Source organism: Klebsiella sp. Shm-1, assembly GCF_040804525.1.
GTDB lineage: Bacteria > Pseudomonadota > Gammaproteobacteria > Enterobacterales > Enterobacteriaceae > Klebsiella > Klebsiella pneumoniae.
This window is the reverse complement of the sequence record NZ_CP161823.1, coordinates 3,636,383-4,091,574: the sequence shown is the minus strand read 5'-3', so window position 1 is coordinate 4,091,574 and position 455,192 is coordinate 3,636,383. Positions and strand designations below refer to the sequence as shown.

At 58.8% G+C, this 455,192-nt stretch carries 418 protein-coding genes, 8 tRNA genes, 1 other RNA gene, 6 pseudogenes and 1 other annotated feature (2 of these 434 running past the window's edge); of the genes and pseudogenes, 207 read left to right on the top strand and 226 right to left on the bottom strand.

Annotated features, from left to right (window positions below; genetic code table 11):
• The 3 genes in view from AB1E37_RS20120 to AB1E37_RS20110 are tightly spaced (at most 19 nt apart) and all read right to left on the bottom strand, a layout consistent with a single transcriptional unit that may run on beyond the window.
• Window positions 1–259, bottom strand: partial view of a branched-chain amino acid ABC transporter permease gene (locus AB1E37_RS20120; RefSeq protein WP_032447355.1) — the 5' end (the start) only. The gene continues 791 nt to the left of window position 1, outside the view; the window shows 259 of its 1,050 coding nt (coding positions 1–259); the start codon lies at window positions 257–259; the stop codon falls past the left edge of the window.
• Window positions 259–1,158, bottom strand: a complete 900-nt coding sequence (locus AB1E37_RS20115; protein WP_002890128.1) for a branched-chain amino acid ABC transporter permease — start codon at window positions 1,156–1,158, stop codon at window positions 259–261. Before AB1E37_RS20115 ends, AB1E37_RS20120 begins: the two co-directional genes overlap by 1 nt.
• A 19-nt stretch (window positions 1,159–1,177) precedes the next feature.
• Complete coding sequence (locus AB1E37_RS20110; RefSeq protein WP_004147267.1) at window positions 1,178–2,284, bottom strand: ABC transporter substrate-binding protein; 1,107 nt, start codon at window positions 2,282–2,284, stop codon at window positions 1,178–1,180.
• Here AB1E37_RS20110 and AB1E37_RS20105 point away from each other — a divergent pair.
• Window positions 2,277–2,420, top strand: coding sequence for a hypothetical protein (locus AB1E37_RS20105; protein WP_004144596.1), 144 nt, complete (start codon window positions 2,277–2,279; stop codon window positions 2,418–2,420). The two genes, AB1E37_RS20110 and AB1E37_RS20105, sit on opposite strands and share 8 nt — an antisense overlap.
• Window positions 2,421–2,860: 440 nt before the next feature.
• Here the strand turns inward: AB1E37_RS20105 and eutC are convergent, their stop codons facing one another.
• Genes eutC through eat form a run of 3 tightly spaced genes read right to left on the bottom strand, consistent with a single transcriptional unit; the run spans window position 2,861 to window position 6,411 of the window.
• A complete protein-coding gene (eutC, locus tag AB1E37_RS20100) occupies window positions 2,861–3,637 on the bottom strand; it encodes an ethanolamine ammonia-lyase subunit EutC (RefSeq protein WP_032447357.1) in 777 nt (258 codons plus the stop codon).
• Window positions 3,634–5,022, bottom strand: coding sequence for an ethanolamine ammonia-lyase subunit EutB (locus AB1E37_RS20095; RefSeq protein ID WP_032447358.1), 1,389 nt, complete (start codon window positions 5,020–5,022; stop codon window positions 3,634–3,636). Before AB1E37_RS20095 ends, eutC begins: the two co-directional genes overlap by 4 nt.
• A gap of 9 nt (window positions 5,023–5,031) precedes the next feature.
• Window positions 5,032–6,411 (bottom strand): ethanolamine permease, encoded by a 1,380-nt coding sequence (eat, locus tag AB1E37_RS20090; protein ID WP_004177284.1) that lies wholly within the window; start codon window positions 6,409–6,411, stop codon window positions 5,032–5,034.
• Between the two features lie 62 nt (window positions 6,412–6,473).
• Here eat and AB1E37_RS20085 point away from each other — a divergent pair, with 62 nt between their 5' ends.
• The 7 genes from AB1E37_RS20085 (at window position 6,474) to tauD (ending at window position 12,666) form a co-directional block, all read left to right on the top strand.
• On the top strand, window positions 6,474–6,602 hold the full coding sequence (locus AB1E37_RS20085) for a hypothetical protein (protein WP_012737473.1): 129 nt from the start codon (window positions 6,474–6,476) through the stop codon (window positions 6,600–6,602).
• A gap of 82 nt (window positions 6,603–6,684) precedes the next feature.
• On the top strand, window positions 6,685–8,094 hold the full coding sequence (mmuP, locus tag AB1E37_RS20080) for an S-methylmethionine permease (protein WP_032447359.1): 1,410 nt from the start codon (window positions 6,685–6,687) through the stop codon (window positions 8,092–8,094).
• Window positions 8,081–9,013, top strand: coding sequence for a homocysteine S-methyltransferase (gene mmuM / locus AB1E37_RS20075; protein ID WP_032447360.1), 933 nt, complete (start codon window positions 8,081–8,083; stop codon window positions 9,011–9,013). Before mmuP ends, mmuM begins: the two co-directional genes overlap by 14 nt.
• Window positions 9,014–9,252: 239 nt before the next feature.
• A complete protein-coding gene (gene tauA, locus AB1E37_RS20070) occupies window positions 9,253–10,215 on the top strand; it encodes a taurine ABC transporter substrate-binding protein (RefSeq protein WP_032447362.1) in 963 nt (320 codons plus the stop codon).
• 11 nt (window positions 10,216–10,226) lie between these two features.
• Window positions 10,227–10,994, top strand: coding sequence for a taurine ABC transporter ATP-binding subunit (tauB, locus tag AB1E37_RS20065; RefSeq protein ID WP_032447364.1), 768 nt, complete (start codon window positions 10,227–10,229; stop codon window positions 10,992–10,994).
• The gene (gene tauC, locus AB1E37_RS20060) at window positions 10,991–11,818 is read left to right on the top strand and encodes a taurine ABC transporter permease TauC (protein WP_032447365.1); all 828 of its coding nucleotides are present in this window, start codon (window positions 10,991–10,993) and stop codon (window positions 11,816–11,818) included. Before tauB ends, tauC begins: the two co-directional genes overlap by 4 nt.
• Entirely contained in the window at window positions 11,815–12,666 is an 852-nt protein-coding gene (tauD, locus tag AB1E37_RS20055; protein WP_004147277.1) for a taurine dioxygenase, read from the top strand. The genes tauC and tauD overlap by 4 nt, the downstream gene beginning before the upstream one ends.
• A gap of 173 nt (window positions 12,667–12,839) precedes the next feature.
• Here the strand turns inward: tauD and AB1E37_RS20050 are convergent, their stop codons facing one another.
• From AB1E37_RS20050 to ampH, 3 genes are all read right to left on the bottom strand, one after another.
• Window positions 12,840–14,558: a lysophospholipid acyltransferase family protein gene (locus AB1E37_RS20050; protein ID WP_020802619.1), complete on the bottom strand. Its 1,719-nt coding sequence runs from the start codon at window positions 14,556–14,558 to the stop codon at window positions 12,840–12,842.
• 453 nt (window positions 14,559–15,011) lie between these two features.
• Window positions 15,012–15,986: a porphobilinogen synthase gene (hemB, locus tag AB1E37_RS20045; RefSeq protein WP_002890201.1), complete on the bottom strand. Its 975-nt coding sequence runs from the start codon at window positions 15,984–15,986 to the stop codon at window positions 15,012–15,014.
• 106 nt (window positions 15,987–16,092) lie between these two features.
• Window positions 16,093–17,253: a D-alanyl-D-alanine-carboxypeptidase/endopeptidase AmpH gene (gene ampH / locus AB1E37_RS20040; protein WP_004147279.1), complete on the bottom strand. Its 1,161-nt coding sequence runs from the start codon at window positions 17,251–17,253 to the stop codon at window positions 16,093–16,095.
• Between the two features lie 218 nt (window positions 17,254–17,471).
• On the opposite strand from ampH, the gene AB1E37_RS20035 reads away from it, so the two are divergent.
• From AB1E37_RS20035 to AB1E37_RS20025, 3 genes are all read left to right on the top strand, one after another.
• Entirely contained in the window at window positions 17,472–17,984 is a 513-nt protein-coding gene (locus AB1E37_RS20035; protein ID WP_004151349.1) for an isochorismatase family protein, read from the top strand.
• A 117-nt stretch (window positions 17,985–18,101) separates the two neighbouring features.
• The gene (gene sbmA / locus AB1E37_RS20030; protein WP_002890204.1) at window positions 18,102–19,322 is read left to right on the top strand and encodes a peptide antibiotic transporter SbmA; all 1,221 of its coding nucleotides are present in this window, start codon (window positions 18,102–18,104) and stop codon (window positions 19,320–19,322) included.
• A gap of 18 nt (window positions 19,323–19,340) precedes the next feature.
• On the top strand, window positions 19,341–20,447 hold the full coding sequence (locus tag AB1E37_RS20025) for a DUF1615 domain-containing protein (RefSeq protein WP_004183146.1): 1,107 nt from the start codon (window positions 19,341–19,343) through the stop codon (window positions 20,445–20,447).
• Here AB1E37_RS20025 and AB1E37_RS20020 read toward each other — a convergent pair.
• Window positions 20,444–20,746, bottom strand: a complete 303-nt coding sequence (locus tag AB1E37_RS20020; protein WP_002890210.1) for a YaiY family protein — start codon at window positions 20,744–20,746, stop codon at window positions 20,444–20,446. The genes AB1E37_RS20025 and AB1E37_RS20020 overlap by 4 nt on opposite strands.
• Before the next feature lie 252 nt (window positions 20,747–20,998).
• Here AB1E37_RS20020 and AB1E37_RS20015 point away from each other — a divergent pair, with 252 nt between their 5' ends.
• Complete coding sequence (locus AB1E37_RS20015) at window positions 20,999–21,202, top strand: DUF2754 family protein (protein WP_002890215.1); 204 nt, start codon at window positions 20,999–21,001, stop codon at window positions 21,200–21,202.
• Between the two features lie 32 nt (window positions 21,203–21,234).
• On the opposite strand, the gene ddlA is transcribed toward AB1E37_RS20015, so the two are convergent.
• Window positions 21,235–22,332, bottom strand: a complete 1,098-nt coding sequence (gene ddlA / locus AB1E37_RS20010; RefSeq protein WP_004151348.1) for a D-alanine--D-alanine ligase — start codon at window positions 22,330–22,332, stop codon at window positions 21,235–21,237.
• A gap of 99 nt (window positions 22,333–22,431) precedes the next feature.
• Here ddlA and AB1E37_RS20005 point away from each other — a divergent pair, with 99 nt between their 5' ends.
• The 5 genes from AB1E37_RS20005 to AB1E37_RS19985 all read left to right on the top strand — a co-directional run bounded on the left by AB1E37_RS20005 (window position 22,432) and on the right by AB1E37_RS19985 (window position 26,973).
• Window positions 22,432–23,115, top strand: coding sequence for an extensin family protein (locus AB1E37_RS20005; protein WP_009307896.1), 684 nt, complete (start codon window positions 22,432–22,434; stop codon window positions 23,113–23,115).
• 169 nt (window positions 23,116–23,284) lie between these two features.
• Window positions 23,285–24,484 carry a multidrug efflux MFS transporter gene (locus AB1E37_RS20000; protein WP_002890219.1) on the top strand — a complete coding sequence of 400 codons (1,200 nt, stop codon included), beginning with the start codon at window positions 23,285–23,287 and terminating at the stop codon, window positions 24,482–24,484.
• 299 nt (window positions 24,485–24,783) lie between these two features.
• Window positions 24,784–25,044, top strand: coding sequence for an anti-adapter protein IraP (gene iraP / locus AB1E37_RS19995; protein ID WP_002890221.1), 261 nt, complete (start codon window positions 24,784–24,786; stop codon window positions 25,042–25,044).
• Between the two features lie 89 nt (window positions 25,045–25,133).
• A complete protein-coding gene (phoA, locus tag AB1E37_RS19990; protein WP_032418436.1) occupies window positions 25,134–26,564 on the top strand; it encodes an alkaline phosphatase in 1,431 nt (476 codons plus the stop codon).
• Between the two features lie 91 nt (window positions 26,565–26,655).
• Window positions 26,656–26,973 (top strand): PsiF family protein, encoded by a 318-nt coding sequence (locus tag AB1E37_RS19985; protein ID WP_002890225.1) that lies wholly within the window; start codon window positions 26,656–26,658, stop codon window positions 26,971–26,973.
• A gap of 67 nt (window positions 26,974–27,040) precedes the next feature.
• Here the strand turns inward: AB1E37_RS19985 and proC are convergent, their stop codons facing one another.
• Window positions 27,041–27,850, bottom strand: coding sequence for a pyrroline-5-carboxylate reductase (gene proC, locus AB1E37_RS19980; protein WP_002890227.1), 810 nt, complete (start codon window positions 27,848–27,850; stop codon window positions 27,041–27,043).
• A 116-nt stretch (window positions 27,851–27,966) separates the two neighbouring features.
• Here proC and AB1E37_RS19975 point away from each other — a divergent pair, with 116 nt between their 5' ends.
• Window positions 27,967–28,425, top strand: a complete 459-nt coding sequence (locus tag AB1E37_RS19975) for a YaiI/YqxD family protein (RefSeq protein WP_002890230.1) — start codon at window positions 27,967–27,969, stop codon at window positions 28,423–28,425.
• Here AB1E37_RS19975 and AB1E37_RS19970 read toward each other — a convergent pair.
• Window positions 28,422–29,132, bottom strand: a complete 711-nt coding sequence (locus tag AB1E37_RS19970) for a DUF2076 domain-containing protein (RefSeq protein ID WP_367776851.1) — start codon at window positions 29,130–29,132, stop codon at window positions 28,422–28,424. The genes AB1E37_RS19975 and AB1E37_RS19970 overlap by 4 nt on opposite strands.
• 328 nt (window positions 29,133–29,460) lie before the next feature.
• On the opposite strand from AB1E37_RS19970, the gene aroL reads away from it, so the two are divergent.
• The 4 genes from aroL (at window position 29,461) to ppnP (ending at window position 31,550) form a co-directional block, all read left to right on the top strand.
• Window positions 29,461–29,994 (top strand): shikimate kinase AroL, encoded by a 534-nt coding sequence (aroL, locus tag AB1E37_RS19965; protein ID WP_002890276.1) that lies wholly within the window; start codon window positions 29,461–29,463, stop codon window positions 29,992–29,994.
• Between the two features lie 71 nt (window positions 29,995–30,065).
• Complete coding sequence (locus tag AB1E37_RS19960; RefSeq protein WP_002890278.1) at window positions 30,066–30,257, top strand: YaiA family protein; 192 nt, start codon at window positions 30,066–30,068, stop codon at window positions 30,255–30,257.
• A gap of 250 nt (window positions 30,258–30,507) precedes the next feature.
• Window positions 30,508–31,188 carry an AroM family protein gene (locus AB1E37_RS19955; protein WP_004144619.1) on the top strand — a complete coding sequence of 227 codons (681 nt, stop codon included), beginning with the start codon at window positions 30,508–30,510 and terminating at the stop codon, window positions 31,186–31,188.
• A 77-nt stretch (window positions 31,189–31,265) separates the two neighbouring features.
• Window positions 31,266–31,550 (top strand): pyrimidine/purine nucleoside phosphorylase, encoded by a 285-nt coding sequence (ppnP, locus tag AB1E37_RS19950; protein ID WP_002890284.1) that lies wholly within the window; start codon window positions 31,266–31,268, stop codon window positions 31,548–31,550.
• A 71-nt stretch (window positions 31,551–31,621) separates the two neighbouring features.
• On the opposite strand, the gene rdgC is transcribed toward ppnP, so the two are convergent.
• Window positions 31,622–32,533, bottom strand: a complete 912-nt coding sequence (rdgC, locus tag AB1E37_RS19945) for a recombination-associated protein RdgC (RefSeq protein WP_002890285.1) — start codon at window positions 32,531–32,533, stop codon at window positions 31,622–31,624.
• Window positions 32,534–32,624: 91 nt separating this feature from the next.
• On the opposite strand from rdgC, the gene mak reads away from it, so the two are divergent.
• The gene (gene mak, locus AB1E37_RS19940) at window positions 32,625–33,539 is read left to right on the top strand and encodes a fructokinase (RefSeq protein WP_002890286.1); all 915 of its coding nucleotides are present in this window, start codon (window positions 32,625–32,627) and stop codon (window positions 33,537–33,539) included.
• A 73-nt stretch (window positions 33,540–33,612) separates the two neighbouring features.
• Here the strand turns inward: mak and sbcC are convergent, their stop codons facing one another.
• Both sbcC and sbcD read right to left on the bottom strand, forming a co-directional pair.
• Complete coding sequence (sbcC, locus tag AB1E37_RS19935; RefSeq protein WP_032447367.1) at window positions 33,613–36,750, bottom strand: exonuclease subunit SbcC; 3,138 nt, start codon at window positions 36,748–36,750, stop codon at window positions 33,613–33,615.
• Window positions 36,747–37,952 (bottom strand): exonuclease subunit SbcD, encoded by a 1,206-nt coding sequence (gene sbcD / locus AB1E37_RS19930; RefSeq protein WP_023284724.1) that lies wholly within the window; start codon window positions 37,950–37,952, stop codon window positions 36,747–36,749. The genes sbcC and sbcD overlap by 4 nt, the downstream gene beginning before the upstream one ends.
• Before the next feature lie 182 nt (window positions 37,953–38,134).
• Between sbcD and phoB the strand changes: the two genes are divergently transcribed.
• The 5 genes from phoB to malZ all read left to right on the top strand — a co-directional run bounded on the left by phoB (window position 38,135) and on the right by malZ (window position 45,304).
• Window positions 38,135–38,824: a phosphate response regulator transcription factor PhoB gene (phoB, locus tag AB1E37_RS19925; protein ID WP_002890343.1), complete on the top strand. Its 690-nt coding sequence runs from the start codon at window positions 38,135–38,137 to the stop codon at window positions 38,822–38,824.
• Between the two features lie 21 nt (window positions 38,825–38,845).
• Window positions 38,846–40,141, top strand: coding sequence for a phosphate regulon sensor histidine kinase PhoR (gene phoR / locus AB1E37_RS19920; protein WP_002890344.1), 1,296 nt, complete (start codon window positions 38,846–38,848; stop codon window positions 40,139–40,141).
• Window positions 40,142–40,555: 414 nt separating this feature from the next.
• Complete coding sequence (gene brnQ, locus AB1E37_RS19915; protein ID WP_004144627.1) at window positions 40,556–41,875, top strand: branched-chain amino acid transporter carrier protein BrnQ; 1,320 nt, start codon at window positions 40,556–40,558, stop codon at window positions 41,873–41,875.
• An 86-nt stretch (window positions 41,876–41,961) separates the two neighbouring features.
• On the top strand, window positions 41,962–43,335 hold the full coding sequence (gene proY, locus AB1E37_RS19910) for a proline-specific permease ProY (protein WP_002890348.1): 1,374 nt from the start codon (window positions 41,962–41,964) through the stop codon (window positions 43,333–43,335).
• A 151-nt stretch (window positions 43,336–43,486) separates the two neighbouring features.
• The gene (gene malZ, locus AB1E37_RS19905) at window positions 43,487–45,304 is read left to right on the top strand and encodes a maltodextrin glucosidase (protein WP_032447368.1); all 1,818 of its coding nucleotides are present in this window, start codon (window positions 43,487–43,489) and stop codon (window positions 45,302–45,304) included.
• Here malZ and AB1E37_RS19900 read toward each other — a convergent pair.
• Entirely contained in the window at window positions 45,301–46,203 is a 903-nt protein-coding gene (locus tag AB1E37_RS19900) for a LysR substrate-binding domain-containing protein (protein WP_032447369.1), read from the bottom strand. The genes malZ and AB1E37_RS19900 overlap by 4 nt on opposite strands.
• 266 nt (window positions 46,204–46,469) lie before the next feature.
• On the opposite strand from AB1E37_RS19900, the gene AB1E37_RS19895 reads away from it, so the two are divergent.
• From AB1E37_RS19895 to AB1E37_RS19885, 3 genes are all read left to right on the top strand, one after another.
• Window positions 46,470–47,111 (top strand): hydrolase, encoded by a 642-nt coding sequence (locus tag AB1E37_RS19895; RefSeq protein ID WP_002890357.1) that lies wholly within the window; start codon window positions 46,470–46,472, stop codon window positions 47,109–47,111.
• Window positions 47,112–47,297: 186 nt separating this feature from the next.
• Window positions 47,298–47,843 (top strand): antibiotic biosynthesis monooxygenase, encoded by a 546-nt coding sequence (locus AB1E37_RS19890; RefSeq protein WP_002890365.1) that lies wholly within the window; start codon window positions 47,298–47,300, stop codon window positions 47,841–47,843.
• 24 nt (window positions 47,844–47,867) lie between these two features.
• Entirely contained in the window at window positions 47,868–49,736 is a 1,869-nt protein-coding gene (locus AB1E37_RS19885; RefSeq protein ID WP_029883987.1) for an amidohydrolase, read from the top strand.
• 58 nt (window positions 49,737–49,794) lie between these two features.
• On the opposite strand, the gene fba is transcribed toward AB1E37_RS19885, so the two are convergent.
• The 5 genes from fba to AB1E37_RS19860 form a co-directional block, all read right to left on the bottom strand.
• Entirely contained in the window at window positions 49,795–50,649 is an 855-nt protein-coding gene (fba, locus tag AB1E37_RS19880) for a class II fructose-1,6-bisphosphate aldolase (RefSeq protein WP_004218830.1), read from the bottom strand.
• 35 nt (window positions 50,650–50,684) lie between these two features.
• Entirely contained in the window at window positions 50,685–51,647 is a 963-nt protein-coding gene (locus AB1E37_RS19875) for a carbohydrate kinase family protein (RefSeq protein WP_002890372.1), read from the bottom strand.
• A gap of 65 nt (window positions 51,648–51,712) precedes the next feature.
• A complete protein-coding gene (locus AB1E37_RS19870) occupies window positions 51,713–53,104 on the bottom strand; it encodes a PTS ascorbate transporter subunit IIC (RefSeq protein ID WP_004151345.1) in 1,392 nt (463 codons plus the stop codon).
• Window positions 53,105–53,124: 20 nt separating this feature from the next.
• The gene (locus AB1E37_RS19865) at window positions 53,125–53,412 is read right to left on the bottom strand and encodes a PTS sugar transporter subunit IIB (protein ID WP_002890376.1); all 288 of its coding nucleotides are present in this window, start codon (window positions 53,410–53,412) and stop codon (window positions 53,125–53,127) included.
• A gap of 5 nt (window positions 53,413–53,417) precedes the next feature.
• Window positions 53,418–53,861, bottom strand: a complete 444-nt coding sequence (locus AB1E37_RS19860; protein WP_002890380.1) for a PTS sugar transporter subunit IIA — start codon at window positions 53,859–53,861, stop codon at window positions 53,418–53,420.
• Between the two features lie 55 nt (window positions 53,862–53,916).
• Between AB1E37_RS19860 and AB1E37_RS19855 the strand changes: the two are divergent.
• Window positions 53,917–54,084, top strand: a pseudogene (locus tag AB1E37_RS19855) (hypothetical protein).
• Window positions 54,085–54,207: 123 nt separating this feature from the next.
• On the opposite strand, the gene AB1E37_RS19850 reads toward AB1E37_RS19855, so the two are convergent.
• Together AB1E37_RS19850 and acpH are read right to left on the bottom strand one after the other, a co-directional pair.
• On the bottom strand, window positions 54,208–54,810 hold the full coding sequence (locus AB1E37_RS19850; RefSeq protein ID WP_004178733.1) for a peroxiredoxin: 603 nt from the start codon (window positions 54,808–54,810) through the stop codon (window positions 54,208–54,210).
• A gap of 127 nt (window positions 54,811–54,937) precedes the next feature.
• Window positions 54,938–55,519, bottom strand: coding sequence for an ACP phosphodiesterase (acpH, locus tag AB1E37_RS19845; protein WP_004222964.1), 582 nt, complete (start codon window positions 55,517–55,519; stop codon window positions 54,938–54,940).
• 74 nt (window positions 55,520–55,593) lie between these two features.
• Between acpH and AB1E37_RS19840 the strand changes: the two genes are divergently transcribed.
• The 8 genes from AB1E37_RS19840 (at window position 55,594) to AB1E37_RS19805 (ending at window position 62,507) form a co-directional block, all read left to right on the top strand.
• Window positions 55,594–55,710, top strand: coding sequence for a hypothetical protein (locus AB1E37_RS19840; RefSeq protein WP_004218831.1), 117 nt, complete (start codon window positions 55,594–55,596; stop codon window positions 55,708–55,710).
• A 64-nt stretch (window positions 55,711–55,774) separates the two neighbouring features.
• On the top strand, window positions 55,775–56,839 hold the full coding sequence (gene queA, locus AB1E37_RS19835) for a tRNA preQ1(34) S-adenosylmethionine ribosyltransferase-isomerase QueA (RefSeq protein ID WP_002890390.1): 1,065 nt from the start codon (window positions 55,775–55,777) through the stop codon (window positions 56,837–56,839).
• 108 nt (window positions 56,840–56,947) lie between these two features.
• Window positions 56,948–58,075: a tRNA guanosine(34) transglycosylase Tgt gene (gene tgt / locus AB1E37_RS19830; protein WP_002890395.1), complete on the top strand. Its 1,128-nt coding sequence runs from the start codon at window positions 56,948–56,950 to the stop codon at window positions 58,073–58,075.
• A 22-nt stretch (window positions 58,076–58,097) separates the two neighbouring features.
• Entirely contained in the window at window positions 58,098–58,430 is a 333-nt protein-coding gene (yajC, locus tag AB1E37_RS19825; protein ID WP_002890398.1) for a preprotein translocase subunit YajC, read from the top strand.
• A gap of 26 nt (window positions 58,431–58,456) precedes the next feature.
• Complete coding sequence (gene secD / locus AB1E37_RS19820; RefSeq protein ID WP_002890400.1) at window positions 58,457–60,304, top strand: protein translocase subunit SecD; 1,848 nt, start codon at window positions 58,457–58,459, stop codon at window positions 60,302–60,304.
• A gap of 10 nt (window positions 60,305–60,314) precedes the next feature.
• Window positions 60,315–61,286: a protein translocase subunit SecF gene (gene secF / locus AB1E37_RS19815; RefSeq protein ID WP_002890403.1), complete on the top strand. Its 972-nt coding sequence runs from the start codon at window positions 60,315–60,317 to the stop codon at window positions 61,284–61,286.
• Window positions 61,287–61,422: 136 nt separating this feature from the next.
• A complete protein-coding gene (locus tag AB1E37_RS19810) occupies window positions 61,423–61,788 on the top strand; it encodes a VOC family protein (protein WP_002890404.1) in 366 nt (121 codons plus the stop codon).
• 23 nt (window positions 61,789–61,811) lie between these two features.
• Window positions 61,812–62,507 (top strand): YafY family protein, encoded by a 696-nt coding sequence (locus AB1E37_RS19805; RefSeq protein WP_004178736.1) that lies wholly within the window; start codon window positions 61,812–61,814, stop codon window positions 62,505–62,507.
• A gap of 54 nt (window positions 62,508–62,561) precedes the next feature.
• Here AB1E37_RS19805 and AB1E37_RS19800 read toward each other — a convergent pair whose 3' ends face one another.
• Window positions 62,562–63,446: a nucleoside-specific channel-forming protein Tsx gene (locus AB1E37_RS19800; protein ID WP_002890412.1), complete on the bottom strand. Its 885-nt coding sequence runs from the start codon at window positions 63,444–63,446 to the stop codon at window positions 62,562–62,564.
• A 298-nt stretch (window positions 63,447–63,744) separates the two neighbouring features.
• Complete coding sequence (locus tag AB1E37_RS19795; RefSeq protein ID WP_002890414.1) at window positions 63,745–64,284, bottom strand: DUF3251 domain-containing protein; 540 nt, start codon at window positions 64,282–64,284, stop codon at window positions 63,745–63,747.
• 147 nt (window positions 64,285–64,431) lie between these two features.
• Here AB1E37_RS19795 and nrdR point away from each other — a divergent pair, with 147 nt between their 5' ends.
• The 6 genes from nrdR (at window position 64,432) to pgpA (ending at window position 68,524) form a co-directional block, all read left to right on the top strand.
• Entirely contained in the window at window positions 64,432–64,881 is a 450-nt protein-coding gene (gene nrdR, locus AB1E37_RS19790; RefSeq protein WP_002890417.1) for a transcriptional regulator NrdR, read from the top strand.
• A gap of 3 nt (window positions 64,882–64,884) precedes the next feature.
• Window positions 64,885–65,988 carry a bifunctional diaminohydroxyphosphoribosylaminopyrimidine deaminase/5-amino-6-(5-phosphoribosylamino)uracil reductase RibD gene (gene ribD, locus AB1E37_RS19785; RefSeq protein ID WP_004222978.1) on the top strand — a complete coding sequence of 368 codons (1,104 nt, stop codon included), beginning with the start codon at window positions 64,885–64,887 and terminating at the stop codon, window positions 65,986–65,988.
• Window positions 65,989–66,075: 87 nt separating this feature from the next.
• Window positions 66,076–66,546, top strand: coding sequence for a 6,7-dimethyl-8-ribityllumazine synthase (ribE, locus tag AB1E37_RS19780; protein ID WP_001021161.1), 471 nt, complete (start codon window positions 66,076–66,078; stop codon window positions 66,544–66,546).
• Window positions 66,547–66,565: 19 nt separating this feature from the next.
• The gene (gene nusB / locus AB1E37_RS19775) at window positions 66,566–66,985 is read left to right on the top strand and encodes a transcription antitermination factor NusB (RefSeq protein ID WP_002891356.1); all 420 of its coding nucleotides are present in this window, start codon (window positions 66,566–66,568) and stop codon (window positions 66,983–66,985) included.
• 71 nt (window positions 66,986–67,056) lie between these two features.
• Window positions 67,057–68,028 carry a thiamine-phosphate kinase gene (gene thiL, locus AB1E37_RS19770; protein WP_032447371.1) on the top strand — a complete coding sequence of 324 codons (972 nt, stop codon included), beginning with the start codon at window positions 67,057–67,059 and terminating at the stop codon, window positions 68,026–68,028.
• 28 nt (window positions 68,029–68,056) lie between these two features.
• Window positions 68,057–68,524 carry a phosphatidylglycerophosphatase A gene (gene pgpA / locus AB1E37_RS19765; RefSeq protein WP_004204830.1) on the top strand — a complete coding sequence of 156 codons (468 nt, stop codon included), beginning with the start codon at window positions 68,057–68,059 and terminating at the stop codon, window positions 68,522–68,524.
• Window positions 68,525–68,569: 45 nt separating this feature from the next.
• On the opposite strand, the gene AB1E37_RS19760 is transcribed toward pgpA, so the two are convergent.
• From AB1E37_RS19760 to xseB, 4 genes are read right to left on the bottom strand one after another with little or no spacing between them, the layout of a single operon-like run.
• Window positions 68,570–69,544 carry an aldo/keto reductase gene (locus tag AB1E37_RS19760; protein WP_004191727.1) on the bottom strand — a complete coding sequence of 325 codons (975 nt, stop codon included), beginning with the start codon at window positions 69,542–69,544 and terminating at the stop codon, window positions 68,570–68,572.
• 60 nt (window positions 69,545–69,604) lie between these two features.
• Window positions 69,605–71,467, bottom strand: coding sequence for a 1-deoxy-D-xylulose-5-phosphate synthase (dxs, locus tag AB1E37_RS19755; protein WP_004144655.1), 1,863 nt, complete (start codon window positions 71,465–71,467; stop codon window positions 69,605–69,607).
• A gap of 18 nt (window positions 71,468–71,485) precedes the next feature.
• The gene (ispA, locus tag AB1E37_RS19750; RefSeq protein WP_004144656.1) at window positions 71,486–72,385 is read right to left on the bottom strand and encodes a (2E,6E)-farnesyl diphosphate synthase; all 900 of its coding nucleotides are present in this window, start codon (window positions 72,383–72,385) and stop codon (window positions 71,486–71,488) included.
• Window positions 72,386–72,628, bottom strand: a complete 243-nt coding sequence (xseB, locus tag AB1E37_RS19745) for an exodeoxyribonuclease VII small subunit (RefSeq protein ID WP_002891398.1) — start codon at window positions 72,626–72,628, stop codon at window positions 72,386–72,388.
• A 181-nt stretch (window positions 72,629–72,809) separates the two neighbouring features.
• On the opposite strand from xseB, the gene thiI reads away from it, so the two are divergent.
• Window positions 72,810–74,258 carry a tRNA uracil 4-sulfurtransferase ThiI gene (gene thiI, locus AB1E37_RS19740; RefSeq protein ID WP_004151340.1) on the top strand — a complete coding sequence of 483 codons (1,449 nt, stop codon included), beginning with the start codon at window positions 72,810–72,812 and terminating at the stop codon, window positions 74,256–74,258.
• A 66-nt stretch (window positions 74,259–74,324) separates the two neighbouring features.
• On the opposite strand, the gene AB1E37_RS19735 is transcribed toward thiI, so the two are convergent.
• Genes AB1E37_RS19735 through panE form a run of 3 tightly spaced genes read right to left on the bottom strand, consistent with a single transcriptional unit; the run spans window position 74,325 to window position 76,319 of the window.
• Window positions 74,325–74,801, bottom strand: coding sequence for an SRPBCC family protein (locus AB1E37_RS19735; RefSeq protein WP_004222991.1), 477 nt, complete (start codon window positions 74,799–74,801; stop codon window positions 74,325–74,327).
• 50 nt (window positions 74,802–74,851) lie between these two features.
• Window positions 74,852–75,445, bottom strand: a complete 594-nt coding sequence (yajL, locus tag AB1E37_RS19730) for a protein deglycase YajL (protein ID WP_004222993.1) — start codon at window positions 75,443–75,445, stop codon at window positions 74,852–74,854.
• A complete protein-coding gene (gene panE / locus AB1E37_RS19725) occupies window positions 75,408–76,319 on the bottom strand; it encodes a 2-dehydropantoate 2-reductase (RefSeq protein ID WP_004183164.1) in 912 nt (303 codons plus the stop codon). Before panE ends, yajL begins: the two co-directional genes overlap by 38 nt.
• A gap of 191 nt (window positions 76,320–76,510) precedes the next feature.
• Here panE and AB1E37_RS19720 point away from each other — a divergent pair, with 191 nt between their 5' ends.
• Entirely contained in the window at window positions 76,511–77,002 is a 492-nt protein-coding gene (locus AB1E37_RS19720) for a YajQ family cyclic di-GMP-binding protein (protein ID WP_002891465.1), read from the top strand.
• A gap of 42 nt (window positions 77,003–77,044) precedes the next feature.
• On the opposite strand, the gene AB1E37_RS19715 is transcribed toward AB1E37_RS19720, so the two are convergent.
• The 8 genes from AB1E37_RS19715 to AB1E37_RS19680 form a co-directional block, all read right to left on the bottom strand.
• On the bottom strand, window positions 77,045–78,409 hold the full coding sequence (locus AB1E37_RS19715) for an MFS transporter (RefSeq protein ID WP_004144660.1): 1,365 nt from the start codon (window positions 78,407–78,409) through the stop codon (window positions 77,045–77,047).
• Window positions 78,410–78,568: 159 nt separating this feature from the next.
• Window positions 78,569–79,747: a Gfo/Idh/MocA family protein gene (locus AB1E37_RS19710; RefSeq protein WP_004191717.1), complete on the bottom strand. Its 1,179-nt coding sequence runs from the start codon at window positions 79,745–79,747 to the stop codon at window positions 78,569–78,571.
• 330 nt (window positions 79,748–80,077) lie between these two features.
• A complete protein-coding gene (locus AB1E37_RS19705) occupies window positions 80,078–81,442 on the bottom strand; it encodes an aromatic acid/H+ symport family MFS transporter (RefSeq protein WP_004177260.1) in 1,365 nt (454 codons plus the stop codon).
• A gap of 10 nt (window positions 81,443–81,452) precedes the next feature.
• Entirely contained in the window at window positions 81,453–82,271 is an 819-nt protein-coding gene (locus AB1E37_RS19700) for a sugar phosphate isomerase/epimerase (RefSeq protein ID WP_002891476.1), read from the bottom strand.
• 57 nt (window positions 82,272–82,328) lie between these two features.
• Window positions 82,329–84,026, bottom strand: coding sequence for an FAD-dependent oxidoreductase (locus AB1E37_RS19695; protein WP_032447373.1), 1,698 nt, complete (start codon window positions 84,024–84,026; stop codon window positions 82,329–82,331).
• A 10-nt stretch (window positions 84,027–84,036) separates the two neighbouring features.
• On the bottom strand, window positions 84,037–84,357 hold the full coding sequence (locus AB1E37_RS19690) for an NIPSNAP family protein (RefSeq protein WP_002891541.1): 321 nt from the start codon (window positions 84,355–84,357) through the stop codon (window positions 84,037–84,039).
• A 13-nt stretch (window positions 84,358–84,370) separates the two neighbouring features.
• Entirely contained in the window at window positions 84,371–86,047 is a 1,677-nt protein-coding gene (locus tag AB1E37_RS19685; protein ID WP_004223003.1) for an FAD-dependent oxidoreductase, read from the bottom strand.
• The gene (locus tag AB1E37_RS19680) at window positions 86,044–86,865 is read right to left on the bottom strand and encodes a shikimate dehydrogenase (RefSeq protein WP_004178747.1); all 822 of its coding nucleotides are present in this window, start codon (window positions 86,863–86,865) and stop codon (window positions 86,044–86,046) included. Before AB1E37_RS19680 ends, AB1E37_RS19685 begins: the two co-directional genes overlap by 4 nt.
• Window positions 86,866–87,017: 152 nt before the next feature.
• On the opposite strand from AB1E37_RS19680, the gene AB1E37_RS19675 reads away from it, so the two are divergent.
• Window positions 87,018–87,776 carry an IclR family transcriptional regulator C-terminal domain-containing protein gene (locus AB1E37_RS19675; protein ID WP_002891624.1) on the top strand — a complete coding sequence of 253 codons (759 nt, stop codon included), beginning with the start codon at window positions 87,018–87,020 and terminating at the stop codon, window positions 87,774–87,776.
• A gap of 39 nt (window positions 87,777–87,815) precedes the next feature.
• Here AB1E37_RS19675 and AB1E37_RS19670 read toward each other — a convergent pair whose 3' ends face one another.
• From AB1E37_RS19670 to AB1E37_RS19635, 8 genes are all read right to left on the bottom strand, one after another.
• Window positions 87,816–88,148, bottom strand: coding sequence for a hypothetical protein (locus tag AB1E37_RS19670; protein WP_004178748.1), 333 nt, complete (start codon window positions 88,146–88,148; stop codon window positions 87,816–87,818).
• 248 nt (window positions 88,149–88,396) lie between these two features.
• The gene (cyoE, locus tag AB1E37_RS19665) at window positions 88,397–89,284 is read right to left on the bottom strand and encodes a heme o synthase (RefSeq protein WP_002891629.1); all 888 of its coding nucleotides are present in this window, start codon (window positions 89,282–89,284) and stop codon (window positions 88,397–88,399) included.
• A gap of 11 nt (window positions 89,285–89,295) precedes the next feature.
• Window positions 89,296–89,625: a cytochrome o ubiquinol oxidase subunit IV gene (locus tag AB1E37_RS19660; RefSeq protein WP_002891634.1), complete on the bottom strand. Its 330-nt coding sequence runs from the start codon at window positions 89,623–89,625 to the stop codon at window positions 89,296–89,298.
• Entirely contained in the window at window positions 89,625–90,236 is a 612-nt protein-coding gene (locus AB1E37_RS19655) for a cytochrome o ubiquinol oxidase subunit III (RefSeq protein ID WP_002891635.1), read from the bottom strand. Before AB1E37_RS19655 ends, AB1E37_RS19660 begins: the two co-directional genes overlap by 1 nt.
• Window positions 90,226–92,217 (bottom strand): cytochrome o ubiquinol oxidase subunit I, encoded by a 1,992-nt coding sequence (gene cyoB, locus AB1E37_RS19650; RefSeq protein ID WP_002891638.1) that lies wholly within the window; start codon window positions 92,215–92,217, stop codon window positions 90,226–90,228. Before cyoB ends, AB1E37_RS19655 begins: the two co-directional genes overlap by 11 nt.
• 19 nt (window positions 92,218–92,236) lie before the next feature.
• Entirely contained in the window at window positions 92,237–93,181 is a 945-nt protein-coding gene (gene cyoA / locus AB1E37_RS19645) for a cytochrome o ubiquinol oxidase subunit II (protein WP_002891641.1), read from the bottom strand.
• A 479-nt stretch (window positions 93,182–93,660) separates the two neighbouring features.
• Complete coding sequence (gene ampG, locus AB1E37_RS19640) at window positions 93,661–95,136, bottom strand: muropeptide MFS transporter AmpG (protein WP_004178749.1); 1,476 nt, start codon at window positions 95,134–95,136, stop codon at window positions 93,661–93,663.
• Between the two features lie 43 nt (window positions 95,137–95,179).
• Entirely contained in the window at window positions 95,180–95,758 is a 579-nt protein-coding gene (locus AB1E37_RS19635; protein ID WP_002891647.1) for a lipoprotein, read from the bottom strand.
• Window positions 95,759–96,060: 302 nt separating this feature from the next.
• Here AB1E37_RS19635 and bolA point away from each other — a divergent pair, with 302 nt between their 5' ends.
• The 9 genes from bolA to AB1E37_RS19590 all read left to right on the top strand — a co-directional run bounded on the left by bolA (window position 96,061) and on the right by AB1E37_RS19590 (window position 106,619).
• Window positions 96,061–96,378, top strand: coding sequence for a transcriptional regulator BolA (gene bolA / locus AB1E37_RS19630; protein WP_002891649.1), 318 nt, complete (start codon window positions 96,061–96,063; stop codon window positions 96,376–96,378).
• Window positions 96,379–96,723: 345 nt separating this feature from the next.
• The gene (gene tig / locus AB1E37_RS19625) at window positions 96,724–98,022 is read left to right on the top strand and encodes a trigger factor (RefSeq protein WP_004147333.1); all 1,299 of its coding nucleotides are present in this window, start codon (window positions 96,724–96,726) and stop codon (window positions 98,020–98,022) included.
• A 309-nt stretch (window positions 98,023–98,331) separates the two neighbouring features.
• On the top strand, window positions 98,332–98,955 hold the full coding sequence (gene clpP / locus AB1E37_RS19620) for an ATP-dependent Clp endopeptidase proteolytic subunit ClpP (protein WP_002891804.1): 624 nt from the start codon (window positions 98,332–98,334) through the stop codon (window positions 98,953–98,955).
• 250 nt (window positions 98,956–99,205) lie between these two features.
• Entirely contained in the window at window positions 99,206–100,480 is a 1,275-nt protein-coding gene (gene clpX / locus AB1E37_RS19615) for an ATP-dependent protease ATP-binding subunit ClpX (protein ID WP_002891807.1), read from the top strand.
• Window positions 100,481–100,663: 183 nt separating this feature from the next.
• The gene (lon, locus tag AB1E37_RS19610) at window positions 100,664–103,018 is read left to right on the top strand and encodes an endopeptidase La (protein WP_004151336.1); all 2,355 of its coding nucleotides are present in this window, start codon (window positions 100,664–100,666) and stop codon (window positions 103,016–103,018) included.
• A gap of 209 nt (window positions 103,019–103,227) precedes the next feature.
• On the top strand, window positions 103,228–103,500 hold the full coding sequence (hupB, locus tag AB1E37_RS19605) for a nucleoid-associated protein HU-beta (RefSeq protein WP_002444653.1): 273 nt from the start codon (window positions 103,228–103,230) through the stop codon (window positions 103,498–103,500).
• A gap of 214 nt (window positions 103,501–103,714) precedes the next feature.
• Window positions 103,715–105,589, top strand: a complete 1,875-nt coding sequence (ppiD, locus tag AB1E37_RS19600; protein ID WP_023282235.1) for a peptidylprolyl isomerase — start codon at window positions 103,715–103,717, stop codon at window positions 105,587–105,589.
• A gap of 148 nt (window positions 105,590–105,737) precedes the next feature.
• The gene (locus AB1E37_RS19595) at window positions 105,738–106,106 is read left to right on the top strand and encodes a helix-hairpin-helix domain-containing protein (RefSeq protein WP_004144680.1); all 369 of its coding nucleotides are present in this window, start codon (window positions 105,738–105,740) and stop codon (window positions 106,104–106,106) included.
• Between the two features lie 111 nt (window positions 106,107–106,217).
• A complete protein-coding gene (locus AB1E37_RS19590) occupies window positions 106,218–106,619 on the top strand; it encodes a YbgC/FadM family acyl-CoA thioesterase (RefSeq protein ID WP_029883991.1) in 402 nt (133 codons plus the stop codon).
• 111 nt (window positions 106,620–106,730) lie between these two features.
• On the opposite strand, the gene queC is transcribed toward AB1E37_RS19590, so the two are convergent.
• Window positions 106,731–107,432: a 7-cyano-7-deazaguanine synthase QueC gene (queC, locus tag AB1E37_RS19585; RefSeq protein WP_023284737.1), complete on the bottom strand. Its 702-nt coding sequence runs from the start codon at window positions 107,430–107,432 to the stop codon at window positions 106,731–106,733.
• A gap of 66 nt (window positions 107,433–107,498) precedes the next feature.
• Window positions 107,499–109,199, bottom strand: a complete 1,701-nt coding sequence (locus AB1E37_RS19580; protein WP_032447378.1) for an SgrR family transcriptional regulator — start codon at window positions 109,197–109,199, stop codon at window positions 107,499–107,501.
• 127 nt (window positions 109,200–109,326) lie between these two features.
• Between AB1E37_RS19580 and cof the strand changes: the two genes are divergently transcribed.
• Window positions 109,327–110,145, top strand: a complete 819-nt coding sequence (cof, locus tag AB1E37_RS19575) for an HMP-PP phosphatase (protein ID WP_004151335.1) — start codon at window positions 109,327–109,329, stop codon at window positions 110,143–110,145.
• A 44-nt stretch (window positions 110,146–110,189) separates the two neighbouring features.
• Here the strand turns inward: cof and AB1E37_RS19570 are convergent, their stop codons facing one another.
• Window positions 110,190–111,242 carry a PLP-dependent cysteine synthase family protein gene (locus tag AB1E37_RS19570; RefSeq protein ID WP_004178752.1) on the bottom strand — a complete coding sequence of 351 codons (1,053 nt, stop codon included), beginning with the start codon at window positions 111,240–111,242 and terminating at the stop codon, window positions 110,190–110,192.
• A 115-nt stretch (window positions 111,243–111,357) separates the two neighbouring features.
• Here AB1E37_RS19570 and AB1E37_RS19565 point away from each other — a divergent pair, with 115 nt between their 5' ends.
• The 5 genes from AB1E37_RS19565 (at window position 111,358) to amtB (ending at window position 117,305) form a co-directional block, all read left to right on the top strand.
• On the top strand, window positions 111,358–111,816 hold the full coding sequence (locus tag AB1E37_RS19565; protein ID WP_032447379.1) for an Lrp/AsnC family transcriptional regulator: 459 nt from the start codon (window positions 111,358–111,360) through the stop codon (window positions 111,814–111,816).
• Between the two features lie 43 nt (window positions 111,817–111,859).
• Window positions 111,860–113,632, top strand: coding sequence for a SmdA family multidrug ABC transporter permease/ATP-binding protein (locus tag AB1E37_RS19560; protein ID WP_004147344.1), 1,773 nt, complete (start codon window positions 111,860–111,862; stop codon window positions 113,630–113,632).
• Window positions 113,625–115,403: a SmdB family multidrug efflux ABC transporter permease/ATP-binding protein gene (locus AB1E37_RS19555; RefSeq protein WP_004223030.1), complete on the top strand. Its 1,779-nt coding sequence runs from the start codon at window positions 113,625–113,627 to the stop codon at window positions 115,401–115,403. Before AB1E37_RS19560 ends, AB1E37_RS19555 begins: the two co-directional genes overlap by 8 nt.
• 243 nt (window positions 115,404–115,646) lie before the next feature.
• Window positions 115,647–115,985: a P-II family nitrogen regulator gene (gene glnK / locus AB1E37_RS19550; protein ID WP_002891893.1), complete on the top strand. Its 339-nt coding sequence runs from the start codon at window positions 115,647–115,649 to the stop codon at window positions 115,983–115,985.
• Window positions 115,986–116,018: 33 nt separating this feature from the next.
• Complete coding sequence (amtB, locus tag AB1E37_RS19545) at window positions 116,019–117,305, top strand: ammonium transporter AmtB (RefSeq protein ID WP_004152876.1); 1,287 nt, start codon at window positions 116,019–116,021, stop codon at window positions 117,303–117,305.
• Between the two features lie 54 nt (window positions 117,306–117,359).
• Here amtB and tesB read toward each other — a convergent pair whose 3' ends face one another.
• A complete protein-coding gene (tesB, locus tag AB1E37_RS19540) occupies window positions 117,360–118,223 on the bottom strand; it encodes an acyl-CoA thioesterase II (protein ID WP_002891899.1) in 864 nt (287 codons plus the stop codon).
• A 216-nt stretch (window positions 118,224–118,439) separates the two neighbouring features.
• Between tesB and AB1E37_RS19535 the strand changes: the two genes are divergently transcribed.
• Window positions 118,440–118,931 (top strand): YbaY family lipoprotein, encoded by a 492-nt coding sequence (locus AB1E37_RS19535; protein WP_002891903.1) that lies wholly within the window; start codon window positions 118,440–118,442, stop codon window positions 118,929–118,931.
• Window positions 118,932–118,968: 37 nt separating this feature from the next.
• On the opposite strand, the gene AB1E37_RS19530 is transcribed toward AB1E37_RS19535, so the two are convergent.
• The gene (locus AB1E37_RS19530) at window positions 118,969–119,280 is read right to left on the bottom strand and encodes an MGMT family protein (RefSeq protein ID WP_004142687.1); all 312 of its coding nucleotides are present in this window, start codon (window positions 119,278–119,280) and stop codon (window positions 118,969–118,971) included.
• Between the two features lie 67 nt (window positions 119,281–119,347).
• Window positions 119,348–119,755 (bottom strand): dTDP-glucose pyrophosphorylase, encoded by a 408-nt coding sequence (locus tag AB1E37_RS19525; protein ID WP_004178755.1) that lies wholly within the window; start codon window positions 119,753–119,755, stop codon window positions 119,348–119,350.
• A gap of 240 nt (window positions 119,756–119,995) precedes the next feature.
• On the opposite strand from AB1E37_RS19525, the gene ffs reads away from it, so the two are divergent.
• The 3 genes from ffs (at window position 119,996) to AB1E37_RS19510 (ending at window position 120,871) form a co-directional block, all read left to right on the top strand.
• An RNA gene (ffs, locus tag AB1E37_RS19520) (signal recognition particle sRNA small type) lies at window positions 119,996–120,092 on the top strand.
• Between the two features lie 309 nt (window positions 120,093–120,401).
• Complete coding sequence (locus tag AB1E37_RS19515) at window positions 120,402–120,659, top strand: hypothetical protein (protein WP_002891977.1); 258 nt, start codon at window positions 120,402–120,404, stop codon at window positions 120,657–120,659.
• Window positions 120,656–120,871: a hypothetical protein gene (locus AB1E37_RS19510; RefSeq protein WP_004142688.1), complete on the top strand. Its 216-nt coding sequence runs from the start codon at window positions 120,656–120,658 to the stop codon at window positions 120,869–120,871. Before AB1E37_RS19515 ends, AB1E37_RS19510 begins: the two co-directional genes overlap by 4 nt.
• Before the next feature lie 134 nt (window positions 120,872–121,005).
• Here AB1E37_RS19510 and AB1E37_RS19505 read toward each other — a convergent pair whose 3' ends face one another.
• Window positions 121,006–122,433, bottom strand: a complete 1,428-nt coding sequence (locus AB1E37_RS19505; protein ID WP_004142690.1) for a PLP-dependent aminotransferase family protein — start codon at window positions 122,431–122,433, stop codon at window positions 121,006–121,008.
• Between the two features lie 88 nt (window positions 122,434–122,521).
• Between AB1E37_RS19505 and AB1E37_RS19500 the strand changes: the two genes are divergently transcribed.
• Window positions 122,522–123,136 carry a YitT family protein gene (locus AB1E37_RS19500; RefSeq protein ID WP_004223037.1) on the top strand — a complete coding sequence of 205 codons (615 nt, stop codon included), beginning with the start codon at window positions 122,522–122,524 and terminating at the stop codon, window positions 123,134–123,136.
• Window positions 123,137–123,180: 44 nt separating this feature from the next.
• Here AB1E37_RS19500 and AB1E37_RS19495 read toward each other — a convergent pair whose 3' ends face one another.
• Complete coding sequence (locus tag AB1E37_RS19495; RefSeq protein WP_004223040.1) at window positions 123,181–124,050, bottom strand: nickel/cobalt efflux protein RcnA; 870 nt, start codon at window positions 124,048–124,050, stop codon at window positions 123,181–123,183.
• A 164-nt stretch (window positions 124,051–124,214) separates the two neighbouring features.
• Between AB1E37_RS19495 and AB1E37_RS19490 the strand changes: the two genes are divergently transcribed.
• Complete coding sequence (locus AB1E37_RS19490; protein ID WP_002891985.1) at window positions 124,215–124,487, top strand: metal/formaldehyde-sensitive transcriptional repressor; 273 nt, start codon at window positions 124,215–124,217, stop codon at window positions 124,485–124,487.
• A 34-nt stretch (window positions 124,488–124,521) separates the two neighbouring features.
• On the opposite strand, the gene AB1E37_RS19485 is transcribed toward AB1E37_RS19490, so the two are convergent.
• Together AB1E37_RS19485 and AB1E37_RS19480 are read right to left on the bottom strand one after the other, a co-directional pair.
• Entirely contained in the window at window positions 124,522–126,081 is a 1,560-nt protein-coding gene (locus tag AB1E37_RS19485; protein WP_009307950.1) for an EAL domain-containing protein, read from the bottom strand.
• 233 nt (window positions 126,082–126,314) lie between these two features.
• The gene (locus AB1E37_RS19480) at window positions 126,315–127,424 is read right to left on the bottom strand and encodes an ABC transporter ATP-binding protein (protein ID WP_004213738.1); all 1,110 of its coding nucleotides are present in this window, start codon (window positions 127,422–127,424) and stop codon (window positions 126,315–126,317) included.
• Between the two features lie 356 nt (window positions 127,425–127,780).
• On the opposite strand from AB1E37_RS19480, the gene AB1E37_RS19475 reads away from it, so the two are divergent.
• The 6 genes from AB1E37_RS19475 to AB1E37_RS19450 all read left to right on the top strand — a co-directional run bounded on the left by AB1E37_RS19475 (window position 127,781) and on the right by AB1E37_RS19450 (window position 134,920).
• Window positions 127,781–129,013 (top strand): maltodextrin ABC transporter substrate-binding protein, encoded by a 1,233-nt coding sequence (locus AB1E37_RS19475; RefSeq protein ID WP_002891991.1) that lies wholly within the window; start codon window positions 127,781–127,783, stop codon window positions 129,011–129,013.
• A gap of 62 nt (window positions 129,014–129,075) precedes the next feature.
• Window positions 129,076–130,383 (top strand): carbohydrate ABC transporter permease, encoded by a 1,308-nt coding sequence (locus tag AB1E37_RS19470; RefSeq protein ID WP_004177243.1) that lies wholly within the window; start codon window positions 129,076–129,078, stop codon window positions 130,381–130,383.
• A gap of 10 nt (window positions 130,384–130,393) precedes the next feature.
• Window positions 130,394–131,245, top strand: a complete 852-nt coding sequence (locus AB1E37_RS19465) for a sugar ABC transporter permease (protein WP_000079398.1) — start codon at window positions 130,394–130,396, stop codon at window positions 131,243–131,245.
• A 4-nt stretch (window positions 131,246–131,249) separates the two neighbouring features.
• Entirely contained in the window at window positions 131,250–132,452 is a 1,203-nt protein-coding gene (locus tag AB1E37_RS19460; protein WP_009307952.1) for an arabinogalactan endo-beta-1,4-galactanase, read from the top strand.
• A gap of 31 nt (window positions 132,453–132,483) precedes the next feature.
• Window positions 132,484–134,541 carry a beta-galactosidase gene (locus AB1E37_RS19455; protein ID WP_002892001.1) on the top strand — a complete coding sequence of 686 codons (2,058 nt, stop codon included), beginning with the start codon at window positions 132,484–132,486 and terminating at the stop codon, window positions 134,539–134,541.
• Window positions 134,542–134,605: 64 nt separating this feature from the next.
• On the top strand, window positions 134,606–134,920 hold the full coding sequence (locus tag AB1E37_RS19450; protein WP_002892003.1) for a glucose PTS transporter subunit EIIB: 315 nt from the start codon (window positions 134,606–134,608) through the stop codon (window positions 134,918–134,920).
• A gap of 136 nt (window positions 134,921–135,056) precedes the next feature.
• On the opposite strand, the gene AB1E37_RS19445 is transcribed toward AB1E37_RS19450, so the two are convergent.
• Window positions 135,057–136,328, bottom strand: a complete 1,272-nt coding sequence (locus AB1E37_RS19445; RefSeq protein WP_004177240.1) for a maltoporin — start codon at window positions 136,326–136,328, stop codon at window positions 135,057–135,059.
• Between the two features lie 270 nt (window positions 136,329–136,598).
• Between AB1E37_RS19445 and AB1E37_RS19440 the strand changes: the two genes are divergently transcribed.
• The 3 genes from AB1E37_RS19440 (at window position 136,599) to ykgO (ending at window position 138,188) form a co-directional block, all read left to right on the top strand.
• Window positions 136,599–137,669 carry a LacI family DNA-binding transcriptional regulator gene (locus AB1E37_RS19440; protein ID WP_032447380.1) on the top strand — a complete coding sequence of 357 codons (1,071 nt, stop codon included), beginning with the start codon at window positions 136,599–136,601 and terminating at the stop codon, window positions 137,667–137,669.
• A gap of 115 nt (window positions 137,670–137,784) precedes the next feature.
• Window positions 137,785–138,048: a type B 50S ribosomal protein L31 gene (locus AB1E37_RS19435; protein WP_002892011.1), complete on the top strand. Its 264-nt coding sequence runs from the start codon at window positions 137,785–137,787 to the stop codon at window positions 138,046–138,048.
• Complete coding sequence (ykgO, locus tag AB1E37_RS19430; RefSeq protein ID WP_002892018.1) at window positions 138,048–138,188, top strand: type B 50S ribosomal protein L36; 141 nt, start codon at window positions 138,048–138,050, stop codon at window positions 138,186–138,188. Before AB1E37_RS19435 ends, ykgO begins: the two co-directional genes overlap by 1 nt.
• Here the strand turns inward: ykgO and AB1E37_RS19425 are convergent.
• Window positions 138,185–138,883 carry a GNAT family N-acetyltransferase gene (locus AB1E37_RS19425; protein WP_002892021.1) on the bottom strand — a complete coding sequence of 233 codons (699 nt, stop codon included), beginning with the start codon at window positions 138,881–138,883 and terminating at the stop codon, window positions 138,185–138,187. The genes ykgO and AB1E37_RS19425 overlap by 4 nt on opposite strands.
• Window positions 138,884–138,983: 100 nt before the next feature.
• Here AB1E37_RS19425 and AB1E37_RS19420 point away from each other — a divergent pair, with 100 nt between their 5' ends.
• Window positions 138,984–140,435 carry a PLP-dependent aminotransferase family protein gene (locus AB1E37_RS19420; protein WP_032436946.1) on the top strand — a complete coding sequence of 484 codons (1,452 nt, stop codon included), beginning with the start codon at window positions 138,984–138,986 and terminating at the stop codon, window positions 140,433–140,435.
• Here AB1E37_RS19420 and AB1E37_RS19415 read toward each other — a convergent pair.
• Window positions 140,410–140,880, bottom strand: a complete 471-nt coding sequence (locus AB1E37_RS19415) for a YlaC family protein (protein WP_002892026.1) — start codon at window positions 140,878–140,880, stop codon at window positions 140,410–140,412. The genes AB1E37_RS19420 and AB1E37_RS19415 overlap by 26 nt on opposite strands.
• A 20-nt stretch (window positions 140,881–140,900) precedes the next feature.
• Between AB1E37_RS19415 and AB1E37_RS19410 the strand changes: the two genes are divergently transcribed.
• Window positions 140,901–141,041 carry a hypothetical protein gene (locus AB1E37_RS19410; protein ID WP_004147370.1) on the top strand — a complete coding sequence of 47 codons (141 nt, stop codon included), beginning with the start codon at window positions 140,901–140,903 and terminating at the stop codon, window positions 141,039–141,041.
• Here AB1E37_RS19410 and maa read toward each other — a convergent pair.
• The 5 genes from maa to acrA form a co-directional block, all read right to left on the bottom strand.
• A complete protein-coding gene (maa, locus tag AB1E37_RS19405; RefSeq protein ID WP_002892030.1) occupies window positions 141,013–141,579 on the bottom strand; it encodes a maltose O-acetyltransferase in 567 nt (188 codons plus the stop codon). The genes AB1E37_RS19410 and maa overlap by 29 nt on opposite strands.
• A gap of 158 nt (window positions 141,580–141,737) precedes the next feature.
• Window positions 141,738–141,956, bottom strand: coding sequence for an HHA domain-containing protein (locus AB1E37_RS19400; RefSeq protein WP_002892050.1), 219 nt, complete (start codon window positions 141,954–141,956; stop codon window positions 141,738–141,740).
• 26 nt (window positions 141,957–141,982) lie between these two features.
• Window positions 141,983–142,357 (bottom strand): Hha toxicity modulator TomB, encoded by a 375-nt coding sequence (gene tomB / locus AB1E37_RS19395; protein WP_002892066.1) that lies wholly within the window; start codon window positions 142,355–142,357, stop codon window positions 141,983–141,985.
• Window positions 142,358–142,842: 485 nt separating this feature from the next.
• Window positions 142,843–145,989, bottom strand: a complete 3,147-nt coding sequence (gene acrB / locus AB1E37_RS19390; protein WP_002892069.1) for a multidrug efflux RND transporter permease subunit AcrB — start codon at window positions 145,987–145,989, stop codon at window positions 142,843–142,845.
• A gap of 22 nt (window positions 145,990–146,011) precedes the next feature.
• A complete protein-coding gene (acrA, locus tag AB1E37_RS19385; RefSeq protein WP_004177236.1) occupies window positions 146,012–147,205 on the bottom strand; it encodes a multidrug efflux RND transporter periplasmic adaptor subunit AcrA in 1,194 nt (397 codons plus the stop codon).
• 142 nt (window positions 147,206–147,347) lie between these two features.
• Here acrA and acrR point away from each other — a divergent pair, with 142 nt between their 5' ends.
• Together acrR and mscK are read left to right on the top strand one after the other, a co-directional pair.
• Window positions 147,348–147,998, top strand: a complete 651-nt coding sequence (gene acrR, locus AB1E37_RS19380) for a multidrug efflux transporter transcriptional repressor AcrR (protein ID WP_002892080.1) — start codon at window positions 147,348–147,350, stop codon at window positions 147,996–147,998.
• 129 nt (window positions 147,999–148,127) lie between these two features.
• Window positions 148,128–151,475, top strand: a complete 3,348-nt coding sequence (mscK, locus tag AB1E37_RS19375) for a mechanosensitive channel MscK (RefSeq protein WP_004177234.1) — start codon at window positions 148,128–148,130, stop codon at window positions 151,473–151,475.
• Between the two features lie 35 nt (window positions 151,476–151,510).
• On the opposite strand, the gene AB1E37_RS19370 is transcribed toward mscK, so the two are convergent.
• The 3 genes from AB1E37_RS19370 to priC all read right to left on the bottom strand — a co-directional run bounded on the left by AB1E37_RS19370 (window position 151,511) and on the right by priC (window position 153,191).
• Window positions 151,511–152,410, bottom strand: coding sequence for an Rpn family recombination-promoting nuclease/putative transposase (locus AB1E37_RS19370; RefSeq protein ID WP_032447381.1), 900 nt, complete (start codon window positions 152,408–152,410; stop codon window positions 151,511–151,513).
• 67 nt (window positions 152,411–152,477) lie between these two features.
• Window positions 152,478–152,651, bottom strand: coding sequence for a pleiotropic regulatory protein RsmS (gene rsmS, locus AB1E37_RS19365; protein ID WP_002892136.1), 174 nt, complete (start codon window positions 152,649–152,651; stop codon window positions 152,478–152,480).
• 12 nt (window positions 152,652–152,663) lie between these two features.
• Entirely contained in the window at window positions 152,664–153,191 is a 528-nt protein-coding gene (gene priC, locus AB1E37_RS19360) for a primosomal replication protein N'' (RefSeq protein ID WP_002892142.1), read from the bottom strand.
• A gap of 69 nt (window positions 153,192–153,260) precedes the next feature.
• On the opposite strand from priC, the gene AB1E37_RS19355 reads away from it, so the two are divergent.
• The 9 genes from AB1E37_RS19355 to AB1E37_RS19315 all read left to right on the top strand — a co-directional run bounded on the left by AB1E37_RS19355 (window position 153,261) and on the right by AB1E37_RS19315 (window position 162,647).
• The gene (locus AB1E37_RS19355; RefSeq protein ID WP_002892144.1) at window positions 153,261–153,638 is read left to right on the top strand and encodes a DUF454 family protein; all 378 of its coding nucleotides are present in this window, start codon (window positions 153,261–153,263) and stop codon (window positions 153,636–153,638) included.
• A gap of 150 nt (window positions 153,639–153,788) precedes the next feature.
• Window positions 153,789–154,340 carry an adenine phosphoribosyltransferase gene (apt, locus tag AB1E37_RS19350; RefSeq protein WP_004177230.1) on the top strand — a complete coding sequence of 184 codons (552 nt, stop codon included), beginning with the start codon at window positions 153,789–153,791 and terminating at the stop codon, window positions 154,338–154,340.
• Between the two features lie 92 nt (window positions 154,341–154,432).
• The gene (gene dnaX, locus AB1E37_RS19345) at window positions 154,433–156,340 is read left to right on the top strand and encodes a DNA polymerase III subunit gamma/tau (protein ID WP_032436950.1); all 1,908 of its coding nucleotides are present in this window, start codon (window positions 154,433–154,435) and stop codon (window positions 156,338–156,340) included.
• Window positions 155,673–155,737: a sequence feature (DnaX frameshifting element), on the top strand. Its footprint overlaps the gene before it by 65 nt.
• Before the next feature lie 57 nt (window positions 156,341–156,397).
• Complete coding sequence (locus AB1E37_RS19340; protein WP_002892173.1) at window positions 156,398–156,730, top strand: YbaB/EbfC family nucleoid-associated protein; 333 nt, start codon at window positions 156,398–156,400, stop codon at window positions 156,728–156,730.
• Window positions 156,730–157,335, top strand: coding sequence for a recombination mediator RecR (recR, locus tag AB1E37_RS19335; RefSeq protein WP_002892177.1), 606 nt, complete (start codon window positions 156,730–156,732; stop codon window positions 157,333–157,335). The genes AB1E37_RS19340 and recR overlap by 1 nt, the downstream gene beginning before the upstream one ends.
• 111 nt (window positions 157,336–157,446) lie before the next feature.
• Window positions 157,447–159,321 carry a molecular chaperone HtpG gene (gene htpG, locus AB1E37_RS19330; protein WP_004177228.1) on the top strand — a complete coding sequence of 625 codons (1,875 nt, stop codon included), beginning with the start codon at window positions 157,447–157,449 and terminating at the stop codon, window positions 159,319–159,321.
• Between the two features lie 222 nt (window positions 159,322–159,543).
• Window positions 159,544–160,188, top strand: coding sequence for an adenylate kinase (gene adk / locus AB1E37_RS19325; protein WP_002892184.1), 645 nt, complete (start codon window positions 159,544–159,546; stop codon window positions 160,186–160,188).
• A 128-nt stretch (window positions 160,189–160,316) separates the two neighbouring features.
• On the top strand, window positions 160,317–161,279 hold the full coding sequence (gene hemH, locus AB1E37_RS19320; protein ID WP_002892189.1) for a ferrochelatase: 963 nt from the start codon (window positions 160,317–160,319) through the stop codon (window positions 161,277–161,279).
• A 63-nt stretch (window positions 161,280–161,342) separates the two neighbouring features.
• The gene (locus tag AB1E37_RS19315) at window positions 161,343–162,647 is read left to right on the top strand and encodes an inosine/guanosine kinase (protein WP_002892192.1); all 1,305 of its coding nucleotides are present in this window, start codon (window positions 161,343–161,345) and stop codon (window positions 162,645–162,647) included.
• A 35-nt stretch (window positions 162,648–162,682) separates the two neighbouring features.
• Here the strand turns inward: AB1E37_RS19315 and ybaL are convergent, their stop codons facing one another.
• Together ybaL and AB1E37_RS19305 are read right to left on the bottom strand one after the other, a co-directional pair.
• Entirely contained in the window at window positions 162,683–164,359 is a 1,677-nt protein-coding gene (gene ybaL, locus AB1E37_RS19310; protein ID WP_002892195.1) for a YbaL family putative K(+) efflux transporter, read from the bottom strand.
• A 225-nt stretch (window positions 164,360–164,584) separates the two neighbouring features.
• Window positions 164,585–165,805, bottom strand: a complete 1,221-nt coding sequence (locus tag AB1E37_RS19305) for an MFS transporter (protein WP_004147385.1) — start codon at window positions 165,803–165,805, stop codon at window positions 164,585–164,587.
• 269 nt (window positions 165,806–166,074) lie between these two features.
• Between AB1E37_RS19305 and ushA the strand changes: the two genes are divergently transcribed.
• Window positions 166,075–167,727: a bifunctional UDP-sugar hydrolase/5'-nucleotidase UshA gene (gene ushA / locus AB1E37_RS19300; protein ID WP_032436954.1), complete on the top strand. Its 1,653-nt coding sequence runs from the start codon at window positions 166,075–166,077 to the stop codon at window positions 167,725–167,727.
• Between the two features lie 105 nt (window positions 167,728–167,832).
• Here ushA and ybaK read toward each other — a convergent pair whose 3' ends face one another.
• From ybaK to copA, 3 genes are all read right to left on the bottom strand, one after another.
• A complete protein-coding gene (gene ybaK / locus AB1E37_RS19295; protein WP_002892205.1) occupies window positions 167,833–168,312 on the bottom strand; it encodes a Cys-tRNA(Pro)/Cys-tRNA(Cys) deacylase YbaK in 480 nt (159 codons plus the stop codon).
• A gap of 202 nt (window positions 168,313–168,514) precedes the next feature.
• The gene (locus AB1E37_RS19290) at window positions 168,515–169,309 is read right to left on the bottom strand and encodes a TraB/GumN family protein (protein WP_004178774.1); all 795 of its coding nucleotides are present in this window, start codon (window positions 169,307–169,309) and stop codon (window positions 168,515–168,517) included.
• Between the two features lie 131 nt (window positions 169,310–169,440).
• Window positions 169,441–171,942 carry a copper-exporting P-type ATPase CopA gene (gene copA / locus AB1E37_RS19285; RefSeq protein ID WP_004178775.1) on the bottom strand — a complete coding sequence of 834 codons (2,502 nt, stop codon included), beginning with the start codon at window positions 171,940–171,942 and terminating at the stop codon, window positions 169,441–169,443.
• A gap of 106 nt (window positions 171,943–172,048) precedes the next feature.
• Here copA and cueR point away from each other — a divergent pair, with 106 nt between their 5' ends.
• Window positions 172,049–172,459, top strand: a complete 411-nt coding sequence (cueR, locus tag AB1E37_RS19280; RefSeq protein ID WP_032436955.1) for a Cu(I)-responsive transcriptional regulator — start codon at window positions 172,049–172,051, stop codon at window positions 172,457–172,459.
• On the opposite strand, the gene AB1E37_RS19275 is transcribed toward cueR, so the two are convergent.
• Together AB1E37_RS19275 and AB1E37_RS19270 are read right to left on the bottom strand one after the other, a co-directional pair.
• A complete protein-coding gene (locus AB1E37_RS19275; protein WP_004142979.1) occupies window positions 172,456–172,914 on the bottom strand; it encodes an NfeD family protein in 459 nt (152 codons plus the stop codon). The two genes, cueR and AB1E37_RS19275, sit on opposite strands and share 4 nt — an antisense overlap.
• The gene (locus AB1E37_RS19270; RefSeq protein ID WP_002892258.1) at window positions 172,911–173,828 is read right to left on the bottom strand and encodes an SPFH domain-containing protein; all 918 of its coding nucleotides are present in this window, start codon (window positions 173,826–173,828) and stop codon (window positions 172,911–172,913) included. Before AB1E37_RS19270 ends, AB1E37_RS19275 begins: the two co-directional genes overlap by 4 nt.
• 140 nt (window positions 173,829–173,968) lie before the next feature.
• Here AB1E37_RS19270 and fetA point away from each other — a divergent pair, with 140 nt between their 5' ends.
• Window positions 173,969–174,646: an iron ABC transporter ATP-binding protein FetA gene (gene fetA / locus AB1E37_RS19265; protein ID WP_016530372.1), complete on the top strand. Its 678-nt coding sequence runs from the start codon at window positions 173,969–173,971 to the stop codon at window positions 174,644–174,646.
• Entirely contained in the window at window positions 174,633–175,415 is a 783-nt protein-coding gene (gene fetB / locus AB1E37_RS19260; RefSeq protein ID WP_004177223.1) for an iron export ABC transporter permease subunit FetB, read from the top strand. Before fetA ends, fetB begins: the two co-directional genes overlap by 14 nt.
• A 107-nt stretch (window positions 175,416–175,522) precedes the next feature.
• Here fetB and AB1E37_RS19255 read toward each other — a convergent pair whose 3' ends face one another.
• Genes AB1E37_RS19255 through tesA form a run of 3 tightly spaced genes read right to left on the bottom strand, consistent with a single transcriptional unit; the run spans window position 175,523 to window position 177,858 of the window.
• On the bottom strand, window positions 175,523–176,377 hold the full coding sequence (locus tag AB1E37_RS19255) for a co-chaperone YbbN (protein ID WP_002892263.1): 855 nt from the start codon (window positions 176,375–176,377) through the stop codon (window positions 175,523–175,525).
• 58 nt (window positions 176,378–176,435) lie between these two features.
• Window positions 176,436–177,245 carry an SDR family oxidoreductase gene (locus AB1E37_RS19250; protein ID WP_009484702.1) on the bottom strand — a complete coding sequence of 270 codons (810 nt, stop codon included), beginning with the start codon at window positions 177,243–177,245 and terminating at the stop codon, window positions 176,436–176,438.
• On the bottom strand, window positions 177,235–177,858 hold the full coding sequence (gene tesA, locus AB1E37_RS19245; RefSeq protein WP_004196998.1) for a multifunctional acyl-CoA thioesterase I/protease I/lysophospholipase L1: 624 nt from the start codon (window positions 177,856–177,858) through the stop codon (window positions 177,235–177,237). The genes AB1E37_RS19250 and tesA overlap by 11 nt, the downstream gene beginning before the upstream one ends.
• Here tesA and ybbA point away from each other — a divergent pair.
• On the top strand, window positions 177,829–178,515 hold the full coding sequence (ybbA, locus tag AB1E37_RS19240) for a putative ABC transporter ATP-binding protein YbbA (RefSeq protein ID WP_004146399.1): 687 nt from the start codon (window positions 177,829–177,831) through the stop codon (window positions 178,513–178,515). The two genes, tesA and ybbA, sit on opposite strands and share 30 nt — an antisense overlap.
• Complete coding sequence (ybbP, locus tag AB1E37_RS19235; protein ID WP_032436957.1) at window positions 178,512–180,926, top strand: putative ABC transporter permease subunit YbbP; 2,415 nt, start codon at window positions 178,512–178,514, stop codon at window positions 180,924–180,926. Before ybbA ends, ybbP begins: the two co-directional genes overlap by 4 nt.
• Here ybbP and AB1E37_RS19230 read toward each other — a convergent pair.
• Window positions 180,903–181,016 carry a hypothetical protein gene (locus tag AB1E37_RS19230; RefSeq protein WP_004219504.1) on the bottom strand — a complete coding sequence of 38 codons (114 nt, stop codon included), beginning with the start codon at window positions 181,014–181,016 and terminating at the stop codon, window positions 180,903–180,905. The genes ybbP and AB1E37_RS19230 overlap by 24 nt on opposite strands.
• A 91-nt stretch (window positions 181,017–181,107) precedes the next feature.
• Here AB1E37_RS19230 and AB1E37_RS19225 point away from each other — a divergent pair, with 91 nt between their 5' ends.
• Window positions 181,108–182,253 (top strand): porin, encoded by a 1,146-nt coding sequence (locus AB1E37_RS19225; protein WP_032436958.1) that lies wholly within the window; start codon window positions 181,108–181,110, stop codon window positions 182,251–182,253.
• Window positions 182,254–182,360: 107 nt separating this feature from the next.
• Here the strand turns inward: AB1E37_RS19225 and mnmH are convergent, their stop codons facing one another.
• The 6 genes from mnmH to ppiB all read right to left on the bottom strand — a co-directional run bounded on the left by mnmH (window position 182,361) and on the right by ppiB (window position 186,885).
• Window positions 182,361–183,437 (bottom strand): tRNA 2-selenouridine(34) synthase MnmH, encoded by a 1,077-nt coding sequence (gene mnmH, locus AB1E37_RS19220; protein ID WP_004151323.1) that lies wholly within the window; start codon window positions 183,435–183,437, stop codon window positions 182,361–182,363.
• A 111-nt stretch (window positions 183,438–183,548) separates the two neighbouring features.
• Window positions 183,549–184,616, bottom strand: a complete 1,068-nt coding sequence (gene purK, locus AB1E37_RS19215) for a 5-(carboxyamino)imidazole ribonucleotide synthase (protein WP_009307963.1) — start codon at window positions 184,614–184,616, stop codon at window positions 183,549–183,551.
• Window positions 184,613–185,122 carry a 5-(carboxyamino)imidazole ribonucleotide mutase gene (gene purE / locus AB1E37_RS19210; RefSeq protein WP_004151322.1) on the bottom strand — a complete coding sequence of 170 codons (510 nt, stop codon included), beginning with the start codon at window positions 185,120–185,122 and terminating at the stop codon, window positions 184,613–184,615. Before purE ends, purK begins: the two co-directional genes overlap by 4 nt.
• Before the next feature lie 96 nt (window positions 185,123–185,218).
• Window positions 185,219–185,557: a hypothetical protein gene (locus AB1E37_RS19205; RefSeq protein WP_004223118.1), complete on the bottom strand. Its 339-nt coding sequence runs from the start codon at window positions 185,555–185,557 to the stop codon at window positions 185,219–185,221.
• A gap of 107 nt (window positions 185,558–185,664) precedes the next feature.
• A complete protein-coding gene (lpxH, locus tag AB1E37_RS19200; protein WP_032436960.1) occupies window positions 185,665–186,387 on the bottom strand; it encodes a UDP-2,3-diacylglucosamine diphosphatase in 723 nt (240 codons plus the stop codon).
• A gap of 3 nt (window positions 186,388–186,390) precedes the next feature.
• The gene (gene ppiB, locus AB1E37_RS19195) at window positions 186,391–186,885 is read right to left on the bottom strand and encodes a peptidylprolyl isomerase B (RefSeq protein WP_004151319.1); all 495 of its coding nucleotides are present in this window, start codon (window positions 186,883–186,885) and stop codon (window positions 186,391–186,393) included.
• Between the two features lie 175 nt (window positions 186,886–187,060).
• Between ppiB and cysS the strand changes: the two genes are divergently transcribed.
• The gene (cysS, locus tag AB1E37_RS19190) at window positions 187,061–188,446 is read left to right on the top strand and encodes a cysteine--tRNA ligase (RefSeq protein WP_004191607.1); all 1,386 of its coding nucleotides are present in this window, start codon (window positions 187,061–187,063) and stop codon (window positions 188,444–188,446) included.
• Between the two features lie 45 nt (window positions 188,447–188,491).
• On the opposite strand, the gene ybcJ is transcribed toward cysS, so the two are convergent.
• Together ybcJ and folD are read right to left on the bottom strand one after the other, a co-directional pair.
• A complete protein-coding gene (gene ybcJ / locus AB1E37_RS19185) occupies window positions 188,492–188,704 on the bottom strand; it encodes a ribosome-associated protein YbcJ (RefSeq protein WP_004143016.1) in 213 nt (70 codons plus the stop codon).
• 1 nt (window position 188,705) lies between these two features.
• Window positions 188,706–189,572, bottom strand: coding sequence for a bifunctional methylenetetrahydrofolate dehydrogenase/methenyltetrahydrofolate cyclohydrolase FolD (gene folD / locus AB1E37_RS19180; protein ID WP_004143017.1), 867 nt, complete (start codon window positions 189,570–189,572; stop codon window positions 188,706–188,708).
• A gap of 339 nt (window positions 189,573–189,911) precedes the next feature.
• Between folD and AB1E37_RS19175 the strand changes: the two genes are divergently transcribed.
• Window positions 189,912–189,988, top strand: a tRNA-Arg gene (locus AB1E37_RS19175).
• Window positions 189,989–190,007: 19 nt separating this feature from the next.
• Here AB1E37_RS19175 and AB1E37_RS19170 read toward each other — a convergent pair.
• Window positions 190,008–190,173, bottom strand: a pseudogene (locus AB1E37_RS19170) (hypothetical protein); the annotation flags it as partial.
• A 277-nt stretch (window positions 190,174–190,450) separates the two neighbouring features.
• Here AB1E37_RS19170 and AB1E37_RS19165 point away from each other — a divergent pair.
• Both AB1E37_RS19165 and uraH read left to right on the top strand, forming a co-directional pair.
• Window positions 190,451–190,744, top strand: coding sequence for a hypothetical protein (locus AB1E37_RS19165; protein ID WP_002892360.1), 294 nt, complete (start codon window positions 190,451–190,453; stop codon window positions 190,742–190,744).
• Window positions 190,745–191,139: 395 nt separating this feature from the next.
• Window positions 191,140–191,541 (top strand): hydroxyisourate hydrolase, encoded by a 402-nt coding sequence (gene uraH, locus AB1E37_RS19160; RefSeq protein ID WP_002892366.1) that lies wholly within the window; start codon window positions 191,140–191,142, stop codon window positions 191,539–191,541.
• 78 nt (window positions 191,542–191,619) lie between these two features.
• Here uraH and AB1E37_RS19155 read toward each other — a convergent pair whose 3' ends face one another.
• Window positions 191,620–191,790 carry a hypothetical protein gene (locus AB1E37_RS19155; protein WP_002892370.1) on the bottom strand — a complete coding sequence of 57 codons (171 nt, stop codon included), beginning with the start codon at window positions 191,788–191,790 and terminating at the stop codon, window positions 191,620–191,622.
• A gap of 324 nt (window positions 191,791–192,114) precedes the next feature.
• On the opposite strand from AB1E37_RS19155, the gene AB1E37_RS19150 reads away from it, so the two are divergent.
• Together AB1E37_RS19150 and AB1E37_RS19145 are read left to right on the top strand one after the other, a co-directional pair.
• Window positions 192,115–192,255 carry a hypothetical protein gene (locus AB1E37_RS19150; RefSeq protein ID WP_004142684.1) on the top strand — a complete coding sequence of 47 codons (141 nt, stop codon included), beginning with the start codon at window positions 192,115–192,117 and terminating at the stop codon, window positions 192,253–192,255.
• A 45-nt stretch (window positions 192,256–192,300) separates the two neighbouring features.
• Window positions 192,301–193,605, top strand: coding sequence for a citrate synthase (locus tag AB1E37_RS19145; RefSeq protein ID WP_032436962.1), 1,305 nt, complete (start codon window positions 192,301–192,303; stop codon window positions 193,603–193,605).
• A 52-nt stretch (window positions 193,606–193,657) separates the two neighbouring features.
• Here the strand turns inward: AB1E37_RS19145 and AB1E37_RS19140 are convergent, their stop codons facing one another.
• Together AB1E37_RS19140 and AB1E37_RS19135 are read right to left on the bottom strand one after the other, a co-directional pair.
• The gene (locus tag AB1E37_RS19140) at window positions 193,658–193,963 is read right to left on the bottom strand and encodes a hypothetical protein (RefSeq protein WP_004191501.1); all 306 of its coding nucleotides are present in this window, start codon (window positions 193,961–193,963) and stop codon (window positions 193,658–193,660) included.
• A complete protein-coding gene (locus AB1E37_RS19135; RefSeq protein WP_002892378.1) occupies window positions 193,941–194,603 on the bottom strand; it encodes a LuxR C-terminal-related transcriptional regulator in 663 nt (220 codons plus the stop codon). Before AB1E37_RS19135 ends, AB1E37_RS19140 begins: the two co-directional genes overlap by 23 nt.
• A 471-nt stretch (window positions 194,604–195,074) precedes the next feature.
• Between AB1E37_RS19135 and AB1E37_RS19130 the strand changes: the two genes are divergently transcribed.
• From AB1E37_RS19130 to AB1E37_RS19115, 4 genes are read left to right on the top strand one after another with little or no spacing between them, the layout of a single operon-like run.
• Window positions 195,075–195,635, top strand: coding sequence for a fimbrial protein (locus AB1E37_RS19130; protein WP_032436963.1), 561 nt, complete (start codon window positions 195,075–195,077; stop codon window positions 195,633–195,635).
• A gap of 58 nt (window positions 195,636–195,693) precedes the next feature.
• The gene (locus AB1E37_RS19125) at window positions 195,694–196,389 is read left to right on the top strand and encodes a molecular chaperone (RefSeq protein ID WP_032436965.1); all 696 of its coding nucleotides are present in this window, start codon (window positions 195,694–195,696) and stop codon (window positions 196,387–196,389) included.
• 10 nt (window positions 196,390–196,399) lie between these two features.
• The gene (locus AB1E37_RS19120; RefSeq protein ID WP_032447383.1) at window positions 196,400–198,835 is read left to right on the top strand and encodes a fimbria/pilus outer membrane usher protein; all 2,436 of its coding nucleotides are present in this window, start codon (window positions 196,400–196,402) and stop codon (window positions 198,833–198,835) included.
• Window position 198,836: 1 nt separating this feature from the next.
• Complete coding sequence (locus AB1E37_RS19115) at window positions 198,837–199,862, top strand: fimbrial protein (RefSeq protein WP_004147417.1); 1,026 nt, start codon at window positions 198,837–198,839, stop codon at window positions 199,860–199,862.
• Between the two features lie 22 nt (window positions 199,863–199,884).
• Here AB1E37_RS19115 and AB1E37_RS19110 read toward each other — a convergent pair whose 3' ends face one another.
• The gene (locus AB1E37_RS19110; RefSeq protein ID WP_004223394.1) at window positions 199,885–200,751 is read right to left on the bottom strand and encodes a GNAT family N-acetyltransferase; all 867 of its coding nucleotides are present in this window, start codon (window positions 200,749–200,751) and stop codon (window positions 199,885–199,887) included.
• A gap of 510 nt (window positions 200,752–201,261) precedes the next feature.
• Here AB1E37_RS19110 and AB1E37_RS19105 point away from each other — a divergent pair.
• The 7 genes from AB1E37_RS19105 to lysS all read left to right on the top strand — a co-directional run bounded on the left by AB1E37_RS19105 (window position 201,262) and on the right by lysS (window position 211,751).
• Window positions 201,262–202,182 carry a Kdo(2)-lipid IV(A) acyltransferase gene (locus tag AB1E37_RS19105; protein WP_002892400.1) on the top strand — a complete coding sequence of 307 codons (921 nt, stop codon included), beginning with the start codon at window positions 201,262–201,264 and terminating at the stop codon, window positions 202,180–202,182.
• Between the two features lie 100 nt (window positions 202,183–202,282).
• The gene (locus tag AB1E37_RS19100; RefSeq protein ID WP_002892402.1) at window positions 202,283–202,555 is read left to right on the top strand and encodes a DUF1471 domain-containing protein; all 273 of its coding nucleotides are present in this window, start codon (window positions 202,283–202,285) and stop codon (window positions 202,553–202,555) included.
• 292 nt (window positions 202,556–202,847) lie between these two features.
• Window positions 202,848–204,437: a lysine decarboxylation/transport transcriptional activator CadC gene (cadC, locus tag AB1E37_RS19095; RefSeq protein ID WP_029884676.1), complete on the top strand. Its 1,590-nt coding sequence runs from the start codon at window positions 202,848–202,850 to the stop codon at window positions 204,435–204,437.
• Window positions 204,438–204,802: 365 nt separating this feature from the next.
• Window positions 204,803–206,137, top strand: coding sequence for a cadaverine/lysine antiporter (gene cadB, locus AB1E37_RS19090; RefSeq protein ID WP_002892484.1), 1,335 nt, complete (start codon window positions 204,803–204,805; stop codon window positions 206,135–206,137).
• 82 nt (window positions 206,138–206,219) lie between these two features.
• Window positions 206,220–208,367 carry a lysine decarboxylase CadA gene (gene cadA, locus AB1E37_RS19085; protein ID WP_002892486.1) on the top strand — a complete coding sequence of 716 codons (2,148 nt, stop codon included), beginning with the start codon at window positions 206,220–206,222 and terminating at the stop codon, window positions 208,365–208,367.
• A 59-nt stretch (window positions 208,368–208,426) separates the two neighbouring features.
• Entirely contained in the window at window positions 208,427–209,902 is a 1,476-nt protein-coding gene (dtpD, locus tag AB1E37_RS19080) for a dipeptide permease DtpD (RefSeq protein ID WP_004151795.1), read from the top strand.
• 331 nt (window positions 209,903–210,233) lie between these two features.
• Window positions 210,234–211,751, top strand: a complete 1,518-nt coding sequence (lysS, locus tag AB1E37_RS19075) for a lysine--tRNA ligase (protein WP_002892491.1) — start codon at window positions 210,234–210,236, stop codon at window positions 211,749–211,751.
• A 76-nt stretch (window positions 211,752–211,827) separates the two neighbouring features.
• Here lysS and AB1E37_RS19070 read toward each other — a convergent pair whose 3' ends face one another.
• On the bottom strand, window positions 211,828–212,253 hold the full coding sequence (locus AB1E37_RS19070; protein WP_014599056.1) for a hypothetical protein: 426 nt from the start codon (window positions 212,251–212,253) through the stop codon (window positions 211,828–211,830).
• A gap of 571 nt (window positions 212,254–212,824) precedes the next feature.
• Between AB1E37_RS19070 and iolE the strand changes: the two genes are divergently transcribed.
• From iolE to AB1E37_RS19055, 3 genes are read left to right on the top strand one after another with little or no spacing between them, the layout of a single operon-like run.
• Window positions 212,825–213,745 (top strand): myo-inosose-2 dehydratase, encoded by a 921-nt coding sequence (iolE, locus tag AB1E37_RS19065; protein ID WP_002892496.1) that lies wholly within the window; start codon window positions 212,825–212,827, stop codon window positions 213,743–213,745.
• Window positions 213,742–214,914: a Gfo/Idh/MocA family protein gene (locus tag AB1E37_RS19060; RefSeq protein WP_004191478.1), complete on the top strand. Its 1,173-nt coding sequence runs from the start codon at window positions 213,742–213,744 to the stop codon at window positions 214,912–214,914. The genes iolE and AB1E37_RS19060 overlap by 4 nt, the downstream gene beginning before the upstream one ends.
• Window positions 214,915–214,923: 9 nt before the next feature.
• Window positions 214,924–215,955, top strand: coding sequence for a Gfo/Idh/MocA family protein (locus AB1E37_RS19055; protein WP_032447384.1), 1,032 nt, complete (start codon window positions 214,924–214,926; stop codon window positions 215,953–215,955).
• A 1,086-nt stretch (window positions 215,956–217,041) separates the two neighbouring features.
• On the opposite strand, the gene AB1E37_RS19050 is transcribed toward AB1E37_RS19055, so the two are convergent.
• Window positions 217,042–218,049, bottom strand: coding sequence for a Gfo/Idh/MocA family oxidoreductase (locus AB1E37_RS19050; protein WP_004177011.1), 1,008 nt, complete (start codon window positions 218,047–218,049; stop codon window positions 217,042–217,044).
• 101 nt (window positions 218,050–218,150) lie between these two features.
• Between AB1E37_RS19050 and AB1E37_RS19045 the strand changes: the two genes are divergently transcribed.
• The 5 genes and pseudogenes from AB1E37_RS19045 to AB1E37_RS19025 all read left to right on the top strand — a co-directional run bounded on the left by AB1E37_RS19045 (window position 218,151) and on the right by AB1E37_RS19025 (window position 223,875).
• The gene (locus AB1E37_RS19045) at window positions 218,151–219,170 is read left to right on the top strand and encodes a LacI family DNA-binding transcriptional regulator (protein WP_004191476.1); all 1,020 of its coding nucleotides are present in this window, start codon (window positions 218,151–218,153) and stop codon (window positions 219,168–219,170) included.
• A gap of 429 nt (window positions 219,171–219,599) precedes the next feature.
• Window positions 219,600–220,523, top strand: a complete 924-nt coding sequence (locus AB1E37_RS19040; protein ID WP_002892597.1) for a sugar ABC transporter substrate-binding protein — start codon at window positions 219,600–219,602, stop codon at window positions 220,521–220,523.
• A gap of 32 nt (window positions 220,524–220,555) precedes the next feature.
• Entirely contained in the window at window positions 220,556–222,040 is a 1,485-nt protein-coding gene (locus tag AB1E37_RS19035) for a sugar ABC transporter ATP-binding protein (RefSeq protein ID WP_004142660.1), read from the top strand.
• A 19-nt stretch (window positions 222,041–222,059) separates the two neighbouring features.
• Complete coding sequence (locus AB1E37_RS19030; RefSeq protein ID WP_004152946.1) at window positions 222,060–223,082, top strand: ABC transporter permease; 1,023 nt, start codon at window positions 222,060–222,062, stop codon at window positions 223,080–223,082.
• Window positions 223,083–223,265: 183 nt separating this feature from the next.
• A pseudogene (locus AB1E37_RS19025) lies at window positions 223,266–223,875 on the top strand (hypothetical protein).
• A gap of 45 nt (window positions 223,876–223,920) precedes the next feature.
• Here AB1E37_RS19025 and AB1E37_RS19020 read toward each other — a convergent pair.
• The 5 genes from AB1E37_RS19020 to AB1E37_RS19000 all read right to left on the bottom strand — a co-directional run bounded on the left by AB1E37_RS19020 (window position 223,921) and on the right by AB1E37_RS19000 (window position 230,435).
• The gene (locus AB1E37_RS19020; protein ID WP_014907957.1) at window positions 223,921–224,931 is read right to left on the bottom strand and encodes a LacI family DNA-binding transcriptional regulator; all 1,011 of its coding nucleotides are present in this window, start codon (window positions 224,929–224,931) and stop codon (window positions 223,921–223,923) included.
• A 23-nt stretch (window positions 224,932–224,954) separates the two neighbouring features.
• A complete protein-coding gene (locus AB1E37_RS19015; protein WP_004223403.1) occupies window positions 224,955–226,355 on the bottom strand; it encodes a sucrose-6-phosphate hydrolase in 1,401 nt (466 codons plus the stop codon).
• On the bottom strand, window positions 226,355–227,725 hold the full coding sequence (locus tag AB1E37_RS19010; protein ID WP_002892640.1) for a sucrose-specific PTS transporter subunit IIBC: 1,371 nt from the start codon (window positions 227,723–227,725) through the stop codon (window positions 226,355–226,357). The genes AB1E37_RS19015 and AB1E37_RS19010 overlap by 1 nt, the downstream gene beginning before the upstream one ends.
• A 104-nt stretch (window positions 227,726–227,829) precedes the next feature.
• Window positions 227,830–229,347 carry a carbohydrate porin gene (locus AB1E37_RS19005; RefSeq protein ID WP_004147437.1) on the bottom strand — a complete coding sequence of 506 codons (1,518 nt, stop codon included), beginning with the start codon at window positions 229,345–229,347 and terminating at the stop codon, window positions 227,830–227,832.
• A 164-nt stretch (window positions 229,348–229,511) separates the two neighbouring features.
• Entirely contained in the window at window positions 229,512–230,435 is a 924-nt protein-coding gene (locus AB1E37_RS19000) for an aminoimidazole riboside kinase (protein WP_004223408.1), read from the bottom strand.
• 238 nt (window positions 230,436–230,673) lie between these two features.
• On the opposite strand from AB1E37_RS19000, the gene AB1E37_RS18995 reads away from it, so the two are divergent.
• The 3 genes from AB1E37_RS18995 (at window position 230,674) to AB1E37_RS18985 (ending at window position 232,937) form a co-directional block, all read left to right on the top strand.
• Complete coding sequence (locus AB1E37_RS18995; RefSeq protein WP_004151802.1) at window positions 230,674–231,315, top strand: helix-turn-helix domain-containing protein; 642 nt, start codon at window positions 230,674–230,676, stop codon at window positions 231,313–231,315.
• Between the two features lie 135 nt (window positions 231,316–231,450).
• Window positions 231,451–231,795 (top strand): DUF3302 domain-containing protein, encoded by a 345-nt coding sequence (locus tag AB1E37_RS18990; protein WP_002892695.1) that lies wholly within the window; start codon window positions 231,451–231,453, stop codon window positions 231,793–231,795.
• Window positions 231,795–232,937 carry an HlyD family secretion protein gene (locus AB1E37_RS18985; RefSeq protein ID WP_032447388.1) on the top strand — a complete coding sequence of 381 codons (1,143 nt, stop codon included), beginning with the start codon at window positions 231,795–231,797 and terminating at the stop codon, window positions 232,935–232,937. The genes AB1E37_RS18990 and AB1E37_RS18985 overlap by 1 nt, the downstream gene beginning before the upstream one ends.
• Window positions 232,938–232,977: 40 nt before the next feature.
• On the opposite strand, the gene AB1E37_RS18980 is transcribed toward AB1E37_RS18985, so the two are convergent.
• The 3 genes from AB1E37_RS18980 to AB1E37_RS18970 are packed head-to-tail and all read right to left on the bottom strand — an operon-like array spanning window position 232,978 to window position 235,979.
• Complete coding sequence (locus tag AB1E37_RS18980; protein WP_002892698.1) at window positions 232,978–233,775, bottom strand: ABC transporter ATP-binding protein; 798 nt, start codon at window positions 233,773–233,775, stop codon at window positions 232,978–232,980.
• Window positions 233,772–234,800 (bottom strand): iron ABC transporter permease, encoded by a 1,029-nt coding sequence (locus tag AB1E37_RS18975; RefSeq protein ID WP_072159394.1) that lies wholly within the window; start codon window positions 234,798–234,800, stop codon window positions 233,772–233,774. Before AB1E37_RS18975 ends, AB1E37_RS18980 begins: the two co-directional genes overlap by 4 nt.
• A gap of 60 nt (window positions 234,801–234,860) precedes the next feature.
• Complete coding sequence (locus AB1E37_RS18970; protein WP_029602944.1) at window positions 234,861–235,979, bottom strand: ABC transporter substrate-binding protein; 1,119 nt, start codon at window positions 235,977–235,979, stop codon at window positions 234,861–234,863.
• Window positions 235,980–236,250: 271 nt separating this feature from the next.
• Here AB1E37_RS18970 and AB1E37_RS18965 point away from each other — a divergent pair, with 271 nt between their 5' ends.
• Window positions 236,251–236,640, top strand: a complete 390-nt coding sequence (locus tag AB1E37_RS18965; RefSeq protein WP_002892699.1) for a hypothetical protein — start codon at window positions 236,251–236,253, stop codon at window positions 236,638–236,640.
• 179 nt (window positions 236,641–236,819) lie between these two features.
• Window positions 236,820–237,275, top strand: coding sequence for an RcnB family protein (locus tag AB1E37_RS18960; RefSeq protein ID WP_002892701.1), 456 nt, complete (start codon window positions 236,820–236,822; stop codon window positions 237,273–237,275).
• 64 nt (window positions 237,276–237,339) lie between these two features.
• On the opposite strand, the gene AB1E37_RS18955 is transcribed toward AB1E37_RS18960, so the two are convergent.
• The gene (locus AB1E37_RS18955) at window positions 237,340–237,465 is read right to left on the bottom strand and encodes a hypothetical protein (RefSeq protein ID WP_002892703.1); all 126 of its coding nucleotides are present in this window, start codon (window positions 237,463–237,465) and stop codon (window positions 237,340–237,342) included.
• Here AB1E37_RS18955 and AB1E37_RS18950 point away from each other — a divergent pair.
• From AB1E37_RS18950 to AB1E37_RS18935, 4 genes are all read left to right on the top strand, one after another.
• On the top strand, window positions 237,428–237,565 hold the full coding sequence (locus AB1E37_RS18950; RefSeq protein ID WP_020316933.1) for a hypothetical protein: 138 nt from the start codon (window positions 237,428–237,430) through the stop codon (window positions 237,563–237,565). The two genes, AB1E37_RS18955 and AB1E37_RS18950, sit on opposite strands and share 38 nt — an antisense overlap.
• A 215-nt stretch (window positions 237,566–237,780) precedes the next feature.
• The gene (locus AB1E37_RS18945) at window positions 237,781–238,959 is read left to right on the top strand and encodes a M20 aminoacylase family protein (RefSeq protein WP_032447389.1); all 1,179 of its coding nucleotides are present in this window, start codon (window positions 237,781–237,783) and stop codon (window positions 238,957–238,959) included.
• Window positions 238,960–238,978: 19 nt separating this feature from the next.
• Window positions 238,979–239,755, top strand: a complete 777-nt coding sequence (locus tag AB1E37_RS18940; protein ID WP_002892707.1) for an ABC transporter substrate-binding protein — start codon at window positions 238,979–238,981, stop codon at window positions 239,753–239,755.
• A gap of 128 nt (window positions 239,756–239,883) precedes the next feature.
• Window positions 239,884–240,837: an aldo/keto reductase gene (locus tag AB1E37_RS18935; protein WP_004147443.1), complete on the top strand. Its 954-nt coding sequence runs from the start codon at window positions 239,884–239,886 to the stop codon at window positions 240,835–240,837.
• Between the two features lie 669 nt (window positions 240,838–241,506).
• Here AB1E37_RS18935 and AB1E37_RS18930 read toward each other — a convergent pair.
• The 4 genes from AB1E37_RS18930 to AB1E37_RS18915 all read right to left on the bottom strand — a co-directional run bounded on the left by AB1E37_RS18930 (window position 241,507) and on the right by AB1E37_RS18915 (window position 246,153).
• Complete coding sequence (locus AB1E37_RS18930; RefSeq protein ID WP_032447390.1) at window positions 241,507–242,298, bottom strand: MoaF C-terminal domain-containing protein; 792 nt, start codon at window positions 242,296–242,298, stop codon at window positions 241,507–241,509.
• Between the two features lie 25 nt (window positions 242,299–242,323).
• Window positions 242,324–243,100 carry an SDR family NAD(P)-dependent oxidoreductase gene (locus AB1E37_RS18925; protein ID WP_032421087.1) on the bottom strand — a complete coding sequence of 259 codons (777 nt, stop codon included), beginning with the start codon at window positions 243,098–243,100 and terminating at the stop codon, window positions 242,324–242,326.
• An 87-nt stretch (window positions 243,101–243,187) separates the two neighbouring features.
• Window positions 243,188–244,921, bottom strand: coding sequence for an arylsulfatase (locus AB1E37_RS18920; RefSeq protein ID WP_004223434.1), 1,734 nt, complete (start codon window positions 244,919–244,921; stop codon window positions 243,188–243,190).
• Window positions 244,922–244,965: 44 nt separating this feature from the next.
• A complete protein-coding gene (locus AB1E37_RS18915) occupies window positions 244,966–246,153 on the bottom strand; it encodes an anaerobic sulfatase maturase (RefSeq protein WP_002892766.1) in 1,188 nt (395 codons plus the stop codon).
• A 425-nt stretch (window positions 246,154–246,578) separates the two neighbouring features.
• Between AB1E37_RS18915 and AB1E37_RS18910 the strand changes: the two genes are divergently transcribed.
• The 5 genes from AB1E37_RS18910 to AB1E37_RS18890 all read left to right on the top strand — a co-directional run bounded on the left by AB1E37_RS18910 (window position 246,579) and on the right by AB1E37_RS18890 (window position 250,423).
• Window positions 246,579–247,262 (top strand): LuxR family transcriptional regulator, encoded by a 684-nt coding sequence (locus AB1E37_RS18910; protein WP_002892774.1) that lies wholly within the window; start codon window positions 246,579–246,581, stop codon window positions 247,260–247,262.
• A gap of 116 nt (window positions 247,263–247,378) precedes the next feature.
• Window positions 247,379–248,542 carry an MFS transporter gene (locus AB1E37_RS18905; protein WP_117116845.1) on the top strand — a complete coding sequence of 388 codons (1,164 nt, stop codon included), beginning with the start codon at window positions 247,379–247,381 and terminating at the stop codon, window positions 248,540–248,542.
• 16 nt (window positions 248,543–248,558) lie between these two features.
• Window positions 248,559–249,674 (top strand): class II histone deacetylase, encoded by a 1,116-nt coding sequence (locus tag AB1E37_RS18900; protein WP_004178883.1) that lies wholly within the window; start codon window positions 248,559–248,561, stop codon window positions 249,672–249,674.
• 83 nt (window positions 249,675–249,757) lie between these two features.
• Complete coding sequence (locus AB1E37_RS18895; RefSeq protein ID WP_004178884.1) at window positions 249,758–250,060, top strand: type II toxin-antitoxin system HigB family toxin; 303 nt, start codon at window positions 249,758–249,760, stop codon at window positions 250,058–250,060.
• Complete coding sequence (locus AB1E37_RS18890; RefSeq protein WP_004178885.1) at window positions 250,061–250,423, top strand: type II toxin-antitoxin system HigA family antitoxin; 363 nt, start codon at window positions 250,061–250,063, stop codon at window positions 250,421–250,423.
• A 17-nt stretch (window positions 250,424–250,440) separates the two neighbouring features.
• Here the strand turns inward: AB1E37_RS18890 and AB1E37_RS18885 are convergent, their stop codons facing one another.
• From AB1E37_RS18885 to AB1E37_RS18870, 4 genes are all read right to left on the bottom strand, one after another.
• Window positions 250,441–250,983 carry a DUF3156 family protein gene (locus tag AB1E37_RS18885; protein ID WP_032447391.1) on the bottom strand — a complete coding sequence of 181 codons (543 nt, stop codon included), beginning with the start codon at window positions 250,981–250,983 and terminating at the stop codon, window positions 250,441–250,443.
• Window positions 250,961–252,460 carry an APC family permease gene (locus AB1E37_RS18880; RefSeq protein ID WP_032447392.1) on the bottom strand — a complete coding sequence of 500 codons (1,500 nt, stop codon included), beginning with the start codon at window positions 252,458–252,460 and terminating at the stop codon, window positions 250,961–250,963. Before AB1E37_RS18880 ends, AB1E37_RS18885 begins: the two co-directional genes overlap by 23 nt.
• Window positions 252,461–252,878: 418 nt before the next feature.
• Complete coding sequence (locus AB1E37_RS18875; protein WP_002892824.1) at window positions 252,879–253,244, bottom strand: cupin domain-containing protein; 366 nt, start codon at window positions 253,242–253,244, stop codon at window positions 252,879–252,881.
• A 13-nt stretch (window positions 253,245–253,257) separates the two neighbouring features.
• Window positions 253,258–254,559: an FAD-binding oxidoreductase gene (locus AB1E37_RS18870; protein ID WP_004176990.1), complete on the bottom strand. Its 1,302-nt coding sequence runs from the start codon at window positions 254,557–254,559 to the stop codon at window positions 253,258–253,260.
• 158 nt (window positions 254,560–254,717) lie between these two features.
• Between AB1E37_RS18870 and AB1E37_RS18865 the strand changes: the two genes are divergently transcribed.
• The 7 genes from AB1E37_RS18865 (at window position 254,718) to AB1E37_RS18835 (ending at window position 265,007) form a co-directional block, all read left to right on the top strand.
• Window positions 254,718–256,202 (top strand): aldehyde dehydrogenase family protein, encoded by a 1,485-nt coding sequence (locus tag AB1E37_RS18865; protein ID WP_004151810.1) that lies wholly within the window; start codon window positions 254,718–254,720, stop codon window positions 256,200–256,202.
• Window positions 256,203–256,597: 395 nt separating this feature from the next.
• The gene (locus AB1E37_RS18860) at window positions 256,598–257,680 is read left to right on the top strand and encodes a YncE family protein (RefSeq protein WP_004147457.1); all 1,083 of its coding nucleotides are present in this window, start codon (window positions 256,598–256,600) and stop codon (window positions 257,678–257,680) included.
• A 59-nt stretch (window positions 257,681–257,739) separates the two neighbouring features.
• Window positions 257,740–259,938, top strand: coding sequence for a TonB-dependent siderophore receptor (locus AB1E37_RS18855; protein WP_032447394.1), 2,199 nt, complete (start codon window positions 257,740–257,742; stop codon window positions 259,936–259,938).
• Window positions 259,939–260,045: 107 nt separating this feature from the next.
• Complete coding sequence (gene pheP / locus AB1E37_RS18850) at window positions 260,046–261,422, top strand: phenylalanine transporter (protein WP_004178890.1); 1,377 nt, start codon at window positions 260,046–260,048, stop codon at window positions 261,420–261,422.
• 187 nt (window positions 261,423–261,609) lie between these two features.
• Window positions 261,610–262,815: an MFS transporter gene (locus AB1E37_RS18845; RefSeq protein ID WP_004198867.1), complete on the top strand. Its 1,206-nt coding sequence runs from the start codon at window positions 261,610–261,612 to the stop codon at window positions 262,813–262,815.
• 16 nt (window positions 262,816–262,831) lie between these two features.
• Window positions 262,832–263,854: a sugar phosphate isomerase/epimerase gene (locus AB1E37_RS18840; protein ID WP_004191458.1), complete on the top strand. Its 1,023-nt coding sequence runs from the start codon at window positions 262,832–262,834 to the stop codon at window positions 263,852–263,854.
• 1 nt (window position 263,855) lies between these two features.
• Window positions 263,856–265,007: a Gfo/Idh/MocA family protein gene (locus AB1E37_RS18835; RefSeq protein WP_032447395.1), complete on the top strand. Its 1,152-nt coding sequence runs from the start codon at window positions 263,856–263,858 to the stop codon at window positions 265,005–265,007.
• Window positions 265,008–265,026: 19 nt separating this feature from the next.
• Here AB1E37_RS18835 and AB1E37_RS18830 read toward each other — a convergent pair whose 3' ends face one another.
• Window positions 265,027–265,443, bottom strand: coding sequence for an Exc2 family lipoprotein (locus AB1E37_RS18830; protein ID WP_004223473.1), 417 nt, complete (start codon window positions 265,441–265,443; stop codon window positions 265,027–265,029).
• A 248-nt stretch (window positions 265,444–265,691) separates the two neighbouring features.
• On the opposite strand from AB1E37_RS18830, the gene AB1E37_RS18825 reads away from it, so the two are divergent.
• Window positions 265,692–266,672, top strand: a complete 981-nt coding sequence (locus AB1E37_RS18825) for a LacI family DNA-binding transcriptional regulator (RefSeq protein ID WP_004176981.1) — start codon at window positions 265,692–265,694, stop codon at window positions 266,670–266,672.
• Window positions 266,673–266,675: 3 nt separating this feature from the next.
• On the opposite strand, the gene AB1E37_RS18820 is transcribed toward AB1E37_RS18825, so the two are convergent.
• On the bottom strand, window positions 266,676–267,920 hold the full coding sequence (locus tag AB1E37_RS18820) for a mechanosensitive ion channel family protein (protein WP_004191456.1): 1,245 nt from the start codon (window positions 267,918–267,920) through the stop codon (window positions 266,676–266,678).
• Window positions 267,921–267,990: 70 nt separating this feature from the next.
• Window positions 267,991–269,418 (bottom strand): MFS transporter, encoded by a 1,428-nt coding sequence (locus AB1E37_RS18815; protein ID WP_004223482.1) that lies wholly within the window; start codon window positions 269,416–269,418, stop codon window positions 267,991–267,993.
• 108 nt (window positions 269,419–269,526) lie between these two features.
• On the opposite strand from AB1E37_RS18815, the gene AB1E37_RS18810 reads away from it, so the two are divergent.
• The 3 genes from AB1E37_RS18810 to AB1E37_RS18800 all read left to right on the top strand — a co-directional run bounded on the left by AB1E37_RS18810 (window position 269,527) and on the right by AB1E37_RS18800 (window position 274,923).
• The gene (locus tag AB1E37_RS18810) at window positions 269,527–270,393 is read left to right on the top strand and encodes a helix-turn-helix transcriptional regulator (RefSeq protein WP_004151823.1); all 867 of its coding nucleotides are present in this window, start codon (window positions 269,527–269,529) and stop codon (window positions 270,391–270,393) included.
• 669 nt (window positions 270,394–271,062) lie between these two features.
• A complete protein-coding gene (locus tag AB1E37_RS18805; RefSeq protein ID WP_004223486.1) occupies window positions 271,063–272,097 on the top strand; it encodes a DUF2157 domain-containing protein in 1,035 nt (344 codons plus the stop codon).
• 96 nt (window positions 272,098–272,193) lie between these two features.
• Entirely contained in the window at window positions 272,194–274,923 is a 2,730-nt protein-coding gene (locus AB1E37_RS18800) for a sigma 54-interacting transcriptional regulator (RefSeq protein WP_002893000.1), read from the top strand.
• Window positions 274,924–274,975: 52 nt separating this feature from the next.
• Here the strand turns inward: AB1E37_RS18800 and AB1E37_RS18795 are convergent, their stop codons facing one another.
• The 9 genes from AB1E37_RS18795 to AB1E37_RS18755 all read right to left on the bottom strand — a co-directional run bounded on the left by AB1E37_RS18795 (window position 274,976) and on the right by AB1E37_RS18755 (window position 281,588).
• Window positions 274,976–275,962 (bottom strand): SIS domain-containing protein, encoded by a 987-nt coding sequence (locus tag AB1E37_RS18795; protein ID WP_004147471.1) that lies wholly within the window; start codon window positions 275,960–275,962, stop codon window positions 274,976–274,978.
• A 64-nt stretch (window positions 275,963–276,026) separates the two neighbouring features.
• Window positions 276,027–277,088 carry an SIS domain-containing protein gene (locus tag AB1E37_RS18790; RefSeq protein WP_004223491.1) on the bottom strand — a complete coding sequence of 354 codons (1,062 nt, stop codon included), beginning with the start codon at window positions 277,086–277,088 and terminating at the stop codon, window positions 276,027–276,029.
• A gap of 17 nt (window positions 277,089–277,105) precedes the next feature.
• Window positions 277,106–277,960 carry a PTS system mannose/fructose/sorbose family transporter subunit IID gene (locus tag AB1E37_RS18785; RefSeq protein ID WP_004176976.1) on the bottom strand — a complete coding sequence of 285 codons (855 nt, stop codon included), beginning with the start codon at window positions 277,958–277,960 and terminating at the stop codon, window positions 277,106–277,108.
• A 2-nt stretch (window positions 277,961–277,962) separates the two neighbouring features.
• The gene (locus AB1E37_RS18780; protein ID WP_004183295.1) at window positions 277,963–278,706 is read right to left on the bottom strand and encodes a PTS mannose/fructose/sorbose/N-acetylgalactosamine transporter subunit IIC; all 744 of its coding nucleotides are present in this window, start codon (window positions 278,704–278,706) and stop codon (window positions 277,963–277,965) included.
• A gap of 14 nt (window positions 278,707–278,720) precedes the next feature.
• Complete coding sequence (locus tag AB1E37_RS18775) at window positions 278,721–279,191, bottom strand: PTS sugar transporter subunit IIB (RefSeq protein ID WP_004176974.1); 471 nt, start codon at window positions 279,189–279,191, stop codon at window positions 278,721–278,723.
• Complete coding sequence (locus AB1E37_RS18770) at window positions 279,184–279,618, bottom strand: PTS sugar transporter subunit IIA (protein ID WP_002893017.1); 435 nt, start codon at window positions 279,616–279,618, stop codon at window positions 279,184–279,186. Before AB1E37_RS18770 ends, AB1E37_RS18775 begins: the two co-directional genes overlap by 8 nt.
• A gap of 247 nt (window positions 279,619–279,865) precedes the next feature.
• On the bottom strand, window positions 279,866–280,519 hold the full coding sequence (gene nfsB, locus AB1E37_RS18765; protein WP_004178896.1) for an oxygen-insensitive NAD(P)H nitroreductase: 654 nt from the start codon (window positions 280,517–280,519) through the stop codon (window positions 279,866–279,868).
• A gap of 119 nt (window positions 280,520–280,638) precedes the next feature.
• A complete protein-coding gene (locus tag AB1E37_RS18760; protein ID WP_004142557.1) occupies window positions 280,639–281,007 on the bottom strand; it encodes an MmcQ/YjbR family DNA-binding protein in 369 nt (122 codons plus the stop codon).
• Complete coding sequence (locus AB1E37_RS18755) at window positions 281,007–281,588, bottom strand: TetR/AcrR family transcriptional regulator (protein WP_014599061.1); 582 nt, start codon at window positions 281,586–281,588, stop codon at window positions 281,007–281,009. The genes AB1E37_RS18760 and AB1E37_RS18755 overlap by 1 nt, the downstream gene beginning before the upstream one ends.
• 179 nt (window positions 281,589–281,767) lie before the next feature.
• Between AB1E37_RS18755 and AB1E37_RS18750 the strand changes: the two genes are divergently transcribed.
• Window positions 281,768–282,883 (top strand): MBL fold metallo-hydrolase, encoded by a 1,116-nt coding sequence (locus AB1E37_RS18750; RefSeq protein WP_020316605.1) that lies wholly within the window; start codon window positions 281,768–281,770, stop codon window positions 282,881–282,883.
• Window positions 282,884–282,913: 30 nt separating this feature from the next.
• Window positions 282,914–283,255 (top strand): RamA family antibiotic efflux transcriptional regulator, encoded by a 342-nt coding sequence (locus AB1E37_RS18745; RefSeq protein WP_002893035.1) that lies wholly within the window; start codon window positions 282,914–282,916, stop codon window positions 283,253–283,255.
• 17 nt (window positions 283,256–283,272) lie between these two features.
• Here AB1E37_RS18745 and AB1E37_RS18740 read toward each other — a convergent pair whose 3' ends face one another.
• Window positions 283,273–283,521 carry a DUF1158 domain-containing protein gene (locus tag AB1E37_RS18740; protein ID WP_002893037.1) on the bottom strand — a complete coding sequence of 83 codons (249 nt, stop codon included), beginning with the start codon at window positions 283,519–283,521 and terminating at the stop codon, window positions 283,273–283,275.
• A gap of 501 nt (window positions 283,522–284,022) precedes the next feature.
• Here AB1E37_RS18740 and AB1E37_RS18735 point away from each other — a divergent pair.
• Genes AB1E37_RS18735 through AB1E37_RS18725 form a run of 3 tightly spaced genes read left to right on the top strand, consistent with a single transcriptional unit; the run spans window position 284,023 to window position 290,984 of the window.
• Window positions 284,023–286,746: a cation-transporting P-type ATPase gene (locus tag AB1E37_RS18735; RefSeq protein ID WP_004223496.1), complete on the top strand. Its 2,724-nt coding sequence runs from the start codon at window positions 284,023–284,025 to the stop codon at window positions 286,744–286,746.
• 52 nt (window positions 286,747–286,798) lie between these two features.
• Complete coding sequence (locus AB1E37_RS18730) at window positions 286,799–287,878, top strand: efflux RND transporter periplasmic adaptor subunit (RefSeq protein ID WP_004223497.1); 1,080 nt, start codon at window positions 286,799–286,801, stop codon at window positions 287,876–287,878.
• Window positions 287,879–287,891: 13 nt separating this feature from the next.
• Complete coding sequence (locus AB1E37_RS18725; RefSeq protein WP_032447396.1) at window positions 287,892–290,984, top strand: efflux RND transporter permease subunit; 3,093 nt, start codon at window positions 287,892–287,894, stop codon at window positions 290,982–290,984.
• A gap of 347 nt (window positions 290,985–291,331) precedes the next feature.
• Here the strand turns inward: AB1E37_RS18725 and AB1E37_RS18720 are convergent, their stop codons facing one another.
• Both AB1E37_RS18720 and AB1E37_RS18715 read right to left on the bottom strand, forming a co-directional pair.
• On the bottom strand, window positions 291,332–292,051 hold the full coding sequence (locus AB1E37_RS18720; protein WP_004223503.1) for a phosphodiester glycosidase family protein: 720 nt from the start codon (window positions 292,049–292,051) through the stop codon (window positions 291,332–291,334).
• A gap of 47 nt (window positions 292,052–292,098) precedes the next feature.
• Complete coding sequence (locus AB1E37_RS18715) at window positions 292,099–293,214, bottom strand: YbdK family carboxylate-amine ligase (RefSeq protein ID WP_004176954.1); 1,116 nt, start codon at window positions 293,212–293,214, stop codon at window positions 292,099–292,101.
• 326 nt (window positions 293,215–293,540) lie between these two features.
• Between AB1E37_RS18715 and AB1E37_RS18710 the strand changes: the two genes are divergently transcribed.
• The 6 genes from AB1E37_RS18710 (at window position 293,541) to AB1E37_RS18685 (ending at window position 300,483) form a co-directional block, all read left to right on the top strand.
• Complete coding sequence (locus AB1E37_RS18710) at window positions 293,541–295,208, top strand: ABC transporter substrate-binding protein (RefSeq protein ID WP_004191441.1); 1,668 nt, start codon at window positions 293,541–293,543, stop codon at window positions 295,206–295,208.
• Between the two features lie 18 nt (window positions 295,209–295,226).
• A complete protein-coding gene (locus AB1E37_RS18705; RefSeq protein WP_004178910.1) occupies window positions 295,227–296,180 on the top strand; it encodes an ABC transporter permease in 954 nt (317 codons plus the stop codon).
• Between the two features lie 2 nt (window positions 296,181–296,182).
• Window positions 296,183–297,076: an ABC transporter permease gene (locus AB1E37_RS18700; protein WP_004178912.1), complete on the top strand. Its 894-nt coding sequence runs from the start codon at window positions 296,183–296,185 to the stop codon at window positions 297,074–297,076.
• A gap of 3 nt (window positions 297,077–297,079) precedes the next feature.
• Window positions 297,080–298,117: an ABC transporter ATP-binding protein gene (locus AB1E37_RS18695; protein ID WP_004223507.1), complete on the top strand. Its 1,038-nt coding sequence runs from the start codon at window positions 297,080–297,082 to the stop codon at window positions 298,115–298,117.
• Window positions 298,107–299,117, top strand: a complete 1,011-nt coding sequence (locus AB1E37_RS18690; protein ID WP_004223509.1) for an ABC transporter ATP-binding protein — start codon at window positions 298,107–298,109, stop codon at window positions 299,115–299,117. The genes AB1E37_RS18695 and AB1E37_RS18690 overlap by 11 nt, the downstream gene beginning before the upstream one ends.
• Before the next feature lie 97 nt (window positions 299,118–299,214).
• Window positions 299,215–300,483: a Zn-dependent hydrolase gene (locus tag AB1E37_RS18685; protein WP_012737600.1), complete on the top strand. Its 1,269-nt coding sequence runs from the start codon at window positions 299,215–299,217 to the stop codon at window positions 300,481–300,483.
• Between the two features lie 103 nt (window positions 300,484–300,586).
• Here the strand turns inward: AB1E37_RS18685 and AB1E37_RS18680 are convergent, their stop codons facing one another.
• Window positions 300,587–301,495, bottom strand: a complete 909-nt coding sequence (locus tag AB1E37_RS18680; RefSeq protein WP_014599063.1) for a DMT family transporter — start codon at window positions 301,493–301,495, stop codon at window positions 300,587–300,589.
• A gap of 124 nt (window positions 301,496–301,619) precedes the next feature.
• On the opposite strand from AB1E37_RS18680, the gene AB1E37_RS18675 reads away from it, so the two are divergent.
• The gene (locus AB1E37_RS18675) at window positions 301,620–302,954 is read left to right on the top strand and encodes a PLP-dependent aminotransferase family protein (RefSeq protein ID WP_004223519.1); all 1,335 of its coding nucleotides are present in this window, start codon (window positions 301,620–301,622) and stop codon (window positions 302,952–302,954) included.
• Here the strand turns inward: AB1E37_RS18675 and AB1E37_RS18670 are convergent.
• A complete protein-coding gene (locus AB1E37_RS18670) occupies window positions 302,951–304,414 on the bottom strand; it encodes a PLP-dependent aminotransferase family protein (RefSeq protein ID WP_004223521.1) in 1,464 nt (487 codons plus the stop codon). The two genes, AB1E37_RS18675 and AB1E37_RS18670, sit on opposite strands and share 4 nt — an antisense overlap.
• Window positions 304,415–304,655: 241 nt before the next feature.
• On the opposite strand from AB1E37_RS18670, the gene AB1E37_RS18665 reads away from it, so the two are divergent.
• Genes AB1E37_RS18665 through AB1E37_RS18650 form a run of 4 tightly spaced genes read left to right on the top strand, consistent with a single transcriptional unit; the run spans window position 304,656 to window position 307,630 of the window.
• The gene (locus tag AB1E37_RS18665) at window positions 304,656–305,507 is read left to right on the top strand and encodes a transporter substrate-binding domain-containing protein (protein ID WP_022631237.1); all 852 of its coding nucleotides are present in this window, start codon (window positions 304,656–304,658) and stop codon (window positions 305,505–305,507) included.
• Between the two features lie 47 nt (window positions 305,508–305,554).
• A complete protein-coding gene (locus AB1E37_RS18660; RefSeq protein ID WP_004223524.1) occupies window positions 305,555–306,196 on the top strand; it encodes an amino acid ABC transporter permease in 642 nt (213 codons plus the stop codon).
• 14 nt (window positions 306,197–306,210) lie between these two features.
• Window positions 306,211–306,876: an amino acid ABC transporter permease gene (locus tag AB1E37_RS18655; RefSeq protein WP_023286136.1), complete on the top strand. Its 666-nt coding sequence runs from the start codon at window positions 306,211–306,213 to the stop codon at window positions 306,874–306,876.
• Window positions 306,869–307,630, top strand: a complete 762-nt coding sequence (locus AB1E37_RS18650; protein ID WP_004151676.1) for an amino acid ABC transporter ATP-binding protein — start codon at window positions 306,869–306,871, stop codon at window positions 307,628–307,630. The genes AB1E37_RS18655 and AB1E37_RS18650 overlap by 8 nt, the downstream gene beginning before the upstream one ends.
• Window positions 307,631–307,683: 53 nt before the next feature.
• Here the strand turns inward: AB1E37_RS18650 and AB1E37_RS18645 are convergent, their stop codons facing one another.
• On the bottom strand, window positions 307,684–308,448 hold the full coding sequence (locus tag AB1E37_RS18645; protein ID WP_004176941.1) for an SDR family NAD(P)-dependent oxidoreductase: 765 nt from the start codon (window positions 308,446–308,448) through the stop codon (window positions 307,684–307,686).
• Window positions 308,449–308,628: 180 nt separating this feature from the next.
• Here AB1E37_RS18645 and AB1E37_RS18640 point away from each other — a divergent pair, with 180 nt between their 5' ends.
• Both AB1E37_RS18640 and AB1E37_RS18635 read left to right on the top strand, forming a co-directional pair.
• Window positions 308,629–309,966: an aspartate aminotransferase family protein gene (locus AB1E37_RS18640; protein ID WP_016946843.1), complete on the top strand. Its 1,338-nt coding sequence runs from the start codon at window positions 308,629–308,631 to the stop codon at window positions 309,964–309,966.
• Between the two features lie 316 nt (window positions 309,967–310,282).
• A protein-coding gene (locus AB1E37_RS18635) for an IS3-like element ISKpn1 family transposase (protein WP_117407303.1) occupies window positions 310,283–311,646 on the top strand; the annotation gives its coding sequence in 2 pieces (ribosomal slippage) (window positions 310,283–310,751 and window positions 310,751–311,646; 1,365 coding nt in all).
• A gap of 509 nt (window positions 311,647–312,155) precedes the next feature.
• Here AB1E37_RS18635 and AB1E37_RS18630 read toward each other — a convergent pair.
• The 5 genes from AB1E37_RS18630 to AB1E37_RS18610 all read right to left on the bottom strand — a co-directional run bounded on the left by AB1E37_RS18630 (window position 312,156) and on the right by AB1E37_RS18610 (window position 317,219).
• Window positions 312,156–312,860: an ABC transporter ATP-binding protein gene (locus tag AB1E37_RS18630; protein ID WP_021464382.1), complete on the bottom strand. Its 705-nt coding sequence runs from the start codon at window positions 312,858–312,860 to the stop codon at window positions 312,156–312,158.
• A complete protein-coding gene (locus AB1E37_RS18625) occupies window positions 312,847–313,683 on the bottom strand; it encodes an ABC transporter ATP-binding protein (protein ID WP_004176938.1) in 837 nt (278 codons plus the stop codon). Before AB1E37_RS18625 ends, AB1E37_RS18630 begins: the two co-directional genes overlap by 14 nt.
• The gene (locus tag AB1E37_RS18620; RefSeq protein ID WP_004142505.1) at window positions 313,676–314,509 is read right to left on the bottom strand and encodes an ABC transporter permease; all 834 of its coding nucleotides are present in this window, start codon (window positions 314,507–314,509) and stop codon (window positions 313,676–313,678) included. The genes AB1E37_RS18625 and AB1E37_RS18620 overlap by 8 nt, the downstream gene beginning before the upstream one ends.
• On the bottom strand, window positions 314,509–315,531 hold the full coding sequence (locus AB1E37_RS18615; protein WP_032447402.1) for an ABC transporter permease: 1,023 nt from the start codon (window positions 315,529–315,531) through the stop codon (window positions 314,509–314,511). The genes AB1E37_RS18620 and AB1E37_RS18615 overlap by 1 nt, the downstream gene beginning before the upstream one ends.
• A 119-nt stretch (window positions 315,532–315,650) precedes the next feature.
• Window positions 315,651–317,219 (bottom strand): ABC transporter substrate-binding protein, encoded by a 1,569-nt coding sequence (locus AB1E37_RS18610; protein ID WP_004223533.1) that lies wholly within the window; start codon window positions 317,217–317,219, stop codon window positions 315,651–315,653.
• A gap of 205 nt (window positions 317,220–317,424) precedes the next feature.
• On the opposite strand from AB1E37_RS18610, the gene AB1E37_RS18605 reads away from it, so the two are divergent.
• Window positions 317,425–318,120: a GNAT family N-acetyltransferase gene (locus AB1E37_RS18605; RefSeq protein WP_002893466.1), complete on the top strand. Its 696-nt coding sequence runs from the start codon at window positions 317,425–317,427 to the stop codon at window positions 318,118–318,120.
• 120 nt (window positions 318,121–318,240) lie between these two features.
• On the opposite strand, the gene betA is transcribed toward AB1E37_RS18605, so the two are convergent.
• From betA to betI, 3 genes are read right to left on the bottom strand one after another with little or no spacing between them, the layout of a single operon-like run.
• Entirely contained in the window at window positions 318,241–319,905 is a 1,665-nt protein-coding gene (betA, locus tag AB1E37_RS18600; RefSeq protein ID WP_004142489.1) for a choline dehydrogenase, read from the bottom strand.
• Between the two features lie 13 nt (window positions 319,906–319,918).
• Window positions 319,919–321,391, bottom strand: a complete 1,473-nt coding sequence (betB, locus tag AB1E37_RS18595; RefSeq protein ID WP_004191424.1) for a betaine-aldehyde dehydrogenase — start codon at window positions 321,389–321,391, stop codon at window positions 319,919–319,921.
• 13 nt (window positions 321,392–321,404) lie between these two features.
• Window positions 321,405–321,992, bottom strand: coding sequence for a transcriptional regulator BetI (gene betI, locus AB1E37_RS18590; protein WP_004151671.1), 588 nt, complete (start codon window positions 321,990–321,992; stop codon window positions 321,405–321,407).
• Window positions 321,993–322,120: 128 nt separating this feature from the next.
• Between betI and betT the strand changes: the two genes are divergently transcribed.
• A complete protein-coding gene (betT, locus tag AB1E37_RS18585; RefSeq protein ID WP_004142478.1) occupies window positions 322,121–324,154 on the top strand; it encodes a choline BCCT transporter BetT in 2,034 nt (677 codons plus the stop codon).
• Window positions 324,155–324,199: 45 nt separating this feature from the next.
• Here betT and ivy read toward each other — a convergent pair whose 3' ends face one another.
• Window positions 324,200–324,646: an Ivy family C-type lysozyme inhibitor gene (ivy, locus tag AB1E37_RS18580; RefSeq protein WP_004178946.1), complete on the bottom strand. Its 447-nt coding sequence runs from the start codon at window positions 324,644–324,646 to the stop codon at window positions 324,200–324,202.
• Between the two features lie 224 nt (window positions 324,647–324,870).
• Here ivy and AB1E37_RS18575 point away from each other — a divergent pair.
• Together AB1E37_RS18575 and AB1E37_RS18570 are read left to right on the top strand one after the other, a co-directional pair.
• Window positions 324,871–325,291 (top strand): annotated as a pseudogene (locus AB1E37_RS18575) (hypothetical protein).
• Window positions 325,192–326,127 (top strand): mechanosensitive ion channel family protein, encoded by a 936-nt coding sequence (locus tag AB1E37_RS18570; RefSeq protein WP_306173734.1) that lies wholly within the window; start codon window positions 325,192–325,194, stop codon window positions 326,125–326,127. Before AB1E37_RS18575 ends, AB1E37_RS18570 begins: the two are co-directional and overlap by 100 nt.
• Here AB1E37_RS18570 and AB1E37_RS18565 read toward each other — a convergent pair.
• Window positions 326,124–327,017 carry a LysR substrate-binding domain-containing protein gene (locus tag AB1E37_RS18565; RefSeq protein WP_032447403.1) on the bottom strand — a complete coding sequence of 298 codons (894 nt, stop codon included), beginning with the start codon at window positions 327,015–327,017 and terminating at the stop codon, window positions 326,124–326,126. The genes AB1E37_RS18570 and AB1E37_RS18565 overlap by 4 nt on opposite strands.
• A 254-nt stretch (window positions 327,018–327,271) precedes the next feature.
• Here AB1E37_RS18565 and AB1E37_RS18560 point away from each other — a divergent pair, with 254 nt between their 5' ends.
• Window positions 327,272–327,877, top strand: coding sequence for a glutathione S-transferase (locus AB1E37_RS18560; RefSeq protein WP_032447404.1), 606 nt, complete (start codon window positions 327,272–327,274; stop codon window positions 327,875–327,877).
• Between the two features lie 52 nt (window positions 327,878–327,929).
• Here AB1E37_RS18560 and AB1E37_RS18555 read toward each other — a convergent pair whose 3' ends face one another.
• From AB1E37_RS18555 to AB1E37_RS18520, 8 genes are all read right to left on the bottom strand, one after another.
• Window positions 327,930–328,715, bottom strand: coding sequence for an SDR family oxidoreductase (locus AB1E37_RS18555; RefSeq protein ID WP_004151668.1), 786 nt, complete (start codon window positions 328,713–328,715; stop codon window positions 327,930–327,932).
• A gap of 200 nt (window positions 328,716–328,915) precedes the next feature.
• A complete protein-coding gene (locus tag AB1E37_RS18550; RefSeq protein WP_002893589.1) occupies window positions 328,916–329,713 on the bottom strand; it encodes an SDR family oxidoreductase in 798 nt (265 codons plus the stop codon).
• 60 nt (window positions 329,714–329,773) lie between these two features.
• On the bottom strand, window positions 329,774–330,841 hold the full coding sequence (locus AB1E37_RS18545; protein ID WP_002893591.1) for an ABC transporter permease: 1,068 nt from the start codon (window positions 330,839–330,841) through the stop codon (window positions 329,774–329,776).
• Window positions 330,842–330,858: 17 nt separating this feature from the next.
• On the bottom strand, window positions 330,859–332,403 hold the full coding sequence (locus tag AB1E37_RS18540; RefSeq protein ID WP_032447405.1) for a sugar ABC transporter ATP-binding protein: 1,545 nt from the start codon (window positions 332,401–332,403) through the stop codon (window positions 330,859–330,861).
• A 1-nt stretch (window position 332,404) separates the two neighbouring features.
• Window positions 332,405–333,025 (bottom strand): DUF2291 family protein, encoded by a 621-nt coding sequence (locus AB1E37_RS18535; RefSeq protein ID WP_004223554.1) that lies wholly within the window; start codon window positions 333,023–333,025, stop codon window positions 332,405–332,407.
• Window positions 333,026–333,068: 43 nt separating this feature from the next.
• Complete coding sequence (locus AB1E37_RS18530) at window positions 333,069–334,004, bottom strand: D-ribose ABC transporter substrate-binding protein (protein ID WP_002893597.1); 936 nt, start codon at window positions 334,002–334,004, stop codon at window positions 333,069–333,071.
• Between the two features lie 159 nt (window positions 334,005–334,163).
• Window positions 334,164–335,684: a glycerol kinase GlpK gene (locus AB1E37_RS18525; protein WP_004191412.1), complete on the bottom strand. Its 1,521-nt coding sequence runs from the start codon at window positions 335,682–335,684 to the stop codon at window positions 334,164–334,166.
• A gap of 349 nt (window positions 335,685–336,033) precedes the next feature.
• Window positions 336,034–336,984: a sugar-binding transcriptional regulator gene (locus AB1E37_RS18520; protein ID WP_002893602.1), complete on the bottom strand. Its 951-nt coding sequence runs from the start codon at window positions 336,982–336,984 to the stop codon at window positions 336,034–336,036.
• A 374-nt stretch (window positions 336,985–337,358) separates the two neighbouring features.
• Here AB1E37_RS18520 and AB1E37_RS18515 point away from each other — a divergent pair, with 374 nt between their 5' ends.
• Together AB1E37_RS18515 and AB1E37_RS18510 are read left to right on the top strand one after the other, a co-directional pair.
• On the top strand, window positions 337,359–338,189 hold the full coding sequence (locus tag AB1E37_RS18515) for a transketolase (RefSeq protein WP_002893603.1): 831 nt from the start codon (window positions 337,359–337,361) through the stop codon (window positions 338,187–338,189).
• Entirely contained in the window at window positions 338,182–339,117 is a 936-nt protein-coding gene (locus AB1E37_RS18510) for a transketolase family protein (RefSeq protein ID WP_004223565.1), read from the top strand. The genes AB1E37_RS18515 and AB1E37_RS18510 overlap by 8 nt, the downstream gene beginning before the upstream one ends.
• A gap of 51 nt (window positions 339,118–339,168) precedes the next feature.
• On the opposite strand, the gene entD is transcribed toward AB1E37_RS18510, so the two are convergent.
• Window positions 339,169–339,792: an enterobactin synthase subunit EntD gene (gene entD / locus AB1E37_RS18505; protein ID WP_025862089.1), complete on the bottom strand. Its 624-nt coding sequence runs from the start codon at window positions 339,790–339,792 to the stop codon at window positions 339,169–339,171.
• A 66-nt stretch (window positions 339,793–339,858) separates the two neighbouring features.
• Window positions 339,859–342,087, bottom strand: coding sequence for a siderophore enterobactin receptor FepA (gene fepA, locus AB1E37_RS18500; RefSeq protein ID WP_029884206.1), 2,229 nt, complete (start codon window positions 342,085–342,087; stop codon window positions 339,859–339,861).
• Window positions 342,088–342,346: 259 nt separating this feature from the next.
• Between fepA and fes the strand changes: the two genes are divergently transcribed.
• The 3 genes from fes to entF are packed head-to-tail and all read left to right on the top strand — an operon-like array spanning window position 342,347 to window position 347,678.
• The gene (gene fes / locus AB1E37_RS18495) at window positions 342,347–343,555 is read left to right on the top strand and encodes an enterochelin esterase (RefSeq protein WP_284302726.1); all 1,209 of its coding nucleotides are present in this window, start codon (window positions 342,347–342,349) and stop codon (window positions 343,553–343,555) included.
• A gap of 27 nt (window positions 343,556–343,582) precedes the next feature.
• Window positions 343,583–343,786 (top strand): MbtH family NRPS accessory protein, encoded by a 204-nt coding sequence (locus AB1E37_RS18490; RefSeq protein ID WP_004176919.1) that lies wholly within the window; start codon window positions 343,583–343,585, stop codon window positions 343,784–343,786.
• Window positions 343,787–343,796: 10 nt separating this feature from the next.
• Window positions 343,797–347,678 (top strand): enterobactin non-ribosomal peptide synthetase EntF, encoded by a 3,882-nt coding sequence (gene entF, locus AB1E37_RS18485; RefSeq protein WP_029884208.1) that lies wholly within the window; start codon window positions 343,797–343,799, stop codon window positions 347,676–347,678.
• A 64-nt stretch (window positions 347,679–347,742) separates the two neighbouring features.
• Here entF and fepC read toward each other — a convergent pair whose 3' ends face one another.
• The 3 genes from fepC to fepD are packed head-to-tail and all read right to left on the bottom strand — an operon-like array spanning window position 347,743 to window position 350,530.
• Window positions 347,743–348,537, bottom strand: a complete 795-nt coding sequence (gene fepC, locus AB1E37_RS18480; RefSeq protein ID WP_002893737.1) for an iron-enterobactin ABC transporter ATP-binding protein — start codon at window positions 348,535–348,537, stop codon at window positions 347,743–347,745.
• On the bottom strand, window positions 348,534–349,526 hold the full coding sequence (gene fepG / locus AB1E37_RS18475; protein WP_004147521.1) for an iron-enterobactin ABC transporter permease: 993 nt from the start codon (window positions 349,524–349,526) through the stop codon (window positions 348,534–348,536). The genes fepC and fepG overlap by 4 nt, the downstream gene beginning before the upstream one ends.
• Window positions 349,523–350,530 (bottom strand): Fe(3+)-siderophore ABC transporter permease, encoded by a 1,008-nt coding sequence (gene fepD, locus AB1E37_RS18470; RefSeq protein WP_004151662.1) that lies wholly within the window; start codon window positions 350,528–350,530, stop codon window positions 349,523–349,525. The genes fepG and fepD overlap by 4 nt, the downstream gene beginning before the upstream one ends.
• A 112-nt stretch (window positions 350,531–350,642) precedes the next feature.
• Between fepD and entS the strand changes: the two genes are divergently transcribed.
• Complete coding sequence (gene entS / locus AB1E37_RS18465) at window positions 350,643–351,884, top strand: enterobactin transporter EntS (RefSeq protein ID WP_004147525.1); 1,242 nt, start codon at window positions 350,643–350,645, stop codon at window positions 351,882–351,884.
• 255 nt (window positions 351,885–352,139) lie between these two features.
• On the opposite strand, the gene fepB is transcribed toward entS, so the two are convergent.
• On the bottom strand, window positions 352,140–353,099 hold the full coding sequence (gene fepB, locus AB1E37_RS18460; RefSeq protein WP_002893881.1) for a Fe2+-enterobactin ABC transporter substrate-binding protein: 960 nt from the start codon (window positions 353,097–353,099) through the stop codon (window positions 352,140–352,142).
• A 188-nt stretch (window positions 353,100–353,287) separates the two neighbouring features.
• On the opposite strand from fepB, the gene entC reads away from it, so the two are divergent.
• From entC to AB1E37_RS18425, 7 genes are all read left to right on the top strand, one after another.
• Window positions 353,288–354,463, top strand: coding sequence for an isochorismate synthase EntC (entC, locus tag AB1E37_RS18455; RefSeq protein ID WP_021464372.1), 1,176 nt, complete (start codon window positions 353,288–353,290; stop codon window positions 354,461–354,463).
• A 9-nt stretch (window positions 354,464–354,472) separates the two neighbouring features.
• Window positions 354,473–356,080: a (2,3-dihydroxybenzoyl)adenylate synthase EntE gene (entE, locus tag AB1E37_RS18450; protein ID WP_020324573.1), complete on the top strand. Its 1,608-nt coding sequence runs from the start codon at window positions 354,473–354,475 to the stop codon at window positions 356,078–356,080.
• A 13-nt stretch (window positions 356,081–356,093) separates the two neighbouring features.
• Window positions 356,094–356,945: an enterobactin biosynthesis bifunctional isochorismatase/aryl carrier protein EntB gene (gene entB / locus AB1E37_RS18445; RefSeq protein ID WP_004183356.1), complete on the top strand. Its 852-nt coding sequence runs from the start codon at window positions 356,094–356,096 to the stop codon at window positions 356,943–356,945.
• 8 nt (window positions 356,946–356,953) lie between these two features.
• Complete coding sequence (gene entA / locus AB1E37_RS18440; RefSeq protein ID WP_024622880.1) at window positions 356,954–357,700, top strand: 2,3-dihydro-2,3-dihydroxybenzoate dehydrogenase EntA; 747 nt, start codon at window positions 356,954–356,956, stop codon at window positions 357,698–357,700.
• Window positions 357,701–358,114, top strand: coding sequence for a proofreading thioesterase EntH (entH, locus tag AB1E37_RS18435; protein ID WP_002893892.1), 414 nt, complete (start codon window positions 357,701–357,703; stop codon window positions 358,112–358,114). It begins immediately after the preceding gene.
• A 356-nt stretch (window positions 358,115–358,470) separates the two neighbouring features.
• Entirely contained in the window at window positions 358,471–360,576 is a 2,106-nt protein-coding gene (gene cstA, locus AB1E37_RS18430) for a pyruvate/proton symporter CstA (RefSeq protein WP_012737624.1), read from the top strand.
• Window positions 360,577–360,680: 104 nt separating this feature from the next.
• The gene (locus tag AB1E37_RS18425; protein WP_002893903.1) at window positions 360,681–360,878 is read left to right on the top strand and encodes a YbdD/YjiX family protein; all 198 of its coding nucleotides are present in this window, start codon (window positions 360,681–360,683) and stop codon (window positions 360,876–360,878) included.
• Here the strand turns inward: AB1E37_RS18425 and AB1E37_RS18420 are convergent.
• From AB1E37_RS18420 to AB1E37_RS18405, 4 genes are all read right to left on the bottom strand, one after another.
• Complete coding sequence (locus tag AB1E37_RS18420; protein WP_004176911.1) at window positions 360,875–361,279, bottom strand: helix-turn-helix transcriptional regulator; 405 nt, start codon at window positions 361,277–361,279, stop codon at window positions 360,875–360,877. The genes AB1E37_RS18425 and AB1E37_RS18420 overlap by 4 nt on opposite strands.
• Window positions 361,254–361,556 carry a type II toxin-antitoxin system RelE/ParE family toxin gene (locus AB1E37_RS18415; protein WP_023284842.1) on the bottom strand — a complete coding sequence of 101 codons (303 nt, stop codon included), beginning with the start codon at window positions 361,554–361,556 and terminating at the stop codon, window positions 361,254–361,256. Before AB1E37_RS18415 ends, AB1E37_RS18420 begins: the two co-directional genes overlap by 26 nt.
• Before the next feature lie 183 nt (window positions 361,557–361,739).
• Complete coding sequence (locus AB1E37_RS18410; protein WP_021464368.1) at window positions 361,740–362,483, bottom strand: SDR family NAD(P)-dependent oxidoreductase; 744 nt, start codon at window positions 362,481–362,483, stop codon at window positions 361,740–361,742.
• 57 nt (window positions 362,484–362,540) lie between these two features.
• Window positions 362,541–363,629: an oxidoreductase gene (locus tag AB1E37_RS18405; protein WP_023279722.1), complete on the bottom strand. Its 1,089-nt coding sequence runs from the start codon at window positions 363,627–363,629 to the stop codon at window positions 362,541–362,543.
• A gap of 163 nt (window positions 363,630–363,792) precedes the next feature.
• Here AB1E37_RS18405 and AB1E37_RS18400 point away from each other — a divergent pair, with 163 nt between their 5' ends.
• From AB1E37_RS18400 to AB1E37_RS18385, 4 genes are all read left to right on the top strand, one after another.
• Entirely contained in the window at window positions 363,793–365,295 is a 1,503-nt protein-coding gene (locus AB1E37_RS18400) for a sugar ABC transporter ATP-binding protein (RefSeq protein ID WP_004183363.1), read from the top strand.
• Window positions 365,292–366,290, top strand: a complete 999-nt coding sequence (locus AB1E37_RS18395; protein WP_004176906.1) for an ABC transporter permease — start codon at window positions 365,292–365,294, stop codon at window positions 366,288–366,290. Before AB1E37_RS18400 ends, AB1E37_RS18395 begins: the two co-directional genes overlap by 4 nt.
• Window positions 366,291–366,310: 20 nt before the next feature.
• On the top strand, window positions 366,311–367,375 hold the full coding sequence (locus AB1E37_RS18390) for a sugar ABC transporter substrate-binding protein (protein WP_032447408.1): 1,065 nt from the start codon (window positions 366,311–366,313) through the stop codon (window positions 367,373–367,375).
• A gap of 101 nt (window positions 367,376–367,476) precedes the next feature.
• Window positions 367,477–368,718, top strand: a complete 1,242-nt coding sequence (locus tag AB1E37_RS18385; protein WP_004178989.1) for an LVIVD repeat-containing protein — start codon at window positions 367,477–367,479, stop codon at window positions 368,716–368,718.
• Between the two features lie 319 nt (window positions 368,719–369,037).
• Here AB1E37_RS18385 and AB1E37_RS18380 read toward each other — a convergent pair.
• Window positions 369,038–370,405: pseudogene (locus AB1E37_RS18380) on the bottom strand (IS3 family transposase).
• A 143-nt stretch (window positions 370,406–370,548) separates the two neighbouring features.
• Entirely contained in the window at window positions 370,549–371,748 is a 1,200-nt protein-coding gene (gene mtnK / locus AB1E37_RS18375) for an S-methyl-5-thioribose kinase (protein WP_032447410.1), read from the bottom strand.
• A gap of 101 nt (window positions 371,749–371,849) precedes the next feature.
• On the opposite strand from mtnK, the gene mtnA reads away from it, so the two are divergent.
• Window positions 371,850–372,878, top strand: a complete 1,029-nt coding sequence (gene mtnA, locus AB1E37_RS18370; RefSeq protein ID WP_004183373.1) for an S-methyl-5-thioribose-1-phosphate isomerase — start codon at window positions 371,850–371,852, stop codon at window positions 372,876–372,878.
• 59 nt (window positions 372,879–372,937) lie between these two features.
• Here the strand turns inward: mtnA and AB1E37_RS18365 are convergent, their stop codons facing one another.
• The 7 genes from AB1E37_RS18365 to codB all read right to left on the bottom strand — a co-directional run bounded on the left by AB1E37_RS18365 (window position 372,938) and on the right by codB (window position 381,457).
• Entirely contained in the window at window positions 372,938–374,206 is a 1,269-nt protein-coding gene (locus AB1E37_RS18365) for a histidine phosphatase family protein (protein WP_004176900.1), read from the bottom strand.
• 25 nt (window positions 374,207–374,231) lie between these two features.
• Window positions 374,232–375,590: an MFS transporter gene (locus tag AB1E37_RS18360; protein WP_025368352.1), complete on the bottom strand. Its 1,359-nt coding sequence runs from the start codon at window positions 375,588–375,590 to the stop codon at window positions 374,232–374,234.
• Window positions 375,591–375,700: 110 nt separating this feature from the next.
• Entirely contained in the window at window positions 375,701–376,510 is an 810-nt protein-coding gene (locus tag AB1E37_RS18355; protein ID WP_004151655.1) for an inositol monophosphatase, read from the bottom strand.
• A 121-nt stretch (window positions 376,511–376,631) separates the two neighbouring features.
• Window positions 376,632–377,582, bottom strand: a complete 951-nt coding sequence (locus AB1E37_RS18350; protein ID WP_072159393.1) for a LacI family DNA-binding transcriptional regulator — start codon at window positions 377,580–377,582, stop codon at window positions 376,632–376,634.
• A gap of 145 nt (window positions 377,583–377,727) precedes the next feature.
• Window positions 377,728–378,966 carry a cytosine deaminase gene (gene codA / locus AB1E37_RS18345; RefSeq protein WP_032447411.1) on the bottom strand — a complete coding sequence of 413 codons (1,239 nt, stop codon included), beginning with the start codon at window positions 378,964–378,966 and terminating at the stop codon, window positions 377,728–377,730.
• Entirely contained in the window at window positions 378,963–380,198 is a 1,236-nt protein-coding gene (locus AB1E37_RS18340; protein ID WP_002894159.1) for a PucR family transcriptional regulator ligand-binding domain-containing protein, read from the bottom strand. Before AB1E37_RS18340 ends, codA begins: the two co-directional genes overlap by 4 nt.
• A complete protein-coding gene (codB, locus tag AB1E37_RS18335; protein ID WP_009485210.1) occupies window positions 380,195–381,457 on the bottom strand; it encodes a cytosine permease in 1,263 nt (420 codons plus the stop codon). The genes AB1E37_RS18340 and codB overlap by 4 nt, the downstream gene beginning before the upstream one ends.
• Window positions 381,458–381,908: 451 nt before the next feature.
• Here codB and AB1E37_RS18330 point away from each other — a divergent pair, with 451 nt between their 5' ends.
• From AB1E37_RS18330 to AB1E37_RS18320, 3 genes are read left to right on the top strand one after another with little or no spacing between them, the layout of a single operon-like run.
• Window positions 381,909–382,517 carry a methylthioribulose 1-phosphate dehydratase gene (locus AB1E37_RS18330; protein ID WP_002894164.1) on the top strand — a complete coding sequence of 203 codons (609 nt, stop codon included), beginning with the start codon at window positions 381,909–381,911 and terminating at the stop codon, window positions 382,515–382,517.
• Window positions 382,518–382,529: 12 nt separating this feature from the next.
• Window positions 382,530–384,026, top strand: a complete 1,497-nt coding sequence (locus tag AB1E37_RS18325; protein ID WP_004176893.1) for an FGGY-family carbohydrate kinase — start codon at window positions 382,530–382,532, stop codon at window positions 384,024–384,026.
• Window positions 384,023–385,051 carry a 2-hydroxyacid dehydrogenase gene (locus AB1E37_RS18320; protein ID WP_004191366.1) on the top strand — a complete coding sequence of 343 codons (1,029 nt, stop codon included), beginning with the start codon at window positions 384,023–384,025 and terminating at the stop codon, window positions 385,049–385,051. Before AB1E37_RS18325 ends, AB1E37_RS18320 begins: the two co-directional genes overlap by 4 nt.
• A 42-nt stretch (window positions 385,052–385,093) precedes the next feature.
• On the opposite strand, the gene AB1E37_RS18315 is transcribed toward AB1E37_RS18320, so the two are convergent.
• Genes AB1E37_RS18315 through AB1E37_RS18295 form a run of 5 tightly spaced genes read right to left on the bottom strand, consistent with a single transcriptional unit; the run spans window position 385,094 to window position 390,561 of the window.
• Window positions 385,094–386,035, bottom strand: coding sequence for a carbohydrate kinase family protein (locus tag AB1E37_RS18315; protein ID WP_022615466.1), 942 nt, complete (start codon window positions 386,033–386,035; stop codon window positions 385,094–385,096).
• An 11-nt stretch (window positions 386,036–386,046) separates the two neighbouring features.
• Entirely contained in the window at window positions 386,047–387,051 is a 1,005-nt protein-coding gene (locus tag AB1E37_RS18310) for an ABC transporter permease (protein ID WP_020802201.1), read from the bottom strand.
• The gene (locus AB1E37_RS18305; protein ID WP_032411831.1) at window positions 387,048–388,037 is read right to left on the bottom strand and encodes an ABC transporter permease; all 990 of its coding nucleotides are present in this window, start codon (window positions 388,035–388,037) and stop codon (window positions 387,048–387,050) included. The genes AB1E37_RS18310 and AB1E37_RS18305 overlap by 4 nt, the downstream gene beginning before the upstream one ends.
• Window positions 388,034–389,536 (bottom strand): sugar ABC transporter ATP-binding protein, encoded by a 1,503-nt coding sequence (locus AB1E37_RS18300; RefSeq protein ID WP_021441413.1) that lies wholly within the window; start codon window positions 389,534–389,536, stop codon window positions 388,034–388,036. The genes AB1E37_RS18305 and AB1E37_RS18300 overlap by 4 nt, the downstream gene beginning before the upstream one ends.
• Before the next feature lie 44 nt (window positions 389,537–389,580).
• Window positions 389,581–390,561, bottom strand: coding sequence for a sugar ABC transporter substrate-binding protein (locus AB1E37_RS18295; protein WP_002894353.1), 981 nt, complete (start codon window positions 390,559–390,561; stop codon window positions 389,581–389,583).
• A 408-nt stretch (window positions 390,562–390,969) separates the two neighbouring features.
• Between AB1E37_RS18295 and AB1E37_RS18290 the strand changes: the two genes are divergently transcribed.
• Window positions 390,970–393,279 carry a molybdopterin-dependent oxidoreductase gene (locus tag AB1E37_RS18290; protein ID WP_032447412.1) on the top strand — a complete coding sequence of 770 codons (2,310 nt, stop codon included), beginning with the start codon at window positions 390,970–390,972 and terminating at the stop codon, window positions 393,277–393,279.
• Window positions 393,280–393,386: 107 nt separating this feature from the next.
• On the opposite strand, the gene AB1E37_RS18285 is transcribed toward AB1E37_RS18290, so the two are convergent.
• Window positions 393,387–393,929 carry a 1,2-dihydroxy-3-keto-5-methylthiopentene dioxygenase gene (locus AB1E37_RS18285; RefSeq protein WP_002894357.1) on the bottom strand — a complete coding sequence of 181 codons (543 nt, stop codon included), beginning with the start codon at window positions 393,927–393,929 and terminating at the stop codon, window positions 393,387–393,389.
• Window positions 393,926–394,615 carry an acireductone synthase gene (mtnC, locus tag AB1E37_RS18280; protein WP_023287371.1) on the bottom strand — a complete coding sequence of 230 codons (690 nt, stop codon included), beginning with the start codon at window positions 394,613–394,615 and terminating at the stop codon, window positions 393,926–393,928. The genes AB1E37_RS18285 and mtnC overlap by 4 nt, the downstream gene beginning before the upstream one ends.
• Window positions 394,616–394,756: 141 nt before the next feature.
• Between mtnC and AB1E37_RS18275 the strand changes: the two genes are divergently transcribed.
• Window positions 394,757–395,902, top strand: coding sequence for a pyridoxal phosphate-dependent aminotransferase (locus AB1E37_RS18275; protein ID WP_075201671.1), 1,146 nt, complete (start codon window positions 394,757–394,759; stop codon window positions 395,900–395,902).
• Here the strand turns inward: AB1E37_RS18275 and AB1E37_RS18270 are convergent, their stop codons facing one another.
• The 4 genes from AB1E37_RS18270 to dsbG form a co-directional block, all read right to left on the bottom strand.
• Window positions 395,903–396,529, bottom strand: coding sequence for a ParB/RepB/Spo0J family partition protein (locus AB1E37_RS18270; protein ID WP_032447414.1), 627 nt, complete (start codon window positions 396,527–396,529; stop codon window positions 395,903–395,905). It abuts the gene before it with no gap.
• Complete coding sequence (locus AB1E37_RS18265) at window positions 396,514–397,737, bottom strand: phosphoadenosine phosphosulfate reductase (RefSeq protein WP_002894369.1); 1,224 nt, start codon at window positions 397,735–397,737, stop codon at window positions 396,514–396,516. The genes AB1E37_RS18270 and AB1E37_RS18265 overlap by 16 nt, the downstream gene beginning before the upstream one ends.
• A gap of 110 nt (window positions 397,738–397,847) precedes the next feature.
• The gene (locus AB1E37_RS18260; RefSeq protein ID WP_004147565.1) at window positions 397,848–398,780 is read right to left on the bottom strand and encodes a LysR family transcriptional regulator; all 933 of its coding nucleotides are present in this window, start codon (window positions 398,778–398,780) and stop codon (window positions 397,848–397,850) included.
• 180 nt (window positions 398,781–398,960) lie between these two features.
• Window positions 398,961–399,710 carry a thiol:disulfide interchange protein DsbG gene (dsbG, locus tag AB1E37_RS18255; RefSeq protein ID WP_002894375.1) on the bottom strand — a complete coding sequence of 250 codons (750 nt, stop codon included), beginning with the start codon at window positions 399,708–399,710 and terminating at the stop codon, window positions 398,961–398,963.
• Window positions 399,711–400,121: 411 nt separating this feature from the next.
• Between dsbG and ahpC the strand changes: the two genes are divergently transcribed.
• Window positions 400,122–400,685: an alkyl hydroperoxide reductase subunit C gene (gene ahpC / locus AB1E37_RS18250; protein ID WP_002894394.1), complete on the top strand. Its 564-nt coding sequence runs from the start codon at window positions 400,122–400,124 to the stop codon at window positions 400,683–400,685.
• Window positions 400,686–400,872: 187 nt separating this feature from the next.
• On the top strand, window positions 400,873–402,438 hold the full coding sequence (gene ahpF, locus AB1E37_RS18245; protein ID WP_004142378.1) for an alkyl hydroperoxide reductase subunit F: 1,566 nt from the start codon (window positions 400,873–400,875) through the stop codon (window positions 402,436–402,438).
• A 76-nt stretch (window positions 402,439–402,514) separates the two neighbouring features.
• On the opposite strand, the gene uspG is transcribed toward ahpF, so the two are convergent.
• From uspG to dcuC, 4 genes are all read right to left on the bottom strand, one after another.
• On the bottom strand, window positions 402,515–402,943 hold the full coding sequence (uspG, locus tag AB1E37_RS18240; protein ID WP_002894401.1) for a universal stress protein UspG: 429 nt from the start codon (window positions 402,941–402,943) through the stop codon (window positions 402,515–402,517).
• Window positions 402,944–403,129: 186 nt separating this feature from the next.
• Entirely contained in the window at window positions 403,130–403,540 is a 411-nt protein-coding gene (rnk, locus tag AB1E37_RS18235; protein WP_002894404.1) for a nucleoside diphosphate kinase regulator, read from the bottom strand.
• Window positions 403,541–403,718: 178 nt separating this feature from the next.
• Window positions 403,719–404,516: a ribonuclease I gene (gene rna / locus AB1E37_RS18230; protein ID WP_004176884.1), complete on the bottom strand. Its 798-nt coding sequence runs from the start codon at window positions 404,514–404,516 to the stop codon at window positions 403,719–403,721.
• A gap of 92 nt (window positions 404,517–404,608) precedes the next feature.
• A complete protein-coding gene (dcuC, locus tag AB1E37_RS18225) occupies window positions 404,609–405,982 on the bottom strand; it encodes an anaerobic C4-dicarboxylate transporter DcuC (RefSeq protein WP_004142371.1) in 1,374 nt (457 codons plus the stop codon).
• Between the two features lie 338 nt (window positions 405,983–406,320).
• Here dcuC and pagP point away from each other — a divergent pair, with 338 nt between their 5' ends.
• Window positions 406,321–406,839 carry a lipid IV(A) palmitoyltransferase PagP gene (gene pagP / locus AB1E37_RS18220; protein WP_004183399.1) on the top strand — a complete coding sequence of 173 codons (519 nt, stop codon included), beginning with the start codon at window positions 406,321–406,323 and terminating at the stop codon, window positions 406,837–406,839.
• 194 nt (window positions 406,840–407,033) lie between these two features.
• Window positions 407,034–407,243, top strand: a complete 210-nt coding sequence (cspE, locus tag AB1E37_RS18215) for a transcription antiterminator/RNA stability regulator CspE (protein WP_002439184.1) — start codon at window positions 407,034–407,036, stop codon at window positions 407,241–407,243.
• 67 nt (window positions 407,244–407,310) lie between these two features.
• Here the strand turns inward: cspE and crcB are convergent, their stop codons facing one another.
• Entirely contained in the window at window positions 407,311–407,694 is a 384-nt protein-coding gene (crcB, locus tag AB1E37_RS18210; RefSeq protein WP_004223642.1) for a fluoride efflux transporter CrcB, read from the bottom strand.
• A gap of 89 nt (window positions 407,695–407,783) precedes the next feature.
• Here crcB and AB1E37_RS18205 point away from each other — a divergent pair, with 89 nt between their 5' ends.
• Entirely contained in the window at window positions 407,784–408,572 is a 789-nt protein-coding gene (locus tag AB1E37_RS18205) for a deaminated glutathione amidase (RefSeq protein WP_004212622.1), read from the top strand.
• 242 nt (window positions 408,573–408,814) lie between these two features.
• The gene (gene tatE, locus AB1E37_RS18200) at window positions 408,815–409,021 is read left to right on the top strand and encodes a twin-arginine translocase subunit TatE (RefSeq protein WP_002894464.1); all 207 of its coding nucleotides are present in this window, start codon (window positions 408,815–408,817) and stop codon (window positions 409,019–409,021) included.
• Window positions 409,022–409,211: 190 nt separating this feature from the next.
• Here the strand turns inward: tatE and lipA are convergent, their stop codons facing one another.
• From lipA to leuS, 15 genes are all read right to left on the bottom strand, one after another.
• Window positions 409,212–410,177: a lipoyl synthase gene (gene lipA / locus AB1E37_RS18195; RefSeq protein WP_002894467.1), complete on the bottom strand. Its 966-nt coding sequence runs from the start codon at window positions 410,175–410,177 to the stop codon at window positions 409,212–409,214.
• A 180-nt stretch (window positions 410,178–410,357) separates the two neighbouring features.
• Window positions 410,358–411,254 (bottom strand): YbeF family transcriptional regulator, encoded by an 897-nt coding sequence (locus AB1E37_RS18190; RefSeq protein WP_004223645.1) that lies wholly within the window; start codon window positions 411,252–411,254, stop codon window positions 410,358–410,360.
• Between the two features lie 193 nt (window positions 411,255–411,447).
• Window positions 411,448–412,092, bottom strand: coding sequence for a lipoyl(octanoyl) transferase LipB (lipB, locus tag AB1E37_RS18185; RefSeq protein ID WP_004223647.1), 645 nt, complete (start codon window positions 412,090–412,092; stop codon window positions 411,448–411,450).
• 104 nt (window positions 412,093–412,196) lie between these two features.
• Window positions 412,197–412,460, bottom strand: coding sequence for a DUF493 family protein YbeD (gene ybeD, locus AB1E37_RS18180; protein WP_002894474.1), 264 nt, complete (start codon window positions 412,458–412,460; stop codon window positions 412,197–412,199).
• 112 nt (window positions 412,461–412,572) lie between these two features.
• Window positions 412,573–413,772, bottom strand: coding sequence for a D-alanyl-D-alanine carboxypeptidase DacA (gene dacA / locus AB1E37_RS18175; protein ID WP_002894539.1), 1,200 nt, complete (start codon window positions 413,770–413,772; stop codon window positions 412,573–412,575).
• Window positions 413,773–413,910: 138 nt separating this feature from the next.
• Window positions 413,911–415,059 (bottom strand): endolytic peptidoglycan transglycosylase RlpA, encoded by a 1,149-nt coding sequence (gene rlpA, locus AB1E37_RS18170; RefSeq protein ID WP_004147579.1) that lies wholly within the window; start codon window positions 415,057–415,059, stop codon window positions 413,911–413,913.
• 11 nt (window positions 415,060–415,070) lie between these two features.
• Window positions 415,071–416,183: a peptidoglycan glycosyltransferase MrdB gene (mrdB, locus tag AB1E37_RS18165; protein WP_002894613.1), complete on the bottom strand. Its 1,113-nt coding sequence runs from the start codon at window positions 416,181–416,183 to the stop codon at window positions 415,071–415,073.
• Complete coding sequence (gene mrdA / locus AB1E37_RS18160) at window positions 416,183–418,084, bottom strand: peptidoglycan DD-transpeptidase MrdA (RefSeq protein ID WP_002894617.1); 1,902 nt, start codon at window positions 418,082–418,084, stop codon at window positions 416,183–416,185. Before mrdA ends, mrdB begins: the two co-directional genes overlap by 1 nt.
• A 27-nt stretch (window positions 418,085–418,111) precedes the next feature.
• Complete coding sequence (gene rlmH, locus AB1E37_RS18155) at window positions 418,112–418,579, bottom strand: 23S rRNA (pseudouridine(1915)-N(3))-methyltransferase RlmH (RefSeq protein WP_002894620.1); 468 nt, start codon at window positions 418,577–418,579, stop codon at window positions 418,112–418,114.
• Between the two features lie 3 nt (window positions 418,580–418,582).
• A complete protein-coding gene (rsfS, locus tag AB1E37_RS18150; protein WP_002894623.1) occupies window positions 418,583–418,900 on the bottom strand; it encodes a ribosome silencing factor in 318 nt (105 codons plus the stop codon).
• Between the two features lie 222 nt (window positions 418,901–419,122).
• Window positions 419,123–419,752, bottom strand: coding sequence for an adenosylcobalamin/alpha-ribazole phosphatase (locus AB1E37_RS18145; RefSeq protein WP_004151650.1), 630 nt, complete (start codon window positions 419,750–419,752; stop codon window positions 419,123–419,125).
• 72 nt (window positions 419,753–419,824) lie between these two features.
• Window positions 419,825–420,475, bottom strand: a complete 651-nt coding sequence (gene nadD / locus AB1E37_RS18140) for a nicotinate-nucleotide adenylyltransferase (RefSeq protein WP_029884141.1) — start codon at window positions 420,473–420,475, stop codon at window positions 419,825–419,827.
• Entirely contained in the window at window positions 420,468–421,499 is a 1,032-nt protein-coding gene (gene holA / locus AB1E37_RS18135) for a DNA polymerase III subunit delta (protein ID WP_002894692.1), read from the bottom strand. The genes nadD and holA overlap by 8 nt, the downstream gene beginning before the upstream one ends.
• Window positions 421,499–422,089 (bottom strand): LPS assembly lipoprotein LptE, encoded by a 591-nt coding sequence (lptE, locus tag AB1E37_RS18130; protein ID WP_002894693.1) that lies wholly within the window; start codon window positions 422,087–422,089, stop codon window positions 421,499–421,501. Before lptE ends, holA begins: the two co-directional genes overlap by 1 nt.
• A 14-nt stretch (window positions 422,090–422,103) precedes the next feature.
• Window positions 422,104–424,686 carry a leucine--tRNA ligase gene (gene leuS, locus AB1E37_RS18125; protein WP_029884143.1) on the bottom strand — a complete coding sequence of 861 codons (2,583 nt, stop codon included), beginning with the start codon at window positions 424,684–424,686 and terminating at the stop codon, window positions 422,104–422,106.
• Window positions 424,687–424,912: 226 nt separating this feature from the next.
• Between leuS and AB1E37_RS18120 the strand changes: the two genes are divergently transcribed.
• On the top strand, window positions 424,913–425,395 hold the full coding sequence (locus tag AB1E37_RS18120; RefSeq protein WP_002894699.1) for a zinc ribbon-containing protein: 483 nt from the start codon (window positions 424,913–424,915) through the stop codon (window positions 425,393–425,395).
• Between the two features lie 45 nt (window positions 425,396–425,440).
• Here AB1E37_RS18120 and AB1E37_RS18115 read toward each other — a convergent pair whose 3' ends face one another.
• The 11 genes from AB1E37_RS18115 to miaB form a co-directional block, all read right to left on the bottom strand.
• Entirely contained in the window at window positions 425,441–427,234 is a 1,794-nt protein-coding gene (locus AB1E37_RS18115; protein ID WP_002894701.1) for a filamentous hemagglutinin N-terminal domain-containing protein, read from the bottom strand.
• A 65-nt stretch (window positions 427,235–427,299) separates the two neighbouring features.
• Window positions 427,300–428,970 (bottom strand): ShlB/FhaC/HecB family hemolysin secretion/activation protein, encoded by a 1,671-nt coding sequence (locus AB1E37_RS18110; protein ID WP_032447417.1) that lies wholly within the window; start codon window positions 428,968–428,970, stop codon window positions 427,300–427,302.
• Window positions 428,971–429,343: 373 nt separating this feature from the next.
• Window positions 429,344–430,069 (bottom strand): amino acid ABC transporter ATP-binding protein, encoded by a 726-nt coding sequence (locus tag AB1E37_RS18105; protein ID WP_002894706.1) that lies wholly within the window; start codon window positions 430,067–430,069, stop codon window positions 429,344–429,346.
• Window positions 430,069–430,743: a glutamate/aspartate ABC transporter permease GltK gene (gene gltK, locus AB1E37_RS18100; RefSeq protein ID WP_004212642.1), complete on the bottom strand. Its 675-nt coding sequence runs from the start codon at window positions 430,741–430,743 to the stop codon at window positions 430,069–430,071. Before gltK ends, AB1E37_RS18105 begins: the two co-directional genes overlap by 1 nt.
• Window positions 430,743–431,483, bottom strand: a complete 741-nt coding sequence (locus AB1E37_RS18095) for an amino acid ABC transporter permease (RefSeq protein WP_004223663.1) — start codon at window positions 431,481–431,483, stop codon at window positions 430,743–430,745. The genes gltK and AB1E37_RS18095 overlap by 1 nt, the downstream gene beginning before the upstream one ends.
• A 164-nt stretch (window positions 431,484–431,647) precedes the next feature.
• Window positions 431,648–432,559, bottom strand: coding sequence for an amino acid ABC transporter substrate-binding protein (locus tag AB1E37_RS18090; protein WP_002894712.1), 912 nt, complete (start codon window positions 432,557–432,559; stop codon window positions 431,648–431,650).
• A gap of 354 nt (window positions 432,560–432,913) precedes the next feature.
• A complete protein-coding gene (gene lnt, locus AB1E37_RS18085; protein WP_004223664.1) occupies window positions 432,914–434,452 on the bottom strand; it encodes an apolipoprotein N-acyltransferase in 1,539 nt (512 codons plus the stop codon).
• 125 nt (window positions 434,453–434,577) lie between these two features.
• On the bottom strand, window positions 434,578–435,456 hold the full coding sequence (gene corC, locus AB1E37_RS18080) for a CNNM family magnesium/cobalt transport protein CorC (protein ID WP_004197606.1): 879 nt from the start codon (window positions 435,454–435,456) through the stop codon (window positions 434,578–434,580).
• A 147-nt stretch (window positions 435,457–435,603) separates the two neighbouring features.
• Complete coding sequence (gene ybeY / locus AB1E37_RS18075) at window positions 435,604–436,077, bottom strand: rRNA maturation RNase YbeY (protein ID WP_002894722.1); 474 nt, start codon at window positions 436,075–436,077, stop codon at window positions 435,604–435,606.
• Window positions 436,074–437,120: a PhoH family protein gene (locus tag AB1E37_RS18070; RefSeq protein ID WP_004176871.1), complete on the bottom strand. Its 1,047-nt coding sequence runs from the start codon at window positions 437,118–437,120 to the stop codon at window positions 436,074–436,076. The genes ybeY and AB1E37_RS18070 overlap by 4 nt, the downstream gene beginning before the upstream one ends.
• A 153-nt stretch (window positions 437,121–437,273) precedes the next feature.
• Window positions 437,274–438,698: a tRNA (N6-isopentenyl adenosine(37)-C2)-methylthiotransferase MiaB gene (miaB, locus tag AB1E37_RS18065; protein ID WP_002894730.1), complete on the bottom strand. Its 1,425-nt coding sequence runs from the start codon at window positions 438,696–438,698 to the stop codon at window positions 437,274–437,276.
• 179 nt (window positions 438,699–438,877) lie between these two features.
• Between miaB and ubiF the strand changes: the two genes are divergently transcribed.
• Entirely contained in the window at window positions 438,878–440,053 is a 1,176-nt protein-coding gene (gene ubiF, locus AB1E37_RS18060; protein ID WP_032447418.1) for a 3-demethoxyubiquinol 3-hydroxylase, read from the top strand.
• Window positions 440,054–440,172: 119 nt separating this feature from the next.
• Here the strand turns inward: ubiF and AB1E37_RS18055 are convergent.
• The 12 genes from AB1E37_RS18055 to nagB all read right to left on the bottom strand — a co-directional run bounded on the left by AB1E37_RS18055 (window position 440,173) and on the right by nagB (window position 447,264).
• Window positions 440,173–440,247, bottom strand: a tRNA-Gln gene (locus AB1E37_RS18055).
• A 75-nt stretch (window positions 440,248–440,322) separates the two neighbouring features.
• Window positions 440,323–440,397: transfer RNA gene (locus AB1E37_RS18050), tRNA-Gln, on the bottom strand.
• A 47-nt stretch (window positions 440,398–440,444) separates the two neighbouring features.
• A tRNA-Met gene (locus AB1E37_RS18045) sits at window positions 440,445–440,521 on the bottom strand.
• A 23-nt stretch (window positions 440,522–440,544) separates the two neighbouring features.
• Window positions 440,545–440,619, bottom strand: a tRNA-Gln gene (locus AB1E37_RS18040).
• A 36-nt stretch (window positions 440,620–440,655) separates the two neighbouring features.
• A tRNA-Gln gene (locus tag AB1E37_RS18035) sits at window positions 440,656–440,730 on the bottom strand.
• A gap of 23 nt (window positions 440,731–440,753) precedes the next feature.
• A tRNA-Leu gene (locus AB1E37_RS18030) sits at window positions 440,754–440,838 on the bottom strand.
• 8 nt (window positions 440,839–440,846) lie between these two features.
• A tRNA-Met gene (locus AB1E37_RS18025) sits at window positions 440,847–440,923 on the bottom strand.
• Between the two features lie 237 nt (window positions 440,924–441,160).
• Window positions 441,161–442,825: an asparagine synthase B gene (asnB, locus tag AB1E37_RS18020; RefSeq protein WP_002894734.1), complete on the bottom strand. Its 1,665-nt coding sequence runs from the start codon at window positions 442,823–442,825 to the stop codon at window positions 441,161–441,163.
• A gap of 278 nt (window positions 442,826–443,103) precedes the next feature.
• Window positions 443,104–443,856 carry an HAD-IIA family hydrolase gene (locus tag AB1E37_RS18015; protein WP_002894738.1) on the bottom strand — a complete coding sequence of 251 codons (753 nt, stop codon included), beginning with the start codon at window positions 443,854–443,856 and terminating at the stop codon, window positions 443,104–443,106.
• A gap of 116 nt (window positions 443,857–443,972) precedes the next feature.
• On the bottom strand, window positions 443,973–445,193 hold the full coding sequence (locus tag AB1E37_RS18010) for an N-acetylglucosamine repressor (RefSeq protein WP_002894742.1): 1,221 nt from the start codon (window positions 445,191–445,193) through the stop codon (window positions 443,973–443,975).
• A gap of 8 nt (window positions 445,194–445,201) precedes the next feature.
• On the bottom strand, window positions 445,202–446,350 hold the full coding sequence (nagA, locus tag AB1E37_RS18005; protein WP_004223668.1) for an N-acetylglucosamine-6-phosphate deacetylase: 1,149 nt from the start codon (window positions 446,348–446,350) through the stop codon (window positions 445,202–445,204).
• A 113-nt stretch (window positions 446,351–446,463) separates the two neighbouring features.
• On the bottom strand, window positions 446,464–447,264 hold the full coding sequence (gene nagB / locus AB1E37_RS18000) for a glucosamine-6-phosphate deaminase (RefSeq protein WP_002894749.1): 801 nt from the start codon (window positions 447,262–447,264) through the stop codon (window positions 446,464–446,466).
• Between the two features lie 314 nt (window positions 447,265–447,578).
• Here nagB and nagE point away from each other — a divergent pair, with 314 nt between their 5' ends.
• A complete protein-coding gene (gene nagE, locus AB1E37_RS17995) occupies window positions 447,579–449,534 on the top strand; it encodes a PTS N-acetyl glucosamine transporter subunit IIABC (RefSeq protein WP_004147599.1) in 1,956 nt (651 codons plus the stop codon).
• Window positions 449,535–449,712: 178 nt separating this feature from the next.
• Window positions 449,713–451,380 (top strand): glutamine--tRNA ligase, encoded by a 1,668-nt coding sequence (gene glnS, locus AB1E37_RS17990; protein ID WP_002894753.1) that lies wholly within the window; start codon window positions 449,713–449,715, stop codon window positions 451,378–451,380.
• 53 nt (window positions 451,381–451,433) lie between these two features.
• Here the strand turns inward: glnS and AB1E37_RS17985 are convergent, their stop codons facing one another.
• Window positions 451,434–451,742: a hypothetical protein gene (locus tag AB1E37_RS17985; protein ID WP_014599099.1), complete on the bottom strand. Its 309-nt coding sequence runs from the start codon at window positions 451,740–451,742 to the stop codon at window positions 451,434–451,436.
• 73 nt (window positions 451,743–451,815) lie between these two features.
• Between AB1E37_RS17985 and chiP the strand changes: the two genes are divergently transcribed.
• Together chiP and chiQ are read left to right on the top strand one after the other, a co-directional pair.
• Window positions 451,816–453,219, top strand: a complete 1,404-nt coding sequence (chiP, locus tag AB1E37_RS17980; RefSeq protein ID WP_004152230.1) for a chitoporin — start codon at window positions 451,816–451,818, stop codon at window positions 453,217–453,219.
• Between the two features lie 47 nt (window positions 453,220–453,266).
• Complete coding sequence (gene chiQ, locus AB1E37_RS17975) at window positions 453,267–453,599, top strand: ChiQ/YbfN family lipoprotein (protein WP_002894759.1); 333 nt, start codon at window positions 453,267–453,269, stop codon at window positions 453,597–453,599.
• A gap of 57 nt (window positions 453,600–453,656) precedes the next feature.
• On the opposite strand, the pseudogene AB1E37_RS17970 reads toward chiQ, so the two are convergent.
• The 3 genes and pseudogenes from AB1E37_RS17970 to fldA form a co-directional block, all read right to left on the bottom strand.
• Window positions 453,657–454,073, bottom strand: a pseudogene (locus AB1E37_RS17970) (hypothetical protein); the annotation flags it as partial.
• Between the two features lie 142 nt (window positions 454,074–454,215).
• Window positions 454,216–454,668, bottom strand: coding sequence for a ferric iron uptake transcriptional regulator (gene fur, locus AB1E37_RS17965; RefSeq protein ID WP_002894761.1), 453 nt, complete (start codon window positions 454,666–454,668; stop codon window positions 454,216–454,218).
• Between the two features lie 291 nt (window positions 454,669–454,959).
• A protein-coding gene (fldA, locus tag AB1E37_RS17960; protein ID WP_002894765.1) for a flavodoxin FldA crosses the window boundary here: on the bottom strand, window positions 454,960–455,192 show its final stretch. The gene runs 298 nt beyond the window's last position; 233 of the gene's 531 nt are visible here — the last part of the coding sequence; its start codon lies beyond the right edge, outside the window — the gene reads right to left on this strand; the stop codon is at window positions 454,960–454,962.

The following is a 455,192-nucleotide window of genomic DNA, read 5'->3' as shown; positions in this document are numbered from 1 at the left end:
TGTCGCTGGAGAGGATCAGCAGGGCGGTCACGTAGGCGCCCACCGCCACGAAGCCGTTCGGCTCCAGCGACAGCTGGCCGGTCACGCCGTTGATCAGGTTGTAGCTGACCGCGAGGATCATAAAGATAAAAATGGTGCTGATGACACGAACAATGTAGTCATTGAAAACCACGTTGATTCCGGCCAGCAGCGCGATACAGATGACAATAATGACCAGGTTGCGCAGCTGCGCCCCGGCGGTCGTCGTCGCGTTGAGCATCAGAAACGGCTCCTTTCCAGACGTTCGTCGCCCATAATGCCGACCGGGCGGAACAAGAGGACCAGAATCAAGAACAGGAAGGCGAAAGCGTCTTTATAGCCGCCCAGTTCGGGGAAGATCGCCACGGCGACCACTTCGGTAAAACCGAGGATAAAGCCGCCCAGCACCGCGCCGGTGACGCTGCCGATCCCGCCCAGCACGGCGGCGGCGAAGGCCTTCAGGCCGATAAGCACGCCCATCAGGGGATCGATCGTCGGGTAGCTGATGGAGTAGAACACGCCGCCGAGCGCCGCGAGACTACTGCCGAGGGCGAAGACCAGGGAGATGATCCGGTTGGCGTCAATGCCCATCAGGCGCACGGTGTTGACGTCAAAGGCCACCGCGCGGATCGCCATCCCATAGCGGGTGCGGTACAGCAGCCAGAGGATCGCCAGCAGCAGCAGGACGGTGATCAGCGGCACAATCCACGCCACGTTGGTAATGATGACGCTGCCGAAGGCCCGGGTCTGGTTGAAAAAGTCAGGGGCGGAGAAGAAGCGCGAGCTGCCGCCAAACAGTACGTTAAACAGGTTTTCGAGAAAGAAGCTGACGCCGATGGCGGTGATCAGCATGGAGATTTTCGAGGCCTGACGCAGCGGACGATAGGCGACCCGGTCAATCAGCATACCAAACAGGCCGCACAGCCCGAGGGTCAGGAAAACGGCTACCCCGAAGGGTAGCCCAACCGAAGAAAATAAAAACAGCGTACTAAACGCGCCGACCATCATCACGTCCGCATGGGCGAAGTTGATCAGCCGCAGCACGCCATAAACCATCGTATAACCGATGGCAATCAGGGCGTACATGCCCCCAAGACTCATTCCATTGACCACTTGCTGGAGAAAAATGGCGCCGTCCATTTTGTAGCCTCGTCACAACTTAAGGGTTAACCACGGTACGAAACGCCAGCTTGCCATCTTTCACTTCGTTGATGACCGCGCTGCGAATGGCATCGCCGTTCTGTAACGTCAGCGTGCCGGTCACGCCCTGGAAATCTTTGGTGGCGCGGATTTTTTCATTCACGCAGACCCGATCGTGGGGATCGCTGCACTGGTTCATGGCGTTGACGATGACGTTATAGGCGTCCGCCGCCATTGCGCCCCAGGTATGGGTCGGCTGCTGGTATTTGGCTTCCCAGGCTTTGATGAAGGTTTCCCCCGCCGGGGTCTGCTCTTTGGCGTTCGGCGAGTAGTAATCGGTGGTCATATAGCCGTTGACCGCGTCTTTACCGACATCGAAGAAGACCTGATCCGCGGCCAGACCGTCGCCGCCCACCACCGGTTTGTTGAGCCCCAGCTGTTTAGACTGCACGGCAATCAGCGCCCCTTCGGTGTAGTAGATCGGCATGTAAATCATGTCGACATTCTTCGCCTTGACGCTCGCCAGCTGGGCTTTAAAGTCCTTGCTGCCGCCCGGGGCCTGGACCTCGATGGGAATGGTGCCGCCGTTTTTCAGGAACTGGGTGCGGAACGCTTTCGCCAGGCCGACGGAGTAGTCGTTGCTGCTGTCAAACACGATGGCGGCGGTTTTGGCTTTCAGATCGCGGGAGGCCAGATTGGCCCCGACCACCCCCTGGAAGCTGTCCGAGAAGCAGACCCGGCTGACGTAGGGATGGTTGCGGGTGACGCGGTCGTTGGTGGCGGTGGAGGAGACCAGCGGCGTTTTGCTGTCGTCGGCGATTTTGGTCATCGCCAGGGTGTTGGAGGAGGTGACTTCCCCGATCACGGCATCCACTTTATCGCTGGAGACCAGGCGCTGCATGGCGTTGGCCGCTTCGACTTTGTCGCTTTTATCATCGATAACGATAAGCTTGATGGTATCGCCATTTTTTAACGTTGGGGTGATGGCCTGAATAATGTCCAGCCCTTTCTGCGACGGCTGGCCATAGCCGCTGAGGGCGCCGCTCAGGGGTAATACCACCCCGATTTTAATTTCCGCTGCCTGCGCGCTGCTGGCGCCGACCAGCGCGGCAACCAGTGTGGCCATTAAAGACGCTTTCCCGGAAAACGATTTCATTGGTATTTCTCCGTCGGTCGATTATTTATCTTTAACCATCAATGACTGCATAACATTGAGGAATAATGCGCCAGCGTATCCGGCGAATTATTGGCTGTTATGTTGAATAGATAACGAGATATATACCCTAAATAATTCGAGTCGCATGAAGGCGGCAAGTAAGCGAGTCGCCAGACGCTTACAGAAGTAAGTGACTGGGGGAGAGAACGCAGCCAACGCACATGCAACTTGAAGTATGACGGGTATTTTTAATGCGCTGATTTACCTTACAACGTCCGTTTCGTTTTTACTCATGCAATATTCTTATTACCTGCAGGGAAGGGCATAAGGCTGGCGACAACACGGTTTTTGGTACGGTGAAAGCATTTTGCCGGGGGGCGACTGGCGCCTTACCCGGCCTGAAAAATACGCCATATAAACCGCTGGCACGGCTTCCATAGACCCGTTCCAGCGAAGCGCCGCCGGGCAATTTCAGCACGCGGCGGAATATAAAAGTCAGGTGCACAAGATAATATTAAAAATCTATTCTGCTGCTCGCGTGACTTATTATTTTAAAGGGGGCAACGGTTTTATTTTACCATGCAGCGCCGGATTATCGCTTTCATCTTTCAGACCCACCCCGGTAAGCCGACGCAAAAAAGCCTGCTCCAGCAGCCAGGCCAGTTTAAAGGCGGCGGCGTCATGGCTTAATCCCTCCGGCCGAATATTGGAGATACAGTTGCGCTCAGACTCCAGGCGCTGACGATGAGGCTGCCAGGTGAGGTAGACGCCGAGGCTGTCCGGCGAGGAGAGACCCGGTCGTTCGCCAATCAGGATCGCCACCGCGCGGGCTTTCAGGGTTTCGCCAATATCATCTCCCAGCGCTACCCGCGACTGATGCGCCAGCACCACCGGCGCCAGGCCGATACCCAGCGTCTGCAGATAGGGCAGCAGGGCGCGGATCAACGGCACCGCCTGGCGCTCTACCGCCCAGGAAGAGAGGCCGTCGCCGATCACCAGCAGCAGGTCGGCGGGGCGGACGCCGCTGGCGGCGAGGTCGGCGCGACTCCCGTCGGCGAGCCGCCGCCCGAGATCCGGGCGCCGCAGATAGGTATGACGGTCCGGCGCGGCGCTGTGCACCGTCAGGGCCTCGAGGCCGAGCGCCGCCAGCGGCGCCACCAATTGTTGGCTGGCGAACGGCTGATGAATGGCATCCCGCGCTCTGGCATGGGCCAGACCAAAGTTGAGGACTTCGCGGGTCGGCAGACTGGCGCCGCTGCGCCCCAGGGCGATCCGCGCATCGGTAAATTCACGCAGCGGGTTCCAGGCATCGGGACGGTTCATACGGAGGCTCCTTGCGGCAGGACGGACAGCAGCGGATGGCGGGCGTCGGTGAGCCGCAGCGCGCCGTGCGGATCGATAATCTGCATCTTCGCCAGCCAGTCGGCGAACTCCGGGGCATGCTTTAAGCCCAGCAGACGACGGGCGTACAGCGCGTCATGGAACGAGGTGCTCTGGTAATTGAGCATGATATCGTCCGCTCCGGGCACGCCGATCAGGAAGGTGAGCCCGGCAGCGCACAGCAAGGTCAGCAGGGTGTCCATATCATCCTGATCCGCTTCCGCGTGGTTGGTATAGCAGACGTCGCAGCCGATCGGCAGGCCCATCAGCTTGCCGCAGAAATGATCCTCCAGCCCGGCGCGAATAATCTGCTTGCCGTCGTAGAGATACTCCGGACCGATAAAACCGACCACGGTATTGACCAGTAGCGGTTCAAAGTGGCGGGCGACGGCGTAGGCCCGCGCCTCACAGGTTTGCTGATCGACGCCGTGGTGGGCGTTGGCCGACAGGCAGCTTCCCTGGCCGGTCTCAAAATACATCACATTGCTGCCGAGGGTACCGCGCCTGAGGCTCAGGGCCGCCTCGCGGGCCTCCTGCAGCATGGCAAGATTGATGCCGAAGCCGCTGTTGGCCGCTTCGGTACCGGCCACCGACTGGAACACCAGATCCACCGGCGCGCCGCGCTCAATCAGCTGTAGCGTATTGGTCACATGGGTCAGAATGCAGGACTGGGTAGGGATGGCGAAGCGCTGAATAATATCGTCCAGCATGGTGTTCAGCTGCGCCAGCACCGGTAAGCTGTCGCTGGCCGGGTTGATGCCAATCACCGCGTCCCCGGCGCCGTACAGCAGCCCGTCGAGCATACTGGCGGCGATGCCTTTCAGGTCGTCGGTAGGATGGTTGGGCTGCAGGCGTACGCTGAGGTGGCCGGGCAGGCCGATGGTGTTGCGAAAGCGCGTCACCACCTGGCATTTGCTGGCGGCAAGGATCAGATCCTGATTGCGCATCAGCTTACTGACCGCCGCCGCCATCTCCGGGGTGATGGCGCGGGCGACCCGCTGCAGCGTGGCGGTATCGGTAGCATAATCCAGCAGCCAGTCGCGAAAATCGCCGACCGTCAGGTGACGCAGGGCGGCAAAGCCCTGCGCATCATGGGTGTCGAGGATCAGGCGAGTCACTTCGTCCTGCTCGTAAGGGATAAGCGGGTTGTCGAGAATGTCGGTCAGCGGCACCTCGGCGAGGGCCATTTTCGCCGCCATCCGCTCTTCGGCTGAGGTGGCGATAATCCCTGCGAGGGCGTCGCCGGAGCGGGCCGGCGACGCTTTCGCCATCAACGTTTTCAGACTATCAAAGCGCCATACCTGGCCCGATAGCGTGGTTTTATACATGCCGCCTCCTCAGGAGACCGTGCGCAGTTGAGGATCCACTGGCGCCCGTTCACGGGCCGCTGCGGTTTTGCGGAACCACAGGTAGCCGCCGAGCATCATCGCCGCGAAAATCAGCGCCAACAGCAGGTTATACCAGACCATCGCCACCAGGCAGAGCACCGCCATGCCGAGGGCAAAGGCCGGCGCCAGCGGGTAGAGCGGGGCGCGGAACGGACGGATCAGCTTCGGCTCGCTACGGCGCAGTTTGAACAGCGCCGCCATGGAAGTGATATACATAACAATAGCCCCAAATACCGACATGGTGACGATGCAGGCGGTCAGCGGCATGCCGCTGATGGTGATCAGCGAGTCGGAGAAGATCGCGGCGATCCCCACCACGCCCCCGGCGAGGATTGCCAGATGCGGGGTGCGCGTGCGGCGGTTGAGGGAGGCCAGCCCGGCGGGCAGATAGCCGGCGCGGGCGAGGGAGTAGATCTGCCGCGAGTAGCCCATAATGATGCCGTGGAAGGAGGCGACGAGGCCAAACAGCCCCAGCCACACCAGCATATGCAGCCAGCCGCTGCCGTTGCCCACGACCGTCTTCATCGCCTGGGGCAGCGGATCGTTAATATTGGACAGCGCGCGCCAGTCGCCGACGCCGCCGGCGAAGACCATCACGCCGATCGCCAGCACCGTCAGCGTCAGAATGCCGCCGCCCAGGGCGCGGGGAATGGTGCGCTGCGGATCTTTGGCCTCTTCGGCCGCCATGGAGGCCCCCTCAATGGCGAGGAAGAACCAGATGGCGAACGGAATGGCGGCGAACATCCCCGGCAGCGCCAGGCCGCTGAAGCTGTCCGCGCCCGCCCAGCCGTTAGTGGTGAAGTGGCTCCAGGAGAAGCCGGGGGCGACCACGCCCATGAACACCAGCAGCTCGAAGATGGCCAGCAGAGTGACGATCAGCTCGAAAGTGGCGGCAATGCCGACGCCGAGAATATTGAGCGTCATAAAGATCACGTAGGCGCCGCAGGCGACCCATTTCGGATCCAGCGCCGGAAACTGCACGTTGAGGTAGGCCCCGATGGCCATGGCGATGGCCGGCGGGGCGAAGACGAATTCAATCAGGGTAGCAAAACCAGCGATAAAGCCGCCGGTGGGCCCGAAGGCGCGGTAGGCGTAGGCGAAAGGGCCGCCAGCGTGCGGGATGGCGGTGGTCAGCTCGGTAAAGCTGAAAATAAAGGCGCAGTACATGGCGGCGACCGCCAGGGCGACGACCATAAACCCCATCGTGCCCGCCTGCGACCAGCCGTAGCTCCAGCCGAAGTACTCCCCGGATATCACCAGTCCGACGGCGATCCCCCATAAACGAAAACTGCCGAGCGTTCTTTTTAAGGTGGTGGTGTGCTCTGTCATACGTATTGCCTCGCCAGATAGAAAGGTGCTGAACGACAGGCTGCAAAGAGAGTGCCAGAACGTTGTCTGCCGCGATAAGGCGTCAGTCCGTGGCGCGCCCGCTGGCGCTGCGCAAAAATGGGGCAGGCTGCACGCTGTCGGCGCGCGCCCTGGTGCAGCGGCTTTGCTTTTTCAGCGGCGGCACGGTATAACACTTCTTCTTTTGGATGTTTAGATGTCTATACGTTTATACGCATCATGACCCGGGCAAGCGGGCTGGCGTGAGAAAATAAAATGCAAAGCACAACACAACAACAAGGTGGGCAGCTGAAGCGCACCATGAAAACGCGCCATCTGATCATGCTGTCGCTCGGCGGCGTGATTGGCACCGGCTTATTCTTCAATACCGGCTATATCATCTCCACCACCGGCGCGGCCGGGACGCTGCTGGCGTATCTGATTGGCGCCCTGGTGGTCTGGCTGGTGATGCAGTGCCTTGGCGAACTGTCGGTGGCGATGCCAGAGACCGGCGCCTTCCACGTTTACGCGGCGCGCTATCTTGGCCCGGCGACGGGCTATACCGTGGCGTGGCTCTACTGGCTAACGTGGACGGTGGCGCTGGGGTCGAGCTTCACCGCGGCGGGATTCTGCATGCAGTACTGGTTCCCGCAGGTGCCGGTCTGGATCTGGTGCGTGGTGTTCTGCGCAGTGATCTTCGGCCTTAACATCATTTCGACGCGCTTCTTCGCCGAAGGCGAGTTCTGGTTCTCGCTGGTGAAAGTGATCACCATCGTCGCGTTTATTATTCTCGGCGGCGCGGCCATTTTCGGCATCATTCCGATGCAGGATGGCTCCCCGGCGCCGGGCCTGCGCAATATCACCGCCGAAGGCTGGTTCCCGCACGGCGGCCTGCCGATCCTGATGACCATGGTGGCGGTGAACTTCGCCTTCTCCGGGACGGAGCTTATCGGCATTGCCGCCGGAGAGACGGAAAACCCGCATAAGGTTGTTCCGGTTGCCATCCGCACCACCATCGCCCGGCTGATTATTTTCTTTATCGGCACCGTGTTTGTGCTGGCGGCGCTGATCCCGATGCAGCAGGCGGGAGTGGAGAAAAGCCCCTTCGTGCTGGTGTTTGAGAAGGTGGGCATCCCTTATGCGGCGGACATGTTCAACTTCGTGATCCTGACGGCGATCCTGTCGGCGGCTAACTCCGGCCTGTACGCTTCCGGGCGGATGCTGTGGTCGCTGTCGAACGAGAAGACGCTGCCGGCCTGCTTTGCCAAAGTCAATAAACGGGGCGTGCCGGTGACCGCCCTGTCGGTGAGTATGCTGGGCGGCGTGCTGGCGCTGTTCTCCAGCGTGGTGGCGCCAGATACGGTGTTTGTCGCGCTGTCGGCGATCTCCGGTTTTGCGGTGGTGGCGGTGTGGTTGAGCATCTGCGCCTCGCACTTTATGTTCCGCCGCCGCCATCTGCAGCAGGGTAAGGCGCTGAACGATCTGCAGTATCGCGCTCCCTGGTATCCGGTAGTGCCTGTTCTGGGCTTTGTGCTGTGCCTGGTGGCCTGCGTGGGCCTCGCTTTTGACCCGAGCCAGAGAATTGCGCTGTGGTGCGGGATCCCCTTTGTGGCCCTGTGCTATGGTGCCTGGTATCTTACTCGTTCACGGAATATGACTCAGGAGCCCCAACATGTCGCAGACTAATCCGTTTACCGCCCTGCTTGCCGCCCAGCCTTTCGTGCTGCTGGACGGCGCCATGGCCACCGAGCTGGAGGCCCGCGGCTGCGATCTGGCCGACAGCCTGTGGTCGGCGAAAGTGCTGCTAGAGAACCCGCAGCTGATCCGCGATGTGCATCTCGACTACTTTCGCGCCGGGGCGCAGGTGGCGATCACCGCCAGCTATCAGGCCACTCCGGAGGGCTTTGCCGCGCGCGGGCTGGATGAGGCGCAGTCCCGGGCGCTAATCGGCAAAAGCGTCGAGCTGGCGCGCAAAGCGCGCGAGGCGTACCTCGCCGAGAACCCGCAGGCCGGTACGCTGCTGGTGGCCGGTTCGGTGGGGCCGTATGGCGCGTTTCTCGCCGACGGCTCGGAGTATCGCGGCGATTATCAGCGCAGCGCGGCAGAGTTCCAGGCCTTCCACCGCCCGCGCGTCGAAGCGCTGCTGGATGCCGGCGCCGACCTGCTGGCCTGTGAAACCCTGCCGTCATTCGCTGAGATCCAGGCCCTGGCGGCCCTGCTGCAGGAGTATCCCCGCGCCCGTGCCTGGTACTCCTTCACGCTGCGCGACGCCGAACATCTCAGCGACGGCACGCCGCTGCGCGAGGTGATGGCCGCCCTGGCGGATAACCCGCAGGTGGTGGCGGTGGGGATCAACTGTATCGCGCTGGAAAATACGCCCGCGGCGCTGGCGCATTTGCACAGCCTGACGGCCCTGCCGCTGGTGGTCTATCCTAACTCCGGCGAACATTATGATGCGGTGAGCAAGACCTGGCACCATCATGGCGAAGCCTGCGCCAGCCTGGCGGATTATCTGCCGCAGTGGCTGGCGGCCGGGGCGAAGCTGATCGGCGGCTGCTGCCGCACCACGCCGAAGGACATCGCCGCGCTTAACGCGAAGCGCTAAATTTTTGCCGGGTGGCGCTGCGCTTACCCGGCCTACATATTGCGCGAACCGGATGCTGGGTAAGGCGTAGCCGCCGCCCGGCGCCAACCATCTGCCACTAACTCACCGCACAAAACCAACTATCCTTTCCCGCTTTTGTTCTAAAAACGATTCGCTATTAGCCAGAATTTTTAATTACTTCATCTCCATCCTGATGCCGGAAATACTGCACCTATAACAACTCAGGGGAAGCAGACATTATGGCATTCACATCGCGAATTACTCTTCTGGCGGCGCTGGCTGTCGCCGCCTTCCAGGCGCAGGCGGTCAACGTTACCGTGGCGTATCAAACCTCCGCTGAGCCGGCGAAAGTCGCCCAGGCGGACAACACCTTCGCCAAAACCAGCGGGGCGACCGTCGACTGGCGGAAATTTGACAGCGGCGCCAGCGTGGTACGCGCCCTGGCCTCCGGCGATGTGCAGATCGGTAATATTGGCTCCAGCCCGCTGGCGGTGGCCGCCAGCCAGCAGGTGCCGATTGAAGTGTTCCTGCTTGCCTCAAAGCTCGGCAACTCCGAAGCGCTGGTGGTGAAGAAAAGCATTACCAAACCGGAAGATCTGATCGGCAAGCGCATCGCCGTGCCGTTTATCTCCACCACCCACTACAGCCTGCTGTCGGCGCTCAAACACTGGGGCATCAAGCCGGGCCAGGTACAGATTATTAACCTGCAGCCGCCGGCGATTATCGCCGCCTGGCAGCGCGGGGATATCGATGGCGCTTACGTCTGGGCGCCAGCGGTTAACGAACTGGAAAAGGAGGGCAAGGTGCTGACCGATTCTTCTCAGGTTGGGGAGTGGGGCGCACCGACCCTTGACGTCTGGGTGGTCCGTAAGGACTTCGCCGAGCAGCATCCGGAGATCGTCAAAGCGTTTGCTAAAAGCGCCATCGACGCCCAGCAGCCCTACATCGCCAACCCGGATGCATGGCTGAAACAGCCGGACAACATCAGCAAGCTGGCGCGCCTGAGCGGCGTGCCGGAAGCCGATGTCCCCGGGCTGGTGAAGGGCAATACCTATCTCACCGCCGCTGAGCAGGCGCAGGCGCTGAACGGGCCGGTCAATCAGGCCATCGTCGATACCGCGCGCTTCCTGAAAGAGCAGGGCAAAGTGCCTGCGGCGGGAACCGATTATCGTCAGTACGTTACTGACCGCTTTGTGAAGTAAAGGAGGCGGCGATGCTGCAAATCTCGCATCTTTCCGCCGACTACGGCGGTAAACCGGCGCTGGCGGATATCAACCTGACGCTGGAGGGTGGGGAGCTGTTGGTGGTGCTGGGGCCTTCGGGCTGCGGTAAAACTACCCTGCTGAACCTGATTGCCGGATTCGTGCCCTATCAGCACGGCAGCATCACCCTCGAAGGTCAGCGGGTGACCGGGCCGGGCGCAGAGCGCGGGGTGGTCTTCCAGAATGAAGGTCTGCTGCCGTGGCGCAATGTGCAGGATAACGTGGCGCTGGGCCTCCAGCTGGCGGGCGTGGATAAAGCGCAGCGCCGGCAAGCGGCGGCGCAGATGCTGAAGAAGGTGGGGCTCGAAGGGGCGGAAAAGCGCTTTATCTGGCAACTGTCCGGCGGTCAACGCCAGCGGGTGGGCATCGCCCGGGCGCTGGCGGCGAATCCGCAGCTGTTGCTGCTGGACGAGCCCTTCGGCGCGCTTGACGCCTTTACCCGCGAGCAGATGCAGACGCTGCTGCTGAAACTGTGGCATGAGACCGGCAAACAGGTGCTGCTGATCACCCATGATATTGAAGAGGCCATCTTCATGGCGACCGAGCTGGTGCTGCTGTCGCCGGGGCCGGGACGGGTGGTGGAGAGGCTGCGACTTGATTTCAGCCGTCGCTTTGTCGCGGGCGAATCCTGCCGCAGCATCAAATCCGACCCGCGCTTTATTGAACAGCGGGAATACATTCTGAGCCGGGTGTTTGACCAACGGGAGGCTTTCTCATGAGCGTGGTACTGAACGACAAACCGCGTCAGTCGACGCTGAAGTGGCGCTGGCCGCTCTCCCGCCAGCTCACCCTCAGCGTGGCGACCCTGGCGGTATTGCTGGCCGTCTGGTGGGCGGTCGCGGCGTTGCAGCTGATTAGTCCGCTGTTTCTGCCGCCGCCGGGCCAGGTGCTGCAGAAGCTTATCACCATCGCCGGGCCACAGGGCTTTATGGATGCGACGCTCTGGCAGCACCTGGCGGCGAGCCTGACGCGGATCGTTATCGCCCTGTTGGCGGCAGTGCTTATTGGCGTACCGGTGGGGATCGCCATGGGGCTCAACTCGACGGTGCGCGGGATCCTCGACCCGATGATCGAACTCTATCGTCCGGTACCGCCGCTGGCCTACTTACCGCTGATGGTGATCTGGTTTGGCATCGGTGAAACCTCGAAGATCCTGCTGATCTACCTGGCGATTTTCGCGCCGGTAGCCATGTCGGCGCTGGCAGGGGTAAAAAGCGCGCAGCAGGTGCGGATTCGCGCTGCCCGTTCGCTTGGCGCCAGCCGGGCGCAGGTGCTGTGGCTGGTGATCCTGCCCGGCGCGCTGCCGGAGATCCTCACCGGACTGCGCATTGGTCTCGGGGTGGGCTGGTCAACGCTGGTGGCAGCTGAGCTGATCGCCGCCACCCGCGGATTAGGATTTATGGTGCAGTCTGCCGGCGAGTTTCTCGCCACCGATGTGGTGCTGGCGGGGATCGCGGTGATTGCCATTATCGCCTTTTTACTGGAACTGGGTCTGCGCGCGCTGCAGCGGCGCCTGACGCCCTGGCATGGAGAAGTACAATGAGTGAACGTCTGAGCATTACCCCGCTGGGGCCGTATATTGGCGCGCAGGTGAGCGGGGCGGATTTAACCCGTCCGCTAAGCGACAACCAGTTTGAACAGCTGTATCACGCGGTGCTGCGTCATCAGGTGGTATTCCTGCGCGAGCAAAATATCACCCCGGCGCAACAGCGCGACCTGGCGCTGCGGTTTGGCGACCTGCATATCCATCCGGTCTACCCTCACGCCCCTGGCGTGGAGGAGATTATCGTCCTCGATACCCACAACGATAATCCGCCGGATAATGACAACTGGCATACCGATGTCACCTTTATCGACACGCCGCCCGCCGGCGCCATTCTGGCGGCGAAAGAGCTGCCGACGACCGGTGGGGACACCCTGTGGACCAGCGGCATCGCCGCCTGGGAAGCGCTGTCAGAACCTTTCCGGCAGCTGCTGAGCGGCCTGCATGCCGAACACGATTTCCGCAAATCGTTCCAGGAGTATAAGTACAACAAGACTGAAGCCGAGCATCGGCGCTGGCAGGAAGCGGTGGCGAAGCATCCGCCGCTGCTGCACCCGGTGGTGCGTACCCACCCGGTGACCGGCAAGCAGGCGCTGTTCGTTAATGAAGGCTTTACCACGCGAATTGTCGAGGTGAGTGAGAAAGAGAGCGCAGCGCTGCTGAACTTCCTGTTTGCTCATGTCACTAAACCGGAGTTTCAGGTGCGCTGGCGCTGGCAGCCGAACGATGTCGCTATCTGGGATAACCGGGTGACCCAGCATTACGCCAACGCCGACTATCTGCCGCAGCGGCGGATCATGCACCGGGCGACGATCCTCGGCGATAAGCCGTATTACCGGGCGGGGTAAGGCTTGTGGCCGGTTAAGGCATCAGCCGCGAGCCGCGGAGAAAGGCGGATGCTGCATTGCCCGCTGCTTCCCGGAGGCGTCGCCTGACGCGCCTTTTCCGGACTACCGAACCGTCGGAAACGGTGAACCATAGCCCGGCTAAGGCGCAACGCGCCGCAAGCCGGGAAAAGCGTTTATGCCGATTTTTGCGCACCCAGATGCGCGCCAATATAGCGCTGGTAGCGATTGGCCTTCAGGTAGGTGAGATCCACCAGCACCAGACCATCCACGCAGTTGTTGAAATCCGGGTCGCTGCCGAAATCGATAAACTGCACGCCGCCCGGCTCGCACACTTCCGAGTACTGCTTATACAGCGGGGGGATCGCGCAGCCGAGGTTGCCGAGCAGGGACTTCAGCCGGGCCAGGTCGTCGTTGTAATCCTCCCCGCCAAACTGCGCCAGCACGTCGGGCAGCGACGCCGGATAAGGTCGACGCGACTCCGCCAGCGGATGCGTCGCCGGGAACCACATCCGGTAGAACGCCACCAGCAGATCGCGGGCGGCGGGCGGCAATCCGCCAGAAATCGACACCGGACCAAACAGATAGCGATAGTGCGGATAGCGCGCCAGATAAGCGCCGATGCCGGACCACAGGTAGTCCAGCCCGCGACGCCCCCAGTAGCGCGGCTGGATAAAGCTGCGCCCCAGCTCAATGCCGTGCTGCAGGACATCGTCCATCCGCCCGTCGTAATGGAACAGACTGTAACTGTAGATCCCCTCCAGGCCGCGCTTTGCCAGCTGGATGGCCGTCGGCATAAAGCGGTAAGCGCCGACGATCTCGAGGTCTTCTTCATCCCACAGGATCAGATGCAGATAGTCGTCGTCATACCCGTCGATATCCCGCCGTTTGCCGCTGCCTTCCCCGACCGCGCGGAAGGCGATTTCCCGCAGACGTCCCAGCTCGCGCAGCAGCGGCGCGTCCTCCTGGCCGTTGCGCTGCCAGAGGTAAATCACTTTGCCATCGGCGGTGCGGCCCAGGCATTCGGCCTTGTGCAGTTCGCGTTTGAGCAGCGCCCGGTCTTCCGGACGGGCGATGGCGCTTTCGGTTTTAAACCGCCCCGGCAGCCCTTTGCGCAGCTGTTCAAGGTGCTGATAGCAGCGGCCGGTAAGCTCGCGAGCGCTGGACTGGGCATCGAACCAGCTCGACCAAGGGATCTGCTGGCCGATGCGCACCGGCAGGCTGCTGTTGCGCCGGCGAAACATCTGCTGCATCAGCAGGAGCAGCGGCAGGTTGTCGGAGACCAGCGTACTGGCGTAAAACAGGGCGCTGTTGCGGGCGTCAATCCACGCCGGCAGCAGCGGGGCGCGATATTTTGCCGCCAGCTTAATAAAGCCGGAGTGCCATTTTTTATCGCGGATGCCGCGACGGGTGAGGCGGGAGACTTCCCCCGCCGGGAAGAAGATCAGCACCCCACCGGCCTGCAGCTGCTGGTCCATCTGCTGCAGCGCCGCTTTAGCGGTGCGGCCATGAATATTATCTACCGGGATAAACAGCGAACTCAGGGGCTCAAGGTGGGTGAGCATGCGGTTGGTGACCACTTTGACATCGCGGCGCACGCGGGATACCGCATACAGGAGCGCCAGGCCGTCGAGGGTGCCGGTGGGGTGGTTGGCGATAATGACCAGCGGGCCATATTCGGGGATTTGTTCGAGATCGTGCGCCGGGATGGCGCAGCGGATATTGAGGTATTCCAGCACCTGTTCGACCGTATCAAGCCCCTTCAGGTGGCGGTGACGGTCGGCAAATTGTTGAAACTCTTCCTCATAAAATAGCTTTTTTAACAGTTTCTTTTGCCAGGGGGCGGGCCTCGCCTGAGGCCACAGGTCATCGAGTACGTTGTCGAGACTAAACATAGTGGCTCCTCCTCCGTCCTGCCCAGACAGTAGAAGGTGGAGATGTCGTTCAGATTACAGTTGGGTGAAGTTTCGGTCGCAGCGGGGGAGACGACGGGTAGGGAGCCGTTTTTGTGCCGGGTGGCGGCTGCGCCTGACCTGGCCTACATGCGGGATGGGACTGCGGGCCCGGCAATCTCGTAGGCCCGCGCAAGCGCCAGCGCCGCCGGGCAATGGCAACGGGTAGGGAGACGTTTTTGCGCCGGGTGGCGGCTGCGCCTGACCCGGCCTACATGCGGGATGGGACTGCGGGCCCGGCAAGCTCGTAGGCCCGCGCAAGCGTCAGCGCCGCCGGGCAATGGCAACGGGTAGGGAGACGTTTTTGCGCCGGGTGGCGGCTGCGCCTGACCCGGCCTACATGCGGGATAGGCCTGCGGGCCCCGGTAAGCGCAGCGCCACCGGGGAGGGGCGGGTTTAACGGAGGATCTTTTTCTCGGCCAGATCGAGGGCGAAATAGCTGAAGATCAGGTCGGCGCCTGCGCGTTTGATAGCGCCGAGGCTTTCCAGAACCACTTTCTCTTCATCGATAGCGCCCGCCTGGGCAGCAAATTTGATCATCGCGTACTCACCGCTGACCTGATAGGCGCCGAGCGGCAGATCGCTGCGTTCGCGAATATCGCGCAGAATATCCAGGTAGGCGCCAGCCGGTTTCACCATCAGGCAGTCGGCGCCCTGGGCTTCATCGAGCAGCGACTCGCGAATGGCCTCCCGGCGATTCATCGGGCTCATCTGATAGGTTTTCCGATCGCCCTTCAGCGCGGTACCGGCCGCTTCGCGGAACGGACCGTAGAAGGAAGAAGCGAACTTGGTCGAGTAGGACATGATCGCCGTATTGGTGAAGCCGGCGGCGTCCAGCGAGCGGCGAATCGCCTGCACCTGTCCGTCCATCGCGGCGGAAGGAGCGATGAAATCCGCCCCCGCGGCGGCGGCGACAACGGCCTGTTTGCCGAGGTTTTCCAGGGTCGCGTCGTTATCCACCCCGTGGTCGCACAGCACGCCGCAGTGGCCGTGGGAGGTATATTCGCAGAAGCAGGTATCGGACATGACGATCATCTCCGGCACCGTGGACTTACAAATCCGCGACATACGCGCCACCAGACCATTTTCATTCCAGGTATCGCTGCCGGTGGCATCGGTGTGATGAGAAATACCAAAGGTCATCACCGAGCGGATCCCGGCGTTGGCGATGCGTTCGATCTCGCGCGCCAGATATTTTTCCGGAATGCGCATCACGCCGGGCATGGCCTCTATCGCTTTGTAATCATCAATTTCTTCTTCAACAAAGATCGGCAACACCAGGTCGTTCAAACTCAGTGTTGTCTCTTCAAACAGGGCGCGCAGCGCAGCGGATTGACGCAGGCGGCGGGGGCGAGTGATTAAATCTGTCATGGTTTGCCTGATTTTGTGAAATGAAAGACGATAGTGTAACTGAAATGGCAGCGGGATGTTTCGCCAAAACGATCGTTATGGCGCATCGGCGAAACCTTCCCCGGGCTTACTGGCTGGCCGTCTGCATGTTGGGCTGTGCGCCGCTCAGCTCGCTGACCAGGTCGTTGATGCCATCGCTCATATTGTTGAAGCGGGTTAACGGCGAGCGGGTTACCACCACAAAGGCGCCAACGTTAGCCTGCGGATTCATCGCCATATAGGTGATAAACCCGCCGCCGCCGCCGGTTTTCTGAATAATCCCCGGATGGCCGTTCTTCGGCTTCATATACACCCAGCCGAGGCCCAGCGCGTCGGCGCGGCCCGGCACGTCCATACCAATCACCCGGGTCAGCTGGTTACGCTGATAAATCAGCGTCTGCATCCGGTCGGCCTGCTGGCTGCGGGTATAGAAATCGGATGACAGGAACTGCTGCATCCAGCGCATCATATCCCCCGGCGTCGAGTAGACTCCGCCGCTGCCGATCGCCGCCAGGGTGTTGTTGCATGGGCTGGCGCCTTTTTCCGGGATCATCAGCCGCTGGCACTGATCCGGTGACGGGGTAAAGGTGGTGTCCTTCATCCCCAGCGGCCGGGTGATCTGCTCTTCAAACAGCTGCGGATACGGTTTGCCGGCGGCGGTGGCGAGCGCGTCTGCCAGTAAATCGAAGGCCAGGTTGGAGTAGGCCGCCTGTGACCCCGGCGCGGTCTTCAGGGTCGCGGTAGAGAGCCAGTTCCAGCGCTGCTGGCGGGTCGGCCAGACAAACACCGGACGATGAGCGGCGCCACCAGGCTGCTCGCGCGGCAGGGCGCTGGTATGGGTCGCGAGGTTAACCAGGGTGATTGGTTTTCCCTGCCAGTCAGGCACCCGGGCGCCCGGCGGGGCGTATTTACTCAGCGGATCGTTGAGTTTCACCACCCCCTGGTCGAGCAGCTTCACCAGCATCTCGCTGGTCATCAGTTTGCTGAGGGAGGCGATACGGATCACCGAGTCGAGCTGCGGGTGCTGATTATTCCCCGGGCGGGTTTCGCCAAAGCTGCGAAAAACACGCTGATTGCCATCGATAACCACCAGCGCCATGCCGGTGGCGCCGCTGCCGTAGTAGATATGATTGGCGTAACGATCGACCACATCCGAGGCGAAAACCGGGTCAACGGTAGGCTGTGCGGCCTGCACCGAGGTCCACGACGCCGCGCACAGCGCAGCAAAAATGAGCAAACTACGTTTCAACGGAGATCATCCATTAAATAAATAAAAAGAAGAGGGTATTTATACTACGAAGTGGCGCAGAACAAAGCGGGATTCACGACATTCCTGCAGGAAAAAGGTAACGGTGCGTAAAAAAGACTTTTTTACGCTTTCGGATACCGGCTTTTTTCGCCGGCGCGTATGATGACCGTTTGGCTGAAGGTTCGTGGGAGAGAACAATGACGGCTCAACGGGTAGTGATGGTCGTGGATATGCAAAACGGCGTGTTCGCCACGCCGCGTCTGGCGCGCGAGCGCTGCGTCGCGCAAATTAATCGTCTGGTGCGCGCGGCGGACAAGGTTATTTTCATTCAGCATGATGAAGCCGGCGGCCTCGAAGCCGGCAGCGAAGGCTTCGCCCTGCTTCCTGAGCTGGAGCAGCCGGCTGGCGCGCTGTATGTCACCAAAACCGCCTGCGATGCCTTCTATCACACCTCGCTGGCGCAGGTGCTGGACGAACACGACATTCAGCAGTTCGTCATCTGCGGCTGCGCCACCGACTACTGCCTCGATACCACCATTAAAAATGGCGCCAGCCGCGGGTACGTTATTGTTATCGCGGAAGATGCCCACACCACCGCCGACCGCCCCGCCGCGCAGGCCGCGACGCTTATCGCCCACTACAATGAGGTGTGGCGTACGCTGACCATTCCTGGCAATCCTTTACAGGTGAAACCCACAGAAACAATTCTGCACGCATGGCAGCAGAACTAAGCTGTTGATATCCGGTCTTATCATTCGTCTGTCCCGCGAGGGCTCATCCGCGCGGCGGCCGACGTATGCGTCGTACACAGCAATAGCAGAACGATAAGAAGTTAGCAGGAGACAATGATGTTTAAATCTTTTTTCCCCAAACCGGGGCCGTTTTTTATTTCTGCCTTTATCTGGTCGTTGCTGGCCGTGATCTTTTGGCAGGCGGGCGGCGGCGACTGGCTGCTGCGGGTCACCGGGGCATCGCAAAATGTGGCGATCAGCGCGGCGCGCTTCTGGTCGCTCAACTATCTGGTGTTCTACGCTTACTATCTGTTTTGCGTCGGCGTGTTCGCGCTGTTCTGGTTTGTCTACTGCCCGCACCGCTGGCAGTACTGGTCGATTCTCGGCACCTCGCTCATCATCTTCGTCACCTGGTTTCTGGTGGAAGTCGGGGTGGCGATCAACGCCTGGTATGCGCCGTTCTACGACCTGATCCAGAGCGCGCTGGCCACCCCGCATAAGGTCAGCATCAACCAGTTTTATCAGGAAATCGGCGTCTTTCTCGGCATCGCGATCATCGCGGTGATTATTGGCGTGATGAATAACTTCTTCGTCAGCCACTACGTCTTCCGCTGGCGCACGGCGATGAACGAGCACTATATGGCCCACTGGCAGCATCTGCGCCATATCGAAGGCGCCGCGCAGCGTGTGCAGGAAGATACCATGCGTTTTGCTTCCACCCTCGAAGATATGGGTGTGAGCTTTATCAACGCGGTGATGACCCTGATCGCCTTCCTGCCGGTGCTGGTGACGCTCTCCGAACATGTTCCCGACCTGCCTATCGTCGGCCATCTGCCGTATGGCCTGGTGATTGCCGCTATCGTCTGGTCGCTGATGGGTACCGGCCTGCTGGCGGTGGTGGGGATTAAGCTGCCGGGCCTGGAGTTTAAAAACCAGCGCGTGGAAGCGGCCTATCGTAAAGAGCTGGTTTACGGCGAGGACGATGAAACTCGCGCCACGCCGCCGACGGTGCGCGAGCTATTCCGCGCGGTGCGTCGCAACTATTTCCGTCTCTATTTCCACTATATGTATTTCAATATCGCCCGCATCCTCTATCTGCAGGTGGATAACGTTTTCGGCCTTTTCCTGCTGTTTCCGTCGATCGTTGCCGGTACGATTACCCTCGGGCTGATGACGCAAATTACTAACGTCTTCGGCCAGGTGCGCGGCTCGTTCCAGTACCTGATCAGCTCGTGGACAACGCTGGTGGAACTGATGTCCATCTACAAACGTCTGCGCAGTTTTGAACGCGAGCTGGACGGCAAACCGCTGCAGGAAGCGATCCCGACATTACGTTAATCAAGACAAGGAAGCATAATGGCCGCACGTTTATCGCGCATTATTCCCGTTTCATTGACGCTGCTGGCGGCCATGGCGCTGAGCGCCTGTACCAGCCAGCAGGCCCCGGCGCTGAAAGAGGGCGAGAAGCCTGTTGACGTGGCGTCGGTGGTGCGGCAGAAAATGCCGGCCAGCGTCAAGGATCGGGAGGCTTGGGCGCAAGCCATCGCCACCGCGTTTGACAGCCAGAAGCTGGCGCCGACGGAAGAAAACGTCTGCTCGGTGCTGGCGGTCGCGCAGCAAGAGTCTAACTATCAGTCCGATCCGGTGGTGCCGGGGCTGAATAAAATCGCCTGGCAGGAAATTGACCGCCGGGCGGAAAAAATGCACATTCCGCCGTTTCTGGTCCATACCGCGCTGAAGATCACCTCGCCAAACGGTAAAAGCTATAGCGACCGTCTGGACAATGTGAAGACGGAAAAGCAGTTGAGCGCCATTTTTGATGACTTTATCGGGATGGTGCCGATGGGGCAGAAGCTGTTCGGTTCCCTTAACCCGGTGCACACCGGGGGGCCGATGCAGGTCAGCATTGCTTTTGCCGAGCAGCACACCTCCGGCTACCCGTGGAAAATGAACGGCACGGTGCGCCAGGAGGTCTTCAGTCTGCGCGGTGGCCTGTGGTTTGGCACCTATCATCTGCTGAACTATCCGGCCAGTTATAGTGCGCCATTGTACCGCTTTGCCGACTTCAACGCCGGCTGGTACGCCAGCCGTAACGCCGCCTTCCAGAACGCGGTGGTGAAAGCCAGCGGGGTAAAACTGGCGCTCGACGGCGACCTTATCCGCTACGACAGCGAGGAGCCGGGCAGCACCGAGCTGGCGGTGCGTCGCCTGGCGAGCCAGCTGGGGATGAGCGACAGCGAGATCCATCGTCAGTTGAAAAAGGGCGACAGCCTGGCGTTTGAGAAGACCGATCTCTATCAGCAGGTTTTCCGTCTCGCCGAGAAAAAGGCGGGCAAAACCCTGCCGCGGGAGATGTTGCCAGGGATCCAGCTGGAGAGTCCAAAAATCACCCGAAATCTGACGACGGCGTGGTTTGCGAAACGGGTTGATGAGCGGCGGGCAAACTGTATGGCGCGGCGTTAACGGCGCTGACGCCAGCGCACGATAAGCGCCAGTACCCCGATGAACGTGCAGCCGATCAGGAAAGGGATCAGACCAAAGAGGGTACCCACGGCGAGGCTGATGTCGACTTGCGGACGGCTGGCGTCCTGGGCTTGCATCAGGCGTTCAAATACCCCCGGGGCGTGGATCAGCATGCTGAGCATCTGCGCGCCGGCCCAGCAGCAGATCAACACGAACAGCCCGTAGGCGACATGGCTGCCGGTCAGCGCGCCCCTTTTTTTATTTCCCAAAAGCGATTTTGAAAAACTGAATTCAGCCATAGGCCCTCCCACATCTGCGCTGCTGGTTTTTTCTCCAGCTCTATGTCAGGTATTCTGGCAGTCAGGGGCCATCATCAGTATCAGATTGCTGGTAATTGCCGTCCAGGAATAATCCTGTTTTCGCCGTTGTGTTAACTGCGCCACAGGAGCACAAAAGGGAGAGCGGCGTCGCAATCCAGCAACATTCTCCATATCGCTACAGACCGCCGCGGGCGGCTATGCGAAGATGCGTTTTTTGCTGTTGGAGGCCGCATGAAGCTCACTGATAAAATTCGCCGCGATTGGCACTACTACGCCGTGGCGCTGGGGTTGATTTTTATTCTTAATGGCGTGGTGGGGCTGCTGGGGTTTGAAACTCAGGGGTGGCAATCCTACGCCGTCGGTCTGATCACCTGGGTCATTAGCTTCTGGATTGCGGGCTTTGTGATCCGCCGCCGCCCGGCAGAAGAGGCCTGAGGCCGCCGCTGCCAGGCGGGGTAAAACGCGTTTTAGTTCATGGAGGTTTTCAGCGCCCGGTCCGCGGCATGGCGCTCCAGCGCCAGCTCAATCAGGCGGGTGATCAGGCTGGTGTAGTCGAGACCGCTGGCCTGCCACAGCTTCGGATACATGCTGATGTTGGTAAAGCCCGGCAGGGTGTTGATCTCGTTGATCACCACCTCGTTGTCGGCGGTGAGGAACACGTCGACACGAGCCATGCCGCTGCAGCCCAGGGTCTGGTAGGCCTGCACCGCGATAGCGCGAATTTTGTCGTTGATCTCAGGGGCGATAGCGGCCGGGACTACCACCTGCGCGCCCTGATCGTCGATATACTTGGTGTCGTAGGCGTAAAACTCGCTGTTGAGGACGATTTCACCGCAGGTGCTGGCCTGCGGGTGGTCGTTACCCAGCACCGCACACTCAATTTCCCGCCCTTTAATGCCTTGCTCCACCACCACTTTATGGTCAAATTCGAAGGCCAGGGCCACCGCCTGATGGTACTGCTCTTCGTTTTTAACTTTGCTGACGCCAACCGACGAGCCCTGATTAGCCGGCTTAACGAACAGCGGCAGGCCAAGCTTCGCTTCGACATCGGCAAAGCTGAACTGCGCGCGGTTGGCGCGGGTGAGTGTGATAAACGGGGCGACGGCGAGCCCGGCGTCGCGCAGCAGACGTTTGGTCACGTCTTTGTCCATACAGGCCGCAGAGCCCAGCACATCGGAGCCGACGAACGGCAGATTCGCCATGCGCAGCATCCCCTGCAGGGAGCCATCTTCACCCAGCGTGCCGTGGACGATCGGGAAAATCACATCGATGGCCGCCAGCGGTTGGCCGCTTTCGGCGTTAATCAGCTGCTGCGCTTCGCGGCCCGGGATCTGCGCCAGAGTCACCGTGGAAGGGCGCAGGGCAATGCGGGCAGGATCCTGTGCGTTGAGCAGGTAGTTGCCGGCGTCGTTGATATGCCACAGCCCCTGTTTATCAATACCCAACAGAACCACATCGAAGCGCGATTTATCAATCGCTTCCACGATATTCTTCGCTGACTGCAGCGACACTTCATGCTCCGCCGACTTGCCGCCAAAAACGATCCCAACCCTCATCTTTGCCATTTCAACTTCCATCCAGATAACATCAAAGGGCATAACATACCATGTGAAACCGCTGCCTGGCTGCCATAATATTTACCTGATCAATTGACGGGAGTGGGCGTGAGAGGAAAGACGCTGCTGGTGCTGGCCGGGCTGCTCGGCGCGGGCCTGTTGGGATACCGCAATCTGCCGCCGCACCTGAATCCGCTGGCGCCGCTGGCGCTGGACGATCCCCCGGGCTGGCTGACGTCGTTTAAGCTGCGCAGGCTGACGGCAGACCAGTGCGCCTCCCTGCTGGCGGAAGCCAATCGCCGGCGGCTTATCGCCAGCCGGCCGGTGGCCGACAGCGAGGGAAGCTGCCCTCTGCGTAACGTGGTGCGGGTGGCGAATTTTGGCTCGGTGCAGCTGAGCAGTAGTTTTCTCGCCAGTTGCCCGCTGGCGCTGAGCAGTGCGCTGTACATCGAGCAGCAGGCGAAGCCGCTGACCCGGCAGCTGATGGCGAGCGATCTGCGTCAGATCGATCATCTCGGCAGCTTTGCCTGCCGCAATATTTACCATCGTCAACAGGCGCGGCGCAGTGAACACGCCACGGCGGACGCGCTGGACGTCAGCGGTTTCCGTCTGGCGGACGGTAGACGCGTTAGCGTCCTGCAGGGCTGGCGGAGCGAGACTTCGCGCCCCTGGCTGGCGGCGCTGTTGAGCAGCAGTTGCCATTACTTCGGTAACGCGCTGGGGCCAGAGTACAACGCGGCTCACGCCAACCATTATCATTTCGGCATGCGCGGGCAGGGCTTCTGCTTTTGAGCATAAAGCGCTATGAGCAGCCTAAATGACCAGAAAATGCTTCGTCAGGCTCTCATCCGCAGCCATAAAACACCAAACTCACCGCCAGCGCATCTATGGTAGTACACCAGTGGGATGAAATTGCTAAGCTAGATAATAATTGGCAAATCATTAATGAATACGCGTAGTTATGGAATCCTGGAAGGTTAATCTCATCTCCGTCTGGTTTGGTTGCTTTTTTACCGGCCTGGCGATTAGTCAAATTCTCCCCTTTTTACCCCTCTACGTCTCCCAGCTCGGCGTCACCTCGCATGAAGCGCTATCGATGTGGTCGGGGCTGACCTTCAGCGTCACTTTTCTTGTCTCGGCGATCGTCTCGCCAATGTGGGGAAGCCTGGCGGACCGTAAAGGCCGCAAGCTCATGCTGCTGCGCGCCTCGTTGGGGATGGCGATTGCCATTTTACTGCAGGCTTTCGCCACCAACGTCTGGCAGCTGTTTATCCTGCGGGCGATCATGGGCTTAACCTCCGGTTATATTCCCAACGCCATGGCGCTGGTGGCCTCCCAGGTGCCGCGCGAGCGCAGCGGCTGGGCGCTAAGCACGCTGTCAACGGCGCAAATTAGCGGGGTGATCGGCGGTCCGCTGCTGGGCGGTTTCCTGGCGGACCACGTCGGGCTGCGGATGGTCTTTTTTATTACGGCGATCCTGCTGACCATCAGTTTTCTGGTGACCCTGTTTCTGATTAAAGAGGGCGTTCGCCCGCAGGTCAGCAAAAGCGAGCGTCTCACCGGGAAACAAGTCTTTGCCTCTTTGCCCTATCCGGGGCTGGTGATCAGCCTGTTCTTCACCACCCTGGTGATCCAATTGTGCAACGGCTCAATCGGCCCGATTCTGGCGCTGTTTATTAAGTCGATGGCGCCGGACAGCAACAATATCGCTTTTCTGGCCGGGATGATCGCCGCGGTGCCCGGCGTGTCGGCACTGATTTCTGCGCCACGGTTGGGTAAGCTTGGCGACCGCATCGGCACCTCGCGGATCCTGCTGGCGACGCTCTGCTGCGCGGTGGTGATGTTCTTCGCCATGTCCTTTGTCACCACCCCGCTGCAATTGGGTACGCTGCGTTTTCTGCTCGGCTTTGCCGATGGCGCGATGCTCCCGGCGGTGCAGACCTTATTGCTGAAGTACAGCAGCGACAGCGTCACCGGGCGTATCTTTGGCTATAACCAGTCGTTTATGTATCTGGGCAACGTCGCCGGGCCGCTAATTGGCGCCTCTGTGTCAGCCATGGCCGGCTTCCGCTGGGTGTTTATTGCCACCGCCATTATCGTTTTCATTAACCTCTGGCAGCTGGCGTGGATGCTGCGCCAAACCCGCCGGGCTAACGCCTGAACCTCTGCTGACGGTATTTATTGCGATACCGTCAGCATTATTCGCCGTCAGCGGATTTACTATTACTTTTTGTTATCGTCATGGCGTGAACGCTATTCCATTTTATTATTTTCCAGGCAATCTGGTTATAAGTAACCCCGGTCATGATTAAACAATACTATTTATAGTGGTATTTTATTGTGGTAAAACGTTTCGCTGTATATTGGGTGTTGCGATGATTCTTAATTTAAGTAATTCTGAGGTCCGTCATCGCGTATGACATCCCAATCAAAACAGGCCTCGCATAAGGAACTGGTGCTATGAAGAATCTCATTGCTGAGTTACTGGTTAAACTGGCGCAAAAGGAAGAAGAAGCAAAGGAACTGACGGTGCAGGTTGAAGCGCTGGAGATCGTGGTCACCGCATTATTGCGCCATATGGAGCATGATGCCCAGCAGGCATTGATTCAGGATATTGAACAGGCGATTGACCAGGTGACGCCCTGTCCGCCGGTCAACGACCATGATGCGATGCTGCTGCAGCAATATCTAAAGAAGCTGTTGCGGCATCCTCGTAGCTAGTCTTTGTGACACGACAAGGATGCCGTCATTTTTCTGTCATCTCCCTTTTATAAAGTCTCCCTCGTTTTGTTTTTTTAAGTATTTTTTACATGGAGATGACAAAAGTGAAATTAAGCGCCCTGTTTATTGCCCTGATTCCTCTACTGGGCTCGCCGGTTATTCATGCAGAAACTACTGCTGCGCCGGTTCTGGAAAATCGCGCTGCGCAGGGAGATATCACCACTCCTGGCGGCGCGCGTCGTTTAACAGGCGATCAAACCGAAGCGCTGCGCGCCTCGTTAATCAATAAGCCAGCTAAAAACGTTATTTTGCTGATTGGCGATGGCATGGGTGATTCGGAAATTACCGCTGCGCGAAACTATGCCGAGGGGGCGGGCGGTTTCTTTAAAGGAATTGATGCTCTGCCGTTAACCGGGCAGTACACGCATTATTCGCTGGATAAAAAAACCGGGAAACCGGACTACGTGACCGACTCGGCGGCCTCCGCAACCGCCTGGACCACCGGCGTGAAGACTTATAACGGCGCGCTGGGCGTCGATATTCATGAGAATTCGCATCAGACCATCCTCGAGCTGGCGAAAGCGGCGGGGCTGGCCACCGGCAACGTTTCCACCGCCGAGCTGCAGGACGCCACCCCCGCGGCGTTGGTAGCGCATGTGACATCGCGTAAATGCTACGGCCCGACGGTTACCAGCGAAAAATGCCCCAGCAATGCGCTGGAAAAAGGGGGCAAAGGCTCCATTACCGAACAGCTGCTGAACGCCCGACCGGATGTCACCCTGGGCGGCGGCGCGAAGACCTTTGCCGAAACGGCGACGGCGGGCGAGTGGCAGGGCAAAACCCTGCGCGAGCAGGCGCAAGCGCGCGGCTACCAGATTGTGACCGACGCGGCTTCTCTTGCCGCCGCGACGGAAGCCAGTCAGGATAAACCGCTGCTGGGACTCTTTGCCGATGGCAATATGCCGGTACGCTGGGAAGGGCCGAAGGCGTCTTATCACGGTAATATCGATAAGCCGCCGGTGACCTGTACGCCAAACCCGAAGCGTGACGCCTCGGTGCCGACGCTGGCGCAAATGACGGAGAAAGCGATTGACCTGCTGAGTCGCAACGAGAAAGGTTTCTTCCTGCAAGTCGAAGGCGCTTCCATCGATAAGCAGGACCATGCGGCCAATCCGTGCGGCCAGATCGGCGAAACGGTTGATCTTGACGAAGCGGTGCAGAAGGCGCTGGAATTCGCGCGAAAAGACGGTAATACCCTGGTGATCGTCACCGCCGACCATGCGCATGCCAGCCAGATCATCCCGGCGGATAGCAAAGCCCCGGGGCTGACCCAGGCTCTGAACACGCACGATGGCGCGGTGATGGTGATGAGCTACGGCAACTCTGAGGAAGAGTCGATGGAGCACACCGGCACCCAACTGCGCATTGCGGCCTACGGTCCGCATGCGGCTAACGTCGTCGGCCTGACCGATCAGACCGACCTGTTCACGACCATGAAAGCTGCCCTGAGTCTCAAATAAGTCGCTGCCGGTGGCGAAATTGCGTCACCGGCTGGTTTTTTTTCTATCTGCGTCCAGACTTACAACGTTCCACTCACAGAAGGATGGTGCGATGAAAATAACTTTATTGATGACCCTACTGTTTGGCTTGATCTTTATCAGCGCGGTTGGCGCGGCAGAAAAAACGCCCACTCCTCAGCAGCAAAGGATGACGGACTGCAATCAGCAAGCGTCAGCCAAAATGCTGAAAGGTGAGGAGCGCAAAACCTTTATGAGCCAGTGTCTGAAAAAAGAGACCACGACCTCGCAGGGAAAGGCGCTCACCCCTCAGCAGCAGAAAATGAGCGACTGCAGCAAAGCGGCCACGGCGAAATCACTGAAGGGCGATGAACGCAGTACCTTCATGAGTAGCTGCCTGAAGAAAGCCTGAAAAAAAGGGAGCGCTCGCGCTCCCTTGTTCTTTAACCTCTCAGGGCTTGAAGCCCGCCGGCTCAGCTTCAGGAGCGGCTCAGTTTCTCTGATTTTTCCATACACTGGGTGATGGCTTCGATTACCGCCGAGCGGAACCCTTTCTCTTCCAGCACGCGCACGGCTTCGATGGTGGTCCCGCCAGGGGAACAGACCATATCTTTCAGCGCCCCTGGGTGTTCTCCGCTCTCCAGCACCATTTTGGCGGAGCCCATCACCGCCTGGGCGGCGAATTTATAGGCCTGAGCGCGCGGCATTCCGCCGAGGACGGCGGCATCGGCCATCGCTTCGATAAACATAAAGACATAGGCCGGCGCCGAACCGCTTACCCCCACCACCGGATGGATCATCGGCTCGGCAATTTGCTCCGCCTGGCCAAAGCAACGGAAAATAGTCAGCACTTCGGCAACATCTTCGCTGCTCACCAGGGCGTTAGGCGTGACGGAGGTCATACCGGCGTTAACCAGCGACGGCGTATTCGGCATCGCGCGAATGATTTTGCGATCGTGGCCAAGGGCGCGCGCCAGCTGCTCAAGCGTAACGCCGGCGGCGATAGAGACCACCAGCGACTCTTTATTCAGGCTGGAGGCGATATCGCCCAGCACTTTGGTCATGATCCCCGGTTTAACCGCGCCGAAGACGATATCGGCAATCTGCGCCACTTCCTGGGCGCTGCTGGCGGCGTTGATGCCATACTGGTCGCGCAGAGCTGCAACCTTGTCCGGCGACGGGGTGTAGACCCAGATTTGTCCCGGCTGTACCTGACCGCTGGCGATCAGCCCGCCCAGAATGGCCTTACCCATATTGCCGCAGCCGATAAAGCCAATTTTCTTATCCATCACCATTCCCCTCTGCTTTTTTCGTTACGATCTGATTAGCTTACCATCCTGGCGCTTTCCTGGGGGAGAAAAGCAGGTAACATTGGCGTCACTTATTGCAGGTAACAGGAGCTGGCATGGCCATTTGGGTGGATGCGGACGCGTGTCCGAACGTGATTAAAGAGATTTTGTTCCGCGCGGCAGAGCGGACCCAGACTCCGCTGACGCTGGTGGCGAACCAGCCGCTGCGCGTGCCGCCGTCGCGTTTCATCCGCACCCTGCGGGTTGAGCAGGGTTTTGACGTGGCGGATAACGAAATCGTTCGCCAGTGCGCGGCGGGAGATTTAGTGATCACCGCCGACATCCCGCTGGCGGCGGAGGTGCTGGCGAAGGGCGGGGCGGCGCTGAATCCGCGCGGGGAACGTTACAGCGAGGCGACGATCCGCGAGCGGCTGACGATGCGGGATTTTATGGAGACATTACGGGCCAGCGGTGTTCAGACCGGCGGCCCGGATAGTTTATCGCAGCGCGATCGGCAACAGTTTGCCGCCGAGCTGGAGAAGTGGTTGCTGGCGGTTAAGCGTCGCCAGGGTTAAACCCAGCTATCGTCATCGCTGCCAAAATCATCGTCGCCAAAGCCGGCGTCGAAGTCGTCGTTCCAGGTATTGTCGGCAAGGAACTGATCGTCTCCCTGGCGGAACGGATCGTCACCTGCGGTGGTGTCCTGCGCGATGCTGTCCTGCGCGGAGGCGGCATCAGGCTGCGGCTTCTCTTCGATGATATTGACTATCTCCTGCGGGTGCGAGCCGCTGAACATATTGGTCAGCATATTGCCCAGCACCACGCCGCCTGCCACGCCAGCGGCCGTTTGCAGCGCGCCCGCCATAAAGCCGCCGCCGCGTGCGGCAGCCTGCAGGGCATAGTTCTGCTGCGGTGGTGGCGTATACTGCGGCTGGGCGCTGGCCTGCGGGCGACCATATTGCTCCGCGCCCGGGATAGGGTCAGAACCGCGTGACGAGCCGCCACCGCCAAACAGGCCGGAGAGGAAGCCGCCGCTGCTGGGCTTTGCCGCCTGCAGTTGGCTGACCTGACTCTCCAGCGCCTGGATGCGATCGTTAAGCTGTTTAATCGCGGCTTCCTGGATAAGAATGGTTTGCGCCATATAGTAGGGGGCCGCCGGCTGCGCGCTCACGTGTTGGGCAATCCGCTCCTCGGCGCTGGCATCGCGCGATGCGCTGTGCGCCTCAGCCTCTTTCAGCCGGGAAAACAGTCCATCAATAAGGCGTTGTTCTTCAGATTGCATGTTACATTCCTCTGTCACACTGTCGAATAGGCATCAGGGTGCTTCTGAAACATGATGTTGTAAATATGTTGCTTCGTAAAGCTATGCATAAATGTGTTACCGTTTACGCCAGCGGTGGATAAAAAATAACGCCAAGCGGAAAGTAAAGCTGGTTAAACACTAAATGCAATGATAAGTTTACATTAATAGCCCCTTTTCTCACCGTGGTAATGGGGTGTAAAGAAGTTTTGTAATTTTTTCTTTACGTATGCATTGCGGGACAGACAGCGATAATACGTGCTTTCGTTTTCATTTTTTTGCGACAGACGGAACCAGGGGGTCTTCGGTTATGACACAGCCTATCTTTCTTATTGGGCCACGCGGCTGCGGTAAAACCACCGTCGGCCATGCGCTGGCGCGAGCGCGGCATTTTCAGTTCTCCGATACCGATCATCGGCTACAGGCCCATGAGCAGCGGACGGTGGCTGAGATCGTGCAGGCGGAAGGGTGGGCGCGTTTTCGCGAACTGGAGACCCTGTCGCTGAAGGCCGTGACCCTGCCGAATACGGTAATCGCCACCGGCGGCGGCATTGTGCTGGCGGAAGGTAACCGTCAGTTTATGCGGGAGAATGGCGTGGTGATTTATCTGCAGGCCTCGGTGTCGGCGCTGATTGACCGTCTGGAAGCCTACCCGAAAGCCGAACAGCGGCCGACGCTGACCGGAAAACCGGTGCGCGAGGAAGTGGGCGAGGTGCTGGCGCAGCGCGAAGCGTTATACCGGGACGCTGCCCACCATATTGTGGATGCCACGGCCTCGCCGGATCGGGTGGTGGAGCAGATTATGTCCATGCTATGCAGCGCGACGGCAACCCCGGTAAGTTAAGAATTTACTTACATTAAGGCGGCGAGGGGCGCCTATACTTAATAGTTCTGCTACCAGAAGAAGGAAGAACTATGCCAAACAGGCCCCCATATCCGAGAGAAGCGCGCGTGGTTGCGGTAGAGAAAGGTCCTCAGGGTCAGACGGTGACCTGGTATCAGCTCCGTGCGGATTATCCTGAGCCTGATTCGCTTATCAGTGAACATCCTACCGAGCAGGAAGCCGTGGATGCCAAACGGCGTTATGAAGATCCTGACAAGTCGTAACCCCCTGAGCCCGAATTGCCCGCCATGCTGGCAATATCGGGCGTATCTCACATTTTTTATTTATCAGTCGTACTAATGAATATCTAACACACGGATTTTTCAGGCACGGCGCCGCCGCCCGGCAATCTTTACATTCAACCGCGGCGTGGAGCTGCTACGCTTCTCGACGGTTGATTTTTACTCACCAGGGGGGCGGATGCTGTGTGTGGAAAGCCTGTGTTGAAGCAGTGGTTGTGAAAAGGTACATGATATGAGTAGTGCAACGATGGCAATTTTGACCATCGGCGTTGTGCCGCTGGCGGGAGTATTGCCGCTCCTGACCGAACATATCAGGGAAGAACAGATCGCCCACATCAGCCTGCTGGGCGAGATGACGCCTGACGAGGTAATGGCCGAGTACGCCGTAGGTGACGGCGAGAAAGGACTCCTGACCTTGCTCAGTAATAACCAGTTGGTGATGGTGTCGCGACAGAAAATTGAACGCGATGTCCGCAGCGCGATCGCGATGCTGGATCGACAACATTATGATGTGATCCTGCTGCTCAGTTCCGAACAGCTGACCGGTTTTACCACCCACCACGCGATCCTCCTCGAGCCGCAGCGGATCATCCCGCCGCTGGTGGCATCGATCGTCGATGGGCACCAGGTAGGGGTGATCGTGCCGGTGGAAGAGATCATGCCCATGCAGCGGCAAAAGTGGCTCTCGCTGGAAAAGTCGCCATACTACGCGCTGGCCAATCCGTTTACCGGCAGCGACAGCGAGCTATTAACCGCCGGCAAAACGCTGCTGGAGCAGGGCGCCGACGTGCTGGTCCTCGACTGTCTCGGTTACTATCAGCATCATCGCGATGTGTTACAAAAAGCCCTCGATGTTCCGGTTTTGCTGTCGAATGTGCTGGTTTCCCGACTGGCGGCAGAACTATTGGTCTAATGTGTTAATTTCACGTGACAGGGGCAAGGAGCGCCCCCTATATTGAGCCTTTAACCGACGATCAGAAGGGCTTGTTTATGCTTCAAAGCAATGAATACTTTGACGGAAAAGTGAAATCCATTGGCTTCACCAGCAGCAGTACCGGTCGCGCCAGCGTTGGCGTGATGGCGGAAGGGGAATACACCTTTGGTACGGCGCAGCCGGAAGAGATGACGGTAGTCAGCGGGGCGCTGAATGTCCTGCTGCCGGGTGAGACTGAGTGGAAAGTTTACGCTGCCGGCGAAGTTTTCAATGTGCCAGGCAACAGTGAATTTCATCTACAGGTGGCTGAGCCAACCTCTTATCTGTGCCGCTATCTGTAAGCCAGCGTGACGCCCGGCGCCTGCCGCCGGGTTGTTTTTTCCTTCCTGCCCGGCAGGAAGGAAAGCGGCGCTTAGCGCTGCGCTTCGCCGCCGAGCCCTTCCACCAGGCTTTGGATCAGGGCAGCCAGCTCGCCGGTCATTAAGATAAAGTCGGCGTCAAAGCGCTGGGCGAAATCTTCCCGATCGATATCTTCGTTTTGGTCGCGCAGTTCATCGCAGAACTTGAGGCGCTTAATTGACGCGTCGTCGCAGATCACAAACTGAATACGCTGCTGCCAGTCCAGCGCCAGCTTGGTGACGACCTTCCCGGCCTCAATGTGTACAGCGATTTCGTCGCTAACCAGATCCTGCTTCTTGGCGCGGATCACGCCGCCATCTTCCAGCATCGCTTTCAGCTCGGCTTCGTCCAGCAGCTGGAAGCCCTGCGCCACGGTGCCGGAGCGGACCCACTCGGTCAGCGTTAGCTCAATCGGATTCTCCAGGGTCAGCGGCACCACCGGCAGCGAGCCGAGGGTTTTACGCAGCAGGGCCAGAGTATCTTCCGCTTTCTTCGCGCTGGCGCAGTCGACCATGATCAGGCCGTTGACGGTGTCGATCCACATCATTGTCTGGCTGAAGCGGCTGAAGGCGCGCGGCAGTAGCGAGTGCAGCACTTCATCTTTCAGGGAATCTTTCTCGGTCTTCTTCAGCTTGCGGCCCTGATCGGCTTCCAGCTTCTGGATCTTTGCCTCCAGCGCCTGCTTAATCACCGGCGACGGCAGGATCTTCTCTTCTTTACGCGCGCAGATAATGATCTGGCCGTTTGCCGTATGCGTCAGCGCGTCGCTGTGCGATCCCATCGGCGACACCCAACCGGTTTTCGCCATATCCTGGCTGCCACAAGGGGTAAATGTCAGCTCGGCCAGCTGTTTTTCCATCTCCTCGGCGCGCAATTCGATATCGCGGCTGAGACGGTAAACCATTAAATTTTTGAACCACAGCATGATAATTTCCACGGCTTTGTCGTTAAATCAGGCGGGCATGATAGCGAATTGTCGCTATGCTTGCATTGTTAATCGGGGTGAGGAGCTGAGCGTGCGTATTGGTATTGATTTAGGTGGAACAAAAACCGAAGTGATAGCCCTGAGCGACCAGGGAGAGCAGCTGTTTCGCCACCGGTTACCCACGCCGCGGGAGGACTACCGGCAAACCATCGAGACCATCGCCACTCTGGTGGCGATGGCCGAGCAGGCGACCGGACAGCAGGGTACCGTGGGGATGGGCATTCCTGGCTCAATTTCGCCTTATACCGGGGTGGTGAAAAACGCCAACTCGACCTGGCTCAACGGCCAGCCCTTTGATAAGGACCTCAGCCTGCGCCTTGAGCGGGAAGTCCGGCTGGCTAACGATGCCAACTGTCTGGCGGTGTCGGAAGCGGTGGACGGCGCGGCGGCGGGGGCGCAAACGGTATTCGCGGTGATTATCGGCACCGGCTGCGGCGCCGGGGTGGCGCTCAACGGGCGGGCGCATATCGGCGGCAATGGTAACGCTGGCGAATGGGGACATAACCCATTGCCGTGGATGAACGACGATGAGCTGCGCTACCGTGCGGAAGTCCCATGCTACTGCGGCAAACAGGGGTGTATCGAAACCTTTATCTCCGGCACCGGTTTCGCCACCGACTATCAGCGGCTGAGCGGCAAAGGGTTAACCGGCAGCGAGATTATGCGCCTGGTGGGAGAAGGTGACGAAAAGGCTGAACTGGCGCTGAGCCGCTATGAACAGCGGCTGGCGAAATCGCTGGCCCACGTGGTGAATATCCTCGACCCGGACGTTATCGTGCTGGGCGGCGGGATGAGCAACGTCGAACGGCTGTATCAGACGGTGCCGGACCTGGTGAAGCAGTGGGTCTTCGGCGGCGAGTGTGAAACGCCGATCCGCAAAGCGATGCACGGCGACTCCAGCGGGGTACGCGGCGCGGCCTGGCTGTGGCCGCTCCAGGGGACCTGAACCGCTTCCCCGCACCCGGACCCTCTCCCTCGAGAGAGGGTTAGGGTGAGGGGACATCGCCATAATTCAGACCTCACTCCACGGCAAACGCTTTGTCCAGCCGGCTATAGCCCAGGCCGTTAATCTTCTTCACTTTGATCTGCACCGGAATGCGGTCTTTCATCGCCTCCACGTGGCTGATCACCCCGATAATCTTACCGCTGGCGTTAAGGGCATCCAGGGCGTCCAAGGCCGTGTCCAGCGTTTCGCTGTCGAGGGTGCCGAAGCCTTCATCAAGAAACAGGGAGTCAATCCGCGTCTTATGGCTCACCAGGTCTGACAGCGCCAGGGCCAGCGCCAGGCTGACGAGGAAACTTTCGCCGCCGGAGAGGGTGCGGGTGTCGCGCACGGCGTCGGCCTGCCAGGTATCGACAACCTCCAGCTCCAGCGCCTCGCTGGCCTTGCGCTGTAGCAGATAGCGGCCATGCAGGCGGTTGAGCTGCTGGTTTGCCAGCCAGACCAGATTATCCAGCGTCAGCCCCTGGGCGAATTTGCGGAACCGGTCGCCGGTGCTGGAGCCGATCAGCGAATTGAGATAGCCCCAGTCGTCCGCCAGCTGCGCCGCCTCTGCAATCTGTTGCCCCAGCGCCTGCTGCTGTTGACGGCTCTCTGCGTCCTGCCTGAGCTGCTGGCGGATCTCACCCTGGCGGGTAGTGTTATCCCGCAGCCGCTGGGCCAGGGCGTGCAGCTGGGTTTGCAGTGTGGGGACGTCAGCGTCCACCCCTTGCGGACGCAGCGCCAGGAGCGCCTCATGTTGCCGGGTCGCCTGCTCGCAGAGCGCAGCCGCCTGCTGAAGCTGCTGCTCCAGCGTCTGTTTTAACTGCGTCAGCCGCTGGGCGGTCTCGTCATCCAGCAGCGCGGCGAGGAACGCCTCCCGATCGCTAAAGCGGCTGGCGGCCAGGGCGGAGGTGAATTGCGCCTGCGACTGGTCCAGACGCGCCTTTTCCTGGGTTTCCTGCTGCTGCTGGGCGACAAGCTGGCTGTGCAGCGACAGGCATTCCTCGTGGATTTCGCGCCAGTTGTCCGGGATGGCCGACTCAGCTTCAATCTCTGTCTCGTCGCTGGTCGGCAGCGTCTCCAGCAGTGGCCGCAGAGCAGCGATTTGCTGCTGAATGGCATCATGTTGGGTCTGTTGCGCCTGCCACTGGGCAAATTCGCTTTCGCGAGCGTGCAGCCAGGCGGCTTCTGTCCCTTCTGCCGGCAGGCTCAGGGCCAGGGCCTGCAGGGCGCTCTCCAGTCCCTGGCGCGTGGCCGCCAGCAGCTGCTCGGCCTGGCGCTCCAGCGCCTGCTGATCGTTAAGCTGACTCTGCAACATCAGGCGCTGGCTGAGCTGATAGAGCTGCTGCTCGTAGCGCTCCTGCTCCTGCATCCAGTCGTTTATCTCTTGCGCAATATCCCGCGTGATGTGCAGAGAGGCGCAGGTCTCCTGCCACGCTTTAGTAAGCGCTTGCTCTTCCTCTGCGAGCCGCCCGGCCGCTTCGGTGTCACGCTGAAGCTGTTGCGTCAGGGCCTTGACCTGCCCGAGGATCAGCAGGCCTTCTTCTTTCAGCGCGGCGACCTCCTTTTCCAGCGCATCGCGGCGGCGCTGATTATCCGTGAGCGTCAACGAGGCGTATTGTTCAATCGCCGGGTGTTCACAGGCGCCGCACAGCGGACAGGGCTTACCCGCCTCGAGCCGGTCGCGGTAGCTTTCCAGGTCTTTAATCGTTTCTTCCCGCTGGCAGAGCGCCTTCAGGTCGAGATAGTGCTGGTTTTTGTCTTTATATTGTTCCCGGCGCAGCGTCAGGGTGGCGTTAAGTTTTACCTGCTCCGCCTGCGCCTGCTGGACGCTCTCGGCGTTCTGGCGCAGACGCTTGCGCAGCAGCTGATGCTGCTCATGCAGGGAGATCAGGCGCTGGCGCAGCGGCCGCGATTGGGTTTGCTGTTCTATCGCTGCGGCAACGTCATCCGCGCTCAGGGTGAGAGGGCTGGCTGGCAGCGTGGCCAGCTTCTGGCGTAGCGCGGCCAGGCGGGTGCTCTGAGCCGTTAGCTGTTGTTTATCCCGCGTCAGTTGCGAGAATTGCGCCCGCCAGCCGGCGATCTCCTGACCCCATAAGCGGAAACGCTCATGGGCGGCCAGCCACTGCGCCAGATCGGCCAGTTCAGCCTGACGCTGCTGCTGAGCGCGCAAGGCGCCCTGGCGGATGCGCGCGCGCAGCGCCGTGCTGGCAAGTAAGCGAGCATTTACTTCACTGATCCGCTGCCGGGTTTGCGCCAGGCCTGCCGTCTGCTCCTGCTGGCGCTCCCACAGGGGACGCAGTTGGGCGGCGGGCTGGGCCAGCTCAAGCTTCGCCAGCGCCGGGGCGGCGTCCGCCAGCGCCTGGCTGGCCTGCTGCTGCCGGGTGGCGGCCTGCTGCTGTTGCTGCGCCAGCTCGTCGCGGCGGGTCAGCCACTGGAGCTGCTGCTGCTGGCTCTGCTGCTGGGCCAGCAGGGCTTTTTCTTCGTCAGTAAGTACCTGCAAACTTTCCTGCAGCGCCTGCTGCTGGGCCTCCGTCAACAGGACGATGCCCGCCGCCTGGGCTTCGAACTTCTCCAGCGCATGGCGAGCGGCTTTGTGCTGTTCGTAGACCATGGCTGAAATCTGGCCGTAGATTTCCGTGCCGGTCAGCTCCTCCAGCAGCTCCGCGCGATCGCTCGGCTTCGCGTTCAGGAAGGCGGCAAATTGCCCCTGGGAAAGCAGCATCGAGCGGGTGAAGCGGCCATAGTCGAGGCCGGTAAGCGTCGCGGTTTGCTCCAGCTTGTCCGAGACTTTATCGGCGAGAATTTTGCCGTCAGCGCAGCGCGCCAGCTCGACGCGGGGCGCCTGCAGATTGCCATCCGGCTGGTTACGGGCCCGGTTCTGGCTCCAAAAAGCGCGGTAGGCGATGCCTTTTACTTCAAACTCGACCTCCGCCAGACACTCGGCGGTATCGCGGGTCATCAGGTCGTTTTGCGACTGGGAGACCTTGTTCAGGCGCGGCGTCTCATGATAGAGCGCCAGGCAAATGGCATCGAGCAGCGTGGTTTTCCCGGCCCCGGTGGCGCCGGTAATGGCGAACAGGCCATTGCTGGCGAACGGCTCGGCGGTAAAGTCTATCTTCCATTCCCCTTTCAGGGAGTTGAGGTTTTTCAGACGCAGACTGAGGATTTTCATGCGTTTTCGTCCTCCGCGGTGAGCGTATGCACCGTATGGGCGAACAGCTCATGCAGCCGGGCGCGCTTCATCTCGTCAATTTCGGTCAGCGCCAGCCGGCGCTCGAATACCTCCTCCACCTTCAGTTCACTGAGCGTCTCCCGCTGGGCGTTGAGCAGTATTTTCTCGCGCTGCTCGCGGCTGCGGCGCACCAGCAGCACTTCCACCGGCAGATCCTCCGTCAGCGCCTGAATATGCCGCTGAATATCGTGCAGATAGTCCTCGGTGGTGATTTCGATATCCAGCCACACCGGCGGGTCCTGCTCGACGCCGCGCCACTGCTCCAGCTGGGCGGTGATGGCGGCCAGATCGCCTTTGATTACCGCCAGAGGCTGGGTCACGGGCACCTCCAGGGTTTCCACGGCGCTAAGTCGCCCCTCGCTAAAGCTCACCAGATGCACCGATTTCGCTTTGCCGGTTTCATCGAAGCTCAGCGGCAGCGGCGAGCCGCTGTAGCGGATATGCTCGCAGCCGCCGACCATCTGCGCCCGGTGAATATGGCCCAGCGCAATGTAGTCGGCAGGGGGGAAGTGTTGCGCCGGAAAGGCATCCAGTGTGCCGATGTAAATGTCGCGGACGGCATCGCTTTTGCTGGCGCCGACGGTGGTCAGATGGCCGCTGGCAATGATGGGCAGCGGCCGATCGCCGCGCAGCGCGCAGGCCTGCTGATACTGCTCCTGATAATAGTCGCTGATGGCGTGCAGCAGCAGCTGCTGTTTTTCCCGACCGGAGTGACCGGCCTGGCTGGTCACCAGCTCGCGCGGGCGTAAAAACGGCACCGGACAGAAGATGGCGCCCGGCGTGCCGTCGCGCAGCGGCAGCTCAATCGGCGCGTAGCCGGCGTTCGCCACCACGGTGGTGTGTAAAAAGGCGAGGATATCGCGGGATTCATTGAGCATCGCCACCGAGTCGTGGTTGCCCGCCAGCACCACCAGGCGACAGCCGGTCTGCTGCAACTGGACGACGAAACGGTTATACAGTTCGCGGGCGTAGCTCGGCGGCGAGCCGGTATCAAAAATATCGCCAGCCACGATAATGGCGTCGACTTCATGCTCCTGCGCGCGGTCCAGTAGCCAGGTAAGAAAAGCGTCGTGTTCGGCCGCGCGGCTTTTGCTGTAAAAATTCTGGCCCAGGTGCCAGTCGGAGGTGTGAAGGAGGCGCATAAATCTTCCCTAGCGAAAAAAGCATGGGCGGCAGTATACCACTTGTTAGTGAGGGGTAAGTCCGCGTCGTGCTTCAAAATACCCGATCATCAGACGGTCATTTTTTTCATAAATCTGTCACAAAAGTGACGCATAATGACGCCGCACTTCTATACTGATGGCTAAAAAACACAGGGTAAATAATGGCGAGAAGAATTCTGGTCGTTGAAGATGAAGCTCCAATCCGCGAAATGGTCTGCTTTGTTCTGGAGCAAAATGGCTTTCAGCCTGTCGAAGCGGAAGATTATGACAGCGCGGTGAATCAACTCAATGAACCCTGGCCTGATTTGATTCTCCTGGACTGGATGCTGCCGGGCGGTTCGGGGCTGCAGTTTATTAAACTGCTCAAGCGCGAGGCGATGACGCGGGATATTCCGGTAGTGATGCTGACCGCGCGTGGAGAAGAAGAGGATCGCGTTCGCGGCCTGGAGACCGGCGCGGATGACTACATCACCAAGCCTTTCTCTCCGAAAGAGCTGGTGGCGCGAATCAAAGCGGTGATGCGCCGTATTTCACCGATGGCGGTGGAAGAGGTGATCGAAATGCAGGGGCTGAGCCTCGACCCTTCATCGCACCGGGTAATGACCGGCGACAGTCCGCTGGATATGGGACCGACGGAATTTAAATTATTGCACTTCTTTATGACCCATCCGGAGCGGGTGTACAGCCGCGAACAGCTGCTGAACCACGTCTGGGGGACCAACGTTTATGTGGAAGACCGCACGGTGGACGTCCATATTCGCCGCCTGCGCAAAGCGCTGGAACACAGTGGCCATGATCGTATGGTGCAAACGGTTCGCGGCACGGGGTATCGTTTCTCCGCCCGTTTCTGAATTTTGACAGGAGTGTGACCCGTGCTGGAACGGCTGTCATGGAAAAGGCTGGCGCTGGAGCTCTTTTTAGCGTGTATTCCGGCCCTGATTCTGGGGGCGTTTGTGGGTCATCTGCCGTGGTTTTTACTGGCGGCAGTGACCGGTTTGCTGATCTGGCATTTCTGGAATTTGATGCGCCTGTCGTGGTGGCTGTGGGTGGACCGGAGCATGACTCCTCCGCCTGGCCGCGGCAGTTGGGAGCCGCTGCTGTATGGTCTGCACCAGATGCAGATGCGTAATAAAAAGCGTCGGCGCGAGCTGGGAAGCCTGATTAAACGCTTTCGCAGCGGGGCGGAATCGCTGCCGGATGCGGTCGTCCTGACCACGGAAGAGGGGGCTATTTTCTGGTGTAATGGCCTGGCGCAGCAGATTCTAAACCTGCGCTGGCCGGACGACAGTGGCCAAAACATTCTTAACCTTCTGCGCTATCCTGAGTTCGCCAACTATCTGAAACAGCGCGATTTTTCAAAGCCGCTCAATCTGGTGCTGAATAACGCCCGTCATCTGGAAATTCGCGTGATGCCCTACAGCGACAAGCAGTGGCTGATGGTGGCGCGCGACGTGACGCAGATGCATCAGCTGGAAGGGGCGCGGCGGAACTTTTTCGCCAACGTCAGCCATGAGTTGCGCACCCCACTGACGGTGCTGCAGGGCTATCTGGAGATGATGCAGGAGCAGGTGCTGGAGGGGGCGACCCGAGAAAAAGCCCTGCACACCATGCGGGAGCAAACTCAACGTATGGAAGGCCTGGTGAAGCAGCTGCTGACGCTGTCGCGTATTGAAGCCGCGCCGGCGCTGGCGATGAATGATCGCATCGACGTGCCGATGATGCTGCGGGTGGTGGAGCGCGAGGCGCAAACTCTCAGCCAGGAGAAACAGACGCTGATCTTCACCGTCGATGAGCAGCTCAAGGTGCTGGGTAATGAGGAGCAGCTGCGCAGCGCCATCTCCAACCTGGTCTATAACGCGGTGAACCACACCCCGCCGGGGACCGAAATTCGCGTCAGCTGGCAGCGAACCCCGCAGGGAGCGCTGTTCAGCGTCGAGGATAACGGGCCAGGCATTGCGCCGGAGCATATTCCCCGTCTGACCGAGCGTTTTTATCGGGTGGATAAAGCCCGTTCCCGGCAAACGGGGGGCAGTGGCCTGGGACTGGCGATCGTCAAACACGCGGTTAACCATCATGACAGCCGGCTGGAAATCGACAGCACGGTGGGCAAGGGAACCCGCTTTAGCTTCCTGCTCCCGGAACGATTAATTGCCAAAAATGACGCCTGATCGACGCGCTGTCAGTTTATCTTGCCAATGACCAGCTTCAGCTGGTCATTTTCATTGGCAGTCGTTTTTTCTCGCCTATTTAATGAGCGTGCGCTGCTTTTTTGTTCGCATGATAAGCCACGGGTTTTCTATCAATATGGTAAATGATTCTGGTGTGAAAGACATAACCAGCATAATCATCTGCTTTTGCGATCGTGCCTTGCTTTAAAACGTTATAAGCGTTTAAATTGCGCCTGCGCAGTCGATGACAGACTGCTTTTGCGTGGTAATACCAAAAACAATTCTTTCCCACGCCGCTTCGGGAGCATATCTCGCTGAGTTTACCGGCAATGGCCGCTGTATCGTCCCTGAGAGGGGAGCGCGGTATTTTTCCATTTTTTTTACAACACCACATCCACAGGCAGTAATGAATTTATGACCCATCAGTTAAAATCTCGCGACATCATAGCGTTGGGCTTTATGACCTTCGCGTTGTTCGTTGGCGCAGGCAACATTATTTTCCCTCCGATGGTTGGCTTACAGGCGGGCGAGCACGTCTGGACGGCGGCGATCGGCTTCCTGATCACTGCGGTGGGTCTGCCGGTGCTGACGGTGGTGGCGCTGGCGAAAGTCGGCGGCGGCGTTGAAAGCCTGAGCACCCCGATTGGTAAAGTGGCCGGTATCCTGCTGGCGGTGGTGTGCTATCTCGCGGTAGGACCGCTGTTCGCGACGCCGCGTACCGCGACCGTCTCCTTTGAGGTCGGTATTGCGCCGCTGACCGGCGACGGCCCGCTGCCGCTGCTGATCTACAGCGTTATTTACTTCGCGCTGGTGATTCTGGTCTCCCTCTATCCGGGCAAACTGCTGGACACCGTGGGCAATTTCCTTGCGCCGCTGAAAATTATCGCCCTGATTGTGCTGGCGGTCGCCGCCATCATCTGGCCAGCGGGCCCGATCAGCGACGCGCTGGAAGCGTATCGTACGGCGCCATTCTCCAATGGCTTCGTCAACGGCTACCTGACCATGGATACCCTCGGCGCGATGGTGTTCGGCATCGTGATTGTTAATGCCGCTCGCTCACGCGGCGTTAGCGAAGCGCGTCTGTTGACCCGCTATACCGTCTGGGCTGGCCTGATGGCGGGCGTCGGCCTGACCCTGCTGTATCTGGCGCTGTTCCGTCTGGGCTCTGACAGCGCTACTCTCGTGGATCAGTCCGCCAACGGCGCGGCGATCCTCCATGCCTACGTGCAGCACACCTTCGGCGGGGCGGGCAGTTTCCTGCTGGCGGCGCTGATCTTCATCGCTTGCCTGGTGACGGCGGTGGGCCTGACCTGCGCCTGCGCTGAGTTCTTTGCCCAGTATCTGCCGTTCTCCTATCGCACGCTGGTCTTTGTTCTCGGCCTGTTCTCCATGGCGGTCTCCAATTTGGGCCTTAGCCATCTGATCCAGGTATCGATTCCGGTGCTGACCGCTATCTATCCGCCGTGTATCGCACTGGTTGTATTAAGCTTTACCCGCAGTTGGTGGCATAATTCGTCCCGCGTTATCGCGCCGGCCATGTTTATCAGCCTGATGTTTGGTATCATTGACGGGATTAAGTCATCGGCATTTGCCGCGATTCTGCCGGACTGGACCGCGCGTCTGCCGCTGGCGGAGCAGGGCCTGGCCTGGCTGATGCCCACCGCCGTGATGACCATTCTCGCGGTGATCTGGGATCGCGCAGCCGGACGTCAGGTGACTTCCAGCGCGCATTAACCGGCGGTGAGGACAAGCGTTTAACCACGGGACTTCGGGTTCCGTGGTTTTTTATTTTTTGTGTTAAACGGCATTGAAAAACCACGATGGAAAGTAGTAACAAGCTTAAGCGCGGGCTAAGCACCCGGCACATTCGCTTTATGGCCCTGGGTTCCGCCATCGGCACCGGGCTTTTTTACGGCTCGGCCGACGCCATTAAAATGGCCGGACCCAGCGTACTGTTGGCCTACATTATCGGCGGCGTCGCGGCATATATCATTATGCGGGCGCTCGGTGAGATGTCGGTGCATAACCCTGCCGCCAGCTCATTCTCCCGCTATGCCCAGGAAAACCTCGGCGGACTAGCGGGCTATATCACCGGCTGGACCTACTGCTTTGAAATCCTGATCGTCGCCATCGCCGACGTTACCGCCTTCGGCATCTACATGGGCGTCTGGTTCCCGACGGTGCCGCACTGGATCTGGGTGCTCAGCGTGGTGCTGATCATCTGCGCCGTCAACCTGATGAGCGTCAAGGTGTTTGGCGAGCTGGAGTTCTGGTTCTCGTTCTTCAAAGTGGCCACCATTATCATCATGATCCTCGCCGGGTTCGGCATCATTATCTGGGGGATCGGCAACGGCGGCCAGCCGACGGGGATTCATAACCTGTGGAGCAACGGCGGCTTCTTCAGCAACGGCTGGCTGGGAATGGTGATGTCGCTGCAGATGGTGATGTTCGCTTACGGCGGCATCGAAATCATCGGCATTACCGCCGGTGAGGCGAAGGACCCGGAGAAATCCATTCCGCGCGCCATCAACTCGGTGCCGATGCGCATTCTGGTGTTCTACGTCGGCACGCTGTTCGTCATTATGTCCATCTACCCGTGGAATCAGGTGGGAACCGACGGCAGCCCCTTCGTCCTGACCTTCCAGCATCTGGGCATTACCTTCGCGGCCAGTATTCTTAACTTCGTGGTCCTGACGGCTTCGCTGTCGGCGATTAACTCCGACGTGTTCGGCGTGGGCCGTATGCTGCACGGCATGGCTGAGCAGGGCAGCGCGCCGAAGGTATTCGCTAAAACGTCGCGTCGCGGTATTCCGTGGGTGACGGTGATGGTGATGACCATTGCGCTGCTGTTTGCGGTATACCTAAATTACATCATGCCGGAGAACGTTTTCCTGGTGATCGCCTCCCTGGCCACCTTCGCCACGGTGTGGGTGTGGATTATGATCCTGCTGTCACAGATAGCCTTCCGCCGCCGTCTGTCGCCCGAAGAGGTTAAGGCGCTGAAATTCAAAGTCCCTGGCGGGGTGGTGACCACGGTGATCGGCCTGCTGTTCCTGGCCTTTATTATCGCCCTTATCGGCTATCATCCGGACACCCGCATCTCGCTGTACGTCGGTATGGCGTGGATTGCGCTGTTGCTGCTCGGCTGGGTCTTTAAGACCCGCCGTGAGCGCCGCCTGGCGCAGGCTCAGTAATCGACATCGCCCCGGTCAGCATCGCGCGGCCGGGGCGGCTTGCGGTCCCGCGTCCTCCCCCGTTATCCTCCCCCAAAAAGTTCTGAGATGATGAGTTCTGCGCCCGGCGGCTATGGCAAGGTGTGCCCATTCTGCACAATGAGGATTCACGATGTTGAAGGCATGGCACCTTCCGGTTGCACCCTTTATCAAGGTGCAACCGGACCGACTGTTTATTACTCTGTGGTTAAGCGGTGAGTCGCTGCCGCAGCGGATCACGCTGCGCGCGGAAGAGGATAACGAAGAGCTGTCGCTGCCGATGCAGCGGCTCCGCCAGGCGCCACAGCCAGGCGTGGTGGCATGGCGCGGCGAAATCTCTCTCGCCAGCGGCCAGCCGCGCCGCCGCTACAGCTTTAAGCTGCTGTGGGCCGACCATCAGCGCTGGTTTACGCCACAAGGCTTCACCCGATTCTCGCCGGCCCGACTGGAGCAGTTCGCCATTGACCTGCCTGACGCCGGCCCGCAGTGGGTGGCCGATCAGGTGTTCTATCAAATTTTCCCCGATCGCTTTGCCCGCAGCGCCGCGCGTGACGCCGACCAGGATGCGGTCTATTACCATCACGCGGCGGGACGGGAGATTGTGCGCAAGGCGTGGGACGACCCGCTTACCGGCGAGGCGGGCGGGTCGACGTTCTACGGCGGGGATCTCGACGGCATCAGCGAAAAACTTCCCTACCTGAAGCAGCTCGGCGTAACCGCTCTGTATCTGAACCCGGTTTTCGCCGCCCCCAGCGTGCATAAATACGATACCGAGGATTATCGGCGCGTCGATCCGCAGTTTGGCGGCGACGCGGCGCTGCTCCGGCTGCGCCACAACACCCAGCGGGCGGGAATGCGCATGATCCTCGACGGCGTGTTCAACCATACCGGCGATTCCCATCCCTGGTTCGACCGTCACCAGCAGGGCAGCGGCGGCGCCGGCCACGATCTGGACTCCCCGTGGCGCGACTGGTTTACCTTCTCAGAGGAGGGGCAGGCGCACAACTGGCTGGGTTATGCCAGTCTGCCGAAGCTCGACTATCGGTCGACCAGCCTGGTCAACGAGATCTATGCCGGTGAAGACAGTATCGTACGCCACTGGCTGAAGGCGCCATGGAGCATGGACGGCTGGCGTCTGGACGTGGTGCATATGCTGGGCGAAGGCGGCGGGGCGCGGAATAACCTGCAGCATATCGCCGGCATTACCCAGGCAGCGAAGCAAGCGCAGCCGGAAGCTTTTGTCTTTGGCGAACATTTTGGCGACGCGCGCCAGTGGCTGCAGGCGGATGCCGAAGACGCGGCGATGAACTATCGCGGCTTCACCTTCCCGATCTGGGGATTCCTCGCCAATACCGATATTTCTTACGATCCGCAGAAAATAGACGCCCAGACCTGTATGGCGTGGATGGATAATTATCGCGCCGGGCTGTCGCATCAGCAGCAGCTGCGGATGTTCAACCAGCTCGACAGCCATGATACGGCGCGTTTTAAATCTCTTCTTGGCAAAGACGTAGCGCGCCTGCCGCTGGCGGTGGTGTGGCTGTTCAGCTGGCCGGGGGTACCGTGCATCTACTATGGCGACGAGGTGGGCGTGGATGGCAATAACGATCCGTTCTGCCGCAAACCGTTCCCGTGGGATCCGGCGCTGCAGGATACCCAGCTGCTGGCGCTGTATCAGCGGATGGCGAAACTGCGTAAGGCCCACCAGGCGCTGCGCTATGGCGGCTGTCAGGTGATTTACGCCGAGGATAACGTGGTGGTGTTTGTCCGCGTCTACAAACAGCAGCGGGTGCTGGTGGCGATTAACCGCGGGGAAGCCTGCGAGGTGGTTATTGAAGATTCCCCGCTGCTGAACGTGGCCGGGTGGACGCTGCAGGAGGGCGCCGGCGCCTTCCAGGACGGGGTGCTGACCCTCCCGGCCATCTCCGCCAACGTCTGGTCCGGCCGTTAATGGTAGAGCTGGCTCAGCAGGTCGCCGCGGAGGAGCACCTCCCGCCACCAGCGCTGAGCCAGCCCATCATTCCCGCTGCGCCAGGCCATATAGGTAATATCCTTTTCCCGCCAGCAGGCGACGCTTTTCTCCACCAGACTGCCTTTTACCAGCCACGGGCGAGCGATATGGCGCGGCAGAAAGCCGCAGCCCAGCCCGGCGCACAATAGTTCGACTTTACTGGCGAAATCATCGACGCCGATTTGCGGCTGCTCGTCGAGGAGATTGCTGTTGAGCGGATGGCAATAGCGGGCGCTGTCGCGGATCACGATGGCCCGATGCTGGCTGAGCTGTTTATTGGCCAGTGGCTCCTTCGCCTGAGCCAGCGGGTGATGGGGGGCGACGACGAAGATGTTATCCAACGCGCCGAGGGTTTGCCATGACCACTCCGCGGAGGTGGGCGGCTCATTGATGGCGCCGAGGATAATATCCGCCCCATGATGGGTCAGCTCTTCCCACGAACCGGCGAGGGTGTGATGGCTGAAGTTCAGTCGCGTCTGTGGGTTTTGCGCGTAAAACTCGGCGATCAGCGGCAGCAGGGCCGAAAAGGGAAATGAGGCGTCAAGGGCGATGGCTAGCTCTCGCTCCCAGCCCGCGCTCAGCTGCTGGGCCTGCTTTTCCAGATCTCTGGCGGCACTTAAAAGCTGTCGCCCCTTCTCCAGCATCAGCCGCCCGGTATCGGTAAATTTTGCCCGATGGCCGGAACGATCCAACAGCACGATGTTCAGATCGCTCTCCAGCTTCTGGATCATATAGCTCAGAGCGGCGGGGGTTTTATACAGCGACTCCGCGGCGGTGGCGAAGGATCCGTGGCGGTCAAGGGCATCAAGGATCATCAAAACATCAAAGTTTACGCGCATATGAAGCTATCCATTAATTTGTTTTCTCTGTTGTACCTAAGCGCAATAATCAAAGCCAGTGAATAAATCAGAACAGTTTGGCGTAAAAATTTGATTAAAACAGGCGTGAATAAATCCTGGTCGCGGCAAAAAATATAAACCATAAAAAATCCTTAATAACTTGTTAGAAATAACTGGCTATACTCACCATGCTTTATCAGTCAGGATCCACACGACGCATTAATCATCATGTCATCTTTTTAACTAATTGATTAAGAAGGTATTTAATGTCTATTCGTGAACTGCTCGATCCCACTAATTCCGCGCTTATCTTTATTGACCATCAGCCGCAAATGTCCTTTGGCGTGGCGAATATCGATCGCCAGACCCTGAAAAATAACACCGTGGCGCTGGCGAAAGCGGGCAAAATTTTTAATGTACCGGTGATTTATACCTCCGTAGAGACCAAAAGCTTTAGCGGCTATATCTGGCCGGAATTATTGGCCGTGCATCCTGACGTCAAGCCGATTGAACGTACCTCCATGAACTCCTGGGAAGACGATGCGTTTGTGGCAGCGGTGAAAGCGACCGGCCGTAAAAAGCTGGTGATCTCCGCTCTGTGGACCGAAGTCTGCCTGACTTTCCCGGCGTTGATGGCGCTGGAGGCGGGCTACGAGGTCTATGTGGTGACGGATACCTCCGGCGGCACCTCTGTCGACGCCCATGAGCGGTCTATTGACCGGATGGTGCAGGCGGGGGCGGTGCCGGTGACCTGGCAGCAGGTGCTGCTGGAGTACCAGCGCGACTGGTCGCGCAAAGCGACCTACGATGCGGTAATGGACCTGGTGCGCGAACACAGCGGCGCCTACGGGATGGGCGTGGATTACGCTTATACCATGGTGCATGGCGCGCCGGAGCGTAAAGCGTAAATCACTCCATCCTTCAGGCTGCTGCGTTGTTGGCTGCGTTTGTCCGTCCCCAGCTACTGAATTTATTCAAGTTCACGGGGACGTGCCCGCCTGCCGCTTCAACGCAGCATGAAGGATGTTGTGTCAGATCATTTATGGAGAGTGGCAGGAGAAAACCGGCCATTTCCCTGAAGCAAGGAACTCGTCATGGCGCAGCAAAAATCGGTGACCCTGGTTATCAGCCATCTGCTCGATCCGCAACACAGCCAGCGCTACGAAGAGTGGCTCGGTAAAATTATGCCCATTGCGGCAGAATTTCCCGGCCATCTTGGGGCGAATGTGATCCGGCCTGCCGCAGGGCAGAATCTGTGGAGCGTCATAATCCGCTTCGATACCCTGGAGCACCTCTACGCCTGGACGCAGTCGGAAACCCGTCGGCAACTGGTGGCTGAGATTGCGCCGCTGCTGACGGAAGGCGATCGGACTGAGGTGCGGACTGAACCGGCCTTCTGGTTTACCCCGCCGACGGTGAACGTACGCCAGCCGCGGCGCTGGAAACAGTTTCTGATCACCCTGCTGGTGATTTTCCCCAGCACCAACCTGGTGCCTGCGGTGACCGGCATGCTGCTGCCGTCGCTTAAGGGGAGCCTGCTGCTGCACCTCATCAATGATGCCTGCGTGGTTGCGCTGGTGGTCTGGTTCTGGATGCCCATCGTGACCCGCCTGTTTGCTGGCTGGTTGAAGAAAAACTGAGTCAGCCTCCTCAAGGAGTGCGTTATGTCGCAAACTGCCACACTGATTCTGACCCACGGTCAGATTCATACCCTCGATCGTGCGAATCCCCTGGCGGAAGCCGTGGCCATCGCCGACGGAAAAATTGTTGCCACCGGAAGTCACGATCGGATCATGAGCTTTGCCGCCGAGGGGACGCAAATCGTCGATCTCAAAGGGCATACGGTGATCCCGGGCCTCAACGATTCTCACCTGCACCTGATTCGCGGTGGGTTGAACTACAACCTTGAGCTCCGCTGGGAGGGCGTTCCCTCGCTGGCGGATGCCCTGCGAATGCTGAAGGATCAGGCGGATCGCACGCCGTCCCCGCAGTGGGTGCGGGTGGTCGGCGGCTGGAGCGAATTTCAGTTCGCCGAGCGGCGGATGCCGACCCTGGAAGAGCTGAACGAGGCGGCGCCTGATACGCCGGTGTTTGTGCTCCATCTCTACGATCGCGCGCTGTTGAACCGTGCGGCGCTGAAAGCCGTGGGATATACCAAAGAGACGCCGGATCCGGCGGGCGGCGAGATCGTCCGCGATAGCCACGGCAACCCGACCGGGATGCTGATCGCCAAACCGAACGCCATGATCCTTTACGCTACGCTGGCCAAGGGGCCGAAGCTGCCGCTGGATCTGCAGGTGAACTCCACCCGTCAATTTATGCGCGAGCTGAACCGACTGGGGCTGACCAGCGCCATCGACGCCGGAGGCGGCTTCCAGAACTATCCGGAAGATTACGAAATTATCGAACAGCTGCACGCGAAAGATCAGATGACCGTGCGCATCGCCTACAACCTGTTTACCCAGCGGCCGAAGCAGGAGCTGGAGGATTTTGAACGCTGGACCGACATGCTGAAGCCGGGGCAGGGGACTGACTTCTATCGCGCCAACGGCGCCGGCGAGATGCTGGTATTTTCGGCGGCGGATTTTGAAGATTTCCTGCAGCCGCGGCCGGATCTGCCGCAAGGCATGGAGGATGAGCTGGAGCGGGTGGTACGCCATCTGGTGGAGCATCGCTGGCCGTTCCGCCTGCATGCCACCTACGATGAGTCCATCAGCCGGATGCTGGACGTGTTTGAGAAGGTGAACCGCGATATCCCGTTTAATGGCCTGCACTGGTTCTTCGATCATGCCGAGACCATTATCGAGCGTAACATTGAGCGGGTGAAGGCGCTGGGGGGCGGTATTGCGGTGCAGCATCGGATGGCCTTCCAGGGCGAATATTTTGTCGATCGCTACGGCAAAGAGGCGGTGAAACATACCCCGCCGGTAGCAAAGATGCTGGCGCTGGACGTGCCGGTGGGGCTGGGCACCGATGCGACCCGCGTCGCCAGCTATAACCCGTGGACCGCGCTGTACTGGCTGGTCTCCGGGCGCACCGTTGGCGGGATGGCGATGTATGACGACGCCAACCGCCTGCCGCGCGATGTCGCGCTGGAGCTGTGGACGGCGGGCAGCGCCTGGTTCTCCAGCGAGCAGGGCAAGAAAGGCCGTCTGGCCGCCGGTCAGCTTGCCGATCTGGTGGTGCTGTCGAAAGACTACTTCAGCGTCGCGGAAGAGGAGATCAAAGGCATTGAGTCGGTGCTGACGGTGGTTGACGGCAAAGTGGTCTATGCCGCCGGTCACTTCTCGCCGCTGGCGCCGCCGCCTATTCCGGTGCTGCCGGAGTGGTCGCCGGTGGTGAAGGTCCCGGGCCATTACCGTTCCGCTCCGCCGGCGACGGCTAAAATCGGCGCCATGGTGCAGATGCACCAGTGCTGCGGTAGCTGTGGCGTCCACGGCCATCAGCATGATATTGCGCGTAAGTCGTCGATTCCGGTCTCTGACGAGCAGGCCTTCTGGGGCGTGCTGGGCTGTTCCTGCTTTGCCTTTTGATACCTGACGCCACCGCCCCGGCAGCGTCGGGGCGGTGGTTTCAGCCGCAGGCCCGGCGTCAATAGCGCTGCTCTGAGCCAAAGAGCGCCATGCGGCGGGCAATCATCTCGCGTACCGGCTGCAGTCCCTGGGCGATGACTTTCCGCGGATCGTTCACATCGTGCCCGGTGTCGGCGGCGAAAATTGCTTTCACCTGTTGGCACCAGGCGTACATATTTTCGGTATTAACGTTAATCTTGGCGGTGCCGCAGGCAATCGCCCGGCGCATATCCTCATCGGCAATTCCGGTGCCGCCATGCAGCACCAGCGGAACCTTCACCTGCTCGGCAATGGCTTTCATCTCGGTAAATCCCAGTCGGGCTTTACCTTTATACAGACCATGGGTGGAGCCCAGCGCGGCGGCGAGGCAATCCACCTGGGTTTCTGTCACCAGGGTGTAGCACTCCTGAGGATCGGCGTAGATGACTTCGGAATTGACAATGCCGTCTTCACTGCCGGCGATGGTCCCCAGTTCGGCCTCCACAGAGATACCTTTGCTGTGGGCCAGCGTCACCAGGTGGCGAGTAATGGCCAGGTTTTCCCTGAACGGCAGATGCGAGCCATCAAACATAATGGAACTGAAGCCGGCGGCGATCGCCGCTTCGCAGGCCTCCCGGGAGGTGCCATGATCCAGATGCAGCGCCACCGGAACATCAATATGCAAATACTCCATGGCGTTAACCACAATGTCATGAATACATTTTAACCCGAGCATATGCTTAACCGTGCCGCCGGACACCCCCAAAATAACCGGTGAGCGGCACTGCTGGGCGGTGCTTAATACGGCGCCGACCCATTCCAGATTATTAATGTTGAACTGACCGACGGCGTAGCCGTCCCGCAGGGCATGCTGAAGCATGTCCTTCATCGACACTAACATATTCACCTCTTGATATTTATTAAATGCAGTTATTCTTCAAAATATTGCGTTAAGTTTCTCTCGTAGCTATTTAACGAGTGGTGGACGACCGCCAGGTCCGGCATCGATTCCCGAACCCCTTTTTTCTCAATAGAAATGGCGGCGGTCAGGCTGGCAAATAAAATAATGTTATCGATATGCCATGAGTAATGGACGCCATAGGTGAAGGCGCCGTGAAATACATCCCCGGCGCCGGTGGTATCAACGGCATTGCACAGCCAGGACGGGACGATCTGCAGCATACCGCTTTTTAAAAAAGCGCAGCCTTTTTCGCCAAGGGTAATAAATGCTTCACCGCGGCAAATTTTATTCAACTCAATCAGGGCCGCTTTAATTTCTGCTTCGGTGCTCAGCGAGCGATAGCTCATATAATCGCGGGCGAAATGTTCGCTCACTACAAAATAGTCAGTCCAGGCCGCCAGTTTAATATTGCTGGCGCGCAGTGACCCGCCGTCCATCACGACCCTGGCGTTGGGCAGTTTCTTAATTAAATATTCACTGATTTCCGCCTCATGGCCGTCAATTAAAATGGTGACCGGCTCCTCGCTGGCAATCAGTCGCTCGGCGAGGTCGTCCAGTTTGAGCTTTTGCTCGTAGGTCAGGGAAGGCGGCGTTTGCATCTTGCGGGTAATAATCGTCCGCGAACCCGTTAAGCGATTGACCAGCACCGAGGCCAGCGGGGTGATCATGTCATCGGAGAAAACCACCTGGCTGGTATCCACCCCCGCCTCGGCAAACTCATCGATAATGCGCTGACCGTAAAGGTCCTGCTGCAGATGACCAATGTAATAAACCTCCTCGCCCCATAATCCCAGCAGCCAGGCCGCATTGGCCGCCGGACCGCCGCCGCTTTCAATAAAATCATGACAAAAGTTTTTGGTATTCTCCTGGGGCCATTCATTGAGAAAGAAAAACTGATCGAAACAAGCAAATCCAATGGACAAAATAGCCATAACCACTCCTGATTATTTGTCAGCGGCGGAAAGCGTGGCCCTCCCGCCGGGAAAAATGACCTCGCTTATTCATTTTTCTGCTTCGCCGTAAGCTCCTCATAGCTGAGCGTGTTGCCCACCACCTGGACGTGACGGAAGCAGAAAGGCGCCAGCAGCGCGACGAGCAGCGCCAGACAAATCAGATAGATAGTGATCTGACCAAACTGGGTGAACGCATTCCCGATAATGATGCCCCATACCGCGAAGTCGAAATCGGCGAAGGTGCTGTTTTCAAACCCGAGGTTGCCGAGCGCCGGCAGCAGCATCGCCGGCAGGAAGGCGAGGAAGATCCCGCCGATAAAGGAGGCGATGATACATCCGCGCTTACCGCCCAGTTTGTCGGCGAAGACGCCGGACGTGCCGCCGCAGAAGAAGTGCGGCACCATGCCGGGAATAATCAGCGCCATGCCCAGCCCGCCGAGCAAGAGCATCCCGACCAGCCCGCCCACAAAGGAGCTGATGAATCCCACTACCACCGCGGTGGGGCTAAAGGTGAAGAACACCGCGCAGTCAACGGCCGGGATGGAGTCCGGGATCAGCTTCTGGCTGATGCCCTGGAACGCCGGCACCAGATCGCCGAGGATCAGCCGCACGCCGTTATAGACAATGGCTACGCCAACGGCGAACTGCAGACCGGTCAGCACCGAGAAGATCAGCATGTTTTGGTCGGTGATGGTGCTCAGGTACGCCGACCCGGCGACAGCGCTGCAGACAAAGTAGATAACAAACATCACGATACCGGTGGTGACCGTGGTATCGCGCAGAAAGCCCCACTTTTCTGAAATTTCGGTATCGGCGAAGGAATTTGCCGGATTGCCGGTCCGGCTGGCGATCCATGCCGAGAGGTAGTAGCCGAGAGAGCCGAAATGGCCCATGGCGATCCCGCCGTCTTCGGTTACCTGCCTGGTGTAACGCTGACCGATGGCCGGGGAGATGGCCGACCATGAGCCCAACAGGAATCCACCGATCAGGATCAACATCCAGCCCTGGAACTCCGCCGCCTGCAGAACGGCGGAGAACAGGCAGGCGAGAAAGAACGAATGATGGCCGGTCAGAAAGATATATTTATACTTGGTACAACGGGCGATAATCAGGTTGAAAATAAAGCCTAACAGCAAAATACTCATGGTTTCCACGCCCAGCATTTTCTGGGCGACGGAGACAATGGCTTCATTGTTCGGAATAACGCCGCGGATATTAAATCCGGCCTCGATAATACCGCCCAGCGGATTGAGATTGGCAACGATAACGCCTGCCCCAGCGCTCAACATCAAATAGCCTAAAATCGGCTTTAATGTGCCGGTAAGCAGTTTATTGCCAGGGGAGCGCAGCGCCACTAAACCAACGAAGGCGATAAGCCCCATTAAAAAGGCGGGTTGACTGAATATTTCCGTTAAGAAACTAAGAATAGCCTGCATGGTCGTTCCCTCTATGCTGATTAAGAGTGAGTCGCAGCAATTTTCATCAGCGCATCGGTAATATCCTCGGCGATCTTCGCTTTATGGACGTAGCTGCGAATGATGGCGACATGACAGTGGGCCGGAAATTGATTTGCCAGTTCTTTGATCGTTACGTAAAGGTCGGCTTTTTCCCCGACGGCGTTAGCAAAATCGACCGAGGCGACGTCCGCTTTGATGCCTAATTCGTCACAGATCTTTTTCACATTATTCGCAGCCATCAATGAGCTGCCAATACCGTTACCACAAACCGTTCTGATAACTAACATAATGACTACTCCATTTGTTTTTGAATGAAATGTAAGACTGAATTAACGTCATTTTCCTGCTGAAGAAAGGTCACAATATCTGACTCGATCAGCGAGGCTATCAGTTGGATCATTTTGATATGACTGTCAGCATCGGCGCCGGCGATCGCGATGACCACGGAAACCGGATCGAACTCATCGTGGCCGAAGGAGATTGGCGTGGCGGTGGTGACAAGTGAGAACCCGGTCTGTAATGCCCCTTTTTCCGGCCGGGCATGCGGCATGGCAATCCCGTCATCTATCACGATGGCGGCGCCAAAATCTTCATATACCGTCAGCATCTCGTTGACATATTCGGCGCTGCAAATCTGGCGCCTGGCAAGTAATGAACCCGCCAGTTCGATGGCCTCTTCCGCACGGGAAATATTCTGCTTAAGGGCGATTAACGACGGGTCAAAAATAATTTCCATCCTCAGCTCCTGAACGTATTCCTGTTCCTGAGTTAAATCATGACCAAATACATTGATGAAAATGATGGATGAGATCACATCCGCGGTTTTAAATATTGATGGGGATCACATCGACGGCAAAGTACCGGCAGAAAAAGATATAAATAATTTATAAGTTTTTCAGGCTGTTATGAAGGCTTTGTATTTTGACGCTGAAATTTGGCAGAGAAAAAGTGAGAGGTAGGGCGAATTTTTTCGCCAGAAGTGTATCGCTGGTCACAAATATCGGCGGGTCATTTTCTTAAATTTTGACGCCGCTAACAAAAAAGGCCCGCCTGAGCGAGCCTTTTATTAAAACGCGTGCCGATTACAGGCTGGAAACGTTTTCGGTCAGGTATTTTGCAACGCCTTCCGGAGAGGCGGCCATACCTTCTTTTCCTTTTTCCCACTGCGCCGGGCAGACTTCGCCGTGCTCTTCGTGGAACTGCAGGGCGTCAACCATACGCAGCATTTCGTCGATGTTACGGCCCAGCGGCAGGTCGTTAACCACCTGGTGGCGTACCACGCCGTTAGCGTCGATCAGGAAAGAGCCGCGCAGTGCTACGCCTTCGTCCGGATGCTCGATACCGTAAGCTTTCTGGATTTCACGTTTGATGTCAGCAACCATCGCGTATTTAACCGGGCCGATACCGCCCTGGTCTACCGGGGTGTTACGCCATGCGTTGTGCACGAACTCGGAGTCGAAGGAAACGCCAACCACTTCCACGCCGCGTTTCTGGAATTCTTCGTAACGTTTGTCGAACGCGATCAGCTCAGACGGGCACACGAAGGTGAAGTCCATCGGCCAGAAGAACAGAACGGTAGGTTTACCGTTGGTGTGCTGTTTGAAATTGAATTTCTCAACGATCTCACCATTACCCAGCACAGCGGCTGCAGTAAAATCCGGCGCTTGACGAGTGACCAGAACCATTTGATTCTCCTGTAATTACTAAGGTTATTTGGAACGCAACGCGGGCAAGTATAGAGCCTGCCCGGCAATAACACAAAGAGGCGCTAACAATCGTTCAGCCAGCTTTTACCTATCAATGACGTGGCTATTACAGCTGTTTGTTTTCTGCCTGGCGCATCATCTGCGGATAAAAGCGCCAGAACTGCGTCTCCAGACGGTCGTAATGGGTATCCAGATCCTGCCAGGAGTCGCGTAGCGCCTCGAGACGTGGACGGCGGCTGGCCATGCCGTTCAGCACGCGCTGAATAAAATCCATTTCCCGATAGCGCTCCAGCCAGCGCTCCGACCACAGATATTGATTGAGATTGACGAAGCGGGGCGGCGAGTCGGGCAGGATGGGGACGATCTGCCGCTCGGCGTAGCGTACGAACTCGTCCAGCGGCAGGTCAGGGGAGAGCTGCGCCCAGTGCTGGGACAGGAAATGATCCCACATAACGTCGAGGGTGATGGGGGCGACGCGGCGGGTCTGCGGGCGAAACCACTCCCGCGCCTCTTTGACTTCCGCCAGGTTGTCAGTCATCACGTCAATCCGCCGATGCATATAGATGCCGTCGATGATCTCCGCCGGATAGTCGCCCTGCGGGTTGCCGCGCACGAAGTCGGCCATCAGGTTGCCGGGCAGCGAACTGTCGGCGAGATGGGCCAGGTGCAGGTGGGCGAGAAAATTCATAAAACGACATCCTTTAAATACGAGCGGGCAGGTGGAAACACCGATGTTGCGCTGAACGCCGCCTCGGTGGCCGAATGGCATGCTGTCTGGCCGCGCGCGGCACCTTTGCCACCGGTAAGGCATTCGGTTGCCGCATGGCGGCATTCGGAATGATTTGGAATATAGATTATGTCATTCATCCGGAGGGGTAAAGGTTGCAGCCAGACCGCCCCGGCACTAGACTACCCGCCTCTTTATTCAGTCTGAGTTACCGTCATGCGCGTTACCGATTTTGCTTTTGAACTACCCGAATCTCTGATCGCCCACTATCCGATGCCTGAGCGCAGTAGCTGTCGCTTGCTCTCCCTGGACGGGCCGACGGGCGCGCTGACGCATGGCACCTTCACCGACATCCTCGATAAGCTCAATCCCGGCGATCTGCTGGTGTTTAACAACACCCGGGTGATCCCGGCGCGTCTGTTCGGCCGCAAGGCCAGCGGCGGCAAGATTGAAGTGCTGGTGGAGCGGATGCTGGATGATAAGCGCATCCTGGCCCATATTCGCGCCTCAAAAGCGCCGAAGCCGGGCGCCGAGCTGCTGCTGGGCGATGACGAGAGCATTAAGGCCACGATGCTGGCGCGTCATGGCGCGCTGTTTGAAGTGGAGTTTAACGACGAGCGCCCGGTGCTGGAGATCCTTAACGGGATCGGCCATATGCCGCTGCCGCCCTATATTGACCGCCCGGACGAAGACGCCGACCGCGAGCTCTATCAAACCGTCTATGGCACCAGGCCGGGCGCGGTAGCCGCCCCGACCGCCGGTTTGCATTTCGACGAACCGCTGCTGGACAAACTGCGCGCCAAAGGCGTTGAGATGGCGTTTGTCACCCTGCATGTGGGCGCGGGCACCTTCCAGCCGGTGCGCGTCGACAGCATTGAAGAGCACACCATGCACTCCGAATATGCCGAAGTGCCGCAGGAGGTGGTCGATGCGGTGCTGGCGGCGAAAGCGCGCGGCAACCGCGTGATCGCGGTGGGCACCACCTCGGTACGTTCGCTGGAGAGCGCGGCGCAGGCGGCGAAAGACGCGCTGATCGCGCCGTTCTTCGACGATACGCAGATTTTCATCTACCCGGGTTATCAGTACCAGGTGATCGATGCGCTGGTGACTAACTTCCATCTCCCTGAATCCACACTGATTATGCTGGTGTCGGCGTTTGCGGGTTATCAGCACACCATGAACGCCTATAAGGTGGCGGTTGAGCAGAAATATCGCTTTTTTAGCTACGGGGATGCGATGTTTATCACGTACAATCCGCAGGCTATTTCTGAGCGTCCCTGAAAAGGCCGGTACGCCGGCTTGTAGACGCCATAACGCATTTTTTAGCTACGGAATCATTCCGTGGCGAGTATGAAAACGTCGGACTGTTTTTCTGACGCAGGAGCAAGCATGAAATTTGAACTGGATACCACCGACGGTCGCGCCCGCCGCGGTCGCCTGGTGTTTGAGCGCGGCGTGGTGGAAACACCGGCCTTTATGCCCGTTGGCACCTACGGCACCGTCAAAGGGATGACGCCGGAAGAGGTGGAAGCCACCGGCGCGCAGATTATTCTCGGCAACACCTTCCACCTGTGGCTGCGCCCGGGTCAGGAGATCATGAAGCTGCACGGCGATCTGCACGATTTTATGCAGTGGAAAGGACCGATCCTGACCGACTCCGGCGGTTTCCAGGTGTTCAGCCTTGGCGATATCCGTAAGATCACCGAGCAGGGCGTCCACTTCCGCAATCCGATCAACGGCGATCCGATTTTCCTCGATCCGGAAAAATCGATGGAGATTCAGTACGATCTCGGCTCTGACATCGTGATGATCTTCGACGAATGTACGCCGTACCCGGCGGACTGGGATTACGCCAAGCGCTCAATGGAGATGTCTCTGCGCTGGGCGAAGCGCAGCCGCGACCGTTTCGATAGCCTTGGCAATAAAAATGCGCTGTTCGGCATTATTCAGGGTAGCGTTTACGAAGATTTACGCGATATCTCGGTGAAAGGTCTGGTAGAGATTGGCTTTGATGGCTACGCTGTCGGCGGTTTGGCGGTTGGTGAGCCGAAGGAAGACATGCACCGTATTCTGGAGCACGTCTGCCCGCAGATCCCGGCCGATAAACCACGATACCTGATGGGCGTCGGGAAGCCGGAAGATCTGGTGGAAGGGGTACGTCGCGGTATCGATATGTTCGACTGCGTCATGCCGACGCGCAACGCGCGTAACGGCCACCTGTTCGTCACCGACGGCGTGGTGAAAATCCGCAACGCGAAGCACAAAAGCGATACCGCGCCGCTGGACGCCGAGTGTGATTGCTATACATGTCGCAATTATTCACGCGCTTACTTGCATCACCTCGACCGTTGCAACGAAATATTGGGCGCGCGTCTCAATACCATTCATAACCTGCGCTACTATCAGCGTTTAATGGCTGGTTTACGCAAGGCTATCGAAGAGGGTAAATTAGAGAGCTTCGTGACCGATTTTTACCAACGTCAGGGGCGCACCGTGCCTCCTTTGAACGTTGATTAATTTTAATAATGAGGGAATTTCAATGAGCTTTTTTATTTCTGATGCGGTAGCGGCAACGGGTGCACCGGCGCAGGGCAGCCCGATGTCTCTGATTCTGATGCTGGTGGTGTTCGGTCTGATTTTTTACTTCATGATCCTGCGTCCACAGCAGAAGCGCACCAAGGAACATAAGAACCTGATGAACTCCATCGCCAAAGGTGATGAAGTGCTGACCAACGGCGGTCTGGTCGGTCGCGTGACCAAAGTAGCGGAAACTGGCTACATTGCTATCGCGCTGAACGATACCACTGAAGTGGTTATCAAACGTGACTTCGTTGCTGCCGTTCTGCCGAAAGGCACCATGAAGGCGCTGTAATCTAACTTTTCCCAAAGGGAACTGCCGTGTTAAACCGTTATCCTTTGTGGAAGTACGTCATGCTGGTCGTCGTCATTGTCGTCGGCCTGATCTATGCGCTTCCCAACCTGTATGGTGAGGATCCGGCTGTTCAAATCACTGGCGCGCGCGGCGTCGCCGCCAGTGAGCAAACGCTGATCCAGGTCCAGAAAACTTTACAAGAAGAAAAAATAACCGCGAAGTCTGTGGCACTGGAAGAGGGCGCTATTCTTGCGCGCTTCGACACCACTGATACCCAGCTGCGCGCGCGCGAAGCGCTGCTTAACGTGCTGGGTGACAAATACGTCGTGGCGCTGAACCTTGCTCCGGCAACCCCACGCTGGCTGGCGGCGCTCTATGCCGAGCCGATGAAGCTGGGTCTTGATCTGCGCGGCGGCGTGCACTTCCTGATGGAAGTCGACATGGACACCGCGTTAGGCAAACTGCAGGAACAGAACATCGATAGCCTGCGCAGCGAGCTGCGCGACAAAGGCATTCCTTACGCGACCGTGCGTAAAGAAGACAACTACGGTCTGAGCATCGTCTTCCGCGACAGCGCGGCGCGCGACCAGGCTATCTCTTATCTCAGCCCTCGCCATCGCGATCTGGTTATTTCCTCTCAGGGTGACAACAGCCTGAAAGCGGTGATGACCGATGAGCGCCTGAAAGAAGCCCGTGAGTACGCGGTTCAGCAGAACATTAATATCCTGCGTAACCGTGTGAACCAGCTGGGCGTCGCCGAGCCGCTGGTTCAGCGTCAGGGCGCTGACCGCATCGTGGTTGAGCTGCCGGGTATCCAGGATACCGCGCGTGCGAAGGAAATCCTTGGCGCCACCGCGACCCTCGAGTTCCGTCTGGTCAATACTAATGTGGACCAGTCCGCCGCCGCCTCTGGCCGCGTGCCGGGCGACTCGGAAGTGAAGCAGACGCGTGAAGGCCAGCCGGTAGTGCTGTACAAGCGGGTGATCCTGACCGGGGACCATATCACCGACTCGACCTCCAGCATGGATGAGTACAACCAGCCGCAGGTTAACATCTCGCTGGACAGCGCGGGCGGTAACATCATGTCTAACTTCACTAAGGACAACATCGGCAAGCCGATGGCGACCCTGTTCGTGGAGTATAAAGACAGCGGTAAGAAAGACGCTAACGGTCGCGCTATCCTGGCGAAAGAGGAAGAGGTGATTAACATCGCCAACATCCAGTCGCGTCTGGGTAACAGCTTCCGTATCACCGGTATCAGCAATCCGAACGAAGCGCGTCAGCTGTCGCTGCTGCTGCGTGCCGGCGCGCTGATTGCGCCGATTCAGATCGTCGAAGAGCGGACTATCGGCCCAACCCTGGGAATGCAGAACATCAAGCAGGGTCTGGAAGCCTGTCTGGCCGGTCTGGTGGTCTCTATCCTGTTCATGATCCTCTTCTATAAGAAGTTCGGCCTGATTGCGACCTCGGCGCTGATTGCCAACCTGATACTGATTGTCGGCATTATGTCCCTGATCCCGGGGGCGACGCTGACCATGCCGGGCATCGCGGGTATCGTGTTAACCCTTGCGGTGGCGGTCGATGCTAACGTTCTGATCAACGAGCGTATCAAAGAAGAGCTGAGCAACGGGCGTACCGTTCAGCAGGCGATTGACGAAGGTTATCGCGGCGCGTTCAGCTCGATCTTCGACGCCAACGTGACGACGCTTATCAAAGTGATCATCCTGTACGCGGTCGGTACCGGTGCCATTAAAGGGTTTGCGATTACCACCGGTATCGGTATCGCGACCTCAATGTTTACCGCTATCGTCGGCACCCGTGCCATCGTGAACCTGCTGTACGGCGGCAAGCGCGTTAAAAAGCTGTCTATCTGAGGAGTGCGTTGTGGCACAGGAATATACTGTTGAACAATTGAACCACGGCCGTAAAGTCTGGGACTTTATGCGCTGGGACTACTGGGCCTTCGGCATTTCAGGTTTTCTGCTGATTGTGTCGATCGCCATCATCGGCGTTCGCGGGTTTAACTGGGGGCTCGATTTCACCGGCGGTACGGTGATTGAAATTACCCTTGAGAAACCGGTCGATCTGGACCAGATGCGCGATTCCCTGCAGAAAGCGGGCTTTGAAGAGCCGCAGGTGCAGAACTTTGGCAGCAGCCGCGACATCATGGTACGTATGCCGCCGGTGCATGACGCCAACGGCAGCCAGGAGCTGGGCAGCAAGGTCGTGACGGTGATTAACGAATCGACCAGCCAGAATGCGGCAGTGAAGCGTATTGAGTTTGTCGGCCCGAGCGTCGGCGCGGACCTCGCGCAAACTGGCGCCCTGGCGCTGATTGCGGCGCTGGTCTGTATCCTGATCTACGTCGGCTTCCGCTTCGAATGGCGTCTGGCCGCCGGGGTGGTTATCGCCCTGGCGCACGACGTGGTGATCACCATGGGCGTGCTGTCGCTGTTCCATATCGAGATCGACCTGACCATCGTGGCCTCGTTGATGTCGGTTATCGGCTACTCGCTGAACGACAGTATCGTGGTATCGGACCGTATCCGTGAAAACTTCCGTAAGATCCGCCGCGGTACGCCGTATGAGATCTTTAACGTGTCGTTGACCCAGACGCTGCACCGTACCTTGATCACCTCTGGTACCACTTTGATGGTGATCCTGATGCTGTTCCTGTTCGGCGGCCCGATTCTGGAAGGCTTCTCGCTGACCATGCTGATCGGTGTTTCCATCGGTACGGCTTCTTCTATCTACGTCGCGTCCGCGCTGGCGTTGAAGCTGGGCATGAAGCGCGAGCATCTGATCCAGCAGAAGGTCGAAAAAGAAGGGGCGGATCAGCCGTCTATTCTGCCGTAATAGAGTTCAGTTGAGATAAAGCAATCCCGGCCCTTGCGGCCGGGATTTTTTTGCCCGCGACAAAACCTGCTGACAGTATGCTGTCAGGAGCCCTCCCATACACTGCCTCTGAACTCACTAACGAGCAGGAGGAAGTATGAACAACGTGATTAACTGGTTTGAAATTCCGGTCGCCGATATGGATCGCGCCGTCGCGTTTTATGAGCCGGTGATGCAAGTGTCGCTGCGTCGCGAAACCATGGACTGCGCCGAGCTGGCGGTGTTCCCGCATCAGGATCCGGCCCCCGGCGGCGCGCTGGCCAAATTTGAAGGTATCGCGCCCTCGGCGCAGGGCGCTATTATTTATCTGCATACTGATCATCTTGCCGCCACGCTGGAGCGCGTTGCCTCGGCGGGTGGGGCCTGTGTCTTCGGCCCGCTGACGCTGCCGAATGATATTGGCACCATCGCCCTGTTTACCGACAGCGAGGGCAACCGCGTCGGCCTGCACCAGCCGGCTTAACCTTAACTTTTGTGAAGTGAGACATGACCCGACGCGCCGACCGTTTATTTCAGATTGTGCAGATCCTGCGCGGCAGGCGGCTCACTACCGCCGCGCTGCTGGCGGAGCGGCTGGGCGTGTCGGAGCGTACCGTCTATCGCGATATTCGCGATCTCTCCCTCTCCGGCGTACCGGTGGAGGGCGAAGCGGGCAGCGGCTACCGGCTGCTGGCGGGCTACGATCTGCCGCCGCTGATGCTGACCACCAAAGAGTCCGAGGCGCTGATCGCTGCGATTCGGCTGCTGAAAACCTGGGGCGGTGAGGCGCTGTCGCAGTCGCTGGAATCCGCCCAGGAGAAGATGCTGGCGATCCTGCCGGAGGCGCGTCGGCGCCAGGCGGAGCAGACCCGCCTGTTTGCCCCTGACCTTGGCGCGCATCGCTATGCTAAAACCCATTTTGACGTTATCCATCAGGCCGTATCCAATCAGCAGGTATTACAGCTTCACTACCAGGATGAATCCGGTCAGGTGACGTGGCGTGAAGTGCTGCCGCTGGGGCTGTTTTTCTGGGGGGAGCGCTGGCTGCTGGTGGCCTGGTGCGAACTGCGCAATGATTACCGCAATTTTCGCCTCGATCGTTGCCTGGAGGTAAGCGCGACCGAACGTCGATTCAGCGAGTGCGCCGACCGCTCGTTAAGCGATTTTCTGCGCAAGGTCCGGTGCGAGGTGCGGGAGAAATAAAAAAGCCCGGGCAGCAGGAGCTGCGGCCCGGGCGCTGTCTTGCTGTATCAGCGATCAGAAGTTGTAGCCGACCACGAAGTAACCACCCCAGCCGGTCGAGCGAACGCTGAACGGACCATCGCCGAAGTTCAGCTTCGCATCATCAGCCCACTGGCCGCCGTTATGGAAGTAACGGGCGACGATAGAGTAGTGCCAGTGCGCGTAGTTCAGCGCCAGGATGTGGCTGGAGGCGATAGAGTTGCTGGTGCGCGCGTGCTTCCCGTTCAGATCGTAGAAGTTGTCATCGCCGAGGTCAGAACCCCAGTCGAAGTTGGTGAAGCCGATGTAGCTCAGCGAACCGCCCCACAGGTCGGTCAGCGGCACAAAGTATTTCACTTTGAAGCGATAGCCGTCCCATTCGTTTTCGTTGGAGGCGCCGTAGTTCTGCCACTGGTACTTGGCGTAGACGTTCAGCGACAGGCTCATTGGCAGGCCGGTATCGATATCGGTACCCAGACCCATATACCAGGTGCTCTGCTCCTGGGAGTCGTTGCGGCCCATATCGTAGATATAGTTGTTGGCGAAATACCATTCTTTGAACGGCCCGAAGCTCAGGTCGGTATTGGTCAGCTTATCGATAGAGAAACGCGGTTCGATCTCCATAAACAGCGGGGAACCTTTGTTCCAGATACCTTTTGCCGTGCTGTTGCCGCCGAAGAATACCGGGGCATCGATATAGCCGTAGAAATCAAACCAGTCTTTTTTGGCGAACGCTTCGTATTCTAGGTAGGTATCGTTACGGATCTGCGGTCCAAAACGGGTGTGGTAGCTGCCCACCACGTTAACACTCTGGTGCCACCAGTCAGACAGATACTGCGGTTTGTCGTTTTCTGCCGCGCCCGCGGCAAAAGTAGTGGAGAGCGCCACAACCGCACCCGCTGCCAGTAATGTTTTTTTCATAGTAATGCCACTGTTTAAATTGAGCCTGAAGGCGTTAAAAGAAGTGCCGAAGCGTTTCTAAATATTTCGTCTTTCTGTGGGGGTCTATTATAGGAATCATTGCTCACAAAAATACGTGTTGTTTCACATAACCAGAACATGCGTAATCGATTGCGTTCACGATTCTATGCATTTCTTGACAAAATGCTACTGAAAATCGCGCTGCAGAACGATTTCTAATGAACTCTTGCGAAAAGTTGTAAGTGGATAAGAAAGACGGGGCAGGAGGTAGCCGGGCGGGGCAGGCCCGGCTGAAGGCTTACTGGGCGGCGGCGGGCTGGATATCGTGTACGCGAATAAAACCGACTTTATCTGGCGTTACATTGAGGCGCAACGGGATATCGACATCGCTGGGGGCGAGGGTGCTGGCCGGCGCGCTAATCAGCTGATCCTGAACATTGACTTCCTGATAGCTGTGGGTGGTGCCGGTGATCTGTCCGGAAGCGACGGTGGCGGTAAAGGCCGGCAGCGGATCGTTGGATTCGCCCTGAATGCGTAAGGTCAGGCGTGACCCATCGCCATCCGGGGTAATACTGCCCACCGACATGCGCAGGGTGCCGATCTGGCTCTCCAGCCGCGCCGGGGTCTTGGCCTCCGGCAGCAGATAGACGCCGCGGGTGGATTTGGCGTTCAGCGCGTTTTGCTGGGTGATTTTGATCGTTTGCTGGTTGAGCTGGGTCATCTCCTGGCTCAGCGTACTCACGCTCTGGTGCATCTGGCGGATTTCGCTTTGCTGGGCGCAGGCGGTCAGGGTGAACAGGCAGCCCGCGATGGCGAGCTTCAGGTAACGTCTTGTCATGGTCAGGATTCCGTTTACAGAGGATGCTTAATGGTAGCCAAACCGGCCTCATCTCCCATAGATCCTTTGTCTCAAAAGCTCTTTCTTTGTAGTCCGGTCACTTCGCGGTAAACTACTCTTCAGTTTAACTACCTGTCAGGACGCGCTATGCATTGCCCTTTCTGTTTCGCCGTGGATACCAAAGTGATCGACTCTCGTCTGGTGGGGGAAGGCTCTTCCGTGCGTCGCCGTCGGCAGTGCCTGGTCTGTAACGAACGCTTTACCACCTTCGAAGTGGCGGAGCTGGTGATGCCGCGGGTGGTGAAGAGTAACGATGTGCGCGAACCCTTCAACGAAGACAAGCTGCGCAGCGGGATGCTGAAAGCGCTGGAGAAACGTCCGGTTAGCGCCGACGACGTGGAAATGGCGGTCAACCATATCAAGACTCATCTGCGCGGCACCGGCGAGCGCGAAGTGGCCAGCAAAATGATCGGCAACCTGGTGATGGAGCAGCTGAAAAAGCTGGATAAAGTCGCCTATATTCGCTTCGCGTCGGTCTATCGCAGCTTCGAAGATATTAAAGAATTCGGCGAAGAGATCGCCCGCTTACAGGACTAAGCCATGCAGGACGAAATGTACATGGCGCGTGCGCTGAAGCTTGCCGCGCGCGGTCGCTTTACTACCCATCCTAACCCTAACGTCGGCTGCGTCATTGTGAAAGACGGCGAGATCGTCGGCGAGGGGTTTCACTATCGCGCCGGCGAGCCGCATGCTGAAGTGCACGCCCTGCGCATGGCTGGCGAAAAGGCGCGCGGCGCCACCGCCTACGTCACTCTTGAGCCCTGCAGCCACCATGGCCGTACGCCGCCATGCTGCGATGCGCTGATTGCCGCCGGCGTCAGCCGCGTGGTCGCCGCGATGCAGGATCCGAACCCGCAGGTGGCGGGGCGCGGTTTGTATCGCCTGCAGCAGTCCGGCATTGAGGTCAGCCATGGGCTGATGATGAACGAAGCGGAAGCGCTGAATAAGGGCTTTCTGAAGCGGATGCGCACCGGTTTTCCCTGGGTGCAGCTGAAGCTGGGCGCCTCGCTGGACGGCCGCACGGCGATGGCCAGCGGCGAAAGCCAGTGGATCACCTCCCCGCAGGCGCGACGCGACGTGCAGCGTCTGCGCGCCCAGAGCCATGCCATCCTGACCAGCAGCGCCACCGTGCTGGCGGACGATCCGGCGCTGACCGTGCGCTGGCAGGAGCTGAGCGCCGATACCCAGGCGCTTTATCCCGAAGAGAATTTGCGCCAGCCGCTGCGCGTCGTCATCGACAGCCAGAACCGCGTCACGCCTGAGCATCGTATTGTGCAGCAGGCGGGGGAAACGCTGTTTGCCCGCCTGCGCGCCGATGAACGGCAGTGGCCGGAAAGCGCCCGCACGCTGCTGGTACCGGAGCATAACGGCCATCTCGATCTGGTGCTGCTGATGATGCTGCTTGGCAAACAGCAGATCAACAGCGTCTGGGTTGAGGCAGGGGCTACGCTTGCCGGGGCGCTGCTGCAGGCGGGCCTGGTCGACGAGCTTATCGTCTATATTGCGCCTAAACTGTTAGGCAATACGGCGCGTGGATTATGCGCGCTGCCGGGGCTTGAAGAGCTGAGCCAGGCCCCCCATTTTAAATTCAATGAGATACGTCAGGTTGGCCCGGATGTCTGCCTGCATTTAACCACTGCGTGAGGCTTTCCTGATTATTAGGAAGCAGCGCTCAGAATAATATGATAAAATCCGCCCCCCTTGCGGGGCACATGAACCCGAAGGAAGAGTATGAACATTATTGAAGCTAACGTTGCTACCCCGGACGCTCGCGTCGCCATCACCATTGCGCGTTTCAACAACTTTATCAATGACAGCCTGCTGGAAGGCGCGATTGACGCCCTGAAACGCATTGGTCAGGTAAAAGATGAAAACATCACCGTCGTTTGGGTTCCAGGCGCGTATGAGCTGCCGCTGGCGGCTGGCGCACTGGCGAAAACCGGTAAATATGACGCGGTGATCGCGCTGGGGACGGTGATTCGCGGCGGTACCGCCCACTTTGAATATGTGGCAGGCGGTGCCAGCAATGGCCTGGCGCATGTCGCTCAGGATAGCGAAATCCCGGTAGCCTTTGGTGTTCTGACCACTGAAAGTATTGAACAAGCCATTGAGCGCGCTGGCACCAAAGCCGGTAACAAAGGTGCAGAAGCTGCGCTGACCGCGCTGGAAATGATTAACGTATTGAAAGCCATCAAGGCCTGATTTTTGTAAGGGGAATTCCGTGAAACCTGCTGCTCGTCGCCGCGCCCGTGAGTGTGCCGTTCAGGCGCTCTACTCCTGGCAGTTGTCCCACAACGACATCGCTGATGTCGAATACCAGTTCCTGGCGGAACAGGACGTAAAAGATGTTGATGTTCTGTATTTCCGCGAACTGCTGTCCGGAGTGGCGACTAACAGCGCGTACCTCGACGGCCTGATGAAGCCCTACCTGTCCCGCCAGCTGGAAGAGCTGGGCCAGGTTGAAAAAGCGGTGCTGCGTATCGCGCTGTTTGAGCTGTCCAAACGTGATGACGTACCGTATAAAGTGGCCATCAATGAAGCTATCGAACTGGCGAAAACCTTCGGCGCTGAAGATAGCCATAAGTTCGTTAACGGCGTGCTGGACAAAGCGGCTCCGGTAATTCGTCCCCACAAGAAGTAAACTGCAGGCCGGGTTTTGCGAGGGTCGCCTCGCAGCCCGGCCTTATTTATTATTTTGCTGAGGCATAACGTATGGCATGCGGCGAATTCTCCCTGATTGCCCGTTATTTTGATCGCGTTAAAAGCGCCCGCCTTGATGTTGAAACCGGCATCGGCGATGACTGCGCGCTCCTGCATATTCCCGAGAAAAAAACGCTGGCAATCAGCACCGACACCCTGGTGGCGGGCAATCACTTCTTACCCGATATCGACCCGGCCGACCTCGCCTATAAAGCGCTGGCGGTGAACCTGAGCGACCTCGCGGCGATGGGCGCGGAACCAGCGTGGCTCACGCTGGCGCTGACCTTGCCGGAGGTGGATGAAGTCTGGCTGGAAGCCTTCAGCGACAGCCTGTTTGTCCAGCTGGACTATTACGATATGCAACTGATTGGCGGCGACACTACCCGTGGCCCGCTCTCCATGACGCTGGGTATCCACGGCTTTGTGCCGCCGGGACGCGCCATGAAACGCGCTGGCGCGAAGCCGGGGGACTGGATCTATGTTACCGGCACTCCGGGAGACAGCGCCGCCGGTCTGGCGGTACTGCAGAATCGTCTAACGGTGGATGAATCGTCTGACGCCGACTACCTGCTGGCCCGTCATCTGCGGCCGATGCCGCGCGTGCTGCAGGGCCAGGCGCTGCGTGACCTGGCGACATCGGTTATCGATCTCTCCGACGGCCTGATCTCCGATCTGGGCCATATTCTCAAAGCCAGCGGCTGCGGCGCACGTATCGATCTCGATGCCATGCCGTACTCCGATGCGATGCTGCGCCAGGTTGATTCTGAGCAGGCGCTGCGCTGGGCGCTCGCCGGCGGGGAAGATTACGAGCTGTGCTTTACCGTACCGGAGCTGAACCGCGGGGCGCTGGACGTGGCTCTTGGCCATCTTGGCGCGCGTTTTACCTGTATCGGACAGATTGCGCCGGAGAGCGAAGGGCTGCAGTTTATCCGCGACGGTAAGCCGGTCGCGCTTGATTTAAAGGGATACGATCACTTTGCGTAGTCGAGACGAGGCGCTTAGCCGCCTGAGTATGCGTAATCCGTGGCATCTGCTGGCGACCGGCTTTGGCAGCGGCTTAAGCCCGGTGGTGCCGGGGACGATGGGCTCGCTGGCGGCGATCCCGTTCTGGTATCTGATGACCTTTCTCCCCTGGCAGCTTTACTCGCTGGTGGTGATGATGAGCATCTGTATCGGCGTCTATCTGTGCCATCGCACGGCCAAAGATATGGGCACCCATGACCACGGCAGCATCGTCTGGGACGAGTTCGTCGGGATGTGGATCACCCTGATGGCGCTGCCGACCCTGGACTGGCAGTGGGTGGCCGCCGGCTTCGTGATTTTCCGTATCTTCGATATGTGGAAGCCGTGGCCGATTCGCTGGTTTGATCGCAATATCCACGGCGGAATGGGGATTATGGTCGACGACATCGTCGCCGGCGTGATCTCCGCCGGCGTGCTGTACGTCATTGGCCATCACTGGCCCATCGGTCTGCTTTAACCGCCTCTCCCCGGCAACGCTACGCTGCCGGGGAAACCACGCCCGTCACTTAAATCCCACCACCGGATGCGGCTGATACGGCGCCTCCAGCTTGTCGATCTGTTCCGCGGAGAGCGTCAAATCCACCGCCTGCAGCAGATCATCGAGCTGTTCCTGACGCGACGGGCCGATAATCGGCGCGGCGACGCCGGGTTTGCTTAACAGCCAGGCGAGAGCGACCTGGGCGCGGCTGGCGTCGAGTTCTTCCGCCACGTCCGCGAGATTCCCGGCGATCTGCGCATCGTTTTCTTCACTGGCGCTGTACAGCGATTTGCCGAACTCATCTGAGACCAGCCGGGCGGTGGTCTCACCCCAGGGGCGGGTTAGCCTGCCGCGCGCCAGCGGACTCCACGGGATCACCGCTACGCCGTTACGTTGGCACAAGGGCAGCATCTCATTCTCTTCTTCCCGGTAAATCAGGTTGTAGTGATCCTGCATGGTAACGAAGCGCGCCCAGCCGTTCTGCTGCTGGAGCGCCAGCGCCTGGGCAAACTGTCGGGCATGCATGGACGAGGCGCCGATATAGCGCGCTTTGCCGGCTTTCACCACCTCGTCCAGCGCTTCGAGCGTCTCTTCAATCGGGGTGGTATAGTCCCAGCGGTGGATCTGCAGCAGGTCGACATAGTCCATCCCGAGACGGCGCAGGCTGTCGTCGATGGAGCGCAGGATCTGCGCCCGGGAAAGTCCTTCCGCCAGATCGCCGACCTGGTGATACACCTTGGTGGCGACAACCACCTCGTCACGGCGGGCAAAGTCGCGCAGGGCGCGGCCAACGATCTCTTCGCTGCTGCCGTCGGAGTAGCTATTTGCGGTATCGAAGAAGTTGATGCCGCCTTCAATGGCGTGCTGGATAAGCGGGCGGCTGCTCTCTTCCGGAAGCGTCCAGGCGTGTCTGCCGCGGTCCGGCTCGCCGAAGGTCATGCAGCCGAGGCAGAGTCGGGAAACACGTAAGGCAGTATCACCGAGGGGGATATAGTGCATAGTGCGCTCCTGCTATTCATCAAGGGTATCCCTTAAGCATAGCAGGAGCGGAAGGGGCAATTATGCCAGCCAGTCGCGGATTTTGGCTTCAATACCGGCGGCATCAAGGCCGAGGTCGGCGCGGATCTCTTCCTGAGTGCCCTGAGGAATAAAATAATCCGGCAGGCCAATATTGAGCACCGGTACCGCCCGGCGGTGGGCCATCAGCACTTCGTTCACGCCGCTGCCGGCGCCGCCCATGATGGCGTTCTCTTCCAGCGTCACCAGCGCGTCGTGCTCGCCGGCCAGCTGGAGGATCAGCGCGGTATCCAGCGGCTTCACAAAGCGCATATCCACCAGGGTGGCGTTGAGTTTGTCCGCTACTGCCGCGGCTTCCGGCAGCAGGGTGCCAAAGTTGAGGATCGCTATTTTCTCGCCCTGACGTTTCACCACCCCTTTGCCGATCGGCAGCGATGCCAGCGGCTCGAGCGTCGCGCCGGTGCCGCTACCGCGCGGATAGCGCACCGCGCAGGGGCCGTCGCTGTAGTGGTAGCCGGTGTACAGCATCTGGCGACATTCATTTTCATCGCTCGGGGTCATTACCACCATATCCGGAATACAGCGCAGGAAGGAGAGATCGAACGCTCCCTGATGCGTCTGGCCGTCTGCGCCGACGATCCCGGCGCGGTCGATAGCAAATAGCACCGGCAGCTTCTGGATAGCCACATCATGGATCACCTGATCGTAGGCTCGCTGCAGGAAGGTGGAGTAGATCGCCACCACCGGCTTGTAGTCGCCAATCGCCAGCCCGGCGGCGAAGGTGACCGCATGCTGCTCGGCAATGGCGACGTCAAAGTACCGATCGGGGAATTTCTTCGAAAACTCCACCATCCCTGAACCTTCGCGCATCGCCGGCGTGATCGCCATCAGCTTGTTGTCTTTGGCCGCCGTTTCACACAGCCAGTCACCGAAGATTTTCGAGTAGGAAGGGAGGCCGCCGCTGCTTTTGGGCAGTACGCCGCTGGTATGGTCGAATTTTGGCACCGCATGGAAGGTGATCGGGTCTTTCTCGGCGGGCTCATAGCCGCGGCCTTTTTTGGTCATAATATGCAGGAACTGCGGGCCTTTCAGGTCGCGCATGTTCTTCAGCGTGCTGACCAGACCGAGCACGTCATGGCCATCCACCGGGCCAATGTAGTTAAAGCCCAGCTCTTCAAACAGCGTGCCCGGCACCACCATCCCTTTGATATGCTCTTCGGTACGCTTAAGCAGCTCTTTAATCGGCGGCACCCCGGAGAAGACCTTTTTGCCCCCTTCGCGCAGGGTGGAGTAGAGCTTACCGGAGAGCAGCTGCGCCAGATGATTGTTCAGCGCGCCGACGTTCTCGGAAATCGACATTTCATTGTCATTCAGCACCACCAGCAGGTCGGGTTTGATATCCCCGGCGTGGTTCATCGCCTCAAACGCCATGCCGGCGGTGATCGCCCCGTCGCCAATGACGCACACCGCGCGCCGCTGCTTATCCTCTTTCGCGGCGGCGATAGCCACCCCGATACCCGCGGAAATGGAAGTGGAGGAGTGACCGACGCTCAGCACGTCATACTCGCTTTCACCGCGCCACGGGAAGGGATGCAGGCCGCCTTTCTGACGAATGGTGCCGATTTTGTCCCGGCGACCGGTCAGAATTTTATGCGGGTAGGCCTGATGGCCGACGTCCCAGATCAGGCGATCGAACGGCGTGTTATACACGTAGTGCAGCGCCACGGTCAGTTCCACCGTGCCGAGGCCAGAGGCAAAGTGACCGCTGGAACGGCTGACGCTGTCCAGTAGATAGCGCCGCAGCTCATCACATAGCTTCGGCAGGCTCTCTTTTGGCAACAGGCGCAACTCCTGGGTGGAATCTACCAGCGCCAGGGTCGGGTATTTGGCAATATCAAAACTCATCAGAGACTCATTTTTTGTTTATTTATCGCGCTGAATAATGTAATTCGCGAGCGCTTCCAGTGCCGAAGTATCCAGAGATTGTGCGGCCAGCTCATCTAACGACCGGCGGGCATCAGCGATCAGGTCGTGCGCTTTCTTCCGGGCTTGCTCAAGACCCAGGAGGGCGGGATAGGTGCTTTTACCCAATTGCTGGTCGGCACCCTGACGTTTGCCAAGGGTCGCAGTATCCCCTACCACGTCGAGAATGTCATCCTGGACCTGGAAGGCAAGACCGATATTTTCCGCATAGCGATCCAGCGCGGGCAGGGCGGCGCGGCCGCGTTCGCCGGCGCTCAGGGCTCCCATCCGGACGGCGGCGCGGATCAGGGCGCCCGTTTTGTGGCGATGGATACGCTCCAGCGCCTGTAAATCAACCTGCTGTCCCTCGGCCTGCAGATCCAGCGCCTGGCCGCCGCACATGCCCGCCACGCCGCTGGCCTGCGCCAGTTCGGAAACCATCGCCAGCCGGTCCCGGTCAGGAACGTCGACCATCGGCGCATCACTCAGTATAGAGAACGCCAGCGTTTGCAGGGCATCTCCCGCAAGAATTGCGTTGGCTTCGCCAAATTTAATATGGCAGGTCGGCAGGCCGCGGCGCAGATCGTCATCATCCATCGCCGGCAAATCATCATGCATCAGGGAGTAGGCATGAATGCATTCGACCGCCGCGGCAGGAGCATCCAGCGTGGTACGGCACACGCCGAACATCTCGCCGGTGGCGTAGACAAGGAAGGGACGCAGGCGTTTACCGCCTAACAATGCGCCATAATGCATCGCTTCCACCAGCGGAGTGTTCTGAAAGGGCTGCGGGGCGATGAAACGGCGCAGCGCTTCGTTTGCCTGTTCCACACAGGCCTGCAATTGTTGCGGGAAATCCATTTATTCAGCGTCCGGCGTAAAAGGCGTGGTCGGGGAATCTTCACTATCCGCCAGCAGGATCTGCACGCGCTGTTCGGCCTTCTGCAGCTGACTTTGCCCCTGGCGCGCCAGCTGTACGCCGCGCTCAAATTCGCTTAGCGCTTCCTCTAACGGCAAATCGCCGCTTTCCAGACGGTTAACGATCTGCTCCAGTTCGCCCAGAGCAGTTTCAAAGCTGGCCGGGGCCTCATTTTTCTTTGGCATAGTGAATGTAGACTCTTGTTATGTCGCGACGGCAATACCGGGTATGGTAACGAAGTCACGCGTGTAAGCAAATAACGCGCAATGGTGATATACTCCGCGCCCAGGATGCAGGCACCGGTGTGCGCTGCTTTACAACTTTTGCTTATAGCCCCGTCGGGCTTGCCAACGAACTATTGTCGCTATGAAGTTTATCATTAAATTGTTCCCGGAAATCACCATCAAAAGCCAATCTGTGCGGTTGCGCTTCATTAAAATCTTAACCGGGAACATTCGTAACGTTCTCAAAAACTATGATGAGACGCTGGCCGTCGTCCGTCATTGGGATCATATCGAAGTTCGCGCGAAAGATGAAAATCAGCGCCCGGCTATTCGCGATGCGCTGACCCGTATCCCCGGCATCCACCATATTCTGGAAGTCGAAGACGTGCCGTTCACCTCGCTGCACGATATTTTCGAGCAGACGCTGCCGCTGTGGCGCGAGGCGCTGGAAGGCAAAACCTTCTGCGTGCGAGTGAAGCGTCGCGGCAAACATGAATTCACCTCAATTGAAGTGGAACGCTACGTCGGCGGCGGTCTGAATCAGCATATTGAAACGGCGCGCGTGAAGCTGACCGACCCGGACGTCACCGTCAATCTCGAGATTGAAAACGATCGCCTGCTGCTGGTGAAAGGCCGCTATGAAGGCATCGGCGGTTTCCCGATCGGCACCCAGGAAGATGTGCTGTCGCTGATCTCCGGCGGCTTTGACTCCGGCGTCTCCAGCTACATGCTGATGCGCCGCGGCTGCCGCGTTCATTACTGCTTCTTTAACCTTGGCGGCGCCGCCCATGAGATTGGCGTCCGCCAGGTTGCGCATTATCTGTGGAACCGCTTCGGCAGCTCACACCGCGTTCGCTTTGTGGCGATTAACTTTGAGCCAGTAGTCGGCGAAATCCTTGAAAAAGTGGACGACGGCCAGATGGGCGTCGTGCTCAAGCGCATGATGGTCCGCGCCGCGTCAAAAGTCGCGGAACGCTATGGCGTGCAGGCGCTGGTCACCGGCGAAGCGCTCGGCCAGGTCTCCAGTCAGACCCTCACTAACCTGCGCCTGATCGATAATGTCTCCGATACTCTGATCCTGCGCCCGCTGATTTCGCACGATAAAGAGCACATCATCGACCTGGCGCGTGAGATCGGCACGGAAGATTTCGCCCGCACCATGCCGGAATATTGCGGCGTGATCTCCAAGAGCCCGACCGTGAAGGCGGTGAAGGCGAAGATTGAAGCGGAAGAAGAACACTTCGATTTCAGCATCCTTGATAAAGTGGTGGAAGAGGCGAGCAATATCGATATCCGCGAGATCGCCCAGCAGACGGAAGAGACGGTGGTGGAAGTGGAAACCGTGACCGGCTTTGGCGCCAATGACGCGATCCTCGACATTCGCTCCATCGACGAGCAGGAAGACAAGCCGCTGAAGGTCGAGGGGGTTGAGGTTGTTTCCCTGCCGTTCTACAAGCTAAGCACCAAATTTGGCGATCTCGATCAGAGCAAAACCTGGCTGCTGTGGTGTGAGCGCGGGGTGATGAGCCGTCTGCAGGCGCTTTATTTGCGCGAGCAGGGCTTCAGCAACGTGAAAGTTTATCGCCCGTAACAGATTGTTATGATGCAAAAGGCCTTCCCTGATGGAAGGCCTTTTTACTATTGGCAGGGGAGTATATTAGCGCAGGGTCAGCGCCAGGTCATTGAGCTGATCGATGACAATATTCCAGCCCTCGAAAAATCCCATCTGCTCGTGCTGCTCGCGGGTTTCATCATCGGCATGCAGCACTGTAGCCGTATAGCGACACCCGCCCTGTTCATCGGCAAAGGTGATGATGGCCGTCATCGCGAAGGGGGAAACGGCGGGGCGATAATCCGCCGTCAGCATCGAGGTCATGACGATTTTTTGTTGCGGGATAACTTCAAGAAAACAGCCGGGGTTATCGCTGCGTTCACCGTCAGACCCGTGCATCACGGTGTGAAAGGCCCCGCCGGCGCGAAAATCAAAGGCCAGAACCTCGGTTTGCCAGGGCTTCGGGCACCACCAGGTTCGGAGTAATGCCGGGTCGGCCCACGCGCGCCACAGGGCTGGGGCGGGCGCGCTGAGCAGGCGGCTGATAACAAGATCGCGAGAATCGGTTGCGCTCCGGGACATGCTGCGACTCCTCAGGAAAAGGGGAGCCAGCCCGCGGCGCGGACCGGCTATCAGGCTTCGTAGTAATTATAGATGCCGGCGGCCATCACCAGCTGTGAGGCGACCTCATACGCTTTCTCGCGCCCCACCAGCAGATCGATCATTTTCAGGGCGAAATCAATCGAAGTCCCCGGACCCTGGCTGGTTAACAGATTCACCCGCGGATCCCAGACCACTCTTTTATCCTGCCACTGCTCGGCGGGGATATGTTCCTTCAGCGCCGGAAAACCGGTCATGTTGCCGATCGGGAACAGATTATGGGGTACCAGCACGGTCGCCGGGGCGGCGCAGATGGCGGCCACAATGCGCCCAGAGAGATGAAACTGGCGGACGGTTTCCACCAGTAGCGGGCTGTCGCGGAAGCACTCTGCGCCCTTGATACCGCCCGGGAGGACGATGATATCGAAATCACCATCGGCCACCTCGACCAGCGGCGCATCCGCCAGCAGTTTGACGCCGCGCGAACAGACGATGGTCAGGCTGCCGTCGCTGGCGACGCTGGCGGTGGTCACCTTTACTCCGCCGCGGACCAGCAGGTCGATAGTGGTGACCGCTTCGGTCTCTTCGCTACCAGGGGCGAGGCAAATCAGTGCCGACGCGCTCATATTCATTCTCCTTACGCTTGATCAATTCAAATAAGCGGGCGTTTTCCGGTACGGCGACGCCGTGGGCGCGGGCGCGGTTGAGCAGAAAACCGGTGATGTAGTCGATCTCTGTATGCCGCTGGGCGCGAACGTCCTGCAGCATGGAAGAGATATTTTCTGCCGTACTTTCAATTACCTGTTCGACATAAAATAGCAGGTTTTCCGCCGAGGTATGAATACCTTCGCGCTCCATCACCGCCGCCACCTCGCGACAAATGGCCGCAACTTCCTGCGTATAGTCGCGCAGATCGCCGTTTTTACACCCTTTGAGCGCGGTCAGAGGGTTAATCACGCAGTTAACCGCCAGCTTGCGCCAGATGGCCGAGTGGATATTGTTATGCCAGGCGACATCCGGCAGCACGCTCTGCAGAACTTCTGCGAGATAGCTGTAGTCCCCCTCGTAGCTTTTTGCCGGTCCGATATGCGTGGTGCCCTGGGCAACGTGGATGATGACATTCCCATCGCGCCGCGCCGCCTGGGTCGTGGAGGCCAGCAGCAACGGCTGTTTCACGCCGCGCAGCTCCTCGACGGTGCCCATGCCGTTATGTACCAGCACAATTGGCGTGGTGTCCGGCAGGATCCCGGCCAGGTGCTTTACCGCATTCGACACCTGCCAGGCCTTTAAGGTGACGATCAGCAGCTCGCTGCTGGCGAGAAAATCGGGGTCGTTGGCCGTCAGCGATTCGTTGAACACTGAGCCATCGGTTTCAATGACGTTGACGCTACAGAATGGCTGCGGTACGCGCAGCCAGCCCTGGACTTCATGTCCCTGTTTGTACAACGCGGTCAGCCATAGTTGTCCCAGCGCACCGCATCCCAGTACGGTTACTTTCATTGTTCCTCCTCATCTGCCGCTATCCCAGGCGCTGATGGCTAAAGTCTATCTCGTCGCTTTTCGCATCGTCGGACATCACGGGGAAAATAGCGCGAGCGTTGCGTAATCAGCTAAGCTTCCGGGATAACAAGTTGAGTTATGCCGCGTTGCAGGTATTATGCAACGCAAAAGAAACGGAAGGAGAGGAAAAGATGCCATCTTTCGATATTGTCTCTGAAGTTGATCTTCAGGAAGCCCGTAACGCGGTGGACAACGCGAGCCGCGAAGTCGAGTCGCGTTTTGATTTTCGTGGCGTTGAAGCCACTTTTGAATTAAACGACGCCAACAAGACCATTAAAGTGCTGAGTGAGTCTGACTTCCAGGTGAACCAGCTGCTGGATATCCTTCGCGCCAAGCTGCTCAAGCGCGGCATTGAAGGCACCTCCCTCGACGTACCGGAAGATATCGTGCACAGCGGTAAAACCTGGTTTGTTGAAGCGAAGCTGAAGCAGGGCATTGAAAGCGCGGTGCAGAAGAAGATCGTTAAACTGATCAAAGACAGCAAGCTGAAAGTGCAGGCCCAGATTCAGGGTGAAGAGATCCGCGTGACCGGTAAGTCCCGCGACGATCTGCAGTCGGTGATGGCGCTGGTGCGCGGTGGCGATCTGGGACAGCCGTTCCAGTTCAAAAACTTCCGCGACTAAGGCGGCGGGCAGACAGCAAAAAGCGGGGAATTCCCCGCTTTTTTACACCCCTTTGATGAGCTGCTCTATCTCGAAGCGGTTGGTGACCTTGCTGTCGATTTTGATATACACCGAACGCTCCTCGGGTACCACCAGCGCCTGATGAACCCCGCTGGCGCTCAGCAGACGCGCCTGCAGCGCGCTGTCGACCACCACGCCGTCCGGCACCTCCACCCGCAGGCTGCTGACGTACGGCGGCTCGCTCATGGTGCTGGCCACCAGCAGCCACAGCATCGCCAGCAGGGCGCCCAGCAGAAACACGGTTTGCGAATCAAAGAAACCATCGACCCAGCCGCCAAGCGCGCCGCCAATCGCCACGCCGAGAAACTGGCTGGTGGAGTAGACGCCCATCGCGGTGCCTTTGTAGCCCGCCGGAGACTCCTTGCTAATTAGCGACGGCAGCAGCGCTTCCAGCAGGTTAAACGCCAGGAAGAAGAGCTGAACGCCCGCCACCAGCTCCCAGAAGTAGCCTCCGGCGCCCCAGAGGACAATTTCCGCAATCAGCAGGATGGCGACGCAGAGCAGGAAGACGCGCTTCATCTTGCGCTTCACTTCGGCGTAGATGATAAACGGCACCACCGAGATGAACGAGATAACCATGGTGACCAGGTAAATCTTCCAGTGCTCGGCGGCCGGGAAGCCGGCGGCCTCCAGTTGTCCGGGCAGGGCGACAAAAGTGGACATCAGCATAATGTGCAGGCACATGATGCCAAAGTTAAGCTTCAGCAGGCGCGGCTCCGCCAGCACCTTGCTAAAGCAGCCCTTCACCATCCCGGATTCGCGGTTAAGGACATGGTTATGGCTGTTGGGCACCACCCACAGGGTGAGCAGGATGCCGACGGTCGCCAGGATGGCGATCATCCAGAACAGCGCGTGCAGACCCAGCTGGTGGGTGACAATCGGCCCCAGCACCATGGCGATGGCGAAGGTGACGCCGAAGCTGACGCCGATAAAGGCCATCGCTTTGGTGCGGTTCTGTTCGCGGGTGAGATCGGACAGCAGGGCCATAACCGCGGCGGCGATGGCGCCGGAGCCCTGCAGGGCGCGGCCAAGAATGATGCCCCAGATGGAGTCGGTGAGCGCGGCGATGACGCTGCCGAGCACGAAGATAAGCAGGCCGCCGACGATCAATGGCTTACGGCCAATACGGTCAGATAACAGTCCGAAGGGGATCTGGAACACCGCCTGCGCCAGGCCGTAGATACCGATCGCCAGGCCAATCAGCGCTTCACTGGCACCCTGCAACGCCATGCCATACGTGGTCAGAACCGGCAGGACCATAAACATGCCAAGCATGCGCAGGGAGAATACTGTCCCCAAACCCCAGGTCGCGCGCAGTTCCCCTGGCGTCATTTTGTTATCGTTCATTACCACCTCAATATAAAAACTGCGCCTAGTGTAGCGGCGGGGGGTAAGAAGCGTAAATAAATGTTTGTTTAACAGATATTACGGGGCTGTTGCGCGATGCGACAAGTTGGTAAAAATCAATAAACCAGTGGAGGGGGACTCCACTGGCGAGGGGGAAAATTAAGGTAAAGTAAAGTCAACCCACTGGCTGCCAGCGTCAGCCGATTTGACGCACTGCTCTACCCAATAGACGCCGTGCAGCCCGGCTTCGACGTCCGGATACCAGAAGTCTTGCAGGAAGGCGCGATCGTCGCGGTCCGTGGCGTCAATCGCCTGCGCATAGCGGCGATAGAGGTTGGCCCAGGCTTCGAACAGCCCTTCCGGATGGCCGCCGCCAATGCGGTCATCCGCTAGCGCGTTCGGCGACAGGTAGGGCATCCCACGTTCCAGAATGCGCGCCGGCTCGCCCTGCACCTCATAGCTGAGCTGGTTAGGATGCTCATCCCACCATTCGATGCTTGCTTTTTCGCCGACGATGCGCACTTTTTGCGAGTGCATGGCGCCGCTGTTGACCGCGCTGGTCCACATCGAGCCAACCGCGCCGTTGTCATATTCCATCAGGACAAAGGCGTTATCTTCCAGCGGCGCGCGGGAGGGAACAAAGCTCTGACGGGAGCACATCAGCCGTTTGATATTGAGCTGCGGCGCCATGGTCTCGGCGACAAACAGCGGATGGGTGGCCAGATCCCCAAGCACATAGCTGGGCCCGGCAAACTTCGGCGTTACTCGCCAGCGGGTGGATTCTGCCTGCAGCTCGACGGCCTGGTTATGGAAGCCGTGGGCGAATTGCATGTTAACGATGCGGATCTCGCCGAGCAGTCCATCGGCAATCATCTGCCGCGCCTGCTGGATCATCTGATAGCCGGCATAGCCGTAGGTGACGCCGACGATTTTGTTCTGTTTTTTGCTCAGATCCACCAGCTCGCGCGCCTCTTCGGCGGTAAAGCAGAGGGGCTTTTCGCAGATAACGTGGAGTCCCGCCTCCAGCGCCGCTTTGGTGATGGCGAAATGGGTATTGTTCGGGGTGGTGACCGAGACGACCTCGATCCCGTCAGGGCGCTGCGCCTCTTCGCGAAACAGGGTCTGGTAGTCGGCGTAGCAGCGCTCCGGCGCGATGCCCAGTTGCTCACCGAACGCGCGCCCGCGCTCGGCATCGACGTCAAGCGCGCCGGCCAGCAGGGTATAAACATTGTCACGCAGCGCCGCACAGCGGTGGCTGTAGCCGATCTGACTGGTTCCCCCGCCGCCGACCATTCCCCAGCGCAGGGAACGGGATAAGGGTTTCAGGCCGTTTAACATGGTGCTCTCCTTTTTGAAATCATTTGCACTCTGAGGCGCTCAATGCCGACGCCTGCGGCAACGCGCATCCGGATAGACTGACTTCAACTTAAGGAAATGTTTGTTCTGTTTCAATTGTGTTGTGGAATTTATTTTCCATATATGCGAGGGGGATCGAATTAGCGATAGTTTCTTTTGCGCTTGGTTGAAAAGGTGAGGGCGGGATATCGCCTGCCGGAGTCGTCCAGATTGTTGCGGGCGTTTTTCGTTTCAACAAAATATGAAATAAATTTTCTTTATTAGCTGCTGAAGGCGGTGCAATCCGCCGATTGCACCGGGGACCAGATGCCGCTATGACGCTCCGCGCACAGACGCGGGGGAAGTTGAAGCGACGGGAGGATGACCGGCCGCAAAGATGCCCTTCGCCGCCAGGCCTGCGACGGTGAGGGCTGCCGGGATGCCGAGGATCAAAAAGACGCTTTCAAAGGGCAGGTTGAGCGCCATCATCTCGGCGCCGGCAAAGGCGCTGAGAATGGCGCCGATGCGCCCGACGCCGTGCATCCAGCTGGAGCCCGTCGCCCGCGCCTGTGTAGGGTAGTAGCGGGCGGAGAGGGCGTTCATGCCGGTATTCGCGCCGTTCAGGCAGGCGCCGCTGATAAACGCCAGCATACAGAGCAAGGCAAAGCTGCCCGCGGCGTAGCCCATCGCCATGGTGAACAGGCCGCCAACGGCGTAGATTATCCCCAGCGCGCGATGGGGGTTGATCCTGTCCATCAGCCAGCCGGCAAACAACGAGCCGAGGGTGCCGCCCGCCTGGTAGATCGCCGTCATGATGGCCGCCTGGCTAACGGTCATTCCTACCGCTTTAACCAGCGTTGGCAGCCAGCTGCCGAGGATATAGACCAGGAACAGCCCCATAAAGTAGACCAGCCATAGCATCAGCGAGCCGAAACCGTACTGGCGGGAGAGGACAATGCGCATCGCGTTGCCGGCCGCTGGCTGCGCCGGCAGGATAAACGTCACATTGTCGCTGATTTGTCCGGGATAGAGACGGTTAAGAATGGCGCGTATGCGCGCCGCGGGCGCTTGTTTGATTACCAGAAAACGAACCGATTCCGGCAGCAGCCAGATGAGCAGGGGGGCAAACAGCAGCGGCAGAATACCGCCGAGCGCCATCAGCGAGTGCCAGCCAAACTGGGGGATCAGCCACGATGCCGAAAATCCTCCCGCCGCCGCGCCGAAGGTGAAGCCGCAAAAGATGACGGTGATAATAAATGAACGCTGGCGTTCCGGGGCGTATTCCGACACCAGCGTCCCGATATTCGGCATCGCGGCGCCCAGCCCGAGGCCAGTCATAAAGCGAAAGAACATCATCTGTTCTACGTTGTGCGAGAAGGCGGTGGCGATGGTCCAGAAACCGAAGAAGAAAACGCTGTTGATGATGATTTTCTTACGTCCCAGCCAGTCGGCGAGCGGGCCGGAGAAAATCGCCCCCAGCGCGAGGCCGATCAGCGCGGCGCTGATCACCAGACCCAGCTGGTGGTTGCTTACCCCCCATTCCAGCTTTAGCGTCGGGGCGATAAAGCCCATGATCGCGATATCAAAACCATCGAGAGCGATGACGCAAAAGCCGAGAAATATAATCAGCTTCTGAAATCGGCTCAGCGGGTTACGATTTATTAACTCTCTGACATCCAGGCGTTGAGTCTGTGTCATAGCGTATTCCTTATGCGCAGGCGCGCAGGTAGGGCTGCGCGGCATCGAACAGTAACTGCGCCCGCTGAAGAGGCGGCAGGGCGCCTTGCTCGCCGTCAAGCGGCACTTCGAGAGAGACCGGCAGCGTCGCCGGCAGGGCCGACATCAGACCATGCAGATCCAGACCGCCTTCCCCCGGCACGTTGCGCGCCGAGCGGGCCTGGCGGATAAGTTCCTGCTCGCTCTCCGGTCTCTGCGCCGCGCCATCGCAGAGTTGCATATAGTTGAGATGATGCGCGGGCAGGCTGGAGAGGGCGGCGAGCGATTCTCCCGCGCGCCAGAAATGGAGAGCGTCCACCAGAATGCCGATGTCTTCCCGCCCGCTGGCGGCGATTAGTGCTTGCGCTGCGGCGATGTTGCGCAACTGGGTCCAGGGCATCGGCTCAAGATTCATGGTCAGCCCAAATGGACGACCGGCCGCGGCGAGGATGGCGAGGTTGTCAGCGCTGCGCTGAAGGTTGTCATCATTGCCGGCGACTAACACCTGTCCGGCGCCAAGACGCGCGGCGGTCTCCATAAAACGCTGCAGCCGATCGTCGAGGGTAAACCCGGGGGTCAGGCGGACGATCTCCACGTCCGACACGCGGATGCCAGTTTCCATCAACGCGGCGAGCGTCGCCCGGACGGCCGGGGTATCGCCCAGCATGTCGTAGTCCGGGTCGGTCGGTGTGGCGGGGAGCAGTCGCAGCCCAACGTGGGTAAAACCGGTTCTGGCCGCAATCCGCACCTGTTCGGGGGGAGGGACATCGAGCAGGGTCAGCGCGGCGAGCGATAGGGTACGCTTGTTCATAAAGGGCTCCGGTACAGTTACAGGTGAAGAGAGTTAGGGCGCATCCATTCGTGGAAATCAAGTTATGTTATTGTTTATATTTGTTTTTTTTGCCAGGTTTTTACCCACCAGATAGCCGAAGGTCATGGCGGGCCCGAGGGTGATCCCTCCGCTGGGGTAATAGCCGCGCATCACGCTCGACATGTCGTTGCCGATGGCGTACAGACCCGGTATCGGCTGCTGCTGTTCATCCAGCACCCGGGCGTGTTCGTCGGTTTGCAATCCGCTGAAGGTGCCCAGCGAGCCGGGCAGAATGCGCACCGCGTAGAACGGCCCTTCGCGCAGCGGTCCGAGCGTCACCTGATGGTCACCCTGGGCGCGGTTATAGGCTGATGCCCCGCGGTGAAAATCGACGTCTTCGCCAGCGCTGGCGAAGTGGTTAAAGCGTTCAACGGTTTCCGCCAGCGCATTGGCGTCGATAGCGCACTGCTTCGCCAGCTCCGCCAGGGTGTTTCCTCGCTGCAGATAGCCGGTACGCAGCCAGGCGGTGGGAGTGAACGGGAACGGTCTGGCGTGGCCCAGGCCGTAGCGACGCAGCGCGCGACGATCGGCCAGCAGCCAGGCCTGCGGCGTGTCGCCCGCGGGTGTGGCCGCCAGCAGGGCGGCGATAAAGTCATGATAAGAGTCGGCCTCGTTAACAAAACGTTTGCCGTTGGGCAGGACGGCGATCACCCCGGGTTTGGCGCGCTCCACCAGATGAGGAAACATTAGCTGCTGGCCGCTGGCCAGAGTGACGCGGGACACCGGCGCCCAGGCCAGCGGGTGGCGCAGGGAAGTGTCGAACTGGCCGCCGACGGATTCGCCAAGCCTGATCCCCTCGCCCTGATTGTCCGGCGGTGCGGCGGAGAAATGGCCGTAACCCTCCGCCGCGTGAGGCACCACCTGCGCCAGCCGCTGGCGATCGTGGGGAAAACCGCCGCAGGCCAGCACCACGGCGCCAGCTTCGACGTGAATCTCCCCGCCGTCGCTGCGCAGCACCGCGCCGGACACGCCCGGCGGACCCTGCAGCAGCCGGACCACCGGGGCATTGAGCTGAAAACGCACGCCGGCGTCGAGGGCGGATCGCAGCAGACGGGCGACCAGCGCATTGCCATTGACCAGATGCTGCCCCCGTCCGGCGCGTAGCCGCTGCCAGCCGTGGCGCAGCAGGCGGCGGGCAGCATACAGCGCGGAGCGCGGCGAGCGGGTGGCATTGAAAAAATGCGCCATATCCGCGCCGCCGGCGATGCCCATCCCGCCCAGGCTAATGGTTTCCAGCGGCGGACGCAGGCGATGGAGCCAGTCGCCGAGCAGGCGGCCATCGTAGGGGTGCGCGGTGACCGACCGCCCTCCGTTCGCCGCACCCGGCGACGGGTGAAAGTCCGGCATGGCGCTGCCCGAGAGAAACTGCACCGCCGTCCGCTGATGGAAAAATTCCACCATCTCCGGCCCGTAACGCAGGAAGGTTTGCAGACGAATATCGGCGGCTTCGCCCCCCATCTCATGCTGCAGATAGGTCAGCGGCGCGTCGGCTGCTTCGTCGATGCCCTCCGCCCGCGCCAGCGGGTTGCGGGGGATCCACAGCCAGCCGCCGGACCAGGCGCTGGTTCCGCCGAGCACTGACGCTTTCTCCGCCACCATGACGCTGGCGCCGTGCATCGCCGCAGTCACCGCGGCAGAGAGCCCCGCGGCGCCGGAGCCGACCACCAGCACATCCACCTTCACAGGCCCGCTCATGTTGGACTCCTTACTGCAGAGGTGAAAAAGCGGTGGGGCGCATCAGCACCGACTCGAGGCGTTCCACGGCGGCCAGTTCGCGATTTTTACGCGAGAAGGTCTGCCAGCGTTCGTCCTGGGCCATCCGCGCGCGGCGCACCAGACGATCGTCCAGGCTTTCATAAGCCCAGATGTGCACTACCTGATTGACCACGCCGATCTCGGTAAAAAAGAAGCCGATTAGCTGGCCGAGATGGTCGGTTTGCACCGCCAGGGCATCGCTTTGGTACAGCGCCAGCCAGTCGGCCATTTTCAGCGGATTGATGGTGTACGTGCGTTTTTCGTAGATCATGATGTTTTCCTGATTAGTGGGTGGAGTGTTGTGCCAGATGGCAGGCGGCGAGATAGCCAAACGTCAGCCCCGGGCCGAGGGTGATGCCGGGGCCCGGATAGGTGCCGGCCATCAGCGAATCCATGTCGTTTCCCACCGCGTACAGCCCCGGGATGGGGTGTCCTTCGGTATTGACGACCTGGGCATCGGCGGTGGTGACCAGGCCCCGTGAGGTCCCCAGATCGCCGGTATAAAGTTTGATGGCATAGAACGGCGCGCTGAGCAGGGGGGCATTACAGGCGTCAGGCTGATGGCCCGGATCGCCCATCGCCCGGTTATAGCTGTTGCCGCCTTTAGCAAATTCCCGATCCACGCCCTGCGCGGCGTCGCGGTTGTAGCGGGCTACCGTCTCGCTCAGGGTTTGGGCATCCAGACCAAGCTGTTGCGCCAGCGCGGCCAGGGTATCGGCTTTGTGCAGATAGCCGGCGGCGACCAGGGCGTCATTATTGACCGGCGCCGGGCGTGCCAGCCCGAGGCCATAACGCTTCATCGCCTGGGCGTCGCAGAGTAAAAAACAGGGGGCATTTTCCGCTGCATCCTGCATTGCGCTGGCGAAATGGTGATAGGAACTGGACTCGTTGACGAAGCGTACCGCCCGCTGATTGACGGCAATCACGCCCGGTTTTGCGCGATCGGTTACCAGATGGGGGAAGCGCTCCTCGCTGCCGTCGGCCCGGGTCAGCACCGATACCGGCGCCCAGAAAAAATTGGATGGCCGATCGGCTCCCTCGCGAGCATTAAGCGCCGCCGCGAGATGCAGCGCGGCGCCATCGTTGGCCGGCGGCGACATGGTGAAGTGTTCGCGGGTATGTGGCCGATAGCGCGCCGCCAGCGCGCCCGCGGCGAAGCCGCCTGCGGCCAGTACCACCCCGCGGCGGGCGTGCAGCGTCTCTCTTTGCCCCTGATACTCAATCTCCACCCCGCGGACCGCGCCTTGCGCTTCGCACAGCGTCAGAACATTGACATTCAGCCGCAGGCTCATGCCTTTACGCAGCGCCGTAGTCGCCATGCGGGCAATCAGCGCATTGCCCATCGCCAGGCGGGTACCGCGAGGGTACTTCACCCGGTCGCGGGCATAGCGCAGCAGCAGCCGGGTGCAATGGGCCAGGGAGCGCAGCGAGCGGCGCATGTCGAGAAAATGTTGAATATCGACGCGGTTGACCATCATCCCGCCAAACAGCAGCATCCCCGGCGGCGGTGAACGCAGGTCGCGAAACGCGTCCCCCAGTTCACGGCCGTCATACTCCACCACCTCCAGCGCACGACCGACGTCGACTGCGCCGGGTTCATCCGGATAGTAATCGGGCGAGAGCGGACGCAGGCTGTACTTTACTGCCCCCTCACGCTCGAGAAAGGCCAGCGCCTCCCGCCCGGCGCTGACAAACGCTTCGGCAAGATCTTCGCGGTACTGGCCCTCGCCGATAATGGTTCGCAGGTAGGTTTTCATCGCCTCGGCGCTACCGCTTTTGCCCTCGGCGCGCGCCTGGTCGGTATCGTGCAGCCACACGGCGCCGCCGGAGATGGCCGAGGTGCCGCCGAACTGGCCGGCTTTCTCCAGCATCAGCACCGACAGCCCTTTACAGCAGGCGGTGACCGCGGCGGCAAAACCGGCCGCGCCGCTGCCGATGACGATCACATCCCAGCTCTTCATGCCGCCGCTCCCTGCGCCTGCGGGATGGCGCCGATAAACTGGCCCATCAGCCTCATCTGCGCCAGCGCCATTTCCGGCCCGGTCTGTACTTTGCAACCACGTGCGGCGGCGAAAGTGAGCAACGGCGTCATCACCGGGGCGGTGACAACGTCGGCCACATGAGTGGTGCTGTCGAGCGTATCCAGCAGCGCCTGCGGTAGAGGCAGCTCATCAAATCCGGCCATGCCGGCCGGTGAGCCATTAACCAGTAGATCGAGGCCGTAAAGGGTGTCTGGCAGCGCGCTCAGTTGCACCGCCGGAAAGGCCTCAGCCAGAAGGTCATGCAGGCGCTGCCGGGTGGCCGGGGTTTGATCGTGCAGGGCCAGCCGACGGATCCCCGCCTCGCACAGTCCCCAGGCGATGGCGCTGCCGACGCCGCCGCAACCGGAGAGCAGCGCCTGCTTACCTGCCGGCTGAAAACCCTGCGCCTCGGCGGCGAGCTGAAAGCCGACGCCGTCCAGCATATCGCCCTGCAGGCGGCCATCCGCCAGCTTGCGGATCACATTGACGGCGTTGAGTCGGCGGGCGCGCGGCGTGAGGTCGTCGACCAGCGCGGCGGCGCGTTGTTTATGCGGTACCGTCACCAGCACGCCGGTCATGTTCTGCCAGCCGCGCAGGGCGTTGAGGTAGGCGGCCACCGCGTCCGGGACGATATCCACCGGGATCATGACGCTGTCCATGTGCTGTTCGGCAAAGTAGCGGTTGAAGTTATCCGGTGATTTCACCTGGGCGATCGGATGACCAATCACGGCGACAACCTGGGTAGTTCCACTGACCATTTCAAACCTCATTTGTTAAATGAATGTTGTGAAAGTATTTCAGTGGAAGCTGGGAGCGACAACGCAGAATTCGGACATGTCGGTTGTTAATCGCACGAACGCTGCGATAATCGCAGGAAATTGATAATGATGTTGCAAAAATGTGAGCGAATATGCAAAACACCATTCATCCACGCGATCTGATCGTCGGTTTACAAAAAGGGCTGGCGCTAATTCAGCTTTTTTCCAAAACCTGCCCAAAGCTCACCGTCGCCCAGACGGCGAAAATGAGCGGCCTGACGCAAAGCGCCGCGCGACGTTTTCTGCTGACGCTCCTGCATGAGCGCTATCTGCAAACCGACGGGCGCTATTACTGGCTTACCCCAAAGACGCTGCGGCTTGGCCAGGCCTATGTCGATTCGGCGCAGTTTCCTCGCATGGTACGGCCGATTGTCGAATACATCGCCAGCCGGACCGAAGAGCACGCCTCGGTGGGGGTGGTGGATGAAGATGAACTGGTCTATATCGCCCGCAGTCGGCATACGCCGTTCAACTCTACGTCGGTGCGGCTTGGGGAGCGGGTGCCCATTTTCTGTACCGCCGGGGGGCGACTGTGGCTGGCTTCGCTGCCGGAAGCAGAGTGTGAGACCGTCCTGCAGCGCATAACCCGGGAACAACGTACCCCCTATACGGTGACCGATATCGCGTCGCTGATGGAGAAAATCGCCCAGGTACGGCGCCAGGGATACGCCACTATTGAGCAGGAGTTTGAGATTGGCATGCTGGTGCTGGCGGTGCCGTTAACCGACAGGGAAGGGACCTGGTGGGGGGCGCTGAGTCTGACCAGTCATCAATCGCGCACTTCGCTGGAAGCGTTATGCCGCGATCACCTCGATCTGCTCTACAGCGCGCAGGCGATGCTGGTGGGTTAAACAGGGCAGCCAGTGGCGCTGCCCTAAGATAGACGTCGCTTAGGCCGACGCTTTGGTCAGAAAGGTGTTCCAGTCGCTGGCCGCGTTATTCACGAAAGTATTCCAGCTGTTGCCGGCGGTGTTAACAAAGCTTCCCCAGTTTTCCTTTCCGGCGGTCACAAAGGTTTCCCAGTTTGACTGTCCGGTCAGGAAGGAACCAAACGCCATCGCGCTGTCGCCGACGAAGGAGGCAAATGCGGTGCCGGAGGTCAGAACAAAAGAGGTGAAGCCGACGCCAGAGTTGGCGACAAAGCTGGCGAAGCCGCTGGCTGCGCCGAACAGATTAAAGCCACCGGAGATATACTCCATTTCGTTCAGTGTTAACTCTTTCATTGCAATTCCTTGTAGTGATTATTTCCCAAAGGGGCAAGAGCCCCGGCGAAAGGTAGCATTGCAGGACCGTGCGGCGCGAGTGATGCCCGATGCGTACTGGCTCAATTTTTCCTCATTTTTTGATATGAAAGATAGCGGGAAAGCGATGGGGGAGGGGAGGGAAGTATGAAATGAGAAAGAATCCGGTAAGGGAACAGAAAAGAAAAGCCCCGTAAAAACGGGGCCTTAGAGCGTACTGGAGTGCGTAATTATCTTACGTAAGCCAGCAGACTATGTGAATCCGGCACCATAAAGTCAACGGACATCATCACGGACAGCGCGGTGATGGCGACGATAGAAAAGACGAACAGCTTACGCGCCCAGACTTTATCATCGGCCACTTTATAGCCACGCAGCGCCATGCCCAGCCACCAGACGCTGACCGCTGCCGCCACGACCAGGTATTTATACCCGGCGTAGCCGCCCAGCGAGAGCATCAGGGTTGCCACGGCAAAGGCGACGATGTACAGCGTAATATGGTTTTTGGCGACCGAAATGCCTTTCACCACCGGCAGCACCGGAATATTCGCCGCCTGATAATCCTTAAAGCGGAAAATCGCGATGGCGTAGGAGTGAGGCATCTGCCACAGGCTAAAGATAGCCAGCAGGATCGCCGCACCGCTGTCGAAATCACCGGTGACCGCGCAGTAGCCAATCACCGGCGGCGCAGCGCCGGAGAGTGAGCCAATCAGCGTGCCGTAGACGGAGTGGCGTTTCATGTACAGGCTGTAGACGCCGACATAAACCACGAACCCCATCACCCCCAGCCAGCAGGCCAGCGGGTTAGCGCCGAACCACAGCAGCATGAAGCCAGCAATACCCAGCAAGGTGGCGTACACCAGCGAAGCTTCTGGCGAGATCAGCCCTTTGACCAGCACCCGGTTTTTCGTCCGTTCCATCTTACGATCGATGTCCCGGTCGATGTAGTTGTTGAATACACAACCCGAGGCGACCACCAGGGATACTCCAAGGAGCGTCCAGACGAACAGCGGATAGTCGATGTGGCCTTTGGAGGCCAGCAGGAAACCGCCGATCACGGAGATCAGGTTGCCAAAAATAATGCCTGGTTTCGTTACTTGCAGGTATTGCTTAAACATACTCGCCGCTCTTAGTGCATCATCATGTTGTAGTTCAGGTTCCACATAATCCAGATGGAGCCGACAACCACGATCGCAATGATGATTACGGTGAAGATAAATGCGGTCAGGTTCCAACCTTCATCGGACTTGCTGTTCATATGCAGGAAGTACACGAGGTGTACCACGATCTGCACCACAGCGGTCACCAGAATGGTGCCAAGGATAACCGCATGCGAGGCGGAGCCACTCATCACCATGGCGAACGGAATGACCGTCAGGATGATGGACAGGATAAATCCTGTCATGTAGCTCTTCACGCTGCCGTGAGAAGCGCCGCTATGATCGGTAGAATGACTCATTACATCGCCCCCATCAGATAGACAACCGAGAACACGCAGATCCACACGACGTCCAGGAAGTGCCAGAACAGGCTCAGGCACAGGATACGCGTGCGGTTAGTGCTGGTCAGGCCACGACGTGAAACCTGGAACATCAGCACCGCCATCCAGATAAGACCGGAGGTCACGTGCAGACCGTGGGTGCCGACCAGCGCGAAGAACGCGGACAGGAAGCCACTACGATCCGGACCAAAGCCTTCCATGATCAGGTGATGGAATTCATAGATTTCCATCCCGATAAATCCGGCGCCAAACAACCAGGTCAACGCCAGCCAGGAAACCACCTGGCTTTTGTTGTTTTTGTACATGGCGATAGCCGCCATGCCGTAGGTGATGGAGCTGAACAGCAGCAGTGCGGTTTCAACCAGAACGAACGGCAGTTCGAAAATATCTTTGCCCGTCGGTCCGCCGGCCGTGCCGTTCACCAGAACGGCATAGGTAGCAAACAGCGTAGCGAAGATAATGCAGTCGCTCATCAGGTAGATCCAGAAACCGAATACCTTCATCGGTCCTGTATCATGGTGCCCGTGTTCATGCGCGTGGGCAGTATGCGCAAGAGTATCAGTTGCCATTTTTCAGCCCTGCTTTGTTAATCTCATCGAAATGCTGTTTTTCCAGTTTTTCGACTTCTGCAACCGGTACGTAGTAATCCACGTCCTCGTCAAAGCTCTTAATAATCCAGGTCGCTACGATGCCGATGAAGCTGGCGATCGCCATCCACCAGATATGCCAGATCATGGCGAAACCAAATACCGTAGCGAAGGCGGCAATCACGATGCCGGCGCCGCTGTTTTTCGGCATATGAATTTCTTCATAGTGAGCAGGCTGTTTGTACGCTTCACCTTTCTCTTTCATTTCCCAGAAGGCATCACGTTCGTGAACCTGAGGAACGATAGCGAAGTTGTAGAACGGCGGTGGAGAAGAGGTTGCCCACTCCAGCGTACGGCCACCCCACGGGTCACCGGTCAGGTCGCGGTTCTGATCGCGGTCGCGAATAGACACGTAGAACTGAATCAGCTGGCACAGAATACCGCAGGCGATCAGCGCCGCACCGCAAGCTGCAATAACCAGCATCGGGTGGAACTGCGGATCGATCTGCTGGCTCAGACGACGGGTCATACCCATGAAGCCCAGCACGTACAGCGGCATAAACGCCACGAAGAAGCCGATGATCCAGAACCAGAAAGCGCGTTTGCCCCAGGTTTCGTTCAGGGTGAAGCCAAAGGCTTTCGGCCACCAGTAGGTCAGACCTGCGAAGCAACCGAACACTACGCCGCCGATGATAACGTTATGGAAGTGCGCAATCAGGAACAGGCTGTTGTGCAGAACGAAGTCCGCGCCCGGTACCGCCAGCAGCACGCCGGTCATCCCACCTACGGAGAAGGTCACGATAAAGCCGATAGTCCACATCATCGCCGAGTTGAAGACGATGCGACCCTGATACATGGTGAACAGCCAGTTGAAGATCTTAACCCCGGTCGGGATCGCGATAATCATGGTAGTAATACCGAAGAAGGCGTTTACGTTCGCGCCAGCGCCCATGGTGAAGAAGTGGTGCAGCCAAACGATGAACGACAGAACGGTAATACAGACGGTTGCCCATACCAGAGAGGTGTAACCGAACAGACGCTTACGCGAGAAGGTCGCGGCGATTTCGGAGAAGACCCCGAACACCGGCAGAACCAGGATGTACACTTCCGGGTGACCCCAGGCCCAAATCAGGTTGATGTACATCATCATGTTGCCACCCATATCGTTGGTAAAGAAATGGGTGCCCAGGTAACGATCCAGGGTCAGCAGCGCGATGGTGACGGTCAGAATTGGGAACGAGGCGATAATCAGGATGTTAGCGCACAGAGATGCCCAGGAGAATACCGGCATCTTGAACATGGTCATGCCCGGGGCGCGCATCTTGATAATGGTCACGAAGAAGTTAATACCGGTCAGGGTAGTACCGATACCGGAGAGCTGCAGCGCCCAAATCCAGTAATCAACCCCTACGCCAGGACTGTACTCAATTCCCGACAGCGGCGGATAGGCCAGCCAACCGGTCTGCGCGAACTCACCAACGCCCAGAGACAGGTTAACCAGAATCACGCCCACAACGGTGAACCAGAAGCTCAGGTTGTTGAGGAACGGGAAGGCTACGTCGCGCGCGCCGAGCTGAAGCGGAACCACCAGGTTCATCAGACCGATAACAAACGGCATCGCCACGAAGAAGATCATGATAACGCCGTGGGCGGTAAAGATCTGATCGTAGTGATGAGGCGGCAGGAAGCCGGCTTCCCCGGCCGAAGCCAGCACCTGCTGGCTACGCATCATGATGGCGTCAGCAAAGCCACGCAGCAGCATGACGATTGCCACGATAACGTACATGATACCGAGACGTTTGTGGTCGACAGAAGTCAGCCACTCGTTCCATAGGTAGGACCACTTACCGAAGTAAGTGATGGCTGCCAGAAGCGCCAGTCCCCCAATGATAATCGCAGCCACCGTTACCACGATAATAGGTTCGTGGTAGGGCACTGCATCCAGTGTAAGTTTTCCGAACATCGTTTTCTTCCTCGGCCCCTTAGTGAGCGGTTTCCGCGTGGCTCATGTCCATGCCTTCCATCCCGTCGTGAGCAGCGTGCTCGCCTTCAGGTTTAGACATGTTCATGCTCTCGTGAGACATGAATTTGTTCACAACATCTTTGAACAGATCCGGTTTCACGTTAGAGAAATATTCCACTTTGTTGTATTCGCTAGGCACAGCCACTTTCTCGAACGCGGCCATGGAGTCCATGGAGTTCGGAGACTGTTTCGCTTTTGCAACCCACTGATCGAAAGTCGCCCGATCCGGGGTGGCAATCGCTTTGAACTTCATACCTGAGAAGCCCGGGCCACTGTAGCTAGCGGAGATACCGTCATAAGTACCAGCTTCGTCAGCAATGAGGTGCAGCTGAGTCTGCATACCGGCCATTGCATAAATCTGGCTACCTAAGCGCGGAATAAAGAACGAGTTCATCACCGAGTTAGAGGTCACTTTGAAGTGTACCGGTACGTTCGCCGGGAAGGCGATTTCGTTAACGGTAGCAATACCCTGTTCCGGATAGATAAAGAACCATTTCCAGTCCATCGATACGACTTCGATGGTGATTGGCTTCTCGTCATGGACAAGCGGTTTGCTTGGCTCCAGTGCGTGAGTGGTTTTCCAGGTCAGAACGGCCAGGAACAGGATGATCAGAATAGGTACCGTCCAGACCACAGCTTCCACTTTGTTGGAGTGTGACCAGTTCGGGCTATACTTCGCATCTTTATTGCTCGCGCGATACTTCCAGGCAAATCCTACTGCCATCAAGACGGCGGGAATAACGACAATCATCATCAGGCCGAAGGCCGTCAGAATCAAAGAGCGTTGCTCCAGTCCAATCTGTCCTTTTGGGTCAAGGAGTGCAGAATCACAACCACTGAGTAATACAGTACCTGCGATTAATGACATCCATCCCAAACTTTTATTGTATTTCCTGAGTCTCATTGAACGACCTCAATTCCACGGGATCTGGTGGCGTTTAAAGTGTATGGGCATTTTACGGTAAGGTTGCATTACTGTAAACATGATTGGATCTCTGTCAGTTCTGTGTTAGCGGCTTCTGCTTGGTTTGTCACATATGTAACGTAGTGTTACTTAATCGCTTGCAAAGCCTGATTTTCGCGGGATTGATAACGAAAGGGATAAGAAAAGGAGTGCTTAGCGGCTAATGGGCATAACTACCCATAAATTAGAACAATTGTTTAACATTTAATTATCAAATAAAAGACATTGTGAAAACGAAAAATAAAATCCCCGGAGCTGAATCGGTTAAATTATTTAAAGAATCGAACGAAAACTGTCAATAATTTCCAGAAATCAAAAACGCACAAAACAACAAATAGCGCGGCGGACAATATAAAAGCGTTAATAAGCCGTTATAATTACGTTTCGTAATTACAACGGCTAATAATGATGCTGGATCCTTAAATCAGGCGGGTTTTACGCAGCGCCAGATAGTCAAGCAGGCCGCCGAACAAAATCCCGCCGACGGCGGTGAGCGCGGCAACCTCCAGCAGGCCGGACAGGAAGGAGAACGACGTATAATCCAGCGCGTTGAGGATCAGCAGCGCCAGCCACACCGCGAGCAGCAGGCAGCCCAGAGTCAGGATCCCCAGCGCCAGCGCATAGGCCTGCGGGAACTCACTACGCGGCATAAAGCTTGCGGTGCGTTGGGTATGCTCAAGCGTTTGCCGGCACAGCAGCAATAGGGCAATCCCCGGCACCGCCGCAACGACAGAGAAGAGATAGAAGGTCGACCAGCCGTGAGCCTCGACAAACCAGCCGGCAATCGGCCCAACGTATACGCGACCGACCGCAGAGAGCGCCGAGAGCAGCGCGAACTGGGTGGCGGAGAACGACTTATTGCATAGCGTCATCAGCAGCGCGACAAATGCCGCCGTCCCCATTCCCCCGCACAGGTTTTCAAAGAATACCGCGGTCGCCATGGAATAGAGGTGCTTATCGGTAATCGACAGCAGCCAGTAGCCGGCGTTAGAGACCCCCTGCAGCAAACCGAAAATGAGCAGTGCCCGAAACAGCGTCAGCCGCTGCATCAGGACGCCTCCGTACAGGGCGCCGAGAATGGTGGCGAACAGGCCTAAGGTTTTGTTCACCATTCCCACTTCGCCAGCGTCAAATCCCACGCCGCGGATCAGGAAGGTGGTGGTCAGGCTCATGGCAAACGCATCGCCAAGCTTATAAAGGACGATGAGCAGCAGAATCAGCCAGGCGTTGTTGCGGCCGAAAAAATCGCGCAGCGGTTCGGCTACCGCCTGCTCGAGCGATCTGGGAACCGGGATAACGTCGCTCGGTTCGGGCGCCAGCAGCGTGGCGATAATGCAGGGCACCAGCAGCGCCGCCATCAGCCAGTACATCCCCTGCCAGCCGAGATAGCGGTCGGCAAGCCACAGGGCCAGTCCACCGGAGACCAGCATCCCCAGGCGATAGCCCAGCACGCTGATCGCGGCGCCGGCGCCACGCTCTTCTGCTGGCAACACGTCGGTTTTCCAGGCGTCGAATACAATATCCTGCGACGCCGAGCAGAAGGCGATCACCACCGCCAGCGCCGCCATCCAGCGTAATTGGGTGACCGGCTCAAGAAAGCCCATCGCCGCGATCGCCAGCAGGAGTAATACCTGGGTGGTCAACAGCCAGCCGCGACGACGCCCAAGAAACGGCGGCGTGTAGCGGTCCATCAGCGGGGACCAGAGGAATTTAAAGACATAGGCCTGGCCGACGAGCGAGAAAAAACCGATCGTTTTCAGATCGATATTTTCCACCGTCATCCAGGCCTGCAGGGTACCGGAGGTGAGAGCCAGCGGCAGACCGGAGGCGAAGCCAAGGATCAGCAAAATGGCTGATTTCGGCTGCTGAAAAATGCGTAAGTAATGACTGGACATAGCATAAAGCACGAACCCGGCGGAGGCCGGGTTCGCGATAGCATTAACGCGCGTTTTGCTTGATGAAATCGTGGATGCTGGTGTCCTGCGCCATATCGGCGATGGTATCGGTCAGGACGCTGTTGACGGCATCAGCGATGTTTTTGTTCGAGGCCTGGAAGGCGCCTTCAACGGAGTAGCTGGCGCGGTAGTTTTTGGTCATTTTCGTGCCGTTTGCCGCGGTGGCGATGATGGCGATATCGGCTTTGGTGGCGATGTTATAGCGCACGTTACCCTGAGAGACGTCAGCATAGAGTTTGTTGACGATGATCTGCAGATCGACCGCGCCGTTTGGGCCAATCATGTAGCCGCGAGACGTCATCTGTTTCTCCAGCACTTCCTGCAGCAGGAAGCGCAGATCGCGGGAGGCGGTGAGAGTGACCAGCTGATTGTCACGCGTCACTTTCGCCAGCGCCTGGTCCGGACGCTGATCGGCGCCGTTGATGCTGACGGTCACGCCCATCAGGCTTGGATCCTGCTGCGGCAGCGTGATTTTCGGCGATACTTCAATGGTGGTCGGCGGCGTGGCGCATCCTGCCAGCATAAACATGGCGACCAACGGGAAAAGAATCTTCTTAAGCATGTTCAGGTCTCAACGCATGGTGTTGTTATAAGGAAAATTACCGCCATCATAGCATTGCCAACGGCAAGGGGAAGTGGCAACGCGTGTAAATCCATCGTGCTGGCGGTTTTCTGAGCGTCCCGCCACGGTTAATGGCTCGTTCCCCGACGGATCTGGCGACCAGAGCCAGTAAACGTGATACTTTTGAATGAAAATATCAGAACAATGCTAATTTTTTGTTGTTTTCTCCTAATGGAAGCGGTAAAAGCGGCTAACATTTAAATGGAGTGGCGGCATCTCAGCGTTGTCGGAGGAGAAAATTCATGATGATACGTGAACAGATCGAAGCAAAACTTAGAGCAGCGTTCGACCCGATGTATCTCGAAGTCGTGGATGAAAGTTATCGTCACAACGTCCCTGCGGGCTCTGAAAGTCATTTTAAAGTGGTGTTAGTGAGCGATCGCTTCACTGGCGAGCGTTTCCTCAATCGCCACCGTATGATCTACGGCACGCTAACCGAGGAGCTGTCGAATACGGTGCATGCCCTGGCGCTGCACACCTACACGATTAAAGAATGGGAAGCATTACAGGATACGGTATTTGCTTCGCCGCCGTGCCGCGGCGCAGGGAGTATCGCTTAGAAATCCCATTTGCAACCGCTGGCGCTTTTCCAGTATGTTGCTTGCAGATTTAGCAAAAACGGCCTACGGGCCGTTTTGTTTTGCCTGGAAAATGCGCAAAGTCAGCGCTTTTGCGGGCAAATTTGAGCGGGAAATGTGAAAAATGCCGCAGCACCAGGCGACAACCGTTCTCGACTCACAAAAGTGATGCCGCTATAATGCCGCGTCTTATATATGAATGTCTTCGGGATGATTCTGACGACAGGGAATGTGTTTCTGATTTGAAGAGGGCATCCCGGTTCTGCGAAGCCACCTACACGCGCTTCCAGAGTTGACCGAGCACTGTGATTTTTTTGAGGTAACAAGATGCAAGTTTCAGTTGAAACCACTCAGGGCCTTGGGCGCCGTGTAACGATTACTATCGCCGCTGACAGCATCGAGAATGCTGTCAAAAGCGAGCTGGTCAACGTAGCGAAAAAAGTTCGCATTGACGGCTTCCGTAAAGGCAAAGTGCCGATGAATATTGTTGCTCAGCGCTATGGCGCCTCCGTTCGCCAGGACGTGCTGGGCGACCTGATGAGCCGTCATTTCGTTGACGCGATCATCAAAGAAAAAATCAATCCGGCCGGCGCGCCGAACTACGTTCCGGGCGAATACAAACTGGGCGAAGACTTCACCTACGCGGTAGAGTTCGAAGTGTATCCGGAAGTTGAACTGCAGGGTCTGGACGCGATCGAAGTTGAAAAACCGGTTGTTGAAGTCACCGACGCTGACGTTGATACCATGCTGGAAACTCTGCGCAAGCAGCAGGCGACCTGGAAAGAAAAAGAAGGCGCGGTTGACGCTGAAGATCGCGTAACCATCGACTTCACCGGTTCTGTTGACGGCGAAGAGTTCGAAGGCGGCAAAGCCTCTGACTTCGTACTGGCGATGGGCCAGGGTCGCATGATCCCGGGCTTCGAAGACGGTATCAAAGGCCACAAAGCGGGTGAAGAGTTCACCATCGACGTGACCTTCCCGGAAGAGTACCACGCAGAAAACCTGAAAGGTAAAGCGGCTAAGTTCGTTATCAACCTGAAGAAAGTCGAAGAGCGTGAACTGCCTGAGCTGACCGAAGAGTTCATCAAACGTTTCGGCGTGGAAGATGGTTCCGTCGCTGGCCTGCGCGCTGAAGTGCGTAAAAATATGGAACGCGAGCTGAAAGGCGCTGTGCGTAACCGCGTGAAGTCTCAGGCTATCGAAGGTCTGGTTAAAGCCAACGAGATCGACGTTCCGGCTGCCCTGATCGACAGCGAAATCGACGTGCTGCGTCGTCAGGCTGCTCAGCGTTTCGGCGGCAACGAGAAACAGGCTCTGGAACTGCCGCGCGAGCTGTTCGAAGAGCAGGCTAAACGTCGCGTCGTTGTTGGTCTGCTGCTGGGCGAAGTGATCCGCACCAACGAGCTGAAAGCTGACGAAGAGCGCGTAAAAGCCCTGATCGAAGAGATGGCTTCTGCGTACGAAGATCCGTCTGAAGTCGTTGAGTTCTACAGCAAGAACAAAGAGCTGATGGACAACATGCGCAACGTGGCGCTGGAAGAGCAGGCTGTTGAAGCCGTGCTGGCGAAAGCCAAAGTGTCTGAAAAAGCCACTTCCTTCAACGAACTGATGAACCAGCAGGCGTAATTTCGCCGCTATCGTTTAAGGTTCGAGCAAAAACCCGTTGCCGAAAGGCGGCGGGTTTTTTTTTAAGATAATGATAGCCACAGGCACGGTGCGAAAACGCATTAACCATGATAGCGTTACAGCAAAAGCTTGTTATGCTTGAAATATGGCAACACCATCCCCATTACCGGGGGAGGCAACTGCATCCGCAATCGCACGCGTATTGAAGAGGCGGTGACGCATTCAGCGGATAGAAACTGTGGCTGATAATCCGTCCGTAAGGTTACAATCAGTGCAGCAGGTATTTTAAAATTACTCCAGGAGACGGAAATGTCATACAGTGGCGAACGAGACAACTTTGCACCCCATATGGCCCTGGTGCCGATGGTCATTGAACAGACCTCACGCGGTGAACGTTCTTTTGATATCTACTCCCGTCTGCTTAAGGAACGCGTCATTTTTCTGACCGGCCAGGTCGAAGACCACATGGCAAACCTGATCGTGGCGCAGATGCTGTTTCTGGAAGCGGAAAACCCGGAAAAAGACATTTACCTGTACATTAACTCTCCGGGCGGGGTAATCACCGCCGGGATGTCGATTTATGACACCATGCAGTTCATCAAGCCGGATGTCAGCACCATCTGTATGGGGCAGGCCGCTTCTATGGGCGCGTTCCTGCTGACCGCCGGGGCGAAAGGCAAGCGCTTCTGCCTGCCGAACTCCCGCGTGATGATCCACCAGCCGCTGGGCGGCTATCAGGGACAGGCGACGGATATTGAGATCCACGCCCGTGAAATCCTGAAGGTGAAAGGACGCATGAATGAGCTGATGGCGCATCATACCGGCCAGTCTCTTGAGCAGATTGAGCGTGACACCGAGCGTGACCGCTTCCTGTCTGCTGCGGAAGCCGTGGAGTACGGGCTGGTCGACTCTATTTTGACCCATCGTAATTGATGCCCAAGGCGCAAGGGTGCCGCTTTACGCTTCATCCTTCTCGCCACGTCTGTGCGAGCGGTTGGCTTTTATTCGGCCGCTTGTCTGGCAGGCTTGCGGCCGGTGGCTTCGCTACCGGCTCGATGTAGCGCGAAGGATTTTGTGTATATACTAATGAAGGGCGGCACAACGCTATATGGCGGCTTGCGCCTGAGAATGGCATTTGCGTCGTCGTGTGCGGCACAAAGAACTTAAAAAGAGGTTTGGACTCATGACAGATAAACGCAAAGATGGATCGGGCAAATTGTTGTATTGCTCTTTTTGCGGCAAAAGCCAGCATGAAGTGCGTAAGCTGATCGCCGGGCCATCCGTGTATATCTGCGACGAATGCGTTGATTTATGTAACGACATCATTCGCGAAGAGATTAAAGAAGTGGCGCCGCACCGCGAGCGCAGCGCGCTGCCGACGCCGCACGAGATTCGCCACCACCTTGATGACTACGTCATCGGTCAGGAACAGGCGAAGAAGGTGTTGGCGGTCGCGGTATACAACCACTACAAGCGTCTGCGCAATGGCGATACCAGCAATGGCGTAGAGCTGGGTAAAAGCAACATCCTGCTGATCGGGCCGACCGGTTCCGGTAAAACGCTGCTGGCGGAAACGCTGGCGCGCCTGCTGGATGTGCCGTTTACCATGGCGGACGCCACCACCCTGACCGAAGCCGGTTATGTGGGTGAGGACGTCGAAAATATCATTCAGAAACTGCTGCAGAAGTGCGATTACGACGTGCAGAAAGCGCAGCGCGGCATCGTTTATATCGACGAAATCGACAAAATTTCGCGTAAATCCGATAACCCGTCGATTACGCGCGACGTCTCAGGCGAAGGCGTGCAGCAGGCGCTGCTGAAGCTTATCGAAGGGACCGTCGCCGCCGTTCCGCCGCAGGGCGGGCGTAAACATCCGCAGCAGGAGTTCCTGCAGGTTGATACCTCCAAGATCCTGTTTATCTGCGGCGGCGCGTTCGCTGGCCTGGACAAAGTGATTTCCCACCGTGTGGAAACCGGCTCCGGCATTGGTTTTGGCGCGACGGTAAAAGCGAAGTCCGACAAAGCGAGCGAAGGGGAACTGCTGGCTCAGGTCGAGCCGGAAGATCTGATCAAGTTTGGTCTGATCCCGGAGTTCATCGGCCGTCTGCCGGTAGTGGCGACCCTGAACGAGCTGAGCGAAGAAGCCCTGATCCAGATCCTGAAAGAGCCGAAAAACGCCCTGACCAAGCAGTATCAGGCGCTGTTTAGCCTTGAAGGCGCAGAGCTCGAATTCCGCGACGAAGCGCTGGACGCTATCGCCAAGAAAGCGATGGCGCGTAAAACCGGCGCCCGTGGCCTGCGCTCAATTGTGGAAGCGGCGCTGCTGGATACCATGTATGACCTGCCTTCGATGGAAGATGTCGAAAAAGTGGTCATTGATGAGTCGGTTATCGCCGGTCAGAGCAAACCGCTGCTGATCTACGGCAAACCGGAAGCTCAGCAGGCATCTGGTGAATAATTAACCATTTCACTCAAGCAGTTAACAAAAAGGGGGGATTTTATCTCCCCTTTTATTTTTCCTGCATTCCCGCCGTTGAATGTGTGGAATACATCCCCATATACTGGATTACATATTAACGACGATGCAGTGGAGTGTGGCGTCGTCGGCTACCTGGCGGACTTTAAACTAAGAGAGAGCTCTATGAATCCTGAGCGTTCTGAACGCATTGAAATCCCCGTATTGCCATTGCGCGATGTGGTGGTTTATCCGCACATGGTCATACCCCTGTTCGTAGGGCGGGAAAAATCTATCCGTTGCCTCGAAGCGGCCATGGACCATGATAAAAAAATCATGCTGGTTGCGCAGAAAGAAGCGTCGACGGATGAGCCGGGTGTAAACGATCTTTTCACCGTTGGAACCGTGGCGTCTATTTTGCAGATGCTGAAGCTGCCGGACGGCACCGTGAAGGTGCTGGTCGAAGGGCTGCAGCGTGCTCGCATTTCTGCGCTGTCTGATAATGGCGAGCATTTCTCGGCGAAAGCGGAGTATCTCGACTCGCCGGCGATTGACGAACGCGAGCAGGAAGTGCTGGTTCGCACCGCTATCAGCCAGTTTGAAGGCTATATCAAGCTGAACAAGAAGATCCCACCGGAAGTGCTGACGTCGCTGAACAGCATCGACGATCCGGCGCGCCTGGCGGATACCATCGCGGCGCACATGCCGCTGAAGCTGGCTGACAAGCAGTCTGTGCTTGAGATGTCCGACGTTAACGAACGTCTGGAATATCTGATGGCGATGATGGAATCGGAAATCGATCTGCTGCAGGTTGAGAAGCGCATTCGCAACCGCGTCAAAAAGCAGATGGAGAAATCCCAGCGCGAGTACTATCTGAACGAGCAAATGAAAGCGATTCAGAAAGAACTCGGCGAGATGGACGACGCCCCGGACGAAAACGAAGCGCTGAAGCGTAAGATCGACGCGGCGAAAATGCCGAAAGAGGCGAAAGAAAAAACCGAAGCGGAACTGCAGAAGCTGAAGATGATGTCGCCGATGTCTGCGGAAGCGACCGTCGTGCGTGGCTACATCGACTGGATGGTGCAGGTGCCGTGGAATGCGCGCAGTAAGGTCAAAAAAGACCTGCGTCAGGCCCAGGAGATCCTCGATACCGATCACTATGGCCTGGAGCGCGTGAAGGATCGCATCCTTGAATATCTCGCGGTGCAGAGCCGGGTGAACAAAATCAAGGGGCCAATCCTTTGTCTGGTGGGACCGCCGGGGGTAGGTAAAACCTCGCTGGGTCAATCCATCGCCAAAGCGACCGGACGGAAATACGTTCGTATGGCGCTTGGCGGCGTGCGCGATGAAGCGGAAATCCGCGGTCATCGTCGGACCTACATTGGCTCGATGCCGGGCAAACTGATCCAGAAAATGGCGAAAGTGGGGGTCAAAAACCCGCTGTTCCTGTTGGACGAGATCGACAAAATGTCTTCCGACATGCGCGGCGACCCGGCTTCCGCGTTGCTTGAGGTGCTGGATCCGGAACAGAACGTGGCCTTTAACGACCACTATCTGGAAGTGGATTACGATCTCAGCGACGTGATGTTCGTGGCGACTTCCAACTCCATGAACATTCCGGCGCCGCTGCTGGACCGTATGGAAGTGATTCGTCTCTCCGGCTATACCGAAGATGAAAAACTGAACATCGCCAAACGTCATCTGCTGCCGAAGCAGATCGAACGTAACGCGCTGAAGAAAGGCGAGTTGACCGTCGACGATAGCGCCATTATCGGCATTATTCGTTACTACACGCGGGAAGCGGGGGTACGTAGCCTGGAGCGTGAAATCTCCAAGCTGTGCCGCAAGGCCGTTAAGCAACTGCTGCTGGATAAATCGCTGAAACACATCGAAATTAACGGTGAGAATCTGCATGATTATCTCGGCGTACAGCGCTTCGACTATGGCCGCGCCGATAGTGAGAACCGCGTCGGTCAGGTGACCGGTCTGGCGTGGACGGAAGTGGGCGGCGATCTGCTGACCATCGAAACCGCCTGCGTGCCGGGCAAAGGCAAACTGACCTACACCGGCTCGCTGGGCGAGGTGATGCAGGAGTCGATTCAGGCTGCGCTGACGGTGGTACGTTCGCGGGCTGACAAGCTGGGCATTAACGCCGACTTCTACGAGAAGCGTGACATTCACGTGCACGTGCCGGAAGGGGCGACGCCTAAGGATGGTCCGAGCGCGGGTATTGCCATGTGCACGGCGCTGGTCTCCTGCCTGACCGGCAACCCGGTACGCGCTGATGTGGCGATGACCGGTGAAATCACTCTGCGTGGTCAGGTGCTGCCGATCGGCGGTCTGAAGGAAAAACTGCTGGCGGCGCATCGCGGCGGCATTAAGACTGTTCTGATTCCTGATGAGAACAAACGCGACCTTGAAGAAATTCCGGATAACGTTATCGCCGATTTGGATATCCATCCGGTGAAACGAATCGAGGAAGTTCTGACACTTGCGCTGCAGAACGAACCGTTCGGCATGCAGGTTGTGACCGCGAAATAGTGATTCTGCGCAAATTGCGCTAATAAAAATAGGGCTGGTAAGTCATTTCGGACTTGCCAGCCTTTTTTTGTGTAGCTAACTTAGATCGCTGGCAGGGGGGTCATCGATAACTGCTGTTGTAAGGGCATGACAGTCCTGATATAACTGCTGCGCGGTCGCACTATGAAGGACTCAGGTGCGATATAAATTATAAAGAGAGGAAGAGAACAGTGAATAAATCTCAACTGATTGACAAAATTGCTGCGGGTGCGGACATTTCTAAAGCTGCAGCTGGACGTGCATTAGATGCTTTAATCGCTTCTGTTACTGAATCTCTGCAGGCTGGGGATGACGTTGCGCTGGTAGGTTTTGGTACCTTTGCTGTTAAAGAACGTGCCGCCCGTACTGGTCGCAACCCGCAAACAGGTAAAGAAATTACTATCGCTGCCGCAAAAGTGCCGGGCTTCCGTGCTGGTAAAGCGCTGAAAGACGCGGTGAACTGATCGGCTTTCCCGTCAGGGAATGTGACGAAGTACAAGGGCGCATCGTGAGATGTGCCTTTTTTATTGCCTTTTCAGACCACTTTATGTGTGTTTATCGCCACTTGTGGGCTGACAATCACCCTGTTTTCTTGTCAAAATACGTCCTCACGCGCGGCGGCCATCACGTGCTATGCTGCGCGAGCTAAAGTCATCTACAGCGGAGCGTTGTTACACCATGATGGACAACCTACGCACGGCCGCCAACAGCGTCGTGCTCAAGATTATTTTCGGTATCATTATCGTCTCGTTCATTTTGACCGGGGTGAGTGGTTACCTGATTGGCGGTGGCAAAAACTATGCCGCAAAAGTGAATGGCCAGGAGATTGGCCGTGGGCAGTTTGAAAACGCCGTCGCCAGCGAACGTAACCGTATGCAGCAGCAGCTTGGCGATCAATTCTCCGAGCTGGCGGCGAACGAAAACTACATGAAAACCATGCGCCAGCAGGTGCTGAACCGCCTGATCGATGAGTCGCTTCTGGATCAGTATGCCCGCGAGCTGGGCCTCAGCATCAGCGATGAGCAGGTGAAGCAGGCGATCTTCCAGACCCAGGCGTTCCAGACGAACGGTAAGTTCGACAACCAGCGTTTCAGCGGTATTGTCGCCCAGATGGGGATGACCACCGATCAGTACGCCCAGGCGCTGCGTAACCAGCTGACCACGCAGCAGCTGATTAACGCCATTGCGGGTACCGACTTCATGCTGCCGGGCGAGTCCGATCAGCTGGCGGCGCTGGTATCTCAACAGCGGGTGGTCCGCGAAGCGACCATCAACGTAAATGCCCTGGCGGCAAAACAGACCGCCAGCGATGAGGAAATCAACGCCTTCTGGCAGCAGAATCAGGCCCGTTTTATGGCGCCGGAGCAGTTCCGCGTCAGCTACATCAAAATGGATGCCGCCAGCATGCAGGAGAGCGCCTCTGACGACGAGATTCAGTCATGGTACGACCAGCACAAGGATCAGTTCACTCAGCCGCAGCGCAACCGCTACAGCGTGATTCAGACCAAAACTGAAGCCGATGCGAAAGCGGTACTGGCCGAGCTGCAAAAAGGAGCGGACTTCGCCACGCTGGCGAAAGAAAAATCGACCGATATTATCTCTGCCCGCAACGGTGGCGATATGGGGTGGATGGAAGATGCCTCTACCGTGCCTGAGTTGAAAGATGCCGGGCTGAAAGAGAAAGGCCAGCTGTCTGGCGTGATCAAATCCTCGGTTGGCTTCCTGGTAGCTCGTCTGGACGACGTCCAGCCGGCGCAGGTGAAGCCGCTGGCTGACGTGCGTAATGACATTGCGGCGAAAGTGAAGCAGGAAAAAGCGTTGGATGCTTACTACGCGCTGCAGCAGAAGGTGAGCGATGCGGCCAGCAACGATAATGAATCGCTGGCGAGCGCAGCGCAGGTCGCCGGGCTGAAGGTCGTAGAAACCGGCTGGTTTGGCCGCGATAACCTGCCGGAGGAGCTGAACTTTAAACCGGTCGCTGACGCTATTTTTAACGGCGGTCTGGTGGGTGAGAACGGCGCGCCGGGCAGCAACTCCGATATCATTACCGTTGACGGCGATCGCGCTTTTGTTCTGCGCATTAGCGAACACAAAGCCGAGGCGGTGAAGCCGCTTGCCGAAGTGAAGGCACAGGTTAGCGATATCGTTAAGCACAATAAAGCGGAACAGCAGGCGAAACTGGAGGCCGACAAGCTGCTGGCGGCGCTGAAAGACGGCAAAGGCGATGAAGCGATGAAGGCGGCTGGCCTGAGCTTTGGCGCGCCGCAGACGCTTTCTCGTACCGGCCAGGATCCGCTGAGCCAGCTGGCATTTACCCTGCCGCTGCCGCAGCAGGGTAAACCGGTCTACGGCGTGGGCAGCAATATGCAAGGCGATGTGGTGCTGGTAGCGCTGGATGAGGTGAAAGCCGGCAGCATGCCGGAAGAGCAGAAGAAGGCCATGGTTCAGGGGATCACCCAGAACAATGCCCAAATCGCTTTCGAAGCGCTGATGAGCAACCTGCGCAAGGCGGCGAAAATTAAGCTCGGCGACAGCATCGACCAGCAGCAGTAATTTCGCGTCGTCTCGCAAAAATGAGCAACACGATGTAATCCTCAAGGGCCGCTTTCGCGGCCCTTTCCATTTCTGTGATTTGCCTTTTGTCGACTATCCGCACTGACGCTATCGTGACCTTGCTGTCTACACACAAGGAGATATCAGCATGAAATATGGAATAAAAGCACTGATGGCCGCGGGCGTTCTGGTTTTTGCGGTAGGGGTACAGGGGGCGCTGGCGGCACCCGCCAGCGGCAAAGCGGCGGTGAATAAAGAAAATGTGCAGGCGTCCTCTTCGGCGAAGGCGGAAGCGGTGCCCGGCGAGTCTGACAACGGGGCGACAAAGGTCAGCATTAACCGCGCCAGCGCCGAACAGCTGGCGCAGGCGTTAAATGGCGTAGGATTGAAAAAAGCCCAGGCTATTGTCAGCTACCGCGAAGAGTACGGGCCGTTCAAAACCCTCGATGATCTGAAGCAGGTCCCGGGAATGGGGAGCGCGTTGGTGGAGCGCAATTTAGCCCATCTGACGCTGTAAATTTTATGCCAGACCTTGCACAGCGGTGATTTTTTGCCAGGATAAAGAGGTTGCATCAAGTGGTGTGACCTCTTACCTCATAAACAACAATAACAGAAAGGCATTAGTGCTATGCAGACACAAATTAAAGTTCGCGGCTATCATCTGGACGTCTACCAGCATGTGAACAACGCTCGCTACCTGGAGTTCCTTGAGGAAGCCCGCTGGGACGGCCTGGAAAATAGCCCCGCGTTTCAGTGGATGATGGAGAAAAACATCGCCTTCGTGGTGGTGAATATCAATATTAACTATCGTCGTCCGGCGGTACTGGGCGATGTGCTGACGGTGAGCAGCAAACTGGAGCAACTCAACGGCAAAAGCGGCATCCTAAGCCAGGTGGTCACCCTCAACCCCAATGGCGAAGTAGTGGCCGATGCGCTGATTACCTTCGTTTGTATCGATTTGAAAACCCAGAAGGCGCTGCCGCTGGAAGGGGAATTGCGTGCGAAACTTGACCAGATGAACCTGCGCTGACAACCGTCGTGCGAGTGGCGGGCCCACGGCAGGTGATGAACCCGTAGCCCCGGTAAGCATCGCGCCACCGGGGAATTTGAGCCAAAGTTCCGGTAAATCGATCCCCGGAGATTATGCCTGCGTCAGTCCGGTTTTTTGCTGCATCACCGCCATTACCCCGACCTTGTCCGCCAGATACTGGTTGAGTCCGTTTGCGCGCAGGTTACAGGCGGCGCACTGGCCGCAGCCATCGCCCTTAATGCCGTTGTAGCAGGTGAGGGTTTCTCGGCGCACCAGATCCAGCTGACCCCAGTAGTCGGCGAGCGCCCAGGTCTCGGCTTTATTCAGCCACATCAGCGGCGTCTCAAAGCGAATGTCTTTCGCCATCCCCAGGCTGACGGCGTGGTGCAGCGCTTTGACAAACTCATCGCGGCAGTCCGGGTAGCCGGAGAAGTCGGTCTCGCACACGCCGGTGATGATGGCTTCGGCTTTTACCTGATAGGCGTAGATTGCCGTCAGGGTTAAAAACAGAATATTACGCCCGGGGACAAAGGTGTTGGGAATGCCCTCGGCATCAGGCTGATAGTCCGGTACCGGAATGTTATCGCGGGTCAGGCTGCTGACTGCCAGTTCGTTGAGCAGAGTGACGTCCAGCACTTTATGCGCGACGGCGCCCAGTTTCAGGGCGAGTTCGCGCGCAACGTCGATTTCCGCGCGGTGGCGTTGGCCATAATCAAAAGTGACGCAATGCACTTCATCATACTGTTGCAGAGCCTGCACCAGACAGGTGGTTGAATCTTGTCCTCCGCTGAAGACAACTACGGCGCGTTTCATGGCAATTCCTGACTAAATGAATAAAGGCGATATGGTAGCGCCAGACGCCCTCCATCACCAGCTCTCTCACGTCGACGAGGCTGGCAGCCAGGCGCTGGCGAAGTCGAACCAGCCCCGGGCGTTGAGGCGCAGACCATTGACCCCCGGTGGCGCGCTGATCCGATAGTTATACTTGAACAGCGGCGTCATGATGGCGTCTTCCATCAGGCTGTTAAATACGTTGCGCAGCGCATCGTTGCGGCTGCGAGCGTCGGGCTGAGACTGCACCGCGTCTAATGTCGCCTGCAGATGAGCATATTGCGCCCCGGTCAGCAAATTAGGCCACAGCATATCGCAGCGCAGCCACTGTTCCAGGGCGTACTCCGGCGCTTCGCCGATCAGACGGTCGCCCATCATCAGGTCGGCCTGACCCAGATGCTGGCAGCCTTCCCAGTTTTTAGCGTCGTGAAACAGGAGCGTCAGCTCGCAGCCCAGCAGAGCCAGACGTTGCCTCAGCTGTTCGGCCATCGCATGTAGCTCGACCGGCAGATGATAGAGCAGGGTGAGCCTGGCCGGCAGCGGTACCGCGCTGTTTGCCGGTCCCTGCGGGATGGACCATCCCGGCAGCACCTCATGGCTTGGCGTAATCAAATCCTCCTCCAGCGGCAGCGTATCCAGTAGCGACGAGTGATGGATTATCGACACCAGCCGCTGGGCCTGCGCTTTGCTAAGCCGAGGGCTGTGGCGCAGGGTCAAATAGCAGAAGCCAAGGCTGATACGGTTGCTGACCTGACGCAGATTATGCAGCTCTTCGCGATCGCCGATGGTGATCTGCACCGGATGGCGGCAGCTGGTGCCGAGATCGCGGTCAAAGAGCTGAGGAGTGATCCAGTACTCCACCGCCTGGATCAGCGGATGCTGCAGGTGGTAGCGGGGATGGTTTTCCAGGCGGACGAGTTCCGGACTAAACCGCTTCAGGCGGAACGGTCCGCAGCCAATGGCCGGATCGTCGGGATGCGCCAGCACGCTGCAGTAGCTGGCGAGGCGGAACGGCAGCCAGTAGTCAGGGCGATGCAGGGTTATTGTTAAACACTGGGCATGGGTGACATCGATACGGCTGATGCTGGCGAAGAGGGTCCGCAAGGCGGGCAGCTCAAGCAGCAGCAGTAACCGCTGTCGCAACTGCGCGGTTTCCACCGTATCGCCATTGTGCCAGCACAGCGTGGAGCGGATATAAAAATGCCAGCGCAGGCCGTCCGGGGAGACCTGCCAGTGGTGCGCCAGATCGCCGATCGGCATATTGTCGCCTTCGTCGAAGCGCGTCAGCCCGGCATAGATTTGTCCGGCCAGATGCTGCTCGGCGCGGCCGGGGAGAAAGCCGGGACGCAGCGGCTCCAGCGGGCGATAGTAAGGAATACGCAGCGTGGGGGTATTGTTTTGCCACTGACCGCCGAGGAAGGGATGGAGCAGGGCTTTCAGCTCCACCGGGGCAAGCTGCGCCAGCTCCAGCGCGGTTTGTTGCTGACCGTTGTTCAGCGCCTGCTCCATCATCTCGTTGCGCAGACTTTCCGGGGTTTTGTGAAATAAGAGCTGTCCGCGTTTGCCGCGCCCGGAGCTGGCCTGCCAGCTTAGCCACCCGGCCTCCTGCGCCTGACGCAGCAGAGTACGGACGTGGCGCTCGCTGCAAAAACAGCGCTCCGCCAGTTCGCCGACGGTGACCTGCTGCGGCGCCCCGGCTGAGGGTTGCCATAGGCGCTGGTATTGATTTAAACGGTGTAAGAGTCGCATGGGGGCCGTCGTCCACCGGGCCGCTGTAAACCCGGAACAATTAATAATATCTATTCACTATTACTTCCGTATATCCCAGGTGATACTGCAACACAAGCGAAGCCCATCACACATCGGGGAATATACCATGGCAAAACTGGCGGCATTTGATATGGACGGCACCCTGCTGATGCCGGACCATCGTCTTGGAGAAAAGACGCTTTCCGCGCTGAAACGGCTGCGTGAGCGCGATATCACCTTGACCTTCGCCACCGGCCGCCATGTGCTGGAGATGCACCATGTGATTGGCGAATTTTCCCTTGATGCATTTCTGATCACCGGCAACGGGACGCGCATCCATTCGCTGGAAGGGGAGGAGCTTTATCGCCAGGATCTCGCTCCCGAGGCGGCGGAAGCGGTGCTGCACGGCAAATGGGATACCCAGGCCAGCATGCACGTCTTTAACGATGGCGGCTGGTTCACCGGCCAGGCAAGGCCTGAATTGTTGCAAGCGCATGTATTCAGCGGCTTTCACTATCAACTGTGCGATCTGAAGCGTATGTCGGCGCAGCATGTCACCAAGATATGTTTCTGCGGCGATCATGACGATTTGCGCCGTCTGCGGATCCAGCTGAATGAGACGCTGGGCGATCGCGCATTTCTCTGCTTCTCGGCAATGGACTGTCTGGAGGTGCTGCCGGTTGGCTGCAATAAAGGCGCGGCGCTGGCGGTGCTCAGCCAGCATTTAGGCTTCACCCTGCAGGAGTGCATGGCCTTCGGCGATGCGATGAACGACCGCGAGATGCTGGGCAGCGTTGGGCGGGGGTTCATCATGGGCAACGCGATGCCGCAGCTGAAAGCCGAGCTGCCGCATCTGCCGGTAATTGGCGACTGCCGGAATCAGGCAGTCTCCCATTTTTTAACTCATTGGCTGGATAATCCTGATCTTCCTTATTCCCCCGAATAGAGAGACCCTTCCAGCAAGCCAGATAGGCTTCTATCTGGCTTTTTTTATCGCCTTTCGACCAGACCGGCGATCTCCGCCTGCCAGGGCGCAATATCGCCGATATTGTTCGCCACCCACTGCGGGTTGTAATAGCTTTCCAGGTAACGCTCGCCGCTGTCGCACAGGAGTGTCACTATCGAGCCGGTGCGACCTTCCTCGCGCATCCGCGCGGCCAGCTGCAATACGCCCCACATATTAGTGCCGGTCGAGGCGCCGACCTTGCGCCCAAGCTGCGTTTCCAGCCACAGGGCGGTGGCTACGCTCGCCGCATCCGGCACGCGCAGCATCTCATCGACAACGTCGGGAATAAACGACGGCTCGACGCGCGGCCGTCCGATGCCTTCAATTTTGCTGCCGACCGGGCTGCGCAGGCTGGCGTCGCGGGTCTGCCAGTAATCGAGGAACACCGAATTCTGCGGATCAACGACCATCAGCTGCGTCTCGTAGCCCTGGCTGCGAATATAGCGGCCAATGGTCGCTGAGGTGCCGCCGGTGCCGGCGCTCATGACGATCCATGACGGCTGCGGGTGCGGCTCATGGCTCATCTGGCGGAAAATACTGTCGGCGATATTGTTGTTGCCGCGCCAGTCGGTGGCCCGCTCGGCGAAGGTAAACTGATCCATATAATGGCCGTTCAGCTCGCGGGCCAGCGTTTCGGAAGCCGCGTAGATTTCGCCGGCGCTCTGCACAAAATGGCAGCGTCCGCCGTAGAACTCGATCTGTTCGATTTTGCGTCTGGCGGTGCAGGAGGGCATCACAGCGATAAACGGCAGCCCCAGCAGGCGGGCGAAATAGGCCTCCGAAACGGCGGTTGACCCTGAGGAGGACTCTATAATTGGCGTGCCTTCTTTGATCCAGCCGTTGCACAAGCCATAGAGAAACAGCGACCGCGCCAGGCGATGCTTCAGGCTGCCGGTGGGGTGGGTGCTTTCATCTTTCAGATACAGGTGGATGCCCGGAAAAGCGGGCAGCGGCAGACGGATCAGGTGCGTGTCGGCGGAACGCTGATAGTCAGCGTTGATTTCGCTAATGGCATGTTTAACCCAGGCGCTATTCATCGTGATTTCCTGTTTGTCATTTTGTGCCTAGCTTAGCGGAAAGCGCAGGAAAAATTGTTGCCATTTAATCTGTGGATTACCATTATGAGAGCAAAATTTTCTCTGAGGATGCCCAATGCTAGATAAAATTGACCGTAAGCTGCTGGCGCTACTGCAGGAAGATTGCACCCTCTCTTTGCAGGCGCTGGCCGATGCCGTTAATCTGACCACCACGCCCTGCTGGAAACGCCTGAAACGGCTCGAAGACGAGGGTATTCTCCGCGGGCGCGTCGCCCTGTTGGACGCGGAAAAGGTGGGGCTGGGGCTGACGGCGTTCGTCCTGATCAAGACCCAGCATCACAGCAGCGACTGGTACTGTCAGTTCGTGAGCGAAGTGACGCAGATGGCGGAAGTGCTCGGCTTCTGGCGGATGGCGGGGGAGTATGACTACCTGCTACGGGTGCAGGTGGCTGATATGAAACGCTATGACGGCTTTTATAAACGTTTAGTGAACAGTGTGCCCGGTCTGTCGGATGTCACTTCGAGTTTTGCCATGGAACAGATAAAATATACCACCGCCTTGCCTGTCGAATAACGGTATTGCGCCGTAACCCATTACAAAATCAGGATTTTATTGCTTGCGATTATTTGCTCAACTCAGCTGGTACTTCCGCCGGGAGTGGCGCCGCTATCTTGGCGCAATTGCCCTGCTGGTCATTATTGCCGTCCTGCAGCTTATTCCGCCGAAGGTGGTGGGCATTGTGGTCGACGGCGTGACGCAACAACATTACACCGCGGAGAAGGTGTGGATGTGGATCGGCGCGCTGGTGCTGATCGCGGTGATGGTCTACCTGCTGCGCTATGTCTGGCGCGTGCTGTTGTTCGGTGCTTCTTACCAGTTGGCGGTTGAGCTGCGGGAAGATTTTTACCGGCAACTGAGCCGCCAGCATCCGGCGTTCTATTTGCGCCATCGCACCGGGGATCTTATCGCCCGCGCCACCAATGACGTGGACCGGGTGGTGTTTGCCGCTGGCGAAGGAGTATTAACCCTGGTGGATTCCCTGGTGATGGGCTGTGCGGTATTGATTGTGATGTCGACGCAGATTAGCTGGCAGCTTACTCTGCTGGCGCTGCTGCCGATGCCGCTGATGGCCCTGGCGATCAAACGCAACGGCGATGCGCTTCACGAACGTTTTCGCGTTGCTCAGGCGGCCTTTTCCAGCCTCAACGATCGCACGCAGGAGAGCCTGACCAGCATCCGCATGATTAAGGCGTTTGGGCTGGAGGATCGCCAGTCGGCGCAGTTTGCTGCCGATGCTGCCGATACCGGCGCGAAAAACATGCGCGTGGCACGCATTGACGCCCGCTTCGACCCCACCATCTATATCGCCATCGGGGCCGCTAACCTGCTGGCCATCGGCGGCGGCAGCTGGATGGTGATCCACGGCAGCCTGACCCTGGGCCAGCTGACCAGCTTCGTGATGTATCTTGGCCTGATGATCTGGCCGATGCTGGCGCTGGCGTGGATGTTTAACATCGTGGAGCGCGGTAGCGCGGCCTATGGTCGTATCCGCACGATGCTTGAAGAGGCGCCGGCGGTGGATGACGGGACCGAGGCGGTGCCGGCAGGCCGTGGCGTCCTGCAGGTTGCTATCCGCGATTTCATCTATCCGCAGGCGAGCAAACCTTCGCTGGAGCAGGTAAATTTTACTCTCCAGCCGGGGCAAATGCTGGGCATCTGCGGGCCGACGGGCGCCGGCAAAAGCACCATTCTGGCGCTGCTGCAGCGCCATTTTGACGTCACTCACGGCGAGATCCGCTTTCACGATCTGCCGCTGCCGATTCTGCAGCTCGACAGCTGGCGCGCCCGGTTGGCGGTGGTCAATCAGACGCCATTTTTATTCTCCGATACCGTCGCCAATAATATCGCGCTGGGAAAACCGGACGCGACGCAGGCGCAGATTGAGCGGGTTGCACAACTGGCCAGCGTGCATGACGACATTCTGCGTCTGCCTCAGGGCTACGAGACCGAAGTGGGCGAGCGCGGCGTGATGCTCTCCGGCGGTCAGAAACAGCGCATCTCGATTGCTCGCGCCCTGCTGCTGGAGGCCGAAATTTTGATCCTCGACGATGCCTTATCGGCGGTGGATGGCCGCACCGAGCACCAGATCCTGCATAATCTGCGCCAGTGGGGGGAGGGGCGGACGGTCATTATCAGCGCCCACCGCCTGTCGGCGCTCACCGAGGCCAGTGAAATTTTGGTACTGCAGCATGGGCATATTGCCCAGCGCGGCCGCCACGAGGCGCTGGCCGTGCAGCCCGGCTGGTACCGCGACATGTATCGATATCAGCAGCTGGAGGCCGCGCTCGACGAGGTTCCGCAGACGCAAGAGGAGGCCCTGGATGCGTAGCTTTACCGAACTCTGGCCGACGCTTAAACGCCTGCTGGCCTATGGTTCACCGTGGCGCAAGCCGTTGGCCATCGCGGTGGCGATGATGTGGATTGCGGCGGCGGCGGAAGTGAGCGGCCCGCTGCTTATCAGCTATTTCATCGACAACATGGTGGCGAAACATACGCTGCCGCTGAAGCTGGTGGCCGGTCTGGCGGTAGCCTATATCGGCCTGCAGCTGCTGGCGGCGCTCCTGCACTATAACCAGTCGCTGCTGTTTAACCGCGCCGCGGTCGGCGTCGTCCAGCAGTTGCGCAGCGACGTGATGGATGCCGCCCTGCATCAGCCGCTCAGCGAGTTTGATACCCAGCCGGTTGGGCAGCTTATCTCACGGGTAACCAACGATACGGAAGTCATTCGCGATCTGTACGTGACGGTGGTGGCTACGGTACTGCGCAGCGCCGCGCTGATCGGCGCGATGCTGGTGGCGATGTTTAGCCTCGACTGGCGGATGGCGCTGGTGGCGATCGCGATTTTCCCGGCGGTGCTGATCGTGATGATTATCTATCAGCGCTATAGCACGCCGATCGTGCGGCGGGTGCGCGCCTGGCTTGCCGACATCAACGATGGCTTCAACGAAGTGATCAACGGCATGGGCGTCATCCAGCAGTTCCGCCAGCAGGCGCGCTTTGGCGAACGGATGCGCGAGGCCAGCTATGCCCACTATCTGGCGCGGATGCAGACGCTACGCCTGGACGGTTTTCTGCTGCGCCCGCTGCTGAGCCTTTTTTCCTCGCTGGTGCTGTGCGGGCTGCTGATGCTGTTCGGCTTTAGCGCGGTGGGCACGATCGAGGTTGGGGTCCTGTACGCGTTTATCAGCTATCTTGGACGCCTTAACGAGCCGCTTATCGAGCTGACCACCCAGCAGTCGATGCTGCAGCAGGCGGTGGTCGCCGGCGAGCGCGTTTTCGAGCTGATGGATCGCCCGCGCCAGGCGTGGGGTACGGATGACGCGCCGCTGAGCAGCGGTCGGGTGGAAATTGACCATCTCTCCTTTGCTTACCGGGGGGACCGTCTGGTTCTCCAGGATATCACGCTGGATATTCCCTCCCGCAGCTTCGTGGCGCTGGTCGGACATACCGGCAGCGGAAAAAGTACCCTCGCCAGTCTGATGATGGGCTATTACCCGTTAACCCACGGCGAGATCCGCATCGATGGTCGACCGCTCGCATCCCTCAGCCACAGCGCGTTGCGTCGGGGCATCGCGATGGTGCAACAGGATCCCGTAGTGCTGGCGGATACCTTCTACGCCAACGTCGCGCTGGGCCGGGACATCAGTGAGGCGCAGGTTTGGGAAGCGCTGGAGGCGGTGCAGCTGGCGGCGGTGGCGCGCAGCATGAGCGATGGGCTGTACACCCAACTGGGTGAGCAGGGCAATAATCTCTCCGTCGGGCAGAAGCAGCTGCTGGCGCTGGCGCGCGTGCTGGTGGATACCCCGCAGGTACTGATTCTGGATGAGGCGACGGCAAACATCGACTCCGGTACCGAGCAGGCGATCCAGCAGGCGCTGACGAAGGTCCGCCAGCATACCACCCTCGTGGTTATTGCCCATCGGCTGTCGACCATTGTGGAGGCCGATACCATCCTGGTTCTGCATCGAGGTCAGGCTGTCGAGCGGGGCACCCATCAGCAGCTGCTGGCGGCGAAAGGCCGCTACTGGCAGATGTATCAGCTGCAGCTGGCCGGCGAAGAGCTGGCGGCCAGCGCCAGAGAGGAGTCGCTCAGCGCCTGATGCACCACCAGCAGGCAGGGAACGCTGGGCGGCCTGCCATGGTGCAAAAACGTTACATCAAATGCACCGTTGTGGTGCATTTTTGCGCGCCAGGCGCCGTTGCGCAGGATATTGCCTGACCTGTCCCCTGTTTTTTGCCATCAAAGGGCCGCTTTGCGGCCTTTTTTCATTTCTGGCATAGCCCTTGCTTTATATCCATCGTGTTAGCTGCGGCCATTACCGAATACTGACTGGAGGGGACTTATGAAGCTGGTTACCGTGGTAATCAAACCATTCAAACTGGAAGACGTGCGTGAAGCTTTGTCTTCCATCGGCATTCAGGGCCTGACGGTCACTGAAGTCAAAGGATTTGGCCGTCAGAAAGGTCACGCGGAGCTCTACCGCGGCGCCGAGTATAGCGTCAACTTTCTGCCAAAAGTGAAGATTGATGTGGCGATTGCCGACGATCAGCTGGATGAAGTCATCGATGTCATCAGCAAAGCGGCTTACACCGGAAAAATTGGCGACGGCAAAATTTTCGTCGCTGAATTGCAGCGCGTCATTCGCATCCGTACCGGCGAAGCTGACGAAGCGGCACTGTAATTTCCAGACCACACAGTGATGGGGAACGAAACAATGAAAATGGCAACAATGAAATCGGGTCTGGGGGCATTAGCCCTTCTGCCGGGGCTGGCGATGGCCGCGCCTGCGGTGGCGGACAAAGCCGATAACGCGTTTATGATGATTTGCACCGCGCTGGTTCTGTTTATGACTATCCCGGGGATTGCGCTGTTTTACGGCGGCCTGATCCGCGGTAAGAACGTTCTGTCCATGCTGACTCAGGTGATTGTCACCTTTGGCCTGGTCTGCGTATTGTGGGTGATTTATGGCTATACCCTGGCCTTCGGCACCGGCGGCAGCTTCTTCGGCAGCTTTGACTGGGTGATGCTGAAAAATATTGAGCTGAAAGCGCTGATGGGCACCTTCTATCAGTATATCCACGTGGCCTTCCAGGGCTCGTTCGCCTGCATCACCGTCGGGCTGATTGTCGGGGCGCTGGCGGAACGTATTCGTTTCTCCGCGGTACTGATCTTCGTGGTGGTGTGGATGACACTCTCCTACGTGCCGATTGCGCATATGGTTTGGGGCGGCGGTCTGCTGGCGACCCATGGCGCGCTGGACTTCGCCGGCGGCACCGTTGTGCACATCAACGCCGCGGTCGCCGGGCTGGTCGGCGCCTATATGATGGGCAAACGCGTGGGCTTCGGCAAAGAAGCGTTCAAACCGCATAACCTGCCGATGGTGTTCACTGGCACCGCTATCCTCTACGTGGGCTGGTTCGGCTTCAACGCCGGCTCTGCCAGCGCAGCGAATGAAATTGCGGCCCTGGCGTTCGTTAACACCGTCGTGGCGACCGCTGCGGCTATCCTGGCGTGGACCTTTGGCGAATGGGCTCTGCGCGGCAAACCTTCACTGCTGGGCGCCTGCTCCGGGGCAATTGCCGGTCTGGTTGGCGTTACGCCGGCGTGTGGTTATATCGGTGTCGGCGGGGCGCTGATCGTCGGTATCGCCTCTGGCCTGGCGGGTATCTGGGGCGTGACTGCGCTGAAACGCTGGCTGCGTGTGGATGATCCTTGCGACGTCTTCGGCGTTCACGGCGTCTGCGGCATCGTCGGCTGTATCCTGACTGGTATCTTCGCGGCGACTTCTCTGGGCGGCGTCGGTTATGCGGAAGGCGTCACCATGGGCCATCAGCTGCTGGTGCAACTGGAAAGTATCGCCATCACCGTGGTCTGGTCCGGCGTTGTGGCGTTCATCGGCTACAAAGTGGCGGATATGACCGTCGGGCTGCGCGTGCCGGAAGAGCAGGAGCGCGAAGGGCTGGACGTCAACAGCCATGGCGAAAATGCCTATAACGCCTGATAAAAAAGCCATTCTCTCCCGATAGCGAAAAGCCTCCCGTCCGGGAGGCTTTTTTTATGCGTTGCGGTTGCGCATCACCCCTTCCTGAACCGTTGAGGCAACCAGCGTGCCATCCTGGGTGTAGAATTCGCCGCGAACGAAGCCGCGGGCGCTGGAGGCCGAGGTGCTTTCGACGCTATAAAGCAGCCATTCATTAATATTAAACGGCCGGTGGAACCACATAGAGTGGTCGATGGTGGCGACCTGCATGCCGGGCTCAAGGAAACCAACGCCGTGCGGCTGCAGCGCCACCGGCAGGAAGTTAAAGTCTGAAGCATAGCCCAGCAGATACTGATGAATACGCAGATCGTCAGGGACGGCGCCGTTGGCGCGCAGCCAGACCTGGCGCACCGGTTCGGCGATATGGCCTTTCATTGGGTTATGAAACTCCACCGGACGGATCTCCAGCGGTTTATCGCAGAGGAATTTGTCTTTCACCTGCGGCGGCAGGAGATGCGCCAGCTTGCGAGCGATATCGGTTTCCGAAGGCAGGCCGTCAGGGGAGGGGGCGGCCGGCATTGCTTTCTGATGCTCATAGCCATTCTCTGGCGCCTGGAAGGAGGCGGTCATATAGAAAATCGGCTTCCCGTTCTGGATGGCGGCGACCCGACGGGCGCTGAAGCTGTTGCCGTCGCGCAGCACCTCCACATCGTAAACGATCGGCTTCTGGCTATCGCCGGGGCGAAGAAAGTAGCTGTGAAACGAATGAACCAGACGCTCAACGGGCACGGTCTCTTTTGCCGCATACAGCGCCTGACCCACTACCTGGCCGCCAAAAACCTGACGTAACCCCAGGTCTTCGCTCTGCCCGCGAAACAACCCTTCCTCAATTTTTTCCAGATCTAATAATGCCAGCAGGTTAGAGAGTGCCTGACTCATACTTATCCTCAATTAACAATAGCGGCGCAGCGCGCGTAATGTGGCCAAGTATAACCTGGAATCGCAAGTGGTCCGATGGGTGTAATAATCTGAATAACGACCAGTTAACAGGAACAAATCTGAGATCTGTGCCACACTTATTGACGACACGAAAGTTCCTGCCGGCGAAGCGGCGGAACATCCTCCTGGGTATTAAGGGATGATAAGGAGAACATCATGAAATTTGCCTATATGTTTAGTGCCTTAGCCGTCGCCGCGACGCTGACCGCCTGTGCTAATCACCACTCGAACAATTCTTCGACGCAGGCGGCCGCGCCCGACCCTTACGGTATCGCGACGCTGAGCGTGGCGCAGCAGCAGCCGAGCGTCACGGGGACGATTAATATCCGCCAGAGAATCGCTTTACCGCCGGATGCGGTACTGACGGTGACCCTGTCGGATGCTTCTCTGGCAGATGCGCCAGCCCGCGTATTGTCGCAAAAAGCGGTGCGTACCGAAGGCAAACAGGCGCCATTTAACTTTGCGCTGCCTTACAACCCGGCAGATATTCAACCGAACGCTCGCATTCTGCTAAGCGCGGCGATCACGGTTAACGGCCAGTTGATGTTTATTACCGATACCGTGCAGACGGTAATAAACCAGGGCGGCACTCATGCCGACCTGACGCTGGTTCCGGTCCAGCAGACCGCCGTTCCTGTCGCCCAGTAAGCTCGCTACGCCCCCGGATGGGGGCTTTTTTTTGCCTTCAATAAACCCAGCGATAATGCTGGAGATCGATATGGCCGCTGCCGGAGACCTGCACACCCTCGGCCAGCAGCGCCTGACGCTGCCGCTGTAGATCGGGGCCGGTGAGGGAGATATCGCCATGGCGATTGACCACCCGATGCCATGGCAGGGTGGACCCTTCCGGCAGGCGCTTCAATACGCCGCCCACCTGGCGCGCCGCGCGCGGTGAACCTGCCAGCCGGGCGACCTCGCCGTAGGTCGTGACATACCCTTCCGGTATCGACGCCACGATGTGCCAGACGCGTTGGGGAAATGTGTCGTGCGGAGCCATTTTCTGTCCTGTTACCGGCAAAACGTCAGCATAAGCGCTAAGCCAGGAGCTGTACAGCCGGCCTGGGTCAGGCGGCCTGTTCGACGGTGAACGTCAGAGCGAGGCCGAGGATCTGCATGCCATGGACATTGTCCGAGGCTGAGCTGGCGATGAGACTTTCAAGAAATTTCAACCGCTGCGAAGTGGCGTTGATGATCAGCCTCGCGCGCAGGCCCGGCATGGTTAACGACGAGATAGGGTACACCACCCGACCGCTGATATAGACCGGCAGCTTGCGTAGCTCCACCTGGCGCAGCACGCCGACGGTGGAATAGAGCAGCGCCAGCGGCGTAACCGCCCGCACCGGCGCGGGACTGATGGTCGCGAAGTCGAGCATTTTTTCAGGACGCAGGTAGTTTACGCCCTGAAAGGCGATGGTCATCCCTTCAATAGCAGGTAAAGGCAGAGTGATGGTCTGTGGTGATGAGTCAGTCATTCGATTACCGTCGAGACAATGTACTGGTGATAAAAGAGGACGAAGAGGATAAGTATGGTGGATAACCCGGATGTGTGCTGAGCGCAGGCTCGCAATCTCACAGGCTGACCGTGAGTGGCTGGTTTTATTCGCGTTATTGCGCAATAAACCAGCAGGCGGACGGTGTGAGCTTGCAATTCACCAGGTCAGCAGGGATAATGCGCCAGCGCGTTAGGCAACTAACGCTCTCAATGGGGGCTCTGTTGGTTCTCCCGCAACGCTACTCTGTTTACCAGGTCAGGTCCGGAAGGAAGCAGCCAGAGCAGACGACGTGTGTGCCGGGATGTAGCTGGCAGGGCCCCCACCCATTTCTCCCGCCTGGTGTTTCCCTTATATTTGTCCGGTTTTTATTCCTGCAATAATTAATTTCTGATAAAGATCGCATATTAGTTTTTGTTGTTAAACCCCCCTTCTTTTATTCCATAATATTTACTTGTCATAAATCTGAAATACTACTGAAATATTAATGTCATTTGCATGTCATAAATAAAGCGCATCTTACTGATGGGAATTTGTTGCCAGGCTCATGCTGTAAAATATATCTCTGGATCAGCATGTTAACTTCGTGTATTAATTATGATGATTTTATTGCACGGGAAGCGTAGCTATGACCACAGTGGTTTTGAATGTAAAAATTGACGCAGAGCTAAAAGAAAAGTTGCGTCATTATGCGGAAGTTAATAACGAGAACCTGGGAACGGCAACGGAAAAGCTGCTGCAGCTGGCTTTTCAGCTGGAGGAGTCAGCAGGTGAGGCGGGGGTGACGGAAGAGGACATTGACAGCCAGCATACCGAAGAGGAAGCGACGCCACTTACCCCTAAAGAAATCAAAGCATTAAGAAAACTTCTGAAGAAGAAAAAATGAAACAACAATTCTCTACAGCCAGCAACTATAGCGAAGCTTGCGATATGTTGCGCTCAGGATACGTAAAACACGTCCGCCTGAACTGGAATATCGGTAGTGATGAGTTCTTTCGCATTGCTTCCGACTGGTGTGACACCGGCGCTAAAATCAAAAAAGATGAAGATGGCTTTATTATTTCCCTGAAAGGGTTTCCTATTCCGCGCCAGCATTAATGAAATTGCCTTCTTTCTGTCATTGGGTTGCCATAACCAGAGGGCAGGATAGCCAGGCAATTTTATAAAAACATCTCATATACCTCATGGATGAAGGTCATTTGACGGGCTGAAGTCAGCCCGTCGCTATTTTCTTATATTATTTTTCGCAAACGTGTATTTTCCTTCTGTTCAGCAAGGCTTTGCCACAGCGGTTGTAGCGTGGAGAAGGCCCGGCGCAATGCTTCATCCGGCAGCGTAAACGGCAGACGTAAATAGCGATCGAACGCCCCTTCCAGCCCAAACCGCGTACCGGTGCCGATATGGATCCCCTGGCTTTCCGCACGCGCAGAGAACAGGGTGGCCAGCATGTCAGGAAGTTCCACCCAAAAAGAGAGCCCACCTTCCGGTGGCGAAAACCGCCAGCGGGGAAAATATTCCGCCATCAGCGTTTCGCACATGTCCCGGCGCGCCTTGAGCATATCCCGCCGCGGCGGCAGCAGTGTGGCGGCATTTTCCAGTAGCCAGCTGCAGGCCAGTTGCTCCAGCAGCGGCGTACCCAAATCCAGCGAATCGCGGGCCTGAATAAGCGAGGCGATGGTCCGCGCGCTGGCGCGGATCCAGCCGATACGTAGTCCCCCCCAGAAGCTTTTCCCGGCCGAACCAATGGTGAGCACTGCGGCATCGGGATTGAAGCTGGCCAGCGGCGGGGGCGGCGGCGCGTTATACCAAAGGTCGGCCATGGTCTCGTCGATTACCAGCGTTGTTCGCGTCCTGGCGGCGATGTCCGCAACCCGCTGGCGGGTGGGGGCATCCATACAGCGTCCGGTGGGGTTGTGAAAATCCGGCATCAGCCACGCCAGCCGCGGCGCAGTCTGCGCAATAGTCGCCGCCAGTCCATCGCAGTCCCATCCCTGCTGCGGAAGCGCAACCCCAACGGGGCGGCAGGAGGCGCCCTGAATGGCGCTGATGGCCATCGGATAGGTGGGGGCGTCAATAACCACCCGATCGCCCGGCCCGGTGAACAGGCGCAGGATCAGCGCGAAGGCGCTGAGGGCGCCGTTGACCACCATCACCTCATCGGGCCGCGTCGGCAGACCGCGTTCGCTGTAGCGCCGGGCAATCGCCTCCCGCAGCACCGGCAGCCCCTGCTGGTCATAGCCAGTCTGTGCGAGATAGGGCGGCAGCAGGGTCATAGCGTGCTGGAAGGCCTGATGGACCTCCGGCCCGGCGCTGAGGGCGGCGGTAGATAGATTAAGCGTAGATGAGATGCCGGCAGGCAGAGGAAGATCGGCGGGGCGTTCCGGCAAAACAATGCGTGACCCGCTCCCCTGGCGGCTGTAGAGAAAGCCCTCCTCCCGCAACTGGCCGAGGGCGCTGGCGATGGTGGTCCGGCTGACGTTCAGGGCCGCCGCCAGCTCGCGCTCGCCGGGCAGGCGCGTTTGCAGCGTCAGGCGACCATCAAGGATCAGCAGGCGGAGCGCTTCCGCCAGCTGGCGCCATAGCGGCGTGCGTGAGCTGGTCTCCTGCCAGTTGCCGAGCAGGCGTACCAGCGATTGGGTTCCAAAGCGTCGGGCTGACATAGCGATCCACTTTTCCAAAACTGGCCATTAATTATCAGTCCATTTTTGCTGATGATGAGGGCATTCGCAATGATGTTGAGGAAAAAATATGCTTCGTCGCCTGCTGCAGTTATATATTGGTCTGGTGCTTTACGGCGTGTCCACGGCGCTCTTCGTGCATGCCAATCTCGGCGCCGATCCGTGGGATGTTTTCCATCTCGGGGTGGCTAAACAGCTGGGTATCAGTTTCGGTACGGTGATTATCCTGACCGGCGCGGCGGTACTGCTGCTGTGGATCCCGATCCGGCAAATGCCGGGGCTCGGCACGGTGAGCAATGTCATCGTGCTGGGACTGGCGGCGGACGCCACGCTGGCCGTCCTGCCGCCGCTGGAGTCGATGGTGGCGCGCAGTGCGCTGCTGGTAGGAGCGATTGTGCTGAACGCTATCGCTACCGGAATGTATATTGGCGCGGGCTTTGGCCCCGGGCCGCGCGATGGCCTGATGACCGGTCTGCATGCTCGCACTGGTTGGTCACTGCGCGTTATCCGGACGGCGATCGAGCTTTCCGTACTGCTGATTGGCTGGCTGCTGGGGGGCAAATTTGGCGTCGGAACCGTCATCTACGCGCTGTCGATTGGGCCGCTGATCCAGCTGTGCCTACCGTGGTTCAGCCAGCCCGTCAGCCGCAACGCGGTCAGCCCTCCCCGGGAAATAGTCTCCTGAATTAACCCATCGCCCTCTTCATCATGGAGAGGGCCTTTCATCGCTTACAGGCCGCTCAGGCCATGAAGCATCATGTAGATCCCCACCACAATAATCAGTAAGCCTGAGAACCAGGGCGCCTTGCGCGAGAGGTCGTTAAGCCACGGCCAGCGGCGGGTGGCATGTTTAAGGCTCAGAGCGGCGATGGCCCCGGAAGCCACCAGCGTCAGCGCCAGACCAACGCTAAAGCCCAGCACCAGCGTGGCGCCCAGCGAGAATTTCTTCAGCTGTAAACAGATAAGCAGCACGGTAATGGACGCCGGGCAGGGGATCAGCCCCCCGGTCAGGCCAAACAGTACGATCTGCCCGGTCGTCACCTGGCGGCCATCAAAGCGCCGGTTGATCTCCTGAGCATGGGCCCGCTGATGCGCGTCCTGCCACTCCTCCGCCACCAGCGGCGCGGCGGATGAGGACGCATGGTGATGGTCATGGCGGTGATCATGGTCATGGCGGTGATCATGTTCATGGTCATGGTGGTGATCATGTTCATGGTGGTGCTCATGTTCATGGTGGTGCTCATGGTGCGTGTGGGGCTGCGATTCGCGCCAGGTGCGCCAGAGCATCCAGCAGGCAATCAGCACAATCGCTATCCCTGAGACCAGCTGAAACCAGGGTTCAGAGGTTTGGGCGTTCCAGCCGCGGCCAAACCACAGGCCGGCCATGGCGATCAGCCAGACCACTGCCGTATGCGAAACCGTGGCCGCCAGCCCCAGCAGTACCGCCTGTTTTAAGGTTCCTCGCACCGCCACGATAAAGGCGGCCATCATTGTTTTTGAGTGCCCGGGTTCGAGGCCGTGCAGCGCGCCGAGCAGTATTGCGCTGGGTATAAACAGCCAGGCATTGCCCTGCTGCAGAAGGGAAGTGAAATCGTTCATATCGGGATCCTTGCCAAAAGTGCGATTATCCTACTCCCCCCCAGTAGTAAAATACTACCCCCCAGTAGATAAAGCGGCTAATAAAAAGGATCATGGTATGCTGGCAGGCGTTGCTGACCACGCAGGTCGGTAATCCCGGACAGAATGAAACGGTGGATCGTGCAATGTCACATACAGTTCGACACAAAAAGATGTTACTGACCCGGCTGAAGAAAATTCAGGGGCAGAGTACCGCGTTAGAGAAAATGCTTAATCGCGAGCATGAGTGCGCTGAAATATTACAGCAGCTGGCGGCGATCCGCGGCGCGGTCAACGGCATGATGCTGCAGGTTATTCAGGGGCATCTTACCGACCATGTGGTGAAAGAGCCTGACGAGACGCAGCGCGAAGCGGATCTGGAGACGGTGATGCAGGTGATTAAATCCTATCTGAAGTAGCGCCCCCTGACGTTCCGCTCAAGCCACCCGCCGCTTAATGCGCATGGAGGTTATGCTCTGCCCACAGAATGAACTGCTCTTTTGGCAGCGCTTTGCTGTAAAGCCACCCCTGGGCGTACTGAACGCCATGCTGGCGCAGCCAGTCGCGCTGGCTTTCGGTTTCCACCCCTTCGGCGACGGTGGCCAGATTGAGCGCTTTGGCCATTTCAATAATGTGCGGCGTCAGCGGCCGGTACTCGAGGGTATCGACAAAAGATTTATCGATTTTCAGCGTGTCGACGTCCAGTTTCTGCAGATAGCTCAGGCTGGAGTAGCCGGTGCCAAAGTCATCAATCGAGATCCGATGCCCGGCCTGACGGTAGTGAGCGATCACCGGCATGGTGGTCTCCGGGTCGACAAACCCGCGCTCGGTGATTTCAAGGATGATCTGTTCGGCAGCGATCCCCCAGTGCTGCAGCTGATCGTGTAACAACGTCGGTAGGGTGGGCGAGCGTAAATCATCTACCGACAGGTTGATGGATATGTGCACTTCCGGCCGCTGCCGCAGCCAGGGACCGAGATCGGTAAAAATTTTCCTGACGATATCTTCCGTCAGCTGCGTGATGAGCCCGGTCTGCTCGGCCAGGGGAATAAAGATATCCGGCGATAAAAAAGTGCCATCGGGCTGCTGCCAGCGGGCCAGGGCCTCGGCCCCGGCAATTTTCCCGTCCTGCAACGAAATAATCGGCTGATAGTGAACCTGAATCGCTTCGGAATTGAGGGCGTCCAGCATGCTGTTGCGCGGTGAGCGCAGGTGCCTTAGCAGACGCAGCAGCAGCCAGGTGGCGAGCAGGCTGGTGAAAATGCCGGCAGGGAGCCAGAAGAACAGCTGCTGTCGAATGCGCTGCTGCAGCGGCAAGGTTGAAGACCAGGTTACGATGCCAGAGCCCAGCTCGGGAATGCGCTGGATCCGGTAGACTGTGTTATCCAGAGTAAGCATATCCACATGCGGATCTTTAATGCGTTGCCAGACTTTCGCCGGCAGCGGCTGACTGCTGATCACCATTTTCTGGTGGTCCAGGCCAAACAGCATGGTATGGATCTTCTCTTCGCTGGCGGGAACGACATCAATAAAGGAGACGGGGTCGATCATCACCATGTGCTGCCGGCTGCCCATGGCCGTCATCTGATGATCGAGGCCAAGATCGTTAATTGAGGTCAGCCAGGTGCGATAGCCGTCGGGGGCAATGTGGTCCGGCGGGGGGAAGGTGACCGCGACGCTATGGTCTTCCAGGGAGGAGCATTGCGGCACGGAATCACGCAGCCAGAGCACTTCCTGAATGTAGCGATGGGTATAGGCGATACGGCGGAGCGTAAGCAGATGTTCAGGGCTACAGGAGGCGGCGGTGTGTGCGTCAGCCTCTCGTAACGCTTCCCGGGCCTGGTCGGCAACCTGCAGCGTCCGAACGACGATACGGTTGGAATAATCATCCAGTTCACGATAGAACTGCATTTTGGCCTGCCGCGCCGCCTGCCAGATGCTGAGTGAAATGGGCAGGATGATGGCCAGTATCAGCACTCCTGTAAACAGCGCCATCAGATGCCGGGTCCTCATGCCTGTGTCCTTATCGTTCGCCGGGTGTCATCAGTATATGCGAAAGATAATTCGGGCGCAGCGGGAGAAAACGCGTCGTTTGGGGAAAAAGCCGGCATCACAACAGGCTGCGATGCCGGGAGAGAAGGATGATTCCGATGTAGCAGAATAAAAATGAGGGTGTGAATGCCGGGCAGGGTGTGTTCCGGCATTCAGTCGCAGCATACGCTGCGCAGATGACAGCAATATGTTGGCTAGTGTGCATCCGGCGCCGGGATATCAGCGCTGATGCGCAGGTCGTTCTCATCAAACACCATGCAGAAGCGCTCATCGAAAGCCAGCTTAATTTTCTGCCAGGGGCGGAAATGGACGTCGCCGGGCAGCAGAACCTTGACGTTGTCGTGGCCGTAGCACTGGCCGAACAGATAGGTATTGTTGCCCAGACGCTCCACCACTTCACATTGAAACTCCACCACGGTACCGGTGGTGACTTCCGGGGTGAGGTGCTCCGGCCGGATCCCCAGCGTCACCGCAGCGCCGGGCTTCAGCGGCTGGGTGGCGATATTCAGGGCCAGCTGATGGTCCTGCGCGAGGGTGACCGTTAAGCGTTCCGGCTGCCAGTCGCTGACGATAGCCGGCAGAAAGTTCATCTTCGGCGAGCCGATAAAGCCGGCGACGAATTTGTTGACCGGATTGTAGTACAGCGCCATCGGCGAACCCATTTGTTCGACTTTCCCGTAGTTCATGACCACGATTTTATCGGCCAGCGTCATCGCCTCCACCTGATCGTGCGTGACATACACCATAGTGGTCTTCAGCTCCTGGTGCAGACGGGCAATATGCAGGCGCATATCGACGCGCAGCTCCGCATCAAGGTTAGAGAGCGGCTCATCGAACATAAATACCCGGGGATTACGCACGATCGCCCGGCCAATGGCCACGCGCTGCCGCTGGCCGCCAGAGAGCTGCTTCGGTTTACGATCCAGCAGGTGCGAGAGCTGCAGCGTTTTAGCCACCATTTCCACCTGGCGACGGATCTCCGTTTTCGGCACTTTATTCACCTTCAGCCCGTAGCCCATGTTCTCTGCCACCGTCATGTGCGGATAGAGCGCATAGGACTGGAAGACCATCGCCACGCCGCGGCGGGCGGGCACGACATCATTCATCACCTCATCGCCGATCAGTACTTCTCCTTCGCTGACCTCTTCCAGCCCGGCAATCATGCGCAGTAGCGTCGATTTTCCACAACCGGAAGGGCCGACGAAGACGGCAAACTCGCCATCTTCAATATCGAGATTGACCTGGTGCAGCGTCACCGTGCTGCCGAACCTTTTGGTGACATTCCTCAGTCGTATATTGGACATCCACATTCCCCGGAGTGAGTAGCTGTTATTTGCCGTTGGCTTATCGCTATGTTGAGTGTGATTTGTATTACGTGTAACAAATCGGTGTGACGATGTTCAACAGCAGTAAAATCATGCCCTGACTATAACTTCCGCGGATTTTGCGCCATACAGGGACGTTTCATTTCTGCAAGGATGATCACACAACTGGCAGCTTATGGTAGTTTTATCAACGATCAAAGCGTAGCGTATAACAAAAGCGCATCAGAACATGTTTTCCACGTAATACGGCAGTTCGAAAAGATTTATTTTTCTAACTGGCAGACGGAAATCAAATAAAAACCATTAAATTGTTATACCTTCACATGAGGTTGATAATGAAAAAGAACACGCTTGCTGCACTGATCCTTACCACCCTGGCGGCGGGGCAACTCGCCAGCCTGCAGGCGCATGCCGCCGGGCAGCTCAACGTCTGGGAGGATATTAAAAAATCCGCTGGCATCAAAACCGCGGTTAGCGATTTTGAAAAGCAGTACAACGTGAAGGTCAATCTCCAGGAGATGCCCTACGCCCAGCAACTGGAAAAACTGCGCCTCGACGGCCCGGCGGGCATTGGGCCGGACGTGCTGGTGATCCCGAATGACCAGCTCGGCGGCGCCGTGGTTCAGGGACTACTCTCGCCGCTCAGCGTCGATCAGGCGAAACAGGATGCCTTTACGCCAGCCTCCATCAATGCCTTCCGCATGGACAACGCGCTGTATGGGATCCCGAAGGCGGTGGAAACCCTGGTGCTTATCTACAACAAGGACCTGATCGACAAGCCGCTGGACAGCCTGCAGGCCTGGCTGGACTACTCGAAAACCCAGCGCGAGCAGAACAAATACGGCCTGCTCGCCAAGTTTGACCAGATCTATTACAGCTGGGGGGCGATTGGCCCGATGGGCGGCTATATCTTTGCTAAAAACGACAGCGGCGGCTTTAACCCGCAGCAGGTGGGTCTCAATACCCCCGGCGCCGTCGAAGCCGTCACCTTCCTGAAAAAATTCTATGCCGAGAAGGTCTTTCCGGCGGGGATCCTCGGCGATAACGGGCTGAATGCCATCGATTCCCTGTTTACCGAGAAAAAAGCGGCGGCGGTGATCAACGGCCCCTGGGCCTTCCAGCCGTATGAAGCTGCTGGCATTAACTATGGCGTGGCGCCCCTGCCGACCCTGCCGGACGGCAAGCCGATGAGCTCCTTCCTCGGCGTCAAAGGCTATGTAGTATCGACCTGGAGTAAAGACAAAGCGCTGGCGCAACAGTTTATCGAGTTCATCAACCAGCCGCAGTATGTGAAAGCCCGCTATGTCGCCACTGGCGAAATTCCGCCGCTGAAGGCGATGATTGACGATCCGGTGATTAAAAACGACCAAAAGGCCAGCGCCGTCGCCATCCAGTCGGCGCGAGCGGTGGCGATGCCGGGCATTCCCGAGATGGGGGAAGTGTGGGGGCCGGCCAACGCCGCGCTTGAACTGAGCCTCACCGGTAAGCAGGCGCCGCAGGCCGCGCTCGATAACGCGGTGAAACAGATCACGATGCAGATCGAAGCGATGCAGGCCAGCAATCAGTAATTCACCGTCACGTGAAGTCACCGAGCGGGAGGGGGACCTCCCGTTTGTAGAAGGAGTCGAGTGTGAGCATCCATTCCAGCGAAAATTTTAGCGACGCACGCGGGCCCGGGCGCCATGCATGGTGCGGCCTGCTGCTGGCAATCGTGCCGGGTTTCGGTCAGTTTTATCATCGCCAGTGGCTGAAAGGGCTGGTCTTCCTGGTGCTGCTGAGCAGCTTTCTGGGGATTTTTTATGATTTCCTGCGTGAGGGGTTGTGGGGGTTATATACCCTGGGTGAAGAGGTACCGCGGGATAACTCTATCTTCCTGTTAGCCGAGGGGATTATCAGCGTGCTGATCGTCGCTTTCGGCGTGCTGATCTATTTTCTCTCGCTGCGGGATGCGTGGCTCAACGGCAAAAAACGCGATGAGGGGATCGCCCTCAACAGCGTGCGTAAGCAGTACCAGATGCTGCTGAGCGACGGCTTTCCGTACCTGATGATCACCCCGGGCTTTATTCTGCTGGTGTTTGTGGTGATCTTTCCGATTCTGTTCGGTTTCGCCATCGCCTTCACCAACTACAACCTGTACCACACCCCGCCGGCGAAGCTGGTGGACTGGGTGGGGCTGAAAAACTTTATTAATATTTTCACCCTCTCCATCTGGCGCTCCACTTTCCTGGATGTGCTGCAGTGGACCGTGGTGTGGACGCTGCTGGCGACCACCCTGCAGTGTACGGTGGGCGTGTTGTTGGCGATTCTGGTGAACCAAAAAGATCTGCGCTTTAAGCCGCTGATCCGCACCATCTTTATTTTGCCGTGGGCGGTGCCGGGGTTTGTCACCATTCTCGTTTTTGCCGGTATGTTCAACGACTCCTTCGGGGTCATCAACAACGCGATCCTGTCCTTTTTTGGCATCAGTCCGAAGGCATGGCTCACCGATCCGTTCTGGACCAAAACGGCGCTGATCATGATGCAGACCTGGCTTGGCTTCCCGTTTGTCTTTGCCATGACCACCGGCGTGTTGCAGGCGATCCCGGACGATCTGTATGAAGCGGCGACGATGGACGGCGCCAGCGCCTTTACCCGTCTGCGCACCATCACCCTGCCGCTGGTGCTGTATGCGATCGCGCCGATCATCATCACCCAGTACACCTTCAACTTTAATAACTTCAATATCATTTACCTGTTCAACAACGGCGGCCCTGCGGTGGCAGGCTCTAACGCCGGCGGGACGGATATTCTGGTGTCGTGGATCTATAAGCTGACGATGTCTTCGTCGCAGTACGCCATCGCGGCGACCATCACGATCCTGCTGTCGATCTTTGTCGTCGGCCTGGCGCTGTGGCAGTTCCGCGCCACCAAATCCTTCAAAAATGACGACATGGCGTAAGGGAAGCAACATGGCTCAATCACCCAGTATTAAACGCGAAAAGTGGATCCGGCTCTCTCTCACCTGGCTGGTGGTTATTCTGGTCTCAGTGGTGATTATCTATCCGCTGGTCTGGACGGTCGGGGCGTCGCTGAACGCCGGCAATAGCCTGCTCAGTACCTCAATCATTCCGGAAAATGTGTCGTTCCAGCACTATGCCGATCTGTTCAATGGCAATGTGAATTACCTCACCTGGTACTGGAACTCGATGAAAATCAGCTTCCTGACCATGGTGCTGACCCTGATTAGCGTCAGCTTTACCGCTTACGCCTTCTCCCGCTTCCGCTTTAAAGGGCGGCAGAACGGGCTGATGCTGTTCCTGCTGCTGCAGATGATCCCGCAGTTTTCCGCGCTGATTGCGATCTTTGTCCTGTCGCAACTGCTTGGCCTGATTAACAGCCATTTGGCGCTGGTGCTGATCTACGTCGGGGGGATGATCCCGATGAATACCTGGCTGATGAAGGGGTATCTCGACGCGATCCCCAAAGATCTGGATGAGTCCGCCCGCATGGATGGCGCCAGCAGCTTTCGCATCTTTATCGAGATCATCATGCCGTTGTCGAGGCCTATCCTCGCGGTGGTGGCGCTGTTCTCTTTCACCGGTCCGCTGGGGGATTTCATCCTCTCCAGCACCATCCTGCGTACCCCGGATAAATACACGCTGCCTATTGGTCTGTATAACCTGGTGGCGCAAAAAATGGGTGCCAGCTACACCACCTACGCGGCGGGGGCGGTGCTGATCGCCGTACCGGTGGCGATCCTCTACCTGGCGCTACAAAAATACTTCGTCTCCGGCCTGACCTCGGGCAGTACTAAAGGATAAGCACATGAAAAGATTCACACCCGCATGGCTTGCGGTTTGTCTGGCATGCAGTTTCTCCACCTCTTCTCTGGCCGCGGACGCGCTTGCAACCCGCGCGTTTCAGGGCATGCCGGCGGACTTTATCAAAGGCGCGGATATCTCCACGCTGCTGGACGCCGAAAAGCACGGGGCGACGTTCTACGATCAGAATAATCAGCGCAAGGATCCGATCGCTATTCTGAAAGAGAACGGCGTCAACTATGTCCGCCTCCGTCTGTGGGTGGATCCGCAATCGGCGAGCAGCGAGGACTATGGCGGGGGTAACAATGATCTGGCCACCACCCTGGCGCTGGCGAAACGGGCGAAAGCCCAGGGGATGAAGCTGCTGCTTGATTTTCACTACAGCGATTTCTGGACCGATCCCGGCAAGCAGTTCAAGCCGAAAGCCTGGGAAAAGATGGATTACCCGCAGCTGAAAACGGCGATTCATGACTATACCCGCGATACCATCGCCCGCTTTAAGCAGGCGGGCGTGCTGCCGGATATGGTGCAGATCGGCAACGAAATCAACGGCGGCATCCTGTGGCCGGAAGGGAAAAGCTGGGGGCAGGGCGGCGGAGAGTTCGACCGGCTGGCTGGCCTGCTGAACGCGGCTATCGCTGGCCTGAAGGAGAACCTGCGCCAGGGCGAGCAGGTGAAAATCATGCTGCATCTGGCCGAAGGGACCAAGAACGATACCTTCCGCTGGTGGTTTGATGAGATCGACAAGCGCCATGTACCGTATGACGTGATTGGTCTGTCGATGTACACCTACTGGAATGGCCCGATCAGCGCCCTGAAGGCCAATATGGATGACATCAGCAAACGCTATAACAAAGACGTCATCGTCGTCGAGGCGGCCTATGCCTATACCCTGGCCAACTGCGATAACGCGGAAAATAGTTTCCAGGCGAAAGAGGAAAAGGATGGGGGATATCCCGCCAGCGTACAGGGGCAATATAACTATATTCACGATTTAATGCAGGCGGTGGTTGATGTGCCAGACCAGCGTGGCAAAGGTATTTTCTATTGGGAGCCTACATGGATTGCCGTGCCGGGAAATACCTGGGCCACCCCGGCGGGGATGAAATATATCCACGACGAGTGGAAAGAGGGTAATGCACGTGAAAATCAGGCGCTATTTGATTGCCAGGGAAAAGTATTGCCGTCGGTAAAAGTTTTTAATTAATTTTTTTGTCGTCTTTTTCAGGAAGTTTATTATGAATAAATTTGCACCTTTACATCCGAAGGTTAGTACGCTGCTGCATGGCGCGGATTATAATCCGGAGCAATGGGAGAATGACCCCGATATTATTGATAAAGACATTGCCATGATGCAGCAGGCAAAATGCAATGTGATGTCGGTGGGAATATTTAGCTGGGCGAAACTGGAGCCACGCGAAGGGGTATTTAATTTCGCCTGGCTGGATATTATCCTCGATAAACTGTATGCCGCCGGCATTCATGTCTTTCTGGCCACGCCGAGCGGCGCGCGTCCGGCGTGGATGTCGCAGCGCTATCCGCAGGTTCTGCGGGTGGGGCGCGATCGGGTGCCGGCCCTGCACGGCGGCCGTCACAACCACTGTATGTCGTCACCGGTCTATCGCGAGAAAACCCTGCAAATCAATACCCTGCTGGCAGAACGTTATTCCTCACACCCGGCGGTGCTGGGCTGGCATATTTCCAACGAATATGGCGGTGAATGCCATTGCGATCTCTGCCAGAACCGTTTTCGCGACTGGCTGAAGGCGCGTTACCAGACCCTGGAGAACCTCAACCAGGCCTGGTGGAGCACCTTCTGGAGTCATACCTATACTGACTGGTCGCAGATTGAATCGCCTGCGCCGCAGGGCGAGATGTCGATCCACGGTCTCAATCTTGACTGGCATCGCTTTAACACCGCTCAGGTGACCGATTTCTGCCGCCATGAAATTGCTCCGCTGAAGGCGGCGAATGCTTCCCTGCCGGTGACTACCAACTTTATGGAGTATTTCTACGATTACGACTACTGGCAGCTGGCGGAGGCGCTGGATTTCATCTCCTGGGACAGCTATCCGATGTGGCACCGCGATAAAGACGAAACCGCGCTGGCCTGTTACACCGCGATGTATCACGACATGATGCGCAGCCTGAAGGGCGGCAAACCGTTTGTGCTGATGGAGTCCACCCCGGGCGCCACCAACTGGCAGCCGACCAGCAAACTGAAGAAGCCGGGAATGCATATTCTTTCCTCGCTACAGGCGGTGGCGCATGGCGCCGACTCGGTGCAGTATTTCCAGTGGCGGAAAAGCCGCGGTTCGGTTGAGAAATTTCACGGCGCAGTGGTCGACCACGTCGGACATATTGATACCCGCATTGGCCGCGAAGTCTGCCAGCTCGGCGAGATTCTCAGCAAGCTGCCGGAGGTGAGGGGCTGTCGCACCGAGGCGAAAGTAGCGATTATCTTCGACCAGCAGAACCGCTGGGCGCTGGATGACGCCCAGGGGCCGCGTAATCTTGGGATGGAATATGAGAAGACGGTCAACGAGCACTACCGCCCGTTCTGGGAGCAGGGCATCGCCGTCGATGTGATTGACGCCGATGTCGATTTAACGCCGTATCAGTTAGTGATTGCCCCGATGTTATATATGGTGCGCGACGGCTTTGCCGGTCGGGCGGAGGCGTTTGTCGCCAACGGCGGCCACCTGGTGACCACCTACTGGACCGGTATCGTCAATGAGTCCGATCTCTGCTATCTCGGCGGCTTCCCGGGCCCGCTGCGCAATCTGCTGGGGATCTGGGCGGAAGAGATCGACTGCCTGAATGACGGCGAGTTTAATCTGGTGCAGGGGCTTGCCGGGAATCAGTGCGGTCTGCAGGGCCCTTATCAGGTGCGCCATCTCTGCGAACTGATCCATATCGAGAGCGCCCAGGCGCTGGCCACCTACCGGGATGATTTTTATGCCGGACGGCCGGCTGTGACGGTGAACGCGTTCGGGAAAGGCAAAGCCTGGCATGTGGCCTCCCGCAACGATTTAGCCTTCCAGCGCGATTTCTTTACCGCCCTGAGCAAGGAGCTGGCCCTGCCGCGGGCGATAGCGACGGAGTTACCACCCGGCGTGGTGGCGACTGCGCGCACCGACGGTGACAACGCATTTATCTTCCTGCAGAACTACAGCGCGCAAAACCATACCCTGACCCTGCCGCAAGGGTATCGGGATTGCCTGACCGACGCGGCGGTATCGGCTCCACTGACCCTGTCGGCATGGGATTGCCGTATTCTCCGTCGTCACGCGTAATTTCTTCTTCTCCACGCCTGCTCTGACGAGCAGGCTTTTTTTTATCTTAAACCTGGAGTTTATTATGGTGAGTTTAAAATCCTTCCTGCACTATTTCTCCCCAGCGCGTCCGGCACAGCCATTAAGCGAGGCGGAAAAACAGCAAATCGAGGCGCTGATTCAGGCCTTTGGTGGCGAAGCGAATATTACGCAAGTGGACGCCTGTATTACCCGTCTGCGGGTTAGCGTTCGCCATCTTGCGGCCGTGGACTCCGAAGCATTACAGCAGCAGGGCGCGCTGGGGGTTATTATTCTTGGTCAGCAGGTGCATGCTATTTTCGGTAAACAGTCCGATGCGCTGCGTCAGCTTCTGGATGAACATTTTGCCGCCCGGAAATAAATAAAACGGGATAACCTGAAAGCAGGTTATCCCGAAAATAAGACAAAGACAGCAGTGGCAATAAAGTTTACCGGAAGATAATTAACAGTCTTACAGCAGGAGATAAAAATAACGTATGAGTCTTAGCCGTGCGCAATTACCACCAGGCCTCAACCTGCACGCCGAAATTCCAGGTATTATTCGCCGTCTGGTCTTCAAACGGTTTACCATCTTCGGAATCATTCAAATATGAAGCAAAAATGCGTAATTCCGGACGTGACATAAAGTCTGGCCCGTCCGCCAGGCCCAACGCAATGGTGTATTTCTCACCGGCCTGTTTGTAGCTGGTGCCATTGTTGTAGCTGTCTTTCTGATAGAAACCGCCGACTTCGCCAATCAGGCGCACGTAGTCGGTGAACTGGTACTGCCCGCGGGCGACCAGCGACAGCATCCGCGTTTTGTCGGTATAGTCGGTAATGTCATCCGCCGAGCCCCAGGTCAGAACGTGGTTGATAGAAAACTTCTCTGTAATCGGGATCAGGCCGGTGTTAATCACGCGATAACCGGTGGCGTCGTTCACGTAGTTCCACATATCGTACCAGCCGCCGCCCTGGGAGACCATGTTCTGCGCCAGGCCTTTGTTGGCGTACTGCAGCACGGTTTTGTTATAGCCGCCCAGCATATCCTGACTGATTTCACCGGTCAGCATGACGCCGTTGTCAGCATCGTACAGTCCGCCGTAGCTATCCTGTTTTTTGGTGGTGTTTGGCATCGCGTAGTCGATACCGAATTCGGTCCACGAGCCCGCCCATGGCTTCCAGCCCGCGTAGCGTAAATCGATATAGTTGATATTGACGTTGCTGTCGCCATCGACGCGATAGTCAACATCGTTGGCATCGCCGCGGATCCAGGCCAGCGAGACGGCGCCCGGGCCGAGGGTGTAGTTTTCCACCCCGGCTCCGGAGCCGGAAATGTTCCAGTATTTGGTATCGATGATATGCAGATCATGGCGCTGGTAGTAACGTTTACCGCCCCAGATCACCGCATTCGGATCGCCAGGGATCAGCCCCTTTATCTGCAGGTTCAACTGACGTAAGCCGAACTGTGCATCATCGTTCAGCGTGGTTTCATTATCGTTAGAGCCGTCGGAGACCATGCTGACCATACTGTCGAGATAGAAGCTGACGTCATCTTTCTTATAGACCTCAGAGCCCAGCTCCAGCTCGCCGTAGGTATCCGACTCGTTCCCCAAACGGCCCAGCTTATTTTTTTGCCATTCCGCTTCGCTACCGTCGCCGGAGACCCCAACCCCGGCGCGCATATAGCCATGGAAATCGATCGTTGGGATCGCGGCGGTGGCCGCAAACGCGGAAGGAGCGATTAGCGCAGCGGCTAACGCGACTGAAAGGGCGCGCAGTGTAGTGTTCATCTCTATCCTCTTATTGTTTTGTATTACGTTCACATAACTGGTGTCATAAAATGCCTAAATGTAACTTCAGGCAAATGAGATATGATTATTGTGTGACTAACTGCAAATAATCACGGTGGTTTTTGTTGCGATGGGTGAGATGATTCACAATTCGTTGTATTGTGAACGTAATACTTTTATCGCTATTGTTTTGCAGTGAGAGGTGGCGGTGAGCGTTTTTTCAAATGGCCCCTGTTACAATCATGGGATAACAACATAAGGAACCGGACCATGAAGTCTAAAAGCGCTACTCTGGAAGACGTCGCACGCCATGCGGGCGTCTCTTACCAGACCGTGTCCAGGGTACTCAACAAATCAGCTAATGTATCCGAAGCGACGCGTCGCAAGGTGGAGAAATCGATAGAGGCCTTACGCTATGTGCCAAACCGGTTGGCGCAGCAGCTGGTGGGGAAGGAGAGCCAGACGGTCGGGCTGGTGACTATTTCTCTGGCCTGGCATGCGCCTTCCCAGGTGGCGGCGGCGGTAAAACGCTATGCCAACCTGGAAGGTTACCAGGTTCTGATTTCGATGATCGATGAGAGCGTCAACCAAAGTATCCAGGATTCCATCAATGAGCTGAAATCTCAGCGGGTGGATAAAGTCATTATCAACGTGCCGCTGGAGACCGAACAGGCGCAGAAAATCGCTGCTGACAACGATGATATCGTCTGCCTGTTTCTCGACGTTGATCCCTACAGTTCTGTGTTTAACGTTTCGTTTAACCCGGCGGACGGCACCCGGGCCAGCGTCAAATATCTCTATGAGATGGGGCATCGGGAGATCGCCCTGCTGGCGGGGCCGGACAGCTCAGTCTCGGCCAAACTCCGGTTAAAAAGCTGGCTGGAGACCCTGGATGGTTACGGTCTGAAGCCGGTGACCGTCCTGCACGGCAACTGGGATGCGCAGAGCGGCTACGCCGGCGCGCTGCAGATGCTGCGCGAAACGCCTAATTTCAGCGCTGTGCTGGTGGGTAATGATCAGATGGCGCTGGGGGTGCTCAGCGCCTTCCATCAGCATCAGGTGGCGGTGCCGGGTGAGAAGTCGGTTATTGGCTATGACGATACTTACGAAAGCTCCTTTTTCTATCCGGCGCTGAGTACCGTGTCGCTCGACCTCGACCTGCAGGGGAAAGAGGCGGTGCGGCGGATCCTCGCCAGCACCACCGGGGCGCCTCATACCTCATCCATTCTGCCGGCGCGCCTGGTGATACGCCATTCCAGCGGCGCCCGAATCGAGCAGGGAAAAGATCTGCAGGCCATTGCAGAACAGCTCCGCGCCATCGCCCACCGTCTGGCACCCTGACGCCAAAGGCGGGGAAACTCGCCTTATCACCTTACTCTTAAATTGAGCAGGGTTGATCTTTGTCACAGCACGGCGTACCCTTAATGTTATGTTATAACGTAATTAAGAGGTCAGCATGAAAGCCCATATCCATCCTCCCTATCGTACGGTGGTGTTTCACGACACCAGCGCGAATGAGTATTTTAAAGTCGGCTCAACTATCCGCACCGATCGCGTGATTGAACTCGATGGCGAAACTTTTCCGTATGTGACGATCGACGTCTCCTCGAAATCGCATCCGTACTACACGGGCAAACAAAAAACCTTCGCCAATGAAGGCAGTGCAGCCCGATTCCGCCAGCGCTTCGGCGGCTTTATTGATGCGAAAAGGAAAGCATGATGCAGGTCGTCAACTCATTACGTAGCGCTAAACAGCGCCACCCGGATTGCCAGCTGGTTAAACGCAAAGGGCGGCTGTACGTTATCTGTAAGAGCAACCCCCGCTTCAAAGCGGTGCAGGGGCGCAAAAAACGCCGTTAACGGAAACTCTCCAGCGAGCGGCGCTGTTGGCCGTCGGCGGTAAAATTGTCGGCGGCCAGCCATTGGCGCATGGCGTTATCCAGCTCCGGCCATTCGCCGTCTATCACCGAAAACCAGTCCGTGTCCCGGTTGTGTCCTTTACTCACCAGCGCCTGGCGAAAACGTCCTTCGTACTGAAACCCCAGCCGCCTTGCCGCCCGGGCTGATGGGATATTAAGACTGTTGCATTTCCATTCATAGCGACGGTAGCCGAGCGTATCAAAGACATACTGCATCAACAGCCAGTGCGCTTCGGTGGCCATGGCCGTTCGGCTCAGTAACGGTGAAAAATGCACATGCCCCACCTCTACCACACCGTGAGCGATATCGATACGCATTAACGCCAGCGAGCCGACCGCTTTCCCTCGCTGCTGGTCAACGACGGCAAAATGAATCGGGTCTGCCAGCGTGGCGACCTGCTCCACCCAGGCACTGAATTCTGCAAGGTTGCTCTCAGGTTCACGCAGCAGCCACGTCCAGCTGCGGGCGTCTGGCGCCAGCTGGTGAGCGGCGAACAGATCGCTGGCATGAGCAAGAGTCAGCGGTTCGAGTCGACAACGGCTGCCCTGTAATACCTGTCGTGTCGGCCAGGGGCGCGGCTGCCAGTCAGGCAGCGCGACGCCGAGCGCCTGGCCAAACTGATTATATTCGCACATTGCGGTTTCCTTATTGGGGATTTACAGGCAGCGTACGCGCTCGCTGGTTCCATAAAAAGTGCCATTAGAGTATGTTTTTATGGGGCCACGAGGAGGCAAAATGAATATACCGGACGAGGGGTTTTTTACGCTGTTGACGCAGGGGATGCGGAACCGCACGGTCGAAACCTTACAGCGCGCCCTTTACCACACCTTACGTGACGCTATCCTGCAGGGAACCCTGACGGCCCGCAGCCGTTTACCCGGATCGCGGGTGATGGCCGAACGGCTACACCTGTCGCGGAATACGGTCAATGCCGCACTGGAACAGCTGGCGCTGGAGGGATACCTGACACGGAGCCGTCAGGGAACGCAGGTGGCACCACTCGCCTCCTGCCGCCAGGAGGCGGGTCAGATGCCGCCCGTCGTGCTGCCTGAGCGGCTGCAAAGGCTGCCAGCCGCGATGCGCCGCGACTCACCGACGCTGGCATTTACGCCAGGCATGCCGGCGGTAAACTATTTCCCGCTGCCGCTGTGGCGGCGACTGATGGATAACGTGCTACGCGAAGATGGTAGCGCGCTGCTGGGTTATGGCGAAGCCGCGGGCGATCCTTTGCTGCGAGAGGCTATCGCTCGTCATCTGGCGCTCTCCCGGGGCATCCGGTGCGATATCCGGCAGATCGTCATTACCGAAGGCGCGCTGGAAGGCGTCAACTTATGCGCCTCGCTACTGACCAACCCGGGCGACAGCGTGTGGCTGGAAGAACCGGGGTACCTGGGGGCGAGGAGTGGCTTCCAGCGGGCGGGGCTGCGGGTCAGAGGAATGGCTGTCGACGATGAAGGGATGTGTATTGCCAACGGCGTCGCGGAGCCGCCCCGGCTCATTTTCACCTCTCCTTCACACCAGTATCCCTGTGGGAGCATCATGAGCGCCGGGCGCCGTCTGGCGCTCGTGGAATATGCCCGCCGGCACGGGGCGTGGATTGTGGAGGATGACTACGACAGCGAGTTTCGCCATAGCGGAGAACCGATCCCGGCGATGCTGGGAATGGTGCCTGATGCCCCGGTGGTCTATCTCGGCACCTTCAGCAAAACGCTGTTTCCGGCGTTGCGTATCGGTTTTATGGTTATGCCGCCCGCGCTGGCGGATGCTGCTCAGGACGCCATTGGCGCGCTGCTGCGCGGGGGACACCGTGCTGAACAGCGGGCGCTGGCCAGCTTTATCGAGAAGGGACACTATGCGCGCCATCTGGCAGCGATGCGCCGCCTGTACCGTAAACGTCAGCAACAGCTGCGCGAGGCGCTGGCGCAAGAGATAACCGTGCCGTGCGACGTTCTCGGCGGGGGAGGGGGGATGCACCTGACGGTGGCGATGGAGGGCGTTAATGACCGGACGCTTGCGCAGCAGGCGCGCCAGTTTCAGCTGGCGCCCGCCGCGTTAAGTCATTTCTATCTCGACCCGCAGCGAGCGCGGAGCGGACTGGTGCTTGGGTATGGCAATACCTCTGCTTCTCGCTATCTCCCGGCGCTGCGGACCCTAAATCGCCTTATTGCGCAGCACCGGCGCGCGTGAGGGTAAAGACATCGTAGAAGGAGAGCTCGCCTTTGGTGGCGACCATCTTTTTGAGCTGCGCCTTCTGCTCGCTATCGACGTCTGGCGACTGCAGGATACGGTCGATCAGCTGCCGGGGGACAAAGCGGGTGTTGTACCATTCCCCGTTGTAGCACACGCGAAAGTCGAGGACATCGATATCCTCGTAGCGATAGCGTGGATAGACGTCAAAGAAGAAAAAGGCGTTGAACAGAATGAACAGCACCACCAGCAACCAGACCGAGTCTACCAGCGTTTCAGAGCGCAGCATGACCACCAGCGTCGCCAGAAACGCGGCATACATGGCAACAAACAGTCCCGGATGGTTGCGGATAAAACTGATGCTAAAACGCGGGCGATTATCGCGTTTTTCCTGGACGTTGAGTTCGTCAATGGTGTGAATCAGCAGGCGTTGTATTTCTGTCATCTTGGTCCTCGAATTCTGCAATGAGCCTGCCGCGCCCGGCGGACCAGGCGCGGCAGGCTCAGCCTGAAGGCTATTTTATGTTGCAATATTCTGCGGAGAAAGTAACAGATCAGTTACAGAAAAGCATAACAGTTACGGATTTGTCGGCGGAAGGCGCTTAATGATCTGCGCCGGGTTACCGCCGACGACGGTACAGGCAGGGACGTCTTTGGTGACCACCGCGCCGGACGCAATGACCGCATTATCGCCAATGGTCACGCCGGGATTGATCACTGCCCGACCCCCAATCCACACATTGTGGCCAATAGTTACCGGCTTGCCGTATTCCTGGCCGCTATTACGCGCATCGGCGTCCAGCGGATGAGTGGCAGTATAAATATGGACGCCTGGCGCCAGCATACAGTTATCGCCAATATGGATAGGGCAGACGTCGAGCATCACGCAGTCAAAATTGGCGTAAAAACCGGCGCCGAGAAAAATATTATAACCATAGTCGCAGCGAAAGCTTGGCTCGATATACGCATCGCCGGCGCGAGCGAACAGCTCGGCCAGAATATGCTGACGTTGTTCCTGGTCATCCGGGGCGGAATGATTATAACGGTGCAACAACTGTCTGGCGCGCAGGCGATCGGCGCGAAGCGTTGGGTCGCCAGATAAATAGAGCTCACCGGCGATCATTTTGCGTTTTTCTTCACTCATGGGTCTTCCTTATACCTGACTGTTGATGGCCGTAGCAGTATAAAAAAGAAACCGGTTACAGGGTTGCTGTTGGCTGAATGATGTGATGTCTATCACAAAGATACCCTGCGGCGGCTGACCCGTACCGTCCGGCCAGCAGACCACGTAGTACGCGTAAATTAGCGGATAAATTTCCAGACAGAGGTCGGGATTTTATCGTATAGCTTATTCATGGTCAGTTCCGCCAGACGATGGTCGGCAGCTGAGTAAAATACCGCCAGCTCATTATCAGACAGTTCATATTTATTTTTTTCAATGACGCGCTCCAGCGTGTCAATTGTCTGGCAACGACGTAAGCGCATCAAATAGTCTGTTTTAGTTAATGGCTTATCAGACATAATTCCACCTTTTGATTGTAATAATTCTAACACGATAGACTGGCCGGGTTTTCCCGGCTGGCGTTGACAAAGCAACGAAATAGTCGGTTACCGGATTTTTTCCACTTTTGCAAATCCGTAGAGTTAATGCCGTAGTTACTGAACAACGTAAAAGTGTCGTCCAGATATTCGTCAACCTGAGCGATCAGCTTATTATCCTCTGCATACTTAATTTTATAATTAAGAGCGAATGTGGCAATGTGCTCGATCAATTCATTTAACTGGAGATTGACAGCCGACGTCGGGTCGTTGACCCAGCCATGGTTGCTCTCTTCCAGGTTTGCAAGGCAGTCATGATACAGCGTTTCGCAGAGAAAGCGTAGCTGTGCAATATCATGTCTTTTTGGCGAGTATTCGTCCATAACGCATCCCCTTTTGAGTGGTTTAAACGACGACTAGCAAACACCGTTGTGGGATGAACACGACTAACTGACCTGACACTAACTGAGTAATCCTGCTGATTTAACTATAATCCACTCTCCAACAGATTTCATCGTGCTATTACGAAAAATTACAATTATCAGCGAGAAATTATCTTAAAAATAGACGAATTAATTTCGCAGGCGCTGGCCCACAGCCGGAGAAATAGAGAAATCTTATGAATCATTGGTTTAAGGCAGGCAGCTGTCGCGTTCAGAAACCGCCGACCCGTGGATAATGATAGTAAGATTATTCCTGGTAAATGAGTGTTTGCCGATCCCGAGTTGTTGAACAAGCTGCTAAAAATAGCCTGCGCCATATCAATATATATTAAATGCAGAACGAAAAATAAACAATGGCAATATGTGCCTTGCCAGCCAGTGATAAAAAAGGGCCGCGGTAGCGGCCCTTTGTTCAGGAGTGAAGATTAATGATGCTCAACCTGATGGCTGTGCTCTATATCTTCTGATTTTTTGCTAAAGCGGCGACGAACCACCACAAAGAACACCGGCACGAAGAAGATCGCCAGGATCGTCGCGGTCACCATCCCGCCCATTACGCCTGTACCGACGGCGTTCTGCGCACCGGAGCCGGCGCCGGAGCTGATAACTAGCGGCATTACCCCGAGGATGAACGCCAGAGATGTCATCAGGATTGGACGTAGACGCATACGTACTGCTTCAAGCGTCGCCTCAATCAGCCCTTTGCCCTCTTTCTCCATCAGGTCTTTGGCGAATTCAACGATCAATATTGCGTTCTTCGCCGACAGGCCGATGGTGGTCAGCAGACCCACCTGGAAGTAAACGTCGTTGGTTAGCCCGCGGAAGGTGGCGGCTAACAGCGCACCGACCACACCCAAGGGGACGACCAGCATAACTGAGAACGGAATCGACCAGCTCTCATACAGCGCCGCCAGACACAGGAAGACGACAATCAGCGAGATGGCATACAGGGCAGGGGCCTGGTTGCCGGACAGTCGCTCCTGATAAGACATCCCGGTCCAGTCGTAGCCGATACCGGAAGGCAGTTTACCCGCCAGCTCTTCCATCAGCGCCATCGCCTCACCGGTACTCTTGCCTGGCGCGGCCTGACCGAGGATTTCCAGTGACGGCAGACCGTTGTAGCGTTCCAGACGCGGCGAACCGTATTCCCAACGCGAGGTCGAGAAAGCAGAGAACGGCACCATCTGACCATCGCTGCCGCGAACATACCACTTGCCGATATCTTCCGGCAGCATACGGTATTTCGCTTCGGACATGATGTACACTTTCTTCACGCGGCCGCGGTCGATAAAGTCGTTGACATAGCTTCCGCCCCAGGCTGCGCCCAGCGTGGTGTTAATGTCGCTGATGGAGACGCCCAGCGCCTGAGCTTTCTCCTGATCGATATCGATTTTAAACTGCGGTGTATCTTCCAGACCGTTAGGGCGCACGCCGGTCAGCACGTCAGGATGCTGCGCCACCATGCCAAACAGTTGGTTACGCGCCTGGGTCAGTTTTTCGTGGCCCAGACCGCCCTGGTCAATCAGCTCGAAGTCAAAGCCGGTCGCGGTACCCAGTTCAACGATAGCCGGCAGGTTAAAGGCGAAGACCATCGCATCTTTAATCTGCGAGAAGTAGCCCATTGCTCTCGCGGTGATCGCTTCAACTTTGTTTTCCTCACCCGGACGCTGGCTCCAGTCTTTCAGCGAAACGAACGCGATACCGGTGTTCTGGCCGCGGCCGGCGAAACCGAAGCCGTTAACCGCAAACACGGATTCCACGTTGTCCTTCTCTTTGGTGAGATAGTAATTCGTCATCTCATCCAGCACTTTCTGCGTACGCTCCTGTGTGGCGCCGGCAGGCAGCTGCGCCATACTCAGGAATACACCCTGGTCCTCGTCCGGCAGGAACGAGCTCGGCAGACGGACGAACAGCCATGCCATACCCACCACGATGATCAGATACAGCACCAGATAACGACCGGTGCTGCGCAGAATGTTGCCTACGCTGTCGGTGTAATGGTGCGTGCTCTTATCAAACATGCGGTTAAACCAGCCGAAGAAGCCGGTGGTCGCGCCATGGCTGCCTTTCTGAATGGGTTTCAGCATCGTGGCGCACAGCGCCGGCGTCAGGATTAACGCCACCAGTACCGACAGCGCCATCGCGGAAACGATAGTGATGGAGAACTGGCGATAGATGGCCCCGGTTGAGCCGCCGAAGAACGCCATCGGGATAAATACCGCCGACAGCACCATAGCGATACCAACCAGCGCGCCCTGAATCTGTCCCATCGATTTACGCGTCGCTTCTTTCGGCGGCAGACCCTCTTCCGCCATCACGCGCTCGACGTTCTCTACCACCACGATGGCGTCATCCACCAACAGGCCGATGGCGAGCACCATCCCGAACATCGTCAGGGTGTTTATCGAGAAGCCAAACGCCGCCAGCACCGCGAAGGTGCCTAACAGGACCACCGGTACCGCGATGGTGGGGATCAGGGTGGCGCGGAAGTTCTGCAGGAACAGATACATGACCAGGAACACCAGGATGATCGCTTCCACCAGCGTTTTAACCACTTCGTGAATAGAAATTTTCACGAACGGGGTGGTGTCATACGGGTAAACGATCTTCATCCCCGACGGGAAAAACGGCTCCATCTTCGCCAGTTCAGCGCGAATAGCGTTGGCGGTATCCAGCGCGTTCGCGCCGGTAGCCAGTTTAATACCCAGACCGGATGCCGGCTGGCCGTTAAACTTCGCCACTACGTCATAGCTTTCGCCGCCCAGCTCAATTTTGGCGACATCACGCAGACGAACCTGGGAACCGTCCTGGTTCACCTTCAGCAGGATGTTGCCAAACTCTTCCGTATTGGTCAGACGCGTCTGTGCGATGATCGAGGCGTTAAGCTGCTGGCCTTTCACCGGCGGCGTACCGCCTAACTGGCCCGCGGCCACCTGGGCGTTCTGCGCTTTCAGGGCGCTGATCACATCCACCGGCGTAAGCTGGAAGTTGTTCAGTTTGTTTGGATCCATCCAAATACGCATCGCATACTGGGAACCGAATAGCTGAACGTCGCCGACGCCGCTGGTACGGCTAATCGGATCCTTCATGTTGGCCGCCACGTAGTCCGAAATATCGTCCTGGTTCATGGTGCCGTTGGTGTTAATGACGCCGACAACCATCAGGAAGCTGCTGGACGCTTTCTCAACGCTAATCCCTTGCTGCTGTACTTCTTGCGGCAGCAGAGGTGTCGCCAGCGCCAGCTTGTTCTGAACCTGAACCTGGGCGATATCCGGATCGGTACCGGATTCGAAGGTCAGCGTAATGGTTGCCGTACCGGTGGAGTCGCCATTTGAGGACATGTACATCAGGTGATCGATACCGTTCATATTCTGTTCGATAACCTGAGTTACGGTGTTCTGCACCGTTTCGGCGTCAGCACCGGGGTACATGGCGGTAATGGAAATTGCTGGCGGCGCAATCGTCGGATATTGCGCCACCGGCAATTTGAGGATCGATAATCCCCCAGCCAGCATGATGATAATGGCGATCACCCATGCAAATATGGGGCGATCGATAAAGAAATTAGGCATGTCTTAACGGCTCCTGTTTAAGTTAAGACTTGGTTTGTTCTGATGGCGCGTTGCCTGCGGCTTGCTGTTTATCATCAGAAGCTACTTCCTGCGCTTTTACCTGCACACCTGGTTTGATTTTTTGCAGGCCGGTGACGATAACGCGATCGCCGGATTTCAGACCGTCAGTGACCAGCCATTTATCGCCGATCGCCTGAGAAGCAGTCACCTGGCGGACTTCGACTTTATCGCCTTCACCCACTACCATGACGCTGGCGTCGCCGCGCGGCGTACGGGTAACACCCTGTTGCGGTACCAGCAGGGCGTCAGGGTTAATCCCTTCTTCCAGACGGGCACGGACGAACATCCCCGGTAGCAGGGTGTGATCCGGGTTCGGGAAAATAGCGCGTAGCGTGATTGAGCCGGTGGTCTGATCGACGGTGACATCCGAGAATTCCAGCGTGCCGGACTGCGGATACTTAAGACCGTCATTAGTCACCAGCTCCACTTTCGCTTTGCCGTTTTCCTGTTTCAGGCGGCCGTCGGCTAGCTCCTGCTTCAGGCGCAGGAAATCATTGCTCGACTGGGTGACGTCAACATAGATCGGATCCAGCTGCTGAACGGTTGCCAGGGCGGTCGTTTGACCATTCTGTACCAGCGCCCCTTCGGTCACGGCGGATTTACCGATCCGGCCGCTGATCGGCGAGGTGACTTTGGTGTAGGCCAGATTGATGCGCGCGGTTTCAACGGCAGCTTTCGCCGCGACCACGGCCGCATTGCTCTGCTGCGCCGTCGCAACGGCGGTATCGTAGTCTTGTTGACTAATATATTTGGTGCCCAACAGTTTCTGATAACGCTTGACCGTCAGTTGATCCATGTTTGCCGCCGCCTGGGCTTTTGCCAGGTCGCCTTTGGCGCTGTCATAGCTGGCCTGATAGGTGGCTGGATCGATCTGATACAGGGAGACGCCGGCCTGGATATCGCTACCTTCCACGAAGTTACGTTTTAAAATAATGCCACTGACCTGAGGACGGACTTCCGCAATGCGATAGGCGCTGGTGCGGCCTGGCAGTTCGGTGGTTATTTGTAGAGGTGCGGATTTGAGCGTCACAATACCGACTTCCGGCATGTGCTGGGCTCCCTGTTGAGCCGGTTTATCGTCACATCCTGTTAGCGCTAAGCTGCCTGAGAGCATCAGAACGACCGCCAGAGGCGTTAACCCTCTGTTTTTGTTCATATGTAAACCTCGAGTGTCCAATTTCAAAATGTTCAGTGGCTCAAACAACCACAAACCCACTACAGTCTTTCTATTATGGTCATGCTATGGTACATACATTCACAAATGTATGTAAACGTAACCTCTGTAAAGTCATTAACCTATGGCACGAAAAACCAAACAACAGGCACGTGAAACCCGGCAACTGATTCTGGATGTTGCTCTGCGTCTGTTTTCGCAGCAAGGCGTATCATCTACCTCGTTGGCAACAATTGCAAAAGCTGCGGGTGTAACGAGGGGGGCTATCTACTGGCATTTCAAGAATAAATCAGATTTATTCAACGAAATTTGGGAGCTGTCAGACGCCAGTATTAGCGATCTCGAAATTGAGTATCGGGCAAAATTCCCCAACGATCCACTCTCAGTTATCAGGGAGATTCTAGTCTATGTTCTTGAAGCGACAGTGACAGAAGAACGTCGACGATTAATGATGGAGATTATCTATCATAAGTGTGAGTTCGTCGGTGAAATGACCGTGGTGCAGCAGGCCCAGCGGCAGCTCTCCCTGGCGAGTTATGAGCGTATCGAGCAGACCTTGAAAGAGTGCATCGCGGCGAAGCTGCTGCCCGCCAATTTACTCACCCGGCGGGCGGCCGTGTTAATGCGCAGCTACCTTTCCGGGCTGATGGAAAACTGGCTGTTTGCCCCCGATTCGTTCGACCTGCATGCGGAAGCGCGGGACTACGTCGCTATTCTGCTGGAGATGTATCAATTCTGCCCGACGCTACGCGGCCCGGAGAGCTTGTCAGCTTAAAGGTAGCGCGCGGATGGGCATGAATTTTTAGCGCCGTCCGCCGCTATTCGCCAGCGCTGAGAAGTGCTATTCTGCGCGCTTGCGACGACCCCCGGTATTCTCCGGCATTTGCATTCATTCATATTAACTATGCTGCACACGATCTCCAGGCAACGCGCCACGTTCATCTTTATTATCACGCTGCTCTGTTTTATTGGCCTTTTCAGCCCAGTCCAGGGCCGCGCCGCGGATCTCCCCGATCGGGCAGAGGTGCAGAGCCAGCTCAATACGTTAAACAAGCAAAAAGAACTGACTCCGCAGGACAAACTGGTCCAGCAGGATCTGACTCAGACGCTGGAAACGCTGGATAAAATCGAGCGTATCAAAAGCGAGACGGCACAGCTGCGACAGCAGGTCGAGCAGGCGCCGGCGAAGCTGCGCCAGGCGGTGGAGAGCCTCAATAACCTGAGCGATGTCCCGAACGACGACGCGACGCGCAAAACGCTAAGTACGCTCTCCCTGCGTCAGCTGGAGTCGCGCGTCACCCAGACGCTGGACGATCTGCAGAATGCGCAAAACGATCTGGCGACCTATAACAGCCAACTGGTTTCCCTGCAAACGCAGCCGGAACGCGTGCAAAATGCGATGTTCAACGCCTCCCAGCAGCTGCAGCAGATCCGCAATCGTCTGAATGGCACCTCGGTGGGCGACGAGACCCTACGCCCGACCCAGCAGGTGCTGTTGCAGGCTCAACAGGCATTGCTCAACGCACAGATCGAGCAACAGCGCAAGAGCCTCGAAGGCAACACTATCCTGCAGGATACCCTACAGAAGCAGCGTGACTACGTCACCGCCTGGAGCAACCGGCTGGAGCATCAGCTACAGCTGCTGCAGGAGGCTGTGAACAGCAAACGGCTGACCCTGACCGAGAAAACCGCCCAGGAGGCGGTTACCCCCGACGAAACGGCGCGTATTCAGGCCAACCCGCTGGTCAAGCAGGAGCTGGATATTAACCATCAGCTCAGCGAGAAGCTGATCCAGGCAACAGAGAACGGTAACCAGCTGGTGCAGCGCAATATCCAGGTCAAGAACTGGCTCGACCGCGCGCTGCAGTCTGAACGGGATATTAAAGAGCAAATTTCAGTTCTGCGGGGGAGCCTGCTGCTGTCGCGTATTCTTTACCAACAGCAACAGACATTACCGTCGGCGGATGAGCTGCAGGATATGACCAACCGCATCGCCGACCTGCGGCTTGAACAGTTTGAGGTGAACCAGCAGCGCGACGCGCTGTTCCAGAGCGATGCCTTTGTCGCCAAACTGGAGGAGGGGCACAGCAGCGAAGTGAACGATGAAGTCCACGCCGCGCTACTGGAAGTGATCGACATGCGTCGCGAACTGCTTGATCAGTTCAACAAACAGTTGGGTAACCAGCTGATGATGGCCATCAACCTGCAGATCAACCAGCAGCAGCTGATGAGCGTCTCGAGCAGTCTGAAGGAAATTCTGACCCAGCAAATTTTCTGGGTGAACAGCAATAAACCGATGGACTGGGAGTGGATTAAGGCCTTCCCGGAGGCGCTGAAAGGTCAGTTTAAGGCGATGAAAATCACCGTGAACTGGGAAAAAGCGTGGCCTGCGGTGTTTGTCGCTTTCCTGGCCGGTTTACCGCTGCTGTTGATTGCCGGCCTCATCCGCTGGCGTCTGCAGTGGCTCAAGGATTATCAGGCAAAGCTTGCTTCCCAGGTGGGACAGCTGCGCAACGATACCCAACTGCATACGCCGAAGGCGATCCTGATCGATCTGATCCGCGCCTTACCGGTGGTGCTGTTGATTCTGGCTATCGGTCTGATCTTACTCACCATGCAGTTAAATATTAGCGGACTGCTGTGGGCGTACAGTAAAAAGCTGGCTATGTTCTGGCTGGTGTTTGGCCTGTGCTGGAAAGTGCTGGAAAAGAACGGCGTCGCGGTCAACCACTTTAATATGCCGGCGCAGTTGACCAGCCACTGGCGGCGGCAGATTGTTCGCGTCAGCCTGGCGCTGCTGCCGCTGAATTTCTGGTCGGTGATTTCCGAACTGTCGCCGCTGAACCTGATGGACGACGTGCTGGGGCAGTTGGTGATTTTCTTCAACTTACTGCTGATCGCGGTGCTGGTTTGGCCTATGTGCCGGGAAAGCTGGCGCGATAAAGAGTCGCACAGCCTGCGTCTGCTGACGATCACGGTGTTGTCTATCGTTCCGGTGGCCCTGATGGTGCTGACGGCAACCGGCTACTTCTACACGACGCTGCGTCTGGCGGGACGCTGGATCGAGACCGTGTATCTGGTGATGATCTGGAACCTGCTGTACCAGACGGTGCTGCGCGGCCTGAGCGTGGCGGCGCGGCGTATCGCCTGGCGCCGCGCGCTGGCGCGCCGTCAACATCTGGTGAAGGAAGGGGCGGAAGGCGCCGAGCCGCAGGAAGAGCCAACTATCGCTCTCGAGCAGGTCAACCAGCAGACGCTGCGCATCACCATGTTGGTGATGGTCGCGCTGTTCGCAGTGATGTTCTGGGCGATTTGGTCTGATTTGATCACCGTTTTCGCCTACCTCGACAGCATTACCCTCTGGCACTACAACGGTACCGAGGCGGGGGCCAGCGTGGTACGCAGCGTGACGATGGGCAGTTTGTTGTTCGCCATTGTGGCGTCAATGGTCGCCTGGGCGCTGATCCGCAACCTGCCGGGTTTGCTGGAGGTGCTGGTGCTGTCGCGGCTCAACATGCGTCAGGGGACCTCCTACGCCATCACCACCATTCTCAACTATGCGATTATCGCTATCGGGGCGATGACGGTATTCGGGGCGCTGGGTGTCTCCTGGGATAAACTGCAATGGCTGGCGGCCGCGCTGTCGGTTGGTTTAGGTTTTGGTCTGCAGGAGATCTTCGGTAACTTTGTCTCCGGCCTAATCATTCTGTTCGAACGTCCGGTGCGCATTGGGGATACGGTCACTATCGGAACCTTCTCGGGGACGGTAAGCAAAATCCGTATTCGCGCCACCACCATCACCGATTTCGATCGCAAAGAGGTGATTATCCCGAACAAGGCGTTCGTTACCGAGCGCTTGATCAACTGGTCGCTCTCCGACACCGTGACCCGGGTGGTGATCCGCCTCGGCGTCGCCTATGGCTCAGACCTGGATAAGGTGAAAGAGGTGCTGCTGAAGGCCGCGCACGATCATCCGAAAGTGATGCAGGAGCCGGCGCCAGCGGTTTTCTTCACCACCTTCGGGGCCAGTACCCTGGATCATGAACTGCGTCTGTATGTTCGAGAACTGCGCGATCGCAGCTACACGGTGGATGAGCTCAACCGCGCCATCGACCGCCTGTGCCGGGAGAATGACATCAACATTGCCTTTAACCAGCTGGAAGTTCATCTGCGCAATGAAAAAGGCGATGAAGTCACCGAAGTGAAACGGGACGGGAAAGGCGACGATCTGGCGCCCACCACCGCGTCCTGAGCGAAGAGGGGCGGCGCAAAGCCGCCCCTGCTGTATCAGGGCGCCAGCGCGGCGAGTTCTTCATCGCTCAGCCCGGTGAGCTCCTGCACGGTTTGACGTTCGAGGCCGCGCGCCAGCATTCTGGCGGCGATGCTGCGGGTAGCTTCCTGCTCACCCTCTTGCTGTCCCTGTTTACGGCCTTTCTCTTCCAGCCATTCGGCAATGGTCATCATCAGCTCCTTATGCCTGGGCGACTGCGCCGCCAGCGTGCGGATCAGCGCCCCCGGATGTTCCGTAGTTCCCGCCTGCAACATATAGCGCAGCAGCGTATTCAGCTGCGCTTCTGTCAGATAGCCTTGCGTCATCAGCGCAATCAGCGGCACCTGCAGCTCGGCCAGATCGCGATGGCGGATAGGCTTTTGCAGCAGCTCCAGCATGGCCATCCGCCGATGACGGGCGATCTGATTATCTGGCATTACGGTGAGGTCCACCAGCGGAAAATCATTGCTATAGAGCGCCTTCGCCAGCGCCGGATCGGCGAATAGCTGTTGCCAGTTGCGGGCCCAGGGCCAGGGGCTCACTTTGCCGTGATAAAACAGAATCGGCACCACCAGCGGCAGAGTGTCGTGGCCGGCGTCCAGATGACGCTGCATGGCGGCCAGCGCATAGCGCAGCAGGCGAAACGCCATCAGCTTGTCCGGGGTACTCTGGTGCTCAATCAGCGCGTACACATAGCCCGGTCCATGACGCGTGCGCAGTGAGTAAAGGATATCGGAATAGCTGGCGCGCAGGTCCTCTTCAACAAAGCTACCGGAGACCATCTGCAGCGAATCCAGTTCGCAGATCGCCAGAAACGGCGCGGGGAGGTACAACTGCAAAAAATCCTTCGCGACCGCCTGATGCATGAGCATCTGGCGAAACACCGCGTCGTGTGGGGTTTGACTGACTTTTTCCATCAATATTGTCTCCAGTGGCGTCATGCGCAGAGGACCAGACTGCCAGCACACTGCCGGAGACAACATCCTACTTCTCTGGGTTTTGCGACCCGCTTTCCGCGTTTTTTAACTTGTTTGCATAATCCCGCCGGACAATTTCCAGCGCGCTCAGCACGGTTTGCGCCGGGATCTGATGCGATTCCAGCAACATGATTAAATCGACGGCCAGTTTGACCTCATCGGATGCATTTTCCAGCGACATCGGGCTCTCCTGTTAGCGCGTCAGCCGCGCCAGTACGTTTTCAATCTTGTCCAGCGCCTGTCGGCAGCGCGCCAACCGGCCGCTGTAGGCTTCAACTTCTTTCCCCAGCCGCTGCTGCTCGTCAAGGCTGGTCGCCTGCGCCAGCTGACGCTGGCGTTGGTCGCGCATCGCCAGCAGGCGGCGCTCATACTCCTGATGCTGCAGGCGACGGCGCTGCCAGCGGCTCAACGTTGGCGACGCGTGGTCCCAACTGCGCAAGGACCAGGTGGCGGTTTCACGGCGCAGCGCGGCGATTTGTGCCGCCAGACGCTCGGCAATCCAGACCACCTGCGGCAGCTGCTGGCGCTCGACGGCCTGGCGGAGCTGGTTAAAGTTGTGTTGGGCTTCCGCCAGATAGGCCTGCATCAGCGTGCTGCGGGTGTGGAAGAGCTGGCGGTCAAAGCGCGGGCTGAGGGTCGCGTGCTCCGCCAGCGGCGCCACCAGCGCGGCCAGCTCACTCAGCTGGTCGTTCAGCGTTTGTAAAAGTTGAGCAGTTTTCACCAACCCCCTCCATTTTCCGTCAGCCAACTGTGCTACAGTAGCCTCATCTGTTTGATAACGATTCGCATTATGCCACCTGTTATTTTAACCATTATCGGCTGGCTGGCGGTAGCGCTGGGTACGCTGGGCGTCTTCTTACCGTTGCTGCCGACGACGCCGTTTATTCTGCTCGCCGCCTGGTGCTTTGCCCGCTCATCGCCGCGCTTTCACCAGTGGCTGCTGTATCGCTCCTGGTTTGGCGGCTATCTTCGCCACTGGCAACAGTACCGCGCCATGCCTCGCGGCGCTAAACCGCGCGCCATTGCGATGATCGTGGTGACTTTTGCTATTTCGCTATGGCTGGTTAAGCTTACGTGGGTGCGCATCATGCTGTTGGTCATTCTGGCCTGTCTGCTGATCTTTATGTGGCGCATTCCGGTGGTTGACGCAAAGCAACAAAAGCACTGATGCGCAATAATGCCTGTTGCAATTGTTGCCGACAGCCAGTAAATTCTGGCGTTTTCGAGCGCGGGCAAGCCTGGTCAAAGGTTAAACAAATGTTTCTTTGGCCCCTTTTGCACGCCCGTGGGTAATACCGTTTCAATCAGGCATACACTTATGACCGCAACTGCACAGCAGCTTGAATATCTGAAGAACAGCATCCAGAGTATCGAGGATTATCCAAAACCTGGCATTCTTTTCCGCGATGTCACCAGCTTACTGGAAGACCCGAAGGCCTACGCGCTTAGCATTGAACTGCTGACCGAGCGCTACAAAGACGCGGGTATTACCAAAGTGGTAGGGACTGAGGCGCGTGGCTTCCTGTTCGGCGCCCCGGTTGCGCTGGCGCTGGGCGTGGGCTTTGTTCCGGTACGCAAGCCGCGTAAGTTGCCGCGTGAAACCATTGCCGAGACCTATGAGCTGGAGTATGGCACCGATCAGCTGGAGATCCACGTTGACGCCATTAAACCGGGCGATAAAGTGCTGGTGGTTGACGATCTGCTGGCGACCGGCGGCACTATCGACGCCACGGTCAAACTGATCCGCCGCCTCGGTGGCGAAGTGCACGATGCCGCTTTCATTATTAATCTCTTCGATCTGGGCGGCGAACAGCGCCTGGAGAAGCTGGGGATCCACTGCTACTGTCTGGTGCCGTTCCCGGGCCACTAAGCAAATCCCTCCACATAGCCTCGCCGATCGGGCGGGGCTGTGATAGCATGACCCCTTCGTGATTTCACCTTCCAGCGTTTCAGAGCCAGCCCATGAGTTATCAGGTCTTAGCCCGTAAATGGCGCCCACAAACCTTTGCTGACGTCGTCGGCCAGGAACATGTGCTGACCGCACTGGCGAACGGCTTGTCGTTAGGGCGCATTCATCACGCTTATCTTTTTTCCGGTACCCGCGGGGTCGGGAAGACCTCCATCGCCCGTCTGCTGGCGAAAGGGTTAAACTGTGAAACCGGCATCACCGCCACCCCCTGCGGCGTGTGCGATAACTGCCGGGAAATTGAACAGGGGCGCTTTGTCGATCTGATTGAGATTGACGCCGCCTCGCGAACCAAAGTCGAAGATACCCGCGATCTGCTGGACAACGTCCAGTACGCGCCGGCCCGCGGCCGCTTTAAGGTCTATCTCATCGACGAAGTCCATATGCTGTCGCGTCACAGCTTCAACGCGTTGTTAAAAACGCTGGAGGAGCCGCCGGCGCACGTCAAATTCCTGCTGGCGACAACGGATCCGCAGAAGCTGCCGGTAACGATCTTATCCCGCTGCCTGCAGTTCCACCTGAAGGCGCTGGACGTTGAACAGATCCGCCATCAGCTGGAGCATATTCTTGGCGAAGAGCAGATTGCCTTTGAGCCCCGCGCGCTGCAGCTGTTGTCGCGGGCGGCCGATGGCAGCCTGCGCGATGCCTTAAGCCTGACCGATCAGGCGATTGCCAGTGGGGAAGGGCAGCTGACGGCCGCATCGGTGAGCACCATGCTCGGCACCCTTGATGACGATCAGGCGCTGTCGCTGATTGAAGCGCTGGTTGCTGCCGACGGCGAGCGGGTCATGGCGGGCGTCAATGACGCCGCCGCACGCGGCGTCGAGTGGGAGGCGCTGCTGGTCGAGATGCAGAGCTTGCTGCACCGCATCGCCATGGTTCAGCTGTCGCCTTCGGCGCTGGGCGCCGACATGGCCGCGGTCGAAGTGCGGATGCGCGAACTGGCGCGAACCGTACCGCCCGGCGATGTTCAGCTCTACTACCAAACGCTGCTGATTGGCCGCAAAGAGCTGCCTTACGCCCCGGACCGGCGGATGGGCGTCGAAATGACGCTGCTGCGTGCCCTGGCGTTTCATCCGCGTAAGCCGCTGCCGGAGCCGGAGGCGCAGCCGGCACAGGCCGCCGCGCCCGCGCCGCGTCAGCCGGTTGCCCCCGCCGCGCCGCCGCCACAGTCGCCGCAGAGTTTGCCGCCGACCACCAGCCAGGTGCTGGCGGCCCGCAGCCACCTGCAGCGCAGTCAGGGAGCAACCACCCCAAAAAAGAGTGAACCGGCAGCCGCTACCCGCGCGCGGCCGGTGAATAACGCTGCGCTGGAGCGACTGAGTTCGATTACCGAGCGCGTCCAGGCTCGTCCGGCCGCGGCCGCGCTGGAGCAGGCCCCGGCGAAGAAAGAGGCCTATCGCTGGAAGGCGACGACGGTGGTGGAAGAGAGCAAAGTCGAAGTCGCCACGCCCAAAGCGCTGAAAAAGGCGCTGGAGCATGAGAAGACGCCGGAGCTGGCGGCCAAGCTCGCCGAAGAAGCGGTCGAGCGCGACAGCTGGGCGGCGGAAGTGAGCCAGCTGGCGGTACCGAAGCTGGTCGAGCAGGTGGCGCTCAACGCGTGGAAAGAGCAGGAGGGCAGCCGCGTCTGTCTGCATCTGCGTCCCAGCCAGCGCCACCTCAATTCCGCCAGCGCGCAGCAAAAGCTGGCTGAAGCGCTGGGGGTGTTGTACGGTACGCCGGTTGAATTGACCATCGTGGAAGACGATAATCCCGCGATGCGTACGCCGCTGGAGTGGCGGCAGGCTATTTATGAAGAGAAGCTCGCGCAGGCGCGCGAAGCCATTATCGCGGATAATAACATTCAGACCCTGCGTCGTTTCTTCGACGCCGATCTGGATGAAGAGAGTATTCGCCCCATTTGAATGCCAGTCTGACTGGCATTCAGTACCTTTAACGATGACTGACTGAGAGAGAAGCCTATGTTTGGTGGAAAAGGCGGCCTGGGTAACCTGATGAAGCAGGCCCAGCAGATGCAAGAGAAAATGCAGAAGATGCAGGAAGAGATCGCTCAGCTGGAAGTAACCGGCGAATCCGGCGCGGGTCTGGTGAAAGTGACCATTAACGGCGCGCACAACTGCCGCCGTGTGGAGATCGACCCAAGCCTGCTGGAAGACGACAAAGAGATGCTCGAAGACCTGGTGGCTGCCGCGTTCAACGACGCCGCGCGCCGTATCGAAGAGACCCAGAAAGAGAAGATGGCTTCCGTTTCTGCCGGTATGCAACTGCCGCCAGGCTTCAAGATGCCGTTCTGATGCAAACTAGCCCGCTGTTAACTCAGCTTATGGAAGCGCTGCGCTGTCTGCCGGGCGTCGGCCCGAAGTCAGCGCAGCGCATGGCGTTTACCCTGCTGCAGCGCGATCGCAGCGGCGGGATGCGCCTGGCGCAGGCGCTGACGCGTGCGATGTCGGAGATCGGCCACTGCGCCGATTGCCGCACCTTCACCGAGCAGGAGGTGTGCAATATCTGCAGCAACCCGCGTCGCCAGGAAAACGGCCAGATCTGCGTGGTAGAGAGTCCGGCGGACATCTATGCCATTGAGCAGACCGGGCAGTATTCCGGCCGCTACTTCGTGCTGATGGGGCACCTGTCGCCGCTCGACGGCATCGGGCCTGATGACATCGGGCTCGATCGCCTGGAGCAACGGCTGGAGGCGGAGTCGATCACCGAGGTGATCCTCGCCACCAACCCGACCGTTGAGGGCGAGGCGACGGCCAACTACATCGCAGAGCTGTGCGCGCAGTATGGCGTCGACGCCAGCCGAATCGCCCACGGCGTGCCGGTGGGCGGCGAGCTGGAGATGGTCGACGGCACCACGCTGTCCCACTCCCTGGCCGGTCGCCACAAGATTACTTTCTGAACAAATGGAGGCGGCCTTCGCCGCCTCCGCTTGAAAAATTTCCCCGCTGTCCCCATCTCCCACTCAACGGTTTTTTACCCATTTAAAATGGCATTGTTGAGGTTGAATCAGATGAAAGGACAAGAAACTCGTGGTTTTCAGTCAGAAGTAAAACAGCTTCTGCACCTGATGATCCATTCCCTCTATTCCAACAAAGAAATCTTTCTGCGTGAGCTGATTTCCAACGCCTCTGATGCGGCCGATAAGCTGCGTTTCCGCGCGCTGTCGCAGCCGGATTTGTATGAGGGAGACGGCGAGCTGCGCGTGCGGGTTTCGTTTGATAAAGACAACCGCACCCTGACCATCGCCGATAACGGTATCGGTATGAACCGGGAAGAGGTTATCGACCATCTCGGCACCATCGCCAAATCCGGCACCAAAGCGTTCCTCGAATCGATGGGTTCTGACCAGGCGAAGGATAGCCAGCTGATCGGTCAGTTCGGCGTCGGCTTCTATTCGGCCTTCATCGTGGCGGACAAAGTGACCGTGCGTACCCGTGCGGCGGGCGACAAGCCGGAAAACGGCGTGTTCTGGGAATCCGCCGGCGAAGGCGAATATACCGTAGCTGATATCACCAAAGCCGATCGCGGCACCGAAATCACCCTGCATCTGCGCGAAGGCGAAGATGATTTCCTCAACGACTGGCGCGTGCGCTCTATCATCAGCAAGTATTCCGACCATATCGCGCTGCCGGTTGAGATTGAAAAACGGGAAGAGAAAGACGGCGAAACCGTGATTTCGTGGGAAAAAATCAACAAGGCGCAGGCCCTGTGGACCCGCAGCAAATCCGAAGTTAACGACGACGAATACAAAGAGTTTTATAAGCATATCGCTCACGACTACAGCGACCCACTGACCTGGAGCCACAACCGCGTGGAAGGTAAGCAGGAGTACACCAGCCTGCTGTATATCCCGTCGCAGGCGCCGTGGGATATGTGGAACCGCGATCATAAACATGGTCTGAAGCTGTACGTCCAGCGTGTGTTCATCATGGACGACGCCGAGCAGTTTATGCCGAACTACCTGCGCTTCGTGCGCGGCCTGATCGATTCCAACGATCTGCCGCTGAACGTCTCCCGTGAAATCCTGCAGGACAGCAGCGTGACCCGCAACCTGCGCACCGCGCTGACCAAACGCGCGCTGCAGATGCTGGATAAGCTGGCGAAAGACGACGCTGAAAAATACCAAACCTTCTGGAAACAGTTCGGCCTGGTGCTGAAAGAGGGCCCGGCGGAAGATCCGAGCAACCAGGAAGCGATCGCCAAACTGCTGCGTTTCGCAACCACCCATACCGACTCCTCCGCGCAGACCGTATCGCTGGAAGAGTATGTCTCACGCATGAAAGAAGGTCAGGAGAAGATCTACTACATCACAGCCGACAGCTATGCGGCGGCGAAGAGCAGCCCGCACCTCGAGCTGCTGCGTAAGAAAGGGATCGAAGTGCTGCTGCTCTCCGATCGCATCGACGAGTGGATGATGAGCTACCTGACCGAGTTCGACGGCAAAGCGTTCCAGTCTGTCGCTAAAGCCGACGAGTCGCTGGACAAGCTGGCGGATGAAGTAGACGAGTCCACCAAAGAAGCCGAAAAAGCGCTGGAGCCGTTCGTTGAGCGGGTGAAAAACCTGCTTGGCGACCGGGTGAAAGAGGTGCGTCTGACCCATCGTCTGACCGACACCCCGGCGATTGTCACCACCGACGCCGACGAGATGAGCACTCAGATGGCGAAGCTGTTCGCGGCAGCGGGCCAGGCGGCGCCGGAAGTGAAATACATCTTCGAACTGAACCCGGCGCATCAGCTGGTGAAACGCGCGGCCGATACCCAGGATGACGCGCAGTTCGGCGAATGGGTGGAACTGCTGCTGGATCAGGCGCTGCTGGCCGAGCGCGGCACGCTGGAAGATCCGAACCAGTTTATCCGTCGTATGAACCAGCTGCTGGCTTCCTGACACGAAGCTGAACGAGTAGCCCGGCCGAGCGACGCGACGCCGGGAACGGGATAAATGCCCCGTCTGAGCGATGTGCTCAGGCGGGGCATTTCACATTGGATTGCATAAAATATCTCACCATTAACCGTTTCAGCCGCACCGCCTTCCTTGAGCCATCGCCGTTCTGGTGGTATGGTTTAGCGTTTTTGAAAAATTGAATCGACTTTTGAGGGGATTTTCGTAATGCGTATTATTCTGCTTGGCGCTCCGGGCGCGGGTAAAGGAACTCAGGCTCAGTTCATCATGGAGAAATACGGTATTCCGCAAATCTCCACCGGCGATATGCTGCGCGCGGCGGTAAAATCCGGCTCTGAGCTCGGTAAGCAAGCGAAAGACATTATGGACGCTGGCAAGCTGGTGACCGATGAGCTGGTCATCGCGCTGGTGAAAGAGCGTATCGCCCAGGAAGATTGCCGTAACGGCTTCCTGCTGGACGGCTTCCCGCGGACCATTCCGCAGGCTGACGCCATGAAAGAGGCGGGCATTACCGTTGATTACGTGCTGGAATTCGATGTGCCGGACGAACTGATCGTCGACCGCATCGTTGGCCGTCGCGTCCACGCGGCATCCGGTCGCGTATACCACATCAAATTCAATCCGCCGAAGGTGGAAGGCAAAGACGACGTGACCGGCGAAGAGCTGACCACTCGTAAAGACGATCAGGAAGAGACCGTGCGTAAGCGTCTGGTAGAATACCATCAGATGACAGCGCCGCTGATCGGCTACTACACCAAAGAAGCGCAGGCGGGCAACACCAAATACGCCAAAGTCGACGGCACCAAAGCGGTAGCTGACGTGCGCGCCGAACTGGAAAAAATCCTCGGCTGATAAAGCCTTTTCTCATCCTGCTGCGGCAGGATGAGAACTCCTCTCATTTCTACCTTTTGCTATGATTGGTTCCGTTTAGCGCCATTTCAGCTACAATTGGCTGCGATTCAAATGGTTAAGAGGTGGTAATGCATCAGACGAAAACAGGTATCTTGCTGGCCAATTTAGGCACTCCCGATGCGCCCACCCCCGGGGCGGTGAAGCGCTATCTGCGACAATTCCTCAGCGACAAACGGGTGGTGGATACGTCTCGTCTGCTATGGTGGCCGCTGCTGCGCGGCGTCATACTGCCGATTCGCTCCCCGCGCGTGGCGAAGCTCTATCAGTCCGTGTGGATGGAAGAGGGATCGCCGCTGATGGTGTATAGTCGTCGCCAGCAGCAGGCGCTGGCTGCCAGGCTGCCGGATACCCCGGTGGCGCTGGGCATGAGCTATGGTTCACCGTCACTGGCCAGCGCGGTGGATGACTTACTGGCGCAGGGGGTGGAGCACATCGTGGTGCTGCCGCTGTATCCGCAATATTCCTGCTCGACGGTGGCCGCCGTCTGGGACGAACTGGCGCGGATTCTGGCGAAAAAGCGCGCCATTCCGGGTATCTCGTTTATTCGCGACTATGCCGAACATCCGGACTATATCCATGCGCTGGCGGCCAGCGTGCGCGCTTCCTTCGCTGTCCATGGGGAACCGGATCTGCTGCTGCTCTCCTATCATGGGATCCCGCAGCGCTATGCCAACCAGGGCGATGATTATCCTCAGCGCTGTCGCGATACGACGCGGGAACTGGTTTCCGCGCTGGGGCTGCCGCCGGAGCGGGTGATGATGACTTTCCAGTCGCGCTTTGGCCGGGAACCCTGGCTGACCCCGTACACCGATGAAACGCTAAAGATGCTCGGCGAGAAAGGGACGAAGCATATTCAGGTGCTGTGCCCGGGGTTTGCCGCCGACTGTCTCGAAACGCTGGAAGAAATCGCCGTCCAGAACCGGGAAATATTCCTCGAAGCAGGCGGCAAGCAATATGAATATATTCCGGCGCTTAATGCGGACGCAGCGCATATTGAGATGATGGTCAATCTGACGGCGCCTTATCGCTGATCGCGCGCAGGGCGGGGAATATGCTACTATTTCCCGCTTGTTCCCTGTTATTTAAGCGCCACTATGAAATTTCCCGGTAAACGCAAATCTAAACACTATTTTCCCGTTAACGCCCGCGATCCGCTGCTGCAGCAAATTCAGCCGGAGAATGAATCCAGCGTCTCCTGGGTGGTCGGTATCGACCAGACGCTGGTGGATATCGAAGCGAAAGTGGATGAGGCGTTTATCGTGCGCTACGGCCTGAGCGCGGGCCATTCGCTGGTGATTGAAGATGACGTCGCCGAGGCGCTGTACCAGGAGCTGGTGCGCAACAATCTCATTACCCATCAGTTTGCCGGCGGCACCATCGGCAATACCATGCACAACTACTCGGTGCTGGCGGACGATCGCTCGGTGCTGCTTGGCGTGATGTGCAGCAATATCGAAATCGGCGGCTACGCCTATCGTTACCTGTGCAATACCTCCAGCCGCACCGATCTGAACTATCTGCAGGGCGTCGACGGCGCCATTGGCCGCTGCTTTACCCTGATCGGTGACAGCGGCGAGCGCACCTTCGCCATCAGCCCGGGCCACATGAACAAGCTGCGTCCGGAAAGCATTCCGGAAGCGGTGATCGCCGGCGCCTCGGCGCTGGTGCTGACCTCTTACCTGGTCCGCTGCAAGCCGGGCGAGCCGATGCCGGACGCCACGATGAAGGCTATTGAGTATGCCAAAAAGCACGATGTGCCGGTGGTGTTAACCCTCGGAACCAAATACGTGATTGCCGATAACCCGGCGTGGTGGCAGGAGTTCCTGCAGGAGCATGTCTCTATTCTGGCAATGAACGAAGAGGAAGGGGAAGCGCTGACCGGCTTTGCCGATCCGCTGTCAGCGGCGAATAAGGCGCTGGACTGGGTCGACCTGGTGCTGTGCACCGCCGGCCCGGCGGGCCTGTATATGGCGGGCTTCACCGAAGAAGAGGCGAAGCGTAAAACCCAGCATCCGCTGCTGCCGGGGGCGATCCCGGAGTTTAACCAGTTTGAATTCAGCCGCGCGATGCGTCACCAGGATTGCGTTAATCCGCTGCGCATTTATTCCCATATCGCTCCCTATATGGGCGGCCCGGAGAAGATCATGAACACCAACGGCGCAGGCGACGGCGCGCTGGCGGCGCTGCTGCATGACATCACCGCCAATAACTACCACCGCAATAACGTACCCAACTCCAGCAAGCACAAATGCAAATGGCTGACCTACTCCTCGCTGGCGCAGGTGTGTAAATATGCCAACCGCGTGAGCTATCAGGTGCTGAACCAGCACTCGCCGCGTTTAACCCGCGGCCTGCCGGAGCGTGAGGACAGCCTGGAAGAGGCGTACTGGGATCGGTAAGCGCGTCCCTCTCCCGGCGGGGAGAGGGCAGTACATCAGCCGGTGACCACTTCGCCGGCCGGTGGCGTTTCCAGAAGCCGCAGCATGGCGCGGGCAATTTCCCGTTCGCCCATCACCACCTGATTGGCTCCACGATCGATAATGTAGTCCACTTCGTCATCATAATGGGCGCGGGCGATAATCTCGATATTCGGACATTTTTCCCGTGCGGAAGCGACAATCTCTCCGGCCTCGTAGCCGTTAGGGATTGTCAGCAGCAGCCAGCGGGCGCAATCGAGATGCGCCAGCTCCATGATCTCTTCATTGGCGGCATTGCCGAGCACCGCGCTGATCCCGCGCTCGCGTAGCTCATCCACGCGGGTGCGCGAGGTTTCAACCACCACCAGCGGGATCCCCTGGGCCATCAGCTTCTCGCCCAGCAGGCTGCCGACGCGGCCGAAGCCGACCAACAGCGCGTGGTTGCAGATATCGACCGGCACCTGCTTCTCGTCTTCCAGGACCTCTTCCAGCGTCTGCTCGTCGAGGGTTTCGGTTTTATCGAGATATTTTTCCAGCAGGGTAAACAGCACCGGGTTGAGCATAATTGAGATGATCGCCCCGGCCAGCACCAGATTTTGTCCGGCCTGCGGCAGCAGGTTAAGCGCCATTCCCAGGCCGGCGAGAATAAAGGCAAACTCGCCAATCTGCGCCAGGCTGGCGGCGATGGTCAGCGCGGTGCGCGGCGAGTGACCAAACATCCGCACAAGGAAAAAGGCGGCTGCGGATTTACCAAAGATAATAATCGCCAGCGTCGCCAGCACCGCCAGCGGCTGTTGGACCAGCACCATCGGGTCAAACAGCATGCCGACGGAGACGAAGAACAGCACCGCGAAGGCGTCGCGCAGCGGCAGGGTGTCATGGGCGGCGCGGTGGCTGAGCTCGGATTCGTTAAGCACCATGCCGGCAAAGAAGGCGCCGAGGGCAAAAGAGACATCAAACAGCTCCACGGCGCCGAAGGCGATGCCCAGCGCCAGGGCCAGCACCGACAGAGTGAACAGCTCGCGTGAGCCGGTGGCGGCGCTGCGCGACATGATCCACGGCACCAGCCGGCGGCCGACCAGCATCATAATGGCGATAAAGGCCACCACTTTGCCAATGGTGATCCCGAGGTCGAGGGCCAGGGACGCGAAGCCGACGTTGCCTTTCTCCGCCATACCGGCAATCGCCGGCAGCAGGACCAGCGTCAGGACCATCACCAGGTCTTCCACAATCAGCCAGCCGATGGCGATTTGCCCGCGCTGGCTGTCTATCAGTTGTCGTTCCTCCAGCGCGCGCAGCAGCACTACGGTACTGGCGGTGGAGAGGCACAGGCCAAAGACGATGCCGGTCATCAGCGACCAGCCGAGGGCGGCGGAGAGCGCCATACCCAGCAGCGTCGCCACGGCTATCTGGGCGATAGCCCCGGGGATGGCGATCGATTTTACCGCCATCAGGTCTTTAAGTGAGAAATGCAGCCCGACGCCGAACATCAGCAGAATGACGCCAAGTTCCGCCAGTTCCGGAGCCAGTTTGGTGTCAGCAACAAAGCCAGGGGTGAAAGGTCCGGCCAGCACGCCCGCTAAGAGATATCCCACCAGAGGAGAAATACGTAGCTTATTGGCAATCATGCCGAGAATAAAGGCGAGCACGAGGCCGCCGACAATGGTGGTGATAAGCGGTGTTGCGTGGTGCATTCCGTCTCCTTTCCAGTGGTGTATCGGTCCATTTTGCTACCCTGTCCGGGTAATAGTTTATGACAAAAACGTTCACTTTGTTTATGAATAATTCTTGAGTTGTGCAAAAAAATGCAATTAGCCGATGAAAAGGCACAGAAGGGAAAATGGCGGGGGGAAATCGTGGAACAGGCTGATGACACAAGGGTTAACGGCGGCCAGGGTTGCACTTTGGCCGCCGAATAATCAGGCTTTTTGCCGGTTATCAGGAAGGAATATCGTCAGGAATCCCAGCAGCGGCAGGAAGGCGCAGATTTTATAAACCAGATCGATGCTGGTATGGTCCGCCAGCAGGCCTAACACCGCGGCGCCAAGGCCGCCCATGCCAAAGGCGAAGCCGAAAAACAGGCCAGAAACCATGCCGATGCGTCCCGGCAGCAGTTCCTGCGCATAGACCAGAATAGCGGAAAAGGCCGAGGCGAGGATAAAACCAATGATCACCGTTAAAATCCCCGTCCATTCAAGGCTGGCGTAGGGTAAAACAAGGGTGAAAGGCGCTACGCCGAGGATAGAACCCCAAATCACATACTTACGCCCAATTTTATCGCCAACAGGCCCGCCAATCACCGTCCCGGCAGCCACTGCGAACAGGAAGGCAAACAGATGAAGCTGGGCGTTTTGCACCGTTAAGCCGAATTTATGCATCAGATAAAAGGTGTAATAGCTGCTAATGCTCGCCATATAGAAATATTTCGAGAAAATCAGCATCAGCAGAATGCCTACCGCCAGAATGACCTTCTTGCGCGGCAGCGGATTAACGATGGCCGGTTTCGGTTTGCCCTTATTCATTCGATGCTGCGCGGCATACCAGCGGCTGATTTGCGACAGCACGACAATAGCCAACAGAGCGGCCAGCACAAACCAGGCGACGTTGCCTTTGCCGTACGGGGCGATGATCACCGCCGCCAGCAATGGGCCAAGCGAGCTGCCGAAGTTGCCGCCCACCTGGAACAGCGACTGGGCCAGGCCGTGACGGCCGCCGGAGGCCATCCGCGCTACGCGGGACGATTCCGGATGGAAAACCGAGGAGCCGGTACCTACCAGCGCGGCGGCCAGCAGCACCATGCCGAAGCTACCGGCCAGCGCGAGGAGAATCAAACCGCAGAGGGTGAAGCACATGCCCACCGGCAGCGACCACGGCATTGAGCGTTTATCGGTGATGTAGCCAATCACCGGCTGGAATAGCGATGAGGTGAGCTGGAAGGTCAGGGTGATCATGCCGATCTGCACGAAGGTAAGGGAGAACTCCGCCTGCAGCAGCGGGTAGATAGCGAGAATAAGCGACTGGATCATATCGTTAAGCAAATGGGACAGGCTGATCGCGCCTAAGATGCCAAACGAGGTGCGTGCTTTTTGCGGCGGCGCAGCGGGGCCGGACAAGGGTTGAGCGGTCTGATTGATTGCCATAGGTTCACGTCACTTTTTTATATAGCTTTCGTCTTTTGTCCGCCATGGCGACTGCCCTGATTTTCCCGGCTACTGCATGGGAAATATGACGAACGGGCTGACGCAATGCCATACAACGCGAAGGCGTATAGAGGATGCAGGTAGAATTATTATCCGACTAACATACCTGTTGATAAGGTTTGAAGGAAGTCGCAATTCTGAAAACATATTTGTCAACGCGACTAACTCGCTATACTTTCGGCACTTGGGATTAAGTCAGGGAGTGAAGCATGCATTATTTCAAACACAGCGTAGCGCTGGCGCTATTCGCCGCTTTATCGCTGGGCAGCCTGTCGGCACAGGCCTATGAGCAGGATAAAACCTATAAAATTACCATCCTGCACACCAACGATCACCACGGCCATTTCTGGCGCAATGACTACGGCGAATATGGCCTGGCGGCGCAGAAAACGCTGGTCGATGGCATCCGTAAAGAGGTGGCGGCGGAAGGGGGAAGCGTCCTGCTGTTATCCGGCGGCGATATTAATACCGGCGTACCGGAGTCTGATTTACAGGATGCAGAGCCCGATTTTCGCGGCATGAACCTGATCGGCTACGACGCGATGGCGGTGGGAAACCATGAATTCGATAATCCGCTGAGCGTACTGCGCCAGCAGGAAAAGTGGGCTAAGTTCCCGTTCCTGTCGGCCAATATTTATCAGAAAAGCACCGGCGAACGGCTGTTCAAACCCTGGGCGTTGTTTAAGCGCGGTGGGCTGAAAATCGCGGTGATTGGCTTAACCACCGACGATACGGCCAAGATTGGCAATCCGGAATATTTCACCGATATCGAATTCCGCAAACCGGCGGAAGAGGCGAAGCTGGTTATCCAGGAGCTGCAGCAGAATGAAAAGCCGGACGTGATCCTGGCCACCACCCATATGGGCCATTACGACAATGGCAACCACGGCTCTAACGCGCCGGGCGACGTTGAAATGGCGCGGAGTTTACCTGCGGGATCGCTGGCGATGATCGTCGGCGGTCATTCGCAGGATCCGGTATGCATGGCGGCGGAAAATAAAAAGCAGGTCGATTATGTGCCAGGCACCCCGTGCGCTCCGGATCGTCAGAACGGCATCTGGATCGTCCAGGCGCATGAGTGGGGCAAATACGTCGGCCGCGCCGATTTTGAGTTCCGCAACGGCGAGATGAAGCTGGTGCACTATCAGCTGATCCCGGTCAACCTGAAGAAAAAAGTGACTTACGATAACGGCCAAAGCGAGCGGGTGCTGTATACGCCGCAGATCGCCGAGAACCCGCAGATGATGTCGCTGCTGACGCCGTTCCAGAACAAAGGCAAGGCGCAGCTGCAGGTCAAAATCGGCAGCGTGAATGGTCATCTGGAGGGCGACCGCAGTAAAGTGCGCTTTGTGCAGACCAATATGGGCCACCTGCTGCTGGCGGCGCAAATGGCGCGCAGCAACGCGGATTTCGCGGTGATGAGCGGCGGCGGGATCCGCGACTCCATTGAGGCGGGGGATATCACCTACAAAGATGTGATGAAGGTCCAGCCGTTCGGCAATGTGCTGACCTATGTCGATATGAACGGCAAGGAGGTAGTGGATTACCTGACCGCCGTCGCGCAGATGAAGCCGGATTCCGGCGCTTATCCGCAGTTTGCCAACGTCAGTTTCGTGGCCAAAGACGGTAAGCTGAACGATCTGAAAATCAAAGGCGAACCGGTGGATCCGGCGAAGACCTATCGGATGGCGACGCTGAGCTTTAACGCCACCGGCGGCGATGGCTATCCGAACATCGCCGATAAACCCGGGTATGTGAATACCGGCTTTATCGATGCCGAAGTGCTGAAAGAGTATATCGAGAAGAACTCGCCGCTGGATGCCGCCACCTATGAGCCGAAAGGCGAGGTGAGCTGGCAGTAAGCCTGGGCTTCAGGTTGGCTATTTCCCCGGTGGCGCTACGCTTACCGGGGCTACAAGTTGGGTATCCCGGATAAGGCGCGTGCGCCGCTATCCGGGATCGTTTTATCAATCGCGGCGGGCGATATCGGCGAACTTCGCATCGAGAAGCTGCGCCAGATCGCTCGCCGCCAGCTCAATATCCAGCCCGCGTTTGCCGCCGGAAATATAGATGGTGGCAAATTCCTGCGCCGGGGCGTCAATCACCGTCGGCAGGCGCTTCTTCTGCCCCAGCGGACTGATGCCGCCCACCAGATAGCCGGTGATACGCTGCGCCACCATCGGGTCGGCCATGTCGACTTTCTTAGCGCCCAGCGCTTTCGCCACTTTCTTCAAATCCAGCTGCCCGGCGACCGGAGTGACGGCCACCGCCAGATGCTTCATATCGCCGTTCACGGCGACCAGCAAGGTCTTGTAAACCTGGTCGGCATTGAGGCCGAGCTTGCGCACCACTTCATCTCCGAAGTTGGTCTCATTGGGATCGTGATCGTAACTGTGGATCTGAAAGGAAATTTTGTTTTTTTCGAGTAATTTAACGGCGGGAGTCATAGCTATCCTTCTTACCAACCGGTTTTGCGTGACGTCAGAATACGCCCGCAGGTTGTCTAAAAAATAGTACCATCTTGCGCAATAGTGTTGGCAGTGATGGTCACTTTGAGCGACAATCAGACGATCCGGGATGCAAATCCCGGGATAATAATAATGATGAAATTCCTCTTTGACGGGCCAATAGCAATATTGGCCATTTTTTTTATGTCAGCATATCCGGCAGATTCCCTTCGCCATACAGGTGCAGCGCGCCGACGGCAACCACGTAGCGCCCCGGCGGCAAGGCCAGCAGCGTCTCGCGCCAGGCGAGGTTGCGCTGGTGCATCAGCACATCATATAAAGACTGGCTAAAGGTCGTCGGCAGCGATACCGCGCCGCGCGACGGCGGTTGCTCCAGCCACCAGCCGATCATGACCTGCAGTAAACGGGCGTTGGTGCGCCAGTGGGTCAGCGTATCCTCCAGCAGCGCCATCCCCCCGTCGGGCAGATCGCGCAGCAGCGCGATTTGGCTGTCGGCGCCTTCCAGCTCCATCACCGCTATGTTGCTCTCGCGGGCGGCCATCAGCAACTGATAATCGATGCCGTAATCTGGTCGCAGCCCCAGCTTCTGCGCCTGGGTGGCCTGCAGGACCATCGCCACCTGCCACAGCGGCTGGCTGTCGAACAGCCCGACCGACAGGCCCAGCTCGCCGGTTCGCGCCTCTAGCTCGCTCAGCTGCGCATCGCTCAGGCGTTCCGCCAGCGGTGGGTAAGTGGGGAGATCGCTAAACGGTGTTTCATTGCCGCTGATATCGGCCTCGACGATTAACGCATCGGCCTGGCGTATTTTTTTCAGAAGCTTCGCCGGCGGCGGCGCCATGTCGCGGGTGCCCATATGGATACTGCCGACGAGGTGCAAATAGCGTTCGCCGGGCAGGACGATATCCATCGCAGGCCAGGAATAAGACGAGCCGACGGCGGCTCGCCACAGCATTTTTATCCGGTTTAACAGGCCCATACGCGCTCCGAAGTGTGAGGACTTCATGCTAGCGCATATGGTGATACACGTCACCCTTCCGGCGGGCTTTTCTTGTCCCGGCAAAAAAACGGGCGCCGAACAACGTCGGCGCCCGTTTCATCTGACGGCGTTTACTCTTTTGGTTTAAAGCGCAGCAAGCGGTTGGCGTTACTCACCACGGTGATCGACGACAGCGCCATCGCCGCGCCGGCGACCACCGGGTTGAGCAGGGTGCCGGTCAGCGGCCAGAGGATCCCGGCGGCAATCGGGATACCCAGCGAGTTGTAGACAAACGCGCCCAGCAGGTTCTGCTTCATATTGCGTAACGTTGCTTTCGAAATCGCCAGCGCATCGGCCACGCCGTGAAGACTATGGCGCATCAGGGTGATCGCCGCAGTTTCAATAGCGACATCGCTGCCGCCGCCCATGGCGATCCCGACATCCGCCTGGGCCAGCGCCGGGGCGTCGTTAATCCCATCGCCAACCATCGCCACTTTGTGCCCCTGGCTCTGCAGACGCTTAATGGCATCGGCTTTACCGTCCGGTAGCACGCCGGCGATCACTTCATCAATGCCGGCTTCTTTGGCGATAGCCTTCGCGGTGGTGGGGTTATCCCCGGTAAGCATCACCAGCCGGTAGCCCTGCCGATGCAAACGCGCCAGGGCGTCGACGCTGTCTTCGCGCAGCGGGTCGCGGATGGCGAACAGCGCGGCGGCCTGACCATCCACCGCCAGCAGTACCGGCGTGGCGCCGCGTGAGGCCTGGGCTGTCATCTCGCTTTCCACCTCGGCGGTATTGATATGCTGCTCGTTGAGCAGCGCCTGGTTACCGAGCAGCAGACGATGACCTTCCGCCTCGCCGCTGACGCCAAGGCCGCGCAGGGTGCGGAAGCCGCTGACTTCCGGCAATGGGCCGTCGGCAGCTTTATCAAGGATCGCTCGCGCCAGCGGATGGCTTGAGCCCTGCTCCAGCGCGGCGGCAAGACGCAGCGCGGTATGCTCATCAACGCCAGCGAAAGTTTTCACCGCCACCACCTGCGGCTTGCCTTCGGTCAGGGTGCCGGTTTTATCGAACACAAGGGTGTCGAGTTCACTGGCGCGCTGCAGCGCATCGGCATCGCGGACCAGCACGCCATACTCCGCCGCCCGGCCAACGCCGGAGATAATCGACATCGGCGTCGCCAGGCCTAAGGCGCACGGACAGGCGATAATCAGTACCGTGGTGGCAATGACCAGGGTATAGACGATCTGCGGCGCCGGGCCGAAGAAGTACCAGATCGCAGCGCTGATCAGCGCAATGACGACCACCGCCGGAACAAATACGGCGGAGATTTTATCCGCCAGCTGGCCGATCTCCGGTTTGCTGCTCTGCGCCTGGCGCACCATGCGGATAATTCTTGCCAGCGTGGTCTGGCTGCCGACGGCGCTGGCGGTAAACAGCACGCTGCCATCCTGCACCACGGTCCCGGCGTGAATAGCATCGCCATCGCCTTTTTGCTGCGGCACCGGTTCGCCGGTGAGCATCGCTTCATCAAACCAGGCTTCGCCCTGGCTTATCATGCCGTCGACCGGGACGCGGTCGCCGGTAGTCAGGCGCAGGGTCATGCCGGCCTGAACTTCCGCGAGCGGCAGATCTTTCTCGCCCTCGGGCGTGACGACCCGCGCCGAAGGCGGCGTCAGGTCGAGCAGTTTTTCCAGCGCTTTCGAGGAGCGCTGACGCGCGCGGGCCTCCAGCATATGGCCGAGGTTAATCAGGCCGATAATCATCGCGCTGGCTTCGTAATAGAGATGGCGGGCTTCCATCGGGAACCACTGCGGCCACAGGTTGACGCTCATCGAGTACAGCCAGGCGACGCCGGTGCCGAGCGCCACCAGCGTGTCCATGGTGGCGGTGCCGTTTTTCAGGCTTTTCCACGCGCTGCGGTAGAAGTGGCCGCCGGCGAAGACCATGACGGCGAGGGTGACAAGGCCGATAACCAGCCACAGCGAACGGTTGTCGTCGCTGACCATCATGTTATCGCCGATCATGCCCCAGACCATCACCGGCACGCCGACCAGCAGGGCGACAATCGCCTGCCAGCGAAAACGTTTCATCGTCGCGAGGGCGGTTTCCTGCTGACGTTCGCGGCGTTGCAGATCGTCTTCGATCGCCTCCGCGCCATAGCCGGCTTTCTCCACCGCCTGCACTAATTCTGCGGCGGACGCACTGCCCATCACCAGCGCCGTGCGTTCCGCCAGGTTAACCCGCGCCTGTGAGACGCCCGGCACCGCGGCAAGCGCGTTTTGTACCCGGGAGACGCAGCTGGCGCAGCTCATGCCGTTGATCAGCAGCTGTTGACTGTCATCTTCGTCATGGGCTGCCGGAAGCTCAGGAGTGGCCGCTGTCAGTGCTTCCGACGGGATTGATGATTCTGCCAGCGGTTTAGCCTTTGGGTGGCTGAGCTCCGCGCCGTATCCGGCTTGTTTAACGGTATCAATCAGCGCTTGCGCGCTGGCGCTGCCCGTCACATGGGCTTCAGTGAGGGTGACTTCCGCTTGCTCAACGTCAGGACGCTGCTCCAGACTCTCTTTCACGCGTTTGACGCAGTGGCCGCAGGAGAGGCCATCCAGCGTCAGGTCGATAGTGTTAGACATAAATAACTCCTGAATAATTTTCCGGTCAACGATTGACCAGAACCACTCTTTCATCGAGTATTAAGAAGGTTAAACCTTCCAGCAAGGGGAAGGTCAAGGAGAAAAAATGAATATCAGCGATGTGGCGAAAAAAACCGGCTTAACCAGCAAAGCGATTCGTTTTTATGAAGAGAAGGGGCTGGTGACGCCGCCGTTGCGGAGCGAAAACGGCTACCGCACCTATAGTCAGCAGCATCTCGATGAGCTGACGCTGCTGCGCCAGGCGCGGCAGGTGGGGTTTAACCTGGAAGAGTGCCGCGAACTGGTGGCCTTGTTCAACGACCCGTCGCGGCACAGCGCCGATGTGAAAAAACGCACGCTGGAGAAAGTGGCGGATATCGAGAACCATATCCGCGAGCTGCAAAATATGCGCACGCACCTGCTGGCGCTGGCCGAATCCTGCCCCGGCGACGACAGCGCGGAGTGCCCGATTATCGATAATCTTTCCGGCTGCTGCCATCGCAAGGCGCAGGCTTAACGGACGGCGGGTCTGATTCGTAGCGTAATCCCTTCTACGGCAATCACTTCAACCTTGCTGCCCGCCGCGAAGTCTTCATCGGCAATCACCGGCCAGGAGCTGTCGCCCACGCGGACGTGGCCGCGGCCGTTCACCAGCGGGGCATCCAGCGTCAGGCGGCGGCCCACCAGTTGCTGCCCGCGCTGGTTGAGCTGGGCATCGGCCGGGCGCTGCGTTTTGACGCGCTTGCGCAGCCATTTCGACCACAGCCACGCCGCCAGCAGGGTGAGAACGGCAAACAGCGTGCCTTGCCATTCCCAGCTCAGCGGCAGGAGCCAGGTCAGGGCGCCGGTCACCACGCCGGCGACGCCGCTCCACAGCAGGTATCCGCTGCCGCCCAGCATCTCGGCCGCCAGCAGCAGCCCGCCGAGGCTTAGCCAGAACAGATGGGGGTGTGCGAGGATCATGCCGATCATGATTTTTTCCGATCGCCAGCGCCTTCTTTGATCAGCTCGCTGATCCCGGCGATCGATCCCATCAGGCTGCTGGCATCCAGCGGCATCAATACCACTTTGCTGTTGTTAGCGGCGCCAATCTGCTGCAGCGCATCGGTGTATTTCTGCGCCACGAAGTAGTTGATCGCCTGAATATCGCCCGAGGCGATCGCCGAGGAGACCATTTGGGTGGCGCGGGCTTCCGCTTCGGCGGACCGTTCGCGAGCCTCCGCCTGCAGGAACGCGGACTGCCGTTCGCCCTCGGCCTTGAGGATCTGCGACTGCTTTTCCCCTTCCGCTTTCAGAATTTCCGCCTGTCGCACCCCTTCGGCCTCAAGGATGTACGCGCGTTTGGTACGTTCGGCTTTCATCTGGGCGTTCATCGAGGCGATAAGCTCCGCCGGCGGGCGAACGTCGCGAATTTCGACGCGGGTGATTTTCACCCCCCACGGGTTGGTGGCGTCGTCAACGATATGCAGCAGGCGGGTGTTAATGCTGTCGCGCTGGGAGAGCATTTCGTCCAGCTCCATTGAGCCGAGCACGGTACGGATGTTGGTCATCGTCAGGTTGACGATCGCCTGCTCAAGATTGCTGACCTCGTAGGCGGCCTTTGGCGCGTCGATCACCTGAATAAAGCAGACCGCGTCGATGGTGACGTTGGCGTTATCCCGGGAGATAACCTCCTGCGAGGGGATATCGAGCACCTGCTCCATCATGTTCACTTTGCGGCCGATACGGTCCATAAACGGCACGACTAAGCTTAATCCCGGCTGCAGCGTCTGGGTAAAACGCCCGAAGCGCTCCACCGTCCACTGGTAGCCCTGCGGGACAATTTTCACCGCCGCGGCCACAATAACCAGCGCGACGAAAATAAGGATAGGAATAAAAATTAGCATCAAAAACCTCCTGTCTTGTTGCCTGGCGGGGCGCTACAAGGAAATAGCGCATGTTTAAACTGAGTATATCTTTCTCCTCATCCTGGAGAAAGGAAAGTGCGGTAAACTAGCGGTGTTTCAGAAAATAATCAGGAAGACTCATGAAGGAAAATAACGCGCTTTTGCGTCTCGACGGTGTGGGGTTTAAGACCGACGACGCCGTTATTTTACACAATATCAATTTTCAGCTTCGCGCCGGAGAATTCAAGTTGATTACCGGCCCTTCCGGCTGCGGGAAAAGTACCTTGCTGAAGATTATCGCCTCGCTTCTCAGCCCAACCTCCGGGCGCCTGTTCTTCGACGATGCGGATGTCGCGACGCTGTCGCCGGAAAGGTATCGCCAACAGGTCTCTTACTGCGCGCAGACGCCGGCCCTGTTCGGTGATTCGGTTTACGATAATCTGATTTTTCCGTGGCAGATCCGCAATAAACAACCGGATCCGCAGGCGCTGCTGGCCGACCTGCAGCGCTTTGGCCTTGACGAAAATATGCTGGAAAAATCCATTAATGAACTCTCCGGCGGGGAAAAGCAGCGCGTATCGCTGATCCGCAATCTACAATTTCTGCCGCGCGTGCTGCTGCTGGACGAAATTACCAGCGCGCTGGATGAAAGTAATAAACAGAATGTGAATGACATTATTCATGGCTACGCAACGGAAAAACAGGTCGCTGTTCTGTGGGTCACCCACGATCGCAATGAAATTTCGCATGCCGATGAAGTGATTACGCTGCAACCTGCCGGCGGAAATATGCAGGAGGTACAGCATGAACGGGCATAACATTACGAACGAATCGCTGGCGCTGTCGATGGTGCTGGTGCTGATCGCTATTCTGGTCAGCTATCGGGAAAAGCTGGCGCTGGAAAAAGATATTATCTGGAGTATTTGCCGGGCGATCGTGCAGCTGATAATCGTCGGCTATGTGCTGAAATATATCTTTAACGTCAATCATGCGGTTCTGACGCTGTTGATGGTGCTGTTTATCTGCTTTAACGCGGCGTGGAATGCGAAGAAGCGCAGTAAATATATCGACAAAGCTTTTATCTCGTCGTTTATCGCCATCACTACTGGCGCTGGACTAACGCTGGCGGTACTGGTGTTTTCTGGCTCGATCGCCTTCGTGCCGATGCAGGTGATCCCGATTGCCGGGATGGTGGCCGGGAACGCCATGGTGGCGGTAGGGCTGTGCTACAACAATATGGGCCAGCGCTTCAGCAGCGAGCAGCAGCAGATTCAGGAGAAACTGAGCCTCGGCGCGACGCCGAAGATGGCCTCAGCGCGGCTGATTCGCGAGAGCATTCGCGCGTCATTGATTCCCACCGTCGATTCGGCGAAAACGGTCGGTCTGGTGAGCTTGCCTGGGATGATGTCGGGGCTGATTTTTGCCGGTATTGACCCGGTGAAGGCGATTAAGTACCAGATCATGGTGACCTTTATGCTGCTGTCGACCGCCAGCCTGTCGACGATTATCGCCGGCTATCTGACCTACCGGAAGTTCTTCAACGCCCGCCATCAGCTGGTGGTGACGCAGCTGAAAAAGCGCCCGTGAACGATCCCGGGTTGCGGCGTTCACGCCTTACCCGGGCTACTTAGGCTACGTTCCGCATAGTTCGCGTAGCCCGGATAAGCGCAGCGCTATCCGGGGAAGGCAACGGATTAGTACAGCAGCGAATAGAGCTGACGACGATATTTGGCGGCCAGCGCATCGCCGGTACCGAGGGCGGCGAGGATCTCCTGCAGCATCTTGCGCGCCTGGCCATCGCCGGCGCCTAAATCTTTCTGCAGATGGCTGAACAGCAGGGCCAGCGCTTCTTCATTACGCCCGACCTGATGCAGCTGCAGCGCCAGCTGGGAGGCCAACTGCGCATCCTCCGGATTCTGTTCCACCTGCTGCTGCAGCTGCTGGATTTCCGGGGTGTCGGCGGCCTGTTTGAGCAGCTCAATCTGCGCCACCAGACCCTGATAGTGGGTATCCTGATCCTGCAGAGGAATGGTTTTCAGCACGCTTTCCGCTTCATCGGAACGGTGCAGAGCAATCAGCGTTTCCGCCAGCAGCAGGCCAATCTGGCTTTCCTGATTCGACAGCTGCCAGGCTTCCTTCAGCAGCGGCAGGGCATCGGCGTATTTTTCTTCCTGCATCAGGGCCAGCGCCTGCTGAGCTTTCAGCTCCTCTTCACGGGGCAGGACTTTATCCAGCAGGGCGCGGATCGCTTCTTCCGGCTGCGGGCCTTCAAAACCATCCACCGGCTGGCCGTTCTGGAACAGATAAACCGTAGGGATGGCGCGCAGACCAAACTGTGAAGCGAGCATCTGCTCGGCGTCGCAATCGACCTTCGCCAGCGTGAACTGGCCGTTGTATTGGGCTGCCAGGCGCTCGAGCACCGGGGTCAGCTGTTCGCAATGCTGGCTGCGGGCAGACCAGAAATAAAACAGCACCGGAACGTTCATGGACTGCTGTAGCGTCTGCTGCAGGTTCGCTTCGCTAATGTTGACAATATTCTGTTCGGACATGGGCATTTCTCGTTAGTCGATTTCTGTTTTACATGGGGGCGGCATTCCGCGCTTCAACTCAGCCGTGGATAATTTTGTCCATCGCGCGGGCAGGCAGCAGGCGCTTAAGCAGCGCCACCGCGTGGGTGACCAGGGTGACCGGATAGCGCAGCTTTGGTTTATCGCTGGTAAAAGCATGGCGCACTTTTTCCACCACCGCCTCCGGCCCGAGGGTAAAGCGGGCGGCGATGCCCGGATTTTCTACGGGCTTATCGCTTTGCGTCTGGTTGACGTTATCGGTAAAGCGGGTGCGGATCGGGCCCGGTTCAATCAGGCTGACCTGAATACCGCTGTGGCGCAGCTCCATGCGCAGCGCGTCGGACCACGCCTCGAGGGCATATTTACTGGCGGCATAGGCTCCGCGGCCGGGACTGGCGATAAGCCCCATCACCGAGGAGGTCATCACGATGCGCCCTTCGCCGTGCGGCGTCATCGCCGGCAGCAGCAGCATGGTGAGCTGATGCGCGCCGAAAAAGTTAGCGGAAAATTGCTGTTCCATCTGCTGGCGGCTGATAGTGTTCAGCGGGCCATAGACGCCATACCCGGCGTTATTGAACAGGCCGTAGAGACGATTATCGGTCAGCGCAATCACCTCCGCTGCCGCGCGCTCCACGCTCTGCGGGTCATCCAGATCGAGCAAAATACCGGTTAGCCCCAGCTCCTGCATCCGCGCGACATCCTCTGCTTTGCGGCAGGCCGCCAGCACGCGAAAGCCCTGGCGGGTTAAATCCAGCGCGCTTTCCAGACCAATTCCGCTGGAACAGCCTGTCACTAAAACCGTTTTTTGCATAACTTTACCTGTCAGCGACCCCTGGCGTTCAGGAGTCATGATTAACTAAGGGAGCCAGCCGCTTCGCCATCCAGTCGGCGATAAACGGCTGCGCGTCGCGATTTGGATGAATGCCGTCGTCCTGCATCCATTGCGGCTTGAGATAGACCTCCTCCATAAAAAAGGGCAGGAGAGGAATAGCGAACTCTTTGGCCAGGGCCGGGTAAATCGCGCCGAAGGCTTCATTATAGCGGCGGCCATAGTTCGCAGGCAGGTGAATTTGCATCAGCAGCGGCTCGGCGTTGGCCGCTTTGATATCTTTAATAATGGTGCGCAGCGTCTGCTCGGTCTGCTGTGGCGGAAAACCGCGCAGTCCGTCATTGCCGCCGAGCTCAACCAGCACCCAGCGCGGCTGGTGCTGCTTAAGCAGCGCTGGCAGGCGAGCCAACCCCTGCTGCGAGGTATCGCCGCTGATGCTGGCGTTCACCACCGGCGTTTTCGCCTGCCACTGCTCATTGAGCAGCGCCGGCCAGGCGGCGTTGGCCGCCATCCGATAGCCAGCGCTCAGGCTGTCGCCGAGGATCAGCAGCGTGTCCGCCGCCATCGCGCGGCAGGTAAACAGGAACAACAACAGGAAAGGCACATGCCAGCGGAAAACATACTTGAAGTTCATCATCTTAAGAAGTCCGTCGGTCAGGGGGAGCATCAGCTCTCCATCCTTACCGGAGTTGAGCTGGTTGTCAAACCGCGGCAGACCATCGCCCTGATCGGCGAGTCGGGTTCCGGTAAATCGACCCTGCTGGCGATCCTCGCCGGCCTCGACGATGGCAGCAGCGGGGAAGTATCGATGCTGGGCAAACCGCTGCACCGGATGGATGAAGAGGCGCGGGCGGCGCTGCGGGCGCAGCACGTTGGTTTTGTTTTTCAGTCGTTTATGCTGATCCCGACGCTCAACGCCCTGGAGAACGTCGAGCTGCCGGCGTTGCTGCGCGGCGCCAGCGATAGCCAGAGCCGGGGCGATGCCCGCGCGCTGCTTGAGCAGCTGGGACTTGGCAAACGCCTGCACCACCTGCCGGCGCAGCTCTCCGGCGGCGAACAGCAGCGGGTGGCGCTGGCCCGGGCCTTTAACGGGCGCCCGGCCATTCTGTTCGCCGATGAGCCCACCGGCAACCTCGATCGCCAGACCGGGGACAAAATTGCCGATCTGCTGTTCTCGCTTAATCGCGAACACGGCACCACCCTGATCCTCGTCACTCACGATCCGCTGCTGGCGGCGCGCTGCGATCGCCGTCTGCGCCTGGTGGATGGCCAGCTGCGGGAGGAAGCATGATCGCCCGCTGGTTCTGGCGCGAATGGCGCTCGCCGTCGCTGCTGATCGTCTGGCTGGCGTTAAGCCTCGCCGTGGCCTGCGTGCTGGCCCTGGGGTCGATAAGCGATCGGATGGAGAAAGGCCTTAGCCAGCAAAGCCGTGAATTTATGGCCGGCGACCGTACGCTGCGCAGTTCGCGCGAGGTACCCGCAGAGTGGATCGCACAGGCGCGGAAGTCAGGGCTGACCGTCGGCGAGCAGCTGAGCTTTGCCACCATGACGTTCGCCGGTGATACGCCGCAGCTGGCGGACGTTAAGGCGGTGGACGACCGCTATCCGCTGTATGGCACCCTCGAGACGCAGCCGCCGGGGCTGAAGCCGCAGGCGGGGAGCGTGCTGCTGGCGCCAAGGCTGATGGCGCTCCTGAACCTGAAAACCGGCGATACGATTGACGTTGGCGATGCCACGCTGCGCATTGCCGGGGAGGTGATTCAGGAGCCGGATGCAGGGTTTAACCCCTTCCAGATGGCGCCGCGGCTGATGATGAATATGGCCGACGTGGCAAAAACCGGGGCCGTGCAGCCCGGCAGTCGCGTCGCATGGCGCTATAAGTTCGCCGGCGACGCTGAACAGCTGGCCAATTATGAGCAGTGGCTGCTGCCGAAGCTCGGCCCGGAGCATCGCTGGATTGGCCTTGACCAGGACGACAGCGCGCTGGGCAAATCCCTCGAACGCTCGCAGCAATTCCTGTTGTTATCCGCGCTGTTGACGCTGCTGCTGGCCGTCGCCGCAGTGGCGGTAGCGATGAGCCACTACTGCCGCAGCCGCTATGATCTGGTCGCCATACTCAAGACGCTGGGCGCCGGAAGGTCGCAGCTGCGCAAGCTTATCGTCGGCCAATGGCTGCTGCTGTTGACGCTGTCGGTGATAACCGGCGGGGTGGCGGGCCTGGCGCTGGAGCGTCTGCTGCTGCTGGTTCTCAAACCGGTGCTGCCCGCCGCGTTACCCGCTGCCAGCGGTTGGCCGTGGCTGTGGGCTATCGGGGCGACAGGCGTCATTTCCCTGCTGGTGGGCCTGCGACCCTATCGACTGCTGCTGGCGACCCTGCCGCTGCGAGTGCTGCGTCAGGATGTGGTGGCTAACGTCTGGCCGTTGAAAATCTGGATCCCGGCGGTTAGCGTCGTGGTGGTGGGCCTGTTGGCCTGGCTGCTGGGCGGCAGCCCGCTGCTGTGGTCGGTGCTGGCCGGGGCGGTGGTGCTGGCGCTGCTGTGCGGCCTGGTGGGCTGGGGATTGCTGTGGCTGCTCAAACGCCTGACGCTCAAAGCCTTGCCGCTGCGTCTGGCGGTGAACCGCCTGCTGCGCCAGCCGTGGTCGACCCTCAGCCAGCTGGCGGCGTTTTCCCTGTCGTTTATGCTGCTGGCGCTCCTGTTGGTGCTGCGCGGCGATCTGCTTGACCGCTGGCAGCAGCAGTTGCCCCCGCAGAGCCCGAACTACTTTCTGATCAATATCGCCCCTGAGCAGATAGTGCCGGTGAAGACCTTCCTCGCCGAACACCAGACGCGGGCGGCGGAATTCTATCCGATCGTCCGGGCCCGTCTGACGCAGATCAACGGTCAATCCACGGACGGGAACAAAGACGAAGCGCTGAATCGCGAGCTTAATCTCACCTGGAGCGAACAGCGTCCGGATCATAATCCGCTGGTGGCCGGCAGCTGGCCGCCGAAGTCGGGCGAGGTATCGATTGAGGAGGGGCTGGCGCAGCGGCTGGGGATAAAGATCGGCGATACAGTGACCTTTACCGGCGATACCCAGGAGTTCAGCGCGAAGGTCAGCAGCGTGCGCAAAGTAGACTGGGAGAGCCTGCGGCCAAACTTCTTCTTTATTTTCCCCGCCGGGGCGCTGGACGGGCAGCCGCAGAGCTGGCTCACCAGCTTCCGCTGGGATAACGGTCCCGCGATGTTGACCCAGCTGAACCGCGAGTTTCCCACCGTCAGTCTGCTGGATATCGGCGCCATCCTGCGTCAGGTCGGCCAGGTGCTCTCCCAGGTCAGCCGGGCGCTGGAGGTGATGGTGGGCCTGGTGACGGCCTGCGGCGTGCTGCTGTTGCTGGCGCAGGTGCAGGTCGGTATGCGTCAACGCCATCAGGAGCTGGTGGTCTGGCGCACGCTGGGGGCAGGAAAATCGCTGCTGCGCGCTACGCTGTGGGCGGAGTTTGCCCTGCTGGGGCTGGTTTCCGGCCTGGTGGCGGCGATAGGCGCGGAAGTGGCGCTGGCGATGCTGCAGACGAAAGTCTTTGATTTTCCCTGGGCGCCGGACTGGCGCCTGTGGGTGTTGCTGCCGCTGACGGGAGCGGTGTTGTTATCCCTGTGCGGCGGCGGGCTGGGGCTGCGTCTGTTAAAAGGAAAAGCGCTATTCCGCCAGTTTAGCCAGTAAGAATATTGCATTTTGATGATGCGCCGCCGTTTTTGGCGGCGCTTTTATTTTAAACGCACAAATTGATAAATCATTGATTTTTAAGAGCACAAAACATTAAAAACCCAACAACACGCTATGCTGATTCGCGGTTAATATTCAACTGGAAAATATAAGGTGGCTTATTAATCAAGGAAAAACTATGGCACACACAATAAAAGCGCTGGCGATCTCGATCGGCGCAGCATTAGCGTTAACGTCATTGCATTCCCACGCGGAGATTACGCTGCTGAAACAAGATCCGCAGGCGGGCGATCCGTTAAGCCGGCTTAACTTTACCGTCGGCGGCAGTATCCGGCCGCAGTTCAACATGATGACCGGCGATGGCGACAAAGGCTCCTATAAGCGTAACGGTTTTGACGGCGGCACCCGCTTCCGCTTCGCGGCGGATTACTACCTGTTCGATGATATTAGCTGGATTAGCTACTATGAGCTGGGCGTGAACATTCCGGCGCTGTTTGACTGGGATAACCACTACGCGGAAGGCGCGAACAATACCACCCGCCGCATGCTGTATACCGGCCTGAAAAGCGATACCTGGGGTACGTTAACCTACGGGCAGCAGAACAGCATTTACTATGATGTGGTGGGGGTGAAAACCGATATCTGGGACTACGATATGATCGGTCAGGCCCCGGGGAACGGTATTAATGGCGATTACGATGGCTCCTATCGTTCACGTAATATGCTGAAATATAAGAAAACTGTAGGTGATGTCGATCTTTACGGCTCTTATCTGTTCGAAGACAGCGAATACCTGCCGGGTAACGGCCTGCGTTACAAGCGTAAAGGCGGTGGTTCTGTTGGCGCGGACTACCACATCATGAAGGATCTGACCTGGGGTACCGCGTGGAACTACACCCGCGCCGAAATGCGCGACCCGTCAAGCGCCGACAGCAAAACCTATGACCAGAATATCGTCGGTACCGCGCTGAGCTGGACCCCGGATAACTGGACCTTCTCCTTCGGCGGCGGCTGGTATCAGAACTTCCTCACCACCAAGAAAACCGATGTGCATAATTACTTTGCCGGTGACGCCTGGGGGATTGAATATTTTGCGGGCTATAAATTCCCGATCAATCAATACGCTGTTAAATCTATTCAGCCGTACTTTATGGGCGACCGTCTGGAATATGTGAACGGCCGCAACTATCAGCGTATCGATAACGGTCTGGGGATTAGCTTCCAGCTGGATTATGGTTTCCGCGTTGACTACGAACACGTGTTTACCTCCAGCACCGACAACCTTGGCGATATGAACCTGGTCCGTCTACGCTACGACTTCTAAGCGGTCACAACTCCCCGGTCGCGCGCGCTTACCGTGGCTACAAATCGCGCCGACCGGTAGCCCGGCTAAGGCGTTTACGCCGCAAGCCGGGACAATAGAGCATGCGATTACTTCGCCAGCCAGGCTGCGACCTCCTGCCAGCTGCCGCGAAAGAGAATTTTCCCGGCTTTTTTCCCCAACTGATAGCGATACATCGGGTCGTAGTACTCTTCCAGCAGCGGTACCAGCCAGGCAAAGTGCGCCTCGGTGCTGGCGGTGCGCTGCTGCTGCACCAGCGCCTCATCGAGCCGTTCAGTGAGCTGAGCAAAACGCTGCAGCCCCAGGCGACGGCGGATGGCAAACAGGCCGTGATGCAGATACTCGCCGTATGCCTGCCAGCCTTTCTCTTCGCCATACGCGGCGATAAAGTCGCGATACATGCGATCGAAATACTCTTCGCGCAGCCGTTCGAGGCGAACGTCAAACGGATCTTCCACCACCGCCAGCGGCGACTGCGCCATGCGGAGGCGCAGGCTCTCCGGTAGATGATTGGCGCCGATCATATGGCCTTCATCTTCCAGCACCCAGCGGGTCTGCTGTTCGGCTTTTTTAAGCAGGCTGACCGCCAGGTGGTTTTCAAAGGTGGCCTGTGGATGCTGATCCTGCAGGGTTCGACCGAATGAAGAACCGCGGTGATGAGCAAGCCCTTCCAGGTCGATACCGTCCGGGCGCGAGCAGACCAGTTGAGTTTTGCCGTTGCCGGTACAGCCGCCAATCAGCACGATCGGCCGCTGCACCAGTTCGTCGGTGGCCTGGATCGCCGCCTGGCGTAGCGCTTTATAGCCGCCGACGATCAGGGGGTAATCCACGCCAGCTTCTTTCAGCCACTGCTGGACGATATGCGAGCGCTGGCCGCCGCGGGCGCAGCACAGGTAACCGTGTGGGTAACGGGCGCACGCTTCCAGCCACGCCTGAGTACGGCTGGCGCGCAGGTCACCCTGGACCAGTTTATGGCCGAGCGCCAGCGCCGCTTCCGGCCCCTGGCGCTTGTAGCAGGTACCGACCGCGGCGCGTTCTTCATCATTCATCAGCGGCAGGTTGATCGCCGCCGGCATCGCGCTTTGGCTAAACTCCACCGGGGCGCGTACGTCAATCAGTGGCGTATCGCTGGCGAGAATGGCGCGATAATCCGTCCCATTGGTCATGGGGTATCCTCTGAAGTCAAAACAGAAATGAGCTTTACAGCAAGGGGGGGATTGTACGCGCCTCAAGGTGTGCCGGGGAAGGGGATAGATCAAATCCCCGGCACGAAGGGCTTAGCTGAGCTGCGATTGCGCCCAGACCAGGCCGCTGGTGTACTCCGGCGGCAGCAGCGGCTTGATCGCTTCCAGCGTCGCGCTCAGGCGATCGGTATCGCTGTCGGTGAGGTTCAGGTGGCCGACTTTACGACCCGGGCGCACCTCTTTGTCATACCAGTGCAGGTGCACCAGCGGCAGCTTCAGCCAGTCGTAGTTAAGATCGGTGCCGATCAGGTTGATCATCACCGACGGGCTGTTGACCACCGGCGGCGGCAGCGGCAGGCCGGTAATCGCCCGCAGATGCAGCTCGAACTGGCTGATAGACGCCCCGTTCTGCGTCCAGTGGCCGCTGTTGTGCACCCGCGGCGCCAGCTCGTTAATCAGCAGCCCCTCGGCGGTAACGAAGCACTCCATCGCCATCACGCCGACATAGTTCAGCTCGTTCATGATCGCCGTCAGCATGCTTTCCGCCTGTTCCTGCTGGCGAGCGTTGGCCTGCGGGAAGGCGACGCTGGCGCGCAGAATACCGTCCTGATGCAGGTTACGGGTCAGCGGGTAGAAGACGGTGCTACCGTCATGAGCGCGGGCGCCCACCAGCGATACCTCGCCGGAGAAGTTAATCCCCTGCTCGACGATGCACTCGCCGTAGTTATCGGCCGGTAGCTGATCGATCTCGTTTTCCCGCAGACGCCACTGGCCGCGGCCGTCGTAACCGCCAACGCGACGCTTAACGATCGCCAGTTCGCCAAGGCGAGCAAACACCGCCGGCCACTCGCTTTTATCCGCCAGCAGCTGCCACGGGGCGGTGGCGAGGCCAAGCTTGTCAAACAGCTGCTTTTGCGTCAGGCGGTCGGCGATAATCGGGAAGACATCGCGGTTGACGAACGCCGGGTGGCGGGCCAGCTCGCGGGTGAGGGCGGTTTCCGGCCAGCGTTCAATTTCTGCCGTGATGACGCTCTGCTGGAACGGCACCGCTTCCGGGTCGGCTTCCAGCCCCACCGGCCAAACGGCGATGCCCAGCGGCTCGCCGGCCTGGCGCAGCATACGGCCTAACTGGCCGTTACCGAGCACGCATACCTGTTTCATGCCGCACCCCGCGGATCCGGATTATCCAGCACTTCATCGGTTTGCGCCTGACGCCAGGCGCTCAGGCGCTGGTGCAGTTCAGCATCGTGCTGGGCAAGGATCTGCGCGGCGAGCAGGCCGGCGTTCGCAGCGCCAGCTTTGCCGATGGCCAGGGTACCGACCGGAATGCCGCGCGGCATCTGCACAATGGAGTAGAGGCTGTCGACACCGCTTAAGGCTGCGCTCTGAACCGGTACGCCGAGCACCGGCACCAGGGTTTTCGCCGCAATCATGCCCGGCAGATGCGCCGCGCCGCCTGCTCCTGCAATAATCACCTGATAACCGTGGCTTTCGGCGCTTTCAGCAAAGCTGAACAGCTTATCGGGCGTGCGGTGGGCGGAGACCACTTCGACATGGTACGGAACGTTCAGGGCATCAAGGATTTCTGCGGTAAATTGCATGGTAGCCCAGTCGCTTTTGGACCCCATCACGATGGCGATACGCGCCGAATTATTGCGGGAAGACATGCGTCTTAAAACTCCTGTGGGTGTGTTTCACACTGCTTTAGAGGCCACAGAGAATAGCATGAACTGCCAGCAAGGAAAACGGTTGCGTGCGCATGGTTAGCCGTCTTTTGTCTCGCCTGGAGGTGATGGCGTGGGTGCCTGATTGACCTTTATCTCCCTCATGATACAGGTGATAAGCAGCACTAACCCCCACGGGAGCATCAGGGTGCCCATAAGCAGTAAATAGATTTGTACCAGCCGGCTATCGTGAGGGCGGGTGCAGAGCAAATAAATGGCATAAAAATAGATAGCCCACGCCAGCATCGCACACCAGACAAACGTCAGCGTGTTGCCGATAACGACGCCGATTAAGGCGATATAACTTACCCCTAACGGATTGAGGATCGCGATGATCATTCCCCACATCAGCGGCTGACTCCACCTTTTCCTGCTCATGCTCGTTCCTTGAGAGTGACGTTGTGGAAGACTAGCATGCAGGGCGGGGGGAAGCGCGCACCTTCGCCCGGGCAAAAGGCGCTTTCGGAATTGTGCTCGCGCAGGAATTAGAACGGAAAGTGGATTAGTTCGACGTCGTCCGGCGTCACCTTGACCATCGAACCTTCGCTGTGCCAGGCGCCAAGTACCACACGCCATGCGGGTTGGCCGTTGGCCTGCAGTTCATGGACCGCCGGGCGATGAGTATGGCCGTGGATCAGCCACTGCACGTGATGCCGCTCCATTGCGTCAACTACCGCCTGTGGATTCACATCCATAATTTCCATTGATTTACTGCTGTTGGCGGCTTTGCTGTCGGCGCGCATGCGGGCGGCGATGCGATGGCGAATAAACAGCGGCAGGGCCAGGAACAAACGCTGGATCCACGGGGTGTGGACTTTGGCGCGAAACGCCAGATAGCCTTGGTCATCGGTGCACAGCGTGTCGCCATGCATGATCAAGACTTCACGGCCATAGAGGTTCAGTCGCTCTTCTTCGGCGAGCAGGATCATCCCGCTCTGGCGGGCAAAGCGCTGGCCGACGAGAAAATCGCGGTTGCCATGGATGAAGTAGCACGGCACGCCGGCGTCGACGACGGCTTTGATTGCCGAGGCAATTTGTTGGTGCAGCGGGTTAGGATCGTCATCGCCGATCCATGCCTCAAACAGATCGCCAAGGATATACAGAGCGTCCGCCTGGCGGGCTTCGCCCTGTAAAAAACGCAGAAAACCGGCGGTGATCGCCGGTTCTTCTGTTTGCAGGTGCAAATCTGCAATAAAAAGTGTCGCCACGAATTACTCGCTGACGGTGACGCTTTTGATGATCACATCATCTTTCGGCACATCCTGGTGCATGCCGCTGCGGCCGGTGGCAACCGCTTTGATTTTGTCAACCACGTCCATGCCTTCAACCACTTCCGCGAAGACGCAGTAGCCCCAACCCTGCAGGCTTTCGCCGGAGAAGTTCAGGAAGTCGTTGTCAACCACGTTGATGAAGAACTGCGCGGTGGCGGAGTGCGGCGCCTGAGTACGGGCCATCGCCAGCGTGCCGCGGGTGTTTTTCAGACCGTTGTTCGCTTCGTTCTGAATCGGAGATTTGGTCGCTTTTTGTTTCATGCCAGGTTCAAAACCGCCGCCCTGAATCATGAAGCCGTTGATAACACGGTGGAAAATGGTGTTGTCGTAGAAACCTTCGCGGCAGTAGTCCAGGAAGTTTTTAACTGTTTCCGGCGCTTTGTCGTCAAACGTTTTGATTACGATATCGCCATGATTGGTGTGGAAAGTAACCATTTTTGCATCCTGTTCCGATGAGTGTGGTGCCAGCACCCGGTGTCGGGTGAGATATAGGGGGGTGTTATAGCATAACCGCGGGGGTCGATGCACCTTGCAATGTGTGCTGCGTCCGGTCTGAATTATGGGTATTATAGAGACTTCATTACCCACACACGTCTACACGGAATCTTCGATGTTAAAAATTTTTAATACACTGACGCGCCAGAAAGAGGAATTTAAACCTATCCATGCCGGGGAAGTCGGCATGTACGTGTGTGGTATTACCGTTTACGATCTCTGTCATATCGGCCATGGACGTACCTTCGTCTCCTTTGACGTCGTGGCGCGCTATCTGCGTTTTCTTGGCTATAAGCTGAAGTACGTGCGCAATATCACCGATATCGACGACAAAATCATTAAGCGCGCTAATGAAAACGGCGAAAGCTTTGTCGCGCTGGTCGATCGCATGATTGCCGAAATGCACAAAGATTTTGACGCGCTGAATATTCTGCGTCCCGACAGCGAGCCGCGCGCAACGCACCATATTGCGGAGATCATTGAGATCACCGAGCAGCTGATCGCCAAAGGCCATGCTTACGTGGCAGATAACGGCGACGTGATGTTCGACGTGCCGACGGACCCGAACTACGGTTTGCTGTCGCGTCAGGATCTCGATCAACTGCAGGCGGGGGCGCGCGTCGACGTGGTTGACGTCAAGCGTAACCCGATGGACTTCGTCCTGTGGAAAATGTCGAAAGAGGGCGAGCCGAGCTGGCCGTCGCCGTGGGGCGCGGGCCGTCCGGGCTGGCATATCGAGTGCTCGGCGATGAACTGCAAGCAGCTTGGCAACCACTTCGATATTCACGGCGGCGGTTCGGATCTGATGTTCCCGCACCATGAAAACGAAATCGCCCAGTCCACCTGCGCCCACGACGGCGAATACGTCAACTACTGGATGCACTCCGGCATGGTGATGGTTGACCGCGAGAAGATGTCGAAATCGCTGGGTAATTTCTTTACCGTCCGCGACGTGCTGAAGTATTACGATGCGGAGACGATTCGCTACTTCCTGATGTCCGGCCACTATCGCAGCCAGCTGAACTACAGCGAAGAGAACCTCAAGCAGGCGCGTTCGGCGCTGGAGCGTCTGTACACCGCGCTGCGCGGGACGGACAAATCCGCCGACGCGGCGGGGGGCGAAGCCTTCGAAGCACGCTTTATCGAGGCGATGGACGACGACTTCAACACCCCGGAAGCCTACTCGGTGCTGTTCGATATGGCGCGTGAAGTGAACCGTCTGAAAACCGAGGACGCGGCCGCGGCGAACGCCATGGCGGCCCACCTGCGTAAGCTTGCTGCGGTACTGGGTCTGCTGGAGCAGGAGCCGGAGGCGTTCCTGCAGAGCGGCGCGCAGGTTGACGACGCGGAAGTGGCGGAGATCGAATCGCTCATCCAGCAGCGTCTGGACGCGCGCAAAGCGAAAGACTGGGCGGCGGCGGATGCGGCGCGCGACCGTCTCAACGAGATGGGCATTGTGCTGGAAGATGGCCCGCAGGGCACCACCTGGCGCCGGAAGTAAGCCATAAAAAAACGCCCGCAAAAGCGGGCGTTTTTATTTTCGTTGTCAGGCCGTGACGGTCACGCTCTGGCCTTCAAAGCTCACCGTCTGACCAGCGACGATTTTGCAGCGTTTGCGGGTTTCCACCGCGCCGTCGACTTTTACCAGCCCGTCGGCGATGGCGATCTTCGCCTGGGCGCCGCTTTCGCTCCAGCCTTCCAGCTTCAGCAGATCGCACAGCTCAACGTGCGGGTGTTTACCTAAGGAAAATGTCGCCATCTCAGGCCTCCTCAACGTCGTGATACTCTTCGCACGCCTGCAGCGTGTTCTGGATCAGGGTGGCGACGGTCATCGGGCCAACGCCGCCGGGAACCGGGGTGATGTAGGACGCGCGTTCGGCGGCATCTTCATACACCACGTCGCCGACCACTTTGCCGCTTTCCAGACGGTTGATGCCGACATCGACCACAATCGCCCCTTCTTTAATCCACTCGCCAGGAATAAAGCCCGGTTTGCCCACCGCGACGATCAGCAGGTCGGCGTTTTCGACATGATGGCGCAGGTTTTTTGTAAAGCGGTGGGTGACGGTGGTGGTGCAGCCGGCCAGCAGCAGCTCCATGCTCATCGGGCGACCGACGATATTGGAGGCGCCAATGACCACCGCATTGAGGCCGTAGGTGTCGATATTGTAGCGTTCCAGCAAGGTCACGATACCGCGCGGAGTGCACGGACGCAGGCGCGGCGCGCGCTGGCACAGGCGGCCAACGTTGTAAGGATGGAAGCCGTCGACGTCTTTATCCGGCGCGATGCGCTCGAGAACTTTGACGTTATCGATCCCTGCCGGCAGGGGCAGCTGAACCAGAATACCGTCGATGGTCTTATCGGCATTCAGAGTGTCGATAAGCTCCAGCAGCTCGGCTTCGCTGGTGGTTTCCGGGAGATCGTAAGAGCGGGAGACGAAGCCCACTTCTTCACATGCTTTGCGCTTGCTGCCGACATAAATCTGCGAGGCCGGGTTGCTGCCGACCAGCACCACGGCCAGCCCAGGGGCGCGTTTTCCGGCCGCAACGCGAGCCTTCACTTTTTCCGCAACCTCAGAGCGTACCTGCTGCGCAATCGTTTTACCGTCAATAATTTTTGCTGCCATCAGAGAGAGGATTCCATCTGTATCTTTACGAAAGGGGGATGAGGATATTTTGTCAGAAGCGGGCCTCGCTGTCAGTCCTCGTTTGCTGTTTTATCCTGTCTGAGGCTAATTTAGCCTGTTATGACCATGGTTATTACATGGTTATTGGTGCGTTGCGCCTGGCCACTGAGTCGATTTACGCGCGCATTAGGCCCGGCGGTATGCTTCTTGTACAGTTGGTGGAGGATATTTCGCCAGCGTCGTATAAGCCCCGCAGTTTCCTGGCAAAATGGATTGACTCAACCGACGTGGACCGTATAATTCCACGCGTTTCACTCCGCGAAGCACTCGCTTCTCAGGGCGCCCTTAGCTCAGCTGGATAGAGCAACGGCCTTCTAAGCCGTAGGTCACAGGTTCGAATCCTGTAGGGCGTGCCATTTAATAATCAATCACTTATCAACTTCCTCCAGTCGCTGATTTTTCCTTGTGGGACATATTTGGGACATCTTCTGCAAAAATTTGCAAAAATTGAGTCAATTTGACGTGCGTGCTCAGTTAAATGGTTAGGTGCCAGGTGAGCATATCGACGGACCATTTCGATGATTCTAATGTCTTGTAGTATCTGTCGGACGATGGCCAGTCAGAGTACAGCATTACTGCTCTGTAATATCGAACAGAATGGTTAATGCTGGTTATAGCTGAGTGCAGAATAAGCGCTCTGCAGGAATGTGAAAATATGTTGCCGGTAACAGGCTAATAGTCATTATAGCTTTAGGTTCTGTCTGACTGGGTTAAATATCGCATTTTAAGCTGGCGTGAAGTACAGTTGTTATAGATCAATATTGAACACTATTTGAAAGCATACCCTCGATGTTCATCCACTGCCTGGAAAGATCCGAATGAACATCAAATTCGTCGCCATCTCCGTATTCGCTGTTGTGTGCGTCTTTGCATCAGATATTTCCATCGCCAAATCGAATTCCTTAAGCGATGATCAGGTCAGTCAAAGGATTATTGATGACTCTGTCGCATCCTACCCCGGTACTTGTGCCTGTCCCTTCAATACCGCCCGGAACGGCAGCTCGTGCGGTGGCCGCAGTGCCTGGAGCAAAGCTGGTGGGTACTCACCTATTTGCTACAAGAAAGAGGTAACAAAGGAGATGGTTAAGGCGTGGCGACAAGAGAATCAATGATAACGATCAATATCTGAACCAGGTGATTACTTACACTGGAATAGTAGTTTAAATAATATTAAATGATTATTTCGAATACTGCAGCCTATTTGCAGTAAGCACTGTTCTGGTAGAGGCGGCAGAGGCCACGGCGTATATCTTTTTACCTTGTGATATTTGAACCCAGCAAATCTATTTCCCCTGCCTGATAGACTTAGTGTCACCGTATCCTGTTACTAAGAGCACGGGGCTACCTACTCATAAGACACTTCCTCTTCTTACGAGGAAACCGGTTCAGCGTGTTGTGTGTGGAGACAGTACCCATCAACTCAAACTGATAACAAAAAGTTTAATTTTTTTCCCCGCCGCGCTGACTATAGTTAGGGCACTTTCACTTGCCCAATAAGGTTACGATTATGAAATTAGTTATCGCCTCCGTAATTTCTCTACTCAGCTTCAGCGCGCTGGCGGCGCCAGAGGGGACGCTCAGCGTACACATTCTTAATCAGCAAACCGGGCTCCCTTCACCGGGGGTGCAGATTGAGCTGGATAAACAGCAGGGGGAGAGCTGGCAGCATATCGCCACCGGTAAAACGGATGCCGATGGGCGGATTAAATCGCTCTATCCGCAGGCGGAGAATATGGAGCCGGGGGTGTATAAAGTGACGTTTAAAACTGGTGACTATTTTAAAAGCCAAAATATGAATACGTTCTTCCCGGTGATTCCGGTTATTTTCAATGTTACAAAGCAAAATCAAAAACTGCATATCCCGCTGCTGCTCAGTCAGTACGGATACTCTACCTACCGCGGCAGCTGATGACCCAAGCCGCTATCCAGCCAACGCCTGCGCGGCTTCCGCAGGCGTCACGCTTTTCTCGCACCACGATGTCCACGCCTAACGCTCGGTCTCTTTCTCTTTAAAGTGTTTAACGGCTTCGTCGTACATCGCCAGCAGGCCGGAAATTTCGCCTTCATATTGCGGCACGCGCTGGGCGCGAACGAGCTCAATCAGCAGCGCATAGGCTGCTTCTTCCGGGGCCGCATGTGGATTAATAAGTCCAGACATATCACCTCCTTAACAGTGGGCCTTTAGCCTACCCCTCGGCGGGAAAACGCAACAGCCTGATATGCAACCAGTACTTCTTATATGGCTCTTGTGAAACCTCAGAGGCGAAGACCACGGCGGAAATCAATTGAAGGAGGGGTTATCCAGACCACTGGCGTGGCGATTAGCGGTGCATCTACACCGGCAGGAGGCTCATCATCAGCCAGGCGATGGCGATGCAGATAAGGGTCATCGACAGCACAAAATTCATGGTAGCTCCTCTTCATCCTTTCTTTACTCAACGTAAATTTTGACAGCGATGATCGCCTTTATCCTTGGCGATTTGTGCCGCTATCCGGCGGTGGGCTGGGGAAAGACGGCCTGTTTCCCCGTGAAGGCCAGCAAAATATCCTCTTTGTCAGGGTTATAGTGATGACATCAATGAATAAGCTGCATCACATTGGTTATGTTGGTCTTTCCGCCTGAAGAATGACTTCGGGTCGCTGATAAGCTTGCTGGGGGACTAACAGGATGAGCACTACACCGTTAACGCTTTCTTTTGCCGGACAACAACCGCCCCTCGCCCTGCCGCAGGTGCCGGGAACGCGGGGGCCGGTGGGAGTCGACATGCGCGGGCTAAATCAGTCCGGATTCTGCAGCTATGACCCCGGCTTCGCCAACACCGCCGGATGCCAGTCGGCGATCTCGTGGATCGATACGGAAAACAGCGTGCTATTGCACCGCGGCTATCCGGTGGATCAGCTGGCTCGCCAGTGCGATTTTCTCGAAGTGGCCTACATCATGCTGAACGGTGACGCGCCGGATGAGGCCAGCTATCAAACCTTTCGCGAGACCATCACCCGCCATACTCTGGTCCATGAGCAGATAGCCCGCATGTGCAGCGGCTTTCGTCGCGACTCGCACCCGATGGCGCTGATGTGCGCCCTGGTGGGGGCGCTGGCGGCGTTTTATCATGACGTCCTGGACGTGGAAAATCCGCAGCACCGGGCGCTGGCCGCCACCCGGCTGCTGTCGAAAATGCCCACTATCGCCGCCATGAGCTACAAGTACACCATTGAGCAACCCGCGGCGTATCCGCGCAACGATCTCTCCTATGCCGGTAATTTCCTGCAGATGCTGTTTGCTATCCCGGCGGAAAAATACGTTCTCAATCCGGTTATCGAGCAGGCGATGAACCAGATCCTGGTGCTGCATGCCGATCACGGGCAGTGCGCCTCGACCACTACGGTGCGCGCGGCGGGCTCCTCCGGGGCGAACTTATTCGCCTGCGTCGCCGCCGGGCTGGCGTCGCTGTGGGGGCCGATGCATGGCGGAGCAAATGAATCGAGCATGCGAATGCTGGAGGAGATTGAAAGCGTCGATCAGGTTCCGGCGTTTCTGCGCCAGGCGAAGCGCGATCCGCAGGCATTTCGCCGGCTGGGTTTTGGCAACTCGCGCTACCGTCACCGTGACCCGCGCGCCGATATCCTGCGTGAAACCAGCCATCGGGTGCTGGCGGAGGTAGGCATGTCCGACCGCCTGCTGCAGGTGGCGATGGCCCTTGAGGACGTGGCGCTGACCGACCCCTATTTTGTGGACAATGGCCTGTCGCCAAGCGTGGATTTCTATACCGCGGTGATCCTTAAAGCGATGAATCTGCCTTCGTCGATGTTTGCGGTGGTCACCGCGGTCGGTCGGACGGTCGGTTGGGTGGCGCACTGGAACGAGATGCACCTGGCGCCGCTGACCATCTACCGGCCACGGCAGATTTACGTTGGCGAGGGCTATCGGGATTACGTCTCCCGACGCGGCGAGCGGTCTGCTGAGCTAAGGTAATGCCTTACAGGCAGGAGGCGCGCGGCGTCTTCCTGCCCAGGCGGGTTACTACTCAGAGATGCCGGGAGAGCAGATAGTGCTCGACGGCGGTATATTCGGTTAACCGGGTATACAGCGCCAACAGGGCGCTGAGAAAAGCGCCTACCTCACAGGCCTGCGGCCTGGGCGTGGCGAGTAATGGCTGTAGCGTAGCTCTCAGTTGATCAAGGTCGGGCTTCAGCACATACGGTATATGCAGGGTGCTGAGGATGGTTTCAGTCTGCTGGAAATCATGACGAGATGGCAACGCCTCGTCTGCGCTTAGCCAGCTCAGGATAATCAACATGAGGCGATTTTTAGCGTAGAGATACGATTTCATGGCCTGTCTCCTGTCGGTAGTGGCGCAACACCATCCCCTGAACTTTGTTCATCAGTTCCACGTTATTTTTCACCGCCAGCTTGCTAAGGACGCGTGAACGGTAGTAGTAGACCCGTTTGATCGTGAGCTGCATGGTGCTGGCCACGTGACACAACGGCATTCCCCCCATCAGCAGGCTGATTAAAAAAGTTTCCTTACGGGTCAGGTTATAGCTGTCAGGTATGGCGATATAGAGCTTGTCGGCGGGGGGCGATGTCAAGCGCGGACCGCGGGCAAGGGCAGCGCTGAGCCCGGCAAAACTGGTGATGAACTCTGCGCCGAGCACAATGGCGAGGCTGCGTTCGAGCTCGCTCAACGGGTAGCCTGATTTGGCAAAAATAAAGATCCGGATCAGGGGATTAAACGATTTTAAACTGAGCGCGACCTGCAGTACTTCGATGCTGACGCTGCTGTAATCAATAAGGATGGTGCTTAGCCGGGCTCCGGCATCGGTCGCAAAAAAAGTATAGAACATCTCACTCTGTCCACTAAACGGGTAACAGAGTATTTCTTTAATATCCAGAGGCTTGCTGTTTGGTTCATTAATATACGCTTTCAGGGCAATATTAAAATATTCTGAATCCGCAATGCAGATCAACATAATGACCTCCTGGCATAAATACGCTGTGCATGCTGTCCTGCCTGATTCGACAATTTACTGTAGAGAATACCCGCCATAAATAACATACTCCCTGCGCTTTCAATCCAGGGGGGAGAACGTGGGAGGAGGTGGTTAATAATGAGGGTGAGATAGTTAGATCGCATTTCTCGAATGTTTTTTAGAAAATAAAAAATAAAAATTACCTTTTATTTACAATTAGTTATGTTTTTATTGTGCGTTTGTTGTATTTCTTTTTCAGAGTGGTGTTAAGACTTTTCTATAAAAAGTAGAAATGGTCCTGGTGGCGAATTTGAATAATAAATAATGAAGTGAGTAGGATGTCAGTGCAGGGAAGGGGTTAAAAGATAACAGGCTAATCCAATGGACTGAGTATTAATAAATTGTACGTATAAAGTACGCCAGGGGTATTTCCTGAACGATTCTCCATAAGCGTGGTGATGAGGAGTGAATATGAAAAAATACAGCAAAGGAATGGCATCTTTCGTGGTGATGATGATGCTTTCTCCGGTAGCGGCGCAGGCTGCTGATGGCAAAGTCACCTTTAATGGTGAAGTCATCGACAATACCTGTACGGTAAAGAATAAAGACAAGACGGTAACCCTGCCGACGGTCCAGCGCTCGGCGCTCAGCAGCGCGGGCGAGACGGCGGGCGTGGTTCCCTTCACTATCGATCTGACGAGCTGTTCCCCGGGGACCAATGTCTCGGTGTACTTCGAGAAGGATCAAAACGTTTCCACGGAGGGCCGACTAAAAAACACTCTGACTGACGGCACGGAAGCAGAAAACGTCGATGTGGAGCTGCTGAACACCCGGTTTACGCCGATTAACCTCGCGGAGACCCCGGCGGTCGCTGCAGACGGCACCATTGCTCGCCCGGACGTGATCCCGGTGGCGGTGGCTGAGCAGGATGGTTCCGCCTCGCTGCCTTTCTATGCCCGCTACTATGCGACCGACGCCGCTACGGCTGGAAAAGTCGCTACCTACGTCAACTTTACGGTGGTCTATCCGTAACCCCTGTCCACGGCCCCGCTCAGGGGCCGTTTATCCACCCGGCAAGGAGGAGGTGAATATGCGGCGTATGGTTCTGGCACTGCTGCTGTCCAGCTATTTACCCTCGGCGGACGCCAGTATGGTTATTGACGGCACACGGATTATTTTTTCCGGCGACAAAAAAGAGATCGCCGTCCGGGCCACCAATATGGGGGAGACCCCCTCTCTGACGCAGGTCTGGGTCGACGATGGCCGCGTGCAAAATCAACCGGAAAAGGATGCGGCGCCGTTTATTGTGCTGCCGCCGATTGTGCGCATCGAACCGGGAAAAGGCCAGAGCTGGCGCCTGGTGTTTAACGGCAGCCGCCTGCCGCAGGATCGGGAATCGCTGTTCTGGTTCAATCTTCTGGATATCCCACCTGAGCCGAAAAATGGCAAGACTGACAATTACCTGCAGCTCGCGATACGGTCGCGTATCAAGCTGTTTTACCGTCCGGCAGGCGTGGCGGCGGAAAAAATAGCCGCGGAAAAAGCCCTGAGCTGGGCGCTGGCTCCTACGGGCAACGGGCTGCGGGTGAGCAATGCCTCAGCGTGCTATATCACCATCGACAGCATCACCCTTAACGGACAAAAACACGCTGCCGGCATGGTCGCCCCGTTTTCCTCGCTGGAGATCGCGCCTAAAGGGGTCGCGCTGCGCACGCTGCCAGCCAAATTCAGCTTCACCACCATCAATGATTACGGCGCGGTAGTGAATCATAATTATCCTCAGTAAGGACATTATTATGAAACTCAGGGAGATCAAGGTTGGGTTGATGCTGCTCCTTCCCTGGCAGGAGGCATGGGCGGCAGAGGCGTTTAGTTTTAACCGCGCCCATTTGCACGGCGCCGCGCAGGTTGATCTCCAGAAATATCAATACGGTAATCCACTACACGCCGGACAGTACCGCAGCACGCTCTCGGTGAATGGCCGGGACCTGGGGGAAGAAACGTTTGTTATCCAGGAACACGATGGCCAGCTTGAGCCCTGCATCTCACCCTCGCTGTTCGACGCTCTGCAGCTGAAGGATGCCCAGTGGCCAACCGCGGCCACCTGCCTGCGTTTTTCGCAGATCGATAAGGCGATCGGCTGGGAGTATGACAGCGGGGAAAACGTCCTGCGGGTAAATATGCCCCAGGCGCTGCTGCAACCCCATTATCGGGGGGCGGTGAACCTGAAAAAGGTGGATAGCGGCGTGCCCGCCGCGGTGCTGCGCTACCAGGCCAATAGCTATCAGAGCATCGTCGACGGGGATAGCAGCAGCCATCATTATCTCGGGCTGGATGCCAGCCTGCGCGCCTTTGGCTGGCGGTTACATCACCAGTCCAGCTACCAGGCGCAGGAAGGGAATACGCACTGGGATAGCATTGCCACCTGGGCTGAGAGAAGTGTAGTGAACTGGGCGTCCACGTTACGGCTGGGTCAGGGATGGACCGACGGAACCTTCTTTGACAGCGTCAGTTTTATCGGCGGCAGGCTGGCTACCGATGTGCGCATGCTGCCGGGCTCTCGCCGCGGTTTTGCGCCGTCGGTCAGCGGCGTGGCGCGCACCAACGCCCGCGTAACGGTCACCCAGAACGGCGCCCTGTTGTACGAGGCAACGGTTCCGCCGGGCAAATTCACCTTCGACGATCTCTATCCCACCAACGCCGGCGGCGATTTACAGGTGACGATCCACGAGGCGGATGGCAGTCAGGACACCTTTACCGTGCCGTACGCCACGCTGCCTGGCCTGGTGCGGGCAGGCGCGGTCTATTATGATCTGTCGCTGGGCTATCTGGATGAGGACGGGATCGCCGGGCGGCCGGGATTTGGCGAAGCCACGCTGCAGTACGGCTTCAATGACTATATCAGCGGCTATACCGGCGCTAACGCGACGACAGATTATTACTCGACGCTGGTCGGCAGCGCCTTCAATACCTACTGGGGCGCGCTGGCGGTCGATCTTTCCCGTTCTGCGGCGAAGGGCAGGGAGCACGGCTGGCAGGAGGGCTACCGCTGGCGGGTGTCCGCATCAAAATCGTTTACATCCGATACGCGAATGCTGCTCTCGATGAGCCACAGCAACGACGGCAATTATCGCTCCATTCGCGATGCCGCCTGGGAGCACGACCGGCACCCCAACGACTGGCGGGAGATGACCCGCTACAGCGCGACGTTGTCTCAGCAGGCCGGCAGCGGCAGTCTGTCATTTAACGGAATCTGGAGTGAGGATGTCCGCCACCACCGCTGGCGCTCATATCAGCTGGGCTATGCCAACCGCTATGGTCAGCTCAATTATTATCTGTATGCCCAGCAGAGCCAGGATATCCATCACCGCAATAATCAGGTGGTGGGCGTCTCCTTTTCGCTGCCGTTCGGGCAGGCGGGCAGCCTGACCACCCGCTTTAACCACGATAAAAACTACGGCAGCCAGCTGCAGTCCAGCTATACCGGCAGCGCAGGCGAGAAAAACGCCTTCAGCTACGGTTTGACCGCCAGCTACGACATGCCGCGGGAGAACCCAAATGAAGCCAGCGTTGCGGCCAACGGTAGCCTGCGGACGGATTATGCGTACCTGAACGCCAGCGCCAGCGCCGGTCGCCATCAGCAGCAGTACTCGCTGGGGGCATCGGGCGCCCTGGTAGCGCATCAGGGCGGCATGACCGCCACCCCCGAACTGGGGGAAACCTTCGCCATTGTGGAAGCGCCCGGCGCGGTGGGGGCCCGGGTGGCTAACCGCCTTGGACAGCCGATTAACCGCCAGGGTTTTACGATCATCCCTTACCTCGATCCCTTTACCGCTAACTGGCTGGATCTCGATCCGCAGGGTCTGAACGACCATGTGGAGATTGTCTCCAGCAGCACGACGGTGGTGCCCGATTCGGGCGCGGCGGTGAAGGTCAAATTTGTCACGCGTACCGGCTATCCCTGGTTTGCCCATGTCACGCTGCCGGATGGCGCGGCGCCCCCGCTGGGCGCGGAGGTGTTCGACGACAACGGTCGGGCGGTTGGCGCCGTCGGTCAGGGCGGGCTGCTGTATGCCCGAGTGCCGCAAGACCACGGCAGCGTCTCGGTAGTATGGGGCGAACGCAGCGGGCAACGCTGCCGGTTGGCCTATGCCATCCGCGACGACGCGGTGCAGCAGGTTAGCAGCGGCACGCCGCATAAGGTCTGCCGGCCGGGAATAAAGGAGAAGTAATATGAAAAAAATCATCGCATCAGGGGTACCTCTTCTGCTGGCCGGCGGGTACTGCGCTTCGCTGTCGGCAGCGTGCCAGATGGTCAGTGGCAAAACTATCGAGTATTCAGTGAACGTCAGCCAGGCCAGTATCAACCTTGACGTCAGCGATCTCCCCATCGGCTCCCTGCTATACAGCTACGGAGGAATGATTATCACTAATAACGAACGCTGGGAGATCGCCTGCAGCGGCAGCGAGCCCGGCGGGTTTCAGAGCATTGGCGGTTCCCGGGTCGGCCCGGCGGGAGACGGCAAGCCGGGGGATATCTACAGCATCGACCGCCTGCCGGGCATCGGCTACAGCTTTCAGATGGGGGAACAGGATGGAATTAATTTCGATCCCCTGTTCACGGCCTGGCCTTCCGCGCCGGTATTTTCCGGCCAGCGCGCATTTCAGGCGGAAAATAAAAAACCGACCATCTATTTCTGGCGGATTGCCGATAACGGCGGTCTACCGCCGCCGGGCGAATATTGCCTTAATGATTACCTTGGCGATATTTATCTTGGCGGAGTACAGGCGATGCGCTTCAGCGTCAGCGGGCTCTGTATTCAGGTCAAATCACCCACCTGCAAGATTACTGACGACAGTAAAAACATTAACGTCTTCCTCGGACGGCATAACAAAACCGCATTTACCGGGCTCAACAGCACCACCGCCCCGGTTCCTTTTAACATCAACCTGACGAACTGTGAAAATGTCGGCAGCGTGTTTATGCAGTTTAACGCGACGGTGGACAGCGCTGTCGCCGCCAACGAAGTGATTAAAATCGATGACCAACCTGAAGGGGCATCCGGACTTGGCGTGCAGATCCTCAGTGCCGGCGGCTCGCTGGTGCCGCTAAACCAGGTGAGCCAGGTCTGGTCCGGGAAAAAAGGCAGTCAGACGAACTATCGTTTATCCTATCAGGCCCGCTATATCCAGACGCAGCCCGCAGTGACTGCGGGCGAAGCGAACGCCAGCGCGACCTTCGTGGTGACTTATAACTGATCTGCCTGGCGGCGCGGCGCCGTCAGGCATGCGCCAGTAAAGGAAACATCAACTTCCTGTCTTTAAACAGGTTTTCCTTCTGGTCATAGACGAAGAGGATATCTTCTCCCTCTATCTTCTCATACTCGCCGAGCCGGTCTTCACTGGGGGTAAAACCGAGGATGGCCTGGTAAACGTGGTCATCGGCCAGTTCGTTGACCAGCGTCGACAGGCTCTTGCCCACGTCGCAGAATAGATCAAAGCAGATCAGCACCGGACCGTTTTGCATGGCGATGACCACCGCCTCATTTTTTGCCGAGTAATAGACAAAATGCTTCATAAAGGCTGAGCAGTAAAACATCAGCAGGCCAAAGTTATGCTCCACCCGCAGCGGTGAGAACGGGTTGGATTTTTCATAGTAATGGCGGAGCAGGGCGACATCGTCAGCGCTGTCCATATCCAGTTTACGAAAATCACCGGCTCGCGGGGAGACCGGCATAATATATTGATACTCTTCGCTGCGGGTGAAGCCAAATTTGGGGTAAAAATCCACCGTGGTGGGATTGGCGAATAAAAAGAAGGCGTCCGCCTCCTGCTGCCAGTCCTGCAGGATGTGATGGATAAGCTGGCCGGCTAATCCCTTATTACGGTGGTCCGGCTCGGTCATCACGGTGCCAATCTGAATATAACGCCGGGGCGCGCCCTGCCAGCGCAGGTCGATGATGTTGGCCGAAGCGTTAGCGATAACTTTATTGCGTTCGACAAAAGCATAGGGGATATAGGCATCGGTCCAGTAACCTTGCTGATACCACTCTTCAAAAGACAGGTCAAAAGTCTTAACGGCAAGGTCAATGAAGCTTTTTCTTAATGGGTTATTTTCTCTGACTTGCTTCACTAATTGATAATTCATTGTCATAGTTCCTTCTCACTATGGCTTCTGAAAGCGGCGACGTCGGCAAAGGCACTTGCGTCGAATGAGCGCTGTAAACGTAGCATATCTGGGAAAAGGATCCGCAATGTCGATGCTTAACCTTTGCCCCAGTCACAAATAACCGCATGCTGGCCGTGTCAAACCGGGCGAAACGGACTGTTTGCGTTCGCTATCGCCATAATAAAGCGTGAGTAAAAGAGGTATTGGTCGAGAGGCTGAGGCAAATGTACTGGCTATTTTATCGACAATCGGCCGGGCCGTAGAGGTTAGGTTTATTTATTTATGCATTAAACAGGAAATTTTACGCGTTGCGTCTAATAATAGAGTAGTCCCCAGCGTAAGGGCTGAATTTATCCTGGAATCGGCTTATAATAACGCGCTTTGTGATTGAGTATTACCGCACGAATTGGAAAAATACTACGTGCAGGATCCGCTACTTTATTTCGCGGTTTTTGCTCAGCTATTATTGAGTGAATTAACAGGATTACTATGTCAAATTTACCCAAATTTTCCCGCGCGCTGTTGCACCCGCGTTACTGGCTATTGTGGCTGGGAATTGGCTTTTTGTGGCTGCTGGTGCAATTACCGTATCCGGTGATCTACCGTCTGGGAACGGCGCTTGGGCGGCTGGCAATGCGGGTGATGAAAAGCCGCGCGCGGATTGCCAGACGTAATCTCGAACTCTGCTTTCCCGAGATGAGCGCCGCCGACCGCGAGGCGCTGCTGGTGAAAAACTTTGAATCGCTGGGCATGGGGCTGATGGAGACCGGCATGGCCTGGTTCTGGCCGACGCACCGGGTAGCGCGCTGGACCGAGACCAGCGGCGTTAACGAGGTGGTGGAGCTTCTGGAAGAAAAGCAGGGCATTTTACTGATCGGTATCCATTTTCTGACCCTCGAAATGGGTGCGCGAATGTACGGCATGTTTACCCCAGGCATTGGCGTCTACCGGCCCAACGATAACCCGCTGATTGACTGGCTGCAAACCTGGGGACGCTTGCGCTCTAACAAGACCATGTTGGATCGAAAAAATCTGAAAGGGATGGTCAGGGCGCTAAAAGAGGGGGAAATTCTCTGGTACGCGCCGGATCATGACTACGGTCCGGCCAGCAGCGTCTTCGCCCCGCTGTTTGCCGTCGAACAGGCGGCGACCACCACCGGTACCTGGATGCTGGCGAAAATGTCCGGGGCGACGATTGTGCCGTTTGTTCCGCGGCGCAAGCCCAACGGCATGGGGTATGAATTGATCTCCCTGACGCCGGAGCGCACGCCGCCGCTGGCGAGCGCCGAGGTTACGGCGGCCTGGATGAATCAGATTATCGAACAGTGCATCCTGATGGCGCCCGAGCAATACATGTGGCTGCACCGGCGCTTTAAGACCCGCCCGGAAGGAGTACCGCCGCGTTACTGAACGCCTCGGCCAAAAAATAAGCGCATCGGTAGCACGCTCAGTAAATCGCCGTGTATACTGAAAGGGCCTGACTGAAGGCTAATTCCAAGGAGATTGCAGGATGAAAAAAGTGATAGTCGCGTTAGCCCTTTCCGCCGTTGCATTTGGCGCCTCCGCCGCGCAGTTGATTACCAAAGAAGAAGTGAAACACTTCAAACTGACCAAAGTCGGGCCGATCTCGGTGGGGCCGTCCGGTGGCGAATTCTCTTCGCCTTCCGATCTGCACGATCAGCTCTCCAAGCTGGCCGATGAGAAAGGCGGAAAGTACTACGTGATCACCGCTGCGCGTGAGCATGGCCCTAACTTTGAAGCCACAGCGGAAGTGTATAAATAACCTTTTTTAAAGCGTGCCGTATCGGCGCGCAACGCACTGAGCCTGGAGCGCGTTAAGCCTCCGGGCTTATTTTTTTCTGCTATCGGAATTGCCTTAGGCAATAGCGGCAGCGGAAATGCGTTTTTATCGCTATATATAGATTTCATGATCACGATGTTAATGAATTATTGCTTTTTATTGTTAATAAAGAGCCAATTCTGACCTAATGCCTGAGGGAGTGACCCCTGGCAAAAATAGGTAGGACAAATGTGTTATCATCGCGCCTTTCCCTTTTTGTCTGGGGCTTTCTTGTATGCTACAACCTGTTGTTCGCGTCGGTGAATGGCTGGTAACCCCCTCTGTAAACCAAATCAGCAGGAAGGGGCGCCAGCTTACCCTTGAACCGCGTTTAATCGATCTTCTGGTCTTTTTTGCCCGCCATCCGGGGGAAGTGCTTAGCCGGGACGAGCTTATCGAAAACGTCTGGACCCGGAACGTTGTGACCAGCCACGTCGTCACGCAGAGTATTTCTGAACTGCGCAAGTCGCTCAAAGACGGCGACGACGTTAGCCTTGAGTACATCGCGACGGTACCCAAACGGGGGTATAAGCTCACGGTGCCGGTGATCTGGTGCACCGAAGAGGGGGAGGAGCTAGCCCCGTCGATGGAGGCGCTGACGCCTTCGCCGTCGACCGCCGTTCCTGCGCCGTCGACCGCCGTTCCTGCGCCGTCGGCCGCCGGTGCGCCATCCGACGTCTCTGTCCCTCTCCCTGATGCCGCCGCGCCGCCACCGGCTCCTACCGTGGCCAGCGCGCCGTCAGGCCGCAAGCGCCTCACTACCGCTCTGGTGTGGGGGCTGTTCCTGTTGGCGCTGGGCACCTGCGTGGCGCTGGTGGCGCTGTCGAGCATGGAATCGCGGCCGCCGGTCAACAAGGCGCGTCTGCTGCTCAATCCGCGCGATATCGATATCCACCTGGTGAATGGCAACTCCTGCGCTAACTGGTCGTCGCAGCACTCCTACGCCGTAGGACTGGCCAGCCTGATCACCACCTCGCTGAACACCTTCTCGACCTTTATGGTGCATGACAAAACGGACTACAACATCAATGAGCCGAGCAGCTCCGGGAAAACGCTGACCATCGAGTTCGTCAATCAGCGCCACTATCGGGCGCAGCAGTGCTTTATGTCGGTCCAGCTGGTGGACAACGCCGACAGCTCGACGATGCTGGATAAGCGCTACTTTGTGACCAACGATAACCAGCTGACCATCCAGAACGATCTGATGAACAGCCTGTCGGATGCCCTGGCGCAGCCGTGGCCGGCGCGAATGCAGGCGATGCTCAGGCAATATCAGCCCTCGCAAAGCGTGGCGTTAACCTATTTCTACCAGTCGCATCAGCTGTTAATGAAGGGCGACGTCGATTCATTAAGTAAGGCCAGTAGCCTGCTGGATGATGTGATTAAGCGGGCGCCGGATTTTATTTACGCCTATGCCGAAAAAACGCTGGTGGATGTATTGCGCCATTCACAACAGCCGCTGGATGATAAACAGCTGGCCGCCCTCTACAGTGAAGTCGAGCGGGTAGGGGCGATGCCGGGTATAAAAGACATGGCGATTTATTATCAAATAAAAGCGGTGGATTCATTGGGGAAGGGCAAAGTCGACGAAGCAAATACCGCAATTAATAGTGCGATTGATTTAGAGATGTCATGGCTAAATTATGTGCTGTTAGGCAAAGTCTATGAGATGAAAGGTGAGAACCGTCTGGCTGCCGATTCTTACATCACGGCGTTTAATTTACGTCCTGGCGAAGATACCCTGTACTGGATTGAAAATGGGGTTTTCCAGACGTCGGTTAACCGAGTCGTTCCATATCTCGACAACTTTCTCTCTTCAGAATAAGCAAACCCTCATCATGTAAAAGGTTTTGGGCATGGTGAGGTTAAATTTATGTTTCTCATGAAGCCTCTTGTTGTTATTTTTATTTAGCATTCAGGAGGCTTTAAATAACAGTTGGGTAACACACCTTCCTCCTTATAAGTTGCTGTAATACAACGATGTTTATCTTTTTCTGACACCCTGTTGTCATGTTTATATGTTAAGCGAAAAAGGTCAAAATATCATTTGTCTGATGTTTGTTTTTATATCACTTTATCTTTAGGACTTATCTCGTACAAATCAGTAATCTTGTTGGCAGTTGGTCGGGTCAATTAATGGTTCTGTATCATGATCTGTACCTCCCAAATAAACTTAGGAGAAAAACAACCATGAGTTCTGCCAAGAAGATCGGGCTATTTGCCTGTACCGGTGTCGTCGCCGGTAATATGATGGGGAGCGGGATTGCATTATTACCTGCGAACCTGGCCAGCATCGGTGGTATTGCCATTTGGGGCTGGGTGATTTCAATTATTGGTGCGATGTCTCTGGCTTATGTTTATGCCCGACTGGCCACTAAAAACCCGCAGCAGGGCGGTCCTATTGCCTACGCTGGAGAAATATCTCCGGCATTCGGTTTCCAGACCGGTGTCCTTTATTATCATGCAAACTGGATTGGTAACCTGGCCATCGGGATTACCGCAGTTTCTTATCTCTCTACGTTCTTCCCAATTTTAAATAACCCGGTGCCAGCAGGTATTGCCTGTATTGCCATCGTGTGGATCTTTACTTTCGTTAATATGCTCGGCGGGACCTGGGTCAGCCGTCTGACCACTATTGGTCTGGTACTGGTGCTTATTCCGGTAGTCATGACCGCGGTCGTCGGCTGGCACTGGTTTGATGTCGCTACCTATCAGGCGAACTGGAATACCTCCAGCACCACCGATAGCCACGCGGTTATTAAAAGTATCCTGCTCTGCCTGTGGGCCTTCGTTGGCGTAGAATCCGCCGCCGTGAGTACCGGGATGGTGAAAAACCCGAAACGTACCGTGCCGCTGGCTACCATGCTGGGCACTGCGATGGCCGGTATCGTCTACATCGCCGCGACTCAGGTTATCGCCGGTATGTATCCTGCTTCTCAGATGGCCGCGTCCGGTGCGCCGTTCGCAATTAGCGCCTCTACCATCCTCGGCGGCTGGGCTGCACCGATGGTATCCGCTTTCACCGCCTTTGCCTGCCTGACTTCTCTGGGCTCGTGGATGATGCTGGTTGGCCAGGCCGGTGTACGTGCCGCCAACGACGGTAACTTCCCGAAAGTGTATGGCGAAGTTGATAACAACGGTATTCCGAAAAAAGGCCTGCTGCTGGCCGCAGTGAAAATGACCGCGCTGATGGTGCTGATTACCCTGATGAACTCCGCCGGTGGTAAAGCCTCTGACCTGTTCGGCGAACTGACCGGTATCGCGGTACTGCTGACCATGCTGCCTTACTTCTACTCCTGTGTTGACCTGATTCGTTTCGAAGGCATCAACATCCGTAACTTCGTTAGCCTGATTTGTTCGGTACTGGGTTGCGTGTTCTGCTTCATCGCGCTGATGGGCGCAAGCTCCTTCGAACTGGCCGGCACTTTCATCGTTAGCCTGATTATCCTGATGTTCTACGGTCGCAAAATGCACCAGCGCCAGAACAACGCATCGGATAACAACACCACCGCTAACGCGCACTAATCAGTAACCCGTTTTCCTGAGGCTCCTTCCATCACCTGTCATCACGCGACGGGAGGGGCTTTCTACATCTGGAGATTTGACTATGAACGTTATTGCAATCATGAATCACATGGGGGTTTACTTCAAAGAAGAACCCATCCGTGAACTGCATCGTGCTCTCGAACGCCTGGACTTCCGTATTGTCTACCCGAACGACCGTGACGACTTATTAAAACTTATTGAAAACAACTCTCGTCTGTGCGGCGTGATCTTCGACTGGGATAAATACAATCTCGAACTGTGCGAAGAAATCAGCAAAATGAACGAGTACATGCCGCTGTATGCGTTCGCTAACACCTACTCCACCCTGGACGTTAGCCTGAACGATCTGCGCATGCAGGTTCGCTTCTTCGAATATGCGCTGGGCGCTGCGGAAGATATCGCGAACAAAATCAAACAGAACACTGACGAATACATCGACACCATTCTGCCGCCGCTGACCAAAGCGCTGTTCAAATATGTCCGTGAAGGTAAATATACCTTCTGTACCCCAGGCCACATGGGTGGTACCGCGTTCCAGAAAAGCCCGGTAGGCAGCATCTTCTATGATTTCTTTGGCTCCAACACCATGAAATCCGATATCTCCATTTCGGTTTCTGAACTGGGTTCCCTGCTGGACCACAGCGGCCCGCACAAAGAAGCGGAAGAGTATATCGCTCGCGTGTTTAACGCAGAACGCAGCTACATGGTGACCAACGGTACTTCTACCGCTAACAAAATCGTCGGCATGTACTCCGCGCCGGCCGGCAGCACCGTGCTGATTGACCGTAACTGCCACAAATCGCTGACTCACCTGATGATGATGAGCGACATTACGCCGATCTACTTCCGTCCGACCCGTAACGCCTACGGTATCCTCGGCGGTATTCCGCAGAGCGAATTCCAGCACGCGACTATCGCCAAGCGTGTGAAAGAGACGCCGAATGCGACCTGGCCGGTACACGCGGTTATCACCAACTCAACCTATGATGGTCTGCTGTACAACACCGACTTCATCAAGAAAACCCTGGATGTGAAATCCATCCACTTTGACTCCGCGTGGGTGCCTTACACCAACTTCTCGCCGATCTATGAAGGCAAATGCGGGATGAGCGGCGGCCGCGTCGAAGGGAAAGTGATTTATGAAACCCAGTCCACGCACAAACTGCTGGCGGCGTTCTCCCAGGCGTCGATGATCCACGTGAAAGGCGACGTAAACGAAGAGACCTTCAACGAAGCCTACATGATGCACACCACCACCTCTCCACACTACGGGATCGTGGCCTCCACCGAAACCGCGGCGGCGATGATGAAGGGGAACGCTGGTAAGCGTCTGATCGACGGCTCTATTGAACGTTCCATTAAGTTCCGTAAAGAGATCAAACGTCTGAAAGGCGAGTCTGACGGCTGGTTCTTCGACGTCTGGCAGCCGGAGCATATCGATGGTCCTGAATGCTGGCCGCTGCGTTCCGACAGCGCATGGCACGGTTTCAAAAACATCGATAACGAACACATGTACCTCGACCCGATCAAAGTCACGCTGCTGACTCCGGGGATGAAGAAAGACGGCACCATGGATGACTTCGGTATTCCGGCAAGCATCGTGGCGAAATACCTCGACGAACACGGCATCGTGGTTGAGAAAACCGGTCCGTACAACCTGCTGTTCCTGTTCAGTATCGGTATCGATAAGACTAAAGCGCTGAGCCTGCTGCGTGCGCTGACCGACTTCAAACGCGCGTTCGACCTGAACCTGCGGGTGAAAAACATGCTGCCGTCGCTGTACCGTGAAGATCCTGAATTCTATGAAAACATGCGTATTCAGGACCTCGCGCAGAACATTCACAAACTGATTGAGCATCACAACCTGCCGGATCTGATGTTCCGCGCGTTTGAAGTGCTGCCATCGATGGTGATGACCCCGTATGCCGCGTTCCAGAAAGAGCTGCACGGTCAGACGGAAGAAGTGTATCTCGAAGAGATGGTCGGCCGCGTCAACGCCAACATGATCCTGCCGTATCCTCCGGGAGTGCCGCTGGTGATGCCGGGTGAGATGATCACCGAAGAGAGCCGTCCGGTGCTGGAGTTCCTGCAGATGCTGTGCGAAATCGGCGCCCACTATCCAGGCTTCGAAACCGATATCCACGGCGCCTATCGTCAGGCGGATGGTCGTTACACCGTTAAAGTGCTGAAAGAAGAGAATAACAAGTAATAGACGCACACCAGGGAAGTGGCTTGCCACTTCCCTTTTTCACGCTGCAAGGAGAACACATGAAAACACCCTCACAGCCGCGCGCGATTTACTACATCGTTGCGATCCAGATCTGGGAGTACTTCAGCTTTTACGGCATGCGCGCCTTACTCATCCTTTACCTTACCCACCAGCTTGGCTTCGACGACAGCCACGCCATCAGCCTGTTCAGCGCTTACGCATCTCTGGTTTACGTTACCCCTATTCTCGGCGGCTGGCTTGCCGACCGCCTGCTCGGCAACCGCACGGCGGTAATTGCCGGGGCGCTGTTGATGACCCTCGGCCATGTGGTGCTGGGCGTTGAGTCGACCTCCGCATGGAGTTTGTACGTCGCGCTGGCGATCATCATCTGCGGCTACGGCCTGTTTAAATCCAATATTAGCTGCCTGCTCGGCGAACTGTACGCTCACGACGACCCGCGTCGCGACGGCGGTTTCTCGCTGCTGTACGCCGCCGGCAACGTCGGCTCGATTGCCGCGCCCATCGCCTGCGGACTGGCGGCGCAGTGGTACGGCTGGCATATCGGCTTCGCCCTTGCGGGGATCGGTATGTTTATCGGCCTGATGATTTTCTTAAGCGGCAGCCGCCACTTCCGGCATACCCGCGGCGTCGATAAACCGGCGCTGCGGGCGGTGAAGTTCGTGCTGCCGACCTGGGGCTGGCTGCTGGTGATGCTCTGCCTGGCGCCGGTATTTTTCACTCTGCTGCTGCAAAACAACTGGTCCGGCTATCTGCTGGCGATCGTCTGCCTGTTCGCTGCCCAGATGGTGGCGCGGATCATGATCAAAGCCCCGGAGCATCGACGCGCGCTGTGGCAGATCGTCCTGCTGATGCTTGCCGGAACGCTGTTCTGGGTGCTGGCGCAGCAGGGCGGGAGCTCGATTAGCCTGTTTATCGACCACTTCGTCAATCGTCGTCTGCTGAACTGGGACGTGCCGACCGCGCTGTTCCAGTCAGTTAACGCGATAGCGGTGATGGCGGCCGGCGTGGTGCTGGCGTGGCTGATGCGCCCGGAAGGCAGCGTGCGTTCTGTGCTGCGCGTCTGGCTGAAATTTTCTTTCGGCCTGCTGCTGATGGGCGGCGGCTTTATGCTGCTGGCGCTCAATGCCCGCCATGGCGCGGCTGACGGTCAGGCCTCAATGGGCATGATGGTCGCCGGGCTGGCGATGATGGGCTTTGCCGAACTGTTTATCGACCCGGTGGCGATGGCGCAAATCACCCGTCTGAACATGCCCGGCGTCACCGGGGTGTTGACCGGGATCTATATGCTGGCCACCGGCGCGGTGGCCAACTGGCTGGCGGGCGTGGTCGCCCAGCAAACCACCGAATCGCAAATCAGCGATACGGCGATTGCCGCCTATCAGCATTTCTTCGCGCAGATGGGCGAATGGACCCTCGGCTGCGTGGCGGTGATGGTCATTATCGCCTTTGCCGCGGCCTGTAGCGTTGGCAAACGTCGTGCGGCTGCCGGTGAAATTACCGGCGGCGGCGCCTGACGCTCGTCCCGGCTCGTGGCGTAAACACCTTGTCCGGGCTGCGATTCGTAGCCCCGGTAAGCGCAGCGCGACCGGGGGCATTACCTCAACAGCGGAGCGCGAAGTCGCTCCTTGCACAGCTTAGTGAACAGGAGGAGGATATTCTGGCATGCGCGGAGGCCAACGATAAAAAATACCGTTACTGAAGCCATAGCTGAGTGAGATCAGCTTGGAGTGAATCCAGGATCGTTAAGATTGTGCTCTGGTGTCTTCCCAGAGACAGGCCGCGCGGAAGGGTGACCTGGTTCAATTTATCGAAGCTAGTTTGAAAGCAAGGTTATGAGGAATCCATATGTCTGAACAACAAGCACAAGGTGCCGATGAGGCCATTGACCTTAATAATGAACTGAAAGCTCGTCGCGAAAAACTGGCTGCGCTGCGTGAGCAGGGCGTAGCTTTCCCCAACGATTTCCGTCGCGATCATACCTCTGACCAATTGCATGCTGAATTCGATGCGAAGGACAACGATGAACTCGCTTCCCTGAACGTTGAAGTTGCGGTGGCTGGTCGGATGATGACCCGTCGCGTGATGGGCAAAGCCTCCTTCGTCACCCTCCAGGACGTCGGCGGCCGCATTCAGCTGTACGTGGCGCGCGATGACCTGCCGGAAGGCGTCTACAACGAACAGTTTAAGAAATGGGACCTCGGCGATATCATCGCCGCCCGCGGCAAGCTGTTCAAAACGCAAACCGGCGAACTCTCGATCCACTGCACCGAGCTGCGCCTGCTGACCAAAGCCCTGCGCCCGCTGCCGGATAAATTCCACGGCCTGCAGGATCAGGAAGTTCGCTATCGCCAGCGCTATCTGGATCTGATCGCCAACGAAGAGTCGCGTCATACGTTCCGTATCCGTTCGCAGATCCTCGCCACCATGCGCCAGTTCATGGTGGCTCGTGGCTTTATGGAAGTCGAAACCCCGATGATGCAGGTGATCCCAGGCGGGGCGTCCGCCCGTCCGTTCATCACCCATCACAACGCGCTGGATCTGGATATGTACCTGCGCATCGCGCCGGAACTGTATCTGAAACGTCTGGTGGTTGGCGGTTTTGAACGCGTGTTTGAAATCAACCGCAACTTCCGCAACGAAGGGATCTCGGTACGCCATAACCCAGAGTTCACCATGATGGAACTGTATATGGCGTATGCGGACTACAAAGACCTGATCGAACTGACCGAGTCGTTGTTCCGCACCCTGGCGCAGACGGTGCTGGGCAAAACCGAAGTGCCGTATGGCGACCAGGTGTTTGATTTCGGCAAGCCGTTTGAAAAACTGACCATGCGGGAAGCGATCAAGAAACACCGTCCGGAAACCAACATGGCGGATCTGGATAACTTCGACGCGGCGAAAGCGCTGGCGGAATCTATCGGTATTCAGGTAGAGAAAAGCTGGGGGCTGGGACGCATAGTTACCGAAATCTTTGACGAAGTGGCGGAAGCGCATCTGATTCAGCCGACCTTCATCACCGAATACCCGGCGGAAGTTTCTCCGCTGGCGCGCCGTAACGACGTCAACCCGGAAATCACTGACCGCTTTGAATTCTTCATCGGCGGCCGCGAAATCGGTAACGGTTTCAGCGAGCTGAACGATGCCGAAGACCAGGCGCAGCGCTTCCAGGATCAGGTGAACGCCAAAGCGGCGGGCGATGACGAAGCGATGTTCTACGACGAAGACTACGTGACCGCCCTCGAGTACGGCCTGCCGCCGACCGCCGGTCTGGGTATCGGTATCGACCGCATGGTGATGCTGTTTACCAACAGCCATACCATCCGCGACGTGATCCTCTTCCCGGCCATGCGTCCGCAGAAGTAATCCATTGCACTCCCTCCCGGCCTGCGCCGGGAGGTTCTCCCTGCATTATCCCCGGCCTGTCGGCAGAGCGATGTTATTAAAGGACTTTTTGCAACGTGCCGCGCTGGCTGCCGTTTGCCCATACGCCGTTAAAGGCGTCGTTCAGCGTAAAGGCTGAGCTTTTCACCCGGAAGGTCAGTTTACCCTGGCTGGCTTTCGCCGCCTCAACCAGATGGCCGCGGGTTTTCACCGTTTTAGCGGTGACGGTAATCTCATCAATTTTATCGCCATACTCCGTATAAACATACCAGGTGCCCACCCAGGGGCCGAAGCCGCTATCGGCGTGCTGTGCGGCGGCGGCATTCTCGGCTTTGGTTTGATGAATATCGCAGGTGATCCCGTCGGTCATCTGCGTGCAGCCGGAACGTTCAAGCTGTTCCCGGTATTTCGTGCTAATGGCGTGGGCCGGCGCGGCGGCGACCAGCGCCAGGGTCAGGGTGGTGAAAAGCCAGGTCTTATTCATCTTATTGTTTCTCATCGCGATAGCGGCGTGCCGGGCCAGAGAGAGGGATACACGTTGGTGTATTCTCCCGTTGGCGTCAGAATAAAATAACCCAACCAGTCCTGATAAGTAATTAGCAAGACGCTCTGGGGTTATTTATTAGTAAAACATCAAAGTTTCATGCTTATTTCGCAAGCCAACCTTCCCATTGCTTGTCATATTATTGCAGAGAGAATGTTAATTATTTGATGTTTTAAAAGCGGCTATGTGTCATTCAGGCAAATAACAGCAGGCCTGTCCTTGGCGCACGGCAAAAGCCCGCGCTGGTGCGGTGTTGAGTTTTTTTCATATTGCTATCATCATATTTCGAATGAAAGGGATAACCTCTGAAGCGGGTTATTAAGCCAGTAATTTTTATCCGCAAAATAAGCCGGCGGCAAGCATTATTTCCATTTATTTTTCAGGGTTACCTGAAATAGCGAATATACCGCCAGCGCAATGATGGATTTCCATCATTTCTCCGTTTTCATCGTCGGTCGTCACCTGCTTATAGTGACGCCAGACAAGACCACAGGGTGGAAAGGAGAACAAGATGGCGACAGAGCAACTGCGGTGGGGCGTGAGCCCCCTGTGCTGGACCAACGATGTACTCGAGGATTTAGGCGGTGATATTCCCCTGGATACCTGCCTGCGCGAGGCACGGGAGGCGGGCTATCAGGGCATTGAGTTAGGACGGAAATTTCCCCGCCAGGCATCAACCCTGGGCCCGCTGCTGGCGGCGGCTGACCTGCGCCTGGCGTCCGGCTGGTACAGCGGCATGCTGGCCGACCGCAGCGTGGAAGCGGAGCTGGAGGCGGTACGGGAGCACGCCCAGCTCCTCCGGCAGCTCGGCGCGAAGGTGATGGTTTACGGCGAATGCGGGCAACTGCCAGGTGAAACCCCGCTTGATGAGCCTATTTCGCTCTCGCCGCCGTTAAGCCGCGTCAGCCTGGCGGCGTATTGCCACAAGCTGAATACCTTTGCCGACCTGCTGCTGCGCGACTATGACCTCCAGCTGGCCTATCACCATCATCTGATGATGCTGGTGGAGCACGATGACGAGCTGGAGCGGTTTCTGTCTCACACCCATGACAACGTCGGGCTGGCGTTTGATACCGGGCACGCCTTTGTCGCCGGGGTCGAGATCCCGCGCGTACTGCACAAATATGGCCACCGTATCCGCCATCTGCATCTGAAAGACGTGCGTCCGCAGGTGCTGGGGCGTCTGTATCGGGAAAACCTGAGCTTTAACGAGGCGGTGCGCGCCGGGCTGTTTACCATCCCAGGCGACGGCTGCATCGACTATGCGCCGATCCTCGACTTTGTCCGGGACAGCGACTACCGCGGCTGGCTGATTATCGAAGCCGAGCAGGACCCGGCGATGGCGCCGCCGCTGGCCACCGCCAGCCGCGCCTATGCCTGGCTGGCGCACCATTTATCTTCCCCTTCATCGTCAGAGGAGTACGCATCATGAGCGCGCGGTTAAATATTGGCCTTATCGGCTCAGGTTTTATGGGGCAGGCACACGCTGACGCTTACCGTCGCGCGGCGATGTTCTATCCCGATCTGCCCAAGCGCCCGCATCTCTACGCGCTGGCGGATCAGGATCAGGCGATGGCCGAACGCCACGCGGCGAAACTGGGGGCGGAAAAGGCCTACGGCGACTGGCGCGAGCTGGTAAACGATCCGCAGGTTGATGTGGTGGATATCACCTCGCCGAACCATCTGCACTACACAATGGCGATGGCGGCGATCGCGGCGGGTAAACATGTCTATTGCGAGAAGCCGCTGGCGGTCAATGAGCAGCAGGCGCAGGAGATGGCGCAGGCGGCACGGCGCGCGGGGGTGAAGACCATGGTGGCCTTTAACAACATCAAAACGCCGGCGGCGCTGCTGGCAAAGCAGATTATCGCCCGGGGAGATATTGGCGAACCGGTGCGCTTTCGCGGCACCTTTGATCAGGGGTTTTATAACGACCCGAACCTGCCCTGGTCCTGGCGCTGCTCGAAAACCCTCGGCGGCAGCGGGGCGCTTGGCGACCTCGGCGCCCATACCCTGTCCGTCGCCCAGTTTTTGCTGGGCGGGATCCGTGAAGTGACCGCCAGCGCGCAAACCTGCCTGCGCCAGCGTCCGGTGCCGCAGACCGATGCCGGGTATGCCAGCCAGGTCGCGGTCGATGCCGAGTGGCGGGAAGTGGAAAATGACGATCAGGTTCAGTGCCTGGTCAATTTCGACAGCGGCGCCGCGGGGGTGATTGAGGCCTCGCGCATCGCCGCCGGGCGGATCTTCGGCGTGTTCTGGGAGGTCTCCGGCACCGAAGGCACGCTGTATATGGACGGGGAGCGCTTTAACGAGCTGCAGGTCTATCGCTTCAACGATGATAAACATGACCGCGGCTTTAAGACGCTGTATGCCGGGAGCCAGATCCCGGCCTATGCCGGCTTCTTCGGCTTCGATTTTGGCGGCGGCGGGCTGGGCTATTTTGACGTCAAGGTGATCGAAGTGCATGACCTGGTGCAGGGGATTTGCGGGGAGGGCGACTGCTATCCCAACTTTGAATTTGGTTTGCAGAATCAGCGCGTGCTGTCGGCGATTGAAGCCTCGATGGCCAGCCGTCGCTGGGTGAACGTGGTTAAAGACTAAGGAGCCGCTATGTTTCCGTCACACTTACCAACCCCGCGCCGCCCGGCGGCGCAGAGCATTCCCATCCTGCGCTGGGGCATTATCGGTCCTGGCTGGATCGCCGAGCGCTTTGTGCACTCATTGAAAACCTACAGCCGGCAGCAGGTGGTGGCGGTGGTTTTCCGCAGCCAGGCGAAGGCCGACCGGGTGGCCGCGGAATGGGGGATCCCCCAGGCTTACGGCCAGGTGGAGGAGATGCTGGCGCGTCCGGATATTGATGCGGTGTATATTGCGACGCCGCACAACCATCACTTTCCCGACGGCATGCAGGCGCTGAAGGCGGGCAAACACGTGCTGATAGAGAAACCCTTCGCCCTCAACCTCGGCGAAGGGCGTGAGCTGCAGGCCGAAGCCGCCCGCCAGGGGAAGCTGGCGCTGGAGGCAATGTGGTGCGATTACGCGCCGAAATATGATGTGATCCGCCAGTTGCTGGAGGATGGGGCGCTCGGCGACCTGCATACCCTGCTGGCCGATCACGGCGAGTATTTCACCCGCGACCACCGCATCTTCAATGCCGATCTTGCCGGCGGGCCGATGATGGACCTCGGCAGTTATGTGACCTCGTTTGCGCTGATGGTGGGCGGCATGCCGCAGGAGATTGTCGCCCGCGGCAGCGCCACGGCGGAGGGGCTTAACGGTCAGACGTCGATGCTGTTTAGCTGGCAGAACGGGATGCAGGGGTTGTTAAACACCACTTTGTTCAGCAACACGCCGGGCGGGGCGGTGGTGGCCGGACGCCAGGCGACCCTGACGATCGACGGCCAGTTTTACGCCCCCGGCGGCTTCACGCTCGCCGCCAGCCAGGGCGGGCAGGTGCTGCGCTGGGAAGAGCCGCGCAATCGCTACGACCAGCTGTTCTGGCAGGCGGAGCATTTTGCCTGGTGCATCGGGCAGGGGTTGCAGGACTCGCCGCTGCGGCCGCTCAGTCGGGTGCTGCAGAATCTGCAGGTGATGGATGAGGTGCGGCGCCAGGTGGGCGCGGTGTTTAACGAAGAACGTTAAGGAGCCGGCCGGGCATTGGTTTGCAGATAGCGCGAGCGTATCTGCCATTGCCCGGCAAAAGGACGCGTACGATGCCTGATGTCTGTTGCCCGGCGGCGCTGTGCTTGCACGGGCCTGGGATATCTATGCAACCGTTTGATATTAAATCAGATTAGTGCCTGTGTTATGTAGGCCGGGCAAGGCGACGCCGCCGCCCGGCATAAAACGGTTCCGCGTCGGCTGTTCTTGCCCGGCGGCGCTGCGCTTGCACGGGCCTACGATTTTACTGCAACCGTTTGATATTAAATCAGATTAATGCCTGTGTTATGTAGGCCGGGCAAGGCGGCGCCGCCGCCCGGCATAAAACGGCTCCGCGCCCGCTGTTCTTGCCCGGCGGCGCTGCGCTTGCACGGGCCTACGATTTTACTGCAACCGTTTGATATTAAATCAGATTAATGCCTGTGTTATGTAGGCCGGGCAAGGCGTTGCCGCCGCCCGGCATAAAAGCGGCTCTGCGCCCGCTGTCCTTGCCCGGCGGCGCTGCGCTTGCGCGGGCCTGAGATATCAATGCAACCGTTTGATATTAAATCAGATTAATGCCTGTGTTATGTAGGCCGGGCAAGGCGTTGCCGCCGCCCGGCATAAAACGGCTCCGCGTCGGCTGTTCTTGCCCGGCGGCGCTGCGCTTGCGCGGGCCTGGGATATCTATGCAACCGTTTGATAGTAGAGTGTATTGATGCCTGTGTTATGTAGGCCGGGCAAGGCATCGCCGCCGCCCGGCATAAAAGCGGCTCCGCGCCCGCTGTTCTTGCCCGGCGGCGCTGCGCTTGCGCGGGCCTGGGGTATCTATGCAAGCGTTTGATATTAAAGCATATTAATGCCTGTGTTATGTAGGCCGGGCAAGGCATCGCCGCCGCCCGGCATAAAAGCGGCTCTGCGCCCGCTGTCCTTGCCCGGCGGCGCTGCGCTTGCGCGGGCCTGGGATATCAATGCAACCGTTTGATATTAAATCAGATTAGTGCCTGTGTTATGTAGGCCGGGCAAGGCATCGCCGCCGCCCGGCATAAAGGCAGGTGCAGCGCCTGATAGCGGTTGCCTCGCACCCGCTCAGCGACAGTCGTCGACGGCGACAAACTGTCCATGCTGCAGGGACTGAACCGCCGCTTCGGCTATGGCCTGCGCCTGCAGGCCGTCCAGCAGGCCGGGCAGGTCGGCGACGGTTTCACCATTCAGGGAGCGAATAAAGGCGTCAAGATGCTGGTAATAAGATCCCTGTACCCGGCTGAACCAGTCCGGCCACAGGCCCGGCTCAATGCGCTGATTGCCGCGCCACAGGGTAGGGCCCGCCGGCGACTGGCTACCGGACTCCAGCGCGCCTTCGGCGCCCAGCAGGGTGATCCGTTCATCGTACCCGTGGCCGGTGCGGCGGGTATTGTCCAGCTGCGCCAGCGCGCCGCCGCGCATCTGCATCATCAGGATGGAGGTGTCGACATCGCCAAATTCGGCAATGTCCGGCAGGGCCAGCGCCGCGCCCATCGCTGCTACGGTGCGCACTTCATCGCCAGTGAGAAAGCGCAGGAGATCGAAGAAGTGGATCGCCTGATCGCGCATCTGGCCGCCGGAGCTGCGCAGATAGTCGAGCGGCGGCATGCTGGAGGCGCGGCAGACCATCTGCACCAGCTCGACCCGGCCGATCAGCCCTTGCTCCAGCTGGCGGCGGAGCTGCTGATGGCTGCTATCGAAGCGCCGGTTAAAGCCGACAGTGACCGGCACGTTCAGGGGGAGCACCCGCTCCACCACCTCACGGGCGCGCGCCAGGGAGAGGTCGATCGGTTTTTCGCAATAGACCGCCTTGCCCGCCCTGGCGGCGGCTTCCAGCAGTTCGGCATGCGACGGGGTTGAACTGGCGATCAGCACCGCGTCGATGGCGTCGCTATGGATCGCCTCGCTCACGGTCACCGCCCGGGCGCCATAGCGGGCGGCCAGCGCCTGGGCGCGCTCCGGGGCGGCATCGGCCACCATCGTCAGCGCACTTCCTTCATGACGGGCAAGACTGGCGGCATGAACCTGACCGATAAAACCACTGCCTACCAGGGCAAAACGTTTGCAGATCATTTTTTTCTCCAGAATGGCGAGGGGACGCTGCCACCATAATCGGTTTGCTAAACTCACTGACACTGCCGTTTTGATGGATTTCCATCATGAAGAGAGGGGCGATGAAAAACATTTCACTGGCGATGCTGGCCAGACAGATTGGCGTCGGCGTGGCCACCGTTGACCGGGTGCTGAACGAGCGCGGCGGCGTATCGCCGCAGACCACGCGCAAAGTGCTGCAGGCGGCGCGCGAGGCGGGACTGAAGCGGATCCTGCCGGAGGAGCACCGCTTTCCCTGGCAGATTGAGGTCTTTCTCAGCAGCAATGACTCGTTCTTCTTTCCGCAGCTGGCGCAGGATTTTGCCGCCGTGGCGGATAGCCTCGGCTATCGCCGTCTGACCTTGCACCGCACCTTTGTCCCGGAGTCGCAGCCGACGACGCTGGCCCGGCGCATTGCGCGCAGTTGCCAGCAGCGTCAGGGGATCATCGTCTTCGGCAATGACCATCCCGCGGTGCACGACGCGCTGCGCCGCTGCCGGGAGGCTGGCGTCCCGGCGATCACCCTGGCGACGGACCTGCCCGGCGCCGACCGACTCTGCCACGTGGGGATCAATCAGCTGCAGGCTGGCCGCACGGCGGGGTTAATGCTGGGGAGAATGACGCCGCGGCCCGGCGAGGTGCTGATGGTCAGCGGCCGGCAAGATTACAGCGCGCATCGCCTGCGCATTCAGGGGTTCCGCGAGGTGCTGAGCCAGCGCTTTCCCCACCTGCAGCTCAGCGACGTGCTGGCGGGCGAGGAGCGGCGGGAGCAGATCACCCGCCTGGTGGAGCAAGCCCTGTGCCGCAGCCGAAATATTGTTGGGATCTATAACACCGGGCTTGGCAATACCCAGATTGCCGAGGCGCTGGCCCGCCACCGCCGCGAAGGCGACGTCTGCTGGATCACCCATGAGCGTTACAACACCACCCGGCAGCAGCTGGCGAAGGGCAGCCTGGCGTTAACGCTCGATCAGAACACCCGCCAGCACGCCCAGCTGGCGATCGACCTGATGCTGCGCCATCTGGAGTCCGGCTACCAGCCGCAAACCTATGCCGACGGTAAAGTCGACTTTATCCTCTACAGCGCCGAGAACGTGGACTAAGGCGTGCGGCGCCTCCCTTCCTGACAACACGGATTTCCCCGGCGGGTAAATGACCACCCCGCCGGGAGGGATCGCTTCAAAGCGTTGTCTGCTTCTCATTTTTCGCTCATTTATGCGGCAATGTTAGATGTCTGTCAAAATTCTGTTACTGCATAGTTTTAAAATTTTCATTTCAGTTATTTACTTATAAAAGTTTCAAATGTCTTGTTAATGAAATAAATGGTCTGAAATCCAGGTTGCGGCGTAAATGGACTGATGTTTCAAAATAGTGATGATAAAACAGCCGTTATTTGTGATTTAGATCACGATGGAGTGCGAGAGGTGCCGCAGCGTCGTCGATATACCAGCAGACATTTGCCGCAACGTAACTGAAATTAATTTTTCATTTTGTTTCATTCACCGGCGTACCTACAAAATCAAGGATCAACTATGAATATTAAGAAAACGATTGTTGCCTCTTTGTTAGCCTGCATGCTGCCTGCGGTGGTTATGGCAAAAGATGTCTCCATTGGCGTCTCGATGGCGCTGTTTGACGATAACTTCCTGACGATCCTGCGTACCTCGATGCAAAAAGAGATGAAAAAAGATGGCGTTAAATCGCAGATCGAGGACGCGAAAGGGGATGTCTCCCAGCAGCTGCAGCAGGTACAGAACTTTATCGGCCAGGGGGTGGACGCCATTATCGTCAACCCGGTGGATACCAACGCGGTGAAACCGATCATGGATCAGGCCACCAAAGCCGGGATCCCGCTGGTGTTTGTGAACCGCCGTCCGCAGGCGGAGCTGACCGACAAGATGGCCTATGTGGGATCGGACTCCATTCTTGCCGGCCGTCTGCAGATGGAAGCGCTGGCGAAAGCGATGAACGGTAAGGGCAATGTGGCGATCCTGCTCGGCGACCTGGCGAATGAATCCACTCGCGACCGCACCAAAGGGGTGGAAGAGGTGGTAGCGAAATACCCGAACATCAAAATCGTCCAGAAGCAGACCGCGAAATTTACCCGCAATGACGCAGTGGATGTGGTCAGCAACTGGATGACCAGCGGTGAGGATATCCAGGCCATCGCCTCCAACAACGATGAAATGGCGATCGGCGCCCTGCAGGCGCTGGGCAAAAACCCGAACCATATTCTCATCGCCGGCGTGGATGGCACCCCGGATGCCCTGCAGATGCTGAAGAGCGGCAAGATGATCGCCACCATCTTCCAGGATGCGAAAGGCCAGGGTGAAGGCGCAGTCGACGCGGCCATCAAGCTGGCGAACGGCGAGAAAGTGGAAAAAATCATCGATGTGCCGTATCAGCTGATCACCAAAGAGAACATGGCTGAATTTACCAACCGTAATCAGAAATAGTCCTGGCCAACCTGTGGTACGGAGGTGGATGTATGAACGCTTTTGCCCTTGAAGCCGAAGGTATCAGTAAGTTCTTCCCCGGCGTGAAGGCGCTCGATAATGTCTCATTGCGCGTGCGTCCGGGAACGGTGCATGCCCTGATGGGCGAGAACGGCGCCGGTAAATCCACGCTGATGAAATGCCTGATCGGTATCTATCGCCCCGATAAAGGGTCGATTCGCGTGAAAGGGGAGCCGGTGGAGTTTACCGACACCATGGATGCGCTGCGCTCGGGGATCTCGATGATCCACCAGGAGCTCAATCTGGTGCCGCATATGACGGTGGCGGAGAATATCTGGCTGGGGCGCGAGCCGATGAAGTACGGCTTTGTCGACCACGGCCAGCTGACCCGCCAGACCCAGGCGCTGCTGGATAAGCTCAATATCCGCTTAACCGCTGACCGGCTGGTGGGCGACCTGAGCATCGCCGCCCAGCAGATGGTGGAGATTGCCAAAGCGGTTTCATGGAACGCGGATATCGTGATCATGGATGAGCCCACCTCGGCGCTGACCGAAGGCGAGGTGGCTCACCTGTTCACCATCATCCGCGACCTGCGCGCCCAGGGTAAAGCGATCATCTATATCAGCCACAAAATGGATGAGATCTTTGCCATTACCGATGAGATCAGCGTCTTTCGCGACGGCACCTGGGTGGGGAGCAAAAACACCACCGAATTTACCCGTCAGTCGCTGATCACCCAGATGGTGGGCCGCGAATTAACCCAGCTGTTTCCGAAATTTAATAACACCATCGGCGAAGAGGTGCTGACGGTGCGCAACCTGACGCGTCAGGGCGTGTTCCATGACGTCAGCTTTAGCGTACGCCGTGGCGAAATCCTGGGCGTGGCCGGGCTGGTGGGCGCCGGGCGCAGCGAGGTGATGGAAAGCCTGTTCGGTATGGAGCGCTTCGACAGCGGCGAAGTGCTGATCGACGGGGCGCCGGTGACCATCGATTCCCCCTCCGTGGCGATTGAAAAGGGGATGGCATTATTAACCGAAGACCGGAAAAAGTCGGGCCTGTTTCTGGTGCTGTCGGTGCTGGAAAATATGAGTATCGTCAAAATGCCGGAATATATCGGCAAGAGCGGTTTTGTCCAGCACGTGAAAATGGCCGAAGACTGCATGGAGCAAATACGCCGGCTCAATATTAAAACGCCGACGATGGATCAAATTATTAATAACCTCAGCGGGGGGAATCAGCAAAAAGTCCTGATTGCGCGCTGGCTGTTAGCGCAACCGAAAATCTTAATTCTCGATGAGCCGACCCGCGGTATCGACGTCGGGGCGAAGGCGGAGATTTATCATCTTATCAGTGAACTGGCGAATCGGGGGGTGGCGGTGATTATGGTCTCCTCTGAACTGCCGGAAATCCTTGGCATGAGCGATCGGGTCATGGTGATGCATGAAGGTCGTATCACCGGCATCCTGGAAAAAGACGAAGCCGACCAGGAAACCATTTTGTCGTTGGCATCCCATTGAGGCACAGAGAATGAGTAATATGAAATTAACGGCGGCTCCGGCCAGCGAGGGTTCCTCCTTCTTCGCTAATTTGCGGCATAAAATGCCGAAAGATACCGGCATCTTTGTGGTGATGCTGGTGATTGCCCTGACCTTTGAAATCGCCGGCTGGTATGTTCGCGACCAGTCGTTCCTGCTCAATACCAACCGGCTGGTGCTGATTGTGCTGCAGGTGGCGATTATCGGCATCATCGCCGTGGGCGTCACCCAGGTGATCATCACCACCGGGATTGACCTCTCCTCCGGCTCGGTTATTGCCCTTGCGGCGGTGGTGGCGGCCAGCCTGGCGCAAACCTCCGATAGCCTGTCGCCAATGTTCCCGGCGCTGGTCAACCTGCCGGCGGTGATCCCCATTTGCGCGGGGATCGGCGTCGGCCTGCTGTGCGGCCTGACCAATGGTTTCCTGGTGACGCGGACCGGTATCCCGCCGTTTATCGCCACCCTCGGGATGATGGTTTCGGCGCGCGGTCTGGCGCAGTATTACACTCAGGGCAACCCGATCAGCTTCCTCTCCGACAGCTTTACGGCGATAGGCCAGGGGGCGATGCCGGTGATTATCTTCTTCGTGATCGCCGCCGTGTTTCACATTGCGCTGAAGCATACCCGGTATGGCAAATATGTGTATGCCATCGGCGGCAACATGACCTCGGCCAAAGTGTCCGGCATCAATGTGAATAAATATCTGGTGATCGTCTACACCATCGCCGGGGCGCTCTCCGGGCTGGCGGGGGTGGTGCTGGCGGCGCGCGTCAGTAGCGGCCAGTCGAGCATGGGGATGTCCTACGAGCTGGACGCGATTGCCGCCGCGGTGATCGGCGGCAGCAGCTTAATGGGCGGAGTGGGGCGCATTACCGGCACCCTGATTGGCGCGATGATCCTTGGCCTGATCAAAAGCGGTTTTACCTTTGTCGGCGTCGATGCCTATGTGCAGGATATTATTAAAGGCATCATTATCGTTGCGGCGGTAACCATCGATATGCGTCGCAACCGGAAAAAACACTAATCTTATCAACGGGCGGCAACGGCGAAGGATGCCGTTGCCGCCCGTCCTGTCCAGAAATAAACAAAATACTCCCCGCCAGGCTCCGCCTGTCTGTTTTGCCCGCGCTGCGCATCCTGTACAGTTTCGCCACTTCCGTTGTCCATTCGTCAGGGGCCACGCGTGGCCTGCGGTTTCTGGAGTCGTATGAATACACCATCCTTTGGCAAATTCTCGCCGCGCTGGCTAGCGGGAAAAAGGGGCCTTATCGTCACGCTGCTCGCGGGGCTGGCGATCCTGGCGCTCGGTCGGGGCATGAATTTGCCGGCCAGAGAGGTTTACCGTGAGAGGCAGATCCGCCAGCTGGAGGAGGATGCGCAGTGGGTGGCGGAACGCCTTGAGCGGCGGATGAACATTCCGGCGCCGCAGCGGGAAGCGACCTGGCCGCTGGCGGCGATGCGCGCCGCTCTCCAGACCCTCGCCCAGGAGCGGCATTATCAGCTGCTGCTGGTGAATGGCGACGGGCATCTGCTGGCGGCATCGCACGCGCTGCCGGCCAGCGTGCTGGCCCAGGTACAGGCGCAGTTCCCGCGAGAGATGCAGCCCCCGCTGTTCGGCAGCCACTACCAGACCATTCAGCCATTCGCCCCGCATCAGCGGATGTTAAGCCGGGCGCTGAACGGCAACGCGGGGCTGGCGGGCTGGAATCTGGTGATGCTGGCGCCGGATGGTGGATTGCCCTCGTTGCTGGTGGCTTACCGCTGGCCGGTAACGATCGGCCTTGGCGCGGTGCTCGCCAGCGCGCTGCTGGCGCTGAGGCAGGCGGCGCGCCAGGCGAAAACGCTAATTGCCAACCGCGCCGTCAGGGATGGCGAATCTGCAGGGTGGCGGGCAGGTAGCGCTGAAGCGGCTCCGGGGCCTGACCGTCGATCAGCTGGCTGAGCAGATCGTAGCAGTGCCAGGCCAGCTGGCGATTATCCTGCTGCACGGTATCAATGCGCAGGGAAAGCGAATCATACAGATAGTGATCGTCGAAGCTGGCGAGATGAATATTGGAATCCAGCAGATGATGCTGGCTCATATAGCGCAGCACCCCTTCGAGCAGCCCGCAGGCCGCGGTGAAGAGCGCCTTCGGCGGACGCCCCAGCCGAGCGCAGAGCGCCGCGAACATCTCATAGCCGGAGCTGGGGTGGTAGTTGCCGTTGATCACCCACTCAGGGCGCAGCGTGATCCCCGCCTGGGCCAGGCCCTGGGTGAACCCCGCCAGCCGGTCGCGCGACGGCGACAGCCGCGGCTGGCCGCCGAGAAACCAGAACTCGTCCGCATGCTGAGGCGCGATACGGGAGATTAGCTCGGCCGTTGGGGTGACCGAGTCGGTCATCACCAGCGGCAGGGCGCTGTCGCTGGGGGAGCGGTCAAACAGCACCACCGGCAGCTGTTCGCTGAGTTTCTGATAGTCGGCATCGCTGTGCATACAAGAGGCGACTATCAGGCCGTCGACCTGGCGGGCGATCATGTTATTGACCACCACGCTCTCCTGGCCTGGGTTTTCGTCGGTGCAGGAGATAAGCAGCTGCACGCCGGCTTCCCGGCAGAGCGTCTCAAGCTCGTGGGAGAAAACGGCAAACCCGTAGTTGGTGATCTCCGGCACCACCAGACCAATGGTATGGCTGCGGTTATCGCGCAGCGAGCGCGCGTGAATGCTCGGCTGATAGTGCTGTTCGCGAGCGATCGCCAGTACGCGCTCGCGCGTCTCCTGCGCCACGCGCAGCTCTTTACCACGACCGTTGAGTACCAGGCTGGCGGTCGCTTTGGAGACGCCCGCCAGTTCGGCGATATCTTTGATAGTTACGCGTTTGGTTTTCATCAGCACCCGGGAGCCTGAAAGCAAAACGCTTATTCTACCATGCATGGCCGCAGCAGCCAGCGGCAGAATGCCACCGGCGTCGCACCGCTGAAGATGAGCTGCCCCGGATAGCCCGGGAAGAAGCGGCTGCTCATCACCCCCTCGCCATCGTTGATGAAAATCTCCACGCTGGAGCGGTCGATAAAGATCCGCAGGCGTCGCGCCTCGCCGCGCCAGTAGCGGTGATGCATCTCCGCCGTCTGCAGGCCGCGACGCGACAGACGCAGGCCGTCGCGATTGACGGTGAGCTGCAGGGCGCCGGCAAAGTCCAGCCCCAGCGTGCTGTCGGGGGAAAGGTCAAAGGCCAGCTCCATCGGGGCGAGGGGCAGGGTCTGTCCGCACCAGCCCTGGGCTTCCCCGCGCAGGGCGACCAGCTCGCGCAGCGGACGCTGATACAGAGTGCCAGCCTGCCACTCCAGCTCACGCACGCAGGTCATCTGATGGATCCAGCCCTGCGCGCGGGTGGGCTGATGCATCTCGTCCCCGTCGGGGACGCCCATCCAGCCGACCAGCAGGCGGCGGCCATCGTCGGCCTGCATGGTCTGCGGCGCGTAGAACTCAAATCCGCTGTCCAGCTCGTGCAGCGGGCCGTGGTCGAAGATCCCGCGTTCGGCGTCGAAGCGGCCTGCCATCCACACCGCCGGATAGGTATTGAGAAAGCGCTGCGCTTCGCGGGCCAGCCCCTGCGGGCAGCAGATCAGCAGGTGGGTGTCCGCCAGCGGAAAGAGATCCGGGCACTCCCACATGTAGCCGGCGTTCGCCAGGCCGTTCACGTCGTGCCCGGCGATCTCGCCCACCAGGCGCCACTCCCGCAGGTCGCTGGCGGTAAACAGCAGCACTTTGCCGCGCTGTTGCACATCCTGCGCCCCAAGAACCATGTACCAGCGCCCGTCCTGCCGCCACACTTTAGGGTCGCGCACATGGCCGGTATAGCCTTCTGGCAGCGGCAGCACCGTCCCCAGCTTGCGGAAGGTGCCATCAGCATTCTCGGTCGCCAGACATTGCCAGGCGGTGCGCCCGCCGTCGGGGAATTTCACGTTGCCGGTGTAGCACAGAGTCAGGGCGCCCTCGAACTCGACCGCGCTGCCAGAGTAGCAGCCGTTGCGGTCATACTCTTCATCCGGCATCAGGGCGATAGGTTCGTGCCGCCAGTGCAGCAGATCGGCAGAGCTCCAGTGTCCCCAGCACTTATAGGTATGGTCACAGGCGAGCGGGTTCCACTGATAAAACAGGTGGTAACGCCCGGCGACCTGGCAAAAGCCGTTAGGATCATTCAGCAGTCCGTTGACCGGCGCCAGATGCCATTGCGGATAATGGCTGTCGGCCAGCGCCTGCGGCTGGCCCTGCATAACGGCCTGCAGGATCGCAGGCAGGCGTGACGGTAATGACATTATTCAGCGTCCGTTTTGTATTTCAGCGTCAGAGAGAGCGCGAAGGCCACGGCGAAGGCGATCGCCATTCCGATAATGTAGTTCAGCAGCGAGCTGGCCTGCACGATAGCCATTCCCGGGATCGCCGTCAGGCCCACCGCGGTCATGTAGACGTGCATAGACACCACCCAGGCGCCGCCGGCGGCACCGCCCACCAGCGCGGCGATGAACGGTTTCACAAAGCGAAGGTTAATCCCGAAGATTGCCGCCTCGGTGATCCCCAGCATCGCCGAAAACGCCGACGGCAGGGTGATGGCTTTTATTTTGGCATCTTTGGTTTTAAACCACACCGCAAAGCAGGCGCCGCCCTGGGCGACGTTGGCCATCGCCCAGATCGGCAGCAGGAAGTTGACGCCAATCGATGGGTTGCCCAGCAGTCCGGCCTCGATGGCATGGAAGCTGTGATGGATACCGGTAATAACGATCACCGAATAGAGGCCGCCGAACAGCAGGCCCGCCAGCCAGCCGGCGTGGCTGATAAGCGTGCTGAGGATAAACGAAATGCCGTCGCCGAGCGCGCGACCGGCCGGGCCGATCAGCAACAGGGCGATAAAGCCGGAGATAATCACCGTCAGGAACGGAGTGAGGATCAGGTCCAGCGCGTCAGGGATCACGCGGCGCAGCCGCTTCTCGACCATGCTCATAAACCACACCGCCAGCAGCACCGGGAAGACGGTGCCCTGGTAGCCGATCATCGCCACTTCGATGCCGAAGAAATTCATGGTGTGGAAGCCGGCGGCGACGCCCCAGGCGTTGGTCAGAGCCGGATGGGTGAGGATCCCGCCGAGGGTCGCGCCCAGATAGGGGTTACCGCCAAATTCGCGGGCGGCGGTAAAGCCGATCAGGATCGGCAGAATGATAAACGCCGCCGAACTGCACATATCCAGCATGATATAGAGAGCGTTGCTCGGGTCGACCCAACCGTAGGTTTTCACCATCCCCAGCAGGCCCATCAGCAGGCCGGAGGCGACGATGGCCGGAATAATCGGCACGAAGATGTTGGACAGCAGGCGGGCGATGCGCTGGAACGGGTTCAGCTTTTTCGCCGCCAGGTCGGCGGCTTCGGATTTGCTCGATTCGCTGATGCCTGCGGCCTGGATAAAGGCGGCATAGACTTTATTGACCACCCCGGTGCCGAAGATGATCTGCATCTGTCCGGCATTGCGAAAGCAGCCTTTCACCCCGTCGATTTTGCCAATCGCCTGCTGATCGGCGAGCGCGTCGTCGACCAGCACCAGCCGCAGGCGGGTGGCGCAGTGCGCGGCGCTGGCGATATTTTCCTTGCCGCCCAGCAGGGGAAGCAGTGAGCGGGAAATCTGTTCAAAATCCATAGTACCCTCTAAATGCATGATGATATGGCGTGGGCGGCGCCAGCCGTGGCAGGCGCCGCGAACCTTATATTTATGTGTTATTTACCCTGTCGCCCCGGTTGCCGTCAGAACCAGGTCTCCATTTGCATACCGAACGACCATTCGCCGCCCGATTTGAATCCGTTGCTGCCTAACGCGTCATCGTTGGCGTAGTTGTCCAGTTTTTTGCTCCAGTCCATCCACGATGTATAGAAGCGGATCTCCGGCCGCGAGAAGAAGTCGCCGATGCTGCCCACCTTGAAGGTCGGGGCGAAGGTCAGCTTGTAGAAGCTGCCATTGACCGCATGGCGATCGTTGTAGCCTTCAGGCTGCAGATCCATGTACTGATAGCTGCCCTCCCAGGCGAGGGCGAAGTTCTGCGTCACTTCCTGAATCAGACGCAGGTTGAGGGTGGCCCACTGATAGCTGTCGCCATCGACATAACGATCTTTACTGCTCTGCGCCAGCACGGCCGGGGCAATAAACCAGCGATCGCTCAGCGGCGTGGTGCCATAGCTGGCGAAGCGCCAGGTATTGGCCCCCGGGCGCAGCGCGCCGTCGGAGCCGATGCCTTTAACCTCGGCGCCCAGCCCGTGGCCGTACAGCAGGGCCGTTTTGCTGGTCCCGTCGCGCAGGCCATAGAAGCTCTCATTGTGCAGGCCCAGCAGGGCATGAACCCCGGTGTTAGCGGCATCGCCTTTCACCAGATTGCCGTTCGCGTCCTGGCGGTCGTCATTATCTTTCGCCCGCATCCCGCTGACCATCATCTGCACCGGGCCGGCAAAGTTATTCATGCTGACGATATAGTTCTGCACGCTGTTGCTGCTGTCGGCGATATCGCCAAAGTTGCGGCCGTATAACGAGAAGTTGCTGCGCAGGCTGTCGTTCCATTTCACGTCGTAGATCCCGCCGCCGGTCCCGGCGAGGAACACCACATCCGAGTCAATCCAGTGGATGTCGAAGTTGTCGCGGTCAAAGCGTTTCCCGGCCCACAGGGTCGAGCCTTTGAACGGGCCTTCGAAGGTCGGCAGATTGCCCAGCTCGACGAACGCCTGGCGTACGTTCAGGTCGCTGCTGCTTGCCGTCCAGTCGTTATAGGTGGTCTGTCCGTCGGCCACCATCACTTTGAAACGGGTGGTCGCCCCGTTGTCCAGGGTCTGTTTATGTTCGAGGTTCATTTCCACATAGGTGTCGGCCTGGTTGCCCAGGCGACCAATGGCGCCGCCGGTCTCCCCGGCGGGGGTCATATAAGCGCCGGATTTGGTACTGGCGGCCGAGTCGTTCATGATCACCCCGGAACGCGCATAGCCGTGGAACTCAAAGCCGCCGGGCCGTTCGGCTTTTTCTTCCAGTTGAGTGGTGCGCCTGGCCACCTGCTGGGTGGTGGCCTGGGTTTGCTGCTGCTGCTGGGTTAACTGCTGAACTTTCTGCTCCGCTGAGGCGGCGCGGCTTTCGGCAGTGCTGGCGCGGGTCTCGGCGTCCTGCAGGCGTTTTTCCAGGGCGGCGAGACGCGCTTCAATGCTGTTCAGGTCTGTCTGCCCATGGGCGGCGGCGGTGCCGGTTAGCAAAGCAATAAGAATGGCTAACTTCCGTTTTTTATACATGTTGGTGACATCCAAAGGTAAATCAGTGAGTGTGCTAATGTTTGCTAAACCGGTTTAGTTGATATGTTAAACATGTCGGTAACGCGGTGAAAATAAAAATTGCTAAACCGGTTTAAGAATTGTGATGTCGCCAGCAAAGTGGGCCGTTAACCGGCCCAAGGGGATCACAGCGAGCGCTGAAGATCGTCCTTGTAGGGCAGGGCGGTCATGGCGCCTTTGGCGGTGGTGGCCAGCGCGCCGCAGGTTTGCGCCAGCGCGAGGTCGGGAGCCAGGGCTGCGAGGTTGTCCGGGATACCGTGGGCGGCGAGGCCGGCGAGTAGCCCGGCGACAAAGGCATCGCCGGCGCCGGTGGTATCGACGGCCACCACCGGGCGGGCAGGGAAGTGGCTAACCTGCCCGCGCAGGGCGGCCTGGACCCCCGCTTTACCCTGGGTCACCAGCAGTAGCGTCGGCTGGAAGCGGGCGTTCAGCCGGGCGATGCCGCTGACGATGTCGTCGCTGCCGCTGATAAACGCCAGCTCCTCTTCCGAAAGTTTTATGGCGTCGGCGAGGGCCAGCGCCCGGTCGAGACAGTCGCGAAGGTCCTGCGGATCCTGCCACAGGTCGCTGCGGATATTGGGGTCGAAGCTGACATAGCCCCCGGCGCGCTTTATCGCCTCCATCGCCGCGAATGTCGTGCTGCGGCTCGGCTCCGCGCTGAGAGCGATGGAGCAGACGTGCAGCCACTGACCGGCGGCAAACGGCGGGAGATCCTCGGGCTGAAGGAACAGGTCGGCGCTCGGACGGACCATAAAGGTAAAGGTGCGCTCCCCGTGGCTATCGAGATCGACCACCACCGTGGAGGTGCGCTGCGCCGCATCGAGGCGCATATAGTTCACATCCACTTGCTCCTGCGCCAGGGTGTGACACATAAAACGGCCGAAGGGATCGTCGCCGACGCGGCCGATAAACCCGCTGTCACCGCCGAGCCGCGCCACGCCGACCGCCACGTTGGCCGGCGCGCCGCCGGGGCATTGCAGCAGGCGGCCCTCTCCATCGGGCAGGAGATCGACGACCGCATCGCCGAGTACCCAGATTTTTCCATTCATACGACAAGCTCCTCTAAGCTAAACTTTACTAAACCGGTTTAGCTCATTAAAGCACAGCCCACCGGTAAGCGGAACGATTGGGTCACGAAACAGGGAGGCGAGGGTAAAAAATGTGAGCCAGGCGGAATATTTCGCCACTCCAGATCTGGACTTTTCCTTCCCCACCCGCTTAGGTATAGTTCACCAGGTCGCGGTTAGCCCCGCCGCGGTGGCCAAAGGTAAAGGAGTGCGTAGCGCGATGAACCCCAGTTTTGGCGATATTTACGATCGGTACCAGAAGCTGACGCTGACTACGCATCTGCCGGCGGTGATCGCCTGCAGTGAAACGCTGAGTTTGGGCAAAGACCAGGGCTTTATTCCGCAGCCGGGCTATCTCTACTTTCTGCTGCAGGGGCAAATGACATTGGCCTTTGGCGATGAGCAGAACCTGGTCGGGATTGTTATCGCGCATATGCCGTTAGGATTACTGGAACATTATTGTCCGTCGGTCGCGCTCTATTATCAGTGTCTGGGCGAGTGCCAGCTGGCGAAAATAACCGCCAGCGATTTTGAGCGAATATTCTTTCATTCGTCGCCGGGCTATATGCAAGAGCTGACCACGATCCTGGCCTATATGGGCATATTTGCCCTTGATGCCCACTATGAACGCGGCAGCCAGACCAGCTTTCAGACCATTAAATCGATGCTGTCGCGCTATTTATATCGCGGCGAAATTGATGGGGGTCAGCATGAGAGCCTGTCGGCATTTATTATTAAACGAACCAATCTCTCGCGCAGCTATGTGTACCAGGTGCTGGCCGCGCTGCGCGAGGGGGGATATATCACGGTGAAAAAAGGCAAGCTGATCTCCATCGACCGTCATATTCCTGAGAAATTCTGAATCCGATTCGGCAGATTCACGCCATCACGTTGCTATTACCGCCAGGGAAAGCGCTAAGCGCGCTTTTTCCCCCGGCCCCGTTACGCCTGAATCTGGCTGTTTTATTTATTTAACCTTGCACTCTGGAGCTATTTTATGACCCTGGACTATGTGGCGCTGGCCATTCTGATCGCCGTGGCCTTAATACTTTTTTATGGCGTGATTGTTATTCACGATATTCCTTATGAAATCGCCAAAGAGCGGCGTCATCCTCATCAGGATGCGATTCATTATGCCGGTTGGGTCAGCTTATTTACCCTCCACGCGCTGTGGCCCTTGTTATGGATCTGGGCGACGCTGTGGCGCGAAGACCGCGGATGGGGGATGCGCCACATTGCCGACGAGCAGCAGGCGCTGCATCAGCGTCTGGAAACGGTGGTCCAGCAGCTGGAACAGGTCCAGCGCGAGGTGGACGTTCTGAAAGCGAAGGAGGCAAAATAATGGAAACGTTAATGTTGCTGACCTACGCCGCGCTATGCATCGTGGTGTTTAAAGTTTTTCGCATCCCGCTCAATAAGTGGACCGTGCCGACGGCGGTGCTCGGCGGTATCGCCCTGATTGGCGCGGTGATCTTCGGGATGAACTACAACTTCCCTTATACCGACGTCGGTAACCAGGTGTTTCGCACCGTGCCGATTGTGTCGCAGGTACGCGGCCGGGTGCAGAGCGTACCGGTGAAGCCTAACCAGATGCTGCATAAGGGCGATGTGCTGTTTACCCTCGACCCGACGCCGTTCCAGGCGAAAGTGGACGATCTGCAGGCGCAGATAAAAGCAGCCAGTCAGGATGCGCTCTCCTTAAACGCGGCGTCAAGCCAGGCGCAGGCCGAGCTGAGCCGTGCGGTGGCCCAGCGCGACCAGTCGCGGCGGGAGTATGCCCGCTATCGGGAGGGCCATGCCCAGGGCGCCTTCTCCGATCAAATGGTTGATACCCGTCTGCAGACGTGGAAAGCCGATGAAGCCAGCGTCAGCGCGGCTCAGGCAAAGGTGGTTCAGGCGCGTAATGCGCTGGACTCGGTGGTGAAGGGCAAAAACACCACCGTGGCCTCCCTGCTGGCGCAGCTGCAAAAGGCGCAGTTTCAGCTGGAGAACACCGTCGTCCGCGCCCCGGAGGATGGCTATGTCAGTACCGTCGGCTTACGGCCGGGCACCATGTCCACTGCGCTGGGGATGATCCCGCTGATGACCTTTGTGCCGGTGGAGGGCGCCGCCTCGCGGGAGTACGTCGCGGCATTTCGCCAGAACGCCCTGCAGCGTCTGCACAAAGGCGAGCCCGCGGAGCTGATGTTTCCGGCTATCCCGGGCACCGTCTTTCGCGGAGAAGTGGCCGACGTGCTGCCGGCGATTGGCGAGAGCCAGTTCCAGGGGCAGGGCAAATTGCTGACCACAGACGCGCTCAATACCCATGGCCGGGCGCTGGTGGTGCTGAAGGTGACCGATCCGCGATTTGCCGAATACGCTCTGCCGCAGGGGGCTACCCTCGAGGCGGCGGTCTACTCGGATCATCTGAAAGAGCTGTCGCTGATCAGGAAGATCCTGATCCGTATGAAAAGCTGGGAAAACTATATCTATCTCGATCACTAAGCCGGCGGGCGCGGGGCGGACGAACCGCCCCGCGCCGCGGTCAGGCCTCGCTGTCCACCAGGCCGTCAATAATCACCTGCCGCACCCCCTGCGAACAGGGTTCAATACGCCCGCGCACCCCATAGACGGCCGCCAGAGTCTCGGGGGTGATGACCGCGGCCGGGGTGCCGTCGCCGAGCAGCTGGCCCGCCTTGAGCATCAGCACGTGGTCGGCGTGACGCAGGGCAATATTGATGTCGTGCACCACCACCAGGGTCACGATGTTGCGCCGCCGGGTCTCCCGGCGCACCAGATCCATCACGTGAAACTGGTAGTTGAGGTCAAGGGCGCTGAGCGGTTCGTCGAGCAGCAGCAGGCGCGGCTGGCGGATCAGCGACTGGGCGAGACCCACCAGCTGCTTTTGCCCGCCGGAGAGCTGATCGAGGTAGCTCATCGCCAGATGGGCAATCCCCAGCTGTCGCAGCAGCGCCATCACTTCCTCCTGGCGCTGCGGACTGTGGCGTCCTCCGGCGGCGCGCTGGGCAACGATTATCGACTCCAGCACATGCAGATGCACGCCGGCGGGTAGCGTCTGCGGAAGATAGACCACCTGCTCTGCGCGACGTGAGAACGGCTGCGTCAGCAGATTTTCCCCCTCCAGCAGCAGCTCGCCGCGGCAGGGGCCCAGACCCGCCATCGCCCGCATTAACGTTGATTTACCGCTGCCGTTTGGCCCCAGCAGCGCGGTGATTTTCCCTCGCGGCAGATGGGGAACCGTCAGGTTCTCGATCACCTTGCGTCTGGGGTAGCCGGCGCTGAAGTGAGACAGCGACAGCCCGGATAATGTCTGGTCGCTCATACCTGCCCCCGATGACGTAAAATGATGCTCAAAAAGAACGGGACCCCGACCAGGGAAGTGACGATCCCCACCGGAATAATGGCCCCGGGGATCAGGTTTTTCGAGGCGATGGAGGCCAGGGAGAGCACCAGGGCGCCGATCAGCGCGCTGGCGGGCAGGTAAAAGCGATGGTCTTCGCCGAAGAGCATCCGCGCAATATGCGGCGCCACCAGGCCGATAAAGCCGATTGGCCCGACAAAGGCCACCGAAAGCGCCGACAGAATGCTGATCCGCAGCAGCGTGGTCAGGCGCAGACGGCGAACGTTAATGCCAAAGCTGATGGCCCGGTCCTCGCCCAACCGCAGGGCGGTCAGCTTCCACGCGCTGCGCAGCGACAGGGGCATCACCAGCGCCAGGGCGACCAACAGGATGGCGACTTTGCTCCAGGAGGCGCGATCGATGCTGCCCATGGTCCAGAACACCAGCCCCTGCAGCGTGTCTTCGTTGGCGATGAACTGCAGCATCGAGACCAGAGCGTTAAAGGTAAAGACCAGCGCGATGCCGAACAGAATGACGCCGGAGGTGGCCACCTGGGTCCAGCGGGTGATGCCGTCCAGCAGCAGGGCAGCCAGCAGGGCGAAGATAAAGGCGTTGGCCGAGATAAACCACTGGCCGGGAATACCGGGCAGGCCAATACCGAGCACAATCGCCAGCGCGGCGCCAAACGCCGCAGCCGAGGAGACGCCGAGGGTAAACGGGCTGGCCAGCGGGTTATTGAGGATGGTCTGCATTTCGGCGCCGGCCAGTCCCAGCGCCAGACCGACGATAATCGCCATCACCGCATAGGGCAGACGGATATCCCAGACGATGGCGCGCGTGCCCGGATCGGCGCTGGCCGGATCGGTTAACGTCTGCCACAGGTTCTGCAGCGGCAGACCGGAGGGGCCGAGCATAAAATCGAGCAGCAGCGACGCGACAATCAACAGCGCCAGCAGGAGGATCAGCAGCAGACGGCGACGCACGATACGGCGATAATCATTCATCACGCCAGAGGTCCCGGCGGGCAGCCCGTCGAGCACGGAGTCGGAGGTTAAACGCATGCCGGATTACTCGCTCTGCTGCCAGGAGAAGACGAACGGCTGGTCCGGCAGGTCGGTGAAATGGCGCACGATATAATGGTACGTCTCATCCGGGTTGAGATCGCCGAAAGCCTGCGGGTAGATATCTTTCGCCAGGTATTCCATGCCGACAATATTCCACGGGTGGTTATAGAAGTGGTGATAAACGCCATAGGCCCGCTTTTCCTGTACCGCCGGGATCTGGCTGACCCCAGGTCGCGCCAGCAGCGTCTGCGCCTGGGCCTTCACCGCCTCTGGCTTAACCGCATAACCCAGGGGCAGCACCTGGCTGTTGCCGCGCTTCGAGCCGGTCATGATCCAGGCGTCGGGCTTCATGCTGATGATTTTCTCCAGCGAGACGAACCCGGAGGCGCCCGGCAGCAGCTGCGAACCGATATTGTTCGCCCCGACCGCCTCTACCAGCCCGCCCCAGCCGCTGTGGCCATGAGTAAAGCAGCAGGCGTCGCTGTTGCCGGCCAGCGCTTCCACGAAGACGTTGGCCTTCGGCGTGATGGCCGCGGTTTTCTGGCGAATCGTCTGCAGCTGCTGACGATAGTAATCGGTAAAGGCTTTGGCCTGGCTCTCGCGGTTAAGGACTTTGCCCAGCAGGTCGATGCTGGGGGCGGTATCTTTCGCCGGGTCGATCTCATAGTCGACAAACAGCACCGGAACGTGCAGGGCGCTGAGCTTGTCGATGACGCCGCTCTCCATCAGCGCTGGCCTGGCGCGCAGCTGGGCGATCATCAGATCCGGCTGACGGGCGATGACGCTTTCAAGATCGACGTTCCCTTTATCGCTGAAGCCCATGTCAAGGATCGTGGCCGACTGCGGCCACGTCGTTTTCAGCATCTGCCAGGTGGCAACATCCTGCTTTTTCGCCAGATTATTCCATGCCACCAGCCGTTTAAACGGATTGTCCCGGTCCAGCAGGGCGAGGGTCATAATGTCGCGACCATCCTGCAAAATAATACGCTGCGGCTCTTTGGCGAGGGTGACCTGCCGGCCGTCAAGGTCCGTGACCGTCAGGGGATATTGGGTTGCATAGCTGAGGAGGGGCGTCGCGAGCAGCGCAGTAAGTAACAGCGATCTTACTGATTTTCTTGCCATAAAATGAGTTCCGTTTGCCAATTTATAAATATAATGATTCTGAGAATTATTCTCGAGTAAACGTCAACGGCAAGTATATCAAGGGCAAATTTCATAAAATGTAACAAACATGTTGGAAATTATGCCAACGCCGACAGGGCGCGCGCGGCGGCAGCATTTTCTGCCAAGGCTGGAGGTCGAAGACGTTTTTCAGGCTAATTCCTAATGTCATCCCCGGTTCGTTGTGCCATCCTGAATGCGACTCATAACACGACACGTGAGAGAGGATATTATGAAAAAAGCAATGATTGCGTTATCGGCTATTCTGGTTGCGGCTCCGGTTTTTGCTGCGACAACACATGCAACAGATGATACCGTCGCGGCGGCGAATGCCAACGCCAACACCGCTAAAGAGAAGCTGCATCAGGCCCAGCACGAGGGCGAAGAGCAGCAGCTGAAGGCGAAACACGCCGCCGAAGGCAAGCAGGACAGCGTCGGCAGCCAGGTGAGCGAAGGCGCGCAGAAAACCTGGAACAAGACCAAAGAAGGCACCGAGAAGGGGTGGGATAAGACCAAAGAGGTCAGTGAAAAAGGCTGGAATGCCACCAAATCCGGTGCGGAAAAGGGCTGGGATAAAACCAAAACCGGCGCCGAAGAATTAAAAAATAAAGTGACTGAATAAGTCCTTTAACCTGTCTGAATAAAGGTCGCGAAAGCGGCCTTTTTTATTGTCCTTCCTCCCGCAGCCTGGCTGTTGCGCAGCACAGCAACTGCCGATGCCAGGAATCGTCCTGGTTAACCAGTTACTCACTCTTTCTTCACATTTGCCCGGTACAAAGGAGCTGAATCAGGAGGTGTACCATGAAAAAGATGATTTCTCTGGCAGTAATTTTATCCTGTGTGCTGAGCGTCCCGGCCTTTGCCGATGGCCCGAACGACGGCCATCGTCCGGGGCAACCCACGGTGTGGCAGAACGGTCCGGACCATGACGGGCATGCACCGCAGGGCGGACCTGACGCGCATCATCAGGGCGACCATGACCAGCGTGGCCCGGATCGCGACGGCCATGACAAACGCGATCTGGCACGTCATGAGCAGGACCATTTCGCCTGGCGCGGGAACGATTTCCGCAAAGGCCACCCGGCTCCGGCGCCGTTCCGTGGCGATGAATATCGCGTCCGCGACTGGAGCGACCGCGGCCTGCCGCCCCCGCCGGAAGGCCATCACTGGTCCTATATCGACGGTAACTATGTGCTGATCGCCGCGGCGACCGGGATCATCACCTCGATTCTGGTGAGCGGCGCCCTCGGCCACTAAATGCGCTGCTCCGCGACGCCGGGTCAGGAAAAGCCTGATCCGGCGATGGCGCACTCGCGGAAAGCTACGGATCCAGCGCAGCATCCGGCCAGTATTTATAACCATTGATCGTTGCCTGGGTGGACAGTTCTTTTTCGGTCAGATGATAAACGTTGACCTTCGAGGACAACGAGGCGGTATCTGACGCCACGCCGCTGGTGGAGGCGGCGATCGGCGCGCTGCAGCCCGCCAGCGCAACGATTGCGAGAAGGAAAAGCCTCTGTAATTGCCTGCCCGTTTATTTTATATAACGCTGGATGTGGCCGTGCAGGGTAGGGTAAATAACGGGAAATCATCAAAAAAATAAACTTTTATTTTTTAATTGCACTATTTTGATTATTCATTGCGCTGTGATGAGTGAATTATTAAATAAGATGCGTCCATTCCAGGTATTAGAAATGCTGCTTGCATAAACTTTTCATCGCGATACCGTGATAAGTCCTTAATTTATTTCCCGGAGAGCGGCATGAGTGATTATGTAATTCCAGAAATTAAAGCGACGGAAGCGGAAATGATTTCTATCCGTCATTATTTACATGCCAATCCGGAATTAAGTCTTGAAGAGTTTAATACCAGCGAACTGGTCGCCAGCAAGCTGACGGAATGGGGCTATCAGGTGACGCGCGGTCTCGGCAAGACCGGCGTGGTCGGCAGCCTGAGCAAAGGCGATTCTCCGCGCACCATCGGTTTACGCGCCGATATGGATGCCCTGCCGATCGAGGAAACCACCGGTTTACCCTGGGCCAGCACGGCGCCAGGAAAAATGCACGCCTGCGGCCATGACGGTCACACCACCATTCTGCTGGCGGCGGCGAAATATATCGCCTCGCCGGCCTGTCAGTTCAACGGCACGGTGCATCTGATTTTTCAGCCGGCGGAAGAGGCTATCGGCGGCGCGGATTTAATGATTAAAGACGGCCTGTTCGAGCAGTTCCCCTGCGAACGCATCTTTGGCTTGCACAACATGCCAGGCCTGCCTGTAGGCAAGCTGGGCTTCTACGCCGGCAACTTCATGGCCTCGGCGGACACCGTCAAAATCACGATTACCGGCTACGGCGGCCACGGCGCCCACCCCGAGCGCACCGTCGACCCGATCGTCGCCGGTGCGGCGCTGGTGATGGCCCTGCAGAGCATCGTGGCGCGCAACGTGCCGCCGGGGGAAACGGCAGTGGTCAGCGTCGGCACCTTCCAGGCCGGTATCGCCTCCAACGTCATTCCGGAGAGCGCGGTAATGGATCTGAGCGTGCGGGCGATGAAGCCGGAAATCCGCGACCTGCTGATCAAGCGTATTCACGAGCTCGCTGACTTTACCGCCAAAAGCTATGGCGCCAGCAGCGTAGTGGAGGTTTACGACTCCTATCCGGTATTAACCAACAGTCCTGAAGAGACCGATTTCGCCCGGGCGCTGGCGCTGGAGGTGTTTGGCCGCGAAGGGGTCCTGGAGTCGGTCTCGCCGATGAACGCCAGCGAGGATTTCGCTTTTATGCTGCGCGAACGCCCTGGCAGCTACTTCCTGCTCGGCAATGGCGAGAAAGGGGAGAAGGGCGGTTGCATGGTGCACAACCCCGGCTACGACTTTAACGATGACATTATCACCATCGGCGCGACGCTGTTCGCCCGTCTGGTGGAAAAACACTGTCGCTAATCTCTGGAGAAGAACGCGAATGAAAAAATCACTGTTGCTATGGCTGGCATTAATGGCGTCGACGTCGGCGCTGGCCGAAGGGGGAAAGGAGATCCGCTTCGGCGTTGACCCGACTTTCGCGCCGTTTGAATGGAAAGATCCGCAGGGCAAGCTGGCGGGGTTTGATATCGATTTAGGCAACGCCATTTGTCAGCAGCTGCAGGCGAAATGCGTGTGGGTGGAAAGCAATTTCGACGGCATTATCCCGGCGCTGAAGGCGCGTAAATTCGACGCGATCCTTTCCGGGATGTATATGACCGAGAAGCGCAAAGCGCAGATTGCCTTTAGCGACAAGTTGTATAACGGGCCGGTGTTCCTCGTGGCGCGTAAAAATACCCTGCAAGGCAATACGCCGGAACAGCTGAAGGGCAAAACCATCGGCGTGGAGCAGGGCTCGGCGCAGGAGACGTATGTTAACCAGCACTGGCGGCCGCAGGGGATAAACATTGTGGCCTACCAGGGGGCCGATAGCGTGGTGCGTGACCTGGAGTCGGGGCGCATCGACGGCGCGGTGCTCTCCGGGATGATGGCCGACTACAGCTTCCTGCAGCAGCCGCAGGGTAAAGAATTCGCCTTTGTCGGCGGCCATCTGCAGGACGATACGCTGTTTGGCGCCGGGGCGGCGATAGGTTTGCGTAAAGACGATGAGGCGCTGCGTCAGGAAATTAACGGCGCGATTGCGAAAATTCTTGCCGACGGCACCTATAAAAAATTAGCTGGCAAATATTTTAGCTTTGATGTTTATTCCGGGACATAATGTCAGAGTGTACCTGCGGGCGTGGAGCGCCCGCCGTAAGATTCCTTTTCTGATTATCCAATCGACCTCCTCTCCTGACCCCTATGGTTACCTGAGGGAAGCAGAATATAAGCTAAGGAGTACTCGGCATGATGACACGTCCTTTGGGCAAAACCGGATTTTCCATCGCCCCATTAGTCTTTGGCGGCAACGTCTTTGGCTGGACCATCGATGAAAAAACCAGTTTTGCTCTTCTTGATGCTTTCGTTGACCACGGTTTTGACGCTATCGATACGGCGGATGTTTATTCCCGCTGGGCGGAGGGCAACCAGGGCGGCGAATCTGAAACCATAATCGGCCGCTGGCTACAGGCGCGCCCCGGCATGCGTGATAAAGTCAAAATTTTCACCAAAGTCGGCTCCGATCTCGGCCTCCCCGGCCATAAAGGGCTCAGCAAAGCCTGGATCCAACAGGCGGTTGACGACTCTCTGCGTCGCCTGAATACCGATTATATCGACCTCTACTTCTCCCACTGGCCGGATCCGCAAACCCCGGTGGCGGAAACGCTGGAGGCCTTCCACAGCCTGCAGCAGGCCGGAAAAATCCGCGCGATGGGGGCCTCTAACCTCGATGCGATGCAGCTGGCGGGGGCGCTGGAGGTGGCGCGTAAGGGCGGCTTGCCTGCGTGGCAGGTGCTGCAGCCGGAATATAACCTCTACCACCGCTCTGCGTTTGAAGGTGCGCTGTGCGATCTCTGCGTCAGCCGCGATATCGGGGTGGTGACCTACTACAGCCTGGCCTCGGGGTTCTTAACCGGAAAGTACCGCCAGCCGTCGGATCTGACACAGAGCCAGCGCGGAAGCGGGATTGGTAAGTACCTGAATCCGCGCGGGATGCGGATTATCGATACCCTGGCGGCGGTCGCGGACGAGCAGGGCGCGAAGCCGGCTGAGGTGGCCCTGGCGTGGCTGATCGGCCGCGAAGGGGTGACCGCGCCGATCGCCAGTGCCACCAGCGTGGCTCAGGTGGAGAGTTTTGCCCGCGCGGCGGCGCTGAGCCTGAGCGCGGAGCAAGTGGCGCGGCTGGACGGCGCCAGCGCCTGAGGCAATCCCTCTTCCCGGCGGGGAGAGGGGGGAAGGCTAAACATGACGCGGACCGTAGGCCGGGTAAGGCGCCAGCCGCCACCCGGCAAAATAACGGCGCAACCGGAAATGTCCCTGTTCGCGCTGCGCTTAGCAGGGCTACAGCTTCTATGTTACTTCCGGGCCGATTGCGCTCCCGGTTAATTGTCTGCGTTATGGCAGTCATGGTGCAGGGAGCGCACAGGAGGCGGCCAGTCGCCGCCGCCCCCTGTACCCCCGGGCTCCGGCCAGCAACATCGCCGCTGCGCAGTGCCTTCGACTTATCCCTGCAGGCTTCGGGTCGGGCCGAGGCAGCGTCCGTGCAAAACACGGCCCTCAGCCCGCATCCATGCGGGCTGCCCCGGCCTTCCGGGAACGTCTCAGCGATGTTGAGGCCGCAACACCGGCAGTTTCAGTCGCACAAGTGGGTAAGTTAACGGCTGGCTGCAACGGACCGTAGGTCGGGTAAGGCGCCAGCCGCCACCCGGCAATAAAGCGGCTCCGTGCCTGATGGCATCGCCCGGTGGCGCTGCGCTTACCGGGCCTACGAGGTGTGATCCTGTGAGAGGCTCCTGTAGGCCGGGTAAGGCGCAGCCGCCACCCGGCGAAATGACGGGTGCGGTGCCTGAAAGCGTGCCCGGCGGCGCCCTACTATTCCTGATGGCGGGTGACGTTGAGGATCTTCGCGCTGGCGCCGACCGGAAAATTGCTGAGGGCGCCGAAATCGCTGCCCTGATAGCCCATGATCTTGCCGTCAGTGCGCATCTGCTGCAGATCGATGAGGATCACCCCCAGCGTGGGAATGATTTTCTCCCGCCAGACGAACAGATAGAGATCCTCAGCCACCTGCACGTAATGGCAGCGATCGACATCCGCCAGCCCCTTTTCCACGCCGTCCAGACACTGCCAGGCGTAAAAATTATCGTTGAGATAGATGTGCTCATAGCGCTCGGTCGGGCTATAGGTGTACTGATTGCGCATGCCAATGAGCGCATCGGTAAAGTCCGGCAGCGGCCCCGGCTGGGCATCCAGGCGGGCGAAGACGAAACGGGCCTCAACCGCGGTCAGCGGCAACCCTTGTTCTACCCGGCTGAAGGCGTCCAGCCGCGCGGCGGCTTCGTCCGGCAGCTGGCCGTATACCAGCGTGGCATTGCGCTGCGTCAGGTTGCATACCGCGCTAATGCTGGCGTTATCCCGCTCCGGGTCAAGGAAGTCGATAAACAGAATGTCCGGGCGCAGGGCGGTTGCCCGCCAGGGGGCGCGCTTGCCGTTCCAGCTTAGCGTCTGCTCATCTTCGATAACCAGCTGCTGCGGCTCGCTCCCGGCGACATAAAAGGTAAAGTTTTCGCCTGCGGGCAGGCTGGCGGTAGCCAGCAGGTTACCGTGCGGCGCAAAACCATCGGCCAGCGCGCCGACCTGGATAAATACGGCTTCTGAAGTCATAGGGGCTCCTGAACAGAGTAGGGCGTTAGGCAAACGCCAGAGTGGGAACATCGACGATACTGGCCCCGCCGTCGGCGACCAGCGTAGCGCCGCTGATGATAGCGGCCTGCGGAGAGCAGAGAAACTGACAGGCCTGGGCTATCTCCTCGGGGCTGGCGGGGCGGCGCAGCGGAACGTCGCGGCACACCCGCTGATAAGCCTCAGTCAGCGACAGCCCTTCCGCCTGCATCAGCGGGTGCATCTCTTCATCCGCCATCGGCGTCGTGACCCAGCCGGGACAGATGGCGTTAGCGCGTACCCCCTGGGGGCCATAATCGCGGGCGACGGAGCGCATCAGGCCGATTAAAGCGTGTTTGGCGGTGACGTAGCCGCAGGCCTGCGGCCCGGCGGCCAGAGAGGCGATGGAGGCGACAAACAGCACATTGCCGCGGCGGGCAATCAGCGAAGGCAGACAGGCGCGAACGCTGGCGAAGGCGCTGGTGAGATTGCCGTCCAGCGCCTCGCGCCACTGGCGGTCGCTGGTCTCGGCGGCGGGGCTGTTGCCCATCCCGCCGGCGCTGCAGATGAGGACATCAATCCCGCCGGTCTGGTCGAGGATGGCCGGCAGCAGCCGCTGGCACCACACCTCGCCGTCGGCGGCATCGCCCACCAGCGCCGTGGCGCCGGTCTCATTGGCGACAGCCTGCAGCGGCGCTTCGCGCCGTCCGGTAATAAACACCCGTTCGCCCGCGGCGCGCATCAGCCGCGCGCAGGCGGCGCCAATTCCGGTTCCACCGCCGGTAATTACCACGACTCTCGCCATCCGCACTCTCCTGTAATGGGGTTTCCGATTACCTTAAAAAGCGCGTCAGGTCCCGGCTATCGCCCGGAAGAACGATAGCCGTGGTGGTTAATGGATCTCGCTCACAGGGATCGCCTGCGGCGCAGGCACCGGCTTCATGGTGGCGGGGTCGACTGCCAGATAGCGCCCGGTTTTGCTGTCGATGCCGACGTAGTCGATCATCTTGCCCTGTGCCCGGGTGACCATGGTGCGCTTAGCAAATGCCTCGTAGGCCTCGCTCATGGCTTTGACCCGATCGGGATGTTCGGCCGCGACATCATGCGTCTCCAGCGGGTCGTCGTGCAGATTAAATAGCTGCCACGGCGCGTCGCCGGCGGTGAGGCCGCGCGGCACCAGCCGTCGCAGCTTCCATTCGCCATCGACCCAGGCCGCCTGATGATGCAGTTCAACCCCGTAGTTGCCGCGCGGCGGCTCCTGTACTTCGCCGGTGAGATAGCGCTTAAAGCTGACGCCGATCATCGGCAACACCGGCTTCTTCGCCAGCGACTTGTTCGGATCGATGCCGGCGAACTCATATAGCGTCGGCGCCACGTCATACACCGCCATCGTCGAGGCGTCGATTTTACCGTGGCGGGTGATCCCGGGACCGGAGATCATAAAGTCGGTATTGATGCCGCCCTGGGCGCTGGTGGTTTTGTGATAATTGGCGTAGGGGGCGTTGCTGACGTTGGCCCAGTGGGGGCCGTAGGAGACAAATGATCCTTTGCGGCCGACGTTGTCATAGCTGTTATCGAACTGCTTCCAGAATTCCGGGGTAGATTCGTAGTAGAAACCCTGCGCCGGGTTGGCGCCGTTATCGGTTAAAAAGACCAGCAGGGTATTTTTATCGCGCCCGGTTTGTTTCAGCGTCTCCATCAGGGTGCCGATTTGCGCGTCCATATTGGCGATCATCGCCGCATATACCTGCATCACTTTTGCCGTATATTTCTGCTGCTCTGGCGTTAGTGCCTCCCACTCTTTATCCAGCTCCAGATGCGGCAGCGGGGTATCGTCATGGATAATTCCCAGCGCTTTCAGGCGGGCGATGCGCTGGCGATAGACCTCGGCGTAACCCTGCTCATACTGGCCTTTGAAGCGCTTAATCCACTCGTCCGGCGCCTGCAGGGGATCATGAGGGGCGGTGAAGGCCAGCCAGGCGAAGACCGGCTGTTCCTTCGGCGTCGCTTTAATCCAGCTGTTCATCTGGCGGGCGTAGGCTTCGCTGGAGTAAAAATCATCCGGTAGGGAGACGCGCTCGCCGTCGCGGGTGTAGTAGGTGTGGAAGGCTTCAACGGTCCCCAGCGGTATCGCGTCGTTAAAGTGGCTGGTGCCGCCGCCCATAAAGGCGAAGGCGTGATTAAAGCCGCGATCTTTCGGCGTGGCGCCGGGAACAAAACCGAGGTGCCATTTACCGGCCATCAGGGTGTTATACCCCGCGTCTTTAAAGCGCTCGGCCATGGTGGTGACGCGGTCGGTCAGCCGCAGCTCGTAGCCCTCCTTGCCAATGGTGCTGTCGTACCACCACATGCCGCCCATCCCAGCCTGCTGGTTACTGTTGCCGGTGAGCAGCATTGAGCGCGCCGGGGCCGACATCGGCGAGGTGTAATACTGGCTCATGCGCATTCCCTGCTCGGCCATCGCCTGCAGGTTGGGGGTGGGGATCTCGCCGCCAAAGGGGCTGATGTCCGAGTAGCCCATATCATCGGCGATAATCACGATGACGTTTGGACGCTCCTGCTGCGCGGCGTGCGCGCCACCGGCGAGGATCATGCTGACCGCCGCGGCCATGGCTTTTTTGTTCACGACTGACTCTCCTGTTCAGAGGGGGATATCATCAGGGTAAGGCGCTACGCAGTATGCGCAGTCCCAACAAACGCGGCCCGCCAGGCCTTCAGGCCATTCAGGTCGCGGGAAAAGGGGCGTACTGGCGCGAGGATGTCGCTAAAGAAGCGGTAGTAGCCGCCGCAGAGGCGGTTGTTGCCTGCGGCGTTGAGATGCGCCGGGCAGCCGCCCTGGCAGACCATTTTTACCGAGCAAGTCTGGCATTCGCGGCGCAGACTTTTCTGCTGACCGAACGGCAGTTGCACCGAGGCGTCGACCGCGGCGGCGAGCGTCTGCTCATCGAGGCGGCCCAGCCGATGTTCGGCGTTGATCAGGTGGTCGCAGGCGTAGAGCTGTCCGTCGGGCTCCATCACCAGGTTGCTGCCGCAGCGGGCGCTGTGCACGCAGCTGCCGCTGGTATGAGTGAAATACTGCGCCCACGCCTGTTCGATATTGATAACGAACACCCGCCCCCTATCGCAGCGCTTCCGCCACTGTCGCCAGATGCCGACCATAAAACGTCCCCAGTTATCGGCGCTGAGCTGGTATCCTTCGCGCAGGGCCGCGCCTTCGCTCATCAGCGGCTGAAACTGCAGATAGCGCGCGCCGAGGCTGACCAGCCGGTCATAAATCGCCGCCGCGTGGGCCGCCATCTCGTTATGCACCACCACCAGCAGATTAAAGTCCACCTGATGCTGATGGAGCAGGTCAATGCCGCGCAGCGCCGCCGACCAGGTCGACCGGCCGCGTTTATCCGGACGATGGTAGTCCTGCAGCGCTTCGTTGCCTTCGAGGCTCAACCCGATAATAAAGCCATGTTCGCGGAACAGTCGGCACCATGGGTCGTTGATCAGCGTCCCGTTGGTCTGCAGGCTGTTGCTGATAGTCACGCCGTCGGGGGCATAGCGCGCCTGCAGGGCGAGCGCTTTTTTGTAGAAGCTCAGGCCGGCCAGCAGCGGCTCGCCCCCCTGCCAGACAAAGTTGATTTCCCGCGCGCCGGCGGGCTGGGCGGCAATATAGCGGCGGATAAACTGCTCCAGCCGCGCGTCATCCATCTTGTTGACCGGCGTTTCGTCCTGCGGGTAATAGCAATAGCGGCAGGCGAGATTGCAGGCGGGGCCAATCGGCTTCATCAGAATATGAAACGGCACCGGCGAGCGCGGCTCAGCGGCCAGCGGAATTTGCTGCTGGCGCAGGGCGGCGATATTCAGCATCGGCTTATCCTCGGTTAATGACCGGTACTGTTGATATTATTTTGGCAACAGCGGGTCAGGCGTAATCACATGATTAAGCCGCGGCGAAAATTAATTGCATCCTGATAAGGGTATAAGTGAAAAAAAACAAAAATCCATCGTTCTTTAGGATGAGAATCACGCGTCGGGAATAGGGTTTTTTTATCACCAGGGGCAGGTACGCCGGGTGTTAATCTTATTTGTTTATGTTTTAACGCCGCTATCGTAAAGCATGGCCGGGGTGTTTTTTAAATGCTTTATATAACAATGTATTGCTGAAAATTTTGTAACGGCTATCACATTGTTAATATGTTAATGATTGTGTTACTTAAATGTGAAATGTATGCTTCAGTTATCAGTAGTCATCCATGTGTCATGTACCATCATCTCGACGGGGAGGCCCTATCATGTCTGCTTTGTTAAAAGCCAGCCGTAATGATGCGATAATAGCCCGTTGTTTACAGACTATTTCCCAGTTAATTCCACTAACTTCAGCGGTGTTTTATCGAGTAAATAATCGTTTAAAACCCGAAAACTATATATTGCATAATATTTCCGATAATACGCACCAACAATATCTGGAAAACTTCCAGCCGCTGGATCCGCTTCTGCCGTCGCACTTTAGCCACCAGAACACCACCGTGGCGGCGATGACGCCGCGGCTCTGCGACCGCAACCGGCATTACTATCATGAATTTATGTTGCCGAATAACGTGCGCGACATGACCGAGATCTTTATCCGCCGCGAGCGGCGGATCGTCGCCGGTATCTCGCTGATGCGCGACGTGCCTTTCTCCAGCGAAGAGCGCCAGCGGGCCCAGGCGGTGCTGCCGCTGGTAGAGCTGGCCATTCGCGACTGCCTGCAGGAAGAAGATGATCTGCCCGCCATCCTGACGGCGAAAGAGCGGGAAATCGTCGGCATGGTGCGCGAAGGCGCCAGCAATAAGCTGATTGCCCGCCAGCTGGATATCTCGCTCTCGACGGTAAAAACGCACCTGCGCAATATTTTCGCCAAGACCGAAGTGGTCAATCGTACCGAACTGGTTTCCCGAACCTGGATGCCGGCCGCTCAGCGTACGCTGCATCTGTGATCTGACTTTCGCATCCCGCGCGCGCCGTGGCAGCACGGCGTTTTCCTGATGCCTGTGGGTATCACTCCCAGGAGGATCCTCCGGGGGAGGCTTTTTTGACCGGAGCACGCCCTACGATGTCGAGTACACCTCTCACTGATAATGCGCTTTCCCGGCCCGCCGGGCTGGTGGTGTCCCTGCGTTTGCTGGCGGCGATCGTGATTTTTGCCGCTATTGCGCCGGGTATTCTGATGACCGCGCCGGCGGTGGCGGAGCAGCTGGCCAGCGAATGGCAGCTAAAACCCGGGCAGATCGGCTGGCTGTTCTCAGCGGAGCTGGGGGCGATGAGTCTGGCGACGCTCCCGGCGTGGTGGTGGATGAGCCGCCTCGACTGGCGGCGGGTCGCTCTGATGGCCGGGGTGGTGTTTCTGACCGCCAACCTCGCCTCGGCGGTGGTCACCCAGTACGAGACGCTGCTGGCGGCGCGCTTTATCGCCTCGCTGGCGGGCGGCACGTTGATGATTTTGTGCATCAGCTGCGCGGCCGGAACGCCGAACCCGTCGCGGGTCTACGCCTTCTGGGTGCTCGGGCAACTGCTGTTAGGGATGCTTGGCCTGCTGGCGCTGCCCGGCCTGTTCGCGACCTTTGGCCTGAAGGTGGTGTATCTGATCCTCGCCGCCATCATGCTCTGCTGTTTGCCGCTGGTATCCGCTTTCCCTCCGCGCTTTCAACCGCTTTCAGTCTCCCGCCAGCAGCCGTCGACGGCGCTGTGGCGTCAGGCGCTGGCGGTGCTCACTTTCTATATCAGCCTTAGCGCCGTGTGGACCTTTATCGGCACCATCGGCAGCGCGGCGGGGCTGAGCCCGACGCAGGTCGGTCTGGTGCTGGCGGCGGCGACGGTTTGCGGCATTATCGGCGCCTGCGGCGCGGCCCTGCACGGCACCCGGCGGGCCGATCGTTTACCGGTGTGGCTGGGCTACGGCCTGTTGATCGTCAGCGTTGGGCTGCTGATCGGCCAGCCGCTGCTGGTGCGTTACGCCATCGCGGCGCTGCTGTTTAAGTTCACCTGGACCTTCGTGCTGCCCTTTATTCTCGCCCGCGTGGCCGGGCTCGATAACAGCGGTCGGCTAATGAACAGCATCAATCTGGTGATCGGCGGCGGCATGGCGGCTGGCCCGGCGCTTGCGGGGGCCTTACTGCAACACTTCGCCAGCGCCGACCCGCTGCTGGCGGCGGCAGGCGTCTGCGCGCTGCTGTCACTGATTTTAATTGTGGCGGCATCCGCCGCCGGGAAGGCTTAGCCCACGGGAGGATAGAGTGAAAAGAAAAACCGGTTTCTTTTTTGATGAACGTTGTTTCTGGCATAGTACCGGCCTGCACGCGGTGACGCTGCCGGTGGGCGGTTGGGTACAGCCGCCCGCCGGCGGCGGTCATGCTGAATCGCCAGAGACCAAACGGCGGATGAAAAACCTGATGGATGTCTCCGGGCTGACGCCGCAGCTGGCGCTGCGCAGCGCGGCGCCGGCGAGCCTTGAGGACCTGCGGCGGATCCACCCCGACAGCTATCTGGAGCGCTTCAAGGCGATAAGCGATAATGGCGGCGGCATGCTCGGCAAAGAGGCGCCGCTGGGGCCGGGCAGTTATGAAATTGCCTGTCTTTCCGCCGGGCTGGCCTGTGCGGCGGTGGAAGCGGTGCTGAAGGGGGAGCTGGATAACGCCTATTCGCTGTCGCGCCCGCCCGGACACCACTGCCTGCCGGACCAGTCGATGGGATTTTGTTTCCTCGCCAATATTCCCATTGCCGTCGAGCGAGCGAAAGCGCAGCTGGGGCTGGGCAAGGTGGCGATCATTGACTGGGATGTTCACCACGGTAACGGCACCCAGCATATCTACCTGCAGCGCGACGACGTACTGACTATCTCCTTGCATCAGGACGGCTGCTTCCCGCCGGGCTACGCCGGCGAGGACGATCGCGGCGTGGGCGCGGGCGAAGGTTACAACATCAATATTCCGCTGTTGGCCGGGGCGGGGGATGACAGCTGGCGCTATGCGCTGGAAACTATCGTTATTCCGGCGCTGGCGCGTTTTGAGCCGGAGCTGATTATTATCGCCTGCGGCTATGATGCCAACGCCATGGATCCATTAGCGCGGATGCAGCTGCACAGCGATAGCTTCCGGGCGATGACCGAACAGGTCCAGCAGGCGGCGGATCGCCTGTGCGGCGGGAAACTGGTGATGGTGCACGAGGGCGGCTACGCCGAATCCTACGTGCCGTTCTGCGGCCTGGCGGTGATGGAAGCCCTGAGCGGCATCCGCACCGAGGTCCAGGATCCGCTGCTGGAATTTATTCAACAGCAGCAGCCGCGCGCCACGTTCGCGCAGTTTCAGCGCCAGGCCATCGATCGGCTGGCGCAGCAGTTTGGCCTGCAATAGTCGCTCACGCTCACGTTGATCCCTAAAGTCCCAATATGGGACTTTTACTTTACTTAGTCCCGAAATGGGACTAGTCTCTGCCCATGAAGATAATCTCAGTGAAAACCTTAAGGGACTTCTGGGCGGAGAATCCCGACGCTGAACAACCGCTAAAGGCCTGGGTAGACGAAGCGACAAAAGCAGACTGGAAAACCCCGGCGGAGATAAAGGACCAATACCGCAGCGCAAGTATTCTGAAAAATAAGCGGGTGGTATTCAACATTAAAGGAAATGATTACCGGTTAATCGTAGCCGTTGCTTATCTGCGGGGGTGGGTGTTCGTTAAGTTTATCGGTTCGCATAAGGAATATGACGAGATAAACGCTGAGACGATAGAGAGGAAGTAAATGATGAATGTGAAGCCTATCCGCACTGAACAAGATTACGAGGCCGCGTTACGCGCGGTTGAACCTTTTTTTGATAATGAACCTGCGCCGGACACGCCGGAAGGGGATTTTTTTGAGGTGATGTGCCTGCTGATTGCTGAATATGAAAAAAAGCACTATCCCATCGAGCCGCCGACGCCGATAGAGGCGATCAAGTTTCGCATGGAGCAGCAGGGGCTGACCGTCAAAGATCTGGAGCCGGCGATTGGTAAATCGAATCGCGTGTATGAAATTCTCAATGGTACGCGCAACCTGACGCTCCCGATGATTCGCCGGCTTCACGCACAGTTCGGCATTCCTCTGGAGAGTCTGATCGGCGCGTGATGGCGCGGGCATCCGGCTCACTCATGCATCCACTGCCTTACTGCCTGATTAAACATCGCCAGCACGCTGAGCAGCAGCATCCGCTGCTGCGCTTCCAGCCGCAGATAACGGCGCAGCGGCGGCATTTTACAGACCACTTCGCTGGCGGCCCAGGGTTCAATGCTGCAGCGCCAGCCGCTACTATCAAAGGTCAGCGAAAAGCGGCGGTAATCCAGCTCGCTTAAGGTCTGCTGGAGATTAGGAAAACCGTTGAGATAGCAAGCGAGTTCCGCGCTGTCTTTGCCGCCGATAAAGCGGATCGGCTGGCGTTTCCACCAGCCGGATTGATGGGCGCGAATGTTACCGCGCACGGGCCGGGTCACCGGCCCCTCGACGACAAACTCGCAGCTGTGAATGCTGGCCATAAACAGCCGCTTCTGACGCACGCTGAAGGTGACGGCGGTGGCGTCGTTCAAGCGCAGCAGCGCGCTGCGTTCGCTCAGCTTTTCGCTGGGCCAGCCCGCCAGATCGCGCTGCACCGCGTTCATTAACGGCGTTTCAAACCAGGGGACGGAGGACATCTGGCGTCATCTCCCCGCGGGTCTGTTTTTCATAATTGTTGATGGCGCGCTCCACCACCTCTTCCACTACCTGCGGCTTGAACGGATTGACGCGCTGCACGCACACCGTCCAGAACAGGGCGTAAGCGGCGGTCAGGCCGAGCATTATGCCGAACGGCACCAGCACCTGGCGGCTGTCCATCCCGGGCGGCGTGATATTGACGATAGCGATGATGATCCCGACGCTGGAGATAATCTGCGGCAGCGGGAACCACGGCGAGCGGTAGGCGCGCGGCAGGTCCGGGCGGCGAATGCGCAGCATCACCACCGACAGAGTAACCAGCAGATAGGCGACGCCCCAGGCGCAGACCGCGGCGAGGATCAGCGGCACGATGCGGTCCAGATCGCCGTTCAGATACCAGGCGTGCAGGCAGGGGATCGCCACCCCGATGGCAATGGCGATCACCGGCGTCTTAAAGCGCGGATGCAGCCAGGTCAGGAAACGGGGCAGCGCGCCGTCCAGCGCCATGCCGTAGATAATACGCGGCACGGCGGCCATCAGCGTATTGATGGTGGCGCAGCCGGCCAACAGTAGCCCGACCCCCAGCCAGTACTGGCCGGCGTGGCCCATCACCCGTTCGGCGAAGGCCGGGATCGCCATCGGTGTATCCAGCAGATGGACGTTGTTGGCCGCGTCGAGCACGGTATTCTCCACCTGGCGGTTGATCGCCGCGCCGTAGATAAACATGCAGCTGGCGACCCCCAGCAGGCCCAGCGCCATCGCCCGCGGTATGGTGCGGTGGGCCTGTTTGATCTCCGGCGCCATCGGCGTCACCAGTTCGCAACCGACGAACATAAACATCGCCATGCCGATATAGCCGAACAGGCCGTTGATATCGCTAACGTTCAGCGGCGTGCCGAACCAGCCGGAAAGATGAGTCACCGGCGCCATAAAAATGCCGCACAGGCCGAAAATGGTCAGCGTGGTCCACATGCCGAAGGTCAGCACCACTTCGACCTTGCCGAAGATTTCCACGCCGATGGCGTTGAGCAAGCCGAAAATCACCACCATGCCGACGCCCACCATCCAGGTATTCTGGTGAGCGGCCATCTGGGCGTTAATCGACTCGAAGTTCACCAGCGCCATAATGCCCGCCAGGATCGTCTCCGCCGTCCCGGCGAAGATATGGACGATCAAGTAGGCGCACAGCGCGCCGGTGATAGCGAAGAAGCGGCCCATGCCGCAGGAGATATAGTCGTACACCGAACCGGTGGTGGGAATGAGCGTCGCCGCCTCGGCAAAGGTGGTGACCTGCGCCTGCATCATAATAAAGGCCAGCAGTACCGCCAGCGCGAAGGTATCGCCGCCCATGCCGAAGCCGCTGGTGACCGTCAGGATCACCGGGCTGGCCATGATCAGCCCGACGGAGCTGGCGAGGGTGGTCGGGAAGCCGACGACGCCGCGCTCAAGATGGCTGGCGAGTCTGTTACTAAACATAGTCAACCTCTGCACAATAATGGGGTAGGGCAGGGAATAGCCAGCGCCACTCCCGGATAGTCATAATTTAGGCGGGCATCCTGCTCAACGAATATCGTCCGGAAGGTGGAGGGCGGCGCATGATTCTGTGACGCAGTCGATGAATGTCGCGGCGGATAAACAATATGACCCCGAAAACCGGGGCCATCCGTCTTGCCACGTTGCGCCTGTTTCTGCCGGATGGCGGCTGCGCCTTATCCGGCCTACGGTCCGTGCGGCCTGCCTTTAATTTATTCACCATGCTGACTGAAACTGCCGGTGTTGGCGGCCTCAAAACCCCCGGTGGCGCCGCTTACCGGGGCCTCCCCTGTGCGCTCCCTGCGCCACGAGAGTCCCCCAGGCCCGTGCAAGCGCAGCGCCGCCGGGCATTATCAGTTTGTTAGCGGGTCTCGACGTTCGCCAGGTAGTGCTTCACAAAGCGCGGCGTCAGAATTTTCCACTCCACTTCGGTGCCCTGTTTAACAAACCAGCTGTCGCCCGGCGCAAAGCGCTGCGGCTCGCCGCCGGCGACGGTCAGCTCCACTTCGCCCTCCAGCACGGTGGCGTGCTCGGTAAACGGATAGGTCATGGTAAAGCTCCCCTCAGTGGACGAAAACAGTCCGCAGGTAAAGGCATCCTGCGGCTCGCCGTAGATCATCGCGCCCGCTACCTGCGGGTCGCCGGCGGTCGGCGTCGCGCCGAGCAGGCTGACGCTGCCGATCGGCTGCAGATCAGGTACCGGGTGTTTAAGTTTAAAAGCGTGCATAGCGTTCTCCTGGTTAACTCCGGCCTTTCCAGAAACCGGCGGTTTGATGCATCAGTTTTCCGGCCGTGACTAATAACAGACGCAGGCTGTCACGGCCGTGGATGGTCGCGTGAGGAATGCTGCTTAGCAGACGATAGCGGTCGGAACCGCCGTTGATCCCTTCGGCGAGGATTTTGCACACGATGTGCGACGGGGTGACGCCGAAGCCGGAGTACCCCTGGACGTAAAAGACGTTGTTATGGTCGCGTAAGGTGCCGATCTGCGGGAACAGGTTGGCGCTACAGGCCATCGGCCCGCCCCACGCAAAATCGATCTTCACATCCCTGAGATAGGGGAAGACCTCCGCCAGCAAGGTGCGGTTCCAGGCGGCGAAATCGTTCGGCGTATACTCCACAAAGCGGGTGGCGCTGCCGAACAGCAGGCGGTTTTCCCGGGTGACGCGGTAGTAGTTAATTACCGGGCGAATATCGCTGAAGGCGCCGCGCAGCGGGCTGATGCGTTCGATCAGTTCATCGGAGAGCGGCTCGGTCGACACCTGGTAGGAGTAAGTGACCAGCGTCTTGTTGTAGATCTCCGGCTCCATATTGTTGAGGAAGCTGTCGCAGGCCCACAGCAGTTTGGCGGCTTTGACGCTGCCCATCGCGGTGCGTACCCGCACCTGTTTGCCGTAATTCACTTCCACCACCGGCGAGGATTCGAAAATCTTCACCCCCAGCGAATGGGCGGCCTGCGCCGAACCGAGCAGCATATTGAGTGAATGGATCTGGCCGCCGCCCATATGTTTCAGCGCGCCGCAGTAGACCTCGGAGCCCACCACCTGCTGCACCTCTTTTCCGGTATACAGTTCGATCTCTTCATCCGGGGTAGCGGCTTTAAACTCCTTCTCCCACTGGCGCAGCGTTTTAAGCTGTCGCTGGTTATAGGCGAGATAGCCGTAGCCGGGCACGAAATCGGCGTCGATGTTATATTTGCGGATGCGTTCGCGAATGATGCCCGCGCCGAGGTTGGCGATTTTAAACAGCGTCTCCAGCCCCTCTTTGCCGACGTGCTTTTTTACCGCTTCGATATCGTGGCCGATACCGGCCATCACCTGGCCGCCGTTGCGCCCGGTGCCGCCGTAGCCGAGATGGCGCGCCTCCAGCACCACCACGTTGGTGATCCCCTGTTCCGCCAGCTCAAGGGCGGTGTTAATGCCAGAGAAGCCGCCGCCGATAATTACCACATCGGCTTCAATATCTTCCCGTAGCGCCGGGAAATGGAGGTGATATTTCTTCGTCGCGCCGTAGTAGTTCAGCGCATCGATCTTGATGTTCATCGCGTTACCCTGTGGTCTTGCCTGGCTCAAGACCCTCATCACAGCACGCCGCGCGGGCGTTGAATATCGTCCGGAAGAATGACGTTCTTTAGAACGATAGGCTGCGGCGGGAAGCCGTGCTGTGATGGGTTAACTTTGCTGAAAAACGGGTGCTGACGATGAGCGAGATAACCTTACTGGCGGAAGTGACCGCCTTCTTACGCCAGCCGCACGGGCAGTTTATTGCCGGTCAACGTGAGGCGGGCCGCGGCGCGCCGTTCGCGGTGATCAACCCGGCGACCGGGCGGGCGATTGCCGAGGTCACCGCGGCGGATAGTGACCAGGCGGATCGCGCTATGGAGAGCGCCCGCCAGGCGTTTAGTCAGTGGCGCGAGATGCCGACGCTGGCGCGCGGCGCGCTGCTGCTGAAGCTGGCGGACACGCTGGCAGAGCATCGCGAAGCGCTGGCGCAGCTGGAAAGTCTCTGTTCCGGCAAAACTATCACGCTGGCGCGGATGCTCGAGCTGGACCAGTCGGTGGCGTTCCTGCGCTACTTCGCCGGCTGGGCGGGGAAAGTCACCGGTGAAACGCTGGATGTCTCGCTGCCATCGATGGCCGGGGAGAAATATACCGCCTTTACCCGCCGCCAGCCGCTTGGGGTGGTGGTTGGCATCGTGCCGTGGAACTTCTCCATCATGATTGCCATCTGGAAGCTGGCGGCGGCCCTGGTCTGCGGCTGCACCATCGTCCTCAAGCCGAGCGAATATACGCCGCTGACGCTGCTGCGCGTGGCGGAGCTGGCAAAAGCGGTGGGTATCCCGGATGGGGTGATTAACGTGGTCAACGGCGCCGGCGGCGAGATTGCCCAGCGGCTGATTACGCATCCGGCCTGCGCCAAGGTGAGCTTCACCGGCTCGGTGGCCACCGGTGAAAAAGTCCAGCAGTCGGCCAGTGCGTCAGGTAAACGGGTGACCCTTGAGCTGGGGGGGAAAAACGCCGCGCTGTTCCTCGATGACCTGACGCCGGAGGCGATGGTCAACGGCATTATTGAAGCTGGCTACCTGAACCAGGGGCAGATTTGCGCCGCTGCGGAACGTTTTTATCTGCCGCAGGGAAAACTGGATGCGGTACTGGCGCTGCTGAAAGACAAGCTCAGCGCTTTTGCGCCGGGGTCGCCGCTGGATGAACGGACGCTGATGGGGCCGCTGGCCAACCGCCAGCAGTATGACAAAGTTTTGCGGCTCATTCAGACCGCCCGCGACGAGGGCGATACCATCGTCTGCGGCGGCGAAGCGCTGCCGGGGGAGGGCTATTTCCTGCAGCCGACCGCGGTCAAAGTGCGCAGCGAAGAGAGCACCCTGATGCGCGAGGAGACCTTCGGTCCGGTGTGCAGTTTTATCGGCTATCGCAGTGAAGAAGAGGCGCTGGCACGAATTAATGCTTCGCCGTATGGCCTGGCGGCCAGCGTCTGGTCGGATAATATTCGTCAGGCGCTACGCTACTCGGAGGCGATTGAGGCCGGCATCGTATGGGTCAATATGCATACCTTCCTCGACCCGGCGGTACCGTTCGGCGGTATGAAGGGCTCGGGCATCGGGCGCGAATTCGGCAGCGCGTTTATCGATGATTATACGGAGCTGAAGTCGGTGATGGTGCGCTATTAATCGCCGTTCAGCGACATAGCGCTGTCATGTGTCGCTTTGCGCCAGATAGGCAACACATTGTGTGCCTTCTGGCCTGCAACCCGGGCGGTGCACGGCATCGCTTCCGGGACGCTTTTCCCGTCACGGATCCTTTCTTCCCCTCGTAATCCGCCATTGCCGTAAAAAAAATCAGCAGATTATCTTTTTTGCCCGCCAGGACTTGTTTGACATTAGATAATGAGTATAGTTCTCATTCTCTTTTTCATTCGTAATTTTGGCAAGGTTCGAGCTGCGCCAGTGAGTCGTTCACTAAGAGTCGCGAAGGCGTAGGGTGACGTAAAGACAGCAGGCTGGAAACACACAATATCGGCCGCTGCGCGTCCATCGGGTCATTGATTTTTTATAGGGTTGATCCAATGAAATACACACTTCCGGCGTTGACGCTGGCCATCAGCGCGGCGTTAAGCGGCTGCGCGACGCCTCATTCCTCTGCCGTTTCCCAACCGGTTGTCGACTCGCCAGTCCCTAACGTGGCGCAACCGCTGCAGCGCCAGCTAGCGGAAGGGCTGTACGAGATGGCGTTAAGCCCGCAGGGTGATGCGCTGTACGTCGCCAGCGCTGAAGGCTTTAAAAATGTACAGGGCGGGGCGGTTTACACACTGGATCCGCACACCCTCAATACCATCGGCCTGACGCATACCGATCTGAAAAACTTCGCTTTACAGCTCTCTGCGGAGGGTAAAACGCTGTATGTCAGCAATTCGCTGGACGGCGGCATCAGCGCTATCGACACCGCCACCGGCAAGGTAAAAAACCGCCTGCTGTTCAGCGAGCGCAATGAAAAAGGTCGCCCTTATGGGGCCCGTCAGCTGCTGTTGCTGAATAATACTCTCTACGTTGGCGCGGTCGCCGACCCGGCGCAAATCTGGGTGGTTGACGCCACTACCCTGAAGCTGAAAACGCGGATTAAAAATACCGGTAAATGGATGACCGGCCTGCACTACTCCGCGCAAACCGGTCGCGTGTACGCCGCTAACGGCAGCGGTGAAATTCTGGTGATCAACCCGCGTAACCAACGCATTGAACAGCGCTGGAAGCCGCTGGGCGACAAGCCGGCGCTGCTGCTTAATATGGCCGAAGATAGCGACACCGGCCGTCTGTTCGTGACCGACAACTCGAAAGCGAAAACCACTCTGGTGCTGGATATCCACAGCGGCAAGCTGCTTAAACAGCTCGACGTCGGCGATTCGCTGGCGGTGCAGTTCAATAAGAAACGCCACGAAATTTATATTTCACAGCGTGAATCCGGCAAGGTCATCAGCCTTGACGCCAGCCGCTACACGCTGAAGAAAAGCTGGGCGCTGCCGGCCAATCCCAACAGCCTGCTGCTTTCCGCCGATGGTCAGACGCTGTTTGTCACCGTCAAACAGCCCTTCAATAAAGACCACTCCACTAAAGGCCCGGACAGCGTCGTACGTATCGACCTGAACGCGCAATAAAAATAACGGGTCCGGCGACGGGCCCTTTGATTCATTTATCCTCATCCATGGGGCAAATTATGCACACCACGCACTATTCATCCTTCCCGCTGCGTAAAACGCTGCTGGCCTTAGCCATCGGCGCCGCCAGTCAAACGGTGATGGCCGCGGACGCTGCCGCCGCGAAGCAGCCTGGCGAAGAGACCCTCATCGTCGAGGCTAACGAAACCAGCGATTTTAAATCCGGCGGCGACCTGGTGGTTCCGGCATTCCTCGATGGCCAGATCGCCCACGGCGGCCGTCTGGGGATGCTTGGCGAACAAAAAGCGATGGACGTCCCGTTTAACGTCATCGGCTATACCTCGAAGCTGATTCAGGATCAGCAGGCGAAAACTATCGCCGATGTCGTCAGTAACGACGCTGGCGTGCAGGCCGTACAGGGCTACGGCAACTTCGCCGAGACCTATCGAATCCGCGGGTTTAAGCTCGATGGCGATGACATGACGATGGGCGGCCTGGCGGGCGTGGTGCCGCGTCAGGTGATGGACACCCAGATGCTGGAGCGCGTTGAAATTTTCAAAGGGGCTAACAGCCTGCTTAACGGCGCGGCCAGCAGCGGCGTCGGCGGGATGATTAACCTCGAGCCGAAGCGGGCGGAAGATCTGCCGACCGCACGCGTTGGCGTCGACTATACCTCTGATTCTCAGGTGGGCGGCACCCTCGACCTGGGGCGCCGTTTCGGCGACAACAACCAGTTCGGCGCCCGGGTCAACCTGGTGCACCGCGAGGGTGAAGGCGCTATCGATAATGATAAACGCCGTACCACGCTGGCTTCGCTGGGGCTTGATTACCGCGGCGACCGTTTCCGCTCCTCGCTCGATTTCGGCTATCAGAAGAAAACGTTCCACGGTGGTACGATGGGCGTCAATATCAGCGGCGTGGATTTCGTTCCGGCGCTGCCGGACAACAGCAAAAACTACAGCCAGAAGTGGGGCTATAGCGATATTGAAAGCGAGTTCGGCATGGCGAAGGCAGAATATGACCTGACCGATAGCTGGACGGTATACAGCGCCCTCGGCGGCCAGCATTCGCATGAAATTGGTACCTACAGCGCGCCGAAGCTTCTGAATAAAAACGGCGATGCGACGGTGGGCCGCCTGGATACTAACCGCATTATCGACGCGATCAGCGGCATGGGCGGGGTACGCGGCGATTTCAATACCGGCGCGATTTCGCATAAGGTGAACCTCGGCTATGCGGCGCAGGTGCATACCGATGCGACCGCCTGGCGGATGTCGGCCAGGAACCCGACCACTAATATCTATGACAACCATGATGTGGCGATGCCGGATAACGCCTATTTTGGCGGCAACTACCACGATCCGCTGGTCACCTCGCGCAGCCGTACGCAGGGCTGGCTGCTGAGTGATACCCTCGGCTTCTTTAACGATAAAGTGCTGTTTACCGCCGCTGCTCGTCATCAGAAAGTGGTTGTGCGCAACTACAGCAACGCCACCGGGCTGGAAGATACCTCTTCGCGTTATACCCAAAGCCGCTGGATGCCGACGTTTGGCCTGGTGTACAAGCCGTGGGAGCAGCTGTCGCTGTATGCTAACCATACCGAAGCGCTGCAGCCGGGCTCTGTGGCGCCGACGACGGCGGCCAATGCCGGGCAGAGTACCGGGATCGCGCACTCGAAGCAGGACGAAGTGGGCGTCAAGATCGACTACGGTACGATCGGAGGATCGCTGGCGCTGTTTGAAATCAAAAAACCGAACGCCATTTCCGATACTGCTGGCAATTATGGCCTCGACGGCGAGCAGCGTAACCGCGGCGTAGAGATGAATGTCTTCGGCGAGCCGATGCTGGGGCTGCGTCTTAACGCCAGTACGGTGTGGCTGGATGCCAAACAGACTAAAACCGCTAAAGGCGCAACCGATGGTAAAGATGCCATCGGGGTGGCTAATTTCTACGCGGTGCTCGGCGCCGAGTATGATATTAAGCCGGTGGAAGGCCTGACCGCGACAGCGCGTGTCAATCATAGCGGCTCGCAGTATGCCGATGCGGCCAACACCAAGAAGCTGGATAGCTACACCACCCTGGATTTAGGCCTGCGCTATCGTATGCGCCTGAACGCCGACCAGAACGAAATGACCTGGCGCATCGGGGTGACCAACGTGACCAACGAGAAGTACTGGTCCGGCATTGACGATACCGGTACTTACCTGTTCGAAGGCGATCCGCGTACCGTCCGCGTCTCAATGAGCTACGACTTCTGACGCTAAAAAAAGCGGGGCGGGCGGCTGACGCTCGCCCCACGCAACTTGCGACAATCCCCCCTAAGTGATAAAAGGTGCCCCTTCGCAAAAACACACAGGGGAACGACGTGAAAGACGCGTCAACGTCGTCGGATGCCGTAGAAGAGAGCGGCCCGACGCTTCATCGCGGTTTACAGAACCGACATATTCAACTTATCGCCCTTGGCGGCGCGATTGGCACCGGCCTGTTTCTCGGCATTGGTCCCGCGATTCAAATGGCCGGCCCGGCGGTCTTACTGGGTTACGCCGTGGCCGGGATTGTCGCTTTTCTGATCATGCGTCAGCTGGGCGAAATGGTGGTGGAAGAGCCAGTATCCGGTTCCTTTGCCCACTTTGCCTATAAATACTGGGGGCCGTTCGCCGGCTTTCTCTCCGGCTGGAACTACTGGGTGATGTTCGTGCTGGTAGGGATGGCGGAGCTGACCGCCGCCGGGATCTATATGCAGTACTGGCTTCCCGACGTGCCCACCTGGGTTTGGGCGGCGGCTTTCTTCATCATTATTAACGCCGTCAACCTGGTCAACGTACGCTTGTATGGCGAAGCGGAGTTCTGGTTCGCGCTGATCAAGGTGCTGGCGATTATCGGCATGATTGCCTTCGGCCTGTGGATGCTGTTCGGCGGCCACGGCGGCAGCAAAGCCGGGTTCGACAATCTGTGGAAACACGGCGGCTTCCTCGCCACCGGCTGGCACGGACTTATTCTGTCGCTGGCGGTGATCATGTTCTCCTTCGGCGGGCTGGAGCTTATCGGCATCACCGCCGCCGAAGCGCAAAACCCGGAAAAGAGCATTCCCAAAGCGGTCAATCAGGTGGTCTATCGTATCCTGCTGTTCTATATCGGTTCGCTGGTGGTGCTGCTGGCGCTCTACCCGTGGGTGGAGATCAAATCCGACAGCAGCCCGTTTGTGATGATTTTCCATAATCTGGACAGCAACCTGGTGGCCTCCGCGCTGAACTTCGTCATTCTGGTGGCCTCGCTGTCGGTGTATAACAGCGGCGTGTACTCCAACAGCCGGATGCTGTTCGGCCTGTCGGTGCAGGGTAATGCGCCGAAATTTCTCGCCCGCGTCAGCAAGCGCGGCGTGCCGGTGAACTCCCTGCTGCTCTCCGGAATTATCACTTCGCTGGTGGTGGTGCTGAACTACCTGCTGCCGCATGAAGCGCTGGGGCTGCTGATGGCCCTGGTGGTGGCGACGTTGCTGCTGAACTGGATCATGATCTGTATGGCGCATCTGAAGTTCCGCGCCGCCCAGCGCCGCAAAGGGCGCGAATCGAAGTTCAAAGCGCTGCTGGCGCCCGCCAGCAACTACTTCTGCATTGCTTTCCTTGGGCTGATCCTGGCGCTGATGTGCACTATCGACGGCATGCGTCTGTCGGCGATCCTGCTGCCGGTGTGGATCCTGTTCTTGTTTATCGCCTTCAAACTGCTGCGCCGCCCGGCGTAAGCGAGATGCCCCGCCGTCCGGCGGGGCTGCCTGCCTTTTTATTGTGATCCTCTTCGCAGGCGGCGCATTTGCCTGGCGATCTTCTCTTTGTAATCGATTACTTTTGTTTTGAGCGGTTTTGTAATCGATTACTTTTCTGAGGGCGAGCAACATGGTCACAACAACAGAAGGTCGGGAAAGTGTCCGCGTGAGCCACCGTTTTCTGGTGCCGCGGCTGTCGTTAATGATGTTTATGCAGTTTTTTATCTGGGGCAGCTGGTCGGTGACCCTGGGGCTGGTGATGACCCGCTATGAGATGTCATTGCTGATCGGCGATGCGTTCTCCGCCGGGCCGATCGCCTCCATCTTGTCTCCCTTTGTGCTGGGGATGCTGGTGGATCGCTTTTTCGCCTCGCAGAAGGTGATGGCGGTGATGCACCTGGCCGGGGCGGCGATCCTGTGGTTTGTCCCGCAGGCGCTGGTGGCGCAGAACGGCGCCCTGCTGATTGGCCTGCTGTTCGGCTATACGCTGTGCTATATGCCGACCCTGGCGCTGACCAACAATATCGCCTTCCACAGCCTGGCCAATGTCGATAAAACCTTCCCGGTGGTCCGCGTGTTCGGCACCATCGGCTGGATTATCGCCGGGATCTGCATCGGGGTGACCGGTATCTCTGATACCACCGGCATCTTCACGCTGGCGGCGCTCTGTTCGGTCGCGCTGGCGCTCTACAGCCTGACGCTGCCGCACACCCCGGCGCCGGCCAAAGGCATGCCGGTTCAGTTTCGCGACCTGCTGTGCGCGGACGCCTTCGCGCTGCTGAAAACCCGCCATTTCCTGATTTTCTCCCTCTGCGCCACCTTAATTTCCGTGCCGTTAGGCACCTATTACGCCTATACCGCGTCGTATCTGGCGGATGCCGGCGTCAAAGATGTCAGCACCGCGATGTCGTTCGGTCAGATGTCAGAGATCGTCTTTATGCTGGTGATCCCGTTGCTGTTCCGTCGCCTCGGGGTGAAATACATGCTGCTCATCGGCATGGCGGCGTGGTTCGTCCGCTACGCCTTTTTCGCTCTCGGAGTCAGCGAGGAGGGGCGCTTCCTGCTCTATCTGGGCATTTTGCTGCACGGCGTGTGCTATGACTTTTTCTTTGTCGTTGGCTTTATCTACACCGACCGCGTGGCGGGCGAGAAGGTAAAAGGCCAGGCGCAGAGCATGATTGTGATGTTCACCTACGGGATCGGCATGCTGCTGGGCTCGCAGATCTCCGGCGCGCTGTATAACCATCTGGTGGCCGGCCAGAGCGTGCCTCAGGCCTGGGTGACCTTCTGGTGGATCCCGGCGGTGGCCGCCGCGGTTATCGCGCTGATTTTCCTTTTCTCTTTCCAGTACAACGAGAAAGAGCCGCACTAATTTTTCAGGAGGGGGTATGAAAACGATTAAGGGACCGGGCATTTTTCTGGCGCAGTTTATCGGGCCGCAGGCGCCGTTCAACACCCTGGCGGGGATAGCGCAGTGGGCCGCCGGCCTGGGGTACAAGGCATTGCAGATCCCCTGCAACCACCCGGCGATTTTTGATGTCGAGCGGGCGGCGGCGAGCCAGACCTACTGCGACGAGGTCAGCGGCATCCTGGCGGAGCATGGGCTGGTGATCAGCGAGCTGTCCACTCACCTTGAAGGACAGCTGGTGGCGGTGCATCCAGCGTATGACGCGGCGTTTGATGCCTTTGCCCCGGCGGCGCTGCATGGCGATCCGCAGGCGCGCCAGCGCTGGGCGGTGGAGAAAGTGCGCCAGGCGGCGGTAGCCTCCGGCCGCCTGGGGCTGCAGGCGCACGCGACCTTTTCCGGGGCGCTGGCATGGCCCTTTTTTTATCCGTGGCCGCCGCACAATCAGCCGCTTCTGGATGAGGCCTTTGCCGAGCTGGCACGGCGCTGGCGGCCGCTGCTGGACCTCTTCGACGAGCAGGGGGTCGATGTCTGCTATGAGATCCACCCCGGCGAAGACCTGCACGATGGCGTGACCTTTGAGCGTTTTCTTACGCTGGTGGATAACCATCCGCGCTGCAATATGCTCTATGACCCGAGCCACCTGCATCTGCAGCAGATGGACTACCTGACCTATATCGATATCTATCATGCGCGTATTAAAGCGTTTCACGTCAAGGACGCCGAATTTCGCCGCAACGGGCGCAATGGCGTCTACGGTGGATACCAGCCCTGGCAGCAGCGGGCCGGGCGTTTCCGCTCTCCCGGCGACGGGCAGATCGACTTCAAAGGGGTGTTCAGTAAGCTGACCGAATATGATTTTGCCGGCTGGGCGGTGCTGGAGTGGGAGTGCTGCCTGAAGGATAGTGAGACCGGCGCGCGCGAGGGCAGCGAGTTTATCCGCCGCCATATCATTCCCGTTGCAGGACGGGCCTTCGATGACTTTGCCGCCGGCGGGAGGGAATAACATGATTCAGGTCGCGATTATCGGGGCAGGGTTTATTGGCCCGGCGCATCTGGAGGCGCTGCGGCGGCTGGGAGATGTCGAGTTGGTGGCGCTGTGCGACAGCTGCCTTGAGGCGGCGCAGCGCAAGGCGCAGGCGTTGAACATTGCCCATGCCTACGACAGCGTGGAGGCGCTGCTGGCCCATCCGGGGCTGCAGGTGGTGCATAACTGTACGCCGAACCATCTACATGCCCAGATTAACCGGCAGATCCTCGCCGCCGGGCTGCACATCTTCTCGGAAAAGCCGCTGTGTATGACGGCGGAGGAGGCGCGGGAGCTGGTGGCGCTTGCCGCCCGGGCCGGCGTGGTGCATGGCGTCAGCTTCGTCTACCGCCAGTTCGCTATGGTCCAGCAGGCGGCGGCGATGATCCGCCATGGCGAGGTCGGCAGAATCTTCGCAGCGCACGGCAGCTATCTGCAGGACTGGATGCTGCTGGAGACCGACTACAACTGGCGGGTCGATTCGGCGCAGGGGGGGGCGTCGCGGACGGTGGCCGACATCGGCTCCCACTGGTGCGATACCGTGCAGTTTATGACCGGTCGGCGGATTGTCGAGGTGATGGCGGATCTGTCTATCGTCTGGCCAACGCGTAAAGCGCCGGTCAATGGCAAAGCGACCTTCAGCGCCGTTCACGAGGCGCAGGCATATGAAACGCGGCCTGTCGATACCGAGGACTTTGGCTCGGTGCTGTTGCGTTTTGACGATGGCAGCAAGGGCAGCTTTATGGTCTCTCAGGTGAGCGCCGGGCGGAAAAACCGTCTGGCGGTGGAGATTAACGGCAGCCTCTGTTCTCTGGCCTGGGATCAGGAAGTGCCCCAGCGGCTGTGGATCGGCCACCGCGAGCAGCCGGATCGCCTGCTCAGCGATGACCCGAGCCTGCTGCGGCCGGAAATCGCTGACAGCGCCCATTACCCCGGCGGCCATATTGAGGGCTGGCCGGACGCTTTTAAGAATATGATGGGACATTTTTATCAGGCGGTGCGCGCCGGGAAGATGCCGGCGGCCGGGGCCCGGCGCTTCGCCGCTTTCGACGACGGCGCCGATGTGATGTACATCATCGAGGCGATCGTCAAAAGCCATCAGCAGCAGCGCTGGGTCAGCGTCGAACGCTGAGCGCAGGCGGGGCGCAGGATTATTTCACCCCAAGATAGCCGTCGAGATAGGCACCGGAGAGCTCGTTGCCGAACAGGACGGCATCTTTATTTTCCATCGCATTATCCCATTTGTCGCTGGCATTGCCGGTGAAAGCGTGCTCGGTGCGGGTGCCCTGCGCCGCCTGCTGTTTGATGGCGTCCGCGGTGCGGCGGGCATCGCTTTCGCTCATGCCAGCGGCTTTATCCTGCTGTCCGCGGGCATACATCGCCGTAAAGGTCGGCAGGTTTAAACGGTAATTTTCCTGGCGGTTGACGGTGAAATTGCCGCCGACAAAATCGGAGCGGTGGGCGACGAAGGCGTAGGCATGGCGTTCCGGTGACGATTTTGACGAGGTGCAGCCGGTGATCGTTGCCAGGGCACAGCTGAGGGCGAGAATCGCGGTAGAGAGCCTCATGGGGATATCATCCTTAATCATAAAAGAAAAAATGGGGCGCAGGCGGTCTGTTGCGCCTCCTGCGCTAATGAGAATATGAAACGGCAAAAGGATGCGCGTTAACGGGGCGGGAGAGAAGCCCTGATTATTAATAGTTTTCCGGGACACCGTCTCGCTGAGCTACGCTTTCGCGCCAGGCTGGCAGGCCAATCAGAGGTCATTTATGATAGCCTGCAGGATCCACCTCTATCGCAGGAAGTGCAGGGTTTATGTCTATTCAGAAAATTGCTCGTCTGGCCGGCGTCTCGGTGGCCACGGTGTCGCGGGTGCTGAACAACAGCGATACGGTAAAAGCCAAAAACCGTGAGCGCGTGCTGCAGGCGATCAAAGAGAGCAACTATCAGCCGAACCTGCTGGCGCGTCAGCTGCGAACCGCCCGCAGCAATATGATCCTGGTGATGGTCTCCAATATCGCTAACCCCTTTTGCGCCGAGGTGGTGAAGGGGATAGAAGAAGAGGCGGAGAAGAATGGCTACCGCATTCTGCTGTGTAACTCCGGGTCGGATCTGGCCCGCTCGACCTCGGGCCTGCAGCTGCTCTCCGGCAAAATGGTCGACGGCATTATTACCATGAACGCGCTCTCCAGCCTGCCGGAACTGACCACCATGATTGGCGATGCGCCCTGGGTGCAGTGCGCGGAGTATGCCGACACCGGCAGCATCTCCTGCGTCGGGATTAACGACGTCGAGGCGGCTCAGGGGGCGGTGTCCCGACTGGCCGATAGCGGCCGCCGCCGCATCGCGCTCATTAATCACGACCTCAGCTATCGCTATGCCCGTCTGCGCGAGCGCGGCTATAAAAGCGTGCTGCACGTGCACGGTCTGGCGTATCAGCAGGTGACCTACGCGCAGGATCTTAGCGCGGCGGCCGGTAAACGGGCGATGGAGCAACTGCTGTCGCAAGACGAGAAGCCCGATGCGGTGTTTGCCGTTTCGGACTCCCTCGCCGCCGGGGCGCTGCGGGCTATCGCCCAGGCCGGACTGCGGGTGCCGGAGGATATCGCGGTGATCGGCTTCGATGGCACCGAGCTGGCGGAAGTGGTCTCCCCGCAGCTGACCACCGTCGAACAGCCCTCCCGGGCGATCGGCCGTACGGCGGTGTCTCTACTGATGAAACGCATCGACGATCCCGACGCTGCCGTCGAGCGGGTGATGATGGACTGGCGCGTGATAGACCGCGCCAGCGTCTGAGGATCAGCGGGAGAAGGCGCCGGTCAGCGCGCGAATATCGTTGCCGGTGGGCGTTTGATGAATGCGTAAGCCAAACTCATCCACCACAGCGAAGACATGGTCGAAAATATCCGCCTGGATCCCCTCATATTCCGCCCATACCACGGTGTTGGTGAAGCAGTAGATCTCGATCGGCAAGCCGTTGGCATCCGGCGCCAGCTGGCGCACCATCAGGGTCATATCCTGGCGGATGCGCGGATGATGGCGTAAATACTCCTGCAGATAGGCGCGGAAGGTGCCGACGTTGGTCATCCGCCGCTCGTTGAGGATCGATTGCTCCCCGGCGTACTGCTGGTTCCAGGCGCTAATCTCCTCGTGGCGTGAATCCATATAGGGTTTAAGTAACTTCGCCCGGATCAGGCGCTGCTGCTCCTGTTCATCAAGAAAATGAATGCTGGTGGTGTCGATGTTAAGGCTGCGTTTGATGCGGCGGCCGCCGGAGGCCGACATGCCGCTCCAGTTTTTAAACGAGTCAGAGACCAGCGACCAGGTCGGAATGGTGGTGATGGTATTGTCCCAGTTGCGCACCTTGACCGTGGTGAGGCCGATATCGATCACCGCGCCGTCGGCGCCGTACTTCGGCATCTCCAGCCAGTCGCCAAGCTTGAGCATATCGTTGGCAGAGAGCTGGATACCGGCCACCAGACCGAGGATCGGATCTTTAAACACCAGCATCAGCACCGCGGCCATGGCGCCGAGCCCGCTAATCAGGATCGCTGGCGACTGGCCTATCAGTAGCGAAATAATCAGAATGCCGATAATAATCGCCGTCACCAGCTTAATTCCCTGGAATATGCCCTTCAGCGGCAGCTGTGAGGCGGCGGGAAATTTCTGCGCCAGCTTTAAAATGACATCCAGCAGCGAGAAGAAGGACAGCATGGCATATATCATCACCCATAGCTGAGCCACGGTGATTAATATTTCCGCGGCCTCGCTGCCTTTTTGCAGCCACAGCACCGCCTGCACATTGACGATGATCCCCTGCAGGGTAAAGGCCAGTCGGTGAAAGAGTTTATTCTGCGTGATGATTTGCAGCCACAGATGGCTGCTGGCCAGCGCCCGTTTTTCAAATGCGCGCAGGACCACTTTGTGCAATATCAGATGCACGACCACGGCGGTGAACAAGATAATGCCGAAGATAATCATCAGCGAGCGGGTGGGGGTTATTTCGATTCCTAAGGCGGCAATTTGCGATATTAATTCCTGCATAACGTCTCCTGAATATCCAGCGGGTATGATGACCGCTGGATAGCTATTATGCAAATTACCGCCGCCGGTATTACGAGGCCACCGTCGCCGGCTGTCGGTTGAGATGATGGCGTAGCCACAGCGCTATCGCCCCCAGCAACAGCATCATGGCCACCTCGACCAGCAGAAAATCAATCAGCGCCTGCGGATAGTTTCCGCCGCCGCGACGGGCCAGCGCCAGGAACAGCGAACCAAGGATAGCCGGTCCGAGACCGAGGGTCGCCTGCTGCAGGGTGCTGAGGATTGCGCTCCCGGCCCCGGCGTCGCTGGCGCTGATATCGCGCATACCAATCCGATAAAAGCTGTTGACGATCAGCGCCTGGCCATAGCCGATCAGCGCCGTGGCGGGAACCAGCGTCAGGGCGTTGGTGGCGACGCCGAAGCGGGAGAAGGTGGCGCACAGCAGCAGGAGACCGGCGATCTGCACCGCCAGACCGGTCAGCAGGATCCGCCCCATGCTGTAGCGGGCGATAAGCCGCGGGGCATACAGCGCCGAAATAAAATAGGCCACGCCGAGGGCGATAAAGCTATTGCCGGACTGCCACGGCGCCATCCCCAGCCCCTCCTGCATGGTCAGCGCCATGCAGAACATAAAGCCGGACCAGGCGCTGAAAAACAGCAGGGCGATGGCCATCCCGAAGCGGATGCTGGTCAACTGCAGCAGACGCGGCGGCAGCAGAGGATGGTCGCCACGCTGCTGCTGGCGCAGGGCGCTCTGACGCATGGCGAACAGCAGCGGCAGGACCGCCACCAGCATCAGCTGCAGCCACAGCGGCCAGTGCAGCTCCGGACCGAGGGCCATCGGGAACAGCAGGCAGCAGAGGATCAGCGCGAGGTACAGCGTACCCTGCCAGTCAATCCGCGACGGCGTCTCGCGACGGGTTTCCGGCACATAGCGGCGGCTCAGAGCCAGCACCAGCAGGCAGATCGGCACATTGATAAAAAAGGCGTTGCGCCAGCCCAGCCCGGCGATGTCCGCCGACACCAGCCAGCCGCCGCCCATCTGACCGACGATAAAGGCGATCCCGCCGATCCCGCCATACAGGCTTATGGCCCGGGCGTGGGCGGGGCCTTTGAGGGTGACGTGCAGGGTCGCGAGGATCTGCGGCACAATCAGCGCCGCCCCGGCGCCCTGCAGGGTGCGGGCCGCCAGCAGGGCGCCGATGTTGTTCGCCATCCCGCACAGCAGGGAAGCGATGCCAAAGAGGGCGACGCCCCACATAAACAGGCGCCGGCGGCCATAGTTATCGCCAAGCTTACTGCCCATCGCCAGGCAGACGGCAAAGGCGACGCCGTACAGCGCGACGATAAGCTCCAGCTGCGTGGCGCTGGCCGCCAGGGTGTGGGTGATGGCGTCCAGCGCCACATTGGTGATCGAGGTATCAATAAGCGGCAGCATCTGGCCGCTCAGCAGCAGCAACAGACCGGCGCGGCCGGGTGAAACAGCAGACGTATTCATGGGATTCTCCATTGCGTCATTCAGCAGACCGACGTAGCATTACCGATAAATTAAACGGGTACCAGTTCCTGTCTATACTGGTATTGGCACTACTATGCTGGAGGGGTGATGACCACGATGCCGCAACGGGAGTCGACGATCGCCGTGCCGGACGATCGACGCAAACAGCTGGGGGCCTTTCTGCGCGCCCGCCGTGAAAGCCTCGATCCGCAGCGCCTGGGGTTGCCCCGGGTGGGCCGCCGGCGCACGCCGGGTCTGCGCCGGGAAGAGGTGGCGATGCTCGCCGACGTCGGCGTTACCTGGTACACCTGGCTGGAGCAGGGGCGGGAGGTGAATCCGTCGGAGGCGGTGCTGGTGGGGGTGGCGAATGCCCTGCAGTGCAGTCCGCTGGAGACCCGGCATCTGTTCGTGCTCGCCGGGCTGACCCCGCCGGAAGCCACCCAGGTGACGGTGTGCGAAGGCATCAGCCCAGGGACCCGCCGGATGCTGGACAGCCTGATGCCGCAGCCGGCCAGCATTCAGAAACCGAACTTTGATATTGTGGCGTGGAACGACAGCTTCTGCCGCCTGATGGGCATCGATTTCGCCACCCTCCCGGAAGAAGATCGCAACTGCATTTATCTCTATCTGACCCATGAGACCTGGCGCAGCCGGATCGAAAATCGCGATGTGCTGCCGACCTTCGTCTCCTATTTCCGCGCCGCGATGGCCGAGCACCGCGGCGATCCGGCGTGGGAAAACAAACTGGCGCGCTTTTTCGCCGCCTCGTCGGAGTTTGAAGCGCTGTGGCATCAGCGCTACGAGGTGCGCGGCGTGGAAAACCAGATTAAACATTTTAACCACCCGCAGCTCGGGCGATTCAGCCTGCAGCAGATGTACTGGTATTCGGCGCCGCGCAACGGCTCGCGCCTGCTGGTCTACCTGCCGATGGACGAGGCGGGCGAGCAGGCGCTGGCGTGGCTGGACCAACATTAATCACAGGGAATCAGATGGCTGGCAATGTGCCATCTTCGGGTATTGCCCGGCCGGCGCTGCTGGACGGTTCCCTCTCCCTCCGGGAGTAGGGGGGAAGGCAAAGCCCTGCCGGGAAGTCTTTTATGTTATCTGTGGCTTCAGCGCACATTGCGCTCCCGGTTAGTCTTCTGCGTTATGTCACTCATGGGGCAGGGAGCGCACAGGGGGCGGCCAGTCGCCGCCGCCCCCTGTACCCCCGGGCTCCGGCCAGCAACATCGCCGCTGCGCGGTACCTTCGACTTCTCCCTGCAGGCTTCGGGTCGGGCCGAGGCCGCGTCCGTGCAAAACACGGCCCTCAGCCCGCATCCATGCGGGCTGCCCCGGCCTGCCGGGAACGTCTCAGCGATGTTGAGGCCGCAACACCGGCAGTTTCAGTCGCACAAGTGGGTAAGTTAACGGCTGGCTGCTACGGACCGTAGGCCGGGTAAGGCGCCAGCCGCCACCCGGCAATAAAGCGGCTCCGTGCCTGATATCATGCTCGGCGGCGCTGCGCTTACGCGGGCTTACGGTAAGGAGTAACAATCTGATATATAAATGGTTAAGTAGGCCGGGGAGGGCGACAGCCGCTGCCCGGCAGAAAGGCGAGCATATTAGCGAAAACAGGTTTGTCATCAGTCTCAAGGAATGCCTATGAACGTAACCCGAAAAGAGCAGCGCATTATTCAGCGCGCGCTGAATGCCTGGCAGGCCAGCGGGGAGTTAACCCCCTCGGACAGCCAGCGGCTGGCGCAAACGATGCGCGTCTCCCCCTTCGACTGGCGGCGCCTGAGCCGCTATGCCTTCTGGACCGCGCTGGCCTGCGTGCTGATTTCCCTGGGCAGTCTGTTCGCCGACAGCGAGCTGGTGGCGTGGCTGCTGAGCCTGTTCAGCCACTCGGCGCTGATGCGGATCCTGCTGCCTGCGCTGCTGGCAGTCGCCTGCTACGGCTGGGGTTTTCGTCGCCAGCGGCGGGAGACGCAGTGGCACTACAGCACCGAGGCGATTTTGTTTCTGGGCGTCGTCTTTACCGCCGTGGCGCTATGGCAGCTTGGCGAACGGCTGGATAACGGCAGCGGCCATATCGCACCGCTGTTTCTGGCCGGATGCGTGATTTACGGCGCCATCGGCTATATTGCCCGCTCCGGGCTGGTGTGGCTCTTTTTTCTGCTGGCGCTGGGCAACTGGTTCGGCGCGGAAACCGGCTACGTCTCGGGGTGGGGCGCCTACTGGCTGGGCATGAACTACCCGATTCGCTTCGTCCTGTTCGGCGGCGCGCTGCTGGCGCTCTGCTACGGCGCGCAATCCCTGCTTCGCCAGCGGCAGCTGTTTACCGTCAGCAAGGCGATGGGCCTCACGTACCTGTTTATTGCGCTGTGGATCATGTCGATTTTCGGCAATTACGACGCAGAGAGCTGGTACCAGGTGAGCCAGGCGCGACTCCTGCCGTGGGGGCTGCTGTTTGCCGTAGCGGCCGGCGTCTGCATTTTTATCAGCCTGAAAACCGATGACGGAATGTTGCGCGGCTTCGGACTAACCTTCCTGGCGATCAATCTCTATACCCGTTTCTTTGAGTTTTTCTGGAACGGGATGCACAAAGTGCTGTTTTTCCTGATCCTTGCCGTCTCGCTGGCGGTGATTGGCCGCTATGCCGAGCGCATCTGGCATGCGGGGAACGTTAAACCATGAAAAATTAAGCGTTTTTAAAGAAGTGTGGCTGGCGGCAGCGACGTCCTGCGCGAATTGTCGTATAAGCGAATTTTACGCTTTTGACAGGGGAGCGAGATGAATAAGGAGTCGATTTTTCGCCAACTAGAACAACGGATCGCCGGGCGAGCGCTGACGGCGGAAGCGCTGGGCGAGTTTAACGCTATGGCCATCGCCGATAGCTTGAAGCAAAAACGCAGCATCATCAGCCATCATCTGAATAATCTCCATCGCGAGCAGCGGGTGGTCAAAGTGAACGGTCGCCCGGTGCTGTTTTTACCCGTTACCGTTCTGCGCGATCATCACCGCCTGGCGGTTCGGCACGGCGAATACGCCTCCATTCAGGCGCTGTGCGCGGATCGTCAGGATAGTCTGGCGCAGCTGATTGGCGCGCAGGGCAGCCTGCAGGAAGCATTGCGCCAGTGCAAGGCTGCCATCAGCTACCCTGGCGCAGGTCTGCCGCTGCTGCTGCGGGGCCCTACTGGCACCGGGAAAAGTTTTCTAGCTCGCCAGCTCTGGCACTACGCAATAGATGAAGGTATTTTACCTGCCGATGCGCCTTTTACCGTATTTAACTGCGCCGAGTACGCGAATAATCCAGAACTACTGACCTCGAAGTTATTTGGTCATGCGAAGGGGGCCTTTACCGGCGCCGATAAGGCCGTTCCTGGTCTTATCGAGACCAGCAACGGCGGGGTGTTGTTTATCGATGAGGTTCATCGGCTGCCGCCCGAAGGCCAGGAAAAGTTGTTTCATTTTATGGATAACGGTAGCTGGCGCCGGCTGGGGGAGAGCGCCGACGAGCGCAGCGCCACGGTGCGGCTAATTTTTGCTTCAACCGAGGATCTGGAAAAACACTTCCTGGCGACCTTTATTCGCCGTATTCCGGTGATTGTAAAAATTCTGCCGATCGCTGAACGCGGCCAATTCGAGCGGCTGGCGTTTATCCACCACTTTTTCCGCCGTGAAGCCCAGCGTTTGAACCACGATCTGGCGCTGGATGGCGAAATCGTCAGCCAGCTAATGCGTGAAACGCTTGAAGGAAATGTCGGTGGGCTGGAAAATTTGATTCGCAATATTTGCGCCAGCGCCTGGACATTTGGCGAACGTGATAGCGGTCTTTTACATATAAAAGCGGGTTTGCTGCCCGACCGATTACTGGCGGATGCGCCTTTTACCCTTCAGCAAAATAGCGAGCGGGTTATGATTTACCGCGATGGCGACGCGCAGCCTCTTTTTTCTGGTCGTCACCATGAATACCAACGGCTAACGGAAAATATTTGTAGCCTGTGCGAGGAGTTGGCTCAGGATAATATTAGCGTGCGGACCTTTGAAAAGCTTATTTATCAGAACGTGACGCTCTATCTTGATGCGCTGATGAATCAGGAGAGTACGGTCTCTCTGCAGGACAAACGGCTGCGCTTTATTGAAGATGTGGGCAAAGCAATCGCTGTCAATTATGACCTTCAGCTAAATGTCGAATTCGCTTATCTTACCGGCCGCTACCTCACCAGCCTCCCTCTGGCGCCGCGCAGCGTTGCTGAGCCCGTGCGTCTGGTGATGCAGCGCTGGCTGGACTCCTCGGCGGGGCTGGCGCAACGCATCGCGGAGAAACTACTGGATGTCGTCAATAATAAATACGATCTGCTCATCGATACGCTTGACCGTCTGGCGATTACCGCCATTGTCAGTAATGCTATCGATGCGACCAGCGGCGGAAAAGTGAAAGCGCTGATAATCGCCCACGGTTATTCGACCGCCAGCAGCATTGCCGGCGTTGCCAACCGCCTGATTGGCGAGAAGATCTACCAGGCCATGGATATGCCGATGGAGGTGGCGTTTAACGATGTCAGTCGCGCCGTGGTTGATTATCTCCAGCATACGGACACGCGTGCGGGTGTGATGGTGCTTATTGATATGGGCTACACCAAGGAGATTGCCGATGCGCTTTTGTCGGTGATTAACGGCCCGCTGGTAGTGGTGGATAACGTCACGACCCGCATGGCGCTGAACGTTGCCAGCGAGATCGCGTTGGGAAAAAACATCGAACAAATCGCCGAAGAGATCGTGCCGCTTAATCAGTCGCGTTGGGATGTGTTCTGGCCCGCAGAAAAAAAAGAGCGTGTGCTGCTGGTGACCTGTATTACAGGTATCGGTACCGCATTTAAATTTAAAAATCTGATGGAGAAGAGCCTGCTCAACGATTTTGATATTAACATCATCGCCTGCGAGTATACGCGCTTAAAAAACAGTCGTACGGCGGTATCGTTGCTCCACCAGTATGAAGTTATTGCGGTCGTGGGTACCCACGACCCGCAGCTGGCCGGAGTGCCCTGGGTTGGCATTGAGGAACTACTTGGCGAGCAGGGGCATCGACATCTAAGTCAGCTCTTAAGCGGCTATCTTAATGAAAAGCAAATTGCGCTGATTAATAAAAATATGGTTCGTGAGTTTTCACTGCATAACGTTGTCAACTCTCTGACGATACTGAATGCTGGAAAAACCATGGGCCATATCGAAACCATTATCGCTGAGTGGCAAAATACGCTTGGTTTTCATTTTAATAATAACTTAATTATCAGTTTATATGTGCATCTCAGCTGTATGATTGAGCGTCTGGTAATGCGTAATGAAATTAGCCATTATAAAGATCTTGAGCAATTTACCCGCCAGCATGGCGAATTTATTGCCATGGTGAATCACTCGTTCCAGCGCCTGAAAATACTCTATAACGTGGCGCTACCGGTAGCGGAAATTGGCTATATTCACGATATTTTTGAATTACGTATTGAAGATTTTAGCTGGTAATCCTCAACGCAGCCCCGGAGAATTACGCCGGGGCTGGCAGGCGGTTAGCGAATCAATATTCGACTTTCCACATATAGCGGCGGGTGGTCAGCGGGTGGTTGCGAGCGGTGGCCAGCGCCAGGTTGTAAACATCCAGTACGCAGTTGTGCAGCAGGCCGCAGAAATATTCGCGCACGCTGGCGTGCAGTGCGTCGATTCCCACCTTTTCCACGTCAATAATCTGCAGTTTTCCCTGGTAACGTTCGATAAAGCGGATCGCGCGATCATCCAGCGGGCGGGTGCGGCCGCTGCTTTTTAATAAAATAAACGGCGTTCCCGTTTCGGTAATCTCAAAGGGGCCGTGGAAATACTCGCCGCTGTGGATGCTGGCGGAGTTAATCCACTGCATCTCCAACAGAATACAGATGGATTCCTGATGCGCGGCGCCGAATGAGGGGCCGCTGCCCATCATGTAGATGACCTTTTCGGTCTTCCAGGCTTCGGCAAAATGGCGCGCATCCGCCTGAACCTGCTGCTGAGCGCCGCGTACCACGGATTCAAAACTGGCAAAGGCGCTGACCATCTCATCGTAATGGGCGTATCCCTCAGTTTGCGCAAGCACTTCCAGCGCCAGCCACAGGCTGTATGCCGCTTTTTGCTGCGTCGGATCGACGGTTTCGGGATAGCGCGCCCAGCAGTATTCAATAGTGTAATCGCTGTGTTCGCACAGCGGCGTGCCGGGGGTATATACCAGTCCAATAGTGGCGGCGCCTTTCTGACGCGCGATGCGGGCGGCTTCCACCGTTTCAGCGGTGTTGCCCTGCTGCGAGGCGAGGATCACTACGCTGTTTTTACCTAACGCGTTCGGCGTCGCATGGACAAATTCATTACTGGTAACATAGCCGACGGCCAGCTTTTTAGCTTCACAATCGAGAAAATATTTCCCCGGCCAGAAACCGGTTAATGAACCACCGCAGCCAACAAACCATACGCGCTCAATGTGCTGCTTAGATAAAATATCGCGAATAATAGTATGTGCGTTTTGATGAGCTATAGACATATTGGTCTCCTTGGGATGTAACGGGTCCTCCGCTGAAACGCGGATAACTTTTACTATGCGTCAATTAATTGAGTTGTTTACTTTTCATTTTCTGGTGGAAATGCGGATCCTTCGGTATTGCGGGATCGATGCCCTTCACTGGCGGCAGTCGGGCACAAACCATTTGTAACGGAATAATATATTCAAAGACCGCAAAGTCGGGATCGTTAATAAATGCGAAGGGCATATTTTTGCCGTTATTTTCGACTTGTGGACCAATGCGATAAATATGCTGAGTCCAGCCGCCAAGTATTTCCGCCAGGCGATCCTGACGCTCATCGGGAAACGGATCGAGCATGATCAGGGTAGAGCGCTCGTCGAAGGCGTTATAGATCCCGTGGATGAACTCCTCAAATTCGTAACCGGCAACCGGACAGCGTAGCGTTTCAAGCATCTTTAGCGCACCTTCCTGAACGGTGCCAAACAGCCTTGCCGGACCGGTCAGGCGAATGTCCGCGCTGTCGATAAGCGGTCGGGCATGATTGAGAACCCACGCCTGCGAGGCCTCAATGAGCGTCGGCAAATGATTAAACGTGGTATCCATGCGGACGAGTAGCGCCTTGCGCTCCTCATCGCTCAGGCGCCGCTGGCGACTGGCGACAGCAAGCCCCAGCAGCATCAGATTAAGTATGGTGCAGTGATACCCTTTGGTTTTGGCGCCAGCCCGCTCTTCTCCACAGGGTACTGTTAAGACCAAATCTGCCGCCCGGTCGATAACGGCTGGCGCTTCCCCGGCCATGGAAGCGGTAAGATGCCCGGCTGCCCGGGCGCGTTCCATTGCGGCGAGGGTAGAGAGGCTGCCGCCTCCCTGAGAAATGCCGATGACCAGCGCTTTGTCGCTGAGGGTCAGCGCCGAATCATCCAGCAGAAAAGGCCAGTAGACATCAACGGGTAGCCTGCACCACTGCTGCATAAACGAGCGGGCGGTCAGCGCGCCGTGATAAGAGGTACCGGAGCCGGTCAGGATAATACGCGTGACGCCGCGCTCCGTTAGCGCTTTTGCCGCCTGCCAGAGATCTTCCCGCGTCTGCGTCAGCATAGCGAGCAGACAGGCGGGTGTTTCATTCATATAGTCTTCTACGTGCATAGGTGATATTCCTCTTCTTAAAGCAGGCCTAGCGCGCTGGCCGCCATGCCAAACGCGACGGTTCCTAGCAGGATCCAGTTAATATTGACTCCCTTGCGGATCAACTTGTACATCCCAAGGGTGAAAAGCAGCGGCAGCAGCGAAGGAAGTATTTTGTCAATAAACTCCTGCGCCTTCATGGTGGTCTGCCCGGCGGTAAAGCTGAGCGGGGTGGTGATATCTATCATGCTGGCGGTCATCGCGCCGACGACCATGAGGCCAACAATTGATGCGATATAGGTCACCCGGTCCATAAGGCCGCTTTGGTAAATTCTCATCAGCCAGGTCGTACCCGCCCGGTAGCCGAGCTTGAGGCCATACCAGCGGCACAAAAGATGCGGCAGGTTATAAACTAACAGCGCCAGTATCGGTCCCAGCAGGCTGCCCTGCTGGGCGAAATAGATACCCATCCCGGCGGCGATAACCTTTAATGATCCCCAGAATATGGAGTCGCCGATGCCCGCCAGCGGCCCCATCAGGCTGGTTTTAATCGCGTTTATCGACTCCTCATTAAATTCGGGGTTACGCTGGTTCTCTTCTTCCATGGCAATCGACAGGCCGAAGATAAAGGTCGAGAGATGGGGCGTGGTGTTAAACAGCACCAGATGACGCTGCAGGGCGCGCCCCAGCTCCGTTGGGTCCTGATAGATGCGCTTCAGGGCTGGCGACATTGCGAAGGCATAGCCCATATGCTGCTGGCGCTCGTAGTTCCAGGAGCCCTGTAGGGTAAAGGAGCGCCAGAACACGCTGCGTAAATCGCGGGCGGTGATGCGGCTTGCATCATCGCTTTGCGGCTGGGTAGCGCCAGTCACAGTTTGCGTCATTTCGCTCATGATTAGCTCTCCTGCTGCTTAAGATTAAGGAACTGGCTGATGATAAATGCCAACACCACAGCGAACAGCGCGATGGCGATGATATCCAGTTTGGTATATGCCGCTATCAGAAATCCCAGACCGAGGTACGGCATCAGTTTGCTGCTGAGCATCATGCTGATCAGCAGGGCGAAGCCGAGCGCTGGCAGGATCTTACTGGCGACGATCAATCCATTGGTTATCACCGGCGGAATGGCCTCCAGGAACCAGCTTACCGCCGAAGAACCAAGCAGAATGGCAAAAAATACCGGTAGAAATCCGTTTAAAAAATAGAGTAGCGTCGGACCGGCGAGGTGCATCAGGCCGACCATTCGGGTATTACCCTGTGCCGCATAGCGGTCCGCCAGATGACCAAAGCGGGCGTTCACCACGCGCACCAGGATTCCCAGCGTCTGCGCCAGCATTGAGACAGGGATGGCGATGGTGAGCGCAGCCTCTGGACCACGACCGGACATGATCGAAAACGCGGTGGCCAATACGGAGCCGGTCACGATATCTGGCGGGTGCGCGGCGCCGATGGCGACGTTGCCGAGGAAAATAAGCTCCAGCGTAGCGCCAATCAGAATCCCCTCATGTAAATTACCGCAGACCAGACCGGTGAGGGCGCACATCACCAGCGGTCGATCGATCATTGATACCCCAAGCAGGCGGCCATCAAGTATCCCCAGGGCAGCGATCAGTCCGAGTAACGTTGCGGTGAGCAACATAGTGACCTCCGAAGTTAAAGTTGGTCGTTAAGGAGTTCAGCCGAGTGGGCGGGTACCTGACGCATCTCCAGCCGAATACCTTTTTCTTTTAGCGCTCTGCTATGGGCGATTTCCTCTTCGGTCAGATAGATGGCCTTGCCGAATTGTCTTGCCCCTTCCTTCTGTGGCAGACCGCCGTAATTAATTGCGCTAATTCCCGGGACTTTTTCCACTAGCGCGAGGGTTTCCGCAGTATTGCCCAGGACCACCATGACTTTTTTATGATCCAACTTGCCGCTGTTAAGCTTTTCCGCCGCCTGTTCAACGGTGGCGATGTCCAGCGTGACGCCCGCTGGCTTTGCCAGGTTAAGCGACATCGTAATGAAGGCATCCGCCGCGGCTTTGGCGTTGGCGACGATGATATGGTCGATATCCAGCGCTCGGGTCCAGGCAAAAACCACCTGGCCGTGCAGCAGCCGATAATCAATGCGCACGAGTTTAATCATGAGATTCTCCCTGTGGGTCAGAGGATGGTTGTGTTATTAGAGGATTGATGAAAACAATGGATTCACGCGCCGCGCTGGTGGCGTAGATAATCGCGGCCTCGGTAGTGGCTTCTTCGCACAGCAGAAACTCCAGCAGCAGAGTCAGATTGATGCCGGCGACCACGAAAACGTTGCGATGTCGCATCAAGACGCTCACGGCGCTATTGTTGATACTGCCGCCAAGCAGGTCGGTGAAGATCACCACTTCATCACCATTCGCCTGGACGATGAGATGCTCCAGGGTTTGCTCCAGCTGTTCGGTGGTCACGATATCTTCGTCATAGGCGCAGACCGGGATAACGCCGTGTTCGTCGCCAATCAGCAGCGACAAACTGTTCACCAGTCCGCGAGCAAAATGGCCGTGGCTGGCCACATAGATATGTTTCACCCGGTTTCTCCTTCATCCAGATAGCGGTATCTGTTAAGAGCAAAGGGCGTGCCAGAAATGAAAAGTATTATTTATCAATTAATTAAATCGTCTGGTTCACACTAAAGTCGTTATTCCTGGCACAAGCGGGATTATGAGCGCCAGAAACTTGGCACAAACGGCAGAAAAGAGGGGGAAAGAGTGGGTGAAGAAAGTCCCGGGCGAGACGCTGCTGCGCCATGGCCCGGGCGTTCCCGGCAGAAGGGAATTAAATCTCGGTAATGGTCGTCGACTGCGGCAGACGCGACTTCGGCAGGGTAGCGTTGAAATCTTCTACGCTATGGTGGCCGACCGGGACCACCACCAGGCTGGTGTAGCCCTGGGCTTTCAGGTCAAATTCCTCATCGAGGATCGCAAAATCGACCCCTTCAATCGGCACGGCGTCGAGACCCATCGCCGCTACGCCCAGCAGGAAATTGCCGACGTTGAGATACACCTGTTTCGCCATCCACTGATCGTCATCTTTCAGCTCTTTGCGGTGCATATCGGCAAAGAAGGTGCGACCCTTGTGGTTAGCGGCTTTTGCGTCCGGGGTGGCGAAACGGCCATCGGCCTCTTCCTGATCCACCACGCGCTGCAGCCAGGCGTCGTCCATCGCGGTTTTCGCGCAGAACACCACCACGTGCGAGGCGTCGAGAATTTTACGTTCGTTGAACACGTAGGTGCCGCTGGCGGCTTTCGCCACGCGAGCTTTCCCTTCATCGGTGCTGGCGACAATAAAGTGCCACGGCTGGGAGTTGGTGCTAGACGGGCTGTACTGCAGCAGCGTTTTCAGCTGTTCCGCTTCCCCGGCAGTCAGCTTTTTCGTGGCGTCAAAGGCCTTGGTGGAATAGCGCTTCAAAGCGACCGATACGATATCCATAACTCTTCCTCACAGTTTACAGCACCTTACCGGTGCGTTCAGGAGAGGAAGAGTACAGCGAAGATCGCAAAATGATAAGGGTGAAAAATGCGATAACACTTATCGCATTTGGCTGAAAATCAGCGCGGACGCAGGCGCTGCTGGGCCTTTTTACTCAGCTTGTTCACCACCTGATGCCACGAATCGTCAATCAGCTCGGCCAGCAGATCCTCGCTGATATCCTCTCCTGGCACCACCGTGATCCAGTGTTTCTTGTTCATATGGTAGCCGGGTTCGATACTGCGATAAATTTGCTGATTCAGCAGCGACTTCTGCGGCTCGGCCTTGAGATTGACCAGCGCCCGGCCGCGAATAGTCATGGTGATCATAAAGATGCGGCCGTCGACCTTAAACACGTCGTACTCTGGCCCAAAGGGCCAGCAGTGTTCGGTAAACGGGTAGGTCAGGGCGATACGGTGAGCGCAGGGATGCAGTGTTTCCGGCGTCATTAGGCGTCCGCCTCATGCAGGGCGTGCCACATGGCTTCAAAGCCGAGGGCGATAATCTCCCGGGCGCGCTGCGGATCGTGGCTGGCGAATTCGATGGTGGTTTCCGCCAGCGACAGAAACAGGGCGTCGCCAAAGGCGCGGTACGCCTCGCTGAGGAATGTCTCTTTCACCGACAGCTGGCACATTTCGTTGAGCTCCGGAAAGCTCTCTTTTACCTGGCGGCGGGTTTCGTCGGTGATGCGCTCGCTGAGCGCCATCCGGCGGATCGCTTTGTGCTCCATCGGGTTGCGCACGCCCCAGTCGATATAGCTGTTCCAGATATTGCGCGCGTTCTCTTTCGGGCGCTTCTCGTCCGGATCCAGCCCGGCGATCATTGTGCGCACCAGGCGCAGCTTAATCGCGAGGTACAGCTCGTTGAGCAACTCATCCTTGGTGGCGAAATAGCGAAACAGCGTTCCCTCGGCCACACCGGCGCTGCGGGCGATGGCCGACGTCGAGGCGGCTATGCCGGACTGGGCGAAAGCCGCGGTGGCAGCTTCCAGTAACGCTTGCTTTTTATCTTCACTCTTTGGACGAGCCACTACTTTTTTCCTCACGCAGGTTTAAACAAACCGCCGATCTTGGCACGTCTGACCAGGTCGCTGCAACGGCGGAACGCAAAAATTGAAAATCGTCTTGACGACTTTCATCGCTTTCCTAATAATGAGTGCGTACTCACTCATAATCAAGTTATATCATAAAGCCTCCGGGATGGGGGCTTTTGTCTGGTCAGGATATGAACCGTGTCACTTTCAGCGTGGTCGCCATCATGTTACTCGCAGCAGCAACGACATTGCCGTTTGTTCTTAATGCCGGTTTTGGTAAGGCGCCGCAGGGGGCACAGCTTAGCCAGGTGGAAGCGTCTCCCCACTACCGGGACGGCCAGTTCCATAACCAATTGCCCACGCCAGGGTTCACCGGGCAGAAAAATATGCTGGCGGCGTGGTGGGATTTCCTGATGACCAAACGGGAAAACGCCCGTCCCGCGCAACCGCTGCCGCTGGTGAAGACCGATCTGGCGACGCTGCCCCTCGGGCAGGACGTGATGGTCTGGCTCGGCCACTCCTCCTGGTACCTGCAGCTGGCGGGAAAACGCATCCTGATTGACCCGGTGTTCAGCGATTACGCGGCGCCGTTCTCTTTTATCAATAAAGCCTTCCCCGGCGACTATCCGTGGCGGGCGGAAGGGATGCCGGAGATCGATCTGCTGATCATCTCCCACGATCACTACGACCATCTGGATTACGCCACCATTCGCGCCTTACTGCCGAAAATTAAGCGGGTCATTACGCCGCTGGGGGTCGGATCGCATCTGCGCTACTGGGGAATGGACGGGGCGCTGATTACCGAAGCGGACTGGCAGCAGGCGGTACCGGCCAGCGACGAGCTCACCGTCCACGTGCTGCCGGCGCGGCACTTTTCCGGCCGTGGGCTGAAGCGTAACCAGACGCTGTGGGCCAGTTTTCTGTTCGTTACCCCGCAGCAAAAGATTTATTACAGCGGCGACAGCGGGTATGGGCCGCACTTTAAAGCGATAGGCGATGAGTTCGGTCCGGTCGATCTGGCGATCATGGAGAACGGGCAGTATGACCAGGACTGGAAATATATCCACATGATGCCGGATGAAACGGCTCAGGCTGCCGACGATCTGCGCGCTCGCGCGGTGCTGCCTGGGCATGCAGGACGATTCGTTTTGGCGAAACACAGCTGGGATGAACCGTATCAACGGCTGGCGGCTGCCAGCGAAGGAAGGGCCTGGCGTCTGCTGACGCCTGTGCAGGGCGAGCCGGTGTGGGTCGCCGATAAGACGCAATCATTTAACGCCTGGTGGCGCTAAGCGCCAGTGCAGTATCAGAGGAGAGAGCATATGACGATTTCCGCTCAGGTGATTGATACTATCGTCGAGTGGATTGATGATAACCTGCATCAACCGCTGCGTATTGATGATATCGCTCGCCATGCCGGGTATTCGAAATGGCATCTGCAACGGCTGTTTTTACAGTACAAAGGGGAGAGCCTGGGGCGCTATATTCGCGAAAGGAAGCTGCTGCTGGCCGCCCGCGATCTGCGCGACACCGATCAGCGGGTCTACGATATCTGCCTCAAGTATGGCTTCGATTCGCAACAGACCTTTACCCGCGTCTTCACCCGGACCTTCAATCAGCCGCCGGGCGCCTACCGCAAAGAGAACCACAGTCGCGCCCACTGAGGCGCGCCTCTCCTGGTTTACCGCTCGAGGGAAAACCAGCGACGCCACACCCAGCGCAGCACCAGATACTCAATGGCGCCCAGCGCTAAGAACCACAGACAAAACAGCACCGTATAGAGCTGGTTGAGATCCATCATATGGAATGTCTCAACCAGCTTTTGCGCCAGCGTCAGGCCCAGCGAAGGCGCGGGCAACAGCAGACAGGAGAGCAGGGCCAGCAGTAAGATCCCGGCGGCGGAGAGCAGCGTTTCCAGTGGATGTTTCATGTCATGTTAATCATCAGTTAAAAAACATATTGTCCGGTAAAATAATGCTTAACGCAATATGCTTTGTTTTTTTACTCGCTATAACACGACTATTTTAAATATTATCGCCTGCCTTTCGCTCTCATGTTAATTAATCTGAAATAATTTGTAATTAAGTTAATTGCAGCGGGTGTAAATTAACGTCATTATTATGCCAGCGCTTTTACAAAACTGTAAGTGCTATATCCCACCAGCGTGGCAATGATAATGGCTAACGCGATGTACAGCGCCAGACGGCGCCCGCGGTAGATTCCAAACATATTTTACCTCGTTTAGTTTTGGTTTATTAATATTCTGTAATAGTTGGTTTGTGGAATTAACTTATCACAAAATTTTTATTTTGCGAAAAATTTAGACTTGTATTGGTTCACATTTTTATCGGCATTTTTGCCCTCTTTTACTTCATTGGCCAGGAATGATTTCAGGCTTTCCGACTCACGGAATTTATAAGGAAAATGTAAATTGACCAAGATGAATAACCCAAAGTTTACGACGCCCTCGGGCGACACCGCGCCACGGCAGGTCTGGCAGCAGACCGTTGACGCAGTGCTGGCGCAGACTAAAAGCCAGGCCGCTGGGTTAAGTTCCGCAGACGCCGCCGAGCGCCTGAATACCTGTGGGCCGAATGCGCTGCCGGAAAAGAAAGGCAAACCGGGCTGGCTGCGCTTTCTCGCCCACTTTAACGACGTACTGATTTACGTGCTGCTGGCCGCCGCGGCGCTGACCGCCATCATGGGGCACTGGGTCGATACCCTTGTGATCCTCGGCGTGACGGTGATTAACGCCCTGATCGGCCATATCCAGGAGAGCAACGCCGAAAAATCGCTGCAGGGGATCCGCAACATGCTCTCCAGCGATGCCCGCGTCCAGCGTAACGGCAAGCATGAGACTATCCCGACGCGCGACCTGGTTCCGGGGGATATCGTTATCCTGCGCGCCGGCGACCGCGTGCCGGCGGATATGCGCCTGATTGAAACCCACAACCTGCGGGTGGAAGAGGCGATCCTCACCGGCGAGTCGACGGTGGTGGATAAAATCACCGACGCGCTGGAGGGCGATCTGCCGCTGGGCGACCGGGTGAACATGGTCTTTTCCGGGACCACCGTCAGCGCCGGCGGCGGCGTCGGCGTGGTGACCGCCACCGGCGCGCAGACCGAACTCGGCCATATCAACCAGATGATGGCGGGTATTGAGAAGCACCGTACCCCGCTGCTGGTGCAGATGGATAAGCTCGGCAAAGCGATTTTCGCCATTATTCTCGCCATGATGGTGGCGCTGTTTATCTTCAGCCTCGCGCTGCGGGATATCCCGATGGGCGAGCTGCTGCTGTCGCTGATTAGCCTGGCGGTAGCCGCGGTACCGGAAGGACTGCCGGCGATCATCTCGATTATTCTGTCGCTCGGCGTGCAGACGATGGCGCGCAAGCGGGCGATTATTCGTAAGTTGCCGACCGTGGAAACCCTCGGCGCCATGACCGTGGTCTGCTCGGATAAAACCGGCACCCTGACGATGAACGAAATGACCGTCAAAGCGATCATCACCGCCGACTGCTGCTATCGGGTGGAAGGCGACAGCTACGAGCCGCAGGGGCGGATCTTCCTCGAGGGGAGCGATGAGCCCGTGCAGGTTCAGCCCGGCACCGTGCTGGAGACCTGGCTGCGCACCATCGACCTGTGTAACGACAGCCAGCTTACCCAGGATGAGCGCGGTCTGTGGGGGATCACCGGCGGGCCGACCGAAGGGGCGCTTAAAGTGCTGGCGGCGAAAGCGCAGCTCCCGGCGGTGGAGGCCCGTCTGGTGGCCAAGATCCCCTTTGACTCGCAGTACAAATATATGTCGACCCTGCAGCACATCGATGGCAATGCCCGGGTGCTGATCACCGGTGCGCCGGACGTTATCTTCGCCATGTGCCGCGAGCAGATGAGCCGCCACGGCGCGGTGCCGTTCGAGGCGCAGTACTGGGAAGAGGAGATGGCGCGCTTCGCCCGTCAGGGACTGCGGATGGTGGCGGCGGCCTGTAAGCCGGCCAGCCTTGATGCCACCACCCTCAACCATGAGGACCTGCAGGAGGGACTGATTTTCCTCGGCATCGCCGGGATGATGGATCCCCCGCGTCCGGAAGCCATTGACGCCATCCACGCCTGCCAGACCGCCGGCATACGCGTGAAAATGATCACCGGCGACCACCCGCAGACGGCGATGAGCATCGGCCAGATGCTGGGGATCACCAACAGCAGCCAGGCCATGACCGGCTACAAGCTGGAGCACATGGACGATGCGGCGCTGGCGAAGGCGGCGGTGGAGTACGACATCTTTGCCCGTACCAGCCCGGAGCATAAGCTGCGCCTGGTTAAAGCCCTGCAGGATAACGGCGAAGTGGTCGGCATGACCGGCGACGGCGTTAACGACGCGCCGGCGCTGCGCCAGGCCGACGTGGGTATCGCCATGGGTATCAAAGGCACCGAAGTCACCAAAGAGGCGGCCGACATGGTGTTGACCGATGATAACTTCGCCACCATCGCCAGCTCGGTAAAAGAGGGCCGTCGGGTCTATGACAACCTGAAGAAGACCATCCTCTTCATCATGCCGACCAACCTGGCGCAGGGGCTGCTGATCATCATCGCCCTGCTGGCGGGGAACATTATTCCGCTGACCCCGGTGCTGATCCTGTGGATGAACATGGCGACGTCGGCGACGCTCTCCTTCGGCCTGGCCTTTGAGGCCGCAGAGCGCAACGTGATGAACCGTCCGCCGCGTAAAACCGGCCAGCATGTGATGGATGGTTTCGCCGTGTGGCGAGTGGCTTTCGTCGGGTCGATGATCGCGATTGCCGCCTTTATCCTTGAGGCCTGGCTGGCGCCGCGCGGCCACAGTCCGGAGTTTATCCGCACCGTGCTGCTGCAGATGCTGGTGACGGCGCAGTGGGTCTACATGATCAACTGCCGCAGCAGCGACAGCTTCTCCCTGAGCATGGGTCTGCTGCGCAACAAAGGCATCTGGCTGGTGACCGGCGTCCTGCTGCTGATGCAGCTGGTCATTATCTATGTCCCGCTGATGCAGAGCATGTTTGGTACGGAAGCGCTGCCGCTGCGCTACTGGTTTGTCACTCTGGTCATCGGCGTCGCCATGTTCCTGGTGGTGGAAGTCGAGAAGCGTCTGACGCGCCGGTTCCGCAAAACGGCCTGAACAATCTCGCGCGCCTCGCTGCAGGCGCGCGTTACTGTCGCAAGGATCCTCTATGATTAAAACCTTCCGCTTTGCTCTGCTGGCCTGCGGTCTGGTCGGCGGCACCCTGACGGCGACCGCCGCGCCGGCGGTGCCGGTCCGCGTCGCCACGGTTGAACTGGCTCCTCATGCTGAAGAACGCGCTATCCCCGGGCGGGTCGAGGCGATCCGCGCCGTCGACATTCGCGCGCGCACCGAAGGGGTGATTGTTCAGCGCCACTTCCAGGACGGGCAGTATGTTACCGAAGGCGACCTGCTGTTTACCCTCGACGACGCGCAGCCCCGCGCGGCGCTGGCTCTGGCGCAGGCCGAGCTGAAAAGCGCCGAAGCCTCATTACGTCAGTCGCAGCAGTTGCTCACTCGCTACGAGCGGCTTATCAACAACCACTCCATCAGCCGCAACGACGTCGATACGGCCCGGATGCAGCGCGACGTCGCCGCCGCTGCCGTACAGCAGGCCAAAGCCCGCGTCGAGGCCCAGCAGATTGTGCTCAGCTACACTCAGATTGCGGCGCCGGTGACCGGTCGCGTGGGCCATAGCGCCTTTCACGTCGGGACGCTGGTCAATTCGTCCAGCGGCGTGCTGGTGGACATTGTGCAGTTGGATCCGGTGCGGGTCTCGTTCGCCCTCGACGAAGCCGCGTTTTTCAGTAAAACCGGCCAGCACGCCGATATCCACGCCCTGAAGCAGGCGTGGCTGGCGCAGATTGAGATTGATGGTAAACGGCGCGACGGGGTGTTGACCTCTATCGATAACCGGATCGACGCCCGCACCGGCAGCGTAGCGGTGCGGGCCGAGTTCGCCAATCCGCAGCACCGTCTGCTGCCGGGGGGCAGCGTGACGATCCTGTTCCGTCCGCAGGAACTGCCGTCGCGAGTGATGGTCCCTGCTGCCGCCGTGCAGCAGGATCCGCAGGGCTTTTTCAGCTGGGTGCTGAAGCCGGACCACACCGCCGGGCAGCGTCGTCTGACCCTCGCGGGGCAGCAGGGGCAGCAGTTTGCGGTCGAGAAAGGGCTGCAGGCGGGCGAGCAGGTGATCACCGACGGCGCGCAGCGGCTGCGCGAAGGCGCCGCGGTGCAGGTGCTGAACTAGCTAAGGAGAAGGGATGCTGACCTTTTTTATCCGTCGTCCGCGATTTGCCATGGTGATCGCGCTGCTGCTGACCTTTGTCGGCGCGGTGTCGCTGAAGCTGATCCCGGTGGAGCAGTACCCGGCGATCACCCCCCCGGTGGTGAACGTCAGCGCCAGCTGGCCGGGCGCCAGCGCGTCAGACGTGGCGGAAGCCATCGCCGCCCCGCTGGAGACCCAGCTCAACGGCGTCGATCATATGCTGTATATGGAGTCCACCAGCTCGGATGAGGGGACGTACCGCCTGAGCATAACCTTCGCGGCGGGCACCGATGCCGACCTGGCGGCGATCGACGTGCAAAACCGGGTGGCGCAGGCGCTGGCGCAGCTCCCGGCGGAGGTGCAGCAGAATGGCGTCCAGGTGCGCAAGCGCGCCAGCAATCTGCTTATGGGGGTAAGCCTCTACTCGCCGCTGGGCACGCTGTCGCCGCTGTTTGTCAGCAACTACGCCAGCACCCAGGTGCGCGAGGCGCTGGCCCGCCTGCCCGGCGTCGGCGAGGTGCAGATGTTTGGCGCCCGGGATTACAGCATGCGTCTCTGGCTGCGCCCGGACCGCATGAACGCGCTCAACATCACCACGGATGATGTCGCCCAGGCGCTGCGCGAGCAGAATGTGCAGGGCGCGGCGGGGCAGGTGGGCACCCCGCCGGTATTTAACGGCCAGCAGCAGACGCTGACCATCAACGGGCTGGGGCGTCTGAACGAGGCGGCCAGCTTTGGCGAGATTATTATCCGCCGCGGCGCGCAGGGGCAGCTGGTGCGCCTCGCCGACGTGGCGACCATTGAGCTGGGCGCCCGCAGCTACAGCTCCGGCGCCCAGCTGAACGGTAAAGCGTCGGCCTATCTGGGGATCTATCCGACGCCCACCGCCAACGCCCTGCAGGTCGCCAGCGCAGTGCGTGCGGAGCTTAACCGCCTGCACACTCGCTTTCCGGCGGATCTCACCTGGGAGGTGAAGTTCGATACCACCCGCTTTGTGGCGGCGACGATCAAAGAGATCGGCGTCTCGCTGGCGCTGACCCTGCTGGCGGTGGTCGTGGTGGTGTCGCTATTTTTGCAGAGCTGGCGGGCGACGCTGATCGTAGTGCTGGCGATCCCGGTGTCACTGATCGGCACCTTTGCGGTGCTCTATCTGCTGGGCTACAGCGCCAACACCCTCAGCCTGTTCGCGATCATTCTCGCCCTGACGATGGTGGTGGATGACGCCATTGTGGTGGTGGAGAATGTGGAAACCAAAATGGCGGAAGGGCTGGATCGCCTGCAGGCCACCGCCCAGGCGCTGCGGCAGATCGCCGGGCCGGTGATCGCCACGACCCTGGTGCTGCTGGCGGTGTTTGTGCCGGTGGCGCTGCTCCCGGGGATCGTCGGCGAGCTGTACCGGCAGTTTGCCGTGACGCTCTCCACCGCGGTGGCCCTGTCGAGCCTGGTGGCGTTAACCCTGACTCCGGCCCTCTGCGCGCTGCTGCTGCGCCCGCATCCCGCCCGGCCGGCGGCGGTGTGGCGGGCGTTTAACCGTCTTCTCGACGGCACCCGCGACGGCTATGGCCGGCTGGTAGGCTGGATGAACCGCCGTCCCTGGCTGGCGCTGGCGGCGACGGTGGCGGCAGGCGCGCTGGTGGCGTTCAGCTTCACCTCGATGCCGAAAGGCTTCCTGCCGCAGGAAGATCAGGGTTACCTGTTTGCCAGCGTGCAGCTGCCGGAGGCGGCGTCGCTGGAGCGTACCGAAGCGGTGATGGCCCAGGCGCGCAAGCTGCTGATGGCTAACCCGGCGGTGGAGGATGTGATTCAGGTGTCCGGGTTCAACATTCTCAACGGCACCAGCGCCTCTAACGGCGGGTTTATCTCGGTAATGCTCAAGGACTGGCATCAGCGGCCGCCGCTGGATGCGGTGATGGCGGATATTCAGCGCCAGCTGCTGTCGCTACCCGAGGCGACGATCATGACCTTCGCGCCGCCGACCCTGCCGGGCCTGGGCAATGCCTCGGGGTTTGATCTGCGCATCCTGGCGCAGGCCGGTCAGTCGTCGGCGGAGCTGGAGCAGGTGACGCGGCAGATCCTCCAGCTGGCGAACCAGCATTCGCAGCTGAGCCGGGTGTTTACCACCTGGAGCAGCAACGTGCCGCAGCTGACCCTGACGGTCGACCGCGACCGGGCGGCGCTGCTGGATGTGCCGGTGGCGCAGATCTTCAGCAGCCTGCAGACGGCGTTCGGCGGCACGCGCGCCGGCGATTTCAGCCGTAACAATCGTGTCTATCATGTGGTGATGCAAAATGAGATGCAGTGGCGTGAGCGGGCTGAGCAGATTAGCGAGCTGTACGTCCGCAGCCGCGACGGCGAGCGGGTGCGGCTGAGCAATCTGGTCACCATTACGCCGACGGTGGGGGCGCCGTTTATTCAGCAGTACAATCAGTTCCCGTCCGTGTCGGTGAGCGGTTCAGCGGCCGAGGGGGTCAGCAGCCGCACGGCGATGGCGGCCATGGAGCAGATTCTGCAGGCCCATCTGCCGTCGGGATATGATTATGCCTGGAGCGGGATCTCCTGGCAGGAGCAGCAGACCGGCAATCAGGCGGTGTGGATCGTGCTGGCGGCGGTGGCGATGGCGTGGCTGTTCCTGGTGGCGCAGTATGAGAGCTGGACGCTGCCGGCGAGCGTCATGCTCTCGGTGCTGTTCGCCATCGGCGGAGCGCTGCTCTGGCTGTGGACCGCGGGCTATGCCAACGATGTGTATGTTCAGATAGGGCTGGTGCTGCTGATCGCCCTGGCGGCGAAGAATGCGATTCTGATCGTTGAGTTCGCCCGCAGCCGGCGCGAGGAGGGGCTGTCGATAGTCGACGCTGCGCGCGAGGGGGCTACCCGCCGCTTCCGCGCGGTAATGATGACCGCGGTGTCGTTTATTATCGGCATTATGCCGATGATGCTCGCCACCGGCGCCGGGGCGCAGAGCCGGCGGATCATCGGCACCACGGTGTTCAGTGGGATGCTGGTGGCGACGATGGTTGGCATCCTGTTTATCCCGTCGCTGTATGTACTGTTTCAGCGTATGCGCGAGTGGGCGCATCGGCGGGGGTAAGCGCGGCGCTACCGGTTGGTAACGGGGATACTCCAGGCTGCAACGACTACCGGGCGGTCCCCTCTCCCTTTGGGAGAGGGGGAGGGTGAGGGTGGGTTTTGCTTCACGTTGCGTTTGGGCGTGAGCCCCGCCTTATCTGCCGACCTCCGGTTCGCCGATTTCAGCGGGAATCGGCCCTGCTGCACGCCCGTAGATTTCAGGGGCCATACCATAGCGAACAGACTCTGTAGACCCGGTAAGCGCAGCGCCACCGGGCAAGGACATCGGGCACGGCGGCAATACCTTGCCCGGCCTGTCGTTAATTTATTCACTCTCCTGGCTGGAATGGCCGCCCCCAAACGCGCCCGCTATTTTCTCTCTACCGTTATCATGGTCACGAACGGATGATACTGCCACGGCACGCTGCCGCCTTTGCGGTACATCTTCGACAGGGTGCCGTCGAGATAAAGCATCTGCCGCACGCCAAGCTTTGACTGCGCATAGCAGGCAAAATCGTAAAAGTTGGTCTCGCGATCGCTGAGCATAAACACCACCCGGCCCTGCTTATCGATACCAACCCCGTTGCGCAGCTTGCGCGAACTGGCGGAGGGCTTCAGTCGCCAGTTGATGACGCCATTTTCAATCAGCATCGGGCCGGACTGCACCGCATAGCGGATGGCGGGAGAGGATTTGTACGCCGGCAGCGGCACGATTTTCGCCCGGCCGTTTTCCACCAGTAATACGCCGCCGGGGCGGATAAAGAAGTTCCCGCCGCCGGCGGAGCGGTTGACCGGCGTCAGCCGTTTGCCGTCTTCGATATACAGCCCCAGCGGCGCGTAGGCCTTATCGTAAATGCCGCCGTTCATCGCCATCTGCACCCGGCCGTCGCCATCGATACCCGCCAGCAGCGAATGCAGGGAACCCCAGGCTTTGCCGTGCCGATCCTGCCAGTACATCGCAATGCGCTCTTTCTGCGCATCCACCCGATAGCTCTGCAGGGTCAGCGTCGGGTCGGTGAGGGTACAGGCGGCGCTGGCGACGGCGGCCAGGGGCAGCAGCGCCAGAGGGAGCAGGCAACGTAATAACATGGGCAGTCCTTTCTATAGTCTGCGCCGAGTATACCCGCCTCGCTGCCTTATGCCGCCCAAATCTCACAGTGTTTTTGCACCAGCCCGGAAAGCGAACCGCCGTTGGCGATAAAGTCGCGCATCTGCTGCGCCTCGCTGTGCGGCGATTTCGCCTGGCGAACCACCGCCTCCAGCGCTGCCGTCGCCTTCAGCTGATGGGCGAAAGGGGCCAGCCGGTCGGCGAGCTGCAGGATCTCCTGGCGGATGCTGCGCTGCTCCCCGCTGCGCACGTCGGTGAGGGTCCCGTCCAGCCCGTAGCGGCAGGCCTGATAGCGGTTAAAGGGGTACAGCAGATAATCATCAGGCTGGTGCTTAAAAGGACGCTCCGTCAACAGCCAGCAGGCCAGGGTCTGAATAAAGCCGGCGATGTGGATCGCCTGGGCAAGGGTCAAGGGGGTGTCCATCACCCGCACCTCGACGGTACCAAACTGCGGGCTGGGGCGAATATCCCAGTGCAGATCCTTCATGCTATCGATCATGCTGGTGTAGCTCAGCTGGCGGAACAGGCGACGAAACCCCTGCCAGTCGGCCACCCACGGCATCGGACCGTTGTCGGGATAGGAGGAGAAGCGGTTCAGGCGTGAACAGGCGAAACGGCTGTCGGTACTGTCAAACCACGGCGAGGCGGCGTTAAGGGCGATGAAGTGCGGTACAAAGCGCGACAGGCCATGCAGCAGATAGATGGCGTCGTCGCCGCTCTGGCAGCCGACGTGCACATGCTGGCCAAAGACTGTCGCCTGCTGTGCCAGATAGCCAAAATGCTCGACGGTTTTGACATAGCGCGGGTTATCGCTGATTTGCTGGCGCTGCCAGGCATGAAAGGGGTGGGAACCGCCGCCGCAGATCTGCAGATGATGGCGCAGCGCCGCGCGCTGGACCGCCTGCTGGATGGCGCTGAGCTGGATTTGCGCATGGCTGATGTCGCGGCACACCCCGGTGGCGATCTCCAGCATGCTCTCGGTGATGTCGTGTTTGGCTTCTCCCACGGTCAGCTCATGCTGGACGTCGGCAATCAGCGTCGAGGCATCCTGGCTGAGATCGTAACCCGGCGGGTTCACCACCTGCAGCTCCAGTTCGATACCGAGGGTAAAAGGATCGGAGCGGTGAAAATCGGCTAAAGGCATAGTCTCTCCCGGTCGATGTGTTCCCTGAAGTATAGAAGGGATTGATCCCGACGGAGAATACGCGGCGGCGGTGGACGGGGGATGAATAAAAAGTGACGCAGAGTGATTATTTGAAATTTGCCATATAGCGGCTGGTGCAATTCTGCAACATATTTCCCGCTGGCGGTGCGGCGGAATAAGGCGCAATTATTTTCCCATAATTATCATGGTGATAATATAAGTCATTCTTATTTTACCGGTCGGTTTTGACCTATTTTCGTCCGCGTAAGAGCTGGTACGCATTTTGCCTGTTAATCCGTGACATTTTATTTAACAGGGATCATGTGATGCACAAAAAGACGTTATTTTCGCGTGCCGGTCGTCTCGCCGTGGCGGTGAGCGGCGCACTGGCCCTGGCGGGCGCCGCCTTACCTGCCAACGCCTCCACGCTGCGGATCGCCATGACCGCCGCGGATATTCCATTAACCCTTGGCCAGCCGGATCAAGGCTATGAGGGCAACCGCTTTACCGGCATCCCGCTGTACGACGCGCTGGTGGAGTGGGATCTGTCGCAAGGTGAAAAGCCCAGCGGTCTGGTGCCGGGGCTGGCGACCGAGTGGCACATCGATCCGCAGAACACCAGCCGCTGGATTTTCACCCTGCGTCCGGGGGTGAAGTTTCATGATGGGACGGAGGTGAACGCCGACGCCATCGTCTGGAACGTGGATAAGGTACTGAATAAAGCGGCGCCGCAGTACGCCCCGGGTCAGATCGGCAACACCCTGTCGCGCATGCCGACCCTCACCGGCGCAGAGAAAATTGACGACCACACCGTGGCGCTGACCACCTCGGAACCGGATGCGCTGCTGCCGTACAACATCACCAACCTGTTTATCGTCTCGCCGACGGCGTGGCAGAAGCAGTATGACGCGGTGCCGGCCAGCGTGGGAGATAGCGCCGCGCGCAGCAAACAGGCGTGGACCGCCTTCGCCGCCCACGCGGTGGGTAGCGGCCCGTTCAAACTGGAGAAGCTGGTGCCGCGTCAGCAGCTGATCCTCGATAAAAACCCCGACTACTGGAACAAAGATCGCATTCCCCGGGTGGATAAAGTGGTGCTGATCCCCTTGCCGGAGGCCAACGCCCGTACCGCGGCGCTGTTGTCGAAGCAGGTGGACTGGATTGAAGCCCCGGCGCCGGACGCCATCGATCAGATCAAGTCTCAGGGTTTTCACCTCTACGCCAACACCCAGCCGCATCTGTGGCCCTGGCAGTTCTCCTTTGAAAAAGGATCGCCGTGGCAGGACATCCGCGTGCGCAAAGCGGCCAACTTGTGTCTGAACCGTGCTGAGCTGAAGAGCTACCTCGGCGGCTATATGACCGAGGCCACTGGGGTCTACGAGGCTGACAGCCCGTGGCATGGCAAACCCACCTTCCAGATCAAATATGACCCGGACGCCGCCCGCCAGCTAATGACCGAGGCCGGATACAGTGCCAGCAAACCGCTGCACGTCACGGTGGCTACCTCGGCCTCCGGCTCCGGGCAGATGCAGCCCTTGCCGATGAACGAGTATATCCAGCAGAGCCTGAAGAGCTGCTTCTTCAATGTGGATATCAAAGTGGTGGAATGGAACACCCTGTTTACCAACTGGCGCCTGGGCGCCCGGGACCCCTCGGCGAAAGGGATCGATGCGATCAACGTCAGCGCCGCGGTTAACGATCCTTACTTTGGCCTGATCCGCTTCTCGACGGCCAAAGCGTTTCCGCCGGTGGCGACCAACTGGGGTTACTTTTCCACGCCGGAGACGGAGAAGCTGGCCGCCGCCGTCAAGCACGCCTTTACCCCGGCGGAGATGAACAAAGCGGCCGGTGAGTTGCACGCCGCGCTGGTGGATCAGGTGCCATTCCTGTTTGTCGCCCACGACGTCGGGCCGCGTGCGATTTCCCCTGCGGTGACCGGGGTGGTGCAACCGCAGAGCTGGTTTATCGACCTCAGCCTGGTGAGCAAAAAAGAGTAATCGCGAAAGGGGCGACCGATGATCAATACGCTGCTATACCGCATTCTGCTGGCTATCCCCACCATGCTGGGGGTGGCGGTGATCTGTTTCATGCTGGTGCAGATCGCCCCGGGCGACCCGCTGGTGTCGGTGATGCCGCCGGACGCCTCGGAGGCGCTGCGTCAGACATTAATGCAGGCTTACGGCTTTGATAAGCCGCTGCCCCTGCAGTTTATCCACTGGCTGTGGCGGGCGCTGCACGGCGACCTTGGTATGTCGGTCGCCACCGGCCGCCCGGTGATAGACGAAGTGATGACCGCGGTGGCTTACTCTCTGCGCCTGGCGCTGCTGGCGACGGCGATCGGTTTTGTCCTCGGCAGCCTGTTCGGCTTTGTCGCTGGCTATTTTCGCAACAGCGTCATTGACCGTCTGGCCTCGGTATTGTCGGTGTTTGGCGTCAGCGTGCCGCACTACTGGCTGGGGATGCTGCTGGTGATCCTCTGCAGCGTCAAGTTCGCGCTGCTGCCGGCCACCGGCGGCGGGCCGATAGGCGAGGTGGGCTGGCAATGGGACTGGGCGCACCTGCAGTTCATGCTGCTGCCGGCCCTCACCCTGTCGGTGATCCCGACCGGGATTATCGCCCGCACCGTGCGCTCGCAGGTGGCCGATATCCTCAGCCAGGAGTTTATCGTTGGCCTGCGCGCCCGCGGGCTCAACGAGTCGCGCATCTTTGTCCATGTCATGAAAAATGCCGCGCCCACCGCGCTGGCGGTGATGGGGCTGCAGGTGGGCTATCTGATGGGCGGCTCGATCCTTGTGGAGACCGTTTTCTCCTGGCCGGGAACCGGATTGCTGCTCAATACCGCCATTTTTCAGCGCGACCTGCCCCTGCTGCAGGGCACCATCTGGGTGCTGGCGCTGTTTTTCGTGCTGCTCAACCTGCTGGTGGATATTCTGCAGACCACCCTCGATCCGCGTATTAAGAGGAGCTGACCATGGTGGATACGGCAACGACGAAAGCGGTCCCGGCCGCAGCGGCCCACGCTACCCGGCAAGGTTACTGGCGCGGCGTGCTGCGCCGCCTACTGCGCGACCCCGGCGGGGTGGTGGTGGGCGTGGTGATCCTCCTGCTGCTGGCCCTGGCGCTGTTCGGTCCGTGGCTTATCGTCAAAGATCCCTATCAAACGTCGATGTTCCTGCGCCTGAAACCCATCGGCAGCGATGGCTTCCCGCTGGGCTCGGATGAGCTGGGACGCGACATGCTGTCGCGGCTGATCCTTGGCACCCGACTGTCGCTGTTTATGGGAATTGTCCCGGTGGTGTTCGCCTTTTTTATCGGCGGGGCCATCGGGATTATCGCCGGCTATACGGGCGGCAAAACCAATACCGTGATTATGCGCACCGTGGATGTGTTCTATGCCTTTCCCTCCGTCCTGCTGGCGATTGCGCTGTCGGGAGCGTTGGGGGCGGGCATCGGCAATGCGCTGTTGTCGCTGACCCTCGTGTTTGTCCCGCAGGTGGCGCGGATTGCCGAGAGCGTGACCGCCCAGGTGCGGCATATGGACTATATCGACGCCGCCCGGGCCACTGGCGCCAGCGCGTTGACCATTATCCGCGTCCAGGTGTTGGGCAACGTGCTCGGGCCGATCTTCGTCTTCTCCACCGGGCTGATTTCGGTGTGCATGATCCTCGCCTCCGGCCTGTCGTTTCTCGGCCTCGGCGTGCGGCCGCCGGAGCCCGAGTGGGGGCTGATGCTCAATACGCTGCGCACGGCAATCTATACCCAGCCGTGGGTGGCCGCCCTGCCGGGCCTGATGATTTTTATCACCTCCATTTCGTTCAATATCCTCGCGGACCGCCTGCGTGCGGCAATGGCGATTAAGGAGTAAGCGATGCAACCCTTTATCAATATCGACCTTGGCGGGCCGGCGCAGCCGCTGCTGAAGGTCAATCACCTGCTGAAGTACTTTCGCGGCGGCAAAGGCCGGGAGGTGGTGCAGGCGGTGGACGATATCAGCTTCACGGTGATGAAAGGCGAAACCCTGGGGGTGGTCGGCGAGTCGGGCTGCGGCAAATCGACCACCGCCCGGCTGCTGATGCAGTTGCTCACCCAGGACAGCGGCGAACTGATCTTCGACGGACAGGGGGTCGGCTCGTCACGTCTGCCGCTGAAAGCCTACCGTCGCCAGGTGCAGATGGTTTTCCAGGATAGCTATGCTTCGCTCAATCCGCGCCTGACCATGGAGGAGAGCATCGCCTTCGGCCAGCGCGTCCACGGCGTCAGCGCCAGAGAGGCCAGCGAATATGCCCGCTATCTGCTGGCGCACGTTGGCCTTGAGCCGGCGCGCTTTGCCGACCGCTACCCGCATGCGCTCTCCGGCGGCCAGCGGCAGCGGGTGAATATCGCCCGCGCGCTGGCGATGAAGCCGCGGCTGGTGATCCTCGATGAGGCTGTGTCGGCGCTGGATAAATCGGTGGAAGCCCAGGTGCTGCAGCTGCTGCAGGAGCTTAAACGGACTCTCGAGCTGACCTACGTGTTCATCAGCCACGATCTACACGTGGTTCGCTGGCTGTCGGATCGGATCCTCGTCATGTACCTTGGCGAAGTGGTGGAGATTGGCCCGGCGGAGCAGCTGTTTACCGCCTCCGCCCACCCCTATACCCGGGCGCTGTTAAGCTCGATGCCCTCCATGGACCCGGAAAACCGCACCCTGACCTCGCCGCTAAGCGGCGATCCCCCCAGCCCCATCGCGCCGCCGAGCGGCTGCCGCTTTCACACCCGCTGCCCGCATGCGAAGGCGGTCTGCGCCGAGGTGAAACCGCGGCTGGAGGCGGTTGGGGAGGGGCACCAGAGCGCCTGCCTGATGGCGCAGCCGGCCTCGCCCTGGCATCAAAGCATCCCCCTTAAGGAGGTCAGCCATGTCGGATAACGCCTTTGTCCATGTGCGCGACCTGCGGGTCGTCTTTCGCCGCGACGGGCAGACCATCAACGCGGTCAATGGAGTCTCCTTTGAGGTACAAAAGGGGGAGGTGATGGCGCTGATTGGCGAGTCGGGTTCCGGCAAGAGCGTGACCCTGCGGGCGCTGATGCGCCTGCACCCGCCAGGGAGCAGTGAGCTCTCCGGCACCCTGCAGGTGGGGGATAACGAGGTGCTGACGATGAGCGCCAGCCAGCTGCGGCGCTATCGCGGCGGACGCTGCGCGATGATTTTTCAGGAGCCGCTGCTGGCCTTCGATCCGGTCTACACCGTCGGGCAGCAGATTATTGAAGGGCTGCGCCGCCACGAAGGGCTGTCGCGCCAGGCGGCCCGGGACAGGGCGCTGGAGGCCCTGAGCCAGGTGCGCATTCCCAGCCCCGAGCGGCGGCTGGATGCTTACCCGCACGAGATGTCCGGCGGAATGCGCCAGCGGGCGATGATCGCCCTTGCGCTCTCCTGTAACCCGCAGCTGCTGCTGGCGGATGAGCCGACCACCGCCCTCGACGCCACGGTGCAAATCCAGATCCTGATCCTGCTGCGCGAGCAGCAAAAGCAGCGCGGGCTGTCGATCGTGTTTGTGACCCACGATATCGGCGCCGCGGTGGAGATCGCCGACCGGGTGGCGGTGATGTACGCCGGGCGGATCGTCGAGGAAGCGTCGATGAGCGAGATCCTGCGCCACCCGCGCCATCCTTATACCCAGGTGCTGCTGGGCAGTCGGCCGAAAGAGGGGCTTAAGAAAGGTGATGCCCTGCACTGCATTCCCGGCGCGCCGCCGGATCTGGCGCGCTTGCCGCCCGGCTGCGCATTTGCCGAGCGCTGCCCGCACCGTCGCCCGGTCTGTGAGCAGAGTCTGCCGCCGACGGAATCCGTCGCGGAACGCCACGCGGTGAGTTGCCACCGCTGGCGCGAGCTGGCGATTGACGCTAACGCCCAGGCCCTGGCCGTCTGATCGGCGGCAAAAAACCATACAGGATGAAGACCAGGCGTTGATAGCGCATTTCCACCGCCGGTTACGCTGGCGGCGACCTTGATGTCAGGAGACCACCATGAGCAGTGATGTACTTTTTACCCCCGCGACCGACACCACCGGCTGGCGCATCAATGGCGACCGCCTGTGGGCGTCGTTAATGGATCTCGCGCAGATCGGCGCCACGCCGAAGGGCGGCTGCCGCCGTCTGACCCTCACCGACCTCGACCGCCAGGGGCGGGACAAGGTAATAGGCTGGGCGCGGGAGGCCGGGATGAGCGTCACCATCGATAAAATAGGCAATGTATTTATGCGCCGGGAAGGCCGCAACCCCGGCCTGCCGCCCATCGTCTCCGGCAGCCATATCGACACTCAGCCCACCGGCGGCAAATTTGACGGCAACTACGGCGTGCTGGCGGCGCTGGAGGTGGTGCGCACGCTCAACGATCTGCAGATTGCCACCGAGGCGCCGATTGAGGTGGTGTTCTGGACCAACGAAGAGGGGTCGCGCTTTGTGCCGGTGATGATGGGCTCTGGGGTCTTTGCCGGCGTCTTCCCGCTGGAGGAGACCTGGGCCGTCACGGATAAAGAGGGCATCAGCGTCGGCGAGGCGCTGGCGCAGATCGGCTATATTGGCGAGCAGACCCCGGGGGAGCATCCCGTCGGCGCCTATTTTGAGGCGCACATTGAGCAGGGGCCGATTCTCGAAGATGAAGCGAAAACCATCGGTATCGTGCAGGGCGTACTGGGGATCCGCTGGTACGACTGCGTGGTCACCGGCCAGGCCTCGCACGCCGGACCCACGCCGATGCGCCTGCGTCAGGATGCCCTGCAGGTGGCGACCCGCATTATGCAGGAAGTGGTGGCCATTGCCGGGCGCAGCGAAGAGGGACGCGGCACGGTCGGTAGCGTGCAGGTGTGGCCCAACAGCCGCAACGTGGTGCCCGGGGAGGTCACCTTCTCCATTGATATGCGCAATCTCAGCGATGCGCTGGTGGACGAGATGGATCGCCAGCTGCGGGCGTTTATCGCGGAGGTTGAGCGGGAGAGCGGTCTGCAGGTGGCCCTGAAGCAGGTAAGCCACTATCCGGCGGCGCCGTTCGATGCTGAATGCCAGCAGGCCATTGCCGATGCCGCGCAGCGGCTGGGCTATCCGGCGCGGCCGATCGTCTCCGGCGCCGGGCATGACGCAGTGTATATGAGCTACCTGGCGCCCACCGGGATGATTTTTATCCCCTGCAAGGACGGGATCAGCCATAACGAAATTGAGTATGCCTCGCCGGAGCACGTCGCCGCCGGCGCCAACGTGCTGCTGCAGGTGATGCTTCAGTACGCGCGGCCAGTGTAGACGGTCGTCCTCCCCGGCGACGCGACCTCCAGCCGTTTATCATGCTATAGCCCGGGTAAGGCGGTTACGCCGCCGCGACCCGGGACGGCGGATGACGGGGCGGTCAATCACGGCTCGGGCTCCCTGCGCCAACCCGCTGGCGGCCAAATTTGCGCGAGCCCACCACGCACAGCACCACGCCCAGCGTGACCGCCAGCATCAAGGGGCTGACGGTTTCGTGCAACAGCGCCGCCGACAGGCCAAGTCCGAAGAACGGCTGTAATAGCTGGAGCTGGCCGACGGCGGCGATCCCGCCCGCGGCCAGCCCTTTGTACCAGAAGATGAAGCCGATCAGCATGCTGAACAGCGACACATAGCCGAGCGCGACCCAGGAGGAGGCCGAGATGGCATGCCAGGAGGCGGGCTGAACCAGCAGCGAGGCGGGGAGCATCAACGGCAGGGCAATCACCAGCGCCCAGCAGATCACCTGCCAGCCGCCGAGCTCCCGCGTCAGCTTCGCCCCTTCCGCATAGCCGAGGCCGCAGACGATAACCGCCGCCAGCATCAGCAGATCGCCGCTGAGTGAGGCCGCCGCATTTTGCGTCAGGGCGAATCCCACCACCAGCAGGCTGCCCAGCAGCGAAAAGATCCAGAAAGCCCGCCGCGGGCGTTCGCCGCCGCGCAGTACGCCAAAGAGGGCGGTCATCAGCGGCAGCAGGCCAATAAACACAATAGAATGCGCCGAGGTGATGCGCTGCAGGGCCAGCGCCGTGAGTAGCGGAAAGCCGAGCACCACCCCGGATGAGACGATGATCAGGGACACAAGCTGCGCCAGGCGCGGGCGTTTCTGGCGAAAGCCCACCAGCAGCGCGATGGCAAGCAGCCCGGCGATAGAGGCGCGCAGAAAGGTCAATAACAACGGATCCATATCCTGCACCGCCAGCCGCGTCGCGGGCAGCGAACCGCTGAAAATGATCACCCCCAGTAAACCATGAAGCCATCCGGACCAGGGACCGGGCGCCGATTTATCCATTGCTGAATCTACCACGTTAACCTCGCGTTATCTGATTGGGCTGCGCCCGCTTGAGCATCGTCAGCGGCGATGGTAATGTGGCCAATCTAATACAATCAAATTATTGTCATAGATACTTTTCACGATGAAAGCCCGATATAAAGCCGTTGTCGACCGATATGCGCAGGCGATCCGTAGCGGGCAGCTGCCCGCCGGCAGCCGTCTGCCGACGCACCGTACCCTTGCCGCCGGGGAGCGCATCTCGCTGGCCACCGCCACGCGCGTCTACCGTGAACTGGAAGAGATGGGGCTGGTCAGCGGCGAAACCGGCCGCGGCACCTTCGTGCGCGACCTCTCGCTGCCTCCGGGGCACGGGGTCGATCAGCAGGTGGTCGCCGCCGATGTCGTGGATCTCAATTTCAACTACCCTTCGCTGCCGGAGCAGGGCGATGCGCTGCGCGAGGCGCTCAGGCAGCTGGCGATGGCGGGCGATATTGACTCGCATCTGCGCTATCAGCCTCATGCAGGGCGGCTCGCCGAGCGGGACATTATCGCCCGCCATTTGACCTGCCAGCACTTTGCGCCGGACGCGGAAAATGTCCTGATCGTCAACGGCGCACAGCACGGGCTGGCGGTGACCGTCATGGGGCTGTTACGTCCGGGGGATGTGGTGGCGGTGGATGCGCTGACCTATTCGGGCTTCAAAGTTCTGGCGGCGCTGTATCATCTGGAGCTGGCAGCGATCCCCTGTCGGCCGGAGGGACCGGACCTGCGGGCGCTTCATACGCTGTGCCAGCAGCGGCGGGTGCGGGCGGTGTATACCATGCCGACGCTGCACAATCCGCTGGGCTGGGTGCTCAACACCGGGCAGCGACAGGCGCTGGCCGATCTCGCGCGCCAGCACGATCTGCTGATTATTGAAGATGCCGCCTATGCCCGGCTGGTGAGCCATCCGCCGCGGCCGGTGGTCAGCTATGCGCCGGAAAGAACGGTGTATGTCACCGGATTTTCAAAAAATATCGCCACCGGACTGCGCGTGGGGGTGGTGATTTCTCCGCCGCGCTATCGGCCGGAGATTGAGCGCGCCATCCGGGCCACGACGTGGAATACGCCGACGCTGATAAGTTCGCTGATCTGCGCCTGGATTGAAGATGGCACGGTGGCGCGCTTTGAAACGCAGAAACGCCAGGATGCGCGACAGCGGCAGCAGGTGGCCCGCGAGGTGCTTTGTGGGCTTCCCGTCGTCAGTCATCCCGATTCGTACTTCGTCTGGCTGCCGCTGGGTGAAGAGAGCCGGGCCGATCGGCTGGCGAATGCGCTGATGGAACGCCGCATTTCGGTATCGACCGCCGAGCCGTTCTGCGTCTCCGCCACGATCCCGCAGGCGCTGCGCATTGCGCTCGGATCGGTGCCTTTCGACAGCCTGCGCCCGGCGCTGCTCAGCGTGCGCGACGCCGTTGAGTATGAACAATACCGCTAACCCATCTGCTCCAGCTGGCCGCGCAGGACCTCCACCCCCTGGGCGATGGCGTCAGGGTTAATGGCGTGGAATCCCATGCGAAAATAGTTATCCGGCGGCGCGGCGCTGAGAAAATGGCGCGCCCCGGGCTCAATCAGCACGCCGGCGTGGGCGGCGCGCCAGGTGAGCTGCTGGGTGTTGATCTGCGCCGGGGTCTGCAGCCAGAAGGCGTTAGCATGTTCGCTCCCTGCCAGCGCGCGACACGACGGCAGATAGCGCTGCAGGGCGGCGTGCAGACGCTCCCAGCGCTGGGCGGAGTCATAGTGGTAGCGCCGCAGATGGGTTTCATAATGGCCCTGTGCAAGGAAGTGGGCCATCTGGTACTGAATGTTGGTCGGCGGATGGCGATAGACCAGCCGGCGCAGGGCGCGCGCCTCGTCGATCAGGTCCGGGTCGGCGACCATAAACCCCAACCGCAGCCCCGGTGACAGCGCTTTTGACAGGCTGCTGACATACACCACCCGGCCGCTGCGATCGCTGGCCTTCAGCGCCGGCAGCGGGTTGAGGGTAAAGTTACTCTCCGAGTCATAATCATCTTCAATAATGACCGCGTCATGGCGGGCGGCATGCTCCAGCAACTGGCGACGCCGCGCACTGCTCATGGTCACCCCGGTGGGCACCTGATGGCCTGGAGTGACATAGTAGTAATCGCAGGGAAGCTCATTAAGCACGATCCCCTCTTCATCCACCGGGTGCGGCACCACCTCGGCGTCGGCGAGCAGAAAGGTGTTGATGGCTTCGCGGAAGCAGGGGTTTTCGACGCCAATGCGGGTGGTGGAAGAGAGCAGCAGTCGGGTCAGCAGGTAGAGGGCATTTTGCGAGCCAAGGGTGATGAGAATTTCATCCGGCGCGGCGACAATGCCCCGCTTGGGCAGCACCCGGGTGCGGATCTGCTCGATCAGCATCGGCACATCCTGGTCAATATGGTCGATGACCCACGCCGGGTCGCGCACCCCGCCGTGCAGCCAGTTCGCCGCCGAGCGCCAGGTGGCCAGCGGGAATTGCCGGGTATCGGGCTGGCCGTAGATAAACGGGTAGCGGTAGTGCATCCAGCCCGCCGGTTTGAGGATCGACTCCTGCTGGCTGGGGGTCATCTGCAGCCGGTCGCCCCAGCGTGGTGCAGCCGCTTCGCGCTGCGGTGCACTCTCGACGGCGGCAGGCGAAGCTTCATGATAGTCGGGATGCAGGTAGTAACCGCTGCGTGGGCGGCTAATCAGGTAGCCCTCGTTGACCAGACTTTCAAACACCAGCGCGGTGGTGTTACGCGAGACGCGAAGCTGGCTGGCCAGCTGGCGACAGGAGGGCAGCGGGGTGTCGGCGGCGAAGATCCCGCTGAGAATGGCATTCACCAGCGTCTCTCGCACCTGTTCCTGCAAACCGCGGCCAGGCTGAAAATCAACGTGTAACAGGTGACGGATCATACGGGGCTCCTCTGGCAATAACGCATTGCGACCACCCGTTACACTCAGCAAATTCCATACCACCCTGCCGCCATCTGACACAGCGATGCGGCCCATCTGGCTCTATACGGAATTGAAAAACGCTCCCACATTAAAAACGTATTCAGCCGCCGTGGACCGGAACGTCCCCGGCCACTATTTTGCAGAAACCTTTTCGCGTTCTGGAATGAACCCGTCTGGCCAATCCATCAGGGGTGAAATAATGAAAAAATCATTGGCATCAATGTGTCTGAGCGCTGTATTAACGGTCGCTTTTTCTTATCACGCCGTCGCGGCCGATCTTCCGGAAATAGAAAAGTCCGGCACCTTGAAAGTGGCGACGGAAGATGATTATGCGCCATTTAACTTTATGAATAATGGCCAGGCTGATGGCTTTAACAAAGATATGCTTGAGGAATTACGTAAGTACGCCAAATTCCATGTCGACCAGAGCATATTACCGTGGACCGGATTATTAGCGGCTGTCTCCACCGGGCAATACGATATGGCCTTAACCGGGGCGGTTATTACCGATGAGCGGCTGAAGGTCTTTGATTTCACCCCACCGTGGGCCTCCGCGCAGCACTATTTCGTCAAACGCGCTGGCGATACCTCGCTAAATACCATTGCCGATCTCAGCGGCAAAAAAGTGGGGGTACAGGCCGGGAGCGCGCTGCTGGCGCGTTTGCCGGAGCTGAAGGCGATGCTGGAGAAGACCGGCGGCAAGCTGGGACCGGTGGTGGAGTATCCCTCCTATCCGGAAGCCTACGCCGACCTGGCGAATAAGCGACTGGATTACGTGATTAACGTGGTGATCTCGGTAAACGACCTGGCGAAAGCCAAACCGAAGGTCTTCGCCAAAGGGCTGGCCGTCTCCGGACCGGGCTATATGGCGTGGCCGATCCCGAAAAACTCGCCGCAGCTGCTGGCCTATATGACCAAGTTTATGAACCACATGAAGGAGACCGGCAAGCTCGCCGAGCTGCAGAAAAAATGGTTTGGCGAAACCTATGACAACCTGCCGACCGAGGCGATCACCAGCCCGGAACAGTTTCACAAACTCGCCGGACTGTAATATTCCGCGGCGGGTAACCGCCGCCTGTTGCTGAGAAGGAGGGCCTCATGGATGCAATTTCCTGGCAGTTATTAATCGAAGGCGCATGGACGACCCTCTGGATTTCGGCCATCGCTATCGCCTTCGGGGTGGTGGCGGGCCTGCTGATCGCCCTGGTACGGATGCTGCGCCTGCCGGTGATCGACCAGCTGCTGGTGATCTATATCAGTCTGGCCCGCGCAACGCCGCTGGTGACGCTGGTGCTATTTCTGTTCCTTTCCCTGCCCACGATGGGCATTAACCTCGATAAGAACGTGGCCGCCATCGTGGCGCTGACGCTAAACACGTCGGCGTTTAACGCTGAGATCTGGCGCAACGCCTTCCGCACCTTTCCGCGCGAACAGCGGGAGGCGGCGGAGTCGGTGGGAATGCGCCGCTGGACCTACTTCCGCTACATCATGCTGCCGCAGATGTGGATCGAGAGCCTGCCGGCGCTGGTCAATGAGATGTCCTTTTTGATCAAAGGTAGCCCGGCCATCGCCGTGATTGGCGTGGTGGATCTCACCCGGGTCACCAACCGTATCTCCTCGGTCACCTACGAGCCGCTGTCGCCGATCCTCGCCGCCGGCCTGCTGTATGTGGCGATCATCGGCTGTTTGTTGAAGCTGCAGGGTATCGCGGAACGTAAAGCCAGGCGTCTGGCGCGCTAGGAACGGGAGGCATTATGAATCAGTGGGGCGTTATCTGGTCGGTTCGCGATAGCTTTATTGCCGGGTTATTCGCGACTCTCGAACTGTTTATTACCGCCGCCCTGGCGGCGCTGATTATCGGTATTGCGCTGTGTTATTTTAGCGAATATCAAAAGAAAGTGATTAACCGGATTATTATTGGTTTCGTCAGCCTGATGCGTGCGATCCCTTTTTTGATCCTCGCTTATCTTCTGTATTACGGGCTGCCGCAGCTCGGTATTAGCATGGAAGCGTGGACCGCCGGTTTACTGGCCCTGATTATTTATCATGGCGCCTATTTCTTTGAAATATTGCGCAGCCAGCGGCGGGTATTTTCCGGCGGATATATTGAAGCGGCGATTGCTCAGGGCTTTTCTCGCTATGCCATTTTTCGGCGGATTATTTTACCCAATATCATCTCTTCCGCCTTACCGCTGATCGGCAATCAGCTGATTATTTGCCTGAAGGACACCGCTTTCCTGAGCATTATTACAGTTCAGGAGATAACCGCCGCCGCCAACAGCGTCCAGGCGACCTATTTTATTCCGTTTAACGCCTTTATCGTCGCCATTGGGCTTTACTGGGCGATCAGCATTCTGCTGGAGCTGCTGATTAAGCGCCTGACCGCCTGGGGAGCCAAAAGAGGAATGAGCCATGCCTGAGTCTATTGCCGTAAGCGTCAAAAACGTCTCCAAACAGTTCGATAATGTGGAAGTCCTGCGGGATATTAACCTGACGGTGGAGAAGGGGACCGTGGTGAGTATTCTCGGCTCGTCCGGGTCGGGAAAATCCACCCTGCTGCGCTGTATGAACTGGCTGGAACAGCCGGACCGCGGTGAAATTCATATCGGCGGTCAACGGCTGGGGATTGATGAACAGCGCGGCCGGGCGATGTCGCACCGCCAGCTGGCCAAAATCCGCGAGCGGGTGGGGATGGTCTTTCAGAGTTTTAACCTGTGGCCGCACCTGACCGTGCAGCAGAACGTCAGCGAGGCGCTGCTGCGCGTTAAGGGCATGAAACGAGACGAGGCGAAGGCCATGGCCATGCAGCAGCTGGAGAAAGTCGGCATGGCGCACAAAGCCGATGTCTACCCGATCACTCTCTCCGGCGGGCAGAAGCAGCGGGTGGCGATCGCCCGTTCGCTGGCGATGTCGCCGGAAGTTATTCTCTTCGATGAACCGACGTCGGCGCTGGATCCGGAACTGGTTAATGAGGTGTTGGGGGTAATGAAAGCCCTTGCCGCCGAGGGCTACACCATGGTGGTGGTGACCCACGAGATGGATTTTGCCCGCCAGGTGTCCAATGAGGTGGTGTTTCTGGAGAAGGGACTGCTGATTGAGAAGGCGCCGCCGGAGAAGTTCTTCACTCAGCCTGACTCCGAACGCGTCAGGCAGTTTCTGCAAAGCAGCCGTTAGTCCGGCCTGCATTCCCTGCCGGCAGCGCCGACAGGGGATGCGTCGGGTTTCGCTTAATCCCGGTCGATAGCGAACGGCTGCCACGCCTGACGCACCGGCATCACCTCCACCCGGTTAATGTTCATATGCGCCGGCAGCGTGGCGATATAAAACATCTGCTCGGCGATATCGCGCGCGCTCAGCGGCGTGGTGCCGCGATAGAGCTTATCCGATGCCGCCTGGTCGCCTTTGGTTCGCACCAGGGTAAATTCGGTCTCGGCAATCCCCGGCGCCAGATCGGTGACCCGCACGCCGGTGCCAAGCAGATCGCAGCGCAGGTTATAGCTGAACTGCTTCACAAACGCCTTGCTGGCGCCATACACATGGCTGCCGGGATAGGGCCACTGCCCGGCGATCGAGCCGATATTGATAATACTCGCCCCGGCGCCATGGCGGATCAGCGTCGGCAGCAGGGCGTGAGTGACTGTCACCAGACCGGTGACGTTGGTGTCGATCATCGTTTTCCAGTCCTCCAGCGCCACCTCCTGCGCCGGCAGCGGCGACAGCGCCAGCCCGGCGTTGTTGATCAGGGTGGTGATATCGGCGAAATCGGCGGGCAGCGACGCCACGGCGGCAGCCACCGCCTCGCTGTCACGAACGTCAAGCTCAATAATATGCACCGGCACCCTGGCGGCGAGTCTGTCCTGCAAGGCCTTCAGTCGCGGATAGCGGCGCCCGCTCAGCACCAGCGACCAGCCCGCGTCGGCAAACACCTGCGCTGCCGCTTCGCCAAAACCCGAGGTCGCCCCGGTGATAAACACTACGTTGCTCGTTGCCATCTCATTCTCCTGTGCGGTTGTCCCTTCACTATAAAAACGCCGGACGACAAGGCACAGGGCCAGACGACGGGCGGGGATGTGACACCGTGTCACATCGTTATGCGCGCACTGGCTCTATCCGATTTGCGCGGCCAAGGCCAATGATGAAGCCAACCACTACGACATGAGAGAGGGCAGGGTATGAAGCTGGCAATTCACAACGAGGTCGCGGTAAGCAATGACGAAGTTCGGCAATTAGATCGTGCCTATGTGTTTCATTCATGGTCGATGCAGGGCAATCTCAACCCGCTGGTCATCGCCGGGGCGCAAGGCTGCGAGCTATGGGATTATGAGGGGAACACCTGGCTCGATTTCAGCAGCCAGCTGGTGAACGTCAACATTGGCTATCAGCACCCCCGGGTACTGGCGGCCATAAAGGCGCAGCTGGAGACCCTGGTCACCATCGCGCCCGCCACCGCCAACCTTGCCCGCGGAGAAGCGGCGAAGCGCATCGTCGACCTGGCGCCGGCGGGCTTCAGTAAGGTGTTCTTCACTAACGCCGGGGCGGATGCCAATGAGAACGCGATTCGCATGGCGCGGCTCTATACCGGGCGCGACAAGGTGCTGTCGGCCTATCGTTCCTATCATGGCAACACCGGCAGCGCGATCGCCGCTACCGGCGACTGGCGCCGGGTGCCGAATGAGTTCTCCCGCGGCCACGTTCACTTCTTCAACCCCTACCTTTACCGCAGCGAGTTCAACGCCGCGACTGAGGAAGAGGAGTGCCAGCGCGCGCTGGCGCATCTGCGGCGGATCATTGAATGCGAGGGGCCGACGGCCATCGCGGCGATCCTGCTGGAGTCCATCCCCGGCACCGCCGGGATCCTCGTGCCGCCGGCAGGCTATATGCAGGGCGTGCGCGCCCTGGCCGACGAGTTTGGCATCGTGCTGATCCTCGATGAGGTGATGGCCGGCTTTGGCCGCACCGGCAGCTGGTTCGCGTTCGAGCAGGATGGCGTGGTGCCGGATCTGGTGACCTTTGCCAAGGGGGTTAACGCCGGCTACGTGCCGGCGGGCGGGGTGCTGATTAGCGAGCCGATTGCCCGCTACTTTGACGATCACTTCTTTGCCGGGGGGCTGACCTACTCCGGCCATCCGCTGGCGATGGCGGCGATTGTCGCCACCATCGACGCGATGAAAGAGGAGAAGGTGGTTGAGAACGCGGCCTCTATCGGCAACGAGGTGCTGCGCCCCGGTCTCGAGGCGCTGGCGGAGAAGCACGCCATTATCGGCGAGGTGCGCGGTCGCGGCCTGTTCCAGGCGCTGGAGCTGGTGAGCAGCCGTGAACAAAAAACGCCGCTGACCGCCGCCGACATGGCTGCGATCAAAGGGGCCCTGACCGAAGCCGGGCTGCTGGCCTTTGTGGTGGAGAACCGCATTCACGTGGTGCCGCCGTGCACCATTACTGCTGAGCAGGTGGCGCAGGGGCTGGCGATTTTTGATGCGGTCTTTGCTCGCTTTGCCAGTCTGGCGAAGTAGGGGAGGGGGCCGGATACTGTTGCCCGGCGGCGCGCTTGCACGGGCCTACGGGGTGTGAGCCTGTGAATGGATCCTGTAGGCCGGGTAAGGCGCAGCCGCCACCCGGCGAAATCAAGGATACCGTGCCTGATATCTTGCCCGGCGGCGCTGCGCTTGCCGGGCCTACGGGGTGTGAGCCTGTGAATGGATCCTGTAGGCCGGGTAAGGCGCAGCCGCCACCCGGCAACACCACGGGTACCGTGCCTGATTATTGCCCGGCGGCGCTGCTGGACTGCACCCCAAAAGTTGGACACCCAACTGAGTAAGGTGCAGTTTTATGGCTAAACCAAAGTATTCCCCTGAAACAAAACTGGCTGTGGTTAATCATTATTTGTCCGGTAAAGACGGAGAACAGAGTACAGCCGACCTTTTTGGTATTGAAAGAACATCTGTCCGTCGCTGGGTCAGGGCATGGCAGTTCCACGGTGCAGAAGGCCTGACTGCAAAAAATAATCATTATTCCGATGAATTTAAACTCGTGGTCGTCCGGGCGGTTATCAGTGACCGCCTGACGATGCGTGAAGCGGCTGCCCGGTTTAATCTCTCCGCAGAAATACTTGTCCGGCGCTGGCTCGACGTGTACAACGATGCCGGAGCGGAAGGTCTTTTAAACATGCAATGCGGACGGCCCGGACAAATGACAAAGCCAAAAAATATCCCACCACTGACAGATAAAGAGCTGGAAAAACTCTCTCCCGAAGAGCTCAGGGCCGAACTGCGTTATCTGCGGGCAGAGAATGCCTATCTAAAAAAGTTGAAAGCCTTGGTTCAGAGCGAAAAAAATGGCAAAAAGCCCTGATAATCAGTGAACTAAGGCATGAACACGCTCTGCGGGACCTTCTGCGGGCGGCCGGTATGTCCCGTAGCACGTGGTATTACAATATGAATGCACTGAAGCAAGGGGACAGGTATGCGGGTCTTAAAGAGAACATCAGGAAGATATACCACTATCACAAAGGTCGTTATGGCTACCGCAGGATCACGCTCGCACTGAGAAAACAGGGGCTGCGGATAAACCATAAAACAGTGCAGCGGCTGATGGCAGAACTGTCACTCCGGTCTGTGATAAGGGCGAAAAAATATCGTGCCTGGAAAGGGAGAACGGGCGAGGCCGCGCCCAATATCCTGAGCCGGAACTTCGGTGCGTCAAAAGCCAACGAAAAATGGGTAACAGATGTGACAGAGTTCCCGGTACAGGGAAAAAAGCTTTACCTGTCGTCAGTTCTCGATCTGTTTAACCGGGAGGTTATCGCCTACAGCCTGTCGGAAAGGCCGGTGATGGAGATGGTGAATACGATGCTGGACGGTGCGTTCCCGAAGCTCAGACCGGGAGATGCTCCGCTGCTGCACTCGGATCAGGACTGGCATTACAGGATGAGGAGCTATCAGGAACGTTTAAAGGCGCATGGGATGACGCAGAGTATGTCGCGTAAAGGAAACTGCCTGGATAATGCAGTGATGGAAAACTTCTTCGGGACCCTGAAATCGGAGTGTTTTTATCTGAGGGAGTTCAGGAGTGTCAGTGCGCTAAGAAAAGCCGTAGAGGACTATATCCATTACTACAACAACGAGCGGATAAGCCTGAAATTAAAAGGCCTGAGTCCGGTAGAGTACCGAACCCAGGCTCTGAGAGCCGCTTAATATGAACCATCCAACTTTTGGGGTGCAGTCCATGCGCTTGCACGGGCCTAAACGCCAGCCGGACAGTTCCCTCTCCCTTCGGGAGAGGGCCAGGGTGAGGGGAAGCACTACAGTGTTGTTGTTTATGTTATCGGTGGCTTCAGCGTAGTTTGCGCTCCCGGTTAATTGTCTGCGTTATGTCATTCATGGCGCAGGGAGCGCACAGGGGGCGGCCAGTCGCCGCCGCCCCCTGTACCCCCGGGCTCCGGCCAGCAAAATCGCCGCTACGCGGTCCCTTCGACTTATCCCTGCAGGCTTCGGGTCGGGCCGAGGCAGCGTCCGTGCAAAACACGGCCCTCAGCCCGCATCCATGCGGGCTGCCCCGGCCTTCCGGGAACGTCTCAGCGATGTTGAGGCCGCAACACCGGCAGTTTCAGCAACAATGGTGAATAAATTAACGGCAGGCCGCACGGACAGTAGGTCGGGTAAGCGAAGCGCAACCCGACAAAACAACCGCACATCCGCTGGCCTCACCTCATCCGGTGCTCTCCGTTGACCAACGCTTCGCGATCGAAAAAGCGCTGGATCACGCCCTCCGCCATAAACGCCGCCCGATCGGACATATGGGCGATGACGTCGGCATCGTGGCTGACCAGCAGATAGGTCATGCCGTGCTCCTGTTTCAGACGATTAAGTAGATTAAGGATTTCCGCCTGTACCGACATATCCAGCGCCGAGGTCGGCTCATCCAGCAGCAGGATCTGCGGGCGCAGCAGCAGGGCGCGGGCAATGGCCACGCGCTGCCGTTGGCCGCCGGAGAGCTGATGCGGATAGCGGCGCACGGCGTCGGCGGCCAGACCCACCTGCTCAAGGGCGGTGGTTACTCGCGGGGCAACGTCGCGGATGCCGTGGATCTGCAGCGGCTCCGCCAGGGTGCGCCACAGGGTATGGTTAGGATGCAGCGAGGCGTACGGATCCTGAAACACCATCTGCACGTTGCGCCGCAGATCGCCCTGAAAGCGGGCGCCCGGCATAATGGCCTGGTCGAGCAGATCCACGCTGCCGCGCCATTCACGCTGCAATCCGGCCAGCACGCGCAAAATCGTCGATTTGCCGCAGCCCGAGGCGCCGATCAGGCTGAAGGTTTCCCCGGCGTCGACACGGAAACTGGCGGCGGAGACCGCCGTCTTCGCGCCGAATGTAACCTGTAAATCCTGAAGATTAACGATCGCCATGGGCTGTCTCCGTAAAGTCCTGGGTTCTGTCGAGGGTCGGCAGCATCTGGCCGTAGGTGTGGGCATTTGGCCGGCAGGTCCACAGGGTGCGGGTGTAAGGGTGCGTCGCGCTCGGCAGCGCCCGCGCCGGCATCTCGTCGACCTGTCTCCCCTGGTACATCACCAGCACGCGATCGCAATGCGCGGCTACCAGCGGTAGATCGTGGCTGATCAGTAACATGGCCATCTGCCGCTGCGCGCTCTGCTCCACCAGCAGCTCGAGGATCTGGTTGCGCAGGCGGGCGTCGAGGGCCGAGGTCGGCTCGTCGGCTATCAGCACCTTCGGGTTATTGAGCAGCGCGAGGGCGATCATCACCCGCTGTCCCATCCCGCCGGAGAGTTCGCCGGGATAGCGGCTGAGGACCGGCAGATCCAGACCGACGGCGGCGATGGCGTCTTTGACCGCCTCGGCGCGCGCGCGGCGGCTGAGACGCTGATGGAGGGTTAACGCCTCCTCCAGCTGCGTCTGAATGGTCTGCACCGGATTCAGCGCATAGCGCGGGTCCTGCAGCACCATGGCGATATCGTTGCCGCGCAGCGCGCGCCAGCCGCGGGCGCTGAGGGTCAGCACATCGCGCCCCAGCACCTCCAGCCGTTCAGCGCTCACCACCCCGGGCTTGCGCACCAGGCCCATCAGCGCCCGGGCGGTCATCGATTTGCCGGAGCCGGATTCGCCCACCAGCGCCAGCCGCTCGTTGCCGAGGGTGAAGCTGACGTTGTCCACCACCCGGGCGGTGGGATAGTCGACGGCGAGTCCCTGGACGGTCAGTCGGATGTCAGTCATGTTGCGGCTCCAGAATATCGCGCAGGCCATCGCCCAGCAGGTTAAACGCCAGGCTGGCGAGCAGGATCGCCGCGCCGGGGATGGCGGCGATCCACCACTGGTCGAAAATCACCTGCATCCCGTCGGCAATCATCGCTCCCCACTCCGCCATCGGCGGGCGGGCGCCCAGGCCGAGAAAGCCGAGCCCGGCGGCGGCAAGGATAATGCCCGCCAGATCGAGCGCCAGCCGGACAATCGCCGACGGCAGACACAGCGGCAGAATATGGCCGACCAGCAGCCGCCCGCCGCGAATGCCCAGCATCTCCGCCGCGGCGAGGTAGTCGCTATGGCGCAGGCGCTGAATTTCGCTGCGCGCCTGACGGGCGTAGGCCGGCCAGGTGGTCAGGGCTAACGCCAGCGCGCCGTTGACCAGCCCCGGGCCGAGCATCGCCACGAACGCGAAGGCGAGGATCAGGCGCGGCATCGACATCACCACGTCGGTAAAGCGCATCAGTATCCGCTCCAGCCACCCGCCATAGTAGCCGGAGAGGATACCCACCAGCAGACCGACGGGCAGGGTAATGGCGGTCACCAGCGCCACCAGACCCAGCGCCGGGCGGGCGCCGTAGAGCAGGCGCGACAGCAGGTCGCGGCCGTAGCTGTCGGTGCCGAGCCAGTGTCCCGCCCCGGGCCCCTGCAGACGAGCGGCGGCATCCTGCCAGTTGGGATCGTGCGGCGCCAGCCACGGGGCGAACAGCGCGGTCAGCACCAGCAGGATCACCAGGGTCAGGCCGCTGAAGGCGGCGGGTGAGCGGCGCAGACGGCGTAAAAACAGATAAGTCGGCATCAGCGCACCCTCGGATCGGTTAACCGTACCAGCAGGTCGGTCAGGTTATTGATCAGCACAAAACTCACGCCGATCAGCAGCGTGCCGCCCATGATCGCCGTGGTATCCCCAGCGAACAGCGCCGTGGTGAGGTAGCGGCCGATCCCCGGCCACGAGAAGACGGTTTCGGTGAGCACCGCCCCTTCGAGCATGGAGGTCCAGGCGAGAGCGGTCACCGTCAGCAGAGTGCCGCGGATATTGGGCAGGACATGGCGCAGCAGAATCGTCATCTCTCCGGCCCCTTTGGCCCGCGCCAGCAGAATGTACTCTTTGTTCATCTCGCTCAGACAGGCGGAGCGGGTCAGGCGGGTGATGCTCGCCAGCGAGTAATAGGCCAGCACCAGCACCGGCAGCGCCAGATGGCCGATCGCATTTTTAAACGCCGCGGTATCGCCGGAGAGCCAGGTGTCGATCAGCGCAAAACCGCTGCGTGGCTCGACGGTGTACTGATAAATATCGTCGAGGCGACCCGGGCCCGGCGCCCACTGCAGCCGGGCGTAGAACAGGGCTAGCATCAGCAGGCCGAGCCAGAAAATGGGCACCGAGTTGCCCAACAGGGTAAAGGTGCGAACCGCCAGATCCCACGGCGAACCGGCGTAACGGGCGCACAGCACCCCGGCGACGATGCCCAGTACCGCGCCGACGATCAGCGCCAGGGTCGCCAGCTCAAGGGTCGCCGGAAAGACCGCCAGCAGGTCGTGGAGCACCGGCTGGCCGGTGGCGCTGGCGATGCCAAGATCGCCATGGGCCAGGTTGACCAGGTAGTGCCAGAACTGCACCGGCAGCGGCTGGTCGAGACCCAGCTGATGGCGAACCTGGTCATAGGTCGACTGGCTGGCATGGTCGCCGACGATCTGCAGTACGCGGTCGACGGGCGACAGCGCGGAGAGCGAGAAGGTGACCAGCAACAGCCCGGACAGCGTGAGCAGCAGCGTAAACAGCCCCTGCAGCAGGCGGGTAAGGTGAGTAGAAAACGATGGCATGGAGAATGGAAATTCCTGGTATATCAGCATTGTACCCGGCGGCGCGATGCCGACCGGGCCCGGGTGAGGAGTCGGTCATCCGGGCAGACAAGGCCGCCGTACCCGGTGACAAAACCCGCTTACTTGGTCACGTTATCGTACCAGACCATGTCGGCGTTCAGTCCCTGCTGATAGCCCTTCACGTTGTCACGCACCACGATCTGGGTTTTTCCCTGGTCAATAAAGACGTACGGCGAATGCTGGAGCAGGGTTTCCTGCATCGTTTTGTACAGGCCGAGGCGTTTCGCCGGGTCCGGCTCCGCCACCGCGGCGAGGGTGGCTTTATTCAGCTCAGGGATCTGCCAGCCGTTGAGCCCGGCCACGGTGCTGGATTTACCATCGTTCCAGGCAAAGGCGCTGGCATTGGAGTGGGCATCAAAGTAGTCCGGGATCCACAGGCGGATCGCCGCCTGATGCTGCTTCGCGCGCACCCGGGCATAGACCTGGCTGCCGGCGGCCGGCAGGAGATCCACCTTCACCCCGCCCTGGGCAAAGCTGGCCTGCAGCGATTGGGCGATGGTGATAAACGGCGGTTTGTTCTCCACATCGAGGGTGAAGTGGGCATCCTTAATGCCCGCTTTATCGAGGATAGCCTTAGCTTTTTGCGGATCAAAGGTGAACGGATTAGTCTCCAGCGCCCCCGGCAGGCCGGCCGGCAGGAAGCTTTGGTGAATAAAGTACTGGCCTTTCAGCAGATTTTTGGTGATGCCCTCATAATCGACCAGCCAGCGCGCCGCCTCCCAGAAGGCCGGGTTATTGAGCAGCGGGTTGGCGCTGTTGGCGGTATTAAACACCAGATAGTTCTGCTCGGCGGACGGGATGCTCAGCACCTTCACGCCGGGTTTATCCTGCAGGGCGGCAATCTGGTCAGCGCCGAGATCGCGCGCCACGTCGGCATCCCCCTGCTGGATCAGCAGGCGGCGGGAAGCCGGGTCGGGGACGTTTTTAATAATGATGCTCTTGATCTTCGGCGCGCCGGTGGGGGAGCTGGCGTTGGCTTCCAGCACGATGGCCTGATGCGGCTGGTAGACGCGCATTTTATAGGCCCCGCTGCCCGCCGAGTGCATCTTCAGCCAGTCGTTGCCGAAGTCGTTATTTTTCGCGTTCGGCGCCACCTGTTTTTCATCCACGATAGAGGCGATGGGGGTGGAGAGAATATTCAGCGCCACCGCCGGGCTGACGTCGGCGGTCCAGTGCAGCGTCAGGGTATGGTCATCAATCTTTTTCAGCTGGCTGGCGATGTTGTCCGGCTGCCAGCCGAGCACGTTGAGAATAAACGCTGGCGATTTATTCAGCGTCACCGCGCGGGTGTAAGAGAAAATCACATCTTCCGGGCGCAGCGGATTACCGGAGGCGAATTTGGCATCCGGCTTCAGTTTAATGGTCAGGGTTTTCGCCGCCGGATCGGCCTGCCAGCTTTCGGCGAGGATCGGTACGATTTTTTCAGGGTTGTTGCGGTCCGGCTGCACCAGACGCTGATAGAGGCTGGGGACCGTCTGAATGCTGGAGAGTTCGTTAGCTTCCGCCGGGTCGAGGCTGACGATATCGTCGAGACCCTGGGCGACCACCAGCGTGTTGGGCGGCGTGGCGGCATGCGCGGCGGCGGAGAGCGCCGACAGTAGCAGTAAAGGCAACAGTTTTTTGGTCATGTGCAATCCCTGAAGAATGGTTATTTTATTGTTTTATGCCTCGCTACGTTAGGCCGCTTGCCATAAGGCGTAAAGTCAAAATAAGGATATCCTTATGCTAAAAACGCATATTCAAGAACGACAGGTTATTGCCGGTCGCGCAGAAGCGCCTTTCTCCGCTGCGGGGTTCTTGCTATAACGCATTGTCTATTGCGAGGAGGTGGGTGTGCCGGAAATTAATGAGTATGGCCAGCAGGTGAACGACCTGGTCCCTGGCTGGCAGGGGGCGCAAGTCCTGCGGCGGACGGCGTTAAATGGCCGTTTTTGCCGCCTGGAGCCGCTGGACGTTGACCGTCATGCGGCGGATCTGTTTGCCGCCTATGCGCTCGGCGACAACAGCGACTGGACGTGGCTGGCGTCTACGCGGCCGGAGAGCGTGGCGGCGACCGCCCACTGGATCGCGGGCAAGGTGAATGATGATGCTCTGGTGCCGTATGCGGTGGTTGACCTGCGTAGCGAGCAGGCGGTGGGCATCGTCAGCTATATGGCGATCGAGCGGGAAATGGGCACGGTTGAGATCGGCCATGTCACCTGGTCGCGACGGATGAAAAACACCCCGCTGGGTACCGAAGCGGTCTGGCTGCTGCTCAAAAACGGCTTTGACCATGGCTATCGTCGGCTGGAGTGGAAATGCGATTCGATGAATGTCGCCTCGCGCCGCGCCGCCGAGCGGCTGGGCTTTAGCTGGGAAGGACGTCTGCGGCAGAGGCTGGTGCGTAAAGGGCGGACGCGCGACAGCGATATGCTGTCCATCATCGACGGCGAGTGGCCTGCGCGCGATGCGGCGCTGCGGGCGTGGCTGGCGGCGGAGAACTTTACTGCCGACGGTCAGCAGATTAAGCGCCTGGAGGCGTTTCGCTAACATCAACCTATGGGGTCAAAACCCGGAACGGCACCCCGGTCGCGCTGCGCTTACCGGGGCTACGTTACATCGCCTCAGGGTAGGCCGGGCAAGGCGTAGTCGCCGCCCGGCATTGACCTGTTAGCGGCGAACCGGCGCGTCGCCAGCGACATAATACGTCGCGGTGCTGCGCGGCAGCGGCTGGCGGCCGCGAATGGCGTCGGCCATCTTCTCGCCGATCATAATGGTGGTGGCGTTGAGGTTGCCGGTGATGATCTGCGGCATGATCGAGGCGTCGACCACCCGCAATCCTTCCAGACCGTGGACGCGGCCCTCGCCATCGACCACCGCCATCTCGTCGTAACCCATCTTACAGGTCCCGCACGGGTGGAACGCGGTCTCGGCGTGGTTGCGCACAAACTCATCCAGTTCGGCATCGCTCTGGCATTCTATTCCCGGACTGATTTCGCGACCGCGATACTTATCCAGCGCCGGCTGGTTCATGATCTCCCGGGTAATGCGGATGGCGTCGCGGAACTCCTGCCAGTCCTGCTCATGGGACATATAGTTAAACAGGATCGCCGGATGGGCGTGCGGGTCGCGCGACTTCAGGCGCACGTGGCCGCGGCTGGGCGAACGCATCGAGCCGACGTGGCACTGGAAGCCGTGCTCTTTCACCGCGTTGGAGCCATTGTAGTTAATCGCCACCGGCAGGAAGTGGTACTGAATGTTCGGCCAGGCGAACTCTGCGCGGCTGCGGATAAAACCGCCCGCTTCGAACTGGTTGCTGGCGCCGATGCCGGTGCCGCCGAACAGCCACTCGGCGCCGATCTTCGGCTGGTTCCACCACTGTAGCGCCGGGTAGAGCGATACCGGCTCTTTGCACTCGTACTGCAGATACATCTCCAGATGGTCCTGCAGGTTCTCACCCACGCCAGGGAGATCGTGCACCACCGGGATATCGAACTGCCTGAGCAGCTCCGGGTTACCCACGCCGGAGCGCTGCAGGATCTGCGGCGAGGCAATCGCCCCGGCGCACAGCAGCACCTCTTTGTTGGCCGTCGCTTTTGACGGGATCGTGCTCTCTCCCTCCAGCCACTCGACGCCCACCGCGCGCTTGCCGGCAAAAATAATGTGATCGGTCAGCGCATGGGTGCGGATGGTCAGGTTCGGTCGACCGCGCGCCTGGTCGAGATAGCCGCGGGCGGTGCTGGCGCGACGGCCCTGCGGCGTCACGGTGCGGTCCATCGGGCCAAAGCCTTCCTGCTGGTAGCCGTTGAGATCGTCGGTACGCGGATAGCCCGCCTGCACCCCGGCTTCAACCATCGCCTCGAAGAGCGGATTATTGCCCGGCTTCGGTGTCGTCACGCTCACCGGGCCATCGCCGCCGTGGTAGTCGTTAGGCCCGATATCGCGGGTTTCCGCTTTCCGGTAGTAGGGCAGGCAGTCGAGATAGCTCCAGTGTTCCAGACCCGGCTCTTTGGCCCAGTTATCCAGATCCATCGCGTTACCGCGAATGTAGCACATGCCGTTGATCAGCGAGGATCCGCCGAGCCCTTTGCCGCGTCCGCACTCCATGCGGCGATTGTTCATGTACGGCTCCGGTTCGGTTTCGTAGGCCCAGTTGTAGCGCTTGCCCTGCAGCGGATAAGCCAGCGCGGCGGGCATCTGGGTGCGGAAATCGAACCGGTAGTCAGGGCCGCCGGCTTCCAGCAGCAGGACGGTGGTGTTTGGATCTTCAGTCAGTCGTGTTGCCAGAACGTTGCCGGCGGAGCCGGCACCAATAATGATGTAGTCAAATTGCAAAAAAACCTCCCGGTTAAAATATGGACTGGAATTTACCCATCTCAACCTGGATGGACTTCACCTGGGTGTAACTCTGCAGCGTCATGACGCCGTTCTCGCGGCCAATGCCGGAGTGTTTGTAGCCGCCAACCGGCATTTCCGCCGGGGATTCCCCCCAGCTGTTGATCCAGCAGATGCCGGCTTCCAGCTGGTGGATAATTCGGTGAGCGCGGTTGAGGTTGGGCGTCACCACGCCGGCGGCGAGGCCGTATTCGGTGGCGTTGGCGCGGCGAATGACCTCCGCTTCGTCGGCATAGCTGAGGATCGACATCACCGGGCCGAAGATCTCTTCGCGCACGATGGTCATCTCGTCGCTGCAATCGGTAAACACCGTCGGGGCGACCCACGCGCCGTTATCGAAACCGTCGCCTTTCAGCGCCTCGCCGCCGCACAGCAGGCGCGCGCCTTCGCGTTTGCCGCTCTCGATATAGCGCAGAACGTTGTCGCGATGGGGGAAGCTGACCAGCGGGCCGAAGTTGGTGTCATCGGCAAACAGATCGCCGGGGCGGATGCGGGCCACCCGCTCGAGGATCTTGTGCTCGAATTCCGCCTTCCGTTTCGCCGGGACAAACACCCGGGTGCCGTTGGTGCACACCTGGCCGGAGCTGTAAAAGTTGGCCATCATGGCAATATCGGCGGCGAGGTCGAGGTCGGCATCGTCGGCGATAATCAGCGGCGATTTGCCGCCCAGCTCCATGGTGACCTCTTTCAGTGATGAAGCGGCCGAGTTGGCCATCACTTTTTTGCCGCTGGCGACGCCGCCGGTGAAGGAGATTTTGGCGATGTCCGGATGCTCGGTCAGATACTGGCCGGTTTCCGCGCCGATCCCTGGCAGGACGTTAAACACCCCGTCCGGCAGGCCCGCTTCGCTGTAAATTTCCGCCAGCTTGAGGGCGGTCAGCGGGGTGACTTCGCTCGGTTTGAAAATCATCGCATTGCCAGCGGCCAGCGCTGGCGCCGATTTCCACAGGGCGATCTGGATCGGGTAGTTCCACGCGCCGATCCCGGCTACCACCCCCAGCGGTTCGCGACGGGTATAGACGAAGGAACTATCGCGCAGCGGGATCTGGCTGCCTTCCAGCGCCGGGATCAATCCGGCGTAATATTCCAGCACATCGGCGCCGGTGACGATATCAACGGCGGCGGTTTCGCTGAGGGGTTTCCCGGTATCCAGCGTCTCCAGCCGCGCCAGCTCATCGTTGCGCTGGCGCAGAAGGTCGACGGCGCGACGCAGGATGCGCGAGCGTTCCATGGCGGTCATCGCCGCCCAGATTTTTTGCCCACGCTGCGCGCTCTCGACGGCGCGGTCGACATCCTCGCGTCCGGCAGCCTGAACGGTCGCCAGCACCTCGCCAGTGGCAGGGTTGATGGTCTCGAAGGTGCGACCGCTGGTGGCCGATGTATAACCACCATTAATATAAAGCTGCTGTTCTGCCATTCGGGACATAACGCCTCCTCGGTTATGGGTTCGGTAAATGCTGACGAATAAAGTGGCTGGTCAGCGACTGCGCCAGCGTTTTATCCAGCGGTTTGCCGCTGAGCGCCGCCCGCAGCCACAGGCCGTCTATCAGCGCCGCCAGCCCGTAGCCGGCCTCCTGCGCCTGCTCGCGCGGCAGCTCGCGGCGGAATTCGTACACCAGATTCGACAGCAGGCGACGGCTGCTGACCTGCTGTAACCGATAAAGCATCGGCTGGTGCATGCTGCTGGCCCAAAAGGCCAGCCAGGCCTTCATCGCCGCGCTGCTGATCTGCGTCTCATCAAAGTTGCCGCCGACAATCGCCTGCAGGCGCTGGCTGGCGCTGCCGTCCGGCAGAGCGTGTAGACGGTTGAGCACCGCGTCGCGCAGCTGGCTGGTGATGTCGCGCATGGTCGCCTCCAGCAGACCATTTTTGTCTTTGAAATAGTGACTGATGATCCCCGTCGATACGCCCGCCCGCCGGGCAATCTGCGCGATGGTCGCGTCGTGCATTCCGACTTCATTTATTGCGTCCAGCGTGGCGTCGATCAGCTGCCTGCGCCGGATCGGCTGCATCCCCAGTTTGGGCATTTTTGCCACTCCATTCATCAGCGTTGGTTAACTATTAAAGCGGTTTTTGATTGGACGTTCAATATAAAATGTGTCTTAATTGTTGCGGATTTGGATTTTAATAGTTACAAAAACAGTGGGGATACTGGATGACAGATCTTTCGCAAAGCAGAGAAAAGGACAAAATCAATCCGGTGGTTTTTTATACCTCGGCCGGACTGATTTTGTTGTTTTCCCTGATGACGATCTTTTTTCGCGATTTTTCTGCCGAGTGGATTGGGCGCACCCTGGACTGGGTGTCGAAAACCTTCGGCTGGTACTATCTGCTGGCGGCGACGCTGTATATCGTCTTCGTCGTCTGCATTGCCTGCTCGCGCTTCGGCTCGGTGAAGCTCGGGCCGGAGCAGTCAAAGCCCGAGTTCAGCCTGCTGAGCTGGGCGGCGATGCTGTTCGCCGCCGGCATCGGCATCGACCTGATGTTCTTCTCGGTCGCCGAGCCGGTGACGCAATATATGCAGCCGCCGGAAGGGGCGGGGCAGACCATCGAGGCGGCGCGCCAGGCGATGGTCTGGACCCTGTTTCACTATGGCTTAACCGGTTGGTCAATGTATGCCCTGATGGGCATGGCGCTGGGATACTTTAGCTATCGTTATAATTTGCCGCTCACCATCCGCTCGGCGCTGTACCCGATTTTTGGCAAACGGATCAATGGGCCCATCGGCCACAGCGTCGATATTGCGGCGGTGATCGGCACCATCTTCGGCATCGCCACCACCCTCGGTATCGGCGTCGTGCAGCTCAACTACGGTCTGAGCGTGCTGTTCGATATTCCGGACTCGCTGGCGGCGAAAGCGGCCCTGATTGCGCTGTCGGTGATCATCGCCACCATCTCGGTCACCTCCGGGGTGGACAAGGGCATCCGCGTGCTCTCCGAGCTGAACGTCGCCCTCGCGCTGGGGCTGATCCTGTTCGTGCTGTTCATGGGCGATACCTCCTTCCTGCTCAATGCGTTAGTGCTCAACGTCGGCGACTACGTCAATCGCTTTATGGGCATGACGCTGAACAGCTTCGCCTTCGACCGGCCGGTGGAATGGATGAACAACTGGACGCTCTTTTTCTGGGCGTGGTGGGTGGCCTGGTCGCCGTTTGTGGGCCTGTTCCTGGCGCGCATTTCGCGCGGGCGCACCATCCGCCAGTTTGTGATGGGCACCCTGATTATTCCCTTCACCTTTACGCTGCTGTGGCTGTCGGTGTTCGGCAACAGCGCGCTGTATGAGATCATCCACGGCGACGCGGCCTTTGCCCAGGAGGCGATGGCCCACCCGGAGCGCGGTTTCTATAGCCTGCTGGCGCAGTATCCGGCGTTTACCTTTAGCGCGTCGGTGGCGACCATCACCGGTCTGCTGTTTTACGTTACCTCCGCCGACTCCGGCGCGCTGGTGCTGGGGAATTTCACCTCGAAGCTGAAGGACATCAACAGCGACGCCCCGAACTGGCTGCGCATCTTCTGGTCGGTGGCCATCGGTCTGTTGACCCTCGGGATGCTGATGACCAACGGCATCTCGGCGCTGCAGAACACCACGGTGATCATGGGGCTGCCGTTCAGCTTTGTGATTTTCTTCGTGATGGCCGGACTGTATAAATCTCTGAAAGTGGAAGATTACCGCCGGGTCAGCGCCAGCCGCGACACCGCCCCGCGCCCGATGGGCCTCCAGGATCGTCTGAGCTGGAAGAAGCGCCTGTCGCGGCTGATGAATTACCCCGGCACGCGCTATACCAAACTGATGATGGAGACGGTGTGCTACCCGGCGATGGAGGAGGTGGCGCAGGAGCTGCGGCTGCGCGGCGCCGCGGTGGAACTGAAGAGCCTGCCGCCGGAAGAGGGTGAGAACCTTGGCCACCTCGATCTGCTGGTGCACATGGGCGACGAGCAGAACTTTATCTACAAGATCTGGCCGCAGCAGTACTCGGTGCCGGGCTTTACCTATCGGGCGCGCAGCGGGAAATCCACCTATTACCGGCTGGAGACCTTCCTGCTGGAGGGCAGTCAGGGTAACGACCTGATGGACTACAGCAAAGAGCAGGTGATCACCGATATTCTCGACCAGTACGAGCGGCACCTGAACTTTATCCATCTGCATCGGGAAGCGCCGGGGAACAGCGTGATGTTCCCGGATGGCTAATCAGGGAAGCCCCCGTCGGGGAAAGGCTGACGGGGGCGATGGTCGTTACTGGTAGTTAAAGGCGTCCGGATGGTTGTCGAGGCTGCCGCTGAGGGCGGCAAACAGCACGGTTTTGCCATCGATGGACAGGGCATCGCTGACGTTAAGCCAGGTCAGCTTCTCCTGGTCGGTTTTTTCATCGACCACCGAGTAAACGCCGGACATCTGTTTGCTTTTTTCCGACCAGATCACCGCGATACGTTCATGGCCGCAGTCGTGGGGTTTACAGGCGCTTAACACCTGCCAGGATTCGCTACCCAGTTTCACCGTCTGCGCGGGCGAACCGGTGCCGCCGGTGGTCACCCAGGCGGGCAGCTGATGGCCTTTGACCATCTGGTTAAACGACGCCCGGGTGGCGGCATCGTGAGCCAGACTGTTCAGCGTGACATCGCCTTGCGCCATAACGCTGGCGGAGGCGGCTAAGGCGACGATAGCGGTAAGAGCTTTAAACATGTTTCCTCCTGGACTTATTCCGTCCTCATAACAAGCCTCTTTATAGTGAGCGTAGAGAATGATTAATGCAAACTCTGACATATTTTCTGTGAATGATTAGAAGCGGTGCGCGCATGGACGTTACGCTAAGCGATATGCCATGATGCGGATTGATTTATTTTCCAAATATATGCCCTTGGGATAAAGCAGTTAGCGAAGTGGCATAGTTATTCAGGCGATAAAGCATGGCGTATGTGAATCATCTACTGACGTTTATTGAGAGTAATCCGGCGCTGGCGGTGGGGTTTAATCTTATTCTGCTGCTGCTCTCCGGCATATTTGCCCATCTTTTATGCAAGTTCTTGCTGATTAAAGTGGTGCGTAAGGTCTTCTTTAGTAGCCACAAACAGGATGTGCCGCTGGAGAAGGATCGACGCATCGCCGAAAAGCTGTCCAATTTCATTCCGGTTATTATCGTCTATTACGTTCTGCAGTTTATGCCGGCGATGCCGGCATCGCTGGTGACGGCGATTAATACTATCTGCGGGATCTTGTTTTTTATTTTTATGTCGGTGTTTTTCAACGAGATGCTGGATATTGTCAACAGCTCCTATCTGCGAAAGACCAAACGTAAAAATCATTCCATTAAGGGCTATATCCAGATAGGCAAAATCTTAGTCCACATCCTGGCGGCGATCATGATCCTCGCCGTGATGTCGAACAAATCGCCGATCATTATCATCTCCAGTCTGGGGGCCGTGGCGGCGGTACTGATGATCGTGTTCCAGCATACTCTGCTGTCGCTGGTGGCGAACGTTCAGCTGTCGTCCAACGACGTGCTCCAGCTGGGGGACTGGATTGAAATGCCTGACAAGAACCTCAGCGGTGAGGTGACGGATATCGCGCTGCACACCATTACCATCCGCAACTGGGACAATACCATCTCCCGTATCCCGACCAAGAATTTCCTCACCGAGACCTATACCAACTGGCAGGCGATGTTCTCCTCCGGGGCGCGGCGGATCATGCGCAGTATCGCCATCGATCAGCACTCGGTGCGTTTTCTCGACCAGGAGATGCTCTCCTCGATGCTGACCATCCGCGGGGTGAGTGAGCCTCTGGCGACGCTGCTTGACGGCCGGGATCCCGGCGGCGTGGCCGACCGCTGGTTTATCGATAACGGGCTGACCAACCTGACCCTGTTTCGCCACTATCTGATGCACTATCTCGCCGAGCGGCCGGATATTATTAAGGAGATGTACATTGTGGCGAGAACGCTGAAACCGTCGCCGTCGGGTATCCCGCTGGAGATTTACTGCTTCACCTCCTCGACGCTGTGGAAAGACTACGAAAACACCCAGTCGGCGATATTTGAGTACATTACCGCGGTGGCCGGACAGTTTTCCCTGCGCCTCTATCAGTATCCCGCCGGGCACGATTTCTGGCGTCTCTCCCAGGAGCACGCCGCCCGGACGGGCCTGCCGCCGTCGGCCGAAGGCTAAGCGCTGATCTGCTGGCGCCAGAGGGCGATCTCCTCCTCCAGCCAGGCGATGAACCGGGCGACTTCCGGCCGGTTCTCCGCCTGCGGGGAGACGGTTAGCCAGTAGTGCCAGGGGTAGGGGACGGTGACGGCGGTGAGCTGCACCAGCTCGCCGCGGGCTATCGCCCCCGCCACCAGGGAGCGCCGCTCCAGCGCCACGCCGGCCCCCAGGCGGACCGCCTCCAGCACCAGATTGGAGTCGTTCAGGCGCAGGCCCGCGGGGACGATCGGCTTTTCCAGCCCCGCCTGGCTGCACCAGGCATGCCAGGACTCCATGGAAAAAATAATATCGCTGGCGGCGATCGCCTGCGGGGTGGTCGGCAGGTTACCGCCGCGATAGCCGGGGGCGGCGACCACCAGCTGTTCATCGGCAAACAGATGCCGGCTTTCCATTCCCTCCCAATCGCCTTGCCCCATGCGAATGGCCAGATCGATACCCTCCTGTTGCAGGTTAACCACCGCCAGGCTGGTCAGCAGGCGCACCGCGATCTGCGGATGCCGCGCCTGAAAGCGCGCCAGCCGCGGCAGCAGCCAGTGACAGCCAAAGGAGGGGAGCGTCGCCAGGGACACTTCCAGGGTGCGGGGTTTGATCTGCACCATGCGCGTGGCGTCGGCGATGTGCTGTAACGCCTCGCGGATTTGCAGGGCATAGAGCCGTCCTTCTTCCGTGATGCGCACTCCGCGGCCGTGGCGGATAAAGAGCGTGACGCCGACCAGGGCTTCCAGCTGTTTGATGTGCTGGCTGACCGCCGAATGGGTCACGCTCATCTCGTGGGCGGCCTGCGTTACGCTGCCGAGGCGCGCCACCGCCTCAAAGCTGCGCAGGCTGGCGACAGGGGGAAAATCTGCCATGGTGATCTCTCAGTCAGTGAGTCGATACGTTAACGTTACTACCGGGTTAGCGGGTTTTATAGCCGCCGCGAACAGGCTGAAAAAGGGGCTAAATGCCGCCTCAGTCGGTATAGCACAAGGGGGACTGGAGGGCTACAGCGAGTCGCCAATCTGTTAGTTTTACTAACCGTTGCGGTAAGTATCTGGTGATATTCGCGGCATCGGTTTTCCAGTAAGGTAAAGCCGCAACCTCTTTATCGCAGGCAGGAGTGACGATGAAACTCATTGGTATGATGGATTCACCTTATGTAAGACGCGTGGCGGTTTCTCTGGCGCTCTATGGCGTGGAATTCGAGAGCCTGCCGCTATCGGTCTTTAGCGGCTTTGACGAATTTTCCCGCATTAATCCGGTGGTCAAGGCGCCGACGGTGGTGCTCGATAACGGGACGCAGCTGATGGACTCCACGCTGATCCTCCACTATTTCGAAACGACCAATCCGGCCGGGCGCCGGCTGCTTCCCGCGCATCCCGAGGCGCTGGCCCGCGATCTGCACCTGCTGGGGGTGATCCTCGCCGCCTGTGAAAAAGCGGTCCAGCATGTTTATGAGTACCGTCTGCGGCCGGAAGAGAAGCAGCATCAGCCGTGGGTAGCCCGGGTGACCGGCCAGCTGCTGGCCGCCTGTCGGGAGTGGGACGCCCGGCTGGCAGACCGCGCCGCCGCCGCGCAGCCGGATCAGGTGCTGGTCACCAGCACGGTGGTCTGGTCCTTTATCCAGTTGATGATCCCGGCGGTGGTGTCGGCCGCGGCGTTTCCGCATATTCGCGCGCTGGCGGAGAAGGGGGAGGCGCTGCCGGCGTTTCAACAGTATCCGCTGGGTTAACGGCAGGGGTGGAGAGGGGCGCCGCAGCGTGGCGCCCTGAAGCAGGAGAGGATCACCAGCAGACAAACCCGCCGTCGACCACCAGGTCTACGCCGGTGCAGAACGAGGCGGCGTCGCTGGCGAGGAACAGCGCCGGGCCGGCCATCTCTTCCACCTTCGCCATCCGCTGCATCGGCGTCTGGCTTTCAAACTCGCGGGTCTGGTGCACCATCTCCGGACGGGTATTCATCGGCGTGGCGGTATATCCCGGACTGATGGAATTGACGCGGATCCCTTTGCCCACCCACTCCATCGCCAGGCTTTTCGACAGATGGATCACGCCGGCTTTGGAGCAGTTGTAATGCGCCTGGTCGAGGCCGCGGTTAACAATAATCCCCGACATCGAGGCGATATTGATAATCGACCCGCCGCCGGACTCCAGCATCAGTTCCGCTTCCGCTTTGCAGGAGTTCCATACGCCAGTGAGATTGATATCGATCACCCGCTGCCATTGCTCGCTCTCCATCTCCAGGGCCGGATTGGCGTTGGCGATCCCGGCGGCGTTAACGGCGATATCGAGGCGGCCATAGCGGCTTTTGGCCAGCGCGACGGCGGCGCGCAGGTCGGCAATCTGGCGGACATCGCCGTTATAAGAGCAAGCCTGACCGCCGATGGATTCAATATGGCTGACCGTTTCCGCCAGCCCGCCGTCGTCGCGAAGATCAAAACAGACTACCCGTGCACCCGCGCTGGCGAGGCTGCAGGCGATGGTCTGTCCGATGCCGCTGCCGGCGCCGGTGACGAAGGCGACGCGATCCCGCAGGCTAAATAGGTGTTGTGCAAAGTCTTTACCGATCATAATGTTTATTCTCTTCAATATAGTGTCGAACGTCGGGAGCCTGGCTTCCCGGATGGTGGTGCGCCGCGCCTTATCCGGGCTACCTTTCGGCGGTGTTACGTAGCCCCGGTAAGCGTAGCGCCACCGGGGGGCCGTCCCGGAGTGGTAGCGCCAATTCGGGACGCCTTATTCGGGCGATGGGGCCCGCTAACCCGCGGGGATTACGACATAATCAAACCGCCATCGATATTGATGGTCTGCCCGGTGAGATAGCGCGCGTCGTCGGAGGCGAGGAAGGCCACCAGCCCGGCCACGTCTTCCGGCTTACCGGCGCGTTTCATTGGGATCCCTTCGACCCATTCCGCCATCAGTTCGCCCTTGCCGTAGCGCTTCTGCTCGGTGCTGAGAATTTCGCCCCACACGCGGTCGTTGTAATCCCACATCTCGCTCTCAATGATGCCGGGGCAGAAGGCGTTGACGGTGATATTCCACGGTGCCAGCTCGTGCGCCAGGCTTTGGGTAATGCCGATCACGCCCATTTTGCTGGCGGCGTAGTGCGGCGTGTAGATAAACCCCTGTCGCCCCTGGCCGGAAGAGGTGTTGATCAGGCTGCCGTGATTCTGTTTCACCATATATTTGGCCGCCTCGCGGCAGCACAGCCACACGCCGGTGGTGTTGACCGCCAGCACTTTTTCGAAATCGGCTTTTGGCATCCGGTCGTAGTAATCGATGGTGATCACCCCGGCGTTCTGAATGGAGACGTCGATGGTGCCGAAGCGCGCGGCGGCCTGCTCATATAGCCCCTGAACCTGGGCTTCATCGGTGACATCGACCTGCAGCGATAAAATATCCGCCTGATAGCGCTGACGCAGGGTTTCGGCGGTCTCGTGAACGCGCTCGGCGTTGGAGACCATCACCAGATTCGCGCCGTCGCGGGCAAAGCGCTCGGCAATGCCTGCGCCGATGCCGCGGCAGGCGCCGGTGATCACCACCGTTTTGTTCTGGAAATCTCGTTGCATATTTTTTCCCTTTCGCTGAGCCGGGCACCAGGCCCGGCGGAAGATGTGAATCGTTGCCGGTTAGCTGGAGGTGGCGCCGTTGGGGGGGATGGCGGCCAGTTTTTCCTCGTGGCGGCGCATCAGGATGACCTTGCTCTGCAGCTTCTGCTGGAACTGGTCGACGACCACAGCGGTGACAATCACCACGCCTTTAATCACCATCTGCCAGAAGTCGCTGACGCCCATCATCACCATGCCGTCGGCAAGGAAGACGATGACGAAGGCGCCGATAATTGACCCGGTCACCCGGCCGCGGCCGCCGGCCAGCGCGGTACCGCCGAGCACGGTGGCGCCGATGGCGTCCATCTCAAACATGTTGCCGGTCATCGGGTGCGCGGTTTGCAGCTGTGATGCGACGATCAGGCCGACAAACGCCGCGCACAGGCCGGAGAAGGCATAGACGAATATTTTCGCTTTCACGATCGGCACGCCGGCGAGGCGGGCGGCAGACTCATTGCCGCCGATGGCGTAGATGTAGCGGCCAAGCGGCGTTTTAGTGGTCAGCCAGTAGCCCAGCACGAGGAAGCCGATCATCAGCCAGATCGGCAGATAGACGCCGAGCAGGGTGCCGGATCCGAGGGTGGCGAAACCGGTGTTGCCCAGCGCTTCCATGCCGTTGAGATTCGGGTAGGTGCTCCCGTCGTTAAACAGCAGCGCGGAGCCGCGGGCGACGTACATCATGCCTAAGGTGCAGATAAACGGCGCCACGCCGAAGCGGGTGATCACCGCGCCGTTGACCAGACCGACCAGCACACCGAAGATCGCCACGCAGAGGATCACCTCCGGGACATTAAAGAAGAGGATATCGCCGTTCCACAGCGGCAGGCCGTTGGTCAGCAGCGCGCCCGCGACCATGCCGCAGATCCCCGCCACCGCGCCGACGGACAAATCAATGCCGCCGGTGAGAATGACCAGCGTCATGCCGATGGCCAGCAGGCCGGTGATCGCCACGTGCTGGGTCATGATCAGCAGGTTAGAGGCGGTCAGGAAGTTGGGTACCATCACGCTGAAGAACGCGATCACCAGCAGGAGGGCGATAAAGGTGCGGGCCTTCAGCAGGTACATATAAATCATATATTTCTGGTTCATGATGGATTCCAGCCTGATTAATCTTGAGGTGTTGAAGCCGCGATTAACTGTTCGCGGGTCACCGCATGGCGCGGTAAATCGGCGGTAATGCGGCCATCGGCCATCACCAGGATGCGGTCGGCCAGGGCCATCACCTCATCCAGTTCCGAAGATGAGAACATCACCGCCAGCCCCTGCTGAGCCATTTTGCCGATCAGGTGATAGACGTCGGTTTTCGCGCCGACGTCGATGCCGCGCGTCGGTTCGTCGAGGAACACCACCTGCGGCTGGGTCATCAGCGCTTTACCCAGCACCACTTTTTGTTGATTGCCGCCGCTCAGCGAGGTGATGGGCAATGTGGCGTCGCTGACCTTGATCGCCAGCTGCTGGATCATCTCTTTCACGCAGGTCTCTTCTTTTTGCGGGTTCAACCAGCGCCAGGCGCGGCGGAACCCCTGCAGGCTGAAATCAGAGAGCGTCATGTTGGCCTGAATCGACATCATCTGCACCACGCCTTCGCCCTGACGGTCCTCCGGCACCAGCGCCAGCCCCTTTTTCAGGCGCTGTTGAAAGCGAGATTTGCCGATGCTTTCGCCGTTAAGATGCACCTCGCCGCGCTGGCAGGGCATCAAGCCGACCAGGCCTTTAAACAGCTCGGTGCGCCCGGCGCCCAGCAGGCCGTAAATACCGATCACTTCGCCTTTGCTGAGGGTGAAGGTGACGTCATTGAGCTTGTAACCGCCGCTGGGATGCAGCGCGGTCAGCCCTTTGACGTCAAGCACTGCGTCGCCTTTTGGCGCCGGTTGATAATCAAAGTGTTTTTTCTTATCACCGACCATCTGCTCGATGATCCACGGTACGCTGGCGTCGCTGACGTGACGCTCGCTGATAAAGCGACCGTCGCGGAAAATGGTGATGTTGTCGCCAATCTCCATCAGCTCTTCGAGGCGATGCGAGATATAGATGATGGTCACGCCGCGGCGCTTAAGCTGCGCGATCACCTTGAACAGCACATTGACCTCAGACTGGCTCAGCGCCGAGGTGGGCTCGTCCATGATCAGCACGCGGGTGTCTTTCGACAGGGCGCGGGCAATCTCGACTAACTGCTGGTGGCCGATACCGAGTTCACCCAGCGGAGCGTAAGGATCGACATCCAGCTCCAGCCGTTCCAGCAGCGATTTGGCCAGCGCGTACTGGTATTTTTCGTTAATGCGTCCTTTCTGAAAGAATTCATTCGCCATGAAGATGTTGTCCATCACATTCATATTGGGAAATAAATTCAGTTCCTGAAAAATAATACTGATGCCCAGTTTTTCTGCCTGATGCGTCGACTGTAATGAAACTGCTTCACCATCGAGGATAATTTGCCCGGAGGAGGGCGTTTCAACGCCGGCAAGCATTTTCATCATGGTGGATTTACCCGCACCATTTTCTCCGATCAGCACGTTGACCTTATTTCGATAGACCCGGTAATTGACATTATCCAGGGCGGTTACGCCGGGATAGACGCGCGACAGGCCGCGGGTTTCGATAATCACTTCGGACTCAACGGGCTGGGAAGCGACGAGATCGTGCGGCGCCATATTATTGTCCCCCTGTATGAATGATTTTCGCCGGGGTAATTTCCGGGAGAGTTTGTGGAATATCCCAGGCCGAGAAGACGCCGTACACCTCCACGCTGTCGCCGGTTTTGACGTTGGCTGTCTGAATCATTTTGACCGCCTGACTGTTGATATTCTTGCTGTACTCGCCGAACAGCACCTGGTCATTAAAGTCCTGATAGCTGGCGCCGCTGTAGCCGTCGCGCAGCTGGGTGCCGCGCAGGGTAGGGCCAATCTGCACCGTCACCTTCCCGACGCTGGCGTCGGTCAAGGTCATTTTGCCGCTGCGCGAGGCGGTATCGAGTTTGCTGACGGTACCTGAAACCTTGACGTAGAAGATGCAGGGGTTTTCATCCTGCGCACGGTAGCCGAGGGTTTTACAGGCGCTATCAATGTCTTTTGCCGCCTTGAGCGCGCTCATCAGTTCCGCCGCCGGACGCGCTTTCGTCACCACCTGCGGTACGATGCTCTGCTGCCAGGTTTTATCCATATTCGCCATATGCGGGTTGGGCGGGGATTTCAGGTCTGCCAGCTCCTGCTGCGAGACGATGCGACAGCCCCCTAGCGCCAGTACGGCCAGCGTCAGACAGGTTTTCTTAAACATAATGCTCTCCTCTGCGCCCCCGCAGGGGCGCAACCACCCGAACTCAGGACTTAATGTTGAAATCCTGGACTTTATCGGCGTTATCCTGAGTAATCAGAATGCCGCGGAACATCACGCGCTGCTTCGCCGGCTTCTCGCCTTTTTGCAGGTAGTTATCCAGATCGGTGACGCCCTGAGCGGCGATGGCCTGCGCCTGCAGCATCACGGTTGCCTGCAGGGTGCCGGCTTTCACGGCGTCGCGCTCATCGTTGCTGCCGTCGATGCCGACGACAATTACATCGCTACGGTTGGCCGCTTTCAGCGCCGCAATCGCGCCAAGGGCTACCGGCCCGTTGCCACAGATGACGCCTTTCACGTCGGGGTGCGCCTGCAGGATGCTGTCCATGATGCGTTTGCCGTCGATCAGGGTGCCTTTGGCATCCTGTTTCGCCACGCTGACCATATCCGGATATTGGTCAATGACCTGATGGAAAGATTTAGAACGGGTGACGCAGTTATTATCGGCAAGGTTGCAGGTCAGCTCGGCGTATTTGCCTTTCTCCGCCATTTTCTCGACGAAGACGTTGGCGACCTCAGAGCCGGCCTGGAAGTTATTGTGGGTAATTTGTTCCAGTGCCACATCATCAACCGGAATTTCGCGGTTAATTAAGACCACCGGAATGCCCGCTTTTTTGGCTTTTTCAACGGCGGCGACGCTGGCGGTGGAGTCAGCGTTATCGAGAATAATGCCCTGCACTTTTTTACCAATCGCGGTGTCGATAAGCTCATTCTGCTTTTTGACATCTTCGCCATGGGACAGCACGGTGGTTTTGTAGCCGAGAGCTTGCGCTTTTTCGCTGGCGCCTTTGGCTTCCGAGGCGTAATACGGGTTATCCAGCGAGTTGACCATGATCATAATGGTGCCTTTCTCCGCGGCGTGCGCGGCAAAGGAGAAGGCGGTCAGGGTCGCAGCGGTTAAAAGGGTTATACGTAATTTCATGACTCTGTTCCTGTATTTTTATATTCGAACAAATGAGCCCCTGAGCGGGCAGGCTTTTACGGTCTGAAATTTCCCCTAATGTATTCGGGGATAGCGATATCGTTATGGGCCGGGTTTCTCCTGTGATAAGTGAATGCGTGTCGTCGCGCAGTCTGGCGGTCAGGCTGGCGAGTCCGGTTTCCATAATGTTCGGTCGACCGCATGGCGCCACTCCTGCCAGCGCGTTTGTAAGCGCTGGTGGCGGGCCATGTCGGGCTGAAAGGTGCTATGTTCGGTTAAGAAGGCCTGCAGATCGGCGGTCGATCCCGGATGGAGCGCTTTGCGTGCCAGCAACGCCGCGCCGATGGCGGACAGCTCCGGCACGTCGCTGCGCATCACCGGGCAGCCGAGCAGATCGGCCTGGTATTGCATCAGCCAGTCATTGTTGGTCGGCCCGCCGTCCACCATCAACGCCGTCAGGGTGAACTCCTCATGCTGACGCATCGCCACCACCACGTCGGCTATCTGATAGGTGATGGACTCCAGCGCCGCACGGATCAGATGCGCGCGTTTCACCCCGCGACTCAGGCCGCAAATCACGCCGCGGGCGCTGTCATCCCACCAGGGCGCGCCAAGACCGGTCAGCGCCGGCACGAAGTAGACCCCGAGGGTTGAGTCGACGGAGGCGGGGAGGGTATTCAGCTCATGGGCCAGCTCGGCGGCAGAGAGTTCGCTCAGTCCGGTGCTGTCCGCCATCCAGGCGACAGCATCGCCGGTGTGGGGAATATTCCCTTCCAGGCCCCACACCAGCTGGTCGCCATCGTGCCAGGCGACGGTGGTCGCCAGCGCGTCGATATCGCACTGCGCCGATTTGACCGGGGCCATGACCGAAGAGCCGGTGCCGTAGGTGGCTTTGACGCAGCCTGCCTCGCCGAGCGCGTGGCCGAACAGCGCGGCGTGGGAGTCGCCGATCATCGACATGATCGGAATACCGTCCGGAATGGCGGCCAGTCCTTTGGTATGGCCGAAGAGGCCGCTCGACGGTTTAATTTCCGGCAACGCCGCGCGCGGAATGCCGAACAGCGCCAGCATCTCGTCGTCCCACTCGCCGCGGTGCAGGTTCAGCAGCTGGGTGCGGGAGGCATTGGAGTAGTCGCAGCAGAAGGCTTCTCCAGCAGTCAGATTCCACAGCAGCCAGCTGTCGATGGTGCCGAGGCAAATTTCACCGCGTTCGGCGCGCAGGCGGCCATCGACAGTCGCATCCAGCAGCCAGCGCATTTTGGAGGCCGAGAACAGCGGGGCGATTGGCAGGCCGGTGGCACGCTTAATGTGCTGTTCCTGACGATCGTGACGCAGCGTGTCGCAGAACGCGGCGCTGCGGGTGCATTGCCAGGTAATGGCCGCGTTAATCGGTTCGCCGCTGTCGCGATACCAGCCGATGGCGGTTTCCCGCTGGTTGCTGATAGCCAGCGCGGCGACGTTTTCCGCGCCAACGTGGGCCACCGCGCTGGCGATCACCGTCAGTGAGGCGGTAACCAGCGCTTCGCCCGATTGCTCCACCCAGCCGTCGCGCGGCGTTTGGATCGCCAGCGGCTGCGAGAATTTGACGATAACTTTGCCCCGGCTATCCAGCACCACCGCTTTGGCGTTGGTGGTGCCTTCATCCAGGGCAATGATGAACTCTTTTGCTGTCGCCTGCATCGTGCTCTCCTCGGTCACTCGGTGTCCTGGAACCGCGAAGACGAGGAATATCTCCCACCGTCTCCTGCGTCTGTGCAGGCCATGTTGTGACATTTCATTATCATCTTTTTAATCACTGAATATATATTCGATAGTGATTATTTATTTGATACCTTAAGCCACAAACCCGGTGACGGGCTACCGGAAAAATCATCAATTGTGCTGGCAATCACATTTCGCCGATCGGCGAAAGCGGCGATAGGCGGCTGGAGTGGTTGATTAACTGATTGAATTTAAATGTATTAACAGAGCCAGCCCTGAAGCTAAAAAAGCACGTCAGGGCGGCAGAGAGGAAAAGCAGCGCGGCAGGTTAGTCGCTAACCAGCATGCGAGCGGTAGGGTAATCGGTGATTAAAACATCAATGTAGCCGCCGGTGAGGGCGCCTTTGATGGCCGCGACTTTGTCGGTACCGCCGGCCAGCGCGACCACGTTCGGGCATTTTTTGACCTTCTCCAGCGCCATACCGATCACCGGATCTTCATCATCGCGTAACACCGGATGGCCGTTTTTGTCGTAGTAGTGCAGGCAGATATCACCCACTGCGCCGCGCGCCGCCAGCACCTGCAGCATATCTTCGTGATAGTAGTTACCGGAGGTTTTCAGCAGTTGAGAGGGTTCGAGAATGCCGATGCCGACGATGGCGATATCCACTTCATCAAAGCGCGACACCACGTCAGCGACGTCTTTGCTGGCCAGCAGCCGGTTGCGCTCCTCCATGGATCCTTCGATGCTCTGTGACGGCAGCAGCCAGGCGTCGCAATTCAGGCGCTGGGCGAGGGTCTGGGTAAGAATCGTCGCCTGCACGTTACCGTTTGGCCCGACGCCGCCGAGCAGTTGGATCACGCCGCTGGCTTTCAGGTTTTGCGCATGAACTTCATCGACCATCGCGCGAATGGTTGAGCTCCACGAGGAGACGCCAATCAGATCTTTTGGCCGCAGCCGGGTTTCCAGATAGTGGGCGGCGGCGGAGCCAATCGCCCGCTTGATGGTATGATCGCTGGCCTCTTCCTCGGTATCCACCACCACCGCCTGCTTAAGGCCGTAGCGATCCTCAAGCCCTTTTTCGAGCTTCAGAAAGATGTTGGACGGCTGAACGACGCTGATCTTGACGACGCCTTCTTTCTGGCAGCGGGTAATGGCGCGGGAGACAAATGACTGAGACAGCGAGAGAAGTTGGGCGATATCAGACTGCTTTCGTCCTTCCAGATAGTAAAGCGTGGCAATCTTAACCAATAGCCGTTGTTCATCCTGCTTAGCCATATTAATCCTCGAAAATCATTTATCGCCTTTCTTCAGGCGGTTAGCTGCAGCCATTATCGTAGTGACTTTTATCATACGCGAAAAAAAATCAGACTTAAGTGTGACAGGCGTCTAACTTTTGCCAATCCTCAAAATCGACTATGGACAAAAACAAAACAGCCAGGCCATAATCGAATAAAGAATCATTATTGAATATATATTCAAGGCGATTTCGAGTCAATGTGTTTATCCGGGCTTCGCCTGGAGCGGGAGGCAGAATGTTCCTGAGTAGGGCGCTGTGGCAGAAGGCTTACCACCCGGCATAGGGATATCTGGTTTTTTTAGTCCTTGCTGGAATAAATATTCCATGCTGAAAATAAATTCAGAGGTGTGAAATGAATCCCTACAGATATGATATTCAGACGCTGGAGCGTAAAGCCCGCGCGGTGCGGCGCCATATTGTGCGCTTAAACGCCAATAGTCCGGCCGGCGGCCACACCGGGGCTGACCTTTCGCAGGTCGAACTGTTAACCGCGCTCTATTTCCGCGTCCTTAACGTCGCGCCGGACCGGCTCGACGACCCGCAGCGCGATATCTACATCCAGTCGAAAGGCCACGCCGTGGGCTGCTACTACTGCGTCCTGGCGGAAGCCGGCTTCTTCCCGGTCGAGTGGCTGGAGACCTACCAGCATGCCAATTCCCATCTCCCCGGCCACCCGGTGCGGCAAAAAACGCCGGGCATCGAGCTCAACACCGGCGCGCTGGGCCACGGTTTGCCTGTTGCGGTGGGGCTGGCGCTGGCCGCGAAGAAAAGCAACAGCACCCGCCGCATTTTTTTGATCACCGGCGACGGCGAACTGGCGGAAGGCAGTAACTGGGAAGCCGCCCTGGCGGCTGCACATTACGGCCTGGATAATCTGGTCATTATTAATGATAAGAACAACCTCCAGCTGGCCGGGCCGACGCGCGAAATCATGAATACCGATCCGCTGGCCGATAAATGGCGCGCCTTCGGTATGGAAGTCAGCGAATGCCAGGGTAACGACATGGCCTCGGTGGTCTCGGTCATCGAGGGGTTGAAGCAGGAAGGTAAACCCAACGTTATTATTGCCAACACCACGAAAGGTGCCGGTATTTCCTTTATCCAGGGGCGCCCGGAGTGGCACCACCGGGTGCCGAAAGGCGAAGAAATTGCACTGGCACTGGAGGAACTGAAAGATGAGTAATGCAGAACACCTGGCTAACGTCATGGTCGAAGCCTTTATCGCCGCCGTGGAGCGCGGCGTCGATCTGGTGCCGGTGGTAGCCGACTCCACGTCAACGGCCAAAATCGCGCCGTTTATTAAACAGTTCCCCGGCCGGCTGGTGAACGTCGGCATCGCCGAGCAGAGCATGGTCGGCACCGCCGCCGGTCTGGCGCTGGGCGGAAAAGTGGCTGTGACCTGTAACGCCGCGCCGTTTCTTATCTCGCGGGCCAATGAGCAAATCAAAGTGGATGTCTGTTACAACAACACCAACGTCAAGCTGTTTGGCCTTAACGCCGGAGCCAGCTACGGCCCGCTGGCCAGCACCCACCATGCCATTGACGATCTGGCGGTGATGCGCGGCTTCGGCAATATCCAGATTTTCGCCCCGTCCTCGCCGCGCGAATGTCGGCAGATTATTGATTACGCCATCGGTTATCAGGGGCCGGTCTATATTCGCCTCGATGGCAAGGCGCTGCCGGAACTGCACGAAGAAAGCTATCGCTTTGTACCGGGCGCGATCGTCACGCTGAGGGAAGGCGATGATATCGCGCTGGTGGCCACCGGCTCGACGGTGCATGAGATCGTCGATGCGGCGCAGATGCTGGCCGACGCGGGGATTCAGGCCAAAGTGGTGAGCGTGCCATCTCTTCGCCCCTGCGATACCGCCGCGCTGCTGGCGGCGCTGAAGCCGTGCAAAGCGGTGATTACGGTGGAGGAGCATAACGTCAACGGCGGGGTGGGAAGCCTGGTGGCGGAAGTATTAGCTGAGGCTGGGGTGGGTATCCCGCTCAAACGTCTGGGGATCCCGGATGGTGAGTATGCGGCGGCGGCAGATCGCGGCTGGCTGCGTAAACACCACGGTTTCGATGCCGCTTCCGTCGCGGAGCTGGCGCAGAAAATGCGCTGATTTTTCGCCGTCTAAAACCGATAACCCGTGCGGAATGCCGCGCGGGTTTTTTTACGGCGCGCAGAGCGTGATGATGTATTCCCCTGCCTGAATCCATTGCAGCCGATACTCCACGGTGGAGAGCCGAAGACGCAGATTTCCTTCCTTTATTGCAGCCAGCGTAAAATCGTTAAAACCGACGCCCGCCTGTACGTCGGGATGGCAGGCCTTAAACCCACTCTCTTTTGCCGAAAACGCCAGCGTCAGCGCCAGCGGGTAGGGCAGGCCGCTGCGCAGCAGCGCCGTTTTTTCCGCCGGGCTGATAATGCTGCTCTCCAGCTCCGCGGCCAGCTGTGGGGTAAACCGGCGCTCGATATCGACGCCCACCGGCCGATCGGCGATCACCGCCAGCGCGCGCTGGCCGCAATGACTTATGCTGCCGAACCAGGGCGTGGGCCACAGCGGCTGGCGCCGATCGCCGATGGCGGGAAGCCGTTTCTCCCCCACCTCGCGCAGGGCGTATGCCGCGGCGATGCGTCCGGCCAGGTGCTCCGCCTGCCGCTTGCGGCCCCACCCGGTCAGGCTGGCGTGATAGGGCAGCCAGAACAGATCTTCAGGCTGGAAAGTCGCCGGGTCGAAGTCGATCTGCTGGATGGTATAGCCGGCCAGAGGCAATGCGGTGCGATGGTGGCGCATAGGGTAAGGTTACCGCGGTTGCCCCCGCCCTTTGTCCAGCAAGGGCGGGGGAGGGAGAACCCGCTATCAGAAGTGGGTGTTGACGCTCAGGTACCAGGTGCGGCCCGATTCATTGTAGGTCTCGGCGCCGGCGCCGTACATCGTGCCGGTGGCGCCCCCGGTGGTCTGGGCGTTGCCCGCGCGCCAGTGGCGCTTATCGAAGACGTTATCCACGCCGCCGGTCAGACTGACGTATTTGGTGACGTCCCAGGTCGCGCTCAGGCCGAGGATGCTGTAGGGGCTAACCTCGTTCTTCTCGCTGCCGGTGACCGGTTGACCCTTGTAGTTGTACTTCTTCGGCTCCTGCTTGCCGTACCAGGTGAAGGTCGACTGCAGCGAAACGTCATCGCGAACCTGCCAGCTCAGGGTGGAGTTCAGCGTGTATTCCGGGATAATCGACAGACGATCGCCGGTCTCTTTGTTCTTACTCTGCAGCATATAGGTGATGTTGTTGGTCCAGTTGACGGTCTCGCTCACCGGAACGTTCAACGTCCCCTCCAGACCTTCCACCACCGCTTTCGGCACGTTTTCCCACTGGTAGAGATCGGTACCTTTATTGTTTTGATAGACCGGGGCATAGCCCGCTTCAATCTTGTTGCGGTAGTCGTTGCGGAACCAGGTGACGCCCGCCAGCCAGCCGTCGCGTTTAAACTCGAGGCCAATCTCTTTGTTGATGCTGGTCTCGGCTTTTAAGTCGTCATTACCCTGCAGATAGCAGCCGTCTTTACTGGCGTAGCAGCCCTGGCCTTTACTGTAGAGAATGTAGTTCGGGTTGGTCTGATACAGGCTCGGCGCTTTATAGGCGCGGGCGATGCCCATCTTCAGCGTGAAGTCATCCCACAGGCCCTGCGACAGGTTGAGGGACGGGCTCCAGTTATTGCCGACAATGCTGTGATGATCGAAACGCAGCGCCGGAGTCAGCATGGTGGTGTCGGTCAGCTCCATGTTGTTCTCGGCGAACAGCGAGAAGATTTCCGCCTGCGAGTACGGGCTGCGGCCGGTGCTGTCGTAGCCCGGAATTTCGCCTCCCGACAGCGCCTGGGTGTTGGACGCGTTATCCTTCATCCGCTGTTGATTCCACTCGCTGCCCAGCGTCAGGTTCTGATTAACCAGATAGTCGAAGGGAATGCTGACTTCGCTGTGCAGCATCACATCCGCCAGATCGATATCCGTGAACTGGTTGCTGTTAAAGATCCCCTCGGTGCCGCCGGCCAGGCCTTCGCCTTTGCGCGAGTTGCGGGTGCGTTCGTACTGCGCCCAGTTGCTGGTGGTCACCCCGTTGTCCCAGGCGCCGTTCCAGGTAACCGAGTAGGTGTTGCGATACAGACGGTTGGTCTCTTTACCGTAGTTCTCTTTTACCAGGTCGTTGGTGTTGGTGTTCTGGGTGTCGCCAGCGTAGAGGTTGCCCTGGCGGCTGTAGCCGGCCTCAAACTCCAGCGACTGCATCGGAGCGAATTCCCAGCGCACCAGACCATCGATGTTTTTGTTTTTCACCCCTTCGCGCCCGGCCGGCAGGGTGTCGGCATAGATCCCGGTACGTTCGGACTGATGGCCCTGGTTGATATCCCAGGCGTCGGCCTGCGTTTTGTCGAGATTACCGAACAGGCGGAAGCTGAAATCGCCGCCCAGCGGGCCGCTGAGGCTGAAGTTAGTGCGTTTGGTGGAGCCTTCATCCTTGTGCTCCGGGGCGTTCATATAGGTGTTCCATGAGCCGTGCCACTCATCGCCGGTTTTTTTGGTGATGATATTCACCACGCCGCCGGCGGCGCCGTTGCCGTAGCGGGCGGCGGCCGGGCCGCGAATCACTTCGATACGTTCGATCATCTCCGGCGGCACCCAGCTGGTATCGCCGCGGGTGTCGCGCTCGCCGCGCCAGCCAAGGCGCACGGAGTTGCGGCTGGTGACCGGCTTGCCGTCGATCAGGATCAGGGTATTTTCCGGGCCCATGCCGCGGATATCAATCTGGCGGTTGTTGCCGCGCTGGCCGCTGGTGGAGTTGCCGGTCAGGTTGACCCCCGGCATGGTGCGAATGATCTCCGAGACGTCGCGCGCCGGGGGGCGTTTGCGGATCTCATCGGCGGTGATGGTGGAGACGCCCGGCGCCTGCAGGTTCTGCTCGGCGGCGGTGACCACCATGGTCTCTTCAGCGGCGCTGTTTTTATCGTCGGTGGCGGTTTCCGCTGCGCTTAACGGAAAAGCAACCCCGTAAATTCCCAGATTGACCAGCAAGGCCAGGGATTTGATCCTGTTATTCATTGTTATTCCTGCTTTTTGTCGCCACGTTCCCCAAACGCCCCTTCCCACCGGGAGGGGAGGCGGCATAAATGTTGCCAAAAGCGGGCAAAGGCACTCCGTCGCTGGCTGAATAAGCCCGATTTGACATGTTCTGATGAAAGACGCGCTTCCCACGGCGCGCTAATACGCTATTGCAAATGCAAATAGTTATCAATAATATTATCAATAAATAATGACAATTAATTAAAAAAGTCACGCTATACATAGGGTTAATGACAGAATGTTAAGGACAGGAAGCGAGGTGTGGTGGCAAACCCTGCGGGGGCCGCAGTGCCGCGCAGTGGATGACGCCATCGAGGTAACGTTCTGGTGGCGGGACCCGGCGGGGGATGAAACCTGCTCTCCCCATCGTCGGGTATGGCTCTATATCACCGGCGTGACCGACCACCATCAGAATGCGCGGCCGCAATCGCTGCAACGTCTCCCCGGGACCGACGCCTGGTTCTGGCGCACTACGCTGTCGCCGACCTGGCGCGGCAGCTACTGTTTTATTCCCTCCGACCGTGACGATGATTTTTCCCCTGAGGTGTTCAGCGCTGATGCGCCCGACCGCGCGCTGCTACGCGAAGGCTGGCGCAAACTGCTGCCGCGGGCGATAGCCGATCCGCTGAACCCGCACAGCTGGCGGGGCGGACGCGGCCATGGCGTGTCCGCCCTGGAGATGCCGCAGGCCCCCGCGCAGCCTGGCTGGGACCCGCTTAATGAGGCACATCCTGCCGCCCGTTGCCTTGAGTGGCGCAGCGCGCGTCTGGGCAACCATCGCCGGGTCTGGATCTACACCACCGGCGAGGCTGTCGACCCGCAAACGCGGCCGCTGGCGATCCTGCTCGACGGCCAATTCTGGGCCGAGAGCATGCCGGTGTGGTCGCCGCTGGCCGCCCTGACCCGCGAGGGGAGACTGCCGCCGGCGGTCTACCTGCTGATCGACGCGATCGACAACCAGCGCCGCGGGGTTGAGCTGCCCTGTCACCGCGATTTCTGGCTGGCGGTGCAGGAGGAGCTCCTGCCGCTGGTCCACGGCTATGCCCCGTTCAGCGACCGCCCGGATCGGACGGTGGTGGCCGGGCAAAGCTTCGGCGGTCTGGCGGCGATGTTCGCCGCTCTCAACTGGCCGCAGCGCTTTGGCTGCGTGCTCAGCCAGTCAGGCTCCTACTGGTGGCCGCACCGTGATGGCCGCGGGACGGGCTTTATCGGCGAACAGCTTCGCCAGGGTGAGGTGTCCGCGGCCGGGCTGCGCGTCTGGCTGGAAGCGGGCCAACGCGAACCGATCATTTTTCGCGCGAACCAGGTGCTACTGGCGCAACTCACCACAACACAGCAGACGATTTTCTGGCGTCAGGTTGACGGCGGGCATGATGCGCTTTGCTGGCGCGGCGGGCTGACGGCAGGGCTTATCCAGCTCTGGCAGCCTCTGCTGTCGCACCCTTAGCATCGCGTTTTACGACAGGAGTTTGATATGCAATTCAGTAACCCCTTCGACAATCCGCAAGGGCAGTTTTACATTCTGCGCAATGATCAACAGCAGTACAGCCTGTGGCCGGCGCACTGCGACCTGCCTGCCGGCTGGACGGTGGTGTGCCCCCCGCAGTCGGCCGAGGCCTGCAACGCCTGGCTGGCGGCCAACTGGTCGACACTGACCCCCGCCCATCATGCGTCATAAGGAGCTGACAATGACCACTCGTTTACCGCTGGTTGCCGCGCAGCCGGGGATCTGGATGGCCGAGCGCCTCTCCACTCTGCCAGGCGCCTGGAGCGTAGCCCACTATGTTGAACTACGCGGCGCCCTCGATCCGACGCTGCTGGGAAAAGCGATTGTCGCCGGTCTGCAGCAGGCGGACACCCTCAGCCTGCGCTTTGAGGAAGAGGAGGGGGAAGTCTGGCAGTGGCTGGCGGCCGACCGCACCTTTGCCGAACCGTCGATCATTGACCTGCGGACGGCGCCGGATCCGCATCGCGCCGCTACGGAGCGGATGCAGGCGGATCTGGCGCAGGATCTGCGCGTCGACGGCGGCAACCCGCTGGTGTGCCATCAGCTGCTGCGCGTCGGCGACGACCGCTGGTACTGGTATCAGCGTTATCACCACTTGCTGGTGGATGGCTTCAGCTTCCCGGCGATAACTCGGCAGATCGCCGCCATTTACCGCGCCTGGCAGCGTGGGGAAGCCACTCCTGAGTCGCCTTTCACCCCCTTCGCCGAGGTGGTGGACGAGTACCAGCGCTACGCCGGCAGCGAGGCCTGGCAGCGGGATAAAGCCTTCTGGCAGGCTCAGCGCCAGGCGTTACCGGCGCCTGCCTCACTCTCTGCCGCGCCGCTGGGCGGACGCGCCGCCGGGAGCGATATCTGGCGGATGAAGCTGGAGATGAACGCCGACGCCTTCCGCCGCCTGGCCAGCCATGCGCCGCAGTGTCAGCCCGCTGACCTGGCGCTGGCGCTCACCACGCTGTGGCTGGGGCGCCTGTGCAACCGGATGGACTACGCGGCGGGCTTTATCTTTATGCGTCGGATGGGTTCAGCCGCGCTGACCTCGACAGGGCCGGTGCTCAATGTCCTGCCTCTGGCGGTGCATATTGACGCCCGGGAGACGCTGGCGGACCTGGCGATGCGCCTCGCCGCTCAGCTGAAAAAGATGCGCCGCCATCAGCGCTATGACGCCGAGCAGATCGTCCGCGACAGCGGCAAAGCGGCAGGGGACGAACTGCTGTTCGGCCCGGTGCTGAACGTCAAAGTCTTTGATTACCAGCTGGATATCGATGGTGTGCAGGCAGTGACCCACACCCTCGCCACCGGCCCGGTCAACGATCTCGAGCTGGCGCTGTTCCCGGATGAGACCGGCGGGCTGTCGCTGGAGATCCTCGCCAACAAGGCCCGGTACGACGAAGCCGAGCTCCGTCGCCACATGGCGCGACTGACCGCGCTGCTGGCGCAGTTCGCCGCCGATCCGGCGCTGCGCTGCGGCGAAGCAGAGATGCTCTCCGCCGACGAGCTGGCCCGGCTGGCGGCGGTCAACGATACCGCTGTGCCGCTGCCTGCCACCACCCTCAGCGCGCTGGTGGCCGACCAGGCGCGGAAGACCCCGGATGCCCCGGCGCTGGCGGACGCCCGCTGGCAGTTCAGCTATCGCGAGATGCGTCAGCAGGTGGTGGCGCTCGCGCAGCTGCTGCGTCAGCGCGGCGTGAAGCCGGGCGACAGCGTGGCGGTGGCCCTGCCGCGCTCGGTGTTCCTGACCCTGGCGCTGCACGGCATTGTCGAAGCGGGGGCCGCCTGGCTGCCGCTGGACACCGGCTACCCGGACGACCGCCTGCGGATGATGCTGGAAGACGCCCGGCCGTCGCTGCTGATCGCCACGGAGGACCAGCTGGCCCGCTTCAGCGATATTCCGGGGCTGGAAAGCCTCTGCTACCAGCAGCCGCTGGCCGCCGGGGATGACGCGCCGCTGGCGGTGTCAAAACCAGACCATACCGCCTACATCATCTTTACCTCCGGCTCCACCGGGCGGCCGAAAGGGGTGATGGTCGGCCAGACCGCCATCGTCAACCGCCTGCTGTGGATGCAGGATCGCTATCCGTTATCTGCCGACGACGTGGTGGCGCAGAAAACGCCGTGCAGTTTCGACGTGTCGGTGTGGGAATTCTGGTGGCCGTTTATCGCCGGCGCGCAGCTGGTGATGGCCGAGCCGGAGGCGCACCGCGACCCGCAGGCGATGCAGCAGTTCTTCGCCCGCTACGGCGTGACCACCACCCACTTTGTGCCGTCGATGCTGGCGGCGTTTGTCGCCTCGCTGGATGCCGACAGCATCGCTGCCTGCCGCACGCTGCGGCGGGTATTCTGCAGCGGCGAAGCGCTGCCGACGGAATTGTGCCGCGAGTGGGAGCGCTTGACCGGCGCGCCGCTGCATAACCTGTACGGCCCGACGGAGGCGGCGGTGGACGTCAGCTGGTATCCGGCCTGCGGCCCTGAGCTGGCGGCCGTGACCGGCAGCAGCGTGCCGATTGGCTGGCCGGTGTGGAACACCGGGCTGCGCATTCTCGATGCCGCGATGCGCCCGGTGCCGCCGGGGGTGGCGGGGGATCTTTATCTCACCGGCATCCAGCTGGCGCAGGGCTATCTGGGGCGCCCGGATCTCACCGCCAGCCGCTTTATCGCCGACCCGTTTGCCCCCGGCGAGCGGATGTATCGCACCGGCGACGTGGCGCGCTGGCTGGCGAACGGCGCGGTGGAGTACCTTGGCCGCAGCGACGATCAGCTGAAGATCCGCGGGCAGCGCATCGAGCTTGGCGAGATTGATCGGGTGATGTCGGCCCTGCCGGACGTGGGGCAGGCGGTGAGTCACGCCTGCGTCTTCAACCAGGCGGCGGCGACCGGCGGCGATGCCCGACAGCTGGTGGGCTATCTGGTCTCTGACTCCGGCCTGCCGCTGGATACCGCGGCGCTGAAAGCGCAACTGGCGGAACAGCTGCCGCCGCATATGGTGCCGGTGGTGCTGATGCAGCTCGCTGAGCTGCCGCTGAGCGCCAACGGCAAACTGGACCGCAAAGCGCTGCCGCTGCCGACCCTCGGCGGGGAGCGCAGCGGCCGGCCGCCGGAGCCCGGGATGGAAACCCTTGTCGCCACGGCCTTCAGCCAGCTGCTGGGCTGCGAGGTGAACGATATCGACGCCGATTTCTTCGCCCTTGGCGGTCATTCGCTGCTGGCGATGCGCCTGGCGGCACAGCTCAGCCGCCAGCTGGCGCGGCAGGTGACCCCGGGGCAGGTGATGGTGGCCTCGACGGTGGGCAAACTGAGCGCGCTGCTGGCCGCCGATCTCAGCGATGAGCAGGCTCAGCGCCTGGGGCTGGATACGCTTCTGCCGCTGCGCGAGAGCGACGGTCCGACGCTGTTCTGCTTCCATCCGGCCTCCGGCTTCGCCTGGCAGTTCAGCGTGCTGGCGCGCTATCTCAGCCCGCGCTGGTCAATTACCGGTATTCAGTCGCCGCGCCCGCAGGGGCCGATGGCCAGCGCCGCCAGCCTCGACGAGGTCTGCGAGCATCATCTGCGCACGCTGCTGGCGCAGCAGCCGCACGGCCCTTATTACCTGTTCGGGTATTCGTTGGGCGGCACCTTAGCCCAGGGGATTGCCGCCCGCTTGCGCCAGCGCGGCGAAGCGGTGGCCTTCCTCGGCCTGCTGGATACCTGGCCGCCGGAGACGCAAAACTGGGCGGAGAAAGAGGCCAACGGGCTGGATCCCGAGGTACTGGCGGAGATCGACCGCGAGCGCGAAGCGTTCCTCGCCGCCCAGCAGGGGCAAGCCTCCGGCGAGCTGTTCAGCGCCATCGAAGGCAACTATGCCGATGCGGTGCGGCTGTTAACCACCGCGCATAGCGCGAAGTTTGACGGCAAGGCGACGCTGTTCGTGGCGGAGAAGACGCGGCAGGAGGGGATGGATCCGCAGGTCGTATGGGGCCCGTGGGTGGGGGAACTGGAGGTGTTCAGCCAGAACTGCGCCCACGTCGATATCATCTCCCCGCAGGCCTTTGAGGCCATCGGTCCGGTGGTCAGGGAGATTCTGGGGTAACGGTTGAGTTCGGGCTACAGCAGGTAGCCCGGCTCAGCGTAGCGCAAGCCGGGGAAAGAGGAGATTACCGGCGGCCCAGCGGGACCACCAGCGGCGTATGCGCCACCGGATCTTCAATGATCGTGCAGCGCAGACCGTAAATCCGTTCAATCAGATCGGCGGTGACGATCTCCTTCGGCGCCCCCTCGGCGACGATCCTGCCGTCGCGCAGGGCGATCAGGTGGGTGGCGTAGCGGCAGGCCTGGTTAAGATCGTGCAGCACCGCCGCCAGGGTATAGCCCTTCTCGCGATTCAGCTCACTCAACAGTTCCAGCAGGTCGATCTGATGGCTGATGTCCAGCCAGGTGGTCGGCTCATCCAGCAGCATAATCGCCGTTTCCTGGGCCAGCACCATCGCAATCCACGCCCGCTGCCGCTGGCCGCCGGAAAGCGTGTCGACGCTCTGCAGCGCCAGATCGCTGATCCCGGTCGCTCGCATCGCCTTGTTCACCGCCTCTTCATCTTCTTTGCGCCAGCGGGTAAACAGCGGCTGGTGCGGATAGCGCCCGCGGGCCACCAGCTCCTGCACCGTGATATCGCCAGGGGTGGTGGCATTCTGCGCCAGCAGCCCGATGCGGCGAGCAACCTCTTTACTGGCGTACTGCTGGATCTGCGCGCCGTCGAGCCAGACGTGGCCGCTGGCGGGCGTCATCAGGCGACTGAGGGTGCGCAATAGCGTCGACTTGCCGCAGCCGTTGGGGCCGATAATGGCGGTGAAGTGACCGTCAGGGATGGTCACGTTCAGCGACTCGGCGATGGTCTTGTTCCCGTAGGCCAGGGTTAACTGCTCGCCGCGCAAACGGGAGGGGACAGCACTCATTTTTTGCGGGACTCCTGAATCAACAATGCAATAAGGTAAATACCGCCGAGGCTGACGGTTAACACGCCAACCGGCAGCTGCCACGGCATAAACAGCCGTTGGGCGCCGTAATCGGCCAGCGCCAGCAGCAGCGCGCCGCACAGGGCCGACTGGGTCAGTCCCCAGCGGGCCGTGCCGCTCAGGCGGCGGGCGATATGCGGCGCCACCAGCGCGATAAATGAGATCGGCCCGGCCAGCGCCGTCGAGGCGGCGGTGAGCACCACCGCCACCAGCATCAGCAGCAGGCGCGAACGCTCGACCTGCACCCCCAGCGCGCAGGCGGTATCGTCGCCCATCTCCAGCAGCCGCATCCGGCGAACCAGCAGGGCGCTGCCCACCAGCATCAACAGGATCAGCGGCGCCGACGGCCAGGTTTTACCCCAGGTCAGGCCGTTAAGCGATCCGGCGTTCCACAGGCCCGCAGAAAGGGCGGTCTCCAGCGAGGCGCGCAGCAGCAGCCAGGTGTTGAATGCCACCAGCATGGCGCGCACGCCGATGCCGATAATGATCAGGCGGAAGGTTTCGATCCCGTTGCGCCAGGCCAGCAGCCAGACCACCAGCGAGGTCAGCACCCCGCCGGCCATCGCCGCCAGGGCGATCGCCGTCAGGTTCTGGCCGAAGAGGACCATTGCCACCAGCACGCCGCTCCAGGCGCCGGTGTTAAAGCCCATCACGTCCGGGCTGCCGAGCGGGTTACGGGTCAGCGACTGGAAAATGGCGCCGCTGACGCCGAGCGCGGCGCCGATGAGCAGCGCCATTAACACCCGCGGCAGCCGCCATTCGTTCACCACCATCGCGACGTTGCGCGGCGCATCGCCGAACAGCGCCGAGAACACCTGGTCAATCGTCAGGGGCACCGGGCCTTGCGCCAGCCCGAGCAGGGAAATCAGCAGGCTGGCGGCCATTAGCAGCAGACAGCTGGCTATCAGGCGGCGGGACGGGGCAATCACAGGCCACCTCCCCGCGGCTGGCGGCGCACCAGCCAGATCAGCACCGGCGCGCCGAGAAAGGCGCACACCACCGATACCCGCAGTTCGCCGGGCACCAGCAGGCGGCCAATCACGTCGGCAAACAGCAGCAGGGCCGGGGTGGCGAGCAGGGTGACCGGCAGCGACCAGCGATGATCGGCCCCCACCAGCCAGCGCGCCATATGCGGCATCATCAGGCCGATAAAGGCGATGGGGCCGACGACGGCGGTGGCGCTGCCGCACAGGACGGTGATGACGATCAGGCCGATCAGCTGGGTGCGGGCGACGCGGCTGCCGAGGGCGGTGGCGGTATCGTTGCCCAGGCTCAGGCTGTTCAGCGCCCGGCTCAGCAGCAGAGCGGCGATCCCCGCCACCACTACCGGCAGCAGGACAATTTTCAGCGTTTGCAGGGTGCGGATATCCAGCGAACCGGCCTGCCAGAAGCGTAGCTGATCGTAGACGTCCGGGTTGAGCAGGGCGATGCCGTTGGACAGCCCCTCGAGTACCGCCGCAAGGGCGACCCCGGCGAGAGTGAGGCGCACCGGGCTCAGCTGACCGCCGCCCTGGCTGCCGGTAAAGGCTACCAGCAGCGAGGCGCAGAGCGCGCCGCAGAATGCCAGCAGCAGCTGCTCCTGCGGGGAAGTGATCCCAAACAGCGCCGCGCCGAGGACGATGGCGAAGCTGGCGCCGGAGTTGACCCCCAGCAGGCCGGGGTCGGCCAGCGGGTTGCGGGTGAGCGTCTGCATCAGCGCGCCGGCGAGGCCGAGGGCGACGCCGGCCAGCAGACCGGCCAGAGTGCGCGGCAGGCGCGCGTCCAGCACGATAGTGCAATCAGCGCTTTGACAGGTTCCGCTGAAGGCGGTGAATACCGTGCCGATCGGCAACGATTTGGCGCCGATGGTCAGGCTAAGCGCGGCGGCTAAGGCGAGTAATAGCAACAATCCGGGCACGGCGACAGAGCGTACCGCGGTCGTAGAAAACGACATAACTGACATCCCTGATATGATAATGATAGTAATTATCGTTATCGATTTTATTCAGCTATGGTAGCATGACCCACAGTAAAAAGGGTATTAAAAATAACGACAAGGCGCTGTAATGAACCGACAATCCTGGCTGCTCAATCTCAGCCTGCTGAAAACTCACCCGGCGTTTCGCGCCGTTTTTATCGCTCGCTTTATCTCTATTCTGTCGCTTGGCCTGCTGGGCGTGGCCATTCCGGTGCAGATCCAGATGATGACCCATTCGACCTGGCAGGTCGGGCTGTCGGTGACGCTGACCGGGGCGTCGATGTTTGTTGGTCTGATGGTGGGGGGCGTGCTGGCTGACCGCTATGAACGTAAACGCCTGATCCTGCTGGCGCGCGGCACCTGCGGCGTGGGCTTTGTCGGCCTGTGTCTGAACGCCCTGCTGCCGGAGCCGTCGCTGGCGGCGATCTACCTGCTGGGGATCTGGGACGGGTTCTTCGCCTCGTTGGGGGTGACCGCGCTGCTGGCGGCGACCCCGGCGCTGGTGGGACGGGAAAACCTGATGCAGGCCGGGGCCATCACTATGTTGACGGTGCGCCTGGGCTCGGTGATTTCGCCGATGATCGGCGGCCTGCTGCTGGCCACCGGCGGCGTGGCCTGGAACTTTGGCCTGGCGGCGGCGGGGACCTTTATCACCACCTTAACCCTGCTGCGTCTGCCGCAGCTGCCGCCGCCTCCGCAGCCGCGCGAGCATCCGCTGCGCTCCCTGCTGGCGGGGCTGACCTTCCTCTGCCGGAGCCCGCTTATCGGCGGGATTGCGCTGCTTGGCGGTCTGCTGACCATGGCCAGCGCGGTGCGGGTGCTCTATCCGGCGCTGGCCGGTAGCTGGCAGATGTCGGCCGGACAGATTGGCCTGCTGTACGCCGCTATTCCGCTCGGTGCGGCGCTGGGGGCGTTGACCAGCGGCCAGCTGGCCCAGACGGTGCGGCCGGGCGCGCTGATGCTGGCGACGACGGTGGGATCGTTTGTCGCCATTGCGCTGTTCAGCCTGATGCCGCACTGGGCATTGGGCGCGCTGTGCCTGGCGCTGTTTGGCTGGCTGAGCGCTATTAGCTCGCTGCTGCAGTACACCCTGATTCAGACCCAGACGCCGGAACATATGCTCGGGCGGATTAACGGTCTGTGGACCGCGCAAAACGTCACCGGCGACGCCATCGGCGCGGCGCTGCTCGGCGGCTTAGGGGCGGTAATGACGCCGGCGGCATCCGCCAGCGCCAGCGGCTGGGCGCTGGCGCTTGTCGGTGTGCTGCTGGTTGGGTTGCTACGCGAGCTGCGCCGTTTCCAGCGCCCGGAAATTGTCAACGAAAGTTAAGTCGGGTGCGATTGCCCGGTGGCGGCTGCGCCTTACCGGGTCTGGGGTACGGCAGGCAGGTGCAAGCTCAGTAGGCCGGGCAAGCGCCGCGCCGCCCGGCAAGGTGTGCAGGCCGGGTTCCCGGCCTGATGCCCGGTGGCGGCTGCGCCTTACCGGGCCTGGGGTACGGCAGGCCGGTGCAAGCTCAGTAGGCCGGGCAAGCGCCGCCCGGCAAGGTGTGCAGGCCGCGTTCCCGTCCTGATGGCGCAGCCCGCGTTAGCCGAACAGGCTGGAGAGACGCTGGAGCACCAGCAGAGCGCTGTAGTAGTCAAGGCGGAAGGTCTCGGTGCCCAGCGGGTAGACGCGTTTGCCTGCGACCGCCGGGAGATGCGCCAGCAGCGGGTTGGCGTAGATGGCATCCGCATCTTTCTGGTCGCCGGCGAACAGGAACAGGCTCTGGCCGTTCAGACCGGCCGCGAGGTTCTCCCCGCCCAGCTGCACGATATCGTGGCGTTTACCCTGGCTATGGCTGGCGGGCAGGCCGCCCGGCAGCGTCGCCAGGCTAAAGCCCAGCTGTTGAAGCATCTGCCCCTGAGCCGATTCCGGCGTCCAGATATTGGCGCTGTGCGCGGCGGCGGTATAGACCAGGGCGGTCACCGGCTGCGGCGGCAGTTTCATTTTTTCTTTTAACGAAACGAGCTGTTTATTGAAGTCGGCAATGCGCGCGCTGGCCTGTTGTTCATGACCGGTGATCTGCCCCAGCTGGGTGAGCAGGGTTTGCCAGCTTTTATCGTCATAGTTGATGACCAGCGTCGGGGCGATGGTTTTAAGCTGATCGTACAGCGGCAGGGCGGAGTCGCCGCCGGTCGCGCTCACCAGGATCAGATCCGGCATCTGGGCGGCCACCGCTTCGGCGCTTGGTTCGCCGATGTACAGCCGCGCCAGCTTGCGGGCTTTGGCAACCTCGCTCCACTGGCGCAGAAAGCCCTGGCTATCGGCGACGCGGTTGTTCGGCGTGGTCGCGCCGCTGGCGACCACCGGAGCGTCAATCGCCAGCAGCGAACCGGTAAGCGTCACGCTGGTGGAGACAATGCGCAGCGGCTGACTCGGCAGGGTATGCGTCCCGTAGCTGTCGGTGACCTGGCGCGGCCAGTCCGCCGCCTGGGCTGAGGTAATTCCTAAAAGCAACAGCATGCCGGTCAGCGCACCGCGGCGGCAGAAAGAAAAGAAGTTCACGTCATCGCATCCTGATTTGAAAGGTGATAAATGCGTCTCATTTTCAACTTTGTGTCAGCAGGATGCAAGCCAAAGTGGCGGCGCCATGACGTAACGCGGTTGACATGGCGGGCAATACCTTTTAGGTTAGCCAACCAAAATATAAATGATAATTATTCTTAATATCTTTATCGTTTTTGGAGGATGATATGGAAACGTCACTGGCTGAGGATGTAAAGAAACCGACCCGGACCCTGTCGCCGGACAGCTTCTTCTTTATGTCGCCGTACCGCAGTTTTACCACTTCAGGCTGCTTCCGTCGCTTCTCACAGCCCGCCGTTGGCGGCGATGCGCTGAACGGCGAGTTCCAGCAGCAGATGGCGGCCGCCTTTGCCGAGGCCCGGGCGGCGGGGATCCGCAAGCCGGTGATGGTCGGGGCTATCCCGTTCGACACCTGTCAGCATTCCGAGCTCTATATCCCCGAGCGCTGGGAAGCGTTCTCTCGCCCGGAAAAGCAGCGTTCCGCCCGCTATGCCGCGCCGCTGGAGGCGATGGAGGTGGTGGAGCGTCGGGAGATCCCGGAGCAGGACGCGTTTTTAGCCATGGTGGAACGCGCCGCCGCGCTGACCGCCACCCCGGAAGTCGACAAAGTGGTGCTATCAAGGCTTATCGATATTACCACCCGCGACCGCGTCGACAGCGGCGCGCTGATGGAGCGACTGATCGCCCAGAACCCCGCCAGCTTTAACTTCCACGTGCCGCTCTCCGACGGCGGCGTGCTGCTGGGCGCCAGCCCGGAGCTGCTGCTGCGTAAAGAAGGACAGCACTTCAGCTCTCTGCCGCTGGCCGGCTCCGCCCGTCGCCAGCCGGACGATGTGCTGGATCGGGAAGCAGGCAACAGGCTGTTGGCCTCCGGCAAAGATCGCCACGAGCACGAGCTGGTGACCCAGGCGATGAAGAGCGTGCTGGGCCCGCGCAGCAGTCAGCTGTCGCTACCGGAGTCGCCGCAGCTGATTACCACCCCGACGCTCTGGCATCTGGCGACGCCGATCGCAGGCACCGCGCTGGCGGAAGAAAACGCCATGTCGCTGGCCTGTCTGCTGCACCCGACGCCGGCGCTGAGCGGTTTCCCGCATCAGGCGGCGAAGCGCCTGATTGCTGAACTGGAACCCTTCGATCGCCAGCTGTTCGGCGGCATCGTCGGCTGGTGCGATGACGAAGGCAACGGCGAGTGGGTGGTGACTATCCGCTGCGCGCGTCTGCAGCAGCGTACGCTGCGCCTGTTTGCCGGCGCGGGCATTGTTCCGGCCTCCTCGCCGCTGGGCGAATGGCGCGAAACCGGCGTCAAACTGACCACCATGCTTAACGTATTTGGCTTGAACTAAGAGGCAAGGATGATTGCATTTACCCGTTGGCCGGAAGAGTTTGCGGCCCGCTATCGTCAAAAAGGCTACTGGCAGGATCTGCCGTTAACCAATCTGATCACCCGTCACGCGGACAATGACGCCGTGGCGATTATCGATGGCGAGCGGCAGATTAGCTACCGCCAGTTTAACCAGCTGGTGGACAACCTCGCCTGCTCGCTGCAGCGCCAGGGACTGAAGCGCGGGGAGACCGCGCTGGTGCAGTTGGGCAATGTCGCCGAGTTTTACATGACCTTCTTTGCGCTGCTGCGCATCGGCGTCGCGCCAGTGAACGCTTTGTTCAGCCACCAGCGCAGCGAACTTAACGCCTACGCCGCGCAGATTAAACCGGCGCTGCTGATTGCCGATCGCGAGCACGCTCTGTTTGCTGACGATAGCTTTCTCCACGCGTTTATCGCGGAACATCCTTCCCTGCGCGTCGCACTGTTGCGTAACGACGGCGGCGAGCGCGATCTGGCGACGGAGATTAACCGCCCGGCGGATAACTTTATCGCCAATCCAACCCCTGCCGACGAAGTGGCCTTTTTCCAGCTCTCCGGCGGCAGCACCGGGACGCCGAAGCTTATCCCACGCACCCATAACGATTACGACTACAGTATCCGCCGCAGCAACGAGATCTGTGGGATTAACGCTGAAACGCGCTACCTCAACGCGCTGCCGGCGGCGCATAACTATGCGATGAGTTCCCCGGGTTCGCTCGGCGTCTTCCTCGCCGGCGGGCGGGTGATCCTCGCCGCTGACCCGAGCGCCACGCTCTGTTTCCCGCTGATCGAAAAACATCAGATCAACGTTGCCTCGCTGGTGCCGCCGGCAGTCAGCCTGTGGCTGCAGGCGATTCACGAATGGGGCAGCAACGCCCAGCTGCAATCGCTGCAGCTGCTGCAGGTCGGCGGCGCGCGCCTGTCAGCGACGCTCGCCGCGCGCATTCCGGCGGAAATCGGCTGTCAGCTGCAGCAGGTGTTCGGCATGGCGGAAGGGCTGGTGAATTACACCCGCCTCAACGATAGCCCGGAGCGGATTATCAACACCCAGGGTTGCCCGATGTGTCCGGACGACGAAGTGTGGGTGGCGGACGCCGACGGCAACCCGCTGCCGCGCGGCGAAGTTGGCCGTCTGATGACCCGCGGTCCTTATACCTTCCGCGGCTATTACAACAGTCCGCAACATAACGCGGAAGCCTTTGACGCCGAGGGGTTTTATTGCTCCGGCGATCTGATTTCGATCGACGAAGATGGGTATATCACCGTCCAGGGCCGGGAAAAAGATCAGATCAACCGCGGCGGCGAGAAGATCGCCGCTGAAGAGATCGAAAACCTGCTGCTGCGCCATGAGGCGGTGATCCACGCCGCGCTGGTCAGCATCGAAGACAATCTGCTGGGCGAGAAAAGCTGCGCTTATCTGGTGGTGACCTCGCCGCTGCGCGCCGTCGCCGTGCGCCGCTTCCTGCGCGAGCAGGGGGTGGCGGAATTTAAACTGCCGGACCGCGTGGAGTGCGTTGCCGCGCTGCCGCTGACGCCGGTGGGCAAAGTCGATAAAAAACAATTACGTCAGTGGCTGGCCGAAGGCAAGCTGGGCTGAAGGAGAACAGAGAATGGCAATCCCTAAATTACAGGCATATGCGCTGCCGGAAGCCAGCGATATTCCGGCGAACAAAGTTAACTGGGCCTTTGAGCCGTCGCGCGCCGCGCTGCTGATCCACGACATGCAGGAGTATTTCCTCAACTTCTGGGGCGAAAACAGCGCGATGATGGAGAAAGTGGTGGCTAATATCGCTGCCCTGCGCGACTTCTGCAAACAGAACGGCATTCCGGTGTACTACACTGCCCAGCCGAAAGAGCAGAGCGATGAAGACCGCGCCCTGCTGAATGATATGTGGGGGCCGGGTCTGACCCGCTCGCCGGAGCAGCAGCAGGTGATTGCCGCGCTGGCGCCGGATGAAGACGATACCGTGCTGGTGAAATGGCGCTACAGCGCGTTTCATCGCTCGCCGCTGGAGGAGATGCTGAAAGAGACCGGCCGCGATCAGCTGATCATCACCGGCGTTTACGCCCATATCGGCTGCATGACCACCGCCACCGATGCTTTCATGCGCGATATCAAACCGTTCTTTGTCGCCGACGCGCTGGCAGATTTCAGCCGTGAAGAGCACCTGATGGCGCTGAAATACGTCGCCGGCCGCTCCGGCCGCGTGGTGATGACCGAAGAGCTGCTGCCGCTCCCAGCCTCCAAAGCGGCGCTGCGCGCGCTAATTCTGCCGCTGCTCGACGAATCCGACGAACCGCTGGATGATGAAAACCTGATCGATTACGGTCTGGATTCGGTGCGGATGATGGCCCTGGCCGCCCGCTGGCGCAAAGTGCACGGTGACATCGACTTCGTGATGCTGGCGAAAAACCCGACCATCGACGCCTGGTGGGCGCTGCTCACCCGCGAGGTGCACTAATGGCGGCGCTGGATTTTCGCGGTCAGACCGTGTGGGTGACCGGCGCAGGTAAAGGGATTGGCTATGCCACCGCGCTGGCTTTCGTCGAGGCCGGGGCTAACGTCACCGGGTTCGACCTCGCCTTTGACGGCGAAAGCTACCCGTTTGCCACCGAAACGCTGGACGTCGCCGATGCCGACCAGGTACGCGAGGCATGCAGCCGGCTGTTGGCGAACACCGAGCGTTTAGATGTGCTGGTGAACGCCGCCGGGATCCTGCGCATGGGCGCTACCGACCAGCTGAGCGCGGAAGACTGGCAGCAGACCTTCGCGGTCAACGTCGGCGGGGCGTTCAACCTGTTTCAGCAGACGATGGCCCAGTTCCGTCGCCAGCGGGGCGGGGCGATCGTCACCGTCGCCTCCGATGCTGCGCACACGCCGCGCATCGGCATGAGCGCCTATGGCGCCTCGAAGGCGGCGCTGAAAAGCCTGGCGCTGACCGTAGGCCTTGAGCTGGCGGGCAGCGGGGTGCGCTGTAATCTGGTGTCGCCGGGCTCCACCGATACCGATATGCAGCGCACCCTGTGGGTCAGCGACGATGCAGAGCAGCAGCGGATCCGCGGCTTCGGCGAGCAGTTTAAGCTCGGCATCCCGCTGGGTAAAATCGCCCGCCCGCAGGAGATCGCCAATACCATTCTGTTCCTCGCCTCTTCTCACGCCAGCCATATCACCCTGCAGGATATCGTGGTTGATGGCGGCTCGACGCTGGGGGCGTAAATGGCCTGGAAGCGAGAGCTTACGCTGGCGGCGCTGAACGCCAGCAGCGAAAATACCATGGTGGCGCATCTTGGCATCATCTACACCCGACTGGAAGAGGGGCTGCTGGAGGCGGAGATGCCGGTGGATGCGCGCACCCATCAGCCGTTTGGCCTGCTGCACGGCGGCGCTTCCGCGGCGCTGGCGGAGACGCTGGGCTCGATGGCCGGTTGGCTGATGACCGAAGAAGGGCAGTGCGTCGTCGGGACTGAGCTTAACGCCAGCCATCACCGGGCCGTCTCCAGCGGGAAAGTGCGCGGCGAGTGCCGTCCGCTGCATCTTGGTCGCCAGAGCCAGAGCTGGGAGATTGTGGTGTATGACGAGAAGGGGCGGCGCTGTTGCACCTGTCGTCTGGGCACCGCGGTGCTGGGCTAAGAAGCCGCTGTTTCCCCGGCTTGCGCTACGCTTAGCCGGGCTACGTATCGGCGCAATGGGGTAGCCCGGATAAGGCGCAGCGCGCCGCCATCCGGGAGTGTCCCTGCTCGCATTGCGCTTAGCAGGGCTAAGTATCTGTAGGTCGGGTAAGGCGTTAGCCGCCACCCGACAAAAAAAACGGCACCGTTCACGGTAACCCTTTCATTCATTTTCCTGCCTTAAGTGATCTCGCTAGCAATGTGAGACAAATCTCTGTGGGTGTACGGCATCTGCGATGTTTCGGTGTTGTTAAATTCTGCGTTGTGATCTAGAAACAAAATGTAACATCCTGATTACCCTACCGGTGGACCACAACAATGAATAATTCAGGGAAATACCTTATCTGGGCGCTGCTCTCCGTCATCGGAGCCTTCGCCCTCGGCTATATCGCTTTAAACCGGGGTGAGCAGATAAACGCGCTGTGGATTGTCGTCGCCGCGGTCTGCGTTTATTTGATCGCGTATCGTTTCTACGGCCTGTATATCGCTAAAACCGTGCTCGGCGTTGACCCGACGCGGATGACGCCCGCGGTGCGGCATAACGATGGCCTCGACTACGTTCCAACCGACAAAAAAGTGCTGTTCGGTCACCATTTTGCCGCCATTGCCGGCGCGGGGCCGCTGGTGGGCCCGGTGCTCGCCGCGCAGATGGGCTACCTGCCGGGGATGATCTGGATCCTCGCCGGCGTGGTGCTGGCTGGGGCGGTACAGGACTTTATGGTGCTGTTTGTTTCGACCCGCCGCGATGGCCGTTCGCTTGGCGAACTGGTTAAAGAGGAGATGGGACCGACCGCTGGCGTCCTGGCGCTGGTGGCCTGCTTTATGATCATGGTGATCATCCTCGCGGTCCTGGCGATGATTGTGGTGAAAGCGCTGACCCACAGTCCGTGGGGGACATATACCGTCGCCTTTACCATTCCGCTGGCGATCTTTATGGGCATCTACATCCGCTATCTGCGTCCGGGACGCATCGGCGAGGTGTCGGTGATAGGCCTGGTGATGCTGGTGTTCGCCATCATCTCCGGCGGCTGGGTGGCGGAAAGCCCGACCTGGGCGCCGTGGTTTGATTACACCGGCGTACAGCTGACCTGGATCCTGGTGGGCTACGGATTTGTGGCTGCGGTACTGCCGGTCTGGCTGCTGCTGGCCCCGCGCGATTATCTCTCCACCTTCCTGAAAATCGGCACCATCGTGGGGCTGGCGATTGGCATCCTGATTATGCGCCCGACCCTGACGATGCCGGCGCTGACCAAGTTTGTCGATGGTACCGGCCCGGTATGGACCGGCAACCTGTTCCCGTTCCTGTTTATCACCATCGCCTGCGGCGCGGTCTCCGGCTTCCATGCGCTGATCTCCTCCGGCACCACGCCGAAAATGTTGGCCAACGAAAGCCAGGCCTGCTTTATCGGCTACGGCGGCATGTTGATGGAATCCTTCGTCGCTATTATGGCGCTGGTGGCGGCCTGTATTATCGATCCGGGCGTCTACTTCGCGATGAACAGCCCGATGGCGGTGCTGGCGCCGGCGGGTACCACCGATGTGGTCGCCTCGGCAGCGCAGGTGGTGAGCGGCTGGGGCTTTAGCATTACGCCTGATACGCTGCATCAAATCGCCAGCGAGGTCGGCGAACAGTCGATTATCTCCCGCGCCGGCGGCGCGCCAACGCTGGCGGTGGGGATGGCCTACATCCTGCACGGCTCGCTGGGCGGACTGATGGATGTCTCGTTCTGGTACCACTTCGCCATTCTGTTTGAGGCGCTGTTTATCCTGACGGCGGTTGACGCCGGCACCCGCGCGGCGCGCTTTATGCTGCAGGATCTGCTGGGCGTGATTAGCCCGGGGCTGAAAAAAACCAGCTCGCTACCGGCCAACCTGCTGGCGACCGCGCTGTGCGTCCTGGCTTGGGGCTACTTCCTGCATCAGGGGGTGGTCGATCCGCTGGGCGGGATTAACACCCTATGGCCGCTGTTCGGTATTGCCAACCAGATGCTGGCGGGGATGGCGCTGATGCTCTGCGCGGTGGTCCTGTTCAAGATGAAACGCCAGCGCTACGCGTGGGTGGCGCTGCTGCCGACCAGCTGGTTGCTGATCTGTACGTTGACCGCCGGCTGGCAGAAGTCGTTTAGCCCGGACACCAAAGTTGGTTTCCTGGCGATCGCTAATAAATTCCAGGCGATGATCGACAGCGGCAACATTCCGCCGCAATATACCGAATCACAGCTGGCGCAGCTGGTGTTTAACAACCGTCTCGATGCCGGACTGACCATCTTCTTTATGATCGTGGTGGTGGTGCTGGCGCTGTTCTCGATTAAAACCGCGCTGGCGGCGCTGAAAGAGGATAAACCGACGGCGAAAGAGACACCGTACCAGGCGATGCCCGCCGATGCGCAAACTATAACCGCGCAGGCGAAGCGCGCGCATTAACCGGTGTGCCGGGTGGCGGCTTCGCCTTACCCGGCCTACATTTCCGATCCTCCCTCTCCCTTTGGGAGAGGCTCGGGGTGAGGGATACAAAAGAGAAATGACTTATGTTTGACACCCTTTCCAAAGCAGGTAAGTACCTGGGCCAGGCGGCGAAGATGATGATCGGCGTGCCGGATTACGATAACTACGTCGAGCACATGCGAATAACCCACCCGGATCAGACGCCGATGACTTATGAAGAGTTCTTTCGCGAACGCCAGGACGCGCGCTACGGCGGCAAGGGCGGGGCGAAGTGCTGTTAACCCTCTTTCGGCAGATAGAGGCTGATCTGCTCCTGAGTACAGCCGTAAATCGCCGCCAGCTTCTCGCGGGTGCGCTTTTGCGGACGGGAGTCCAGCGCTTCCAGCTGTGACACCGCGGACTGGCTGATGCCAAGCTTTTCGGCTACCTCCTGCTGGGACATCCCGCGCAGGATGCGCCACGCGGCCTGCAGGCTGACGTTTTCTTTATGCATCACGTCGCATACTTCGCCCGGCAGCATGACGTCATCATAGATATCTGATTCATAAGGAATATCTTCCCAGTCGCTTTCATCCTCGTCGTCGTACTCCAGCAGAGCCAGGCGCATACGAAAGTAATCGCTGTAAGGAATGACGACATACTGGTCTTTTCCTTCTTCATCCTTGATGTACTGAATAGTCATATTCGGTATGTTCCTCATGAAGGTAGGTGGTGGTGGTTCGGCGTTTAACCGCCACGACGTAGCAGGTATCGCCCGGCGGATCCCCAAAGGTGTAGATGACTCTGTAATCACATAATCGCAGCCGGTAGTGGTTTTCGGGAGAGGACAATTTTTTGATATCCGAGATAGGTGAAGCTTTATCATCCATCTTCTCCAGCCTGGATTTAATGCGGCTCTTATACCGAGTATCGATTTTAGAAAATTGCTTATCTGCCGTTTTTGACCAGACAATTTTCATCCGTACCTCCACTGTACGCCCACACAAAATATAAGGAAATAATAAGACTATTAGATAAATTCCGAATTTCTTATGGGGTACTGTAGAGCGGAGAAAAAACGCAGGTAAGAGGCAAAACGCAACCCGTCGAGGCGGTGCGGGAAGGCCTCTGCCGGGCGACAGAGGCTTGCAGAAAATGTGCGATCAGGCGTTCAATCCGCCATCCACGTCCAGCCCCGTACCGGAGATCTGCCCGGCGGCCGGGCTGGCGAGGAAGGTGACCGCCGCGGCGATGTCTTCCGGCTGGCCGTAGTGACCGACCGCAATCATCTGGCGCTGGGCTTCCGCCTGTTCTCCGTCTTCCGGGTTCATATCGCTGTTGGTCGGCCCTGGATGGACAAGGTTAACGGTGATCCCGCGAGGGCCTAAATCACGCGCCAGGCCACGGGTCAGGGCGTTGAGGGCGGACTTGGTCATGGCGTAAACCGAGATGCCCGGCATGGCCACGCGGTTAGCCAGACAGCTGCCGATATTGATGATCCGTCCGCCATCGGCCATATGCACCAGCGCTTCCTGGGTGGCGATGACCACTCCACGGATATTGACGTTGATAAGCGCGTCAATGTCCGCCAGCGTCATGGATTCCAGTGGACCGCCGCGGGCTATTCCGGCGTTGTTGACCAGAATGTCCAGCCCGCCGAGGGACCGGGCCGCATGGGTGACGGCATCCTGAATCGCCTGCGCGCTGGCGCTGTCGGCCTGTACCGCTTCGCCGTACCGACCCAGGGCCTTTATTTCATCGGCGACCGCCTGGGCTTTATCGACCGATTTTTCATACGTAATAACCACATCGGCGCCGGCGCGCGCCAGCGACAGCGCGATGGCGCGACCCAACCCACGGCTGGCGCCGGTAACCAGCGCCTTCTTACCTGTTAAATCGATCTGCATGATGACCTCGTTGCGAGAGTGGTGAGCATCATCATTAGGTATAGACGGTCGGGGTGATTAACGGCTGAAGTATTCCACCTTCTCAAACGCCGCGCGCAGAACCTCAGGGGTTAACGTCACCGGTAAATAGTGAATCGACTCGCCCGGGCGCAGGGTATGGGCAATGACCCGGTCCAGCTCTGCGCGGTTATTGATATCGACTTCCAGCGCCGCCAGGGTGGTCGGCAGGTTAAAGCGCTGATACGCCTGCACTAACTGCGCCAGCACATCGTCCTGACCAAGCAGGGCGCTCTGTACCAGAATGCCGTAGGCCACTTTGGTACCGTGGAGAAATTTATCCGTCTGCGGCAGCACCGTCAGTCCGTTGTGCACCGCATGGGCGGCGGCGACCCGGGTGTAACGTTCCCCCAGCCCGCCAACCATCCCGCCGCCGGCGATAATCGCCTCCACCACATCGCGAAACGCCTGGGTCAGATCGCCGCGGCGCTGGTCCGCCAGCGCCGTTTCGCTGCTGGCCAGCAGCACATCGCGGATCGCCTGCGCGCCGTTAATCCCCAGCCGCACGGTGAGCGGCAGCGCCTCCGGCTGCGGCGCCAGCACCACGGCCTCATACCATTTGGCTAAGGTGTCGCCAATGCCCGCCAGCAGGTACTCCGCCGGGGCGTTGAGAATAATGCGCGGTTCGACCAGCACCAGGAAGTTGGCGTCATCGAAGATCTCAAAATTCAGGGCCTGTCCGGCGTCGCTATACCACACCGACAGCGGCGTCCACGCCGCGCAGGTGGCGGCGATAGTCGGGATGGCCACCAGCGGTACCCCCAGGCGGCGGGCCAGCACTTTCGCGCTGTCGAGCAGCGCGCCGCCGCCGACGCCAATCACTACCGCCCGATCGTCACCGGAGGCCTGCACCAGCCCCGCCACGTCGCGTTCGCTGCAGTGGCCGGTAAAGCGGATCTTTTTCGCCTCCGGCAGGTGGAAGGCCGCCGGCAGAAAAGGTTCGGCGCCGGCCAGAGCGCGCTCGCCATAGACCCACACCGCTCGCGAGAGCTGGTCGGCGTTAAAAAAATCGCTCAGCCGCGCAAGGCTGCCAGGATGGGAGAAATAGTTGGCCGGGCCGGGCACGACGCGGATATCGCTGTTGCTCATGGAAGCTGTCCTTATGGGTGTTGGGCTAACCTGATGTTATGTCTGGACATCCAGATGGCTAATATTATTTCGTTGTATCTTATGCTTTTTACGCAGTTGTCAGCCAGCGGCGGCTATGAAAAATTCGTTAAATCAGAAGATTAATTGCCGCACGGGAGCAGTGATGAGCGCGAATCGCCTTGAGATGCATAACATTAGCCTGGCCTTCTCCGGCTTTCAGGCGCTGAACAAGGTGGACTTTACCCTCCATGGCGGGTCGGTGCATGCCCTGACCGGGGCCAACGGCGCGGGTAAGTCGACGCTGATGGCCGTGCTGTGCGGCACCCACGCCCACTATGAGGGCGAAGTGACGATCAACAACCTGCCGGTCACCATTCGTTCGCCGCGGGATGCTAAACAGCTGGGGATCCACCTGGTGCAGCAGGAGGTGGACGTGGCGCTGGTGCCGGGCCTGAGCATTGCGGAAAACATTATGCTGGACAGGCTGGCGGAGCCGGGCATGACCTTCCGCTGGTCGCGGGTTCGGCAGCTGGCGCGCGAGGCGCTGGCGCAGCTGGATGTGGCGCTGGACGTCCGGCGCTCCATTGACAGCTGCACGCTCGCCGAAAAACAGCAAATCCTGTTGGCCCGCGCCCTGTCGCACCATTGCCGCTTTTTGATCCTCGATGAACCCACCGCGCCGTTGGATCAGCATGAAAGTGAGCGTCTGTTTGCGGTAGTACGCCGTCTGCAGCATCAGGGGATCGGGGTGGTGTTTATTTCGCATCGTATCCATGAGCTGAAGGCGATCTGCGACACCCTGACGGTGCTGCGCGACGGGCGGCTGATTGAGAGCGGCCCGATGGGGCCGCTGAGCGGCGAACAGATCGTCGAAAAGATGCTGGGCCACGAGCTGAGCGATATCTTCCCGCCGCCGCGCCCGCCGCACGGCGAAGAGGTGCTGTTGCAGGTTGACGGTCTGCATGATGAGGCGTTGCTGCAGGATATTTCGCTGCGCCTGCGGAAGGGGGAAATTCTGGGTATCGCCGGGCTGGCCGGCGCGGGCAAAACCGAGCTGTGCAAAGCGCTGTTCGGCGCCAGCAAAAGCCGGGTGCAGCGTGGCGAGCTGAACGGCCAGCCGTGGCGACCGCGCGATCCGGCCGACTCGGTGGGGCGCGGCCTGGCGCTGGTCCCGGAGGAGCGACGCAAAGAGGGCATTTTCATTGAAGAGCCGATCGCGATGAACCTGGCGGTCAGCGCCGATAACAGCTTTTCGCGCTGGAGCCTGTTTGGCCATCGGCAGGCCTGGCGCTGGGCGGAGGAGGTGATTGCCCGCCTCGGCGTGCGCGCTACCGGTCCCGGTCAGACGCTGCGCCGTCTTTCCGGCGGCAACCAGCAGAAGGTGGCCATTGGCAAATGGCTGCGCGGTGATGCCAACGTTTTGATTTTTGACGAACCGACCAAAGGGGTCGATGTGAAAGCGAAAACCGATCTGTTCATGCTGATCGATGGTCTGGCACGGGAAGGCAAAGGGGTGATTTATGCCTCGGGTGAATTCGCCGAGCTGGTCGGTTTATGCGACCGCATCTGCGTACTGTGGGACGGACGGATCGTAGCGGAGATCCCCGGCGCGGAAGCCCGGGAAGAGACACTGCTTTATTATTCAACCGGAGGAGCGGCAGCGTGAGCAAGGCCCTGGCAGTAAACGCGACGGTATCGGGCCGTCAGCGATTTTTTGATTTTCTCTATAAGTGGGGCATGTTGCTGACCGTGGTGCTGCTGGTGGCGGTCTTTGGCCTCGCCTCGGACAACTTCCTTGACCCGTTCAACATCATCAACATTCTGCGCTCGATTGCCATCGTGACGGTGATTGCCATTGGGGTGTCGATTTCCCTCACCATCGGCGGCTTCGATCTGTCAGTGGGATCGACGGCATCGCTGGCTAACGCGCTGGTGATTTCCCTGTTTGTCTGGCATGGCCTGGGGACCACCGAAGCGATTCTGATAACCCTCGCGCTCTGCACCCTGGTGGGGCTGTTTAACGCCTTTCTGATCGTGGTGCTGCGCATTCCTGACATGCTCGCCACCCTGGCCAGCCTGTTTGTGATTCAGGGCGTGGCAATGACATACAGCTATGGTGGGTCGATTACCGAAAACATGGTGCTGCCGAGCGGCGAGATGGCGGAGGGTACTATCCCGGCGGCCTTTGGCGCGCTGGGGCAGGTGCCGACCATCGTCATTATCATGCTGGTGGTGACGCTGATCGCCCAGCTGGCGCTGTCGTTCACTACCCACGGACGGCGGATGTACGCCATCGGCGGCAACCCGGAGGCGGCGCGGCTCTCCGGCCTGCGGATCACGCGTTACAAAGTCGCAGCATACGTGATTGCCTCGCTGCTGGCCGGGCTGGGCGGCATTCTGCTGGCCTCGCGCATCGGCTCTTCGCAGGTCAACGCCGGCGGCGGCTATCTGATGGACGCGGTGGCCGCGGCATGGATCGGCTTTTCGCTGGCGGGCTCCGGCAAACCAAACGCCCTGGGGACGCTGGTGGGGGCGGTGATCCTCGGCGTGCTCTCCAACGGGCTGGTGATGCTCTCGGTGCCGTATTACGCGATGGACATTATTAAAGGGTTGGTGCTGGCTGGCGCGCTGGCACTGACCTATTTTCAGCGCCGTACTTAACATTTTACAGGGTAAACCGCATGAAAAAGATCGCACTCTCTCTGATGACGCTGGGTCTGCTGCAGTCGACGGCGGCGCTGGCCACCGCCCCGACGCCGGTGCCGGCGGCGATTGCCGAACACAACGGCCCGATCCGCATTGCCGTGATCCGCAACCTCGGGTCTGACGATAACACCACCCAGTTTGTCGCCGGGGCGCTGCAGGAAGGCAAAAAGCTCGGTTTCAAAATCAGCACCTTCCTGAGCAACGGCGATGACGCCAAATTCCAGGACTTCGTCAACCAGGCCATCAGCCAGAAATACGATGGCATTATTCTCTCTCAGGGGCGTGACCCGTATTCCACCTCCCTGGTGAAGAAGGCGGTGGACGCCGGGATCAAAGTGGCGGTGTTCGATACCGCGGTAAGCGGTGAGATCCCCGGGGTGACGGTCAGCCAGCAGGATGATGCCTCACTGACCGAGCTCTCTTTTGGCCAGCTGGTGAACGATTTCAACGGCAAGGCCAACATCGTCAAGCTGTGGGTGGCGGGCTTCCCGCCGATGGAGCGCCGTCAGGCGGCTTACCAGACGCTGCTGAAGCAAAATCCGGGGATTAAAGAGCTGGAGTCGATCGGCGCCGTGTCATCCGATGTGCAGGGCGACACTGCCAACAAGGTGGGGGCGATCCTCGCCAAGTATCCGAAAGGGAAAATTGACGCGATCTGGGGCACCTGGGATGCCTTTAGCCAGGGAGCCTATAAAGCGCTGAAAGAGAACGGCCGCACCGAGATCAAACTCTACAGCATTGATATTTCCAACCAGGATTTGCAGCTGATGCGCGAAGCCGGCAGCCCGTGGAAGGTGAGCGTGGCGGTGGATCCGAAGCTTATCGGCGCGACCAACGTGCGGCTGATCGCCAACAAGATCGCCGGCGAGCCGACGCCAGCCACCTACGACTTCAAGGCGGCAGCGATTCCCCAGGCGCTGCTGGCGGCCCAGCCGGGAGCGGTAAACGTGGCGTCGCTGGGGAAAATTATCCCTGGCTGGGGCCAGACCGAAGACTTTATCGCGCCGTGGTTCGCGACGCTGGAAGCGAAGAACAAATAAAATCAAGCCGGGTGGCGGTGGGTGGCGGCCTGGTGCCCTCACCCCGGCCCTCTCCGCAGGGAGAGGGGGAAAACCATGCCACCGGGCGAGAGGGATCCCCTATGTCAGCATTACCTTCCCCCGAATACAGCCGCAATATGCGGCTGATTGGCCATAGCGATCAGGGCGGTCGTCCGGACGGCGTGCAGCTGATGGTGCACCGCGGATTCGCCTATATCGGCCATATGGTGTCGCAGGGTTTTTCCGTGGTCGATGTTCGCGATCCGACCCGGCCCACCACCGTCAACTATATTGCCGCGCCGCCGGGCACCTGGAACGTGCATCTGCAGGCGCATGACGATCTGCTGCTGGTGATCAACGCCCGGGATCTGTTTGCTGACGCCCGTTTTGCTGATGAGAAGGTGTACTACACCCGCTCGGTGGGTGACACGGTCAGCGATGTGCAGGACAGGGGCTGGAGCGCCGGGCTGCGCATCTTTGATATTTCCACTCCCGCGCAGCCGCGGGAAATCAGTTTCCTGTCGCTTAACGGCATCGGTATTCACCGCATCTGGTACGTCGGCGGGCGCTGGGCGTATGTGTCCGCGCTGATCGACGGTTTTACCGACTACATCTTCCTGACCATCGATCTGGCCGATCCGCGTAAGCCCGAAGTAGCCGGGCGCTGGTGGCTGCCGGGGATGCACCAGGCGGGCGGTGAAACACCGGACTGGCCGCAGGGCAAACGCTATGCGCTGCATCACGCCATTATTGCCGGGGATACCGCCTACGGCAGCTGGCGCGACGGCGGCCTGACGCTGCTGGATGTCAAAGACCGTACCCAGCCGAGGCTGATTAGTCATCGCAACTGGAGCCCGCCGTTCGGCGGCGGAACGCATACCGCGCTGCCGCTGCCGGATCGTGACCTGCTGGTGGTGCTGGATGAAGCGGTGCTCGACAACCAGGAGGACGGCGAGAAGCTGATCTGGCTGTTTGATATCCGCGAGCCAACCAACCCGGTGAGCATCGCCACCTTCCCGCCGCCGGACGAAGCGGATTACGTGGCGAAAGGGGCGCATTTCGGCCCGCATAACCTGCATGAGAATCGTCCCGGCAGCTTTGTCAGCTCAACGCTGATTTTTGCCACGTATCAGAATGCCGGCGTGCGGGCTTACGATATTTCCAACCCGTATCGCCCGCTGGAGACCGGGGCGCTGGTCCCGGCTGCGCCTGAGAGAATGATGGATACCCGTCCCGGCCGCCCGCGGGTGATCCAGTCCTGTGACGTGTTTGTCGATGCGCAAGGCATTATCTACAGCACCGATTACAACGGCGGGCTATCGGTGATTGAGTATCTGGGGTGAGGGTAAGGTAAACGCAAAATTGTACTCGCATGTCTGCCGGGTGGCGGCTTTCGCCTTACCCGGCCTACGAAAGAGTGCAAGATCAAACCGTTATGCGGCTATCTGTAGGCCCGCGCAAGCGCAGCGCCGCCGGGCAATCTCAGAAAATGGCACTTTTTTAGGGGTTGCTCCCCTGTTTCGTTATTGTACTCGGATGTCTGCCGGGTGGCGGCTTTCGCCTTACCCGGCCTACGAAAGAGTGCAAGATCAAACCGTTATGCGGCTATCTGTAGGCCCGGCAAGCGCAGTGGACTGACCCCATAAAGTTGGATGGTTCATATTAAGCGGCTCTCAGAGCCTGGGTTCGGTACTCTACCGGACTCAGGCCTTTTAATTTCAGGCTTATCCGCTCGTTGTTGTAGTAATGGATATAGTCCTCTACGGCTTTTCTTAGCGCACTGACACTCCTGAACTCCCTCAGATAAAAACACTCCGATTTCAGGGTCCCGAAGAAGTTTTCCATCACTGCATTATCCAGGCAGTTTCCTTTACGCGACATACTCTGCGTCATCCCATGCGCCTTTAAACGTTCCTGATAGCTCCTCATCCTGTAATGCCAGCCCTGATCCGAGTGCAGCAGCGGAGCATCTCCCGGTCTGAGCTTCGGGAACGCACCGTCCAGCATCGTATTCACCCATCCATCACCGGCCTTTCCGACAGGCTGTAGGCGATAACCTCCCGGTTAAACAGATCGAGAACTGACGACAGGTAAAGCTTTTTTCCCTGTACCGGGAACTCTGTCACATCTGTTACCCATTTTTCGTTGGCTTTTGACGCACCGAAATTCCGGCTCAGGATATTGGGCGCGGCCTCGCCCGTTCTCCCTTTCCAGGCACGATATTTTTTCGCCCTTATCACAGACCGGAGTGACAGTTCTGCCATCAGCCGCTGCACTGTTTTATGGTTTATCCGCAGCCCCTGTTTTCTCAGTGCGAGCGTGATCCTGCGGTAGCCATAACGACCTTTGTGATAGTGGTATATCTTCCTGATGTTCTCTTTAAGACCCGCATACCTGTCCCCTTGCTTCAGTGCATTCATATTGTAATACCACGTGCTACGGGACATACCGGCCGCCCGCAGAAGGTCCCGCAGAGCGTGTTCATGCCTTAGTTCACTGATTATCAGGGCTTTTTGCCATTTTTTTTTTTTCGCTCTGAACCAAGGCTTTCAACTTTTTTAGATAGGCATTCTCTGCCCGCAGATAACGCAGTTCGGCCCTGAGCTCTTCGGGGGAGAGTTTTTCCAGCTCTTTATCTGTCAGTGGTGGGATATTTTTTGGCTTTGTCATTTGTCCGGGCCGTCCGCATTGCATGTTTAAAAGACCTTCCGCTCCGGCATCGTTGTACACGTCGAGCCAGCGCCGGACAAGTATTTCTGCGGAGAGATTAAACCGGGCAGCCGCTTCACGCATCGTCAGGCGGTCACTGATAACCGCCCGGACGACCACGAGTTTAAATTCATCGGAATAATGATTATTTTTTGCAGTCAGGCCTTCTGCACCGTGGAACTGCCATGCCCTGACCCAGCGACGGACAGATGTTCTTTCAATACCAAAAAGGTCGGCTGTACTCTGTTCTCCGTCTTTACCGGACAAATAATGATTAACCACAGCCAGTTTTGTTTCAGGGGAATACTTTGGTTTAGCCATAAAATTGCACCTTACTCAGTTGGGTGTCCAACTTTTGGGGTGCAGTCCAGCAGCGCCGCCGGGCAATCCCCGAAAATAGCACTTTTTTAGGGGGGGCTCCCTCTCCCTGTGGGAGAGGGTTGGGGTGAGGGAAACAGGCGCATTCAGCTGTACTGGCGTACCCGCGCCAGCAGCTCGTCGACGCTGTCGATACGCTCGGCCAGCACGATCAGCGCTCTGCCCAGGGTAATGGCGTGGCGCAGGCACTCATGACGCATGGCGTCGTCCTGGATAGTGTCGATATCCGCGACGTGCGACAGTCCGACGCTGCGGCGGATCAGTTCGCTGCCGCAGAAGCCGACCGCGTCCGCCCAGACTTTCTTCAGAAAGGCGGAGGCGTAGCCGGGGTAAGCCAGCGCCGCGTCGCGGGTTTTCTCCGCCGCCAGCGCCTGGAAGCGCTCGGCGAAGGTGGTCCACAGCTGGTGGATGTCGTTCAGCCGCTGCTCGCGCGCGGCGGCGGCATCGCGAATGCCGAGCTGGCCCGGCAGGCCGCAGTAGTTCAGCAGCAGGTTGCCGATGGCGGTGCCGATATCGAAGCCGATGGGGCCGAAGTAGCCGAACTCGGCGTCGATGGCCTTCAGGCTGCCTTCGGCAACGAAGATCGACCCGCTGTGGATATCGCCGTGCAGCAGCGCTTCCGCATGGGCAAAGAAACGGTGCTTCAGCGCCGCCACCGCCAGCTTAAGCTGGGCGTCGTCGCGCAGGGCGGCGACATCGGCCTCCAGCTCCGCCGGGTAGTTATTGCGCTCGTGGATCTGATACGGGTCGTTAAAGAACAGATCCTCGGTGATCTCGCACATCGCCGGGTTAATAAACTGCGCCACCTGCGCCTTTTTCTCGTGGGGATGGAGGTAGAAATCGCTGGTGTGGAACAACACCTGCGCCAGATAGTCGCCAAGCTGGCGGGCCGCCTGGGGATAGTAGACGTTAGCGATAAGCTCTCCGCGCCAGATGCGGTGGTCGGAAAGATCTTCCATCACCATCACCGCCAGCTCGGGATCAAAGTGATGGATTTTTACCGTGTGCTGCGGGCTGTGCTGATAGTGGGCGACCAGGGTCTGCGCTTCGAGACGGGCGCGGTCGAGGGTCAGCGGCCAGGTTTCGCCGACGCAGCGCACGTAGGGCAGGGCCTGTTTGACGATCGCCCGGCTGACGCCCTGACGATCGAACACTTTAAACACCAGATTGAGGTTGCCATCGCCCACTTCCTGCGCGCTGACCAGCTCAGATGGGTTGTCGATGCCGGCGAACTGTTGCGCGTAAGCCACGGCATCGTGGGCGGTGAAGGTATGGTATTGCGACATTGCCTCGATCCTCGAATTCTGATTAAGCCGTTCAGACGTCTATACTTCTGGATTCCATCCTGACACAATGTGATACAACAACGCAACAGGGATTTAACGACATGCAGACATTACAGACCACCAGCCTGCGGGTGAGTGAAAATCAGCTTTTTATTCTCGACCAGCAGGCCTTGCCGCAGGAAAAACGCTGGCTGGCGGCGGATAACGTTGCGCTGCTGGTGGACCATATTCATACCCTGCGGGTGCGCGGCGCGCCGCTGATTGGCCTGTCCGCCAGCCTGCTGCTGGCCCTGCTGGCCCAGCGCGGCCTGAACCGGGATGCACTCCAGCAGGCGCTGGAGACGCTGCGCGCGGCGCGGCCGACAGCGGTCAACCTGATGAATAATCTGGATCGCATGAAGCAGGCGCTGGCCCGGGAGGATTACCCGCAGGCGCTGGAAGCGGAAGCCTTGCGTCTGGTCGAAGAAGATAAACAGCTGTGCGACCGCATCGCTGAGGCGGGCAGTGCGCTGGTGAAGCCCGGCAGTCGACTGCTGACCCACTGCAACACCGGTGGCCTGGCGACCGCCGGGGTAGGGACCGCCCTGGGGGTTATCGCGCTGGCGCACCGGCAGGGAAAAGTGACCAACGTATGGGTTGATGAAACCCGGCCGCTGCTGCAGGGCGGTCGTTTAACCGCCTGGGAGCTGGGCGAGCTGGGCGTGCCCTATCAGCTGATCGCCGATTCAATGGCCGCCAGCCTGATGGCGCAGGGGCAGGTGGATGCGGTGTGGGTCGGCGCCGACCGTATCGCCGCCAACGGCGACGTGGCGAATAAAATCGGCACCTATTCTCTGGCGGTTTTGGCCCATTATCACCAGATCCCGTTTTACGTCGCTGCCCCGCAGACCACCCTCGACCGCCATTGCCCGAACGGGGCGGCGATCCCCATTGAGCAGCGCGCGGCGGCGGAAGTGACCGGAGTGGCGGGCAGCTTCGGCGCGGTACAGTGGGCGCCGACGGGGGCCGCCGTTTACAATCCGGCGTTCGACGTCACGCCTGCTGGGCTGATAAGCGGCTGGGTGCTGGACAGCGGGGTGGTCACCCCGGCGCAGGTCGCCGCCGGGGCGTTTGCGCCGGACAACGGATAACGGACGTCGTGCCGGGCCTGGAAAAAAGGTTTTCCCGGGCCCGGACAAACACCGCGCCGCTACGGCAGGACCATGGCTACCGCCGGGGCGGATGACCGGTCGATACGCTGACCCAGCGCGGTGATGGCCGCCTGGAAGGGACACAGCGTACCAACGTCGGTCTGACGGCAGCCCGGCTGACGCCACTCCTGACGCAGCATCGGGTGCTGCGCGTCCGGCGTCTGCAGACGACGCAGGTCGTCGAGGCCCTGGGCCTGGAAATAGACCCGCAGATAGCGTTCTCCGCTCTTCGCGTTGCGCCAGCGCTCCAGCACCAGGCTACTGCCCGGCGGGATATTTCCCCGGCTGTAGCCCGGCAGCTGCCAGCTAAAGTTCATCAGCGTGCGTACCATGGCGATGTTGGTGTCATGGGCCACCAGCAGCAGCCAGCGTACGTTCGGATTCGCCTCCGGTTTGACGCCATCGAGCATAGCGTTGAGCAGCACCGACCCGCGTTTTTGCGCGGTATACAACACATCGTTACTCAGATCGTAGTTTTCCGTTAACAGCGGCAGCAGGGCGGTGATCTGCCTGGCCTGGGTGATCTTGCCCCACGCCAGCTGGCTGAGAGGCAGGTTTTCACTCCAGCCGAGACGCAGCGTCTCCACCATATTGGCCATCACGCTCAGTCCGCTAATGGTGGTCTTCCCACTTTTGCTCTGCTCGACCTGCCACGGGGTATCGAAGATCGGGCAGGGCTTATCGGCCTGACAAACCGCCTGTTTCAATAGCTGGATGGTCGGCGCCAGCGCCTGCCGACGCTGCGCCAGATCCCCGGCCTTCTCTTTCACCGCCGCCAGCTGGCGGGCGGGGTCGGTTTGCGTGGCGGCGAACTTGTCGGTCTGAAACAGGGGATCGGCATCCCCGCTGACATAATGGATAGCGACGCCGCAGCCGGGGAAGGCGCCATCCACCAGCGCCTGGGCGGTCGCTCGCGTCCGCTGCAGCGGGCTGGCGCGCACGTATATCGACTCCGCCGTCGGGCATCCGGCCTGCAGCAGGCCGAGCTGGCGGTAATGCTGGCCTTCCGCACGCCCTTTGTTGACCACGGCGGCATAGCCATGGCCGGTGAGCTCCCCGTCATGGGTGGTCCACTCGGTCCACGGTCGGCCGGTGGCGGCCTCAATGGCTTCCCGGTTGCCGGCCGTCGGCGGACGAATACCGTGGCGGCTGAGCTCGACCACTTTCTCCAGCTGCCAGTCCGCGGCGGCGGCAGATTGCAGCGCCAGCAGCGGCAGTGCGCAGGCGATAAACAGGCGTAACAGCCCCTGATGTCTTGCAGGCATCATATCTTCTTCCTTATTCGTTAATCGGTTATGAGGAGAACGAGGTCTGCCGTTCGACGGCATGGCGCCGGGCGACGATGGCGGCAGTGGTAAAACAGAGTAGCGCGGAACCCAGACCGGTACCCACCCAGAACATCGCCAACGTGCTGAAATCATACAGCGTTTTGCCGTTTTCAAGGATAGCCGTTTTATCAATAATGATCCCGGTGAGAAACTCGCCCAGGCCGGCGCCGGCGTAGCTGGCGATGCCGATGGTGCCGAGCGCGGCCCCGGCGGCCTTGCGCGAAGAGATATCGACGGCGATCAGCCCGCCGAGGAAGCAGGTCAGAGCGCCAATGGTGGCCCCGAAGATAATCATCGCCAGAATATCAGTGTAGTAATTGTGCGGCGACCAGAGCATCAGGGCGAAGCCGGCGGTGTTCAGCAGGCTGATGAATCCGGCCATCACGCTGCGGTTGCGCGGGAAAAAGCGGTCGGAGAGCATGCCGGCGATGATGGTCCCGGCGATGCCGGCGATAGCGTTGACGCCGATAATCCCGGACGCCTCCAGGGTGGAATAAGCTTTATCCTGCTCCAGAAAGAAGATCCCCCATGAGTTGACGGCGTAGCGGTCGATGTACATAAAGGCGGAGGCGAGGGCGAGGGTCCACAGCGCCGGGTTGCGCAGCGCCAGCAGCTGGTTTTTAAACACCGAGCCGCGGGCTTCGACCTCCTCCTGCGGTTCATCGCGGATGACGTTGATGGACGGGAAGCCGCTGCTCTGCGGCGAATCGTGCATGAACAGCACCAGCAGCACCACGCCGGCGGCGCCGAGCGCGGCGGTGGACAGGTAGCCCATCTGCCAGCCAAACCCGGCGATCACCGCGGCGATCACCATATAGGTCACCGCCTCGCCGATATTATGCGCCGTCGACCAGATGCCATAGAAGGTGCCGCGCTCCTTAACGCCGTACCAGCGCGCCAGCGAGACCGCGCAGGGGCCGACGCCCATCGACTGCGCCCAACCGTTGATCCCCCAGAAGATGGCCAGCAGCAGGGCGTTGGTGGTCATCCCCATCATCAGGTTCATCCCGGCGCTGAGCAATAAACCGAGGCTCATATAGCGCACCACGTTGGCGTGATCGGCGATAAAACCATTGACCAGTTTGCCGATGGCGTAGCTGAAGAACAGGGTAGAGCCGATCATGCCGAGCTCCGTCGGGGTGATCCCCAGCTCCACCAGCGCGCTTTTGGCGACGGTGAAGGATAACCGGCAGACGTAAAAGGTGACGTAGGCCAGGGTCATGGCGATGAAGGTTTGCCAGCGCACCCGGCGAAAACGGTGTTCATCAAACGCGGCGCCCGCTTTCGGCGGCGACGCCCGGAAAAAAGCGATAATTCCAGACATAGGTGGTTCTCCGCAGGTCGGAGGCCTGACTGATTGATGTGGTTCGTCCGTGAATGAAGTTATCGTTACTGTGTAGAGTACATAATCAGAAATAGCCTGACCCGTAAGGGTTAATGTAATGGTTGTGGGATCATCTTTTTCAGCTGCGGGTAGAGCGTTGGGCTGGCCAGCAGCAGCGGATTGCCGCGCTGGATCCCCTCCTGCGCCAGAAAATCGTTGCTGGCGCCGCCCGCTTCGCGCATCAGCACCAGCCCCGGCAGGGCGTCCCACGGGTTCATGTGCGGCTCGTAGTAGCCAATCAACCGGCCCGCCGCCGCCCAGGCGCTCATCAACGCCCCGGAGCCGTTGCGGATAAACATGCCGCCGTCGCTGAGCAGCGCCTGCAGAAACGGCAGAAAGTCCGCCGGGGTGACGCGATGCGAGGTGCCGACGCCCATCACGCCCTCTTTGACCGTCGTCGCGGGGTGCGGACGGATCGGAGCGTCGTTGAGCCAGGCGCCATGGCCCCGCAGGGCGTGAAACAGCTCGCGATGGTTGGGGTCGTAGACCACGCCGATGACCGGTTCGCCGTCGGCGACGATCGCCAGCGACAGGCACCAGGTGTGCAGGCCGTTGAGGAAACAGCTGGTGCCATCGATGGGGTCGACCACCCACAGCACTCGCGCGTCGGGCAGGCGGGCGCCGCTCTCTTCGCCGAGAAAACCATCCTCCGGAAACGCGCTCTGAATGCGCTGTTTGACAAAGGCCTCCACCCGCTTATCGGCCACGCTGACCACATCCTGCAGGTCGTCGCCCTTATGGTCGACGGTCAGCGCCTCGCGCTGTTGATAGTATTCAAACGCCAGCTCAGCCCCCGCTTTCGCCAGCTCGCAGGCCAGACGGTAGCGGGCCTGTAGCGCTTCTGATTCCTGAGATTGCATAGTGACTCCCTATTTTGCACACGTGTGCATTTTGCGTGAAAAAAACAGCCCCGAAGGGCCGAATGAGTGTGGCCGGGTTTCGCAGAAGATTCTGTGATCGCTCCAGCATAAAATGATTTTTTCATTTCGCACTATGACGAATGATTAGTTTCACCGGCACTTCGCGATGGCGCGAGGGCAGGCTGAAGCGGGCGATCCGCGTCATTAACAAATCCACCGCGTGGTGGGCCAGCAGGGCGGTATTCTGCTGAACGGTGGTGAGCTGATAGGGCTGCCAGTCCGCCTGCGGGATATCGTCAAAGCCGACGATGGCCGGCAGCGGGGCGGCGGCGTCCCGCAGGCCGTCCTGGGCGCCCAGCGCCAGCATATCGGTGGCGCAAAACAGCGCCTGCATCCCGGGGTTTTCAGCAACCAATTCTCTGGCAGCCTGGTAGCCGGCTTGATAGCCGCCGCTGTCGCAGAAGCGGCTGCTCACCGCCATATCCGACGTCCGGGCGATAAAAGCCTCATAGCGCTGGCGGGTGCTGAAGTTCTCGCGATTTTCGCCAATAAAGCCAACCTGCCGCCAGCCTCGGCGGCTGAACAGATCCGCCACCAGCTTCGCTCCCTGGGCGTTATCGCTGCACACCCGGTCGCAGCCGGCGAGGTCCGCATGGCGGTTGATCAGGGTGACGGGGATCTTGCGCGCCAGATACTCTTCCGCCAGCGACAGCGGCGGCGCGCCGGAGGTGATGATCACCCCGGCGACGTGATAGCTCAGCAGTTGTTTAAGCGAGGGGGCGAGCTGCTGCGGATCGTCAGCGTTCATCAGCAGCGGCATAAAGCCATTGAGCGCCAGCTGATGGACCAGCGGCGCCAGCAGTTTGCTGCGAAACGGGTTGTCGAAACCGGCGGTGACGATGCCGATAAAATTACTGCTGCCGGTGATCATCGTCCGGGCGATGATATTCACCTGATAGCCCAGGGCTTCCGCGGCGCTCAGCACCTTCTGCCGGGTCTTCTCCGACACCGAGGCGCCGGGGGTGAAGGTGCGGGAGACCGCCGAGCGCGAGACCCCGGCCAGTCTGGCCACGTCCTCGGCCTTAATCCATTTTTTATCGCTCATCGTCGTTTCGCGCCGTCTGTTTTCCAGGAGGCCGACGCCCGGGCGGGCGTCGGTCACGCACACTGCCTGAAAAGGTATCACAGAAAGGCGTCGTCGCGCAGCGCCTTGCGCCCTATGCCGGGTAGCGGATGTGCTCCACCTCACGCTGCAAAATCACCCTGCCGTGGCGAATGGAGGTCAGCACCCGTGCCTGACGACGGACGGCCTCGTAGTCGTTTTCCGCATCGAGGATCAGCAGGTTCGCCGGGCGGCCTTCGGCGAGGCCGTAGTTATCGCCCAGACACAGCGCCCGGGCGCTGTTGTCGGTGACAAAGTCGAGACAGCGCTGCAGATCGTCATAGCCGAGCATATGGCAGATGTGCAGTCCGGCATCCAGAATGCGCAGGATATTGCCGTTTCCCAACGGATACCACGGATCCTGAATCGAGTCCTGAGCAAAGCAGACATTGATGCCGGCGCGATCCAGCTCCGCCACCCGGGTGACGCCGCGCCGTTTCGGCCAGCTGTCAAACCGGCCCTGCAGATGAATGCTTTCGGTCGGGCAGGAGATGAAGTTGATCCCCGAGGCTTTCAGCAGGCGAAACAGCTTTGAGCAGTAGGCGTTATCATAAGAGCCCATCGCGCAGGTGTGGCTGGCGGTGACCTGCGCCCCCATGCCGCGCACCCGCGCCTCTTCCGCTAGCACTTCGAGGAAACGCGACTGCGGATCGTCGATTTCATCGCAGTGGACATCCACCAGGCGGCCGTAACGCTGGGCGAGGTCCATCAAAAACATCACCGAGCTGACCCCTTTGTCGCGGGTGTTCTCATAGTGCGGAATGCCGCCCACCACGTCGGCGCCCATCTCGATGGCGCGCGTCATCAGCTCCCGGCCGTTGGGATACGATTCGATTCCCTCCTGCGGAAAGGCGACAATCTGCAGATCGATGAGATCGGCGGCCTCTTGTTTCACCGCCAGCAGCGCCTGCAGGGCCGACAGCGACGGATCGGTGACATCCACATGGGTGCGGACGTGCTGGACGCCGAAGTCGCGCAGCATGCCGATGGTTTTCAGCGCCCGCTGGCGGGTGTCCTCCGGGGTAATGCTCGCTTTGCGCTGGCTCCAGCGGGTGATGCCTTCAAACAGGGTGCCGCTGCGGTTCCACTCCGGCTCGCCCGCGGTGAGGGTGGCGTCAAGATGGATATGCGGCTCGACGAAGGGCGGGATCGCCAGCCGGCCCTGGGCGTCGATATCCCCTGCGTCGGCAGTCTGCATCGCGGCCTGGGCGGTGATGCGGTGAATCATCCCGTCCTGCAGGTCAAGAGTAAACAGCGCCTCCTGGCGGCGCAGGCGAGCGTTAATAATTTTCATGGTGGGTCCTGTAAATGGTTTTGCGATAAACGCCAGATCACCAGCGCGACCGAGGCGTTGAGATGAAACTGAGGGTGGCTGACCGGGTAGCCGGTCAGTTTTTCAATGCGCTGGATGCGCTGATGCAACGTGTTGCGATGGAGACCCAGCCGGTCGGCGGCCCGCACCACGTTGCCGTTCTCCTGCAGCAGCGTCTCGAGGGTCTCCAGCAGCAGCCACGGCGCTTTACGGCCCGGCTCGATCAGGCAGCCGAGGGTGTCGTGCATAAAATCGTTGAGCAGCGCCGGGTCGCTGACCGCGGACAGCAGTTTGATAAACCCCAGCTGCTGATAGTCGCTGATGCGCTGGGTTGGCCGCAGGGTATCGCACAGATCCAGCGCCTGGCGCGCCTGCGACAGCGCCCGCGGGTAGCCCTGCAACTGCCTGACCGGCGCGGAGAGGCCGCAGAGCAGCGACAAACTCTCCTCTCCGTCCGCCAGCGCCTGCAGCCACTGCTGTAGCCATTTTTTCTGCTGAAAGCCTTCCCCCTCCTCATCCGGCAGCAGGAAAAGGAACATGTTGCTGCGCTCCAGCAGCGGAAAGGAATTGCCCTGCTGGTTGAGCTGCTGCTGCAGCTGCTGACGCACGCTGCGGTGGGCCTGCAGCAGCCAGGCTTCGGCCTGCTCGGGCGGGAACTGGCGAAACAGGCGGGACAACCCCTCCAGACGCAGCGCCGCCAGCCGCAGCGGACGGGTAAAATCGAGCTGCTGGTGCAGGGCGCGCTGATGGAGCATCTGCAGGTCCGGATAGTCGCCGGTGACCAGCTGCATCAGAATGTCGCGCTGCGACTGCAGGACGTTTTCGCTGCGGACCAGCGCGGTGCCGATGCGCTCGGTGACAATCACCATCTTCAGCAGGTAGGGCTGCTCGATCAGCGGCATGCCCAGCTCGTCGGCAAGGGCGATCAGCGTGGCGGGAATGGCGTGGATATAGGCCTCGCCGGTGAGGATCACCATCCCGGCGATGCCGCGCTGTTTGCCCTCCATCAGCAACTGGATCAGGTTGGCTTCATCCCGGGGATGGTTGATGCCGGTGATAAACACCAGCTCGCCGCCCATGATCCACTCGGCGATATGTTCATTTTCCGCCACGTAGTACCAGCGTACGGCCCGCTGCAGCCCTTGCTTTCCCGCCCGCAGACGCAGGGCGGAGAGTCCCTCAAGGGCCAGCAGTTCGCTGACCGTCAGGCTCATGGCTCCTGCTCCGCGACGGCGGCAGGCTGGCGTTTGCTTAGCAGAGTCAGGGCGATATAGACCAGCGCGGAAACGGAGATCCCCACCAGCGGCGCGATCCACGGCGAAAGATAGGCCACCACCGCGCCGGCGGCGTAGGCGCCGAGTCCCAGCCAGTTAAAACGCGGCAGGCGGGCGTTCTGCAGCAGGGGATAGCGCCCGCCGCGGGCGAACCAGTAGTCGGCGAGGATCACCCCGCCGATGGGCGGAATAATACTGCCCAGCAGCACGAGGAAGGGGATCAGCATTTCGTACATCCCGCCAATGGCCAGCACAATGCCCACCCCGGCGGCGGCGAGGGTCAGCGTCCGGCGACGTTCGCTGCGCAGCAGATGGCAGGCGGCGGCGGAGACGTTATAGATGGTGGGGCCCTGGATGGTCAGCAGGTTGAGACAGAGCATGATCACCGCGGCCACCGACAGCCCCTGCAGGATCAGCACTTCAACGATATCGGCCTGTTGATAGACGATAGCGCACCAGGCGCCGGCGACGATCATCAGCCCGTTGCCGATGAGGAAGCTGCCCATGCTGGCGAGAATGGCGGTCCGGCTGGAGTTGGCCAGCCGGGTCCAGTTTGTCGCCTGGGTGGCGCCGCTGGCGAAAGTGCCGAAGACCATGGTGATGGCCGCCGACCAGCTCATGGTGTCGCTCGGCGCAATACGGGTCATCGCCTGCCAGCCGCCGGCGTGGTGCAGCGCCAGATACATGGAGACCATCAGCAGCACAAACATCAATGGCACCGACAGGCGCGACAGCGCGTCCAGTCCCTTGTAGCCCACCAGCGCGGTGACACAGAACAAAATGCCAAACAGCACCATCAACGGCTGGGTCAGCGCCTCGGGCAGAGCGAGGATCTTCACCAACGAGATAGCGACCGTGGCGGTGCCCCAGGCGTACCAGCCCAGCTCGGCAAAGCCAAGAATAAAATCGGCCAGCTTGCTGCCAATCTCCCCGAAGCAGAACCGGCCCATCAGCACCGTATTCAGGCCGCTGCGCGCGGCGATCCAGCCCAGCGACGCGGCATAGAGGGCCAGCAAGGCGTTGCCGATGACGGCTATCCACAGCAGATTGACGATGGAAAAGGAGACGCCGAGTTTACCGCCGGCGAACATCGTGCCGGTGAAAAAGGTAAAGCTGAACAACACCATGGCGATGGAAAATACGCCTTTGCGTCCGGCGGCGGGCGCTTCGACGAGGGGAAAATCATTGCTGTTTGACATCCTGGAACCTCTGGCTGGTAGATGGGCGGTGATAGCCGGAAGTAGCAAGAGATGTGCCAGGAAAAACCGGGCACGGGGAATAGCGCGCGGTGTGCAACATGCACAGTTATTGAAGGATCCCGGAGGGGTAATGCCATTCTACTGTGCATCCTGCCAGGTTTTGCACCAGTCCAGGGCAGAGTAGGGCGGTGAGCGCATCCCTGGCGCCGGAGGAGAATTTTAGCCAGGACGATCCGCCTGTTTTTGGCCAGAGAGTAGTGGAGAATAGTGGTGTACTGAAAACGGTTGGTTAAATCACTGTGAATAAAGGTTATTTAATATGCTTTTATGATATAACCATTTGTCTTGTGTGTGTTTCCTGAAATATTGTCCCCTCCGGTTAGCGGTGTTAGTATCGGATAAATAGCCATTTAGACGGCTAAATAAATCATCGCTAACCTAAGGAACTGCTATGTGGCAAGAAAGACTCGCGCAACTGGTCACCACCTGTCATTGGATCGGCGCGAAAGGCTGGGCGCCGGCGACCGGCGGCAATATGTCGGTGCGTCAGGATGATACCTGGTGCTGGCTAAGCGAGTCGGGCCGCGACAAAGGCAGCCTGACAACCGAGGATTTTCTGCAGGTTGAGATCGCCACCAACCAGGCGCCTTCCGGACGGAAGCCGTCGGCCGAGACCGGTCTGCACACCCTGGTGTATCGCCTGTTCCCGGAAGCCAACGTGGTGCTGCATGTGCATACCGTCAACGCCACTGTGCTGTCGCGCATCGAAAAAAGCGACACGCTGGCGCTGCAGGGGTATGAAATGCAGAAAACCCTTAGCGGGCAGCATAGCCATCTCGATACCGTTCCGATCGCCATCTTCGATAATGACCAGGATATTGACGCCCTGGCGGCGCGGATTGCCGATTATGCGCAAACGCGCCCGCTGCGCTACGGCTTTCTGCTGCGCGGCCACGGCCTGACCTGCTGGGGGAAAGATATTCAGGAGGCCCGCCGTCAACTGGAGGGGCTGGAGTTCCTGTTCGAGTGCGAGCTGATGCGCCGCCGCTACGAGCCCTGAGCCGGAGCAGGTATGGATTTTTATCTTGGTATCGATATTGGCACCTCGCGGGTGAAAGCGGTGCTGTTTGATCAGCATTTCACCGCCTGCGCCAGCGCCGCGGAAAACACCTCACCCCGCCTGTCGGCCAATGGCTACGCGGAACAGGATATGACCCAGCTGTGGCATTCGGTGCTGGCTATTCTGCGCCAGATTGCCCGCCACCCGGCGCTGCAGGCGGGGCGGCTGCGGGCTATCGGCCTCGCCGGGCAAGGGGAGGGGGTCTGGCTCAGCGATGAGCAGGGCGAACCGGTGGGCCCGGGGATCCTGTGGAGCGATACCCGCAGCCACGAGCTGATGAGCGACCTGCTGCGCCGACCCGGCTTCGACCGCCGCTATTTCGCCGATACCGGCACCCACCTGCAGCCCTGCAATACCAGCCTGCAGCTGTACTGGCTGAAACAGTATCAGCCGGCGCGGCTGGCGGCCGCGCGCTATCTGTTTTTCGCCAAGGACTGGATCCGCTTTCGCCTGACCGGCGTGGCGGCGCTGGAGCTGACGGACGCCAGCAGCTCGTTACTCAATCAGCAGACCGGCAGCTGGTCCTCGGTGGTGATGAACGAGATGGGGCTGAACGAACTGCTGCCGCTGTTTCCCCCGCTGCTGGCCCCGGATGCCCTGGCCGGCACGCTGAGCGACGCGGTGGCGGCGCTGACCGGGCTGCCCGCCGCGACGCCGGTGGCCGCCGGGGCGCTGGATGTCTGTAGCGCCGCGCTGGGCTGCGGCGCGGTCAACGAAGGGGATATCTACACGATCCTCGGCACCACCTGCTGCACCGGGATCGTCTGCCGCGGCCCGCAGACGGTGAACGAGGCGACGCGCTTTGTCACCCATACCGAAGCCGGACAGGTGATCTCCCTGTTTCCGATGCAGGCCGGTACGCCAAACATTGACTGGCTGCAGCAGCATATTTCGCTGGACGCCGATCTGGGGCGCCTGGAGCAGGCGATCGCGGCGGTGGAGCCAGGCAGCGGCGGCGTCTTCTGGCAGCCGTACCTCAATGGCGAACGTGCGCCGTTTTACAGCCCGGACGCGCGGGCCGGCTTTTTCGGCATTAGCCCGCACACCACCCGCGCCCAACTGCAGCGCGCGGTGTTTGAAGGCCTGGCCTTCGCCATTGTCGATGCGCTGCAGGGTTATCCGCAGGGCGGCGAGCTGTATCTGACCGGCGGCGGCGCAGCCTCGGCGACCTGGCTGCAGATTATCGCCGACTGTACCGGACGCACGGTGGTCTCCAGCGCCTTTAACGAACTGAGCGCACGCGGCGCGGCGATCCTGGCGGCCCGTAGCGTCGCGGCGCTGGCCGAGACGCCTCCGCTGGCGCAGACCCGCTATCAGCCGCGCCCTCAGGCGCATGCCCGCTACGCGGCGCTGTATCCCGTTTACCGCCTGCTGCGCGAGCAGATGCTGCCGGTATGGCAGGCCAGACAGGCCGCCCTTCAACCTCTTTCTCAGGACCTACAACCATGAAAATCGTTTTTACCGCCGAGCATGCTGGCGACCTTAGCGCCTTCCACCAGCTGGGCGAGCTGCTGGTGGAGGGGTGGGCGCTGGGCAAACCGAAACTCAGCGCCGGTCAGCTGATTGAGCTGGCCCACGACGCCGAGGTGCTGGTGACCAGCTATGATGAGGTGACGGACGCGGTGATGGCCGCCTGTCCGCGCCTGCAGGTAATCGCCTGCACCCGCGCGAATCCGGTGAATATTGATACCCAGGCCGCCCAGGCGCGCGGCATCCGGGTGCTCTACACCCCGGGGCGCAATGCCGATGCCGCCGCGGAGCTGACGCTTGGCCTGATGCTCAGCCTGGCGCGCCATATTCCGCAATCCCATGCGGCGCTGAAGCGGGGGGAATTCACGCAGGCTGACAATGCCGCCGCCGCCACCCAGCAGGGTCTGCGGCGGGATGTGGTCTGGGACGTGAGCCCGGAAAGTCCCTATGAAGTGTTTAAAGGCACTGAACTGCGCAATAAAACGCTGGGGCTGGTGGGGTATGGCAACATTGGCCGCCGGGTGGCGCGTATCGCCCGGGCGTTCGGCATGGCGGTGTTGGTGGTGGATCCGTTCGTCGCCGCAGAGGATATCAATGAGCCAGGGCTACAGAAAACGACCCTGGAGGCGCTGTTCCGCGAGGCGGATATCGTCAGCCTGCACCTGAGCAGCGGGCCGCACAGCGACGGGCTGGTGAATGCCGCGCTGTTAAACAGCATGAAGCCCGGCGCGCTGCTGATCAATACCTCTCGCGCGGCGGTGGTCGACGAGGCAGCGCTGATTGATGCCCTGCGCCACGGCCCGCTGGGCGGCGCGGCGCTGGATGTGTATCACCGCGAACCGCTGTGGCGCGATCATCCTTTTGTCATCGAGTTCGATAACGTGATTATCACGCCGCATATCGCCGGAGCCACCCGGGAGAGTATCGCCAAACACACGGCGATGATTGCCGCCGATCTTCAGCGCTATGTCGCCGGGGAGCCGCTGCTGTACCAGTGGCGTTAAGCCGCTTGCGCCGCCGCATTCTGCAGCGGCGCGGGTCCATCGTCAGGGGCGATGGGCCGCCATAAAAGCCTGGGTCTGTTCCCAGTCCACTACCCCGGCATCCGATCCCATCCCGGTCGCCACCAGCGCGGCCACCGCCGAGGCGACGTCACACGCTGCTTTCACGCTGAGTCCGCGCGCCAGTGCGGCAATAAACCCGCCGCAGTAGCTGTCGCCGCAGCCGGTGGTATCCACCGCCTCGACCGGCCACGGCGCAATATGCTGCGGCCCGCCATCGCGGCCGATAAGCCAGGAGCCGTTCTCGCCGTCTTTCAGAATGCAGGTGCCCACGCCGAGCGCCAGGAAGAAGTGGCCGATGGCCTCCGGCTGCGTCTCTCCGGAGAGAAAGGCGGCTTCCTCCAGCGAAGGCATGAAATAATCCACCGACGGCAACAGGGGCCGCAGTAGTTCGAGGGTCTCTTCATTCGGGGCGATAAGGTCAAAGCTGGTGGTGACTCCGCGCGCTTTGGCCGCCTGCAACAGCCGCGCGCTCTGTCCCTGGTCCATTGCCGCCAGCAGCCCGGTCCCGCCGTGATGCAGGAAACGACAGTCAAGGACGGCGTCAAATTCCGCTTCACTGACAAACAGGGCGTCAGACGCGCCCCGGCAGTGCAGGGCCGGACGTTCGCCGTTGGGGCGAATCGGCAGGATCGTCGCCGAGGTCTCCTTCAGCGCGGTGCGCTGGATAAGCGAGCAGTCGATGCCCAGCCGGGCATAGCTGGCGAGGATAAAGTCGGCCTTTTCATCTTCGCCCAGGCAGGCCACCGCTGCGGTGCGGATCCCGAGCTTCGCGGCGTTGATATTAGCCCCGGCGGCGGTGCCGGCGGGGTTGAGACGAATTTGCTCAATAAAGGCGACGCCGCCGCGCGGCGGGATCGCCACCACCGGGCGCCCGGCGATATCCAGAATAGTCAGGCCGACAAATACGGCGTCAAAGGTTGCCATCGTTCTCCCGTTTAGCGATGCGTTTGGCGCAGGCGCGCCTGCCAGAAGGATAGGGCGAGGGCCACCACCAGAATCACGCCGACCAGCGCGTCCTTCACCAGATAATTGAGCCCCATCAGGTTCAGGCCGTTATCAATAATGGCAAGGAACAGCACGCCGCCGAGGGTGCCGAGGATGCTGACCCGGCCCAGACGGTTAAAGGCAGTGCCGATAAATACTGCCGCAATGGCGTCCATCAGGTAAGACTGCCCGGCCAGCGGGGTAAACTGCCGCAGGTTGGCGGAGAGGATCACCCCGCCGACGGCGCAGAGCGCCGAGGCGGTCACCAGCACGCCGAGCATGGTCAGGCGATCGCGGATCCCGGCGATACGCGCCGCTTCGCTGTTCTGGCCGATGGCGCGGACATATTTGCCCCACAGGGTGCGCTCGGTAACCAGCCAGGCCGCCAGCCACAGCGCCAGCACGATCGCTACCGGCGTGGGGATCCCACCAAGGTTGCCCACCGCCAGGTCGTGATACTCCGGAGCCATCCGCCGATAGGCTATCGCGCCGCCGCCGTCGGTATAGATGCGCTCGGCGCTGCTGGCGATAAACCAGGTGCCGAGCGTGGCGAGGAAGGGGCGGATCCGGCAGATGAGGATCAGAAAGGCATTGAGCAGGCCAATCAGCACGCCGCCGAGCAGAGCGCAGCCCACCGCGGCCTGCCACGGCAGATGCCAGGTTTTCAGGGCGACGAGGGCGAAGGCGGCGCCGAAATCGAGCGCGACGCCCACCGACAGATCAATCGCCCCGGCGCTGACGATCAGGGTCATCGCCATCGCCACAATCAGCAGGATCGCGCTGCCCTGCAGCAGGTTGGCCCAGTTATCCACGGTTAAAAATACCGGATTCGCCCAGCCAAACAGGGCGATGGCCAGCAGGGTGATGACGCCAAATCCGGCCCGCGACAGCCAGGCCAGCGGGCTGCTGGCCGTCTGTTCCGCCGACGCAGAGGTTTTCAGGGTGATTTGACTCATGCCTCGCCTCCTTTGTGTCTGACCGCCGAGGCCGCCAGCACCACCAGGATCAGGCCGCCTTTAATGGCGCCCATCCAGAAGATATTGACCCCCAGCAGGCCGAGCCCGTTAGAGAGGGCGTTGACCAGGATTGCCCCCAGCAGCGCGCCCCAGATGGTGACCACCCGACGGCGCGAGAAGGCGGCGCCGATAAAGGTCGCCAGCACGGTCTCCAGCAGCAGCGGCGTGGCCGTCCCGCTGGAGCTGCCGGAGCCCTGGCTGAGCAGCGGCAGAATAGCCAGCCCGGCGGCAATGCCCGCTAACAGCCAGACCAGCAGGGTCAAGCGGCGCACGTTCAGGCCGCTCATCTGCGCCATATCGCGGTTGCCGCCCACCGCCTGCACATGCTGGCCGAAGCGGGAGTGGTGGAGCAGGAACTGGAACAGGATAAACACCCCCAGCAGATAGATCAGCGGCCAGGGCAGGCCCAGCACGCTGTTATCGCGAAAAGCGACCATCAGCGGATCGCTGACCGCGATGCGTCGCTGGCCGGTCAACAGATCTGTCAGGCCGGTAAACGCCACCGAGGTCGAGAGGGTGGCCAGCAGCGGCGGCAGGCCGGCCGCCAGCACCAGCAAGCCGTTGATCGCCCCGCACAGCAGGCAAACCGCCGCCAGTAGCGCCAGCAGCAGGAGATACGGCGTGTGCCATTCGGCCAGCCCGAGGCTGAGCAGCGCGACGCCGAGCACCGCCGTCGCCGGCAGGGAGAGGTCGATGCCGCCGGAGACCACGTCATCTCCGCCCACGGCGATAACGCAGACCAGGCCGAAACAAAGGATTGCCAGCGGAACGCTCTGGACCAGCATCAGGCTGATATTTTGCCAGCTGAGAAAGTAGGGCGACTGTACGCTCAGCCATACCAGCAGCGCCAGAAACAGGATCAGGGGAAATTTTTCAATCAGCGTCGCCAGGCCCGGACGGCCGCGACGCTGGATAGCAGTACTCATGGTGAAGGCTCCTGTCCGCCGTTGATCGCCACCAGTAGGGCGTCCAGCGTTAGCCCGCGGGTGGGCAGATTGGCCGCCAGCGCGCCGCGCCAGAGGACCAGGATCCGGTCGCATAGTCCGAGCAGTTCGGGGGCGTCGCTGGAGGAGACCAGCACCGCCCGTCCTTGATCGGCCAGCTGGCGCGTACGTTGATAAATATCCCGGCGGGCGCCGATATCGACCCCCAGGGTGGGTTCATCGAGAATAAACAGCCGGGCATCGGTCCCCAGCCAGCGGGCGAGGATCGCTTTTTGCTGGTTGCCGCCGCTCATGTAGCGTACCGGCAGCCCCGGGCGTCCCGGGCGGATTGCCAGCTGTTCTATCCAGTCGCGCGCTTTCTGCTCGGCGATACCCCGCCGCTCCCAGCCAAAGGTGGCGGTCTCCGGCAGCGAGGCGAGATTAATATTGTCGGCGGTGGTGAAGGGCAGGATCAGCCCCTGATGGCGGCGGTCGCGTGGCACCAGCGCCATGCCGGCGCGGATCGCCTGCTTCGGCGTACGAATGCGCCGCGGCCGGCCCTCGAGGTGGATGGTGCCGCGTTCCGCCGGGCGTAAGCCGTAGAGTAAGTCGACCAGCACATCGCGTCCGGCGCCCAGCAGGCCGGCGACGCCGACGATTTCGCCCGGCTGAATATCAAAAGAAAGATCCTGCAGCTGCCGCCCGTCGCTCAGCTGGCGCACCGAGAGCAGCGGGGTCGCCCCATTGTCTGCCGCCGGGCGCTGGCGCGGAGTATACAGCTGGTCGATTTCCCGGCCGACCATCATGGCGATCAGCGCTTCGGTATTCTGCAGCAGGTCGCGGTCCGGGTAGCCGACCACTTCCCCGTTGCGCAGCACGGTGCCGCGGTCGCAGAGGGTGGCTATCTCATTGAGGTAGTGGGAAATATACAGAATGGCAATGCCCTGGTCGCGCAGGCGCAGGATAGCGGAGGAGACCAGACTGGCCTCCTGCGCCTCCAGGGGGGCTGTGGGTTCGTCGAACACCACCAGCCGCGCTGCGCCGTCGATCAGCGCGCGGGCAATCTGCACCAGCTTGCGCTCGGCCAGGCTCAGGTCGCGCACCAACCGTTCGGGGTCGATCGCCAGCTGCCAGTTTTGCTGGAAAAATTGCGCCGTGGCGGCCTTCATCCGTCGGCGATCCAGCGCCCCCCAGCGGGTGCGATACTCCTGGCCCAGGAACACCGATTCCGCGACGGTAAAGTGCGGGATCAGGTTCAGCTCCTGGTGGATAACGCGGATGCCGGCGGCTTCGATGGCTGCCGGATTGCCGAGGGGCAGCGGGTGACCGTCGAGGGTGGCGCTGCCGCTGTCGGCCTGATACACACCGGCGAGGATCTTGATCAGCGTCGATTTACCGGCGCCGTTCTCGCCAATCAGGCCATGAATCTCCCCCGGATTGAGGCGCAGGGTAACCGCATTAAGCGCGGTGACGCTGGCAAAACGTTTACCGATCTGCTCCATGACCAGACCAGCGGCGGGGCGTTCCCCGCCTGGATGTTGATTAATCACTGCAGCTCGCCGTATCCCAACTGTTTATACACCGCTTTCGCTTCCTGCGGACCTTTCACCGGAACCACCGGAATAAAGGTTTGCACCGGTAGTTTCTGGCCGGCAAAGTAGCGGGCCACGTTGTCAGCCGAGGTCTGGCCGATCAGATGCGGCTGCTGCGCGACGTTAGCCACGAACGGGCTGCCGGGCTCCGCCATGATCTCCAGGGTCTCCGGACCGGCGTCGATGGCCGTCACTTTCACGTCTTTATCGCGACCTGTCTCTTCCAGCGCCTGGACGATGCCGATGGCCGGTTGATCCCAGCAGGCGACATGGATGGCGTCCAGTTTGCCTTTCGGATACTGGCTGAGTAATTCGAGGGTTTTCTTCCGCGCGTCTTCCGGCGAGTTGGCGAACTGTTCCGCGAGCTCGGGCTGGATAATATGAATATCCGGATAATCCTTAAGGACATATTTCCACTGATCGTAGCGAATTCCGCAAATACGCAGCGCGCTGGAGAAGGCGTTAAATACGGCGACGTTGCCTTTGCCGCCTAATTCATCCGCCATGTAGCGGCCGATGGTTGAGCCTAAGGTGTAGTTATCGGAAGTAGTATTGTTGACCGAATATTGAGAAACATGATCTACGGTAAATACCGGGATACCGGCATCACGCAATGCTTTAAATTTTGGTTCGACGGCGCTATCGCCGAGAATACTAATTACCGCGTCCACCTTGCGTGACAGTAAAATATCGTGGTTATTGGCATGCACCTGATTATCGCGGCCGCCATCGACGCCAATGACTTTGCCCCCCAGCTTCTCCACCTCCTCTGTCGCGCCTTTAAAGGCCTCGCGATCCCAGAAATGCTGAGTGCCGACCACGGCAACGCCAATGGTTTTTCCCTGTAAGGAGAGGGCGTCTGCGGCAGCGACGCTCAGCGAGGCAAGGGAAAGCAGTCCCAGCGCGGCAGGCAATAATTTTCTTTTCTGCGACATTGTTATTATGATCCTGTGATGAAGGTGGTTGCGGACCGGTAGCATGACAAGAAGCACCTCGCCACCTCAAATACAAAATAAGTCTAAGTTATGCCAGGAATGTTATATCGCAGAAACGTCAGAGAAAAAGTTTATTTTGTCATGAGGAACCTGAAAATATTTCATGATGGCGGATAGACCTTTTTATTTTGTGGTTTTATTTTTGACTTATTCCGTGTTTATTTAGCGGATAAAGACAATTTTCTTAATATTGTGAGTGCATGGGAAATACGGCGTCTACAGAGAAAAAAAGAAGATTGCGCGGGCTAAAGCTTTTTTTAGCAGAGCAATGTCTGGCCGGGTAAGGATTATTACCCTATTTCCCCGCTTTATTGTAATGAACCTTAAGCTGAGAAGAACGCGGGCGCTATGAAGAAACAGCATAATTATACGGTGATGCACTGGGGAACCTGGCAGGTGGAGAGCCGTGAGGGCGAGATCGTGGCGGTTAAGCCGGTGCCCTGGGATAAAAATCCCTCACGCATCGGCCAGTCGCTTCCCGACGCGGTGACCAGCCAAACGCGCATTCGCCGTCCGGCGGTGCGCGCCGGCTATCTCCAGCACGGGCCGGCGTCACGAGAAGGGCGAGGTAAAGAGCCCTTTGTCGAAGTCAGCTGGGAGGTGGCCCTGGACCTGCTGGCGCGCGAGCTGCGCTCGGTCAAGGCGCGCTGCGGTAATGAGGCGATCTACGGCGGCTCCTACGGCTGGGCCAGCGCTGGACGCTTTCACCATGCGCAGAGCCAGCTGCACCGGTTTCTCAAGGGCCTTGGCGGGTACACCGCCAGCACCAATACCTATAGCAGCGCCGCGGGCGAGCGTATTCTGCCGCATATTCTCGGGCCGCTGAGCCCGCTGCACCGGCAGCATACCCATTTTTCCGAGCTGGCCCGGGAGTGTCAGCTGTTTGTCGCCATCGGCGGACTGCCGCTGCGCAATGCCCAGGTCAACGGCGGCGGCGCCAATGACCATATGCTCCAGTACTGGCTGGATAAGATGCAGGCCAACGGCACGCGGTTTATCAATATCAGTCCGGTGCGCAATGACCTCAGCGCGGTGCCCGACGCCGAGTGGCTGGCCATTCGGCCGGGCACCGATACCGCACTGCTGCTGGCCCTGAGCTATGTGCTGATCGCTGAGTCTCTCTACGACCAGGCGTTTGTTGCCAGCCATACCGTCGGGTTTGCCCCCTATCGCGCTTATCTGTTGGGCGAGCACGATGGCGTGGCGAAAACCCCGGCGTGGGCGGCGGCGATTACCGGCCTGGACGCCCAGCGCATCGCCGACCTGGCGCGGGAGATGGCCCGCCACCGGACGATGGTGAATATCTCCTGGTCTATCCAGCGCGCCCGTCAAGGGGAGCAGGCCTACTGGGCGACGGTGGCCCTGACCGCACTGCTGGGACAGATCGGCACGCCGGGCGGCGGCCTCGGGTTTGGCTACGCCTGTACCAACCTGGCGGGCGCGGTGCGAAAAGCGTTTTCCGGCCCGCGCTTACCCGCCGGAGAGAATGCGGTGGACAGCGTTATCCCGGTGGCGCGGCTGTCCGATATGCTGCTGCACCCGGGAGAAACCTATGAGTTCGACGGTCAGCAGCGGCGCTATCCCGATATCCGTTTAGTCTACTGGGCGGGAGGCAATGCGTTTCATCATCATCAGGATCTCAACCGACTGTGCGAGGCCTGGCGCCGCCCGGAGACGGTGGTGGTGCATGAGCAGTACTGGACCGCGCAGGCCAAATTCTCCGATATCGTTCTGCCGGCCACCACCTCGCTGGAGCGAGAGGATATCGGCAGCGGCGGTCACGACGGGTTTATGATCGCCATGAGCGCGCAGATCCCGCCGGTGGGCGAGGCGCGTGACGATTACGCTATTTTCTGCGATCTCGCCGATCGGCTTGGATTCGGAGAAGCGTTCAGCGAAGGGCGGGACGCCGGGCAGTGGCTGCGTCATCTCTATGAGGAGTCAAGACCGCGGGCGCAGGAGGAGGGTATTGCGCTGCCCTCGTTCGATGACTTCTGGCAGCAAGGGGTGCTGGAATACAGCGCGCCGGAGCGGCCGCAAATTTTTCTCGCCGATTTTCGCGCCGATCCGCAGCGCTATCCGCTTTCCACGCCCTCCGGCAAAATTGAACTCTTTTCCGCCACCGTCGCCGGGTTTGGCTATCGCGAATGCCCTGGCCATCCGTGGTGGGATGAACAGGAGGCCGCCCGCCAGCGGCAGGAGGCGGCGCGCTGGCCGCTTCATCTGCTCTCCAGCCAGCCGCGCGCCCGCCTGCACAGTCAGTACGACCACGGCAGCGTCAGCCGGGCGACGAAAGTTCAGGGACGCGAGCCGCTGTGGATGCATCCGAGCGATGCGCAGGGAAGGGATATCCGCGAAGGCAGCGTGGTGAAAGTCTATAACGACCGCGGGGCGATTCTGGCGGGGGTGCACCTGAGCGAGCAGATTTTGCCCGGCGTGGTACAGATGTCCACCGGCGCCTGGTATGACCCGCTGGATCCGAAGGAAGAACGGTCGCTCGATAAGCACGGTAATCCCAACGTATTAACCGAGGATCGCGGCAGTTCGCGCCTGGGGCAGGGCTGTAGCGCCCAGAGCTGCTGGGTGGAGATCGCCCCGTGGCGTGAGGAACTGCCGCCGATCACCGCCTTTGGTCCGCCGAAGTTTATTGAAGTTTAGGCGTTGGCGCTCGCCGGCGGCGGGGCGGGTAGCCCGGAGAAGGCGCGGTATGCGCCGCCTCCGGCAAAGCCCGCCCCTGGCGGTTTAAGACTGACGACAGTTTGACGTTACGCCAGCCGCGGGTAGGCGCTGGCGATATCGTCGCCGGTAAACTGGGCGATCCAGCCTTCCGGGTTATCAAAAATGCGAATGGCGGTGAAGTTCGGTTCTGATCCCATATCAAACCAGTGCGGAGTGTGGGCGGGAACCGAAATCAGATCGTTCTTTTCGCACAGCACCTGGAACACCTCGTCGCCAATGTGCAGGCAAAACAGGCCAGCGCCCTCGACAAAAAACCGCACCTCGTCTTCGCCATGGGTGTGCTCGTTCAGGAACTTTTCCCGCAGCGCCTCTTTTTGCGGGTTATCGGCGCGCAGGCTGATGACGTCCCAGCTCTGGTAGCCCTTTTCGGCGACCAGTTTATCAATCGCATGCTGATAGGCGGCAATCACCGTTTCCGGGCTGGGATTTGCGCCGAGGTCGCGGTCGGCCTGCCAGCGCTCGAAACGGACGCCTTTGGCGTTAAGTTGATCCTGAATCGCTTTGGCGTCGGTGCTGTGCCAGACCGGCGTTTGCGGATCGGTCACGGAAAAAAGAGTTAATGCGCTCATGCTGGGATCTGCTCCGGATGAATGTCGTCAAAACGCTGAACCTGAGGGTGATGGCTCGCCGGGTCGCGGTCGCCGCGAACCAGCTGCACAGTGCGCAAACCCGCGGCCTCGGCGGCATCAAGTTCCTGATGGATATCCGACAGGAACAGGATGGTGCCAGGGGCATGGCCCAGGTGTTCAGCAATGTTACGGTAGGACTGCACCTCGCGTTTGGCGCCTACCAGGGTATCGAAATAGCCCGTGAACAGATGAGTAATATCACCTTCATCGCTGTAGCCAAATAACAATTTCTGCGCAGCCACGGAACCTGAGGAATATACATACAGATCAATACCCTGCGCTTTCCATTTCTCCAGCGCCGGCAGTACGTCCGGGTAGAGATGGCCGGTAAAGTCGCCGTTGAGATAGCCGTCGCGCCAGATGATCCCCTGCAGCGCCTTCAGCGCCGTGGATTTACGGTCTTCATCCATAAAGGTGAAGAGGGTAGTGATAAGGTCGGCGGTGCTGGCGGCGGGGGCGTCTGTTTCGCGGCGCAGGTTGTCGAGAATGGTTTTGACCGGTTCAGCGTGCTGCTGAGCGGTCACAAAGCCGGCCAGTCGTTCGCGGGCGTAGGGGAACAGCACGTTATGCACGAAGCGGATATCGCTGGTGGTGCCTTCTATGTCGGTCACGATGGCGCGGATCATGGTTTCTCCAGAGTGGGCGTAGCGTGGAATAACATTAGCATTTAGACGTCTAAGCGTCTTGATTGCCAAATATTAACATCGTGTTATAGTGGCTTCAACAACAGCATTACAATCGGTATAAAAAGAATGAACAATAACCCCTTGATTCCAGAGAGTAAACTTCCTGCGCTCGGCACCACGATTTTTACCCAGATGAGCGCCCTGGCCCAGCAGCATCAGGCCATAAACCTGTCCCAGGGCTTTCCCGATTTTGACGGCCCGCGCTATCTGCAGGAGCGTCTGACGTACCACGTGGCGCAGGGGGCGAATCAGTACGCCCCGATGACCGGCGTGCCGGCGCTGCGCGAGGCGATCGCCGGGAAGACGGCGGAGCTGTATGGTTACCAGCCCGACGTTAACAGCGAGATCACGGTCACCGCCGGCGCGACGGAGGCCCTGTATGCGGCGATCACCGCCCTGGTGCGCCGCGGCGACGAGGTGATCTGTTTCGATCCCAGCTATGACAGCTACGCCCCCGCGGTGGCGCTGGCCGGCGGCGAGTTACGTCGTATTGCGCTGCAGCCGCCGCATTTTCGCGTCGACTGGCGGCAATTTGCCGCCGCCCTGAGCGAGAAAACCCGGCTGGTGATCCTCAACTCCCCGCACAACCCTTCGGCCACCGTCTGGCAGCGCGAGGATTTTGCCGCCCTGTGGCAGGCGATCGCCGAACGCGAGATCTATGTCCTGAGCGATGAAGTCTATGAGCATATCTGCTTTGCTGAGGGCGGCCACGCCAGCGTGCTGGCGCATCCCCAGCTTCGCGAGCGGGCGGTGGCGGTCTCCTCGTTTGGCAAAACGTTTCATATGACCGGCTGGAAGGTCGGCTACTGCGTGGCCCCGGCGGCCATCAGCGCCGAACTGCGCAAGGTGCACCAGTATCTGACCTTCTCGGTGAATACCCCGGCGCAGCTGGCGATCGCCGACATGCTGCGCGAAGCGCCGGAGCATTATCGTGAGCTGCCGGCGTTTTATCGGGAACGTCGCGATCTGTTTATTGAAGCGCTGCGCCCAAGCCGGCTGGAAATCCTGCCCTGTGAAGGGACCTATTTCCTGCTGGCGGACTACAGCGCCATCTCCGATCTAGACGATGTCAGCTTCTGCCGCTGGTTGACCACTGAGATCGGCGTGGCGGCGATCCCGCTCTCCGTCTTCTGCGCCGATCCGTTCCCGCACAAGCTGATCCGCTTGTGCTTCGCCAAACAGCCGGCGACTCTGCTGGCTGCGGCGGCGCGTTTGTGCCAGCTGTAGTTACTTAATCGTCCACGCCTGGGAGAACTGGCGGCCGGCGAACATCTCTGTCAGGCCGCTAATTTGCTTCAGACGCAGCACTTCATCGGCATCCATCCCCAGCTCTTTGCCGATTTTCTGCGGCGTCCAGCCGAGCCGGGTCAGCTCGCGGACGATCTCTGACATGGCGTGGATTTGGTGGCGGCCGCGCGCCCGGTTATGGCGTATGGTCGCTGCCATCAGCCCGTCACGCGAGGCAGCTTCACTCGTCAGGCAGGTCACCGGCAAATAGCCTTTTAGCGTTTTTTTCAGCGCGGCTTTGCTGCAGGCCAGCTCATGGCGGTGAAAACCATCGACAATCGTATACGCCTGTGGGCCTTGCTGGATGACGACGACCGGCTGGGTAAAGCCGTCGGCCTCCAGCGACGTTTGCAGCAGACGCCTCTCCGGCGGCGCCACGTTATTCGGGTTGTAATCGTTGGGGGCTACCAGCTCCTGTTTGACCCACAGCACGCAGTCGACGGGCTGCGAGCGGAAGGGGCTGTAGTGGTGGAGCACCTGGCGAAATGCGTTGATAGCCTCAATGCGCGCCTCGTCATCCAGCTTTTGCAGGTAAGCTTCCAGCGCCTGCGTCAGTTGTTGTTGCATAATATCCCCCATTGTTGGCGATGTTTTTCCATGCGTTTACGGTAGCGCTGATAGTGGCTGCTTTTGGTCGGGCTAAACGAAAGCTGACGGCACCAGTAATCGTTATTGAGCAGTACTTTGCAGACTCGCCGCCAGGATGGGATATCTTTGGTGCCAATGTCCGCAGGTTGGGTATCCGGAATATCCTCCATACCTTTTTTCTGGTACCAGCGCAGGTAGACGGCGATTTTATTGCGGTAGTGCTCGGCGGTGGTTTCCGGCATGCTGTCGAGCAGGAACAGGGCGTAGCTTTTCCACGTCAGGTGGTCGGGCTTGTCGATTTTCCGATGACCGTAGAACTGATTATCATGCCCGGCATAGACCCCGCCGCTGTGCGCGCCGCTCACTCGCTGGCACATCGCGGCCCAGCGCTCAGGTTCCAGCACGTGATACAGCCACAGCCCCTGGCGCTGCTCGGGACCAAACGGTTCGCAAATGCGCATATAGCGCAGCGGCACCCCGGCCTGATACATCAGATCGTACAACGGGTTATAGGGCTCGCCGCTTTTGGCAAACCAGGTCCAGATATCGGCGGTTTTCCAGTCATAGAGCGGGTAGATGTACCAGGCATGGCCGCCCGGCGCTGAAGTGGTCCATGGTTTATCGTCGGCGAAGCGCTGTTTACGCTGTGAAGAAATCGTCATAAAGCGATTTAGCGATTCGTCGGCGCGAATGCCCACCAGCACGGCGGCGGGACGACGCTGCGAAAACCACTCGGCGAAGTGGCTGACGAAGGCTTCAAAGCTCATTCCGGGTTGATAAAATGAAAAATAGCCCGGGTGGGTAATGGCCCAGGGCGGCGGCTGGCGTACCCACTCGGTTCCGGGCTCCCAGCATTGCCATTGCGGCTTATACTGCGTCAGGGCATTTTGGGTGGTGAGCGGCAGGGCGACCCAGTAAAAGGTTTCGATAACATCCGCATACAGCGCACGCAGTTTTTCACAGTGGGCGATGGTGCAGGAGAACTGCGCTTCCCAGTCAATAAACAACACGCAGATTTTTTTCCCCTGTAACCGCGCCGCCTGGGCGGTTAAATGCAGCATAACGGTGGAGTCTTTTCCCCCGGAAAAAGAGACACAGATGCGCGAAAAATTATCCATGACCCACTGGATCCGCTGCTCAGTTGCCTGCAGCACCGATTCCGGTAAGGGATATTTAATAAACGACATGACCATTAATCCTTTAATAGTAGAAAATTCCCGTTAGCTCAGTATAAACGATGAGGGGTAGGAAATTAATGGTCGATTATTGTTTCTGGCAGCGGGGGAACAGAAGGGCGTTATTCGCTGTGATTAAATTGGGGCTGTGATGCCTCTCGATCATTCATTAATATGGTGATTAATTCAGTTAAAAAATGATTTTGCGAAGATGCATGGTGGTAATTAATGTAGATCGTGATATCCGGAAAAAGATTATCTATGTTGATGGCGTGAAGCTGCATAGTGGGTGAGATAAAGTCATATAAATAGGAAGGCAAAAAGCCAATTAAGTCGGTTTTATTAATCATGTTAAGAATGGTCATAAAAGAGTCGCTGCGAAAGGCAATATTGCGCGGATTCAGCCAGGCGATGCTGCTTTGCTGCACGCGCTGAATAACGGGATCGTTGGTAATATAGTGAGTGAAAAACTCCTGTGCCAGTGACTCTACCGAGGTAAGCGTTTCGCGTCGCGGATGGCCCGCCCGGCAAACCGCCAGCGTCTGCACCGTCTGATAGGGCTGACAGATCGTGGCGCGGTTGGTAATGGGCATGCGGGTGAACACCAGGTCCGCCTGGCGATACGCCAGCAGCTCCTCAGCCGATTCGGTGGTGGTCAGGTTATGGTGCTCAATTTGCAAGTTCGCCTGATGACAGAGCTGGTTAATCATAACGTGGCTATTGACTGAACAGAACAGCGGGGGGCCATATATCACAATACGTTTACGCAGTTCTGAGCGATTATTAAGATTGATGGTTTTTTCCAGCTGCTCCAGATTTTGCTGTAGATGATAATGAAGATTGACGCAGGCGGTGGTGGGTGTCATTCCTTTGCCAACACGAACAAATAGCGGATCGTTTAACTGCTGGCGCAGACGCTGCAACGACTGACTCACCGCTGAGGGGGTGATAAATAACATCGCCGCCGCTTTGCTGATGCTCAAATGTTGATAGATACATTCGAAAATAACCAATAAATTCAAATCGAACTTTTTCAGATCGTAAAGGTTTGCCATTAATGCAGTCCTGTTTATTACCGGTGCGGATTATAATATTCTTAATGATAATGTTTTGTGGCTTAATATTTGCGGTGTGAATTTAACTATTGGCAAATACAGTTAAGTTCTGCTTAATATATCTTATCGTCGACGGTGGCGCCAGCGGTCGCTTCCGCCAGGCGCCATTGCGGGATGGAATTACTCTTTTTCACCCATCATAATATGCAGTTTCTCTTTATCCGGTAGGCCGACCACCTGCTGCAGCATATTATCTTTATTCATATAATAAATCGCCGGCGTCACGTTGGCTCCCAGATCGTCCATCAGCTGCTGGTTGACGTTGAGCATTTTCATTTTCTCCGGCGGAATTGCTTTCGGGATCGTCAGAGCCATTTTCCCATTCGATTGCTCGTAATCATGCCAGGTTTTCGCCGGATCGCTGCTGGCGAGAATCGCCGCGGCGGTGGCCGGGCTCTCCGGCTTAATCACCCCCACCAGCAGAGTGCGGATCTGCACTTTACCGGCCTCTACCCAGGGGCGGGATTGCTGCCAGAACTGCTTGCAGTAGGGACAGAAGGGATCGGCAAAGACATACAGCACGATAGGGGCGTCCTTGCGACCATCCTGCAGCCAGTGGGCGCTGGCCATCTTCTTCCACATCTCTTGTCCCGCCGGGGTATAGAGTTCTTTCTGAAACAGCTGCTCGCTGAGGTTACTGCCGTTCTCATCATACATATAGCCGGAGATCGCGTGTTTACCATCCGGCGTTAGGTAGATGGCGACCCCCATGTCCTGGTATTTGCCCAGCCAGCCTTTCATTCCCCCCGGCGCCTCAAAGGGTTTTATAATGGTAATGCCCTGTTTTTCAATCGCTTTTACCGGAGCGGGGAGTTCCTCCGCATGGCTGCATAACGGCAAAAGGCTGAGTAACAGCAGACGCTTTAACATAAGTATTCCTTGTAAAATCAGCAGGAAAGGGCAAAACGATTGTCGAACCTATCACAGTCATAGGCAAGATCAGCAGAATGACGGATTGCCCTTTGCTGGCGTGGGTGATGTAATCCTGGATGCTGTTACATTAAGGTAATGTAGAGCGCAACACATAGCCAGTCTGACTGGCGCTGAACCTACCCTCGGGTATTTCAGGTAACGGGGCCGCCTGAAAAGGTGGCCTTTTTACTTTTGTCGCGGCAAATGATGCGAAAAACAGCGATTAGCGCTGAACGCGTCGACAGGTTCACAGAGTTGTCTTGTTCCGGTTGTTAGATAACGCTTATTGATTCGATAATGTAAACGCATTGGTCGGGTCAGGAAAAATTCGTTAACTTAGACCTCAACGAAAACACGGAGGAAGTATAGATGTCCTTAATTAACACCAAAATCAAACCGTTCAAAAACCAGGCATTCAAAAATGGTGAATTCATCGAAGTCACCGAGAAAGACACCGAAGGCCGCTGGAGCGTCTTCTTCTTCTATCCGGCTGACTTCACCTTCGTCTGCCCGACCGAACTGGGCGACGTGGCTGACCATTACGAAGAACTGCAGAAGCTGGGCGTAGACGTTTACTCTGTGTCTACCGATACCCACTTCACCCACAAAGCGTGGCACAGCAGTTCTGAAACCATCGCCAAAATCAAATATGCGATGATCGGCGACCCGACTGGCGCCCTGACCCGTAACTTCGACAACATGCGTGAAGATGAAGGTCTGGCTGACCGCGCTACCTTCGTCGTTGACCCGCAGGGTATCATCCAGGCGATCGAAGTTACCGCTGAAGGTATCGGCCGTGATGCGTCTGACCTGCTGCGTAAAATCAAAGCGGCGCAGTACGTTGCTTCTCACCCAGGCGAAGTCTGCCCGGCGAAATGGAAAGAAGGCGAAGCGACGCTGGCTCCTTCTTTAGATCTGGTTGGTAAGATCTAAGTCTGTTTGTGCCCGGCGGCGCTACGCTTGCACGGGCCTACAAGATCGTAGGCCGGGTAAACGGCGTGCCACCCGGTAATCAATGGGCGCTTTCGCGCCCATTTTATTCCAACACCATGATGCAAGCGCATTCAGGCAGCCTGACGAGGCCGCTTGCATGATGATGTTTTAAGCCCAGGAGATAACAATGCTCGACACCAACATGAAAACCCAGCTCAAGGCCTATCTTGAGAAGCTGACCAAGCCTGTTGAGCTGATTGCCACGCTGGATGACAGCGCTAAATCGGCAGAAATCAAGGAACTGTTGGCTGAAATCGCTGAACTGTCAGACAAAGTCACCTTTAAAGAAGACAACACGCTCGCGGTACGTAAGCCCTCGTTCCTGATTACTAACCCAGGTTCCGACCAGGGGCCGCGTTTTGCGGGCTCGCCGCTGGGCCACGAGTTTACCTCGCTGGTGCTGGCGCTGCTGTGGACCGGCGGTCACCCGTCGAAAGAGGCCCAGTCGCTGCTGGAGCAGATCCGCGATATTGATGGCGATTTCGAATTCGAAACCTACTATTCGCTCTCCTGTCATAACTGCCCGGACGTGGTCCAGGCCCTGAACCTGATGGCGGTGCTCAACCCGCGCATCAAACACACGGCGATTGACGGCGGGACCTTCCAGAATGAGATCACCGAGCGTAACGTCATGGGCGTGCCAGCGGTGTTCATGAACGGTCAGGAGTTTGGTCAGGGACGGATGACGCTGACTGAAATCGTCGCCAAAGTGGATACTGGTGCGGAAAAACGCGCAGCGGAAGAGCTGAATCAGCGTGACGCTTACGATGTACTGATCGTTGGCTCCGGCCCGTCCGGCGCGGCGGCGGCGGTCTACTCTGCACGTAAAGGGATTCGTACCGGCCTGATGGGCGAACGCTTCGGCGGTCAGGTGCTGGATACCGTGGATATCGAAAACTATATTTCGGTGCCGAAAACTGAAGGCCAGAAGCTGGCAGGCGCGCTGAAAGCGCACGTCAATGACTATAACGTCGACGTGATCGACTCCCAGAGTGCGACTAAACTGACGCCGGCGGCGACAGAGGGCGGCCTGCATCAGATCGAAACCGCCTCCGGCGCGGTGCTCAAGGCGCGTAGCGTCATCATCGCCACCGGGGCGAAATGGCGCAATATGAACGTGCCGGGCGAAGAACAGTATCGCACCAAGGGCGTGACCTACTGCCCTCACTGCGATGGTCCGCTGTTTAAGGGCAAACGCGTAGCGGTAATCGGCGGCGGGAACTCCGGCGTGGAAGCCGCCATTGACCTGGCGGGCGTCGTAGAGCACGTAACCCTGCTGGAGTTTGCCCCAGAGATGAAAGCCGACCAGGTGTTGCAGGATAAAGTCCGCAGCCTGAAGAATGTCGACATCATTCTTAATGCGCAGACCACGGAAGTGAAAGGCGATGGCAGCAAAGTCACCGGTCTGCAGTATCGTGACCGGGTGAGCGGCGATGAGCATCATGTCGCGCTGGCGGGGATCTTCGTCCAGATTGGCCTGCTGCCTAACACCACCTGGCTGGAAGGCGCCGTTGAGCGCAACCGCATGGGTGAGATCATCATCGATGCGAAGTGCGAAACCAACGTCAAAGGCGTGTTCGCCGCGGGCGATTGCACCACCGTGCCGTACAAACAGATTATTATCGCGGCAGGGGAAGGGGCAAAAGCGTCGCTGAGCGCTTTCGACTACCTGATCCGCACGAAAACCGCATAACAAGTCAGACAATAGACCTGCATAACAAAGAGGCTACCCAGGGGTAGCCTCTTTTTTTATACTCTTTTCGTCATTCTTACCTGACGACCATTACCGGGATATGGGCATGGCGGATCACGCTTGAGGCATTGGAGCCGAGCAGGTGGGTACTGATGGAGGGATTGCGTGAGCCAATAACTACCACGTCGGCGTTAATTTCGCTGGCCAGCTCGTTGACCATATCGCGCACGCTGCCAAAACGTACATGTAGCTTGATACGAGACGGGTCAATGCTGAAGTGGCTGACCATCGTCTGCAGGCGAGTCTCCGCCTCATGCTGCAGATGTTCCTCAAACCGCCGCAGGTCGGCGGTAAAACGGCTCATGGTAAAGCTCGCGGAACCCGGTAAGACGTGGAGCAGATGGATCACCCCGTCCTGCTGGGCCAGAAACTCCGCGTGCCGGACGGCTTTATCGCTCAGCGCCATCTCAAAGACATCAACCGGCATAATGATAGTCTTATACATATGCAATCCTCCTTGTTCGTTTGCGTCTATATCAACATATTATATGCGGATATTGTGTCATTCAGGTCGCAAAACTGTCAGCCAGGCAGGCGCAAAGCGTAAAAAAGGGTAAGCGGCGGGAAAACAGCAGAAAGAGGATGTGCGGACATCCTCTGAATAAAGCGCGAAACGCCTCAGGCAGCGGGATTAGCGGTGGAATTCGCCAGCGGCTTCCGGCTGGTACAATAGCTCCAGCACTTCCAGGTGCGTCGATGCGCCGCCCGGCAGCTCCCAGTGAATGGTGCTGCCGACTTTCAGGCCCAGCAGCGCGGCGCCCACCGGCGCGAGGACGGAGAGCTGGCTGGCGCTGTCGGTCACCTGTGACGGAAACACCAGCGTCCGCACGCGCTCTTCGCCGCTGGTTAAATCGCGGAATTTTACCCTGCTATTCATGGTGACGACATCATGCGGCATCGCTTCCGGGGCCAGCATTTGCGCGCGGTCGAGTTCCTCATTCAGGGCATCGGCAACCGGTGAGTTGGCGAAAGCCGGCTGCTCCAGCAGCCTGTCGATACGTTCGGCATCCAGTTCATTAATGATGATTGCGGGTCTGGTCATTGCATACTCCATGTTATCCAGGAACCTGTCCGTAAAAGAAAACCCTCGCCGAAAGGGGCAAGGGTTAAGGTCCTACCATCATACTGAGAGTTGCCGGCAGTTTGAAGTGATGAAACGCACATTCAGCGTGCAACACCATCCGGCGGACGGTGTTTTCCAATCAGCATCCCGCTTTACGCTAGTGGCCAACCTTATCGAGGATAAACTGTGCGCCGCAGTTACCCGGGTGAGGCTGGGGCAGAAAAGCGGAAGTGGCCAGCGGGGCGTTGATGGTCGCGGCGTTGAGCGAGATTTGCATCTCCGTCAGATAGGCCGGATTACCGTTGCAGGTTAGCTTAAACGCCTTCACGCTCTGCGGACCCCAGGCGCGGGCCACGGCGGCGTCGAAGTCGGCGCGGCTGACCGTTTGGCCATAGTGCTTCGCGAGAAAATCCCCCACCGGGCTGCGCTTAATTTCACCGTTTAGTCGCACCATGGCGCCAAAGTAGCTGTCGGGATCGAAGCCGAAGCAGACGCCATGTTTGGCATATTCGTAGCGTTCCAGACAGGAGGTGCCGCCCGATCCCGGCATCACATTATTTAGTTTATTGGCCATCTCCAGCGACAGTCCGGTCTCCGCCGCCTGGCATTTGCGGTTCGCTTTTACCTCCGGCATGTTAGGCACCGGACGCGTGGCGCAGCCGTAGCGCATCCAGCGACGTTCATCCACTCCGCGCGCGGCAATGGACTTTGGCAGCCCGGGCCACAGGCCATGCACGGTCAGAAAGTCGGCTTTATTCGCGGTGTCCTGCTGCAGGCGACACTCTTCCGGTTCGTTGCGATTGCGGTCATACATGCTCTGACAGAATCCGGTTTGCCAGGAGAGGGCAAGGACGTAGCGGTCAAAATCAGCGTATCGCGTCGCGGTGAGCGGTTCAGCACCGGCCTGAGTGGCGGTAAGCACAAGGGCAATCGCGGCGAAATCCTTCCTGAACATTTTTATTCCTGATTATGGATGGCAAAAGATAACGGGGAGTTATTAAAGCATAAAAAAGGCGCCCGCTGGCGCCTTTTCGCGTGGTTAGACCATTAGTGGAGCGCGCTGCCGGGCACCAGGATTTCAGTAGCAACGATCACCACCAGCAGGCCAACGAGCACCGGCACTGAGGTGCGCTTGACCACTTCGAATGGGGAAATCTTCGCCATCCCGGCAACGGCGACCACCACCCCGGAGACGGGCGATATCGTGCGGCCGAGGTTAGAAGCCTGCAGCATCGGAATCGACAGGTAGGCCGGATTGATGCCGGAGGAGTGCGCCAGCTTGGGGATCATCTCAACGAAGGCGTAGAACGGGGCATTACCGGAACCGGTGGTCATCGCCGCCAGCATGGTCAGGATCACCAGCACCAGCATCAGAATAATACTGGCCGAGCCGAAGGAGGTGGCGATTGAGATCAGACCGTTGATAAAGCCGATAGTGCTTAACCCCTGGGCAAAGACGCCGGCGGCAACCAACAGCATCACTACGCCGGCGAAGGCGTCGGCCATTCCACGGTAGGCGACTTCCAGCCCGCTAAAGACGTTTTTGGTGTTGAAACCGCGCAGGAACTCGAGGATCGCCGCCAGCAGCATGCAGCCAACGAGGATGGTGATAATGTGCAGCTCCGGCCCCCATTTACCGTCAAAGATCAGCACGCCGATGATCGGGGTAAACGGCAGAATGGCATACAGCGCCGGGGCGGTGGTGGTGATGTCGTTGACGTCGAGCATCTCGTGAGAAATGTGCTCTTTTTTATCCAGATAGCGCTGCCAGAAAAAGTGGGCGATCGCCATGCAGATAATGGCCGCGATGGAGATCGGCAGCGTGGTTTTAAAAGCAAAGTCGATCAGCGGCATTTCAGCGGCTTTGGCCGCCAGGACGACGTCACCCGAGGTTGGCGAGAGGATAATCGCCGCCGGTGAGGCGCAGATGGCGGCGGCGGCCCCGCGGCTGATACCGACATTCACCATTACCGGGAACAGCGTCGCCATCAGCAGTACGCCAAGGCCGGTCGCGGAGGAGACGGCCAGCGACATCAGGCAGGCGACAAAATAGGCGGCAATCATCAGCAGATAGGGCGAATTAATATAGCGCAACGGCTTCGACGCTAATTTGACCACCATATCATTGGCGCCAATATGGGTCATATAGGTGGCGAAGCCGCACAGCATCATGATCATCATGCCCAGATCGCCGCCGCGGCTCATGAGTAGAATCTTAATGTATTCAATAATATCGGTAGCGGAATAGCCGGTGCTCGCGGTATTACCCGGTAACACTTTATGTCCCAGCAGGGCGCTGACGATCAGTAAGATTAAGCCTCCGACGAACAGCACCCCGGTGGCCGAGTAGCCTTTAATGATATAGCGGGCTACGCCCACAATGACCACAATCCCTATCAGGATCTCAATAAACGTCAGCATTTATTACCCCTAAACCCAAAGAATATGTAGATAAAAAGCACCACACCAAATTTTAATGTGCGAATGTGCCGAAAAAACGGACAAAACTCGCTGATGCAAATCAATAAAGCGATAAGAACTACACGTCCCCCAGCACGCCTGGATATAATCACCAGATGGATAGTTAAGCCGTTCTGATGGACAGCGGGCGAAAATCAGGAGTTTGCCTTATTTCGTTCAACCTGCATTGAGATTATCTTTGCTATTTTAGGTGGCTTTTAAATCAAAGTGGTAATAGAAAAGTGTTGATGTTACGTCGTTTTTCATTGTTTTCTCTTGGTTTTTTAGGATGGTTATTGGTGTCCGGAAACGCCAGCGCGTCGTTTTCATCGACCCTTAGCGAAGGTTACCATACCTTAAGTAATAACGTAGCGCAGACCTGGAATGAGCCGGAGCACTATGATTTGTACGTTCCAGCCATCACCTGGCATGCGCGCTTTGCCTATGACAAGGAAAAAACCGATAAGTATAACGAACGTCCGTGGGGGGCAGGTTTCGGCGTCTCGCGCTGGGATGAGAAAGGGAACTGGCATGGCCTGTACCTGATGGCGTTTAAAGACTCTTTTAATAAGTGGGAGCCCATCGGCGGCTACGGGTGGGAGAAAACCTGGCGCCCGCTGACGGACCAGAATTTCCACCTCGGCCTTGGCTATACCCTCGGCGTCACGGCGCGCGATAACTGGAACTACATCCCGATCCCGGTGATCTTGCCATTGGCGTCAATAGGTTACGGTCCGGCAACTTTCCAGATGACCTATATTCCCGGCACCTACAATAACGGTAACGTTTACTTCGCCTGGGCGCGCTTCCAGTTTTAATTCGCTAAGTCTTAGCAATAAATGAGATAAGCGGAAGGTCTTGTGCAAAAACAAGGACTAAAGCGTTACCCACTAAAAAAGATAGCGACTTTTATCACTTTTTAGCAAAGTTGCACTGGACAAAAGGTACCACAATTGGTGTACTGATACCCGACACAGCATTAGTGTCGATTTTTCATATAAAGGTAATTTTGATGTCTAAGATTAAAGGTAACGTTAAGTGGTTTAATGAGTCCAAAGGATTCGGTTTCATTACTCCGGAAGATGGCAGCAAAGATGTATTCGTACACTTCTCTGCAATCCAGTCCAACGGTTTCAAAACTCTGGCTGAAGGTCAGCGCGTAGAGTTCGAAATCACTAACGGTGCCAAAGGCCCTTCTGCTGCAAACGTCATCGCTCTGTAAGCAACGCGTCAGTAGAATATAAAAACCCGCTAATAAGCGGGTTTTTTTTTGCCTGTCTCCTTCGCTTTTAGCGGCTGGCCGCCTGCGAGAAAAGCCAGAAGGCGAGCGCCGTCATCGCAAACGAACCCAGCAAATTCACCGCGACGTTGAGCAGCGCCCAGCTTACCCGGCCCTGCTGCAGGAGAAACACCACTTCCGCAGAAAAGGTGGAGAACGTGGTCAGGCCGCCGCAGAAACCGGTGGTAATCAGCAGTTTCCACATCGGGTCAATACCGGTCAGACGATTAAACCACGCCAGCCCGGCGCCAATCACAAAGGCGCCTAACAGGTTGGCCGTTAGAGTCCCAATCGGGATAGCATGGTGCACAGGATTGAGCTTCATGCCGAGCCACCAGCGCAATACGCTGCCGGTGCCGCCGCCAATAAAAACGGCGCAAAGAAGTTGAAACACGGTCGTTTCCTGCTATTTGATGTAAGAGAGTGTCAAGTGTAGCGCGCATCGGGCGCGATTGGCTATCCATAACCTGACGGGAGAAGAACATGCGGGTAGCGGCAGGACAATTTGCCGTCACGCCAGTATGGCGGACGAATGCGCAAACCTGTGTGGCGATGATGCAGCAGGCGGAGCAAGAAGGGGCGGCGCTGCTGGTGCTGCCGGAGGCGTTGCTGGCGCGGGATGACAACGACCCGGATCTGTCAGTTAAATCGGCCCAGCCGCTGGATGGCGCATTTTTGCAGCCGCTGTTGGCCGAGAGCAGGCGTAACAGCCTCACCACGGTCCTGACGCTCCATGTGCCGTCAGGGGAGGGGAGAGCGACCAACACGTTGGTGGTATTGCGGGAAGGCGCAGTGATCGCCCATTATCATAAACTTCATCTATATGACGCCTTCGCGATGCAGGAGTCCCGGCGGGTGGATCCCGGTCAGCAGATCCCGCCGGTGATTGAGGTGGCGGGATTACGCGTTGGCCTGATGACCTGCTACGATCTTCGCTTTCCGGAACTGGCGCTTTCGTTGGCCCTGAATGGGGCACAGCTGCTGGTGCTGCCCGCTGCATGGGTGAAAGGGCCGCAGAAAGAGCATCACTGGGCGACGCTGCTGGCGGCACGCGCTCTCGATACTACCTGCTATATCGTGGCGGCAGGCGAATGCGGAACGCGCAATATCGGGCTGAGCCGCATCGTCGATCCGCTGGGGACCACTCTGGCGGGGGCCGGGAGCGAGCCGCAGCTGATCTTTGCCGATCTCTCTGCGGATGACCTTGCGCGCGTTCGCGAGCGTTTACCAGTGCTGCGGAACCGACGATTTGCGCCACCGCAATTATTATGACGTTTTTTTAAACAAGGCTTGATTCACCTTGTTACAGATTGCTATTGTGTCCGCGCGTCAAATACCCGTATTGTTTATCCCAATAATTCGCTGTGCACGTCAGGATGGACATCTCAGCGCTCACTCCCGGAGGGGAGGCTATGGGCCGAAACACGCAGCCCACGCACAGGTGGATTACAATAGGACGGATAAATGCGTGTATGATGGCGTATTCGCAGCTTGTATAGAGAAGAAGGTTAGCTATGGGTGAGATTAGTATTACCAAACTGCTGGTAGTCGCAGCACTGATTATCTTAGTGTTTGGTACCAAGAAATTACGTACGCTGGGCGGCGACCTGGGGTCGGCTATCAAGGGCTTTAAAAAAGCCATGAACGAAGATGACGATAGCGCGAAGAAAACCACCGCAGAAGAAGAAGCGCCGGCGCAGAAGCTCTCTCATAAAGAGTAATTCTCCGGCTGCGTCCCCTGACGGGATGCTGGCGGTACGGCGAAGAGGCCGCGACGTTTATCGTTGCGGCCTTTGTCGTTTTTGTCGACGCCGCGGAGAAAAGATGCAACTAACTGTTACGGACAGGCGAAACGGATGAAGCGGAGAGAGCCGCTGCGCCGAACAGGCGCGCAGCGGCGGAAGCGGTGGGTTATTTAACTTCCATCCCTTTAGCCTGCAGGTCGGCATGATAGGAAGAGCGGACGAAGGGACCGCAGGCGGCGTGGGTGAAGCCCATCGCCATCGCTTCCGCTTTCATCTCTTCAAACTCCTCCGGGCTGACGTAGCGCTGCACCGGCAGGTGGTGACGGCTCGGCTGCAGATACTGGCCTAACGTCAGCATGGTGACGCCATGGCGACGCAGGTCGCGCATCACTTCGATGATCTCGTCGTTGGTTTCGCCCAGACCTACCATCAGGCCGGATTTCGTCGGGATCTCCGGGTGCGCTTCTTTAAAACGCTCCAGCAGCTTCAGCGACCAGTTGTAATCCGCGCCCGGACGTACCTGACGATAAAGACGGGGCACGTTTTCGAGGTTATGGTTGAAGACATCCGGCGGGGTCACCGTCAGAATATCAAGTGCGCGATCCATGCGGCCGCGGAAATCCGGAACCAGCGTTTCGATCTTAATCGACGGGTTTTTCTCGCGAATGGCGCTGATGCAGTCGGCAAAATGCTGTGCGCCGCCATCACGCAGGTCGTCACGGTCTACCGAGGTGACTACGACATAGCGCAGACCCATATCGGCGATAGTTTGCGCCAGCTTTTGTGGCTCGTTTGCATCTGGCGCGACCGGGCGTCCATGCGCGACGTCGCAGAACGGGCAACGGCGGGTACAGATCGCGCCGAGGATCATAAAGGTCGCGGTACCGTGGTTGAAGCATTCTGCAAGGTTCGGGCAGGAGGCCTCTTCGCACACAGAGTGCAGGCCGTTCTTACGCATCGCTGCTTTGATTCCCTGGATACGGGACGAGTCTGCCGGAAGTTTGATTTTCATCCATTCCGGTTTTCTGAGCAGAGCTTCACGCTCAGTTGCCACGTTTTTCACCGGGATAAGGGCCATTTTATCGGCGTCGCGGTACTTAACACCGCGTTCCATCACAATGGGTTTACTCATAGCGTGCGTGTTCCAGTTGCGAGTCACGAAGGAAAGCGAATTAATTCAATGAAATGTTGCAATTATCAACTATTTTTGAATCAAGAGCAGGCAGTATACCATTGAAAAGGGGCAGAAAGCAGCCTGCCTGCCCAGCAAATTGTAAAATAGTTGTTGTTTTATCCTTTTCCCTTCCGTGCGCTACGCCTTAAACGAGCGGATCACCGTCTCGATGATCTCTTTCAGCAATGGCTCTTTCCCGCTCAGCTTATTAAAGTGCAGCGCAACGTCAATCTGCTCTTCACCGAGGGAAGGGAAATCCAGGGTCTGCAGCGGCCAGAGACGGGACACCATGGCGAACAGGCGTTCGGTGGTCAGACCCAGCATATCGCTCCCGGCGATCATCGCCGCCTGGGTCATCAGGTTAAAGGTGCTAAAGCCGCAGCGGCGCTCGCCCATCTCTTCCTGTAGTCGGCGATGGAGGGTGGGGTAGCGCTGGCCTTCCGGCAGCAGCTGCGCAAATTCGTACTCCGCGAGGGTCGTTTCATCCTGCGGACCGTCCAGCGCGGGATGTCCTGCGCGGCAGTACATCTGTACCCGATCCTGATACAGCACATGATGGCTTATCGCCTGGCCGCTGTGCAGGTGGGTATCAATGAGCAGATCCACCTGGCGCTGGTCAAGCTGCCGCGCGGCGTCGACGATTGCGATATTGTGCAACAGGATCTGCGGAAAGGTCGGCTTCAGCGCGCTGGCCAGGCCAGGCATCAGCAGCGCTCCCATCGCTGGCGTAGTGGCGATAGTGATCACCCGCTGCTGGTGCGGGCTACCGGTGATATCCAGCGCGCTGAGGAAAGCTTCCATGCCGCGGCTGATGTATTGATGAAGATGGGTGGCATAGGCGGTGGGGGTAACGCCCTGTCCTTTGCGGATAAATAGCGGATCGGGGAACAACGCCCGCAGTTTGTTAATTGACTGGCTAATCGCCGACGGTGTGATATTGAGTATCTTCGCGGCGTTGACGATACCTTTATGCACGTATACCGCTTCAAAGATCGTCAACAGATTGAGGTCAATATTACGCAGGATGCGAAACATTTGACGATCGTAACGTTCATCCTGTCTGTCAGGAGATTCTGACGGAGGCGTATTCTCTGGCACGCGATGAGTCCGGTTGGGAATGATAGGCCAAGTATAGCGGCCCACCGCGTTGCCGTGCGTGACAATTGATTGCAAAAATAACGTGTTACTCGTTTAGCGCCCCGCTGACAGCGGGACGTTGGCCTGCCGCTTAATCCCGGGGAAGATATTCGTACGGTGGATGATTTAGCAGCGCCAGCAGATTGGCGACCAGCCGCGGAGCGACCGTCTCCGGGGAGGCTGCCGGCTGCCACTGGCGCATTTGCGTCATCTCCATACCGGCATAGCCGCAGGGGTTGATACGCAAAAACGGTGTGAGATCCATGGCGATATTAAGCGCCAGACCGTGGAAAGAACAACCTTTACGGATCCGCAATCCCAGAGAGCAGATTTTGCGTTCGCCGACATAGACGCCAGGGGCGTCGGCGCGGGGGTGCGACTCGATACTATATTCAGCTAGGGTATTGACGACCGTTTGCTCCAGTAGCGTCACCAGCTCCCGCACGCCCAGCTTACGGCGCTTGAGGTCCAACAGGACGTACATCACCTGCTGTCCCGGACCGTGATAGGTGACCTGGCCGCCGCGATCGCTCTGGATCACCGGAATATCGCCGGGCACCAGCACGTGTTCCGCTTTGCCGGCCTGACCCTGGGTGAATACGGGGTGATGTTCCACCAGCCAGATCTCGTCGAGGGTATCTTCATCACGGGCGTCGGTAAATTCATGCATCGCCTGCGAGACGGGTTCGTAAGGTTGCAGGCCAAGCTGCCGGATAAGAATTTTATTGTGCTGCAAAACAACATCTCCGCCGGGAAGAGAGAATTCAGGTTGGGGAGTATATCACAGCCGTGCAGAAGGGAATGAGAAGACCCGGCACGGCGGCCGGGTCAGGGAAAAGGTTACAGCACCATCCGAACGATATCGATATTGCCTAACTCTTCGTACAGCGTTTCCACTTGTTCAATGTGGGTGGCGTTGATGGTGATGGAGACCGAGTGGTAGTTACCTTTGCTGCTCGGTTTTACTGACGGCGAGTAATCACCAGGCGCATGGCGCTGTACCACTTCCACCACCTGATCAACCAGCTCCGGCAACGCCTGCCCCATTACTTTGTAAGTAAATGGCGTAGGGAATTCAAGCAGTTCGTTAAGTTTGGTTTTCATGTCAGCTCCGGTGTTACGACAAAATAATAACTCCCACCAAGGGCGGGAGTTATCAGGTTACTTGGATGAATAGTATATGGGGATGGAAATCACACTTTCAAGTGTTCGATTTTTAACCAAACCAGTGGTGGAACATTAATTTAATGTAATCAATAATTTTGCCGAAGAAATTACCTTCCGGAATTTCCTGCAGGACCACCAGCGGACGCTGGTCGATGGTTTTACCATCCAACTGGAAGTTAATGGTGCCGACAACCTGGTTTTTCTGCAGCGGGGCGTGCAGCTCAGTGTTATTCAGCACGTAGCTGGCTTTCAGATCTTTCATTCGGCCGCGCGGAATGGTCAGGTAGACGTCTTTATCCACCCCCAGCGAAGCGCGATCGCTGTCGCCGAACCAGGCCGGTTCGGAGGCAAACTCTTTGCCAGCTTTAATCGGGTTGACGGTTTCGAAGAAGCGGAAGCCCCAGGTAAGCAGTTTTTTGCTTTCCGACTCACGGCCTTTGAACGTCCGGCCGCCCATTACCGCGGAGATCAGGCGCATCTGGCCTTCGGTGGCGGAAGCGACGAGGTTGTAACCCGCTTTGTCGGTATGGCCGGTTTTGATGCCGTCGACGTTCAGGCTGTTATCCCACAGCAGGCCGTTACGGTTCAGCTGGCGGATGCCGTTGAAGGTGAACTCTTTCTCACGATAGATGGAGTACTCGTTCGGTACGTCGCGGATCAGCGCCTGGCCAATCAGCGCCATGTCGCGCGCGGAGCTGTACTGTCCGTCAGCATCAAGACCGTGAACGGTCTGGAAATGGGTGTTTTTCAGGCCCAGAGCGTTGACGTAGTTGTTCATCAGGCTGACGAAGGCGTCCTGGCTGCCGGCGACGTAGTCGGCCATCGCCACGCAGGCATCGTTACCGGACTGCAGGTTAATACCACGGATCAGCTGAGAAACCGGCACCTGCATGCCCGGCTTGAGGAACATCAGAGAAGAGCCTTTGAAAACCGGGTTGCCGGTGGCCCAGGCATCGTTGCCGACGGTGACCAGATCGGACTCTTTGAATTTGCCCGCTTTCATCGCCTGACCGATAACATAGCTGGTCATCATTTTGGTCAGACTGGCCGGGTCGCGGCGGGAGTCGGCATTGTTTTCAGCCAGTACCTTGCCAGAGTTGTAATCGATAAGGATCCAGGATTCGGCGTCAATCTGCGGGGCGCCTGGGATCATCGTTTTGATATTCAGGTCATCGGCGCGGGCAGCGGAGGAGAGCGCTGCAACGGAGAGCGCCGTAATGAGTAAACGAGCGGTGAAAGAGGTCTTCATGGTCAGAACAACGGCATCCGTGATGGAGTTAAAAAAGTGCCTTACTATAGCAAATGCTCTGCGGGCCAGCATCCGACATTGCGCATGAGTTTGTTAATGACTTTTACATGCGCGAGGTGAACGGGCGGCCCGCGGCGTTTAGTTGGCGCGAGTAATAAAGGACTGCAGCTGCGCTTCGCTTTGCAGGCGCTGCTGCACGGCGCTGGCCTGTGCTTTATCAGCAAAGGGACCCAGCTGAATACGCCAGACCGCGCCGTTTTGCATGACCCGGCCTGGCACAGAAAACTGCTGGCTCAGGCGCTGCTGATACTGCTGCGCCCGCGTCTGGTCGCTTACTGCGCCCACCTGGACAACAAAATTACCGCTGGCGCTGGAGGTCGCGGAGGACGAGGCCGCCACGGCGCCAGCGGCTGCGGCGGTGGCCGCAGCGGGCGCCACATTACCCTGAATGGAGCCAGGCGCGGTCACTGGCGCTGTTGGCGTGGCGCCGGCGGCAGGAGCCGTCGCGGCGGCTGCCGCTGGTTCGCTACTCTCCAGCACGCCGTTGTTCAGGGGCGTCGGCGCGCCGAGGAAACCGCCGCTGTTCACCGGCGCGCCCACGCTGTCTGCCGGCGTCAGCGTGCTGTTGCTGATCGGGCGAACGTCAGTGGGCGCGGGTTGGCTCATGCCAGCGGCGTCCCCACCGTCCAGATTCGGACGGGCGGGCAGGGCGTAAGTCTGTTTGGCGACGGTGGTACAGGCCATCCCCGGGCCGGAAAGCGAACCGTCAGGCGCGACGATGATGGGGTCGATGCGCACTTTGGTGTTGTTGGAGGTGTTCAGGCGGTCAGCGGATGCGCGGGAAAGCGAGATGACCCGATCGTTGCCATAGGGACCGCGATCGTTAATCCGCACGACGATCATCCGTCCGTTGGCAAGGTTAGTGATCCGCGCGTAGCTCGGGATCGGCAGCGTCGGGTGCGCTGCGGTCAACTGAGTCGGATCGAAGGCTTCGCCGCTGGCGGTCAGGTTGCTGTTGGGTTCTGCGTCATAGATCGCCGCGAAACCGGCCTGAGTAAAGTTGGCCGGATCCTGAACGATTTTGTAGCTTTTACCGTCGCGCTCATAATCCTGATTCGCCGTGGCGTTCGGCGTTTCATACTGCGGATCGGCGCCGCTGATCTCAACCGTCGGGCCATTACAGACGGCCGGCTGTGGAGTACTGACCGTTTTTTGTTGCACGTCATCACTCGAACATGCCGCCAGCAGCCCCGCTGCTATGCAGATCCCCAGCCATTGCTTACGCATTGCTAACCCCTTTAAACGCTTTTCGACAACATTTTTCTGTGGGTATGGATCGACATTACGATACCAAACCCGGCCATCAGTACGATCAGGGCGGAGCCCCCGTAGCTCACCAGCGGCAACGGTACGCCCACCACCGGTAAAATACCACTCACCATACCAATATTTACGAAGACATAAACGAATAAAATCAACATTAAACCACCGGCCATGACCCGGCCAAAGGTGGTTTGCGCCTGGGCGGCGATCCACAGTCCGCGCATAATCAGCAGAATATAAAGCGCTAGCAGGATCAGTACGCCAATCAGGCCCAGCTCTTCGGCGAGGACGGCGAAGATAAAGTCGGTGTGGCGTTCCGGCAGAAACTCCAGCTGCGACTGGGTGCCGTGCAGCCAGCCTTTGCCGCGCAGACCGCCGGAGCCAATGGCAATTTTAGACTGAATAATGTGATAGCCGGCGCCCAGCGGGTCGGTTTCCGGATCGAGGAGCATCATCACGCGCTGACGCTGATAGTCGTGCATCAGGAAGAACCACAGGATCGGAATAAAGGCGGCGACCAGCACCACGGCGATACCAATCAGGCGCCAGCTGAGGCCGGAGAGGAACAGCACAAACAGCCCGGATAGGGCGATCAGGATCGAGGTCCCGAGGTCAGGCTGCGCCGCCACCAGCAGCGTCGGCAGGAAGATTAGCACCAGGGCAATGCCGGTGTTCTTCAGCGACGGTGGACAGACATCGCGGTTAATAAACCGCGCCACCATCAGCGGCACGGCTATTTTGGCGATCTCCGACGGCTGAAAGCGCACAATACCGAGATCCAGCCAGCGCTGCGCCCCTTTGGAGATGGCGCCGAAGGCGTCAACGGCTACCAGCAGGATGATACAGAAAATATAGAGGTAGGGCGCCCAGCCTTCATAGACCCGCGGCGGGATCTGCGCCATGACGATCATGATCACCACGCCCATGGCGATCTGGCCGATTTTACGCTCCATCATGCCGACATCCTGACCGCTGGCGCTCCAGATAACCAGCGCGCTGTAGGTCAGCAGCGCCAGCAGGATAAGCAGCATGGTGGGGTCAAGATGGATTTTATCCCATAGCGATTTTTTGTTCGGATTATCCGTCATTATTGATCCTCCCCTGCGGTTACCGCCGGGTTTTCGCTTGGCAGCGTAGTGTTGTTATCGCCCAGCATGATGTGATCGAGGATCTGGCGCATAATCGTACCGACCGCCGGGCCGGCGCCGCCGTTTTCCAGAATCATCGCCACGGCAACCTGCGGGTTGTTATAAGGCGCAAACGCCGTCATCAGTTTATGGTCGCGCAAGCGCTCGGAGATCCGGTGCGCGTTATAGGTTTCGTTGGCCTTCAGGCCGAACACCTGAGCGGTACCTGACTTGGCCGCGATTTTATACGGCGCGCTGGCGAAGTATTTGTGCGCGGTGCCGTTGCCGCGGTTGGCCACGCCGTACATGCCGTCTTTGGCGATTTCCCAATAGCCGGAATGGATATCGCCTACCGGCGGCTCATGGGGCTGGACCCAGGGTACGGGCTTGCCGTCTTCCACGGTGCTCTGCAGCAGATGCGGCACCTTCACCACGCCGTCGTTAATCAGGATCATCAGCGCTTTGTTCATCTGGATCGGCGTGGCGGTCCAGTAACCCTGGCCGATGCCCACCGGAATGGTGTCCCCCTGGTACCAGGGTTTCTTAAAGCGCTTGAGCTTCCATTCGCGGGTCGGCATGTTGCCAGAGCGCTCCTCGGAGAGGTCGATACCGGTGTAGTGGCCGTAGCCAAACTTGCTCATCCACTCTGAGAGACGGTCGATGCCCATGTCATAGGCGACCTGGTAGAAATAGGTATCTGCAGACTCCTCGAGCGCTTTGGTGACGTTCAGATGGCCGTGGCCCCACTTTTTCCAGTCACGATAGCGTTTCTCTGAGCCAGGCAACTGCCACCAGCCGGGGTCGAAGAGGCTGGTGTTGCGGGTGATCACCCCGGCGCTCAGCGCCGAGACGGCGACGTACGGTTTGACCGTCGACGCCGGCGGATAGACCCCCTGCGTTGCTCGGTTGACCAACGGTGTGTTCGGGTCGTTGAGCAGCGCGGAGTAATCTTTGCTGGAGATGCCGTCGACGAACAGGTTCGGGTCATAGCTCGGGGTTGAAACCAGCGCCAGAATAGCGCCGGTACGCGGGTCGGTCACCACCACGGCGGCGCGGCTGCCGGCCAGCAGCGTTTCAATATACTGCTGCAGCTTGAGGTCGAGGGTGAGGTAGATGTCGCGTCCGGCCTGCGGAGGCACCTCTTTCAGCTGACGAATGACGCGGCCGCGGTTGTTCACTTCAACCTCTTCGTAGCCGGTCTGACCGTGCAGAACGTCCTCGTAATAACGCTCTATACCCAGCTTACCAATGTCGTGCGTCGAGGCGTAGTTGGCCAGCTTGCCCTCTTTATCCAGGCGGTCGACGTCTTTATCGTTAATTTTTGAGACATAGCCAATGACGTGAGTCAGCGCCGAATTATAGGGGTAATAACGACGCTTGTAGCCTTTGACTTCCACGCCGGGAAAGCGGTACTGGTTGACGGCAAAGCGGGCCACCTGCACTTCGCTGAGGTTGACCTTTACCGGAATCGAGGTAAAACGATGGGAGCGGGCGCGCTCCTTTTTGAAACCGGCGATGTCATCGTCAGTTAAATCGACGACGTCGCGTAGCGCATCCAGCGTCTGCTGTACGTTATCGACTTTCTCCGGCATCATCTCCAGCTGGTAAATGGTGCGGTTAAGCGCCAGCGGGGTGCCGTTGCGATCGTAAATAATGCCGCGGCTCGGCGGGATCGGCACCAGCTTGATGCGGTTTTCGTTCGAGCGCGTCTGATAGTCGTCGAAGCGAACGATTTGCACATTGTACAGGTTGGCGATCAGAACGCCGGTAAGCAGCAAAATCCCCAAAAAAGCGACCAGCGCCCGGCGCACGAACAGCGAGGATTCAGCCGTATAGTCGCGGAAAGAATTCTGTAATTTCATTCGCTGCTTAGTCTACCCTGATCATCATTACTCACGGTGGTACGGGTGGTTGGTGGTGATGCTCCACGCCCGGTACAGACTCTCGGCCACCAGTACGCGCACCAGCGGGTGAGGTAAGGTGAGGGTGGAGAGCGACCAACTCTGTTCCGCCGCTGCTTTACAGGCGGGAGAGAGACCTTCCGGGCCGCCTACCAGTAAACTGACGTCGCGCCCGTCCTGTTTCCAGCGTTCCAGTTCGCGCGCCAGCTGCGGTGTATCCCATGGTTTACCCGGAATATCCAGGGTCACGATGCGGTTCTTACCGGCAGCGGCTAACATCATCTCGCCCTCTTTTTCGAGGATGCGTTTGATATCAGCGTTCTTACCGCGCTTACCGGCAGGGATCTCCACCAGCTCGAACGGCATATCTTTGGGAAAACGGCGCAGATACTCGCTAAAGCCGGTCTGTACCCAGTCCGGCATTTTGGTGCCAACGGCCACCAGCTGCAACTTCACGCATTAACTCCAGAGTTTTTCCAGCTCGTACAGACGACGGCTCTCTTCCTGCATGACGTGGACCATCACGTCGCCGAGGTCGACGACGATCCAGTCGGCGGCGGCTTCCCCTTCAACGCCCAGCGGCAGCATGCCGGCGGCGCGGGACTCCTGAACCACGTGGTCGGCGATAGACATCACATGACGCGTGGAGGTGCCGGTGCAGATAATCATGCAATCGGTGATGCTGGATTTGCCATGTACATCAATGGCAACGATGTCCTGACCTTTCAGGTCATCAATTTTGTCGATAACAAAATCCTGGAGTGCTTTACCCTGCAAGTGTTCCCCCTGGGTGCGTGAAGATTGATAATCATAAAGAGCCTGACAGTATACCTGAACTGATGAAAAAGTCGGGTGAAATGTCTGTCGGCAGGCGTTCGTGGCGGGCTATCATCCCATCCCTCGCCGCGGATTGCATCGCCATTTTTGTAAAACAATTTCTGCAAACCGGCTTTGGCGGATGCTGCCTGGCAGCGGAGAATAACAGCCTGCTCTGGCCTGTCAATGGTCTGGCGGGAATTCTTCTTGCGGCCGCCAGACGGCCTGGCTATTTAATACCCGCAGGGTGGTGAAATCGTCGCGGATTTCGAGGAGGCTCCAGGCGCCATGGGCAATGGGAAAGTGCCACATCGCCGCCGCAGGCATCTGCAACAGCAGGGCGGTCAGCAGGCTCAGGACGCCCTGATGGCCGACGATCAGCAGATGGTCAAGATGGCGGCAGTCGGTCAGCGTTGGGATAAACTCGCTGACGCGGCGGGCAAAATTCTGAAAGCTTTCGCCGTTGGTGGGGGCCGCATGCTGCCAGTCGGCACACCAGGCGGCATAGTTTTCCGCATCTTCTCGCTGGAGGTCGCGATGATGACGCATCTCCCAGTCGCCGAAAAACATCTCATTGAGCGCGGGATGGCGCTCACGCGGAATAGCGCGGTCGCCAAGCAGCAGATCGGCCGTTGTCCCGGTCCGCGCCAGCTCGCTACAGAATACTTTATCGAAAGGCGCCAGGCGCAGCCGTTCGCCGAGCGCGCGCGCCTGAGCGACGCCGCGCGGCGTCAGGGGCGTTGGGGCATGGCCGCTGTATAACCCGGCAACGTTGGCTTCGGTTTCGCCATGGCGAACTAACCACAATTTCATGAACAGGCTCTGACAGGCGATGAAGAGATGGCGTTACGATAGCGCTTTTTTCGCGCCAGGCCCAGCCTGGGGTCAGCAATAGAGTCCCTGCTCGCGGATGTAATCCAGCACGGCGGCAGGCAGCATCTCGGCGCAGGACTCGCCGCGCTCAAGGCGCTGGCGGATGATCGTCGCGGAAATATCGAACCACGGCGTCTCAGCCAGGTAGATCACGCCGGAAGGGCGGTTATGCAGAGACTCCACGTCGTGGGTTAAATGGCGATCCAGCCAGCGCTGATCCGCTTCCTGCGCCATGGTCAGCGGGTAACCCGGGCGGCGGCAAACAATCAGGTGGGCATTGTCGAGAATGGTTTCATAGTTGTGCCAGGTGGGAAAGGTCAGTAGCGAATCCTGGCCAATGATAAACGCCAGCGGTTTGCGCGGCCCCTGCTCCTGGCGCCACTCCTGCAGCGTTTGCGCCGTCCAGGAGGGGGTATCGCGCCGTAGTTCGCGTTCATCGAGCGTGAACAGCGGTTTATCGGCAATCGCCAGCTTCAGCATGTGCACGCGCTGGGCGCTGGTGGCTTCCGGCTGCGGCCGGTGCGGCGGGACGTTGTTAGGCATGATGATGACCTTGCTCAGGCCAATCTGATTCGCCAGGATCTCAACCGGCTTGAGGTGACCGTAATGCACCGGATCGAAGGTGCCGCCATAGATTGCCTGTAACTGAGTCATATCAACCATCAATAAAAACGTCCGCCAGGGCTTTGTGGCAGAGCAACAACGAAAGACTTTCCAGTTCGGGCCAGACGTCGTGCCCGTAATCCTGTTTAAAGGTGAGCTCCGCGCGGGTCAGAAGGGTCACCGCCTGGCGCAGCTGTTCCCCGCTCAGGCGCGTGAGGGCGTCGCTGAGCAGCTGACGGCGGTTTTGCCAGACCCGATGTTTATCAAACAGCGAGCGCAGCGGCGTGTGCGTCGCCTGGCGCTTGAGGGTAACCAGCAGCAGCAGCTCCCGCTGCAGAGTACGCAGCAGGATCGCCGGCTCGCAGCCTTCAAGGCGTAACTGCTGCAGGACGTGCAGCACGCGCTTACTTTTGCCTGCCAGTAGGGCATCGACCCAATGGTAAGGCGTAAAGTGCGCGGCATCGTTTACCGCTTGCTCAACGCGGGGGAGGGTTAGCTTACCGTCCGGCCAGAGCAGCGCCAGACGCTCCAGCGCCTGCGCCAGCGCCAGCAGATTGCCTTCGTAACAGTAGCACAGCAGCTGACTGGCCGCGTCGTCGAGCTGCAGCTGATGCTGTTTGGCCCGGGCGGCCAGCCAGCGCGGCAGCTGCGCGTATTCCGGCGTCTGGCAACTGACCTGGACGGCGCGCTGAGCCAGGGCGGTGAGCCATGCGGCATTCTCCTGGGCTTTGGTCAGCTTATTTCCGCGAACTATCAGCAGCAGGTCGTCGTGCAGCAGGCCAACCAGCGTGGCGAGCTGTTCATTGATCGCCGCGTTGGGGCCGTTTTCCGGTAGGATCAACAGCAGGGTTTGCCGGCTGGCAAACAGGCTCATCGCCTGGCTTAAGGCGAAAATCGCCTGCCAGTCGGTGCTGTTGTCGATTGAAAAAGTATGGTGCTCGGTAAAGCCCTGCGCGGCAGCAGCTTCGCGAATGGCGTCCTGGCTTTCCTGCAACAGCAGGGGATCGTTGCCAAGCAGCAGATAGGCCGCGCGCAGCCCTTCAGTGAGCTGCGCGCGGAGCTGTTCCGGGTACAACCGAATCATCATTGACCCAGCGTGGTGGAGACGCGGTTACCCGAGGAAGCCGGCGCCGCGCTGCTGGCGACCGGTTTCTCTTCCTGCTGGGTTGCTTCAACATCCGCTACCTGAACGCTTGGCAGCTTACGAATCAGCTGTTCCGCCGCTTTGTCGTACATTTCCTGGATAATCATATCCTGCTCGGCGTCTTTCGCTAATGCCGCCTGCGGGTTATCAAAGAACGACCGATAGACCTTGGTGGTAATCGGATAGATATCGTGACCCGGGATCAGGACGCTGGCATGAACGGTCATGACCATCTGATACTCCGCCGTACGACCATCCTGGAACACCGATGCGGTATCTTTCTGAATCGACGAGCCATCGAGGCGCAGAGAAGGGACATCTTTACGCAGCGTGCTGGCGTCGATCAGTTCCACTCCGTTAAGACGCAGCTGATTACGTACCGCGCGGCTTAACGGGCCGTTCGGATCGCTCGACTGGAAAATCATGGTTTTCATGGTGGCGGGCACCTTGGTAGTGCTACGCAAATGCCAGCCACAGCCGGCGGTGACGAGCACCGCCAGAGATAACAACATTGTTACCAGATATCGCACGCTTCCTCCCGCGCTTAGCCAACGACCAGATTGAGCAGTTTACCCGGAACGTAAATCACTTTACGCACGGTTTTACCGTCGAGATATTTCGCCACCAGATGTTCCTGGCCGGCGCGCTCGCGAACCTGCTCTTCAGTTGCATCTACCGCAACGGTAATTTTACCACGAACTTTGCCATTGACCTGGACGACGACGAGGGTGCTGTCTTCCACCATCGCGCTCTCATCCGCTACCGGCCACGGCGCGTTGTCGATATCGCCTTCGCCGTTCAGCTCACGCCACAGGGTGAAGCTGGCGTGCGGAGTGAACGGGTTGAGCATACGCACCACCGCCAGCAGAGCTTCCTGCATCAGCGCACGATCCTGCTCATCTTCCTGCGGCGCTTTCGCCAGCTTGTTCATCAGCTCCATGATTGCCGCGATGGCGGTGTTGAAGGTCTGACGACGGCCGATGTCATCGGTCACTTTGGCGATGGTTTTGTGGATATCGCGACGCAGCGCTTTCTGATCTTCGCTCAGAGCCGCCACGTTCAGTGCCGCAACCTCTCCTTTAGTGGTGTGCTCGTAGACCAGTTTCCAGACGCGTTTCAGGAAGCGGTTCGCCCCTTCAACGCCAGATTCCTGCCACTCGAGGGTCATATCCGCCGGGGACGCAAACATCATGAACAGACGCACGGTATCCGCGCCGTAGCGCTCAACCATCACCTGCGGGTCGATGCCGTTGTTTTTCGACTTGGACATCTTGCTCATGCCGGTGTACACCAGCTCGTGGCCCGCCGCGTCTTTGGCCTTCACGATGCGGCCTTTTTCGTCGCGCTCAACGATGGCGTCAACCGGGGAAACCCAGTTACGTTCGCCGTTTTCGCCCACATAGTAGAACGCGTCAGCCAGCACCATGCCCTGGCACAGCAGCTGTTTCGCCGGCTCATCGGAGTTCACCATGCCCGCGTCGCGCATCAGCTTATGGAAGAAGCGGAAGTAGAGCAGGTGCATGATGGCGTGTTCGATACCGCCGATGTAGATATCTACCGGCAGCCAGTAGTTGGCCGCTTTCGAATCCAGCATTCCTTCCCGATACTGCGGGCAGGTGTAGCGCGCATAGTACCAGGAGGATTCCATAAAGGTATCAAAGGTGTCGGTTTCGCGCAGCGCCGGCTGGCCGTTGACGGTGGTCTTGGCCCATTCAGGATCGGCTTTGATCGGGCTGGTGATGCCGTCCATGACCACGTCTTCCGGCAGGATCACCGGCAGCTGATCTTCCGGGGTCGGCAGCACGGTGCCATCTTCCAGGGTCACCATCGGGATCGGCGCGCCCCAGTAGCGCTGACGGGATACGCCCCAGTCGCGCAGACGGTAGTTAACTTTACGCTCGCCCACGCCCATAGCAGCCAGTTTGTCGGCAATGGCGTTGAAGCCCGCTTCATAATCAAGACCGCTGAACTCGCCGGAGTTAAACAGGACGCCTTTCTCGGTCAGCGCCTGCTCGGAGAGATCCGGCTCGGAGCCGTCGGCAGCGAGGATAACCGGCTTAATGTTCAGACCGTACTTGCTGGCGAACTCGTAGTCGCGCTGGTCGTGACCCGGAACGGCCATTACCGCGCCGGTGCCGTATTCCATCAGCACAAAGTTTGCCGCCCAGACCGGAATTTCTTCACCGGTCAGCGGATGAATGGCTTTAAAGCCGGTATCGACGCCTTTTTTCTCCATCGTCGCCATGTCGGCTTCGGCCACTTTGGTATTGCGGCACTCGTCGATAAAGGTGGCCAGCGCCGGATTGTTCGCCGCAGCCTGCTGCGCCAGCGGGTGACCCGCCGCGACGGCCAGGTAGGTACAACCCATAAAGGTGTCCGGACGGGTGGTGTAGACAGTCAGTTTGTCAGCGTAGTCGTTGACGTCAAAGGAGATTTCTACCCCTTCCGAACGGCCGATCCAGTTGCGCTGCATGGTCTTCACGGTGTCCGGCCAGTGGTCCAGCTTATCCAGATCGTTCAGCAGTTCATCGGCGTAGGCGGTGATTTTAATAAACCACTGCGGGATCTCTTTACGCTCGACCTTGGTATCGCAGCGCCAGCAGCAGCCGTCGATAACCTGTTCGTTGGCCAGCACGGTCTGGTCATTCGGGCACCAGTTCACTGCGGAGGTTTTTTTGTACACCAGGCCTTTTTTGTACAGCTCGGTGAAGAACTTCTGCTCCCAGCGGTAGTATTCCGGGGTGCAGGTCGCCAGCTCGCGGCTCCAGTCATAGCCGAAGCCCAGCATTTTGAGCTGGTTTTTCATGTAGGCGATGTTGTCGTAGGTCCACGGCGCTGGCGCGGTGTTGTTTTTCACCGCCGCCCCTTCTGCCGGCAGACCGAACGCATCCCAGCCGATCGGCTGCAGGACGTTTTTGCCCAGCATGCGCTGGTAGCGGGCAATCACGTCGCCGATGGTGTAGTTACGCACGTGACCCATGTGTAGTCGACCAGAAGGATAAGGAAGCATCGACAGGCAGTAATACTTCTCTTTGCTCTCGTCTTCAGTTACTTCAAATGTACGATTTTCGTCCCAGTGAAGCTGGACTTTCGATTCTATCTCTTCCGGGCGGTATTGCTCTTGCATGGCAGCCAGTGGTCCTGTTTTCAATACAGCTACAAAGTGTAGCCAATGGATGTGTTATTTCAGATCGGCATAGCATAGCCCAAACGCCCACGTCAAAACAGCTTTTCGCACATCAACATCGGCAAAAGCTGCGCAGATTATTTCGCGACTCTGTGGCTTGCCAGACACAGCGGGAGAGGAATAAGGTCTATTATCAGAAGACGTTAACCCCACCGGAGGCGAAATGATGAACAAGGTTGCTCAATATTACCGTGAACTGGTCTCCTCGCTCAGCGAACGGCTCCGCCATGGAGAGCGCGATATCGACGCGCTGGTGACGCAGGCGCGGGAAAAAATCGTCCGCGCCGGCGATCTGACGCAGAGCGAGATCGAGTCGGTGATTGCGGCGGTCAAACGCGACCTCGAGGAGTTTGCCCGCAGCTACGAAGAGAGTCACGAAGACGAGAGCGACAGCGTGTTTATGCGGGTGATCAAAGAGAGCCTGTGGCAGGAGCTGGCTGATATCACCGACAAAACCCAGCTCGAGTGGCGGGAAGTCTTTCAGGATCTGAATCATCACGGCGTGTACCACAGCGGCGAAGTGGTCGGTCTGGGCAACCTGGTCTGCGAGAAGTGCCACTATCACCTGGCGGTATACACCCCGGACGTGCTGCCGCGCTGTCCAAAATGTGGCCACGATCAGTTCCAGCGTCGGCCCTTCGAGCCCTAAGCGTGCGAAAAACGATGCGCGAGGCTTCGCGCATCGTGGTTTGTCTTATTTCACCGTGTTGACTTCGGTGCTCTTGAAATACTGTTTTCCACCCATGTCGCTAACATATTTCTGCGATGAGTTCAGTACCAGCTTGTCAGCAGTTAACGTCCCGACGCCGCATTTCGCCAGGCCCAGTATGCCGCAACTTTTACCACCATTGACCACTTTGGTGGCGGTTAACGTCATGTTGCCGCCCGCGCTGAGGGTTGAATAATTGTAGATCGCGCCTTTATTTTTGGTATTTAAGGTCAGGTCGCCGGTGCTGCTGATCTGCCCTTCGTTGGTGATATCTGAGTAGGTCGTGATTGAAATATTTTTGGCAGTAATATTGCCATAATTATTCACTACGCCGTGATCGGTGGTGATATCGGCGGCATTCATATAACCATTTTGGTTCAGCCAGTAGCTGTGGGCGGTAATGGCGTTGGTTGCCTCAATACGACCACTGCTGCTTTGCGCCAGCGTGCCATTGGTCTGCAGATTGATATTTTCGCCGGTGATATTGCCGAGGTTATAGATCTCGCCCGTATTGGCGCTGCCGTCCTGTGTAAGCGACTGAATGGTGGTTTGGCCAGTAGAGTTAATATTGCCGGTGTTTTTAAAGCTGTCGCCGACAAACGTCAGGCTGGTGTGTTTGGCGCTGATTTTGCCTTCATTGAGGAAATCACCGATTGCCGTGGCGGCAATCTGGTTATTTGACAGCAGGGAGGCTTTTTCTTCGTTGCGGATTTTCCCGCCGCTGGTCAGGCTTAATCCACTGGTGCCGGTCATCGTGCCTGAGTCGCCGTTGGTGATGTTGCCGTTAGCGGTGGCAATCAGCTGGCCGCCGGAGAGAGAACCGGTGTTAACGATATAATCGCCACTGGAGAGCATTAAATAATAGGCGCCGGCGATGCTACCGTCATTGGTGATGCCCGTGACGGTGGAAACCTGGCTCAGCAAACCTTTGCCCGTTATTGACCCTTTGTTCAGTAAATTACCGTTGCTGGTGAGCATCAGCGTGCCGTTGGAGATAATAGAACCCTTATTACGTACGCCAAAGCCGATGTTATTGCCGACCATGCTGATGCTGTTGGCCTCAATGCCGCCAAGGCTGCTGACGTCGATGCTGTACTGCGGGTTAACCGTCATCTGGATCAGGGTGGCCTTTTTACCGGCGGAGGTCACCGAGCCAGAGCTGTTATCCATGGTGAAGTTGCCCGCGCTGACCAGGGCGTTGTTGGCCTGCACTTTACCGTTAATCTTAATCGCGTCGGCGAGCAGAACCGCGTAGCCGTTGGCGGCGTTCATGCCATTTTCGCCGATGGTGAGGGTGCCGCCCGTTACGGTATAGCTGCCGATGGCGCCATCGTCGGTCATATTAACCTTGCCGGTGGTCAGGATAGCCTTGTTGGTATTAACAAAGCTACAGCCGGAACAGGTGATGCCGTTCGGGTTGGCGATTACCACATCCGCTTTCTGACCGTTGACTTCGATAAAGCCCTTCAGGCTACTGGCGTTTTTGGAGGTCACCTCGTTCAAAATCACCGAAGCGCTGCCGGCGGTCAGATTATTGTTGCGGGCGATATTGCCAAATGTGCTGTGGCTGACATCATCGCCGCTGTTATTAAGGATGGTGCCATTGGTGCCGACGTTGAAGTCGCGGTACAGGTTATGGGAGACACCGGCGGCATTCGGCTTTTCAATATCGATAACCGTGGCGCCGGAAGAGTGCGTATAGCTTGTGGGGTCGGCATAAACTACCGACGAGGTTAATACTGCCGCCAGTGCGACATAAGAAGCCTTAAACTTAAACATTTTCTTTATTCCTTTAAATAATGATTAATAAATAATGTAAATATGACGAGTCAATAATGTGCGAATTAATACCTCCACTGTAATGAAAAGCCCATATTCAGGGCGTCGCTATGAAACTTATCCGGTTTACTCAGCGGGGTACTAATAAACAGATCGTACTGCGTTGACCATAGCTGACCACGCAGCCCGCTGACGGCGCCGGAGAGCACTTTGCCTTTTTGATATAGATCGGCGCCGATAAGACGGCCTATATCCGCGCCCAAATAGAATTGCCGCTCGTGGGTGGCCAGATCCCAGATAAAATCGTTGCGCCAGTACCATCCCTGATTGCCGGACAGGCTGTTTTCACCGTCAAAACCGCGCACGCTCCAGCGACTACCAATATTGAATTTATTATCGGAAGCGAGTTTGTCCGGGCTGAACTGGGCGCTGAGGCGGGGAGCCCAGGTAAATTTGTCGCCGGTGGCGTCAAATTTCATCATTGCCTGCAGATTACCATGCACAATCCGCGACAGCGGGCTATACAGCCCGGCCTGCTCTTCCGGCGTTGCTGTCGAGCTGAGCCACGGCAGGCTGCGCTGGATGCCGATGCTGGCATCAACAATCTTTTTGTTAAAGTAGTGCTGGTGGTTGAGGGTGAATTCCCATGAGGGGTTCTGCTTGCGCATCACCAGTAGCTCACTGCCGCCGAAGTAATAATGCGAGCTGCTCTTGGCGATCCGCAGGTCAGCGGTGGTTTTTTGCTGCCGGGTGTGGGAGAGCAGACGACTCAGCGTGGCGCTGTAGTAGCGATTTTTACTCTTATAATCCATCGTCGACCAGTTGCCGTTAAACTGCTGACGATACTGGCTGTATGCCCCGTAGGCGCTTAGTGTCCAGTAGCCAAAGGGAATGGAGTAATACAGGCTGCCGTTGTGGTTGCCGTCGTTATGCTGATTGAATTCAATATCGCCCCCGCCGGAAAGGTACAGGATATCGTTGAGGGTGGTCAGGTCATAGAGATAGAGGGCCCCGCCGGCCTGGTAGCGTCCGCTGGCTTTGCTGCCGGCGTCGTCAAGCCAGGCGCCAAGCTGCCATTTTTTCGCCAGGCTGCGGGCGATCTGGATATCGCTTTCGCCCTCGTGTTGGCCCGGCAACAGTTTCATGTGCGCGGTGGCGCCGGGCAGACGCTGCAGGTTGGCCATCCCTTGCTCAAGGTCGCTTAAGCGCAGGATAGTACCGGAAGAGGTGGGTAGGGAATTCCACAGGCGGGTGGTGTCCGAGCCGTCGGCATAGTCGATAGCGCCCACTTTGCCATAGTGCAGCGTGAACCTGAGTATTCCGTGCTCCAGCGACTGGGAGGGCACATCAATCAGCGAGGTGATGTAGCCTTGCGCGATCAGCTCATTTTGCAAGGTATAGGCCAGCAGGCGAATGCCTTCGCTACCCAGACAGCGTCCCTGCGCCTGCCGTGCGGTTTTCGCCAGTAATTTCCGGGTGAGCGCCTGGTTATCGGAGTCGATATCGACCCGGTTGATCAATTTGCAATGCGTTTCCTCAGGAAAAGGGATACCCTGCGGCGCCACGCGCTGTTGTGAAGACTGAAAATCCTGTTGCTGCGGCGCCAGCGCCTCCTGGCGGGCTTTATCCTGCTCCGTCTGGTGAGTAGAAGAGGCCAATGGCGCGGCCCCGGCGGCTGAGGTGCCCGCCAGCGTGATAAACAGCAGCACGGTGAGCGTGCGAGATCGAATTAACATGAAGCAATATCCATTTGTTTCATTGGTTTGGTGGCGCATCCATTATTCTGCGAGCGGCAGAGAATATTGATGGCCTTTATTTCGGCGCAGGCGAGGTCAGGCAAGAATATTATATTCAATTAATAAAATAATCGTGCGGCGAACCTGTTACGAGGCGTTATATGCTAGCGGCGGTGGCAATGCCGGTCCACGAATTCATTATTGAATTCTTTATGAATTGATCGATTTAATAAATAAGTTCAGCTTTTATCGCCCAGGTTTATTGGGTACGTAAATGATAGTAGCGATCATCTACCGCATAAATAACATTGGCGAATAATATGGCGGAAAAGATTAACTGCGCATACCGGGCGGTATGCGCAGAGAAAAACCATTAATGAAGTATTTTGGCGAGGAAATCTTTGGCACGCTCGGATTGCGGATTGGCAAAGAAGGCCTCTTTATCGGCATCCTCGACAATCTTCCCTTCATCCATAAAGATCACCCGGTTCGCCACCTTGCGGGCAAAGCCCATCTCATGGGTCACGACCATCATGGTCATCCCCTCGTTGGCCAGTTCGACCATAACGTCCAGCACCTCGTTAATCATCTCCGGGTCAAGCGCTGAGGTGGGCTCATCAAACAGCATGGCGATTGGGTCCATACACAGGGCACGGGCAATGGCCACGCGCTGCTGCTGGCCGCCGGAGAGTTGCGCCGGGTATTTTTCCGCATGCGCCGCCAGGCCAACGCGCTCCAGCAACTTGAGGCCTTTCTTGCGCGCTGAGGCTTTATCGCGGTTAAGCACTTTGACCTGCGCCAGCGTCAGGTTGTCGATAATCGACAGATGCGGGAACAGTTCAAAATGCTGAAACACCATGCCGACGTGCGAGCGCAGTTTAGCCAGGTTGGTCTTTTTATCGTTAACCACGGTGCCATCGACAATAATCTGCCCCTGCTGTACCGGCTCAAGGCCGTTCACAGTCTTAATCAGCGTGGATTTACCGGAGCCTGACGGCCCGCAGACCACCACGACTTCGCCTTTTTTCACTTCCGTGGAGCAATCGGTCAGCACCTGAAAGTGACCATACCATTTTGAAACGTTTTTCAGGGTAATCATTACACAGTCCTTTTCTTCAACCAGCTGACCAACAGCGAGGCGCTGAGGCTAATCACAAAATAGACGCCGCCCGCGAACAGGATCATTTCGACCTGGGTTCCGTCACGCTCGCCAATGGTGGAGGCGGTACGGAAGAAGTCGGCGAGACTCAATACATACACCAGCGAGGTATCCTGGAACAGGACGATCCCCTGGGTTAGCAGCAGCGGCACCATGGCGCGGAAGGCCTGCGGCAGGATCACCAGCCGCATTGACTGCCAGTGGGTCATCCCCAACGCCAGCGCGGCGCTGGACTGGCCGCGGGAGATGCTCTGAATGCCGGCGCGGATAATCTCTGAATAGTAGGCGGCTTCGAACATCGAAAACGCCACCATCGCCGAGATCAGGCGAATATCCGTTTTCGGCGACAGTCCCAGCACGTTCTGCAGGAAGCCCGGGACAATCAGGTAGAACCACAGCAGGACCATCACCAGTGGGATTGAGCGGAATACGTTGACGTAGGATTTAGCAAACCAGGCCAGCGGCATAAAGCTGGACAGGCGCATAACCGCCAGCAGGGTGCCCCAGACGATGCCGACCACGATGGCGATCACCGTAATCTTAAGGGTGATCACCAGCCCTGCCAGCAGATAGGGCATGGAGGGAACGATCGAACTCCAGTCAAAATCGTACATTATTTGCCTCCCATATTGCCAGGCAGGCGAACCTTACGCTCGACCACATACATAATCAGCATAATCACCGCGTTGATGAAAACATAGGCCAGGGTGATGGCGGTAAAAGACTCCCAGGCATGAGCGGAGTAGTCCAGCAGTTTGCCCGCCTGCGCGGCCATATCGGCCAGACCGATGGTGGAGGCGATGGCCGAGTTTTTCACCAGGTTCATCATCTCCGAGGTCATCGGCGGCACGATAACGCGGTAGGCGTTCGGCAGCAGCACGTAGCGGTAGGTTTGCTGCAGGGTCAGGCCCATCGCCAGGCCGGCGTTCTTCTGCCCGCGCGGCAGCGACTGGATGGCGGCGCGTACCTGCTCGCAGACGCGAGCGGCGGTAAACAGCCCCAGGCACAGCATGGAGGAGACAAAGAATTGAATGTTTGGGTCCAGCTCTGATTTAAACCACATGCCGATATTTTCCGGCAGGAACTCCGGCACCACCAGGTACCAGGTAAAGAACTGCACGATCAGCGGCACGTTGCGAAACAGTTCGACATAGCAGGTGCCAATGCCCGAGAGGAAGCGATTGGGTACCGTGCGTAAAATGCCGAACAGTGAGCCGACGAGAAAAGCGATGATCCAGGCCGAGATGGAGAGGGCGACGGTGATTTGAAAACCGCTCCACAGCCAGCCCAGGTAGGTAGTGTTGCCGAAGGGGGCCTGTTGCAGGAATATCCCCCAGTTCCAGTCTATTGACATACATGACTCCTGGAAAAAAAAGGGTAGCCAGTGCTACCCTCGAAGACGGTTGTCCAGCTTGTTTCGGTATTCGCGGCGGCTGGGGAACGACCAGCCGCCGTATAGTCTGTCCGTGCTGTGACAATCATCGGGAGGGCAGGATATCCCGCCCCTGGTTGTTATAATTAGTTCAGTGCTTTGTCGTTAGGTGATTTGAACAGCGCTTTCATGTCGTCCGACAGCTCGAAGTTGAGGTTAAGATTTTTTGGCGGAATCGGGTTTTTGAACCATTTGTCAAACCACTTCTCCGCTTCGCCAGAGGTCTGAGCCTGGGCGACGGTTTCATCAACCAGCGCCTTGAACGTCGGATCGTCCTTCCGCAGCATGCAGCCATAGGCTTCCTTCGACTGCGGGGTGCCGACGATTTCCCAATTATCCGGTTTCTTCGCCTTGGCGCGTTCGCCAGCCAGCAGGGCATCATCCATCATAAAGGCCACGGCGCGTCCGCTCTCCAGGGTGCGGAAAGAGTCGCCATGATCTTTGGCGCTGATAATGCGCATATTCATTTTTTTCTCATCGTTCAGCTTATGCAGCAGGATCTCTGAGGTGGTTCCGGAGGTGACGACGACCGCTTTATCCTTCAGGTCCGGGAAATCTTTGATCGGACCGCCTTTCTTCACCAGCAGACGGGTACCGACCACGAAGATGGTATCGGAGAAGGCCGCCTGTTTCTGGCGCTCAAGGTTGTTGGTGGTTGAGCCACACTCGAAATCAAAGGTGCCATTCTGCAGCAACGGGATACGGTTCTGCGAGGTGACCGGGATCAGTTTGACCTGCAGATCGGGTTTGTTCAGTTTTTTCTTGATGGCATCGACGATGGCGTTGGAATAATCCTGAGAGTAGCCCACAACCTTCTGCTGGTTATCGTAGTAAGAGAACGGGACCGAAGATTCACGATGGCCGACAACGATAACCCCGTTTTTGGCGATCTTATCCAGGGTGTTCTGGCCAGCCGCCGGGGCAGCATCTTCCGCCTGCGCCAGACCAGCGGTCATTCCCATTACCAGCATTGCCGTGGCCAGTTTACGTAATTGCATATCCAACTCCTTATCCGCAGCGTCAGCGACGCTATTGATACCCATTGTGATTGTGTGTGTTGTTATTGGGGGCACGCGTCCACGTGCCGCATTTGTATGTGTTTGTTAGCATTTAGTTTGGCTTAATGTAAAGATTTTGCTGCTTTATTGTTTATTTTTGCGAAGCGCTCCGCACCAATCGGAGGCAAATATCTTCCATTGCACCAAAATAGCGCGACCACCGATCGTTTCTGGTGCAACCCGGTTGCACTGGGTCGGACAATGCCGCTACCAGGTTAAATAAAGCAATGACTGTGCCAGAGTGGCAGATGATGGGAAGAAAAAGCCGGCGACGGGCGTCGCCGGCGGAGAAACTTATCGGCGACGCTGGCGCAGGCTCATCAGCAGCGCGGCGAAACCAAACAGCGCCGTCAGCGCCCATAGCGGCCAGTTGCCGGTGCGGGCGTAAGGGGTTAAGCCGCTGGCGGGGGTCACGGTGGTGGTCAACACCTCGCGGGTAAACTGCGGGATCATCTTCTGGATCTCGCCGCGCGGGCCGATCACCGCAGTAATGCCGTTGTTGGTGCTGCGCAGCAGCGGGCGGGCCAGCTCCAGGGCGCGCATTCGCGCCATCTGGAAGTGTTGCCACGGGCCGATGGACTTGCCGAACCAGGCGTCGTTGGAGATGGTCAGCAGTAAGTCGGTGTCCGGCCGGAAGTTATCCCGCACCTGTTCACCGAGGATTATCTCGTAGCAGATGGCCGCGGTCAGCTTCAGGTTATGCGCCATCAGCTGCGGCTGCACGTAGGGGCCGCGGCTGAAGGAGGACATCGGCAGGTCAAAGAACGGCGCCAGCGGACGCAGAATCGACTCCAGCGGTACAAACTCGCCGAACGGCACCAGATGGTTCTTGTTGTAGCGGTTGGTCGAGTCGTAGCGGTACGGGTTATCTTTGCCGAGAGTAATGATGGTGTTGTAGGTATCGTAACGGTTCTGCTTGTTGAGACGCGCATCGACAATGCCGGTGATCAGCGAGCTGTCTTTTGCGCGCAGCAGATCGTCCATCATGCTGAGGAACTGCTGCTGGTTGATCTCCAGATCCGGGATCGCCGATTCAGGCCAGATAATCAGCTGCGAGTGGCCGATATGCGGCTGGGTCAGCGCCAGGTAGGTTTTCAGGGTATTGACCAGCTGCTTTTCGTCCCATTTCATGGCCTGTGGGATATCGCCTTGCACCAGCGAGACCTGGGTCGCGCGCGCCGGCAGCAGCTGATACCACTGGATATAGCGCAGCGGGAACGGCAGGGCGAACAGCAGCGCGGCAATCGCCAGCGGCTTCCAGTTGCGCTGGACGAGGGCCAGGGCCAGCAGGCCGCTGACTACCATCAGCAAGAAGTTAATCGCCTCGACGCCCATCACCGGCGCGAGGCCTTTCAGCGGGCCGTCAATCTGGCTGTAGCCGAACTGTAGCCACGGAAAGCCGGTCAGCACCCAGCCGCGCAGGAACTCGGTGATTTGCCAGACGACAGGGGCAGCGATAGCCATCCGTATCCAGTTAGTTTTAGGCCACAGACGGGCGAGCAGGCCGGCAAACAGGCCGGTGTAGAGCGAGAGATAGGCCGCCAGCAGAACGACGAGGAAGACGTTAACCGGGCCGGGCATTCCGCCAAACTGAGCGATGCTGACATAGACCCAGTTGATACCCGTGCCGAACAGCCCGAGTCCCCAGAAATAGCCGATCCCGGCGCTTTGCAGCGGGCGTCGGTTGAGGGTTAACGCCTGCAGACCGATCAGCGAAACGATAGCCGCTGGCCAGAAGTCATAAGGTGAAAAAGCCAGCGTTCCGCTGGCTCCAAACAACAGCGCCAGCAACAGACGTATGCGCTGGCGTTCAAGAAGAGAGGCAAATACCATTTAGGTTAATCGTCCCGTTAATTAACGCCTGCTGCTACAGGCTATTCTTTTTGCCAGCCGGACGCGGGGCACCTACAACCGTGTATGACTCGCGGTCTCCCGGCTGGCCATTTCAGCGCTACCGCTTACTCTTCCAGCTTCGGCTGGGGAGCGTCATCGGGCAGCTTTACATGCACCTGAATGATACGACGACTATCTGCCATTGCTACCTTGAATTGGTAACCATCAATGTCGATAGATTCGCCGCGGGCCGGCAGATGGCCGAAGGCCTGCATCACCAGCCCGCCAATGGTATCCACTTCTTCATCGCTAAAGTGCGTGTCGAAGGCGTCGTTGAAGTCTTCGATGGAGGCCAGGGCGCGCACCGTCCAGGTGTGGCGGCTCAGCTGGCGGAAATCGATATCTTCTTCTTCGTCGTACTCGTCTTCAATTTCCCCGACGATGAGCTCAAGGATATCCTCGATGGTCACCAGGCCAGAGACGCCGCCGAATTCGTCAATAACGATCGCCATATGATAGCGCTGTGAGCGAAACTCTTTCAGCATGCGGTCGACCCGCTTGCTTTCCGGGACGACAACCGCCGGCCGTAACACTTTTTCCATGCTGAAGGCTTCGGCGTCGCTGCGCATAAACGGCAGCAGATCCTTGGCCATCAGAATCCCTTCGATGTGATCTTTATCTTCACTGATGACCGGGAAACGCGAGTGGGCGGATTCGATGATGACATCTAGGCACTCGTCCAGCGTCTGGTTGCGTTTCAGGGTTATCATTTGTGAACGGGGGATCATAATGTCGCGGACCCGCTGGTCGGCGATATCCATTACCCCTTCGAGCATGTCACGCGTATCTTCATCGATAAGGTCGTTTTGCCCGGAATCACGGATCAGCGCCAGCAGTTCATCGCGGTTTTTCGGTTCCCCGTGAAAAAGCTGGCTGAGTAACAGGGAGAAAAATCCCTTTTTGCTGTTTACTGTGTCACTACTGTGTGAATTGTCGTCGCTCATGGCGTCGTTTGGGTTCTCATGTTGATTTAACTGTCGCTCGTCGCGCGTAAACTCAGCGCCGGACGGCATGGGTTGCCTGACTTTCTGGCAGGTAAAACGCAGAAACAGCGGCCGGATGAGGCGCAAGCACCGCCATCCGGCTGGGCGCTATTCCGCAATCTTCTCGGAAATGTACGGGTCCTCATAGCCCAGAGCAAGCATTATCTCTGTTTCAAGGCCTTCCATCTCTTCCGCTTCGTCGTCTTCGATATGATCGTAGCCCAGCAGATGCAGGCTACCGTGCACCACCATATGCGCCCAGTGCGCCTCCAGCGGCTTACCTTGCTCGCTGGCTTCCTGCTCTACCACCTGACGGCAGATGATCAGATCGCCGAGCAGCGGCATTTCAATTCCCGGCGGCGCTTCAAACGGGAAGGAGAGGACGTTGGTCGGCTTATCCTTGCCGCGATAGGTCAGGTTCAGCTCATGGCTTTCTGCAACGTCGACCAGACGAATCGTTAACTCTGACTCCTCCTGAAACGGCGGAATGACGGCGTCGACCCAGCGTTGAAAAAGGGCTTCGTCCGGCAGGCCGCTGGTCTCTTCGCAGGCCAGCTGTAAATCGAGGATCACCTGACTCATTTTTGCTCCTGTTCCTGGGCTTCGCGTTTGCGCTCGGCGGCCAGCTCTGCTTTACGTTTCTGGTCTGCGGCTTCCCATGCCTCATAGGCGTTCACGATGCGGGCGACCACCGGATGGCGCACCACGTCTTCGCTATGGAAGAAGTTAAAGCTGATCTCATCGACTTCCGCCAGTACTTCGATGGCATGGCGCAGACCGGATTTGGTGCTGCGTGGCAGGTCAATCTGCGTGATGTCGCCGGTGATCACCGCCTTGGAGTTAAAGCCGATGCGGGTCAGGAACATCTTCATCTGTTCGATGGTGGTGTTCTGGCTTTCATCAAGAATGATAAAGGCATCATTCAGCGTCCGTCCGCGCATATAGGCCAGCGGGGCCACTTCGATGACGTTACGCTCAATCAGCTTCTCCACTTTCTCAAAGCCGAGCATCTCAAACAGCGCGTCATACAGCGGGCGCAGATACGGGTCGACCTTCTGGCTCAGATCGCCGGGCAGGAAGCCGAGCTTTTCGCCTGCCTCGACGGCCGGACGGGTCAGCAGAATACGGCGGATCTCCTGGCGCTCCAGCGCATCGACCGCCGCCGCCACCGCCAGATAGGTTTTACCCGTACCCGCCGGACCCACGCCGAAAGTGATGTCGTGATCAAGGATATTGGCGATGTACTGCGCCTGGTTCGGCGTACGCGGTTTGATTACCCCACGCTTGGTCTTGATATTGACGGCTTTACCGTACTCAGGCACGCTTTCGGCGCTCTGCTCCAGTACGCGCGCTTCCTTGATCGCCAGGTGGATCTGCTCTGGTTCAATATCCTGAATCTGACCGCGCATTGGCGCTGTGTCGACATACAGGCTGCGCAGAATATCGGCGGCAGCGTGCACGCACAGGGCGCGACCGGTCAGCTTAAAGTGATTGTCACGGCGGTTGATCTCAATGCCTAACCGACGCTCCAGCTGTTTAATGTTGTCGTCAAACGGGCCGCACAGGGCTAACAGGCGTGCGTTATCCGCTGGCTCCAGGGTAATCTCACGAGTGTCTATGTTCAAACTATTCCTCTTTACGCAGGTGGCCGGACGCGGCGCGTGGCCGGCTAATCAGGAAATTATTTACGTCACAGGAAAATGGCGCAAGCATTGCTGTAGATATAGGGACGGAGAGAGGAATTACAAGGCCTGCCGGAACCGACAGGCCTGAAGGGATCATGGCTGGTAAATTCCCACGCCAAGATCGTTCTCTTTACGGGTGCGGGCAATCACTGATTCGGGTGATTCAGCGATACGCAGACCCATCTCCGCTTCGGTGCGCACGATTTTACCGCGCAGCGAGTTGGTGTATACATCGACGATTTCGACATCGACAAACTTACCGACGAGGTCCGGGGTACCTTCGAAGTTGACCACCCGGTTATTCTCCGTACGTCCGGAAAGCTCCATGATGTTCTTACGCGAGGTGCCTTCCACCAGGATGCGCTGTACCGTGCCGAGCATGCGACGGCTCCAGGCCATCGCCTGCTGGTTAATGCGTTCCTGCAGGATATACAGACGCTGTTTTTTGTCCGCCTCCGGCACGTCGTCGACCATATCGGCCGCCGGGGTGCCCGGGCGAGCGGAGAAGATAAAGCTGTAGCTCATATCGAAATTGACGTCGGCGATGAGCTTCATGGTCTTTTCGAAATCTTCCGTGGTTTCGCCGGGGAAGCCGACGATAAAGTCGGAGCTTATCTGAATATCCGGGCGCGCTTCACGCAGCTTGCGAATAATCGCTTTATACTCCAGCGCGGTATGGGTGCGTCCCATTAGGTTCAGCACACGGTCGGAGCCACTCTGCACCGGCAGGTGCAGGAAGCTCACCAGCTCCGGCGTATCGCGATAAACGTCGATGATATCGTCGGTAAATTCGATCGGGTGGCTGGTGGTGAAGCGAATGCGGTCGATGCCGTCGATGGCAGCGACCAGGCGCAGCAGGTCGGCAAAGCTGCCGGTGGTGCCGTCGTAATTCTCACCGCGCCAGGCGTTAACGTTCTGCCCCAGCAGATTGACCTCACGCACGCCCTGCGCCGCCAGCTGGGCGATTTCAAACAGGATATCGTCGCACGGACGGCTAACTTCTTCTCCGCGGGTATACGGCACCACGCAGTAGGTGCAGTATTTATTGCAACCTTCCATAATCGAGACAAAGGCGGTCGGCCCTTCGGCGCGCGGCTCTGGCAGGCGATCGAATTTTTCAATTTCCGGGAAGCTGATATCAACTACCGGACTGCGGTTGCCGCGCACGGAGTTAATCATCTCCGGCAGGCGGTGCAGGGTTTGCGGCCCGAAAATAATATCGACATAGTGCGCGCGCTGGCGAATATGGTCGCCTTCCTGGGAAGCCACACAGCCGCCGACGCCAATAATCAGGTCCGGGTTCTTCTCTTTCAGCAGCTTCCAGCGGCCAAGCTGATGGAAAACTTTTTCCTGGGCCTTCTCACGAATTGAGCAGGTATTGAGCAACAGCACATCTGCTTCTTCCGCCACTTCGGTCAGTTGATACCCATGTGTCGCATCCAGCAGATCGGCCATCTTTGATGAATCATACTCGTTCATCTGACAGCCCCAGGTTTTAATATGGAGTTTTTTTGTCATTGACTTGCTCATGCTCAGTAATAGATATCCAAAACGCGGGGATATATACAGGGTGAATTTCGCATTCCAGGGCGCGTATTGTAATGCTTTGGTCGCCCCCTGACCAGTGCGAGCGTTATCGCCGCAAGAGGGCGAAAAATCCGGTAAACTTAACGGATTCTGCTTTAAGGATAATAGCCATGACAATTCACGTAACAGATGTCGCCATCGTGGGCGGCGGCATGGTCGGCGGCGCCCTGGCGTTAGGGCTGGCGCAACAGGGATTTACCGTGACGGTGCTTGAGAAAGCGGCGCCACCGGCGTTCGATCCGGCATCCGCCCCGGATGTGCGGATCTCGGCGATCAGCGCGGCTTCGGTCGGCCTGCTGAAGAGTCTCGGCGTCTGGGATGCCATACGGGCGATGCGCGTCCACGCTTATCGCCGTCTGGAGACCTGGGAGTGGGAGAGCGCGCACGTCGCCTTCGACGCCGCGGAGCTCAAGCTGCCGGAGCTGGGCTATATGGTCGAGAACAAGGTTCTGCAATGGGGCCTGTGGCAAGCGCTGGCGGCGCATGAGGCGGTTACCCTGCGCGTCGGTAGCGAACTGAAAACGATGCAGCGCGGCGAGACGCAGACGGCGTTGCATTTGCGCGAGGGGGAGACGATCCACGCCCGGCTGGTTATCGGCGCCGACGGCGCTAACTCCCAGGTGCGGGAGATGGCCGGCATCGGCGTGCACGCCTGGCAATATCAGCAGTCCTGTATGCTGATCAGCGTCGAATGCGCCGACGATCCCGGCGACAGCACCTGGCAGCAGTTTACTCCCAGCGGCCCACGCGCCTTCCTGCCGCTGTTCGACCACTGGGCCTCGCTGGTCTGGTACGACGCCCCGGCGCGGATCCGTCAGCTGCAGAGCATGACCATGGCGCAGCTCCAGCAGGAGATCGCCAGTCACTTTCCGGCGCGGCTGGGACGGGTGACGCCGCAGGCGGCCGGCGCCTTCCCGCTTACCCGGCGTCATGCGCTGCAGTATGTTCAGCCCGGCCTGGCGCTGGTGGGCGATGCGGCGCACACCATTCATCCACTGGCGGGGCAGGGGGTTAATCTTGGCTATCGTGATGTCGATGCCCTGCTGGAGATCCTGGCGGAAGCGCGCGGCCGCGGCGAAGACTGGGCCAGCCTGCCGGTGCTGAAGCGCTACCAGGCGCGGCGGCGAGCGGATAATTTTATCATGCAGTCGGGGATGGACCTCTTTTATGCCGGTTTCAGCAATGGCTTAGCGCCGGTGCGGATGCTGCGTAATATTGGCCTGATGGCGGCTGAACGCGCCGGGGTGCTGAAGCGTCAGGCGCTGAAGTATGCCTTAGGCTTGTAAAACCGGCTTCCCGGGCAGGGGCGTAGCGGAGAGCGCCTGCCCGGCAGTCAGTACGGAGTAAGCATGTCAGGACGCCAATAGCAAAAAAGCCCACCGAAGTGAGCTTTTTTGCATTGAAGTGGCTGGGGTACGAGGATTCGAACCTCGGAATGCCGGAATCAGAATCCGGTGCCTTACCGCTTGGCGATACCCCAATTGTCTGTTGCGCTTGACCGTAACTACGCCGGTTGAGGGCAACAGTGCGTTCACTGCTGAACGACTTTTAAATTTGGCTGGGGTACGAGGATTCGAACCTCGGAATGCCGGAATCAGAATCCGGTGCCTTACCGCTTGGCGATACCCCAACAAATTGTTTGCGGATTTATCGATGCGTATCGATACGTCCAGAATTTGGTGGCTACGACGGGATTCGAACCTGTGACCCCATCATTATGAGTGATGTGCTCTAACCAGCTGAGCTACGTAGCCTAATTGTCTTACTGCTTCTTCGATGGCTGGGGTACCTGGATTCGAACCAGGGAATGCCGGTATCAAAAACCGGTGCCTTACCGCTTGGCGATACCCCAATACCGTCGCGGTGAACCGCAAATATCGAAGAAATATGGCTGGGGTACCTGGATTCGAACCAGGGAATGCCGGTATCAAAAACCGGTGCCTTACCGCTTGGCGATACCCCATCCGTACAACGCTAACTGGTGAATGGTGCGGGAGGCGAGACTTGAACTCGCACACCTTGCGGCGCCAGAACCTAAATCTGGTGCGTCTACCAATTTCGCCACTCCCGCAAAAAAGATGGTGGCTACGACGGGATTCGAACCTGTGACCCCATCATTATGAGTGATGTGCTCTAACCAGCTGAGCTACGTAGCCATCTTTTTTTCGCGTAACCTTATCGGCGTTGCGGGGCGCATTATGCGTATTGGGCCTGCGAGCGTCAACCTCTTTTTCAAGGAAAATCGTTGTAATGTGACTGTTTGGTTAGGTTGCGAACAGCTCGCTGGAATATTCGGCAATTATTGGTTATTTATCGTTTTTCAGCGGTATAAATCCGGCAAAAAGAAAACGGACCCCGGAGGGTCCGTTTTGCGTTTCACCGCCCGTCTGGGCTTATTTGTAGGCCGACTGGTGGACACCGACCGCGCGGCCTGATGGATCGTTCATGGTTTTGAACGCTTCATCCCACTCAATGGCTTTCGCTGAAGAGCAGGCCACCGACGGACCGCCAGGGACGCACTCCGCCGCGCTCGGCAACGGGAACAGCTCTTCGAAGATCTCGCGGTACAGATAGCCTTCTTTGGAGGTCGGCGTGTTGTACGGGAAGCGGAAGCTTGCGGTTTCCAGTTGCTGGTCGCTGATCTGTTTGGCGGCCACTTCTTTCAGGGTATCGATCCAGCTGTAGCCGACGCCGTCAGAGAACTGCTCCTTCTGGCGCCAGGCGACGCTGGCCGGCAGGTAGGATTCAAAGCATTCGCGCAGAATGTGTTTTTCCATTTTGCCGTTGCCGCACATCTTATCCTGCGGGTTAATGCGCATCGCGACGTCGAGGAACTTCTTGTCGAGGAACGGCACGCGGGCCTCCACGCCCCAGGCGGACATCGCTTTGTTGGCGCGGGCGCAGTCAAACATATGCAGCGCCTGCAGCTTACGCACCGTCTCTTCGTGCAGTTCTTTGGCGTTCGGCGCCTTATGGAAGTAGAGGTAGCCGCCGAACACTTCGTCCGAACCTTCGCCGGAAAGCACCATTTTGATGCCCATGGCTTTAATTTTCCGCGACATCAGGTACATCGGCGTCGAGGCGCGAATAGTGGTCACATCGTAGGTTTCGATGTGATAGATAACGTCGCGGATGGCATCCAGCCCTTCCTGGACGGTAAAGTGAATTTCGTGGTGCACGGTGCCGAGGTGGTTGGCCACCTCCTGCGCCGCTTTCAGGTCAGGAGAGCCTTCCAGACCGACCGCGAAAGAGTGCAGCTGCGGCCACCAGGCTTCGCTACGCTCCTGATCTTCGACGCGACGGGCGGCGAATTTCTTGGTGATAGCCGAGATGACCGATGAATCAAGACCGCCGGAGAGCAGCACGCCGTAAGGCACGTCGGACATCAGGTGGCTTTTCACCGACTCTTCCAGCGCCTGGCGCAGCTCGTTCTTATCGGTAACGTTGTCTTTCACCGCGTCGTAATCAAACCAGTCGCGCTGATAGTACTGGCGAATTTCGCCGTCTTTGCTCCACAGGTAGCTGCCCGCCGGGAACTCTTTAATGGTGCGGCATACCGGCACCAGCGCTTTCATTTCGGAGGCGACATAGAAGTTGCCGTGTTCGTCATGGCCCATATACAGCGGGATAATGCCGATATGGTCGCGGCCGATTAAGTACGCGTCTTTTTCGCTGTCGTACAGGGCGAAGGCGAACATTCCCTGCAGATCGTCGAGGAACTCCGGGCCTTTTTCCTGATACAGCGCGAGGATCACTTCGCAGTCGGAACCGGTCTGGAACTGGTAGCGATCGCCATACTCCGCGCGCAGCGCCTGGTGGTTGTAGATCTCGCCGTTAACGGCCAGCGCATGGGTTTTTTCGGCGTTGTACAGCGGCTGGGCCCCGGCGTTGACGTCGACAATCGACAGGCGCTCGTGCGCCAGAATCGCTTTGTCGCTGGCATATACGCCAGACCAGTCCGGACCGCGGTGGCGCATCAGGCGGGAAAGCTCCAGCGCCTTTTTACGCAGCTCGCCTGCGTCAGTTTTAATATCCAGTACGCCAAAAATAGAACACATAGCCTTCTCCATTACCCTGTCGTGTTTGATGTTGTGCTGGCTTCGTCTCGTGGCGAAGCCTGAGTGCGTGCTTAAGAAAATGCCGTAAAGGGGGAGCAGGCGCAAGGGTTTTGCGGCCGGAAAAAGAAAAAACGCAACCGTGATTGTTGAACAGTGAAAAAAGAGTATCTTTTGAACGGCTTTATTGAGGAATTCGTATTTATAGGCCGTTTTTATTAGATGGGGTAATTCTGATGGCCGCTAGAAATGAAAAACCACGTCCTGCGACGTGGTTGGCATCAGAAAATATCGATTTCCGCGACGGAAGGGTAAATCCACGACGGGCGGAACGGCATGCTGTCGATGTCGTCGAGGGTGGAGACGCCGGAGAGCACCAAAATAGTCTCCAGCCCCGCCTGGAAACCGGCCAGTATATCGGTGCGCAGGTTATCGCCGACGATCACCGTCTGCTCGGAGTGAGCCTGCATTTTATTCAGCGCTGAACGGATGATCCACGGGCTGGGTTTGCCGACGTAAAACGGCTTACGGCCGGAGATCTTCTCGATCCCGGCGCACAGCGCGCCGCAGGCAGGGTAGAAGCCGCGACCGTGCGTATCCGGGTTAGTGGCAATGAAGCGGGCGCCGTTGGCGACGAAGAAGGCGGCCTTATGCATCATTTCCCAGTTAAAGGAGCGAGTTTCTCCGACGATGACAAAATCCGGGTTCACATCGGTAATGGTAAAGCCGGCTTTGTACAGCTCGTGGATCAGCGCCCCTTCTCCCACCACGTAGGCTTTTTTGCCTTCCTGGCGACGCAGAAAATCGGCGGTGGCCATCGCTGAGGTGTAAAAGGCGCTATCCGGAACATCAATTCCAGCGGTGGCGAAACGGTTCGCCAGATCCTGGCCGGTTTGCGACGGGTAGTTGGTCAGCATTACCAGCGGCATGCCTTTATCGAGGATGCGCTTGATAAACTCGGCTGCGCCGGGAACGGCGACGTTATCGTGCATCAGTACGCCGTCAATATCACAAATTATGTTTTGAATGGTCATGGTGGGTCCAGAATCATTAACAAAGACGAAACTATACGCGTCATTGATGAGGTTTCACACCTCTGACGGGCGAGGCCCGCCCGTATCAAGGTGACGCGCTATCAGAAAAGGGGCGATTAGCTCTCAAGCAAACGCTGCAGCAGCGTGCCATTAAGCATGGCGCGTTTGACCAGCGCGAAGGCGCCGATTGCAGAGCGGTGATCGAGGGTGGAGCGCACCACCGGCAGGTTCTTACGAAACGCCTTAAGCGCCTGGGCGTTAATGCAGCCTTCGATGGCCGGAAGAAGGACCTTTTCAGCTTCCACTATTTCGCCGGCGACGACGATTTTTTGTGGGTTGAACAGGTTAATGGCGATGGCGATCGTTTTCCCGAGGTGGCGCCCCACGTACTCAATCACCTCGCAGGCCAGAGCATCGCCCTTGTTGGCCGCTTTGCAGATAGTTTTGATCGTGCAGTCATCCGGCGTCAGACGGCTCTGGTAGCCCTGCTCCAGCAGGTGGCGAACCCGCTGTTCAATGGCGGCATTGGCCGCGACGGTCTCCAGACAGCCGAAGTTGCCGCAGTGGCAGCGTTCGCCCAGCGGGTCGACCTGAATATGGCCAATTTCGCCGACGTTGCCGTTGCGGCCGATAAAAATGCGCCCGTTGGAGATAATACCCGCCCCGGTACCGCGGTGCACGCGCACCAGAATGGAGTCTTCGCAATCCTGGCTTGCGCCAAAATAGTGCTCGGCCAGCGCCAGGCTGCGGATATCGTGGCCAACAAAGCAGGTAACGTTGAAGCGTTTCTCCAGCGCCCCGACCAGGCCCCAGTTTTCCACCGCAATATGCGGCATATAGCGGATCACGCCGCTTTCCGGGTCGACGAGGCCCGGCAGGATCACTGAGATAGCGATCAGCTCGCGAATTTTGCGCTGACAGTTTTCGATAAAGGTGGCGATGATATTCAGCAGGGCGTGTTCCAGCGTTTCCTGGGTGCGCTCGGGCAGCGGGAAGTGCTCCTCTTCCAGGGTCTTGCTGCTTAAATCATACAGGGTCAGTGTGGCGTCATAGCGGCCAAGCCGCACGCCGATGGCGTTGAAGTTGCGGGTTTCTGCAATGATAGAGATAGCGCGGCGGCCACCGGTGGAGGCCTGCTGATCGACTTCTTTGATCAGGCCGCGCTCAATAAGCTGACGCGTGATTTTGGTCACGCTGGCAGGGGCAAGCTGGCTTTGTTCGGCTATCTGAATGCGCGAGATGGGCCCATGCTGGTCAATCAGGCGGTACACGGCCGCACTGTTCAGTTGTTTTACGAGGTCAACGTTACCAATTTGAGCTTGTCCGCCTGCTGTCATACTTTTACTTACTCAGTGACGACCTCGTTACCATTAACGATGGTCTTGGTGATTTTATAATCGCGTGTAAAGGCGGTCAGGTTAGCGACCATGCCCGGCGCAATGCTGCCGAGCTGCTTGTCCACGCCGATAGCGCGCGCAGGATAGAGCGTCGCCATGCGCAATACTTCGTCCAGTGCCACGCCGCAATGCTCAACCAGATTACGCACCCCTTCAATCATGGTCAGGGAAGATCCGCTGAGGGTGCCGTTTTCATCTACGCACAGCCCATTGCGGTAGTATATTGTTTTCCCGGCAAAAATGAACTGGTCAATATTCGCCCCCGCCGGCGCGGTGGCGTCGGTGACCAGGCACAGCTTGTCGCCTTTCAGGCGCTTGGCGTTGCGCACGTTGGCGTAATCGACGTGCATCCCGTCGACGATGATACCGCAGTAGACATCCGGCTCGTCAAAAATCGCCCCGGCAAGACCCGGTTCGCGGCCGGTAATGTACGGCATCGCATTATACAGGTGGGTGGCGAAGGTAATGCCCGCACGGAAGCCGACTTTCGCCTCTTTCAGCGTAGCGTTGGAGTGGCCCGCGGAGACAACGATCCCGGCGGCGACCAGTTTGCGGATCACTTCTGGCTCAACGCGCTCAGGGGCGAGGGTCACTTTGGTGATCACATCGGCGTTGTCGCACAGGAAATCGACCAGCGCCGCGTCCGGTTTACGCACGTAGTCCGGATTGTGGGTGCCTTTCTTAACGATATTCAGCCACGGCCCTTCGAGATGCAGGCCCAGCGCCTGGTTCGGATGTTTTTGCAGATATTCGCGCATCACGCGCACGCCTTGCTTCATCAGATCGTCGCTGGAGGTAATCAGCGTCGGCAGGAAGCTGGTGCAGCCTGAGCGTTCGTTGGCCTTCTGCATGATCTCCAGCGTTTCGACAGTGACCGCCTCTGGGCTGTCGTTAAACTGCACGCCGCCGCAGCCGTTGAGCTGGACGTCGATAAAACCGGGGGCGATTATTGCGCCGTTGACTGAGCGCTGCTCGATGTCAGACGGCAAATCTGCCAGCGGACAAAGACGTTCGATAAAGCCATCAGCGATAACAACCGCATGGTCATCGAGAATTTCATGACCGGTATAAACCCGGCCCTGGGTTAATGCATACATTACGACCCCCGGTATATACGCCTCATCAGGTCAGCGTTCGTTCGTTTGCCGCCGGCATGATGGTGCGTACAAAGAAAAAGATGATCCCGCGCCAGGGCGCGGGAAGGACTACATTACAGACCTTTAATATTTTCAGCTTCTAATTCGTTGAAATATTTTAGCGTCTTCACTTTCAGCTCCATGGTGGACGGTTCGTCGCAGACGATCACCGCCTTCGGATGCAGTTGCAGACAGGTAATGGTCCACATGTGGTTGACGTTACCTTCTACCGCCGCCTGCAGCGCCAGCGCTTTCTGATGACCCAGCACCAGAATCATCACTTCTTCTGCGTCCAGCAGGGTGCCCACACCGACGGTCAGTGCATATTTCGGCACCAGATCCACATCGCCGTCGAAGAAGCGGGAGTTCGCTACGCGGGTTTCATGGGTCAGGGTCTTAATACGGGTGCGGGACGCCAGAGAAGAGGCCGGTTCGTTAAACGCGATATGACCATCGTTGCCCACGCCGCCCATGAACAGGTGGATTTTACCGTAGGAACGAATTTTTTCTTCATAGCGACGGCATTCCGCATCGATGTCCGGCGCGTTACCATTCAGCAGGTTGATATTTTCTGCCGGAATATCAACGTGGTCAAAGAAATTACGGTGCATAAAGCTATGATAGCTTTCCGGATGCTCTTTCGGCAGGCCAACGTATTCATCCATGTTAAAGGTGACGACGTGCTTGAAGCTAACCTGGCCTGCTTTATGCATTTCAACCAGCGCCTTGTAGGCGGTCAGCGGGGTACCACCGGTTGGCAGACCCAGGACGAACGGACGGTCCGCGGTTGGTTTAAATGCATTAATGCGGTTAACGATATGGCGGGCAGCCCATTTACCGACCTGCTCAGCGGTTACCAGGGGAATCAGTCTCATTCTTCACCTCTATAGTCAAAGTAGATTCTGGCGGATTGGCGCCAGCACTCTAAGGAGAGTATTGCAGCAACTGCGCCGACCGGGGTCAATCCGTGTTGATTTTTTGAATGATAAAATAAGTTTTCGTTGTTAGCCAGTGCAAGGGAGGAGGGAATACGATATTTGGTGATAATTATCACAAAAAATACCCGTTTAATTTGCGATACGAATTAATTTTTCACACACTTTGCCGGTAAGTGATAAAACCGACCTTGTTACACAATAAAAAAGTGGCTTTGAAATGAGCCTCATCGGGGTCTCATAGGGGGAATAAGATGAATATTTTAGGTTTCTTTCAGCGACTGGGTAGGGCGTTGCAGCTCCCTATCGCAGTGCTGCCGGTCGCGGCATTGCTGCTGCGTTTCGGGCAACCAGACCTGTTAAATGTACCCTTCATCGCGCAAGCGGGTGGGGCGATCTTCGATAATCTGGCGCTGATCTTCGCAATTGGTGTGGCATCAAGCTGGTCTAAGGATAACGCCGGTTCTGCGGCGCTGGCCGGTGCGGTAGGGTATTTCGTGATGACCAAAGCGATGGTCACCATCAACCCGGAAATCAATATGGGCGTGCTGGCCGGTATCATTACCGGTCTGGTGGCAGGGGCGGTATACAACCGCTGGGCCGGCATCAAGCTGCCGGACTTCCTGAGCTTCTTCGGCGGCAAACGCTTCGTGCCGATCGCCACCGGCTTCTTCTGTCTGATCCTCGCGGCGATCTTCGGCTACGTCTGGCCGCCGGTGCAGCACGCTATCCACTCTGGCGGCGAATGGATCGTCTCCGCAGGGGCGCTGGGTTCTGGTATCTTTGGTTTCATCAACCGTCTGCTGATCCCAACCGGTCTGCATCAGGTGCTGAACACCATCGCCTGGTTCCAGATTGGTGAGTTCACTAACGCCGCTGGCGCTGTGTTCCACGGCGACATCAACCGCTTCTACGCCGGCGACGGCACCGCGGGGATGTTCATGTCCGGCTTCTTCCCAATCATGATGTTTGGTCTGCCGGGTGCGGCGCTGGCGATGTATCTGGCGGCGCCGAAAGCGCGTCGTCCGATGGTAGGCGGTATGCTGCTGTCCGTGGCCATCACCGCGTTCCTGACCGGGGTAACCGAGCCGCTGGAATTCCTGTTCATGTTCCTGGCTCCGCTGCTGTACCTCCTGCATGCGGTGCTGACCGGTATCAGCCTGTTCATCGCAACGGCGCTCGGGATCCATGCGGGCTTCTCCTTCTCCGCAGGTGCAATTGACTACGTGCTGATGTACAGCCTGCCGGCCGCCAGCAAAAACGTCTGGATGCTGCTGGTGATGGGCGTGGTGTTCTTCTTCGTCTACTTCCTGCTGTTCAGCGCGGTGATCCGCATGTTCAACCTGAAAACGCCGGGTCGTGAAGACAAAGCCGCTGACGTGGTAACGGAAGAAGCCAACAGCAACACTGAAGAGGGGCTGACCCAGCTGGCGACCAGCTATATCGCCGCGGTGGGCGGAACGGACAACCTGAAAGCCATTGACGCCTGTATCACCCGTCTGCGTCTGACCGTGGGCGATTCGGCGAAGGTGAACGACGCCGCCTGTAAACGTCTCGGCGCGTCCGGGGTGGTGAAACTGAATAAGCAAACCATTCAGGTTATCGTCGGTGCGAAAGCAGAGTCTATCGGCGATGAGATGAAAAAAGTGGTTACCCGCGGCCCGGTAGCGGCAGCGGCAGCCGCACCGGCTGGCAACGTCGCCACCGCAGCGCCCGCGGCTAAACCGCAGGCGGTAGCGAACGCGAAGACCGTTGAGTCGCTGGTTTCGCCGATTACCGGTGACGTGGTGGCCCTTGAGCAGGTGCCGGACGAAGCCTTCGCCAGCAAAGCCGTTGGCGACGGGATCGCGGTGAAACCGACCAGCAACATCGTGGTGGCCCCGGCCGCAGGTACCGTGGTGAAAATTTTCAACACTAACCACGCGTTCTGCCTCGAAACCAACAACGGTGCGGAAATCGTCGTTCACATGGGTATCGACACTGTGGCGCTGGAAGGCAAGGGCTTCAAACGTCTGGTTGAAGAGGGCACGGACGTGAAGGCGGGTGAGCCGATTCTGGAAATGGATCTGGACTTCCTCAACGCCAACGCGCGCTCAATGATCAGTCCGGTCGTCTGCAGCAACAGCGATGACTACAGCGCGCTGGTGATACTGGCGAGCGGTAAGGTCGTTGCTGGCCAGACGCCGCTGTATGAGATTAAAGGCAAGTAAGGCTCCTGAGTCGAGTTTTTGCCTCAGCGGCGAAGGGAAACCTTCGCCGCTTTTTTTTCCAGCAATCGGCCCCATAATCCTCTTCTGATACCTATTTTACGTAACTAATAGTTGTCACTACGCCCTGCTTGTAAGATCATGTGCCGTTATACGTTGTTTACGCTTTGAGGAACCCGTGATGAGTGAGGCAGAAGCCCGCCCGACTAACTTTATCCGTCAGATTATTGATGAAGATCTGGCTACCGGTAAACATACCACCGTTCACACTCGCTTCCCGCCGGAGCCGAACGGTTATCTGCACATTGGCCATGCAAAATCCATCTGCCTGAACTTCGGCATCGCCCAGGATTATCAGGGCCAATGCAACCTGCGTTTCGATGACACCAACCCGGTGAAAGAAGATATCGAATACGTTGAGTCGATTAAAAACGACGTGCAGTGGTTAGGTTTCCACTGGTCCGGGGACGTATGCTACTCGTCTGATTATTTCGATCAGCTGCATCAGTATGCGGTTGAGCTGATCAACAAAGGTCTGGCCTATGTTGATGAACTCTCTCCTGATGAAATTCGCGAATACCGCGGCACCCTGAAAGCGCCGGGTAAAAACAGCCCGTATCGCGACCGCAGCGTGGAAGAGAACCTGGCGCTGTTTGAAAAAATGCGCAGCGGCGGCTTCGAAGAGGGCAAAGCCTGCCTGCGCGCGAAGATCGATATGGCGTCGCCGTTTATCGTGATGCGCGATCCGGTGCTGTACCGCATTAAGTTCGCTGAGCATCATCAGACTGGCAACAAGTGGTGCATCTACCCGATGTACGACTTCACCCACTGCATCAGCGATGCGCTGGAAGGCATTACCCACTCGCTGTGTACCCTGGAGTTCCAGGACAACCGCCGCCTGTACGATTGGGTGCTGGACAACATCAGCATCCCGGTGCATCCGCGTCAGTACGAATTCTCGCGCCTGAATCTCGAATACACCGTGATGTCCAAGCGTAAGCTGAACCAGCTGGTGACTGAGAAGCACGTGGAAGGCTGGGACGACCCGCGTATGCCGACCATCTCCGGTCTGCGTCGTCGCGGCTACACCGCCGAATCCATCCGTGAGTTCTGCAAGCGCATCGGCGTGACCAAGCAGGACAATACCATCGAGATGGCGTCGCTGGAGTCCTGCATTCGTGAAGATCTGAACGAAAACGCCCCGCGCGCGATGGCGGTGATCGATCCGGTGAAACTGGTTATCGAGAACTATCCGCAGGGCGAAAGCGAAATGGTGGTGATGCCGAACCATCCGAACAAGCCGGAAATGGGCAGTCGTGAAGTGCCGTTCAGCGCCGAAATCTGGATCGATCGCGCGGACTTCCGCGAAGAAGCCAACAAACAGTACAAGCGTCTGGTGCTGGGTAAAGAAGTGCGTCTGCGCAACGCCTACGTCATCAAAGCGGAACGCGTGGAGAAAGATGCCGAAGGCAATATTACCACCATCTTCTGCACCTACGATGCCGACACCCTGAGCAAAGATCCGGCCGATGGCCGCAAGGTCAAAGGCGTGATCCATTGGGTAAGCGCGGCGCATGCGCTGCCGGTAGAGATCCGTCTCTACGATCGTCTGTTCAGCGTGCCAAACCCGGGCGCGGCGGACGATTTCCTCGCAGTGATCAACCCGGAATCGCTGGTGATCAAACAGGGGTACGCGGAGCCGAGCCTGGCGCAGGCCGAAGCCGGTAAAGCTTATCAGTTTGAGCGTGAAGGCTATTTCTGCCTCGACAGCCGCTATGCAACCGCAACCAATCTGGTGTTCAACCGCACCGTCGGGCTGCGTGATACCTGGGCGAAAGCGGGCGAATAACATTTCTTTTCTGTCAAAGCGTCGCTCCCAGCGGCGCTTTTTTTGTTTCAGAATCAGCTAATTAAACTTTTCATTTTCGCGATGCGAATTAATTCTGTTTCTGCGCGGTAATAAATAGCGCTTCTGATGTTTCCTGTCACATACAAAAAACCAATGTAATCGCTTTCAATGATTGCGTTTTTCCCTGATTTTGCAATGGCTTCCATAACAAAATCATCAGAGATAAGACTGTAACAAAACGACATAAAATATGTGCGCTTTGTCATAATCTTAAGCTTTGCCTCACGAAAAACATTGATAATTCGCGTCACGAAAAATAGTCTATCTATAGTGGTTTCGCGGTCTTTTTTACCGCCCCACATTTTGCAGTTTTATTTATTTTTTAGCGATTGACCGCTGGTCTTCGCCTTTTAAAACGTCAAAGAGGATATGCACATGCGTACGTTTAGTGGCAAACGTAGTACGCTGGCGCTGGCTATTGCCGCCGTCACCGCGATGTCGGGCTGGGTTGTTGCTCCACAGGCCAGCGCAGCAGGCTTTATCGATGATTCAACCTTAACCGGCGGTATCTATTACTGGCAGCGTGAGCGTGACCGTAAAGATGTGACCGACGGCGACAAATACAAAACCAACCTTTCCCACTCCACCTGGAACGCCAACCTGGACTTCCAGTCCGGCTATGCCGCCGATATGTTTGGCCTTGATATTGCCGCGTTTACCGCGATTGAAATGGCGGAGAACGGCGATAGCGGCCACCCGAACGAAATTGCCTTCTCGTCACGTAACAAAGCCTATGACGAAGACTATTCCGGCGATAAGAGCGGCATCAGCCTGTATAAAGCCGCAGCGAAATTCAAATATGGTCCGGCGTGGGCACGTGCGGGCTATATCCAGCCAACCGGCCAGACTCTGCTGGCCCCGCACTGGAGTTTTATGCCTGGTACCTATCAGGGGGCGGAGGCCGGGGCTAACTTCGACTATGGCACGGCGGGCGCGTTAAGTTTCTCCTATATGTGGACGAACGAGTATAAAGCGCCATGGCATATCGAGATGGACGATTTCTATCAGAACGATAAGAAGACCAAAGTCGATTATCTCCACTCCGTCGGCGCTAAATATGATTTCAAAAATGACCTGGTGCTGGAGGCGGCATTTGGTCAGGCTCAGGGCTATATCGATCAGTACTTTGCTAAAGCCAGCTACAAGTTTGACGTCGCCGGCGCGCCGCTGAGCACCAGCTACCAGTTCTACGGCACCCGCGATAAGGTCAGCAACGGCGGGGTCAACGACATCTATGATGGCACCGCATGGCTGCAGGCGTTAACCTTTGGTTATAAGGTGGCGGATGTCCTGGATCTGCGTCTCGAGGGAACCTGGGTGAAGGCTGATGGCCAGCAGGGCTACTTCCTGCAGCGTATGACCCCGACCTACGCCTCTTCCAATGGTCGTCTCGATATCTGGTGGGATAACCGCTCCGACTTTAACGCCAACGGCGAAAAAGCGGTCTTCTTTGGCGCGATGTATGACATGAAAAACTGGGATATGCCGGGCTGGGCGTTCGGCGCGTCTTATGTCTACGCCTGGGATGCGAAGCCGGGCAGAATGTCCTCTCCGGATGCGTACTATGACCCTGACTATCGCCTGAAAGAGTCGGCCTATAGCCTGGATGCAATGTATACCGTACAGGAAGGGCGGGCGAAGGGCACCCTGTTCAAACTGCACTTTACCCAATACGACAACCATTCCGATATTCCGAGCTGGAGCGGCGGCTACGGCAACATCTTCCAGGATGAGCGCGACGTGAAGTTCATGGTTATCGCCCCGTTCACTATTTTCTGATGCCTGCGCGGCGGGCGTGAGCCTGCCGCACCTCTGGGAGAACGACAATGAAAAAAATGCTGCTTATTGCCATGATGGCAGCGGGCCTGGTGGCCTGTACCACGTCGCCGGCGCCGAAAGAAGACACCAAACTGAAAGATGCCTATAGCGCCTGTATTAATACGGCGGAAGGGAATCCGGACAAGATTGAAGCCTGCCAGAGCGTACTGAATGTGCTGAAAAAGGATAAACAGCACCAGCAGTTCGCCAACCAGGAGAGCGTTCGCGTCCTGGATTACCAACAGTGTATTCAGGCCACCCGCACCGGCAACGATCAGGCGGTGAAAGCGCGCTGCGATCAGATCTGGAAGGAGATCCGCAGCAATAATACGACCCATTAAATCAGACGACAGCGGCAAACGGGCGGGGCATATCTCCGCCCGTTTGTTTTTTTTGCGCTGACTCTCCGCCGGCTGATAGCCGCGGCTCAGCCGCACGAACAGTAGCGCGGTGGCAATGAATCCGCACAGCGCGGCGCACATTAGCCACCAGCCCGGCGGGCTTTTATCGCCGGTGAGCTCGACCAGTGCGGTGGAAATAGCTGGCGTCAGGTCGCCGAAAATGGCAGTAGCGAGACTAAAGGCCAGCGAAAAGCCCACGGTGCGGACGTGTACCGGCATCACTTCGGTAAGCGCCGCGACCATCGCGCCGTTATACATGTCAAAGAAGAACGAGAACCATAGCAGGGCCAGCGTCATACGGGTGAAATCGGGCGCGACGGTGAGCCAGTGCATCACCGGGCAGGTGGTGAGCAGCGCCAGCACGGTAATGCCCATCAGCACCGGACGACGACCGATCCGATCAGAGATCGCCCCGCTGGCGAATTTCCATATCAACTCTCCGGACAAAGCGGGGATGAGGAAAGTCACCCCAGGGGCGTGTGCGGGAAGGGCGCCAGAGGCGCCCATAAAAAAGCCAACCGGCAGGTTGGCTTTTCAGTCTCAGCGAAACGGGGAATTATTTTTCCACCGCGTCGTGGGCGTGTTCGTCCTCGCGGCAATCCCCTTCCGCACAGTGACCGTACAGATACAGACTGTGGTTGGTCAGGCGGATGCCGTGGCGGGAGGCAATTTCACGCTGGCGTAATTCGATCGAGTCGTCGCTGAATTCGATCACTTTGCCGCAGTCGAGGCAGATCAGGTGATCGTGGTGATGCTGCTGGGTCAGTTCGAAAACGGATTTTCCGCCTTCGAAATTATGACGAGTCACGATGCCGGCGTCATCAAACTGGTTGAGGACGCGGTAAACGGTCGCCAGACCGATCTCTTCGCCCATGTCGATCAGGCGTTTATATAAGTCTTCCGCACTGACATGATGGTTATCCGGTTCCTGCAGCACTTCAAGGATTTTTAGTCGAGGAAGTGTGACTTTCAGGCCAGCCTTCTTTAATGCGGTATTGTTGTCAGTCATGCGGAATCTGTCCTGTTGCTAAACGATCTACTTCCTTCAACGGAAGTCATACAGAAATTAACCCGACGTAATGCGTCTCATTATAGAACTGCCACTGGTAAATGAAAACTGCAAGCATCAGGCCTGGTTTGCTGTCAAAAACGAGGCACCAGCTACAAACTGCGTCACGTGCCTCGTAGAATCAGAGGACATTGTACAGATATGTGATTAAAAGTTAAAAACTTGTAGCTATTAGTTTGATTGCTTTTGTCTATTAATGCAGCGCAACTCAATGATTGCGCCGCTTAATCATCAGGCGTTTTTGATTTCTTCGAGGTGCAGCTCTTCGGCAACCTGCTTCACCCATTTCTCAACGCGCTCGTTGGTCAGCTCCGGCTGGCGGTCTTCATCGATGGCGAGGCCGACGAAGTGGTCGTCATCCGCCAGGCCTTTGGAAGCCTCAAAATGATACCCCGCCGTTGGCCAGTGACCGACGATGGTCGCGCCGCGCGGCTCAATGATGTCGCGGATGGTGCCCAGCGCGT

Excerpts from the sequence above, each read along its gene's own strand:
- AB1E37_RS20115 (WP_002890128.1), bottom strand. The coding sequence starts at position 1,158 with ATGGACGGCGCCATTTTTCTCCAGCAAGTGGTCAATGGAATGAGTCTT.
- AB1E37_RS20110 (WP_004147267.1), bottom strand. The coding sequence starts at position 2,284 with ATGGCCACACTGGTTGCCGCGCTGGTCGGCGCCAGCAGCGCGCAGGCA.
- eutC (WP_032447357.1), bottom strand. The coding sequence starts at position 3,637 with ATGAACCGTCCCGATGCCTGGAACCCGCTGCGTGAATTTACCGATGCG.
- AB1E37_RS20095 (WP_032447358.1), bottom strand. The coding sequence starts at position 5,022 with ATGTATAAAACCACGCTATCGGGCCAGGTATGGCGCTTTGATAGTCTG.
- eat (WP_004177284.1), bottom strand. The coding sequence starts at position 6,411 with ATGACAGAGCACACCACCACCTTAAAAAGAACGCTCGGCAGTTTTCGT.
- mmuP (WP_032447359.1), top strand. The coding sequence starts at position 6,685 with ATGCAAAGCACAACACAACAACAAGGTGGGCAGCTGAAGCGCACCATG.
- mmuM (WP_032447360.1), top strand. The coding sequence starts at position 8,081 with ATGTCGCAGACTAATCCGTTTACCGCCCTGCTTGCCGCCCAGCCTTTC.
- tauA (WP_032447362.1), top strand. The coding sequence starts at position 9,253 with ATGGCATTCACATCGCGAATTACTCTTCTGGCGGCGCTGGCTGTCGCC.
- tauB (WP_032447364.1), top strand. The coding sequence starts at position 10,227 with ATGCTGCAAATCTCGCATCTTTCCGCCGACTACGGCGGTAAACCGGCG.
- tauC (WP_032447365.1), top strand. The coding sequence starts at position 10,991 with ATGAGCGTGGTACTGAACGACAAACCGCGTCAGTCGACGCTGAAGTGG.
- tauD (WP_004147277.1), top strand. The coding sequence starts at position 11,815 with ATGAGTGAACGTCTGAGCATTACCCCGCTGGGGCCGTATATTGGCGCG.
- AB1E37_RS20050 (WP_020802619.1), bottom strand. The coding sequence starts at position 14,558 with ATGTTTAGTCTCGACAACGTACTCGATGACCTGTGGCCTCAGGCGAGG.
- hemB (WP_002890201.1), bottom strand. The coding sequence starts at position 15,986 with ATGACAGATTTAATCACTCGCCCCCGCCGCCTGCGTCAATCCGCTGCG.
- AB1E37_RS20035 (WP_004151349.1), top strand. The coding sequence starts at position 17,472 with ATGGTCGTGGATATGCAAAACGGCGTGTTCGCCACGCCGCGTCTGGCG.
- sbmA (WP_002890204.1), top strand. The coding sequence starts at position 18,102 with ATGTTTAAATCTTTTTTCCCCAAACCGGGGCCGTTTTTTATTTCTGCC.
- AB1E37_RS20025 (WP_004183146.1), top strand. The coding sequence starts at position 19,341 with ATGGCCGCACGTTTATCGCGCATTATTCCCGTTTCATTGACGCTGCTG.
- AB1E37_RS20020 (WP_002890210.1), bottom strand. The coding sequence starts at position 20,746 with ATGGCTGAATTCAGTTTTTCAAAATCGCTTTTGGGAAATAAAAAAAGG.
- AB1E37_RS20015 (WP_002890215.1), top strand. The coding sequence starts at position 20,999 with ATGAAGCTCACTGATAAAATTCGCCGCGATTGGCACTACTACGCCGTG.
- ddlA (WP_004151348.1), bottom strand. The coding sequence starts at position 22,332 with ATGGCAAAGATGAGGGTTGGGATCGTTTTTGGCGGCAAGTCGGCGGAG.
- AB1E37_RS20000 (WP_002890219.1), top strand. The coding sequence starts at position 23,285 with ATGGAATCCTGGAAGGTTAATCTCATCTCCGTCTGGTTTGGTTGCTTT.
- iraP (WP_002890221.1), top strand. The coding sequence starts at position 24,784 with ATGAAGAATCTCATTGCTGAGTTACTGGTTAAACTGGCGCAAAAGGAA.
- phoA (WP_032418436.1), top strand. The coding sequence starts at position 25,134 with ATGGAGATGACAAAAGTGAAATTAAGCGCCCTGTTTATTGCCCTGATT.
- AB1E37_RS19985 (WP_002890225.1), top strand. The coding sequence starts at position 26,656 with ATGAAAATAACTTTATTGATGACCCTACTGTTTGGCTTGATCTTTATC.
- proC (WP_002890227.1), bottom strand. The coding sequence starts at position 27,850 with ATGGATAAGAAAATTGGCTTTATCGGCTGCGGCAATATGGGTAAGGCC.
- AB1E37_RS19975 (WP_002890230.1), top strand. The coding sequence starts at position 27,967 with ATGGCCATTTGGGTGGATGCGGACGCGTGTCCGAACGTGATTAAAGAG.
- AB1E37_RS19970 (WP_367776851.1), bottom strand. The coding sequence starts at position 29,132 with ATGCAATCTGAAGAACAACGCCTTATTGATGGACTGTTTTCCCGGCTG.
- aroL (WP_002890276.1), top strand. The coding sequence starts at position 29,461 with ATGACACAGCCTATCTTTCTTATTGGGCCACGCGGCTGCGGTAAAACC.
- AB1E37_RS19960 (WP_002890278.1), top strand. The coding sequence starts at position 30,066 with ATGCCAAACAGGCCCCCATATCCGAGAGAAGCGCGCGTGGTTGCGGTA.
- AB1E37_RS19955 (WP_004144619.1), top strand. The coding sequence starts at position 30,508 with ATGAGTAGTGCAACGATGGCAATTTTGACCATCGGCGTTGTGCCGCTG.
- ppnP (WP_002890284.1), top strand. The coding sequence starts at position 31,266 with ATGCTTCAAAGCAATGAATACTTTGACGGAAAAGTGAAATCCATTGGC.
- rdgC (WP_002890285.1), bottom strand. The coding sequence starts at position 32,533 with ATGCTGTGGTTCAAAAATTTAATGGTTTACCGTCTCAGCCGCGATATC.
- sbcC (WP_032447367.1), bottom strand. The coding sequence starts at position 36,750 with ATGAAAATCCTCAGTCTGCGTCTGAAAAACCTCAACTCCCTGAAAGGG.
- sbcD (WP_023284724.1), bottom strand. The coding sequence starts at position 37,952 with ATGCGCCTCCTTCACACCTCCGACTGGCACCTGGGCCAGAATTTTTAC.
- phoB (WP_002890343.1), top strand. The coding sequence starts at position 38,135 with ATGGCGAGAAGAATTCTGGTCGTTGAAGATGAAGCTCCAATCCGCGAA.
- brnQ (WP_004144627.1), top strand. The coding sequence starts at position 40,556 with ATGACCCATCAGTTAAAATCTCGCGACATCATAGCGTTGGGCTTTATG.
- proY (WP_002890348.1), top strand. The coding sequence starts at position 41,962 with ATGGAAAGTAGTAACAAGCTTAAGCGCGGGCTAAGCACCCGGCACATT.
- malZ (WP_032447368.1), top strand. The coding sequence starts at position 43,487 with ATGTTGAAGGCATGGCACCTTCCGGTTGCACCCTTTATCAAGGTGCAA.
- AB1E37_RS19900 (WP_032447369.1), bottom strand. The coding sequence starts at position 46,203 with ATGCGCGTAAACTTTGATGTTTTGATGATCCTTGATGCCCTTGACCGC.
- AB1E37_RS19895 (WP_002890357.1), top strand. The coding sequence starts at position 46,470 with ATGTCTATTCGTGAACTGCTCGATCCCACTAATTCCGCGCTTATCTTT.
- AB1E37_RS19890 (WP_002890365.1), top strand. The coding sequence starts at position 47,298 with ATGGCGCAGCAAAAATCGGTGACCCTGGTTATCAGCCATCTGCTCGAT.
- AB1E37_RS19885 (WP_029883987.1), top strand. The coding sequence starts at position 47,868 with ATGTCGCAAACTGCCACACTGATTCTGACCCACGGTCAGATTCATACC.
- AB1E37_RS19875 (WP_002890372.1), bottom strand. The coding sequence starts at position 51,647 with ATGGCTATTTTGTCCATTGGATTTGCTTGTTTCGATCAGTTTTTCTTT.
- AB1E37_RS19870 (WP_004151345.1), bottom strand. The coding sequence starts at position 53,104 with ATGCAGGCTATTCTTAGTTTCTTAACGGAAATATTCAGTCAACCCGCC.
- AB1E37_RS19865 (WP_002890376.1), bottom strand. The coding sequence starts at position 53,412 with ATGTTAGTTATCAGAACGGTTTGTGGTAACGGTATTGGCAGCTCATTG.
- AB1E37_RS19860 (WP_002890380.1), bottom strand. The coding sequence starts at position 53,861 with ATGGAAATTATTTTTGACCCGTCGTTAATCGCCCTTAAGCAGAATATT.
- AB1E37_RS19850 (WP_004178733.1), bottom strand. The coding sequence starts at position 54,810 with ATGGTTCTGGTCACTCGTCAAGCGCCGGATTTTACTGCAGCCGCTGTG.
- acpH (WP_004222964.1), bottom strand. The coding sequence starts at position 55,519 with ATGAATTTTCTCGCCCACCTGCACCTGGCCCATCTCGCCGACAGTTCG.
- AB1E37_RS19840 (WP_004218831.1), top strand. The coding sequence starts at position 55,594 with ATGGCATGCTGTCTGGCCGCGCGCGGCACCTTTGCCACCGGTAAGGCA.
- queA (WP_002890390.1), top strand. The coding sequence starts at position 55,775 with ATGCGCGTTACCGATTTTGCTTTTGAACTACCCGAATCTCTGATCGCC.
- tgt (WP_002890395.1), top strand. The coding sequence starts at position 56,948 with ATGAAATTTGAACTGGATACCACCGACGGTCGCGCCCGCCGCGGTCGC.
- yajC (WP_002890398.1), top strand. The coding sequence starts at position 58,098 with ATGAGCTTTTTTATTTCTGATGCGGTAGCGGCAACGGGTGCACCGGCG.
- AB1E37_RS19810 (WP_002890404.1), top strand. The coding sequence starts at position 61,423 with ATGAACAACGTGATTAACTGGTTTGAAATTCCGGTCGCCGATATGGAT.
- AB1E37_RS19805 (WP_004178736.1), top strand. The coding sequence starts at position 61,812 with ATGACCCGACGCGCCGACCGTTTATTTCAGATTGTGCAGATCCTGCGC.
- AB1E37_RS19800 (WP_002890412.1), bottom strand. The coding sequence starts at position 63,446 with ATGAAAAAAACATTACTGGCAGCGGGTGCGGTTGTGGCGCTCTCCACT.
- AB1E37_RS19795 (WP_002890414.1), bottom strand. The coding sequence starts at position 64,284 with ATGACAAGACGTTACCTGAAGCTCGCCATCGCGGGCTGCCTGTTCACC.
- nrdR (WP_002890417.1), top strand. The coding sequence starts at position 64,432 with ATGCATTGCCCTTTCTGTTTCGCCGTGGATACCAAAGTGATCGACTCT.
- ribD (WP_004222978.1), top strand. The coding sequence starts at position 64,885 with ATGCAGGACGAAATGTACATGGCGCGTGCGCTGAAGCTTGCCGCGCGC.
- ribE (WP_001021161.1), top strand. The coding sequence starts at position 66,076 with ATGAACATTATTGAAGCTAACGTTGCTACCCCGGACGCTCGCGTCGCC.
- thiL (WP_032447371.1), top strand. The coding sequence starts at position 67,057 with ATGGCATGCGGCGAATTCTCCCTGATTGCCCGTTATTTTGATCGCGTT.
- pgpA (WP_004204830.1), top strand. The coding sequence starts at position 68,057 with ATGCGTAATCCGTGGCATCTGCTGGCGACCGGCTTTGGCAGCGGCTTA.
- AB1E37_RS19760 (WP_004191727.1), bottom strand. The coding sequence starts at position 69,544 with ATGCACTATATCCCCCTCGGTGATACTGCCTTACGTGTTTCCCGACTC.
- dxs (WP_004144655.1), bottom strand. The coding sequence starts at position 71,467 with ATGAGTTTTGATATTGCCAAATACCCGACCCTGGCGCTGGTAGATTCC.
- ispA (WP_004144656.1), bottom strand. The coding sequence starts at position 72,385 with ATGGATTTCCCGCAACAATTGCAGGCCTGTGTGGAACAGGCAAACGAA.
- xseB (WP_002891398.1), bottom strand. The coding sequence starts at position 72,628 with ATGCCAAAGAAAAATGAGGCCCCGGCCAGCTTTGAAACTGCTCTGGGC.
- thiI (WP_004151340.1), top strand. The coding sequence starts at position 72,810 with ATGAAGTTTATCATTAAATTGTTCCCGGAAATCACCATCAAAAGCCAA.
- AB1E37_RS19735 (WP_004222991.1), bottom strand. The coding sequence starts at position 74,801 with ATGTCCCGGAGCGCAACCGATTCTCGCGATCTTGTTATCAGCCGCCTG.
- yajL (WP_004222993.1), bottom strand. The coding sequence starts at position 75,445 with ATGAGCGCGTCGGCACTGATTTGCCTCGCCCCTGGTAGCGAAGAGACC.
- panE (WP_004183164.1), bottom strand. The coding sequence starts at position 76,319 with ATGAAAGTAACCGTACTGGGATGCGGTGCGCTGGGACAACTATGGCTG.
- AB1E37_RS19720 (WP_002891465.1), top strand. The coding sequence starts at position 76,511 with ATGCCATCTTTCGATATTGTCTCTGAAGTTGATCTTCAGGAAGCCCGT.
- AB1E37_RS19715 (WP_004144660.1), bottom strand. The coding sequence starts at position 78,409 with ATGAACGATAACAAAATGACGCCAGGGGAACTGCGCGCGACCTGGGGT.
- AB1E37_RS19710 (WP_004191717.1), bottom strand. The coding sequence starts at position 79,747 with ATGTTAAACGGCCTGAAACCCTTATCCCGTTCCCTGCGCTGGGGAATG.
- AB1E37_RS19705 (WP_004177260.1), bottom strand. The coding sequence starts at position 81,442 with ATGACACAGACTCAACGCCTGGATGTCAGAGAGTTAATAAATCGTAAC.
- AB1E37_RS19700 (WP_002891476.1), bottom strand. The coding sequence starts at position 82,271 with ATGAACAAGCGTACCCTATCGCTCGCCGCGCTGACCCTGCTCGATGTC.
- AB1E37_RS19695 (WP_032447373.1), bottom strand. The coding sequence starts at position 84,026 with ATGAGCGGGCCTGTGAAGGTGGATGTGCTGGTGGTCGGCTCCGGCGCC.
- AB1E37_RS19690 (WP_002891541.1), bottom strand. The coding sequence starts at position 84,357 with ATGATCTACGAAAAACGCACGTACACCATCAATCCGCTGAAAATGGCC.
- AB1E37_RS19685 (WP_004223003.1), bottom strand. The coding sequence starts at position 86,047 with ATGAAGAGCTGGGATGTGATCGTCATCGGCAGCGGCGCGGCCGGTTTT.
- AB1E37_RS19680 (WP_004178747.1), bottom strand. The coding sequence starts at position 86,865 with ATGGTCAGTGGAACTACCCAGGTTGTCGCCGTGATTGGTCATCCGATC.
- AB1E37_RS19675 (WP_002891624.1), top strand. The coding sequence starts at position 87,018 with ATGCAAAACACCATTCATCCACGCGATCTGATCGTCGGTTTACAAAAA.
- AB1E37_RS19670 (WP_004178748.1), bottom strand. The coding sequence starts at position 88,148 with ATGAAAGAGTTAACACTGAACGAAATGGAGTATATCTCCGGTGGCTTT.
- cyoE (WP_002891629.1), bottom strand. The coding sequence starts at position 89,284 with ATGTTTAAGCAATACCTGCAAGTAACGAAACCAGGCATTATTTTTGGC.
- AB1E37_RS19660 (WP_002891634.1), bottom strand. The coding sequence starts at position 89,625 with ATGAGTCATTCTACCGATCATAGCGGCGCTTCTCACGGCAGCGTGAAG.
- AB1E37_RS19655 (WP_002891635.1), bottom strand. The coding sequence starts at position 90,236 with ATGGCAACTGATACTCTTGCGCATACTGCCCACGCGCATGAACACGGG.
- cyoB (WP_002891638.1), bottom strand. The coding sequence starts at position 92,217 with ATGTTCGGAAAACTTACACTGGATGCAGTGCCCTACCACGAACCTATT.
- cyoA (WP_002891641.1), bottom strand. The coding sequence starts at position 93,181 with ATGAGACTCAGGAAATACAATAAAAGTTTGGGATGGATGTCATTAATC.
- ampG (WP_004178749.1), bottom strand. The coding sequence starts at position 95,136 with ATGTCCAGTCATTACTTACGCATTTTTCAGCAGCCGAAATCAGCCATT.
- AB1E37_RS19635 (WP_002891647.1), bottom strand. The coding sequence starts at position 95,758 with ATGCTTAAGAAGATTCTTTTCCCGTTGGTCGCCATGTTTATGCTGGCA.
- bolA (WP_002891649.1), top strand. The coding sequence starts at position 96,061 with ATGATGATACGTGAACAGATCGAAGCAAAACTTAGAGCAGCGTTCGAC.
- tig (WP_004147333.1), top strand. The coding sequence starts at position 96,724 with ATGCAAGTTTCAGTTGAAACCACTCAGGGCCTTGGGCGCCGTGTAACG.
- clpP (WP_002891804.1), top strand. The coding sequence starts at position 98,332 with ATGTCATACAGTGGCGAACGAGACAACTTTGCACCCCATATGGCCCTG.
- clpX (WP_002891807.1), top strand. The coding sequence starts at position 99,206 with ATGACAGATAAACGCAAAGATGGATCGGGCAAATTGTTGTATTGCTCT.
- lon (WP_004151336.1), top strand. The coding sequence starts at position 100,664 with ATGAATCCTGAGCGTTCTGAACGCATTGAAATCCCCGTATTGCCATTG.
- ppiD (WP_023282235.1), top strand. The coding sequence starts at position 103,715 with ATGATGGACAACCTACGCACGGCCGCCAACAGCGTCGTGCTCAAGATT.
- AB1E37_RS19595 (WP_004144680.1), top strand. The coding sequence starts at position 105,738 with ATGAAATATGGAATAAAAGCACTGATGGCCGCGGGCGTTCTGGTTTTT.
- AB1E37_RS19590 (WP_029883991.1), top strand. The coding sequence starts at position 106,218 with ATGCAGACACAAATTAAAGTTCGCGGCTATCATCTGGACGTCTACCAG.
- queC (WP_023284737.1), bottom strand. The coding sequence starts at position 107,432 with ATGAAACGCGCCGTAGTTGTCTTCAGCGGAGGACAAGATTCAACCACC.
- AB1E37_RS19580 (WP_032447378.1), bottom strand. The coding sequence starts at position 109,199 with ATGCGACTCTTACACCGTTTAAATCAATACCAGCGCCTATGGCAACCC.
- cof (WP_004151335.1), top strand. The coding sequence starts at position 109,327 with ATGGCAAAACTGGCGGCATTTGATATGGACGGCACCCTGCTGATGCCG.
- AB1E37_RS19570 (WP_004178752.1), bottom strand. The coding sequence starts at position 111,242 with ATGAATAGCGCCTGGGTTAAACATGCCATTAGCGAAATCAACGCTGAC.
- AB1E37_RS19565 (WP_032447379.1), top strand. The coding sequence starts at position 111,358 with ATGCTAGATAAAATTGACCGTAAGCTGCTGGCGCTACTGCAGGAAGAT.
- AB1E37_RS19555 (WP_004223030.1), top strand. The coding sequence starts at position 113,625 with ATGCGTAGCTTTACCGAACTCTGGCCGACGCTTAAACGCCTGCTGGCC.
- glnK (WP_002891893.1), top strand. The coding sequence starts at position 115,647 with ATGAAGCTGGTTACCGTGGTAATCAAACCATTCAAACTGGAAGACGTG.
- amtB (WP_004152876.1), top strand. The coding sequence starts at position 116,019 with ATGAAAATGGCAACAATGAAATCGGGTCTGGGGGCATTAGCCCTTCTG.
- tesB (WP_002891899.1), bottom strand. The coding sequence starts at position 118,223 with ATGAGTCAGGCACTCTCTAACCTGCTGGCATTATTAGATCTGGAAAAA.
- AB1E37_RS19535 (WP_002891903.1), top strand. The coding sequence starts at position 118,440 with ATGAAATTTGCCTATATGTTTAGTGCCTTAGCCGTCGCCGCGACGCTG.
- AB1E37_RS19530 (WP_004142687.1), bottom strand. The coding sequence starts at position 119,280 with ATGGCTCCGCACGACACATTTCCCCAACGCGTCTGGCACATCGTGGCG.
- AB1E37_RS19525 (WP_004178755.1), bottom strand. The coding sequence starts at position 119,755 with ATGACTGACTCATCACCACAGACCATCACTCTGCCTTTACCTGCTATT.
- AB1E37_RS19515 (WP_002891977.1), top strand. The coding sequence starts at position 120,402 with ATGACCACAGTGGTTTTGAATGTAAAAATTGACGCAGAGCTAAAAGAA.
- AB1E37_RS19510 (WP_004142688.1), top strand. The coding sequence starts at position 120,656 with ATGAAACAACAATTCTCTACAGCCAGCAACTATAGCGAAGCTTGCGAT.
- AB1E37_RS19505 (WP_004142690.1), bottom strand. The coding sequence starts at position 122,433 with ATGTCAGCCCGACGCTTTGGAACCCAATCGCTGGTACGCCTGCTCGGC.
- AB1E37_RS19500 (WP_004223037.1), top strand. The coding sequence starts at position 122,522 with ATGCTTCGTCGCCTGCTGCAGTTATATATTGGTCTGGTGCTTTACGGC.
- AB1E37_RS19495 (WP_004223040.1), bottom strand. The coding sequence starts at position 124,050 with ATGAACGATTTCACTTCCCTTCTGCAGCAGGGCAATGCCTGGCTGTTT.
- AB1E37_RS19490 (WP_002891985.1), top strand. The coding sequence starts at position 124,215 with ATGTCACATACAGTTCGACACAAAAAGATGTTACTGACCCGGCTGAAG.
- AB1E37_RS19485 (WP_009307950.1), bottom strand. The coding sequence starts at position 126,081 with ATGAGGACCCGGCATCTGATGGCGCTGTTTACAGGAGTGCTGATACTG.
- AB1E37_RS19480 (WP_004213738.1), bottom strand. The coding sequence starts at position 127,424 with ATGTCCAATATACGACTGAGGAATGTCACCAAAAGGTTCGGCAGCACG.
- AB1E37_RS19475 (WP_002891991.1), top strand. The coding sequence starts at position 127,781 with ATGAAAAAGAACACGCTTGCTGCACTGATCCTTACCACCCTGGCGGCG.
- AB1E37_RS19465 (WP_000079398.1), top strand. The coding sequence starts at position 130,394 with ATGGCTCAATCACCCAGTATTAAACGCGAAAAGTGGATCCGGCTCTCT.
- AB1E37_RS19460 (WP_009307952.1), top strand. The coding sequence starts at position 131,250 with ATGAAAAGATTCACACCCGCATGGCTTGCGGTTTGTCTGGCATGCAGT.
- AB1E37_RS19455 (WP_002892001.1), top strand. The coding sequence starts at position 132,484 with ATGAATAAATTTGCACCTTTACATCCGAAGGTTAGTACGCTGCTGCAT.
- AB1E37_RS19450 (WP_002892003.1), top strand. The coding sequence starts at position 134,606 with ATGGTGAGTTTAAAATCCTTCCTGCACTATTTCTCCCCAGCGCGTCCG.
- AB1E37_RS19445 (WP_004177240.1), bottom strand. The coding sequence starts at position 136,328 with ATGAACACTACACTGCGCGCCCTTTCAGTCGCGTTAGCCGCTGCGCTA.
- AB1E37_RS19440 (WP_032447380.1), top strand. The coding sequence starts at position 136,599 with ATGAAGTCTAAAAGCGCTACTCTGGAAGACGTCGCACGCCATGCGGGC.
- AB1E37_RS19435 (WP_002892011.1), top strand. The coding sequence starts at position 137,785 with ATGAAAGCCCATATCCATCCTCCCTATCGTACGGTGGTGTTTCACGAC.
- ykgO (WP_002892018.1), top strand. The coding sequence starts at position 138,048 with ATGCAGGTCGTCAACTCATTACGTAGCGCTAAACAGCGCCACCCGGAT.
- AB1E37_RS19425 (WP_002892021.1), bottom strand. The coding sequence starts at position 138,883 with ATGTGCGAATATAATCAGTTTGGCCAGGCGCTCGGCGTCGCGCTGCCT.
- AB1E37_RS19420 (WP_032436946.1), top strand. The coding sequence starts at position 138,984 with ATGAATATACCGGACGAGGGGTTTTTTACGCTGTTGACGCAGGGGATG.
- AB1E37_RS19415 (WP_002892026.1), bottom strand. The coding sequence starts at position 140,880 with ATGACAGAAATACAACGCCTGCTGATTCACACCATTGACGAACTCAAC.
- AB1E37_RS19410 (WP_004147370.1), top strand. The coding sequence starts at position 140,901 with ATGAGCCTGCCGCGCCCGGCGGACCAGGCGCGGCAGGCTCAGCCTGAA.
- maa (WP_002892030.1), bottom strand. The coding sequence starts at position 141,579 with ATGAGTGAAGAAAAACGCAAAATGATCGCCGGTGAGCTCTATTTATCT.
- AB1E37_RS19400 (WP_002892050.1), bottom strand. The coding sequence starts at position 141,956 with ATGTCTGATAAGCCATTAACTAAAACAGACTATTTGATGCGCTTACGT.
- tomB (WP_002892066.1), bottom strand. The coding sequence starts at position 142,357 with ATGGACGAATACTCGCCAAAAAGACATGATATTGCACAGCTACGCTTT.
- acrB (WP_002892069.1), bottom strand. The coding sequence starts at position 145,989 with ATGCCTAATTTCTTTATCGATCGCCCCATATTTGCATGGGTGATCGCC.
- acrA (WP_004177236.1), bottom strand. The coding sequence starts at position 147,205 with ATGAACAAAAACAGAGGGTTAACGCCTCTGGCGGTCGTTCTGATGCTC.
- acrR (WP_002892080.1), top strand. The coding sequence starts at position 147,348 with ATGGCACGAAAAACCAAACAACAGGCACGTGAAACCCGGCAACTGATT.
- mscK (WP_004177234.1), top strand. The coding sequence starts at position 148,128 with ATGCTGCACACGATCTCCAGGCAACGCGCCACGTTCATCTTTATTATC.
- AB1E37_RS19370 (WP_032447381.1), bottom strand. The coding sequence starts at position 152,410 with ATGGAAAAAGTCAGTCAAACCCCACACGACGCGGTGTTTCGCCAGATG.
- rsmS (WP_002892136.1), bottom strand. The coding sequence starts at position 152,651 with ATGTCGCTGGAAAATGCATCCGATGAGGTCAAACTGGCCGTCGATTTA.
- AB1E37_RS19355 (WP_002892144.1), top strand. The coding sequence starts at position 153,261 with ATGCCACCTGTTATTTTAACCATTATCGGCTGGCTGGCGGTAGCGCTG.
- apt (WP_004177230.1), top strand. The coding sequence starts at position 153,789 with ATGACCGCAACTGCACAGCAGCTTGAATATCTGAAGAACAGCATCCAG.
- dnaX (WP_032436950.1), top strand. The coding sequence starts at position 154,433 with ATGAGTTATCAGGTCTTAGCCCGTAAATGGCGCCCACAAACCTTTGCT.
- AB1E37_RS19340 (WP_002892173.1), top strand. The coding sequence starts at position 156,398 with ATGTTTGGTGGAAAAGGCGGCCTGGGTAACCTGATGAAGCAGGCCCAG.
- recR (WP_002892177.1), top strand. The coding sequence starts at position 156,730 with ATGCAAACTAGCCCGCTGTTAACTCAGCTTATGGAAGCGCTGCGCTGT.
- htpG (WP_004177228.1), top strand. The coding sequence starts at position 157,447 with ATGAAAGGACAAGAAACTCGTGGTTTTCAGTCAGAAGTAAAACAGCTT.
- adk (WP_002892184.1), top strand. The coding sequence starts at position 159,544 with ATGCGTATTATTCTGCTTGGCGCTCCGGGCGCGGGTAAAGGAACTCAG.
- hemH (WP_002892189.1), top strand. The coding sequence starts at position 160,317 with ATGCATCAGACGAAAACAGGTATCTTGCTGGCCAATTTAGGCACTCCC.
- AB1E37_RS19315 (WP_002892192.1), top strand. The coding sequence starts at position 161,343 with ATGAAATTTCCCGGTAAACGCAAATCTAAACACTATTTTCCCGTTAAC.
- ybaL (WP_002892195.1), bottom strand. The coding sequence starts at position 164,359 with ATGCACCACGCAACACCGCTTATCACCACCATTGTCGGCGGCCTCGTG.
- AB1E37_RS19305 (WP_004147385.1), bottom strand. The coding sequence starts at position 165,805 with ATGGCAATCAATCAGACCGCTCAACCCTTGTCCGGCCCCGCTGCGCCG.
- ushA (WP_032436954.1), top strand. The coding sequence starts at position 166,075 with ATGCATTATTTCAAACACAGCGTAGCGCTGGCGCTATTCGCCGCTTTA.
- ybaK (WP_002892205.1), bottom strand. The coding sequence starts at position 168,312 with ATGACTCCCGCCGTTAAATTACTCGAAAAAAACAAAATTTCCTTTCAG.
- AB1E37_RS19290 (WP_004178774.1), bottom strand. The coding sequence starts at position 169,309 with ATGGGCCTGTTAAACCGGATAAAAATGCTGTGGCGAGCCGCCGTCGGC.
- copA (WP_004178775.1), bottom strand. The coding sequence starts at position 171,942 with ATGTCTAACACTATCGACCTGACGCTGGATGGCCTCTCCTGCGGCCAC.
- cueR (WP_032436955.1), top strand. The coding sequence starts at position 172,049 with ATGAATATCAGCGATGTGGCGAAAAAAACCGGCTTAACCAGCAAAGCG.
- AB1E37_RS19275 (WP_004142979.1), bottom strand. The coding sequence starts at position 172,914 with ATGATCGGCATGATCCTCGCACACCCCCATCTGTTCTGGCTAAGCCTC.
- AB1E37_RS19270 (WP_002892258.1), bottom strand. The coding sequence starts at position 173,828 with ATGCTAATTTTTATTCCTATCCTTATTTTCGTCGCGCTGGTTATTGTG.
- fetA (WP_016530372.1), top strand. The coding sequence starts at position 173,969 with ATGAAGGAAAATAACGCGCTTTTGCGTCTCGACGGTGTGGGGTTTAAG.
- fetB (WP_004177223.1), top strand. The coding sequence starts at position 174,633 with ATGAACGGGCATAACATTACGAACGAATCGCTGGCGCTGTCGATGGTG.
- AB1E37_RS19255 (WP_002892263.1), bottom strand. The coding sequence starts at position 176,377 with ATGTCCGAACAGAATATTGTCAACATTAGCGAAGCGAACCTGCAGCAG.
- AB1E37_RS19250 (WP_009484702.1), bottom strand. The coding sequence starts at position 177,245 with ATGACTCCTGAACGCCAGGGGTCGCTGACAGGTAAAGTTATGCAAAAA.
- ybbA (WP_004146399.1), top strand. The coding sequence starts at position 177,829 with ATGCCAGCGGAAAACATACTTGAAGTTCATCATCTTAAGAAGTCCGTC.
- tesA (WP_004196998.1), bottom strand. The coding sequence starts at position 177,858 with ATGAACTTCAAGTATGTTTTCCGCTGGCATGTGCCTTTCCTGTTGTTG.
- ybbP (WP_032436957.1), top strand. The coding sequence starts at position 178,512 with ATGATCGCCCGCTGGTTCTGGCGCGAATGGCGCTCGCCGTCGCTGCTG.
- AB1E37_RS19225 (WP_032436958.1), top strand. The coding sequence starts at position 181,108 with ATGGCACACACAATAAAAGCGCTGGCGATCTCGATCGGCGCAGCATTA.
- mnmH (WP_004151323.1), bottom strand. The coding sequence starts at position 183,437 with ATGACCAATGGGACGGATTATCGCGCCATTCTCGCCAGCGATACGCCA.
- purK (WP_009307963.1), bottom strand. The coding sequence starts at position 184,616 with ATGAAACAGGTATGCGTGCTCGGTAACGGCCAGTTAGGCCGTATGCTG.
- purE (WP_004151322.1), bottom strand. The coding sequence starts at position 185,122 with ATGTCTTCCCGCAATAATTCGGCGCGTATCGCCATCGTGATGGGGTCC.
- AB1E37_RS19205 (WP_004223118.1), bottom strand. The coding sequence starts at position 185,557 with ATGAGCAGGAAAAGGTGGAGTCAGCCGCTGATGTGGGGAATGATCATC.
- ppiB (WP_004151319.1), bottom strand. The coding sequence starts at position 186,885 with ATGGTTACTTTCCACACCAATCATGGCGATATCGTAATCAAAACGTTT.
- cysS (WP_004191607.1), top strand. The coding sequence starts at position 187,061 with ATGTTAAAAATTTTTAATACACTGACGCGCCAGAAAGAGGAATTTAAA.
- ybcJ (WP_004143016.1), bottom strand. The coding sequence starts at position 188,704 with ATGGCGACATTTTCCTTAGGTAAACACCCGCACGTTGAGCTGTGCGAT.
- folD (WP_004143017.1), bottom strand. The coding sequence starts at position 189,572 with ATGGCAGCAAAAATTATTGACGGTAAAACGATTGCGCAGCAGGTACGC.
- AB1E37_RS19165 (WP_002892360.1), top strand. The coding sequence starts at position 190,451 with ATGAACATCAAATTCGTCGCCATCTCCGTATTCGCTGTTGTGTGCGTC.
- uraH (WP_002892366.1), top strand. The coding sequence starts at position 191,140 with ATGAAATTAGTTATCGCCTCCGTAATTTCTCTACTCAGCTTCAGCGCG.
- AB1E37_RS19155 (WP_002892370.1), bottom strand. The coding sequence starts at position 191,790 with ATGTCTGGACTTATTAATCCACATGCGGCCCCGGAAGAAGCAGCCTAT.
- AB1E37_RS19145 (WP_032436962.1), top strand. The coding sequence starts at position 192,301 with ATGAGCACTACACCGTTAACGCTTTCTTTTGCCGGACAACAACCGCCC.
- AB1E37_RS19140 (WP_004191501.1), bottom strand. The coding sequence starts at position 193,963 with ATGAAATCGTATCTCTACGCTAAAAATCGCCTCATGTTGATTATCCTG.
- AB1E37_RS19135 (WP_002892378.1), bottom strand. The coding sequence starts at position 194,603 with ATGTTGATCTGCATTGCGGATTCAGAATATTTTAATATTGCCCTGAAA.
- AB1E37_RS19130 (WP_032436963.1), top strand. The coding sequence starts at position 195,075 with ATGAAAAAATACAGCAAAGGAATGGCATCTTTCGTGGTGATGATGATG.
- AB1E37_RS19125 (WP_032436965.1), top strand. The coding sequence starts at position 195,694 with ATGCGGCGTATGGTTCTGGCACTGCTGCTGTCCAGCTATTTACCCTCG.
- AB1E37_RS19120 (WP_032447383.1), top strand. The coding sequence starts at position 196,400 with ATGAAACTCAGGGAGATCAAGGTTGGGTTGATGCTGCTCCTTCCCTGG.
- AB1E37_RS19115 (WP_004147417.1), top strand. The coding sequence starts at position 198,837 with ATGAAAAAAATCATCGCATCAGGGGTACCTCTTCTGCTGGCCGGCGGG.
- AB1E37_RS19110 (WP_004223394.1), bottom strand. The coding sequence starts at position 200,751 with ATGAATTATCAATTAGTGAAGCAAGTCAGAGAAAATAACCCATTAAGA.
- AB1E37_RS19105 (WP_002892400.1), top strand. The coding sequence starts at position 201,262 with ATGTCAAATTTACCCAAATTTTCCCGCGCGCTGTTGCACCCGCGTTAC.
- AB1E37_RS19100 (WP_002892402.1), top strand. The coding sequence starts at position 202,283 with ATGAAAAAAGTGATAGTCGCGTTAGCCCTTTCCGCCGTTGCATTTGGC.
- cadC (WP_029884676.1), top strand. The coding sequence starts at position 202,848 with ATGCTACAACCTGTTGTTCGCGTCGGTGAATGGCTGGTAACCCCCTCT.
- cadB (WP_002892484.1), top strand. The coding sequence starts at position 204,803 with ATGAGTTCTGCCAAGAAGATCGGGCTATTTGCCTGTACCGGTGTCGTC.
- cadA (WP_002892486.1), top strand. The coding sequence starts at position 206,220 with ATGAACGTTATTGCAATCATGAATCACATGGGGGTTTACTTCAAAGAA.
- dtpD (WP_004151795.1), top strand. The coding sequence starts at position 208,427 with ATGAAAACACCCTCACAGCCGCGCGCGATTTACTACATCGTTGCGATC.
- lysS (WP_002892491.1), top strand. The coding sequence starts at position 210,234 with ATGTCTGAACAACAAGCACAAGGTGCCGATGAGGCCATTGACCTTAAT.
- AB1E37_RS19070 (WP_014599056.1), bottom strand. The coding sequence starts at position 212,253 with ATGAATAAGACCTGGCTTTTCACCACCCTGACCCTGGCGCTGGTCGCC.
- iolE (WP_002892496.1), top strand. The coding sequence starts at position 212,825 with ATGGCGACAGAGCAACTGCGGTGGGGCGTGAGCCCCCTGTGCTGGACC.
- AB1E37_RS19060 (WP_004191478.1), top strand. The coding sequence starts at position 213,742 with ATGAGCGCGCGGTTAAATATTGGCCTTATCGGCTCAGGTTTTATGGGG.
- AB1E37_RS19055 (WP_032447384.1), top strand. The coding sequence starts at position 214,924 with ATGTTTCCGTCACACTTACCAACCCCGCGCCGCCCGGCGGCGCAGAGC.
- AB1E37_RS19050 (WP_004177011.1), bottom strand. The coding sequence starts at position 218,049 with ATGATCTGCAAACGTTTTGCCCTGGTAGGCAGTGGTTTTATCGGTCAG.
- AB1E37_RS19045 (WP_004191476.1), top strand. The coding sequence starts at position 218,151 with ATGAAAAACATTTCACTGGCGATGCTGGCCAGACAGATTGGCGTCGGC.
- AB1E37_RS19040 (WP_002892597.1), top strand. The coding sequence starts at position 219,600 with ATGAATATTAAGAAAACGATTGTTGCCTCTTTGTTAGCCTGCATGCTG.
- AB1E37_RS19035 (WP_004142660.1), top strand. The coding sequence starts at position 220,556 with ATGAACGCTTTTGCCCTTGAAGCCGAAGGTATCAGTAAGTTCTTCCCC.
- AB1E37_RS19030 (WP_004152946.1), top strand. The coding sequence starts at position 222,060 with ATGAAATTAACGGCGGCTCCGGCCAGCGAGGGTTCCTCCTTCTTCGCT.
- AB1E37_RS19015 (WP_004223403.1), bottom strand. The coding sequence starts at position 226,355 with ATGTCATTACCGTCACGCCTGCCTGCGATCCTGCAGGCCGTTATGCAG.
- AB1E37_RS19010 (WP_002892640.1), bottom strand. The coding sequence starts at position 227,725 with ATGGATTTTGAACAGATTTCCCGCTCACTGCTTCCCCTGCTGGGCGGC.
- AB1E37_RS19005 (WP_004147437.1), bottom strand. The coding sequence starts at position 229,347 with ATGTATAAAAAACGGAAGTTAGCCATTCTTATTGCTTTGCTAACCGGC.
- AB1E37_RS19000 (WP_004223408.1), bottom strand. The coding sequence starts at position 230,435 with ATGAATGGAAAAATCTGGGTACTCGGCGATGCGGTCGTCGATCTCCTG.
- AB1E37_RS18995 (WP_004151802.1), top strand. The coding sequence starts at position 230,674 with ATGAACCCCAGTTTTGGCGATATTTACGATCGGTACCAGAAGCTGACG.
- AB1E37_RS18990 (WP_002892695.1), top strand. The coding sequence starts at position 231,451 with ATGACCCTGGACTATGTGGCGCTGGCCATTCTGATCGCCGTGGCCTTA.
- AB1E37_RS18985 (WP_032447388.1), top strand. The coding sequence starts at position 231,795 with ATGGAAACGTTAATGTTGCTGACCTACGCCGCGCTATGCATCGTGGTG.
- AB1E37_RS18980 (WP_002892698.1), bottom strand. The coding sequence starts at position 233,775 with ATGAGCGACCAGACATTATCCGGGCTGTCGCTGTCTCACTTCAGCGCC.
- AB1E37_RS18970 (WP_029602944.1), bottom strand. The coding sequence starts at position 235,979 with ATGGCAAGAAAATCAGTAAGATCGCTGTTACTTACTGCGCTGCTCGCG.
- AB1E37_RS18965 (WP_002892699.1), top strand. The coding sequence starts at position 236,251 with ATGAAAAAAGCAATGATTGCGTTATCGGCTATTCTGGTTGCGGCTCCG.
- AB1E37_RS18960 (WP_002892701.1), top strand. The coding sequence starts at position 236,820 with ATGAAAAAGATGATTTCTCTGGCAGTAATTTTATCCTGTGTGCTGAGC.
- AB1E37_RS18945 (WP_032447389.1), top strand. The coding sequence starts at position 237,781 with ATGAGTGATTATGTAATTCCAGAAATTAAAGCGACGGAAGCGGAAATG.
- AB1E37_RS18940 (WP_002892707.1), top strand. The coding sequence starts at position 238,979 with ATGAAAAAATCACTGTTGCTATGGCTGGCATTAATGGCGTCGACGTCG.
- AB1E37_RS18935 (WP_004147443.1), top strand. The coding sequence starts at position 239,884 with ATGATGACACGTCCTTTGGGCAAAACCGGATTTTCCATCGCCCCATTA.
- AB1E37_RS18930 (WP_032447390.1), bottom strand. The coding sequence starts at position 242,298 with ATGACTTCAGAAGCCGTATTTATCCAGGTCGGCGCGCTGGCCGATGGT.
- AB1E37_RS18925 (WP_032421087.1), bottom strand. The coding sequence starts at position 243,100 with ATGGCGAGAGTCGTGGTAATTACCGGCGGTGGAACCGGAATTGGCGCC.
- AB1E37_RS18915 (WP_002892766.1), bottom strand. The coding sequence starts at position 246,153 with ATGCTGAATATCGCCGCCCTGCGCCAGCAGCAAATTCCGCTGGCCGCT.
- AB1E37_RS18910 (WP_002892774.1), top strand. The coding sequence starts at position 246,579 with ATGTCTGCTTTGTTAAAAGCCAGCCGTAATGATGCGATAATAGCCCGT.
- AB1E37_RS18905 (WP_117116845.1), top strand. The coding sequence starts at position 247,379 with ATGTCGAGTACACCTCTCACTGATAATGCGCTTTCCCGGCCCGCCGGG.
- AB1E37_RS18895 (WP_004178884.1), top strand. The coding sequence starts at position 249,758 with ATGAAGATAATCTCAGTGAAAACCTTAAGGGACTTCTGGGCGGAGAAT.
- AB1E37_RS18890 (WP_004178885.1), top strand. The coding sequence starts at position 250,061 with ATGATGAATGTGAAGCCTATCCGCACTGAACAAGATTACGAGGCCGCG.
- AB1E37_RS18885 (WP_032447391.1), bottom strand. The coding sequence starts at position 250,983 with ATGTCCTCCGTCCCCTGGTTTGAAACGCCGTTAATGAACGCGGTGCAG.
- AB1E37_RS18880 (WP_032447392.1), bottom strand. The coding sequence starts at position 252,460 with ATGTTTAGTAACAGACTCGCCAGCCATCTTGAGCGCGGCGTCGTCGGC.
- AB1E37_RS18875 (WP_002892824.1), bottom strand. The coding sequence starts at position 253,244 with ATGCACGCTTTTAAACTTAAACACCCGGTACCTGATCTGCAGCCGATC.
- AB1E37_RS18870 (WP_004176990.1), bottom strand. The coding sequence starts at position 254,559 with ATGAACATCAAGATCGATGCGCTGAACTACTACGGCGCGACGAAGAAA.
- AB1E37_RS18865 (WP_004151810.1), top strand. The coding sequence starts at position 254,718 with ATGAGCGAGATAACCTTACTGGCGGAAGTGACCGCCTTCTTACGCCAG.
- AB1E37_RS18860 (WP_004147457.1), top strand. The coding sequence starts at position 256,598 with ATGAAATACACACTTCCGGCGTTGACGCTGGCCATCAGCGCGGCGTTA.
- AB1E37_RS18855 (WP_032447394.1), top strand. The coding sequence starts at position 257,740 with ATGCACACCACGCACTATTCATCCTTCCCGCTGCGTAAAACGCTGCTG.
- AB1E37_RS18840 (WP_004191458.1), top strand. The coding sequence starts at position 262,832 with ATGAAAACGATTAAGGGACCGGGCATTTTTCTGGCGCAGTTTATCGGG.
- AB1E37_RS18835 (WP_032447395.1), top strand. The coding sequence starts at position 263,856 with ATGATTCAGGTCGCGATTATCGGGGCAGGGTTTATTGGCCCGGCGCAT.
- AB1E37_RS18830 (WP_004223473.1), bottom strand. The coding sequence starts at position 265,443 with ATGAGGCTCTCTACCGCGATTCTCGCCCTCAGCTGTGCCCTGGCAACG.
- AB1E37_RS18825 (WP_004176981.1), top strand. The coding sequence starts at position 265,692 with ATGTCTATTCAGAAAATTGCTCGTCTGGCCGGCGTCTCGGTGGCCACG.
- AB1E37_RS18820 (WP_004191456.1), bottom strand. The coding sequence starts at position 267,920 with ATGCAGGAATTAATATCGCAAATTGCCGCCTTAGGAATCGAAATAACC.
- AB1E37_RS18815 (WP_004223482.1), bottom strand. The coding sequence starts at position 269,418 with ATGAATACGTCTGCTGTTTCACCCGGCCGCGCCGGTCTGTTGCTGCTG.
- AB1E37_RS18810 (WP_004151823.1), top strand. The coding sequence starts at position 269,527 with ATGACCACGATGCCGCAACGGGAGTCGACGATCGCCGTGCCGGACGAT.
- AB1E37_RS18805 (WP_004223486.1), top strand. The coding sequence starts at position 271,063 with ATGAACGTAACCCGAAAAGAGCAGCGCATTATTCAGCGCGCGCTGAAT.
- AB1E37_RS18800 (WP_002893000.1), top strand. The coding sequence starts at position 272,194 with ATGAATAAGGAGTCGATTTTTCGCCAACTAGAACAACGGATCGCCGGG.
- AB1E37_RS18795 (WP_004147471.1), bottom strand. The coding sequence starts at position 275,962 with ATGTCTATAGCTCATCAAAACGCACATACTATTATTCGCGATATTTTA.
- AB1E37_RS18790 (WP_004223491.1), bottom strand. The coding sequence starts at position 277,088 with ATGCACGTAGAAGACTATATGAATGAAACACCCGCCTGTCTGCTCGCT.
- AB1E37_RS18785 (WP_004176976.1), bottom strand. The coding sequence starts at position 277,960 with ATGAGCGAAATGACGCAAACTGTGACTGGCGCTACCCAGCCGCAAAGC.
- AB1E37_RS18780 (WP_004183295.1), bottom strand. The coding sequence starts at position 278,706 with ATGTTGCTCACCGCAACGTTACTCGGACTGATCGCTGCCCTGGGGATA.
- AB1E37_RS18775 (WP_004176974.1), bottom strand. The coding sequence starts at position 279,191 with ATGATTAAACTCGTGCGCATTGATTATCGGCTGCTGCACGGCCAGGTG.
- nfsB (WP_004178896.1), bottom strand. The coding sequence starts at position 280,519 with ATGGATATCGTATCGGTCGCTTTGAAGCGCTATTCCACCAAGGCCTTT.
- AB1E37_RS18760 (WP_004142557.1), bottom strand. The coding sequence starts at position 281,007 with ATGACGCCGGAAACACTGCATCCCTGCGCTCACCGTATCGCCCTGACC.
- AB1E37_RS18745 (WP_002893035.1), top strand. The coding sequence starts at position 282,914 with ATGACGATTTCCGCTCAGGTGATTGATACTATCGTCGAGTGGATTGAT.
- AB1E37_RS18740 (WP_002893037.1), bottom strand. The coding sequence starts at position 283,521 with ATGAAACATCCACTGGAAACGCTGCTCTCCGCCGCCGGGATCTTACTG.
- AB1E37_RS18730 (WP_004223497.1), top strand. The coding sequence starts at position 286,799 with ATGATTAAAACCTTCCGCTTTGCTCTGCTGGCCTGCGGTCTGGTCGGC.
- AB1E37_RS18725 (WP_032447396.1), top strand. The coding sequence starts at position 287,892 with ATGCTGACCTTTTTTATCCGTCGTCCGCGATTTGCCATGGTGATCGCG.
- AB1E37_RS18720 (WP_004223503.1), bottom strand. The coding sequence starts at position 292,051 with ATGTTATTACGTTGCCTGCTCCCTCTGGCGCTGCTGCCCCTGGCCGCC.
- AB1E37_RS18715 (WP_004176954.1), bottom strand. The coding sequence starts at position 293,214 with ATGCCTTTAGCCGATTTTCACCGCTCCGATCCTTTTACCCTCGGTATC.
- AB1E37_RS18710 (WP_004191441.1), top strand. The coding sequence starts at position 293,541 with ATGCACAAAAAGACGTTATTTTCGCGTGCCGGTCGTCTCGCCGTGGCG.
- AB1E37_RS18705 (WP_004178910.1), top strand. The coding sequence starts at position 295,227 with ATGATCAATACGCTGCTATACCGCATTCTGCTGGCTATCCCCACCATG.
- AB1E37_RS18700 (WP_004178912.1), top strand. The coding sequence starts at position 296,183 with ATGGTGGATACGGCAACGACGAAAGCGGTCCCGGCCGCAGCGGCCCAC.
- AB1E37_RS18695 (WP_004223507.1), top strand. The coding sequence starts at position 297,080 with ATGCAACCCTTTATCAATATCGACCTTGGCGGGCCGGCGCAGCCGCTG.
- AB1E37_RS18690 (WP_004223509.1), top strand. The coding sequence starts at position 298,107 with ATGTCGGATAACGCCTTTGTCCATGTGCGCGACCTGCGGGTCGTCTTT.
- AB1E37_RS18685 (WP_012737600.1), top strand. The coding sequence starts at position 299,215 with ATGAGCAGTGATGTACTTTTTACCCCCGCGACCGACACCACCGGCTGG.
- AB1E37_RS18680 (WP_014599063.1), bottom strand. The coding sequence starts at position 301,495 with ATGGATAAATCGGCGCCCGGTCCCTGGTCCGGATGGCTTCATGGTTTA.
- AB1E37_RS18675 (WP_004223519.1), top strand. The coding sequence starts at position 301,620 with ATGAAAGCCCGATATAAAGCCGTTGTCGACCGATATGCGCAGGCGATC.
- AB1E37_RS18670 (WP_004223521.1), bottom strand. The coding sequence starts at position 304,414 with ATGATCCGTCACCTGTTACACGTTGATTTTCAGCCTGGCCGCGGTTTG.
- AB1E37_RS18665 (WP_022631237.1), top strand. The coding sequence starts at position 304,656 with ATGAAAAAATCATTGGCATCAATGTGTCTGAGCGCTGTATTAACGGTC.
- AB1E37_RS18660 (WP_004223524.1), top strand. The coding sequence starts at position 305,555 with ATGGATGCAATTTCCTGGCAGTTATTAATCGAAGGCGCATGGACGACC.
- AB1E37_RS18655 (WP_023286136.1), top strand. The coding sequence starts at position 306,211 with ATGAATCAGTGGGGCGTTATCTGGTCGGTTCGCGATAGCTTTATTGCC.
- AB1E37_RS18650 (WP_004151676.1), top strand. The coding sequence starts at position 306,869 with ATGCCTGAGTCTATTGCCGTAAGCGTCAAAAACGTCTCCAAACAGTTC.
- AB1E37_RS18645 (WP_004176941.1), bottom strand. The coding sequence starts at position 308,448 with ATGGCAACGAGCAACGTAGTGTTTATCACCGGGGCGACCTCGGGTTTT.
- AB1E37_RS18640 (WP_016946843.1), top strand. The coding sequence starts at position 308,629 with ATGAAGCTGGCAATTCACAACGAGGTCGCGGTAAGCAATGACGAAGTT.
- AB1E37_RS18630 (WP_021464382.1), bottom strand. The coding sequence starts at position 312,860 with ATGGCGATCGTTAATCTTCAGGATTTACAGGTTACATTCGGCGCGAAG.
- AB1E37_RS18625 (WP_004176938.1), bottom strand. The coding sequence starts at position 313,683 with ATGACTGACATCCGACTGACCGTCCAGGGACTCGCCGTCGACTATCCC.
- AB1E37_RS18620 (WP_004142505.1), bottom strand. The coding sequence starts at position 314,509 with ATGCCGACTTATCTGTTTTTACGCCGTCTGCGCCGCTCACCCGCCGCC.
- AB1E37_RS18615 (WP_032447402.1), bottom strand. The coding sequence starts at position 315,531 with ATGCCATCGTTTTCTACTCACCTTACCCGCCTGCTGCAGGGGCTGTTT.
- AB1E37_RS18610 (WP_004223533.1), bottom strand. The coding sequence starts at position 317,219 with ATGACCAAAAAACTGTTGCCTTTACTGCTACTGTCGGCGCTCTCCGCC.
- betB (WP_004191424.1), bottom strand. The coding sequence starts at position 321,391 with ATGTCCCGAATGGCAGAACAGCAGCTTTATATTAATGGTGGTTATACA.
- betI (WP_004151671.1), bottom strand. The coding sequence starts at position 321,992 with ATGCCCAAACTGGGGATGCAGCCGATCCGGCGCAGGCAGCTGATCGAC.
- betT (WP_004142478.1), top strand. The coding sequence starts at position 322,121 with ATGACAGATCTTTCGCAAAGCAGAGAAAAGGACAAAATCAATCCGGTG.
- ivy (WP_004178946.1), bottom strand. The coding sequence starts at position 324,646 with ATGTTTAAAGCTCTTACCGCTATCGTCGCCTTAGCCGCCTCCGCCAGC.
- AB1E37_RS18570 (WP_306173734.1), top strand. The coding sequence starts at position 325,192 with ATGTCGGTGTTTTTCAACGAGATGCTGGATATTGTCAACAGCTCCTAT.
- AB1E37_RS18565 (WP_032447403.1), bottom strand. The coding sequence starts at position 327,017 with ATGGCAGATTTTCCCCCTGTCGCCAGCCTGCGCAGCTTTGAGGCGGTG.
- AB1E37_RS18560 (WP_032447404.1), top strand. The coding sequence starts at position 327,272 with ATGAAACTCATTGGTATGATGGATTCACCTTATGTAAGACGCGTGGCG.
- AB1E37_RS18555 (WP_004151668.1), bottom strand. The coding sequence starts at position 328,715 with ATGATCGGTAAAGACTTTGCACAACACCTATTTAGCCTGCGGGATCGC.
- AB1E37_RS18550 (WP_002893589.1), bottom strand. The coding sequence starts at position 329,713 with ATGCAACGAGATTTCCAGAACAAAACGGTGGTGATCACCGGCGCCTGC.
- AB1E37_RS18545 (WP_002893591.1), bottom strand. The coding sequence starts at position 330,841 with ATGAACCAGAAATATATGATTTATATGTACCTGCTGAAGGCCCGCACC.
- AB1E37_RS18540 (WP_032447405.1), bottom strand. The coding sequence starts at position 332,403 with ATGGCGCCGCACGATCTCGTCGCTTCCCAGCCCGTTGAGTCCGAAGTG.
- AB1E37_RS18535 (WP_004223554.1), bottom strand. The coding sequence starts at position 333,025 with ATGTTTAAGAAAACCTGTCTGACGCTGGCCGTACTGGCGCTAGGGGGC.
- AB1E37_RS18530 (WP_002893597.1), bottom strand. The coding sequence starts at position 334,004 with ATGAAATTACGTATAACCCTTTTAACCGCTGCGACCCTGACCGCCTTC.
- AB1E37_RS18525 (WP_004191412.1), bottom strand. The coding sequence starts at position 335,684 with ATGCAGGCGACAGCAAAAGAGTTCATCATTGCCCTGGATGAAGGCACC.
- AB1E37_RS18520 (WP_002893602.1), bottom strand. The coding sequence starts at position 336,984 with ATGGCTAAGCAGGATGAACAACGGCTATTGGTTAAGATTGCCACGCTT.
- AB1E37_RS18515 (WP_002893603.1), top strand. The coding sequence starts at position 337,359 with ATGAATCCCTACAGATATGATATTCAGACGCTGGAGCGTAAAGCCCGC.
- AB1E37_RS18510 (WP_004223565.1), top strand. The coding sequence starts at position 338,182 with ATGAGTAATGCAGAACACCTGGCTAACGTCATGGTCGAAGCCTTTATC.
- entD (WP_025862089.1), bottom strand. The coding sequence starts at position 339,792 with ATGCGCCACCATCGCACCGCATTGCCTCTGGCCGGCTATACCATCCAG.
- fepA (WP_029884206.1), bottom strand. The coding sequence starts at position 342,087 with ATGAATAACAGGATCAAATCCCTGGCCTTGCTGGTCAATCTGGGAATT.
- fes (WP_284302726.1), top strand. The coding sequence starts at position 342,347 with ATGTTAAGGACAGGAAGCGAGGTGTGGTGGCAAACCCTGCGGGGGCCG.
- AB1E37_RS18490 (WP_004176919.1), top strand. The coding sequence starts at position 343,583 with ATGCAATTCAGTAACCCCTTCGACAATCCGCAAGGGCAGTTTTACATT.
- entF (WP_029884208.1), top strand. The coding sequence starts at position 343,797 with ATGACCACTCGTTTACCGCTGGTTGCCGCGCAGCCGGGGATCTGGATG.
- fepC (WP_002893737.1), bottom strand. The coding sequence starts at position 348,537 with ATGAGTGCTGTCCCCTCCCGTTTGCGCGGCGAGCAGTTAACCCTGGCC.
- fepD (WP_004151662.1), bottom strand. The coding sequence starts at position 350,530 with ATGTCGTTTTCTACGACCGCGGTACGCTCTGTCGCCGTGCCCGGATTG.
- entS (WP_004147525.1), top strand. The coding sequence starts at position 350,643 with ATGAACCGACAATCCTGGCTGCTCAATCTCAGCCTGCTGAAAACTCAC.
- entC (WP_021464372.1), top strand. The coding sequence starts at position 353,288 with ATGGAAACGTCACTGGCTGAGGATGTAAAGAAACCGACCCGGACCCTG.
- entE (WP_020324573.1), top strand. The coding sequence starts at position 354,473 with ATGATTGCATTTACCCGTTGGCCGGAAGAGTTTGCGGCCCGCTATCGT.
- entB (WP_004183356.1), top strand. The coding sequence starts at position 356,094 with ATGGCAATCCCTAAATTACAGGCATATGCGCTGCCGGAAGCCAGCGAT.
- entH (WP_002893892.1), top strand. The coding sequence starts at position 357,701 with ATGGCCTGGAAGCGAGAGCTTACGCTGGCGGCGCTGAACGCCAGCAGC.
- cstA (WP_012737624.1), top strand. The coding sequence starts at position 358,471 with ATGAATAATTCAGGGAAATACCTTATCTGGGCGCTGCTCTCCGTCATC.
- AB1E37_RS18425 (WP_002893903.1), top strand. The coding sequence starts at position 360,681 with ATGTTTGACACCCTTTCCAAAGCAGGTAAGTACCTGGGCCAGGCGGCG.
- AB1E37_RS18420 (WP_004176911.1), bottom strand. The coding sequence starts at position 361,279 with ATGACTATTCAGTACATCAAGGATGAAGAAGGAAAAGACCAGTATGTC.
- AB1E37_RS18415 (WP_023284842.1), bottom strand. The coding sequence starts at position 361,556 with ATGAAAATTGTCTGGTCAAAAACGGCAGATAAGCAATTTTCTAAAATC.
- AB1E37_RS18410 (WP_021464368.1), bottom strand. The coding sequence starts at position 362,483 with ATGCAGATCGATTTAACAGGTAAGAAGGCGCTGGTTACCGGCGCCAGC.
- AB1E37_RS18405 (WP_023279722.1), bottom strand. The coding sequence starts at position 363,629 with ATGAGCAACAGCGATATCCGCGTCGTGCCCGGCCCGGCCAACTATTTC.
- AB1E37_RS18400 (WP_004183363.1), top strand. The coding sequence starts at position 363,793 with ATGAGCGCGAATCGCCTTGAGATGCATAACATTAGCCTGGCCTTCTCC.
- AB1E37_RS18390 (WP_032447408.1), top strand. The coding sequence starts at position 366,311 with ATGAAAAAGATCGCACTCTCTCTGATGACGCTGGGTCTGCTGCAGTCG.
- AB1E37_RS18385 (WP_004178989.1), top strand. The coding sequence starts at position 367,477 with ATGTCAGCATTACCTTCCCCCGAATACAGCCGCAATATGCGGCTGATT.
- mtnK (WP_032447410.1), bottom strand. The coding sequence starts at position 371,748 with ATGTCGCAATACCATACCTTCACCGCCCACGATGCCGTGGCTTACGCG.
- mtnA (WP_004183373.1), top strand. The coding sequence starts at position 371,850 with ATGCAGACATTACAGACCACCAGCCTGCGGGTGAGTGAAAATCAGCTT.
- AB1E37_RS18365 (WP_004176900.1), bottom strand. The coding sequence starts at position 374,206 with ATGATGCCTGCAAGACATCAGGGGCTGTTACGCCTGTTTATCGCCTGC.
- AB1E37_RS18360 (WP_025368352.1), bottom strand. The coding sequence starts at position 375,590 with ATGTCTGGAATTATCGCTTTTTTCCGGGCGTCGCCGCCGAAAGCGGGC.
- AB1E37_RS18355 (WP_004151655.1), bottom strand. The coding sequence starts at position 376,510 with ATGCAATCTCAGGAATCAGAAGCGCTACAGGCCCGCTACCGTCTGGCC.
- codA (WP_032447411.1), bottom strand. The coding sequence starts at position 378,966 with ATGAAAATTATTAACGCTCGCCTGCGCCGCCAGGAGGCGCTGTTTACT.
- AB1E37_RS18340 (WP_002894159.1), bottom strand. The coding sequence starts at position 380,198 with ATGAGCCTGACGGTCAGCGAACTGCTGGCCCTTGAGGGACTCTCCGCC.
- codB (WP_009485210.1), bottom strand. The coding sequence starts at position 381,457 with ATGTCAAACAGCAATGATTTTCCCCTCGTCGAAGCGCCCGCCGCCGGA.
- AB1E37_RS18330 (WP_002894164.1), top strand. The coding sequence starts at position 381,909 with ATGTGGCAAGAAAGACTCGCGCAACTGGTCACCACCTGTCATTGGATC.
- AB1E37_RS18325 (WP_004176893.1), top strand. The coding sequence starts at position 382,530 with ATGGATTTTTATCTTGGTATCGATATTGGCACCTCGCGGGTGAAAGCG.
- AB1E37_RS18320 (WP_004191366.1), top strand. The coding sequence starts at position 384,023 with ATGAAAATCGTTTTTACCGCCGAGCATGCTGGCGACCTTAGCGCCTTC.
- AB1E37_RS18315 (WP_022615466.1), bottom strand. The coding sequence starts at position 386,035 with ATGGCAACCTTTGACGCCGTATTTGTCGGCCTGACTATTCTGGATATC.
- AB1E37_RS18310 (WP_020802201.1), bottom strand. The coding sequence starts at position 387,051 with ATGAGTCAAATCACCCTGAAAACCTCTGCGTCGGCGGAACAGACGGCC.
- AB1E37_RS18305 (WP_032411831.1), bottom strand. The coding sequence starts at position 388,037 with ATGAGTACTGCTATCCAGCGTCGCGGCCGTCCGGGCCTGGCGACGCTG.
- AB1E37_RS18300 (WP_021441413.1), bottom strand. The coding sequence starts at position 389,536 with ATGGAGCAGATCGGTAAACGTTTTGCCAGCGTCACCGCGCTTAATGCG.
- AB1E37_RS18295 (WP_002894353.1), bottom strand. The coding sequence starts at position 390,561 with ATGTCGCAGAAAAGAAAATTATTGCCTGCCGCGCTGGGACTGCTTTCC.
- AB1E37_RS18290 (WP_032447412.1), top strand. The coding sequence starts at position 390,970 with ATGAAGAAACAGCATAATTATACGGTGATGCACTGGGGAACCTGGCAG.
- AB1E37_RS18285 (WP_002894357.1), bottom strand. The coding sequence starts at position 393,929 with ATGAGCGCATTAACTCTTTTTTCCGTGACCGATCCGCAAACGCCGGTC.
- mtnC (WP_023287371.1), bottom strand. The coding sequence starts at position 394,615 with ATGATCCGCGCCATCGTGACCGACATAGAAGGCACCACCAGCGATATC.
- AB1E37_RS18270 (WP_032447414.1), bottom strand. The coding sequence starts at position 396,529 with ATGCAACAACAACTGACGCAGGCGCTGGAAGCTTACCTGCAAAAGCTG.
- AB1E37_RS18265 (WP_002894369.1), bottom strand. The coding sequence starts at position 397,737 with ATGTCGTTTATTAAATATCCCTTACCGGAATCGGTGCTGCAGGCAACT.
- AB1E37_RS18260 (WP_004147565.1), bottom strand. The coding sequence starts at position 398,780 with ATGGCAAACCTTTACGATCTGAAAAAGTTCGATTTGAATTTATTGGTT.
- dsbG (WP_002894375.1), bottom strand. The coding sequence starts at position 399,710 with ATGTTAAAGCGTCTGCTGTTACTCAGCCTTTTGCCGTTATGCAGCCAT.
- ahpC (WP_002894394.1), top strand. The coding sequence starts at position 400,122 with ATGTCCTTAATTAACACCAAAATCAAACCGTTCAAAAACCAGGCATTC.
- ahpF (WP_004142378.1), top strand. The coding sequence starts at position 400,873 with ATGCTCGACACCAACATGAAAACCCAGCTCAAGGCCTATCTTGAGAAG.
- uspG (WP_002894401.1), bottom strand. The coding sequence starts at position 402,943 with ATGTATAAGACTATCATTATGCCGGTTGATGTCTTTGAGATGGCGCTG.
- rnk (WP_002894404.1), bottom strand. The coding sequence starts at position 403,540 with ATGACCAGACCCGCAATCATCATTAATGAACTGGATGCCGAACGTATC.
- rna (WP_004176884.1), bottom strand. The coding sequence starts at position 404,516 with ATGTTCAGGAAGGATTTCGCCGCGATTGCCCTTGTGCTTACCGCCACT.
- dcuC (WP_004142371.1), bottom strand. The coding sequence starts at position 405,982 with ATGCTGACGTTTATTGAGATCCTGATAGGGATTGTGGTCATTGTGGGC.
- cspE (WP_002439184.1), top strand. The coding sequence starts at position 407,034 with ATGTCTAAGATTAAAGGTAACGTTAAGTGGTTTAATGAGTCCAAAGGA.
- AB1E37_RS18205 (WP_004212622.1), top strand. The coding sequence starts at position 407,784 with ATGCGGGTAGCGGCAGGACAATTTGCCGTCACGCCAGTATGGCGGACG.
- tatE (WP_002894464.1), top strand. The coding sequence starts at position 408,815 with ATGGGTGAGATTAGTATTACCAAACTGCTGGTAGTCGCAGCACTGATT.
- lipA (WP_002894467.1), bottom strand. The coding sequence starts at position 410,177 with ATGAGTAAACCCATTGTGATGGAACGCGGTGTTAAGTACCGCGACGCC.
- AB1E37_RS18190 (WP_004223645.1), bottom strand. The coding sequence starts at position 411,254 with ATGTTTCGCATCCTGCGTAATATTGACCTCAATCTGTTGACGATCTTT.
- ybeD (WP_002894474.1), bottom strand. The coding sequence starts at position 412,460 with ATGAAAACCAAACTTAACGAACTGCTTGAATTCCCTACGCCATTTACT.
- dacA (WP_002894539.1), bottom strand. The coding sequence starts at position 413,772 with ATGAAGACCTCTTTCACCGCTCGTTTACTCATTACGGCGCTCTCCGTT.
- rlpA (WP_004147579.1), bottom strand. The coding sequence starts at position 415,059 with ATGCGTAAGCAATGGCTGGGGATCTGCATAGCAGCGGGGCTGCTGGCG.
- mrdB (WP_002894613.1), bottom strand. The coding sequence starts at position 416,183 with ATGACGGATAATCCGAACAAAAAATCGCTATGGGATAAAATCCATCTT.
- mrdA (WP_002894617.1), bottom strand. The coding sequence starts at position 418,084 with ATGAAATTACAGAATTCTTTCCGCGACTATACGGCTGAATCCTCGCTG.
- AB1E37_RS18145 (WP_004151650.1), bottom strand. The coding sequence starts at position 419,752 with ATGAAATTGTGGTTAGTTCGCCATGGCGAAACCGAAGCCAACGTTGCC.
- nadD (WP_029884141.1), bottom strand. The coding sequence starts at position 420,475 with ATGGTTGATATGACTCAGTTACAGGCAATCTATGGCGGCACCTTCGAT.
- holA (WP_002894692.1), bottom strand. The coding sequence starts at position 421,499 with ATGATTCGGTTGTACCCGGAACAGCTCCGCGCGCAGCTCACTGAAGGG.
- leuS (WP_029884143.1), bottom strand. The coding sequence starts at position 424,686 with ATGCAAGAGCAATACCGCCCGGAAGAGATAGAATCGAAAGTCCAGCTT.
- AB1E37_RS18120 (WP_002894699.1), top strand. The coding sequence starts at position 424,913 with ATGAACAAGGTTGCTCAATATTACCGTGAACTGGTCTCCTCGCTCAGC.
- AB1E37_RS18115 (WP_002894701.1), bottom strand. The coding sequence starts at position 427,234 with ATGTTTAAGTTTAAGGCTTCTTATGTCGCACTGGCGGCAGTATTAACC.
- AB1E37_RS18110 (WP_032447417.1), bottom strand. The coding sequence starts at position 428,970 with ATGTTAATTCGATCTCGCACGCTCACCGTGCTGCTGTTTATCACGCTG.
- AB1E37_RS18105 (WP_002894706.1), bottom strand. The coding sequence starts at position 430,069 with ATGATTACCCTGAAAAACGTTTCAAAATGGTATGGTCACTTTCAGGTG.
- gltK (WP_004212642.1), bottom strand. The coding sequence starts at position 430,743 with ATGTACGATTTTGACTGGAGTTCGATCGTTCCCTCCATGCCCTATCTG.
- AB1E37_RS18095 (WP_004223663.1), bottom strand. The coding sequence starts at position 431,483 with ATGTCAATAGACTGGAACTGGGGGATATTCCTGCAACAGGCCCCCTTC.
- AB1E37_RS18090 (WP_002894712.1), bottom strand. The coding sequence starts at position 432,559 with ATGCAATTACGTAAACTGGCCACGGCAATGCTGGTAATGGGAATGACC.
- lnt (WP_004223664.1), bottom strand. The coding sequence starts at position 434,452 with ATGGTATTTGCCTCTCTTCTTGAACGCCAGCGCATACGTCTGTTGCTG.
- corC (WP_004197606.1), bottom strand. The coding sequence starts at position 435,456 with ATGAGCGACGACAATTCACACAGTAGTGACACAGTAAACAGCAAAAAG.
- ybeY (WP_002894722.1), bottom strand. The coding sequence starts at position 436,077 with ATGAGTCAGGTGATCCTCGATTTACAGCTGGCCTGCGAAGAGACCAGC.
- miaB (WP_002894730.1), bottom strand. The coding sequence starts at position 438,698 with ATGACAAAAAAACTCCATATTAAAACCTGGGGCTGTCAGATGAACGAG.
- ubiF (WP_032447418.1), top strand. The coding sequence starts at position 438,878 with ATGACAATTCACGTAACAGATGTCGCCATCGTGGGCGGCGGCATGGTC.
- asnB (WP_002894734.1), bottom strand. The coding sequence starts at position 442,825 with ATGTGTTCTATTTTTGGCGTACTGGATATTAAAACTGACGCAGGCGAG.
- AB1E37_RS18015 (WP_002894738.1), bottom strand. The coding sequence starts at position 443,856 with ATGACCATTCAAAACATAATTTGTGATATTGACGGCGTACTGATGCAC.
- AB1E37_RS18010 (WP_002894742.1), bottom strand. The coding sequence starts at position 445,193 with ATGACAGCAGGCGGACAAGCTCAAATTGGTAACGTTGACCTCGTAAAA.
- nagA (WP_004223668.1), bottom strand. The coding sequence starts at position 446,350 with ATGTATGCATTAACCCAGGGCCGGGTTTATACCGGTCATGAAATTCTC.
- nagB (WP_002894749.1), bottom strand. The coding sequence starts at position 447,264 with ATGAGACTGATTCCCCTGGTAACCGCTGAGCAGGTCGGTAAATGGGCT.
- nagE (WP_004147599.1), top strand. The coding sequence starts at position 447,579 with ATGAATATTTTAGGTTTCTTTCAGCGACTGGGTAGGGCGTTGCAGCTC.
- glnS (WP_002894753.1), top strand. The coding sequence starts at position 449,713 with ATGAGTGAGGCAGAAGCCCGCCCGACTAACTTTATCCGTCAGATTATT.
- AB1E37_RS17985 (WP_014599099.1), bottom strand. The coding sequence starts at position 451,742 with ATGTGGGGCGGTAAAAAAGACCGCGAAACCACTATAGATAGACTATTT.
- chiP (WP_004152230.1), top strand. The coding sequence starts at position 451,816 with ATGCGTACGTTTAGTGGCAAACGTAGTACGCTGGCGCTGGCTATTGCC.
- chiQ (WP_002894759.1), top strand. The coding sequence starts at position 453,267 with ATGAAAAAAATGCTGCTTATTGCCATGATGGCAGCGGGCCTGGTGGCC.
- fur (WP_002894761.1), bottom strand. The coding sequence starts at position 454,668 with ATGACTGACAACAATACCGCATTAAAGAAGGCTGGCCTGAAAGTCACA.